408 protein-coding genes, 15 tRNA genes, 2 rRNA genes, 5 pseudogenes and 1 riboswitch (2 of these 431 cut by a window edge) are annotated in these 451,374 nt (G+C 64.1%); of the genes and pseudogenes, 234 read left to right on the top strand and 196 right to left on the bottom strand.

Annotated elements, in window-relative coordinates:
• From AC1PQG_RS06830 to AC1PQG_RS06795, 8 genes are all read right to left on the bottom strand, one after another.
• Nucleotides 1-1,715 carry the 5' portion of a family 2A encapsulin nanocompartment cargo protein cysteine desulfurase gene (locus AC1PQG_RS06830; RefSeq protein ID WP_481121860.1) on the bottom strand. 169 nt of this gene lie to the left of the window's left edge, so the window shows 1,715 of its 1,884 coding nt (coding positions 1-1,715); it begins with the start codon at nt 1,713-1,715; its stop codon lies beyond the left edge, outside the window.
• Nucleotides 1,690-2,619, bottom strand: a complete 930-nt coding sequence (locus AC1PQG_RS06825; RefSeq protein ID WP_481121859.1) for a family 2A encapsulin nanocompartment shell protein — start codon at nt 2,617-2,619, stop codon at nt 1,690-1,692. The genes AC1PQG_RS06830 and AC1PQG_RS06825 overlap by 26 nt, the downstream gene beginning before the upstream one ends.
• A 207-nt stretch (nt 2,620-2,826) precedes the next feature.
• A complete protein-coding gene (locus tag AC1PQG_RS06820; RefSeq protein WP_374480774.1) occupies nt 2,827-3,075 on the bottom strand; it encodes a helix-turn-helix domain-containing protein in 249 nt (82 codons plus the stop codon).
• Nucleotides 3,076-3,193: 118 nt separating this feature from the next.
• Entirely contained in the window at nt 3,194-3,706 is a 513-nt protein-coding gene (locus AC1PQG_RS06815) for a rhodanese-like domain-containing protein (protein WP_481121858.1), read from the bottom strand.
• Nucleotides 3,707-3,914: 208 nt separating this feature from the next.
• Nucleotides 3,915-4,568, bottom strand: a complete 654-nt coding sequence (locus tag AC1PQG_RS06810; protein ID WP_481121857.1) for an energy transducer TonB — start codon at nt 4,566-4,568, stop codon at nt 3,915-3,917.
• Nucleotides 4,565-4,993: an ExbD/TolR family protein gene (locus tag AC1PQG_RS06805; RefSeq protein WP_481121856.1), complete on the bottom strand. Its 429-nt coding sequence runs from the start codon at nt 4,991-4,993 to the stop codon at nt 4,565-4,567. Before AC1PQG_RS06805 ends, AC1PQG_RS06810 begins: the two co-directional genes overlap by 4 nt.
• 14 nt (nt 4,994-5,007) lie before the next feature.
• Nucleotides 5,008-5,439, bottom strand: a complete 432-nt coding sequence (locus tag AC1PQG_RS06800) for an ExbD/TolR family protein (RefSeq protein WP_481121855.1) — start codon at nt 5,437-5,439, stop codon at nt 5,008-5,010.
• Between the two features lie 18 nt (nt 5,440-5,457).
• Nucleotides 5,458-6,330 carry a MotA/TolQ/ExbB proton channel family protein gene (locus AC1PQG_RS06795; RefSeq protein ID WP_481121854.1) on the bottom strand — a complete coding sequence of 291 codons (873 nt, stop codon included), beginning with the start codon at nt 6,328-6,330 and terminating at the stop codon, nt 5,458-5,460.
• Between the two features lie 113 nt (nt 6,331-6,443).
• On the opposite strand from AC1PQG_RS06795, the gene AC1PQG_RS06790 reads away from it, so the two are divergent.
• The 11 genes from AC1PQG_RS06790 to AC1PQG_RS06740 all read left to right on the top strand — a co-directional run bounded on the left by AC1PQG_RS06790 (nt 6,444) and on the right by AC1PQG_RS06740 (nt 22,080).
• Entirely contained in the window at nt 6,444-6,611 is a 168-nt protein-coding gene (locus AC1PQG_RS06790; protein ID WP_481121853.1) for a hypothetical protein, read from the top strand.
• Nucleotides 6,612-6,758: 147 nt separating this feature from the next.
• On the top strand, nt 6,759-7,763 hold the full coding sequence (locus AC1PQG_RS06785; RefSeq protein WP_481121852.1) for a sigma-54 interaction domain-containing protein: 1,005 nt from the start codon (nt 6,759-6,761) through the stop codon (nt 7,761-7,763).
• A gap of 4 nt (nt 7,764-7,767) precedes the next feature.
• On the top strand, nt 7,768-8,322 hold the full coding sequence (locus AC1PQG_RS06780) for a hypothetical protein (protein WP_481121851.1): 555 nt from the start codon (nt 7,768-7,770) through the stop codon (nt 8,320-8,322).
• A 297-nt stretch (nt 8,323-8,619) separates the two neighbouring features.
• Nucleotides 8,620-9,918 carry an MdtA/MuxA family multidrug efflux RND transporter periplasmic adaptor subunit gene (locus AC1PQG_RS06775; protein ID WP_481121850.1) on the top strand — a complete coding sequence of 433 codons (1,299 nt, stop codon included), beginning with the start codon at nt 8,620-8,622 and terminating at the stop codon, nt 9,916-9,918.
• The gene (locus AC1PQG_RS06770) at nt 9,915-13,004 is read left to right on the top strand and encodes an MdtB/MuxB family multidrug efflux RND transporter permease subunit (RefSeq protein ID WP_481121849.1); all 3,090 of its coding nucleotides are present in this window, start codon (nt 9,915-9,917) and stop codon (nt 13,002-13,004) included. Before AC1PQG_RS06775 ends, AC1PQG_RS06770 begins: the two co-directional genes overlap by 4 nt.
• Nucleotides 13,001-16,093 (top strand): multidrug efflux RND transporter permease subunit, encoded by a 3,093-nt coding sequence (locus AC1PQG_RS06765; protein ID WP_481121848.1) that lies wholly within the window; start codon nt 13,001-13,003, stop codon nt 16,091-16,093. The genes AC1PQG_RS06770 and AC1PQG_RS06765 overlap by 4 nt, the downstream gene beginning before the upstream one ends.
• Nucleotides 16,094-16,130: 37 nt before the next feature.
• Nucleotides 16,131-17,525, top strand: a complete 1,395-nt coding sequence (locus AC1PQG_RS06760) for an efflux transporter outer membrane subunit (protein WP_481121847.1) — start codon at nt 16,131-16,133, stop codon at nt 17,523-17,525.
• Between the two features lie 76 nt (nt 17,526-17,601).
• Nucleotides 17,602-18,318, top strand: a complete 717-nt coding sequence (locus tag AC1PQG_RS06755; protein ID WP_481121846.1) for a cytochrome b/b6 domain-containing protein — start codon at nt 17,602-17,604, stop codon at nt 18,316-18,318.
• Nucleotides 18,319-18,325: 7 nt separating this feature from the next.
• A complete protein-coding gene (locus AC1PQG_RS06750) occupies nt 18,326-20,434 on the top strand; it encodes a carboxy terminal-processing peptidase (RefSeq protein ID WP_481121845.1) in 2,109 nt (702 codons plus the stop codon).
• A gap of 308 nt (nt 20,435-20,742) precedes the next feature.
• Nucleotides 20,743-21,174: a membrane protein insertion efficiency factor YidD gene (gene yidD, locus AC1PQG_RS06745; RefSeq protein ID WP_481121844.1), complete on the top strand. Its 432-nt coding sequence runs from the start codon at nt 20,743-20,745 to the stop codon at nt 21,172-21,174.
• A gap of 249 nt (nt 21,175-21,423) precedes the next feature.
• A complete protein-coding gene (locus AC1PQG_RS06740) occupies nt 21,424-22,080 on the top strand; it encodes a hypothetical protein (RefSeq protein WP_481121843.1) in 657 nt (218 codons plus the stop codon).
• Here AC1PQG_RS06740 and AC1PQG_RS06735 read toward each other — a convergent pair.
• From AC1PQG_RS06735 to AC1PQG_RS06725, 3 genes are all read right to left on the bottom strand, one after another.
• Entirely contained in the window at nt 22,002-22,415 is a 414-nt protein-coding gene (locus tag AC1PQG_RS06735) for a hypothetical protein (protein WP_481121842.1), read from the bottom strand. The two genes, AC1PQG_RS06740 and AC1PQG_RS06735, sit on opposite strands and share 79 nt — an antisense overlap.
• A 295-nt stretch (nt 22,416-22,710) precedes the next feature.
• Complete coding sequence (locus AC1PQG_RS06730) at nt 22,711-23,271, bottom strand: N-acetyltransferase family protein (protein ID WP_481121841.1); 561 nt, start codon at nt 23,269-23,271, stop codon at nt 22,711-22,713.
• Nucleotides 23,252-23,737, bottom strand: coding sequence for a nuclear transport factor 2 family protein (locus AC1PQG_RS06725; protein WP_481121840.1), 486 nt, complete (start codon nt 23,735-23,737; stop codon nt 23,252-23,254). The genes AC1PQG_RS06730 and AC1PQG_RS06725 overlap by 20 nt, the downstream gene beginning before the upstream one ends.
• 389 nt (nt 23,738-24,126) lie before the next feature.
• Between AC1PQG_RS06725 and AC1PQG_RS06720 the strand changes: the two genes are divergently transcribed.
• From AC1PQG_RS06720 to AC1PQG_RS06690, 7 genes are all read left to right on the top strand, one after another.
• Nucleotides 24,127-24,552: a DUF6152 family protein gene (locus tag AC1PQG_RS06720; RefSeq protein WP_481121839.1), complete on the top strand. Its 426-nt coding sequence runs from the start codon at nt 24,127-24,129 to the stop codon at nt 24,550-24,552.
• Between the two features lie 38 nt (nt 24,553-24,590).
• A complete protein-coding gene (locus AC1PQG_RS06715; protein WP_481121838.1) occupies nt 24,591-24,842 on the top strand; it encodes a hypothetical protein in 252 nt (83 codons plus the stop codon).
• A 52-nt stretch (nt 24,843-24,894) separates the two neighbouring features.
• Nucleotides 24,895-25,698, top strand: a complete 804-nt coding sequence (locus AC1PQG_RS06710; RefSeq protein ID WP_481121837.1) for a hypothetical protein — start codon at nt 24,895-24,897, stop codon at nt 25,696-25,698.
• Between the two features lie 11 nt (nt 25,699-25,709).
• The gene (locus AC1PQG_RS06705; protein ID WP_481121836.1) at nt 25,710-26,687 is read left to right on the top strand and encodes a hypothetical protein; all 978 of its coding nucleotides are present in this window, start codon (nt 25,710-25,712) and stop codon (nt 26,685-26,687) included.
• A gap of 274 nt (nt 26,688-26,961) precedes the next feature.
• Nucleotides 26,962-27,438 (top strand): rhodanese-like domain-containing protein, encoded by a 477-nt coding sequence (locus AC1PQG_RS06700; protein WP_481121835.1) that lies wholly within the window; start codon nt 26,962-26,964, stop codon nt 27,436-27,438.
• Nucleotides 27,439-27,519: 81 nt separating this feature from the next.
• Nucleotides 27,520-28,959, top strand: a complete 1,440-nt coding sequence (locus AC1PQG_RS06695) for a glycosyltransferase family 2 protein (protein WP_481121834.1) — start codon at nt 27,520-27,522, stop codon at nt 28,957-28,959.
• A gap of 22 nt (nt 28,960-28,981) precedes the next feature.
• Nucleotides 28,982-30,949: a carboxy terminal-processing peptidase gene (locus AC1PQG_RS06690; RefSeq protein ID WP_481121833.1), complete on the top strand. Its 1,968-nt coding sequence runs from the start codon at nt 28,982-28,984 to the stop codon at nt 30,947-30,949.
• A 16-nt stretch (nt 30,950-30,965) separates the two neighbouring features.
• Here AC1PQG_RS06690 and AC1PQG_RS06685 read toward each other — a convergent pair whose 3' ends face one another.
• Nucleotides 30,966-31,730, bottom strand: a complete 765-nt coding sequence (locus AC1PQG_RS06685; RefSeq protein ID WP_481121832.1) for a MipA/OmpV family protein — start codon at nt 31,728-31,730, stop codon at nt 30,966-30,968.
• Nucleotides 31,731-31,817: 87 nt separating this feature from the next.
• Between AC1PQG_RS06685 and AC1PQG_RS06680 the strand changes: the two genes are divergently transcribed.
• Nucleotides 31,818-32,822, top strand: a complete 1,005-nt coding sequence (locus tag AC1PQG_RS06680) for an AI-2E family transporter (protein ID WP_481121831.1) — start codon at nt 31,818-31,820, stop codon at nt 32,820-32,822.
• 58 nt (nt 32,823-32,880) lie between these two features.
• On the opposite strand, the gene AC1PQG_RS06675 is transcribed toward AC1PQG_RS06680, so the two are convergent.
• From AC1PQG_RS06675 to AC1PQG_RS06645, 7 genes are all read right to left on the bottom strand, one after another.
• Nucleotides 32,881-34,092, bottom strand: a complete 1,212-nt coding sequence (locus AC1PQG_RS06675; protein ID WP_481121830.1) for an aminotransferase class I/II-fold pyridoxal phosphate-dependent enzyme — start codon at nt 34,090-34,092, stop codon at nt 32,881-32,883.
• 77 nt (nt 34,093-34,169) lie between these two features.
• Nucleotides 34,170-37,520: a PAS domain S-box protein gene (locus AC1PQG_RS06670; protein ID WP_481121829.1), complete on the bottom strand. Its 3,351-nt coding sequence runs from the start codon at nt 37,518-37,520 to the stop codon at nt 34,170-34,172.
• 244 nt (nt 37,521-37,764) lie between these two features.
• Nucleotides 37,765-38,241: a c-type cytochrome gene (locus AC1PQG_RS06665; protein ID WP_481121828.1), complete on the bottom strand. Its 477-nt coding sequence runs from the start codon at nt 38,239-38,241 to the stop codon at nt 37,765-37,767.
• A 40-nt stretch (nt 38,242-38,281) separates the two neighbouring features.
• Nucleotides 38,282-39,172, bottom strand: coding sequence for a dienelactone hydrolase family protein (locus AC1PQG_RS06660; RefSeq protein ID WP_481121827.1), 891 nt, complete (start codon nt 39,170-39,172; stop codon nt 38,282-38,284).
• Nucleotides 39,173-39,203: 31 nt separating this feature from the next.
• Nucleotides 39,204-40,178: an SMP-30/gluconolactonase/LRE family protein gene (locus tag AC1PQG_RS06655; protein WP_481121826.1), complete on the bottom strand. Its 975-nt coding sequence runs from the start codon at nt 40,176-40,178 to the stop codon at nt 39,204-39,206.
• A 278-nt stretch (nt 40,179-40,456) separates the two neighbouring features.
• Nucleotides 40,457-42,643 carry a multiheme c-type cytochrome gene (locus AC1PQG_RS06650; protein WP_481121825.1) on the bottom strand — a complete coding sequence of 729 codons (2,187 nt, stop codon included), beginning with the start codon at nt 42,641-42,643 and terminating at the stop codon, nt 40,457-40,459.
• Between the two features lie 59 nt (nt 42,644-42,702).
• Nucleotides 42,703-45,048 (bottom strand): arylsulfatase, encoded by a 2,346-nt coding sequence (locus AC1PQG_RS06645; RefSeq protein WP_481121824.1) that lies wholly within the window; start codon nt 45,046-45,048, stop codon nt 42,703-42,705.
• 396 nt (nt 45,049-45,444) lie between these two features.
• Between AC1PQG_RS06645 and AC1PQG_RS06640 the strand changes: the two genes are divergently transcribed.
• From AC1PQG_RS06640 to AC1PQG_RS06580, 13 genes are all read left to right on the top strand, one after another.
• Entirely contained in the window at nt 45,445-48,618 is a 3,174-nt protein-coding gene (locus AC1PQG_RS06640; RefSeq protein WP_481121823.1) for an efflux RND transporter permease subunit, read from the top strand.
• Nucleotides 48,619-48,636: 18 nt separating this feature from the next.
• Complete coding sequence (locus tag AC1PQG_RS06635) at nt 48,637-49,908, top strand: efflux RND transporter periplasmic adaptor subunit (protein WP_481121822.1); 1,272 nt, start codon at nt 48,637-48,639, stop codon at nt 49,906-49,908.
• A gap of 17 nt (nt 49,909-49,925) precedes the next feature.
• Nucleotides 49,926-50,288, top strand: coding sequence for a hypothetical protein (locus tag AC1PQG_RS06630; protein WP_481121821.1), 363 nt, complete (start codon nt 49,926-49,928; stop codon nt 50,286-50,288).
• A 116-nt stretch (nt 50,289-50,404) separates the two neighbouring features.
• Nucleotides 50,405-52,105, top strand: coding sequence for a DUF4214 domain-containing protein (locus AC1PQG_RS06625; RefSeq protein WP_481121820.1), 1,701 nt, complete (start codon nt 50,405-50,407; stop codon nt 52,103-52,105).
• Between the two features lie 170 nt (nt 52,106-52,275).
• On the top strand, nt 52,276-53,166 hold the full coding sequence (locus tag AC1PQG_RS06620; RefSeq protein ID WP_481121819.1) for a TauD/TfdA dioxygenase family protein: 891 nt from the start codon (nt 52,276-52,278) through the stop codon (nt 53,164-53,166).
• A gap of 27 nt (nt 53,167-53,193) precedes the next feature.
• A complete protein-coding gene (locus AC1PQG_RS06615) occupies nt 53,194-54,204 on the top strand; it encodes an ABC transporter substrate-binding protein (protein WP_481121818.1) in 1,011 nt (336 codons plus the stop codon).
• 8 nt (nt 54,205-54,212) lie between these two features.
• On the top strand, nt 54,213-55,067 hold the full coding sequence (locus tag AC1PQG_RS06610; RefSeq protein ID WP_481121817.1) for an ABC transporter ATP-binding protein: 855 nt from the start codon (nt 54,213-54,215) through the stop codon (nt 55,065-55,067).
• Nucleotides 55,064-55,933: an ABC transporter permease gene (locus AC1PQG_RS06605; protein WP_481121816.1), complete on the top strand. Its 870-nt coding sequence runs from the start codon at nt 55,064-55,066 to the stop codon at nt 55,931-55,933. The genes AC1PQG_RS06610 and AC1PQG_RS06605 overlap by 4 nt, the downstream gene beginning before the upstream one ends.
• Nucleotides 55,934-55,966: 33 nt before the next feature.
• On the top strand, nt 55,967-57,118 hold the full coding sequence (locus AC1PQG_RS06600; RefSeq protein WP_481121815.1) for an acyl-CoA dehydrogenase family protein: 1,152 nt from the start codon (nt 55,967-55,969) through the stop codon (nt 57,116-57,118).
• Between the two features lie 56 nt (nt 57,119-57,174).
• Complete coding sequence (gene lepB / locus AC1PQG_RS06595) at nt 57,175-57,840, top strand: signal peptidase I (protein ID WP_481121814.1); 666 nt, start codon at nt 57,175-57,177, stop codon at nt 57,838-57,840.
• A gap of 265 nt (nt 57,841-58,105) precedes the next feature.
• Nucleotides 58,106-59,536, top strand: coding sequence for an MFS transporter (locus AC1PQG_RS06590; protein ID WP_481121813.1), 1,431 nt, complete (start codon nt 58,106-58,108; stop codon nt 59,534-59,536).
• An 867-nt stretch (nt 59,537-60,403) separates the two neighbouring features.
• On the top strand, nt 60,404-62,101 hold the full coding sequence (locus AC1PQG_RS06585) for an ABC1 kinase family protein (protein WP_481121812.1): 1,698 nt from the start codon (nt 60,404-60,406) through the stop codon (nt 62,099-62,101).
• A 10-nt stretch (nt 62,102-62,111) separates the two neighbouring features.
• Entirely contained in the window at nt 62,112-63,320 is a 1,209-nt protein-coding gene (locus AC1PQG_RS06580; RefSeq protein ID WP_481121811.1) for an MFS transporter, read from the top strand.
• 8 nt (nt 63,321-63,328) lie between these two features.
• Here the strand turns inward: AC1PQG_RS06580 and AC1PQG_RS06575 are convergent, their stop codons facing one another.
• The gene (locus AC1PQG_RS06575) at nt 63,329-64,486 is read right to left on the bottom strand and encodes an HD domain-containing phosphohydrolase (RefSeq protein WP_481121810.1); all 1,158 of its coding nucleotides are present in this window, start codon (nt 64,484-64,486) and stop codon (nt 63,329-63,331) included.
• Between the two features lie 105 nt (nt 64,487-64,591).
• Here AC1PQG_RS06575 and AC1PQG_RS06570 point away from each other — a divergent pair, with 105 nt between their 5' ends.
• Nucleotides 64,592-65,122 carry a DNA-deoxyinosine glycosylase gene (locus AC1PQG_RS06570; protein ID WP_481121809.1) on the top strand — a complete coding sequence of 177 codons (531 nt, stop codon included), beginning with the start codon at nt 64,592-64,594 and terminating at the stop codon, nt 65,120-65,122.
• On the opposite strand, the gene AC1PQG_RS06565 is transcribed toward AC1PQG_RS06570, so the two are convergent.
• On the bottom strand, nt 65,104-66,837 hold the full coding sequence (locus AC1PQG_RS06565; RefSeq protein ID WP_481121808.1) for a PHA/PHB synthase family protein: 1,734 nt from the start codon (nt 66,835-66,837) through the stop codon (nt 65,104-65,106). The two genes, AC1PQG_RS06570 and AC1PQG_RS06565, sit on opposite strands and share 19 nt — an antisense overlap.
• A 181-nt stretch (nt 66,838-67,018) precedes the next feature.
• On the opposite strand from AC1PQG_RS06565, the gene AC1PQG_RS06560 reads away from it, so the two are divergent.
• Entirely contained in the window at nt 67,019-67,462 is a 444-nt protein-coding gene (locus AC1PQG_RS06560) for a universal stress protein (protein WP_481121807.1), read from the top strand.
• 112 nt (nt 67,463-67,574) lie between these two features.
• Here the strand turns inward: AC1PQG_RS06560 and AC1PQG_RS06555 are convergent, their stop codons facing one another.
• From AC1PQG_RS06555 to ccoN, 8 genes are all read right to left on the bottom strand, one after another.
• Complete coding sequence (locus AC1PQG_RS06555; RefSeq protein WP_481121806.1) at nt 67,575-67,817, bottom strand: hypothetical protein; 243 nt, start codon at nt 67,815-67,817, stop codon at nt 67,575-67,577.
• A gap of 50 nt (nt 67,818-67,867) precedes the next feature.
• Nucleotides 67,868-68,008 carry a DUF3149 domain-containing protein gene (locus AC1PQG_RS06550; protein WP_481115133.1) on the bottom strand — a complete coding sequence of 47 codons (141 nt, stop codon included), beginning with the start codon at nt 68,006-68,008 and terminating at the stop codon, nt 67,868-67,870.
• Between the two features lie 13 nt (nt 68,009-68,021).
• Nucleotides 68,022-68,543, bottom strand: coding sequence for a FixH family protein (locus tag AC1PQG_RS06545; protein WP_481121805.1), 522 nt, complete (start codon nt 68,541-68,543; stop codon nt 68,022-68,024).
• Nucleotides 68,544-68,570: 27 nt separating this feature from the next.
• Nucleotides 68,571-70,010 carry a cytochrome c oxidase accessory protein CcoG gene (gene ccoG, locus AC1PQG_RS06540; RefSeq protein ID WP_481121804.1) on the bottom strand — a complete coding sequence of 480 codons (1,440 nt, stop codon included), beginning with the start codon at nt 70,008-70,010 and terminating at the stop codon, nt 68,571-68,573.
• Between the two features lie 102 nt (nt 70,011-70,112).
• Entirely contained in the window at nt 70,113-71,036 is a 924-nt protein-coding gene (ccoP, locus tag AC1PQG_RS06535; protein ID WP_481121803.1) for a cytochrome-c oxidase, cbb3-type subunit III, read from the bottom strand.
• Nucleotides 71,029-71,220, bottom strand: a complete 192-nt coding sequence (locus tag AC1PQG_RS06530; protein WP_481115137.1) for a cbb3-type cytochrome oxidase subunit 3 — start codon at nt 71,218-71,220, stop codon at nt 71,029-71,031. Before AC1PQG_RS06530 ends, ccoP begins: the two co-directional genes overlap by 8 nt.
• A 28-nt stretch (nt 71,221-71,248) precedes the next feature.
• Nucleotides 71,249-71,947, bottom strand: a complete 699-nt coding sequence (gene ccoO, locus AC1PQG_RS06525; protein ID WP_481121802.1) for a cytochrome-c oxidase, cbb3-type subunit II — start codon at nt 71,945-71,947, stop codon at nt 71,249-71,251.
• 19 nt (nt 71,948-71,966) lie between these two features.
• Entirely contained in the window at nt 71,967-73,388 is a 1,422-nt protein-coding gene (gene ccoN / locus AC1PQG_RS06520) for a cytochrome-c oxidase, cbb3-type subunit I (RefSeq protein WP_481115139.1), read from the bottom strand.
• Nucleotides 73,389-73,941: 553 nt separating this feature from the next.
• On the opposite strand from ccoN, the gene AC1PQG_RS06515 reads away from it, so the two are divergent.
• From AC1PQG_RS06515 to nifA, 4 genes are all read left to right on the top strand, one after another.
• Nucleotides 73,942-74,220 carry an RnfH family protein gene (locus AC1PQG_RS06515; RefSeq protein ID WP_481115140.1) on the top strand — a complete coding sequence of 93 codons (279 nt, stop codon included), beginning with the start codon at nt 73,942-73,944 and terminating at the stop codon, nt 74,218-74,220.
• 241 nt (nt 74,221-74,461) lie between these two features.
• Complete coding sequence (locus AC1PQG_RS06510) at nt 74,462-75,436, top strand: hypothetical protein (protein WP_481121801.1); 975 nt, start codon at nt 74,462-74,464, stop codon at nt 75,434-75,436.
• A 297-nt stretch (nt 75,437-75,733) separates the two neighbouring features.
• On the top strand, nt 75,734-77,395 hold the full coding sequence (gene nifL, locus AC1PQG_RS06505; protein ID WP_481121800.1) for a nitrogen fixation negative regulator NifL: 1,662 nt from the start codon (nt 75,734-75,736) through the stop codon (nt 77,393-77,395).
• A 33-nt stretch (nt 77,396-77,428) separates the two neighbouring features.
• Nucleotides 77,429-78,994: a nif-specific transcriptional activator NifA gene (gene nifA, locus AC1PQG_RS06500; RefSeq protein ID WP_481115143.1), complete on the top strand. Its 1,566-nt coding sequence runs from the start codon at nt 77,429-77,431 to the stop codon at nt 78,992-78,994.
• A 12-nt stretch (nt 78,995-79,006) separates the two neighbouring features.
• On the opposite strand, the gene AC1PQG_RS06495 is transcribed toward nifA, so the two are convergent.
• Both AC1PQG_RS06495 and rpsD read right to left on the bottom strand, forming a co-directional pair.
• Complete coding sequence (locus AC1PQG_RS06495; protein WP_079433085.1) at nt 79,007-79,306, bottom strand: hypothetical protein; 300 nt, start codon at nt 79,304-79,306, stop codon at nt 79,007-79,009.
• Nucleotides 79,303-79,914 carry a 30S ribosomal protein S4 gene (rpsD, locus tag AC1PQG_RS06490; RefSeq protein ID WP_481121799.1) on the bottom strand — a complete coding sequence of 204 codons (612 nt, stop codon included), beginning with the start codon at nt 79,912-79,914 and terminating at the stop codon, nt 79,303-79,305. The genes AC1PQG_RS06495 and rpsD overlap by 4 nt, the downstream gene beginning before the upstream one ends.
• 332 nt (nt 79,915-80,246) lie before the next feature.
• Between rpsD and AC1PQG_RS06485 the strand changes: the two genes are divergently transcribed.
• From AC1PQG_RS06485 to AC1PQG_RS06460, 6 genes are all read left to right on the top strand, one after another.
• The gene (locus AC1PQG_RS06485; protein ID WP_481121798.1) at nt 80,247-82,526 is read left to right on the top strand and encodes a TonB-dependent hemoglobin/transferrin/lactoferrin family receptor; all 2,280 of its coding nucleotides are present in this window, start codon (nt 80,247-80,249) and stop codon (nt 82,524-82,526) included.
• A 2-nt stretch (nt 82,527-82,528) separates the two neighbouring features.
• Nucleotides 82,529-86,500 carry a cobaltochelatase subunit CobN gene (cobN, locus tag AC1PQG_RS06480; RefSeq protein ID WP_481121797.1) on the top strand — a complete coding sequence of 1,324 codons (3,972 nt, stop codon included), beginning with the start codon at nt 82,529-82,531 and terminating at the stop codon, nt 86,498-86,500.
• Between the two features lie 26 nt (nt 86,501-86,526).
• Nucleotides 86,527-87,006, top strand: coding sequence for a MotA/TolQ/ExbB proton channel family protein (locus AC1PQG_RS06475; RefSeq protein ID WP_481121796.1), 480 nt, complete (start codon nt 86,527-86,529; stop codon nt 87,004-87,006).
• A 2-nt stretch (nt 87,007-87,008) separates the two neighbouring features.
• Nucleotides 87,009-87,347, top strand: a complete 339-nt coding sequence (locus tag AC1PQG_RS06470; RefSeq protein WP_481121795.1) for a DUF2149 domain-containing protein — start codon at nt 87,009-87,011, stop codon at nt 87,345-87,347.
• Nucleotides 87,348-87,446: 99 nt separating this feature from the next.
• Nucleotides 87,447-88,310, top strand: a complete 864-nt coding sequence (locus AC1PQG_RS06465; protein WP_481121794.1) for a ChaN family lipoprotein — start codon at nt 87,447-87,449, stop codon at nt 88,308-88,310.
• Nucleotides 88,311-88,450: 140 nt separating this feature from the next.
• A complete protein-coding gene (locus tag AC1PQG_RS06460; RefSeq protein ID WP_481121793.1) occupies nt 88,451-89,392 on the top strand; it encodes a Tim44 domain-containing protein in 942 nt (313 codons plus the stop codon).
• A gap of 80 nt (nt 89,393-89,472) precedes the next feature.
• Here the strand turns inward: AC1PQG_RS06460 and nhaR are convergent, their stop codons facing one another.
• Nucleotides 89,473-90,402, bottom strand: a complete 930-nt coding sequence (nhaR, locus tag AC1PQG_RS06455; protein WP_481121792.1) for a transcriptional activator NhaR — start codon at nt 90,400-90,402, stop codon at nt 89,473-89,475.
• Between the two features lie 119 nt (nt 90,403-90,521).
• On the opposite strand from nhaR, the gene AC1PQG_RS06450 reads away from it, so the two are divergent.
• The 9 genes from AC1PQG_RS06450 to AC1PQG_RS06410 all read left to right on the top strand — a co-directional run bounded on the left by AC1PQG_RS06450 (nt 90,522) and on the right by AC1PQG_RS06410 (nt 98,153).
• Nucleotides 90,522-90,875, top strand: a complete 354-nt coding sequence (locus tag AC1PQG_RS06450) for an HPF/RaiA family ribosome-associated protein (RefSeq protein WP_481121791.1) — start codon at nt 90,522-90,524, stop codon at nt 90,873-90,875.
• Nucleotides 90,876-91,099: 224 nt separating this feature from the next.
• The gene (nifB, locus tag AC1PQG_RS06445) at nt 91,100-92,617 is read left to right on the top strand and encodes a nitrogenase cofactor biosynthesis protein NifB (RefSeq protein ID WP_481121790.1); all 1,518 of its coding nucleotides are present in this window, start codon (nt 91,100-91,102) and stop codon (nt 92,615-92,617) included.
• 86 nt (nt 92,618-92,703) lie between these two features.
• Entirely contained in the window at nt 92,704-92,997 is a 294-nt protein-coding gene (locus tag AC1PQG_RS06440; protein ID WP_481121789.1) for a 4Fe-4S binding protein, read from the top strand.
• A 13-nt stretch (nt 92,998-93,010) separates the two neighbouring features.
• Nucleotides 93,011-93,448, top strand: coding sequence for an ArsC/Spx/MgsR family protein (locus AC1PQG_RS06435; RefSeq protein ID WP_481121788.1), 438 nt, complete (start codon nt 93,011-93,013; stop codon nt 93,446-93,448).
• Complete coding sequence (locus AC1PQG_RS06430; RefSeq protein WP_481121787.1) at nt 93,445-94,737, top strand: FprA family A-type flavoprotein; 1,293 nt, start codon at nt 93,445-93,447, stop codon at nt 94,735-94,737. Before AC1PQG_RS06435 ends, AC1PQG_RS06430 begins: the two co-directional genes overlap by 4 nt.
• Before the next feature lie 43 nt (nt 94,738-94,780).
• Nucleotides 94,781-95,068: a 2Fe-2S iron-sulfur cluster-binding protein gene (locus tag AC1PQG_RS06425; RefSeq protein ID WP_079433071.1), complete on the top strand. Its 288-nt coding sequence runs from the start codon at nt 94,781-94,783 to the stop codon at nt 95,066-95,068.
• Nucleotides 95,069-95,172: 104 nt separating this feature from the next.
• Nucleotides 95,173-95,532 carry a 2Fe-2S iron-sulfur cluster-binding protein gene (locus AC1PQG_RS06420; protein ID WP_481121786.1) on the top strand — a complete coding sequence of 120 codons (360 nt, stop codon included), beginning with the start codon at nt 95,173-95,175 and terminating at the stop codon, nt 95,530-95,532.
• A gap of 28 nt (nt 95,533-95,560) precedes the next feature.
• A complete protein-coding gene (gene draG, locus AC1PQG_RS06415) occupies nt 95,561-96,496 on the top strand; it encodes an ADP-ribosyl-[dinitrogen reductase] hydrolase (RefSeq protein WP_481121785.1) in 936 nt (311 codons plus the stop codon).
• A 52-nt stretch (nt 96,497-96,548) separates the two neighbouring features.
• Entirely contained in the window at nt 96,549-98,153 is a 1,605-nt protein-coding gene (locus AC1PQG_RS06410) for an NAD(P)/FAD-dependent oxidoreductase (RefSeq protein ID WP_481122978.1), read from the top strand.
• Between the two features lie 120 nt (nt 98,154-98,273).
• Here AC1PQG_RS06410 and AC1PQG_RS06405 read toward each other — a convergent pair whose 3' ends face one another.
• From AC1PQG_RS06405 to AC1PQG_RS06385, 5 genes are all read right to left on the bottom strand, one after another.
• Nucleotides 98,274-99,632 carry a porin gene (locus AC1PQG_RS06405; protein ID WP_481121784.1) on the bottom strand — a complete coding sequence of 453 codons (1,359 nt, stop codon included), beginning with the start codon at nt 99,630-99,632 and terminating at the stop codon, nt 98,274-98,276.
• Nucleotides 99,633-99,746: 114 nt separating this feature from the next.
• The gene (locus AC1PQG_RS06400; protein WP_481121783.1) at nt 99,747-100,808 is read right to left on the bottom strand and encodes an AbrB family transcriptional regulator; all 1,062 of its coding nucleotides are present in this window, start codon (nt 100,806-100,808) and stop codon (nt 99,747-99,749) included.
• A gap of 167 nt (nt 100,809-100,975) precedes the next feature.
• Nucleotides 100,976-102,043 carry an ABC transporter ATP-binding protein gene (locus AC1PQG_RS06395; protein ID WP_481121782.1) on the bottom strand — a complete coding sequence of 356 codons (1,068 nt, stop codon included), beginning with the start codon at nt 102,041-102,043 and terminating at the stop codon, nt 100,976-100,978.
• Nucleotides 102,036-103,706, bottom strand: a complete 1,671-nt coding sequence (locus tag AC1PQG_RS06390) for an ABC transporter permease (RefSeq protein WP_481121781.1) — start codon at nt 103,704-103,706, stop codon at nt 102,036-102,038. The genes AC1PQG_RS06395 and AC1PQG_RS06390 overlap by 8 nt, the downstream gene beginning before the upstream one ends.
• Nucleotides 103,707-103,787: 81 nt before the next feature.
• The gene (locus AC1PQG_RS06385) at nt 103,788-104,894 is read right to left on the bottom strand and encodes an ABC transporter substrate-binding protein (protein ID WP_481121780.1); all 1,107 of its coding nucleotides are present in this window, start codon (nt 104,892-104,894) and stop codon (nt 103,788-103,790) included.
• A 169-nt stretch (nt 104,895-105,063) separates the two neighbouring features.
• On the opposite strand from AC1PQG_RS06385, the gene AC1PQG_RS06380 reads away from it, so the two are divergent.
• Entirely contained in the window at nt 105,064-105,741 is a 678-nt protein-coding gene (locus tag AC1PQG_RS06380; protein WP_481121779.1) for a response regulator, read from the top strand.
• The gene (locus tag AC1PQG_RS06375; protein ID WP_481121778.1) at nt 105,738-107,171 is read left to right on the top strand and encodes a sensor histidine kinase N-terminal domain-containing protein; all 1,434 of its coding nucleotides are present in this window, start codon (nt 105,738-105,740) and stop codon (nt 107,169-107,171) included. Before AC1PQG_RS06380 ends, AC1PQG_RS06375 begins: the two co-directional genes overlap by 4 nt.
• Here the strand turns inward: AC1PQG_RS06375 and AC1PQG_RS06370 are convergent.
• A complete protein-coding gene (locus AC1PQG_RS06370; RefSeq protein ID WP_481121777.1) occupies nt 107,154-108,098 on the bottom strand; it encodes a hypothetical protein in 945 nt (314 codons plus the stop codon). The two genes, AC1PQG_RS06375 and AC1PQG_RS06370, sit on opposite strands and share 18 nt — an antisense overlap.
• Before the next feature lie 265 nt (nt 108,099-108,363).
• Nucleotides 108,364-108,580: riboswitch (cobalamin riboswitch) on the top strand.
• Between the two features lie 189 nt (nt 108,581-108,769).
• On the opposite strand from AC1PQG_RS06370, the gene AC1PQG_RS06365 reads away from it, so the two are divergent.
• The 13 genes from AC1PQG_RS06365 (at nt 108,770) to AC1PQG_RS06305 (ending at nt 121,143) form a co-directional block, all read left to right on the top strand.
• A complete protein-coding gene (locus tag AC1PQG_RS06365; protein WP_481121776.1) occupies nt 108,770-109,396 on the top strand; it encodes an energy-coupling factor ABC transporter permease in 627 nt (208 codons plus the stop codon).
• Nucleotides 109,396-110,196, top strand: coding sequence for a precorrin-4 C(11)-methyltransferase (gene cobM, locus AC1PQG_RS06360; protein ID WP_481121775.1), 801 nt, complete (start codon nt 109,396-109,398; stop codon nt 110,194-110,196). Before AC1PQG_RS06365 ends, cobM begins: the two co-directional genes overlap by 1 nt.
• Entirely contained in the window at nt 110,193-111,107 is a 915-nt protein-coding gene (locus tag AC1PQG_RS06355) for a sirohydrochlorin chelatase (protein ID WP_481121774.1), read from the top strand. Before cobM ends, AC1PQG_RS06355 begins: the two co-directional genes overlap by 4 nt.
• Before the next feature lie 7 nt (nt 111,108-111,114).
• On the top strand, nt 111,115-111,789 hold the full coding sequence (locus tag AC1PQG_RS06350) for a precorrin-8X methylmutase (protein WP_481121773.1): 675 nt from the start codon (nt 111,115-111,117) through the stop codon (nt 111,787-111,789).
• Nucleotides 111,790-111,797: 8 nt separating this feature from the next.
• Complete coding sequence (locus tag AC1PQG_RS06345) at nt 111,798-112,949, top strand: cobalt-precorrin-5B (C(1))-methyltransferase (RefSeq protein WP_481121772.1); 1,152 nt, start codon at nt 111,798-111,800, stop codon at nt 112,947-112,949.
• Nucleotides 112,936-114,246 carry a precorrin-6y C5,15-methyltransferase (decarboxylating) subunit CbiE gene (gene cbiE / locus AC1PQG_RS06340; protein WP_481121771.1) on the top strand — a complete coding sequence of 437 codons (1,311 nt, stop codon included), beginning with the start codon at nt 112,936-112,938 and terminating at the stop codon, nt 114,244-114,246. Before AC1PQG_RS06345 ends, cbiE begins: the two co-directional genes overlap by 14 nt.
• Entirely contained in the window at nt 114,243-115,022 is a 780-nt protein-coding gene (gene cobI, locus AC1PQG_RS06335; protein ID WP_481121770.1) for a precorrin-2 C(20)-methyltransferase, read from the top strand. Before cbiE ends, cobI begins: the two co-directional genes overlap by 4 nt.
• 60 nt (nt 115,023-115,082) lie before the next feature.
• Nucleotides 115,083-115,853, top strand: a complete 771-nt coding sequence (locus AC1PQG_RS06330; protein ID WP_481121769.1) for a cobalamin biosynthesis central domain-containing protein — start codon at nt 115,083-115,085, stop codon at nt 115,851-115,853.
• Nucleotides 115,850-116,257 (top strand): cobalamin biosynthesis protein, encoded by a 408-nt coding sequence (locus tag AC1PQG_RS06325; RefSeq protein ID WP_481121768.1) that lies wholly within the window; start codon nt 115,850-115,852, stop codon nt 116,255-116,257. Before AC1PQG_RS06330 ends, AC1PQG_RS06325 begins: the two co-directional genes overlap by 4 nt.
• A complete protein-coding gene (gene cobJ / locus AC1PQG_RS06320; protein WP_481121767.1) occupies nt 116,254-117,240 on the top strand; it encodes a precorrin-3B C(17)-methyltransferase in 987 nt (328 codons plus the stop codon). Before AC1PQG_RS06325 ends, cobJ begins: the two co-directional genes overlap by 4 nt.
• Nucleotides 117,237-117,578 carry a (2Fe-2S) ferredoxin domain-containing protein gene (locus tag AC1PQG_RS06315; RefSeq protein WP_481121766.1) on the top strand — a complete coding sequence of 114 codons (342 nt, stop codon included), beginning with the start codon at nt 117,237-117,239 and terminating at the stop codon, nt 117,576-117,578. Before cobJ ends, AC1PQG_RS06315 begins: the two co-directional genes overlap by 4 nt.
• A gap of 13 nt (nt 117,579-117,591) precedes the next feature.
• Nucleotides 117,592-119,136 carry a PepSY domain-containing protein gene (locus tag AC1PQG_RS06310; RefSeq protein WP_481121765.1) on the top strand — a complete coding sequence of 515 codons (1,545 nt, stop codon included), beginning with the start codon at nt 117,592-117,594 and terminating at the stop codon, nt 119,134-119,136.
• 435 nt (nt 119,137-119,571) lie between these two features.
• Nucleotides 119,572-121,143 (top strand): diguanylate cyclase domain-containing protein, encoded by a 1,572-nt coding sequence (locus tag AC1PQG_RS06305; protein WP_481121764.1) that lies wholly within the window; start codon nt 119,572-119,574, stop codon nt 121,141-121,143.
• A gap of 21 nt (nt 121,144-121,164) precedes the next feature.
• Here the strand turns inward: AC1PQG_RS06305 and AC1PQG_RS06300 are convergent, their stop codons facing one another.
• Together AC1PQG_RS06300 and AC1PQG_RS06295 are read right to left on the bottom strand one after the other, a co-directional pair.
• Nucleotides 121,165-122,748, bottom strand: a complete 1,584-nt coding sequence (locus AC1PQG_RS06300; RefSeq protein ID WP_481121763.1) for a methyl-accepting chemotaxis protein — start codon at nt 122,746-122,748, stop codon at nt 121,165-121,167.
• A gap of 215 nt (nt 122,749-122,963) precedes the next feature.
• A tRNA-Ser gene (locus tag AC1PQG_RS06295) sits at nt 122,964-123,051 on the bottom strand.
• A 155-nt stretch (nt 123,052-123,206) separates the two neighbouring features.
• On the opposite strand from AC1PQG_RS06295, the gene AC1PQG_RS06290 reads away from it, so the two are divergent.
• Entirely contained in the window at nt 123,207-123,893 is a 687-nt protein-coding gene (locus AC1PQG_RS06290; protein ID WP_481121762.1) for a Bax inhibitor-1/YccA family protein, read from the top strand.
• Nucleotides 123,894-123,970: 77 nt separating this feature from the next.
• On the opposite strand, the gene rlmD is transcribed toward AC1PQG_RS06290, so the two are convergent.
• Entirely contained in the window at nt 123,971-125,269 is a 1,299-nt protein-coding gene (gene rlmD, locus AC1PQG_RS06285; RefSeq protein WP_481121761.1) for a 23S rRNA (uracil(1939)-C(5))-methyltransferase RlmD, read from the bottom strand.
• A 78-nt stretch (nt 125,270-125,347) separates the two neighbouring features.
• Between rlmD and AC1PQG_RS06280 the strand changes: the two genes are divergently transcribed.
• Entirely contained in the window at nt 125,348-126,478 is a 1,131-nt protein-coding gene (locus AC1PQG_RS06280; protein WP_481121760.1) for a ribosomal protein uL16 3-hydroxylase, read from the top strand.
• A 173-nt stretch (nt 126,479-126,651) separates the two neighbouring features.
• Nucleotides 126,652-126,906 (top strand): hypothetical protein, encoded by a 255-nt coding sequence (locus tag AC1PQG_RS06275; protein WP_481121759.1) that lies wholly within the window; start codon nt 126,652-126,654, stop codon nt 126,904-126,906.
• A gap of 161 nt (nt 126,907-127,067) precedes the next feature.
• Here AC1PQG_RS06275 and bamC read toward each other — a convergent pair whose 3' ends face one another.
• The 3 genes from bamC to AC1PQG_RS06260 all read right to left on the bottom strand — a co-directional run bounded on the left by bamC (nt 127,068) and on the right by AC1PQG_RS06260 (nt 130,253).
• Entirely contained in the window at nt 127,068-128,249 is a 1,182-nt protein-coding gene (gene bamC, locus AC1PQG_RS06270; protein ID WP_481121758.1) for an outer membrane protein assembly factor BamC, read from the bottom strand.
• A 29-nt stretch (nt 128,250-128,278) separates the two neighbouring features.
• Nucleotides 128,279-129,157, bottom strand: coding sequence for a 4-hydroxy-tetrahydrodipicolinate synthase (gene dapA / locus AC1PQG_RS06265; protein WP_481121757.1), 879 nt, complete (start codon nt 129,155-129,157; stop codon nt 128,279-128,281).
• Between the two features lie 169 nt (nt 129,158-129,326).
• Nucleotides 129,327-130,253 (bottom strand): histone deacetylase family protein, encoded by a 927-nt coding sequence (locus AC1PQG_RS06260; protein ID WP_481121756.1) that lies wholly within the window; start codon nt 130,251-130,253, stop codon nt 129,327-129,329.
• Nucleotides 130,254-130,430: 177 nt separating this feature from the next.
• Here AC1PQG_RS06260 and AC1PQG_RS06255 point away from each other — a divergent pair, with 177 nt between their 5' ends.
• Genes AC1PQG_RS06255 through mltB form a run of 4 tightly spaced genes read left to right on the top strand, consistent with a single transcriptional unit; the run spans nt 130,431 to nt 135,286 of the window.
• A complete protein-coding gene (locus tag AC1PQG_RS06255) occupies nt 130,431-131,351 on the top strand; it encodes an AAA family ATPase (protein WP_481121755.1) in 921 nt (306 codons plus the stop codon).
• On the top strand, nt 131,348-132,325 hold the full coding sequence (locus AC1PQG_RS06250) for a DUF58 domain-containing protein (protein WP_481121754.1): 978 nt from the start codon (nt 131,348-131,350) through the stop codon (nt 132,323-132,325). The genes AC1PQG_RS06255 and AC1PQG_RS06250 overlap by 4 nt, the downstream gene beginning before the upstream one ends.
• Nucleotides 132,318-134,261: a transglutaminase TgpA family protein gene (locus AC1PQG_RS06245; protein WP_481121753.1), complete on the top strand. Its 1,944-nt coding sequence runs from the start codon at nt 132,318-132,320 to the stop codon at nt 134,259-134,261. The genes AC1PQG_RS06250 and AC1PQG_RS06245 overlap by 8 nt, the downstream gene beginning before the upstream one ends.
• Nucleotides 134,258-135,286: a lytic murein transglycosylase B gene (gene mltB, locus AC1PQG_RS06240; RefSeq protein ID WP_481121752.1), complete on the top strand. Its 1,029-nt coding sequence runs from the start codon at nt 134,258-134,260 to the stop codon at nt 135,284-135,286. The genes AC1PQG_RS06245 and mltB overlap by 4 nt, the downstream gene beginning before the upstream one ends.
• 49 nt (nt 135,287-135,335) lie before the next feature.
• Here mltB and arsC read toward each other — a convergent pair whose 3' ends face one another.
• From arsC to surE, 5 genes are all read right to left on the bottom strand, one after another.
• Nucleotides 135,336-135,686, bottom strand: coding sequence for an arsenate reductase (glutaredoxin) (gene arsC / locus AC1PQG_RS06235; protein ID WP_481121751.1), 351 nt, complete (start codon nt 135,684-135,686; stop codon nt 135,336-135,338).
• A 75-nt stretch (nt 135,687-135,761) separates the two neighbouring features.
• Nucleotides 135,762-136,697: an RNA polymerase sigma factor RpoS gene (gene rpoS, locus AC1PQG_RS06230; RefSeq protein ID WP_481121750.1), complete on the bottom strand. Its 936-nt coding sequence runs from the start codon at nt 136,695-136,697 to the stop codon at nt 135,762-135,764.
• Nucleotides 136,698-136,854: 157 nt separating this feature from the next.
• A complete protein-coding gene (locus AC1PQG_RS06225; protein ID WP_481121749.1) occupies nt 136,855-137,874 on the bottom strand; it encodes a peptidoglycan DD-metalloendopeptidase family protein in 1,020 nt (339 codons plus the stop codon).
• A 14-nt stretch (nt 137,875-137,888) separates the two neighbouring features.
• Complete coding sequence (locus AC1PQG_RS06220; RefSeq protein ID WP_481121748.1) at nt 137,889-138,548, bottom strand: protein-L-isoaspartate(D-aspartate) O-methyltransferase; 660 nt, start codon at nt 138,546-138,548, stop codon at nt 137,889-137,891.
• The gene (gene surE / locus AC1PQG_RS06215; RefSeq protein WP_481121747.1) at nt 138,545-139,288 is read right to left on the bottom strand and encodes a 5'/3'-nucleotidase SurE; all 744 of its coding nucleotides are present in this window, start codon (nt 139,286-139,288) and stop codon (nt 138,545-138,547) included. Before surE ends, AC1PQG_RS06220 begins: the two co-directional genes overlap by 4 nt.
• 273 nt (nt 139,289-139,561) lie before the next feature.
• Here surE and AC1PQG_RS06210 point away from each other — a divergent pair, with 273 nt between their 5' ends.
• The 6 genes from AC1PQG_RS06210 (at nt 139,562) to AC1PQG_RS06185 (ending at nt 144,709) form a co-directional block, all read left to right on the top strand.
• Nucleotides 139,562-139,939 carry a COG4315 family predicted lipoprotein gene (locus AC1PQG_RS06210; RefSeq protein ID WP_481121746.1) on the top strand — a complete coding sequence of 126 codons (378 nt, stop codon included), beginning with the start codon at nt 139,562-139,564 and terminating at the stop codon, nt 139,937-139,939.
• 15 nt (nt 139,940-139,954) lie between these two features.
• Nucleotides 139,955-140,452 (top strand): RNA polymerase sigma factor, encoded by a 498-nt coding sequence (locus tag AC1PQG_RS06205; RefSeq protein WP_481121745.1) that lies wholly within the window; start codon nt 139,955-139,957, stop codon nt 140,450-140,452.
• Complete coding sequence (locus AC1PQG_RS06200) at nt 140,449-141,219, top strand: anti-sigma factor family protein (RefSeq protein ID WP_481121744.1); 771 nt, start codon at nt 140,449-140,451, stop codon at nt 141,217-141,219. Before AC1PQG_RS06205 ends, AC1PQG_RS06200 begins: the two co-directional genes overlap by 4 nt.
• 150 nt (nt 141,220-141,369) lie before the next feature.
• Complete coding sequence (msrP, locus tag AC1PQG_RS06195; protein WP_481121743.1) at nt 141,370-142,299, top strand: protein-methionine-sulfoxide reductase catalytic subunit MsrP; 930 nt, start codon at nt 141,370-141,372, stop codon at nt 142,297-142,299.
• A gap of 21 nt (nt 142,300-142,320) precedes the next feature.
• A complete protein-coding gene (locus AC1PQG_RS06190) occupies nt 142,321-142,992 on the top strand; it encodes a protein-methionine-sulfoxide reductase heme-binding subunit MsrQ (protein ID WP_481121742.1) in 672 nt (223 codons plus the stop codon).
• 247 nt (nt 142,993-143,239) lie between these two features.
• Nucleotides 143,240-144,709 (top strand): oligosaccharide flippase family protein, encoded by a 1,470-nt coding sequence (locus AC1PQG_RS06185; RefSeq protein ID WP_481121741.1) that lies wholly within the window; start codon nt 143,240-143,242, stop codon nt 144,707-144,709.
• Between the two features lie 71 nt (nt 144,710-144,780).
• Here the strand turns inward: AC1PQG_RS06185 and mog are convergent, their stop codons facing one another.
• Both mog and yjgA read right to left on the bottom strand, forming a co-directional pair.
• Complete coding sequence (gene mog, locus AC1PQG_RS06180; RefSeq protein ID WP_481121740.1) at nt 144,781-145,365, bottom strand: molybdopterin adenylyltransferase; 585 nt, start codon at nt 145,363-145,365, stop codon at nt 144,781-144,783.
• Nucleotides 145,362-145,925 (bottom strand): ribosome biogenesis factor YjgA, encoded by a 564-nt coding sequence (gene yjgA / locus AC1PQG_RS06175; protein WP_481121739.1) that lies wholly within the window; start codon nt 145,923-145,925, stop codon nt 145,362-145,364. The genes mog and yjgA overlap by 4 nt, the downstream gene beginning before the upstream one ends.
• Nucleotides 145,926-145,991: 66 nt before the next feature.
• Here yjgA and pmbA point away from each other — a divergent pair, with 66 nt between their 5' ends.
• The 7 genes from pmbA to AC1PQG_RS06140 all read left to right on the top strand — a co-directional run bounded on the left by pmbA (nt 145,992) and on the right by AC1PQG_RS06140 (nt 152,474).
• A complete protein-coding gene (gene pmbA / locus AC1PQG_RS06170; protein WP_481121738.1) occupies nt 145,992-147,332 on the top strand; it encodes a metalloprotease PmbA in 1,341 nt (446 codons plus the stop codon).
• A 34-nt stretch (nt 147,333-147,366) separates the two neighbouring features.
• On the top strand, nt 147,367-148,476 hold the full coding sequence (locus AC1PQG_RS06165; protein ID WP_481121737.1) for a TRAP transporter substrate-binding protein: 1,110 nt from the start codon (nt 147,367-147,369) through the stop codon (nt 148,474-148,476).
• A 178-nt stretch (nt 148,477-148,654) separates the two neighbouring features.
• Nucleotides 148,655-149,011, top strand: a complete 357-nt coding sequence (locus tag AC1PQG_RS06160) for a CidA/LrgA family protein (protein WP_481121736.1) — start codon at nt 148,655-148,657, stop codon at nt 149,009-149,011.
• Nucleotides 149,008-149,742 (top strand): LrgB family protein, encoded by a 735-nt coding sequence (locus tag AC1PQG_RS06155; protein ID WP_481121735.1) that lies wholly within the window; start codon nt 149,008-149,010, stop codon nt 149,740-149,742. The genes AC1PQG_RS06160 and AC1PQG_RS06155 overlap by 4 nt, the downstream gene beginning before the upstream one ends.
• Before the next feature lie 90 nt (nt 149,743-149,832).
• Nucleotides 149,833-150,774 (top strand): nucleoside recognition domain-containing protein, encoded by a 942-nt coding sequence (locus AC1PQG_RS06150; protein WP_481121734.1) that lies wholly within the window; start codon nt 149,833-149,835, stop codon nt 150,772-150,774.
• Between the two features lie 95 nt (nt 150,775-150,869).
• The gene (locus tag AC1PQG_RS06145) at nt 150,870-151,598 is read left to right on the top strand and encodes a queuosine precursor transporter (RefSeq protein ID WP_481121733.1); all 729 of its coding nucleotides are present in this window, start codon (nt 150,870-150,872) and stop codon (nt 151,596-151,598) included.
• Nucleotides 151,599-151,736: 138 nt separating this feature from the next.
• Nucleotides 151,737-152,474: an IclR family transcriptional regulator gene (locus AC1PQG_RS06140; protein WP_481122977.1), complete on the top strand. Its 738-nt coding sequence runs from the start codon at nt 151,737-151,739 to the stop codon at nt 152,472-152,474.
• 139 nt (nt 152,475-152,613) lie between these two features.
• Here AC1PQG_RS06140 and pbpG read toward each other — a convergent pair whose 3' ends face one another.
• From pbpG to AC1PQG_RS06125, 3 genes are all read right to left on the bottom strand, one after another.
• Complete coding sequence (pbpG, locus tag AC1PQG_RS06135; RefSeq protein WP_481121732.1) at nt 152,614-153,699, bottom strand: D-alanyl-D-alanine endopeptidase; 1,086 nt, start codon at nt 153,697-153,699, stop codon at nt 152,614-152,616.
• Between the two features lie 266 nt (nt 153,700-153,965).
• Entirely contained in the window at nt 153,966-155,105 is a 1,140-nt protein-coding gene (locus AC1PQG_RS06130; protein ID WP_481121731.1) for a patatin-like phospholipase family protein, read from the bottom strand.
• Nucleotides 155,106-155,174: 69 nt separating this feature from the next.
• Nucleotides 155,175-157,442, bottom strand: coding sequence for an NADP-dependent malic enzyme (locus tag AC1PQG_RS06125; protein ID WP_481121730.1), 2,268 nt, complete (start codon nt 157,440-157,442; stop codon nt 155,175-155,177).
• Nucleotides 157,443-157,731: 289 nt separating this feature from the next.
• On the opposite strand from AC1PQG_RS06125, the gene AC1PQG_RS06120 reads away from it, so the two are divergent.
• The gene (locus AC1PQG_RS06120; RefSeq protein ID WP_481121729.1) at nt 157,732-159,588 is read left to right on the top strand and encodes a phosphoenolpyruvate carboxykinase (GTP); all 1,857 of its coding nucleotides are present in this window, start codon (nt 157,732-157,734) and stop codon (nt 159,586-159,588) included.
• 96 nt (nt 159,589-159,684) lie between these two features.
• Entirely contained in the window at nt 159,685-160,839 is a 1,155-nt protein-coding gene (locus tag AC1PQG_RS06115) for a pyridoxal phosphate-dependent aminotransferase (RefSeq protein ID WP_481121728.1), read from the top strand.
• 156 nt (nt 160,840-160,995) lie between these two features.
• Here the strand turns inward: AC1PQG_RS06115 and AC1PQG_RS06110 are convergent, their stop codons facing one another.
• The 4 genes from AC1PQG_RS06110 to AC1PQG_RS06095 form a co-directional block, all read right to left on the bottom strand.
• Complete coding sequence (locus tag AC1PQG_RS06110; RefSeq protein WP_481121727.1) at nt 160,996-161,715, bottom strand: lytic transglycosylase domain-containing protein; 720 nt, start codon at nt 161,713-161,715, stop codon at nt 160,996-160,998.
• A 597-nt stretch (nt 161,716-162,312) separates the two neighbouring features.
• Nucleotides 162,313-164,055, bottom strand: a complete 1,743-nt coding sequence (locus AC1PQG_RS06105) for a phosphoethanolamine transferase (RefSeq protein WP_481121726.1) — start codon at nt 164,053-164,055, stop codon at nt 162,313-162,315.
• A gap of 10 nt (nt 164,056-164,065) precedes the next feature.
• Nucleotides 164,066-164,668, bottom strand: coding sequence for a 1,6-anhydro-N-acetylmuramyl-L-alanine amidase AmpD (ampD, locus tag AC1PQG_RS06100; RefSeq protein ID WP_481122976.1), 603 nt, complete (start codon nt 164,666-164,668; stop codon nt 164,066-164,068).
• A gap of 134 nt (nt 164,669-164,802) precedes the next feature.
• A complete protein-coding gene (locus tag AC1PQG_RS06095) occupies nt 164,803-165,249 on the bottom strand; it encodes a pilin (protein WP_481122975.1) in 447 nt (148 codons plus the stop codon).
• Between the two features lie 504 nt (nt 165,250-165,753).
• Between AC1PQG_RS06095 and AC1PQG_RS06090 the strand changes: the two genes are divergently transcribed.
• Nucleotides 165,754-166,533, top strand: coding sequence for a ferredoxin--NADP reductase (locus tag AC1PQG_RS06090; RefSeq protein WP_481121725.1), 780 nt, complete (start codon nt 165,754-165,756; stop codon nt 166,531-166,533).
• A gap of 240 nt (nt 166,534-166,773) precedes the next feature.
• Nucleotides 166,774-167,976 carry an ammonium transporter gene (locus tag AC1PQG_RS06085; protein WP_481121724.1) on the top strand — a complete coding sequence of 401 codons (1,203 nt, stop codon included), beginning with the start codon at nt 166,774-166,776 and terminating at the stop codon, nt 167,974-167,976.
• A 105-nt stretch (nt 167,977-168,081) separates the two neighbouring features.
• On the opposite strand, the gene AC1PQG_RS06080 is transcribed toward AC1PQG_RS06085, so the two are convergent.
• From AC1PQG_RS06080 to AC1PQG_RS06070, 3 genes and pseudogenes are all read right to left on the bottom strand, one after another.
• Nucleotides 168,082-168,939, bottom strand: a complete 858-nt coding sequence (locus AC1PQG_RS06080) for a HipA domain-containing protein (RefSeq protein WP_481121723.1) — start codon at nt 168,937-168,939, stop codon at nt 168,082-168,084.
• 19 nt (nt 168,940-168,958) lie between these two features.
• A pseudogene (locus AC1PQG_RS06075) lies at nt 168,959-169,216 on the bottom strand (HipA N-terminal domain-containing protein); the annotation flags it as partial.
• A 2-nt stretch (nt 169,217-169,218) separates the two neighbouring features.
• A complete protein-coding gene (locus tag AC1PQG_RS06070; RefSeq protein WP_481121722.1) occupies nt 169,219-169,416 on the bottom strand; it encodes a helix-turn-helix domain-containing protein in 198 nt (65 codons plus the stop codon).
• Between the two features lie 208 nt (nt 169,417-169,624).
• On the opposite strand from AC1PQG_RS06070, the gene AC1PQG_RS06065 reads away from it, so the two are divergent.
• A complete protein-coding gene (locus AC1PQG_RS06065; RefSeq protein WP_481121721.1) occupies nt 169,625-171,859 on the top strand; it encodes an FUSC family protein in 2,235 nt (744 codons plus the stop codon).
• Nucleotides 171,860-172,031: 172 nt separating this feature from the next.
• Here AC1PQG_RS06065 and AC1PQG_RS06060 read toward each other — a convergent pair whose 3' ends face one another.
• Nucleotides 172,032-173,258 carry an MFS transporter gene (locus tag AC1PQG_RS06060; RefSeq protein ID WP_481121720.1) on the bottom strand — a complete coding sequence of 409 codons (1,227 nt, stop codon included), beginning with the start codon at nt 173,256-173,258 and terminating at the stop codon, nt 172,032-172,034.
• 29 nt (nt 173,259-173,287) lie between these two features.
• Nucleotides 173,288-175,192 (bottom strand): bifunctional sugar phosphate isomerase/epimerase/4-hydroxyphenylpyruvate dioxygenase family protein, encoded by a 1,905-nt coding sequence (locus AC1PQG_RS06055; RefSeq protein WP_481121719.1) that lies wholly within the window; start codon nt 175,190-175,192, stop codon nt 173,288-173,290.
• Between the two features lie 172 nt (nt 175,193-175,364).
• Here AC1PQG_RS06055 and AC1PQG_RS06050 point away from each other — a divergent pair, with 172 nt between their 5' ends.
• Entirely contained in the window at nt 175,365-176,138 is a 774-nt protein-coding gene (locus AC1PQG_RS06050) for an IclR family transcriptional regulator domain-containing protein (protein ID WP_481121718.1), read from the top strand.
• 6 nt (nt 176,139-176,144) lie between these two features.
• Here AC1PQG_RS06050 and aroQ read toward each other — a convergent pair whose 3' ends face one another.
• Both aroQ and AC1PQG_RS06040 read right to left on the bottom strand, forming a co-directional pair.
• A complete protein-coding gene (gene aroQ / locus AC1PQG_RS06045; RefSeq protein WP_481121717.1) occupies nt 176,145-176,582 on the bottom strand; it encodes a type II 3-dehydroquinate dehydratase in 438 nt (145 codons plus the stop codon).
• 13 nt (nt 176,583-176,595) lie between these two features.
• Nucleotides 176,596-177,429: a shikimate dehydrogenase family protein gene (locus AC1PQG_RS06040; protein WP_481121716.1), complete on the bottom strand. Its 834-nt coding sequence runs from the start codon at nt 177,427-177,429 to the stop codon at nt 176,596-176,598.
• Between the two features lie 604 nt (nt 177,430-178,033).
• Between AC1PQG_RS06040 and AC1PQG_RS06035 the strand changes: the two genes are divergently transcribed.
• Nucleotides 178,034-179,449: a porin gene (locus AC1PQG_RS06035; RefSeq protein ID WP_481121715.1), complete on the top strand. Its 1,416-nt coding sequence runs from the start codon at nt 178,034-178,036 to the stop codon at nt 179,447-179,449.
• A 234-nt stretch (nt 179,450-179,683) separates the two neighbouring features.
• Here AC1PQG_RS06035 and AC1PQG_RS06030 read toward each other — a convergent pair whose 3' ends face one another.
• The 3 genes from AC1PQG_RS06030 to AC1PQG_RS06020 all read right to left on the bottom strand — a co-directional run bounded on the left by AC1PQG_RS06030 (nt 179,684) and on the right by AC1PQG_RS06020 (nt 181,954).
• A complete protein-coding gene (locus tag AC1PQG_RS06030) occupies nt 179,684-180,553 on the bottom strand; it encodes a VOC family protein (protein WP_481121714.1) in 870 nt (289 codons plus the stop codon).
• A gap of 192 nt (nt 180,554-180,745) precedes the next feature.
• On the bottom strand, nt 180,746-181,597 hold the full coding sequence (locus AC1PQG_RS06025; RefSeq protein WP_481121713.1) for a class III extradiol dioxygenase family protein: 852 nt from the start codon (nt 181,595-181,597) through the stop codon (nt 180,746-180,748).
• 3 nt (nt 181,598-181,600) lie between these two features.
• Nucleotides 181,601-181,954, bottom strand: coding sequence for a protocatechuate 4,5-dioxygenase subunit alpha (locus AC1PQG_RS06020; protein ID WP_481121712.1), 354 nt, complete (start codon nt 181,952-181,954; stop codon nt 181,601-181,603).
• Between the two features lie 96 nt (nt 181,955-182,050).
• Here AC1PQG_RS06020 and AC1PQG_RS06015 point away from each other — a divergent pair, with 96 nt between their 5' ends.
• The 6 genes from AC1PQG_RS06015 (at nt 182,051) to AC1PQG_RS05990 (ending at nt 186,385) form a co-directional block, all read left to right on the top strand.
• The gene (locus AC1PQG_RS06015) at nt 182,051-182,962 is read left to right on the top strand and encodes a LysR family transcriptional regulator (protein ID WP_481121711.1); all 912 of its coding nucleotides are present in this window, start codon (nt 182,051-182,053) and stop codon (nt 182,960-182,962) included.
• Between the two features lie 182 nt (nt 182,963-183,144).
• A complete protein-coding gene (locus AC1PQG_RS06010) occupies nt 183,145-183,459 on the top strand; it encodes a hypothetical protein (RefSeq protein WP_481121710.1) in 315 nt (104 codons plus the stop codon).
• Between the two features lie 172 nt (nt 183,460-183,631).
• The gene (gene hflX, locus AC1PQG_RS06005; protein ID WP_481121709.1) at nt 183,632-184,954 is read left to right on the top strand and encodes a GTPase HflX; all 1,323 of its coding nucleotides are present in this window, start codon (nt 183,632-183,634) and stop codon (nt 184,952-184,954) included.
• Nucleotides 184,955-184,996: 42 nt separating this feature from the next.
• A complete protein-coding gene (locus AC1PQG_RS06000; RefSeq protein ID WP_481121708.1) occupies nt 184,997-185,386 on the top strand; it encodes a hypothetical protein in 390 nt (129 codons plus the stop codon).
• Between the two features lie 16 nt (nt 185,387-185,402).
• Nucleotides 185,403-185,795, top strand: a complete 393-nt coding sequence (locus tag AC1PQG_RS05995; RefSeq protein WP_481121707.1) for a VOC family protein — start codon at nt 185,403-185,405, stop codon at nt 185,793-185,795.
• Nucleotides 185,792-186,385: a GNAT family N-acetyltransferase gene (locus tag AC1PQG_RS05990; protein ID WP_481121706.1), complete on the top strand. Its 594-nt coding sequence runs from the start codon at nt 185,792-185,794 to the stop codon at nt 186,383-186,385. Before AC1PQG_RS05995 ends, AC1PQG_RS05990 begins: the two co-directional genes overlap by 4 nt.
• Here AC1PQG_RS05990 and AC1PQG_RS05985 read toward each other — a convergent pair.
• The 10 genes from AC1PQG_RS05985 to AC1PQG_RS05940 all read right to left on the bottom strand — a co-directional run bounded on the left by AC1PQG_RS05985 (nt 186,375) and on the right by AC1PQG_RS05940 (nt 196,314).
• Complete coding sequence (locus AC1PQG_RS05985) at nt 186,375-187,331, bottom strand: AEC family transporter (RefSeq protein WP_481121705.1); 957 nt, start codon at nt 187,329-187,331, stop codon at nt 186,375-186,377. The genes AC1PQG_RS05990 and AC1PQG_RS05985 overlap by 11 nt on opposite strands.
• Before the next feature lie 77 nt (nt 187,332-187,408).
• Entirely contained in the window at nt 187,409-188,398 is a 990-nt protein-coding gene (locus AC1PQG_RS05980) for an aldo/keto reductase (RefSeq protein ID WP_481121704.1), read from the bottom strand.
• Between the two features lie 131 nt (nt 188,399-188,529).
• Complete coding sequence (locus tag AC1PQG_RS05975) at nt 188,530-189,492, bottom strand: Gfo/Idh/MocA family oxidoreductase (protein ID WP_481121703.1); 963 nt, start codon at nt 189,490-189,492, stop codon at nt 188,530-188,532.
• A complete protein-coding gene (locus AC1PQG_RS05970; RefSeq protein WP_481121702.1) occupies nt 189,493-190,347 on the bottom strand; it encodes a class III extradiol dioxygenase subunit beta in 855 nt (284 codons plus the stop codon).
• A gap of 2 nt (nt 190,348-190,349) precedes the next feature.
• Nucleotides 190,350-190,778 carry a protocatechuate 4,5-dioxygenase subunit alpha gene (gene ligA / locus AC1PQG_RS05965; protein ID WP_481121701.1) on the bottom strand — a complete coding sequence of 143 codons (429 nt, stop codon included), beginning with the start codon at nt 190,776-190,778 and terminating at the stop codon, nt 190,350-190,352.
• Between the two features lie 54 nt (nt 190,779-190,832).
• Nucleotides 190,833-191,750 carry an amidohydrolase family protein gene (locus tag AC1PQG_RS05960; RefSeq protein ID WP_481121700.1) on the bottom strand — a complete coding sequence of 306 codons (918 nt, stop codon included), beginning with the start codon at nt 191,748-191,750 and terminating at the stop codon, nt 190,833-190,835.
• 11 nt (nt 191,751-191,761) lie between these two features.
• A complete protein-coding gene (gene ligK / locus AC1PQG_RS05955) occupies nt 191,762-192,457 on the bottom strand; it encodes a 4-carboxy-4-hydroxy-2-oxoadipate aldolase/oxaloacetate decarboxylase (protein WP_481121699.1) in 696 nt (231 codons plus the stop codon).
• A gap of 57 nt (nt 192,458-192,514) precedes the next feature.
• Nucleotides 192,515-193,543, bottom strand: a complete 1,029-nt coding sequence (locus AC1PQG_RS05950) for an amidohydrolase family protein (RefSeq protein ID WP_481121698.1) — start codon at nt 193,541-193,543, stop codon at nt 192,515-192,517.
• 119 nt (nt 193,544-193,662) lie between these two features.
• Nucleotides 193,663-195,024 carry an MFS transporter gene (locus AC1PQG_RS05945; RefSeq protein WP_481121697.1) on the bottom strand — a complete coding sequence of 454 codons (1,362 nt, stop codon included), beginning with the start codon at nt 195,022-195,024 and terminating at the stop codon, nt 193,663-193,665.
• A 198-nt stretch (nt 195,025-195,222) separates the two neighbouring features.
• Complete coding sequence (locus AC1PQG_RS05940; protein ID WP_481121696.1) at nt 195,223-196,314, bottom strand: 4-oxalomesaconate tautomerase; 1,092 nt, start codon at nt 196,312-196,314, stop codon at nt 195,223-195,225.
• Nucleotides 196,315-196,428: 114 nt separating this feature from the next.
• Between AC1PQG_RS05940 and AC1PQG_RS05935 the strand changes: the two genes are divergently transcribed.
• The gene (locus tag AC1PQG_RS05935) at nt 196,429-197,319 is read left to right on the top strand and encodes a LysR substrate-binding domain-containing protein (RefSeq protein WP_481121695.1); all 891 of its coding nucleotides are present in this window, start codon (nt 196,429-196,431) and stop codon (nt 197,317-197,319) included.
• A 20-nt stretch (nt 197,320-197,339) separates the two neighbouring features.
• Here AC1PQG_RS05935 and AC1PQG_RS05930 read toward each other — a convergent pair whose 3' ends face one another.
• From AC1PQG_RS05930 to AC1PQG_RS05900, 7 genes are all read right to left on the bottom strand, one after another.
• Nucleotides 197,340-198,566, bottom strand: a complete 1,227-nt coding sequence (locus tag AC1PQG_RS05930) for a type II toxin-antitoxin system HipA family toxin (protein WP_481121694.1) — start codon at nt 198,564-198,566, stop codon at nt 197,340-197,342.
• Nucleotides 198,553-198,831, bottom strand: a complete 279-nt coding sequence (locus tag AC1PQG_RS05925) for a helix-turn-helix domain-containing protein (RefSeq protein WP_481122974.1) — start codon at nt 198,829-198,831, stop codon at nt 198,553-198,555. Before AC1PQG_RS05925 ends, AC1PQG_RS05930 begins: the two co-directional genes overlap by 14 nt.
• A gap of 141 nt (nt 198,832-198,972) precedes the next feature.
• Nucleotides 198,973-199,950, bottom strand: coding sequence for a DMT family transporter (locus tag AC1PQG_RS05920; RefSeq protein WP_481121693.1), 978 nt, complete (start codon nt 199,948-199,950; stop codon nt 198,973-198,975).
• Complete coding sequence (locus tag AC1PQG_RS05915) at nt 199,947-200,459, bottom strand: DUF934 domain-containing protein (RefSeq protein ID WP_481121692.1); 513 nt, start codon at nt 200,457-200,459, stop codon at nt 199,947-199,949. The genes AC1PQG_RS05920 and AC1PQG_RS05915 overlap by 4 nt, the downstream gene beginning before the upstream one ends.
• Nucleotides 200,456-202,114 carry a nitrite/sulfite reductase gene (locus tag AC1PQG_RS05910; protein ID WP_481121691.1) on the bottom strand — a complete coding sequence of 553 codons (1,659 nt, stop codon included), beginning with the start codon at nt 202,112-202,114 and terminating at the stop codon, nt 200,456-200,458. Before AC1PQG_RS05910 ends, AC1PQG_RS05915 begins: the two co-directional genes overlap by 4 nt.
• A gap of 22 nt (nt 202,115-202,136) precedes the next feature.
• Nucleotides 202,137-203,543 (bottom strand): cytochrome c oxidase accessory protein CcoG, encoded by a 1,407-nt coding sequence (gene ccoG / locus AC1PQG_RS05905; protein ID WP_481121690.1) that lies wholly within the window; start codon nt 203,541-203,543, stop codon nt 202,137-202,139.
• Nucleotides 203,544-203,638: 95 nt separating this feature from the next.
• A complete protein-coding gene (locus tag AC1PQG_RS05900; RefSeq protein WP_481121689.1) occupies nt 203,639-205,039 on the bottom strand; it encodes an aminotransferase-like domain-containing protein in 1,401 nt (466 codons plus the stop codon).
• Nucleotides 205,040-205,322: 283 nt separating this feature from the next.
• Between AC1PQG_RS05900 and AC1PQG_RS05895 the strand changes: the two genes are divergently transcribed.
• The 3 genes from AC1PQG_RS05895 (at nt 205,323) to AC1PQG_RS05885 (ending at nt 209,814) form a co-directional block, all read left to right on the top strand.
• A complete protein-coding gene (locus tag AC1PQG_RS05895; protein WP_481121688.1) occupies nt 205,323-207,404 on the top strand; it encodes an ATP-dependent helicase in 2,082 nt (693 codons plus the stop codon).
• A gap of 65 nt (nt 207,405-207,469) precedes the next feature.
• Nucleotides 207,470-207,976, top strand: a complete 507-nt coding sequence (locus tag AC1PQG_RS05890; protein WP_481121687.1) for a flavodoxin family protein — start codon at nt 207,470-207,472, stop codon at nt 207,974-207,976.
• Nucleotides 207,977-208,071: 95 nt separating this feature from the next.
• On the top strand, nt 208,072-209,814 hold the full coding sequence (locus AC1PQG_RS05885) for a cation:proton antiporter domain-containing protein (protein ID WP_481121686.1): 1,743 nt from the start codon (nt 208,072-208,074) through the stop codon (nt 209,812-209,814).
• A gap of 24 nt (nt 209,815-209,838) precedes the next feature.
• Here AC1PQG_RS05885 and AC1PQG_RS05880 read toward each other — a convergent pair whose 3' ends face one another.
• Both AC1PQG_RS05880 and AC1PQG_RS05875 read right to left on the bottom strand, forming a co-directional pair.
• A complete protein-coding gene (locus tag AC1PQG_RS05880; protein WP_481121685.1) occupies nt 209,839-211,110 on the bottom strand; it encodes an HD-GYP domain-containing protein in 1,272 nt (423 codons plus the stop codon).
• Nucleotides 211,107-211,928, bottom strand: a complete 822-nt coding sequence (locus tag AC1PQG_RS05875) for an AraC family transcriptional regulator (protein WP_481121684.1) — start codon at nt 211,926-211,928, stop codon at nt 211,107-211,109. Before AC1PQG_RS05875 ends, AC1PQG_RS05880 begins: the two co-directional genes overlap by 4 nt.
• Nucleotides 211,929-212,046: 118 nt before the next feature.
• On the opposite strand from AC1PQG_RS05875, the gene AC1PQG_RS05870 reads away from it, so the two are divergent.
• Nucleotides 212,047-213,258, top strand: coding sequence for a YbfB/YjiJ family MFS transporter (locus tag AC1PQG_RS05870; protein ID WP_481121683.1), 1,212 nt, complete (start codon nt 212,047-212,049; stop codon nt 213,256-213,258).
• Nucleotides 213,259-213,339: 81 nt separating this feature from the next.
• On the opposite strand, the gene AC1PQG_RS05865 is transcribed toward AC1PQG_RS05870, so the two are convergent.
• From AC1PQG_RS05865 to AC1PQG_RS05815, 11 genes are all read right to left on the bottom strand, one after another.
• Entirely contained in the window at nt 213,340-213,726 is a 387-nt protein-coding gene (locus tag AC1PQG_RS05865) for a c-type cytochrome (RefSeq protein ID WP_481121682.1), read from the bottom strand.
• A 12-nt stretch (nt 213,727-213,738) separates the two neighbouring features.
• A complete protein-coding gene (locus AC1PQG_RS05860; protein ID WP_481121681.1) occupies nt 213,739-215,112 on the bottom strand; it encodes a cytochrome C in 1,374 nt (457 codons plus the stop codon).
• Nucleotides 215,113-215,200: 88 nt separating this feature from the next.
• Entirely contained in the window at nt 215,201-215,776 is a 576-nt protein-coding gene (locus AC1PQG_RS05855) for a cytochrome b (RefSeq protein WP_481121680.1), read from the bottom strand.
• Nucleotides 215,777-215,910: 134 nt separating this feature from the next.
• The gene (locus tag AC1PQG_RS05850) at nt 215,911-217,317 is read right to left on the bottom strand and encodes a sensor histidine kinase (RefSeq protein WP_481121679.1); all 1,407 of its coding nucleotides are present in this window, start codon (nt 217,315-217,317) and stop codon (nt 215,911-215,913) included.
• Nucleotides 217,301-217,987: a response regulator gene (locus AC1PQG_RS05845; protein ID WP_481121678.1), complete on the bottom strand. Its 687-nt coding sequence runs from the start codon at nt 217,985-217,987 to the stop codon at nt 217,301-217,303. Before AC1PQG_RS05845 ends, AC1PQG_RS05850 begins: the two co-directional genes overlap by 17 nt.
• A 15-nt stretch (nt 217,988-218,002) precedes the next feature.
• On the bottom strand, nt 218,003-218,443 hold the full coding sequence (locus AC1PQG_RS05840) for an ion channel (RefSeq protein ID WP_481121677.1): 441 nt from the start codon (nt 218,441-218,443) through the stop codon (nt 218,003-218,005).
• Between the two features lie 75 nt (nt 218,444-218,518).
• Nucleotides 218,519-219,961: an aldehyde dehydrogenase family protein gene (locus AC1PQG_RS05835; protein ID WP_481121676.1), complete on the bottom strand. Its 1,443-nt coding sequence runs from the start codon at nt 219,959-219,961 to the stop codon at nt 218,519-218,521.
• Nucleotides 219,962-220,043: 82 nt separating this feature from the next.
• Nucleotides 220,044-221,027, bottom strand: coding sequence for a DUF6976 family protein (locus tag AC1PQG_RS05830; RefSeq protein ID WP_481121675.1), 984 nt, complete (start codon nt 221,025-221,027; stop codon nt 220,044-220,046).
• Between the two features lie 34 nt (nt 221,028-221,061).
• Complete coding sequence (locus AC1PQG_RS05825; RefSeq protein WP_481121674.1) at nt 221,062-221,817, bottom strand: hypothetical protein; 756 nt, start codon at nt 221,815-221,817, stop codon at nt 221,062-221,064.
• A 420-nt stretch (nt 221,818-222,237) separates the two neighbouring features.
• A complete protein-coding gene (gene clpB / locus AC1PQG_RS05820) occupies nt 222,238-224,817 on the bottom strand; it encodes an ATP-dependent chaperone ClpB (RefSeq protein WP_481121673.1) in 2,580 nt (859 codons plus the stop codon).
• A gap of 95 nt (nt 224,818-224,912) precedes the next feature.
• Complete coding sequence (locus AC1PQG_RS05815; protein ID WP_481121672.1) at nt 224,913-225,794, bottom strand: alpha/beta fold hydrolase; 882 nt, start codon at nt 225,792-225,794, stop codon at nt 224,913-224,915.
• A 97-nt stretch (nt 225,795-225,891) separates the two neighbouring features.
• Between AC1PQG_RS05815 and AC1PQG_RS05810 the strand changes: the two genes are divergently transcribed.
• Nucleotides 225,892-226,794 (top strand): LysR family transcriptional regulator, encoded by a 903-nt coding sequence (locus AC1PQG_RS05810; RefSeq protein WP_481121671.1) that lies wholly within the window; start codon nt 225,892-225,894, stop codon nt 226,792-226,794.
• A gap of 161 nt (nt 226,795-226,955) precedes the next feature.
• Here the strand turns inward: AC1PQG_RS05810 and AC1PQG_RS05805 are convergent, their stop codons facing one another.
• The 3 genes from AC1PQG_RS05805 to AC1PQG_RS05795 are packed head-to-tail and all read right to left on the bottom strand — an operon-like array spanning nt 226,956 to nt 231,186.
• The gene (locus AC1PQG_RS05805; RefSeq protein ID WP_481121670.1) at nt 226,956-228,026 is read right to left on the bottom strand and encodes a lipocalin-like domain-containing protein; all 1,071 of its coding nucleotides are present in this window, start codon (nt 228,024-228,026) and stop codon (nt 226,956-226,958) included.
• On the bottom strand, nt 228,026-230,521 hold the full coding sequence (locus AC1PQG_RS05800; protein ID WP_481121669.1) for an FtsX-like permease family protein: 2,496 nt from the start codon (nt 230,519-230,521) through the stop codon (nt 228,026-228,028). Before AC1PQG_RS05800 ends, AC1PQG_RS05805 begins: the two co-directional genes overlap by 1 nt.
• An 11-nt stretch (nt 230,522-230,532) precedes the next feature.
• Nucleotides 230,533-231,186 carry an ABC transporter ATP-binding protein gene (locus AC1PQG_RS05795; RefSeq protein WP_481121668.1) on the bottom strand — a complete coding sequence of 218 codons (654 nt, stop codon included), beginning with the start codon at nt 231,184-231,186 and terminating at the stop codon, nt 230,533-230,535.
• A gap of 241 nt (nt 231,187-231,427) precedes the next feature.
• Between AC1PQG_RS05795 and hpnC the strand changes: the two genes are divergently transcribed.
• Genes hpnC through hpnE form a run of 3 tightly spaced genes read left to right on the top strand, consistent with a single transcriptional unit; the run spans nt 231,428 to nt 234,411 of the window.
• Nucleotides 231,428-232,249: a squalene synthase HpnC gene (hpnC, locus tag AC1PQG_RS05790; protein WP_481121667.1), complete on the top strand. Its 822-nt coding sequence runs from the start codon at nt 231,428-231,430 to the stop codon at nt 232,247-232,249.
• 6 nt (nt 232,250-232,255) lie between these two features.
• Nucleotides 232,256-233,092 (top strand): presqualene diphosphate synthase HpnD, encoded by an 837-nt coding sequence (hpnD, locus tag AC1PQG_RS05785; protein WP_481121666.1) that lies wholly within the window; start codon nt 232,256-232,258, stop codon nt 233,090-233,092.
• Complete coding sequence (hpnE, locus tag AC1PQG_RS05780; protein ID WP_481121665.1) at nt 233,092-234,411, top strand: hydroxysqualene dehydroxylase HpnE; 1,320 nt, start codon at nt 233,092-233,094, stop codon at nt 234,409-234,411. Before hpnD ends, hpnE begins: the two co-directional genes overlap by 1 nt.
• A 107-nt stretch (nt 234,412-234,518) precedes the next feature.
• On the opposite strand, the gene AC1PQG_RS05775 is transcribed toward hpnE, so the two are convergent.
• Together AC1PQG_RS05775 and guaB are read right to left on the bottom strand one after the other, a co-directional pair.
• On the bottom strand, nt 234,519-235,232 hold the full coding sequence (locus AC1PQG_RS05775) for an ABC transporter ATP-binding protein (RefSeq protein WP_481121664.1): 714 nt from the start codon (nt 235,230-235,232) through the stop codon (nt 234,519-234,521).
• A 155-nt stretch (nt 235,233-235,387) separates the two neighbouring features.
• Nucleotides 235,388-236,848, bottom strand: coding sequence for an IMP dehydrogenase (guaB, locus tag AC1PQG_RS05770; protein ID WP_481121663.1), 1,461 nt, complete (start codon nt 236,846-236,848; stop codon nt 235,388-235,390).
• A gap of 80 nt (nt 236,849-236,928) precedes the next feature.
• Between guaB and AC1PQG_RS05765 the strand changes: the two genes are divergently transcribed.
• On the top strand, nt 236,929-237,393 hold the full coding sequence (locus AC1PQG_RS05765; RefSeq protein WP_481121662.1) for a DUF4124 domain-containing protein: 465 nt from the start codon (nt 236,929-236,931) through the stop codon (nt 237,391-237,393).
• 24 nt (nt 237,394-237,417) lie between these two features.
• On the opposite strand, the gene AC1PQG_RS05760 is transcribed toward AC1PQG_RS05765, so the two are convergent.
• The gene (locus tag AC1PQG_RS05760; RefSeq protein ID WP_481121661.1) at nt 237,418-237,738 is read right to left on the bottom strand and encodes an RnfH family protein; all 321 of its coding nucleotides are present in this window, start codon (nt 237,736-237,738) and stop codon (nt 237,418-237,420) included.
• Between the two features lie 2 nt (nt 237,739-237,740).
• Nucleotides 237,741-238,178, bottom strand: coding sequence for a type II toxin-antitoxin system RatA family toxin (locus AC1PQG_RS05755; protein ID WP_481121660.1), 438 nt, complete (start codon nt 238,176-238,178; stop codon nt 237,741-237,743).
• Nucleotides 238,179-238,245: 67 nt separating this feature from the next.
• Here AC1PQG_RS05755 and smpB point away from each other — a divergent pair, with 67 nt between their 5' ends.
• A complete protein-coding gene (gene smpB / locus AC1PQG_RS05750) occupies nt 238,246-238,692 on the top strand; it encodes an SsrA-binding protein SmpB (RefSeq protein ID WP_481122973.1) in 447 nt (148 codons plus the stop codon).
• Nucleotides 238,693-238,734: 42 nt separating this feature from the next.
• Here the strand turns inward: smpB and AC1PQG_RS05745 are convergent, their stop codons facing one another.
• The 3 genes from AC1PQG_RS05745 to AC1PQG_RS05735 all read right to left on the bottom strand — a co-directional run bounded on the left by AC1PQG_RS05745 (nt 238,735) and on the right by AC1PQG_RS05735 (nt 243,788).
• On the bottom strand, nt 238,735-239,664 hold the full coding sequence (locus AC1PQG_RS05745) for a hypothetical protein (RefSeq protein ID WP_481121659.1): 930 nt from the start codon (nt 239,662-239,664) through the stop codon (nt 238,735-238,737).
• 144 nt (nt 239,665-239,808) lie between these two features.
• The gene (locus AC1PQG_RS05740; RefSeq protein ID WP_481121658.1) at nt 239,809-240,102 is read right to left on the bottom strand and encodes a 4a-hydroxytetrahydrobiopterin dehydratase; all 294 of its coding nucleotides are present in this window, start codon (nt 240,100-240,102) and stop codon (nt 239,809-239,811) included.
• Nucleotides 240,103-240,119: 17 nt separating this feature from the next.
• A complete protein-coding gene (locus AC1PQG_RS05735) occupies nt 240,120-243,788 on the bottom strand; it encodes a DUF748 domain-containing protein (RefSeq protein WP_481121657.1) in 3,669 nt (1,222 codons plus the stop codon).
• Between the two features lie 175 nt (nt 243,789-243,963).
• Here AC1PQG_RS05735 and AC1PQG_RS05730 point away from each other — a divergent pair, with 175 nt between their 5' ends.
• Nucleotides 243,964-245,199, top strand: coding sequence for a BaiN/RdsA family NAD(P)/FAD-dependent oxidoreductase (locus AC1PQG_RS05730; protein WP_481121656.1), 1,236 nt, complete (start codon nt 243,964-243,966; stop codon nt 245,197-245,199).
• 79 nt (nt 245,200-245,278) lie between these two features.
• Here the strand turns inward: AC1PQG_RS05730 and ppa are convergent, their stop codons facing one another.
• The 6 genes from ppa to hemN form a co-directional block, all read right to left on the bottom strand.
• Nucleotides 245,279-245,806 (bottom strand): inorganic diphosphatase, encoded by a 528-nt coding sequence (gene ppa / locus AC1PQG_RS05725; RefSeq protein ID WP_079432957.1) that lies wholly within the window; start codon nt 245,804-245,806, stop codon nt 245,279-245,281.
• 89 nt (nt 245,807-245,895) lie between these two features.
• Nucleotides 245,896-246,102, bottom strand: a complete 207-nt coding sequence (locus AC1PQG_RS05720; protein WP_481121655.1) for a heavy-metal-associated domain-containing protein — start codon at nt 246,100-246,102, stop codon at nt 245,896-245,898.
• An 11-nt stretch (nt 246,103-246,113) separates the two neighbouring features.
• A complete protein-coding gene (locus AC1PQG_RS05715) occupies nt 246,114-248,519 on the bottom strand; it encodes a heavy metal translocating P-type ATPase (protein WP_481121654.1) in 2,406 nt (801 codons plus the stop codon).
• Between the two features lie 12 nt (nt 248,520-248,531).
• Nucleotides 248,532-248,957 carry a universal stress protein gene (locus tag AC1PQG_RS05710; RefSeq protein ID WP_481121653.1) on the bottom strand — a complete coding sequence of 142 codons (426 nt, stop codon included), beginning with the start codon at nt 248,955-248,957 and terminating at the stop codon, nt 248,532-248,534.
• 27 nt (nt 248,958-248,984) lie between these two features.
• Nucleotides 248,985-249,692, bottom strand: a complete 708-nt coding sequence (locus tag AC1PQG_RS05705; RefSeq protein ID WP_481121652.1) for a sulfite exporter TauE/SafE family protein — start codon at nt 249,690-249,692, stop codon at nt 248,985-248,987.
• A gap of 112 nt (nt 249,693-249,804) precedes the next feature.
• Nucleotides 249,805-251,199, bottom strand: a complete 1,395-nt coding sequence (hemN, locus tag AC1PQG_RS05700) for an oxygen-independent coproporphyrinogen III oxidase (RefSeq protein WP_481121651.1) — start codon at nt 251,197-251,199, stop codon at nt 249,805-249,807.
• Nucleotides 251,200-251,317: 118 nt separating this feature from the next.
• Between hemN and fnr the strand changes: the two genes are divergently transcribed.
• The gene (gene fnr, locus AC1PQG_RS05695; protein WP_481122972.1) at nt 251,318-252,052 is read left to right on the top strand and encodes a fumarate/nitrate reduction transcriptional regulator Fnr; all 735 of its coding nucleotides are present in this window, start codon (nt 251,318-251,320) and stop codon (nt 252,050-252,052) included.
• Nucleotides 252,053-252,071: 19 nt separating this feature from the next.
• Here fnr and AC1PQG_RS05690 read toward each other — a convergent pair whose 3' ends face one another.
• From AC1PQG_RS05690 to AC1PQG_RS05665, 6 genes are all read right to left on the bottom strand, one after another.
• Nucleotides 252,072-252,458 (bottom strand): SirB2 family protein, encoded by a 387-nt coding sequence (locus AC1PQG_RS05690; protein WP_481121650.1) that lies wholly within the window; start codon nt 252,456-252,458, stop codon nt 252,072-252,074.
• 72 nt (nt 252,459-252,530) lie between these two features.
• Complete coding sequence (locus AC1PQG_RS05685; protein ID WP_481121649.1) at nt 252,531-253,271, bottom strand: oxygen-binding di-iron domain-containing protein; 741 nt, start codon at nt 253,269-253,271, stop codon at nt 252,531-252,533.
• Between the two features lie 7 nt (nt 253,272-253,278).
• Nucleotides 253,279-253,902 (bottom strand): chemotaxis protein, encoded by a 624-nt coding sequence (locus AC1PQG_RS05680; protein ID WP_481121648.1) that lies wholly within the window; start codon nt 253,900-253,902, stop codon nt 253,279-253,281.
• A 160-nt stretch (nt 253,903-254,062) separates the two neighbouring features.
• Nucleotides 254,063-254,138: transfer RNA gene (locus AC1PQG_RS05675), tRNA-His, on the bottom strand.
• Nucleotides 254,139-254,186: 48 nt separating this feature from the next.
• Nucleotides 254,187-254,260 (bottom strand) — tRNA-Arg (locus AC1PQG_RS05670).
• A gap of 27 nt (nt 254,261-254,287) precedes the next feature.
• Nucleotides 254,288-254,364, bottom strand: a tRNA-Pro gene (locus AC1PQG_RS05665).
• A gap of 352 nt (nt 254,365-254,716) precedes the next feature.
• Between AC1PQG_RS05665 and AC1PQG_RS05660 the strand changes: the two genes are divergently transcribed.
• Genes AC1PQG_RS05660 through AC1PQG_RS05650 form a run of 3 tightly spaced genes read left to right on the top strand, consistent with a single transcriptional unit; the run spans nt 254,717 to nt 258,893 of the window.
• Nucleotides 254,717-257,404: a bifunctional acetate--CoA ligase family protein/GNAT family N-acetyltransferase gene (locus tag AC1PQG_RS05660; protein ID WP_481121647.1), complete on the top strand. Its 2,688-nt coding sequence runs from the start codon at nt 254,717-254,719 to the stop codon at nt 257,402-257,404.
• Between the two features lie 2 nt (nt 257,405-257,406).
• Nucleotides 257,407-258,006, top strand: coding sequence for a DNA-3-methyladenine glycosylase I (locus tag AC1PQG_RS05655; protein WP_481121646.1), 600 nt, complete (start codon nt 257,407-257,409; stop codon nt 258,004-258,006).
• A gap of 38 nt (nt 258,007-258,044) precedes the next feature.
• Entirely contained in the window at nt 258,045-258,893 is an 849-nt protein-coding gene (locus AC1PQG_RS05650; protein WP_481121645.1) for a D-hexose-6-phosphate mutarotase, read from the top strand.
• 85 nt (nt 258,894-258,978) lie between these two features.
• Here AC1PQG_RS05650 and AC1PQG_RS05645 read toward each other — a convergent pair whose 3' ends face one another.
• Nucleotides 258,979-260,190, bottom strand: a complete 1,212-nt coding sequence (locus AC1PQG_RS05645; protein ID WP_481121644.1) for a hypothetical protein — start codon at nt 260,188-260,190, stop codon at nt 258,979-258,981.
• Nucleotides 260,191-260,375: 185 nt separating this feature from the next.
• Between AC1PQG_RS05645 and AC1PQG_RS05640 the strand changes: the two genes are divergently transcribed.
• The 11 genes from AC1PQG_RS05640 to AC1PQG_RS05590 all read left to right on the top strand — a co-directional run bounded on the left by AC1PQG_RS05640 (nt 260,376) and on the right by AC1PQG_RS05590 (nt 269,480).
• The gene (locus AC1PQG_RS05640) at nt 260,376-262,703 is read left to right on the top strand and encodes a Tex family protein (protein ID WP_481121643.1); all 2,328 of its coding nucleotides are present in this window, start codon (nt 260,376-260,378) and stop codon (nt 262,701-262,703) included.
• An 87-nt stretch (nt 262,704-262,790) separates the two neighbouring features.
• Nucleotides 262,791-263,156: an ArsC family reductase gene (locus AC1PQG_RS05635; protein ID WP_481121642.1), complete on the top strand. Its 366-nt coding sequence runs from the start codon at nt 262,791-262,793 to the stop codon at nt 263,154-263,156.
• Nucleotides 263,153-264,010, top strand: a complete 858-nt coding sequence (gene hslO, locus AC1PQG_RS05630; RefSeq protein ID WP_481121641.1) for an Hsp33 family molecular chaperone HslO — start codon at nt 263,153-263,155, stop codon at nt 264,008-264,010. The genes AC1PQG_RS05635 and hslO overlap by 4 nt, the downstream gene beginning before the upstream one ends.
• Nucleotides 264,011-264,100: 90 nt before the next feature.
• Nucleotides 264,101-264,913: a septum site-determining protein MinC gene (minC, locus tag AC1PQG_RS05625; RefSeq protein ID WP_481121640.1), complete on the top strand. Its 813-nt coding sequence runs from the start codon at nt 264,101-264,103 to the stop codon at nt 264,911-264,913.
• 27 nt (nt 264,914-264,940) lie between these two features.
• On the top strand, nt 264,941-265,756 hold the full coding sequence (gene minD / locus AC1PQG_RS05620; protein WP_481121639.1) for a septum site-determining protein MinD: 816 nt from the start codon (nt 264,941-264,943) through the stop codon (nt 265,754-265,756).
• Between the two features lies 1 nt (nt 265,757).
• Entirely contained in the window at nt 265,758-266,018 is a 261-nt protein-coding gene (gene minE / locus AC1PQG_RS05615) for a cell division topological specificity factor MinE (protein WP_481115311.1), read from the top strand.
• A 178-nt stretch (nt 266,019-266,196) separates the two neighbouring features.
• Nucleotides 266,197-267,324, top strand: a complete 1,128-nt coding sequence (locus tag AC1PQG_RS05610; protein WP_481121638.1) for a tyrosine-type recombinase/integrase — start codon at nt 266,197-266,199, stop codon at nt 267,322-267,324.
• Nucleotides 267,325-267,334: 10 nt separating this feature from the next.
• Nucleotides 267,335-267,418: transfer RNA gene (locus AC1PQG_RS05605), tRNA-Leu, on the top strand.
• Between the two features lie 16 nt (nt 267,419-267,434).
• A complete protein-coding gene (locus AC1PQG_RS05600) occupies nt 267,435-267,770 on the top strand; it encodes an H-NS histone family protein (protein ID WP_481121637.1) in 336 nt (111 codons plus the stop codon).
• 814 nt (nt 267,771-268,584) lie between these two features.
• Nucleotides 268,585-269,217: a hypothetical protein gene (locus AC1PQG_RS05595; protein WP_481121636.1), complete on the top strand. Its 633-nt coding sequence runs from the start codon at nt 268,585-268,587 to the stop codon at nt 269,215-269,217.
• Between the two features lie 2 nt (nt 269,218-269,219).
• Nucleotides 269,220-269,480 carry a hypothetical protein gene (locus tag AC1PQG_RS05590; RefSeq protein ID WP_481121635.1) on the top strand — a complete coding sequence of 87 codons (261 nt, stop codon included), beginning with the start codon at nt 269,220-269,222 and terminating at the stop codon, nt 269,478-269,480.
• 70 nt (nt 269,481-269,550) lie between these two features.
• Here AC1PQG_RS05590 and AC1PQG_RS05585 read toward each other — a convergent pair whose 3' ends face one another.
• Entirely contained in the window at nt 269,551-270,222 is a 672-nt protein-coding gene (locus tag AC1PQG_RS05585) for a hypothetical protein (RefSeq protein ID WP_481121634.1), read from the bottom strand.
• 843 nt (nt 270,223-271,065) lie between these two features.
• Between AC1PQG_RS05585 and AC1PQG_RS05580 the strand changes: the two genes are divergently transcribed.
• Together AC1PQG_RS05580 and AC1PQG_RS05575 are read left to right on the top strand one after the other, a co-directional pair.
• Complete coding sequence (locus AC1PQG_RS05580) at nt 271,066-272,268, top strand: tyrosine-type recombinase/integrase (RefSeq protein ID WP_481121633.1); 1,203 nt, start codon at nt 271,066-271,068, stop codon at nt 272,266-272,268.
• Nucleotides 272,265-273,335 carry a PDDEXK nuclease domain-containing protein gene (locus AC1PQG_RS05575; protein ID WP_481121632.1) on the top strand — a complete coding sequence of 357 codons (1,071 nt, stop codon included), beginning with the start codon at nt 272,265-272,267 and terminating at the stop codon, nt 273,333-273,335. Before AC1PQG_RS05580 ends, AC1PQG_RS05575 begins: the two co-directional genes overlap by 4 nt.
• Nucleotides 273,336-273,437: 102 nt before the next feature.
• On the opposite strand, the gene AC1PQG_RS05570 is transcribed toward AC1PQG_RS05575, so the two are convergent.
• The 8 genes from AC1PQG_RS05570 to AC1PQG_RS05535 all read right to left on the bottom strand — a co-directional run bounded on the left by AC1PQG_RS05570 (nt 273,438) and on the right by AC1PQG_RS05535 (nt 282,574).
• A complete protein-coding gene (locus AC1PQG_RS05570; protein ID WP_481121631.1) occupies nt 273,438-275,213 on the bottom strand; it encodes a UvrD-helicase domain-containing protein in 1,776 nt (591 codons plus the stop codon).
• The gene (locus AC1PQG_RS05565) at nt 275,210-276,961 is read right to left on the bottom strand and encodes an ATP-dependent nuclease (protein WP_481121630.1); all 1,752 of its coding nucleotides are present in this window, start codon (nt 276,959-276,961) and stop codon (nt 275,210-275,212) included. Before AC1PQG_RS05565 ends, AC1PQG_RS05570 begins: the two co-directional genes overlap by 4 nt.
• Nucleotides 276,962-277,051: 90 nt before the next feature.
• A complete protein-coding gene (locus AC1PQG_RS05560) occupies nt 277,052-278,110 on the bottom strand; it encodes a hypothetical protein (RefSeq protein ID WP_481121629.1) in 1,059 nt (352 codons plus the stop codon).
• Nucleotides 278,107-279,369, bottom strand: coding sequence for a hypothetical protein (locus AC1PQG_RS05555; RefSeq protein WP_481121628.1), 1,263 nt, complete (start codon nt 279,367-279,369; stop codon nt 278,107-278,109). The genes AC1PQG_RS05560 and AC1PQG_RS05555 overlap by 4 nt, the downstream gene beginning before the upstream one ends.
• Nucleotides 279,370-279,450: 81 nt before the next feature.
• On the bottom strand, nt 279,451-281,172 hold the full coding sequence (locus tag AC1PQG_RS05550; RefSeq protein ID WP_481121627.1) for an ABC-three component system protein: 1,722 nt from the start codon (nt 281,170-281,172) through the stop codon (nt 279,451-279,453).
• Nucleotides 281,169-281,417: an ABC-three component system middle component 6 gene (locus AC1PQG_RS05545; protein ID WP_182334997.1), complete on the bottom strand. Its 249-nt coding sequence runs from the start codon at nt 281,415-281,417 to the stop codon at nt 281,169-281,171. Before AC1PQG_RS05545 ends, AC1PQG_RS05550 begins: the two co-directional genes overlap by 4 nt.
• Nucleotides 281,414-282,334: an ABC-three component system protein gene (locus AC1PQG_RS05540; protein ID WP_481121626.1), complete on the bottom strand. Its 921-nt coding sequence runs from the start codon at nt 282,332-282,334 to the stop codon at nt 281,414-281,416. Before AC1PQG_RS05540 ends, AC1PQG_RS05545 begins: the two co-directional genes overlap by 4 nt.
• Nucleotides 282,335-282,382: 48 nt before the next feature.
• Entirely contained in the window at nt 282,383-282,574 is a 192-nt protein-coding gene (locus AC1PQG_RS05535) for a type II toxin-antitoxin system RelB/DinJ family antitoxin (RefSeq protein WP_028622339.1), read from the bottom strand.
• An 865-nt stretch (nt 282,575-283,439) separates the two neighbouring features.
• On the opposite strand from AC1PQG_RS05535, the gene AC1PQG_RS05530 reads away from it, so the two are divergent.
• The 3 genes from AC1PQG_RS05530 to AC1PQG_RS05520 all read left to right on the top strand — a co-directional run bounded on the left by AC1PQG_RS05530 (nt 283,440) and on the right by AC1PQG_RS05520 (nt 286,666).
• Nucleotides 283,440-284,264 (top strand): DUF932 domain-containing protein, encoded by an 825-nt coding sequence (locus AC1PQG_RS05530; RefSeq protein ID WP_481121625.1) that lies wholly within the window; start codon nt 283,440-283,442, stop codon nt 284,262-284,264.
• A gap of 78 nt (nt 284,265-284,342) precedes the next feature.
• Nucleotides 284,343-286,394, top strand: a complete 2,052-nt coding sequence (locus AC1PQG_RS05525) for a ParB/RepB/Spo0J family partition protein (protein WP_481121624.1) — start codon at nt 284,343-284,345, stop codon at nt 286,392-286,394.
• 62 nt (nt 286,395-286,456) lie between these two features.
• Nucleotides 286,457-286,666, top strand: coding sequence for a hypothetical protein (locus AC1PQG_RS05520; RefSeq protein ID WP_481121623.1), 210 nt, complete (start codon nt 286,457-286,459; stop codon nt 286,664-286,666).
• Nucleotides 286,667-286,795: 129 nt separating this feature from the next.
• On the opposite strand, the gene AC1PQG_RS05515 is transcribed toward AC1PQG_RS05520, so the two are convergent.
• Nucleotides 286,796-286,957, bottom strand: a complete 162-nt coding sequence (locus AC1PQG_RS05515; RefSeq protein ID WP_481121622.1) for a hypothetical protein — start codon at nt 286,955-286,957, stop codon at nt 286,796-286,798.
• Nucleotides 286,958-287,766: 809 nt separating this feature from the next.
• Here AC1PQG_RS05515 and AC1PQG_RS05510 point away from each other — a divergent pair.
• Nucleotides 287,767-288,081 carry a DUF736 domain-containing protein gene (locus tag AC1PQG_RS05510; RefSeq protein ID WP_003107092.1) on the top strand — a complete coding sequence of 105 codons (315 nt, stop codon included), beginning with the start codon at nt 287,767-287,769 and terminating at the stop codon, nt 288,079-288,081.
• 63 nt (nt 288,082-288,144) lie between these two features.
• Here the strand turns inward: AC1PQG_RS05510 and AC1PQG_RS05505 are convergent, their stop codons facing one another.
• Nucleotides 288,145-288,420: a helix-turn-helix domain-containing protein gene (locus AC1PQG_RS05505; RefSeq protein WP_481121621.1), complete on the bottom strand. Its 276-nt coding sequence runs from the start codon at nt 288,418-288,420 to the stop codon at nt 288,145-288,147.
• 270 nt (nt 288,421-288,690) lie between these two features.
• On the opposite strand from AC1PQG_RS05505, the gene AC1PQG_RS05500 reads away from it, so the two are divergent.
• The 9 genes from AC1PQG_RS05500 (at nt 288,691) to AC1PQG_RS05460 (ending at nt 296,081) form a co-directional block, all read left to right on the top strand.
• On the top strand, nt 288,691-289,041 hold the full coding sequence (locus AC1PQG_RS05500; RefSeq protein WP_481121620.1) for a DUF2958 domain-containing protein: 351 nt from the start codon (nt 288,691-288,693) through the stop codon (nt 289,039-289,041).
• Nucleotides 289,042-289,349: 308 nt separating this feature from the next.
• Nucleotides 289,350-290,111, top strand: a complete 762-nt coding sequence (locus AC1PQG_RS05495; protein ID WP_481121619.1) for a DUF2285 domain-containing protein — start codon at nt 289,350-289,352, stop codon at nt 290,109-290,111.
• A gap of 83 nt (nt 290,112-290,194) precedes the next feature.
• Entirely contained in the window at nt 290,195-290,476 is a 282-nt protein-coding gene (locus AC1PQG_RS05490; protein WP_003107109.1) for a helix-turn-helix transcriptional regulator, read from the top strand.
• Nucleotides 290,477-290,502: 26 nt separating this feature from the next.
• The gene (locus AC1PQG_RS05485; protein ID WP_481121618.1) at nt 290,503-291,360 is read left to right on the top strand and encodes a replication initiator protein A; all 858 of its coding nucleotides are present in this window, start codon (nt 290,503-290,505) and stop codon (nt 291,358-291,360) included.
• 253 nt (nt 291,361-291,613) lie between these two features.
• Nucleotides 291,614-292,252, top strand: coding sequence for a ParA family partition ATPase (gene parA / locus AC1PQG_RS05480; protein WP_033834762.1), 639 nt, complete (start codon nt 291,614-291,616; stop codon nt 292,250-292,252).
• Nucleotides 292,249-292,521 carry a hypothetical protein gene (locus tag AC1PQG_RS05475; RefSeq protein WP_003111892.1) on the top strand — a complete coding sequence of 91 codons (273 nt, stop codon included), beginning with the start codon at nt 292,249-292,251 and terminating at the stop codon, nt 292,519-292,521. The genes parA and AC1PQG_RS05475 overlap by 4 nt, the downstream gene beginning before the upstream one ends.
• Complete coding sequence (locus AC1PQG_RS05470) at nt 292,518-293,051, top strand: DUF2840 domain-containing protein (protein ID WP_481121617.1); 534 nt, start codon at nt 292,518-292,520, stop codon at nt 293,049-293,051. Before AC1PQG_RS05475 ends, AC1PQG_RS05470 begins: the two co-directional genes overlap by 4 nt.
• Nucleotides 293,048-293,635 (top strand): S26 family signal peptidase, encoded by a 588-nt coding sequence (locus AC1PQG_RS05465; RefSeq protein ID WP_481121616.1) that lies wholly within the window; start codon nt 293,048-293,050, stop codon nt 293,633-293,635. Before AC1PQG_RS05470 ends, AC1PQG_RS05465 begins: the two co-directional genes overlap by 4 nt.
• Before the next feature lie 478 nt (nt 293,636-294,113).
• On the top strand, nt 294,114-296,081 hold the full coding sequence (locus tag AC1PQG_RS05460) for a DUF3363 domain-containing protein (protein WP_481121615.1): 1,968 nt from the start codon (nt 294,114-294,116) through the stop codon (nt 296,079-296,081).
• Here AC1PQG_RS05460 and AC1PQG_RS05455 read toward each other — a convergent pair.
• Nucleotides 296,078-296,728: a TetR/AcrR family transcriptional regulator gene (locus AC1PQG_RS05455; RefSeq protein ID WP_481121614.1), complete on the bottom strand. Its 651-nt coding sequence runs from the start codon at nt 296,726-296,728 to the stop codon at nt 296,078-296,080. The genes AC1PQG_RS05460 and AC1PQG_RS05455 overlap by 4 nt on opposite strands.
• A 217-nt stretch (nt 296,729-296,945) precedes the next feature.
• Between AC1PQG_RS05455 and AC1PQG_RS05450 the strand changes: the two genes are divergently transcribed.
• Genes AC1PQG_RS05450 through AC1PQG_RS05425 form a run of 6 tightly spaced genes read left to right on the top strand, consistent with a single transcriptional unit; the run spans nt 296,946 to nt 302,079 of the window.
• Nucleotides 296,946-298,433, top strand: coding sequence for an efflux transporter outer membrane subunit (locus tag AC1PQG_RS05450; protein WP_481121613.1), 1,488 nt, complete (start codon nt 296,946-296,948; stop codon nt 298,431-298,433).
• On the top strand, nt 298,430-300,013 hold the full coding sequence (locus AC1PQG_RS05445; RefSeq protein WP_481121612.1) for an MFS transporter: 1,584 nt from the start codon (nt 298,430-298,432) through the stop codon (nt 300,011-300,013). Before AC1PQG_RS05450 ends, AC1PQG_RS05445 begins: the two co-directional genes overlap by 4 nt.
• A 25-nt stretch (nt 300,014-300,038) precedes the next feature.
• On the top strand, nt 300,039-301,130 hold the full coding sequence (locus AC1PQG_RS05440) for an HlyD family secretion protein (protein ID WP_481121611.1): 1,092 nt from the start codon (nt 300,039-300,041) through the stop codon (nt 301,128-301,130).
• 12 nt (nt 301,131-301,142) lie between these two features.
• Complete coding sequence (locus AC1PQG_RS05435) at nt 301,143-301,580, top strand: GlcG/HbpS family heme-binding protein (protein WP_481121610.1); 438 nt, start codon at nt 301,143-301,145, stop codon at nt 301,578-301,580.
• 13 nt (nt 301,581-301,593) lie between these two features.
• Nucleotides 301,594-301,725 carry a hypothetical protein gene (locus tag AC1PQG_RS05430; protein ID WP_481121609.1) on the top strand — a complete coding sequence of 44 codons (132 nt, stop codon included), beginning with the start codon at nt 301,594-301,596 and terminating at the stop codon, nt 301,723-301,725.
• A 33-nt stretch (nt 301,726-301,758) separates the two neighbouring features.
• Nucleotides 301,759-302,079 carry a DUF190 domain-containing protein gene (locus AC1PQG_RS05425; protein WP_481121608.1) on the top strand — a complete coding sequence of 107 codons (321 nt, stop codon included), beginning with the start codon at nt 301,759-301,761 and terminating at the stop codon, nt 302,077-302,079.
• Between the two features lie 46 nt (nt 302,080-302,125).
• On the opposite strand, the gene AC1PQG_RS05420 is transcribed toward AC1PQG_RS05425, so the two are convergent.
• Nucleotides 302,126-303,004 carry a LysR family transcriptional regulator gene (locus tag AC1PQG_RS05420; RefSeq protein WP_481121607.1) on the bottom strand — a complete coding sequence of 293 codons (879 nt, stop codon included), beginning with the start codon at nt 303,002-303,004 and terminating at the stop codon, nt 302,126-302,128.
• 100 nt (nt 303,005-303,104) lie between these two features.
• Here AC1PQG_RS05420 and AC1PQG_RS05415 point away from each other — a divergent pair, with 100 nt between their 5' ends.
• From AC1PQG_RS05415 to AC1PQG_RS05390, 6 genes are all read left to right on the top strand, one after another.
• On the top strand, nt 303,105-304,181 hold the full coding sequence (locus AC1PQG_RS05415; RefSeq protein WP_481121606.1) for an alkene reductase: 1,077 nt from the start codon (nt 303,105-303,107) through the stop codon (nt 304,179-304,181).
• Between the two features lie 10 nt (nt 304,182-304,191).
• The gene (locus AC1PQG_RS05410) at nt 304,192-304,926 is read left to right on the top strand and encodes a pirin family protein (RefSeq protein WP_481121605.1); all 735 of its coding nucleotides are present in this window, start codon (nt 304,192-304,194) and stop codon (nt 304,924-304,926) included.
• 23 nt (nt 304,927-304,949) lie between these two features.
• A complete protein-coding gene (locus tag AC1PQG_RS05405; protein WP_481121604.1) occupies nt 304,950-305,555 on the top strand; it encodes an isochorismatase family protein in 606 nt (201 codons plus the stop codon).
• 73 nt (nt 305,556-305,628) lie between these two features.
• Nucleotides 305,629-306,435: an SDR family NAD(P)-dependent oxidoreductase gene (locus AC1PQG_RS05400; RefSeq protein WP_481121603.1), complete on the top strand. Its 807-nt coding sequence runs from the start codon at nt 305,629-305,631 to the stop codon at nt 306,433-306,435.
• Between the two features lie 77 nt (nt 306,436-306,512).
• Nucleotides 306,513-307,247, top strand: coding sequence for a pirin family protein (locus tag AC1PQG_RS05395; protein ID WP_481121602.1), 735 nt, complete (start codon nt 306,513-306,515; stop codon nt 307,245-307,247).
• A gap of 81 nt (nt 307,248-307,328) precedes the next feature.
• Nucleotides 307,329-308,096, top strand: coding sequence for an SDR family NAD(P)-dependent oxidoreductase (locus AC1PQG_RS05390; protein ID WP_481121601.1), 768 nt, complete (start codon nt 307,329-307,331; stop codon nt 308,094-308,096).
• Nucleotides 308,097-308,162: 66 nt separating this feature from the next.
• Here AC1PQG_RS05390 and AC1PQG_RS05385 read toward each other — a convergent pair whose 3' ends face one another.
• From AC1PQG_RS05385 to AC1PQG_RS05375, 3 genes and pseudogenes are all read right to left on the bottom strand, one after another.
• Nucleotides 308,163-309,281 (bottom strand): FAD-dependent monooxygenase, encoded by a 1,119-nt coding sequence (locus tag AC1PQG_RS05385; RefSeq protein ID WP_481121600.1) that lies wholly within the window; start codon nt 309,279-309,281, stop codon nt 308,163-308,165.
• Between the two features lie 39 nt (nt 309,282-309,320).
• Nucleotides 309,321-309,668 (bottom strand): annotated as a pseudogene (locus AC1PQG_RS05380) (TetR-like C-terminal domain-containing protein); the annotation flags it as partial.
• A 6-nt stretch (nt 309,669-309,674) separates the two neighbouring features.
• Nucleotides 309,675-309,956 (bottom strand): annotated as a pseudogene (locus tag AC1PQG_RS05375) (TetR/AcrR family transcriptional regulator); the annotation flags it as partial.
• A gap of 303 nt (nt 309,957-310,259) precedes the next feature.
• Here AC1PQG_RS05375 and AC1PQG_RS05370 point away from each other — a divergent pair.
• The 25 genes from AC1PQG_RS05370 (at nt 310,260) to AC1PQG_RS05250 (ending at nt 332,093) form a co-directional block, all read left to right on the top strand.
• Nucleotides 310,260-311,204 (top strand): LysR family transcriptional regulator, encoded by a 945-nt coding sequence (locus AC1PQG_RS05370; protein ID WP_047128787.1) that lies wholly within the window; start codon nt 310,260-310,262, stop codon nt 311,202-311,204.
• A complete protein-coding gene (locus AC1PQG_RS05365; RefSeq protein ID WP_481121599.1) occupies nt 311,201-311,464 on the top strand; it encodes an EexN family lipoprotein in 264 nt (87 codons plus the stop codon). The genes AC1PQG_RS05370 and AC1PQG_RS05365 overlap by 4 nt, the downstream gene beginning before the upstream one ends.
• Before the next feature lie 235 nt (nt 311,465-311,699).
• On the top strand, nt 311,700-313,700 hold the full coding sequence (locus AC1PQG_RS05360) for a conjugal transfer protein TraG (protein WP_481121598.1): 2,001 nt from the start codon (nt 311,700-311,702) through the stop codon (nt 313,698-313,700).
• The gene (locus tag AC1PQG_RS05355) at nt 313,697-314,161 is read left to right on the top strand and encodes a CopG family transcriptional regulator (protein ID WP_481121597.1); all 465 of its coding nucleotides are present in this window, start codon (nt 313,697-313,699) and stop codon (nt 314,159-314,161) included. The genes AC1PQG_RS05360 and AC1PQG_RS05355 overlap by 4 nt, the downstream gene beginning before the upstream one ends.
• Nucleotides 314,158-315,210, top strand: a complete 1,053-nt coding sequence (gene trbB, locus AC1PQG_RS05350; protein ID WP_481121596.1) for a P-type conjugative transfer ATPase TrbB — start codon at nt 314,158-314,160, stop codon at nt 315,208-315,210. Before AC1PQG_RS05355 ends, trbB begins: the two co-directional genes overlap by 4 nt.
• A 5-nt stretch (nt 315,211-315,215) precedes the next feature.
• Nucleotides 315,216-315,590, top strand: coding sequence for a TrbC/VirB2 family type IV secretion system protein (locus tag AC1PQG_RS05345; protein ID WP_481122971.1), 375 nt, complete (start codon nt 315,216-315,218; stop codon nt 315,588-315,590).
• Nucleotides 315,587-315,859: a VirB3 family type IV secretion system protein gene (locus AC1PQG_RS05340; RefSeq protein ID WP_003103993.1), complete on the top strand. Its 273-nt coding sequence runs from the start codon at nt 315,587-315,589 to the stop codon at nt 315,857-315,859. The genes AC1PQG_RS05345 and AC1PQG_RS05340 overlap by 4 nt, the downstream gene beginning before the upstream one ends.
• A 15-nt stretch (nt 315,860-315,874) precedes the next feature.
• On the top strand, nt 315,875-318,328 hold the full coding sequence (gene trbE, locus AC1PQG_RS05335; protein WP_481121595.1) for a conjugal transfer protein TrbE: 2,454 nt from the start codon (nt 315,875-315,877) through the stop codon (nt 318,326-318,328).
• Nucleotides 318,325-319,050 (top strand): P-type conjugative transfer protein TrbJ, encoded by a 726-nt coding sequence (trbJ, locus tag AC1PQG_RS05330; protein WP_481121594.1) that lies wholly within the window; start codon nt 318,325-318,327, stop codon nt 319,048-319,050. The genes trbE and trbJ overlap by 4 nt, the downstream gene beginning before the upstream one ends.
• Nucleotides 319,051-319,062: 12 nt before the next feature.
• Entirely contained in the window at nt 319,063-319,395 is a 333-nt protein-coding gene (locus AC1PQG_RS05325) for a hypothetical protein (RefSeq protein WP_481121593.1), read from the top strand.
• On the top strand, nt 319,392-320,777 hold the full coding sequence (trbL, locus tag AC1PQG_RS05320; RefSeq protein WP_481121592.1) for a P-type conjugative transfer protein TrbL: 1,386 nt from the start codon (nt 319,392-319,394) through the stop codon (nt 320,775-320,777). The genes AC1PQG_RS05325 and trbL overlap by 4 nt, the downstream gene beginning before the upstream one ends.
• Nucleotides 320,778-320,789: 12 nt before the next feature.
• Complete coding sequence (gene trbF, locus AC1PQG_RS05315; RefSeq protein WP_481121591.1) at nt 320,790-321,491, top strand: conjugal transfer protein TrbF; 702 nt, start codon at nt 320,790-320,792, stop codon at nt 321,489-321,491.
• A complete protein-coding gene (gene trbG / locus AC1PQG_RS05310) occupies nt 321,488-322,480 on the top strand; it encodes a P-type conjugative transfer protein TrbG (RefSeq protein WP_481121590.1) in 993 nt (330 codons plus the stop codon). The genes trbF and trbG overlap by 4 nt, the downstream gene beginning before the upstream one ends.
• 2 nt (nt 322,481-322,482) lie before the next feature.
• Complete coding sequence (locus tag AC1PQG_RS05305) at nt 322,483-323,760, top strand: TraB/TrbI/VirB10 family type IV secretion system protein (protein WP_481121589.1); 1,278 nt, start codon at nt 322,483-322,485, stop codon at nt 323,758-323,760.
• Entirely contained in the window at nt 323,757-324,002 is a 246-nt protein-coding gene (locus AC1PQG_RS05300) for a DUF2274 domain-containing protein (protein ID WP_481121588.1), read from the top strand. The genes AC1PQG_RS05305 and AC1PQG_RS05300 overlap by 4 nt, the downstream gene beginning before the upstream one ends.
• Nucleotides 324,003-324,723: 721 nt before the next feature.
• Nucleotides 324,724-325,005 (top strand): hypothetical protein, encoded by a 282-nt coding sequence (locus AC1PQG_RS05295; RefSeq protein WP_481121587.1) that lies wholly within the window; start codon nt 324,724-324,726, stop codon nt 325,003-325,005.
• Nucleotides 325,006-325,267: 262 nt separating this feature from the next.
• On the top strand, nt 325,268-325,567 hold the full coding sequence (locus AC1PQG_RS05290) for a hypothetical protein (protein WP_481121586.1): 300 nt from the start codon (nt 325,268-325,270) through the stop codon (nt 325,565-325,567).
• Between the two features lie 52 nt (nt 325,568-325,619).
• On the top strand, nt 325,620-325,868 hold the full coding sequence (locus AC1PQG_RS05285) for a hypothetical protein (protein WP_481121585.1): 249 nt from the start codon (nt 325,620-325,622) through the stop codon (nt 325,866-325,868).
• A gap of 85 nt (nt 325,869-325,953) precedes the next feature.
• Complete coding sequence (locus AC1PQG_RS05280; RefSeq protein ID WP_481121584.1) at nt 325,954-327,588, top strand: hypothetical protein; 1,635 nt, start codon at nt 325,954-325,956, stop codon at nt 327,586-327,588.
• A gap of 1 nt (nt 327,589) precedes the next feature.
• Nucleotides 327,590-327,886 carry a DUF2523 family protein gene (locus AC1PQG_RS05275; RefSeq protein WP_481121583.1) on the top strand — a complete coding sequence of 99 codons (297 nt, stop codon included), beginning with the start codon at nt 327,590-327,592 and terminating at the stop codon, nt 327,884-327,886.
• Entirely contained in the window at nt 327,886-328,995 is a 1,110-nt protein-coding gene (locus AC1PQG_RS05270) for a zonular occludens toxin domain-containing protein (RefSeq protein ID WP_481121582.1), read from the top strand. Before AC1PQG_RS05275 ends, AC1PQG_RS05270 begins: the two co-directional genes overlap by 1 nt.
• Nucleotides 328,996-329,010: 15 nt before the next feature.
• Nucleotides 329,011-330,297, top strand: a complete 1,287-nt coding sequence (locus AC1PQG_RS05265; RefSeq protein WP_481121581.1) for a type II secretion system protein GspD — start codon at nt 329,011-329,013, stop codon at nt 330,295-330,297.
• Between the two features lie 334 nt (nt 330,298-330,631).
• Nucleotides 330,632-330,922 (top strand): hypothetical protein, encoded by a 291-nt coding sequence (locus AC1PQG_RS05260; RefSeq protein ID WP_481121580.1) that lies wholly within the window; start codon nt 330,632-330,634, stop codon nt 330,920-330,922.
• A 4-nt stretch (nt 330,923-330,926) separates the two neighbouring features.
• A complete protein-coding gene (locus AC1PQG_RS05255) occupies nt 330,927-331,514 on the top strand; it encodes a DUF6036 family nucleotidyltransferase (RefSeq protein WP_481121579.1) in 588 nt (195 codons plus the stop codon).
• A gap of 162 nt (nt 331,515-331,676) precedes the next feature.
• A complete protein-coding gene (locus tag AC1PQG_RS05250) occupies nt 331,677-332,093 on the top strand; it encodes a DUF1178 family protein (RefSeq protein WP_481122970.1) in 417 nt (138 codons plus the stop codon).
• Nucleotides 332,094-332,115: 22 nt separating this feature from the next.
• Here AC1PQG_RS05250 and AC1PQG_RS05245 read toward each other — a convergent pair whose 3' ends face one another.
• A complete protein-coding gene (locus tag AC1PQG_RS05245) occupies nt 332,116-333,540 on the bottom strand; it encodes an MBL fold metallo-hydrolase RNA specificity domain-containing protein (protein ID WP_481121578.1) in 1,425 nt (474 codons plus the stop codon).
• Between the two features lie 140 nt (nt 333,541-333,680).
• Between AC1PQG_RS05245 and AC1PQG_RS05240 the strand changes: the two genes are divergently transcribed.
• Both AC1PQG_RS05240 and AC1PQG_RS05235 read left to right on the top strand, forming a co-directional pair.
• Nucleotides 333,681-334,991, top strand: coding sequence for a DUF2325 domain-containing protein (locus AC1PQG_RS05240; RefSeq protein WP_481121577.1), 1,311 nt, complete (start codon nt 333,681-333,683; stop codon nt 334,989-334,991).
• A 144-nt stretch (nt 334,992-335,135) separates the two neighbouring features.
• A complete protein-coding gene (locus AC1PQG_RS05235) occupies nt 335,136-336,026 on the top strand; it encodes a hypothetical protein (RefSeq protein ID WP_481121576.1) in 891 nt (296 codons plus the stop codon).
• Nucleotides 336,027-336,151: 125 nt separating this feature from the next.
• Here AC1PQG_RS05235 and AC1PQG_RS05230 read toward each other — a convergent pair whose 3' ends face one another.
• From AC1PQG_RS05230 to AC1PQG_RS05220, 3 genes are read right to left on the bottom strand one after another with little or no spacing between them, the layout of a single operon-like run.
• On the bottom strand, nt 336,152-336,964 hold the full coding sequence (locus AC1PQG_RS05230) for an EAL domain-containing protein (protein ID WP_481122969.1): 813 nt from the start codon (nt 336,962-336,964) through the stop codon (nt 336,152-336,154).
• Nucleotides 336,951-337,856, bottom strand: a complete 906-nt coding sequence (locus tag AC1PQG_RS05225; protein WP_481121575.1) for an EAL domain-containing protein — start codon at nt 337,854-337,856, stop codon at nt 336,951-336,953. Before AC1PQG_RS05225 ends, AC1PQG_RS05230 begins: the two co-directional genes overlap by 14 nt.
• A complete protein-coding gene (locus AC1PQG_RS05220) occupies nt 337,783-338,028 on the bottom strand; it encodes a helix-turn-helix transcriptional regulator (RefSeq protein WP_481121574.1) in 246 nt (81 codons plus the stop codon). Before AC1PQG_RS05220 ends, AC1PQG_RS05225 begins: the two co-directional genes overlap by 74 nt.
• Between AC1PQG_RS05220 and AC1PQG_RS05215 the strand changes: the two genes are divergently transcribed.
• The 13 genes and pseudogenes from AC1PQG_RS05215 to AC1PQG_RS05155 all read left to right on the top strand — a co-directional run.
• On the top strand, nt 337,942-338,493 hold the full coding sequence (locus AC1PQG_RS05215) for a helix-turn-helix domain-containing protein (protein ID WP_481121573.1): 552 nt from the start codon (nt 337,942-337,944) through the stop codon (nt 338,491-338,493). The two genes, AC1PQG_RS05220 and AC1PQG_RS05215, sit on opposite strands and share 87 nt — an antisense overlap.
• A 296-nt stretch (nt 338,494-338,789) precedes the next feature.
• Entirely contained in the window at nt 338,790-339,215 is a 426-nt protein-coding gene (locus AC1PQG_RS05210) for a hypothetical protein (RefSeq protein WP_481121572.1), read from the top strand.
• 41 nt (nt 339,216-339,256) lie between these two features.
• Nucleotides 339,257-339,937 carry a hypothetical protein gene (locus tag AC1PQG_RS05205; protein WP_481121571.1) on the top strand — a complete coding sequence of 227 codons (681 nt, stop codon included), beginning with the start codon at nt 339,257-339,259 and terminating at the stop codon, nt 339,935-339,937.
• 306 nt (nt 339,938-340,243) lie between these two features.
• Entirely contained in the window at nt 340,244-340,711 is a 468-nt protein-coding gene (locus AC1PQG_RS05200) for a chemotaxis protein CheW (protein WP_481121570.1), read from the top strand.
• Between the two features lie 9 nt (nt 340,712-340,720).
• Nucleotides 340,721-342,154, top strand: coding sequence for a CheR family methyltransferase (locus AC1PQG_RS05195; protein ID WP_481121569.1), 1,434 nt, complete (start codon nt 340,721-340,723; stop codon nt 342,152-342,154).
• Nucleotides 342,155-342,158: 4 nt separating this feature from the next.
• The gene (locus AC1PQG_RS05190; protein WP_481121568.1) at nt 342,159-342,785 is read left to right on the top strand and encodes a chemotaxis protein CheW; all 627 of its coding nucleotides are present in this window, start codon (nt 342,159-342,161) and stop codon (nt 342,783-342,785) included.
• A 31-nt stretch (nt 342,786-342,816) separates the two neighbouring features.
• Nucleotides 342,817-344,544, top strand: a complete 1,728-nt coding sequence (locus tag AC1PQG_RS05185; RefSeq protein ID WP_481121567.1) for a methyl-accepting chemotaxis protein — start codon at nt 342,817-342,819, stop codon at nt 344,542-344,544.
• A 21-nt stretch (nt 344,545-344,565) separates the two neighbouring features.
• Nucleotides 344,566-346,917, top strand: coding sequence for a hybrid sensor histidine kinase/response regulator (locus AC1PQG_RS05180; RefSeq protein WP_481121566.1), 2,352 nt, complete (start codon nt 344,566-344,568; stop codon nt 346,915-346,917).
• Nucleotides 346,917-348,002, top strand: a complete 1,086-nt coding sequence (gene cheB / locus AC1PQG_RS05175; protein ID WP_481121565.1) for a chemotaxis-specific protein-glutamate methyltransferase CheB — start codon at nt 346,917-346,919, stop codon at nt 348,000-348,002. Before AC1PQG_RS05180 ends, cheB begins: the two co-directional genes overlap by 1 nt.
• Nucleotides 348,003-348,018: 16 nt before the next feature.
• Entirely contained in the window at nt 348,019-351,351 is a 3,333-nt protein-coding gene (locus tag AC1PQG_RS05170; protein ID WP_481121564.1) for an EAL domain-containing protein, read from the top strand.
• An 87-nt stretch (nt 351,352-351,438) separates the two neighbouring features.
• Complete coding sequence (locus AC1PQG_RS05165; RefSeq protein ID WP_481121563.1) at nt 351,439-352,914, top strand: bacteriohemerythrin; 1,476 nt, start codon at nt 351,439-351,441, stop codon at nt 352,912-352,914.
• A gap of 268 nt (nt 352,915-353,182) precedes the next feature.
• A complete protein-coding gene (locus tag AC1PQG_RS05160) occupies nt 353,183-354,214 on the top strand; it encodes an acyltransferase family protein (RefSeq protein ID WP_481121562.1) in 1,032 nt (343 codons plus the stop codon).
• A gap of 173 nt (nt 354,215-354,387) precedes the next feature.
• Nucleotides 354,388-355,142, top strand: a pseudogene (locus tag AC1PQG_RS05155) (IS5 family transposase); the annotation flags it as partial.
• A gap of 74 nt (nt 355,143-355,216) precedes the next feature.
• On the opposite strand, the gene AC1PQG_RS05150 reads toward AC1PQG_RS05155, so the two are convergent.
• The 13 genes from AC1PQG_RS05150 to AC1PQG_RS05090 form a co-directional block, all read right to left on the bottom strand.
• Complete coding sequence (locus AC1PQG_RS05150) at nt 355,217-356,347, bottom strand: acyltransferase family protein (protein ID WP_481121561.1); 1,131 nt, start codon at nt 356,345-356,347, stop codon at nt 355,217-355,219.
• 106 nt (nt 356,348-356,453) lie between these two features.
• Nucleotides 356,454-358,103: a glucose-6-phosphate isomerase gene (gene pgi, locus AC1PQG_RS05145; protein ID WP_481121560.1), complete on the bottom strand. Its 1,650-nt coding sequence runs from the start codon at nt 358,101-358,103 to the stop codon at nt 356,454-356,456.
• 54 nt (nt 358,104-358,157) lie between these two features.
• Nucleotides 358,158-359,324 (bottom strand): nucleotide sugar dehydrogenase, encoded by a 1,167-nt coding sequence (locus AC1PQG_RS05140; protein WP_481121559.1) that lies wholly within the window; start codon nt 359,322-359,324, stop codon nt 358,158-358,160.
• Between the two features lie 94 nt (nt 359,325-359,418).
• Entirely contained in the window at nt 359,419-359,652 is a 234-nt protein-coding gene (locus AC1PQG_RS05135) for a hypothetical protein (protein WP_481121558.1), read from the bottom strand.
• 99 nt (nt 359,653-359,751) lie between these two features.
• Nucleotides 359,752-360,807 (bottom strand): acyltransferase family protein, encoded by a 1,056-nt coding sequence (locus AC1PQG_RS05130; protein ID WP_481121557.1) that lies wholly within the window; start codon nt 360,805-360,807, stop codon nt 359,752-359,754.
• Nucleotides 360,808-361,132: 325 nt separating this feature from the next.
• Nucleotides 361,133-362,548, bottom strand: coding sequence for a hypothetical protein (locus tag AC1PQG_RS05125; RefSeq protein ID WP_481121556.1), 1,416 nt, complete (start codon nt 362,546-362,548; stop codon nt 361,133-361,135).
• The gene (locus AC1PQG_RS05120) at nt 362,545-364,200 is read right to left on the bottom strand and encodes a right-handed parallel beta-helix repeat-containing protein (protein ID WP_481121555.1); all 1,656 of its coding nucleotides are present in this window, start codon (nt 364,198-364,200) and stop codon (nt 362,545-362,547) included. Before AC1PQG_RS05120 ends, AC1PQG_RS05125 begins: the two co-directional genes overlap by 4 nt.
• Nucleotides 364,201-364,216: 16 nt before the next feature.
• Nucleotides 364,217-364,993, bottom strand: a complete 777-nt coding sequence (locus AC1PQG_RS05115) for a WecB/TagA/CpsF family glycosyltransferase (protein WP_481121554.1) — start codon at nt 364,991-364,993, stop codon at nt 364,217-364,219.
• 16 nt (nt 364,994-365,009) lie between these two features.
• Nucleotides 365,010-365,861: a glycosyltransferase family 2 protein gene (locus AC1PQG_RS05110; RefSeq protein ID WP_481121553.1), complete on the bottom strand. Its 852-nt coding sequence runs from the start codon at nt 365,859-365,861 to the stop codon at nt 365,010-365,012.
• Between the two features lie 10 nt (nt 365,862-365,871).
• Nucleotides 365,872-367,023 carry an O-antigen ligase family protein gene (locus AC1PQG_RS05105; protein ID WP_481121552.1) on the bottom strand — a complete coding sequence of 384 codons (1,152 nt, stop codon included), beginning with the start codon at nt 367,021-367,023 and terminating at the stop codon, nt 365,872-365,874.
• A 33-nt stretch (nt 367,024-367,056) separates the two neighbouring features.
• Nucleotides 367,057-369,315 (bottom strand): polysaccharide biosynthesis tyrosine autokinase, encoded by a 2,259-nt coding sequence (locus tag AC1PQG_RS05100; protein ID WP_481121551.1) that lies wholly within the window; start codon nt 369,313-369,315, stop codon nt 367,057-367,059.
• Between the two features lie 92 nt (nt 369,316-369,407).
• Complete coding sequence (locus tag AC1PQG_RS05095) at nt 369,408-370,631, bottom strand: polysaccharide export protein (protein ID WP_481121550.1); 1,224 nt, start codon at nt 370,629-370,631, stop codon at nt 369,408-369,410.
• A gap of 324 nt (nt 370,632-370,955) precedes the next feature.
• Nucleotides 370,956-371,294 (bottom strand): hypothetical protein, encoded by a 339-nt coding sequence (locus tag AC1PQG_RS05090; RefSeq protein ID WP_481121549.1) that lies wholly within the window; start codon nt 371,292-371,294, stop codon nt 370,956-370,958.
• Between the two features lie 405 nt (nt 371,295-371,699).
• On the opposite strand from AC1PQG_RS05090, the gene AC1PQG_RS05085 reads away from it, so the two are divergent.
• Nucleotides 371,700-373,094 carry an undecaprenyl-phosphate glucose phosphotransferase gene (locus AC1PQG_RS05085; protein WP_481121548.1) on the top strand — a complete coding sequence of 465 codons (1,395 nt, stop codon included), beginning with the start codon at nt 371,700-371,702 and terminating at the stop codon, nt 373,092-373,094.
• Nucleotides 373,095-373,195: 101 nt separating this feature from the next.
• Here AC1PQG_RS05085 and AC1PQG_RS05080 read toward each other — a convergent pair whose 3' ends face one another.
• The 23 genes from AC1PQG_RS05080 to rluD all read right to left on the bottom strand — a co-directional run bounded on the left by AC1PQG_RS05080 (nt 373,196) and on the right by rluD (nt 387,956).
• The gene (locus tag AC1PQG_RS05080; protein ID WP_481115346.1) at nt 373,196-374,290 is read right to left on the bottom strand and encodes a nucleotidyltransferase family protein; all 1,095 of its coding nucleotides are present in this window, start codon (nt 374,288-374,290) and stop codon (nt 373,196-373,198) included.
• Between the two features lie 173 nt (nt 374,291-374,463).
• Nucleotides 374,464-374,901, bottom strand: coding sequence for a low molecular weight protein-tyrosine-phosphatase (locus AC1PQG_RS05075; RefSeq protein WP_481121547.1), 438 nt, complete (start codon nt 374,899-374,901; stop codon nt 374,464-374,466).
• Nucleotides 374,902-375,042: 141 nt separating this feature from the next.
• Nucleotides 375,043-375,119, bottom strand: a tRNA-Asp gene (locus tag AC1PQG_RS05070).
• A gap of 68 nt (nt 375,120-375,187) precedes the next feature.
• Nucleotides 375,188-375,263 (bottom strand) — tRNA-Glu (locus AC1PQG_RS05065).
• An 18-nt stretch (nt 375,264-375,281) separates the two neighbouring features.
• Nucleotides 375,282-375,357 (bottom strand) — tRNA-Ala (locus AC1PQG_RS05060).
• A 19-nt stretch (nt 375,358-375,376) separates the two neighbouring features.
• Nucleotides 375,377-375,452, bottom strand: a tRNA-Glu gene (locus AC1PQG_RS05055).
• Nucleotides 375,453-375,463: 11 nt separating this feature from the next.
• Nucleotides 375,464-375,540, bottom strand: a tRNA-Asp gene (locus tag AC1PQG_RS05050).
• Nucleotides 375,541-375,611: 71 nt separating this feature from the next.
• Nucleotides 375,612-375,687: transfer RNA gene (locus tag AC1PQG_RS05045), tRNA-Ala, on the bottom strand.
• Between the two features lie 19 nt (nt 375,688-375,706).
• Nucleotides 375,707-375,782 (bottom strand) — tRNA-Glu (locus AC1PQG_RS05040).
• An 11-nt stretch (nt 375,783-375,793) separates the two neighbouring features.
• Nucleotides 375,794-375,870 (bottom strand) — tRNA-Asp (locus AC1PQG_RS05035).
• Between the two features lie 70 nt (nt 375,871-375,940).
• A tRNA-Glu gene (locus AC1PQG_RS05030) sits at nt 375,941-376,016 on the bottom strand.
• A gap of 18 nt (nt 376,017-376,034) precedes the next feature.
• A tRNA-Ala gene (locus AC1PQG_RS05025) sits at nt 376,035-376,110 on the bottom strand.
• 151 nt (nt 376,111-376,261) lie between these two features.
• Complete coding sequence (locus AC1PQG_RS05020; RefSeq protein WP_481121546.1) at nt 376,262-377,002, bottom strand: PEP-CTERM sorting domain-containing protein; 741 nt, start codon at nt 377,000-377,002, stop codon at nt 376,262-376,264.
• Nucleotides 377,003-377,232: 230 nt separating this feature from the next.
• Nucleotides 377,233-378,639, bottom strand: coding sequence for an FAD-binding oxidoreductase (locus tag AC1PQG_RS05015; RefSeq protein WP_481121545.1), 1,407 nt, complete (start codon nt 378,637-378,639; stop codon nt 377,233-377,235).
• A gap of 65 nt (nt 378,640-378,704) precedes the next feature.
• Nucleotides 378,705-379,634, bottom strand: coding sequence for a patatin-like phospholipase family protein (locus AC1PQG_RS05010; protein WP_481121544.1), 930 nt, complete (start codon nt 379,632-379,634; stop codon nt 378,705-378,707).
• Nucleotides 379,635-379,643: 9 nt separating this feature from the next.
• A complete protein-coding gene (rimO, locus tag AC1PQG_RS05005) occupies nt 379,644-380,972 on the bottom strand; it encodes a 30S ribosomal protein S12 methylthiotransferase RimO (protein WP_481121543.1) in 1,329 nt (442 codons plus the stop codon).
• A gap of 60 nt (nt 380,973-381,032) precedes the next feature.
• Nucleotides 381,033-381,638 (bottom strand): polyhydroxyalkanoate synthesis repressor PhaR, encoded by a 606-nt coding sequence (phaR, locus tag AC1PQG_RS05000; RefSeq protein ID WP_481121542.1) that lies wholly within the window; start codon nt 381,636-381,638, stop codon nt 381,033-381,035.
• A gap of 105 nt (nt 381,639-381,743) precedes the next feature.
• Entirely contained in the window at nt 381,744-382,484 is a 741-nt protein-coding gene (gene phbB, locus AC1PQG_RS04995) for an acetoacetyl-CoA reductase (protein WP_481115353.1), read from the bottom strand.
• 38 nt (nt 382,485-382,522) lie between these two features.
• Nucleotides 382,523-383,263: an acetoacetyl-CoA reductase gene (gene phbB / locus AC1PQG_RS04990; RefSeq protein ID WP_481121541.1), complete on the bottom strand. Its 741-nt coding sequence runs from the start codon at nt 383,261-383,263 to the stop codon at nt 382,523-382,525.
• 119 nt (nt 383,264-383,382) lie between these two features.
• On the bottom strand, nt 383,383-385,122 hold the full coding sequence (locus AC1PQG_RS04985) for a PHA/PHB synthase family protein (protein WP_481121540.1): 1,740 nt from the start codon (nt 385,120-385,122) through the stop codon (nt 383,383-383,385).
• 283 nt (nt 385,123-385,405) lie between these two features.
• Nucleotides 385,406-386,194, bottom strand: coding sequence for a ZIP family metal transporter (locus AC1PQG_RS04980; protein ID WP_481121539.1), 789 nt, complete (start codon nt 386,192-386,194; stop codon nt 385,406-385,408).
• Between the two features lie 62 nt (nt 386,195-386,256).
• A complete protein-coding gene (gene pgeF / locus AC1PQG_RS04975; RefSeq protein ID WP_481121538.1) occupies nt 386,257-386,994 on the bottom strand; it encodes a peptidoglycan editing factor PgeF in 738 nt (245 codons plus the stop codon).
• Nucleotides 386,991-387,956, bottom strand: coding sequence for a 23S rRNA pseudouridine(1911/1915/1917) synthase RluD (rluD, locus tag AC1PQG_RS04970; RefSeq protein WP_481121537.1), 966 nt, complete (start codon nt 387,954-387,956; stop codon nt 386,991-386,993). Before rluD ends, pgeF begins: the two co-directional genes overlap by 4 nt.
• A gap of 10 nt (nt 387,957-387,966) precedes the next feature.
• Here rluD and AC1PQG_RS04965 point away from each other — a divergent pair, with 10 nt between their 5' ends.
• Together AC1PQG_RS04965 and AC1PQG_RS04960 are read left to right on the top strand one after the other, a co-directional pair.
• Nucleotides 387,967-388,770 (top strand): outer membrane protein assembly factor BamD, encoded by an 804-nt coding sequence (locus tag AC1PQG_RS04965; RefSeq protein WP_481121536.1) that lies wholly within the window; start codon nt 387,967-387,969, stop codon nt 388,768-388,770.
• 21 nt (nt 388,771-388,791) lie between these two features.
• Nucleotides 388,792-389,310 (top strand): DUF2946 family protein, encoded by a 519-nt coding sequence (locus AC1PQG_RS04960; RefSeq protein ID WP_481121535.1) that lies wholly within the window; start codon nt 388,792-388,794, stop codon nt 389,308-389,310.
• Nucleotides 389,311-389,378: 68 nt separating this feature from the next.
• On the opposite strand, the gene AC1PQG_RS04955 is transcribed toward AC1PQG_RS04960, so the two are convergent.
• Both AC1PQG_RS04955 and yihA read right to left on the bottom strand, forming a co-directional pair.
• Entirely contained in the window at nt 389,379-390,818 is a 1,440-nt protein-coding gene (locus AC1PQG_RS04955; protein WP_481121534.1) for a mannose-1-phosphate guanylyltransferase/mannose-6-phosphate isomerase, read from the bottom strand.
• Nucleotides 390,819-390,911: 93 nt separating this feature from the next.
• Entirely contained in the window at nt 390,912-391,529 is a 618-nt protein-coding gene (yihA, locus tag AC1PQG_RS04950; RefSeq protein WP_481121533.1) for a ribosome biogenesis GTP-binding protein YihA/YsxC, read from the bottom strand.
• A 112-nt stretch (nt 391,530-391,641) separates the two neighbouring features.
• On the opposite strand from yihA, the gene AC1PQG_RS04945 reads away from it, so the two are divergent.
• From AC1PQG_RS04945 to ccsB, 3 genes are all read left to right on the top strand, one after another.
• Nucleotides 391,642-392,277, top strand: coding sequence for a c-type cytochrome (locus AC1PQG_RS04945; protein ID WP_481121532.1), 636 nt, complete (start codon nt 391,642-391,644; stop codon nt 392,275-392,277).
• 96 nt (nt 392,278-392,373) lie between these two features.
• Nucleotides 392,374-394,425: a cytochrome c biogenesis protein ResB gene (locus tag AC1PQG_RS04940; RefSeq protein WP_481121531.1), complete on the top strand. Its 2,052-nt coding sequence runs from the start codon at nt 392,374-392,376 to the stop codon at nt 394,423-394,425.
• A gap of 15 nt (nt 394,426-394,440) precedes the next feature.
• Entirely contained in the window at nt 394,441-395,583 is a 1,143-nt protein-coding gene (gene ccsB, locus AC1PQG_RS04935; RefSeq protein WP_481121530.1) for a c-type cytochrome biogenesis protein CcsB, read from the top strand.
• Nucleotides 395,584-395,590: 7 nt separating this feature from the next.
• Here the strand turns inward: ccsB and AC1PQG_RS04930 are convergent, their stop codons facing one another.
• The 5 genes from AC1PQG_RS04930 to ffh all read right to left on the bottom strand — a co-directional run bounded on the left by AC1PQG_RS04930 (nt 395,591) and on the right by ffh (nt 401,013).
• Nucleotides 395,591-396,427, bottom strand: a complete 837-nt coding sequence (locus tag AC1PQG_RS04930; RefSeq protein WP_481121529.1) for a ferritin-like domain-containing protein — start codon at nt 396,425-396,427, stop codon at nt 395,591-395,593.
• 90 nt (nt 396,428-396,517) lie between these two features.
• Complete coding sequence (locus AC1PQG_RS04925; protein ID WP_481121528.1) at nt 396,518-397,063, bottom strand: phasin family protein; 546 nt, start codon at nt 397,061-397,063, stop codon at nt 396,518-396,520.
• Between the two features lie 205 nt (nt 397,064-397,268).
• Entirely contained in the window at nt 397,269-397,886 is a 618-nt protein-coding gene (locus tag AC1PQG_RS04920) for a response regulator transcription factor (protein ID WP_481121527.1), read from the bottom strand.
• A 79-nt stretch (nt 397,887-397,965) separates the two neighbouring features.
• A complete protein-coding gene (locus tag AC1PQG_RS04915; RefSeq protein WP_481121526.1) occupies nt 397,966-399,498 on the bottom strand; it encodes a PAS domain-containing sensor histidine kinase in 1,533 nt (510 codons plus the stop codon).
• Nucleotides 399,499-399,651: 153 nt separating this feature from the next.
• On the bottom strand, nt 399,652-401,013 hold the full coding sequence (gene ffh / locus AC1PQG_RS04910) for a signal recognition particle protein (protein ID WP_481121525.1): 1,362 nt from the start codon (nt 401,011-401,013) through the stop codon (nt 399,652-399,654).
• 38 nt (nt 401,014-401,051) lie between these two features.
• Here ffh and AC1PQG_RS04905 point away from each other — a divergent pair, with 38 nt between their 5' ends.
• The 12 genes from AC1PQG_RS04905 (at nt 401,052) to nudB (ending at nt 413,175) form a co-directional block, all read left to right on the top strand.
• On the top strand, nt 401,052-401,879 hold the full coding sequence (locus AC1PQG_RS04905; protein WP_481121524.1) for a cytochrome C assembly family protein: 828 nt from the start codon (nt 401,052-401,054) through the stop codon (nt 401,877-401,879).
• A gap of 53 nt (nt 401,880-401,932) precedes the next feature.
• A complete protein-coding gene (locus AC1PQG_RS04900) occupies nt 401,933-403,207 on the top strand; it encodes an HlyC/CorC family transporter (RefSeq protein ID WP_481121523.1) in 1,275 nt (424 codons plus the stop codon).
• A 90-nt stretch (nt 403,208-403,297) separates the two neighbouring features.
• Nucleotides 403,298-405,019, top strand: a complete 1,722-nt coding sequence (gene pilB / locus AC1PQG_RS04895) for a type IV-A pilus assembly ATPase PilB (RefSeq protein WP_481121522.1) — start codon at nt 403,298-403,300, stop codon at nt 405,017-405,019.
• A gap of 20 nt (nt 405,020-405,039) precedes the next feature.
• Nucleotides 405,040-406,278, top strand: a complete 1,239-nt coding sequence (locus AC1PQG_RS04890) for a type II secretion system F family protein (protein ID WP_481121521.1) — start codon at nt 405,040-405,042, stop codon at nt 406,276-406,278.
• A gap of 19 nt (nt 406,279-406,297) precedes the next feature.
• Nucleotides 406,298-407,149, top strand: coding sequence for a prepilin peptidase (locus AC1PQG_RS04885; RefSeq protein ID WP_481121520.1), 852 nt, complete (start codon nt 406,298-406,300; stop codon nt 407,147-407,149).
• A gap of 111 nt (nt 407,150-407,260) precedes the next feature.
• A complete protein-coding gene (locus tag AC1PQG_RS04880) occupies nt 407,261-407,527 on the top strand; it encodes an FmdB family zinc ribbon protein (RefSeq protein WP_481115376.1) in 267 nt (88 codons plus the stop codon).
• Between the two features lie 25 nt (nt 407,528-407,552).
• Nucleotides 407,553-408,188: a DUF502 domain-containing protein gene (locus tag AC1PQG_RS04875; RefSeq protein WP_481121519.1), complete on the top strand. Its 636-nt coding sequence runs from the start codon at nt 407,553-407,555 to the stop codon at nt 408,186-408,188.
• Nucleotides 408,189-408,241: 53 nt separating this feature from the next.
• Nucleotides 408,242-410,032: an aspartate--tRNA ligase gene (gene aspS / locus AC1PQG_RS04870; protein ID WP_481121518.1), complete on the top strand. Its 1,791-nt coding sequence runs from the start codon at nt 408,242-408,244 to the stop codon at nt 410,030-410,032.
• Between the two features lie 168 nt (nt 410,033-410,200).
• Nucleotides 410,201-411,826 carry a response regulator gene (locus AC1PQG_RS04865; protein ID WP_481121517.1) on the top strand — a complete coding sequence of 542 codons (1,626 nt, stop codon included), beginning with the start codon at nt 410,201-410,203 and terminating at the stop codon, nt 411,824-411,826.
• A 46-nt stretch (nt 411,827-411,872) separates the two neighbouring features.
• Entirely contained in the window at nt 411,873-412,247 is a 375-nt protein-coding gene (locus AC1PQG_RS04860) for a guanyl-specific ribonuclease (RefSeq protein ID WP_481121516.1), read from the top strand.
• Nucleotides 412,248-412,249: 2 nt separating this feature from the next.
• The gene (locus tag AC1PQG_RS04855; protein ID WP_481121515.1) at nt 412,250-412,693 is read left to right on the top strand and encodes a barstar family protein; all 444 of its coding nucleotides are present in this window, start codon (nt 412,250-412,252) and stop codon (nt 412,691-412,693) included.
• Complete coding sequence (nudB, locus tag AC1PQG_RS04850; RefSeq protein ID WP_481121514.1) at nt 412,690-413,175, top strand: dihydroneopterin triphosphate diphosphatase; 486 nt, start codon at nt 412,690-412,692, stop codon at nt 413,173-413,175. The genes AC1PQG_RS04855 and nudB overlap by 4 nt, the downstream gene beginning before the upstream one ends.
• Here nudB and AC1PQG_RS04845 read toward each other — a convergent pair.
• On the bottom strand, nt 413,126-413,281 hold the full coding sequence (locus AC1PQG_RS04845) for a cysteine-rich CWC family protein (protein WP_481122968.1): 156 nt from the start codon (nt 413,279-413,281) through the stop codon (nt 413,126-413,128). The genes nudB and AC1PQG_RS04845 overlap by 50 nt on opposite strands.
• A 210-nt stretch (nt 413,282-413,491) precedes the next feature.
• Here AC1PQG_RS04845 and AC1PQG_RS04840 point away from each other — a divergent pair, with 210 nt between their 5' ends.
• From AC1PQG_RS04840 to ychF, 10 genes are all read left to right on the top strand, one after another.
• Nucleotides 413,492-413,908 carry an Hsp20/alpha crystallin family protein gene (locus AC1PQG_RS04840; RefSeq protein ID WP_481115384.1) on the top strand — a complete coding sequence of 139 codons (417 nt, stop codon included), beginning with the start codon at nt 413,492-413,494 and terminating at the stop codon, nt 413,906-413,908.
• 144 nt (nt 413,909-414,052) lie between these two features.
• On the top strand, nt 414,053-414,952 hold the full coding sequence (gene argB, locus AC1PQG_RS04835) for an acetylglutamate kinase (protein WP_481121513.1): 900 nt from the start codon (nt 414,053-414,055) through the stop codon (nt 414,950-414,952).
• An 80-nt stretch (nt 414,953-415,032) separates the two neighbouring features.
• Nucleotides 415,033-415,533 carry a disulfide bond formation protein B gene (locus AC1PQG_RS04830; RefSeq protein ID WP_481121512.1) on the top strand — a complete coding sequence of 167 codons (501 nt, stop codon included), beginning with the start codon at nt 415,033-415,035 and terminating at the stop codon, nt 415,531-415,533.
• A 342-nt stretch (nt 415,534-415,875) separates the two neighbouring features.
• A complete protein-coding gene (nirB, locus tag AC1PQG_RS04825; RefSeq protein WP_481121511.1) occupies nt 415,876-418,338 on the top strand; it encodes a nitrite reductase large subunit NirB in 2,463 nt (820 codons plus the stop codon).
• Nucleotides 418,339-418,351: 13 nt separating this feature from the next.
• Nucleotides 418,352-418,663: a nitrite reductase small subunit NirD gene (gene nirD / locus AC1PQG_RS04820; protein WP_079436643.1), complete on the top strand. Its 312-nt coding sequence runs from the start codon at nt 418,352-418,354 to the stop codon at nt 418,661-418,663.
• Between the two features lie 154 nt (nt 418,664-418,817).
• Nucleotides 418,818-420,032 (top strand): nitrate/nitrite transporter, encoded by a 1,215-nt coding sequence (locus tag AC1PQG_RS04815; RefSeq protein ID WP_481121510.1) that lies wholly within the window; start codon nt 418,818-418,820, stop codon nt 420,030-420,032.
• A gap of 79 nt (nt 420,033-420,111) precedes the next feature.
• Complete coding sequence (locus AC1PQG_RS04810; RefSeq protein WP_481121509.1) at nt 420,112-421,818, top strand: bifunctional protein-serine/threonine kinase/phosphatase; 1,707 nt, start codon at nt 420,112-420,114, stop codon at nt 421,816-421,818.
• Between the two features lie 93 nt (nt 421,819-421,911).
• On the top strand, nt 421,912-423,105 hold the full coding sequence (locus AC1PQG_RS04805) for an acetylornithine transaminase (protein WP_481121508.1): 1,194 nt from the start codon (nt 421,912-421,914) through the stop codon (nt 423,103-423,105).
• 72 nt (nt 423,106-423,177) lie between these two features.
• Complete coding sequence (locus tag AC1PQG_RS04800; RefSeq protein ID WP_481121507.1) at nt 423,178-423,633, top strand: hypothetical protein; 456 nt, start codon at nt 423,178-423,180, stop codon at nt 423,631-423,633.
• A gap of 212 nt (nt 423,634-423,845) precedes the next feature.
• Nucleotides 423,846-424,937, top strand: coding sequence for a redox-regulated ATPase YchF (gene ychF, locus AC1PQG_RS04795; RefSeq protein WP_481121506.1), 1,092 nt, complete (start codon nt 423,846-423,848; stop codon nt 424,935-424,937).
• Between the two features lie 62 nt (nt 424,938-424,999).
• Here the strand turns inward: ychF and AC1PQG_RS04790 are convergent, their stop codons facing one another.
• The 9 genes from AC1PQG_RS04790 to AC1PQG_RS04750 form a co-directional block, all read right to left on the bottom strand.
• On the bottom strand, nt 425,000-426,640 hold the full coding sequence (locus tag AC1PQG_RS04790; RefSeq protein ID WP_481121505.1) for a hypothetical protein: 1,641 nt from the start codon (nt 426,638-426,640) through the stop codon (nt 425,000-425,002).
• A gap of 80 nt (nt 426,641-426,720) precedes the next feature.
• Nucleotides 426,721-429,414: a type VI secretion system ATPase TssH gene (gene tssH / locus AC1PQG_RS04785; protein ID WP_481121504.1), complete on the bottom strand. Its 2,694-nt coding sequence runs from the start codon at nt 429,412-429,414 to the stop codon at nt 426,721-426,723.
• Between the two features lie 9 nt (nt 429,415-429,423).
• Complete coding sequence (gene tssG, locus AC1PQG_RS04780) at nt 429,424-430,467, bottom strand: type VI secretion system baseplate subunit TssG (protein ID WP_481121503.1); 1,044 nt, start codon at nt 430,465-430,467, stop codon at nt 429,424-429,426.
• Entirely contained in the window at nt 430,431-432,266 is a 1,836-nt protein-coding gene (gene tssF, locus AC1PQG_RS04775; RefSeq protein WP_481121502.1) for a type VI secretion system baseplate subunit TssF, read from the bottom strand. Before tssF ends, tssG begins: the two co-directional genes overlap by 37 nt.
• Nucleotides 432,267-432,746: a type VI secretion system baseplate subunit TssE gene (gene tssE, locus AC1PQG_RS04770; RefSeq protein WP_481121501.1), complete on the bottom strand. Its 480-nt coding sequence runs from the start codon at nt 432,744-432,746 to the stop codon at nt 432,267-432,269.
• Nucleotides 432,747-432,776: 30 nt separating this feature from the next.
• On the bottom strand, nt 432,777-433,313 hold the full coding sequence (locus tag AC1PQG_RS04765) for an Hcp family type VI secretion system effector (RefSeq protein ID WP_481121500.1): 537 nt from the start codon (nt 433,311-433,313) through the stop codon (nt 432,777-432,779).
• 29 nt (nt 433,314-433,342) lie between these two features.
• Nucleotides 433,343-434,824, bottom strand: a complete 1,482-nt coding sequence (gene tssC / locus AC1PQG_RS04760; RefSeq protein ID WP_481121499.1) for a type VI secretion system contractile sheath large subunit — start codon at nt 434,822-434,824, stop codon at nt 433,343-433,345.
• A complete protein-coding gene (tssB, locus tag AC1PQG_RS04755) occupies nt 434,824-435,333 on the bottom strand; it encodes a type VI secretion system contractile sheath small subunit (protein WP_481121498.1) in 510 nt (169 codons plus the stop codon). The genes tssC and tssB overlap by 1 nt, the downstream gene beginning before the upstream one ends.
• A 58-nt stretch (nt 435,334-435,391) precedes the next feature.
• Entirely contained in the window at nt 435,392-435,967 is a 576-nt protein-coding gene (locus AC1PQG_RS04750) for a tetratricopeptide repeat protein (protein WP_481121497.1), read from the bottom strand.
• Nucleotides 435,968-436,116: 149 nt separating this feature from the next.
• Here AC1PQG_RS04750 and tssJ point away from each other — a divergent pair, with 149 nt between their 5' ends.
• The 11 genes and pseudogenes from tssJ to AC1PQG_RS04695 form a co-directional block, all read left to right on the top strand.
• Nucleotides 436,117-436,728, top strand: coding sequence for a type VI secretion system lipoprotein TssJ (gene tssJ, locus AC1PQG_RS04745; protein ID WP_481121496.1), 612 nt, complete (start codon nt 436,117-436,119; stop codon nt 436,726-436,728).
• A 13-nt stretch (nt 436,729-436,741) separates the two neighbouring features.
• Nucleotides 436,742-438,085 (top strand): type VI secretion system baseplate subunit TssK, encoded by a 1,344-nt coding sequence (gene tssK, locus AC1PQG_RS04740; RefSeq protein ID WP_481121495.1) that lies wholly within the window; start codon nt 436,742-436,744, stop codon nt 438,083-438,085.
• Nucleotides 438,082-438,852 (top strand): type IVB secretion system protein IcmH/DotU, encoded by a 771-nt coding sequence (gene icmH, locus AC1PQG_RS04735; RefSeq protein ID WP_481121494.1) that lies wholly within the window; start codon nt 438,082-438,084, stop codon nt 438,850-438,852. The genes tssK and icmH overlap by 4 nt, the downstream gene beginning before the upstream one ends.
• A gap of 1,196 nt (nt 438,853-440,048) precedes the next feature.
• Nucleotides 440,049-440,639, top strand: coding sequence for a M15 family metallopeptidase (locus tag AC1PQG_RS04730; protein WP_481121493.1), 591 nt, complete (start codon nt 440,049-440,051; stop codon nt 440,637-440,639).
• Between the two features lie 48 nt (nt 440,640-440,687).
• The gene (gene tssM, locus AC1PQG_RS04725) at nt 440,688-444,425 is read left to right on the top strand and encodes a type VI secretion system membrane subunit TssM (RefSeq protein WP_481121492.1); all 3,738 of its coding nucleotides are present in this window, start codon (nt 440,688-440,690) and stop codon (nt 444,423-444,425) included.
• Nucleotides 444,422-445,402, top strand: coding sequence for a type VI secretion system-associated protein TagF (gene tagF / locus AC1PQG_RS04720; RefSeq protein ID WP_481121491.1), 981 nt, complete (start codon nt 444,422-444,424; stop codon nt 445,400-445,402). The genes tssM and tagF overlap by 4 nt, the downstream gene beginning before the upstream one ends.
• 3 nt (nt 445,403-445,405) lie before the next feature.
• A complete protein-coding gene (locus tag AC1PQG_RS04715) occupies nt 445,406-446,212 on the top strand; it encodes an OmpA family protein (RefSeq protein WP_481121490.1) in 807 nt (268 codons plus the stop codon).
• On the top strand, nt 446,209-446,601 hold the full coding sequence (locus AC1PQG_RS04710; protein ID WP_481121489.1) for a tyrosine-type recombinase/integrase: 393 nt from the start codon (nt 446,209-446,211) through the stop codon (nt 446,599-446,601). The genes AC1PQG_RS04715 and AC1PQG_RS04710 overlap by 4 nt, the downstream gene beginning before the upstream one ends.
• Entirely contained in the window at nt 446,598-447,542 is a 945-nt protein-coding gene (locus AC1PQG_RS04705; protein WP_481121488.1) for a tyrosine-type recombinase/integrase, read from the top strand. The genes AC1PQG_RS04710 and AC1PQG_RS04705 overlap by 4 nt, the downstream gene beginning before the upstream one ends.
• On the top strand, nt 447,539-448,567 hold the full coding sequence (locus tag AC1PQG_RS04700; RefSeq protein ID WP_481121487.1) for a tyrosine-type recombinase/integrase: 1,029 nt from the start codon (nt 447,539-447,541) through the stop codon (nt 448,565-448,567). The genes AC1PQG_RS04705 and AC1PQG_RS04700 overlap by 4 nt, the downstream gene beginning before the upstream one ends.
• Before the next feature lie 110 nt (nt 448,568-448,677).
• A pseudogene (locus AC1PQG_RS04695) lies at nt 448,678-448,875 on the top strand (transposase domain-containing protein); the annotation flags it as partial.
• Between the two features lie 120 nt (nt 448,876-448,995).
• On the opposite strand, the gene rrf reads toward AC1PQG_RS04695, so the two are convergent.
• Both rrf and AC1PQG_RS04685 read right to left on the bottom strand, forming a co-directional pair.
• A 5S ribosomal RNA gene (rrf, locus tag AC1PQG_RS04690) occupies nt 448,996-449,108 on the bottom strand.
• A gap of 117 nt (nt 449,109-449,225) precedes the next feature.
• A 23S ribosomal RNA gene (locus AC1PQG_RS04685) occupies nt 449,226-451,374 on the bottom strand; it runs 735 nt beyond the window's last position.

The raw sequence follows: 451,374 nt of genomic DNA, 5'->3' as shown, positions 1-451,374 counted from the left end.
CCTTCCTCGTTGAGGGCACGGCCGACTTCCTCGGGCCGGTAGCCGTCGAGCACCAGGGACAGCACCGAAGCCTTGTCCCGGGCGGTGCCGATCAGCTTGAGGCCGGGCACGGTCAGCACGCCGCGCGTCGCATAGACCAGCAGGTCATGCTCGTAGCGGGCGATGTTGTCCATGCCGATGCGCTCCACGTAGTCGATCGCCGCGCCAAGCCCCACCGCGTCGGCGATGTTGCCGGTGCCGGCCTCGAAACGGGTCGGCGGCGCGTGGTAGATCGTCTTCTCGAAGGTCACGTCGGCAATCATGTTGCCGCCGCCCTGCCACGGGGGCATGTCCTCGAGGACGGAGCGCTTGCCATACACCGCGCCGATGCCGGTCGGCCCGAAGACCTTATGGCCGGAGAACACGAAGAAGTCCGCGCCGATGTCCTGCACGTTCACCCGCATGTGCGACACCGACTGGGCGCCGTCCACCACCGCCACCGCGCCAGCGCTGTGGGCGATCGCGACGATCTCCTTGACCGGTACGACGGTGCCGAGGGCGTTGGAGACCTGGGTCACCGAGACGATCTTGGTGCGGCTGGTGAGCAGCTTGCGGAACTCGTCGAGCAGCACCTGGCCCGTGTCGTCCACCGGAATCACCTTCAGCTTGGCGCCCTTGGCGGCGGCGAGCTGCTGCCAGGGCACGATGTTGGCGTGGTGCTCCAGGTGGGAGACGATGATCTCGTCGCCCTCGCCGACATTCTTCCAGCCCCAGGTCTTGGCGATCAGGTTGATGCCTTCGGTCGCCCCGCGCACGAAGATGATCTCCTCCGTGGACGCCGCGCCGAGGAAGCGCGCCACCTTGCTGCGCGCCCCTTCGTAAGCGTCCGTCGCCCGTGCCGCCAGTTCGTGCGCGGCGCGGTGGATGTTGGAGTTCTCGTGCTGGTAGAAGTAGGCCAGCCGGTCGATCACCGCCTGCGGCTTGTGGGTTGTCGCGGCGTTGTCGAACCACACCAGCTGCTTGCCATTGACCCGCTCCTGCAGGATCGGGAAATCCCGGCGCACCGCCTGCACGTCGAAGGCCGGATGGGCCGACGGCTGGGGCTTGGGTGCTTCCGCCTGGCGGCTGGGTTCAAGCCCCGTGTCCAGGAAGTAGAAATGCCCGGGCGCGCTGGCCGTCGGCGCCGCGGCGGCACGCCGATCACCGGCGATCTCCGCCAGGATCGAATGCAGCTCGGCCTCGCCCGGCAGCCCGAAGGACTGCGGCACGACGCGGTTCTCGGCGACCGGCAGCGCGCCCTGCGGCACCGACTGCACGGCACTCGCCTCACCCAGAAAGTAATAGGGTGTGGACGGCGCGAGCGGCGGCGGCGAAGCCGGCGGGCTGAAGGTCGGCAAGGCGGCCGCGTAGGCTTCCGGTACGCCGAGGGCGGGGTTGCCGGCCTTGCCGGCGGCGCTGGCGTGATCCAGCGGCACCGACTCGGCGGCGACCGGCGCCACCGGCGCGGCGGCCGTCAGCTGCGGGCCGACGTCGCCGAGGCGGATCTCCGGCGGCACCTCGGGCTGCGGCGCGGCGGCACCGAAGCCGCCGAGGCTGTTCGGCCCCGGCAGCCCGTTGGGCAGCGCAGCGAAGAACTCACCGGCCAGCCGGGCCAGCACGCTCTCGTCGGGCACGCCCGCCGGTACGTTACCGCCCAGGGCCGCGAGCCCCTCACTTGTAGGTGTCGGGATAGTCATGGTACTTGCCGATCTCCACGTCATCGAGGACAGCCAGTGCGTCTTCGGTCAGCACGGCCAGCGAGCAGTACAGCGAAATCAGGTAGGACGCGATGGCGTTGCGGTTGATGCCCATGAAGCGCACGGACAGGCCCGGGCTCTGCTCGCCGGCCAGGCCGGGCTGGAACAGGCCGACCACGCCCTGGCGCTTTTCGCCGGTACGCAGCAGCAGGATCTTGGTCTTGCCGTCCTCGACCGGCACCTTGTCCGACGGCACCAGCGGAATGCCGCGCCAGGTCAGGAACTGGGAGCCGAACAGGCTGACGGTCGGGGGCGGCACGCCGCGGCGGGTGCATTCGCGGCCGAAGGCGGCGATGGCCAGCGGGTGGGCCAGGAAGAAGCCGGGCTCCTTCCACACCTTGGTGATCAGGTCGTCCAGGTCGTCCGGAGTCGGCGCGCCGGTCAGCGTGGAGATGCGCTGCTCGTCGGACACGTTGGCCAGCAGGCCGTAGTCCGGGTTGTTGATCAGTTCGCTTTCCTGGCGTTCCTTGATGGTCTCGACGGTCAGGCGCAGCTGTTCCTTGATCTGGTCGTGCGGGCTGCTGTACAGGTCGGAGACGCGGGTGTGCACGTCGAGGATGGTGGTGACCGCATTCAGGAAGTACTCGCGGGGCGCCTCGTCGTAGTCCACGAAGGTCTGCGGCAGCTCGGACTCGTCGCGCTGCGAGCAGGCCACGCGCACGTCGCGGGGGTTCTTGACCTTGTTCAGGCGGTAGATACCGGCCTCGACCGGCAGCCATTGCAGCAGGTGCACCAGCCAGCGCGGGGAGATCGTGGAAAGCTGCGGAACGGTTTTGGTGGCATTCGCCAACTGCCGGGCGGCATTGTCGCCAAGGGCAGTCGGAACATCGATATGGTCGGCCATGGGAGCTCCTTATGAATTAAAAATGGAATCGTTATGAAATCTGGAGATAAGCGAGTGTCCTTTCCGGACTCCTTCGCTTCAACCGGCTATAGACGGCAAAGGCCCGGGCGGCGGGCCTTGGTGAGTCGATTGAGTGTTGTCGTGGGACTGACGAGGACGGGAGCCACCACGCTCCGCAGGGATCGGATTCGCCCCGCGGGCCCGGCGTCACTCCGCCGCCAGGCCCTCGAAGCGGGCGATCAGCGCGGACGCGGGCAGACCGAGGGCATAAGCCAGCTTGCCGACGGTGAGCAGGGACGGCATGGCCTTGCCGCGCTCCAGGTCGCCGACATAGGTGCGGTTGAGGTCGGCGTATTCGGCGAGCTGTTCCTGGGACCAGTCGCGCTCTTCGCGCAGGCGGCGCACCAGGGCGCCAAAACGGTTGGCCAGGCCAGAGAGGCCGATGGATGTGAGCATGGGGTGGGTCCTTGTATGAGTCGGTGCGGGCTCAGAGCTCCGGGGACGGCTCCCCTGTGGGTCGGACTTCACGGCGGCGTCCGCCGGCAGCCCGCCCCGCAGGAGAGCGGAAGCGGCTTCAGTCCTGGATCCACGGCAGACCACGCAGGCGCCAGCCGCCGAGCGTGCCGCGGCGCTGCTCGCCGTCCAGGTCACCCTCGAAGCCCTCGAGAATGTTGAAGGCATTGACGAAACCGGCCTTGGCAGCCGCTTCGGCGGCGGAGACGGAACGCTTGCCGCTGCGACAGAGGAAGACCACCAGCGCGTCCTTCTTGACCTTGGCTTCGAGCTCCTTCACGAAGCGCGGATTGCGGTTCATCGACGTGCCGGTCGCCCAGGCCACGTGGATGCCGGCCGGCACATGGCCGACGAACTTGCGCTCTTCGGCGGTGCGCACGTCCACCAGCACGGCGCGGCCGTCGGCGACGAGCTGCCAGGCGTCGGTCGGCGTAAGACCACCGGCATAGGCCAGGCCGTCCGCCAGGGCCTGCTGGCGGGCGTTATCGAGAAGGGTTTCGGCGATGTCGGCACTGCCGCCGGAGGGTGCTGTCGCACTGTCCGCAGAAGCCGAATCGATGGAGGTATCGAGCATGAGCGTTCTCCCGCAAGTGAATGGCCGGCACCTGATGTGGCCGGCTGACGGGAGAACATTAACGATCCGCTCCGGCGGAACGAACCAAGAAGATTTCAGAAGCGTTGCAGCTCGCGCCTCATATGCACTGCACGAATACTGATAAGCAAGCCGCCCGCGACGGGCGCGGGCGGTCTGGTCTTGCTTGCTTGTCGAACTGCGCTGAGGCTTATTCGGCCTCGAAGACGAACTGCTGGGTCGCCACGATCTCACCGTCGCTGGCCACGCACTTGTACTGCAGCATGGCGTTGCGCACCGCGCCGTGGAGGATCTTCGGCCCGGACAGGATCGTCACCTCGCGCACCGATCCGCCACGGATGACTGCCTGGGCCTTGACCACGCCGGTCACGCCTTCGGCGCCGCGGGGCACCTCGGGACGCACCTGGGTCGGGCAGCTGGCGGCCATCTCGGCGCGCACCGGCTTGGGTGCTGCCACCGGTGCCGGCGGCGCGGGCGGTGCCGGCGGCGCGATCACCGGCGGCTCGGCCGGCGGTGTCGGTGTGGCGGCGGCGATCACCGGCGCGGCGACCGGCGGCGCCACATCGGGCGGCGGCACATAGGCCGGCGGCGGCGGCGTATTCGGCTTGACCGTCGGCTCCACCTTCACCACCTTCGGCGGCGGGGGCGGCGGAGGCAGCGTCACCTCCTGGATCACCGCCGCCTCCAGCGGCTTCTTGATGACCTTGACGACTTCCCGGGCCAGGCCGGACACCAGCGCATAGCCGAGGACGACGTGCAGGCCGACGACGACGATCAGCCCGGTCGCCTTGCGCTCCGGCGCCTTGGGCTGAAAACTGTAGTTGTTTGCGGTGATCGCGTTCATTCTATGAATTGCTCGCTGCCAATGACACCAATCTTGCTCAAACCGACCCGCTTGGTCGCCGCCAGGATGCCCGCCACCACTTCGTAGCGGGCATGCCGGTCGGGCCGCAGATGGACTTCAGGCTGGGTCGCCAGCGCGGCGACGTCCTTCATCTTCTGCTCCAGATCGGCGCCGTCGACCACCGGAACGCCCTGCCAATGCACGACGCTTTTCGCGTCCACATCGATCTTCACGACCTCCGGCTTCACGTCGCTGGGCGGCGGCGTGCCGACCGGCAGGTTCAGATTGACCGCGTGCAGCTGGATCGGGATCGTGATGATCAGCATGATCAGGAGCACCAGCATCACGTCGATCAGCGGCGTGGTGTTGATGTCCACCATCACCTCGGCGTCGCTGCTACTGCTCGAACCTACGTTCATACCCATGATTTCGCTCCCTTTCAGCCGCCACGGGCCGGCGGTTCGGTGATGAAGGCCACCTTGGCGATGCCGGCGCGCTGGCACGCGTACAGGATCTTGCCGACGCCTTCGTACTGGGCCGTCAGGTCGCCGCGGATCTGGACTTCGGGCTGCGGACGCAGCGCGGAAACCTTCTTCAGATGCTCCACCAGCGCCCCGGTACTGGCGACCTTCGAATCCTGGATGAAAATGGCGTTGCTCTTGTCCACCGAGATGACCAGATTCTCGGGTTTGGACTCCCGGACCTCGACGGTTTCCTTCGGCAATTCGACCGCCACCGATGTGGTGGCGACCGGGATGGTGATGAGGAAGATGATCAACAGCACGAGCATCACGTCCACCAGCGGCGTGGTGTTGATCGCGGCGATCACGGCGTCGTCATCCCCCTCGGCGGGTGCTGCACTGATGGCCATGGCGTTCTGCTCCGGCGCTCAGGCCTTGCTGGCGGAAGCCAGGATGACCGAGTGCAGGTCGCTGCCAAAGGCGCGGACGTCGTCCAGCACACTCTTGTTGCGGCGAACCAGCCAGTTGTAGCCGAGCACCGCCGGCACCGCGACGGCCAGGCCGATGGCGGTCATGATCAGCGCCTCACCCACCGGCCCGGCTACCTTGTCGATGGACGCCTGGCCGGCTACGCCGATGGCGGTCAGCGCGTGGTAGATGCCCCACACCGTACCGAACAGGCCGACGAACGGGGCGGTGGAGCCGACCGTCGCCAGGAAGGCCAGGCCACCCTGCAGACGGCTCTGGATGCGTTCGATGGCGCGCTGGATGCTGAGCGTCACCCACTCGTTGAAGCCGACGTGCTGCAACAGGCCGTCGTGCTTTTTGGTCGCCTCGATACCGGCTTCGGCGATGAAACGGAAGGGGCTGGAGCCTTCCAGGTTCTCGGCGCCCTGCTGCACGGAACCGGCATTCCAGAAGCTGTCAGTGGTCTTCTTGGCCTGACGGCCGATCTTGGCCTGCTCCAGCAGCTTGACGACGATGATGTACCAGCTGCCGATACTCATGGACAGCAGGATCAGCAGCACGGTCTTGGTGATCGCGTCGCTACCCTTCCACAGGGCTTCGAGGCCGTAGGGGTTGTCGACGGACTCGGTGGCTGCCGGCTTGCCGGCGTGCAGGTCGGTGCCCACGGCAGCGGACGGCGCGGCAGCCGGTGCCGCGGATTCGGCCGGAGCCACTGCGGCGCTCGGCTGGGCCAGCACCGAGCCGGAGAAGGAGGCACCCGAAGCGGCGATCATGACCGAAGCGATGACGGCCGAAATGCGGGAACGTCCTTTGGTTATCTCAAAATTGAACATGCTAATTCTCCAAACTGATAAACAGGATCGGCAAGACAAGGCACCGAAATATCGAGGAAAGAGGCAAAAAGGCCGTCGGACGGAATAAGCTAATTCACAATCCGAATAAGGAATTGCCACAGGCAGAATCGAAAAACGCCCTCTCCGCTCATCTCGCACGCTCCATGCCAGAATTAAAAACACTTAAAAAACAAAACAATGCCAATCCAGAAAAGAAAACCGCCAATTCACTTGCTGATCGCTCAGCACACCTGCTGGTGCACAGCCAACAGTTGTGCTGACAAAGGCGCAGATATGTATTCCAGAAATTCTTTGTTACTAATGGGGGAACTCCATACCTACAATGAGCGCCAATAAAACCCCGGTCTTGACGAAAAATGAACCACGCCCCGCACATCATTACGTTCCCTGACCCGCGCTCGGTTTCCATGTCCATTCGTGCCAGCGCCGTCGTATTTGCCGACCCGCGTTCGCTGCAACTACTGTCCCTGATCGACCGGGTGGCGCCGAGCAACGCCAATATCCTGATCATCGGGGAAACGGGCACCGGCAAGGAGTTGGTGGCGCGCCAGGTTCATCTTTCCAGCCTGCGGGCCGGCCAGCCTTTCCTGGCCATCAATTGCGGGGCCTTTTCCGAAACCCTTTTCGAAAGCGAATTGTTCGGCTTCGAAAAGGGCGCATTCACCGGGGCCATGACCTCGAAGGCCGGCTGGTTCGAAGCGGCCAATGGCGGCACCCTGTTCCTCGACGAAATCGGCGACCTGCCGCTGCCGATGCAGGTCAAGCTGCTGCGCGTGCTGCAGGAAGGCGAAGTGGTGCGCATCGGCGCGCGCAAGCCGGTCAAGGTGGATGTGCGCCTGATCGCGGCAACCAATGTGGACCTGGAAAAAGCCGTTGCCGAAGGCCGTTTCCGGGAGGATCTGTATTACCGGCTGAAAGTCGTTTCCCTCGACCTGCCAATTCTGCGCGAGCGCCCCCGCGACATTCTTCCGCTGGCCCGCCATTTCATCCACAAATACGCCACGCGCCTCGACATTGCCGAACCGGGCATTTCCACGCAGGCGGAAAGGGCGCTGCTCGAATATCAGTGGCCGGGCAATATCCGCGAGCTGGAAAACGTCATCCACCGGGCGCTGCTGGTCTTCCATGGCCGGCAGATCGAGGCCGACGACCTGCATCTGCTCGGCCCGCAGATCGACCGCACGCCGCGCGATCAGCCGGCCACGCCGGCCGACCTGGAGGATTCGTTCACGCGCTACCTGAAGAATCTTTTCGAGGAAGGCAAGGAAGGCCTGTTCGACCATATCGTCGACCACACCATCAATACCGCCTACGAATGGGAACATCTCAACCAGGTCCGCACCGCGCGCCTGCTCGGCATATCCCGCAATGTGCTGCGCACCCACCTGAAGCGCATGCAACTGATCGACTGAAGCGATGGCCGGCAAATCCTACGTCGACGCCAATTACCGTTTCATTGCCGCCTATCAGGAAATAAATGCCCGTATCGCCCAGCGCCAGCAGGCGCTGGCGCTTTACGTAACGCTGGTCGTCAGCATGCTGGCAGCCCTCGTCGCCCTGAAGCCCGGCGTGATTGCCGGGCATGTGCCGGTCGAATGGCTGATCCTCGGTTTCCCGGTAGCGTCCACCTGCCTGGCCTTTCTCAATTTCAAGGCCGAGCGGGCCATTACCAATCTGCGCCGTTTCGTGTCGTCGCTGGAGCGGCTGGAACTCGAAAGCCATGGCCTGCCGAGCTACAACACCGATCCCCAATGGGCCGCCGGTGCCAACAAGGCGCGGCGCTTCCACGATTTCGCGGCCGCCGTGCTGGTGGCGGGCGGCAATGGCATCGGCCTGGCGGCAGGCCTCAGCATCTATCCGGAACGCCTCGGCGACAACATCCTGCTACTCGGCTCGGCGATCCTGATCAGCCTGCTGTCCCTGGCCGCCCTGCTGCTCAGCCCGAAATGGAGTTTCCGGCCGGACGAATAAGCCCGCGCCTGCTGGGCAGCCAACAGCCCCACAACAGCCATGCTGGCAAATCAACCCATTCCGGCCAGCCGGCCCGGTCACCGCCATTTCCTTCCACTGCGCAGGAATGCAGATGAAAACGCCGCCCATCATGGGATTTCAGGTGTTTGGCCGATCGAATCGAATGGGAAATAGTTTTTCTCGAAAAGAGAAAAAACAAAGGCACGAAACCTGCAATACCGCCAGCAAACGAATTGCCCTCCGGCCCTGCGAATTGCTCCGGTGCGATCGATTACGCACCGACATCCGATACCCGCCATGAAAAAGAAAGTCATCTGGACCTCGATCGCCGTCCTGCTCGCCGCCACGGCGGGCACGGCCACCTATTACCGTTCCGGTGAAGCCGCCGAAACCAAAAAGGCCGAAGCCGGCCCGCGCGGCGACGGCCCCCGTGGCGAAGGGCCGCGCGGCAAGGGCGGACGCAACCGGGATTTCGGCAATCGCCCGGTGCCGGTGCAGACCGCCGCCTCCCGCACCGGCGACATCGACGTGAATGTGAACGCCATCGGCACCGTCACCGCCTTCAACACCGTGACGATCAAGCCCCGCGTGGATGGCCAGTTGCAGAGGATCGCCTTCGGCGACGGCCAGCAGGTGAAGGCCGGCGACCTGCTGGCGGAGATCGACCCGCGCCCCTTCAAGGCCGCCCTCGACCAGGCCACCGGCCAGCTGCAGCGCGACGAAGCCCTGCTCGCCAACGCCCGCCTCGACCTGGAGCGCTACCGCGGCCTGCTCGCCAAGGACTCCATCGCCCGCCAGCAGGTGGATGCCCAGGAGGCCCAGGTGCGCCAACTGGAAGGCACCGTGCTGACCGACCGGGCGCTGGTGGATACCGCCCGCCTGAACCTCGGCTTCACCAAGGTCACCGCACCGGTGGCCGGCACCCTCGGCCTGCGCCAGGTGGACGCCGGCAACATGGTGCGCGCTGCCGACACCGGCGGCGTGGTCATCCTGACCCAGACCCAGCCGATCACCGTGCTGTTCTCCATCCCCGCCGCCAACCTGCCGGCCGTGCAGGATCAGCTCAGGAAGGGCAAGAGCCTCGCGGTGGAGGCCTGGGACCGGGACGGCCGCAGCAAGCTGGCTGGCGGCCGCCTGGTCAGCACCGACAACCTGATCGACACCAGCACCGGCACCGTCAAGCTGAAGGCCCAGTTCGACAACAAGGACAGCGCCCTCTTCCCCAACCAGTTCGTCAGCGCGCGCCTGCGCGTGGACACCCGCCACGACGCGGTGCTGGTGCCCTCGGCCGCCATCCTGAAAGGCACCCAGGGCAATTTCGTCTATGTGATCAACGAGCAGGAGAAGACCGCCAGCATGCGCCCGGTGGTCACCGGCCCCGCCACCGCCGACACGGTGGCCATCGAGTCCGGCCTGTCGGCCGGCGAGAAGATCGTCGTGGACGGCGTGGACCGCCTGCGCGACGGCGCCCCGGTGGAGCTGCCGTCTGCCGAAGCCCGCCAGGGCGGCGGACGCCACCGCGGCGAAGGAGCCCGGAGCGGCGGGGATCACGGCGGCGATGGCGAGCGTCGCGGCGAACGCAAGAAGCCGGCATGAACCCGTCGCGCACCTTCATCCTCCGCCCGGTCGCCACCTCGCTGCTGATGGTGGCGATCCTGCTGGTCGGCCTGATCGCCTACAAGATCCTGCCGGTGTCGGCCCTGCCCGAGGTGGAATACCCGACGATCCAGATCGTCACCCGCTATCCGGGCGCCAGCCCGGAGGTCACCACGTCGGTGATCACCGCCCCGCTGGAACGCCAGTTCGGCCAGATGCCGGGCCTCAAGCGCATGTCGTCCACCAGCGGCGAAGGCATCTCGGTCATCACGCTGCAGTTCGACCTGTCCCTGGCGATGGACGTGGCCGAGCAGCAGGTGCAGGCCTCCATCGCCAACGCGGACAACTTCCTGCCGCAGGACCTGCCGATGCCACCGGTGTACAGCAAGGTCAATCCGGCCGACGCGCCGATCCTGACCCTCGCCGTGAGCTCGTCGAGCCTGCCGCTGGCCAGGCTGGCCGACCTGGTGGATACCCGCGTGGCGATGAAGATCTCCCAGCTGCCCGGCATCGGCCTCGTCACCATCGGCGGCGGGCTGCGCCCGGCGGTGCGCGTGCAGGTCAATCCCCAGGCCCTGGCCTCGGCCGGCCTCAGCCTGGAGGACGTGCGCAGCGCCATCGCCAACGCCAACGTGAACATGGCCAAGGGCAGCTTCGACGGCCCGGTGCGCGCCACCACGCTGGACTCCAACGACCAGCTCAAGTCCGCCGACGACTACCGCAGCCTGACCATCGCCTGGAAGAACGGCGCACCGATCCGCCTGGCCGACGTGGCCGAGGCCGTCGAGGGCGCCGAGAACACCCGCCTGGCGGCATGGGCCGACCGCAGCCCGGCGGTGATCATCAACATCCAGCGCCAGCCCGGCGCCAACGTCATCGAGACTGCCGAGCGCGTGCGCGCGCTCTTGCCGCAGCTGGAGGCCGACCTGCCCACGTCGGTGGACCTGCGCCTGCTCACCGACCGCACCACGTCGATCCGCGCCTCGGTGCACGACGTGCAGTTCGAACTGGCCCTCGCCGTGGCGCTGGTGGTCGGCGTGATCTACCTGTTCCTGCGCAGCCTGCCGGCCACCGTGATCCCGGCCGTCGCCGTGCCCCTGTCGCTGGTCGGCACCTTCGCGGTGATGTACGTCGCCGGCTTCAGCATCAACAACCTGACCCTGATGGCGCTGACCATCGCCACCGGCTTCGTCGTGGACGACGCCATCGTGATGATCGAGAACATCAGCCGCCACGTGGAAGAAGGCGAGACACCGCTGGAAGCAGCGCTGAAGGGCGCCAGGCAGATCGGCTTCACGATCATTTCGCTGACCGTCTCACTGATCGCCGTGCTGATCCCGCTGATCTTCATGGCCGACGTGGTCGGGCGCCTGTTCCGCGAGTTCGCCATCACCCTGGCGGTGTCGATCCTGATCTCCGCGGTGGTGTCGCTGACCCTCACGCCGATGATGTCGGCGCGCCTGCTCAAGCCCGTCGGCCACCGCCACGACGACAACGGCGCTTTCTTCCAGGCGATCGTGGACCGCTACGCGCGCATGCTCACCTGGGTGCTCGACCGCCAGGGCCTGACGCTGCTGGTCGCCGTCGGCACCCTCACGCTGACGGTGCTGCTGTACGTGTTCATCCCCAAAGGCTTCTTCCCGGCCCAGGACACCGGGCTGATCCAGGCCATCTCCGACGCGCCGCAGGACATCTCCTTCAGCGCGATGGCCGAGCGCCAGCACGCGCTGGCGGACATCGTGCTCGAAGATCCGGCAGTGGAAAACCTGTCGTCCTTCATCGGCGTGGATGGCACCAACACCACGTTGAACAGCGGCCGCATGCTGATCAAGCTGAAGCCCAAGGACGAGCGCAGCGCCGACGTCGGCGAGGTGATCCGCCGCCTTCAGGAACGCCTGCAGGTGCGCCGCCTCGATACCAGGCTGTACATGCAGCCGGTGCAGGACCTCTCCATCGAGGACCGCCTGTCGCGCACCCAGTACCAGTTCAGCCTGGAAAGCACCAACGAGGCCCAGCTCGCCCAGTGGTCCGGGCGCCTGCTCGACAAGCTGCGTGGCCTGCCCGAGCTGGCCGACGTGGCCAGCGACCTGCAGGACCAGGGCACCCAGGCCTTCGTGGACATCGACCGGGACAGCGCCGGCCGCCTCGGCATCACCCCTGCGGCCATCGACAACGCGCTGTACAGCGCCTTCGGCCAGCGTCAGGTGTCCAACATCTTCACCCAGTCGGCCCTCTACCGGGTGGTGCTGGAGGTGGCGCCGGACTTCCAGCGCAGCCCGGCGGCCCTCGAACACATCTACGTGCCGGCCGCCAACGGGCGCACCGTGCCGCTGTCGTCGGTGGCGCGGATCAGCGAGCGCAAGACGGTGCTGGCGGTGAACCACGTCGGCCAGTTCCCGGCGGTGACCCTGTCCTTCAACCTGGCGCCGGGCGTGGCGCTGGGCGATGCGGTCAAGGCGATCCACGCCGCCGAGGTCGAGTTGGGCCTGCCGCGCAACATCCGCAGCAGCTTCCAGGGCGCCGCGCTGGCCTTCCAGGCCTCGCTGGACAACACCCTGCTGCTGATCCTCGCCGCGGTGGTGACGATGTACATCGTGCTCGGCGTGCTCTACGAGAGCTACATCCACCCGGTCACCATCCTGTCCACGCTGCCGTCGGCCGGCGTCGGCGCGCTACTGGCCCTGCTGGTGTCCGGCCACGAGCTGGGGATGATCGGCATCATCGGGATCATCCTGTTGATCGGCATCGTCAAGAAGAACGCCATCATGATGATCGACTTCGCGCTGGAGGCCGAGCGGGAGCGCGGCCTGGCGCCCCGCGAGGCAATCTACGAGGCCTGCCTGCTGCGCTTCCGGCCGATCCTGATGACCACCCTCGCCGCCCTGCTCGGTGCGCTGCCGCTGATGCTCGGCAACGGCGTCGGTTCCGAGCTGCGCCAGCCGCTGGGCATCACGATGGTCGGCGGCCTGCTGGTCAGCCAGGTGCTGACGATCTTCACCACGCCGGTGATCTACCTGGCCTTCGACCGCCTGGCACGGCGCGTCAGGGGCGCCGGTGAGCCGGCCGCGGCGGACCGTCCGGCATGAGCGTCGCGTCGATCTTCATCCGGCGCCCGGTCGCCACCTCCCTGCTCGGGCTGGCCATCGCGCTGGTCGGGCTGGTGGCCTACAAGCTGCTGCCGGTGGCCGCCCTGCCGCAGGTGGATTACCCGACCATCTCGGTGTCGGCCAGCCTGCCCGGTGCCAGCCCGGAGACCATGGCCGCCACCGTGGCGACGCCGCTGGAGCGGGCCTTCGGCACCATCGCCGGGGTCACCGAGCTGACCTCCACCAGCACCCTCGGCAGCACCCGCATCACCGTCCAGATGGACCTGGACCAGGACGTGGAGAGCGCCGCCAAGAGCGTGCAGGCCGCCATCAACGCGACCCGTCCGCAGCTGCCCAGCGGCATGGCCGGCAACCCCAGCTACCGCAAGATCAACCCGGCCGATGCGCCGGTGCTGATCCTGTCGATGACCTCCGACACCGTCTCGCGGGCGGCGATGTACGACTTCGCCTCCACCGTGCTGGCCCAGCGCCTGTCCCAAGTGAAGGGTGTCGGCCAGGTCAACCTGGGCGGCGGCTCCCTGCCGGCGGTGCGCGTGGAGGTCGATCCGGCCACCCTCGCCGCAGCCGGCATCGGCGTGGAGAACGTGCGCCAGGCCATCGACAACGCCAACGTCAATCGCCCCAAGGGCAGCCTGGAGAGCAGCCAGCGCCACTGGCAGCTGGGCGCCAGCGACCAGGCCGGCAAGGCCGCCGACTACATCCCGACCATCGTGTCGTGGAAGAACGGCGCCGCGGTGCGCCTGCAGGACGTGGCCCACGTCAGCGACGGCGAGCAGGACACCCGCAACGCCGGCATCGCCGACGGCAAGCCGGCGGTGATCCTGCTCATCAACCGCCAGCCGGACGCCAACGTGATCGAAACCGTCGAGCGGGCGATGGACGTGCTGCCGATGCTGCGCGAGGAGCTGCCGCCCGGCGTGAAGCTCGACGTGGTGGCCGACCGCACCGTCACCATCCGCGCCTCCCTGCGCGAGGTGCAGCACACGCTGCTGCTGTCGGTGGCGCTGGTGATCATGGTGGTCTTCCTGTTCCTGCGCAACGTGCGCGCGGCGATCATCCCCAGCGTGGCGGTACCGGTGTCCCTGCTCGGCACCTTCGCGGTGATGTACTTGGCCGGCTTTTCGCTCAACAACATCTCGCTGATGGCGCTGGTGATCGTCACCGGCTTCGTCGTCGATGACGCGGTGGTGGTGCTGGAGAACGTCAGCCGCCACATCGAGGCCGGCATGAAACCCTTCGACGCGGCCCTCAAGGGCGCCCGCGAGGTGGGCTTCACGGTGCTGTCCATGAGCCTGTCGCTGATCGCCGTGTTCCTGCCGATCCTGCTGATGGGCGGCATCGTCGGGCGCTTCTTCCGCGAGTTCGCAGTCACCCTATCGGCGGCCATCCTGGTGTCGCTGGTGGTGTCCCTGACCCTCACGCCGATGATGTGCGCACGCCTGCTGCGCGCCCATCCCAAGCCTGCGCCCGACGCCCGCCCCGGCAGCCGCCTGATGGACAGCGTGCTGCGCGGCTACGGGCGCAGCCTGCGGGTGGTTCTCGACCACCCGTGGCTGACCCTCGGCGTGCTCGTCGGCACCGTGGCCTTCAACGTGTATCTGTACGGCGTGGTGCCGAAGGGCTTCTTCCCGCAGCAGGACACCGGCCGCATCATGGGCTTCATCGACGCGGACCAGCGCACCTCCTTCCAGTCCATGCGCGGCAAGCTGGAGCATTTCGCCGACATCGTCGGGCGCGATCCGGCGGTCGCCAATGTGGTCGGCTACGCCGGCGGCAGCGGCGGCCCGCGCGGTGGCGGCGGCATGATGTTCCTCACCCTCAAACCACTGGCCGAACGCAAGGCCAGCGCCGACGAGGTGATCGCCCGCCTGCGCGGCAAGCTCTCCCACGTGCCCGGCGCCAACCTGTTCCTTGTCGCCGCTCAGGACATCCGGATGGGCGGGCGGATGTCCAACGCCCAGTACGAATTCACGCTGCAGGCCGACTCCCTGCAGGAGCTGAAGACCTGGGAGCCGCGCATCCGCGACGCGATGCGCAAGCTGCCGCAGCTGGAAGACGTCAATTCCGACCGCCAGGACAAGGGCGAACAGACCTTCCTGAGTATCGACCGCGACGCCCTGGCCCGCCTCGGCCTCAACCAGCGCCTGGTGAACGCGACCCTCAACGACCTGTTCGGCCAGCGCCTGGTGTCCACCATCTACGGCCCGCTCAACCAGTACCGGGTGGTGCTGGAGGCACCGCCGGCCTACCTGCAGGGGCCCGAGGTACTCAACGACCTGTTCTTCGTCAATCCGAACGGCGACCGCGTGCCGCTGGCCGCCTTCGCCCGCTGGGAGGCCGGCCCGGCGCCGCTGGCGGTCAACCACCAGGGCGCCAGCGTGGCGACGACGATCTCCTTCAACCTGCCCCTCGGCACATCGCTGTCCGAAGCCACCGACGCGGTGCGCCAGGAGATGGCCCGCATCGGCGTGCCGACCTCGGTGCATGGCAGCTTCCAGGGCAACGCCAAGGCCTTCCAGGCTTCGCTGCAGAGCCAGCCGCTGCTGATCCTGGCGGCCATCGTGGCGGTGTACCTGATCCTCGGCATCCTCTACGAGAGCCTGATCCACCCGCTCACCATCCTGTCCACGCTGCCGTCGGCCGGCGTCGGGGCGATCCTGGCGCTACTGCTGTTCAAGACCGAGTTCGGCATCATCGCGCTGATCGGCGTGATCCTGCTGATCGGCATCGTCAAGAAGAACGCCATCATGATGGTGGACTTCGCCATCGACGCCGAGCGCAGCCGCGGCCTGGCGCCGCGGGAGGCGATCTTCGAGGCCTGCCAGCTACGCTTCCGGCCGATCATGATGACCACCCTGGCCGCCCTGTTCGGCGCGCTGCCACTGGCCTTCGGCGTCGGCGATGGCGCCGAGATGCGCCAGCCGCTGGGCATCACCATCGTCGGCGGGCTGATTCTCAGCCAGTTGCTGACCCTGTACACCACCCCCGTCGTATTCCTGCAGCTCGACCGCCTGCGCCGCGCCGCCGGCCGCTGGCGCTCGGCTCGTCCGGCCGCTATCCGGCCCTGAGCCTCCTGAGCCCCAATTCCCTGCCATGCCTTTCTCCATGAAGCACAGCCTCCTCGTCTCCCTCAACCTGCTCGCCCTCGCCGGCTGCGCCGTCGGCCCCGACCACCACCGCCCCGAGGCCGCCGTGCCGGCCCAGTTCCGCGAAGCCGCCGGCTGGAAACTGGCCGACCCGGGCAGCGGCCCGCAGGCCAGCGAATGGTGGAAGCGCTTCGGCGACGCCCAGCTCGACGCGCTGGTGGATGAAGCCGGCCGCGCCAACCAGAACATCCGCATTGCCGAGGCGCGCTACCGCCAGGCCACCGCCCTGCTGGGCGCGGCCCAGGCCCAGTACTTTCCCACCCTCAACAGCGGTCTGGGCGTGACCCGCAGCCAGGGCGCCAGCGCAAGCAGTACCGGCACCGTCAGCACACCGGCCCGCAATACCAGCCGGCTGTCCCTCACCGCCAGCTGGGAGGCCGACCTGTGGGGCCGCATCGCGCGGCTCAACGAGGCTGGTGCCGCCAGTGCTGCGGCGGCAGCGGCCGATCTGGCCGGCGCCCAGCTGAGCGCCCAGGCCGCCATCGTGCAGGCCTACCTGCAGCTGCGCATCAACGACGCCCAGCACGCACTGCTGGTGCGCACCGTCGATGCCTACAAGCGCTCGGCGGAGATCACCCGCAACCGCTTCGACGCCGGCGTCGCCGCCCGCGCCGACGTGACCCAGGCCCAGGCCCAGCTGAAGACCGCCGAGGCGCAGCTGATCGACCTGGACGTGCAGCGCCGGCAGCTCGAACACGCCATCGCCGTCCTCGCCGGCCGGGCGCCGGGCGAGCTGGTGCTGGCCCCGGCCAGCGCCACGCCGACGCTGCCCGCCGTACCGGGCGTGCTGCCGTCCGCACTGCTCGAACGGCGCCCGGACATCGCCGCCGCCGAACGGCGCGTCGCCGCCGCCAACGCGCAGATCGGTGTCGCCCAGGCAGCCTTCTTCCCAACCCTGACCCTCGGCGCCAGCGGCGGCATGCAGAGCAGCGCGCTGGAACGGGTGTTCTCGCTGCCCAACCATTTCTGGTCCCTCGGCCCCAACCTGGCGCTGACCCTGTTCGATGCCGGCGCCCGCGACGCGAAGAAGGCCCAGGCCGTCGCCGCGTGGGACGAAACCGTCGCCAATTACCGCCTGACCGTGCAGACCGCCTTTCAGGAGGTGGAAGACAACCTGGCCGCGCTGCAGACCCTCGAAGCCGAAGCCGGTGCCCAGGCCGAAGCCCTCGCCGCCGCCCGCGAAGCCCTCGATCTCGTCAACAACCAGTACCTGGCCGGCACCGTCAGCTACCTCAACGTGACCAGCGCCCAGACCGTGGCCCTCAACGCCGAACAGTCCCTGCTATCCACCCAGGTCCGCCGCCTGACCGGCAGCGTGGCCCTCTTCAAGGCGGTCGGCGGAGGCGCGCTGTGATTACGCCGTCACCCTGTATCCCGGGCGCCGGCCCGACTTGAAAAACCGGATTCCTTCCCCACATCCAGGAGCAAACATGAACCGACAACGCATCTGGGACCTTCCCATCCGTCTCTTCCACTGGTCGCTGGTGGCCAGCGTCGCCTTCGCCTACGTGTCCGGCAAGATCGGCGGCAACCTCATCGAATGGCACGGTCGTGCCGGCTACCTGATCGTCGGCCTGGTGATCTTCCGCATCGTGTGGGGCTTCGTCGGCTCCGCCACGGCACGCTTCGCCAGCTTCGTCCGCGGCCCCGGCGCGATCCGTGCCTACCTGCGCGGCGAATGGCGCGGCATCGGCCACAACCCGATCGGCGCGCTATCGGTGCTCGGCCTGCTGGCCCTGGTCGGCGCCCAGGCGGCCACCGGCCTGTTCACCAACGACGACATCGCCTTCCAGGGCCCCTTGGCCGATCTGGTCGGCAAGGACGCCTCCGACAGCTTCCATTCCTGGCACGCCTGGCTGCAGAACGGCCTCTTGGCGCTGATCGTGCTGCATGTGGGCGCCATCGCCTTCTACCTGCGGGTCAAGGGCGAGAACCTCGTCAAGCCGATGATCACCGGCTGGCAGGAGGTCGATGCGCACACCCCGGTCCCCAGCGCCCACGCCAAGCGCGGCGGTGGTCTGGTAGCCTTCATCCTGTCGCTGCTGATCGCCGGTGGCGCCACCTACGCGGTAGCCGGCGGCCTTCTGCCGACGCCCGAACCGGCTCCGGCCCAACCTGCTGCCACCTCAACCACTCCCGCCTGGTAATCGCCCCATGAAAAAGCGCCTGATCGGAACCCTGCTGGCCCTGGCCTTCTGCGGCACGGCACTCGCCGATGCCCCTCAGCCGAGCCTCGCACCAACCTCCGAGCAGGCGCAGGCGGCCTACCTCAGCTCGATGTTCCTGAGCCGCTACCACTACGCGGCCAAGCCCCTCGACGATGTGTTGTCGGAGAAAATCTTCGACGCCTACCTGAAGTCCCTCGACCCGGAGCGCGTGTTCTTCACCCAGGCCGACATCGACGGCTTCGCCGAACTGCGCACCCAGCTCGACGACGCGATCCTGCAGGGCGACCTGGAAGGCCCCTTCGCGATCTTCCGCCGCTACCAGGAGCGCTCCGCAGAGCGCCTCGCCTACGCCCGCAAGCAACTGGCCGAGGGCTTCGATTTCAGCGTCGATGAGAGTTATCCGCTCGACCGCAGCAAGGCACCGTGGCCGAAAGACGACGCCGAGGCCCAGGACCTGTGGCGCAAGCGCGTCAAGAATGACTGGCTGCGCCTGCGCCTCGCCGGCAAGGACGACAAGGCGATCCGCGAGACCCTCGAGAAACGCTACGACAGCTTCATCGCCCGCGGCACCAAGAACAAGAGCGACGACGTCTTCCAGATCTTCATGAACGCCTATGCGGGCGCCATCGAGCCGCACACCAGCTACCTGGGGCGCGGCTCGGCGGACTCCTTCGACATTTCCATGCGCCTGTCCCTGGTAGGCATCGGCGCCGTGCTGCAGGAGCGCGACGACTACATCACGATCCGCGAGCTCACCCCCGGCGGCCCGGCAGCCCGCTCCGGCAAGCTGGCTGTCGGCGACCGCATCGTCGGCGTGGCTCAGGGCGAAGGCGCGCCGATGGCTGACCTGGTCGGCGCCCGCGTGGACGAGGCGGTCAAGCTGATCCGCGGCAACAAGGACACCCGCGTGGTTCTCGACATCCTGCCCGCCAACAGCGGCCCCGATGGCCGCCACAAGACCATCGTGCTGGTCCGGGACAAGATCAAGCTGGAAGAGCAGGCCGCCAAGAAATCCATTTCGCGCGTTGAGCTCAACGGCAAGAACCTGCGTGTCGGCGTCATCACCCTGCCGGCTTTCTATGAAGACTTCGAGGGCCGCCGCCGCGGCGACAAGGACTACCGCAGCGCCAGCCGCGACGTGGCCCGCCTGATCGGCGAGCTGAAGAAGGAGCGCGTGGACGGCCTGATCCTCGACCTGCGCGACAACGGCGGCGGCTCCCTGCGCGAGGCCGTCGAGCTGACCGGCCTGTTCATCGACAAGGGCCCAGTCGTCCAACAGCGCAACTCGGAAGGCCAGATCGAGGTAGAGAGCGACGAGCGCGCCGGCGCCGCATGGGATGGCCCGCTGGCGGTGATGATCAACCGCGGCTCGGCCTCGGCATCGGAGATCCTCGCCGCCGCGCTGCAGGACTACGGCCGCGCACTGATGATCGGCGAGCCGAGTTTTGGCAAGGGCACGGTGCAGACCCTCATCGACCTGGACGAAGTCGCCAAGAGCAAGAAGCCCCAGTTGGGCGAGCTGAAGATGACCATCGCCCAGTTCTTCCGCATCAACGGCGGCACCACCCAGCTCAACGGCGTGACGCCCGACATCCGCTTCCCGTCGGCCTTCGAAGCCAAGGAGTTCGGCGAGACGGGCTTCGACAATGCGCTGCCGGCGATCCAGATCCCGCCCGCCAGCTACAAACCGGCCTCGGACCTGCAGGCCATCCTGCCCGAACTGCAGCAACGCCACGACACCCGCGCCAGCAAGGACAAGGAACTTCGCGAGCTGGCCGAGGACGTGGCCGAAGCCCTCAAGCTGCGCGACAAGCAGGAGCTGTCCCTGCAGGAAAGCGAGCGCAAGCGCGAGAAGGAAACCCGCGAGGCGCGCCTGCGCCAGCGCGCCGGCGCCGAAGCCGCCGCCCACCTGGGCGACGACGGCCTGCAGGGAGACGAGCGCAGCCTGCGCGCCGAACTCGACTCCGAAAAAGCCCTCAAGGGCCGCAAGGACGTGCTGCTGCAGGAAGCCACCCGCATCGTCGGCGACGAGATCGAACTGCTCGCCCCTCGCCGGCGTGTCGCCCAGGGCAGCGAAGCGCCCGTGCGACGCTGACGCGTCGAGCAAGAAGAGGAAGGTCTCTGCGGCAACGATCACGCGGAGACCTACACCCCTACCCTCCACGCCGCCGGCCCCTCCCGTAGCAAGAACCGACGGACGACGGTACGGGCAGCCCCATGACGGAAAGAAACACGATTTATTCATTAAGGATAATCGTGTAATGTGAAGCCCCATCACATCCGGCTTCTATTCTGCACAATGAAACGCTTCGTCATTGCATTGACCTTGTCGCGGCTGCTCAATGTCACTGCAACGGATCTTCCCTGGCCCCCTGCCGTCCCTGCATAGCAGCGACACAGAAAGTGGAAGTGCGCCGGCTTTTCCTCGTTGCGATACGCGGCTATCAACGTTACCTGTCGCGGCACAAGGGCTTCCACTGTGCATACCGCGTCGTCACCGGACGGAGAAGTTGCTCGGAGTTAGGCTTTCGTGCAATCCGGCGATATGGAATTTTCGCTGGCATGGCCATCCTGAAGCAGCGCACCCATTTATGCGGTGTCGCACACCGACGACAACATCCTCTCCACGCACCCGCCTTCCACTCTCAACGGGGCTTCTGCGACATCGGCTGCGACCAGCCTTGCGAACTACCCAGCCTGCACGCCTGCACGCCCCACTGCGATGGCATCTCATGCTGCGACTTCGCCAATTGCGACTGGCCCAGTCGCGGGCGTAAGCCGCGTGACGAAGAACAATACGTTTATATCCCTCCCTCACGCGTACCGCGCCACTGAGCAGTACGCGTGGCCACACGCAGTCCGCCGCTGAAGCTCCTCATCAGCCTCTGGACACGCCGATCTCAAAACGGGCAAAACTCTCGCCCAAAAAATTAATCTATTACATTATCATCACACCAAATAATCCATTACGCATATACAACATGCGGTGCGTAACAGAATTGCCGACCCGGAGACTGCCTTGCCCTTCATAACAGTCCGTGGATTGACAGCATTCGCCCTGATCGGCTGGAGGTACTCCGGGACATGAGCCGAGTCTCCGCCCTGCTCGTCCTCAAGCTCTGCCTGACGGTCCCTGTCGCACTGGGGTTGGGGCTTCCCTTCGTGTCCCCACCCCCAGGTGGCGGCGTCCTGCGAGAACTTGCGGCATTCGGGATTCCGGGCAGCCTAGCCATCGGCGCGCTGTTCCTGTCGCTGGTCTTCCTGTACTGCCAGGACCTCCACACCACCCTGTCTCTCATCCACCCACGCGCCCGCGCAGCCTCGCCACGCAGCGTGTGGCTGATGTTCCTCGTTCCCTACAGCTTCATCGAGGATTTCTTCATCGTCCTCAACGTAACCCGCTCCCTACAACGCGAATCGAGCCAGAATGCGGTCTTCGGCCAATTCCGAAACTTCGGCATGTTGAGTGGGATCGGCTGGTGTTCCGCTCAGCTCATATCCTTGCTGCCCAACGACGTCGGCCTGATCGGCGGCCTCATGGCACTCCCCCTGTGGATCCTGCACTGGCGGCGCATCCGCCAAGCCAACTCGCTCTTGAGCACCCATCGGGGTTTCCGGCGCAGCATTCGGGCTTCGTCACCCCCTGCAGCAGTCTGCCCCCGTCACGGACAATTCGTCGGCACCGCCAGCGCATCGACCGGACCGTCTCGAACGAAATCGGCTGGAGGCTTGAGACAATAGACGCGGCCCGATTCAGTGGTGATCCGCAGAATGCCGCCGCCGAGCCGCTCTTCACCCGCAGAGCGCTTATGCAGGGCACGGTCGAGTTCCGGCAGCACAGCCCGGTCGACAGCCACTGGCGCGCCGCGTCCAGCGACCGCGGGACTACCGGTCACACCATCCCTAGCGCTTTCGCGGCCGATATCCCGCGCCACGCGGCGGGCGCTGTCGAGCAGATCCGCGCTCACCGGCGGCCGGGTCGGCTCGACGGCGGGCGCGGGTGGGGGCGACGACGGCAGCACTGTCGGCGCGGACGCTGCCGGCACCGTCACACGCGGCACACGAACGGATTCCACGCTCGGCGCAGCGCGCTGGCCACGGGAGTCGGGCGCTCTGGCCGGCTCGGGCAAGGGTCTGGATGACACAACGGATGGCGGAACAGGCAGCGAAGTGGAAGCCGGGGACGCTGGCGCACGCCAGCTCAGTCGCAGCGGCGGCGGCTCCCGCTTCCCGGCAGCATCGGGCAGCCTCAACCCCAGGACGACGATACCGTGCAGGAACATGGCCAGCAGGAGGTAAGGGGCCAGGCGTCTCACCGTGCTGGTGTCGGTGCCACAAAACGGCAGGGCTTCCGCCATCAAGGCTGCTTGCTCAACTGGCGATGCGCGCGCCACCGCCCGGCGGATCGAGCACGTAGGAAACCTGCGGGTAGCGCCGGTCGCCCAGGTCGAGCCAACCGGCGGCGCGCGGCCGGCCACCCACGCGTTCGTAGAAAGCGCGGGCATCGTCGTTGCCGGCCAGCACCCATACGCCCATTTCCTCCGCCGCCTGCACGCCGAGGTCGCGCCACAGGGCTTCGAGCAGGCGCCGGCCGATACCGTGGCCCTGCAGGCGCGGTGCCACGTAGAGGGCGTACAGCTCGTGGCGCCAGCGGTCGGCTGGATCGCGGGCCGGGCCGCCGCAGGCGAAGCCCAGCACCGTGCTGCCCTCGACGGCGACTCGATGGCAGGCACCGGGGCGACTCATCAGGCGCAGCTGGCGCGTGGCCTGCTCGTCGGAGCTCAGGTGGTCGAGAAAACCGTCGGACACCAGGCCACGGTAGTTGGTACGCCAGGTACGCACCAACAGGCGGGCCACGGCGTCTACATCCGAGGCCCGTCCCTGGCGCACATGCACGCCGGCGATCATGAAGTTACTGGCGTGTGGCTGCATCCCAGTGCTCGACGATACGTCCATCCCGGACCCGGAACAGGTCGAACCAGGTGGACGTGTAGGTTTTGCCCGCCTCGCGGGGGTCCGGGTATTCGCGCACGAAGCTCAGCAGCACCAGGTCGCCCTCGGCGACGATGCTGACGATGGGCGTGCGCACACGGGCTTCGATCGGCTTCGGCTTGGCGACCTTGCCGAAGAACTCGACGAAGCCGGCCCGCCCGGTGGGCACCCGCGGATTGTGTTGAATGTAGGACTCAGCCAGGTATTTGTCGGCCAGCTCCAGGTGTCCGCCCTCGAACACCTCGCGCCAGAAATCGTAGACCAGCCGCTTGTTGGCAGCCTGGCGCGGGTCGGCGCTGGCCAGCAGCGCGTCATGGTCTGGATTGCCGGTGACCGGCTCCGAGGCGGCCGCCTGGCCTACGCTGAGCAAGCCCATCAGGGCCAGGGCAAGAAGATTTTTTTTCATTGGATCGTCATTTTACGGAATAACGTCGGCCGCCTCACCACCCGAATTGAATCAGGATGCTGCGGCCGCCGTGTGCGGCGCAGGAAGAACGCAGCAACTTCCGCGCCCGCTTGTCCCGGCCCTGCCGGGGCGTATCTGCGGCAGTGCTTCGCCGGCAACTGTTGAAATCCACGAAACCCCGTTGCCCGGCTGCTCCACAAGCAGCACCCGGCAGACACCGCAGGCACCGCGTCGCCTTAACGCCGGGCTTCCGCAGCGCCGCCGGGGATAGGCGGCGCGCTTTTGTTTCACAAGGCATTTATCGTCCCCTGGCCACCACGCGTCGGCGACAGCGCCGGCGATGGCCCCGGAATTGCTGGATGTACGCAACTGCGAACAGGAGAACATCCGTGCCCCATTTCCCCCACCGCGCCTGCCGGTTGCCGGCCCTGGCTCTCGTCGCCCTGCTTGCCGGCAGCAGCCTGCCGGTCCACGCTCATCACGCCTTCGCCGCCGAATTCGATGCCGACCAACCCCTCGAACTGAAGGGCACCGTCACCAAGGCCAAGTGGGTCAACCCGCACAGTTGGCTGTACTTCGACGTGAAGAACCCCGATGGCACCGTGACCAACTGGGGCGTCGAGTTCGGCGCGCCCTTCACACTGGCCCAGAAGGGGCTGACCAAGGCCGAGTTGCCCCCCGGCACCGAAGTCCGCGTCAAAGGTTACAAGGCCAAGAACGGCGGCCCCTTCGGCTACTCGGTGTCGGTCGCGCTGGCCGACGGCCGGAGCTTCCAGACCGGCGGCGCCCAGGACGTCCCCACCGCACCCCGCTGAGGGCCACCCGCCAAGGCCCGTCACCGCCCCGATCGCCCATGCCTTTGCCCCGTGGCGCCTTCCCCCGCATCGGCAGCCGGAACCTGATTGCACTGGCCCTCGCCACCCTGCTCGGGGCCGGCACCCTGTCCGTCGCGTCGACGGTCGGTGCCTTCCTGCTCGACTGGACCCGCGGCCTGGACCCGGACACCGGCAGCCTGCTGCGGCCGGCGCTGGTGGTGCTGGCTGGCGTCTTCCTGGGCCTCGGCGTGCTGCTGCGCCGAAGCCGGACAGGCCGCCGCAAACGCTGAAGGCGACCGCCCCTCGCCGACTCTCGATTCCCAACGCACCGTCTCCGAGCTGATGACCACAACCACCACCCGACGGGCTTTCGGCCTCGCCCTGCTGTGCGCCACGCTGGCCACGGCCCTGCCGCCGCTGGCCGGTGCCGCCGGCAGCAGCACCGCCAAGGCGCCGCGCGCGGAACGCATCCCGCGCCTCGCCAACAGCAAGCCCGACTTCTCCGGCATCTGGCAGACCACCAGCGCCGCCGACTACGACCTGGAGCCCCATGCCACGCGCAAGGACGCGCCCCCTGGCCCCGGCATCGTCGAGGGCGACGCCATCCCCTACCTGCCGAAAGCCCTGGAGCAGCGCCGCAAGAACTTCGAGGCCCGCAACAGTGCCGACCCGCACCTGAAGTGCTTCACCCTCGGCGTGCCGCGCGGCATCTACTACCCGGAACCCTTCCAGATCTTCCAGCGCGAGCGCGACCTGACCCTGCTGTTCCAGTTCGGCCACTCGGTACGCACCATCCACACCAACGGCACCGACCACCCCAAGGTGCCCAACGACTGGTGGCTCGGCGACTCCCGTGCGCGCTGGGAAGGCGACACCCTGGTGGTGGATGCGAAGCACTTCAACGACGAGACCTGGCTGGACCGCGCCGGCAACTTCCACAGCGATACCCTCCATGTGGTGGAGCGCTGGCGCTACCTGGACGCCAACACCATCGAATACAAGGCCACCCTCGACGACCCACAGGTGTACAGCCGCCCGTGGACCCTCGGCGTGCTGCTGCATCGCCACCGGGAGAAGAACTTCCAGCTTATCGAGAACTATTGCTACACCCTCGACTATGACCCGCACTACCCGCCCAAGCCGTGAGGGAGGAGTCCATGACACATGAAAACCATCGCCGCCCCCGCTCCGCAGCCCTTGCTGTCGGCCTTCTGGCAGTCCTGCCTGTCCTTGCTGCTGCCCAGCAGGCCGCGCCGCGGACGCCGCCGACCCGCGGCATCTTCATCGAGAAGTCCTTTCCCGCCATCGAATCCGGCAAATGGAGCGGCCCGCGCCTGGCCGATGGTCAGCCCGACGTACAGGGTCACTGGTCCAACACCGTAGGCAACCACAACAACTGGACCGATCCGCAGGGCGGCATCCCTGGCGATCCGCAGACCCGCAACCGCAAGCTCGGTCCGCGGGCCGAACGCGCACCGAGCCGCGTCAGCGATCCCGCCGACGGGCAGGTGCCCTTCCAGCCATGGGCGAAGGCCGCCCAGGAAGACTTCCTGGCCCACTTCTTCAACCCCACCGAGCCCAAGTACATCGAGCCGCTGGCCCGCTGTGCCCCCGGCGGCGTGCCCAAGTCCTTCATCTGGCACGGCTACGAGATCCGCCAGTTCCCCGGCTACGTGGTGTTCCTGTTCAACTCCGGCACCCGCGTCATCCACCTGGACGGCAAACCCCACCTGCCGGCCGCCATCAAGCTGTGGAACGCCGACTCCCGCGGCCACTGGGAAGGCAACACGCTGGTGGTGGACGTCACCAACAACAACGGCAAGGCCTTGTTCGGCCGCACCGGCGAGTTCGCCAGCGAGAACGCCCACATCGAGGAGCGCTACATCTTCTCGGCCGACGGCACGCGCTACAACTACGTGGCCCGGATCACCGACCCGACCGTCTACACCCGGCCGTGGACCGCCACCATCCCGGCCGTGCGCTACACCGCCAAGGACGCGCCGGACGGCTGGCACTTCGAAACCACGCTGGCCAACCACCCGAAAGGCGAGGTCATCGTCGAGCGGGACGAGCGCATCTGCGTGGAGAACAACGGCGGCTTCGGCAACGTGGCCACCGGCACGCCGGCACGCTGAAGCGACAAAGCCCTGCTGCCCGCTCAGCAACAGCGCTGACCGCCCGGCTGGTGCGCCGCCAGCAGCCGGGCCGCACGCCGGCCCCCCGCCGCAAGCGGCCCACCGGCCGCCGACGGAACACAAAAGCACCAACTTTCAGGGGCTTGGCGGCGTCGGGCAACAAGCGCCCGACACCCGTCGCGCGCCCGTCGCGAGCCGGCGCGATTGTTGCAAAACCGGGGTAGGACACCGCCCCGTGCGGATTCGACCCATACAGCCAACACCAAGGATCATGATGAAAGCCAAGCTCCTGCTCGCCGCGCTGATCGCCGCCGGCTCCACCCTCGCCATCGCCCAGCAGGCCGCCCCCGCCGCGGGCGCCCAGCAACCCTATGTGGCCCCGCCCTGGACCTACAAGACCAAGCAGCTCAACCGCGCCGAGATCGACGCGCTGCTGGCCAAGCCCGGCCAGGTGCTGGTCCTCGACGTGCGCCGTCCGGACGAGCTGATCTCCAAGGGCAGCTTCCCGGTCTTTCTCAACATCCAGACCGCCGACGTCGAGAAGTACGCCGACTACATTCCCAAGGACCGCAGCATCATCACCGTCTCCAACCGCGCCCACCGGGCCGGCGACGTGGGCGACAAGCTGACCGCCCGCGGCTTCAAGATCGCCGGTGCGGCCGGCACGCTGGACTACGAAGACCAGGGCGGCAAGGTGGCCCACATCACCCCGCCGCCGCCCCGCCCCGCCACGGCCGCAGCCGCCAAGTAAGGCCGGACGATGACGACAGCCCCGCGTGCCGCCGATCCGCACCCACGGCGGCCGGGGCTCTAGCCCCGTCCAATCCCCACGATGAGCGCCCTCGACGCCGCCTTCGCGCTGGCCTCGCCCCGTCTGCGCCCCCGCCCCACCGGTATAGCCGGCTACCTGATTGCCGGCGCGGTCGGCGGCGGCACCCTCCTGCTGCTGGCCAGCCCTTTCGTCTCCGCCGGTCTGCTGAGCTGGGCCAGCGGTATCGCCTTCATCCTCTACGACCTCCTGCTGTTGCTGTTCGTCGCCTGGCAGACCCTTCCGCTGGCCGTCCGCCGCCCGCCGGCGTCCCCTGACGAAACCGTCGCCGCCGGCTCCCGCCCCAGCCTCACCGTGATCATCGCCGCCTGGAACGAGGCGCCGGTACTTGAGCGCACCATTGCCGCGCTGACAGCCCAGAACGATCCGCCGGAGCACATCCTCATCGCCGACGACGGCTCCACCGACGACACCGCCCTGGTGCTGATCCGTGCCTACGGTTTCGCACCGCCGACAACGGCGACCCAGCACCAGACCAGCCCCCTGCACCCCCGGCTCGCCTGGCTGCGCGTGCCCCATGGCGGCAAGGCCCGCACGCTCAACCGGGCGCTGGCCCACATCGATACCGACATCGTCGTGACGGTGGATGCCGACACCCACCCGGCCGTCGATGCGCTGGCCCACATGCGCCAGGCTTTCGCCCACGACGACCAGCTGGTGGCCGCCACCGGCGTGCTGGCCCCGGCCTGCAAGGCCAGCCTCGGCGGCCGCCTGCTCGGCACCTTTCAGTCCTGCGAATACGTGCGCAACTTTGTGTCCCGCTACGCCTGGATGCGCGCCGACAGCCTGCTCCTCGTCTCCGGCGCCTTTGCCGGCTACCGCCGCGATGCCCTCACCGCGGTGGGCGGCTTCGATCCGGAATGCCTGGTCGAGGACTACGAACTCATCCACCGCCTGCACCGTCATGCCTGCGCCCACGGGAAGACGTGGCGGGTCCGCGTCGTCGGCCAGGCCCGCGCCCTCACGTCGGCGCCGTCGGACCTGCGCGCCTTCCTGCGCCAGCGGCGGCGCTGGTTCGCCGGCTTCCTGCAAACCCAACTGTGGAACCGGGACATGATCGGCAATCGGCGTTTCGGCAAGCTCGGACTGCTGATGCTGCCGGTGAAGACGCTGGACACCGTGCAGCCCCTCCTCGGCCTCGCCGCCTCGGCCACCCTGCTGGGCCTGGTTGCCGGCGGCCACCTGCCGCTGGCGACGGCCATCCTGTCGGTGCTGCTCAACAAGGTGCTGCTCGACATCGTCTTCCACACCTGGTGCCTGTACCTCTACCGACGCTGGACAGCCGGTGAGCACGCACCCGGCTATGCCCAGGCCATCGCCACCGCGCTGCTCGAACCCTTCAGCTTCCAGATCCTGCGCCACCTCGGCGCAGCCCTGGGCTGGCACCACTTCCTGACCGGCCGGCGGAGCTGGGGCAAGCAGGCGCGCCACGCCATGGGCTGAGGCCCGACCATCCGGAGACCCCATGAAACCGCTCCACTGGTGCCTGACGGGCATCGTCGCCAGCGCCGTCCATGCCGCACCGCCGGATCTCGCGCCGCAGCCCTGGCAAGGCCAGGCCGCCAACCTCGCCTCCCAGCTGATCGGCCACTACCACTACACGCCGGTCGCCCTCGACGACATCCAGTCGGAGCGCATCTTCGCGCGCTACCTCAAGGCCCTCGACCCGGACCGGCTGTACTTCCTGCAGGCCGACATCGACGGCTGGCAGGCCGCCCGCCTCCAGCTCGACGACGCCATCCTCGGCAAGGACCTGCGCATCCCCTTCGCCATCTACAACCGCTACGCGAGGCGCGCCGACGAGCGCTTTGCCTACGCCCGCAAGCTGCTGGCGGCCGGCTTCGACTTCAACGCCGACGAGACCTATCCGCTGCGCCGCGACAAAGCCGACTGGGCCCGCTCCACCAGCGAGCTGGACGAACTGTGGCGCAAGCGCGTCAAGAACGACTGGTTGCAGCTGCGCCTCGCCGGCCAGGACGACGACACCATCCGCCGCACGCTGGAGCGCCGCTACACGGGCTTCCAGCGCCGCCTCGAAAAGGCCCGCAGCGAAGACGCCTTCCAGCTCTTCATGGGCGCCTACACCGCCAGCGTCGATCCGCACACGGCCTACCTGGGCGCCCGCGCGGCCGACGACCTGGACATCTCGATGCGCCTGTCCCTGGTGGGCATCGGCGCGGTGCTGGAGGAAAAGGACGACTACGCGACGATCCGCGAACTCACCCCCGGCGGTCCCGCCGCCGCCTCCGGCCGCCTGCACGTCGGCGACCGCATCGTCGGCGTCGGCGAGGGCGAACAGGGCCAGATCGAGGACGTGCTGAGCTGGCGCCTCGACGACATCGCCACCAGGGTGCGCGGCAAGGCCGACACCGTGGTGCGCCTCGACATCCTGCCCGGCGGCACGCAAGGCGGCCAGCCGCAAAGCGTGGCGCTGGTACGCAAGAAGATCAGCCTCGACGACCAGGCTGCCAGCAAGGCCATCGTCGACACCACCGAAGGCGGCCGGCCACGGCGCATCGGCGTCATCACGCTGCCCGCCTTCTACCAGGACTTCGAGGCCCGCAACCGCGGCGAAGCGGGCTTCCGCAGCGCCACCCGCGACGTCGCCCGCCTGCTCGCCGAGCTGCGCGCCGAGCAGGTGGACGGCCTGCTCATCGACCTGCGCGACAACGGCGGCGGCTCACTCGACGAGGCCGTCGAACTCACCGGCCTGTTCATCGAGACCGGCCCGGTCGTGCAGCAGCGCGACGCCCGCGGGCGCAACCAGGTCAGCGGTGACAACAACCCGGCCGTTGCCTGGAGCGGTCCGCTGGCGGTGCTGATCGACCGCAACTCGGCCTCCGCGTCGGAGATCTTCGCCGCCGCGATCCAGGACTACCGGCGCGGCGTCGTCGTCGGCGAGACCAGCTACGGCAAGGGTTCCGTGCAAACCCTGGTGAACCTCGACCGCGTGGCCGGCGGTAGCCCCAACGGCGCCAGCGGCCTCGGCGAACTCAAATTCACCATCCAGCAGTTCTACCGCATCAACGGCAGCACCACCCAGCTGCGCGGCGTGAAACCGGACGTCGTGCTGCCGGTGCTGCCCGCCCACGCCCAGCCCGGCGAGGCCAGCTTCGACAACGCGCTGCCTTTCCAGCGCATCCGCGCCGCCAACTACGACACCCTCGCCCCCCTCGACGACAGCGCCACCGTACTGCAGCAGCGCCATGCCGCACGCGTCGCCGCCAGCCCCGAACTGCAGGCACAGCAGGCTGCGCTGAACGCCTTCGAAGCCCGCCAGACGCGCACCGAAATCTCCCTGAAGGAAAGCACCCGCCGCACCGAACTGGCCGCCGAAGCGGCACCTCCCGCCCGTCCAGCCGGTCCCGATCTGTTGCAGGTGGAGGCGGCGCGGGTGCTAGCCGACCGTATCGAGCTACCCCGCCATCCCTGACACGCCCTGCCCAGGCTCACTTGAGACGCCGCCACAGGGTCAGCGACAGCAGACTCTGGGTCGCCGACTCGGTCACCGGCGAACGGGCCGCATCACCCTGCAGGCGGGCCCGGATCCATTGACCGCTCAAGCGCCAGTCCGCATCGAGATGGTATTCGCCGCTGATCGCCAGGCTGGTGTCCTGCTGTCCGGACTGCATCTGCCAGGGGCTGCGGTTGCTGCGCTGGGCGGCCCCCTCGTCAAGACCGAAGTAACTCTGCCGGTAAGCCTGATTGGCCCAGGTGCTGCCGAGGGTCAGAGCCAGCGTACCGTGTGCCCCAACCGGCGCACCGACGGTAAGGCCCACTTCGCCCAGCAGACCGTCGCTCCTCACCCCCGAACCGTAACGGACACTGCTCTGCACGAGCAGGAACTCATAGGGTGCGTAATTGAGAAAAGCGCCCTTTTCCAGGCGTGCCCCGATATCCGCAGTGCCGGCCAGCCGCGGGCTGGCGCTGGCCTTGCGCTTCAGCTGTGCCCACAGGCGTGGCCCAAACTGCAGGTCGTCGCGCCTCGACAGATTCCAGCCGATGCCATTGTCGGTGGACACGAAGGCGCCATTCGCAAAATACAAGTCCACACCGGGCAGCAGCACCGTATCGGTCTTCTTGCCGCCCGGATAAGCCTGGAACATCCACAGGGAAGGCCCCACCGACAGGGTATAGCCCTGCTCCGGCGGCCGGTCGATGAAGATCGTCCCACCGGCGGCGAGGCCCGTAGCACTCGCCAACGACGTCAGCACCAGGAACAGCGCCCGGCTGAGACGGGGAAAGCTCGCCGGCCAGGGCGTAGAATGGCGCCCGGATCTGACCGGCAAACGGAATAGAGAATGGAAATACGTCGAAACTGGGTACAAGGGAGTTCCTACATTCTGTCCGCCGGCGGCATCCTGGCGGTCTTGAGTCTGCACCTGCTGCAGGCCCTGTTTGCCGGCATGCTGGTGTTCCTGCTGGTTCAACTGGCCCAGCCGCTGGTCGGCCGGGTAGTCGCCGGGTCGCGGGGCAAGCTGGTGGCGACCGCAGTACTGGCGATGCTGATTATCGCCGGCATGGTCGGGCTGGGCCTGTGGATCGCCTCGATGCTGCACGGCGGCGCCGGCCTCGACGCGATCTGGACCAAGATGGCCGAGGCCGTCGACAGCGCCAACGACGTGCTGCCGCCGTGGCTGCTCGGCAGTCTACCCAGCAGCGGCCCCGAGTTGAAGGCCGAAGCGGCACACTGGCTGCGCGAGCATGCGCCGGAGCTCCGCCTGCTCGGCAAGGAAGCCGGCGTCGCCGCCGCACACATCCTGATCGGCATGATCATCGGCGCGATGGTGGCGGTGCATGAAATATCGGCACGCAATGAACGGCGCCCCCTCGCCGCGGCCATGCACGAGCGGGTCGGTACCTTCTACAAGGCCTTCCGCCGAGTCTTCGTGGCCCAGGGCAAGATCGCCGCCATCAACGCCTTCTTCACCGGCCTCTACCTCCTGGCCATCCTGCCGGGGCTGGGCATCCACCTGCCCTTCGGCAAGACAATGGTGCTGATCACCGCCATCGTCGGCTTGCTGCCGGTGGTCGGCAACCTGATCTCCAACTCCGTCATTGTGATGATCAGCTTCTCGGTGTCGCCCTACGCGGCGCTGCTGTCGCTGCTGTTCCTGGTCGTACTGCACAAGGCGGAGTACTTCCTCAACGCCCGCATCGTCGGCGGCGAGATCGACGCCCGGGCCTGGGAGATCCTGGTCGCGATGGTCTTCATGGAGGCCTTGTTCGGCTTCGGCGGTGTGGCGCTGGCGCCAGTCGTGTACGCCTACATAAAGGCCGAGCTGAAGGCCACGCGGCTGATCTGAGCCCTCGGCAGCGCACCCGGCGGTAGCGATGGCCGGCGCCAGCCGGCACTAAGCGCCTTCAGGCCGCCTTCGGCAATACCGCCTGATGATTACGGAACACCGACACCAGCAGATCGATCTGCTCACGGGTGTGGCCGGCGTTGAGAATGACCCGCAAGCGCCCCTGATTCTTCGGCACCGCCGGGAACTTGACGCTGTCCACATGCAGCCCGACGCTGCGCAGCAACTGGGACAGCTGGTCGGTCAGCACCTCGTCGCCGATCAGTACCGGCACGATCGGCGTGGTCGTGGATACCAGCGTGTACGGCAGACCCTGCATCGATTCGACGAAATAGCGCTTGTTGTCCCACAGGCGCCGACGGCGCTCCGGTTCGTCCTGGACGATGTCGATCGCCTCGCTGACCGCGAAAACCTGGTCCGGCGGCAGCGTGGAAGTGAAGCCGTAGGCCGAGCAGGTCAGACGCAGCAGCTCGCCGATGTACTTGTCGGTGGCGATGAAGCCGCCGATCGCGCCATAGGCCTTGCTGAGGGTACCCATGCAGATCAGGCGCGGATCGTGGATGCCGAAGTGTTCGGTGATGCCGCCGCCGTTGGCGCCGAGCACACCGGTGCCGTGGGCGTCGTCCACGTACACCATCGCGTCGTAGCGGTCGGCGATGGACAGCAGCTCGGGCAGCGGCGCAATGTCGCCGTCCTGGCTGAAGACGCCGTCGGTGACGATGATCTTGGTCGTCGCCTCCGACGCCTTCAGCAAGGACTCCAGATGCTCCAGGTCCAGGTGCCGGAAGGTCAGACGATCGGCCCCGGACAGACGGATACCCTCGCGGATGCTGACGTGGTTGTATTCGTCCGAGAAGAACGCGTAGCTGTGGCGGCCGCGGGTACGGAAACCGTACATGCGCGCAAACTGCGCCGTCTTGACCAGTGAGGACAACACGCCGAGGTTGGTCAGGTAGCCGGTGGCGAACAGCAGGGCCGTATCCTTGCCCTTCATGTCGGCGAGCTTCTGCTCCAGCTGGTCGTAGATTTCGAGGTCGCCGCCGAGCAGACGGGATTCGCAGTTGCCGACACCGTAACGCTCCAGCCCTTCCCGCGCCTTGGCGATCATGCGCGGATGGGACGCCAGCCCGAGGTAGTTGTTGGTGCTGAAGGAGACGTGATCGCTACCGTCCATGCGGAAGGCCGGCGACGGCAGCGATTCGACGCGGGGAATGAGATGAACGGCGCCGCGCTCTTCGAGCCAACGGGCTATATCCTGGAATTCTTTCATGGGTTCGGACCTGCACGGTGAAGACGGAGTGTCAGAACCTCAAAGGCTAGCGATTCAGACTGGCGCGAGTCTGGCAGCTAGCTGTCAACAGACTTGCGTCCCTCCTCGGCCTGCTCGAGCCACTGCAACAGACTTCCGAGCAGGCGGGCGGGCTCCACCGGCTTGGTGATGAAATCGTCCATGCCGGCCGCCAGGCAGGCGCGGCGGTCATCCTCGAAGGCGTTGGCGGTCAGGGCGATGATGGGCGTCGTCGCATAGCCGGCCAGCGTCCGCATGTGTTCGGCGGCTTCGATGCCATTCATCACCGGCATCTGCATGTCCATCAGGATCAGAGCGTACGGTTGCCGCAGCGCCATGGCGAGCGCCTCCGCGCCGTTGCCGGCCACATCGACGACCAGTCCGGCCTCCTCGATGAGGGCCTTCACGACCTCCTGGTTGACCAGATCGTCCTCCACCAGCAGCACCCGCGCACCGGAGAAACACTCGCGCAGGCGAGCCTCCGCCTCCACTGTGACCCGGCCCCAGGGCCGGATGGCACGCTTATCCCCCCTTGGCAGACGCACCGTGAACCAGAAGGTGCTGCCCACGTCGATCTCGCTCGCCACCCCCATGTCGCCGCCCATCATCCGCGCCAGCTGCCGACTGATCGCCAGGCCCAGCCCGGAGCCGCCGTACTTGCGGGTCATCGAACCATCCACCTGCTCGAAGGTGGCGAACAGGCGCAGCTGATCCTCGGCGGCAATGCCGATGCCCGAATCCCTCACCTCGAAGCGCAACAGCACGTCGGCGGCAGACTCGGCCGCCACCTGCGCGCTCACGCCGATCCGCCCGGCTGGCGTGAACTTGAGCGCGTTGCCGACCAGGTTGACCAGGATCTGCCCCAGGCGCAGCGGATCGCCGCGCAGCGGCATCCGGGCCAGTTCCGGCGCCACATCGATAACGAGGGCCAGCCCCTTCTGCTCCGCTGCCCCTTCCATCAGCGTGCGCAGATTGTCGAACACGCCCTGCAAGCGGAAATCGACACGGTCGAGGCTCAGGCGATCAGCCTCAATCCGTGAAATGTCGAGGATGTCGTTGATCAGCGCCAGCAGATGCTGGGACGCCTGCCGGGCCTTGCTGAGCTGCTCGATCTGGCGCGGATCGGTGGCCCGGTGCAAGGCCATCGCCGTCATGCCCATGATGGCATTCATCGGCGTGCGCAGTTCGTGGCTCATCGTCGTCAGGAAGGTGCTCTTCGCCCGGTTGGCCGCCTCGGCAGCTTCCTTGGCGATGGACAGAGCCGCCGTGCGCTCCTCGACGACCGACTCCAGGTGGTTGCGATACCGCTCCAGCTCATCCTCGATACGCCGCCTTTCGGTGACGTCCTCCTTGATCTCCAGATAATGGGTGATCTGTCCATCCTGCTCGCGGATCGGCACGATGGTCGTATTCTCGATATAGACATCGCCACTCTTGCGCCGGTTGATGAACTCGCCACGCCACGGCCGGCCCGCATTCAGCGCCGCCCACAGTGCATCGTAAGTCGCCCGCGGCGTCTGGCCTGACTTCAGCAGCGCCGGGGTCTGGCCGAGCACCTCGTCACGGCGGTAACCGGAGCTGCGCACGAAGGCCTCGTTCACGTACTCTATTCGGGTGTCCAGGTCGGTGATGACGACGCTCTCGATGCTCTGCTCGACCGCCATCGACAGCTGGCGGATCTGCTTCTCCGCCGCCTTCCGCGCCGAGATGTCGATGACCTCCCCGAGCACGCGCCCGTCGGGCAACAGCACGCCGTTGATCTCCACATCGATCAGACGGCCGTCCTTGTGGCGGGCGACCGCCTCGAAGAACTCGTGACTGCCCGCAGCGTTGCGGCGGAAACGGACCATCACGTGCTCCACCTCGAAGGGGGGAAAGAGGTCTGCCACATCCATCGCCAACCATTCCTGCTGGTTGTAGCCGAAGCACAATTCGGCCTGCCGGTTGGCGAAAATGAAACGGGCCTGCTGGTTGACCAGCACGATCGCATTCGGCGAGAAGGTCAGCGCGATACGCAGGCTCTCCTCGCTCTCCCGCCGGGCGGCCTCGGCGATTCGCCTCTCGGTAATGTCGATCCCCATCTTGAGGACCAGCGGCGTGCCGTCCGGCCCGACGATGGGGCGGTTGTGGATCGCGTAAATGCGTTGATCAGGGCCAACCCACTCCCATTCACCGCCCTCCTCTCCCACATTGGGTAGCCCGCCACGGCCGAACAGCGCGGCACAGTTGTCCTCATTTCCCTCGCCAAAACGCTTGCGATAGATGGCATTGGCGAACACGACCTTGTAATCGGAGGTTCGCAACACGACGAAGGCCGGCAAGGTTTCGAGAATGTCGTAGAGCCGCTGACGCTCGCCGCGGATGACGCCATCCGCCCTGTTGCGGGCCTGCAGCATGCGTTCGAACTGGGCGGACAGGTGACGGATCTCGGCGGGGCCATCCGGCAGTACGATCCCCTCCGAGTCTCCATCGGCGGCCGAATCCACCGCAGCGACGAGGCCCTGCAAGGCCGTCTGCAATTGCCCGCCGAAGCGCCGGGCCAGCAACAGGCTGGCGACCGTCATGACCGCCACGATCAGCGCACTCAAGGCCAGATTCCGGAGCAATTCCCGCTGCAGGATGCTGGCCGGTACGGCGATCGCCACCGAATAGCCCGTCAGCGCCGAGCGGCTGTACGCACCGAAGACATCCACCCCATCCAGACTCATGCCGTGCACACGCCCCTCCGCCGGCCCATGCAGGCGCTCCATCAGTACGGGCGGAACCGGCTGACCGACGACGCGCCTGCCATCGTGGCTGCGCGCAGCGATATGGCCGGTGGCATCGTAGATCGACGCCACCCAGCCGTCCGGCAACTGCTGGGCGTTGAGGATGCGCCCCAAGCGTTCAGGGAACAGGACCAGGTTCAGGTCGAACAACACCTGTCCTTCACGGATCACCGGCACATCGATGGTGATCAGGTTCCGCTTGGCCACGGTGCCGACAACCACGTCGGAAATGTAGGGGCTGCGGGTCCCGAAGATCTGGTACACACGGACCATGTTCTTCGTCGTCGGCAGCGGCTGCCCCTCGGGGATCAGGGTATTGAGGTACTGCTTGCCGTTCACGTCGGTGACCACCAGCGCATCGGCGAAGTCCGTCTCCGCCAACAGTTGCATGGACTGCCGGCGCAGCGCCGTGTAGTCACGCCGGTCGAAGGCGTCGTTGCCCGTCGCGAAGCCCTGCAGCACCTTCTGCTTCCCGATGATCTGCTCGTCCACCACCTGGCGCAGCGCCCGCGCCGTCTGCAGCGCGTTCTCCTGCAGATTGGCTTCCTCGCGCAGGTAGGAGTCCCCCATCAGGACGACCAGAGCAACGATGCCCGGCAGCAGAACCGCGAGAAACAGCCAGTGCAACTTGACGGGGCGCATGGGCGGCGGGGACGGCGGACCGTGGCGTGGATTTGCGTTGAAAGTTACCGCGATATGAACGCCCAGCCCAATACTTTTGCCGCAGAGCCGCACAAATTAATGATTGATGACGGACTGCGAGGCTCTTGCATCTTCCTGCGCAAAAAAAGAAAAACGGGGCGGCCGAAGCCGCCCCGTCACGCGATGTCCGCACCACAGCCGCCGGTCGGGCGAAAAGGCGGGCCCGGACATCTCCGTCAGCTGCTCAGTCCTTCTTGCGGAAGTCGTCGTGGCAGCCCTTGCAGGTCTGGCCGAGCTTGCCGAAGGCGACCTTGACCGCGCCGGCGTCGCCGGTTGCGGCGACCTTGGCCAGTTCGTTGGCTTCGGTGATGAACTTCTTGGCGGCTTCGCCGGCCTTGGCCTGCTCAGTGAACAGCTCGGGCTTGACGGTGGTCTCACGCCAGCCCTTGCCGGTTTCGGTGCCGGCCGGGTACAGCGCGCCGAGGCCGGAGTTGGCGATGGCGGCGATGGCGTTGGCGGCGCGGATCACTTCGTCCTTGTTGTAGGTACCGTTGACGCTGGCCTTGATGCGACCGTTGTTCCAGGCCAGCACCTGATAGACGGACTGGCGCCACTTGATGACCTGCTCGGGCTTGGGGGCCTGCTGGGCGAAGGCCATGGAGGCCGCCGCAGTGGTGGTCACGATCAGGGCGGCAAGCAGGGGTTTGACGAACTTCTTCATTGTTTCTCCGTACGGTCTCGGTGATGAGTAAGGTGATGGGTCAGGCCTTCAGGTGCTGCTTGAAGAAGGCCACGGTGCGCGCCCACGCCAGCTTGGACGCGTTGGCGTCGAAGCGCGGCGTGGTGTTGTTGTTGAAGCCGTGCTGCGTGCCCGGGTAGATGTAGGCCTCGTACTTCACGCCGGCCGCCTTCAGGGCCGACTCGTACTTGGGCCAGCCGGCGTTGATGCGCTCGTCGTTCTCGGCGTAGTGGATCAGCAGCGGAGCCTTGATTTTGGCGGCCTCCTCGGGCGCCGGCTGGTTACCGTAGAAGGGCACCGCCGCAGCCAGGTCGGGGATGCGGGTAGCCAGGAAGTTGGCGATACCGCCGCCGTAGCAGAAACCGGTCACGCCGACCTTGCCATTGCCTTGGGGCAGCTTCTTGAGGATCGCCGCGGCAGCCACGAAGTCCTCGCGGGTCTTGTTCTGGTCGAGCTTGGTGAACAGGTCGCGGGCCTTGTCCTCGTCACCGGGGTAGCCGCCGAGGGGGAACAGGGCATCCGGCGCGAAGGCGATGAAGCCGTCGAGGGCCAGGCGGCGGGTGATGTCCTCGATGTGCGGGTTGAGGCCGCGGTTCTCATGCACCACAAGCACCGTCGGCAGCTTGCCGCTGGCGTTGGCCGGCTGCACCAGGTAGCCACGCAGGGTGCCGTAGCCTGCCGGTGACGGGTATTCCACGTACTGGGCCTTGATGCGCGGATCGTTGCCCTGCACTTCCTGGGCTTCGGCGAACTTCGGGCTGAGGGCTTCGAGCAGGCCTTCGGCGGTCACGCCGGCCACCGCGAACTTGGCGGCGCTCTTCAGGAACTCCCGGCGCGGGATGATGCCATGCACGTACTTGTCGAACAGCTTGAGCACTTCGGGCTCGAAATCGGCAGCGGTCTTGCGGGTCATGAAAACCTCCAACAATCGGTAAAAAGCGGGCTTACTTGGCGCGGCCGGCGTAGCCGGCGGTCAGCACCGGAATGCGGTAGACCGCGCCACGGCCGACCACGTACAGCTGCTGCTTGCCTGGCCCTGCGAAAGCCAGGTTCTGCGGCGCCTTCGGCAGCGCGATGATGCCGAGGGGCTCGCCCTTGTTGCTGAAAACCTGCACGCCGGCGCTGCTGGCCACGTAGAGGCGCCCGTCCTTGTCCACCGCCAGGCCGTCGGCGCCGCTGGACGGCCCGTTGTCGGTCTGGCGGAAGCCTTCCAGTTTGGCGAACTGGCGCTTCGGGCCGAGCTTGCCGTTGGCGCCGATGTCGTAGGCAAACACGTACTCACCGGCGGTGTTGGCCACGTACAGCACCTTCTCGTCGGGGCTCAGCTGGATGCCGTTGGGACGCTCGATGTCCTTGGCGAGGCGCTCGATGACGAACTCGGGGCTGATGCGGTAAACCGCCGGCGGCGAAATCTTGGACAGGTCCGGCTTGGGATTGGCATTGGCGTTGGCGCCGGAATCGGTGAAATACACGTTGCCGGCCTTGTCTACCACCAGGTCGTTGGGACGGCCGAAGGACAGGCCGCCGTCCACCTTCTCGGCCAGCGTGCGGGCGTTACCGGCCGGCAGGATCACGCCGACCTTGGGCTGCAGGGTCTGCACCGCCACAAGGTCGCCGTTGGCGGCGAAGGCCAGCGCATTGACGCCGTTGGTGTTGTCGAGGAAGACCGACGTGGAGCCGTCCGGCGCGATGCGGATCACGCGGGCATTCTGGTTCTCGGTGAACAGCACGCTGCCGTCCGGCGCGGCGATCGGGCCTTCAGTGCCCTTGAAGCCGTCCTTGATGAGTTCGATTTTCGTGCCGGCGGCAACCACGCCGGCAATCGCCGGCGTCACGGCCTCCTGGGCGTGGGCGGCGGACAGGCTCAACAGCACGCCGCCAAGGGCGGCCAGGACACGGAGGGAGGCTTTGAGTTTCATGGCTGTTGGTAAGGAGTGACGGGCTGTGAGGTGCGCGGCCTCGGCCGCGGGGGCAGGCCCTTCTCCTGCACGGGCCGTGCCAATCCCCGGCCAGGCCATCGCGCCCGGCTGCCACGCGCTTGATTTATCGAAATAAATCCGCAACTCCGGGGATCTGCTCAGGCGGCGTCGCGATGCCGGTGAACTGGCCGGGCTGTTGCGCTGCACACAGATCACGCCATCGTCTGCTGCCGGTCTGCTGATTTCCCAACCCTGGCGGGCGCCGCGCAGCAGCCGCCTCAAGGCGCCGCAAACCCCCGTTCGAGACGCAGTAACTCGACCTGATGCGCCGCCGCCTCCGGCCGGCTGAGGCGGCGCTCGATCTGCAGCTGGGTGCGCAGCAAGGCCACGTCCTCGGGCAGGCGCGTCCGCGCCGCCGCCAGCGTGGCCAGTGCGGCCTCGCCCTGCCCGCTCTCCAGCTGTGCAACGGCCAGCACCAGCGCGTAGCGGCCGTTGTCTGGCGCCAGCATCGCGGCCCGGGTCAGCTCCGGCAATGCGGCGTCTCGGCGGCCCTGGCGGATCAGCGCCAGGCCGAGGGCATGGGCCGGCTCTGCCGCCGCCGGGGCAAGCTTGACGGCCTGGCGCAGAGCGGCCTCGCCGTCGGCCTCGCGGCCGTTGGCGCGGTACAGGTCGGCCAGGTTCACCAGTGCCGGCACGAAGCCGGCATCCAGACGCAAGGCGGTGCGCAGGGCCTGCTCGGCCGCCTGTGGCTGGCCTCGGGCGGCGTGAATGCGGGCCAGATTGACATGGCTCTCGGGGCGATCCGCGGCCAGTTCTTCGCTGGCGATCAATTCCGCCAGCACGGCACTCAACCGTTCCCGGCGCGCCGACGGCAGGCGCTCGGCCGGCACGGCCGCCAGCGTGCGGGCCGCCTCGGTGCGCACCGCCCGCAGCGGGTCGTCGAGCAGGCTATCTCCGATGCGCCAGGCCTCGGGCAGCGCCAGGCCAGCCAGCGCCCGTGCGGCGCCAAGGCGCAGCAGGCCTTCACCGGAGCGGGCCGCGCGGGCCACCGCGTCCGCCGCCGCAGGGCTGCCGGCCAGGCGCAGCAGCGCACCGGCCTGCTGGATCGCCGGATACTCGGCGGACAGCAGTTCGGCCAGCGGCACGCCGGCGCGGCGCCCCGCCAGCACGGCAACCGGCGGCGTAGTGGCTGCTTCCGGCCGGCCGGTCCAGCGTTCGATGGCAGCGGCGGCCCAGGCCGGGCTCTTGTCCTTATGGCAGGCCGTGCAGGCGTCCGGCGTGCCCAGGCGGGCGCTCTGGGCCGGGCGCGGCACCGCCAGGCGATGGTCGCGGCGCACGTGCACGCCCATGTAGGTCTTGGTCGGCATGTGGCAGCTGACGCACTGGGCGCCGGCCGAGCCCTCGCCGTGGCGGTGGTGCTCCGGCCGGTCGTAGCGGGACGGCAGGTGGCACTGCCCGCACAGGGCATTGCCGTCGGCGCGCAGCTTGAGGCTGTGGCTGTCGTGGCAATGGCTGCAGGTGACGCCGGCCCGGTGCATGCGGCTCTGCACGAAGGAGCCGTACTCGAAGACCTCATCGTCGATCTGCCCGTCCGGATGGTAGAGGCCGGGCTCGACCAGCACCGGCCGGTAGTCGTCGAGGAAGGCCGCGCCGGGCCGGGGTTCCGCCGTGAGTTGCTGGCGCCGGGAGTGGCAGCCGAAGCAGGCTTCGCCGGCCCGCTGGCCGGCCGTCGGATCGCCGTCGCTGCGGGCGATGGGATTGCTGCCGTCGTAGCGGAAGACCAGCCTGCGCAGTTGCCGCGTCGCCACCGTCAGGCCCGCATCGGCCACTGCCACCGGCTTGCCGCCCCGCGCCCAGGCCAGATGCGCCGAAGCGGGCCCATGGCAGGCCTCGCAGCCTACCGCCATCTCGGCCCAGCGGGTGCGGTAGCTATCGGACTGGAGATCGTAGTTCTTCACCAGCCCGGTGGAATGGCAGGACGCGCACATGAAGTTCCAGTTCTGCTCGCGGCCGCTCCAATGCACGGGTTCGCCGGGCTTGGGCGGCGCATCCGGGTAGAGGTGATACCAGCGCTGGCCGCCCTCCTCCCGGCGCCGTGCGTCCCACGCCACGCCGAGGGCCTGCAGGCGCCCGCCGGGCAGCGCGACGAGGTACTGCTGCAGCGGATGCACGCCGAAGGTGTGGGTGACCTGGAAGTCCGCCTCGCGCCCGTCCGGCCCGGCGGTACGCACGTAGAAGGCCTCGCCCTTGCGGAAGACGCGCGTGGTCTGGCCGTGGTGGCTGACGCTCACGTCGCGGAAGTCGCCGAGCACCGTGGCCGGGCTGGCGACCTGCATGGACTGGGCATGGTGGGACGCCTGCCAGCGCCGGGCCTCGTCGGCATGGCAGCCGGCGCAGGCTTCGCTACCGACGTAGCGCACGGCATCGCCGGCCGGCGCCAGGGCCGGAGCGGCGAGCAGGAACATCAGGAAGACGATGCGCCACCACCCGCCGCAAGGCGGGCGATGGCGGCTGACAGCAGCTTTCAGCGCAATTCCACCTCGAGCTTGCCGAGGATGCCGGTGAAGGAGAACGGCACCTTATAGTCCGAACTCACCGGCGAGCCAAGATCGGCGCCGATGTCGAGGGACTCGTAGGGGCCATAGACGATCTTGGCGATGCGCCCTTCGCCGACCTGCTCGCCATTCACGAACAAGCGCCCGACACCGGGCACCGCCGCCGGCGGCTGGCCCTGCACGACGGGCGCGGATGGCGCGGCGCCGTCCGGCGTGAAGCTGAAGGCGACCTGCAGCTTGCCCTTCGGCAGCGGCCGCGACGACACGATGTGGCCGCTGCGATGGCCGTGGGCGTTGGCCTCATAGACCAGCCGGCCGTCCTTCACGAACAGGCTGAAGCCGCCCCAGCGGCCGCCGTCGGCGATCAGCACGCCGTCGCCGCCGCGGGCCGGCAGCTCGATGTCAGCGGTGATGCGGTGAGCGCGCCGCGTCACGTCCGGCCCGACCCGCGACGGGATGCGGGTGACGCCGGCCCGGTAGGTGAACAGCGTGCGCCCGGCAGCCGGGCTCGGACGGCCGACACCGACCTCCGGCGTCAGCGGATAGACGTCGTTGCGCCAGGCTTCCTTGTCGAAGGTGGCGACCAGCTCGGCCAGCTTGTCCGGGTTGCCGGCAGCCACATCGTGGGCCTGACTGTAGTCCGCATTCAGGTTGTAGAGCTGCCACTGGCGCTGGCCGAAGGGCGCCTGGTTGAGCACCGCGTTGCCGCGTGGCGCCACGTTGCGGCTGCCGGCCCACCAGCCGTCCTTGTAGATGCCGCGGCTGCCGCCCATCTCGAAATACTGCAGCGTGCGCGGCGATTCGGCCCTGGCGTTGTCGAAGCTGTACACCAGGCTGCGCCCTTCCAGCGGGACTTGCTGGATGCCCTCGACCTTGTCCGGGAAGCTGATGCCGGCCAGTTCGTAGATCGTCGGTGCGATGTCGGTGACGTGGCTGAACTGGCTGCGCACCACGCCCTTGTCGCGCAGGCCCTTGGGCCACGACACCACCAGCGGGTTGCGGGTGCCGCCCAGGTAGGACGGAATGCCCTTGCCGTACTGGAAAGGCGTGTTGTCGGCCCAGCCCCAGGCGGAACCGTAGAGGTTGTCGAAGCGCGCCGTGCCCAGCGCGTCGATGTCCTTCAGGCGTTCTTCCAGCGCTGCCGGCTGCCCGTCGGACCCGGTGGCATCGCGGCCGAGCAGCGGCGAGCTGACCTCGGCGCCGTTGTCGCCGACGATGTAAAACACCACCGTGTTGTCGGACTTGCCCTGCGCGCGGATCTCGGCCAGCAGGCGGCCGACCTGGAAGTCGGTATAGGCCAGGTAGGCAGCGGAGATTTCGGCCTCCCGCGCCAGCAGGCGGCGCTGCTCGGCGGGCAGGGAATCCCAGGCCGGCAGCTCGGGCGGGCGCGGGGTCAGCTCCGCATTGGCGGGGATCACGCCAAGCTTCTTCTGGCGCGCGAAGGTTTCCTCGCGCAGCTTGTCCCAGCCCTGGTCGAACTTGCCCTTGTACTTGGCGATCCAGTCCTGCGGCACGTGGTGCGGCCAGTGCGTGCCACCAGGCGCGAACCACACGAAGAAAGGCTTGTCCGGGTACACCGCATCGTGGGTGCGCAGCCAGCGGGTGGCCTCGTCGGCCAGATCGGCGGTCAGGTGGTAGCCCTGCTCCGGCGTGGCCTTCGGTTCCACCGGCGTGGTGTTACGGTACAGGCGCGGCTCCCACTGGTTGTCGGCACCGCCCATGAAGCCGTAGAAGAACTCGAAGCCGAGGCTGGTCGGCCAGTGCTCGAAGGGGCCGGCCGGCGTGATCTCCCACTGCGGCGTGTTGTGCCACTTGCCGAAGGCCGAGGTGCTGTAGCCGTTCTGGCGCAGTACCTCGGCCACCGACACGGTGTCCTTGGCCCACACCGAGTTGTAGCCGGGAAAGCCGGACGAGCTGTCGGCCACGGTGCCGAAGCCGACCTCGTGGTGGTTGCGCCCGGTGAGGAGCGCCGCGCGGGTCGGCGAGCACAGGCTCGTCACATGGAACTGGTTGTAGCTGAGGCCGTTGCGGGCCAGATCCTGCAGCGCCGGTGTGTCGGCGACGCCGCCGAAGGTGGAGGCGGCGCTGAAACCCACGTCGTCGAGCAGCACGACCACCACGTTGGGCGCGCCCTTCGGCGCCTGCGCCTGCTTCGGCCAGGCCGGCACCGACTTGTCGCGGGAGGGATCGATCTTGCCGGCGAAGGGCTCGGGCGGACGGGGCAGGACTTGCTGGGCGCCGGCACTGCCCGCGGCGGCCAGGCCGAGGGCCAGCGCGGCCGAACGGCCCAGCCAGACGTAGATGCGTTTCTTCATTGTTGTTCCTGTGCGGTCTTCTGTAGATGGCTGCCGGGCTGGCGCAATCCCGGGGATGCCCCACGAACACGCCAGCCCCAAACAAACCGCAAGCAGGTGCACGGCCCGTGCCAGCGCCCCCGCGACGGCGCGCGGCCCCGCGGCGCCGGGGCTGCGCGGATGTCCGCCCTCAATCCCACCGCGCGCCGACCCCTCACCCTCTGCTGAAAAACCAACTTTTCCGCTGACCGGCTGCTGCCTGCCGCACAGTCCGCAATGCCCGGATCGGGCAATCTCCCGCACAGGCACAGGGTTTTTGCCCATGGCCCGGAATTTGCCCGATACAGCGGTTTGTTCCAGCCCGGTCCCGGCGCGCCTCTGCAACCCTGCCCCGCGCAGCCGACCCCAGAATTCCCGATGTGGATCGTCAATATCGCCCTGCGGCGCCCCTACACCTTCCTGGTCATGGCGCTGCTCATCCTGCTGTCCATGCCCTATGTGCTGAAGAAGATGTCCGTGGACATCTTCCCGGACATCGATATCCCGGTCGTGGCCATGCTGTACAGCTACAACGGCCTGCCCGCACCGGAGATCTATAGCCGCATCAGCCGCAACGCCGAGCGGGCCATGACCCAGTCGGTGGACAACATCGAGCACACCGAGTCCCTGTCGGTGGCCGGCGCGTCGATCATCAAGGTGTTCTTCCAGCCCGGCACCGACATCGGCACCGCGCTGGCCCAGGTCCAGTCCGCCGCCAACTCGGCCTACCGCTCGATGCCGGTCGGCATCGCGCCGCCGCAGGTGGTGCAGTACTCGGCCACCGATCTGCCGCTGCTGCAGGTCGGCGTATCCAGCGCCACGGTGCCGGAAACGGAAGTGGGCGAACTGACCAACGACGTGGTGCGCAACACCCTGCGCACCAAGAAGGGCGTCGAGCTGACCGCCCCCTTCGGCGCCCGCAACCGCCAGATCTCGGTAGACATCGACACCAACGCGCTACTGGCCCGCGGCCTCACGCCGGCCGACGTCAGCGACGCCATCGGCAACCAGACCCTCACGCTGCCCACCGGCACCATCAAGATCGGTGAGCGGGAATACGACGTGGCCCTCAACGGCTCGGTGGCCACCCTCGCCAAGATCGGCGACATCCCGGTCAAGACCGTCGCCGGCAAGACCATCCATGTGCGCGACGTGGCCAGCGTGCGCGACGGCGCCGGCCCGCTGCAGACCATCGTGCGCCACAACGGCGAGCGCGGCATCCTGACCTCGGTGTTCAAGGTCGGCGGCGTGTCCACGCTGGAGGTGGTGGACCAGGTACGCGCCGAGATCCCGCGCATTCTCGACAAGCTGCCCGAGGACATGAAGCTGACGCTGATGTTCGACCAGTCCCTGTTCGTGCGGGCAGCCATCGGCAACGTGCTGCACGAGGCGCTGATCGCCGCCTCGCTGACCGCCGCGATGATCCTGCTGTTTCTCGGCAACTGGCGCAGCACCTGCATCATCGCGGTGTCCATCCCGCTGTCGATCTGCTGCTCGCTGGTGGTGCTGTACCTGCTCGGCGAGAGCCTCAACCTGATGACCCTCGGCGGCCTGGCGCTGGCGGTGGGCATCCTGGTAGACGACGCCACCGTCGAGATCGAGAACATCGAGCGCCAGATGGGCCTCGGCAAGAATCCGCACCAGGCCATCCTCGACGGCGCGCAGGAGATCGCCGTGCCGGCCTTCGTATCCACGCTGTGCATCTGCATCGTCTTCGTGCCGATGTTCTTCCTCACCGGCGTGGCCCGCTCGCTGTTCGTGCCGCTGGCCGAGGCGGTGGTCTTCGCGATGCTGGCCTCCTACCTGCTGTCGCGGACCCTGGTTCCGACGCTGGTGATGTACATGATGGCCAGCCAGCACGGCGTACACCGCCCGGCGCCGGCCGCCGGCTTCGCCGCGCTGTGCCAGCGCATCCACGTCGGCTTCGAGAACGGTTTCAGCCGCCTGCGCGAGCACTACACGGTGCTGCTGGCCGCCCTGCTGCGCCAGCGCCGCCGCTTCGGCAGCGCCTTCGCCGGCCTGTGCCTGCTGTCCCTGGGCCTGGTGCCGCTGCTCGGGCAAGACCTCTTCCCGGCGGTAGACGCCGGCCAGCTGCGCCTGCACGTCCGCGCCCCGTCCGGCCTCCGCCTGGAGGAGATGCCCCACCTGGTGGACCAGATCGAGGCGGCGATCCGCGAGACCATCCCGGCCGACGAACTGGGCGACATCCTGGACATCGTCGGCGGCCCCTACTCGACACGCAATACGCTGTTCGGCAACTCCGGCACCACCGAAACCGCCGATACCGAGATCATGGTGTCCCTCAAGCCGGGCCACGCCCCGAGCAACGACTACGCGACCCGCCTGCGCACGCTGCTGCCGGAGCGCTTCCCCGGTGTGGAGTTTTTCTTCCAGCCCGCCGACCAGGTCAGCCAGACCCTCAACTTCGGCACGCCGGCCCCGATCGACATCCAGTTCATCGGCGGCAAGCCGGCCGAGGTGACGCCGCTGGCGGTGGAGCTCAACAAGCGCCTGCGGGCCATTCCCGGCATCGTCGATGCCCACGTCTATCAGCGCTGGAGCAAGCCGGCGCTGGCCCTGGACATGGACCGCGTGCGCCTGCAGCAGCTCGGCCTCGCCGCCAGGGACGTGGCCCAGAACGTGATGGTGTCCCTGTCCGGCAGCATGCAGGCGGCCCCCGCCTACTGGCTCAACCCGAGCAACAACAACCTGTACACCATCGGCGTGCGCACGCCGGAAACCGCTCTCGACAGCCTCGACAGCCTGCTGCGCACGCCGGTCGGCGCCAGCGAGGACGGTGCCCAACTGCTCGGCAACGTGGTCGGCCTGTCGCGCCAGGCGCTGGCGCCGATGCTCACCAGTTACAACACCAATCCGATCTTCAACGTCTATGCCAACGTGGAAGGCCGCGACCTGGGCAGCGTCAGCCGCGACATCGCGGTGGTCCTCGACGACATCCGCAGCAGGCTGCCGCGCGGCGTGGACCTGGTGATGCGCGGCCAGGTGGAGACCTTGCACGACTCCTTCATCGGCCTGGCCACCGGCCTGGCGGTGGCGATCGTGCTGGTCTACCTGCTGCTGGTGGTCAACTTCCAGTCGTGGATCGACCCGCTGATCATCGTCAGCGCGCTGCCGGCGGCGCTGGCCGGCATCGCCTGGCTGCTGTTCCTGTCCGGCACCACCCTCAGCGTGCCGGCGCTGACCGGCACCATCATGACGATGGGGGTCGCCACCGCCAACTCGATCCTGCTGGTGTCCTTCGCCCGCACGCGCCTCGCCGAAGGCGTGCCGCCCATCGGCGCGGCGCTTGAAGCCGCCTCCACCCGCCTGCGCCCGGTGCTCATGACCGCCTTCGCGATGATCGTCGGCATGCTGCCGATGGCCCTCGGCCTCGGCGAGGGCGCCGAACAGAATGCCCCGCTGGGCCGCGCGGTAATCGGCGGGCTGGCCTTCGCCACCGCCTCCACGCTGCTCTTCGTTCCCCTCGTCTTCGCCGCCGTCCATCTGCGGCTGGAGCGCCGCGGGCCGCGCCACCAACTGGCCCCCGCCTGACCGAACCGGACTCGCCCCATGTCAGACCTCAACCCGCCCCCGCCCCTCGCCAGCCACACCGGCGGCAAGACCCTGCGCTACGCACGCCTCGCCGGCCTCGGCCTGGTCGGCCTGCTGCTCGCCGGCGGCGCCCTGCGCTTCGCCTTTGAACACCAGCAAGCCCGCGCCCTCGAACAGCGCACCGCCGACAACCTGCTGCGCACGGTATCCACCATCGTCGCCCGCCCCGGCGACAGCCAGCGCAGCGTCGCGCTGCCGGCCACCCTGCAGGGCCGCAGCGAGATCAGCGTGATCGCCCGCAGCGGCGGCTACCTGGCGGCCTGGCACAAGACCATCGGCGAGCGCGTGAAGAAGGGCGAGCTGCTGGCCACCATCGAAGCCCCGGAGCAGGACCAGGAGCTGGAGCAAGCCCGCGCCAGCCGCGAGCAGGTGAAGGCCCGCGTGGACCTGACCCGCGACACCCTGAAGCGCTGGGAACACCTGGCCAGCCTCGACAGCGTGGCCCGCCAGGACCTGGACGAGAAACGCAGCGCCGCCGCCCAGGCCCGCGCCGACTTCGCCGCGGTGGAGGCCAACGTGCGCCGGCTCGAACAGCTCAAGCAGTTCCGCCGCATCGTCGCGCCCTTCGACGGCGTGGTGACCCGCCGCAGCGTGGAAGTCGGCGACCTGATCGCCGCCAACGGCAAGGAACTCTTCGCCCTCGCCCAGACCGACCCGCTGCGCCTGACCCTGTGGATCCCGCAGGTGTATGCCAGCGAGATCGCCCAAGGCCAGGAAGTGACGCTGCGCATTCCCGAAAACCCGGGCAGAAAATTCACCGCCAAAGTCGCCCACGCCGCCGGCGCCCTCGACCCGGTGACCCGCACCCGCCAAGTGGAGCTGGAGCTGCCCAACCCCGACGGCAAGCTGCTGCCCGGCACCTACGGCGAGGTGACGTTCAGCCTGTCGAGCAGCGTCAAGGCGCTGCTGGTGCCAACCAACGTGCTGGTCACCGGCCAGGACGGCACCCGCGTGGTGAGTGTCGGCCAGGACAATACGGTCAGCTTCCGCAAGGTCACCCTCGGCCGCGACCTCGGCCGGGAGATCGAGATCATCGACGGTATCGCTGCCGGCACGGTGCTGGTCAGCAGCCCGTCCGATCTGCTCGCCGACGGCGAAACCGTGCGCCCCAAGGCCCTGCCCGAAAAAACCCGCAAGGGCGGCCCCGGCGACAAGCCGGCCGCGCCGAAGACCGCAGCCACCGACACCCCCAACTCACCCCAAGGCCCCCGGCCCGCCTCCAAGGGCTGACCCACCGGAGAACAAACATGACCCGCCAGCTCGCCCTCATCCTCGCCACCGCCGGCCTCGCCGCCACCCTGCCCGCCCACGCCGGCAAGATCGACAACGGCAGCTGGACCCACGCCTGCGGCCCGCGCCCGGCCGAAGTCAGCCTCGACCTGAAGAACCCCGACGCCTTCAACAAGAGCGTCGGCACGGTAAACACCTACCGCCAGACCCAGCGCGCCTGGCTCGACTGCCTGCAGAAGGAAGGCAACGCCGACATCCAGGCTACCAGCCAGATCATCAGCCAGTTCATCAATGCCGAAGCCCAGGCCGCCCGTCAGATCAACGACAAGATCGCCGCCGACGCGAAGGCGGCGGAGGCCAAGTTCGGGGACGGGAAGTAGGAGACGTTGCCCAAGGTGGTTAGACTCCCCGCCCCGAGCGGACTTATTGCACTGTGCGATCATTCCAACATCATCAATAATCGCGCCTTTGCAGGGAAGAACAGTGGGAGTGATCCATGAACGAAGTGAATTCGGCGACGCGTAACACACAACCGTACGTCGACATCGGCACCATCGTCACCACCTGGGCCGACGGCAGCCAGACCCGCGGGACATGCAGCATCGTCGGCACCAACGATATCCTCACCGCTGGGCACTGCGTCTACAACCCCGACATGGGCGGTTACGCCAAGTCCTTCGATTTCTATTTCGGAGCCGACTACAACGCGGTCACCAACGTCTACGAATCATGGGTCGCCCACCCCAGCTATACCAAGTGGGAAGCCATCACCTGGCCGGACAACATCTATCAGGATGGCGACAACCAGACCATGCTGCAGAGCGAGTCCCAGTTCGACATCGCCCTGATCGGCATCGACCGTGCCATCGGCGACACGCTCGGCTGGTTGGGTCTCGACCCGAACCAGGACGGAACCGTCAACGCGTCGGCGATCGGCTATCCCGCCGGCTCGACGGGCATGATGCAGCAGGAGGTCACGGTCACGAGCAACCCCTTCTACAGCGTCTACGATGCCCCGCAGGACGTCATGGGGGCCGGCAGCTCCGGCGGGCCGCTGCTGGTCGGCAAGTATGTGATCGGCGTCAAGAGCACCGCGAGATCGTGGGCGGACATCGGCAGCCCCATCTACGATCAACTCGTCGCCGCCATCTCGGACAACGACTATCTGCTCGGCCCGGCCGACACCACGGCGCCAACCGTCAGCAGCTTCAGCCCGGCGGATGCCGCCACCGGCGTTGCGATCAACAGCGACATCACGATCACCTTCAGCGAAACCGTCCAGGCTGGCTCCGGCGCCATCGTGCTGAAGACCGCGAGCGGCAACATCGTGGAAACCTATGCGGTAGGCAGCAGTGGAAACCTGAGCTTCTCGGGCAGCACACTGACGATCAACCCCAGCACAGACCTGGCCTACGGCACACAGTATGTCCTTCAGATCGAGGCCGGTGCCATCAAGGATCAGGCCGGCAACAGCTACGCCGGCACCAGCACCTACGATTTCACGACCAAAGCAGGCAGCAGCACCATCAGCGGAACACCGGGTAACGACGTCCTGGCCGGCAGCGCCAGCAACGACTCCCTGATGGGGGGCGATGGCAACGACCTGCTGGAAGGCAAGGGCGGCAACGACACCCTCGACGGGGGCAGCGGCACTGACACAGCGGTCTATGCCTCTGCCCGCAGCAATTACACCATCACCAAGATCGGCACGACCTTCACGGTTCAGGACCAGACCGGCGCCAACGGCACCGACCTCCTCAGCAATATCGAGCGCGTCCAGTTCTCCGACACGAACGTCGCCCTGGACATCGACGGCATCGGCGGCGAGGCTTACCGCATCTACAAGGCGGCGTTCGCGCGGACGCCCGACGTGGCGGGCGTCGGCTACTGGATCGCGCAGATGGACAAGGGTGTCCCTCTTGTGGAGGTCGCTACCGGCTTCATCAATTCGGATGAATTCCACGGCATATACGGGACGAATCCATCGAATGCCGACTTCCTCACCAGGGTCTACACCAACGTGCTGGGACGGGCACCCGACCAGGCCGGGTACGACTGGTGGCTCAACCAGATGAACACCGTCCCGGCTGAAACCCAAGCAGTGGTGCTGGCACAGTTTTCCGAATCGAGTGAAAACGTAAACGCCGTCGTCCAGCTGATCGGCAACGGCTTCAACTACACGCCTTGGCTGAACTGAGCGGTTCTTCAAGGCTGTCTGCCAACCCGCTTAATCTCAAAATCGCATAAGCTCAGGCGCCTTTGAGCTCATAAGCATCGAAAAATATAATGGTTCGGGCATGGCCCCGGGCTTCCTAAAGTACAGCTTTCCTTTCCCGGACAGGCCGGTTCCAGCCGGCCCGACACATCATGGAAGCTGTACTCAATTCGCCCGCCGGCGCACGCGCCCAGTCCTTCGAGATCCGCCCCCTCGCCGCGGCAGTCGGGGCCGAGGTCATCGGCCTCGACCTCGGCCAGCCGGTCGGCGACGCGGATTTCCGCCGCATCCACCAGGCCCATCTCGAACATCATGTGCTGGTTTTCCGCGACCAGCACATCACGCCGGCCCAGCAGGTGGACTTCAGCCGCCGTTTCGGCCCGTTGCAGATCCACGTGCTGCACCAGTTCGCGCTGCCCGAGCACCCGGAAGTGCTGATCGTCTCCAACATCCGCGAGGACGGCCAGCCCATCGGCCTCGGCGACGCCGGCCACTTCTGGCATTCGGACATCTCCTACGTGGACAAGCCCAGCCTCGGCTCCTTCCTGCACGCCCAGGAACTGCCGGCCGAAGGTGGCGACACCCTGTTCGCCAACCAGCACAGCGCCTACGACGCGCTGCCCGCCGAGCTGCGCAAGGCCATCGCCCCGCTGCGCGCCGAGCATAGCTACCTGGCCAAGTACGAGGAGCTGCGCAGCCGCAGCCCCTGGCGGCCCAAGCTGAGCCAGGAGCAGATCGACCAAGTAAAGCCGGTGGTCCATCCGGTGGTGCGCACCCACCCGGAAACTGGCCGCAAGGCGCTGTTCGTCAGCGAGCACTTCACGACCCGCATCGTGGACGTGCCCGAGGATGAGAGCCGCCAGATCCTCGCCGAACTGTTCGACCTCAGCACCCGCCCGGAGCACGTCTATCGCCACGCCTGGCAGCCGCAGGACATGGTCTTCTGGGACAACCGCTCGGTGATGCACGTCGCCGCCGGCACGCCCGACCACCTGCGCCGCAAGCTGTACCGCACGACCATCGAAGGCGACGCGCCGTTCTGAATCCCGGAAAAAACAGAGAGAGAGAACATGAAATCCCTGACCCGCAAGACCTTCGCCCTGCTCGGCGGCCTCGGCCTGCTGGCGGCCAGCTGGAGTGCCCACGCCGAAGGACAGATCCGCGTCGCCCAGCAGTTCGGCATTTCTTACCTGATCCTCGACGTGGTCCATGACCAGAAGCTGATCGAGAAGCACGGCAAGGCCCTCGGCCTCGACATCAAGGTGGAATGGGCGCAGATCTCCGGCGCCACCGCGATGAACGAAGCCCTGCTGTCCGGCAGCCTGGACATCGTGTCGGCCGGCCTGCCGCCGATGCTCGCCCTGTGGGACCGCACCAAGGGCAAGCAGAACGTGAAGGCGGTGGCCGCCCTCGGCAGCCTGCCCAACTACCTGCTGAGCAGCAACCCGAACGTCAAGACCATCAAGGACTTCGGCGACAAGGACCGCATCGCCGTGCCGGCCGCCGGCACCAGCTTCCAGTCCCGCGTGCTGCAGATCGAGACCGCCAAGGTCTTCGGCAAGGACAACTTCAAGCGCTTCGACACCATCTCGGTGAGCCTGGCCCACCCGGACGCCACCGCCGCGCTGGTGGCCGGCGGCTCGGAGATCAACGCCCATTTCTCCAGCGCGCCGTTCTACTACCAGGCCCTGGAAGCCAACAAGAACGTGCACAAGGTGCTCAGTTCCTACGACGTACTCGGCGGGCCGGCCACCTTCAACGTGCTGTACACCACGCAGAAGTTCCACGACGAGAACCCCAAGACCTACCAGGCCTTCTACGCCGCTCTCGATGAGGCGGCCAAGCTGGTCAAGGCCGACAAGGCCAAGGCCGCCGAGATTTTCATCCGCGTGCAGAAATCCAGGCTGGCGCCGGAGCTGGTGCGCAAGATCATCGACGACCCGGAGAACAGCTACACCATCCAGCCCCAGCGCAGCCTGGTATACGCCGAGGAGCTCTACAAGCTGGGCGTCCTGAAGAACCGCGCCGTCTCCTGGAAGGACTACTTCTTCCCGGAAGCCTACGCACAGCCCGGAAGCTGAGGCCCGCCATGTCCACCGTCACCCTTCTCAACGCCTTCCCGCCCGAGCCCCCCGCATCACCGCTGCTGGCGGTGGACAAGCTCAGCCTGGAATACCGCACGCCCGGCCGCGTGGTGCGCGCCACCCATGAAGTCAGCTTCGACGTGCATGCCGGCGACCGCTTCGTATTGCTCGGCGCCTCCGGCTGCGGCAAGTCCAGCCTGCTCAAGGCGGTGGCCGGCTTCCTGCCGCCCAGCGACGGCGAGATCCGCCTCGATGGCCGCCCGATCAGCGGCCCCGGCCCGGACCGCATCGTAGTCTTCCAGGAATTCGACCAGCTGCCGCCATGGAAGACCGTCAAGGACAACGTGATCTTCCCGCTGCGTGCCACCGGCACCCTGGGCCGCAAGGAGGCGGCCGAGCGGGCCCTGCACTACCTCGACAAGGTCGGCCTGGCGGCCTTCGCCGACGCCTACCCGCACACCCTGTCCGGCGGCATGAAGCAGCGTGTGGCGATTGCCCGCGCGCTGGCCATGCAGCCGCGGGTGCTGCTGATGGACGAGCCCTTCGCCGCCCTCGACGCACTGACCCGCCGCAAGATGCAGGAGGAACTGCTGGCCCTGTGGGACGAGGTCCGCTTCACGCTGCTGTTCGTCACCCACTCCATCGAGGAGGCGCTGGTGGTTGGCAGCCGCATCGGCCTGCTGTCGCCACACCCCGGCCGCATGCGCGCCGAGATCAACAGCCACCACTACGGCCTGCACAGCCTCGGCGGTGCCGACTTCCAGGCCAGCGCCCAGCGCATCCACCGTCTGCTGTTCGACGAGGAACCGAGCGGCATCACCACCGACGTGGCGCCCCACAACCTGAAGAGATTCGCATGACCGCCCTCCACGCCCCGATCCGGCCGGAATACGAACGCCAGCTGGAGCCACTCACCCACATCAGCCTGGAACGCCGGCTGCCGCTCGCCACACGCCTGTGGGAACAAGCCTGGCTGCGCAAGAGCGTGCTCCTCGCGCTGCTGGCGCTGGCCTGGGAGATCGTCGCCCGGCAGCAGGACAACGAGCTGCTGCTGCCGACCTTTCTTGCCACCGCCAGTGCGCTGGTGGACGGCCTGGCGTCCGGCGAGCTGCTCGAACGCACCGCGCTGTCCCTCGAAGTGCTGCTGCAGGGCTACATCGGCGGCGTGCTGGCGGCCTTCGTGCTCACCGCGCTGGCGGTCAGCACACGCCTCGGGCGCGACCTGCTGTCCACGCTGACGACCATGTTCAACCCGCTGCCGGCCATCGCGCTGTTGCCCATCGCGCTGCTGTGGTTCGGCATCGGCCACGGCAGCCTGGTTTTCGTGCTGCTGCATTCGGTGCTGTGGCCACTGGCCCTCAACACCTACGCGGGCTTCCAGGGCGTGCCGCAGACCCTGCAGATGGCCGGCCGCAACTACGGCCTGCGCGGCGTCCGCTACGTGCTGCAGATCCTCGTGCCGGCGGCGCTGCCATCGATCCTGTCCGGCCTCAAGATCGGCTGGGCCTTTGCGTGGCGCACGCTGATCGCCGCCGAGCTGGTCTTCGGCGCCTCGTCCGGCAAGGGCGGGCTGGGCTGGTACATCTTCCAGAACCGCAACGAGCTGTTCACCGACCGGGTCTTTGCCGGGCTAGCGCTGGTGGTCATCATTGGGCTGATCGTCGAGAACCTCGGCTTCAACACGCTGGAACGGGTCACCGTGCGGCGCTGGGGCCTGCTACGCTGAAAGCGTCGATCGCGCCCGGAACGCCCAAAGCCCATGCCTGCCGACGATCTCGCCCCTTTGCTGGCCGAACTCCGCCGCACCGCCGTCGAGCGGGACAAGCGCGGCGGCCACCCGGCCGAAGAGAAGGCCCTGCTTCAGGCGGCCGGTCTGCTGCGCCTGTCCATCCCGGCCCAACTGGGCGGCGACGAACGCCCGTGGCCGGAGATCTTCGCGCTGGTGCGCCGCGTCGCCACCGTGGACAGCGCCCTCGCCCACCTGCTCGCCTTCCATCACCTGCAGGTCGCCACGCTGCGCATTTACGGCAACGCCGCCCAGCAGCAGCACTGGTTCGGCCGCACGATCGCGGAAGGCGGCTGGTGGGGCAACGCGGTGAATCCCCTCGACGCGGGCCTGACGGCTAGCGCGCAGCCCGACGGCTATCTGCTCGACGGCCGCAAGGGCTTCTGCTCCGGCACCCGCGGCTCGCGCTTCATGACCCTCACCGCCCGCCTTGCCGACGGCAGCAGCGTGATGGGCGTCATCGAGACAGACCATCCGGGCATCGTCGTCCACGACGACTGGGACCCCATCGGCCAGCGCCAGACCGACAGCGGCTCGGTAAGCTTCCGGCAGGTGCTGTTGCGGCGTACCGACGTGCTGCGCGCCCACGACGCCGTGCCGTCCGCCTTCCACACCCTGCGCAACAGCTTCGGTCAGTTGATCCTCGCCAATCTGTTCGTCGGCATCGCCATTGGCGCCCGCGACGAGGCGCGGGACTTCGCCCGCACGCAGGCCCGTCCGTGGGTCGCCTCGGGGGTCCAGCGCGCCACCGAAGACCCCTACACGCTGCAGCGCTTCGGCGAGATCCACGTGCAGATCGCCGCCGCCGAGGCCCTCACCGACCGCGCCGCCACCGCGATCCAGGTAGCCTTCGAACGTGGACCAGCGCTGAACGAACGCGAACGGGCCGAAACCGCCGTCGCCATCGCCGAAGCCAAGGTCATCGCCCACCGGGCCGGCCTGTTCGCCAGCCAGGAACTCTTCGACGTGATCGGGGCCCGCGGCACCCGCGCCAGCCTCGGTTACGACCGTTTCTGGCGCAACGTGCGCACCCACACCCTGCACGATCCCATCGACTACAAGCTGGCGATGCTCGGCCGCTGGGCGCTCAACGACGAGTTTCCGCCGCCGAACATGTACACCTGATGAACCAAGCCGCGGCCGGCCGGTCCATAGGCGACATCACAACCCATGAGGACGGCATGAAAGACTTGCTCAAGAACAACCGTGGATTCCTGCTCTTCCTGCTCTGTTTCGGCTTTTTCCGCTCCGCCATTGCCGACTGGAACCCGATCCCGTCCGGCTCCATGCGCCCGACCCTGCTCGAAGGCGACGTGGTGCTGGTCAACCGCCTGGCCTACGACGCCAAGCTGCCCCTCACCGACATCGCCGTGGCCCACCTCGGCGACCCAGCCCGCGGCGACGTGGTGACCTTCAAGTCGCCCAAGGACGGCACACTGCTTATCAAGCGCGTCATTGGCCTGCCCGGCGACACGGTGGCGATGCGCGACGGCGCGCTGACCATCAACGGCGAAGCCGCCCGCTACGACGTCGTCGGCGTGGTCTCCGAACCCATCGGCCAGGGCCACGAGGTGGACGCCATCCGCGCCACCGAGACTGTGGCCAGCACCCGGCGCACGGTGCAATACCTGCCCAACGTGCAGACGCTGCGCAACTTCGCCCCTGTCACCATCCCGCCCGGCCAGTACCTGATGCTCGGCGACAACCGCGACAACAGCGCCGACTCCCGCGTGATCGGCCTCGTCCCCCGCCAGCTGCTGGTCGGCAAGGCCCACCACATCCTCGTCTCGGCAGACATCCTCGGCAACTGGCTGCCGCGCCTGGAGCGCATCGCGCAGGCCCTGTAAGAGGCCATTCCCCGCCCGGGCTGCCGCTCAGTCGACCGGCAGCCCGGCTCTGATTGAATACCAGCACGCCATCAGCACTTCCTGCTGAAATCCGGACACGCACCGTCTTGCGCGCCGGCAACCGGGCCTAACAAACAGTGCCCGCTCCGGGCAGTTTTCTCCATACTCCCGGCCTCAGGTACGGCTGGCGCAGTCTTTGCCTGCATCCTCCCTCATCCCATCCAAACCCTCCAACACATCCGCACGGCACAAGACAGGAGAAAGCGTGTTACGCAAATTCATCGGCGGCTTCCGCCGCGAATGGACGACGGTCCTGCTCGTCTATTTCTGCTACGGTGCGAGCACCATCACCGGCATCGCCGAGGTCTTCTTCCAGAAGGAGACCCTCAAGCTTTCTCCCGTCGAAGTCACCAGCATCGGCTTCTGGCTGATGCTGCCCTGGTCCATGAAGATGGTGGTCGGCGCGGCGGCCGACATCCACCCCTTCTTCGGCAGCCGCCGCACACCCTGGCTGCTGGCCGGTTGCGTGGCCACCTTTGCCGGCTATGTGGCGCTGGCCACGGTGGTGGAAACGAAGACCGGCTACCTGGCCGCCTCCCTGCTGACCGCCATCGGCTTCATGGTCCAGGACGTGATCGCCGACGCGCTGAGCGTCGAAGTGGTCGAAACCGAAGAAGAGCGTAACCAGATCCAGACCCTCGGCCGGGCGGCGCTGCTCGTCGGGGCCATCAGCGTCGGCTACCTGTCCGGCGTGCTGGCGGGGGCGATCGGCACCCGCAAGGTCTACGCGCTGGCGTCCCTGCTGCCGCTGCTGGTGGTCGCCAGCCTGCCCTTCTCGCGCGTGCGCCGCAGCGCGGATGCCCCCGCCCTGGCCCGGCCGGCCCCGGCTCCCGACAATGACATTCTGGGCGGTGGCAACGCCCGGCTGGTGGTGCTGATCGGGCTGGCCTACGCGGCCATCGGCGTCGGCCTGGAGCTGCTCGACGTGCCTTACGCCCAGGAAATCGTGCTGCTCATCTCCCTGCTGCTGATCAGCATCGTGCTGTGGCGGGTCGGCATTTCCCGGGAGATCGCCATCGCCGCGGTCGTCATCTTCCTGTTCCGCGCCACGCCGGATGTCGGCCAGGGCTACAGCTACTGGGCCATCGACAAGCTCGGCTTCGATCAGCAGTTCCTTGGCGTGCTGGCCCAGGTGAGTTCCATCCTGAGCCTCGTCGGCCTGCTCGCCTTCCGCAAGTACATCGTCAGCATGCCGGTCAGCTTCACGCTGGGCTGGGTGATGATCATCGGCACCGTCCTCTACCTGCCCAACATCGGGCTGTTCTACGGCGTCCATGAATGGCTGGGCCTGTCCGCCCGGACCTTCGCCTTCATCGATACCACCATCTCGGCACCGTTGGGCCAGCTGACGATGGTCCCGATGCTGATCCTCACCGCCCGCGCCGCGCCCAAGGGCGCCGAAGCCACCATGTTCGCGGTGATGGCGTCGCTGATGAACCTGGCCCTGTCGGCCAGCCAGCTGTTCACCGGCTACCTCAACGACGCCTTCAAGATCACCCAGACCGACTTCTCCAACCTCGGCCTGCTGATGATCGCGGTCACCGTGATCGGCCTGCTGCCGTTGCTGGCACTCCCGCTACTGCGCGAGGTCGAGGGTGCGGATACGCAAATGGCACAAAAAATGCAAACAACATGATCCAGCCATCACCCACCAGACGCCATCCGGTACCCTGCACGGTCTGCAGCTGAGGGCCCACGCGCACACGGCGAGCATCACCAGCGAGCGGCAAACGGACAATCTGGCCAGAACCGGGAACCACGATGTTTCGCCTGTCGCACCGCCTCACCCAGATTTCGATACTCATCGGCGCCTTGTTCCCCCATTCTCCGGTGGCCGTGGCTGAGGCATTCAGCTGGTACATCGACCAGAGCGGCGAAATCGTCACCCTTCACGATCACCACCCCGCTTCGTCCCCTCCGGAGACGTCCCAGCCCGGCCAAACGCCGCCTGACGCTTCCGCCCGAGCCCCGATAGAAGGCGAGCCGGCACCATCGACAGGCGCCACACTAATGCCCAGCCCTCCGGGGCTGATCGCCAGCCTCGTGCTCGGCGGCAGTGGCTATGTCTTCGGGAAACGGCTATTCCGCCGGCTCAGGAAAGGCGAATCGCGCCGTCGATCCGGCTAGTCCAGCCCTTATGAAGCCTGTCCGACCCTGGGCAGGCGGGCTTCAGCCCTGCAGATACTACGCAAACTTCTTGTCTTCGGTCCGAATGTAGTCGGTAAGGCAGTTACGCGGATAGTGGTAGATCTCTCCCACTCCTCTGCGTAGCGCCCACTCCTCGGGGCCAGGTGGGCTACCCGCAGCATATGTTCGCTGGTGTCGGTATCGCGGTATTCGGCGAGTTCGGCCAACATGGCGGCATCTCCGGTCTTTTTGCGCACTGCACCTTGCCTCTTGCCCTCGGGCAAGGCAGCCTTGCCCCACCGACCATTTCCTTTCGCCAAATGCACATCCGCCGTTTCCCTGCCGGCCCCCCGGCCAGATCAGAAAGGCACCACTAATGTTGTGGCAGGCCATCGGCGCGGTGCGCGATCTGAAACGCGTGCATGACATCGCCAGCGTGCTGATCCGCTACGGTTTCGGAGACCTTGTCCGGCGCATCGGCATGGCACACGCGCTGGAACGCGCCGGCAAGGCCCTGCGTTGGCGCGAACCGGGAGAGCTGGCCCATCTGGAACCTGCTGCGCGGGTCCGCCGGGCCCTGGAGGAACTGGGACCAACCTTCGTCAAACTGGGGCAGATCCTGGCAACGCGGGTAGATCTGTTCCCACCTGACTGGATCACCGAGTTCAGCAAGCTTCAGGACGCCGCACCCGCCCTGCCGTTCACCGAACTGCGGGCACAGTTGATGGAAGACCTGGGCGAGCCTCCCGAGGCGCTCTTTGCCGAACTGGACACCGAACCGCTGGCCGCAGCCTCCCTGGCCCAGGTCCATAGAGCGCACCTGAGCGACGGTACAGACGTGGTCCTCAAGGTGCGGCGTCCCGGCATCCGCCCGATCATCGAGGCGGATTTGCGCCTGCTGGAGCGTCTGGCTGAGATCATCGAAACTGAAGCCGCAGACCTGCGTCGCTACCGCCCCAGCGACATCGTCCGCCAGTTCACGCTGTCCTTGCGCCGCGAACTGGACTTCGCAGCCGAATGCCGCAACGCAGAGCGGATTGCGGAGCAGTTTGCCGGGCATCCGGAAATCGTCATCCCCCGCGTACACTGGCAATGGTGCGGGGAGCGGCTGAACGTACAGGACTACGTGGACGGCATTTCCGGGCGAGACCTCGCCGCCGCCGACGCGGCCGGGCTGGATCGCAAGCTACTGGCCCGCCGCGGTGCGGAGGCGGTGCTCAAGATGTTGCTGGAAGACGGTTTCTTCCATGCAGACCCCCACCCCGGCAACGTGCTCTACCTGCCCGGCAACCGTATCGCCTTCATCGACTTCGGCATGGTCGGACGCCTGACCGAAGAACGCCGCAGCCAGGTGGCACGCCTGCTGCACGGGCTGGTCAGCCGCGATAGCGGCCTGGTCGCCGACGTGCTGCTCGACTGGAGCGACGATGATCACCTCGACCCGGAATCCGACCTTCTGAATCTGCGCACAGAGATCGACACCTTCGTGGACCTTTACCACGGCGTCCCGCTGCAGCGCCTTAACATTGGCGCGATGCTGTCGGATCTGCTCACCATCCTGCGCGAACACGGCCTATCCCTGCCCACCGATCTGGCCCTGATGATCAAGGCCTTCATCACCCTCGAAGGCATGGGCCGGCAACTCGACCCGGATTTCGACATCGCCACCGAAGCCAGTCCTTTCCTGCGCCAGGTATTACTGGCCCACGCCGCGCCGGCAGCCTTTGCCCGGCGTGGCTGGCGTGCCTTCGCGGACACGGTGGATCTGCTCGCCGGCCTGCCGCGGGATCTACGTCAGTTCCTTCGCGCCGCGCGCCGGGGCAAACTACAGGTCCAGGTCGAGGTGCTGCCGCTGCAACGCTTCGGCAGCCAGATCGACCGGGCTGCCAGCCGGCTCTCGCTGGCCATCGTGATCGCCGCACTGATCATCGGTTCGGCCATCGTAATGACCGTCGACAAGGCACCCGTACTTCCTGGTCTCCCCTCCTTCGGTCTGCTCGGTTTCATTTCTGCCCTGATCGGCGGACTCTGGTTGCTGCTGTCGATCTGGCGCAGCGGCGGTCCCCACCGATAACCCGTTTTCCATGACAACAACAACGATAAGCTCCCCCCAACTCACGCCTCGCCAGGACGTGCGGATCATCGCCCTGGTCGGCTTCGCCCACGGCGTCTCCCACTTCTTCCACCTGCTGCTGCCGCCGTTGTTTCCGTGGCTGATGCCGGAGTTCGGACTGGACTTCGTGCAGATCGGCAGCACGATGACGGTCTTTTTCGTCGTCTCCGGTGTTGGGCAGGCCCTGGCCGGCCTGGCGGTGGACCGTTTCGGCCCCCTGCGGGTGCTGTCGACCGGCGTTGCGTGCTTCATCCTCGCCGGTTTCGGCCTGTCCCAGGCCCGCGGGCTCGGCGACCTGATCGCCGTAGCCGCGCTGGCGGGCCTGGGCAACAGCGTCTTCCACCCCTGCGACTTCACGATCCTCAACCGCAACGTTTCCCCCCAGCGCCTCGGGCACGCGTTTTCGATGCACGGCCTTTCAGGCAACCTGGGCTGGGCGCTGGCGCCGGTCTTCCTGACCGGCATCGCGTCGGTGGCCGGCTGGCGCACGGCAGGTATGGGTGCCGGCCTGCTGGCGATTCCCGCACTCGCACTACTTCTGCTCGGACGGCATCATTTTGCGGTCCCACCCCACGCGACAAGCACGACCAATCGCAAGGTGACCACGCTGGAGATTCTGAAGGTCGGCCCCGTGTGGCTGTGCTTCACCTTCTTCCTGCTGCTCACCACAGCCTTCGGCGCAATCCAGAACTTTGGTACGCCACTGATGCAGGGCATGTATGGGATGCCAATCAGCCAGGCCGCGGGAACCTTGTCGGCGTATCTGCTGGCTGGCGCAGCGGGCGTTCTGGTAGGCGGCTTCCTGACCCGCCACGCACGGCAAGGACGGATCATCACCGGCGCACTCTGCACTGCAGCCCTGGCTGCGCTCCTGCTGGCCAGCGGCTGGCCGGGCGCCGCCACGGTCTTGCCCTTGATGGCGGCGATCGGCTTTCTGACAGGCCTGGCGGGGCCTTCGCGGGATCTGCTGGTGCGTAGCGCGGCGACGGCCCGCTTCGGCCAGGCTGCCTTCGGACGGGTATACGGCTTCGTCTATTCGGGGCTGGACACAGGCCTGGCCCTGGCTCCACTGGTATTCGGCGGCTTCATGAACAAAAGCCAGTTTGCAACGGTATTGCTCGGCGTCGCGATCCTGCAGGCACTGGCCGTGTTCACCGCACTGAGCGTGGAACGGCGCTAGCGGCGCACTCAGGTTGCCGCCACGTCCTCCTCCGGTTCATCGCTGAAGTTCCGGGCAATGGCGGCGAAATCTCCGGAAACGCGGAGGAGGACATCGACGATATCGGGATCGAAATGCTTACCGCGCTCCAGCGCCATCATTTCGATCGCCTTCTCGTGGGGGAACGGCGGCTTATAGACCCGCCGGGAGATCAACGCATCATATACGTCAGCAACGGCCATCAAGCGCGCCGATACCGGGATCGCGTCGCCGGTCAGCCCTTGCGGATAGCCAGTACCATCCCAACGTTCGTGATGCCCGTAGGCAATCTCGGCCGCGTAGCGCAGGAAGGACGCATCCGCCGTGCCCCCCAACGCCCGCTCGGCCTGCAGGATCGCGTTGCGCCCGTATTCGCAGTGCTGCTTCATGATCACCCATTCATCGGGTGTCAGCTTGCCTCGCTTCAGCAGGATGGCATCCGGCGTCGCCACCTTACCCACATCGTGCAGCGGCGCGGATTTGAACAACAACTGGATTACATCCTCATCCAGATAATCCCCGAAACGGGGATGGTCCTGCAATTGCTCGGCGAGGATGCGGACATAGTGCTGGGTACGGCGGATATGGTTGCCGGTCTCATTGTCGCGGGCTTCGGCAAGGGCGCAGAAAGCGGTGATGGTGGCCGCTTGAGCTGCGATCACTTCCTGTTTGCTGGAGACGAGGCGGCGGCTTTGCTCGCTGATTTCGGCCGTGCGCTCGGCGACCAACAGTTCGAGATCTGCGTTGCGGCGCTGCAGCGCCTTGGTGGCCCGCGACAGCGCCAGGTGGGTACGCACCCGGGCCAACACCACCGGCGGGGAAATCGGCTTGTGAATGAAGTCTTCCGCACCGAGGGAGAAGCCCTGCTCCTCGTCTTCCGGGCGGTCCAGACCGGTCAGAAACATCACCGGGATGCCGCGTGTCGACTCCGACGACTTGAGGCGACGGCAGACCTCGAAACCATCCAGCCCGGGCATCATCACATCAAGCAGGATCAGATCGGCTCGCCCACCGGCCTCCAGATAACCGAGCGCTTCACCGCCACTCGTGGCGGGATGGACGTCATAATGCGCCGACAGCACGTCCTCGAGAATCAATAGATTGTCGGCCTGATCATCCACCACCAGCACGTGGGCACGCTGTTTCATTGCAAACTCCGGAACCATTTTCGGACGACCTGTCTTCTTCCCCACGGATACAGGGGATTATTCCAGCATCTGTCGCCCACCGCTGCAAGCACCGCCTGAACCATCATGGCCCTGATTTACAGTTTTCCACCCATTGCCACCGCTGTGGCCCATACCTTGATCCTCGGCAGCATGCCCGGCGAAGCGTCCCTTCGCGCCGGGCAATACTATGCACACCCTCGTAATCTATTCTGGCCCATCCTGGGCGAACTGGTAGGGGCCCATCCCGCCCTGCCCTACGCCGAGCGACTGCGCTGCCTGGAATCTGCGGGCATTGCGCTGTGGGATGTACTGCAGTGCTGTGAACGGGAAGGCAGTCTCGACACGCGTATCGACGTCGGAACCATCGTCCCCAACGACTTCCCGGGCTTTCTGGCGGCGCATCCGCATATCACGCGGGTCTTCTTCAATGGCGCCATGGCGGAGACGAGCTTTCGACGCCACGTATTGAAATCGCTGACGGCTCGCCGGTTGGCCTACGAACGCCTGCCGTCGACCAGTCCGGCCAACGCCGCATTCAGCTTCGCCAGGCGTCTGGAGGCCTGGCGAAGCGTGCTTGCTGCTTCTGAACCGCCGACTCAATGCTCCAGCACGTAAGTCCCGGGGGCATCGGCAAGTGCCGGATAGGCCTTGGTCTCCACTGGCCGCGCATCGACCAACTCGCCACACTGGGGCTTCAGCCAAGCCATCCAGTCTTCCCACCAACTACCGCTGCTCTCCTCGGCCTGTTCATACCAACCTTCTGCCGTATCGGTACGCCGGGCTTGCCCAACCCAGAACTTGCGCTTGGGCGGCTTGACGGGCGGATTGACGATGCCAAGGATGTGGCCGGAACTCGACAGGACAAAGCGCTTCACGCCGCCCACGTAGTTCATGGCGCGGAAAGTCTGCTTCCATGGCGCGATGTGGTCATCCTCCGCCGACACCGCATAAACCGGCTGGGTGATCGCCCCCAGATCGATGGGCTCCCCTGCAACGGTGAGGCTATCCTTGTCGATCAGGCGGTTGTGCAGGTAGAGCTCCCGTAGATACCAGGCATGCATCGTGAAGGGCATGCGCGTGGTGTCCATGTTCCAGTACAGGACATCGAAGGGCGGCGGCGTTTCACCATACAGCCAGCCATGCACGACGTAGTGCCAGATCAGGCTGTTCGAGCGCAGCAGGCGGAATGCCGAAGCCATCTCGGCACCGTCCAGGTAGCCCTTGCGCTCCATGTTCTGGGTGATGAAGCGGATGCTTCCTTCGTCGATGAAGACTTCGATATCGCCCGGCTTGTGGAAATCGACCAATGTGGTGAGCAGCGTCCAGTGGGACACCGGCACATCCTCCGGCGCGAAATGGCGGTTGGCCCAGGCCATGTAGGTACTCAATGCCGTACCGCCGATGCAGTAACCAACCGCATGTACCTTTGGCGCACCGGTCACCCCACGCGCCGTATCGATGAGGGCCTGCACACCTTCGAGCAGGTAATCATCGAAGCTGACATCCCGCATCTCCGGCCCCGGATTCTTCCAGCTGGTGATAAACACATCGAAGCCCTGATCCAGCAGGTAGCGGATCATGCTCTTCCTGGGGTTCAGGTCGAGGATGTAGAACTTGTTGATCCACGGCGTGACGATCACGATGGGCGTCCTGTACACCTGCGCCTTGGTCGGCGTGTAATGCAGAACCTCCAGCAAGCGGTTGCGGAACACCACCTTGCCCGGCGTAGTCGCCAGGTTCTGGCCGACGGTGAAATCGCTGGGGTCAGTCATCCGGATGTTGCCGGCTTCCACGTCGTCGAGAAAGTTCCGGAAGCCCCGCGCCAGGCTCTCGCCCTTGGTTTCCACGGCCAGCCGCATCGCCACCGGATTCATCCAGAAGAAGTTCGACGGTGCTACCGCATTGAGCCATTTCCGCCACCAGAACGCAGCCCGGCGGCGCTCCTTCTGCGACAGCCCCGGGGTCTCATACAACATGTCCTGGACATGATGGGTCATGACCAGATACCACTCCTTCACCAGATCCCACGTCGGGGATTCAGCCCAGACAGCATCGGCGAAGCGGTTGTCGTCTTCATGGGGTCGGAGCGGATCTTCGCTGGGCAGGCCAAGCAACTTGCGCCAGCTGTGCCATTGCAAGGCCCATAGGCTTCCTGAGACGCGTGTCATCGCCTCGGTCAGCTCCTGGGGATGGGCGAGCCACGCAAGCTGCGCATGCACCAAGGGAGCGGCCATACCGAGCGGATCAATCGAAGACTCGACCGAATCATGCAGTCGCCTCAGCGACTTGCGGGCAAGATCAAGCGGTGGTGCGGGTTCACGGCGGGGCATGAGTCACAACTCCTTTCATGCGAAATCAATTGACTCCCGACATCATGTACGAGGTCGGCAAATTCCTGTGCTGTTGAAATCGTGAGCCTGACTGGACAACGGACCGTTGATATTCGTCAAGCCGCCCCCGAACAGACTGCGCTTTATAATGGGACACCCAGTTCCCGACAGGATCGACACCATGTTCAAGAACATTCTGGTCCCAACCGATGGGTCCGAACTCTCCGACTCCACCGTGGCCAGGGCCATCAGCTTCGCCAAGGAAGCCGGAGCACGACTCACCTTCTTTTATGCCCAGCCGGATTTTCCAATGCCTATCTACGGCGAAGGCGCCCTGATAGACCCGACCACCCCCGAACAGTTCAGTCGTGCCGCCGCCGCGGAAGCGGAAGCAATCCTGTCCCGCGCCCGCGCCAGCGCAGAGGATGCCGGCGTCGAATCGAGCAGCGACACCCTCGTCAGCGAAGTTCCCTATGAAGCTATCATCGAAGCCGCCGAGCGCAACGGATGTGACCTTATCTTCATGGCCTCCCATGGCCGGCGCGGCCTGAGCGGCCTGCTGCTGGGCAGCGAAACCCAGAAGGTACTGACCCACAGCAAGGTTCCCGTGCTGGTCTACCGCTGAATTCCAAGCCACGAGCGGTCGCCACGCGTATCAAAAGAAAGGGCCTCGCAGAAACTGCGAGGCCCTTCTGTCTTGCCAGTACCGAGACTCCAGAATACGGCAATCCGCCGAATCACTCGGACTCAGTATTATTGATTTCCGCTGCAGTCTGCTGGAAAAACAGCGTACAGAGGCTGGACGCGGCGCAAACGAGCCAGAAGCCGAAGAAACCGATCGAATACGTTGCGATCGCAGAAAAATGCACCGGCTCACCCAGCAGATACAGCTCCTGTGGATTGACCACGGTGAAGAAGATGATCTCAGCCACACCTGCAACCAAGAACGAGGGCCATAGAACCTGGATCAGTTTCAGCATGCTCAAGCTCCCCAAATAAATGCGGGCCCCAAAGGGCCCGCGTCAGTCAGCTAGGAATGAGAATGTCGTTCGTCTTCTGCGATGTGCCGCTGGGCAAAACGGTACAGATACCCAGCCATCACAATGACGAACCCAATCGTGAACAAGCTCAGCAGACCAATGTCGCTACCGAACAATTCCTTCCAGGCCATGACTTCCTCCATGTCAATCAACAGGTTTCAGATCCGCTGAATCGATCCGGATCTCCGTCTCTGTGGGGAGGAATGCGGCCCCTGACAGCCTCCAGCTGCGGGACTCATCTTCTATCAACACCTTCCAGTGGGCACTCACCAGTTCATTCTGGAGGCGTCCGCGATACACACCATCACTACGCTCCATGATGATCTGCTGATCCAGGCCACCACGCGTCGGGTGGGCCAGCGTCACCATCAACTTAGCCGGCAACTCCCCCCCTGGCTTGGCCTGGAGTGCCACCGACAACCCGTCCGCGGTGAACCGGACTTCGGCCTTCAAGCCCAGATTGGCCGCTGCGCCAGCCCTTGCCAGCGTCTGATTGATCGCCAGCCCCTGCTTGTAGTAATCGTCGGCCACCATACCGTCGAAAGACGTCACGGCCAGCCACATTGTGATGCTGCCACCGATGATCGCCGTCACCGGCATCAGCATCAGCAACCAAGTCCAGTGTTCCTTGTACCAAGGAGTGGAGGAAACCTGATTCGGGGCCATTGCTCTTTGATTCATATCTCAGCTTCTTTACTGCGGTATCAGGAACACCGACTTCTCCCGTACCGCCACGGTTTCATCGTCCAGCGCCTTCACCTCGATATACACGGTGTTGGAGCCGGGCTTGCCCGACTCGGGCGGCGCCGCCACTTCGATGGTGACCGACTTGAGTTCCGCCGCATCCAGCTCGATCGGCCCGGCCGGGCTCAGCTTCACCCCGTCCAGCCCGCTCGCCGACAGGGCATAGCGCCGCGGCTTCTCGGTCATGTTCATCACCTGCAGATTGTACACGTTGGCGATCAGGCCCCCTTCGATCTCCCGGCTCAGCGTCGAGCGGTCCTTGATCACATCGACCCGCAGCGTCGAGCGCGTCGCCAGACCCCACACGAAGGCCGTGCAGATCGCCACCAGCACCCCGGCGTAGATCAGGATCCGCGGGCGCATCACGTGCCCGACGATCTCCTTCCTGCCCCAGTGCCGCTTCATCGCGTTCTCGGTGGTGTAGCGGATCAGCCCCTTGGGGTAGTTCATCTTGTCCATCACCTGGTCGCAGGCGTCGATACACGCCGCGCAGCCGATGCACTCGTACTGCATGCCGTTGCGGATGTCGATGCCGGTCGGGCAGACCTGCACGCAGATGCCGCAGTCGACGCAGTCGCCCTTGCCCACCGTCTTCGGCTCGACGCCCTTGCGCCGCGCGCCGCGCGGCTCGCCCCGCTCGGGGTCGTAGGTGATCACCAGCGTGTCCGGGTCGAACATCACGCCCTGGAAGCGGGCATACGGGCACATGTACTTGCAGACCTGCTCGCGCATCACGCCGGCAAACAGGTAGGTGAAGCCGCCGTAGAAGCAAATCCAGAACAGCTCCCACGGGCCGAAGCTGAACGTCGCCGCCTCGTGCAGCAGTTCGTGCATCGGCGTGAAGTAGCCGACCAGCGTGAAACCCGTCCACAGCGCCAGGGCGCCCCAGGCGCCGAACTTGGCACCCTTGATCGCCAGCTTGCGGGCGCTCAGCGGGGCCTGGTCCAGCTTCATGCGCTGGGCGCGGTTGCCTTCGATCTTCTCCTCGATCCACATGAAGATCTCGGTATAGACGGTCTGCGGGCACGAATAGCCACACCATAGCCGCCCCGCCACCGCCGTGAAGAAGAACAGCGAATACGCGCTGATGATCAGCAGGATCGCCAGAAAGAACACGTCCTGCGGCCAGAAGATCCAGCCAAAGATGTAAAACTTGCGCTGCACTACGTCCAGCAGCACCGCTTGCCGGCCATTCCACGGCAGCCAGCACAGGCCGTAGAAAATGATCTGCGTCGCCCACACCAGAATCCACCGCCAGGTCGCAAAGCGGCCCGTCACCGCACGGGGGTAAACCTTCTGGCGGACGGCGTAGAGGGTGTCCTCGGCTTCACCGGCCTGCACAGTAGCGGGACTGGTCTTCTTGGCAGCTTGGGTGTCTGGCTGACTCATGATCGCAATATCAAAATATTCTTATATTCCAACCCAAAAACACCCCGGGGCCTGCCCGGGGGGTTCTTGATAGCGAGCAATGTTGCGTCTCGCCGAAAAAGCTTACTTCTTTTCTTCCGCCGGAGCTGCGGCGTTCTTGGAGAGGCTCAGTACATAGCCGGCAAGCAGATGCACCTTGTCCTCACCGAGGAAGTCCTTCCAAGCCGGCATGCGGTTGGTACGGCCATGGGTCACGGTCTCAATGATCGTGGCTTCGGACGAGCCATACAGCCAGGTCTTGTCGGTCAGGTTCGGTGCGCCAACGGCCGGGGTGCCCTTGGCTTCCGGACCATGACATGCGACGCAGTTCTGGGTAAAGATCTCTTTGCCACGCTGGGCACGCAGGGAGTCATTGGCCAGGCCGGACAGGGAACGCACGTAGTTAGCTACATCCTTGACGCCATCGGCACCAAGCGCCGGGCCGAACGGAGGCATCATGCCCTGACGACCTTCCAGAATGGTGGTCTTGATGGTTTCCGGCTCGCCGCCGTACAGCCAGTCATTGTCGGTCAGGTTCGGGAAACCCTTGGCCCCCTTGGCATCAGCACCGTGACACTGGGCGCAATAGGTCAGGAACATGCGATGGCCCATGGCGTTGGCTTCCTTGTCGGTAGCCACTGCATTGAGGTCCATGCCACGATACTTGGCAAAGATCGGGCCATACTTCTCGGCCGCGGCCTTCTGTTCAGCTTCCCACTGACCGGCGGAAGACCAACCCAGCTTGCCCTGATTGTTGCCGAAACCAGGATAAAGGGTCAGGTAGGTGATCGCGAAGATGATCGTGATCCAGAACATGTACATCCACCAACGCGGCAGCGGATTGTTGTACTCCTGCAAAGTCTCGTCCCACACGTGATCGTGCAGGCCGACCGGGCCCGAGGTCCGCTTGGTCGTGTTGGAAATCAGCACGAACACGCAGAACCCGATGCTCAGGAACACCAGCACCATCACCCAGGCGTTCCAGAAACCGCTAACGAAGTCAGCCATTTTTATTTCCTTCCTTGGTTTGCCGCCCCGAATCGGAGGGCGGCAAGTCGTCCTCGCCGAACGGCAGGAGCGCAGCCTCGTCGAATCCCTTTCGTGCACGACCGCTGTACGCCCACAGGCTGATACAGATGAAACATACAAAGCCCAGGACGGTTACGACCGTACGTGCGTCATTGATATCCACGATGTGCTCCTGCGTTCTCCGAATTGGATTACTGTTTTTCCGGAGCCGCGGGGGCCGGAGCGGCAGCAGCCTCAGCCGGTGCAGGCGCAGCGGCCGCCACGGCCGGAGCCGCCGGCTTGCCGGCATTCAGCGCGGTGCCAAGACCCTGCAGGTAGGCGATCACAGCCTCCAGTTCGGTCTTGCCTTCCAGCGCCTTGCGGGCACCCTGAATTTCCTCATCGGAGTAAGGAACGCCGACCTTGCGCAGCGCGGTCATCTTGGCCTCGATGTCGTCAATCTTCGCCGGGCGATCAAGCCACGGGAAAGCCGGCATGTTGGACTCGGGAACGACGTCACGCGGGTTCAGCAGGTGGATGCGATGCCATTGGTCGGAATAACGGCCACCAACGCGGTGCAGATCGGGACCGGTACGCTTGGAGCCCCACTGGAAGGGGTGGTCATATACGTACTCGCCAGCGACGGAGTAATGGCCATAACGCTCGGTTTCGGCACGGAACGGACGGATCATCTGCGAGTGGCAGTTGTAGCAGCCTTCGCGGATGTAGATGTCGCGGCCGACGAGGCGAACGGGATCGTAGGGCTTGAGGCCTTCCACCGGCGTGGTGGTGGACTTCATATGGAACAGCGGCACGATTTCCACCAGGCCGCCGATACTGACGGTCATCAGTGTGAAGACGATCAGCCAGCCAACCTTACGTTCGATAAAGTCGTGATTCGATTGAGCCATGATTATTCTTTCCTCCCGATCAGGCGTGAGCGCCGGCAGGTGCCAGCACCGGAGCTTCATAGGCCTTCTGACCGGCGATGGTCTTCACCATGTTGTAGAACATGATCAGCATGCCGGTCAGGAACAAGACACCGCCGAGAACGCGGATAGCCCAGAACGGGTAGCTAGCCTTCACAGCTTCAACGAAGGAATAAGTCAGGGTGCCGTCCGGGTTGGTGGCACGCCACATCAGGCCCTGCATGACACCGGAAATCCACATGGAGGCGATGTAAAGCACGATGCCGATGGTCGCGATCCAGAAGTGGGCAGTGATCAGCTTGGTCGAGTACATCTCGGTCTTGCCGTACATGCGCGGAATCAGGTAGTACATGGCGCCGATGGAAACCATCGCAACCCAACCCAGTGCGCCGGAGTGCACGTGACCGACGGTCCAGTCGGTGTAGTGGGACAGCGCGTTGACCGTCTTGATCGACATCATCGGGCCTTCAAAGGTAGACATACCGTAGAAGGACAGCGAAGTGATCAGGAACTTCAGGATCGGGTCGGTACGCAGCTTATGCCAGGCGCCGGAGAGGGTCATGATGCCGTTGATCATGCCACCCCAAGACGGAGCCAGCAGAATCAGGGAGAAGACCATGCCGACGGACTGAGTCCAGTCGGGCAGCGCGGTGAAATGCAGGTGGTGCGGACCCGCCCACATGTAGGTGAAGATCAGCGCCCAGAAGTGCACCACCGACAGGCGGTAGGAATACACCGGACGACCGGCCTGCTTCGGCACGAAGTAGTACATCATGCCCAGGAAGCCGGCGGTGAGGAAGAAGCCCACCGCATTGTGACCATACCACCACTGGATCATCGCATCCTGAACACCGGCGTAGGCAGAGTAGGACTTGGTCAGGGTGACCGGGACTTCAGCGCTGTTGACCAGATGCAGCAAGGCAACGGTCAGGATGAAGGCGCCATAGAACCAGTTCGCCACGTAAATATGCGTGGTCTTTCGGGTGGCGATGGTGCCAAAGAACACGACGGCGTAGGAAACCCACACGACCGTGATCAGGATGTCGATCGGCCACTCCAGTTCGGCGTATTCCTTGCCGGAGGTGAACCCCAGCGGCAGCGAAATCGCAGCCAGCAGGATGACCAATTGCCAGCCCCAGAACGTAAAGGCTGCAAGGCCCGGGGCAAACAAGCGGGTGTGGCAAGTACGCTGCACACAGTAGTACGACGTTGCAAAGAGAGCACATCCACCAAACGCAAAGATCACCGCGTTGGTGTGGAGCGGGCGGAGCCGTCCAAAGTGCAGCCATTCGGCAACGTTCAATTCGGGCCACACGAGCTGTGCTGCGACGATAACGCCGACCAGCATGCCCACGATGCCCCATACCACCGTCATGATGGCGAACTGCCGCACGACTTTATAGTTGTAAGTCTGCGATTGCATGTGAGTCACCTCATCAAAAGAAAACAAAACCCCCCTGACTGCTCGACGGACGGACCGGCGGCAGGCTTCGCGGAAGGATACGCCGCGATAAGAGCGGCATTTTGACACAGATCAACTTTATTGCGCCGCAAGAAGACCTGGGCGGCGTGGCGAACCGGAGATTTCCAGGAATAAGGCCTTACTTGCGGATCGGCCTTATGAAGGGATAAGGAAAGCCTTTAAGACCTACTAGAGAATAGGGTCTTTTCTCGCAAATATTCCTGTCGGATTTACGACAATTGTAAGGTCTCACAACACCACACCTTCCAATAGCGACAAAAAAACCATTGATTCATATGGAAAAAGACTGCGACCCTGGGTGGCACAGGATGTGCATTTGCGTTCGCTGAACAGTCAAGCGACGTTGCGACAGTCCTTTCAAACCTCGATGGGATCCGATTGACACGGCGCGCTTCAAGTAAATAGCCGAGCCCTGGACAGCCCTGCTTGCGGAAATCCGAATCCCGCAGGAACACCACCCGCCAGGGCCCGAGCACATCAGGAGTTCCGAACCATGCAAGTCGGTGTTGCTTATTCCGAACCATCCCAGCAGGTCTGGCTGACCATAGAAGTACCGGACGGAGCATCCGCCCGCGAAGCCATCGAAGCCTCCGGGATACTCAGACAGTTCCCCCACATCGACCTCTCCAGCCAGAAAGTCGGTGTATTCGGGAAACTGGTCAAGCTGGAAGCCCCGCTGAAGGCGGGCGACCGCGTGGAGATCTACCGCGGGATCATCTGTGATCCCCAGACCGTACCACGTCGTCAGTTGGACGATGACGACGACGATTGAAGACGTTCGCCACCGCATGCCCTGACAGGGCGCTGGGGCCAGTGCTCCAGCCCCTCTTCCCGGTATCACCGACCATCGGGCGATCAAATGCCTCGGCACGCCCCTGCCCCACAGGATTTGTCACCTCGCGCGCGCTCCTTCCACGCGCCCATCCCGGCTTGCGGCCTGCAGACCGGGATTTCAAATGCGAGCCTTGTTCAGATTCCCTCAAGCCACAGCCAGAAATAGAAGGAGCACGCCCATGAACGCGAATCCAAGCTGGACCGAGCGCACCAAGGCACTCGAAGCGTCCGTCGTCGAAGTCTGCACCCTTGTCCCGGTTTCAGCCGGCCCCGGAATCCTGGCCAAGGAGCTGGCCCGCCACATTCCGGAACTCCATTTCCGCCGGACTCTCTGCCGCGGTGGCTGGTATCGCCTCGGCGGCGTCCTTGCGGCAAACGGATCGCGCATCTCCGACGACCTGGAAAGCTGGGCGGAGATGACGCTCGCGGCCTGCGACGGGGATTTCGAGGCCCTGCGCGACGAATACGCGGGCAAGGATCTGATCGCGACCCGCCGCGTGGGTCGTACCCATTACTTCGTCGCCTCCACCGGCGACAAGTCCACCGATTTCCTCCAACTGGAGATCGAGGACCTGCAAGAGACCCAGGCCCATACGCTGTTTGCCCAGACGCCCGCACCAGGCGCCATCGATGAACTCATCGACCCGGATCTCGGCCACCACAACGGACAGCCGGTCGGGCTTCCTTATTACACGTTCCGGCGCCTCACCCACATTGGTGACCTGCTGGCCCGCCTGCGCCAGCAAGCACCAGAAGCGCAACCCATCCACCGCTTCAGCGATGACTGGAGCGAGTCCAGCGCCGGGCATGCCACCGCCTTCAGCAACCAGTGGGTCATTGCAGTGCGTGAGCATCTCGACCGCTTCCAGCAGAACGTCATCCGCGCCCAACCGGTGCCGGCCATCGACGGCGAACCGCCGGTCTTCGGTGCACGGGAAGGCACCCGCGAACTGGCCCTTCACGACGCACTGGTGTCCTTCGACCGGGCAGCCGGCTATCCCTTTGCGTGGTACTTCCACATGCTGACGACCAAAGCCGTGCCCCACTGGGTGGCACGCGTGGTGATGGAAGACGCCAACGCGGGCTTCGCCTACCTCCCCCGCCGCGACGAAGACGTCGTACGCCGCTGGCTGCACTCACCCTACGCACTGTAATAGGGCAAGGGGCTGGATACGGGATGCTATTGACGGGAAGCGCACCAGCATGGGGCAAGAGCCCTGCGCAGGATCAGGCGGCACATCGGACTACGCACCGTACCAGCCCCTCCCGACGCCCCCAGGCCCTTGAATCACAAAAAGAAACAAAACCCGCACGAGATCGGACAGGGTGAGCACGACAAACAAGGCCCGCTACTTGCTTAACAGGCTCATCACCCACCATTAGTCCCAGCGCCAGGGGCTACAAGTCAAATCCGCCCCTCACCGGGCGCTGTTCAGAGTCGAGGTTTCGCGATGTCAGAGGTCACCAACGGCCGCTCCCGTTCGGACGGGGATGCAAGCGGCCTGCCGCCGACAGCCGTGCGTGTAGAAGCACTCCGGGCGGCCCTCGCCAAGGCCCTCGAAAATGCGTCGAGCAATGATGACTTGGTCGGCGAGATCGCTGCCGCCCAAGCGTTTCCAAGCCGTATCTGGCTGTTCCTGGAGGCGGTCGAGCAAGCCCCGATCGCCATCTCGATCACAGACCCCCAGGCTCGCATCCTGTATGCCAATCCCGCCTTCGAAGGCGTTACCGGCTATGCCCCCAGTGAGGTATTGGGCCTCAACGAATCGATCCTGTCCTACAAGACCACCCCACGCTCCGTTTACGAAACGCTGTGGAAGTCCCTGCACGACAAGAAGACCTGGAACGGAACCCTCGTCAATCGGCGCAAGGATGGTTCCCGTTACATCGCGGAACTGACCATCACCCCCATCCTGGACTCCAAGGGGGAAACCGCTTACTGCCTCGGCATGCACCGGGACGTCACCGCGCTGCATGCCCTCAAGCAGAAGGTCCAGAACCAGAAAGCGCTGATCGAATCCGTCATCGACGTGGCACCGATCGCCATCGCATTGCTCGATGACCAGCAGCGGGTCGTGCTGGACAACCACGAATACAAACAGCTGACCGATGATCTCGGCGTGACCGACCCCGCAAAGCAAGTCCTCGCGGAACTGCGCAATACGATCGGCCTGGCCTTCGAGCCGCCCAAGCTCGGCGGCCGCAACTTCGTTGACGAGGAAATCTGCGTACACCCGATCTCGGGCAAAGCCGCACGCTGGTTCTCCTGCTCTGGCTCCTGGTTCGAACAACAGGATGCCAAGGCCGACTCCTTCTTCGATCCCCAGGCGCGTGCCTACCTGATGCTCCTCATCAAGGACATCACCGCCGCCAAGCGCCAGCGCGAGATGGAACGCATCGGCGCGATCCGCGCCACGATGGCCGAGGCCGAACTGGTGCAGAGCCTGCGGGAGACCCTGTCCGGCGCCGTTTACCAGCTGCGTGGCCCGCTGAACATGATCCGCGCCGCCGCCAACATGCTTGACCGTCGCGGCACACAAATCGACACGGCGATGCTGAAGAGCGCCCTCAAGGAGGCGCTCACCGCCGGAGAGGCCGCGCTGGGCACCTTCGAAGCCTCGATGCCGGAAGCTCCGCAGGAAGCCACTGCGCCGGTCAATCTCAACGACATCCTGCGCGATGTACTGATGCTGCTGACCGAGCGCCTGCTCGCCGCCGGCATCACTGTCGCGTGGCAGCCCACCTCACGGCTCAGCCACTTCCATGGCCGCGCCAACATGCTGCGCAGCATGTTCAAGGAGATCGTCGAGAACGCCATCGAAGCGATGAACGAGCGCGGCCGCAATGTCCGCGAACTCAAGGTCCGCACCGAAGAAAGGGACGGCCGGATCGTCGCCGTCATTGAAGACACCGGCCCCGGCATCTCGCAAGAGCTGCGGCACAAGGTGTACGAACCCTTTTTCACAACCAAACGCCCCCTCTCCCATTCCGTCGGAATGGGCCTGGCCATCGCCCAGGACGTGGTCACACGCCACGAAGGCACCATTGACATCGACCCGGACTACACCGGCGGATGCCGTTTCATCATCGGTTTCCCTCCATCGGGAAGCTGAGCCAATGCACGCCATTGAATGGACCCGACGCCCGTGAGCGAAAATCTGATCCAGGCCCCTGGCGCCCTCCTTGAGGCAGAGCTGGATACGCTGTTCAGCGTCAGCCAGATCCTGTCCCGCTCCCTCGACTTGCAGGACACCCTCAAGGAAGTGCTCCAGGTCATCGGCGAAGGCTGCGGCCTGCGCCTGGGCCTCGTCGCCCTCCTCAGCGACGAAACCGGTAACGAACTCTTCATCAGCGCAGCCCACGGCCTCGACGTGGAAGCCGCCGGCCACATCCGCTATTCCCGCGGTGAAGGCATCCTCGGCTTGGTGCTGGAACGCGGTCGCAGCGTGATCCTCGACGAAGTCGCCCGCGAACGGCGCTTCCTCGACCGCCTCGGCGCCTACGCGCCCGACAAGCCCTTCATCGCGGTACCAATCCGCATCGGCTCCGAACTGGTCGGCGTGCTGGCCAGCCAACCCGAGACCTCGGACGACGGCCTCCTCGACGAGCGCGCCCACTTCCAGGAGATGGTCGCCAACCTGATCGCCCAGAGTGTGCGACTGGCCCGCCAGGTCGCCAAAGAGAAGCGCGACCTGGTGGACGAGCGTGACGACCTGCGTCGGGCGGTACGCGGCCAGTACGGTTTCTCGTCCATCGTCGGGCGCTCCGAGCCAATGAAGCGGGTCTTCGACCAGCTCCGGCAGGTCGCCAAGTGGAACACCACGGTACTGATCCGCGGCGAGACCGGCACCGGTAAAGAGCTGATCGCCAGCGCCATCCACTACAACTCGCCACGCTCGGCAAGCCCTTTCGTCAAGCTCAACTGTGCGGCGCTGCCCGAAAACCTGCTTGAGTCCGAGCTCTTCGGTCACGAGAAAGGCGCCTTTACAGGTGCAGTTTCCCAGCGCAAGGGGCGTTTCGAGCAGGCCGACGGCGGCACCCTCTTCCTCGACGAAATCGGCGAAGTCTCGGCCGCCTTTCAGGCCAAGCTGTTGCGCATCCTGCAGGAAGGCGAACTCGAACGGGTCGGCGGCAGCCGCACGCTTAAAGTAGACGTCCGCGTCATCGCCGCTACTCACCGCGACCTGGAAATGGCCGTCGAGGAAGGCAAGTTCCGCGAAGACTTGTACTACCGCCTCAACGTGATGCCGATCTACGTGCCGCCCCTGCGCGACCGCATCGAGGACATCCCGGAGATCGCCAACTTCCTGGTCACCAAGATCGCCAAGCTGCAAGGCCGCGAACTGGGAATCACCGACAGCGCGCTACGCCTGCTGACCCAGCACATGTGGCCGGGCAACGTACGCGAACTGGAAAACTGTCTGGAGCGCGCCGCAGTCATGTGCGAAGGCTCTCACATCGACCGCGACCTCGTTCTGTTGTCCGGTATCGAGGAACGCCTGCAGCCGCCCCGTCCGCGCGCAGCCAGCGCCGCCGCCCCCGTCAGCAACGTGGATCTGGGCGACGAGAACATGGACGAGCGGGAGCGTGTCATCGCCGCGCTGGAGCAGGCCGGCTGGGTGCAGGCCAAGGCCGCGCGCCTGCTCGGCATGACCCCGCGGCAGATCGCCTACCGCATCCAGACCCTCAACATCACGGTCAGGCAGATCTGACCGCCACACCGCTCAGTTGACGACCCGGGTCGACGGCGCCAACGGCTCGGGCCCGGGCTGACTGAGCACGGTCAACGCTTCCCAGTTGCTCACCAGCTGGGCGGCGCATCCCCTGAGGATGCCATCCAGACGTTCATCCGCGCTGACCACCCGCAGATGCGTAACGATCGACTGGGCCACCGCCGCGCTGCGACGGGCGGGGAAACTGCTCATCAAGGTAAGCAAGGCCACCAGCGCCAGATCGGGAGACGTCTCGTAACCGGGCAGGCCATCCTCCTCCTCGCCGCCTCGGCAGTAGCACGGGATACTCATATCCGCACCGCGTAGTATTCGACCACGTGCTGGACCGCCACCGGGAAAGGCTCCTCGCTGGCCTCCGGCAGACGGGTCACGATGGCCTGAAAAGCCTTGCCGTCGCTGCTCAGCCACTCCGGGTGGGTCAGGGCCGGCTGCTCGACGCACTCCAGCACCATCGGCATGCGCCGCGCCTTGTCGGTGAGGACAATGACGTCACCCGGCTTGATCCGGATAGACGGGATATTCACCGGCTGGCCGTTGAGCAGCACATGCTTGTGGCGCACCAGCTGGCGGGCCGCCACCAGCGTCGGCGCAAAGCCGGCGCGGAACACGAAGTTGTCCAGACGGCGCTCCAGCAGTTCGAGCAGCTTGGTGCCGGTGGGCGCCTTGGCGCGCTTGGCCTCACGGAAGAGCCGCTGCAGCTGGGCTTCGGTCAACCCGTAGTTCATTCGCAGCTTCTGCTTCTCGATCAGCTTGAGACCGTAATCCGACTTGCGCCGCGGACGCGCACCGTGCTGCCCGGGCGGATAGTCCCGCTCGTCGACAGACTTTCGGGACAGGCCTGGCAACTCGCACCCGAGGGCGCGCATGACCTTCAAACGGGGACCGGTATAACGAGACATCGACAGAGATTCCTTGGAAGAAAACGAGGGCGGCACAGTGCCGAAGATCACACCGGCCCTACCGCCAAGACCCCCGACAGCAGCAGTGCCAGCAAGCAGACGTTGAACAGCATCGATCGCATTTCCTGACTCCTGTAACGGGGAACCGGAATCCATCTTAGATGGGGAGTGAATAAATGTAAACGATAATGATTTGCATTTATTCATCAAGACGGGTAGATTTCCCACTCCGGCAGCCTGCCTGCCCCCTCGCCCCCACCCGCGTCAAGCCAGCCAGCCCGGGCCTTCCGCACGCCAGCTAGCCAGATGTTCTCGATATCTGGAGATCCGCCGTGCCCGGTACCCGCCCCTCTTCCCGCTTCAGGAAGTCCCCCCTCGCCCTCCTCGTCGGTGCAGCGCTTGCCGGAAACGCCTGCCTTGCCGCCGCTGGCGACGACAGCGCCACCCTCGGCGCCGTGATCGTCTCGGCCACCCGCACCGAAACCACCGCCGACAGCGTCCCCACCACCGTCACCGCGATCGGAGCGGAGAACATCGCCCGGCGCCTGCCCCACGACGAGGCCGCACTGTTCGAGGACGAACCCGACGTCGTCGTCGCCCGCGATCTGCGTCGCTTCGGCGCGAGCTCGGTCAACATCCGCGGCATCGAGGGCAACCGGGTCCTGCAACAGGTGGATGGCGTACGCCTGCCCGACTACTACAACGGCGGCGGCCCCTCCAACGCCACCACCTCCAGCTCCGACAGCCCCGAGTTCGATTTCCTCAAGCGCGTGGAAGTCCTGCGCGGCCCCGCCTCCAGCCTCTATGGCTCCGATGCCCTCGGCGGCGTGGTCAGCTACCTGACCCTCGACCCCCGCGACATCCTCGGCGACCGCGACGTCGCCGTCCGCTACAAGGCCACCTGGCGCGGCGCCGACAACAGCCTGCAGAACACCGCCTACTTCGCCGGCGGCAACGACACCGTCGAGGCCCTGCTGGCCCTCACCCGGCGCACCGGCAGCGAACTGGACAACCGAGGCGAGACCGGCGGCAGCAGCGCCGGCCGCGAGCAGCCCAATCCCCAGGACAACCGCTCCCGCGGGACCCTCGCCCGGCTCGTCGTCAAGCCGGCCACCGGCCACCGCTTGCGCTTCACCTACGAGGACCGCCACCAGCACAGCGACAGCGAACTGCTGCGCCTGTCCACCTCCCTGCCCCGCGTCAGCGCCGCTGATGGCAGCGAGGATGCGCGCCGGGAGCGCTTCTCCGTCGACTGGGAATGGAAACCCACGGCCGGCCTGGTGGACCGCCTGCTCCTCTCGGCCTATCACCAGAGCGCCGCCAACCAGACCTACACGCTGCAGAAACGCAGCGCCACCACCAGCGGCTGCTCCGGCACGAGCAGCGGCAGCAACACCTGCCTGGTGGACATGAATTTCGACTTCCGCCAGCAAACGACCGGCGTGGGCCTGCAACTGGAAAAGGGCCTGAATACCGGCGCCCTCGATCACTTCATCGTCGTCGGTGCCGACTGGCGCCGCCACGAACTGGCCGAGATCCGCGACTACACGATCACCAACCAGACCACCGGCAGCGTCGGCAAGACGCTGGCCGGCGACACCTATCCCCTGCGCGATTTCGCCCCCGGCGAATCCGACAGTCTGGGCCTGTTCGCACAGGACGAGATCGGCATCGGCCGCCTGAGCCTGACCCCCGGCCTGCGCCTCGACAGCGTCAAGCTCCGCCCCGACGCCATCAGCAAGACCATCGGCACGCAGACCTTCTCGGCCAGCAGCCAGGATCACTCCGCCGCCTCCCCCAAACTGGCCGCCGTATGGCGCCACAGCCCGGCGACGTCGTTCTACGGGCAAGTGGTGCGTGGCTTCCGGGCGCCCAACTACGAAGAAGTGAATGGCCTGTTCTACAACGCCGCCCAGAACTACGCGAGCCTGCCCAACCCGAACCTGAAGCCCGAAACCAGCACCGGCATGGAAGTAGGCACCCGCTTCAAACTGGCGGGCGGCAACTTGCAACTGGCCCTGTACAACAACAAGTACAGCAATTTCATCAGCAACGAACTGGTGTGTTCCACCCCGAGCGGGGCCAGCGCACCGGCCTGCCTGGGCAACGCGGTGCGCTCCGTATATCAGTCGATCAACTTGGCCAGCGTCCGCATCCGCGGCGCGGAGCTGCGCGGCCAGTGGGCACTGCCCCATGGCTTCCGCAGCGCCGGCGCCATCGCCTGGGCCGACGGGGACGTGACCTCGGCCGGCCAGCCGCTCAACACCGTCGACCCTGCACGTCTTTACCTCAACCTCGGCTGGGACGGCCACGCCGCCAGCCGCCCCCTGGCCGTGGATGCGCGTCTGCGCGCCGCCCGCAAGAAGGATCAGGTGGACCGCAGCGCGGTCGATTACTTCCGAACACCCGGCTACGCGGTGCTCGACCTCTCCGCCAGCCTGCAGCTCCATCGCAACGCCAGGCTCAATCTTGCCCTCAACAACCTCTTCGACAAGAAATACTGGCTGTGGAGCGACATCCGCCAGGTCGGCCTGAGCAGTACCGATGCCGGCCCGGCCTTCTTCACCCAGCCCGGCCGCAACCTGAGCGCCTCTCTTCAGTTGGATTTCTGAGCATGCGTGCCGCCCACCGGCTGTTCTTGCGGCTCGGCCGCCTGCTCGCGCCCGTGCTCTGCCTGATCCTGCTCAGCGGCAGTGGTGAAGTACTCGCCGGCCGGATCCTCGTCATCAGCACCTCACCGGTCCAGCCGGGCAAGTTCCTCAAGCTGGCCGAAACGGCTAAAGCACACGGTCTGCAACTGGAGGCCCGCTTCGCCGAGAAGCTGCCCGCCGACAGCGGGCCGACGTTGTTCGGGGGTTACGACCTGGTGCTCTTCGACACACCCCGGGAGCATCTGCAGGCCTTCGTCGAGACCCGCCTGGCCAACGCCCTGCCGGGCCTCAAGCAGCCCTTCCTGTGGCTGCACGAAGGCAATCCCCGCTGGCAGGGCCTGCCGGACGGGTTGGCCCGGCGCCTGCACACCTATTATGTAAACGGCGGGGCCCTCAACTTCGACGCCTTCCTGGCGACCCTCGCCGCGCACCTGGATGGCAAGCCGACGGGCGGTATCCGCGAGCCCATCGTCTTCCCCAAGAGCGGCGTCTATCACCCGGACCATCCCGGCCTGGTCTTCGCCGAGCCCGCCGCCTACCTGCGCTGGAAGACCGGCAGCCCCACGCCCGTTGCACCGATCATCGCCATCGCGCTGCACCAGCAGTACATCGCCGCCGAGCAGACCGCCTTCATCGACGACCTCATCCGCCGCATCGAACGGAGCGGCGCCGTACCCCTGCCCTTCTACAGCCCGGTCATGGACCCGGACGCCGTGCGGCGCATGCTGCGCGTCGACGGGCGCACCCTTGCCAATGCACTGATCAACACCCAGATCATGCTCAACCCGGACGGGCGACGCACCGAATTCGCCGACCTGGGCATCCCCGTCGTACAGGCCATGCCCTACCGCAAGGGCGACGAAGCTGCGTGGGCCGCCGACCCGCAAGGCGTGGCACTGATGGACGTGCCCTTCTACCTGGCCCAGGCCGAATACGCCGGCGTCACCGACATCCAGATCGCCGCCGCCACCCGCAAGTCCGACGACCAGATCGCCCCCATCGCCGGTCAGGCCGCCGCCGTCGTCGCCAAGGCCGTGCGGCTGGCCCGCCTGCAGCGCACCGCCAATGCCGACAAGCGCGTCACGATCTTCTTCTGGAACTACCCGCCGGGCGAAAAGAACCTCTCCGCCTCGTTCATGAACCTGCCGCGCAGCCTGGTCGGTACGCTGGCCGCCCTGCGGACCCGGGGCTACGACACCGAGACGCCGGGCGAAACCGAGCTCACCCTGTCATTGCAACGACTGCTCGCCCCCTACTATCAGCCCGCCGGCGACCAGCGGGAACTGGAATCCCTGCTGCGCGACGGCCTCGCCGAACGCCTGCCGCTGACGACCTACCGGCACTGGCTGGCCAGCCTGCCCGACTCCGTGCAGCAACAGATAAAGGCGCGCTGGGGCGAGCCCGAACACTCGTCGATGGTCGTCCACCAGGACGGCCAGGCCTGGTTCGTCATTCCCCGCCTGAAGCTCGGCCACGTCAGCCTGTTGCCCCAGCCGCCCCGCGGCGAACGCGGAGAGGACAAGGAAAAAGCGCTTTACCATTCGTCCAGCGCCGCCCCGTCCCACTTCTACATGGCCGCCTACCTGTGGGCGCGGGAGCAGGCCAAGAGCGACGCCTTCATCCACTACGGCACCCATGGCAGCCAGGAGTGGCTGCCCGGCAAGGAGCGCGGGCTGGCCGTCAGCGATTTTCCGATGCTCGCCGTCGGCGACGTGCCGGTGTTCTATCCCTACATCGTGGACAACATCGGCGAAGCCACCCAGGCCAAGCGGCGGGGCCGCGCCACCATCATCAGCCACCAGACGCCGCCCTTCGCCCCCGCCGGCCTGCACGCCGCACTGACCCGCATCCACGACCTGCTCCACAGCTGGCTGGCCCAGGACGACGGCGCAGTGAAGGACAAGTTGCGCGCCGAGTTCCTGGCTGGAGTGCGCAAGGAGCACATCGAGCGCGACCTGGGCTGGTCTGAGGCCCGCATCGAGGCGCAATTTCCGGTCTTCCTCGGCGAGGTGCACGACCATCTCCATGAACTGGCCCGCACGGCCCAACCCCTCGGCCTGCACACCTTCGGCCAGGGCGCCGGCGAAGACGCACGGCTGGCCACAGTACTGATGATGGTTGGCAAAGACTTCTGGGAAGGCGTCGCCGGCCCCGGCGAAGAGGCTGACGAAATGCTGGTCGGCGACTACACGCGCCTCAGGGAATCGACGCCCTACCGGCGGCTGAAGGCCATCGTCACCGGCCAGGCCGACCTCGCGACCCTCCCCGCCAAGGCCCGCGCCGCCGCCGAACGGGCCAGCCAATGGTATGCCGCGCTGGACGCGGCCCCCGAGATGGCAGCCCTGCTCGAGGGCCTGGAAGGCCGCTACATCCCGACCAGCTATGGCGGCGACCCGATCAAGAACCCCGACGCCCTGCCCACCGGACGCAACCTGTACGGCTTCGACCCCTCCCGGGTACCGACGCAAGCCGCCTGGGAGGCTGGCCGCGACGCCTTCGAACAACTCCTCGCCACCCACAAGGCCAAAAGCGGCAAGCTCCCGCAGAAGCTCACCTTCACCCTGTGGTCGGTGGAAACCATGCGCCACTTCGGCCTGCTCGAAGCCCAGGCCCTGTGGGCCATGGGCGTGGAGCCGGTCTGGGACGCCGGCGGACGGGTCGAGGACGTCAGGCTCATTCCGCGACAAATCCTCGGCCGCCCACGGGTAGACGTGGTGCTATCCGCCACTGGGCTGTATCGCGATCATTTTCCCAACGTGATGCGCCTGCTCGCCAAAGCCGCCAGACTCGCCGCCGAAGCGGATGAGGCCGACAACCCGGTGGCCGCCAACACCCGCCGCATCCAGGCCGAGCTGCGCGCCCACGGCTGGGGTGAAGCCCAGGCCCTCAACGCCGCGCAGACACGTATCTTCTCCTCCGAGTCCGGCCGCTACGGCACCGGCCTGGACGACGCTGCGCTGGCCACCGACACCTGGAAGGGCAAGGTCGAAGGCGACCGCAAGCTGGCCCGCCTGTACCTGTCGCGCATGCAGTTCGCCTACGGCCCGGACGAAGCGAGCTGGGGCCAGCCCGGCGCCGGCGGCGAGAACCTCTACGCCGCCCACTTGAAGGGCACCGAGGGCGCGGTACTGTCGCGCAGCTCCAATCTGTACGGCATGCTCACCACCGACGATCCCTTCCAGTACCTGGGTGGCATCGCCCTCGCCGTCCGCCACTTGGATGGCAAGGCACCTGAGCTCTACATCTCAAACCTGCGCGGCCAGGGCGGTGGCAAGGTGGAAGGCGCCGCCGGCTTCCTGGCCAAGGAGCTGGCCACCCGCAACTTCCACCCCGGCTACATCCAGGGCCTGATGAAGGAAGGCTACGCCGGCACCCTGCAGGTACTCGACGGCATCAACAACTTCTCGGGCTGGCAGGCCGTGGCGCGGGAGATCGTACGCGACGACCAGTGGCAGGAGTTCGTGGATGTCTATGTACGCGACAAGCACCGCCTCGGCCTGCGCGACTGGTTCGAACGCCACAACCCTCACGCCCTCGCCCAGAGCATAGAGCGCATGCTGGAAGCCGCCCGCCAGGGCTACTGGCAGGCCGACAAGGCCACCATCAACGAGCTCAAGGCGCGCTACCGGGAGCTGGCCGAACGGTATCAAGTCCGCAGCGACAACGCCGCCCTGCGCGGCTTCGTCGGATTCGGCATGGCCCAGGCCCGCCCCGCGGCCACGCCAACGTCCGGCGCCACGCGCGCAGCGCCGGACGCTGCTGCGCCGAACGTACCGCCGGCACCGGCCGCACCGCCCCCCGTCCAGGGCCTGCGTCTCGACAAGGTCGCCCCGCCGGCGCCGCCAGCGCCCAGCCGGGCCGCCGCGGGCCTGCTCCTCGTCGCGCTGGCCACGCTGGGCGGTGCCCTGCGGGGCCGCCTCGCGCCCTCTTCCTGACCTCCGACACACCGATACCACCGACCATGAATCATCAACTCGAAAACACCATGTACGACGTGGCCCAGCTCTTCCTGCTGCCCACGCTGGTCCTCATCGCCCTGCTCTTCCTGTTCGCCTTCTGGTCCCTCGGGGAATTCGCCCGGCTGGCCTGGCAACGAAGGGGCGACGGCGGCCGCCCGTTGCTCAATGCCTTCCGCAGCAACCCGTCTCTTACCGAGGACGAACTCGACCTGCTTGCCCACACCCTGCTCGAAGCACCGCGGATCGCCAGCCGCGTCACACCCATGCTGGGGCTGGTCGCCACCATGACTCCCATGGGGCCGGCCCTCAAATCCCTGTCCGACGGTGATCTGGCCCAGGTCTCCCACAACCTGACGGTGGCCTTCTCGGCGGTCATCCTGGCCCTCATCGCCGCCTCCATCACCTTCTGGGTCACCAACGTACGCCGCCGCTGGCTGGCCGAGGAGATCGTCCACATCGCGCGCCTGCGGCAGGAGGCCTGACCATGGGCCTCAAGCTCCTGCACGAACCCGAAACCGAAGATCCCATCCTGTCGGTGGTCAACCTCATCGATATCTTCCTGGTGGTCATCGCCGCGCTGCTCATCACCATCGCCAAGAACCCGCTGATGAATCCCTTCAGCCGGCAGGACGTGACGGTGATCAGCGATCCCGGCAAGCCGACCATGGAAGTCACCATCAAAAAGGGCGAGAAGGTCGAGCGCTACAAGGCCAGCGGCGCCATCGGCAGCGGCGAAGGCGAAAAGGCCGGGGTCGCCTACCGCATGAAGGACGGCTCCATCGTCTACGTTCCGGAAGGTGGCGACGCCCCGGCGCAACGCTGAGCAATGATTGGCACGCCCAGCGCACCGCGAACTCCCGACCGCCGACCGGCGTCCACCGGCAGCCCACAGACTTCGACGGCACAACCGAGCCACTGCACCATGAAACTACGTCTGATCGCCCTCCTCGCCGGCTTCGTCCTGTGTTGTGCCGCCCAGGCCAATGCCCCCGCCGGCGAGCGCATCGTCGATACCCGAACAGGGCAGACGCTCACCCTGCCCGAACTGCTCGCCCGTCTCCGCCAGGCGGATTTCCTGCTCCTCGGCGAGATCCACGACAGCCCGCTGCACCACCGCCTGCGCGCCGAGTTGATCGCCGCCCTCGGCGCACGGAGCGTGGCGGCCGAACATCTGGACAGGGGGCGACGTCTCGGCGCCGGCCCCGTCGAGCACCTCCAAGCCGACCTGGAGGCCGCCGGCTTCGACGCCAAGGCCTGGCAGTGGCCGGTGCACGAACCGCTGTTCGGCGGACTGGCGCGGGCCGGCATCGAGATCATCGGCGCCAATCTTTCCCGCGAACAAGCCCGTAACGTGGTGCGCAACGGTATCGCTGCCCTGCCGTCCGACCTTGCCGCCACGCTGGCGGCCGGCCCGCTGTCCGACGCCACCACGCGGGCGCTCGACGCCGATCTCCTGGACAGCCACTGCGGCCAGTTGCCGGCCAGCCGGGTGCCCGGCATGCGCCTCGCCCAGCGCGCCCGCGACGGCGCCATGGCCACCGAACTGATGCACCTCGCCGAGCGTCCGGCGATCCTGGTCGCCGGCAACGGCCACGTGCGCGGCGACTACGGCGTTCCACAATTGCTGGCCCACCTCAAGCCCGGCGCCCGCATCATCAGTGTCGCCTTCGAGGAGACCGGCGACGGCCCGGATACGAGCGGCTCGCCCCGCCCCTATTCCTACATCTGGTACACCGCCCCCACACCCAGGACGGATCCATGTGCCGGCTTCGGCGCCAAACCTTGATGCAAGCGGTTCTTCAACTCCGGGGCAAATCAACCTTCATTCAGTTTTTTTCGAACAATAACTACAGGCAATTCTGATTTTATTTAACCCAGACAGCCGCTATCCTTCATTGGTCGCTACCCCAATCACAGGAGACACGCATGAAATCCTTTGCCCTGATGGGCGCCGCCCTGGCGCTGGGCCTGACCCTCATAACCGGTGATGCAGACGCCGCCAAGCGCTTCGGTGGCGGCAAGTCCTCGGGCATGCAGCGCCAGGAACTCAGCCAGCCCAAGTCCCCCAACGCCACGCCGGCAACTCCGGCCCAGGCGCCGGGTGCGGCCGCCGCTCCCCACGCCCAGCCGGCCGCCGGCGCCGCCGCTGCTGCGGCCACGCCCAAGCGTTCATGGATGGGCCCGCTGGCCGGTCTGGCCGCCGGTATCGGCCTGGCCGCGCTGGCCTCCCACTTCGGCTTTGGTGAAGAGCTCGCCTCGATGATGACGATGGCCCTGATCGCCTTTGCCGCCATCGCGCTGATCGGCTTCTTCATGCGCCGCCGTGCGGCCTCCCAGCAGCCGGCGCTGGCCGGCGCGGGTGCGAGCCCGATGCAGTATTCCGGCGCGCCGCAGTCCTACGGCACCAACAGCAGCAACGCGACGCCGGCTTTCGGTGGCGGCAGCGCTGCCCCGGCAGCTGCTGCGCCTGTCACCGCAACGTCCGTCCGTAACATCCCGGCAGATTTCGACACTGAAGGCTTCGTACGCCACGCCAAGGTGAACTTCATCCGCCTGCAGGCCGCCAACGATGCGCGCAACCTGGACGACGTACGGGAATACACCACGCCGGAGATGTTCGCCGAGATCAAGATGGACTGGATGTCCGAGCCGGCCTCTGCGCAGAAGACCGACGTGGTATCCCTCAACGCCGAAGTCATCGACGTCGCCGAGGAAGCCGAGCGTTACATCGTCACGGTGCGCTTCACCGGCCTGCTGCGCGAGGATCCGAACGCCGCGCCGGAAGGCATCGACGAACTGTGGCACCTCACCAAGCCGCGCAGCGGCAACGGCGGCTGGCTGCTCGCCGGCATCCAGCAGAACGGCTGATTCTTCTTTCAGTACCAGTAGCACCAACCGGCCACTACCCTCACCCTGCCCGCGGCCTTCCGGCCCGAGCAGGGTTTTTTTCAGCCCGGCTCGGCCTGGGTCACGACGCCGCCGCTGCCCATCGCCTCCAGCCCCGCCTTGGCCGCATCCGAGATGGCCAGCACGCAGGGGTGGGTCAGGCGCCGTTCGACCGAGATCGCGTAGTACTCGATCCGCACCTCCTCCGCCCGTCCCAGCACCAGCAAGTCCCCGGTCCCGAGGATCTCCTGCTCGATCGCCGTCGGCACCACGAAGGCCCCGACGCCGGCGCGGCCAAAAGCCGTCATCAGCGCCGTGTCGTCGAACTCGCCGACGATGCGCGGCCTGAGCCGCTTGCGATCCAGCCAGTCCTCGAACTTGCGGCGGATCGCCGAATCCTCCCCGGGCAGCAAAGTCGGCAAAGTCCCCATGCAGGCCGGAAACACCGGAGGCTGGTCACCCAGCAGGGAACGCGCGGCAATGAAACTCAGGCCCGACTCGCCGAGGCGGTGGTTATAAGCCCGCACATCGACGCTGGGCGGAATCGGCGAATCGGCAATCACCAGGTCGAGCTTGTGCACCGCCAGTTCGGTCAGCAGACGGTCCAGGCGCCATTCCCGGCAGATAATGCGCACCGGGTCGGTCGGATCCACCGCCGGCCGCAGCAGGCGGTAAGCAATCGACTTGGGCACCGCATCCGACACACCGACCCGGAATTCCACCGGCCGCCCCTTCGGATAATGACGTAGCGCCTGCTCCAGTTCGGCGCTCAGCGAGAACATCTCGTCGGCGTACTCCATCGCCATGCGCCCTGCCGGCGTCAGCTCGAGGCTCCGCCCGTCACGGGTGAACAATTGGGTGTCCAGGCTGTCTTCCAGCAGGCGGATCTGGCCGCTGATGGTCTGCGGCGTGACATGCAGCGCCTCGCCAGCCTTGACCACGCCGCCGCTGCGCGCAGTCTTCCAGAAATAGAACAGATGCTTGAGATTCACGGCTCGTCACAGCTTTTGTAAAGATTCGAATATATCGAAACAAAGCTTCGATTAATACGTCTTTACCTGATTCATTGATGCCCATACAGTGGACCTTCCAAAACGCAAAGGAGATAAGAATGGAAGTCCAGATCAAGGCCAAGGGCCTGCCTGCTGCCAAGACCCTGCGTACCCATGCCGCACGGCGCATCCAGGGCGCCCTAGGCCGCTTCGGCCACGTCGTCCAGTCCGTCAGCGTGCGCCTGTCGGACATCAATGGGCCCCGTGGCGGTGGTGCCGACAAGCTGTGCCGCATCGTCATCGAGATGAAGAACCGCTCCCTCGTGATGGAAGAGCTCGGCGACGATATGCGCCGCGTCATCGACCGCATCACCGAGCGCGTGCAGCACAACGTCGGCCGCCAGATCGAGAAGCTCGCCGCCATCAACCGCAAGCTGATGCCGGAACCCGCGCTGGTGCCGATCCGCGCGTGATGCCGGATCGCCCCTGATCGCGAAAATCCGCGGCCTCCCGGCCGCGGTTTCGTACCTAGCTGTCGCATTCCTCACGCTGCGGGCCGCCCGCCCTGTGACATTCACTACAGGCAGGCCCCACAGGAACACGACATACATTAAATTTCAACTACTTAAGCAAACACCCCGAGCTGGTACGCGGCTTGCAATTCCACACCCACAAACGAACCGAGTGGGGACCAACCATGGAACTGCCAGTGATCAGCAATACCGCCGAATCCGGCGGCGGCGGGTGTAGTTCGCATTCCTGCGGCTCGACCGCGGACCAGCTCAATCAGATCCCGGACGAAATCCTGCAGAAGGTGTTCAACCACCCCTGTTATTCGGAAGACGCCCACCACCATTTCGCACGGATGCACGTGGCCGTCGCCCCGGCCTGCAACATCCAGTGCCACTACTGCAACCGCAAGTACGACTGCGCCAATGAATCCCGCCCCGGCGTGGTGTCGGAACTCCTCACGCCCGACCAGGCCGCCAAGAAGACCTTGGTCGTCGCCTCGGAGATCCCGCAGATGAGCGTGCTGGGCATTGCGGGGCCGGGAGACCCCTTGGCCAACCCCGAGCGTACCTTCGCGACCTTCCAGATGCTCAGCGAACACGCTCCGGACATCAAGCTGTGCGTATCGACCAATGGTCTGATGCTGCCCCAGTCGGTGGACGAGATCGCCAAACACAACATCGACCACGTGACGATCACCATCAACTGCGTCGATCCCGACGTGGGCGCCAAGATCTATCCGTGGATTTTCTGGAACAACAAGCGCATCAAGGGCCGCGAAGGCGCCGCGATCCTCATCGAGCAGCAGCAGAAAGGCCTCGAGGCGTGCATCGCCAAGGGCATTCTGGTCAAGGTGAACTCGGTGATGATCCCCGGCGTCAATGACGAGCACCTGAAGGAAGTCAGCCGCGTCGTGAAGTCCAAGGGCGCCTTCCTGCACAACGTCATGCCGCTGATCGCCGAGGCCGAGCACGGCACCTTCTACGGCCTGACCGGCCAGCGCGGCCCCACCCAGGACGAACTGCAGGCCCTGCAGGACGCCTGTGCCGGCGACATGAACATGATGCGCCACTGCCGCCAGTGCCGTGCCGACGCCGTCGGCCTGCTCGGCGAGGACCGGGGTGCGGAGTTCACGCTCGACAAGATCGCCGAGTACGAGCTCGACCTGGAAGGTGCGGCAGCCCGCCGTGCCGAGGTCCGTGACCGCATCGCCGCCGAGCTGGAAGAGAAGCGCAACGCCAAGGCTGCCGCACCGGCACCGAAGCTGGTCGCCCTCGACATGAGCGGCCTCGCCACCAAGGAAGCCCTGCGGCCGGTCAAGATGGCCGTGGCCACCAGCGGCGGCGGGCTGATCAACCAGCACTTCGGGCACGCCAAGGAGTTCCTGATCTACGAGGCCTCCGAGAAAGGCGTGCGCTTCCTGGGCCATCGGAAGACCGACCTCTACTGCACCGGCGGAGACACCTGCGGCGACGCGGACACCACGCTGCAGCAGACCGTCAAGGCGCTGGAAGGCTGCGAAGTGGTGCTGTGCTCGAAGATCGGCTACGAGCCTTGGGGAATGCTGGAAGAAGCCGGCATCGCACCGAACGGCGAGCACGCCATGGAAGGCATCGAGGACGCGGTGATGGCCGTGTATGCCGAGATGGCCTCCGCCGGCAAGCTTGTCGAAACGGCCGAAGCCCCCGCCCAGTCTGCCGCCTGATCCAGGTATGCAGACCGTTCCTGGAGCGCCGCCCGCCAGAGCGGCGCTCCAGGAACCCTACCCTAGCCATAAGAAGGAGCGCTGCGATGGCACTCGAAATCAACGACCTGTGCGTGAACTGCTGGGCCTGTGAGCCCCTTTGCCCCAACAAGGCGATCTACTCCGCAGCCCCTCACTTCGAGATCGACCCGGACAAGTGCACCGAATGCGCCGGCGACTTCGCCGACGCCCAATGTGCAGCGATCTGCCCCATCGAAGGGGCCATCGTGGATGAACTGGGGGATGCCCTCAACCCGCCGGGTTCGCTGACCGGCATCCCGCTACAACTTCTCGCCGAAGCGGCTGGCAGCGCGGCCGGGACGGCAGCCAAGACGTCCTGACGGGAGAGGCACGATGCAGACCATCGAGTTCTTCGAAAAGCCCGGCTGTTCGACGAACACGAAGCAGGTGGCCAGCCTGCGGGCTGCGGGGTGCGAGGTCGCCCCCCGCAGCCTGCTGTCTCACCCGTGGACCGCTGACAGCCTGCTCGCCTTCCTCGCCCCGCACCCCTCGGCAGCCTGGTTCAATCGGGCTGCGCCCAGGGTCAAGTCGGGCGAGATCGACCCCGAGGCCTTGTCCCGTGACGAAGCCCTCGCCGCGCTGCTGGCCGAGCCGCTGCTGATCCGCCGCCCGCTGATCCGCATCGGCGGCACCCACCTGCTCGGCTTCGAGCCGGCCGCCATCGCCGCCGGCCTGGGCCGCTCGCCCGACGGCTTCCTCGCTACGCCGCCCGGCGAAGGCTGCAGCCACAAGCCCGACACGCCGCCCTGCGGCAGCGGAGCCCCCGGATGATCTCGGCCCCCGTTCGCCTGCGCCGGCCCGGCGGCGATTTCGACGCCGTCCCGGTGGCGCGGGACGTGCACTGGATCGGCGCCCTCGACCCGACCCTGCGCAGCTTCGACATCATCCTCAAGACCGCCAACGGCACCACCTACAACAGCTACTGCGTGCGGGGCAGCGAGGGCATGGCGGTCATCGACACGGTGAAGGCCGAGTTCGCCGACGAGTTCTTCTCCCGGCTCGAACAGGTGGCCCGCTACGACGAGATCACCACCATCGTCCTCAACCACCTGGAGCCCGACCACACCGGCGCACTGCCCGAACTGCTGCGGCGGGCCCCCCAGGCACGGCTGTACATCTCCCACCGCGCCCCGCTGATGCTCAAGGGCCTGCTCAAGTACGACGGCGAATCGCTGGACTTCACCACCGTCACCCAGGGCGACACGGTATCGCTCGGCGACCGCAGCCTGCGCTTCCTGCACACGCCCTTCCTGCACTGGCCCGACACCCAATGCACCTACCTGGTCGAGGACGGCATCCTGTTCTCGGGCGACATCTTCGGCTGCCACTTCTGCGACCCGCGCCTGTTCAACGACCACGTCGGCGACTTCCGCTTCTCCTTCGAGTACTACTACCAGCACATCATGCGGCCCTTCCGGGAGCACGTGCTGGCCGCCCTGCCCCTCGTCGAAGAGCTGGCGCTGAACCTCATCTGCCCGGCCCACGGCCCGATCCACCGGGACGCCCCGCGCGGCTACGTGAAGCGCTACCGTCAACTCGCCGAAAGCCAACTCGCCAACGAGGCCAGCCAGCGCGACAAGACGCTGGTGATCTTCTATATCTCCGCCTATGGCAACACCGCGGTGATGGCCCAGGCCATCAAGGACGGCGCCGAGACCGTGGACGGCGTGCGGGTGTCGGTCTACGACCTGCAGGGCGGCGAAGTCACCCCTTTTGTGGACCTCATCGAGGAAGCCGACGGCCTCGCCATCGGCTCGCCGACGATCAACGGCGACGCCGTCAAACCGGTCTGGGACCTGCTCTCCTGCCTCACTCAGGTCCCCCTCAAGGGCAAGCTCGGCGCCGCCTTCGGCTCCTACGGGTGGAGCGGCGAAGCGGTCGGCATGCTCGAAGACCGCCTGCGTGGGCTCAAGCTGCGGGTGCCCTGCCCGGGCATCAAGCTCAAGCTCATCCCCACCGGCGAGGAACTCGCCGACTGCCACGCCTTCGGCCGCAACCTGGCCCTCCAGCTCACCGGCCAGGCCGGCTTCCGCGTCGTGGACATCGCCGAACTCGCCTGACCCCATCGATTCCGAAACCACCCATTTCCCGGAGGACATTCCCATGCCCAAGGCACAAGTACTGTTTGAAGACATCGGCGTCGCCGTCACCGTGCCCGCCGGCACCCGCCTCATCGAGGTTTCCGAAAAGGTCGGCGCCGGCATCACCTACGGCTGCCGCGAAGGCGAATGCGGCACCTGCATGATGAAGATCGTCAAGGGCATGGAGAACCTGGCCAACCCTTCGATGCTGGAGACCAAGGTGCTGCAGGAACAGATGGCCGGCCGCCAGAACCGCCTGGCCTGCCAGGCCCAGGTGCTGCAGGGCGAGGTCGTCGTCCGCCCGGGCTGAAGCACCTGAAGGAGCACCACCACCAGCGACAGAGAGAATCGTTGTGGAACCCGCGGCCTCCGCCATACCGGCTCCGGCCGCATCACTCAAGTAGGAGGAAAACCATGGCACTCATCACCTTCACCAGCCCGATGCACAAGGACAAGACCGTCTACGCCGTGGCTGGCAGCCACAAGAAGACCGTCCTCGAACTGGCCAAGGAAAACCACGTCCCGATCGACTTCGGCTGTCAGAACGGGGAATGCGGTACCTGCCTGTGCAAGGTCACCAACATCACCAAGGGCGGCGTGGTCCACGCCGGCCCGCTGACCAACAGCGAGCGCAAGACCCTCAAGGAACTCGGCAAGCTGTCCGCCGATGAAGAAGCCAAGATGGACGTGGACGACTTCCCGACCCCGTGGCGCCTGGCCTGCCAGATGATCGTCCGCGACGAGGACGTCACCATCGAGTATCCCAGCGCCTGACCGCCGGCGGCCGGTGATGCAAAGCTCCATGCCCGACCTGCACGCCGTGCTGGAGCGGCCGGCCGCTGACTTTGCCGCCCGGGCCGAGGCCGCCTACCTGGGCCTCGCCCTGGGCGACGCGCTGGGCGCCACCGTGGAGTTCATGACGCCGCGGGAGATCCAGGCCCAGCACGGCTGCCACCGCACCATCCGCGGCGGCGGCTGGCTCAAGCTCAAATCCGGCGCGGTCACCGACGACACCACCATGGCGCTGGCCCTCGGCGACGCGATCCTGGCAGCTGGCGGCATCGACGCCCACGCCATCGGCGAGGCCTTCGACACGTGGATGCGCGCCAAGCCGGTGGACATCGGCAACACCGTCCGCCGCGGCATCATCGAATTCCGCCGTACCGGCCGGCTCGAAGCCCCGCCCAGCGAGCACGATGCCGGCAACGGCGCCTGCATGCGCGTGCTGCCGGTCGCTCTGGCGACCCTTGGCCAGCCCGAGGACGCGGTACGCGCCGCCTGCCGCGTGCAGGCCCACCTGACCCACAACAATCCCCTCTCCGACGCCGGCACCGAGACCATCGTGCTGATGGTCCAGGACGCGCTGCGGGGTGCCAGCCGGGACGCGCTGATCCGCCGGCGCCTGGCCCCGCTGCTCACCGCCTTTCCGCTCTTCGACCCGGCCGGCAAGCGCGAGGAGAACCCGTCCGGTTTCATCAAGGACACCCTGCGCGCGGTCTTCCAGGCTCTGCTCGACACCGACAGCTTCGAGACCTGCCTGATCGACGTGGTCAATCGCGGTGGCGACGCCGACACCACCGGTGCCATCGCCGGCATGCTGGCCGGCGCCCTGTACGGCCCCGGCAGCCTGCCCGAGCCCTGGCTGGCCGCCCTCGACCACGGCGCCCGCCGGGCCTGTGCGGTCCAGTCCCAGGCACTGCTTGCACAGGCTTGCGGCAACACCCCCGCCACGCTGTAAAATCGCGGCCCGAAAAGCCATCTGCGGGACCAACTACCCCGCCATGACCGCCATGTTGCGACTCTCCGAACTCCGCCTGCCCCTCGACCATCCGGAAGAGGCCCTGCCCGCCGCCATCATCCAGCGCCTGGGCATCTCCGCCGACCAGCTCGTCAGCTTCAAGGTCTTCAAGCGCAGCTACGACGCACGCAAGAACGTGCGCCTGTGCTTCATCTACATCATCGACCTGGAAGTGAAGAACGAGGCGGCGCTGCTGAAGAAATTCGCCGACGACCTCCACGTCAAGCCGACACCGGACACCGAGTACCACTTCATCGGCAAGGCTCCGCCCAACTTCACGCAGCGCCCGATCGTCATCGGCTTCGGCCCCTGCGGCATCTTCGCGGCGCTGATCCTGGCCCAGATGGGCTTCAAGCCGATCGTGCTGGAGCGCGGTAAGGCGGTGCGCGAGCGTACCCAGGACACCTGGGGCCTGTGGCGCAAGAACACCCTCAACCCGGAGTCGAACGTGCAGTTCGGCGAAGGCGGCGCCGGCACCTTCTCGGACGGCAAGCTGTACAGCCAGATCAAGGACCCGAAGCACTACGGCCGCAAGGTGCTGACCGAGTTCGTCAAGGCCGGCGCACCGGAAGAGATCCTCTACGTTTCCAAGCCCCACATCGGCACCTTCCGGCTGGTCGGCATGGTGGAAGCCATGCGGGCCGAGATCTGCGAGCTGGGCGGCGAGATCCGCTTCCAGCAGCGCGTCACCGACCTGATCATCGAGGACGGCCAGGTGCGCGGCGTGCGCACCTCCACCGGCGACGAGCTGCGCAGCGACCACGTGGTGCTGGCCCTCGGCCACAGCGCCCGCGACACCTTCGAGATGCTCCACGAGCGGGGCGTCTTCATGGAGGCCAAGTCCTTCTCGGTGGGCTTCCGCATCGAGCACCCGCAATCGCTGATCGACAAGGCCCGCCTCGGCCCGCATGCCGGCCACCCGCTGCTCGGCGCCGCCGACTACAAGCTGGTGCATCACGCCTCCAACGGCCGCGCGGTGTACAGCTTCTGCATGTGCCCGGGCGGCACCGTGGTGGCTGCCACGTCGGAGCCGAACCGCGTCGTCACCAACGGCATGAGCCAGTATTCGCGCAACGAGCGCAACGCCAACGCCGGCATCGTGGTGAGCATCGACCCGAAGGACTACCCCGGCGGCCCGCTGGCCGGCATCGAATTCCAGCGCAAGCTGGAGAGCCACGCCTTCGTGCTCGGCGGCAGCACCTACGAGGCCCCGGCCCAGCTGGTCGGTGACTTCCTGCGCGGCAAGGCGTCCACCGCGCTGGGCGGCGTGGAGCCGTCCTACAAGCCCGGCGTGCTGCTCGGCGACCTGGCCACGGCGCTGCCCGACTACGCGATCACCGCGATGCGCGAGGCGATCCCGGCCTTCGACCGGCAGATCCGCGGCTTCAACATGTACGACGCAGTGCTCACCGGTGTCGAAACGCGCACCTCGTCGCCGCTGCGCATCACCCGCGACGAGAGCTACCAGAGCCTCAACACCAAAGGCCTCTACCCGGCCGGCGAAGGCGCCGGCTACGCGGGCGGCATCCTGTCGGCCGGCGTCGACGGCATCCGGGTTGCGGAAGCCGTCGCCGCCAGCCTGCTCCAGCAGGGCTGAGCCCAAGCGTGGCAGCGGCCGGCGCCGTCGCCACGCAACAGCTCGCTCAAGGAAACGTCGGACCACCCCGCGTTTCCTCGTCCCTTCGCGGGGCCGGGCGCAGCCCGGCCCGGGGAGCGCTCAGAAGCGGTAACGACCACCGAGCATCAGCGACTTCGGCGTGAAGTTGGCCGGCAGGTTGGTATCCCCGTCGAAGCCCTGACAGGTGCCGCCCGCGCACAGGGAGTTCTTGCCGCCGTTCTTGTTGCTGACCTGGGCGTAATACAGGTACAGGTCGGTCTGCTTGTCGAGGGCGTACTCGTAGCCCAGGCCATAGTGGTCCGAATCCCGATCGGTGCTCATGCGGTCGTCCAGGTGGCTATACACCGCCCGGAAGGTATGCACGTCGCGGAAGGGCACCGAGGCCCCCAGCCACCACACGCGACGGTCGAGCTTCTTGCCGACACCGTCCTGCTTGTCCTCGCCGATCAGGTACTGGGCATAGACCTTGGCCACCTTGAAGTCGTAGGTGGCGGCCAGGTTGCGCGCGGTGCGGCGGACGTCCTCCGTGGCCGGCGCGGTCACCGTGCCCTGGCGCAGGAAGTTCAGGTAGCCGGCGCCGACGAACAGATCGCCGTTCTTGTAGGTGAGCGTCGCGCTGCCGCCCTTGCCCTCGTCCTTCGGGCCGGTGCTGGTGGTGGAACCGGTCACGCCGACATTGCTGCGGCTGTTGTTCTCCATCCCCGCCGAATAGGCCACGTTGGCCTGGAAGCCGCCGAACACCGGCGACGCGTAGAACACCCCGTTGTCGAAGCGGCTGGCCGCCGCGCTGGACCACAGGCGGAAGGCCGTCGCCCCGCCGATGGTGAACGGATCCGAGGCGCTGGTGATCGAGTAGATCGGCGCGTAGTCGCGGCCGAAGCGGATGTCGCCGTAGCGCCCGCGCAGGCCGACGAAGGTGTTGCGCGAGAAGATCGCCACGCCGGTGGTGTTGGGCGCCGACGAGGACGCCGCGCCCTGGCCCGGGTTGCTGATATTGCTGGAGTGGCCGGTGTTCTGCCCGTTGTCGAAGGAAATCCCCGCCTCGAGCTGGAAATAGGCCTGCAGGTCGTCGCCGAAGTTGCGCTCGCCCTTGAAGCCCAGCCGGCTGGCCGAGCCCAGGCCGCTCTGCACACGGACCTTGTGGCCCTGGCCGTAGTCCCCGTATTCCACGCCGGCATCGGCGATACCGTAGATCGTCAGCCCGGACGGCATCGACAGCCCCTTCGAGGCCGGCGCCTGCGCAGCAGCACTCTGCTCGACCTTGGCCACCACCTTGGCGGTCTCGGCCTGCGCTGCGCTGGCAGCGGCAAGCTTCTTTTCCAGTTCCTCCAGGCGGCTGCGCTGGGCGGCCAGCTCGGCGCGCAGCTCGTCGGTGACATCGGCCATCGCGGGGGTGGCGGCTGCGGCAAGCGCCATCAGGCTGGCCGTCACGGCCAGATACGCGGGAGTGTGTCTCATCTCTACCTTCCTTGTTTTATGTGTGGGTCGCCCGCCCCGGCCAGTGGCCGTTACGGGCAGGACGGATTTCAGCCAAATCAGCTTTCGATCCGCTTTCGATGAAGGTCAGGGGTGCTATCGGGGAAGCGCGGCGAAGCGCAGGAAGAAACCGCACACCTTCGGCGCGCAGACGGTGATCAGCACCACGCGCAGCACGTGGGTCGCGGTAATGAGCGGGACACCCAGGTGCAGCACCTTCGCGGTGACGCACATCTCGGCCATGCCGCCGGGCGAGGCGGCGAGCAGCAACGACGGCAGGGACACCGCGCCGCAGGCCGCCAACGCGAGCACGAAGAGGCCCGACAGCAGCAGCGCCAGCAGCGTGCTCGCCGCCGACACCGCCAGGAAACGCGGCGCCGCGCGGAAGAACTCCGGAGAGAAGCGCCCGCCCAGGGCCACGCCGAGCAGCAGTTGGCCGCCGCCCACCAGCCAGCCCGGCAGCGCCGACAGCGGCACCTGCGCGGCGGTCAGCGCGGCGATGCAGGCCAGCGGCCCAAGCACCCAGGCATTGGCGATACGCAGGCCGCGGAACACCCCGACGCCCAGCAGCGAGGCCGCCACCAGCAAGGGGAAGCGCCCCCAGTCCACCGCCAGCAGCGCCGGCACGTAGCTGTCCCGCCCCTGTCCACCCCAGTGGTAAAGGATGAAGGGCACCACCGACACCACCATCATCACTCGCAGCGCGTGGGCAGCCGCCACCCGGTCGGGTGCGCCACCCTGGCGCTCGGCCAGCACCACCATCTCGGACGCGCCGCCCGGCAGCCCAGCGAAAAAGGCCGTCGCCGGGCTGACGCCAGCCCAGCGCTGGATCAGCCACGCGCTGACCATCCCGATCCCCACCGCGCTGCCGGCCATCAGGCCGATCAGCAACAGGTTATCGGCGAGATGGGAGAGCACGAACGGCGTGAAGTACAGCCCCAGCGCCGTGCCGATGGCCCACTGGCCGGCCTGGCGTCCGCCGGGCGGCCCCTCGATCATCCAGCCGGCAATGCGCGCCAGCGCCACGCTGAACAAGGGGCCGATCATCCACGGCAACGGCACATGCAGCGCCTGTGCCAGCGCGCCGGCACAGGCGGCCAGCCCAAGGGCCGGCAGGACCCGGCCCCAGCGCAAAGGGAAACGAAAGTCGGGAGACATGCTGGGCAATCCGCGCAAGGGAGCGGGACGGCGGCGACGCGCCCTGCCCGCTCCATGAAAAAAAGAAACCCCGCCACCTCCCGCTGGGGAAGCATGACGGGGTGGAAAGCCCGGCGCCACGGGACCACTGGCGCCGGTAACAGGGACGGTTCAGCGCATCGGCGGCGTCAGAAGACCCACACGGCGTCCGGCGGAAACTCCAGCCAGCGGCGCCCGCTGGCTTCCTGCCGGCTGCCCCAGGCGCGCAGCAGCGCGCTGCCGGCGTGGAAGACGTACTCGAAACGGTCGCCGAGGAACATGGAGGTGGCCAGGTCGATGCCGACCCGGTGCTCGGCCGGCCCTTCGGCCAGGCGCACCTGCTCGACGCGCACCACCACCGACACCTCCTGGCCGACCGCCGCGTCGTTGCGGCGCTGGCCCCACAGGCGCAGCCCTTCGCCGACCTCGACGCAGGCCTCGCCGCCGCGGATCTCGGCGACACGCCCCTTGAGGATGTTGTTGCTGCCCATGAAGTCGGCGACGAACAAGGTCTTCGGCTGGCTGTACATCTCCTGCGGCGTGCCCTGCTGTTCGATGACCCCGCCGTTGAGGAGCAGGATGCGGTCGGACATGGCCATCGCCTCGGACTGGTCGTGGGTCACCACCAGCGCCGACAGCTGCATTTCGACGATCAGGTTGCGCAGCCAGGCGCGTGCTTCCTCGCGCATCTTGGCGTCCAGGTTGGACAAGGGTTCGTCGAGCAGGATGACCGGCGGGTTGTAGACCAGCGCCCGGGCGATCGACACGCGCTGCTGCTGGCCGCCGGACAGCTGGTGCGGGTAGCGCTCGGCCAGGTGCGCGAGGCCCAGGTTCTTCAGCGCCGCCTGCACCCGCTCGGCGATCTCCGCCGTGCCGACCTTGCGCAGCTTGAGCGGGTAGGCCACGTTGTCGAAGACCGTCTTGTGCGGCCACAGGGCGTAGGACTGGAAGACCAGCCCGAGGTCGCGCTTCTCGGCCGGCACGTCGATGCCCGCCGCGCCGTCGTAGATGGTCCGCCCGGCGATCCGCACGCTGCCGGCGTGGGGCTGCTCGAGCCCCGCCACCGCCCGCAGCAGGGTCGTCTTGCCGCTGCCCGAGGGGCCCAGCAGGGACACCACTTCGCCGCGTCGCAGCTGCATCGAGACGCCCTTCAGGATCGGGTTGCTGCCGTAGGACAGGGCGAGGTCGTCGACGGTCAGGATGGTCTTGTCAGTCATGAAGTTTCACTCCGAAACGCAGCGCCAGCGCCAGGCCGCAGCCCACCAGCAGCATGTTGATCAGGGACAGGGCTGCGACCACGTCGACCGCGCCGGAAGCCCACAGGGACACGATTTGCGCACCGATCACCTCGGTGCCGGGCGACAGCAGATAAACGCCGGTGGAATACTCCCGCTCGAAGATCATGAAGATCAGCAGCCAGGAGCCGAGCAGGCCGTTGCGGATCAGCGGTACCGTGATGTCGCGGGACACCCGCGCCCGGGACGCGCCCACCAGCCGGCCGGCTTCTTCCAGCTCGGGGGCGACCTGCATCAGCGCGCTCTGGATCAGGCGCATGCCATAGGCCAGCCACACCACTGCGTAGGCGAACCACACGCTGAACAGCGTCGAGCGCAGCGGCGCCAGGAAGGGCACGAAGAGGAACACCCAGAACACCGCCAGGCCGGCCATCAGGCCCGGAATGGCCCGCGGCGTGAGCACCACGTAATCGACAAAACGCGACAGGCCGTCCGGCTTGCGGTGCGTGGCCAGGCCGATCAGCAGGTAGCCGACCACCGCCACCGCGCCGCCAAGGGTGCCGATGAGCACCGAGTTGAGGATGGAGCGGATCATCGTGTCCTCCTCGAACACCGCCCGGAAGTGGTCCAGGGTCAGCACTTCGAGCAGGTTGATACCGGCACCCCAGCTGCTCACCACCGAGCGCAGCGCCACGCCGGCCACCGGCACGACGATGGTCAGGAGCAGCCAGACGCAGATCAGCGCCAGCGCCAGCCACTTCCAGCCGCCCAGGGCCAGGCGCCGCTGGCGCGCCGACTTGCCCTTCACCGCGACGAAGCGCTGGGCCGACTTGAGCAGCACCCGCTGCAGCAGCACCAGCGGGAAGGTCACCGCGATGATGCAGGTCGCCACCGCCGCCATCAGGTGGTAGGACGGCGTGCCGAGCTTGTTGGTGAGCTTGTAGAGGTAGGTGGTCAGCACCAGATGGCCCTCCGGATCGCCGAGGATCAGCGGCAGGCCGAAGATCTCGAAGCCGAGGAAGAAGACCAGCACGCCCACGTAGAGCAGCGCCGGCGAGACCATCGGAATGGATACGTCGCGGGCCACGCGGAACGGGCTGGCGCCGCTCAGGCGCGCCGCCTCCTCCACGTCCGACCCCAAGTTGCGCAGCGCCGACGAGGAGTACAGATACACGTGGGGCACGTGGGTCAGGCCGGCGATCAGCACGATGGAGGTCATCGAGTAGATGTTCCACGGCACGCTGCCGAAGAGCTGCTCGAACCACACCGAGAAGAAGCCCACCGGCCCCAGCGACACCACGTAGCCGAAGCCGAGCACCACCGGCGAGACGAAGATCGGGATGAGGATCGGCGTCTCCAGCCAGCGCCGGCCGGGCAGGTCGGTACGCACCATGATGAAGGCCAGGATGGCCCCGAGCGGGATGGCGATGACGCTCATGCCGACGGCGATGATCAGGGTGTTCTTGGTCGCCGACCAGAAGTCCGGATCGTCGAAGATGAAGGCGAAGGCCTCCAGGCTGAGGCGGGCCGCCGGCATGAAGAACGGCCCCGACAGCACGCTCTGGTAGAACACCAGGCCGAGGGGGAAGAAGACGGACAGGGCGAGCGCAGCCACCACTGCCCGCCTGGGCAATGTCTGAAACATGGGAGTCACCGATGGGTTGGCGTGGATCGGGATGCCGGCCCCGGCATCAGGCCGGGCCGGCGGCGGAACCGGGAGGCCCGCTTACTTCGCCTTGACAGCGCCGTTCCACTGCTTGATGAAGTCGAGGCGCTTGGCCTGATCGAGGTAGGTCAGCAGGCCGGTACCGATGGGCACCGGGCGCAGCGCGTCGCCGAGCTGCTTCTTGAGGCCGCTGGCGGTGGTCTCGCCTTCGACGTCGCCGCGGATCGCGTAGAGATCGGCCTTGTTGGCGATGATCTCCTGGCCCTTCTTCGACAGCACGAAGTCCACCCACAGCTTGGCCGCGTTGGGATGGCGCGCGCCCTTGGCGATGAACATCACCCGCGACAGCACCAGCGTGTAGTCCTTGGGCAGCACGATACCCAGCGACGGGTCCTTGCGCGCACGGGTCAGCGCGTAGGCCGCGTTGAGGTTGTAGCCGATCAGGTTCTCGCCGGAGGCGATGCGCTCCATCATCGTGCCGGTGGCGCCCTGCACGCGTACCGCCACGCCGCCGAAGGCCTTCAGCAGATCGTTGAAGCCGGCGCCGTTCACCTGCTTGTCCTGGGTCACCAGCATGAAGCCGACGCCGGACTTCTCCGGGTCGTAGGTGGTGACCTTGCCCTTGTACTTGTCGGCCTGGGCGCTCAGCAGGCGCACGAAGTCGGCGTGGCTCTGGGGCACATCGGCGGCCGGCACCAGGCGCTTGTTGTAGACGAAGCCAACCGGCTCGTAGGTGGTGCCGAAGGCCTCGTTCTTCCAATTGGCCCAGTCGGGCAGCTTGGCCGTCTCGGCGGACTTGTGGGGCTGGGCGTAGCCGTCATTGACCAGCTTGACCTGCAGGTCCATCGCCGACGACCAGGTCACGTCCGCCGAGGCGCCGGCGGCGCTCTCCGAGATGAAGCGGTTGTACAGCTCGGTGGTGCTCATGTTGCTGTACTCCACCTGGACGGCGGGGTACTGGGCGCGGAACTCGCGGATCAGGTGATTGGCCTGCTCGTTGTCGGTCACCCCGTAGATCACCAGCTTGCCTTCCTTGGCGGCGGCAGCGGCCAGTTCGGACGGGGTCTGGGCCAGCACCGGAGTTGCACCGAAGGCGGCGGCCACACAGGCGGCCACCAGCAGCTTGCCGAAACGGCGGCGGGAAGCGGGCAGGAAGGTATTCATCATCTTGTCTCCTCTATCTTTTCTGTGATCCGTCGGCCGGTTCCGCCGGGGCTTTGCGCCCTCTGGCGGACCGTCTGGGATGGATCATTCGCCGATCGCCTTTCGATTCGCTTTCAGTCTTTTCCGGCGCTAACCTTGGCCCATCTCCCCTTTTTACAAGAAAGCCGCCCCCATGCGCATCCTCCTCGTGGAAGATCACCCGGAACTCGGCGAGTGGCTGGCGAAATCCCTGCGCCAGGCCGGCTACGCGGTCGACGTGGCCGACCGGGGCGACCACGCCGAGCACTTCCTGCTGTCCCAGGAGTACGACGGCGTGATCCTCGACCTGACCCTCCCCGGCAAGGACGGGCTCGACGTGCTGCGCGGGCTGCGCGCCCGCGGCTCGCGCATGCCGGTGCTGATCCTGACCGCCCGCGGCGCGGTGGACGACAAGGTCAAGGGCCTCAACCTGGGCGCCGACGACTACATGGCCAAGCCCTTCGAACTCAACGAACTGGAGGCGCGCCTGAAGGCCCTGCTGCGCCGCTCGGCCGGTTTCAATCCAGTGGTGCGCATCGGCCGGCTCGATTTCGACACCGTCAGCCGCCTGGCCAGCGTCGAGGGCCGCCCGCTGGCCCTCACGCCGCGCGAGCTGGCGGTGCTCGAAGCCCTGCTGCTGCGGGCCGGCCGCCCGCTGGCGCGGGAGGCCCTGTTCGAGAAGGTCTTCAGCCTCGACCAGGAAGCCCGCGCCGAAGCCATCGAGATCTACGTCCACCGCCTGCGCAAGAAGCTCGACGGCTCCGGCGCCTGCGTCACCACCGTACGCGGGCTGGGCTACATGCTCGGCCCGGAAAAGACCGACACCCCATGAGGACGCTCAGCCTCAAGCGCCGCCAGACCTTCTGGCTGGTCGGCGTGCTCTCCCTGCTGCTGATCGTGGACGCCTGGTTCAGCTACGGCGACGCCCAGCAGGCCGCCAACCAGGCCTACGACCGCTCCCTGTCGGCCTCCGTGCGCGGCATCGCCGAGCGCGTCTATGCTACCGAGAGCGAGGTGGTGGTGGATGTGCCCTACTCAGCGCTGGAGCTCTTCGAATCGGGCAGCGCCGACCGCATCTACTACAGCGTGCAGATTCTCGGCGGCGACATCATCACCGGCTACGATGGCCTGCCGCCGCCCCCCGCCGGCGACCACAACAAGGCCATCTTTTACGACGGCAGCTACCGGGGCGAATCGGTGCGCATCGGGGCCCTCGTCAAGCCGCTGTACCGGCCCGAGTTTCCCAAGCCGGTGATGATCGTCGTCGCGGAAACCACCAATGCCCGCCAGGAAGTGGTGGCCCACCTGTTCTACCGGGAATTCGCCCGCAAGGCGCTGGTCATCGCGGTGGCGCTGACCGTCGTGCTGCTTGCCACGATCTTCGCGGTGAAGCCCATCGACCGGCTCGGCCAGACCATCCGCGCCCGCCACGAGGACGACCTGACGCCCCTCGACGGCCGTGACGTGCCGGCGGAGGTCCTGCCGCTGGTCGGCGCCATCAACCACCACCTGGACCGCATCGGGCGGATGCTGGAAGCGCGCCGTCGCTTCATCACCGACGCCGCCCACCAGCTGCGCACGCCACTGGCGGTGCTCAACACCCAAGCCGAATACGCCCTGCGCCAGGACGACGCCGGCGAGATGCGCCATGCGGTGGAAGCCCTGCACCACAGCCTCGGCCAGGCCACCCGGCTGGCCAACCAGTTGCTGTCCCTGTCCCGCGCGGAGCCGATCAACGGCCTGATGCTGAAGCAGGAGGACGTGGATCTCGCCGCGGTGGCGCGGGACGTGGTGATCGATCTCCTGGTGCTCGCCGCGAAGCACGACATCGACCTGGGCATCGAAGGCGGCAACAGCCCGGTGATCGTCCGCGGCCAGCCGCTGCTGCTCCGCGAGATGATCTCCAACCTGGTGGACAATGCCTTGCGCTACACGCCGGCTGGCGGCGTCGTGACCGTGCAGGTAGATGTGCAGGCGGACGGAGGCGACGCGCCGCCGATGGCCCGCCTGCGCGTGGTGGACGACGGCCCGGGCATTCCGCCCGACAGTCGGAGCGCAGTGTTCCTGCGCTTCTACCGCCTGCCCGGCAGCGACCACACGGGCAGCGGGCTGGGGCTGTCGATCGTGAAGGAGATCGTGCTCGGCCACCACGGCGACATCGAGCTGGACGACGCCCGACCGGGTACCGCCGAACGGCCAGGGCTGGCCGTCACCGTGCGCCTTCCCCTCGCCGCCGCAGCGGACTCAGCGCACGACGAATGAACGGAAGCTGTTTTCCTTGCCGAGGACGAGCCGGCCGAACTCGTCCAGCAGTTCGGGGCCGACGGCTTCCGCCGGCACGCGACAGGAGGCGAAGCCGAAGCGCTCCAGATTGCGTGACTCGATGACCACCTGGCGGTTCTCGAAGTCGGCCCGCCACACCACCTGCACGCTGATCTCATCGTTCACCGTGAAGGTGCCGAGCTCCAGCTCGCGCTGGCGATTGCGCCGCTCGACGCATTCGAAACGCAGCCCGAGATCGAACAGCATCTGGCGCAGGCGTTCGACCGCATGGCCGGCGCGCTCGATGATGCGCACACCGCCGCCCTTCAGCGTGTAGCCGAAGGTCACCCGCTCAATGCGGCCGCCATCGCTCTCGGCCTGAGTACGGAAATCGGCAAAACCCTCCAGCCAGGCCAGGTTGCGAAACACGTCGCCGGCATCCAGGAAGATGTAATTGCGCGCCACCTGGGGCTTGAGATAGTTGAGCTGGGTGCTCAGGTCGTGGAAATACTCGAAAGCCGCCCGCAAGCGCCGGTCCAGGCTGGTCTTGGCTGCGTCGACCCGCTCGAATGCATCTTCGGCAGCCCGCTGGCGGGTCTCCACCTCACCGCGCAGCTGGTCCAGCAGACCGCCGCTCCGCACCGTCGGCAGCGGTTCCTCGTTTTTTTGCACGTCCGCCGCCTGGCCACCCAGACGCACCGGCGGAAAATCGTTGCCCGGGACCTCGTGATAAGTCTCCTTCGAACGGGGCAAGCCGGTATAGCGGGAGTCGATCTCCTGCACGCGTTTGCGCGCCGCCTCCAGGTCAAAGGAATTGATATCGGCGAGCAGGGCCTCGGCCTCCGCATCCAGTGTGTCTGCATTCGTGTCCTCGCGTCGGCTCCGGTCCTCGTCCGGACAGGCGTCCGGAAGAGAAGACGAGGCCATGCCGCGGCCGGGCGGGAAAAAGGGATCGGGTTGCACGGCAGTCAAGACACCACGTGATATTGATCCGCTGGAAGGACCGGGGTTATTACAGATGCAAGTATTCCGCTGCCTGCGGGCCGGGTCAATCCCGGAATGGTGCGGGATTACCCTCCAATCCCTGTGAAAAATTCCCAGTCCCAGAAAATCTGTCCCCGAAACGGGCAGAACCCAGCATGGATCCCTGCCTGCCGCCAGGGAAACTTGCGCGCGTAAAGAACATGCAGTTAGACTCCGCGCCGTTACGGGTGCCGACCCTGCGTCTGCAGGGAAGGTGAAACGGGAAGTCCGGTGACGTCGGGAGCATGCTCTCCCCGACCATTCCGGCGCAGCCCCCGCTGCTGTAAGCCTGACGAATCTGCTCTACGCCACTGGGTTTTTCCCGGGAAGGTTGGCAGACGAGAGTGAAGGCGAGCCAGAAGACCGGCCTGTGACGATTTGGTGTGGTACAGGCCCCGGGGTGTGGGCAGATCCGACCGATGGGCTTGCCCAGACCCGTTGCCGTCCCGTTCCTCCTGCCTTTTTCCGGAGCCGTCGCCGCCACAGGTCCGCACCCGCCTGGTCCGTATGCATTTGTTCTGCGCATCCCCGTTGCCCTGCCGCACTTCGTTCAATCGACACGAAGGGAAGCAAACATGCACATCGAACCGGGGTACGTCGCCAGTGCCAAGATCGTCGCCGCCAACGCCGCCGCAGTGGCGCTGCTCGGCAGCCAGTCCGTCCACCTCCTCAAGCAGCCGCAGCTGATCGTCCGCACGCTGATCGCCGGCGTCCTGTTCACGCTGTTCATGCAGGCCTTCCACCTGAAGGTCGGCCCGTCCGAACTGCACTTCCTCGGCGCCATGCCGATCTACCTGTCTCTCGGCTTCGTACCGGCCCTGTTCGGCTTCGCCATCGGCCTGCTCGCCCAAGGGCTGATTTTCGAACCGACCGACCTGGTGCACCTGGGCGTCAACACCCTGTCCCTCGCCGTGCCGCTGATGCTGGTGCATGCCACCTTCGGCCAGCGCCTCGCCAAGCTGGATGTACGCAGCATCCTCAAGCTCGACGCCGCCTACTACAGCGGCGTGACCCTGATGGTCGGCTTCTGGCTCGCCATCGGTGAGGTCGCCACGCCCTTCTCCGCCTGGCTCGCCTTTGCTTCGTCCTACGCCGCCATCGTGATGGTCGAGCCGATCTTCACGCTGCTCGCCCTGCAGGCCATCGGCCGCCGCCAAGACAATGCGGCCGTGCGCTTCTGCTTCGCTCCGCAGGCTGCCTGATGGCCGGCAAGGTCTGGTTCGTGGGCGCCGGTCCGGGCGACCCGGAGTTGCTCACCGTGAAGGGTCGCCGCCTGCTGGAAGAAGCCGGCGCGATCCTCTTCGCCGGTTCGCTGGTGGATCAGGCGGCGACGCTGTTCGCGCCGCCCGGCTGCGAGATCCGCGACTCCAAGGACATGACGCTGGAAGAGATGAGCGCCTGGCTCCTCGACCAGACCACCCGCCACGCCACCGTGGTGCGCCTGCAGACCGGCGACCCCGGCCTGTACGGCGCGCTGGTGGAGATGACCCGCCCGCTCACCGCCGCCGGCATCGAATGGGCGGTGGTGCCGGGCGTCTCGTCGGCCTTCGCCTCGGCGGCGGCGGCCGGCGAGACCCTGACGCTGCCGGAAGTCACGCAGACGGTGATCCTGACCCGCGTCGCCGGGCGCACGCCGATGCCGGCGGGCGAGGAGCTGGAAGCCCTGGCCGCCCACAAGACGACCCTGTGCATCTTCCTGTCCATCACCCTGCTGCACGAGGTGCAGCGCGCGCTGCGCGCCGCCGGCTGGGCCGAGGACGCGCCGATCGTGGTGGTGCAGAAGGCCAGCTGGCCGGGCGAGGAGAAGATCGTCCGCGGCACCCTCGCCGACATCAAGAAGCGCTGCCAGGCCGAAAAGATCGCCAGCCAGGCAATGATCATCGCCAGCCCCACGCTGGGCGCCGCCGACTGGCCGACCCTGGCCCGCTCCAAGCTCTACGACCCGGCCTTCGGCCACCGCTTCCGCAAAGCTTCGGCCGCCTCTGAAGAGACTTCCGCATGAACGACACCACCCTGCTCCTCGTCGGCCACGGCTCCCGCAACCGGGACGGCAACAAGGAAATCCTGCACTTCGCCGCCCAGTGGCGCGAACGCCACCCGGCCTGGCGCATCGAGGTGTGCTTCATCGAGCACGCCGATGTGCTGCTCGCCGAAGGCCTCGACCGTGCCGCCCGTGACAGCCGCCGCGTGGTCGTGCTGCCCTTCATCCTCAACGCCGCCGGCCACGTGAAGATGGAGCTGCCGGCCGCCATCGAGGACGCCCGCGCCCGCCACCCCGGCGTGGACTTCGGCTGCACCCGCCACCTGGGCATGGGCCGTGAAATCCTCGCCGTGCTGCAGGCCCAGCTCGACCGCCTGATGAAATCCCTGGCGATGCCCGACCCCCAGACCACTGGCGTGGTCCTGCTCGGCCGCGGCTCGTCGGACGCCGGCGCCAACGGCGAACTGGCCCGCATGGCGCGCTGGCTCTTCGAGGACAACGACCACGAGCTGGTGGACCTGGCCTTCACCGGCGTCACCTGGCCACGCCTGGAAACCATCGTCCAACGCCAGGTGCGCCTGGGCATGACGCAGATCTGCGTGGTTCCGGTGTACCTGTTCACCGGCGTGCTGATCGAGCGCATCCAGGCCCAGCTGGAGCGCCTGCGCCAACAGTACCCGCAGGTCGCCTTCGCGCTGGGCACCCATTTCGGCTTCGACAAGGGCATCTTCGACCTGCTCGACGCCCGCGTGGCCGGCGCCGAATTGCCGGAGGGCGGCCTACTCGAATGCGACGGCTGCAAGTACCGTCAGGCCGCCGAGGCCGAGCACCTGCACGACCACAGCCACACTCACACTGGCCATGCCGGTTGCGGCCACAACCATGACCACGAGCATGGCCACGACCACCCCCATGAACATGCCCACGCCTGAGCCCGCCATGAGCGCCAACACCGTCACCGAACAGCTCACCGCCGCCGGCCGCGCCATCGAGCACGACTCCTTCGCGATCATCGACCGGGAGGCCGGCCCCCACGCCTACAGCGCCGAGCAATGGCCGCTGGTGCGGCGGATGATCCACGCCAACGCCGACTTCGAGTTCAACGGCCTCACCGCCTTCCACCCGCAGGCCATGCAGGCCGGGCTGGAACGCATCCTGGCCGGTAACACACCGGTCGTCGCCGACGTGGAGATGATCTGCGTCGGCCTGTCGAAGCCGCGCCTGGCCCACTTCGGCATGACGACCCACCAGTTCATCTCCGACCCGGACGTGATCGCCGCCGCCCAGGCCGAGGACACCACGCGCGCCGTACAGGCCATGCGCAAGGCCCACCGGCATGGCCTCCTCGACGGCGCCATCGTCGGCATCGGCAATGCGCCCACCGCGCTGATCGAAGTCGTCCGGCTGATCCGCGAGGAAGGCGTCCGCCCGGCCCTGGTCGTCGGCATGCCGGTCGGCTTCGTGTCGGCGGCCGAATCCAAGGACCTGCTGATGGAGCCCGGTGACGTGCCGTGGGTCGCCATCCGCGGCCGCAAGGGCGGCTCGACGCTGGTCGTCGCCGCCATCCACGCCATCCTGGGCCTGGCCGAAGAGCGCCAGCGCCAGGCCTCCTGAGGCCACCGATGGCAGCTGGTCACGCCCTCCCCGAGAAGGTCCGCAAGGGCGATCCGAAACGGGATCGCGGCAACCGCACGGGCTTCTCCACCGGCGCCAACTCCGCCGCTGCCGCCGCCGCTGCGACCCTCGGGCTGGTCCAGGGGCGCGTGCCGGAGGCGATCGAATGCGTGCTGCCCAACACCCAGCGGGTGCGCTTTTCCATCACCGACGGGTGGACTGACGGCCTGCACGCCCGCGCGGTCAGCATCAAGGACGCCGGCGATGACCCGGACGCCACCAACGGCGCCCACCTCACCGCCGAGGTCGAGCGCCTGCCCGGCGCCGCCGGCCAGATCGTGCTGCGCGGCGGGCCCGGCGTCGGCACCGTCACCAAGCCCGGCCTCGGCCTCGACGTGGGCGGCCCGGCGATCAACCCGGTGCCGCGCCGCAACATCACCGACAACGTGCGTGCCGCCGGGGCTCCCATCCTCGAAGCCGGCGACGGCATCGCGGTGACCATCTCGGTGCCCGGCGGCGAGGAAATGGCCAAGAAGACCCTCAACGCCCGCCTCGGCATCCTGGGCGGCATCTCCATCCTCGGCACCACCGGCATCGTGCGCCCTTACTCCACCGCAGCCTTCCGGGCCAGCGTGGTACAGGCGGTGGATGTGGCCGCCAACCAGGGCCAGACCAGCGTGGTATTCACCACCGGCGGGCGCACCGAGAAATGCGCGATGCGCTGCTTTCCCGAACTGGACGAAGCCTGCTTCGTGCAGATGGGCGACTTCGTCAAGGCCGCCTTCCAGACCGCCGTCAAGCAGGGCATGCAGCACATCATCGTCGGCGCGATGGTCGGCAAGCTCACCAAGATCGCCCAGGGCCTGTCCGTCACCCACGCCTGGCGCGAGGAGGTGGACCGGGAGCTGATCGCCTCGGCCGCCGCCGAAGTCGGCGCCCCGCCCGACCTGGTGGAGGAGATCCGCGCCGCCGAAACGGCCCGCTTTGCCGCCGAGCGGCTGGCCGAGCTGGACCTCACCGTCGCCTTCCACCGGGCCCTCGCCGAGCGCGCTATCCGCAGCCTGCGCGAACGCTACCCCGGCCCCCATCGCCTCACCGTGCTCGCCTGCAATTTCGAAGGCGTGCCCATCGTCACCGTCGAAGAACATGAACTCGCCTGAAATGTGCCGCATCGTCGGCATCCTCGATGACGGCTGGTTCGGCCTGGGCGACCCGGCCCGCACCACCCTCATCGAATCCGATCTCCTCATCGGCGCCCGCCGCACGCTGGACCTCGTGGCCCCCTACCTCCCTCCCAGGGTGGAACTGCGAGAGATGGACGGCCAGCTCGGCCGTGTCCCGGAATGGGTCCGTGCGGCGCGCGGCGCCGGCCACACCAGCGCCGTGCTGGCCACCGGCGATCCCCTGTGCCACGGCATCGCCAGCTTCCTGGCCGGCAAGCTCGGCACAGATGCCATTACCGTGCACCCCGCGGTGTCCACGCTGCAACTGGCCTTCGCCCGCTTCAAGAAATGCTGGCAGGCCGCCGCCATCGCCTCGGTGCACAGCCGCGACGCCGGTGAATGGCAGGTCGGCGCGACGCCCGAACACGGCCTCTACCCCCTCATCCGCGCCGCTGCCCGGCATACGCTGATCGGCGCCTTCACCAGCCCGGACAACACCCCGGCGCGCATCGCCCGGGCTCTGATCACCGCCGGCCACAAGGACGACTTCCGCCTGTCAGTCGCCGCCCGCCTGTGCCTACCGGACGAAACCCTGTTCGCCGACCTGCCGCTGGGCGACGCCGCCGGCATGAACTTCCCCGATCCGAACATCATCGTGCTGGAGCGCATCACGCCACCCGACAGCCGCGCCACCTTCGGCTTCGACGATGCCGACTTCGTGCAGCGCGCCCCCGAGAGAGGCCTCATCACCAAGCAGGAAGCCCGCGCCCTGTCCCTCGCCAAGCTGGGCCTGCGCCCCGACAGCCGGGTGTGGGACATCGGCGCCGGCTCCGGCTCGGTGGGCCTCGAAGCCGCCCGCCTGGCTTACGACGGCCACGTGTGGGCCATCGAGAAGAACCCCGGCGACGCCGACAACGCCCGCGAGAACGCCCGCCGCCTGAAGGCCAGCAACTACACGCTGATGGAAGGCAAGGCACCGGCCGGACTGGACCAATGGCCGGACCCGGACGCTGTCTTCATCGGCGGCTCCGGCGGCGAACTGGCCGAACTGATCCGCCTGGTCCTTGCCCGCCTGCGCCCGCAGGGACGCCTGGTGATGAACTTCGTGACGCTGGAGAACCTCGCCGCCGCCACCGCTGCACTCACCGAAGCCGGCGCTACGTGGGATGTCGTCCAGCTGCAGGCCGCCCGCAGCCAGCCCATCCTCGACATGCATCGCCTCGCCGCGCAAAACCCGGTGTGGATCGTCTCGGCCACCCCGGCCGCGCCCCAACAGCAAGGAACCCCGCAATGACCGCTCCCCGCCTCGGACGCCTGATCGGCGCCTCCCTCGGCCCCGGCGATCCCGAACTCATCACCCGCCGCGCCTGGGCCGCGCTGCAGTCCGGCGCACGCTGGCTGTACCCGGTGAAGAAGGCCGAGGAATCCTCCTACGCCCTCGGCATCGTCGAGCGCGGCGGCCTGGCCGTGCCGGAAGATGCCGAAGCGCTGGTCTTCCCGATGACCCGCGATCCGGTCGCCCTCGCCAAGGCCTGGTCCCGCGCGGCGAGCCGCACCGTCGAGCTGCTGCGCGAGGGGCGCGACCTGGTGTTCCTCGTCGAAGGCGACGCCTCCACCTTCGCCACCTTCGGCCACCTGGCCCGCGTAGTGCGCGAGCTGGCGCCGGAGGTCGAGGTCGAAACCATCCCCGGCGTCAGCTCCTTCGCCGCCGCCGCAGCCGGCACCGGCCTGTCCCTCGCCGAAGAGGACGAGACCTTCGCGGTGATCCCCGCCGCCTACGGCGTGCCCGTGGTCGAGCGCCTGCTCGACGAGTTCGACACGCTGGTGCTGCTGAAGGTCAAGCCGCTGCTCGACGAGATCCTCGACCTGCTGAGCCGCCGCGGCCTGCTCGCCACCAGCTGCTTCATCGAGAAGGTCGGCTCGCCGGACGAACGCATCGTCCGCGACGTGGCCAGCCTGGCCGGGCAGAAGGTCAATTACCTGTCCCTGATGCTGGTGCAGAACCCCAAGCGGGTCCGTGGCGAACTGCGCCGCGGCTGCCGCAAGCACGCGGCCGCCGCCCCTGCCTGAGCGGACGGCGTAGCCAACAAAAATCAACCAGAAGAACGCCTCCCCAACGGAACCCCGAGCATGTCCCAGCACCTGCCCTTCCCCACCAGCCGCATCGCGGTCGTCTCCATCACCCGCCACGGCATCGTGCTGGCCGGCCGCGTGGTCGCCGCGCTGCCCGGCGCGCGCCTGTTCGCCCCCGAGAAGTTCGCCGCCGAGGCCGAGGCCGCCGCACCGGGCGTCGCCGCCTGCTACGCCGGCAAGACCGGCGAGCAGATCCCCATCCTGTTCTCCAACTTCGACGGCATCGTCGCCATCGTGTCCCTCGGCGCGATGGTGCGGCTGGTCGCGCCCTACCTGGTCAAGAAGGAATCCGACCCCGGCGTGGTGGTCATCGACGAGGCCGGGCGCTTCGTGATCCCGATGCTGTCCGGCCACCTGGGCGGTGCCAACGCGCTGGCCGGCACCATCGCCAGCGCCCTCGACGCCACGCCGGTGCTCACCACCGCATCCGACGCACGCCAGACCCTGGCCGTGGATCTGCTCGGCCGCGAACTCGGCTGGACCTTCGAAGCCAGCCACGACGAGGTCGTGCGGGCCAGCGCCGCGGTGGTGAACGACGAACTGGTAGCGGTCGTGCAGGAAGCCGGCAGCCCCGACTGGTGGCGCAAGCACGCCAACGGCCGCAACGGCCCGCTACCCGGCAATCTGGTGCCTTTCGCGCGCCTGGAGGACGTGGAGCCGGAACGCTTCGGCGCCGTGCTGTGGATCAGCCACCGGGACGAGCCAGCCGAGCTGGCCCCGCGCCTGGCCGGCAAGCGCGTCATCTACCGCCCGCCGGTCACCCAATGAACCCGCGCCAGCCCGTCGCCCTCGGCATCGGCTGCGACCGCGGCACGCCGGCGGCCAGCCTGGCCTGGGTCGTCGTCGAGGCACTGGCCCTGTGCGGCGCCAGCCTGCAGGACGTGGTCGCCGTCGCCAGCATCGACCTGAAGGCCGACGAACCGGGCCTGCAGGAGTTCGCCCACTGGCAGGGCTGGCAGATCACCTTCTATCCGGCCGCCGCGCTGGCCGGCATCGAAGTCCCCAACCCGTCGGAAACCGTCCGCAAATACACCGGCACGCCGTCCGTCTCGGAGGCCGCCGCACTGCTCGCAGCTGGTACCGACATGCGCCAGCTGCTCGTCGAAAAACACAAATACCGCGGCCCCGACGGCCGTAACGCCACCGTCTCCATCGCGAGGATTCCCCAATGAACGACATCGCCTCCGCCGCCCCTCGCGGCAAGATCATGCTGGTCGGCCTCGGCCCAGGCAGCCACGAGCACCTCACCGCCCGCGCCCGGGCTGCCATCGCCGAAGCCGACACGGTGATCGGCTACGTCACCTACATCCGCCTGGTGGCCGAGCTGCTGGAAGGCAAGGAAGTCATCAAGAAGTCGATGACCGAGGAGCTCGACCGGGCCATCGAATCCCTCGACCGCGCCCGCCAGGGCAAGAAGGTGGCACTGATCTCGTCCGGCGATGCCGGCGTGTATGGCATGGCCGGGCCGACCTTCGAGGTGCTGTTCCAGGCCGGGTGGACGCCGGATTCGGATATCGAGGTCGAGATCATCCCCGGCGCGTCGGCCCTCAACACTTGCGCGGCGCTGGTCGGCGCACCGCTGACCCACGACTTCTGCGCGATCTCCCTGTCCGACCTGCTGACCCCGTGGCCGACCATCGCCCGCCGCCTGGAGGCGGTGGCCGCCTCCGACTTCGTCGTGGCGCTCTACAATCCCAAGAGCGGACGCCGCACCCGCCAGATCGTCGAAGCCCGCCGCCTGTTCCTGCGCCACCGCCGGCCGGACACGCCGGTGGCCATCGTCAAATCGGCCTACCGCCCCAAGCAACGTATCGAATTCACCACCCTCGAGAACATGACCGACTGCGACATCGGCATGCTGTCCACCGTACTGATCGGCAACTCCAACACTTTCGTCAAGCATGGCCTGATGGTCACGCCACGGGGCTACGCCAACAAGTACGACGTGGACAGCGGCACCACCCGCGACGGAGAGAAGGCCGGCCGCTCCCTGTCCACCGGCCTCGACGGCTGGCTGGCCACGCTCCACGCCAGCGGCCGCAGCGCCGCCGAGCTGGCGCAGGAATACCGCCTGCCCGAGGACTACATCGCCGAGCTGCTGGCCGAGCCCTTCGAGGACGACAGCGCCGCCCCCGCCGAGGAGGCCGAGGCGTGAGCGAGCCCATCAAGCCGAAGATCGGCGGCTACCGCCGCCACCTGCTGGTGTGCACCGGCCCACGGTGCACTGCCGACGGCCAGTCGCAGGCGCTGTTCGACAGCCTCGGCGCCAAGTTCAAGGCAGCCGGACTGGACGGCGGCGAGCTGCGCGTCAAGCGCACCCGCGCGGCCTGCTTCGCCGCCTGCAAGGGCGGCCCGATCCTGTGCGTGCAGCCCGACGGCACCTGGTACTACGGCGTCACCGACGCGGTGATGGACCGCATCGTCGACGAGCACCTGGTCGGCGGCCAGCCGGTCGCCGAGCACGTCTTCCACCAGGCCGGCGAGCCGGACTGAACGCCACGTACCGATGCCCGCACGCCTCTCCCGCCTTCTGCATCTTTTCCATCGCTGGCTCGGCATCGGTGCCGGCCTGCTGGTGCTGGGCTGGTTCGTCTCCGGCCTGGTGATGCTGTATTCGCCGTTTCCGCACCTGACGGTGGAAGAGCGGGTGCAGCACCTGGAAACCCTGCACGGCGAAGCGCTGCGGATCAGCCCCGCCGAAGCGGCGGCACAATGTCCCGGCACGCCCCACAGCGCCCGCGTAGCGATGCTCGCCGGGCGTCCGGTCTATCACTTCAGCGGCGGCAAGACGGCCTGCAGCGTGTGGGCCGACGACGGCCGCTGGGTCGGCCCGGTGTCCGCGGAGATGGCCGTTGAGGCAGCCCGACGCTTCCTGCCTAGCGTGGCGCTGGCGCAGCCGGAACGCATCGAGCGCGACCAGTGGAGCGTCTACAGCAGCTACAACGCCCACCGCCCGCTGTACCGCATCGCTGCTGACGATGCCGCCGGCACGGTGCTCTACGTATCGTCAAAGAGCGGCGAGGTACTGGCCGACACCAATCGCCGCGAGCGCCTGCTCGGCTGGCTGGGCAGCGTGCCCCACTGGATCTACTTCACCCCGCTGCGCGGCGACGACCTGGGCGCCTGGCGTGTGCTGGTGCTGTGGCTGCCGCCCATCGCACTGCTGACCGCTGTTGCCGGACTGGCGCTGGGCATCCAGCGTGTGCGGGTGAGGCGACGCTACCCGCGCGGACAGATCACGCCTTACCACGGCTGGAAACGCTGGCACCATCTGGCCGGGCTGGCCGTCGGCGGCTTCGCCGTCACCTGGCTGCTGTCCGGCTGGCTGTCCAACCATCCCTTCGGCCTGCTGGAGATGAGCAGCCCACCGCCCGGCAGCGCCCAGCGCCTGGCCGGCGGCCCCTTCCACCCGTCTTCCAACATCGACCTGCTGCGCCGCCAACTGGCCCAGGTGCCCGATGCCCGCGAAGCCGAGTGGTATCGCTTCGGCGGCCGGGACTACCTGGAAGTCCGTACCCCGGCCGGCCCCCGCCGGTTCGACGGCCAGGGCTACACCGCCGCCCCCATCGACGTGGCCACCCTCGCTGCCGCCATCGAAGCCATCGAACAGATGCCGGTCGCCCGCGCCGAGCTGATCGACCACGAAGACCTCTACCACTACGGCCGCAACAGCCCTGCAGTGCTGCCGGCAGTACGCATCCGCCTGGCCGACGCCCAGGACACCACCTGGTATCTGGACCCGGCCACCGGCCGCATCCTGCAACGCATCGACGATGCCAACCGCTGGCACCGCTGGGTCTTCAACGCCCTGCACCGCCTCGACTTCCCGCCCCTCGCCAGCCTGCCCGGGCTGCGGGAGGGGCTGATCACCCTGCTCTGCCTGCTCGGCGCCAGCCTGGCCGGCAGCGGTTGTGTTATCGGCTGGCGCCGGCTGTTCCGCCGGAGCCGCCCCTCTGCCTTGTCGCCTCGAAAGAGCCTCCATGAAAAGGCGTTTCGCCCGCCCCTGCGGGGGACGCAGCATCTGATCGGCAGCGCAGTGGACCGGCGGTAGTCGGGCACGCACGGCGTCTGCGTCGGCCCACCCATCGGCTTCCGAACCGACACAGTTCATAGGGGGCACCGCGAACCAACTTCTGGGGCGGCATAACATCTTTCACGGCATACCGAATCAAGTTCGCAAACGCCAGATAAGACTTCGGCCCACTCCGAATCGTCTTACGCATAGGCCGAACTTGAATCCGTGATTTCCGGATTTGATACTGCCGGGCGAACATTCGATGAGCACGCGGCAATATTGAATGTTCACCCCGATATGCCGATAAAGCAGGCAGACACAAGCATGGCGCCGTCGCGACATCGTCATCGCGCCCTGTTCGTGACGCAACAGACTTGAACGCTGCAAGGCGATGGAGGATCCTTGATCCGTCGCCTGCCAATGGACGGCACATAACAACAACAGCACCAAATGAGCTTTCGAGGAGCCGCGATGGGCACTGCCCTGGAGACGCTTCTCCACTACTTCGGACGCCTCGTCCTGCCCTGTCTGGTCGCATTCGGCGCAGCCGGCCTGGCCCACGGCGAGGACGCACAGCAGGTCTTCCGCGTTGGCATCACCTCCTTCCGTGACAAGTCGGTCACGCAGCGGGAATGGGGGCCGACGATGGATTACCTGGCGGAGAAGATTCCCGGCAGCCGCTTCGTCGTCGTACCGATGGGCCTGCAGGAATTCGAAGCCGCCCTCGGCGGCAACGAGATCGACTTCGTCATCACCAACCCTGAGCACTACATCGTGCTGGAGGCGCGCTATGGCGTGTCCCGCGTCGCTACGCTGGTGAAACGCGAGAATGGCCACCTGGTCAACCAGTTCGGCGGCGTGGTGTTTGCGCGCAGCGACCGCCACGACATCCACGGCCTGGAGAACCTGAAGGGAAAACGGATCGCCTCGGTGGACCGCACGTCCTTCGCCGCCTACCTGCTGCAGTACGATCTGATGAAAGCGCACGATGTCGACATCGACCGCGACTGCCAAGTGGATTTCCTCGGTTTTCCGCAGGACTTGAGCGTCACCGCAGTACTGGAAGGACGCGCCGACGTCGGTTTCGTCCGCACCGGCGTGCTGGAGGCGATGGCCCGCGAAGGGCGGATCGACTTGGCACAGATCCAGATCCTGCATGCCATGCCGAGAGACAGCTTCCCCTTCCTGATCTCGACCGGGCTTTACCCTGAATGGCCTTTTGCTGCCGTGCCGCGGGTACCGATCGACATCCGCAACCAGGTTGCCGCAGCGCTGCTGATGATGCCGCCGGACACGCCGATGGCGCAGAGCGCACGCTACTACCGCTGGTCCACGCCGGTTGAGTATCTCAGCGTACAGAGCCTGATGCGGCGGCATCACATCTACCCCTTCGACAAGGTCGAGGCGATCACGCCGGCGCAGATCTTCCGGCGCTACGCGCCCCACATCCTGCTGGTCGCACTGGCCGTCGTGCTGCTGATGGCCACGCTGTACCTGCGCGCACGCCGTCTGAACCGTGCGTTGATCCAATCCCGCCAGCAGCTCAACCACCAGGCCCATTACGACGCCCTGACCGGCCTGCCCAACCGCAACCTGCTCGACTACGATCTCGAAAGGGCCCTTAGCCAGGCACGGCGCACCGGGCAGGAGTTCGCGCTATGCCTGATGGATCTGGACGGGTTCAAGCCGATCAATGACCGCTGGGGCCACAAGGTCGGCGACGAGGTACTGCGGGAAGTCGCCCAGCGTCTGCAAGGCAGCCTGCGCACCGGCGACCGGGTCGCCCGCTGGGGTGGGGATGAATTCGTGCTACTGCTCAACGGGGTCGCCACCCAGCAGCAGCTGACCGAGATCATCGAACGCATCCTGCACGTGGTGGCCATGCCGCTCGACAGCTGCAGCGGTGCCCACGTCTGCGCCAGCATCGGCGTCAGCCTGTACCCGCGAACGGGCACGGACGCCGACGGCCTGCTGAAAGCCGCCGACGAGGCCATGTACAAGGCCAAGGGCGCCGGCGGCAACCGTTGGGCCGCCCAGACATAGGCATGAGCGCCCCAGCGGCGCTCAGACGCTGAACTGCTCGACCGAGGCCTTGAGCTGCCGGGCCAGGCTGGCCAGATCCCCGGCGGCCGCCGACACGTCGCGCACGATACCGGAGGTTTCCTCGGACATCTCCACCGTGCGCTGGACGTTGCCCGCAATCAGGTTGCTCGTCGCACTCTGCTCCTGCAACGCGGTCGAGATTTCCGCCACCGACGCCAGCACCTGCTCGATGCTGCCCTGGATCTGTCCCATCGCCGTATCGGCCTGCCCGGCCATCTGGACGCCTTCCTCGACACTGGCGAGACCACCGTTCATGCCTTCGACGGCGGCCTGGGTGTCGCTCCAGATGCGCTCGATCATCCCGGCGATTTCCTGAGTGGACAGCGCCGTCCGCTCGGACAGCTTGCGCACCTCGTCGGCCACCACCGCAAAGCCGCGCCCGTGTTCCCCGGCACGGGCGGCCTCGATGGCGGCATTCAGCGCGAGCAGATTGGTCTGGTCGGCAATCTCCTTGATGACGCTGACGATGCGCGAGATCTGGTTGGAGCTTTCGCCGAGGGACATCACGCGCTCCGACGAACGCGTCACCGACCCGGAGATTTTCTGCATCTCGCCGACCATCTCCTGCACGGCCCGGGTCCCGCTACGGGCCAGGGCGCCCGTCTCCGACGCATGGAGGTCCACCTCCGACGCATTGTCGGCAATGTTGCCGATGCAGGCGGTGAGTTGCTCGACCGATGCCGCCGAAGCGGCCGAGGCGTCGTTCTGGCGTTCCGTCGCCTGCAGCATCGCGCTCGACGAGGCGGACAGCCGCTGGGCCGAGGTGGCGAGTTCGGCAGCACTGCGGACGATGCGCCCGACGATCTCCCGCAGCCCAGCCTGCATCTGCCGGGTTGCGAAGAGGAGGCTGGAATCATCCCCCGGCCGTGTGACGATCTCTTCCGACAGCTTGCCCTGGGCGATGTGCCGCACAACGTCGATGACGTAGCGCGGTTCGCCACCCAGTTGCCGGAGCAGGCGGCTGACGATCAGCCCGATGAGCAGGAACAGCACGAGTTGCAACAGCGCCTGGCCGATCCACAGGCCGCGGTTGAGGGCCCGCAGGGCCGCCATGTCGCTTTCGATATCGATGGTCACGCTGGCGCCGCCCAGCACGAAGCCCTCTTCCACGCCATGGCACTTGAGGCATTCGATACTGCGGAAATTCTTCATCGCCACATAGGGAACGACGACGCGCAGCTGACTGCCCCCAGACGACGGGTGGAAAAGACGGATTTCCTCCTTGCCGGATTGCAGGATCCGCTGGTCCAGTTCGTCCACCGGCAACTCCTGCGGTAGCGCCGGCGGAAACTCCTCGTCCAGTTGCTTGGCACGGAAGACACGCAGCTCGCGGATGAATTCGGACTTGCCGATCTTTTCGACGTAAAGCGTGCGACTCTTCTGATCGCTGATGACCTCGCTGTCGCCAGCCTTGGTAATCATCAGCGTGTTGAGGCCGTTGATGGCACCATCGGCGACCATCCGCGCCCGGTCGGCGGCGGCGGCCAGGGTCTGCCGCTCGAGATGCTGCGTGAGCCACAACTGCATCAGGACGAAAACCAGCACCAGCGCCCCCTGGATCAGAAGCTGCAGCCTGGCCCGGAGCCCGAGTCGCGGCCACCACGATGAAAGCCAATCCAAAATGTCTCCCTGCAGGGCATTGCCCATATTGTCGATAAGGGAATTAGATCATATGGCATCCATCACAGCCATTTGCAGGCATTCATCCACAGGACGGACAAAGTAAAGACGCCCCAAAAGGGGCGTCTTTACTGGGTATCTGGCGGAAGCGGTGAGATTCGAACTCACGATGGGTTTCCCCACGCCGGTTTTCAAGACCGGTGCATTCAACCACTCTGCCACGCTTCCAATGCATTGCCTTGCGCATATGCAGGGCGCGCATTCTAACATGTACGCCCGTTTCGCCAAGCCGCATGAAATCGGGCTGCGGTTGAAACTTCCTGGAGCCTTCGCTACTCTCAGTCCGTGCAGGCCATCCTGCTAATGTCATTCGGAGGTTTTACATGCAACTCGACACTTACGGTCAGCAAACGCAGGTTTTGTCGCAAGGCGCCAACCGCGTGCTGCGCAACACCTATCTGCTGCTCGCACTTTCCATGGTGCCGACCGTTGCCGGTGCGCTGATCGGCGTACAAATGCAGTTCTCGTTCCTGGCGGGCAGCCCGCTGATGAGCTTCCTGCTCTTCATGGGCGTCTCCTTCGCATTCTTCTACGGGATCGAGAAAAACAAGAACAGCGGCGTCGGCGTGGCCCTTCTGCTGGCCTTCACCTTCTTCATGGGTCTGATGCTGTCGCGCATCCTGCAGGTGGCGCTCGGCTTCTCCAACGGTGGCTCGATGATCGCGCTGGCCGGTGGTGGCACCGCGGCCATCTTCGCGACGATGGCGGGCATCGCCAGCGTCTCCAAGCGCGATTTCAGCAGCATGGGCAAGTTCCTGACCGTCGGCCTGGTGGTCGTGCTGATCGCCATGGTGGCCAACATCTTCCTGCAGATGCCGGTGCTGCACCTGGTCATCTCGGCGGTCGTGGTGCTGCTGTTCTCGGCTTACATCCTGTACGACATCAGCGCCATCGTGCAGGGCGGCGAGACCAACTACGTGACGGCCACGCTGGCGGTGTACCTGGACATCTACAACGTGTTCGTCAGCCTTCTGAACCTGATCATGTCCTTCACCGGCGAACGCGACTAATCGTTGCAAGCATCGCAAGAATCAGCAAAAACCCCCGGCTCGCCGGGGGTTTTTGTTTGCAGCCTCGTCCTGAACGCTCAGTCCCGCTCGAACAACGCGATGGATTCCACGTGGGAAGTCTGCGGGAACATGTTGGCGATGCCCGCGCCCTTCAGCCGGTAACCCTTCTCCTTGGTCAGCACGGCCGTATCGCGGGCCAGCGTGGCCGGGTTGCAAGATACATAGACGATGCGCTTCGGCGCTTGTTCGCCGAGCGCCTTGACCACCGCGATGGCGCCTTCCCGCGGCGGGTCGATGAGCATCTTGTCCAGATGACCAAGGGCCGCCAGGCTGTCTTCGGTGGCCTCGAAGAGATTGGCGGCGTAGAACTCGCAGCGCGCCGCCAGGCCATTCGCGGCGGCGTTCTCGCCAGCTCGGCGGACCAGCGTCTCGCTGCCTTCCACACCAATCACATGGGCGCCCAGCGCAGCGATCGGCAGACTGAAGTTGCCGAGTCCGCAGAACAGGTCGGCAATACGCTCGCCGGGCTGCGGATCGAGCAGTTGCATCGAACGCCGCATCAGCACGCGGTTGATCCACATATTGACCTGGGTGAAATCGGTCGGCCGGAAAGCCATCGACACACCGAACTCCGGCAGCGTGTAGGCCAGACCGGGGGCTTCGGCGGGATGCAGGCGGTGGGCGGAATCGGGTCCGCTGGGCTGCAACCACACCTGCACCTGCTCAGCCTCGGCAAAAGCCTTCAGGCGTGCCGTGTCGGCCTTGCTGAGCGGCACGATGTGGCGGAACACCAGCACCGTGATCCCTTCGCCGACGGCGATCTCGATCTGCGGCAGCCGGTCGGGCACGGACAGGCCCGCCACCAGCTCGCGCAGGCGCGGCACCATGTCCGACACATGCGGCGGCAGGATCGCACAGCTCTCCATCGGCGCCACATAGCTGCTGCGCCGCTCGTGGAAGCCGATCAGTACGCCGCCCTTGCTGGGCACATCGCGTACGGTGAGACGGGCGCGATAACGGTAGCCCCAATCCGGTCCAACGATGGGCGGATACAGCACATCGGGCTTGGCGCGACCGATGTGCCACAGGGCGTTCTCCAGCACGCGTTGCTTGGCTGCCACCTGGGCACCCGGCTCCAGGTGCTGCATGCTGCAGCCGCCACAGACGCCGAAATGCGGGCAGAGCGGTTCGACACGCTGAGAGCTGGATTTCAGGATACGGTCCGCATCCGCCAGTTCGTAGTTAGGCTTGACCTTGTGGGATGTGAACGTCACCCGCTCGCCAGGCAGGGCACCTTCGATGAAGATCGTCTTTCCATCGAGATGGGTGACGCCGCGCCCCTCATGGTCGAGGGATTCGATGACCGCTTCGCGCATGGCCGGGAGTCCAGAAATGAAGGGCGCCATTTTAGCGGCGGGACCGGTCTTTGCAAGGCGAACGGCTATAATCGCGCGATGATGAATACACTTCTGGGCGGCCTGACGGCGGAGGAATTCCTCGCCGAATACTGGCAAAAAAAACCACTGCTGATCCGCCAGGCAGTTCCCGGCTTCACCGGCGTCGCAACCAAGGACGAACTCTTCGAACTGGCCCGCGACCCTGACGTGGAATCCCGCTACGTCACCCACGACAACAAATCCTGGGAAGTCATCCGCGGCCCGCAGAAGGCCTCCGACCTGCGCCGCAAGAAGCACCCGTGGACGGTGCTGGTGCAGGGCCTCAACCTGTTCTGCCCGGATGGCGACGACCTGCTGCACCGTTTCGACTTCATCCCCCAGGCACGCCTGGACGACCTGATGGTCAGCTACGCGATCGATGGTGGCGGCGTCGGCCCGCACTTCGACAACTACGACGTGTTCCTGCTGCAGGGCATCGGCCAGCGCCGCTGGCTGATCAGCAACCAGGACGACCGCAGCCTCGTCGAGGATGCGCCGCTGAAGATCCTGCAGAACTTCCAGCCCGTGCACGACTGGGTGCTGGAGTCCGGCGACATGCTCTACCTGCCGCCCCACTGGGCCCACAACGGCATCGCCATCGGCGAATGCACGACCTATTCGATCGGCTTCCGCTCGCCGACGTCCCAGGAACTCGCCCAGCAGTTCATGGGCCACCTGCAGGAAACGATCCAGATCGACGGCATCTACGCCGACCCGGACCTGAAACTCCAGGCCCATTCGGCTGAAATCGGCGATGCGATGATCGACCGGGTGGTCGACACCCTCAAGCGCATCACCTGGACCCGCGAGGACGTACGTGACTTCCTCGGCGCCTATCTCACCGAGCCGAAGCCCCACGTCTTCTTCGACTGCCCGGACGAACCGCTGGAGCATGAGGAATTCACCGCTGCCTGCCTGGCCGATGGCTACCGGCTCGATGCACGCAGCCTGCTGCTGTTCTCCGACGGCCGCTTCTTCCTGAACGGCGAGCCGGTTCCCGTCGAAGAGGAAGACCTCCCGGTCCTGCAGAATCTGGCGGATCAACGTCGGCTCGATTCGGTCGTCGGCCTGTCCGAGGAAGGCCTGGCTCTGCTGTATGATTGGTACTGCTGCGGCTTTGCACATCCATCAAAATCGCTGATGGAATAAGGCGCAAGTTTGATCAAAGCGCTTGACAAGCGCTTGTCTCTGTTGCGGCAACGCAACAATGTCTTTATTCAAGCACTTCGTCCGTGATAGCATTCGAACCAGATCGGGTCCCCCACCTGATTGCTCCTAAATTTAGGTTGTTGTACTTCATTTATCGATAAGGGAAATCAACAATGAAACAATCTCTCCTGGTTGCTGCTCTCGTTGCACTCGCTGTTTCCGCTTGCGGCAAGAAGGAAGAGCCGAAGCCCGTTGAAGCTCCGGCCCCCGCTCCCGCTGCTGCTCCCGCTCCGGAAGCCAAGCCCGCTGAAGCCGCTCCCGCCGCTGCTCCGGCTGCTGACGCTGCCAAGCCCGCTGACGCTGCTGCTCCGGCTGCTGACGCTGCCAAGCCGGCTGACGCCGCTGCTGCTCCCGCCGAGAAGAAGTAATCAGGTTTTCTCCGGTAGCAAGAAAAGCCAACCTGCGGGTTGGCTTTTTTGTTGCTGTTTTCCGGTCGTGTTCTGCGCAGGTATTCCGCAATCGCAGAGGCTAGGCCAAAAAAATGCCGGGGCATGCCCGGCATTTTTGTAACAGCAAGCAACAAGCAACCTTACTTGAGCTGGTCGAACAACAGACCCAGGATCTTGCGAGCGGAATCGGACGTGTCCGTACCGCCTTCGCGGGTCAGCACCTGCACCGATGAACCGCCGTCGCTGTTCTTCACGTAAATGCGGTACTGGTTGCCAGTCTGGATCGACTGTTTGGAATCGCTGCTGCGCCAGAAGGCCAGCTTGGACAGCAGCCCTTCGTCGCCCTTCTTCTTGACGTCGACTTCCGGATCCACATAGCGCACGTAGTAAATGCCCTGGGAGCGATCCCGGTCTTCCACAGTGAAGCCGACGCGGTCGAGAGCCAACCCCACACGCCGCCACGCACGGTCGAAGCCTTCCTGTACCTGCAGCACGGAAGCACCACCTGACGCGCTCTGCAGCTTGGCCTTGTCGGCTACCGGCGCCGCGGCGATCTGCGCCTTGGCACGCGTCTCGTCGGCACCGAGACGGATCATCAGACGTTGCAGGAACTCCGCTTCCAGTTCGGGATCTGCCGGACGCGGCTGCCAGATCGTGCGGTCCTTGGCTTCGTTCGGGTAGATCTCCACCATGCCGCGATGGCTGATGTAGATCTCGACCGAGCCGGACTCGTTCCCGGTTTCAAAGCGGGTACGGAACTTGTCGCGCTCGGGGGTCGAGTACAGGCCATCGATCACCTTGCCGAGCGTACGGCGAATGATGTCGCTGTCGATCTTGGCGCGATTCTCGGCCCAGTCGGTCTCCATCACTCCGATCTCGGGGCGATCAACGTTCAACAGAAAACCGTTTTCCTGCCAGAACTCACGGACTTGCGGCCACAGCTTCTCCGCCGTACCCGGCACGACCAGCCAGCGCTGACTGCCGGAGCGTTCGATGCGCATCTTGTCGATGGACTGGGGAGCAACGACGTTCGCGGCGGGCTTGACAGCCGTGGCGCCACCTCCGGCCTGTTGCCCGCTACGCTCCGCGTTGTAGGCGGAGAACGTGGCGGAACCCTTGGGGTTCAGATCCGGGACAGCATAGCGATCATCCGCGGCAGGCGTGGTGAGATCGGGCGGAACCTCCAGCGAAGGCAGCGTGGCGGCAGTTGCCGCACTCTTGTAATCGATTTTCTTCGATTCCAGCAAGGAACCGGAGCAACCGGCCAATGCAATCGTCGCTACGACGATTGCCGAACCGGAAGCCAGCTTTCGGCTTTGCATGCGTAACCCTCGGGATGGGAAATACAAACTCAAACTTCGATGCCGGCCTGACGCATGGCGTCACGCACGCGCTCGTGACAGCCCTCGGACAAACGCGTCAGTGGCAAGCGGATGCCGGACCCGATGAGACCCATCTGTTCGACAGCCCACTTGACCGGGATGGGGTTGGCTTCGCAGAACAGGTGGCGGTGCAGACCGACCAGCTTGGCGTTGATCTCGCGGGCCTTCACGCCATCACCGGCGGAAGCGGCGACGCACAGCTCATGCATCAGGCGCGGCGCCACGTTGGCGGTAACGGAGATGGTGCCATGACCACCCAGCAGGATGAAGGCCAGTGCGGTCATGTCGTCGCCGGTATACAGCGCGAAATCCTTGGGGGCACGGGCGATCAGGTCGCAGGCGCGGTCGATGTTGCCGGTCGCGTCCTTGATGCCGATGATGTTGGGGATTTCGGCCAGACGCAGCGCGGTGTCATTGGACATGTCCGCCACCGTGCGCCCCGGCACATTGTAGAGAATCATCGGCAGCGGGCTCGCCTCGGCGATGGCACGGAAGTGCTGGTAGAGGCCTTCCTGCGTCGGGCGATTGTAGTAAGGCACGACCGACAGGCTGGCGATCGCACCGGCTTCACGCGCGAATTCGCTCAGCTCGATGGCTTCTCGGGTGGAATTCGCGCCCGTGCCGGCGATGATGGGAATACGTCCAGCGGCATGCTCGACGGCAACGCGGATCAGTTCGCAGTGCTCCTCGACGTCCACCGTGGGCGATTCGCCGGTGGTGCCGACGACGACGATGCCATCGGTGCCTTCCTTGACGTGGAAGTCGATGAGGCTGCGAAAACGGGAAATATCCAGGCTGCCATCTTCGAGCATCGGGGTAACGATGGCGACAATCGAACCGGTAATCATGAGCTAGTGCTGGAGAGGGAAAGTTGGGTATTGTACCCAATCACTTCGAGAAGCATAGACGGGTGCAAACAGCCGTTACCAAAAGGCACCCACAACCGTGACGAAGTCACGCCAGCCATGAAACAAAAAACCCGCCGAAGCGGGTTTCGGGAGAGCGACAGCGACCGGCTTACAGATCTGCCAGGCTCTTGACGTGGGCAACCACGCTGCGGGCCAGCGACGACAGGGAGTAGCCCCCTTCGAGCAGGGACACGATGCGGCGCCCGGCGCATTCGGCGGCCACGGTCTTGAGTTGTTCGGTGGCCCACACATAGTCGGCCTCGACCAGGCCCATGGAGCCCATGTCGTCCTCGTAATGCGCATCAAAGCCCGCCGAGATGAAGATCATCTCGGGTGCGTGGTTGCGCAAAGCCGGCATCCAGATGTTGGTAACTACTTCACGGAATACATCCCCCCGACTGCCCGCCTTCATCGGCACATTGACCATGTTCGGGGCCGGATTGTCAGCGCCGCTGTAAGGGTAGAACGGGTGCTGGAAGATGCTGACCATCAGCACCCGGGGGTCGTCCTTGAAAATGTCCTCCGTCCCGTTGCCGTGGTGCACATCGAAGTCCACGATCGCAACCCGCTTCAGGCCGTGCTCCTCGAGCGCATGCCTGGCAGCCACCGCAACGTTGTTGAAGAAGCAGAAGCCCATCGCTTTGCCGGCCTCGGCATGGTGACCGGGCGGGCGGATTGCACAGAAGGCGTTCTCTGCTTGGCCGGACAACACCAGATCGGTGGCGTAAATACCTGCACCCGCAGACCTCAACGCAGCCTTCATGGTATTGGGGCACAAGGCGGTATCCGGATCCAGGTGACGGATGCCGTGCTCGGGCACGCTGGCGAGCAATTCCTCGACGTGCTCGCGGGGATGCGCGCGGGAAAGCTGCTCTATCGTGGCCTGCGGCGCATCGTGGAAGGCCAGGTACATGTCGAGCCCCGCTGCGATCAGACGGTCGTTGATCGCACCGAGACGCTCCGGGGATTCCGGGTGATGCTCACCCATGTTATGCAACCAGCAATCCCGGTGCGTAATGAATGCGGTACTCGTCATAAACTCTCCCCTGCCTCTCACAGTGTTTTGTTATACGTCGCGAATGCTGGCACTCTCCGGCGCACGCCTTGTCCGGCGCGAACTCCACGACCTTGCGTCGGTCTGTGGAGCACGGCGCCGAGAGCGCTGTTGTGGAATCATTATCCCCTTAACTCCAGCCTGAAAAAAGCCCGCCCCATGCCGCATCAGATTGCCAATCGACTTGCCGAAGCCACATGCAGGATCATTCTTGGCAAGGAACATGCCGTCCGTCTCGCCCTTGCCTGCGTGTTGGCCCGCGGCCATCTGCTGATCGAGGACATCCCGGGCGTCGGCAAGACGACCTTGGCCCACGTCCTCGCCCGCGTGCTAGGCCTGCAGTTCCAGCGCATCCAGTTCACCAGCGACATGCTGCCTGCCGACATCGTCGGCGTGTCGATCTTCGACCAGCGGGAAGGCGCCTTCCGCTTCCATCCGGGCCCGGTGTTCTCCCAACTGGTGCTGGCCGACGAGATCAACCGCGCAACGCCCAAGGCCCAGAGCGCCCTGCTCGAAGCCATGGAGGAACGCCAGATCAGTGCTGAAGGCCGCACCTGGCCGCTGCCCGAGCCCTTCTTCGTCATCGCCACGCAGAATCCGGCCGAACAGATCGGTACCTTTCCGTTGCCGGAAAGCCAGCTCGATCGCTTCCTGATGCGCATCTCCATGGGCTATCCGGATCCCGTCGCGGAACGCGCGCTGCTTGCCGGGGAGGATCGCCGGGAGATGCTGGCGCGCCTGCAACCCGAACTCCAGGCCGACGAACTGGCCGGCCTGTTTGCCGCCGTACGCCAGGTTCACGCCGCCCCCCGTCTGCTCGATTACGTGCAGGCGCTCCTTGCCCACAGCCGCCAGGGCCCGGGCTTTGCCATCGGATTGTCGCCCCGGGCCGGCCTGGCCATGCTGGCGGCCGCCCGGGCGTGGGCCCTGCTGGCCGGACGTGATCATGTACAGCCCGAAGATGTGCAGGCCGTCCTGCCAGCTGTTGCCGGCCACCGCCTGCGCGCAGCCGACGACGCTCCGCTGCTGCCCGACCAACTGGCACGTCGCCTGATCGAAGCGGTGCCGCTGCCCGGATGAAGCTCGCCCCCCTGCACACGGCCTTCGAGCGCTGGCTGTTCCGCGTCAGCGCCCCGGAGGCACCGCCTATCCTGCTGGGCCAACGGCGCATCTTCGTGCTGCCCACGCGCTTTGGGCTCACTCTCGGCGCCACCCTCGCAGTGATGCTGTTGACGTCGATCAACTATTCCCTGAGCCTGGGCTATGCCCTGACTTTTCTGGTCGGCGGCGTCGCCTGGATGAGCATCCACCACGCCTTCCGCAACCTGGTCGATCTGAGCATTGCCCCTGGCCGCGTCGAACCGGTTTTCTGCGGCGCCCCTGCGCACTTCGGCGTCCTGCTGAACAACCCGACAACACGCCCCCGCATAGGACTGCAACTGCGACCGACACGCATCACGCCTGCCACGACGCCAGAACGCTTCGACCTGCCCGCGGCCGGCCAGGCCCTGCAGCACGTCGCTATAGCCACTACGCGTCGCGGGTGGCTTCAGCTCCCCCGCCTGACCCTGGAGACCCAGCATCCACTCGGTCTGATCCGCGCCTGGAGCCTACTCCAGCCCGATCTGCGCGGACTGGTCTATCCGATGCCCGACGCCCATGCCCCCGGCCTTCCCTACGGCCTGGACGACCTCCCCGGCGACAGCCCCCGCAGCCACGGACAGGACGACTTCGCCGGTCTGCGCCATCACCAGCCGGCCGACTCACCACGTCACGTGGCCTGGAAAGCCGTGGCCCGGGGCGGCCCATGGCGTACCAAGACTTTCGATGGCGGCGGGCGCAGCACGATCTGGCTCGACTGGCAGGCCCTGCCCGCCGGCCTGGACACCGAGGCCCGCCTGTCCCGCCTGGCCCGCTGGGTCATCGACGCCGAGCAGGCCGGCCTCGAATATGGTCTGCGGATTCCCGGCACGATGCTTCGTCCAGCCCACGGCGCCCCCCACAAGCACGCCTGCCTCGTCGCTCTGGCGCTATTCGGCCCTGACCATGACTGAAACCGGCCTGCGCCCCGACCAAGCCGGCTGGCTGATCGCCAGCGCGGCCATCAGTCTGGCACCCCACGTCGAGCACCTTCCCCCTGCCTTGGCGGCCATTTGCGCCCTGCTGCTGGCATGGCGCGGCGCCATCGCTGCCGGCAAGGGCCGCTTGCCACACCGTTTCGTCTTGCTGAGTCTCGGCACCTTAGTGGTGGGCCTGGTCTTGCTGGAGTACCGACATCTGTTTGGCAAGGATCCCGGCATTACCTTCCTCGCGGGACTGCTGAGCCTCAAGCTACTCGAAACCGACAGCCGTCGTGACGGACGGGTTGTTCTGCTGCTGTGTTTCTTCATGCAGACCGGCCAGTTCCTTTACCAACAGGGCATGCTCATCGCGGCCCTCGCCCTGCTCGGCACGACGACGGCCATCGGTAGCCTGTTGGCACTGGAGGGGCCGCCCCTCGCGCCAAAGGTGCGCCTCGCCTCCGCCGCGCGGCTGGCACTGCAAGGCGTTCCGCTGATGCTGGTGTTGTTTGTCCTGTTTCCCCGCGTACAAGGCCCCCTATGGGGATTGCCGGCGGATGCCTACAACCGGGTCAGCGGACTGTCGGACAACATGACACCGGGTGACGTGGCGCGCTTGAGCGAATCCAGTGAAATTGCCTTCAGAGCGGCCTTCACCGGTGAACTGCCGCCGCCCTCGGAACGCTACTGGCGCGGCCCCGTTCTCAACCTCTTCGACGGCCACAGTTGGCGCGCGGGCCGAAACGACATGGCCTCACGCCCGAGCTATGCCGCCCAGGGCGTCGCCTACCCATACACACTGACGCTGGAAGCCCACAATCAGCGCTGGCTGCTAGCCCTTGATTTCCCGGGCGACGCCCCCGGCCTACGCTATGGCACCGACTTCCAGCTGATGTCGGCCGAACCGGTGCGCAGCCGGATCCGGCTCTCGCTGGTGTCCTATCCCCATACTCCGGTTGGTCTCAACGCCACGCCTCGCGAACTGCGCGAAGCCTTGGCACTGCCCGCCGGCAGCAATCCACGTACCCAGGCGCTCGGCGTCCGCATCAGACAGGAAGCCCGCGATGCCGGAGATATCCTCCAGCGAGTCATCGCCGATTTCCGTCGGCGCAGCCTGAGCTACACCCTCGACCCACAACCGCTTGGCCGTGACGACGCGGACAACTTCCTGTTCGACACGAAAGAGGGCTTCTGCGAACACTTTGCCTCCGCCTTCGTCATCACCATGCGCGCGGCAGGCGTCCCGGCGCGGGTCGTCACCGGCTACCAGGGCGGCGAACTCAACCCGGTGGACGGTACGCTGGTGATCCGCCAATCCGACGCCCACGCCTGGGCCGAAGTCTGGCTGGCGGGACAGGGCTGGAAACGTATCGACCCGACCGCGGCCAGCGCCCCTCGCCGCATCGACGGCGGCCTTGCCGCGGCCCTGCCGGACGACGGCCACCTGCCGCTGCTGGCGCGCAGTGATCTCGCCTGGCTGCGGACATTGCGCAACCAGCTGGATGCCCTGGACAACCGCTGGAATCAATGGGTTCTCGGGTACAATCCGGCCCGCCAGAAAGCGCTGCTCTCCGGAATGGGCATAGCCGATGCCGACTGGCAGACGATCACTGCCCTGATGGCTGGTGCCTGCGCTGTCGCCATGGCTCTGCTGACCGCATGGGCGCTACGGCGCCGCACAGCGGCAGACGCCCTGGACCGCAACTGGTTGACGTTCTGCAAACGCCTTTCCTCCGCGGGTCTCCCGCGGGCGGCTTGGGAAAGCCCGCAAGACTATGCCCAAAGGATCTCCACACTACGGCCGGATCTTGCCGACACCGTGAATCGCATCGCCACCGAATACGCCCGTCTGCGTTATGGCCCCGCCGGCATCGCCCCCGCAGCCCTCCAACGCCTGAAGCACGCCATCAAGCATTTCCACCCTCGATGAAAACAGCCCTCCTCCGTCGGCACCTGACGCTCTCCCTTCTGGCCGGCCTCCTCGCGTCGGTAACCGCCCACGCCGCCGATCGTTACGCCGACCGCCCCGAAACCCAGCAATTCATCGCCGAGATGCAGCAACGCCATGGTTTCGACAAGGACGCGCTGACCTACATCTTCCGCCGCGCCCAGTATCTACCGTCGGTGATCAAGGCCATCTCGCCGCCAAAGGATCCTGGCGTACGTTCCTGGCAGCGCTACCGGGGCCGTTTCATCGAGCCGGTACGCATCAAGGCTGGCGTGGCTTTCTGGGATCGTTACCAGGACACCATCAAGGCGGCGAGCGAGAAGTACGGCGTGCCGGAAGAGATCATCGTCGGCATCATTGGCGTGGAAACCATCTACGGCCGCAACACCGGCAACTACCAGGCGGTGTCGGCCCTGTCCACGCTGGCCTTCGACTATCCTCGGCGCGCCGAGCTGTTCCGCAGCGAACTGGAAAACCTGCTGCTGATGGCGCGCGAACAGCACCGCGACCCGCTCGACTACCAGGGCTCCTACGCCGGCGCGCTGGGCCTGCCCCAGTTCCTGCCAAGCAGCGTGCGCAACTACGCGGTGGATTTCGACGGCGACGGCCAGATCGACCTGCTCAACAGCCCCAAGGATGCCATCGGCAGCGTTGCCCGCTACATGCAGATGCACGGCTGGGAGAGCGGCGCCCCAATCGCCCTTCGCGCCAGCGTGACGCAGGGCGCTGACCTCGCTGAACTGATCGCCAACGACGTGGATCCAGCCTTCGATCCGGCCACGCTGGCCAGCCATGGTGTGAAGGCCAGCAGCGGCGAAATGCCTACCAACAAGGCCGCCTTCGTCGAGCTCGTCACTCCCGGCGAAAGCAGCGAATACTGGCTCGGCTACCAGAACTTCTACGTAATCACCCGCTACAACCGCAGCAGCTTCTACGCGATGTCGGTGTTCCAACTCGGCGAGGCGGTGAAGGCCGCCCGCGAGACCACTCTCGCGAACAAGCGCTGACGCCTGAAGCTGGAGCCGGGGGCGAATGAACTCACCCCCGGCTCTTGCATTAGAACAATTCCAGCACCTTTTCCGGCGGCCGGCCGACCACGGCCCACTCACCGCACACGACGATCGGCCGCTCGATGAGGATGGGATGCGCCACCAGCGCGTCCAGCCACTCGTCCTCGCTGAGCGCGCGTCCCTTGTAGTCGGACTTGTAGATGTCCTCGCCGGTACGCACGATGCTTTCGGCCGGCACACCCAGCTTCCTGACCAGTTCAGCCAGCTCGGCCCGGCTCGGCGGGGTCTTGAGGTATTCGACGATTTCCAGTGCAACGCCCTTTTCCTGCAGCAAGGTGCAGGCGGAGCGGCTCTTGGAACAGCGGGCATTGTGATAGACGCGAACGGTTTCGCTCATGGGTTTCAATCCTGACGGGAGATGAGTTGGCGGAACGCCGCGGCGGTTGGCCGGCATTCCGCCCACCGCCCCGGACTAGAGAAGCACATCCTTCGAGACGCCACGCCGCTTGATGATGCGGCGCAACTGGCCAAGCGCTTCGAGCTGGATCTGGCGCACCCGCTCGCGGGTCAGCTCTAGGCTATCGGCCAGCTCCTCCAGCGTCTGCACCTCGCACTCGTCGATACCGTAACGGTGGCGGATCACCATGCGCTGCTTTTCGCTGAGCTGGCCGATCCACTCGCGCACGAGGGTCTCCACTTCGAGATCCTGGATCTGTACATCCGGCGTCTCGGCATCGTCGTCTGCCAGGGATTCGCCGATGGACAGGGTTGGATCGATATCCAGCGGCGCATCCAGCGAGGCCGTGTGCTCGTTGAGGGCCAGGATCGCCCGCACATCCTCCACCGGCCGCCCCAGCTGGCGGGCCACGTCCTCGATGGTGGTGTCGCCGTTGCTGGCCGCTTCGAGCTGGCGCTGGCAGCGCAGCACCTGGTTGAGCTCCTTAACCACATGCACCGGCAGGCGGATCGTGCGCGACTGGTTCATGATCGCCCGCTCGATGTTCTGGCGGATCCACCACGTCGCATAAGTGGAGAAGCGGAAGCCCCGCTCGGGATCGAACTTCTCGAGCGCGTGGATGAGGCCGAGATTGCCCTCCTCCACCAGATCGAGCAGCGGGATGCCGCGGTTGAGGTAGTGCTTGGCGATATTGACGACCAGACGCAGGTTACGCTCGATCATCGTCTGCCGGGCCACGAAATCCCCCTGCCGGACCCGGCGGGACAGCGACAGCTCCTCATCCGCGGTCAACAGCGGATTGGCACCGATTTCGTTGAGATACAGCTGGGTGACATCACCCAGGAATTCTGTGTCGGGGGACTGCGCCGGGACTTCGAGAAAGGCCTCGACCTCCGGGGGCAGGTCCTGCTCGGGACTTTCGAGTTCCTCAGGAACGGCCGGATCGTACATGGAGCCCTCTCTGAACCGTGGGGAGACACTCTGGGAGACAACAGTTCATGCAGCGCCTCCTGCCAGTACTCACCCAAAGTTCAGCAAGGGTGATGCCCGGCGACTATAGTCTTTCATATCAGCGCACCGTTCGACCCTGCCCAGCCCCTTGCGGTACTCAGCGCGAGGGCAGGAACTTGCCTGGATCGACTGGCTTGCCCTGCTTCCGGATCTCGAAGTGCAGCTTCGGGCGATCACTATCGGTGTCGCCCAGTTCGGCAATCTTCTGTCCCTTGCTCACCGCCTGCCCTTCCTTGACCAGCAGGTTCTGGTTGTGGGCGTATGCGCTCAGGAAGTTATTGTCATGCTTAACGATAACGAGTTTGCCGTAACCGCGCAAACCCGTACCCGCATAAACGACGCGGCCACTGGCTGCCGCAAGGACGGGGTCACCGGTCTTGCCGGCCAGATCGACGCCCTTGCTCGAGGTTTCGTTGAAGCCGGCGATGACCTTGCCAGCAGCCGGCCAGGCCCAGTCTATCTTGCCATCATCGCCGCTTGCAGCGGACGTCGGCTTGGCTGGCTCGGGCTTTTTCTCTTCCTTGGGCTCGGGCTTGGTTTCCGCCTTGACCGCCGCCTCCGGCTTTGCACTTTCAGGCTTGGCAACATCCGGCCGCGGTTCGACCTTGGCCACGACGATCGGCGCCTCCTGCTTCTGGGCCTGTGCCCAAGCCTGCTCGGAATACGCGACCTTGCCGCCCTTCGGCTCCCGGCGGACGCCGTCACTGCCCACCGCAGCCGCGGAAGCTGCAGCACCGTTGGTGGCAACCGGACGCACGTCGACACCAGACGAGGTCACTGGACGCGTCACGGCACCGGACTCGGGCGGACGCACACGGAGTTCCTGCCCGACCTCAATCAGATTGGGGTTCTCAAGCCCGCTCCAGGCGGCGATGTCCCGGTAGTTCTGCCCGTTATCGAGTGCAATACGGATCAGCGTATCGCCCGGCTTGACGATGTAGTACCCCGGCCGTGCCACCTTGGGTTGCGGCGGCGGCACCGGGGTTTCAGTCTTTTCCGGCACGGAGCCCGCAGGACGCGTCGTGCGCTCCGCAACCGGTGCAGGCGATTTGGTGGCGCACCCGGCCAGCAGCAGGGTGATCAGGAGACTACTGGTACAAACGCGGGACAACATCATTGGTTATGCATAAATCATTCTGTGCCGGGCAGCAGGGGTACGAAGCGCACCGCGCTGAGGCGTGTTTCTCGGATGCCGCGAGCCGTTCGCTCGATCAGCACCAGCACCTGCTCCCCTGAACCGACCGGAAGAATCAGCCGGCCGCCTTCAGCCAGTTGCTCAACCAGTGCCGGCGGCACCTTCGGCGCCGCCGCAGCGACGATGATTGTGTCGTAGGGCGCGGCCTCCTTCAGCCCCACACTACCATCGGCATGTTTCAGGCGCAGGTTGGGACGACGCAGGTAACGCAGGTTGTTACGGGCACGGTCGAGCAAGGGGCGCAGTCGCTCCACCGAATAGACTTCCGTGGCCAACTGCGACAGCACGGCAGCCTGGTAGCCACACCCGGTTCCGACCTCCAGGGTCTTGCCGAGTTCGCGGCCAGCCATCAACAATTCGATCATGCGCGCGACAACGAAGGGCTGAGAGATGGTCTGCTGCAGGCCAAGAGGCAGTGCCGTGTCTTCATAGGCCCGCGAAGCCAGCGCCTCCTCGACGAAGAGATGGCGCGGCACGGCCATCATGGCGGCCAGCACGCGCTCGTCGCGTACCCCCTGTTCCTTGATCCGCTCGACCATCCGGGTCCGCGCCCGCAAAGTGGTCTGCAACGCGGCGCGCAGCACTTCGCTGCTCATTTGCCCAGCCAGCCGCGTACGGTTGAAATCTGCCCCTGATGGGTCAGATCGATCTGCAATGGCGTAATGGACACATAGCCATTGGCCACTGCATGGAAATCGGTGCCATCTCCGGCATCCTGAGCCGCGCCAACCGCGCCGACCCAATACACGGTCTCGTTGCGCGGCGTCACCGACTTGACGGTGGGCTCGGCCTTGTGGCGCTTGCCCAGGCGTGTGACCTGAATGCCCTTGATCTGGTCGTAAGGCAAATCGGGAACGTTCACGTTGAGCAACGCAGGGATACCGATCGGCTCCTGCTGGAAACGCTCCACCAGCTCACGAGCCACCCTCGCTGCACCGGAGAAATCCGAAGCGCCCTTGGCGACCAGGGAAATGGCGATGGACGGAACACCCAGCAGGAACCCCTCGGTGGCAGCGGCAACGGTACCGGAATAGATCGTGTCGTCGCCCATGTTGGCGCCGTGGTTGATCCCCGACACGACCATGTCCGGCAACTCGTCCAGCATGCCGGTGACGGCAAGATGCACGCAGTCGGTAGGCGTACCATTGACGTAATGGAAACCGCTGGCCGCCTTGCGCAGGGACAAGGGGCGATCGAGGGTCAGGGAGTTGCTGGCGCCGCTGCGATCCCGCTCCGGAGCAACCACGGTGACCTTCCCGACTTCAGACAGGGCTGCCGCAAGGGCATGCAGGCCAGGAGCGAAATAACCGTCGTCGTTGCTCAACAGGATGCGCATTGGAATCCGGGATCAGGCTTTCAAAACAGGTGGAAGAAGGCTCGCAGAACGCTGTCGCGAGGACTGTCGCCCTCGCCGGCCGCTACATGCAAGAACCTTGGACAGGCGGCGAGTTTAGCAGAGTCGGCTCGGCCGCTGCTAGGCGCAAACCATGCGGCGGCGCACCGCGGCGCCCATGCCGGGGAAAGGCGAATTTGTTTTTGCGGTCCTGGAATAAACGACCCACGCGTACTGTTTAAACGCTACCCAGCCACACAACACGGAGACACGGCCATGAACAAACTGCTACTCGCCACCAGCCTTTCCATCACCCTCGGCGCCTGTGCCAGCATGCACGACACCTCGCCGGCCCAGAGCCGCTACGGCATGCTCACCGACGCCCAGGGCATGACCCTCTACGTCTTCGACAAGGACGCCGCCGGCAGCGGCAAGAGCGTCTGCAACGGCCCCTGCGCCACCAACTGGCCGCCGCTGCTGGCCAGTGAAAAGGACCAGGCCCGCGGCGACTGGAGCGTCGTCGGCCGTGACGACGGACGCCGCCAGTGGGCCTACAAGGGCCGGCCGCTCTATACCTGGAGCAAGGACCAGAAGCCCGGCGACACCAGCGGAGACGGCTTCCTCAACAACCAGTGGCACATCGCCCGCCCGTAAGCAGCTCCACGCCCGATGTCCGCCGAGCACGCCATCCTCGCCGAGATCCCGCGCCTGCGCCGCTACGCACGGGCGCTGACCGGCAACGAGGCGGACGCCGACGATCTGCTGCAGGACACCCTGGAGCGGGCCCTCGGCAAATGGCTGCTGTGGCGGCCGGGCAATCTGCGGGCCTGGCTGCTGACCATGATGCACCACGTCTTTCTGAACCAGCTGCGCAAGCGGCCCGCCCTCGTCACCCTGGACGACGACACCCCTGCCATTCCGGTACGCCCCCAACAACAGGATGAACTGGAGGTGCGTGACCTGGATCGCGCCCTGAGCCGCCTGCCCCCCGAGCAGCGGGAGATTCTGCTGCTGGTCGGGTTGGAGGAACTCAGCTATGCCGACACTGCCCGCGTCCTGGGCATTCCACAGGGAACCGTCATGTCGCGCCTGTCCCGCGCCCGCGAGCGGCTGCGCGCCATCCTGGCCGGCGAGGACCGGCCAGTGCATCTGAAGGTTGTGAAATGAACAAGGAGCACGTCAGCAAGGACCAACTACACGCCTACGTGGACGGGCAATTATCCGCCACGGATTCGATGCGGGTCGCCGCCCACCTCGCAACAGCCCCGGATGACCAGGCCAGCGTCGAAACCTGGCGCGGCCAGAAGGCCCTGCTGCATGCGGCCTACGATCGCCAGCTCGACGCCGCGATCCCCCACACCATCACCGCCCGCCTGAAAACACAGCGCCACAAGCCCTTCCGTCAGGCGGCCATCGCAGCGGCTTGGCTCGTCGTGGGCATCGGGGTCGGCATCATGGCCGACCGCCAACTCGCCCTCAACGCTGCCCCACCCGCCCTGACCAGCCTGCCGCAACGGGCAGCCGTCGCCCACGCGGTGTTCACGCCTGAAGTGCGCCACCCAGTGGAAGTCGGTGCCGACCAGGAGGCGCACCTGACCGCCTGGCTGTCGAAGCGCCTGGGTCATGCACTGCGCGCTCCCAAACTGGCGGCCGAAGGCTTCCACCTGGTTGGCGGACGCCTGATCACCGCCGACAACGGCCCCGGTGCACTGCTGATGTATGAGGACAGCGGCGGCCAACGCCTCACGCTGTACGTGTGCGCCGACAATCAGGACAGCAGCGCCACCGCTTTCCGCTTCGCCCACCAGGACGGCGTCTCCACGTTCTACTGGATAGACGGTCGCCAGGCCTACGCCCTCTCCGGCAAGCTCCCGCGCGACGCGTTGCTGCCGATCGCCAGCACGGTCTACCGGCAACTCAACGGTGACGGCTAGGTCGAAGGGCTGGCCGGCACCCGATGGGTGATTGATGCCGTGCCCACCGGCGCCCGGCGCGGATGAAGATCACCTCCGCGTGCGGCACTGTAATTTTTGCGTTCCTGCTCCGTCTACATCATCACGAATAATCACAATGGACACGCTGCCATGCTGATCCGCCGCCCCATCGACATCCTGCCCTCCGAAATCACCTCATCCGAGCTGTACCATGACCGGCGCCGCTTCCTGACCCAGTCCACCGCCCTCGCCTTGGCGGCAGCCCTGCCCGCCAGCCTGGCCCGCGCCGCCGGCCAGAGCCTCGGCCCGCTGACCAAGAGCCCCTACAGCATCGGTGAGACGCCGACCCCCTACAAGGCCGTCACCACCTACAACAACTTCTACGAACTCGGCACCGACAAGGCCGACCCGGCCGAGAACACCCGCCGCCTCAAGCCCGCACCGTGGACGCTGCGCGTCGAGGGGCTGGTGAACAAGCCACGCACCTTCGGTATCGACGAACTGCTCAAGCTCGCCCCGCTGGAGGAGCGTATCTACCGAATGCGCTGCGTGGAGGGCTGGTCGATGGTCATCCCCTGGGTAGGCTTTCCGCTGGCCAGCCTGCTCAAGCTGGTGGAGCCCCAGGGCAGCGCCAAGTACGTGGAGTTCGTATCCCATTACGACAAAAGCACCATGACCCACGGGGTGCTCGACTGGCCCTACAACGAAGGCCTGCGCATCGACGAGGCCCGCCATCCGCTGACCTTGCTGGCAGTCGGGTTGTACGGCGAGGTTCTGCCGGTCCAGAATGGCGCGCCGATCCGACTGGTGGTGCCGTGGAAGTACGGCTTCAAGGGTGCCAAGTCCCTGGTGACGCTGCGCCTCACCGAGAAACAGCCGGTCACCGCCTGGATGAAGGCCGGACCGAGCGAGTACGGCTTCTACTCCAACGTGAATCCGGAGGTGGACCACCCGCGCTGGAGCCAGGCCACTGAGCGACGCATCGGCGAGTTCTCCAAGCGCAAGACGCTGATGTTCAACGGCTACGCCGACCAGGTCGCCTCAATGTACACCGGCATGGACCTGCGCCGCTTTTTCTGAACACTACAAGAAACGACCACCATGACCCCGACCAACCCCCAACTCGGCGCCATCAAGACGGCCCTGTTCGTCCTCTGCCTGTTACCCGCCTTCCTGCTGTGGCGCGGACTGGAGATGGATACGCTGGGCGCCAACCCGATCGAGGCGCTGACCCGCGCCACCGGCGAGTGGACGCTGCGCTTCCTGCTGATCACCCTATGTGTGACGCCGCTGCGCAAATACTCGGGCTGGCACTGGCTGGTGCGCCTGCGCCGCATGCTCGGGCTGTTCGCCTTCGCCTACGGCGTGACGCACCTCCTCACCTACGTGTGGCTGGACCAGTTCTTCGACTGGCACGCCATCGCCAAGGACATCCTCAAGCGCCCCTTCATCACCGTCGGTTTCGCCGCGCTGGTGCTGATGACGCCGCTGGCCGCCACGTCCTTCAACGCGGCCATTCGCAGGCTCGGCGGGCGCCGCTGGCAGGCCCTGCACCGGGCCATCTACCCGATCGCGGTGATGGGCTGCGTGCACTTCTGGTGGCTGGTCAAGAAGGACATCACCCAGCCGCTGATCTACGCCGCCATCACCGCCGTCCTCCTCGGCCTGCGCGCTTGGTGGCGTGAGCAGGAACGCCGCAAGCAACTGGCCGGCGGCTACCAGCCTGCACACGGCCCCACGGGCAAGGTCATCCGGATCTTCCAGTCCCACTGAGATTCACCCCGCCGAACTCACCCTGCAAGCACGAAGAGATCCCCAGCACAGCCTGCAGCGAATTCAGGCAAACATCACAAACCCGGACAGGATATTGGGCGATAATCCGGCGCGATCAGCACACGTACCGCAGCTGGCATATCGCCCATCGAAAACGGGGCCCGTAGAGCAGTCTCTCTCCGGTTCAATCCAGCGGTGGCATCGCCCCCCAACGACCTCGTTCCGGTTTACCCCCAATCAAGACTTCATGAGCGTCCGCCAAGCAGTACGATTCACGACCCTCGCCACCGTGGCCAGCTTCATCCTTTCGTTGATCAGCGTGGTCGTCGTATCGCGTATCCTCACCCCTGAGGAAATCGGCGTCTTCTCAGTGGCCGTGTCCGTCATTTCCTACACTCACATCCTGCGCGATTTCGGTGTGGGGCAGTATTTCGTGCAACTCAAGGAGATCACCCGCGATCACCTGCGAGCAGGCTTCACGGTGATGCTCCTGATCTCGTGGTCCATGGCCCTGATTCTATTTTCGCTGCGCGTTCCCCTGGCCGCCTTCTTCAAGCACCACGGCCTGGAAACCGTATTTGCAACCCTGGCCATCAATTTCCTCATCCTGCCTTTCGGCTCCCCCATCATGTCGATGCTCAAGCGGGAGATGCGCTTCGACCGATTGGCCATCGTCAGCGTAATGAATTCAGTTGTGCAGGTTGGGGTGACCGTGGGCACAGCCTTGGCCGGCGAAAGCTACATGAGCATGGCGTGGGGGTCCATTGCAGGCAACGCCGCAAACGTCATCCTGATGTCCTGCATGAAACCCGAAATAGCCCTGCTTACACCGACACGCCGAGGCCTCGCCACGGTGCTTTCATTCGGCAGCAAATCGAGTGCTGGCTCTCTGGTTGGCGAGCTGGGTGTCAGCGGCCCCGACCTGATTCTCGGCAAGACCCTCGGCTTCACCGCCGTCGCCATTTTCAGCCGCGCATCGAGCCTCAACAACATGCTGCTGGGCAAGGTCAACGACATCGTCCGGCAGATCTTTCTTCCCGCGTTTGCCCAAGGCATTCGGGACGGCAAGAATCCGGCGGACATGTATGCCGATGCAATGCGCCTCATTACCGGCATCACCGTGCCCTTGCTGAGCACCTTGGCAATACTCGCACAGCCGATGATCCTCTTCTTCTTCGGTCAGCAGTGGCAGGACGCCGGGGCTCTGGCCTTATATCTCTGCCTCTATCAAATCGTCCGGACCCCCACTGAATTTGCGTCCAATGCACTCATCGCCGGCGGTCACGCCAGCACGGTGCTCCGCGCCGAGGCCATCAGCCAAACCAGTATTCTGGCCATTCTGTGCCTATCCGTCCGGCTGGATCTGCACACCGTTGCTTGTCTGCTGCCGATTGCCTCGTGCATTCACTTCCTGTCCTTCGGATATGCCCTTCGCGCGCACTACGGCCTTTCACACCAAGCACTGATTGCCGCCGTTCTGCCCAGCTACAAACTGATTCCGGGAACTCTCGCCGCAACGGGCATCCTGGAGATTGCAATTCGTACAGGCTACTGGCAGCCCTCCGCCTTCCTGCATCTGGCAAGTGCATCCTCGCTGGCCGCCTGTGGTTACATCTGGACGCTGCGCCGGTCCGGGCATCCGGTCCGCGAAGAACTCGTACGCCTGGTCCCCCCTCTCTCAAGGCTACTTGGGGAACCACAAACCGACCCCCACTAACGCGCCAGAGCGCTCCGTGGCAGTTCAGCCGAAAAAGGGCCTCTCACAGGCCCTTCCACCTCCTCAGTGCTTTACTTCGGACGGATCGCCGACTTGGGGCGGAAGGCCTTGACGACGGCCTCGTCGGTCTCGATGTAGGGGCCCCCGATCAGATCGATGCAGTAGGGCACGGCAGCGAAGATGCCATGCACCTTCTGCTGCCCATCGGCCTCCTTGAGGCCTTCGAGGGTCTCGGCGATGGCCTTCGGCTGGCCTGGCAGGTTGATGATCAGGCTCTGGCCGCGGACCACCGCCACTTGGCGGGACAGGATCGCCGTCGGTACAAAGGCCAGGCTGACCTGACGCATCTGCTCGCCGAAGCCCGGCATCACCTTGTGGGCCACCGCCAGCGTGGCTTCCGGCGTCACGTCGCGCAGCGCCGGGCCGGTACCGCCGGTGGTCAGCACCAGCGAACAACCTGCTTCGTCGCACAGTTCGATCAGGGTCTGCTCGATGGACGGCTGATCGTCCGGGATCAGGCGGGTCACCGCCTCCCACGGCGTGGTGAGGGCCTTGCCCAGCCAGTCCTGCAGCGCCGGGATGCCCTTGTCTTCATAGACACCGCCCGAGGCCCGGTCGCTGATGGACACCAGGCCGATCTTCACGCCCTCGCTCATTCCTCGTCTCCAGCCTGGGTCTGCATCTCGTCGCCGCTCTCGTCGGGTAGCTCACCCTCCTCCAACTCGCGCAGGACCCGGAACAACTCCCGGTAGGCACGCGGCGGCTTGTTCTGCTCTTTCTCCTTGATCGCATTGCGGCGCAGTACGCGGAGCTGCTGCAGATCGGCGCCCGGGTGGGCGACGGCGATGTCGTGGAGCGTCTTTTCGTCCTCGATCAGCTTGGTGCGCAGGTTTTCGAGGCGATGCATCTTGGCCGTCTCGACCGCCGACACGCCCTTGAAGGCGTCCAGCGCGGCGCGGATCGGCTCCGGGTCCACATTGCGCATCAGCTTGCCGATGTATTGCAGCTGGCGCCGCTTGGCTTCGTGGGACGGGAAGCGCTGGTAGTCCTTCACCGCGTCGCGCAGATCCTCGTCCATCGGCACCTTGGCCAGGCGCTCCTTGCCGAGGGCGACCAGTTCCTGGCCGAGATCCTGCAAGGCATGGCTGGCGCGCTTGAGCTCCGACTTGCTGGGGCCGGTGTCTTCTTCGTCTTGATGATATTTGTAGTGGGCCATCTGGGGGCAGGAAGTGCTCGGGAAGGGTAAGATTATAGCCTTTAGCCCCTCTCCAACCGGATCGCCATGGCCGACAACCGTTTCAGCTTCACCCAGGATCAGCTCAAGACCATCGCCGAAGACATCCTCAAGTTCGCCCGCAAGCGCGGCGCGACGGCCTGCGAGGTGGATGTTTCGGAGGGCTTCGGCCAGTCCGTCACGGTCCGCCGCGACGAGGTGGACACCATCGAATACAACCGGGACAAGGGTGTTGGCGTCACCATCTACGACGGTCAGAAGCGCGGCTACGCCAGCACCTCCGACTTCTCGAAAGAGGCCCTGAAGTCCACCGTGGACGCCGCCGTGTCGATCGCCCGTTTCACGGCCCCCGACCCGGCCGCCGGCCTGCCCGACGAGGCCCTGCTGGCCAGGGAGTTCCCCGATTTCGACCTCTACCACCCGTGGAAGCTGTCCACCGAGGAGGCCATCGAACTGGCCCGCAAGTGCGAGCGCGCCGCCTTCGCGGTGAGCCCGGAGATCCGCAACTCCGACGGCGCCAGCGTATCGATGCAGGAAGCCCACTTCATCTCGGCCAACAGCCTCGGCTTCCTCGGAGGCTACGCCAGCTCCCGCCACTACCTGTCCTGCTCGGTGATCGCCGGCGAGGGCGACGACATGCAGCGGGACGACTGGTATTCCACCAAGCGCGATCCGTCCGAGTTGGCCGATGCGGAAGAAATCGGCACCTTCGCCGCCCGCCGTTCGCTGGCCCGCCTCGGCGCCCGCCAGATCCCGACCTGCGAGGTGCCTGTCTTGTTCGAGGCCCCGCTGGCCGCCGGCCTGATCGGCGCCTTCGTGCACGCGGTGAGCGGCGGTGCGCTGTATCGCAAGTCGTCCTTCCTGCTGGACAGCCTGGGCAAGCAGGTCTTCCCGTCCCACATCCAGATCTCCGAGCGCCCGCACCTGGCCAAAGCCTTCGCCAGCAGCTCCTTCGACGACGACGGCGTGGCCACGCAGGATCGCGAAATCATCATCGACGGCGTGCTGCAGGGCTACTTCCTCAGCACCTACTCGGCGCGCAAGCTGGGCATGCAGACCACCGGCAACGCCGGCGGCAGCCACAACTTGCTGGTCAAGCCCGGCCAATACGACCTGGAGGGCCTCATCAAGCAGATGGACCGCGGCCTGCTCGTCACCGAACTGCTCGGTCACGGCGTCAATTACGTGACCGGCGACTACTCTCGCGGCGCCGCCGGCTTCTGGGTGGAGAACGGCAAGATCCAGTACCCGGTGCATGAGATCACCATCGCCGGCAACCTCAAGAACATGCTGATGGGCATCCAGGAAATCGGCTCCGACGTGCTGGTGCGCGGCTCAAAGCACTGCGGTTCGATCCTGGTGGACCGCATGACCGTCGCCGGCGCCTGACCGGCAGGTCTGCCCCAAGCAAGGAGACGCGAGCATGGAAAGACGTTCCTTCCTGAAGCATGCCGGCGCCGGCATGGCCGGCGTTGCAGCCACGGCGGCGCCAGCCGTCGCAGCCGATCTGCCAACCATCAAGTGGCGGCTCGCCTCCAGCTTCCCCAAGACCCTCGACACCATCTTCGGCGCCACCGAATCGGTGGCCAAGCACGTGGCGGCGGCCACCGGCGGCAAGTTCCAGATCCAGCTCTTCGCCGCCAACGAGATCGTGCCCGGCCCAGGCGTGCTCGACGCGGTCAAGGACGGCACCGTCGAGATCGGCCACACGGCGTCCTATTACTACGTCGGCAAGGACCCCACGTTCGCCTTCGACACCTGCCTGCCCTTCGGCCTCAACAGCCGCCAGCAAACGGCATGGATGCTCAGCGGCGGCGGCCTGGAGCTGATGCGCGAGTTCTTCCGCGACTACAACATCCACCTGATCCCCTGCGGCAACACCGGCACCCAGATGGGCGGCTGGTTCCGCAAGGAGATCAAGTCCCTCGACGACCTCAAGGGCCTCAAGTTCCGCATCAGCGGCATCACCGGCCAGGTGCTGGCCAAGCTGGGCGTGGTGCCGCAACAGATCCCGGGCGGCGACATCTACCCGGCCCTGGAAAAAGGCACCATCGACGCCGCCGAGTGGGTCGGCCCCTACGACGATCTCAAGCTCGGCTTCAACCGGGTCGCCAAGTATTACTACTACCCGGGCTGGTGGGAGGGCGGGCCGCAGCTCTCCATCTACGTGAACATGAAGCACTGGGCATCGCTGCCGAAGGAATACCAGGCCATCCTCGAGGACGCCTGCCTGCGCGCCCACTCGGAGATGCAGGCCAGCTACGACGCCAAGAGCCCCGCCGCCCTCAAGCAACTGGTCGGCTCGGGCACCCAGCTGCGCCCCTTCCCCAACGAGGTGATGGCGGCGGCCTTCAAGACTGCGCTGGATCTCTACGACGAAATCGCCACCAAGAACGCCAAGTTCCGCAGGATCTACGAGGCCTGGAAGAAATTCCGCGACGACCAGCTGCAGTGGTTTGCGGTAGCGGAAAACCGCTACGACAACTTCATGCAGGCGACCCGCGTTGCCACCCGGGCCCGCAACAACAAATAGGCAAACGATGCCCGGCCCTCGTGGGGCCGGTTGATTCACCCACGGACTTCGTTTCAACAGCGGCGGGCAAACGAATGCCCGCTGCAACGGCCTCCGCAGATCTTGCTCCCGCTCCTCGCCGCCAGATGCACCTTGTATCCTTGAAGCCATCCCTTCGCTTGCCCGGAGGCCTCCAACCATGATCGCTGCGTTTGCTCTCCTGCTGGCCTTCCAACTTGCCGGCGAGGCCCTTCGCGTCGCACTGCACCTGCCGGTTCCCGGCCCGGTGATCGGCATGGGGCTGCTGCTGGTCTACCTGATCGCCCGCCGCGGCCCTTCCGAATCCCTGCGGACAACCTCTGGCACCCTGCTGCAGAACCTGTCGCTGATGTTCATCCCCGCCGGCACCGGCGTCATGCTCCACGGCGCCCGCCTGTTCGATGAAGCCGGGCCGATCCTCGTCGCGCTGGTTGCCAGTACCGTGCTGGGTCTGGCCGCCACCGGCCTGACGCTGCACTTCCTGACCCGCAAGCGCAAGCAGGAGGCCTCGCGATGAGTCCGGAAAGCATGACCGAGATCTGGGTCTATCTGTCCGCCCAGCCGCTGCTGTGGCTGACCTTGACGCTGGCCGTATATCTGCTGGCGCTAGCGCTGCACCGCAAGGCCAAGGGGCACCCGGTGGTCAATCCGGTGCTGGTGTCGGTGAGCATCCTGGTCGTCCTGCTGCTGGTCACCGGCACGCCCTATCAACGCTACTTCGATGGCGCCCAGTTCGTGCACTTCCTGCTCGGCCCGACCACCGTTGCGCTGGCGGTGCCCCTCCACGCCCAGCTCAAGCGCCTGCTCGCGATGGGCGGACCGCTGCTGATCGCGCTCGTGGTCGGCTCGCTGACCGCCGGCCTGTCTGCCTACGCGATAGGCGCCTTGCTGGGGGCAAGCACACCGACAGTGATCTCCCTGGCGCCCAAATCCGTCACCACGCCGATCGCGATGGGTGTCGCCGAACGCCTCGGCGGGCTGGCCTCGCTGACCGCGGTGTTCGTGATCCTGACCGGCATCTTCGGGGCGATCTTCGCCGACGGCATCCTGCGCCGCCTCGGCGTAAAGGACGACGCCAGCATCGGTTTCGCCCTCGGCCTGGCCTCCCACGGCATCGGCACCGCGCGGGCCTTCCAGCTCAGCGAGCAAACGGGCGCCTTCGCCGCGCTGGCGATGGGCCTCAACGGCCTGTTCACCGCCATCACCCTCCCCTGGCTGCTACCGCTTCTGGCACCGTTGCTCAAGTAGCGCTGCGTGAACTAGGGTTGCCATCAATTTGCCCACGGCGTATGCGGCCCCGATAATCGGGGCCGTTGCCATTTTTGCTGCACTGCATCCATGGACTTGCTGATCGATGTGATCCTGCGTGCCGGCCGCTCGGCGGTCGAGCTATCGTTCTTCGTGCTGCTACCGGTGATGATCGTCATGCTGTCCCTGATGCGTCTGCTGGAAGCCAAGGGCGTGCTCGACTGGGTCGTCGCCCAGCTGGCCCCACTGCTGCGCCCCGTCGGCCTGACCGGCCTGGGCGTCTTCGCGGCGCTGCAGATCAATTTCGTCAGCTTCGCCGCCCCCGTCGCAACGCTGACGATGATGGACCAGCGCGGCGCCTCCAGCCGCCACCTGGCCGCCACGCTGGCGATGGTGATGGCCATGGCCCAGGCCAACGTATCGATGCCGATGGCAGCGATGGGCCTGCATTTCGGCATCGTGCTCGGCTGGTCACTGGTTGGCGGGCTGGCCGCCGCGGCTGCCACCTATTACGGCTTCGGGCGCGGGCTCAGCAGCACCGAACACACTGTCGATGAAACCCTGCACCATCCGGTGGCCGAGAGCGCCAAGGGCATCCTCGACGTGATCAACCGGGCCGGTGCCGAAGCCTTCAAGATCGCCGTCGGCTCGATCCCGATGCTGGTGCTGTCCCTCACCGTGGTCCTTGCCCTACGCCGTCTGGGCGCGCTGGACGCCCTCACCGGCCTGCTATCGCCGCTGCTGCTGGCGGTCGGTGCCGACCCGACGCTGATCCTGCCGACCCTCACCAAGTACCTGGCCGGCGGCACCGCGATGATGGGCGTCATGGACGAGATGCTGCGTGCCGGCACAGCCAACGCCGCCACGCTCAACGGGGCCAGCGCGGGCCTGCTGATCCACCCGCTGGACGTACCCGGCGTGGCGGTACTGATCTCCGCCGGGCGGCGCGTCGCCGACGTTTGGAAGCCTGCCACCCTCGGCGCGCTGGTCGGCATCGCGGTGCGCATGGCAGGGCACATGGTCGCCGGCTGAGTCCGTTGCCGTCGGCGTGCTGCAGTGCCACACTGACAGGCATTCCGAGGCCCCTCGACAAGGAAAGTGGGCCCGTCCATCTCCTGGAGAGCCCCATGTCGACTGCGTCGCATCTGCATTCCCCAGCCCCACGCCAGTACAAGTATTACGAATTCGTGATGGCGGCCTTCGTCGCCGTCTACCTGTGCTCCAACCTGATCGGTCCCGCCAAGGCTGCGCAGATCGTCGTTCCGGGCCTGGGGCCGGTGACCTTCGGCGCCGGCGTGCTGTTCTTCCCGATTTCCTACATCTTCGGCGACGTGCTCACCGAGGTATACGGCTACGCCCGCGCCCGCCGCGTGATCTGGGCCGGCTTCGGCGCCATGGTCTTTGCGTCGGTGATGGCCGCGGTGGTGGTCGCCCTGCCGCCGGCCCCGACGTGGACCAACCAGCCTGCCTACGAGATCGCCTTCGGCTCCACCTGGCGCATCGTCGCCGCCTCGCTGACGGCCTTCTTCTGCGGCGAGTTCGTCAATTCCTACGTGCTCGCCCGCATGAAGATCCGTAGCCGCGGCCGCCACCTGTGGCAACGCACAATCGGCTCGACGATCTTCGGCGAGGGCGTCGACTCCCTGCTGTTCTATCCCCTCGCCTTCTGGGACTCCGGCCTGATTCCCAATGCGCTGCTGCCAGGCATCATGCTCGCCCAGTTCATCACCAAGGTTGGTGTCGAGACGCTGTTCACGCCGCTCACCTACAAGATCGTCGCGTTTCTGAAAGAGGCCGAGCGGGAGGATCACTACGATGTGGACACCGATTTCTCACCCTTTTCCATCAAGGTGTGACGGGTCTTGCGGCAGCGCGGCATTTCACTAGGCGAAATCGACGCACCTGCGATACCATTCCGCGTCCTTGAATCAGAGGCAGGAAATCCGTTGTCCACGCCAGAAACCGCGAAAAGCCCCATCCAGGTCATCGAGCGCATGATGAAGCTGCTCGACGTCCTCGCCGAGCACCCCGATCCGGTGCCCCTCAAGCAGCTCGCTGCGGAAACCGGGCTTCATCCTTCCACGGCCCATCGCATCCTCGGTGCGATGAGTGGCAGCGGCTTCGTCGAACGCAGTGACGGCGGCGCCTACCGCCTGGGCATCCGCCTGCTCGAACTGGGCAGCCTGGTGAAGTCGCGCATCTCCCTACGAGAAACCGCCATGGCCGCGATGGTGCGCCTGCACGGCACCACGGGCGAGAGCGTCAACCTCGGTATCCGCGCCGGCGACGAGATCGTCTATGTGGAACGGACCTCCAGCGGCAAGTCCGCCGTGCGCGTGGTGCACATCGTCGGCGCCCGCGCCCCGCTGCACACCACCGCCACCGGCAAGCTATTCCTCGTCGAAGACGGCGCCCAGAAGGTCAAGGAATACGCCCGCCGCACCGGCCTGCCGTCATCCACGCCCACCTCCATTACCACCTTGCAGGGCCTGGAGAAGGAGCTCGACAAGGTCCGCCGCCATGGCGTCGCCTATGACCTGGACGAGGTCGAAACCGGCGTGCGCTGCATCGCCGCCGGCATCCGTGACGACAGCGGCGACCTGATCGCCGGCCTGTCCCTGTCCACCCCGTCCGAGCGTTTCAACCCGGACTGGGCCCCGTTGATCCGCCAGACCGCCGACGAGATCTCCAGCGCGCTCGGCTACGTAGCTCCGGCGACACGCCAGACCTAGGTCACAGTTCTCCTTGGGTCGTGAGGGCGAATGAGTCTCCCCACGGGAACGGCCCGCGCATGATCCGCAGGGCCAGCCCTGCCCTGACGATGCAAAAAAGGCGCCTCTCGGCGCCTTTTTCATTTCAGCCCAACAACTCTCAGGTCGCCGGACCGTGGCGGCCGGCGGCGGCGAGCTTCTGCTGCACCGCGGCGCTCTCCAGCCAGCGCTTGACCCGCTGGGCGTCCGCCACCCGCGTGAAGCGGCCGAAGGAATCCAGCAGCACGATGATCATCGGCTTGTTGAGCATCCAGGCCTGCATCACCAGGCACTTGCCGGACTCGTTGATGTAGCCGGTCTTGGACACACCGATCTGCCAGCTCGGGCTACCGACCAGCGAGTTGGTGTTGTTGAACTGCCGCTGGCGGCCATTGAGCGACACCACGTAGTTGGCGGTGGTGGTGAATTCACGGATCAGCGGATAGCGGGAGGCGGCCGACACCATCTTGACCAGGTCACGGGCGCTCGACACGTTGGCGGAATTCAGCCCCGTGCTGTCGGAGAAGCGCGTGTCGTGCAGACCCAGCGATGCGGCCTTGCGATTCATGGCGGCAACGAAAGCCGGCAGGCCGCCTGGGTAATTCCGGCCGAGGGAAGCCGCAGCGCGGTTCTCGGAGGACATCAGCGCGAGCCGCAGCATGTCGTCCCGCTGCAGTTCGGTGCCCACCGGCACATGGGAACTGCTGTTACGCAGGGTGTCCACGTCGTCCTGGGTAACAGTCAGCGTCTCGTTGAGGGACAGACGGGCATCCAGCACGACCATCGCGGTCATCAGCTTGGTGATGGATGCAATGGGCACCACGGTGTCGGAGTTCTTTTCGAGCAGCACATTGCCGGTGGCCTGGTCCGTCACCATGAAAGCGGCAGACTGGAGCAGCGGATTGCCCTCATGGTCGATGTCATGGCTGACAGCAGCGGCAACTGCATGCTGGGCGTGGCGCGACGCATGTGCGACCTTGCGCCCCTGCGGTTTGTCCTCTGCCGCCCTGGCGACCTTGCTTCCCCTGGCCTTGCCTGACTTGGACGACTTGGCCACCTTCTCGGCCTTTTCGACCTTGGGTGCAGCCTTGGCGGTGTGGGCCTTCTTCGACGCCGCATGATGCGCCGCAGCGAACGCATCGCCGGGCACCGCGGTGTTGAGTGCAAAGACGCTCAGCAGGGTGAGTACAGTAGTACGGATCTTCATCGTCTTTCAAACTGGTTCATGGCAGGAAGAAACCCTTCTTCCCTATGAAAAATCTTCGCGACGGACAGGCCCCGCGGGTGGAATTCGGTTCGCTCCGGTGAATGCTCATTGAATGAGCACCGCAACATGACCGGGCGGCACAAACGCAAACAACATACTTCTTATTCAAAATAAGGGGTTATTTTAAATTTTTGAAGTTTTTTGTGAATGATTTTTTTGCACATTTCGAGCAGACGACTCCCATTGGCGCGCATGGGCACCCGCCGCTAGCCATCGACCCTCAAAAAACGGGCCAGTTCCGCACGCCGGCTGATCGCATCCCGATACCCGAGCTCCATCAAGGAACGGGTGTAACCCTGCTCGAAAAGCAGGTAGGAGAGCAGCACAGAACCGTCTTTCCGCATTGCACCAATACTGCTCAGGACCATGCTCAAAGCCCGCGGCAAAGTCTGGCGGTGCCGCGCGGCCAGGTAGTCGAGACGCTGGGACGGTGCGATCACCAGCGTTTCGATGGGGCGCAGCGGAATGCCCGCAACGGCGCGCTGCTCCGGCGTCAGCACCGAGAGGGTTGCATTGATGCGCTCCAGGCGCTCCAGGTCCATCGCCAGCCCATCCAGGAAGATGCTCGACATGGCGTGGCCGGCCACCTGGGCCGGCGAAGGGTAGCAGTCGGTGCGCTGCCGCGCCTCCTCCGAACGCCGCCCGCCGGCAATCACGAGGATACGCTGCGCGCCGAGATGAATGGCCGGACTGATCGGCGCAAGCTGGCGCATCGAACCGTCGCCGAAATACTCCCGGTTGATACGCACCGCGGGAAAGACGAAGGGAATCGCACTGGAGGCCAGCAGATGATCCACCTCCAGTTCGGTGCGCATGCCGATGCGCTTCTCCCGGCGCCACGGCTGCAGATCGTCGCAGGCCTGAAAGAAGGCCAGGTTGTCGCCCGAGGTGTAACCCGACGCGCTGACCGAGACCGCCCGCAGATGCCCCGCGTCGATGGCCCGGCCAATGGCGGAGAAATCGAGCTGCGCCTCCAGCAGTTCGCGCAGCGGCGTGTTGTCGAGCAGGGAGCGGGGTGACTGGCGCACCAGCGCGCCAAACAGGATCGCCGACGACCAGCGCATCACCGACTGAGTGATCGCCGCGGTATCGGCCCTATAGACATGGTGGACGTGGAAGTTGCGCCAGATGTAGGCGAGCTTGCGCACCGCCTCGTTGAAATTGGCGGAAAAAACCGCCAGCGCCGCCGCATTGACGGCGCCGGCAGATGTCCCGCACAGGATCGGGAATGGATTTTCGCGGCGCCGTCCCCAGACCTCCCGGATGGCGATCAGCGCGCCGACCTGATAGGCCGCCCGCGCCCCGCCACCGGTCAGGACCAGCGCCGCCGTGCCCGCCTCCGGCATCCCGCCGCCCCTCCGTGATAGATATCACGCAGTTTAACGGCCGCAGACGACGGAGACATTAGGACAAGATCAACGACCGGCTTCGACCACCGTCAGCGCCGTCATGTTGACGATCCGGCGCACCGTTGCCGTCGGGGTCAGGATGTGCACCGGCTTGGCCGAACCGAGCAGGATCGGGCCGATGGTCATGCCTTCGCCGGCGGCGGTCTTGAGCAGGTTGAAGGCGATGTTGGCGGCGTCCAGCGTCGGGAAGATCAGCAGGTTGGCGTCCTCACTCATCTTGGCGTTGGGGAAGACCTGCTTGCGGATGCCCGCATCCAGCGCCGCATCACCGTGCATCTCGCCTTCCACTTCCAGGTCGGGATGCTCGTTGTGCAGCAACACCAGCGCCTTGCGCATCTTCTCAGCGGTCGGCGAGTTGTCGGTGCCGAAGCTGGAGTGAGACAGCAGCGCGATGCGCGGCTGGATGCCGAAGCGACGCACTTCGTCAGCGGCCAGGCGGGTCATCTCGACGATCTGCTCGGGCGTCGGGTCGTAATTGACGTAGGTGTCGCACAGGAACACGGTCCGATCCGGCAACGCCAGCAGGTTCATCGTGTAAAAGTTGCGCACGCCCTTCTGGCGACCCAGCACCGTCTCGATGAACTTGAGGTGCAGGTGGTGCATGCCGTAGGTGCCGCAGATCATCCCGTCGGCGTAGCCGAAGTGCAGCAGCAGCGCGCCGATCAACGTGGTGCGGCGGCGCACTTCGCGCTTGGCGTAATCCACCGACACGCCCTTGCGCTCCATCAGCGAGTGGTAGTGGGACCACAGCTGGTTGAAGCGCGGATCGGAGTCCGGGTTCACCATCTCGAAGTCCAACTCGGGCCGCAGGCGCAGGCCGAAGCGCTCGATGTTGTGCAGCACAACCTCAGGACGGCCGATCAGCACCGGACGGCAGGTGCCCTCGTCCACCGCGGTCTGCACCGCGCGCAGCACGCGCTCGGCTTCGCCTTCCGCGAAGATGATGCGCTTCGGCGCCTGCTTGGCGGCCTGGAACACCGGCTTCATCACCAAGCCGGACTGCCACACGAAGTTGTTGAGCTGCTGGCGGTAGGCGTCGAAATCGGTGATCGGGCGCGTCGCCACGCCGGACTCGATGGCCGCTCGGGCCACTTCTGGAGCGATCTTGACGATCAGGCGCGGGTCGAAGGGCTTCGGAATGATGTACTCGGGGCCAAAACCGGACAGCTTCTCGCCGTAGGCCGCCGCCACGATGTCGGAAGCCTCGGCACGGGCCAGTTCGGCGATGGCGCGCACGGCGGCCAGCTTCATCTCGTCGGTGATCGTCGTCGCGCCGACGTCCAGCGCGCCGCGGAAGATGAACGGGAAGCACAGCACGTTGTTCACCTGGTTCGGATAATCCGAACGGCCGGTGGCGATCAGCGCATCGTCGCGGACCTTCTTGACCTCTTCCGGCAGGATCTCCGGCGTCGGGTTCGCGAGCGCCATGATCATCGGCCGCGACGCCATCTTGGTGACCATCTCCGGCTTCAGCACGCCACCAGCGGACAAGCCGAGGAACACGTCGGCGCCCTCGATGATCTCGCCCAGCTTGCGGGCATCGGTCTTCTTGGCGTAGCGCGCCTTGATCGGATCCATCAGCGTCGTACGGCCTTCGTACACCACGCCTTCGATGTCGCTCACCCAGATGTTCTCGACCGGCACGCCGAGCATCACCAGCAGGTCCAGGCAGGCCAGCGCGGCCGCGCCGGCGCCGGAGGTCACCAGCTTGATCTTGGAGAGGTCCTTGCCGAGCAGGTGCATGCCGTTGAGCAGCGCCGCGCCGACGACGATGGCGGTGCCGTGCTGGTCGTCGTGGAAGACCGGGATCTTCATCCGCTCGCGCAGCTTGCTCTCGATGTAGAAGCACTCCGGCGCCTTGATGTCCTCGAGGTTGATGCCGCCGAAGGTCGGCTCCAGCGCGGCGATCATGTCGATCAGCTTGTCCGCATCGGGCTCGTCGATTTCAAGGTCGAACACGTCGATGCCGGCAAACTTCTTGAACAGCACGCCCTTGCCTTCCATCACCGGCTTGGCGGCCAGCGGGCCGATGTTGCCCAGACCGAGCACAGCCGTGCCGTTGGTGACGACGCCGATCAGGTTGCTTCGGGACGTCAGCGACGCGGCCTCGGCCGGATCCTCGACGATCGCATCGCAGGCCGCCGCCACGCCGGGCGAGTAGGCCAGCGACAAATCCTGCTGGTTAGTCAGCGCCTTGGTTGGCGCGATTGCGATCTTCCCCGGCTTGGGCAGACGGTGGTATTCAAGTGCGGCCAGGCGAATTTGCTCATCCATTCAGGTATCCCTCTCCATTGTTGATGTGTGTGTTTGTGTCCTGTCATCATCCGACCAAATTACCGTTACGGCAATTCGTGACTTCCACAGCTCAAAATGCCATCCGAGTAGATTTCTCTACGCCGTGAACCATGGCATAATATAAGGCTAAGTCAGTCGGGTTAATCCTGATTGACGTTAATAATACGCGCCGAGCCCTGGTGGCCCAACAAGACGCGATTGCCCAGCCGGAAACCTCCCGAACCGGCACTTGAAACAACGCATCCGTAACGTCCTGGAGAATCGTCAGATGTCTCAAAGCATTGCCGAAGCCGCCATCGCCGCCGCACCCGATTACGTCAAGCACGAAAAACTCAAGCAGTGGGTTGCCGAAATCGCCGCCCTCACCGAACCCGATCGCGTGGTGTGGTGTGACGGCTCTGAAGAAGAATACGACCGCCTGTGCGCCGAGATGGTCGAAGCCGGGATGCTGATCAAGCTCAACCCGGAAAAGCGCAAGAATTCCTACCTCGCCTGGTCCGATCCGTCCGACGTGGCCCGCGTCGAAGACCGCACCTACATCTGTTCGGCCAACAAGGACGACGCCGGCCCCACCAACAACTGGGAAGACCCGGCCAAGATGCGCAGCACCCTGAACGGCCTGTTCAAGAGCTGCATGCACGGTCGCACCCTGTACGTGATCCCGTTCTCCATGGGCCCGCTCGGCTCCCCCATCGCCCACATCGGCGTGGAGATTTCCGACAGCCCCTACGTGGTCACCAACATGCGCACCATGACCCGCATGGGCAAGGCCGTCTTCGACGTGCTCGGCACCGATGGCGAGTTCGTGCCCTGCGTGCACACTGTCGGCGCTCCGCTGGCCCACGGCGAGAAAGACTCCCGCTGGCCCTGCAACCCGACCACCAAGTACATCGTCCACTACCCCGAAACCCGCGAGATCTGGTCCTACGGCTCCGGCTACGGCGGCAACGCCCTGCTCGGCAAGAAGTGCTTCGCGCTGCGCATCGCTTCCACCATGGCCCGCGACGAAGGCTGGCTGGCCGAACACATGCTGATCCTCGGCGTGGAAAGCCCCGAAGGCGAGAAGACCTACGTCGCCGCCGCCTTCCCGTCCGCCTGTGGCAAGACCAACTTCGCGATGCTGATCCCGCCCAAGTCCTTCGACGGCTGGAAGATCTCCACCGTCGGCGACGACATCGCCTGGATCAAGCCGCGCAAGGAAGCCGACGGCTCCACCCGCTTCTACGCGATCAACCCGGAAGCCGGCTTCTTCGGCGTCGCCCCCGGCACCTCCGAAAAAACCAACTACAACGCGCTGGCCACCCTGCGCGAGAACATCATCTTCACCAACGTCGCGCTGACCGACGACGGCGACGTATGGTGGGAAGGCATGACCAAGGAAGCCCCGGCTCACCTGGTCGACTGGCAGGGCAAGGACTGGACCCCGGAGATCGCCAAGGAAACCGGCCGCAAGGCTGCGCACCCGAACTCCCGCTTCACCGCCCCGGCCAGCCAGTGCCCGTCCATCGACCCGAAGTGGGAAGATCCGGCCGGTGTACCCATCTCCGCCTTCATCTTCGGCGGCCGCCGCGCCACCACCGTGCCGCTGGTCTACCAGGCCTTCAACTGGAACTTCGGCGTTTACATGGCCGCCACCCTCGGCTCCGAAACCACCGCGGCAGCCTTCGGCGCCCAGGGCGTGGTCCGTCGCGATCCGTTCGCGATGCTGCCCTTCTGCGGCTACCACATGGGCGACTACTTCAACCACTGGCTGAAGATGGGCCACACCGTTGATCAGGCCCCTGGCATCTTCTGCGTCAACTGGTTCCGCATGAACGAGAAGGGCGAGTTCATGTGGCCCGGCTTCGGCGAGAACATGCGCGTGCTGAAATGGGTCGTTGACCGCGTCCGCGGCCGCGTGCACGCCACCGAGAACGCCCTCGGCTGGATGCCCCAGTACGAAGACATCGACTGGACCGGCTCCGACGTGACCAAGGCCGAGTTCGAAGCCCTGGTCAAGATCGACGCCGACGCCTGGAAGACCGAGCTGGCCGGCCACCAGGAATGGTTCGACAAGCTGCAGGACCGCCTGCCCAAGCAGTTCACGCTCAAGCGCGAACTGTTCGAACTGGCCCTGTCGGTGTAAGTTCACAGCAGCCAGCCGGCTGCTCAGGTAGCGCAAGAAAGCGTCGAGCAATCGGCGCTTTTTTGTTGCCCCATCCCATTCACGAAGAACGACACCATGACCCGCAGCGCCCGCCGCATGGCCGACATCCAGCCCTTCCACGTGATGGAGATCCTCAAGCGCGCCCACGAGCTCGCCGCCAGCGGGCGCGACATCATCCACCTGGAAGTCGGCGAGCCCGATTTCGCCAGCCCCCAGCCCATCGTCGAGGCTGCTCAACGCTTCCTGACCGGTGGCCACGTGCATTACACCCCGGCCCTCGGCCTCACCGCGCTGCGCGAAGCCATCGCCCGCCTCTACCACGACCGCTTCGGTGCCGACGTCTCGCCAGAGCGCATCATCGTCACCCCCGGCGCCTCCGGCGCGCTGATGCTCGCCCTCGCCGTCCTCACAGATCCGGGTGACGAATGGCTGCTGCCCGACCCCGGCTACCCATCGAACCGCCACCTCGTGCGCAGCTTCGAAGGCAACCCACGTGCGCTGCCTGTAAACGCCAGCACCCGCTTCCAGCCCACACCCGCCCAGGTCGAGACAGCATGGACGGCGCAGACCCGCGGCCTGATGGTGGCCAGCCCGGCCAACCCCACCGGCACGCTGCTGACGCTCGACGAGATCGTCGCGCTGCAGGAAACCGTGAGCCGGCGCAACGGCGTGCTGATCGTCGACGAGATCTACCAGGGCCTCAACTACGGTGTGGACGCCTGCACCGCCCTCAGCCGGCTCGACGACGTCTTCGTGGTGAACAGCTTTTCCAAGTATTTCGGCATGACCGGCTGGCGCCTCGGCTGGCTGGTCGCTCCCGAAGCCTACGTGCGCGACATCGAGAAGCTGGCTCAGCACTTCTTCATCTCGCCCTCCACGCCGGCCCAGCACGCCGCGCTGGCAGCGTTCGAACCATCCACCATCGCCATCCTCGAAGAGCGCCGGCACGAGTTCGCCGAACGTCGCAACGCACTGCTCCCCGCCCTGCGCCAACTCGGCTTCAAATTCGCTACAGAGCCCCAGGGCGCCTTCTACCTGTACGCCGACATCTCCGGCATCGCGGAGGACAGCCAGTCGCTGGCACGCCTGCTCATCGAGGAAGCCGGCGTCGCCACGACGCCCGGCATCGACTTCGGCGACAACGCGCCGGAACACCATCTGCGCATTGCGTACACAACCGGGACCGCAAGACTGCGCGAAGCTGCCGAACGCATCGCCCGTGTCCTGTAGGGGCGAGTCCGTTCAGCCCGCAGAACTCGAACAGGATATGCCGGAGATTCAGGCTGCAGAGAGCGAACGAAGTCGCCCCACAGGGAATAATCCCCAGCCTGAAAACGAAAAAACCCGCCTCTCGGCGGGTTCGTCTTCCCCAGGCTCGGGCACGCGTCAGGCGCCGACGAGCCTTCCTCCACTGCGGGCGACCTGGCTCAGCATGGCCTTCACAGCCATCACCTTGCTCGCATACGGGGCCGATGGATCGCCAACGCCACCGTACTGCTGCAGCGCCCGCTCCACAGAGCCGGTGCTCTGGATGTACTCCTTGAGCACCAGCGCACCGACGCGGATGTTGGTTTCGGGATCGAACAGGGCACTCTTGTCCGACTTCACATCCACCTTGTCGGGGTGGAACTTGGGGATCACCTGCATCAAGCCCTGCGCACCCAAAGGGCTCTCTGCAAAGGGATTGAAGCGGGACTCGATGGCCATCACGGCCACCAGCAGCAGCGGGTCTACACCCACGCTGCGTCCGGTCTGCTGAGCGGACGCCAGCAGTGGCTCAAGAGCCACGGCCGACACCTGGTAGCGCTTGGCCACATAGGTCTTGACGCGCTGCAGATCAGGGCTGAGCTTGACCGGCGACGCGCTTTCTGCCGCCTGGATGATGTCAGCCTCCGACTCCGCAGCCGCTTCGGCAACAGCAGAGACAGGTACTTCGGTACTACCGGCCAGACTATCAAGGGATAAACCCTGCACACCGTGGTTGGCAATCCGGGATGCCACAAACAGCGTGAGGACGAGACCCGCGACGAGAAGACCGCCGTGGGCGAAGTGAAGCATGTATGAAGCCGCGTGACGTGCGAACTTCGCGATACGAGTTGCGAACATGGGCTCTCCTTTCTGTGGCCACAGTCCAGCAAACGCGCGCGCACAACCGCCCCCAGGACAGCAGGGACAGAAAATCCGTTTGTATCACCCGACAGCCCTCAAAAAAGCAGGGCCGGGTTCAACTCGTCAGCCAACAAAACCGGCCGACGGCGCTCGAAGGACTAGGTCGCCAGGGGTTGATCCAAACACGCTGATGCAACCAGACAGCGTGCCAAAAAAAGTACCGAGCCAGACCTCGGACAGGTCAGTAACCGGGGGGAAGAAGGCCGGTTATGCGGCAGCTCAGGCACCGACTTGTAACAAGAGTTTTGCGCCAAAAAAAGCACACGAAACGCATTCTATTGATTCAACTGGGTTTTGTCAATCCAACCCAAGTTTGCCCTGCGCAAACTAATGCACGAAGCATTCAAAAAAACATCTTGCAGGCTGACGCCCCCGAACAACGCCGACGGCAAATCAAGCATTGCCGGGCCTCACGCTCGTACATGGCTACACGCAGGCGGTATGCACTGACAAAGGAGACATCCACGCCTGCCCGGCGGTCACCGAGCCTCCTGAGCCATGGCAAAAAACAACGTTCAACACTGCTTTCAAGCCCTAATTTGGCTTGCGGACGGCCACCAGTGATCGACACCTTGCATCCCTACCTGATCTATCAAAATCAACGCCAGTCTGCGTCATTCTAGGAGCAGGCGTCCACGCCGGATGAATGAAACTGGAAGCTAGGGCGTCTCCCGCAATCTGGACATCACCGAGTTCAAGCATCGACGCAAAAACGGATGTCGTCGACAACCGAGCATGGCGCCTGCTTTGGGCGAGTTCAACTTTATGCGGAAATACCTGGGCAAAATGCTCGGAATACCAAAACAAGGCGGGCACCCGGAAATCATGCTCGGTCTGATGACCGTGGCCGCTCTCGTTGCACTCACCATCAAACAGGTTCTCCCCATGGTCGGCCACATAGAACAACGTAGCCACGGCCCCTGTTGCTTCCAGGCGCGCTATGACTTCAGCGAGAAAATGGTCTGTGTAGCGAACGGAGTTATCGTAAGCATTTCCCATTTCAATACGCTGGCTGCGGTCATGCAGGTCAGCGTGTGACAGATCATTAAGAGATGGCCGGAAATGATCGAAGGCTGCAGGGTAGCGGTGGCTGTAGTTGAAATGGCTACCGAGCGTGTGCAGGACAATCAACTGCAAGGATTCACCGGAACCTAGAATTTCATCAAGAGGCGCGAGCAGATCACCATCCATTCCACCTCTCAACTTGTAATTGGCAAGATTATAGAAACGCGTGACATCCGCTTCTGCTGCATGCAGAGCGATAGAGCTGTCATGGACGCCCAACGGACTTTGGGTGGAAAGCCAATAGGTCTTGAAACCTGCTTCCCGATATGCGGAAATCAGCGAACGCTCAGGAAAGAAGGCGCTTCGGTTCGTTGCGGGCTTGCGGGTCAGAATCACTGGCACAGCCATCCGCGTCCAAGCCCAGGGTGAGATGAAATCGCTGAAGCTCACCAGATTGGATTGGCGCATCAAGCGCGGGGTGGTTTCCTTTTGATAGCCATTGAGCTGCCAACGGTCCGGCCTCCCTGTCTCGCCGATCACGAGCACGTGAATACGCCGCTCCTTTGCCGGACTGGCGAGGCTTGCACCAAAACGAAACCGTTCGATCCGGGCCTGATAACTTTGACGCGTACTTCGTTCGCGCCAATATGAATAGAAACGTAATGGCACTCCCAAAGGATATAGATTTGCCAGCCTTGTGAGTGACGGGCTAAGGCCTGCTTCGCTTAGACTCTCGTTTGGATCTTCTCGCTCATTACCATGAATGGAAGCATCCATGGGATCAAAAACGATGGCAGCAACAGGCATAGCCAGCAAGCTGACGCTAATGAATACCGCCCAAGAACGGATACGCAACGGCCATTCCCAATCCTGCGCACGCGCCCGATTAATTACCACGAACAGAAGGGTTGCGACAGCCAGAAAACTGGCCCAAAAGAGAAACAACTTCGGCCCCAGATAGCCAAGCACCTCCTCCGGATTAGTCTCCGACAGGATTCCCAGCACATGGACATCACTCGGTCTACCGTAGTTCAGGATATAGAAGCACTCAAAGGGTGCCAGCAACACCCATGGAGCCAACATCACGCCCCCCAACCACAGACGACGTGGCAGGGTCAGCAACAGCACGCAACTCGCCAACGCAATCAGCAGGGTGTCGATACGCCAATCAGACTGCATGGCGTCAACACTTCCCGCGGTGTACAACGTCAGGATGGTGGGGCTCAAACTGAGCCCACAAATGGCGAAAAGAAAAGCCAGTTTGTTCAGCATGCGACCAGCTTCAGGCAGGCCTTCCAGCCAAGGGGAAAGGCCATCGATCGATCCATTCCGCTTCGTGCTCATCCTGCGGTTCGACCAACTCGGCGGCGCGATGCGCACCCGCCGACTCCAGGGCGTCACGCAGCCGCTGCCAGGAAAAATGCGGACCAGGATCAGTCTTACGCCCCGGCGCAATATGTTGGTGCCCGGTAATCCCCTGAATAGGGAACCGGTGGCATAAATTGGCGATCACATCGGCCAATGCCGAGTACTGCACGACCTCAAAAGGAATTTCGTCGCCCCCTTCAAGCTCTATCCCGATCGAGAAATCGTTACAATGGGGCATTCCCCGCCAACTGGACACCCCTGCATGCCACGCCCTGAGCTCCGGGGGAACGAATACAAGCACCTCTCCCGTGCGACGAATGAAGTAGTGAGCTGACACCCTCAGATCCTTGATCGTCTCAAAAAATGGGTGTTCAGTCGGATCAAGAGTGTTTGTAAAGAGTTGCTCCACGCTTCTGCCACCATGTCGCCCAGGAGGCAAACTGATTGCGTGGACGACGATGAGCGTGACATCGGCTTCAGGGCGGGCGTCACAGTTGAGGGATGAAACGACTCGCACAGAAAAGCCCTGCAAGAGAGGAACAAACTACAAGAAAAGCAGCCAGCCCCATGAATCAAAAAGACAAAGCCCGAGAGAATATTCTCTCGGGCTCGTTCAGCAACTAGACTATTTAATTAAAAATAGCCAATCAATTAAGTACCGGAAGCCTTGTTATTCTTCGACAACGCATCCACAACAGCAGCATTCTTAACTGCGCTAGCATCGACCTTCCACACGATAGTATTATCGTTCGGAATCGGAGTGAATACTACGTCTTTGCTATCCACATCGGTGCCAATGCCAGTTCCAAAAGTTGCAGTAATGACCCCCTTCGCAACTACAGCCTTAGCAATTTCTTTTGTGGGAGCAAAATCTTTGATCGGCTCCGTACCAGTAGAGCAATTGTCCAAAACGCCACCGGCTTCTTGAATACAAATTGCAACAGCGGCCTTGAGACCATCAAGCGATGTGACTAGGTTCGCAGCCTTAGCCTTGGCCGTATAGTTTTGGTACTGCGGAATCGCCACAGCCGCCAGAATGCCGATGATCGCCACGACGATCATCAGTTCGATCAGCGTAAAGCCGCTTTGCTTTTTCATGATGTGATCTCCACTCGTTGAAATTTGGTTGGTGCGGGCTGTTGCCTCGTACGTGCTGACATAGGCAACCAGCGTGCCAAACCTCACGCCTTTCAAATTTTTCAATTTAAAACAGGTTGTTGCCGGATACAGCGCGCGCAGGATGCTATCCGGAGCCGCAAAAAACTCATCTCTCATGTGACGTTTTTCGTCACCCGCTGCCGAGATTCGTCAACCATGGACGTGGCCAAGTACCAAAATCTGTGTCCGAGGGGAACTCACTCCCCCTGCAGCCGGGCCGGCACGGGGCTGCAGTTCGCCGCGCCCTTACCCACTGTCAGCATCCGGCCCCCCGTCTCCCCTGGCCGCCTCAACTGCGTATTTGTATCCTCGCCCAACTGGGATGGACACCCGCCATCGCACAAGCGCGGGAAACACCCTTTCGGCGAATTCCGCTGCCCACAGCCGGTCGAACCGGCGATGAGCAATTGAATTCTCCCCACAATCCTGGAAAGGAGAGACTCGATGGACGCCCCCAACGACAAGTACCTTCCGGCCCGCATCCTGTGGCTGCACCGCTGGAGCCCCCGGCTGCTGTCCTTCCGGATCGCCCGGGAGCCGGGCTTTCGTTTCGTGCCGGGACAGTTCGCGCGCCTCGGGCTGCATCAGGCCAACGGCGTGCCGGTGTGGCGGGCCTATTCGATGGCCTCGGCAACCTGGGACGACCACCTGGAGTTCTACTCGATCATCGTGCCGGACGGTGCCTTCACGTCCCGCCTGGAACTCTTGCAGGTTGGCGACGAGCTGATGATGGAGCGCCAGCCCTTCGGTTTCTTCACTACCAACCGCTTTGCCGATGGGCGTGACCTGTGGATGCTCGGCACCGGTACGGGGCTGGCGCCTTACCTGGCGATCCTGCAGGACGAGAGCACCTGGACGCGCTTCGAGCGCCTCATTCTGGTGCATTGCGCGCGCAATGCCGACGACCTCGCCTACCGCGCGGAAATCGCTGCCCTGCGGAACCATCCCCTGTGGGCCGAGCACGGTCACAAGCTGATCTACCAGCCGGTCGCCACCCGCGACGACACCGTTGCCGGCGCGCTCCACGCGCGCATTCCGGCGCTGCTGCAGAGCGGCGAGCTGGAAGCCCGGCTGGACATTCCGCTGACCCTCGCCGACTCCCGCATCATGATCTGCGGCAGCCCCAACATGGTCCATGACACTCACAAGGCCTTGCTCGGGCGGGGCTTCCGTCTCAGCCGCCTGGCGGCGCCGGCACAGATTGCGGTGGAGAACGCCTGGTGAGCTCTCCCTTTCAAAGCAGAGGCGCACCAAGACGGTGACAATCCTCATCTTCTAGCCATCCGGGCATTAGAAATTCAAAGATCTGCGCATTAATTTGGTGCGCACACTCCGAATCTGCACGATCATGGTGCCACGCCGCACCATACCCTGATGGCAAGCCCTTCATTCATCAGTACTTTTCACCAAAATAGAGCTGGCACAGCACCTGCTTGGTGCCTCGCTTCATTTTCGGAGCCCAAAATGGAGCAAATCAGTAACACCAGCAACGTTGTCTTCGTGCTGCTAGGCGCCATCATGGTGCTTGCGATGCACGCCGGCTTCGCCTTCCTGGAGGTCGGCACCGTCCGCAAGAAGAACCAGGTCAATGCCCTGGTCAAGATCCTCACCGACTTCGGCGTGTCGGCCATCGCCTACTTCTTCATCGGCTACACGGTGGCCTATGGCGTCAACTTCTTCTCCAGCGCCGAAGTGCTGGCGCAGAAGAGCGGCTACGAGATGGTCAAGTTCTTCTTCCTGCTGACCTTCGCCGCCGCCATCCCGGCCATCATCTCCGGCGGTATCGCCGAGCGTGCCAAGTTTCACCCCCAGAGCGTCGCCACCTTCCTGCTGGTCGGCTTCGTCTATCCCTTCTTCGAGGGCATCGCCTGGAACGACAACCTCGGCATTCAGCCGTGGCTGGAAGCGGCCTTCGGTGCCAAGTTCCATGACTTCGCCGGCTCGGTGGTGGTGCATGCGGTCGGTGGCTGGATCGCGCTGCCTGCGGTGCTGCTGCTCGGCGCCCGCCGTGGCCGCTACACCAAGGACGGCAACGTGGCCGCCCACCCGCCTTCTAATATCCCCTTTCTCGCCCTCGGCGCGTGGATCCTCACCGTCGGCTGGTTCGGCTTCAACGTGATGTCGGCCCAGACCCTCGACAAGGTCAGCGGCCTGGTCGCCCTCAACTCCCTGATGGCGATGGTCGGCGGCACGCTGGCGGCGATGGTCCTCGGCAAGAACGACCCGGGCTTCATCCACAACGGCCCGCTGGCCGGCCTGGTCGCCGTGTGCGCCGGCTCCGACCTGATGCATCCGATCGGTGCGCTGGTCACCGGCCTGATCGCTGGCGTCCTGTTCGTGCAGCTGTTCACCATCACCCAGAACCGCTGGAAGATCGACGACGTGCTCGGCGTGTGGCCGCTGCACGGTCTGTGTGGCGCCTGGGGCGGCATCGCCGCAGGTATCTTCGGGGCGAAAGCGTTGGGCGGCATCGGTGGCATCAGCCTCGTCTCGCAGCTAATTGGTACTGCCGGCGGCATCGTCGTCGCCGCAGCGGGCGGCACCATCGTCTATGGCGCGCTGAAGTCCATCGTCGGCATCCGCCTGGATGCGGAAGAAGAATTCGACGGCGCCGACCTGACGATCCACAAGATCACCGCCACGCCGGACCGGGAAACACACTGGTAAGCGGTACAGACAGGCTGCGACGAGGCCTGTCGGACGATGCAATAGAAACAGGGGCGCCAGACGAAGGCGCCCTTTTTTTGACCACTTGAGTCAGAACCGCAGCACTCAGAGCCTCTTGACCGCAGCAGCCAGTCCCGCAGCGACAGCGGCAAAGACATCCTCAGGAAAATCCTGCGGAAGCGTTTTTGCTACGGCTTCCAGTACGCCGGGGGTGCGGGAGCGCAGGTCTTCGATGATGCGATCCATGTCAGGGGCAAAACCGCACTTCTGCGCCATGTCGTTGAAGTGGCGACGCTGAATGTCCCGCAGTCGGTAGTGCGCGTTCTTGCCACGAACGGCCATGGCCAGGCGCAGCTTCTCGTAGTCGAGTTGGTTCGGCCCAGTTCCGGTGACGGGCCAGGCCGACAGCACATCGTAGAGTGGCGTCAGGCGGTAGCGTCCTCCGGGGAGCAGGAAGAGCGAGAAATTCTTCGCGTGGCCATCGGTGGCGGCGAGCATCCAGAAGAGCAACTGCGCCTTCAGGACTGTCTGGAGGTCAGGTTCTCGCACCTCGGAGTTCTGCAGGATCCGCGCGATGTCCACCAGTCCGGGGCCACCGTCGGATTCGTATTTGGCCCTGGAGGATGTGCCAGTGGCCTGGCAGAAATCCTCCTGCGGCAAACGCAGCCAGTAGTCCCCGGAACTCGCCAGACGGCGGTCGAAGCGTTCGACGACCAGCACCTTCTGCTCCCCGAAGCGCTGCATCTGACATGACGCGACCGGCAAACCGAAGCCCGCAAGAATCTGCGCACAAAGCCATTCGTTTTCGACGGAAGTGCGCATGTCGGCCTGACGATTGCCGACCAGGCCGAGAGGCAACTTGAAGATATGGGTCGTTGGTGTGGCACCGAGCGGTCGGCACCAGCGTCCATCGTGCCAGGTGAGCGCAGTCTCGCCCGATAGCCTGCAGGAGATCGAAGGCACCGGTGCTGTTCGTTCGAAAGCGGGACTGCAAGCGCGTGCGGATACGGTCGCTGTCGGGCAGCAGATTGTCGAAGTAATGGCGGACAATCTCTCCCCGTAGCGGCAGATTGTCCAACGTGAAAGGCAGCGACAGGGAGAGCGGGCGCCCTTCGGGCAACGCCATCCAGTCAGCCTCATACTGGAACTCAGTTGGCCCGCGTGCCGGCAAACGCCACTGACCAACCAACCTGCCGTTGGTCCAGACATTCAGAGCCTGCGTGTGCGAAGGACGTCCCATTGCTACCACTCACTGTGGGTGGCGGGAGGCGTTTTCTCCTGAAGCACCACTTCCAGGCCGAGCTGACTGGCCAGCGCCAGGAGGCGCTCGAGGGTGAGGCGTTCGGCGTGGGCTTCGAGTTCGGAAAAGCGGTTCTGGCTGATACCAAGGCGTGCAGCGAGGCTTGCCTGGGAGAGCCCCAGAGCTTTGCGTCGAGTCATGAGAATCTGGCCAGCCTGCCGGGATGAATTGATCCTGAGCATGGTTTGTATCGGCAAAATCGATAAATCAATAATATCGACCATTCCGATAAAAGCAAGGTATCGGTAAATTCGATTACCGATGATGAGCTCAATCTTGCCTCCCCCGCCCCCGCACCTTAACCTCTGCCTGCCATCGACATCCTTGCCGGAAGCCCGGCCCAGGCGCATGCAGACACTTTCCCGCCTCGACCGCCCCCTGCGGGCCGCCCGGCGCATCGCGCTGAGCCATTACACGGCCAGCGGCCTGGTGGCGGCGCTCGGCATGCTGCTGATCTCCGGCGGCATGCACTTCTACTTCGGCGCCTTCGCCGCGGCAGCGGCATCTGTGGGCGTGGCCATCGTGATTCCGCCGGACCAGCCGGCGCCCCAGCGCGGCAAGTTCTGGCAGCTGCTACCGGCCGCGCTGATCGGCCTGCCGCTGTTCCTCGCCGTCCAGGCCCTGCACAACTCGCCGGTGCTGCTCGGCCTGCTGCTGGTGCCGGCCAGCTTCGTTGCGTTCCTCGCCGGCGCATGGGGCAAACGCGGGCTGCCGATCTCCATCTCGATCATGTTCGCGGTGGTGCTGTCGATGGCCGTGCCGGTCCATGAGGGCGCCGGCAGCATCGCGACGACCGGCCTGTACTGCGCGATCGGCAGCGGGGGCTACCTGGTGTTCGCCAGCCTGGCCAACTCGGCCCTCAATGCCCGCTACCGCGTGCAGATGCTGGCCGACGTGCTGTTTGCGCTGGCCGGGCTGATGCGCTGCCAGGCGCGGCAGTTCGGCGCCCTGAGCCAGCCGTCCGACGCTGCGCCGCTGATCGGCGAGCTGCTGCGACGCCAGGCCGCGCTGGCCGACCAGCTGCAGGCAGCCCGCAACATTCTGCTTGAATCCCCGCGCACGCCGCGCCGCCAGCGCCTCGCCGGCATGCTGCTGCAGGTGCTGGAGATGCGCGACCATCTGCTGGCCAGCGAACTGGACGTGGACACGCTGCGCACGCACCCCGGCCACCCGCCACTGCTCAATGCCCTCGGCGAGATCCTCGGCGCCCTGGCCGACGAGTTGGACGGCCTCGCCGACGCCCTGCTCATCGGTCGCCCACCCGAACCATTCGCCAGCCACCGCCCCCAGCTCGCCCGCCTGGAACTGCCCGACGAGGAAGACCGCGGCGCCAACGGCAGCACCCCGTCGACGGCGATGCTGGCCCGCGGTCTCAGCAACCGCCTGGGCCACATCAACGACGAAACCCTGCGCCTGATCGCCCTCGCCCGCGGCGAGGAGCTGCCCGACCTGAGTCTGGTGCGCACCGCCTGGCAGGCCTTCGTCAGCCCCACCGCGTGGTCCTGGCAACCGCTCTCCGAGCTGTGGCACTGGAACGCCCCGCCGCTGCGCCACGCCATCCGCGCCGCCCTCGCCATCGGCAGCGCCTACGCGCTGTCCCTCGCCGTGCCCTGGGGCACCCACGACTACTGGATCCTGCTGACCATCGTCGTCGTGCTGCGCGGCAGCCTGGCCCAGACCGTCGAACGGCGCAACCATCGCGTACTGGGCACGCTGCTCGGCTGCGTGCTGACCGGCGCGCTGCTGGCCGCCCATCCGCCGGCGCTCTTCCTCCTGCTGGTCGTCATGCTGGCCCAGGGCATCGCCCACGCCTTTGCGATCCGGCGCTACGTCGTCGCCGCGGTCGCCGCAACAGTCATGGGCCTGGTGCAGAGCCACATGCTGAACGCCGGCAGCGCCACCTTCGAAGTCATCGAGCGCATCGCCGACACGCTGGCCGGCGTCGCCATTGCCTGGGCCTTCGCCTACGTGCTGCCCAGCTGGGAACGTGGCCGCATCCCGGCTCTCGTGGCCCGCAGCCTCACCGCCCAGGCCCACCACGCCCGCATCGCGCTGGGCCTGGGGCAGTTGCAGGCGGTGGACAACGAACCCGAGCTGGCCTGGCGGCTGGCCCGGCGCGAAGCCTACGACAGCCTGTCGGCGCTGGTACAGGCCACCCAGCAATCCCTTGCCGAGCCCCGTGCGGTACGCCCGCCGCTGGAAGCCCTGGGGCGCCTGCTGGCCCACAACTACCAGCTCCTCGCCCAGCTCACCGCGGTGAAGACGATGTTGATGTCGCGCCGCGGCCGCCTCGACGCCGAGCGCATCCAGCTTCCGCTACAGCAGGCCAGCGAGGCCATCGGGCAGGCCCTGACTGCACACGCGGCAGCATTGGCGCCAGCGCCCTGCGCTGCAATGGAGAACCTTGCCCTGCCCGACCCCTTCGAACAGGATCTGAGCCCCTGGCTGCTGCGCCGCCTCGGCCTGGCCAGCGAGCTCGCGGCGCAGGTCAGGGAGGATGCGGAGCAGGTGTTGCGCCCGACGCCGAGGGTGCCTGGTGGCGAAATGCAGGAAGGTGCCGGGCAGGCTGCTGCGGGCGAGTGAATTCGCCTACACAAGCATTCAGCCAGCACCTTCCCGCTCATTGCATGTTCCCTTCCCAGGCCCAAACACGCAAAAAAATCCCGCCGAAGCACAATGCTCGGCGGGATGCGAAAGACCGGCGGGTAGTTTGGGAGGGAGAGGTGCCCGCCGGGTGGGAAAAGTCGGTACAAGTTCAGTGCCGCAGGTCGCTCTCCAGCCGCCCGCGATGGGAAAACAGAAAACCGAGGCAGACGAACAGCAGCACGCCCTCGATCCACAAGGCCGCCTGTACGCCCCACCAGGCCGCCAGCAGGCCGGCCGCCAACCCGCCGATGGCGTCGAAGCCGAAGCGCGTCGCCATGAAGAAGGACACCACGCGGCCGCGCATGGTCTCCGGCGTGCTCGACTGCAGCAGCATGTTGATGCCGGCATTGCAGACGGTGATGCCGAACCCCAGCAGCACCAGCCCGGCAAAGGCCAGCGCCGGCAGGTGGCTGGCACCAATGCCGACCAGCGCCACCGCGCTGATCGCCACGGCGGCAACCACGCCCTGGCTCAGCCGCGCCAGCGAACGCACGCGGGTCAGCACGATGGTCCCCAGGAAGGCCCCGCCTCCGGCCCCGCCCCACAGCCAACCGAGGGTCTTCGCATCGCCGAGGAAGACGTCCTTGGCCAGGATCGGCAGCAGCGTCGCGTAGCTCGATGCGGTCAGGTTCACGCCGATGACCACGCCGATCAGCACCCGTACGTACCAGGTGTCCCACACGTAGCGCGCGCCTTCCTTGAAGACCCGCCCGACCGGGCCGCGCACCGGCTCCGGCATGCGCCCATCTGCGCGCAGCACTGCGAAGATCAGGGCCATGAAGGACAGCGCATTGAGACCGAAACACACCGCCTCCGAGCTCAGCCCCAGCAGCAGCCCGGCCACCGGCGGCCCAAAGAAACGGCCGCCATTGACCAGCATCGAGTTGAGCGCCAGTGCATTGGGCAAGTCCTCACGGCTTTCCACGAAGGCGTTGATCAGCGAATGACGCAGCGGCGCGTCGAAACTGCCCAGCACGCCGAGCAGCAGGGACATCGCGACGATCAGCGTCGGCCCGATCCAGCCCAGCGCCGTCAGCACCGCCAGCGTCAGCGCCTGGGTGGCGAGCAGGGACTGCACGACGATCAGGCTGCGCCGCTTGTCCTGCTTGTCGATCCACGCGCCGGCCAGCGGCCCGAGCAGCAACTGCGGGGCCAGCGACGCAAAAGTGGTCACGCCGAGCAACGCGGCCGATCCGGTCAGCCGGTACACCAGCCACACCAGCGCCACCTGCTGGATCCACGAGCCCAGCAGCGACACAGCCTGGCCAAAGAAGTACAGCCGGAAATTGGCCGACCGCAACGCACGTATCGACTCGGGAACCCTTCTCTCACTCACCCCTGCACACTCCGCAAACCGTCTGGCCCTCAGCTTCTCCTCGCCTGGGCCGACATGCGGACCGGCGCGTTGGAAGCCCCGAAGCCGGCATAGCCGTCACGGCGCTGGACGATTTCGAAGAAAAAGCGGTCCACGAACATCTGGGTATAGAAGTGGAAGAATTCCCCCTCCTCGTTGCGGTCGTAGAGAACCCCGAGGCGGCGCATGCGTTCGAGCTGCGCGTCGTCCAGCTCGAAACGGGCCGGCAGATCCTCATAATAATTGTCGGGCACGTCGAGCAGGGCGATGCCATGCTTCTTGAGGTACTCGGCGGTCGTAAAGATGTCGTCGCTGGCCAGCGCGATGTGATGCACGCCGCCGCCCTGCAGCGCCTCCATGCTGCGCCCGGTCACGGTGGCGCGGCTGTGGGACACATTGAGGGCGATACGCAATGAGTGGTCCGCATCAACCATCGCGCAGCTGCGCACCAACCCGTTGGGGTCGGCCAGCTCCATGCTCTCCTGCGGATGCAGGCCCAGCACCACGCGGTTGAACAGCACGCCGGTATCGAACTGCTCGAAGGGGAAGCCCTCGGCCAGGTGATCCACCTTGTAGATGCCGGCCTTGCTGCGGCCTTGCTTGGCCGGGTCGACGACGAAGTCGGTCTCGAGGAAACCTTTCTCCTCCAGCGCCTGGGACACGAAGTAGATGATGCTGTCGTCCACCCCGCGCAGCGCCGGGATCAAGGCCTCGTTGGGACCCACGCGGCCGGCGTGGCTGGGCACGTGGAAGGCCACGCCGCGGTTCACTGCCCGCAGGCCATCGTCGGTGGCGAGGCCCAGCGCGCAGATCGACGGCCCGCGGCGCTGGAAGTAGTCGCTGGCGAAGGAGCCCGGCTCGTTGTTGAGCACCAGGCGCACGTCGCCCTGCTGGTAGAGCTCGACGTTCTTGGTGCGGTGGGTGCCGGAGTGATCGAAGCCCAGGCCCTGCAGCGCCTTGCCGAGGGCCTTGCCGGACGCGTCGTCCACCGCGAACTCGATGAAGGACAGGCCGCGCAGCTTGGGCGGCGCCGGCGGGTTGAACAGCTCGATGCGCTCGGTCAGCGCACGGGTCGCCGGATCGCTGACAGCCTGGGCTTCCAGGCGGGTACGGATCTGCTCCTCGAGGTAGAGCAGCGACGAGAAGGCGTCGAGGGTCGTGCGGCGGTTCGGCGCAGCGCGGAACACGTCGTTGAAGATCTCCAGCGACAGCGGGCCCGGATAGCCGGCCTTCAGCACATGTTCCATGAAGCCGACCAGGTCGAAGGTGCCCTGGCCCGGGAAGCAGCGGTAGTGGCGGCTCCACTGCAGCACATCCATCACCATCCGCGGTGCGTCGGCCAGTTGCAGGAAGAACAGCTTGTCGGCCGGGATCTGCTCGATGCCGGCCGGATCATCGCCACGCGACAGGATGTGAAAGCTGTCCAGGCAGATCCCCAGGTGCGGGTGGTCGGCCTTCTTGACGATGTCCCAGGAATGGCCGTAGCGATTGACGTGATGGCCCCAGGCCAGCGCCTCGTAGGCGATGCGCAGCCCGCGCTCGGCGGCCTTCTCGGCCATCGCGTGGAGTTGCGAGGCCATCAGCTCGTCGTCGCAGATGGTGTTCGGCTGCACGTTGGAGCACACCAGCAGCATCGGTGCGCCCAACTCGACCATCAGGTCGAACTTGCGCTGAGCGCGGTCCAGGTTGCGCTTGAAACGGGCGTCGTCCACGCCATCCATGTCGCGGAAAGGCTGGTACAGGTCGATGCCCAGGCCCAGGTCGGCACAGCGCTGGCGGATCTCGCGCGGCGACAGGCGGCTGTAGATGAGGTCGTTCTCGAAGATCTCCACCGCGTCGAAACGCGCGCGGGCAATGGATTCCAGCTTCTCTTCGAGGGTTCCACTGATACATACAGTGGCAATGGCTCGGCGCATCAAGGGTCTCCGCCTGTTGTGCTTGTTTATAGACAGAATGTTAGGCAGGCCGTTGCGGGTGGGCCATTGCCCCACCGGGCTTACGGCGCGATAATCGCGCACCCTTTATCAACAATCGCGCGCTTTGCACCGGCGGCTTCCACGGCGGGCGCCTCGCGACGGAGACACGGAAATGGCCGAAGAAGAACAGGAACTCGACCGGCGCGACTGGATTGCCGGCCTTGAAAAGGGCTTGCGCATCATCGAGGCGTTCAACGACGCGCACCCGCGTCTGACCCCATCGACGGCGGCCCGCCGCACCGGCATCACCCGCACCGCGGCGCGGCGCTACCTGCTGACGCTGCAGCACCTGGGCTACGTGGACAGCGACGGCACCCATTTCTGGCTGACGCCGCGCATCCTGCGCCTGGGCTGGTCCTACTTCGATTCGGCCAAGGTGCCGCGGGCCGTGCAGCCCTTCCTGCAGCGGATCAGCATCGAGCTGGGCGGTTCGGCCTTCTTTGCGGTCCTCGACGAAGATGAAGTGGTCTTCGTCGCCCGCAACGGCATCGGCCGCGTGCAGAGCCTGGGTTTCGTGCTCGGGGCGCGCATCGCCGCCAACCTCGCCTCGGCGGGCATCGTGTTGCTGGCCTGCAAACCGCCCGAGGAGGTGGAGCGCTGGCTGACAGGGCGCAAGTTCATCCCCTACACGCCGCACAGCTACACCAACACGGAAGACGTCCGCACCGTCATCGACAAGGCGCGGACCAACGGTTACAGCATCCTCGAACAACAACTGGAGCAGGACCGCCGCGGCATCGCCGTGCCGGTGCGGACCCGCGCCGGCGTCGTCGTCGGCTCGATCAGCGTCAGCTTGCCGATCGGCAACGAGAGCTCCCAGCAGGCGCTGACCCGCGCCCTGCCGGTGCTGCGCGAGGCCGAGCACGCGCTGCTGTCCTTGCTGTAAGCCCCGTCAGCGGAGCGCCGACACCGCCGCACGCAGGGCCAGCAGGTAGCTGTCCACGCCAAAGCCGCAGATCTGCCCCTTCACGATGTCGGCAAACACCGACACGTGGCGGAAGGGCTCGCGGGCATGGATGTTGGACATGTGCAGTTCGACGATCGGGCAGGTCAGGATCGCCAGCGCGTCGCGGATGCCATAGCTGTAGTGGGTCCATGCGCCGGCATTGATGAGCACCGCGTCCACGCCATCGGCGAAGGCCTGGTGGATGCGCAGGCACATGTCGCCTTCCTGGTTGGTCTGGTAGCTGTCCACCTCGACACCCAGTTCGCGGCCCAGGGCCTGCAACTGGCCATCGATCTCCTCCAGCGTGACGGTGCCGTACTGCACCGGGTCGCGCTTGCCGAACATGTTGTGGTTGATGCCGTGCAGCATCAGGATCTTCTTCATCACGCGCGCCTCCTCAGTACTTGATCTGTGCCACGGCACGCAGCTCGTCCGGCGTAGCGGTGCCGAAGCCGAAGAACTCCAGGTAGGCCGGGATCATCTCGAACAGCATGTCGGTGCCGACCTGGAACGGGCACCCCTTGGCCTGGGCGGCGGCGAGCAGCGGCGTGATGGCCTGCTTCATCACCACTTCGCCGACGAAGGTGGTCGGCGCCACGCGGTCCATATCGAAAGGCAGCGGATCGTCTGCCTTCATGCCCAGCGGCGTGGCATTGACGATCAGGTCGAAGCCGGCCGGATCGTTCGAGCCGATGCTGACCTTGAGTTCAGGGTAGTGGGCGGCGAGGCGTTCGGCGAGGCTCTTCGACGACGCTTCGAAGTTGTCGAACAAGGCCATCTCGGCGACGCCGGCAGCAGCCAGTGACGCAGCAATCGCACAGCCCACGCCACCGTTGCCTGACACCAGCGCGCGCTTGCCCTTCAGCTCGAAGCCCTTGCGCAGCACGCCGCGCACGAAGCCGGCGCCGTCGAACTGATCGCCGAGCAGCGTGCCGTCGGCGCGCAGCAGGATCGCGTTGCAGGCACCGGCGACACTCGCGGTAGGCGTCACCGCATCCACCAGCGACATGGTGGCGACCTTGTGCGGCATGGTCACCAGCGCACCGCGCAGGTTGGTCATCCTGCGCAGCGTCTGGATCGCCGCCGGGTAGTCCTCGGGCTTGACGCCCATCGGCATCACCACCGCGTCGATGCCCTTCGAGTCGAACCACGGGTTGTAGATCATCGGAGCCTTGAAGGCTTCGGTCGGGTAGCCGAGGTGGGCGATGACGGTCGTTTTGCCACTGATCATGCGTGTCTCCTTTTTATCCGGGGGAAGGCGGCGACGTCCGTTGGCCCTCTCTGGGCGGAAAGCTGGCAGTGCATCGCGCCGTTGCGGCCAAGCCCGGAACACCCCGGGCGACGCAACATGGAGCGCAGCTTAGCGACGCGGACACACCGGCAAAATCCACCCAATGCCGGTCTCGGGCGATTAACGCACAGGACTGCGCGACAATCGCCCATCTTGGATTCTGCATCGCAGCAACGCTCAGCGCAGGGGGACCGTCAGTTCCCGGATCACGGCGGCGGGATCCGAACGCACACCAACGGATCGACAGGGTCCGCATCGCAGCGAGTCCATCCCAGCGGACGCTTTCCACTTTTCCTGCGTTGAATCGGGTTCCGACACCCATTTTCCGGATGCATTGCAGCAATTTACGGCCTGGTTCCCGTTACTTCCGAAGCTGCGCGGCAATCGCGCAGCCGCAATCAACAATCGCGCAAAGCGTGCGTTGAGCCGGGTTTTTCGCAGGAACCTCCTCTGTAAGCTCGGCCCCGTACTGACCCAACGAGGTCGGCAACGCCACACAGGCCAGATCCCACGAGCTGGCACAACAAAGACAGAGGAGACATCCATGATTCGACAAAAGACCCTGCCCGCCCTGCTGGTGCTCGCCGGCATCACCACCTTCGCCGGCCCCCGCATCGCGTTCGCCGGTGAGCTCGAAGAGCTCAAGGCCCAGCTGCAGGCCCTGCAGTCCCGCATCGAGAAGATGGAGGACAACCAGAAGCAGGCCGCGACCGTGAAGGCGGTCGTCCCGGCCAGCGTGCCGGCAGGCAGCCCGGCCGCTACCAACGTGACCGTCGGCACCGCGCAGAGCCCCCTCAGCCTCAACGTGGGCGGCGGTGTCGTCACGCTGTACGGCAACCTCGACGAATACCTCAACTACATGAAGAGCAGCTCGGGCGCCACCATCGCCTCCGCTCAGGACGGCGCGGCCCTGCGCAGCCGCATCGGCTTCAAGGGCGAGCGGGCGATCGCCCCCGACTACATCGCCAAGTTCCAGCTCGAGCAGGGCTTCAACCTTACCAACGGCAGCGCCGCCGACACCGCCAACGCCAGCAGCACCGGCCTCACCACCAGCGGCCGCCTGTTCGACCGCCAGGCCTGGGCCGGCGTGCAGACCCCCTACGGCGATTTCCGCCTGGGCCGCCAGAACACCGCCATCTTCGCCCGCGGCGACTATTTCGATCTGACCTCGCGCACCCTGGGCTCGATGGTCAACAACTTCGGCGTGCCGTCGCGCTACGACGGCGACCTGTCGTGGATCTCGCCGCGCTGGAACGGCCTGCTCGCCGAGGCCCACTACGCCTTCGCCGGCGCCAACCCGGTCGCCGGCACCGCCACCTCCACCAGCAACATCAGCCCCAGCAACATGGCGGTCTACCAGTTCGCGCTGGACTACCTCTACGGCCCCTTCCGCATCGGCTACGCCGGCATCGAGGGCCGCCCCGACTACAAGGGCACGGTGAAGAAGAACGCCGAGTACCACAGCTTCTACGCCAACTACGACTACGGCCGCGGCAAGCTCTACGCCGCCTTCGTGCGCTCCAACAACGGCGGCGCCAACGGCAACGGCAGCGGCGCGCTGAGCAACGTCGGCGGCAACATCGTCGGCAACAACCCGACCGGCAGCACCAGCGGCTCCCTCAACGCCGGCCTGCCCGGCACCGGCCTGGACATCTTCTACGAGATCTACCAGCTCTCCGCCGACTACCGCATCACGCCCCAGTGGCGCGTCGGCGGCCTGTGGGGCACCATCAAGGACACCACCGGCCAGTCCAAGGGTTCCAAGGGCTGGGCCTTGGCCAGCTACTACGATCTCAACAGCAACGTGATGCTCTACGCGCTGCTCGACTCCGTCGACAACCAGCAGAACGGCAACTGGGGCCCCGCTGGCTCCGCCGGCCTGACCAAGACCTTCTCCGGCACCGACCGCACCGGACAGCGCATCGACGGCATCCAGACCGGGTTCGTCTTCAAGTTCTGAGCCTCATCCCGGCCCGCCTCTGCAAGGGGTGGGCCCGACCTCGCGGGCGATACCCCCGGCACGAGAACCGGGCGGCGCTTTCAGCCGGATTCATCCTGCAACTGCAGCATCGCCAGCGTCGGCCGGTGGACGCTCACCAAGGGCGCGGGACCTGCATATCGATTTCGTTCTCCTCGTATTGATCGGGCACCCTTGCGGTGCCCGCTTTTTTGGAGAACCGGACCTGCGCCCGTCTCAGCAATCGTCCAGTTGGGCGTGATGGACCAGCTCGAACTGGGTGCCGCCGACCAGCGTACGGGTCAGCGCACCCATTTCCCGGTTGCCCAGCAAGGATGCATCGACAAAATGGATGCCCCGCGATTCCAGCTCCGTCACCGCCTTCTCCACGTCGGGCACGCCGAGGCCGATGCGGTTGAAGCCTTCCTGCCAGTGGGCGTCCTCGGCACCGGCCGGCGGCTCGATGAACTGCAGGAAGAAGCAGCCGCAGGCGCTGCGCATGATGGTGCCGCGCGGCAGCACGCCGAAGCGCATCCCCTCGGGCAGCGGCGTGAAACCCAGCACCCGTTCGTAGAAGTTGCACCAGCGCGCCGTGTCGCCGGCCAGGATGTACTGCACGATGCCGAAGAAGTGCATGCCGGCCAATGCCGGCACGTCGAAGCGGGCCTCAGGCAGCGGCAGGAAATCCACCTCGTAGAAGGACACGCCGGCACGCTGGTCGAGCAGGAACAGCACCGCGCCACCCGGCCCATGCACGCCGGGGATGTTGAGCTCCATCGGCCCGGCCTGGCTGCTCACCGGCTGGGCGCCGCAGGCCAGCGCGTGGCGGTAGGCCACACCGGCATCCGGCACACGGATCGCCAGCGCCTTCAGCACCACCTCGGCCTCCGCGTCGGCCTCGCCGTCCAGCGCCCGCTCGTCGGCATTGACGATCACATTCACATCGCCCTGCCGGTACAGCAACACATGGCGCGAACGATGCTTCGCCACCGGCTGGAAGCCCATCGCCAACAAGGCCGCACCGAACTCCTTGGGCCGGCTGGTGGCGTATTCGACGAACTCGATGCCTTCGATTTCCGGTTCGCCGCCCACTGCTTCAAATCCCATGCTTTTTCCTCTCTGCCGGGCCCATGCCCAGGGACTAAACTGCCGCTAATTCTGACACGAAAGCCGGCCCTGTCTGCGCGCGGGCTCGCCTTTCCCCAAGCACGAAAGGCGTCCGCGGCCCCTTCCGGGAACCGCGGACGCCCGCGTCGCTTCCTGCCAGCCGCCGCCCCTTGCCGGGACGGCGGCCATCCATCACTCCACGTTCTCGAACAACATCAGGCCGGCGGCCGTGTTGGAGATGGGAATGTGGTAGTTGGAATGCAGCTTCTTCACTTGATCCACACTGCCCATGGCGGCGCGGGCGGCGATCCACATCAGCAGCTCGATGCCCTGGGTGCCGGTGAAGTCCACCAGGTCTTCCACCGAGTACTGGGTCGCCCAGGCCGGGTCGGTGACCAGGCTGTCCATGAACTTCAGGTCGAAGTCCTTGTTGATGAAGCCGGCGCGCTCGCCGTCCAGCTGGTGCGAAAGACCGCCGGTGCCGATGATCACCACGCGGGCGTCGTCGTCCCAGCCGCGCACCGCCTCACCGATGGCCTGGCCGAGCTTGAAGCAGCGCTTGGCGCTGGGCAGCGGGTGCTGCACGGTGTTGATGCACACCGGCACGGTACGCACCGGCCAGGCTTCGCCGGCGTTCGGCCACAGCAGCTTCATCGGCAGCGTGAAGGCGTGGTCCACCAGCATTTCCTGGCAGGTAGTGATGTCGAATTCCTTGTCCACCAGCGACTCGATGAGGTGCCAGGACAGGTCCAGGCTGCCCGGGAAAGCCGGCAGCGTCGGGATGCCCCAGCCTTCGTCGGCGTTGCTGTAGCTCTCGGCGGTGCCCACCGAGAAGGTCGGCATCTTGTCGAGGAAGAAGTTGAGGCCGTGGTCGTTGTAGATCACCACCGCCACGTCGGGCTTCACTTCTTCGAGCCACTTCTGCACCGGCGGGAAACCATCGAAGAAAGGCTTCCAGTACGCATCTTCCTGCAGGCCGCCGGCAATGGCGCGGCCGATCGCCGGAACGTGGGAGGTAACAATGCCGCCAACAATCTTTGCCATGTCTTATTTCCCCGCTTCCAGCAGTTTCGCCTTGAAGGCTTCCTTGGTCATCCCGGTCTGTTGCGCACCGATGTCCTGCATGTCCAGCCCGAAGATGCCGGCGAACTTGGCCAGGTAGTAGGCATTGCCGCCCGCCGCGATGAGATCCAGCACATTGCGCTTGGCGATGGCCGCCGCCTGCTCGGCGTTCAGGCCATACTTGCGGCAGTAGGCGTCCTCGTCCTTCACGAACTCGGCACGGTTGGCCGCCGAGTTGAAGGAGTAGCACATCTTGTTGAGGGCATAACCCTTGCGGGCGGCCTCACCGTCGAAAATCGGGGTGCCGGGAATCACCCGGCGCTGCTTCGTGTCAGCCATGCGTGTCTCCGTTGTTGGAATGTTGGGAATGCGATGACGTGACGGAGTTTGACCCTACTCACCCCATGGATAAACGCAGTCCAACCGAATCGTCCCATGAGTAATTTCGATCATTTGAGCCTCGACGGCCGCCTGCTCCAGCTCCTCGTCACCGTCATCGACGAAGGCTCCATCACCCGCGCCGCCGAGCGCCTGGGCGTCACCCAGTCGGCGGTCAGCCATCTCCTCGACAAGCTGCGCGGCATCGTCGGCGACCCGCTGTTCGTCAAGTCGGGGCGCGGCATCGTCGCCACCACGCGGGCCGAGGAGCTGGCGGTGCATGCCCGCGTGCTCCTCGACGAGCTGCGCCGCTTCGCCACCGCCGCCGAGTTCGACCCGGCCCAGCTCACCGCCACCTTCACCATCGCCGCCAACGACTTCCAGCGCGACCTGCTGCTGCCGCTCTTGCTCGACCGCCTGCGCGCGGCGGCGCCGGGCGTCACGCTGCGGGTGATCCCGTCCGACGTGCCGACGCCGGAGATGCTGCGCGACGCGCACTGCCAGCTGGTCATCTCGCCGCGCCCGCCGGAGGCCGGCGACATCCTGCAGAAACGCCTCTTCGAGGACAGCTACCGGGTCTTCTACGACGCCGCCTGCCGCGACGCGCCCAACGGCCTCGACAACTACCTGGCCGCCGAGCACGTCACCGTGCTCTACGAACCGCGGCGCAGCCTGGACATCGACAAGCTGCTCGCCGCCCAGGGCATCCAGCGCCGCTTCGTCGCCAGCGTGCCGGGCTTCGCCGGCATCCCGTCCTTCCTGCGCGGCAGCCGGCGCCTCGCCACGCTGCCGGGTCTGCTCGGCGGCGGCCTGCTGCACGGCCTGGCCAGCGTCGCCCCGCCGCTGCCCTGCCCGCCGATGCCGATGTACATGATCTGGCACCTGCGCCACCGCCACGACCCGGCCCACAGCTGGCTGCGCGCCGAACTGGAGGCCATCGTGCCCCTCGCGCTGGGCCGAAGCACCTGAGCTGCTTCAGGGCCACCACATCCGGCACATCCCGTGGACGAATCTGCGCAGCCCGCCGGCGCAAGCTCGCCCACGCGAATGCAAATCATTGGTTTATAAGGAGAAACAGAGAGATCGCCGGCCGGCACGAAGCATGCACGCAGCAAGGCTCGATCCCCGACACCCCCGCACAGGAGACGGCCATGTTTCGACAACCCATGCTACTGCTCGCCCTCGCGACCGCCCCTTCCCTGGCAGCCGCCAACCCCGTTGGCGACCCGGCAGGCCTGCGCGCTACAGGCAGCCCGTCCCGGCTGCAGAGCTGGAGCGGCCAGCCGGCGCTGAAACTCGCAGCCCTCACCAGCAGGAGCACAGACAGCCGTCCGGCCACGTCCAGGCACAGCGCCGTCAATCCGCAGACGCCGCAGCCACCGGCCAGCACCGATGCATCACCAGCCGGCTGGACCGGTTTCATCCCGTCCGGCCCCGACAGCGCCAACTGGTGGTCCAGCTACTAGGCCAGGCGGCTCTCCGGAGCACACCTGAAAACAGCCTTCGACAGTGACCTGATTAACAGCACCTCGAGGCAGTTCCATTGGCACACACGGCAAGGCCACCACACTCATGCGGGCACGGCGGGGATTGACAGGTAATATCCAGCCTTGACCATCCCAGCAAAGCCCTTACCGCATGTCCATTGAAGCCAAAGAAAAGCCCCGCTACGCCATCGTGGCGGCCGTCCAGCTCCCCCAGGTCAGCGACATCGAGTTCGAGGCCTCCCTCAACGAATTACGCGAGCTGGCAAAAACCCTTGGCTTCACGGTCGTCCACACCTTCATCCAGAAGCGTGCCGGCTTCGATCCGATGGCCTACCTGGGGGTCGGCAAGCGGCAGGAGATCCACGACTACGTCAATAGCAACCCCGCCCCCGACAGCGGGGATGCGCCCATCGACGCCATCCTGGTGGACCACGAGATCTCCCCGTCGCAGGCCCGCAACCTCGAACTCGAAGTCGGCTGCGAGGTGATGGACCGCACCATGGTCATCCTCGAGATCTTCCACCGCAACGCGCGCTCCCGCGCCGCCCGCGCCCAGGTGGAGATCGCCCGCCTCGGCTACATGGCCCCGCGCCTGCGCGAAATGGCCAAGCTGGCCGGGCCGCAGGGCCGCCAGCGCAGCGGCGTCGGCGGCCGCGGCGCCGGTGAGTCCGCCACCGAGCTGGACCGCCGCAAGATCCGCGACCGCATCGCCGAACTGCAGCAGGAAATCATCGCCATGGACGCCGAGCGCAAGACCCAGCGCGCCCGCCGCCAGGAGCGCCAGGGCCTGGCCGGGGTCGCCCTCGTCGGCTACACCAACGCCGGCAAGTCCACGCTGATGCGGGCCCTCACCGGCAGCGAGGTGCTGGTCGCCAACAAGCTCTTCGCCACGCTCGACACCACCGTGCGCGTGCTCCACCCGGAGAGCGTGCCGCGCGTGCTGGTCAGCGACACGGTCGGCTTCATCAAGAACCTGCCCCACGGCCTCGTCGCCTCGTTCAAGTCCACCCTCGACGAAGCGCTCGACGCGTCTCTGCTGCTGCACGTCATCGACGCCAGCGACCCGGGCTTCCAGCGCCAGCTCGAAGTCACCGACGAGGTGCTGGCCGAGATCGGCGCCGACGAAGTGCCGCGCATCCGTGTCTTCAACAAGATCGACCACGTCGGCGACGCCGAGGCCCAGGCCGAGTGCGAAGCCGCGCTGCACGCCCAGTACCCCGGCTGCATCGTGATGAGCGCCCGGCGCCCCGCCGACGTCTCGCGCCTGCGCGACGACATCGTCGCCTTCTTCCAGAAGGATCTGGTCGAGGCTGAACTCTTTCTGCCCTGGTCGGCCCAACAACTGCGCGGCGAGATCTACGCGCGCTGCCAGGTCCTGGGCGAACGCGCCGACGAAGAAGGCGCCTTCTTCCACGTCCGCGGCGAAGCCGACACCCTGACGGCCCTCAGCGAGCAGCTCGCCCGGGTGCACTGAAAGCGGAGCACCTCCCTTCTCTCCCTTACCCACCTCTGCATCATGAAAAAGACCTTACTGATCGGCCTCGCCGCGACCTCCGCCCTCCTCGGCGGCTGTATCGTGGCCCCGCCCAGCCGCCCGTATTACCGCGAACCCGTCATGGTCGCCCCACCGCCCCCGCGCGTGGAATACGTCGGCCCACCGCCGGCAGCCGGCTACATCTGGATCGGCGGCTACTGGAACTGGGTCGGCAGTCGCCACGAATGGTCTCCCGGCCACTGGGAAGCCCCGCGCCCCGGCTATCGCTGGGCGCCCCACCAATGGGAACGTGAAGGCGACCACTGGCGCCAGTCGGGCGGCCGCTGGGAGGAAGACCGCGGACGCCGGGACAACGACCGCGACCACGGCCGTGATCACGATCGCGGCCACGACCGGGACCGCCGCGACTGAAGCGACAGGAGAACCCATGAAACTCGGCTACACCATCATCTACGTGCCTGACGTCGCGGCGTCGATCGCCTTCTTCGAGCAGGCCTTCGGCGTGGCGCGCCGCTTCGTGCACGAATCCGGCACCTATGGCGAACTCGAGACCGGCGAGACCACCCTCGCCTTCGCCGCCCTCGAACTCGGACACGCGCACTTCCCGGCCGGCTTCGTCGCCGCCAGCGAATCGCCGCAGCCCCTCGGCTTCGAGGTCGCCTTCGTCACCCCGTCCGTAGCGGAAGCCCACGCCCGTGCACTGGCCGCCGGCGCCACCGAACTGCTCGCCCCGGAAGCCAAACCCTGGGGCCAGACCGTCTCCTACGTGCGCTGCCCGGACGGCACGCTGGTCGAGCTGTGCACGCCGGTAGGCGCGTGACGCCCAGCGGGCTGCCGCAGCTACCGACGCCCCTCGAGATCGACACGCCGCGTCTGCGCCTGCGTCAGTGGCGGGCCGCCGACCGGGTGCCGTTTGCCGCCCTCAACGCCGACCCGCGGGTCATGGAGCACTTCCCAAGCACTCTTGATCGCGCCGCCAGCGACGCGATCGCCGAGCGCTGTGAAGCACACATCGCCGAGCGCGGCTGGGGTTTCTGGGCGGTGGAACGGCGGGATTCGGGCGACTTCATCGGCTTCGTCGGGCTCAACGTGCCGACCGCCGCGCTGCCGTTCTCACCCTGCGTGGAAGTCGGCTGGCGCCTTGTCCATGCGGCCTGGGGCCAGGGCCTGGCCAGCGAGGCGGCGCGGGCGGCATTGACGGCCGGCTTCGAGACGCTGGGGCTGGCGGAAATCGTGTCCTTCACGGCGCTGTCCAACCGCCGCTCCCAAGCCGTCATGGAGCGGCTGGGCATGCGGCGGACAGCCGAGGACTTCGACCATCCGGTGCTACCGGAAGGGCATCCGCTACGCCGCCACTGCCTCTACCGGCTGAACGCCGACGGGTGGCGTGCCGACGGGCTCAGGACATGAGACCGAAGCCCGGCACGTGATGCAGTAGCCAGATCGCCGCGGCGATGGTCACGAAGGACGCCACGGTAGCCACCAGCAGCGTCGCGGCGCAGAAGCCCTCACGGCCGTGCTTCTGGCCGAAGATGGGATAGATGCTGAGCATCGGCGCGCTGGCCAGCAGCACGGCGCCGGCGCCGAGCAGCGGGTCCACCGGCCCGAACAGGTACAGCCCGAGGGCCACCGCCAGCGGATGCAGGATCAGCTTGGCGAAGCTGACCACACCCACGTCCAGCAGCACATCCTTCAGCGGCAGGCCGACCAGGCTGCCACCGATGAAGAACAGGGCCACCGGCGCCGACGCCGCGGCCACCATCTCCACCGCCTTGGTGATCTGCGGCGGCAGGCTGAGACCGAAGAAGGAACACGCGAAGGCAACGAAGATCATCACCACCAGCGGGCTCTTGCGCAGGCCCAGCAAGGCCCGCCCGAAAACGCGGAAGAAAGGCTCGTGGCGGGCCTTGCCGGCATCGCCGAGGGCCAGGCACAGGGGCAGCATCAGCATGTTCTCGATGATCATCGACAGGGCCAGGGCCATCGACGCGGTCGGGCCGATCACCTGCAGCGCGATCGGGTAGCCCACGTAGGCGCTGTTGGCGGAGCCCATGCCCATGCCGATCAGGCTGGCATGTTCGAGACTCTGCCCGCGCACCAGGCGCGCCCAGGCGACGCCGATGCCCACCATCGCCACCGACCCGAACAGGTAGGCGCTCAGGTAAGGCAGGTTCAGCACCTCGGCGAAGGAGCGCTGGGAGATCGACTTGAAGACCAGCATTGGCAGCGCGATGCGGATCACGAATGCGCCCAGCGCGGTCAGCCCCGCCTTCGGGAAGATCTCGGTCCGCACGGTCAGGTAGCCCATGCCGATGAGGACGAAGATCGGGGTGGTAATGGCAAGGATGGCCAGCATGGGAAATGGGATCTCAAAAAAAGCACAAGGGGCGAACGAATTCGCCCCCGCGGTGAATCAGAGAAAACGGCCCAGGATCACCCGGGCAGGAACTCCTCGGTATCGATCTCGGTCTGGGTCGCGGCATTGTAGCGTGTGCCGATGACCGTTCCCTGATTGATCAACGCCTCCAGGCAGGCGATCAATCCGGGATTCAGCGTGACGGACGCGGCGGCGAGATCCTCCTGCAAATGCGCCACCGACGTGGTGCCGGGGATCGGCACGATGTCCTCGCCCTTGGCCAGCAGCCAGGCCAGCGCGAGCTGGGCCGGCATGCAGCCGGCTTCCTGCGCCAGCGCCGCGTAAGCTTCGTAGAGGCGCAGGTTGGCAGCGTAGTTGTCGGGAGCGAAGCGCGGCATGGCGCGGCGGATGTCCTTGGCGTCGAAGGCCGCCACGTCCAGCGGGCCGCCGAGGAAACCGCGGGCCAGCGGGCTGAAGGCCACGAAGGCGACGCCCAGCTCACGGCAGGCGTCGAGCACGGCGATCTCCGGGTTGCGCGTCCACAGGGAATACTCGGTCTGCAGCGCGGCGATCGGATGCACCGCGTGGGCCTTGCGCAGCGTCGCCGCCGACACTTCCGACAGGCCCAGCGCGCGCACCTTGCCGGCTTGCACCAGCTCGGCCATCGCGCCGACGCTGTCCTCGATGGGCACGTTCTTGTCCCAGCGGTGCAGGTAGAGCAGATCGATCACGTCCGTCTGCAGGCGATCGAGGCTGGCCTCGACGCTGGCGCGGATGGTCTCCGGGCGGCCATCGATGACGCGCTTGCCATCCACACCGTGCATGCCGCACTTGCTGGCCAGCACGAAGCGCGAGCGATGAGGCGCCAGCACGCGGCCTAGCAGCCGCTCGTTGGTGCCGAAGCCATACAGCGCAGCGGTATCGAAAAAATCGACGCCGGCATCGAGGGCCTTCAGCAGCACTTCCGCCCCCTGCTCCGGCGCTGGCGGCACGCCGTAGGCGTGGCTGAGGTTCATGCAGCCGAGGCCGATGGGCGACACGGCGAAGGGACCGATCTTGCGCTTCAATGTGAACTCCTGATGTTTGCGAGAGCTTCCAGAAAAAGCTCCGTCCGTGCCTGGGCAGGCACAGAAGGCGTAGCGAGCGCCCCAAGGTCGCGACGAGGAACGGAGTCGCGGGATCGGGGCGCGCAGCAGCCTTACGCGCCGGCGTTGAGCTGTTGTTCCAACTGGTGAAGCACCTTGTAGCAGGGCAGCACGCTGGCCACGCTGGAGTTGGGCTGGCGGCCTTCGCGGATGGCGGCGAAGAACTCGCGGTCCTGCAGCTCGATGCCGTTCATCGACACATCGACCTTGGACACGTCGATCTTTTCTTCCTTGCCGTTCACCAGATCGTCGTAGCGGGCGATGTAGGTGGCGGTGTCGCCGATGTAGCGGAAGAAGGTGCCGAGCGGGCCGTCGTTGTTGAAGGACAGGGACAGCGTGCAGATCGCGCCGTTGGCGGCCTTCAGCTGGATGGACATGTCCATCGCGATGCCGAGGGTCGGGTGGATCGGGCCCTGGATGGCGTTAGCCTGCACGATGGGGCTGCCGCACTGGTAGGCGAACAGGTCCACCGTGTGGGCGGCGTGGTGCCACAGCAGGTGGTCGGTCCAGCTGCGCGGCTGGCCGAGGGCGTTCATGTTGGTGCGGCGGAAGAAGTAGGTCTGCACATCCATCTGCTGGATGTTGAACTCGCCGCCCTCGATCTTCTTGTGCACGTACTGGTGGCTGGGGTTGAAGCGGCGGGTGTGGCCGCACATGGCGACGAGGCCGCTCTTCTCGGCCAGCGCCACCACTTCCTCACCGTCCTTCAGCACGTCGCACAGGGGGATCTCCACCTGCACGTGCTTGCCGGCCTTCAGGCAGGCCAGGGTCTGGGAGGCGTGCATCTGGGTCGGCGTGCACAGGATCACCGCATCCACTTCGGGCAGCGCCAGGGCTTCGTCCAGCTCGGTGGTGACGTGGGGGATGCCGTACTTGTCAGCGACCGCCTTGGTGGCTTCCAGGTCACGGCTGATCAGGGAGACGACTTCCACGCCGTCGATGTTCTTGATGCCGTCCAGGTGCTTGATGCCGAAGGCGCCGGCGCCGGCCAGCGCGACCTTGATCGTCTTGCTCATTTATTGGTTCTCCAGAATCAGATGGCCCACGCCGGTATTGGAGGCAGGGACGTGATAGAAACGGTGGGCGACCTTGGGCGCCGGGCCGCCGGCCACGTCGTCCATGGCGCCGCGGGCGATCAGCCACATGACCAGCTCGATGCCCTCGGAGCCGGCTTCACGCACGTAGTCGATGTGCGGCACGGCTGCGGCGCCTTCGGGATCGGCGATCAGCTTGTCGAGCCAGGCGTTGTCCCACTCGCGGTTGATTAGGCCGGCGCGCGGCCCCTGCAGCTGGTGGCTCATGCCGCCGGTGCCCCAGATCTGCACCTTGAGCGGCTTGTCGAAGGATTCGATGGCCTTGCGGATGGCCTTGCCCAGGTTGTAGCAGCGGCGGCCGGACGGCACCGGGTACTGGACCACGTTGACCGCGAAGGGGATCACCGGGCACGGCCATTCCTGCGGGCTGCCGCACAAGAGGTTGAGGGGCACGGTGAGGCCGTGGTCGACATCCATCTTGTTGACGATGGTCAGGTCGAAGTCGTCCTGGATGACGCTCTGGGCAATGTGCGAGGCCAGTTCCGGGTGGCCCTTCACCACCGGCACCGGGCGCGGGCCCCAGCCTTCGTCGGCGGGCTGGAACTCGGCGGCACAGCCGATCGCGAAGGTCGGGATCATCTCCAGGCTGAAGGCCGTGGCGTGGTCGTTATAGACCAGGAAGATGACGTCCGGCTTGTTGGCCTCCATCCACTCCTTGGACGGCTCATAGCCCTCGAAGAGCGGCACCCAGTACGGGTCGGTGGTCTTGCCCTGGTCGATGGCGGCGCCGATGGCCGGCACGTGGGAGGTATAAACGGATGCGGTGATCTTGGCCATGGTCAGTCCTTCTTCCCTTGCGGCTGATGATGGGCCTGGGCGTCGCCGTCCTCGCCGATGTAGCGGTTGCCCTCCGCGGAGCGGCCGCCCTTGATCATCATGTCGCGGTATTCCTCCTCGCTCATGCCGGTCATGCTGCCGGCCATCTGCTGGAAGCTCTTGCCGTCGGTGGCACCGATCTTGGCGAGGAAGTAGATGTTGCCGCCCAGCGCGATGCAGCGGTTGAGGTCGCGGGCCAGCACGGCCTGCTTCTGCTCTTCGGTCATCGGCCACTCGTCCAGGTAGGCCCGCTCGTCGGCCTTGAAACGCTCGCGGTTGGCGGCCTTCATCAGCGACATGCAGAACTGGTTGAGGTGGTAGCCGAGACGGGACTGCTCGGCATCGAAGATCGTCGTGCCGGGAATGTCCTTGTAAGGCTTGTCGAGTGCCATCGTGGTGTCTCCTGCCGTCCCCGCGAGCCCTTCATGGGGCCCGCGGTGGAACAGTCATTGTGCTTCTTCGGGCCAGTAGAGTCGCTTGGGGTTATCCACCAGCAGCTTCTGCTGCAGCTCAGCGGTCGGGGCGATGTGGGGGATGAAATCCACCAGCAGGCCGTCGTCGGGCATGTGATCCTTGAGGTTGGGGTGCGGCCAGTCGGTGCCCCACAGCACGCGGTCGGGGAATTCCTCGACGACGCGGCGGGCAAACGGCACCACATCCTTGTAGGCGGCCTGTTCGCCGTCCAGCGCCTTGGGGCCGGTGACGGACAGGCGCTCAGGGCAGCTGACCTTGGACCACACGTTCTTGTGCTCGCGCATGAACTTCAGGAACAGCTCGAACTCCGGGCCGTCGATGGGCTTGGTCACGTCCGGGCGGCCCATGTGGTCGACGACCACGGTGGTCGGCAGCGCGGTGAAGAAGTCCCACAGCTCGGGCAGATCCACCGCCTCGAAGTAAATCACCACGTGCCAGCCCAGCGGGGCGATGCGGGCGGCGATCTCCAGCAGCTCGTCCTTCGGCGTGAAATCCACCAGCCGCTTGACGAAGTTGAAGCGCACGCCGCGCACGCCGGCGGCGTGGAGGTCCTGCAGTTCCTGGTCGGAGATGCTGCGCCTCACGGTGGCGACACCGCGGGCCTTGCCGTCGGAATGGACCAGCGCATCCACCAACGCCCGGTTGTCGGCACCATGGCAGGTGGCCTGCACGATGACGTTGCGCTCGAAGCCGAGGTGGTCGCGCAGCGCGAAGAGCTGGACCTTGGACGCGTCGCAGGGGGTGTATTTGCGCTCAGGGGCATAGGGAAACTCGGCGCCGGGCCCGAACACGTGGCAGTGGGCATCCACGCTGCCGGCCGGCAGCTGGAAGCGGGGCTTGGACGGACCGGCATACCAGTCGAGCCAGCCGGGAGTCTTGGTGAATTCCATCGTCGTCTCGCTCAGTCGATGTACTTGAGGCCAGCCTTGGCGAGGGGCTCGCGCAGGCTGTACATGTCCAGGCCCAGCTCACCAGCGGCGAAGCGGGCGCGCTTGGCGGTCTCGTTGTTCTCGCGGGCTTCGGCGGCGTCGGCCACCTGCTGGGCGATGGCGGCGGGCACCACCACCACACCGTCGTCGTCGGCGATCACCACGTCACCCGGGGTAACCACGGCGCCGGCGCACACCACCGGCACATTCACCGAGCCGAGGGTCGCGCGGGTGCAGCCCTTGGCGTGGACGGCGCGGCTGAAGACCGGGAAGTTCATCTCGGTGAGGTCCTTCACGTCGCGCACGCCGCCGTCGATGATCAGGCCCTTGGCGCCCTGGGCCTTGTAGGAGGTGGCCAGCAGGTCGCCGAAGAAGCCGTCGGTGCTGTCGGCGGTGCAGCCGGCGACGACCACATCGCCCGGCTTGATCTGCTCGGCGGCCACGTGGAGCATCCAGTTGTCGCCCGGCTGCAGCAGCACGGTGACGGCGGTGCCGCACAGGCGGGCACCGGCGAAGATCGGGCGGATGGTCGGCTTCATCAGACCGACGCGGCCCATCGCTTCGTGGATGGTGGCGACGCCGAAACGGGACAGCTTCTCGACGGCGGCCGGGTCGGCGCGGTCGATGTTGCGCTTGACGATACCGAGGGTGTTCATGGGAAGGGTCATCTCAATGTCTCCAGGTTTCTCGTAGGGGATCGCAGGCGCTTCGGGGGGCGTGTTTCATTACAGACCCTTGGCCTTCAGCGCGGTGTCGAGGCGCGGATAGACGCGGCGGGCGTTGCCCTCGTAGACCTTGTAGCGGTCCTCGGCGGACAGGTTCAGGGTGCCCTCGATGTAGCGCTTGGTATCGTCGTAGTAGTGGCCGGTCTCCGGGTCGATGCCGCGCACGGCGCCGATCATTTCGGAGGCGAACAGGATGTTGTCCACCGGGATCACCTTGGTCAGCAGGTCGATGCCCGGCTGGTGATAGACGCAGGTGTCGAAGAAGATGTTGTTGAGCAGGTGGTCCTTCAGCAGCGGCTTCTTCAGCTCCTGGGCCAGGCCACGGAAGCGGCCCCAGTGGTAGGGCACCGCGCCGCCGCCGTGGGGGATCACGAACTTCAGGGTCGGGAAGTCCTTGAACAGGTCGGAGGTCAGGCACTGCATGAAGGCCGTGGTGTCGGCGTTCAGGTAGTGGGCGCCGGTGGTGTGGAAGGCACAGTTGCAGCTGGTGGATACGTGCACCATCGCCGGGATGTCGTACTCGACCAACTTTTCGTAGATCGGGTACCAGTGGCGGTCATGCAGCGGGGGGCTGGTCCAGTGGCCGCCGGACGGGTCCGGGTTGAGGTTGATGCCGACGTTGCCGTACTGCTCAACGCACTTCACCAGCTCGGGGATGCAGGTGGCCGGATCAACGCCGGGGCTCTGCGGCAACATGGCGGCGCCGATGAAGTTGTCGGGGAACAGCTGGCTGACGCGGTAGCACAGCTCGTTGCAGATGGCCGCCCAGGTGGAACTGATGTTGAAGTCGCCGATGTGGTGGGCCATGAAGCTGGCGCGCGGCGAGAAGATCGTCAGGTCGGAACCACGCTCCTTCATCAGGCGCAGCTGGTTGGTCTCGATGGTCTCGCGCAGCTCGTCGTCGCTGATCTTCAGCTCGGACACCTTGGGCATGGCGGACGGATCCTTGATGCCGGCGATCTGGCGGTTGCGCCACTCTTCGAGGGCCTTCGGGGCGGTGGTGTAGTGACCGTGGATGTCGATGATCATGGTGTGTTCCTTGTGGGTTCTTGCTTGTATGGCTGCATTGTTCCAAGGCTGCAGACCGCGCATAAGCGGTCTAGCGCTCTAGCAGCTATATCGCTTTGCTATATCCTTTGCGAAGGCGATCAATGGCCCGGCGCATCCGCCAGCTTGGGCTTGGCCCCGACGGCTTCGGGATGCACGAACTCCTTCACCAGCAGGGCCACGCCGGCGATCAGACCCGGCACCGCGACCACCGCGAAGATGCTGCCGAAATCCAGGTGCCGAGCGCTCAGCTCGGCCACCAGGAAGGAACCGGCGATGCCGCCGAAGCGCCCGATGCCGAGCATCCAGGCCACGCCGGTGGCGCGGCCGCGGGTCGGGTAGAAGGCCGCCGCGAGGGCCGGCATCGACGACTGGGCGGTGTTCATGATGGCGCCGGCGCCGAACACCACCGCCACCAGCAGGCCGATGCTGCCGGCCGCGTGGCCGATGGCGTAGATCGCCGCGGCGGTCAGGAAGTAGCCCACCGCGATGACCCGGTTGGCATTGAAGCGGTCCATCAGCCAGCCGAACAAAATCGCGCCGACGCCGCCGAGGGGGAACAGCGCCGAGATCAGCGTCGCGGTCTTGGGATCGAGGCCGCCGTCCTTGAACAGCACCGGCATCCAGTTGATCAGCGCATAGAAGATCACCAGGCCCATGAAGTAGGCGACCCACAGCGCCACCGAACCGACCACGTAGCTGCGCGACAGCACCACGCCGATGCCGCTGCCCTCGGTCGGGGCGTGGGCCTTCTCGGTCATCACGAAGGCGGTGGCCTTGTCGGCGGCGCTGGAGATGCGGCGCAGCACGCTACGGATGTGTTCGACGGAGAAGCCCTTGGCCACCATGTAGCGCACCGACTCGGGCAGGAACAGCAACAGCATGAGCACCAGCGCCAGCGGCGCCAGGCCGCCGAGGCCCAGCACGCTGCGCCAGCCCCATTGGGGAATCATCCACGCGGCCAGGAAGCCGCCAAGGGAGGCGCCCAGCGGAAAGCCGCAGAACATCGCGTTGGTGAGGGTCGCCCGGCGCGCGTCGGGACAGTACTCGCTCATCAGCGTCACCGCGTTGGGCATCGCCGCGCCGAGGCCGAGGCCGGTGACGAAGCGCAGCACCGACAGCTCGGTGAGGCTGCCGGCGAAGGACGAGGCCAGGCAGGCCACGCCGAAGATCAGCACCGACACCACCAGCAGGCGCTTGCGGCCGAAGCGGTCGGCCAGCGGCCCGGCGGAGATGGCCCCCGCCGCCAGCCCGAACAGCGCCGCGCTGAGCACCGGCGCCAGCGCCGGCTTGGTGACGCCCCACTCCTGGATCAGCGACGGGGCGATGTAGCCGATGGCGGCGGTGTCGAAACCGTCCAGCAGCACGATGCAGAAACACAGGCCGAAGACCAGCCACTGGAAACCGGAAAACGGGTGCTCGTTGAGGAACGTCTGCACATTGACGTTCGGGGTCTGGCTCATTTCGACTTCTCCTCCAGGTGCCGCCGGTGGCGGCTATTTTGGTTTGTTGGATCGCTTGTTTTTCTTGTGCGGCCCAGCCTTCTTGCTGACGATGGCCTTGCAGGGGCGGACTCATCCCCCGCGGCCCCTTTTGGCGAAGCTCGCGGGAGGATGAATTCGCCCCTACGGATTTGCCCCGATGGATCGGGAAGTGCCGGCTCAGCCCTGCCGGCCGTCCCACACGGCGGCCGGCACCATCACCTCGCCGCGCATGATCAGGCGCGCGGTGCGCAGCAGTGCGGCGCGGGTGACGTTCTGCGGGTTGGCCGGATCGAGCTCCAGCTCCACCGAGAACTCTCCGGTCGGATGCTCCACCGACACCGCCTTGACGTTGCCGTCCGGCACCTGGGCGATGCCCGCGGTGACCGAGCCTTCCAGCACGCAGGCGGTGGCCACGGTGACCGCCGCCAGCACCCCGATGGCGTCGTGGCAGACGTGGGGAATGAAGCTGCGAGTGGTCAGGCTGCCGCCGTCCCGAGCCGGCGCCACCAGGGTCATCTTGGGATAGTTCCTGGCGCTCACGTCGCCGAGGCCCATCGCGTGGCCGCAGGCGATGCGCAGGCGCTCGATGCGGTCCTTCAGCTCGGTGTCGGCGTTCATCTCAGCGACGCTCTCGTAGCCGGTCCGGCCTACGTCGGCGGCGCGGAAGATCACCAGCGGCATGCCGTTGTCGATGCAGGTCACCTCGATGCCGTCGATCACGTCCTTCACCTGGCCGGTGGGCAGCAGGCCGGAACACACCGAGCCGGCGGTATCCAGGAAGTTGATGGTGATCGGCGCCGAGCTGCCCGGCACGCCGTCGATGCGCGCGTCGCCGGCGTATTCCACCTGGCCGCCCGGCGTTGGCACGGTGATGTCGCACTGCATGTCGGTGTTGAGAGTCAGCACGCGGAAGGTGCTGGTCTCGCCCTGGGCCTGCACCATGCCGGCCTCCAGCGCGAAGGGCACCACGGCGGCGAGCATGTTGCCGCAGTTGGGGGTGGTGTCCACGGTGTCCTTGTCGGGCTGGAGCTGGGCGAACAGGAACTCCAGATCGACCCCCGGCGTCGTGCTCTTCGAGACGATCCCCACCTTGCTGGTCAGCGGGTGGGCGCCGCCGAGGCCGTCGATCTGACGGCGGTCGGGGGAACCCATCACCGCGAGCAGCACCCGGTCGCGGGTGGCGATGTCGGCGGGAAGGTCCGCAGCGTTGAAGAACGGCCCCCGGGAGGTGCCGCCGCGCATGAAACAGGTTTTGATTGGCGTTTGCATGCGAAGCATTCTTCGCCTGTGCCAGCCCCTGCAATAGCGGTCTGATGCTCTAGCAGCTATAACAGTTCGTGATACCTTTCGGTACTTCCGCCGAGTCCCGAAAAGCTTGCGCCCATGGATCTGAAACAGCTCGAATACTTCGTGCGGGTTGCCGAACTCGGCAGCTTCACGCGCGCCTCCATCGTGCTCGACATCGCCCAGCCGGCCCTCAGCCGGCAGATCCGCCTGCTGGAGGTGGAGCTGCGCCAGAACATGCTGGTGCGCAACGGCCGCGGCGTGACGCTGACCGAAGCCGGCAAGGTCCTGCTCGAACACGCCCGCGGCATCCTCCACCAGGTGGAACGGGCGCGGGAGGAGCTCGGCCGCGTGCGCGGCGCCCTCACCGGCCGCGTCGCGGTGGGCCTGCCGCCGAGCCTGGCCCGCGTGCTGACGGTACCGCTGACCCGCGCCTTCCGCGAGCGCCTTCCGGAAGCGTCCCTGTGCATCCGCGAAGGCCTCTCGGTGACCATGCAGGAATCCCTGATCTCCGGCCGCCTGGACGTCGCACTGGTCTACAGCACGATGCCGTCCCCGGACATCGAGACGCGCCCGCTGCTCGATGAGGAGCTGTTCCTGATCCGCCCCGACAAGGGCCAGCCAGCGCGCCCGGTGACGCTGGAAGAAGTCGCCCAGATGGCGCTGATCATCCCCAGCCGCCCCAACGCGATCCGCATGGTCATCGAAGCCGCGCTGGCCGACGCCGGGCTGCGCCCCAACATCGCCATCGAGATCGACGGCGTCAGCGCCCTCCTCGACCTGGTGGCGGACGACGCCGGCGTGGCGATCCTGTCGAAGACCGCGCTGCAAACCTCCAGCAAGGCCGACCAGCTCCTGCCCCACCCGATCACCCCGCCGCTGCACACTCGCCTGTCCCTGGCCGTCAGCGCCCTGCGCCCGGCCACGCTGACCCAGCAAGCGATGGTCGAACTGATCCGCGAGACGGTAGGCAAGACCCTGTGCGCCTAGCTGGGTCGCGTCGCCTGAATTCAGTGCCCCTCGGGGAGAGCCTGGAAGACAGGCTCAACGGCGCGTAGCTCCTCATCCCCGAAACCCGCTTCATAGAAGACGTCCCGCCAGCATTTCAGGGTCGTCCGCTGAATCTCATGGATGACCGCCAGCGCTTCGTCCCGATCGAGCGTGAAAGCTTCCGCCACGCTGACGAGATTGGCGATGGTGCCGGCGCCGGAGTCTCCGACCAGCATGGCGTGGTGATGGACGGCGTGGCGTTTCAAGCTGGGCACGATGTCGTAGGCCGGCGCCAGTTCAAAGGTGTCGCCCTGCACATGCAGGAGACCGTGGTTCCGCTCATGGTCATCCACGTTCTTCACGACGCAATTGAATACCATGCGACCGAAAAGCGCCTTGCGATGCACCTCCGTGCAGCCGTAGCGCGGCATCCAGCGGGACAGGCGCGCATAGGAAGGCGTGGACACCGCGGCGTAGGCCGGGTCAGCATGAAAGACGCTGCGGCCACTCAGAAACCCGCGCCGGCCAATCCGGGCGTCGGTCACTTCCCGGTCGAACCGCCGCACCAGGCAGACATCCCGGCCATCCACTTCCCGGATAAGGGTTTCCGCCGTCGAGATTCCACAGAGCCGGCCCAGTTGCATGGTCGCGTGCTCCAGGCGCGGAATGCTGATGCGAGGTTCGTCGTCGATGCTGGGAAACTTGGCGATCCAGACCGCATTGTTCTCGACGATATTGCACTTCGGGCGGGCGCCGCCGGTGCCCGGGTGCAGGGCTTTCAGCAACTCGCTATCCACAGGGCGGTCGGCTTCCACGTCTTCCGCCGCAGCAAGCAACTGCGCCAGGGAGAACTCACGGCTCACTTGCTCTTGCGGAACGTCCTTCGCCCCGCTCGAAAAGGCCAAAGCACCGGCGCGGCCGGGATCGTTCCTGAGGATGTAGCCACGCGGATAATCCTGCTGGCCGACCAGCCGATCGATCACCTTGACGCCCCAGCGGTCCGGGCAGCTATCGAGGATCGCACCGGGAAAGCCGCTCAGGGACGTGAAGGTGAACTCGCCCTTTTTCAACGGCAGCGCGACCGGGTCGATGGGAATGGCTTCATGACGCTCCAGATAGGAGCGCCCGTAGGTGAAATGTCCGACCTTGCCGGCGGCGGTTTGCGACACGCTCAGCCGCCCGGCCACGACCGGCCTCTGCTGGCCGGGCAGATAGACCCAGATGAAGAGATCCTCAGAAGTCGTCATCGATCTTCCGTTGGACGTGTACGCGCTTCTTGGCCGCATCCAGCGCCAGCGACAACCCTTCCCTGTCCAGTCCCGGATCGGCGATCAGCTCGACCTCGTTGGCCAGGCCGAGCAGCCAGAGGACTTGCAGCACGCTGCCGATGGCGACCGTCGCCTCCCCTCGTTCAATCGCCTGGATGGTCGAGCGGGAGAAGCCGGTGCGTGCCGCCAGATCCTCCTGGCGCCAGTTCCGGAAGATCCTGGCCGCACGGATACGCCCGCCCAGACGCTGGGCGATCTGGGTGATTTCTTCCTGATAAACGGATGATTTCTAGCCTGCCATAGCAATCATTATTGGAAACAATGATTGCTATGGCAAGCTTGCCTTGCGATCCTGCTGACGGTACGGATCGGGCGACGCGGCCCCTCAGGCGCCCGCCCTGGCCGCCTGCCGCGGCGGCAGCGCGCACAGCACGGCGCCGGCCGACACCACCAGGATGCCAACGATCACGCGCGGGCCGATGGCTTCGTCGAGCAGCAGCCAGGCCCCCACTGCCGAGACGCCCGGCACCAGCGCCAGCATCATCGAGGCCTGGCAGGCGCCGATCTTGTGGTTGGCGTAGCTGTACATGCTGCCCGCCAGCAGCGCCGCGATGATGCCCTGATAGACGCACTGCAGCACGATCTCCCCGGCCGGCGCCAACAGCACCGCCTTCGGCAGCCACAGCAGGTACACCGGCAGGTAGGCCACACAGGAAAAACTCGCCACGCCGGTGATCGCCAGCCACGGGCGGACCTGCCAGCGGCGCATCAGCAGGCCGAAGATGGCCCAGGTCAGCGCGGCGGCGAAGAACAGCAGGTCGCCGATCCACTGGGCGCCGCCGCGGCCGGCCACCACGCTGTCGTAACCGATCAGTACCAGCCCGAAGGACGACAGCAGCAGCGCCAGCGCGATGTGGCGGGCAAGCCGGAAACCGGCCAGCACGGCAACGATGACGATGGTCCAGAACGGGATGCCGCCATTCACGAAGACGCCTGCGTGGGCGGTCGGCGCGAAAGCGAAACCCGAGTACACCAGCAGCCCGTAGCCGAGGCCGCCGAACAGGGCCAGCGCCATGTAGCGCGGCCAGTCGGCCGGCTTCACGCGGGCCAGGAAGAAAGGCAGCGCGATCAGCCCGGACACGCCGAAGCGCATCGCCGCGATGTCGAAGGGCGTCAGCACGCCCTTGCTGCCGAGGCGGGAGACGATGTTGAAGCCCGACCAGCACAACACCACCACACAAGCGGCCAGCAAGCCCTTGGTGTGGTCGGACAGGCCCGGACGGTCGGACACAAGGTGATCGGCGGAATTCATCGGCAGGCCTTCGGCAATGCGGCCGGGGTGACACCCCGGCTCAGTTTTCACTCAACGCTCTCATTGTGGCTCATGCCGTGACCTTCCCCGCGTCCACCGAGCGGCGCCCACGAATAATCCGCGAAGGCCGCCCGCGCCTCCTCCACCACCTGGTCGGCACGCAGCGCGAAGGCGTCGAAGCCGCAGCGATGCAGGAAGTACAGCTGATCCCGCAGCACATCGCCGACCGCCCGCAGCTCGCCGCGATAGCCGTGGCGGCTGCGCAGCAGGCGGGCCAGGGAGTAGCCGCGCCCGTCGGTGAACACCGGAAAGTGGATCGCGATCAGCGGGATGTCATCCAGCCGCGGCAGCACCGCGTCGAGCCCGTCTTCCGCCACCAGCAGCACGCCAGCCCGCTGCGGTTCGAGCGCCGCCCGGTGCGCCAGCCACAGCGGCAAGGGCAGCAGCAGCGGCCCGCCCGCCGCGATGGCGTCGGCGATGTGCGCCGCGCTGGCATCGGCGGCAATGGGCTGCCAGCGGTCGGCGACGATCTCGCCGTGCTTGAGGATCAAGGCGCTCATGCTCCACCTCCATACACGCGGGTCTTGAAGGGCTCCAGGCCGAGACGCTCGACCGCGTCGATGAAGAGCTCCCCTTCATGCCGCAGGGCCAGGTACACCTCCAGCAGGCGCTGGATCACGTAGGGGATCTGCTGGGCCGCGAAGGCCGGGCCGATCACCTTGCCGATGGCCGCCCGCGTGCCTTCCCGGCCGCCTATCGTCACCTGGTAATACTCCTCGTTGTTCTTGTCCACGCCGAGGATGCCGATGTGCCCGATGTGGTGGTGGCCGCAGGCATTCACGCAGCCGGACATGTTGAGCTCCAGCGGCCCGATATCGAACTGATAGTCCAGATCCTCGAAGCGCTGCTGGACCGCCGCCGCCACCGGGATCGAACGGGCATTGGCGAGGGAGCAGAAGTCGCCGCCCGGGCAGCACACCACGTCGGTCAGCAGGCCGATGTTGGGCGTCGCCAAGCCCAGCGCCCGCGCGCCTTCCCACAGGGCCGGCAGGTCGCGGCGGGCGACGTGGGGCAGCACCAGGTTCTGTTCGTGGCTGACGCGGATCTCGCCGGCGCCGAAGCGCTCGGCCAGCTCGGCCACGCCGTCCATCTGCTCGGCGGTGGCGTCCCCCGGCGGCGAGCCGGCCTTCTTCAGGGACAGGGTAATGATGGCGCGGCCGGGGTCGCGATGATCCGCCACGTTGCGCTCGACCCAGCGGGCGAAGGCGCGGTTGCCAGCCAGCGCCGCCGCATAGACCGGGTCGGCCGCGTCAGCAGGCGGCAGGTCGGCACGGGTGAAGAAGGCGTTCATGTCGTCGAAGGTCTGCTCGGCGATCACGCCCGGGCCGCCGCGGCTCCATGCCCATTCCTCCTCCACCTCCCGCGCGAAGCCGTCCAGCGTCAGATCCTTGACGAGGATCTTGATGCGCGCCTTGTACTTGTTGTCGCGGCGGCCGTAGCGGTTATAGACCCGCAGGATGGCCTCGAAGTAGTTGAGCAGTTCCTCCCGCGGCAGGAAATCCTTGAGGCACTGGCCGACCATCGGCGTGCGGCCGAGGCCGCCGCCGACGAAGACCTGGAAGCCGATCCGCCCATCCTCGTCCACCCGCGCACGGGCACCGATGTCGTGAAAGCGCACGGCTGCGCGGTCCTCCTCGCCGCCGGCAATGGCGATCTTGAACTTGCGCGGCAGGAACAGGAATTCCGGCGCCAGCGTGGACCACTGGCGGACGATCTCGCAGTAGGGGCGCGGGTCGAACAGCTCGTCGGCGGCCACGCCGGCGAACTGGTCGGTGGTGATGTTGCGGATGCAGTTGCCGGAGGTCTGGATCGCATGCATCTGCACGGCGGCCAGTTCGGCCAGGATGTCCGGCGTCTCCTCCAGGCGCACCCAGTTGAACTGGATGTTGCTGCGCGTCGTGAAGTGGCCGTAGCCCCGGTCGTAGCGGCGCGCGATGTCGGCCAGCTTGCGCAGCTGGTAGGCCGCCAGCGTGCCGTAGGGGATGGCGACCCGCAGCATCGGCGCGTGGCGCTGGATGTAGAGGCCGTTCTGCAGGCGCAGCGGGCGGAACTCGTCCTCCGCCAGGCGCCCGTCGAGAAAGCGCGCCATCTGGTCGCGGAACTGGACGACCCGGTCATCCACCAGGCGCTGGTCGGTTTCGTTGTAGCGGTACATGGTCTCTGTTCTCGGGCGGGGCTCAGGGCAGCACGAAGGTGCTCTTCTCGCTGACCTGGGTGTCGGGGTCCTGGCGGGCCTTGATCAGGAAGGCGATCGGGCTGGCGCCGGGCTTGGCGGCGTCGGGCGGCGCGGCGACGGTCACATGGACTTCGCGGATGCCGCCGGCCTCGCCGCTGAAGTGGCTCGCACCGACCAGCTGGATGCCGGGCAGGCCGCTCACCGCCACGTCGAAGTCGCGGTCTTCCTCGGCCAGGTTCATCAACTTGAGGGTGTAGGCGTTCTCGATGAGCCCTTCGGCGGTCTCCCGCGACAGGCTGCCCCGGTCGCGCAGCACGTCCACCAGCAGCAGCGAACGCTCGCTGAGGGTCCAGGCGCCGAGGGCCACGAAGACCCCGATCAACCCGCCATACACCGCCAGCCGCGGCCGCCCACTGCGTGGGGGCTGGCCAGCCAGTTCCTGCTCCGACGCGAAGCGGATCAGCCCAACGGGCTTGGCGACCTTGGCCATCACGTCATCGCAGGCATCCACGCACAGGCCGCAGTTGATGCACTGGTATTGCAGGCCGTCGCGGATGTCGATGCCGGTCGGGCAGACCTGCACGCAGATGCCGCAGTCGATGCAGTCGCCCTTGCCCTGCGTTGCGCCTTGCCCGGCGCCCTGCCCCGCCGCCTTCAACGCGGCCGCGCCCTTGCGCGGCTCGCCGCGGGCCACGTCGTAGCTGACGGTGCGGGTGGTGCTGTCGAACATCACGCCCTGGAAACGGGAGTACGGGCACATGTGCTGGCACACCGCCTCACGGGCGAAGCCGGCCTGCACGTAGGTGAACAAACCGTAGAAGATCAGCCAGAAGCCTTCCCACGGGCCGACGTTCCAGCCCGCCAGCGCCGGCAGCAGCTCGCGGATCGGCGTGAAGTAGCCGACGAAGCTGATCGCCGTCCACGCCGCCACCAGCCCCCACAGCGCGTACTTGGTGCCGCGCCGGGCCAGCTTGCCGAGGCTCGGCGGGGCCTGGTCGAGCTTCAGGCGGGCCAGGTGGTCGCCCTCGACCTTGGCCTCGATCCACATGAAGATTTCCGTATAGACCGTCTGCGGACAGGCAAAGCCGCAGAACAGCCGCCCCGCCAGCGCGGTGACGAGGAACAGGCCGGTGGCTGCGAGGATCAGCATGATGGCCAGCAGCAGCGCATCCTGTGGCCACAGCACCAGGCCGAAGAGGTAGAACTTCTCGTGGGGAATGTCGAACAGCACGGCCTGGCGGCCGCCCCACTGGAGCCAGCAGGCCCCGTAGAAGACCAGCTGGGTGAACCACACCATCGCCCAGCGGATCGTGTTGAATCGGCCGCGCACCTCGCGGGCGTGGATCTTTCCCTTCTTGCGGTACAACTCCAGTTTGGCTTCGCGGACCTTGCTGACAGGCTTGTTCATCTGGGTATTCCTCCTGGACCGGGAGTAGATCACCCGGCGCCAAATGGAAACAGATTCAGCCTGTCGTGTTTTTAATAGGTACAGAATTTCTGCCGCTACAACAGCGCCCCCAGGGTGGCGACCGCTGCCCGCCCCCGCTCGCCGAGGGGATGGCCGAAGTTGAGGCGGATGCAGTGACCGAACTCGCGCTTGGCCGAGAAGATCGGCCCCGGCGCGATGCTGATGCCCTGCTCCAGCGCCAGTCGGTGCAGCTCGAGGGCATCGGTGCCCCGCGGCAGCTCCAGCCACAGGAAGTAGCCGCCCTGGGGCCGCGCCAGCCGCGTGGCGGCCGGGAAGTGGGTTTCGACGGCGGCCACCAGCGCCGCCTCCTGGGCCGCCAGCGTGCCGCGCAGCTGGCGCAGGTGCTTCTCGTAGCCGCCGTGCTTCAGGTAGTCGGCCAGCGCAATCTGTACCGGCACCGTCGTCGCCAGGCTCAGGGACAGCTTCTGGCGCTGGATCGCCGCCGCGTAGCGCCCCGCCGCCACCCAGCCGATGCGGTAGCCCGGCGCCAGGCACTTGGAGAAGGACGACACATGCATGACGCGCCCGTTCGGATCTACCGCCTTGGTGCACAGCGGCGCCTCGGCGCCGAAGTGCAGCTCGGCATACACGTCGTCCTCGATCAGCGGCACGTCGTGGCGATCGAGCAGCTCCACCAGCGCCTGCCGCCGCTCGTCGGGCACCCGCGCGCCGGTGGGGTTGGCGTAGTTGAGCATGAACAGGCAGGCCTTCACCGGATGATGGCGCAGCGCGTCCTCCAGCGCTGGCAGGCTGACGCCCTCGCGCGGGTGGCTGGGGATCTCGATGACCTTCAGGCCCAGCCGCTCGGCAGCCTGCAGGCCGGCGTAGAAGGTCGGTGACTCGATAGCGATCAGGTCGCCCGGCCGCGTCACCGCCTGCAGGCACAGATTCAGCCCTTCCATCGCACCGGAGGTGATGACGATCTCCTGCGGCGCCACCGACGCGCCGTGGGCCAGGTAGCGCAGGGCCAGCTGGCGGCGCAGCTCGTCGTTGCCCGGCGGCAGGTCGGTGACGGTGGCCAGCGGGTCGAGGTGGCGCGCAGCGGCGGCCAGGCAACGCCCCAGCTTGTCGAGGGGATACAGGTAGGGGCTGGGGAAACTGGAGCCGAGGGGCACCACCGCCGGGTCCTTGACGCTGTCGAGGATCTGGAAGATGAAGTCGCTGACCTCCAGCGCCGTCGAGTGGCCGACCGGGTGGGTCATCTCCGGCTCGGCCAGGCGCTGGCCCAGCCGCGCCCGCACGAAATAGCCCGACTTGGGGCGCGCTTCGACGAGGCCGCGACTCTCCAGCAGCGCGTAGGCCTGGGTCACCGTCACAGGCGCAATGCCGTGGCTCTTGCAGGCCTGCCGCACCGACGGCAGGCGGTCGCCGGGGCGCAGCACGCCGTCGGCGATCAGGCGGGCGGTCTGCTCGGCGAGATTCTGGTAGAGGCTCATGGGCCGGATGGTAGCAGGCCTGGGCAGGCCTTCTCCTCGCCCGTCGGAGACCACGGGCGAGCTCACGCCACGGCAAACGCCATGGCGGCCTTGTCGCCACATCGCATCGCCCATCCCCCCACTCCCATTTCCCAAGCGCTTGCGGCCATTACCAAGCTGTATACAATTACAGCCAAAGCGAGACCACCATGCCCCTGCACCACATCCCTTCCCCGCACCACAACGCCCTCCCTTCGTCAGCCGCTGCCGCCGCCCAGCGATCAGCTGCAGGGAGTGCCCTCCGATGAGCGGCGTGACAGACGCAGCCATCCCCGCCTACCTGGTCAAGCTCAACGACGTCCAGCGCCAGGCCGCCACCCACGGCGTCGGCACACCGGATGGCGACGGGCCGCTGCTGGTCATCGCCGGCGCCGGGTCGGGCAAGACCAACACCCTCGCCCACCGGGTCGCCCATCTGCTGGCCCACGGCGCCGACCCGGGCCGCATCCTGCTGCTGACCTTCTCCCGCCGGGCCGCCGACGAGCTGGCCCGACGCGTGCAGCGCATCGCCGCCCAGGTCTCGCCGCGCCACGCCCAGCTGGCCGCCACCGGTTTCCCGTGGGCCGGCACCTTCCACAGCGTCGGCGCGCGGCTGCTGCGCGAATACGCCGGCGCCATCGGCCTCGACGCGGCGTTCACGATCCACGACCGGGAAGACTCGGCCGACCTTATCAACCTGGTCCGCCACGAGCTGGGCCTGTCGGCCAAGGGCAAGCGCTTCCCGCTGAAAGGCACCTGCCTGTCCATCTACTCGGCGGTGGTCAATACCCGCGCGCCGCTGACCGACGTGCTGCTGTCCACCTTCCCGTGGTGCGCCGAGTGGGCCACCGAGCTGAAGGCCCTGTTCCGCGCCTACGTGGCCGCCAAGCAGGCCCAGCAGGTGCTCGACTACGACGACCTGCTGCTCTACTGGGCCCAGATGGTCGGCGTGCCGGAGCTGGCCGCCGACGTGGGAGCACGCTTCAGCCACGTGCTGGTGGACGAATACCAGGACACCAACCGCCTGCAGGCCGAGATCCTGCTCGCCCTCAAGCCGGACGGCCGCGGCCTCACCGTGGTCGGCGACGACGCCCAGTCCATCTACAGCTTCCGCGGCGCAACGATCCGCAACATCCTCGACTTCCCCGGCCACTTCGATCCGCCGGCCCGCCAGCTCACGCTGGACCGCAACTACCGCTCCACGCAGCCCATCCTGGCCGCCGCCAACGGCGTCATCGGCCAGGCGAAAGAGCGTTTCTGCAAGGACCTGTGGAGCGAACGCGCCTCGGCCGAGAAGCCGCGCCTGATCAGCGTCCGCGACGAGGCCGACCAGGCCGCCGGCGTCGTCGAACGCATCCTCGCGCGCCGGGAAAGTGGCCTCAAGCTCAAGGCCCAGGCAGTGCTGTTCCGCGCTGCCCACCACAGCGTGCGCCTGGAGATCGAGCTGACCCGCCGCAACATCCCCTTCGTGAAGTTCGGCGGGCTCAAATTCCTCGAAGCCGCCCACGTCAAGGACGTGCTGGCCATCCTGCGCTGGGCGCAGAATCCCCGCGACCGGGTGTCCGGCTTCCGTGCCATCCAGCTGCTGCCCGGCCTCGGCCCCAAGTCCGCCGGGCGCATCCTCGACAACCTGCAGGCCGCCCCGCCGGGCTGCCTGCTGCTCGCCGAACAGCCGGTGCCCGACAGCGCCCGCCTGCACTGGCAGGAATTCGCCGCGCTGGTGGAAGGGCTGGCCGAGGCCGGCGCCTGGCCCACGCCCGTCGAGAAACTGGCCTTATGGTACGAAGGCCAGATGGAGCGCCTGTTCGAGGATTTCAGCGTGCGCCAGGCCGACATCCAGCAACTGGGGCGTATCGCCGCCACCTACCCGAGCCAGGAACGCTTCCTCACCGAGCTGACCCTCGACCCGCCCGACGCCACCAGCGACGAGTCCGGCAAGCCGCTGCTCGACGAGGACTACCTGATCCTGTCCACCATCCACTCGGCCAAGGGCCGCGAGTGGCCGGCGGTGTCCCTGCTCAACGCGGTGGACGGCTGCCTGCCGTCCGATCTCGCTACCGGCAGCGAGCGGGAGATCGAGGAGGAGATGCGCCTGCTCTACGTGGCGATGACCCGCGCCAAGGACCATCTCGACCTCTACGTACCGCAGCGCTTCTACGTCAGCGGCCAGTCCTCCACCGGCGACCGCCACGTGTACGCCAGCCGCACGCGCTTCATTCCCAACCGCCTGCTCGACCGCTTCGAGACCTGCACCTGGCCCGAGGCCACACCCGACACGCCAGCCAAGGCCGAAACCCGCCAGGCAGCGGTGGACCTGGCCGCCCGCATGCGCTCCATGTGGGATTGACCGACGGCATTGACCGATACGGAGCACCCGCCTAGTCTCGAAAGGCCTCCCGACGCCTTTCGACAATGACCGCCACCGCCCGCAAGACCCTGCTGCTCGTCTATCACTCATGGACCGGCGCCACCGAGCAGATGATCCACGCCGTCGCCCGCGGCGCCGCGGGCGAGCCCGATATCGACACGCGCCTGCTGCGCGCCCCCGAGGCGGGCCCCGACGACCTGCTGGCTGCCGACGGGTATGTCTTCGCAACGCCAGAGAATCTCGCTGCGATCGCCGGGCTGATGAAGGATTTTTTCGACCGCAGCTACTACGGCGCCCTCGATCGCATCAACGGCCGGCCCTACGCCGCGGTAATATGCGCGGGTAGCGACGGCAGCAACGCCGCCCGCCAGATCGCCCGCATCGCCACCGGCTGGCGCCTGCGCGACATCGCCCCGCCGCTGATCGTGTGTACCCACGCACAGACGCCGGAAGACATCCTGGCACCCAAGCACGTTCCCACCGACGAACTCGCCAAGGGCGAGGAACTCGGCGCCGCCTTCGCCACCGGGCTGGCGATGGGCGCGTTCTGACACAACGCAGCATAAATTTTCCGAATCGCCGAACCGCCACGCCGACGTGGCGTCGAACCTGCATGCCCTTTAAACCGCCCCCCTGCTGACTGCCGATGCCCCATAACGTCTCCCTGATCGCCCTCATCGCTGCCGGCCTCGGCCTGGCCATGGTCCTCGGCCTGGTGGCCACTCGCCTGCGCATGCCTCCGCTGGTCGGCTACCTGCTCGCCGGCGTGGCCATAGGCCCCGGCACGCCCGGTTTCGTCGCCGACCTTCCGCTGGCCGGCCAGTTGGCCGAGATCGGGGTGATGCTGCTGATGTTCGGCGTCGGCCTGCATTTCTCCCTCGACGACCTGCTGGCGGTGCGCAAGATCGCGGTGCCCGGTGCCGTCGTGCAGATTGCGGTGGCCACCGGCCTCGGCGCGGCGATGGCCGTATGGTGGGGCTGGCCGGTGGGTGAATCGGTGGTGTTCGGGCTGGCCTTGTCGGTGGCCAGTACTGTCGTGCTGCTGCGCGCGCTGGAGGCGAAGGGCATCCTGGATTCCACCAATGGGCGCATCGCCGTCGGCTGGCTGGTGGTGGAAGACCTGGCCATGGTGCTGGTACTGGTGCTGCTGCCGGCGCTGGCGCCGCTGCTCGGCGCCAAGGACGCCGGCCCCCAGGCCGACGTATCGACCCTCGTGCTGACCGTAGGCATCACCCTCGCCAAGGTGTCGGCCTTCATCGCGCTGATGCTGCTGGTCGGCGGCCGCGCCTTTCCGCGCCTCCTGTGGCTGGTGGCACGCACCGGCTCGCGGGAGCTGTTCACTCTCTGTGTGATCGCCGCCGCGGTCGGCGTGGCCTACGCGTCGGCGATCCTCTTCGATGTGTCCTTCGCGCTGGGCGCCTTCTTCGCCGGCATGATGATGCGCAAGTCCGAGTTCAGCCACCGCGCGGCGGAGGATTCCCTGCCGCTGCGTGACGCCTTCTCGGTGCTGTTCTTCGTCTCGGTGGGCATGCTGTTCGACCCACAGGTGCTGATCGACGCGCCCTTCAAGGTGCTCGGTGTAGTGTTCATCATCCTGTTCGGCAAGACGCTGGCCGCCATCGCGCTGGTGCTGGGCTTCCGCTATCCCCTCAACACCGCGCTGACGGTGGGCGCCAGCCTGGCCCAGATCGGCGAGTTCTCCTTCATCCTGGCCGGCCTCGGGCTCGGCCTTGGGCTGCTGACGATGGAGGGGCAGAACCTGATCCTCGCCGGCGCGCTGATCTCCATTGCCCTCAACTCGGTGCTCTTCGCCGCCATCGAACCGGCCCAGGCCTGGGCGCGGGCCCGTTCGGCATGGGCACGCAAGCTCGACCTGCGCGACGATCCTCTGGCCGCGCTGCCGATGAGCACCGACCGCAAGCTGCTCTCCAACCAGGTGGTTCTGGTGGGCTACGGCCGGGTCGGCCGCCACATCGCGTCGGCGCTGGACAAGCGACATGTCCCCTACGTGGTGGCGGACAGCAACCGGGAAGTGGTGGAAACCCTGCGCAAGCTCGGCAAGGCCGCTGTCAGCGGCGACGCTTCCGACCCCATCGTGCTGGTCCAGTCCCACATCACCCGCGCGGCAATGCTGGTCATCACCGCGCCGGACCCGCTCGCCAGCCGCAAGATGGTGGACATCGCGCGCAAGCTCAACCCGGAGATCGTCACGGTGCTGCGCGCCGACAGCGAGGACGACGCCGACCTGCTGCGTCGGGAGAAGCTCGGCCGGATCTTCGTCAGCCACCAGGAACTAGCCGTCGGCATGTCCCAGTACGTGCTGGCCGAGCTGGAATCCGAGCAGGACGGCCATGGCCACGGCCGTCACCCCCATCACCACCACAGCTGACGCCAGCCCCGTTCGCCGGGCGCTTCAGCCCGGCGAAGCCGCCTCCCGAATCCGCCTGCCGTCCGGCAGCGACGGAAACACCGGCAGCGCAACCTCGATCGCCCGCCCCGTGTCCGCCAACAGCACCGCGGTGACCTCGGCATCGATATGCCCCGTGTCAGCCAACATGCGCATGAAAGACGACACCTCGGGCACCGACAGGCCCTGGCGGTACGGCCGGTTCTGCACCATCGCCTGGAAGATGTCGGCGACGCGCAGGATGCGCGCCTCTAGGGACAGGGTGTCGCCCCTCAGGTGGAAGGGGTAGCCGGAGCCGTCCGGTTCCTCGTGGTGGTAGGCCGCCCAGCGGGCGATGTCCTCGAAGCCGTCGATGTTGCGCAGGATCTGGTAGGTCTCGAAGCTGTGGGTGTTGATGATGCGGCGCTCGCGGCTGTCGAGGCGGCCCGGCTTGTCGAGGATCTCGTCGGGCACCCGCAGCTTGCCCAGGTCGTGCAGCAGGCCGGCGATCTCCAGCTTGTCGCAGTTCTCCCCCGGTACGCCCAGGCGCTCGGCCAGGAAGCGGGCCAGCCGCGCCACGCCCAGGGAGTGCTCGGCGGTGAAGGGGCTCTTGGCGTCGACGATGCGCGCGAAGATGACGGCCAGGTGGCGCAGATCGCCCATCGACGCGGGAAAGGGCTCCACCCGCGCCAGCTGGTCCACCAGGCAGGCCTGGATGGAGCGTGGCTCCAGCATCAGCCAGAAAGCCTCGGTACGGGATGCCGCCATGAACGCCTCGACCAGGTCCGGTGCGAAGTAGCTGCCCGTGTGCGCGGCAATCCCGTTACGAATGCTCTCCATGTTCTGCAGCGTGCTGTTGTCGGCGTAGTAAGGCGCAGCCAGCGCATCGACCCGGTCCGCCAGGTACAGACGGTTTGCCTGGCGGGCCAACCCGGGCGGCAGATCGACCGGCATCGCATCCCAACGGGTATGGTGGTAGCGCACCGGCTGAGCCATCGGCGCCAGCGGCGGAAAACTGGTGAGCAGCGCGTGCCCCACTTCGCAGTGGATCTGGGAATCCTCCCAGTCGAACTCCTCGACCAGGTGGTTATGGGTGCTGGTGGACGACACGCCGATGTCGTGCAGCATGCCGAGGTCGAACAGGAAGGAGGCATCGGCCTCGCCGAGGCCCTCGGCGCGCGCGCAGGCGGCGGCCATGATGCCGACCCGCTTGCCGTGGGCCACGTCGTCCACGCCAACCAGATCGAGGGCGTCGGACAAGGCATAGATCACGTGGTGAAGATCCGCATGAATGGTCATGAAACCACCTCGCTGGCAGTGAAGGGACGCGCTCCGCGTCCCCGGTATTCGGTCGGGCTGCAGCCCATCTCCTGGCGGAACATGTAGGTGAAGGCCGATGGCGACGCGTAGCCCAGTTCCAATGCTATATCGGTTATCGCACGCCCGGCCCCCAACCATTCCACGGCGCGGAACAGACGCAGGCGATGCCGCCATTCGCGCAGGCCCAAACCCAGCTCCTTCTCGAAACGCCGTGCCAGCGTGCGCGCCGATGCGCCCAGTGCAGCCCCCCAATCGTCGGCGCCCCGCGGGTCGGCGGGGTTGGCGTAGAGGGCCTCGCAGAGCCTGCGCAGCATCGGGCTGGTCGGCCACGGCAACTGGAAATCCTGCACCGGCAGGCGACGCAACTGGTCGAGGATCAGCGCATGCACGCGGGCCAGGTAGTCGGTGCTCTCCCGGCGCCCGCCGATGTCCGCCAGCTCGACGATCAGCGCTCTCAGCAGCGGAGACACCGCCAGCACCGAACATGTTCCCGGCATGCCCAGATCGGGCCCGTCGGCCACGTACAGATTGCGGAATTCCGCGCCGTGCAGTGCGCCGGTGGTGTGCAGCACACCGGTCGGGACCCAGATCGCCTGCTCCGGCGTGATCACGTAGCGGGACTTCTCAACCATCACCACCAGCGTGCCGGCGGTGGCGTAGACGAACTGGTTCCAGCGGTGCGCGTGGGGCGGAAAGATGTGGCGGGCCGGCAGGGTTTCGAAACGCTGGAACACCGGCCCCGGCAGTTCCTCGATGTCCGGCACATCGACCAGCGTCCAGTCCTCTTCCAGGTCCATGGTTTTCCCCCAGTCAGCCCATGTCAGTTCATCGACAACGAAAGTCATCCTATCGAAAGTTTGACATTCCTGCACATCCTAAGATCAAACCATAACAACCCGTAAAAGAGAGAACAGCATGCACGCCCCTGCAACAGCCCTTCCCGCCAGCAGTTCGGCCGACCGTTACCGGGTGATCTTCGCCGGCGTCTGCGCCCTGATCCTCACCGTCGGCCTGGCCCGCTTCGCCTACACGCCGCTGCTGCCGATCATGCGTGGCGAGGCCGGCCTCAGCGCCATGGACGGCGGCTGGCTGGCCACCTTCAACTACGTCGGCTACATCACCGGCGCACTGGTGGCGGCGACGATCAGCGACCTCGGCCGCAAGTTCAAGCTGTACCGCATCGGCCTGGTGGTGGCGGTGGTCAGCACCGCCGCGATGGGCGTCACACAGGACGTGACCCTGTGGGTCGTGCTGCGCTTCGTGGCCGGTCTGTCGAGCACCGCCGGCCTGCTGATCGCCTCCGGCCTGGTCCTCAACTGGCTGATCCGCCACGGCCACCGGCCGGAGCTGGGCCTGCACTTTGCCGGCATCGGGCTGGGGATCATCGTGTCCGGGCTGGCAGTGGCCGGCATGGTCGGCCACCTGGCATGGGACGGCCAGTGGCTGGGCCTCGGCCTGCTCGGCGTGCTGTTCTTCGTGCCAGCCTGGTTCTGGCTGCCGGCCCCGGCGCCGGTCAGCGCCCAGGCCTCCACCCATCTGCCGGCCCCGCCGTCGCGGCGCTGGATGGGGCTCTTCATCGCGGCCTACTTCTGCGCCGGCTTCGGCTACGTGATCAGCGCCACCTTCATCATCGCCATCGTCGAGAAGCTGCCGATGCTGGCCGGCAAGGGCGGCTGGGTATGGGTCATCGTCGGCCTGGCGGCGGCACCGTCCTGTTTCCTGTGGGACCGCATCGCTACCGCCGGGGGGCAGATCCCGGCACTGCTGCTCGCCTACGGCCTGCAGATCGTGTCCATCCTGCTGCCGGCTTTCAGCGACGGCACCGCCGCCAACCTGGTCAGCGCGATGCTTTATGGCGGCACCTTCGTCGGCATCGTCAGCCTGACCCTGTCGATCATCGGCCGCTGCTTCCCGGCCAACCCGGCCAAGGCGATGGCGCGCCTGACCCTCAGCTACGGCGTGGCGCAGGTGGTTGCCCCGGCAATGGCCGGCTACATCGCCACGATGACCGGCAGCTACAAAGGCGCGCTGATCGTCGCTGCATGGGTGATGGCAGCGGGGATGGCTCTACTGGTGGTGCTGATGCGCCAGCAACGGATCGAACGCGACGCCCAACGCACGGCGTAAACGCAAGAAAGGCCTGCCGCAGCAAGCCTCTCCGCTTTCACATCGGCCGGCCCGGCCCCCCACCGGGCCGGCCGACGCAAATCACTTCAAAGTCGCCAGATAGGCCAGCAGCTCGGCCCGTTCAGCTGCACTGGCCAGTCCGTCGTACTTCATCTTGCCGCCAGGCACGAGCTTCTTGGGCGCCGTCACGTAGGCGTCGATCTTGTCCGGGGTCCAGGTGATGCCGCTGGCCTTGAGACCATCGGAATAGCTGGCATCGGCCACCGTGGCGGCCTTGCGGCCGACCACACCGAACAGGCTCGGCCCCTTCTTGTTCTTGCCTTCGCGCACGCTGTGACACTCGGCACACTCGGTGGCGAACACGTCCTTGCCCTTTTCCACGTCGCCCGCGGCGCGGGCCTGGAAGCTCAGGGAGCTGGCTGCCGCGGCCACCAGCAGCGGCAGGACGGTACGGGAGATCATTTTCATCACGTCACTCCGTCAGAACGAGGTCCACGCGAACAGGAACAAGGTGTTGTTGTCCTTCGCGTCGCGGCCGTTGCCGTCGTAGTTGGTCTTGGCGCCGTTGTACTTGTCGTACATCGTGTATTGGGCACCAAGACGGACGTTGGCCCACGGAGCGCCCCAGGAATTCTCCTTGCCCCACGGCGTCCAGTCGGCCTGCAGGATGTAGCCGGAGGTGTTCGGCGAACCGTTGGCGAAACCGTCGCTGTACAGCGTGGCGTCGGAGCTGCCGTGGGTCACGAAACGGCCGATGGTGGCGCCCCAGGTCTGCATGTAGTGATAGGACGCGTTCAGCTTGAACTCGTTGAGACGGCCCTTCAGATTGTCGGCGCCGTCGGTGGCGACGAGCTGGTTGCGGGTCTGGCGTTCACGGATGTAGCTGGTGTTGACCGTCGCCACGTGCTCGCGGGTGCCGAGGAACTGGTAGGACGCATCGACGCCCACGTCATTGAACTTGTTGGAGCCCGGCGTGCTGCGGTCCGGCTGGACCGAGGTGTTGAGGCCGAAGATGCCGGCGTTGAAGGCCTGCTTCTTCAGATCCTGGAACACCGCCAGGCGCCAGTAGGCGGTATTGCCGCCGACATGGCCCATGTCGCCCGCCTTCTCCAGGCCCAGACGGCTCTGCATGGTCGGGGTCAGGGCCCGGTAGGTGCCCAGCTCGGCATACACCATGTTGTTCCAGAAGGTGTAGGCGGACACGCCGGTGACGCGGTGCTCGAGGCCGCCGTTGATCATCGTGGCAGCATCGCCCTGACCGAAGGCCACGGCAGAGGCGGTGTAGGGGAAGCTCCACACCGGCATGCTGTTGAAGGGGTCCTGCACGCCGGGATTGTTATTCACCGACACGCCGAAGACAGTTTCCTTGCCGGCCACCTCGGTGGTGTGGGCAAAGCGCACGTCAGCCTGGTCGATGGACGTGCGCTGGCCGATGCCGTCGTAGGTAGCCTGCACGAAGGCACCGATCTTGTCGCTCAGACGGCCGGCCAGGAAGACCGAGGCTTCGTCGAAGGAGTGGTTGTTGTTGGGGCTGGACTTGTCCGGCGCCGGGTCCTGGTTCTTGGCGGTGCGCGTGAAGGACGCCACCACCATGCCGGACAGGGGCACTTTGCCGCCCTTGCCGTCGGAATCGGTGTAGCCGCCGATCTTGAACTTCACGCCATAGGGCGTCAGTTGCGGGCCGTAGGCGCCAATGTGGCAGGCCGCACATTCCTGCCCGGTCTGGCGGGCAAAGCTCGGCACGGCATGAGCGGCCGGTGCGGCGGCGAGGAAGCCGGCCGCGGCCAGCACCAGGCCGGCCGTATGCCGGATCGCGGACAGACGGGTTTTCCCCCCGGAAAGAATCGGATGCATGTTTGTCCTTGTATTTGTGGTCAAGAAAAAGGCGAGCGAGCCCGTGGCGGCATGCTCTCGCGGCGCCACGGGAAGAATCGGAGAAGGCTCAGGACTGGCGGACCGGCAGCATCGCGCGCAGCACGTTGTCGCGGCGCACGAAGTGGTGATAGAGGGCGGCGGCGGCATGCACGCCGACAAGGCCTATCAGCAGCCAGGCGGCGTTCTCGTGGTATTCGGCCAGATCGTCGGCGAGGTCTTCGTCCTCCTCGACGATGACCGGCAGGGTAACCAGGCCGAAGAGAGACACTGGCTTGCCATGGGCGCATGACAGCGCCCAGCCGATCAGCGGTAGCGCCATCAGCAGCACGTAGAGGGCCAGGTGCGCCAGTTCGGCCGCGAGTCGAGCCAGCGGCGACATGTCGCCGGTCGGCGGCAGCGGCCGGTGGGCCAGGCGCACGACGATGCGGGCCATCGCCAGCAGGGCGATGGTGAGGCCGATGCTGCGATGGATGTTCATGAGGGTGGCGCGCAGGGCCTTCTCCTCAACCCCATCACGCACGAAGGCAATGCCAATCACCAGCGCGATCAGCAGTGCCGTCGCCCAGTGCAGGAACACCATGGGACGGGGCCGACGCAGGCCGGCGGAAGAGTCGATGACGGGGGATTCGGAAGTACTGTGCATGACCATCGGGACCACTTTGGATGACCCGGCGGACCATAGCGGTCGGCAGCCTTCAATTGCCTGACAATCCGTAAGGGATTATCCGATCCGGCATGAAGCGCGGCATTGCACGGGCGAACTCGCTCGCCCCCGAGTCATTGCCGCGCAGGCGCGATCACGTCGGAAGCATCCGGAAAGACAACCCGGATGCATGTGCCGATCCCCTCGCTGCCGCTGGCGATCGTCACGTCGGCGGCATGGCGGTCGGCCACCTCCTTGACGATGGCAAGACCCAGTCCGGTGCCCGGCACACCATCCCCCGCAGCCCGGTAGAAGCGCTCGAAGACCCGGCTGCGTTCGCTCTCCGGGATGCCCGGCCCATCGTCCTCGACCTCGACGAAGATCCCCGCCTCGTCGCTGCGCCCACAGCGCACGGTCACCCGACCGCCTTCCGGCGTGTAGGCGATGGCATTGTCGATCAGATTGGCCAGCATTTCCCGCAACATCCAGCTGGACCCCAGCACCGGCGCCGGCGCCGTCTCGAAGCCCAGGTCGATGTGCTTGGCGAGGGCGTCGTCGAGTAGATCGGACGCGGCATCCTCCAGCAGCGCGGCCAGATTCACAGGACGGTGGTCGCTGATCAGCGCCCCTCCCGACGACGAGCGGGCCAGCGCCAGCATCTGGTTGGTGAAATGGACCAGGCGGCCGGTGGACTCGCGCAGACGCTCGATGCGCGGCCGGGCCTCCGCAGGCAGGGCCTCGACGGCCAGCTCAAGCTGGGTCTGCAGGCCGGCCAGCGGCGTGCGCAGCTGGTGGGCGGCATTCGACAGGAAGGCCTGCTGAGCCCGCCCGGCCCGCCCCAGGTGCTGCAGCAGACGGTTGATGGCCCGCACCAGCGGACCGGCCTCAGCCGGCACACCGCTCTCGGCAATCGGGCTGAAGTCGTTGGGGCCACGGGTGGCAATGCTGTGGCCGAGAGCGTCCAGCGGCTTCAGCGCATAGCGCACGCCAAAATACACCAGCAGCAGCGCCGTTGCGATCAACAGCAGGTTCGGCCAGAAGATCGTCGCCAGGATGCGATGGGCGGCACTCCGGCGCTTGAGGGTGGTTTCGGCGACGATCACCGTCGCTGTCATGCGCGGACTCTCGTAGCGGTAACTGGCGGTACGCACCGCGCGCTTGCCCACCGTCGCATCCTGCAAGATGCTGCGGTTGGCGACCTCGGGCCGTGGCAGCAGCAGCAGTTCGGCATCGCCGGCGATCACCTTGTCGTGGCTGTCGAAGACCACATACTGGACCTTGTCGACGGCGTCGGAGCGGAGGATCTCGTCGGCCGCCGGCGGGATGTCCACCTCAATATCCTTGTCGTCGTCGTCCCGCTCCAGCCGCGTGACCAGGGCCACCACGGTGCCGGCAAGCGCATTGTCATAGGCCTCGTCGGCGATGCTCAGCGCCGAACGGTAGTCGGCGATCATGCTGGCCGCCAGCAGGATCAACAGCGGCCAGGAAATGACCATCAGCAGGCGGTTGCGGAGCGCACGCCCCTCACCGCGCCGCGGCATCGCCCTCTCCGGCCTCGATGCGATAGCCGATGCCACGCACCGTGCGGATACCGACCCCACTGTCGGCCAGCTTGCTGCGCAGGCGCGATACATAGATCTCCACCGCATTGGGGGTGATCTCCCGGTCCCACTGGCTGAGGCTGTCGGCCAGCTTCTGCTTGGCGACCACCTTGGGCGCCACCAGCGCCAATTGTTCGAGCACGTCCCACTCCCGCCCGGTCAGCTCCAGCTCGACGCCGGCCAGCGTCGCGCTGCGCCGCTGTACGTCGAGCTCCAGCGAACCGACGCTCAGCACCATGCTTGCCGCCGCCCGGCTACGCCGGATCAGCGCCCGGATGCGGGCCAGCAGCTCGGGCAGCAGGAAGGGCTTGACCAGGTAGTCGTCGCCGCCCACGTCCAGGCCGACGACCCGGTCGTCCAGCCCGTCACGGGCCGTCAGGATCAGGATGGGCGTCAGTACGCCGCGGCGGCGCACCCGACGGATCAGCTCCAGCCCGTCCATGCCCGGCAGGCCGATGTCCACGATCGCCAGGTCGTAGGCCGTGTGCGTAAGCACCGCCTCGGCCGGCTCGGCGGCTTCGAGCCGATCCACCATGAAGCCCTCCCGCTCCAGGCCTTCGACCAGGCCGGCGGCCAGGGTCTTGTCATCTTCAACCACCAGAATACGCACGCTCGAAAGCCTCCGTCAGTTGCTGTCGCCCAGCCCGTCGCGCCAGAAGCGCTCCATCGCGATGTACGCGTAGGACGCCGACCAACCGATCAGCAGCAGGCCGTTGAGGGCCTCGGTTCCCGCCAGCAGGCGCACGTCTCCGCCGGGCACCACGTCGCCGTAGCCGAGGGACGTGAAGGTCTCGGTGGAAAAATACAGGCACACCGCGAACGAAAAACGCCCTACGTCGCCCACCGACCCGAGCTCCGCATAGCGCACCAGCGCAAACACCGCGAAAGCGTACAGCGCGATCTCCAGAAGATGGGCGATGAAGGTGCCGAGTATCACGACGATCAGCTTGGCCCGCGGGCGGATGGCCAGCTCGGGCAGCCACAGACTCAGGCCGCGCAGCACCTCGTAGTGGATCACTGTGGTCAGCACAACCAGCAACAGGCAAACGGAAACGATCAGGGCCATCGGCGCGGAAACTCCTCAACAGGCGGCGGCACAGCCGCCGGCCCGCATTCTGTCACGCCAAGCTGACAACAAGCTTCAGATCGGCTCGTCATCGCCGTAGCCGATGACCGCCTTCACCTCGAGGAACTCCTCCAGCCCGTAGGCGCCCCACTCCCGCCCCAGGCCCGACTGCTTGTAGCCGCCAAAGGGCGCGGCGAGGTCCACTGGCGCGCCGTTGAGGTGCACATTGCCGCTGCGCAACTGCCGCGCAACGGCCCGCGCCCGCCCCAGGTCGGCCGACGACACGTAGCCCGACAGGCCGTAGGGCGTGTCGTTGGCGATGCGGATGGCGTCCGCCTCGTCCTTGTAGGGCAGGATGGACAGCACCGGACCGAAGATCTCCTCGCGGGCGATGGCCATCTCCGGCGTCACCCGGCTGAACACCGTCGGGCGCACGAAATAGCCGCGCGCGATGCCATCCGGCCGGCCCGGCCCACCGGCCACGAGCTTCGCCCCACTTGCGATGCCCTGCGCGATGAAAGCCTGCACACGCTCGAACTGGGGACCATTGGCCAGCGGCCCCATCGTCGTCGCTTCATTCAAGGGATCGCCAACGACCACCCGCGCCAGGCTCGCCGCGGCGATCGCCTCCACCTCGTCGAGACGCCCTTCCGGCACCAGCATGCGCGACGGTGCGTTGCAGTTCTGCCCACTGTTGGTCATCAGGCTCAACACGCCATGGCGCACGCTCTTCGGGAAGTCCACGTCGTCGAGCAGGATGTTGGCGGACTTGCCGCCGAGTTCGAGGGCGACCTTCTTCACCGTGTCGGCAGCGCCCTTCATCACCTGCTTGCCGGCCCGCGTCGAGCCGGTGAAGGACACCATGTCCACCTCGGGATGGGTGCTCAGCGCGTTGCCGACGCCCGCCCCGTCGCCATTCACCAGGTTGAAGACGCCCGCCGGCACGCCGGCCTCATGCAGGATCTCGGCCATCACGATGGCCGAGAACGGCGCCAGCTCGGACGGCTTGAGCACCATCGTGCAGCCCGCCGCCAGCGCCGGCGCGATCTTGCAGGCCATCTGGTTGGCCGGCCAGTTCCACGGGGTGATCAGTGCGCAGACGCCGATCGGCTCGCGCAGGATGCGCGTCGTGCCCTGGGTCTTTTCAAAGGGGAAATCCTTCAGCACCGCCAATGCGGTCTTGAAATGGGCCAGGCCGGAGCCCGCCTGGGAGCTGGCTGCCAGGGCCTTCAACGGCGCGCCCATCTCCTCGCAGATGGCGCGGGCCATGTCGTCGTAGCGCTTCTTGTAGGCTGCACAGATGCGCGCCAGCAGGTCCAGGCGTTCCTCGCGGGACGTCGCCGCGAAGGCTGGAAACGCCGCCCGGGCCGCAGCCACGGCGGCCTCCGCATCGGCGGTGCTGCCGATGGCGATGCTGCCTGCGACCGCCTCGGTGGCGGGGTTGATCACATCCAGGCGGGCCGTGCCGAGGGCTTCGACCCACCGCCCGCCGATGTGGAACTGATGATGGTTGCGCATGTCTCCGTCCTCCTTATGATCATTGAGAACGGAAAGTACAGGAAACGGCGGCGGGCCGGGAAGGCACCGCCTCCCGCCAGGCTCAGGCCTGATCGATGCTGAGGTAGACCTGGGTCTGGTTGAGCAGCAGGTAGGCGATCTCGCCAAAGGTCATCGGTCCGACGAGAGACCCGGAGCGCCGCCCTTCCAGGCCGCAGTAGAGGTAGTTGAGGATGCAGTTGCACGACCACAGCGGCGGATGGTCCGGCTCCGCACCGATCGCCGCGCCGAAATCGGCCGGCGCCGCGAAGCGGTATTCCACGTCGTCGAACACCGGCGCGTAGAAGTCCACGCGCCCGGCCTGGGCATCCACGGCCTTGATCGACACGTTCACCGACGCACCGCCGTAATCCGCCACCAGCGGCAGGCGGATGTCCGCGTGGCGGGTCGCCAGGTAGCTGGCGAAATCGGTCTCTACGCCATTGACCAGGCAACGGCTAGCCGAGAAACCGGTCTCCGGGAAGCGCAGGCAGTCGCCGTCGCCCTGCTCCATGCGGTTGAAGATCTCGATGCGAGCGTATTCGCTGTCCGGCAAGGGCACGTGCATCACCACCGCCCGCTCGCCATCGAATGCGAGGTCCCTGCCATCGACCACCAGCGGCGCAACGCGGCCGGAGTCGGCCAGGTGGCTGCCGGCGATCCAGCCGACGATCGGCTTGATGAACATGTCCGTGAAGCCCGGCGCTTTGCGGGCGTACAGGGAATGGATCGCCGAGAAGGCCGGGATGATGATCAGCGTGAAGCCGTTGGACGGGCCATCCTCGCAGACGTGCTCGAGGTCGGTGATGTCGTAGAAGCGGATCGTCGGCGCACCCGCCATCGCCGGGATCTCGGTGACGAACACCTGCTCGGACGTCACCAGGCCGCCCTCGTCACCCATGAAATAGGGGATCGTGCCACCTATCCAGTTGCCGGCCGGCAGGCGACGCAATAAGGTTTCGTCACCAGAGATCATCAGGAAGCGGCCCGACGCGATCAGCGCGGCCGCCTCGTCCACCGTCGTCAGGCGGTTCGCAGGGGCATTCATTATTGGTTCTCCCTCGGTAGAACAGCGAGACGGCTCAGGCCGCTTCTTTGCTGAGTTGCTGCAGTTCGTGGGACAGCATGCGTTCGTTCTTGACGAAGTAGCGGTGCAGATCGCGCAGCTTCATCATGCGCACCTCCTCGTCGGCGATGACCGCCACCTGGGAGCGGATGCGGGACAACAGCAACTGGAGGCTCAGCACGCGCACGTCGATGTTGAGCGTGCCATCCACCAGGCGCAGCCACACCGGATCGGTAAGACTGGGCACCTGGCTGCCGGGCAAGGGTTTCACGCCGTCCTCGAAATACGCGAGCACCGCGCTGAGCGGCCGCTGTGTCCCACCCTCCTGAGCCGGGGCTGCCTCGCCGACGCTGTGCTGTCCCTTGTCGAGGGCATAACGATAGCGCCAGAGTTCGCCCATCGGCACCTCGAGCAGCGTGCACACGCCAGCCATCCCGACGCCTTCGTTGAGCAGGGACAGGATCTGCCGGTCCAGCGCCCGCGTGAAGGGCATGCCCGCCTCCCCTGCCCACTGTTGGCGCGGCAGCTCGCTGCCCAGCGGCGGCCTCACCCGTACCTGCACTTTCCAACCGCCAAAACCGATGTGGCGCCACATCACTTCCGGACCGCTCTCCACGGGCTTGCCGCGACCGAAGCCGAACCAGCTCCGTGGTGCCTCCACGCCAATATAGACATCCATGCAGCGGTTGAACTCGTCGGCGCGACAGTCCAGGACCGTCCACGGCTCCTGGACCTGCAGCAACTGGCGCCACAAACTCAGTGCATCTGCCATACCCACCTCACTCGATAATCATAGCCGGTGCGCCATGCGCGCCGGCCCAGGGAAGGAAGCAAAGTGGAGAACCGCTGGCAAAGGGCATGCCAGCATCGTGTTCCAGCGGCGCCAACCACCCTTTTCCGCGCGGGCCGGGGCATGTCCATACCGATGCCGGCGGCACGCAGCAAATTGCCGCAGCGCACCATGTACTGCATCTGAACACCTGCTCCCGCGGCAGGCGCAGATGCCTGCTTCAGAGCGAGTCAAACGGCACAGCAGAAAACCCATCCACATTTCCGTGCAAACGATATTACCGCCTGCACAGACACTTGGGGCTTCCACCAAAGAGGTATTGGTGCCGCTCCAAACAAAAACGGAGCCGGCCTCCCGAAGGAAGCCGGCTCCGATCACTTGGGCCGCCGCTCAGACCCGTGCTCAGGCCTTGGCAAAGCCGATGCGGCCGTTGTCGCTGCTCACCCGGATGGTGTCCTTGGCAGCGAAGCCACCTTCGAGGATGCGCTTGGCGAGCGGGTTCTCGATGTGCTCCTGGATCGCCCGCTTGAGCGGCCGCGCGCCGAACACCGGGTCGAAGCCGGCCTTGGCCAGCTCGAGCAGCGCGTCGTCGCTGACGTCCAGATGCATCTCGAGCTTGGCCAGACGCTTCTCCAGATAAGCCAGCTGGATCCGCGCGATGGACGCGATGTGCTTCTCGTCGAGGCCATGGAAGACCACCACCTCGTCGATCCGGTTGATGAACTCCGGCCGGAAGTAGGTCTTCACCTCGCCCATCACCGCCAGCTTGATGATCTGGTAGTCGTCACCAGACATCTGCTGGATCATCTGCGAGCCGAGGTTGCTGGTCATCACGATCACGGTGTTCTTGAAGTCCACCGTGCGGCCCTGGCCGTCGGTCATGCGGCCGTCGTCGAGAACTTGCAGCAGCACGTTGAAGACGTCCGGGTGGGCCTTCTCGACCTCGTCGAAGAGGATCACCGAATACGGCTTGCGACGCACCTGCTCGGTCAGGTAGCCGCCCTCCTCGTAACCCACATAGCCCGGCGGTGCACCGATCAGGCGGGCCACCGAGTGCTTCTCCATGAACTCGCTCATGTCGATGCGGATCAGGTGCTCCTCGCTGTCGAACAAGAACTCGGCCAGCGTCTTGCACAGCTCGGTCTTGCCGACGCCCGTGGGGCCGAGGAACAGGAAGGAACCGTAGGGCCGGTTCTCGTCCGACAGGCCGGCGCGGGAGCGACGGATCGCATCGGCCACCAGGCGCACCGCCTCATCCTGGCCGACAACCCGCTGGTGCAGACGCTCTTCCATCTTCAGCAGCTTCTCACGCTCGCCCTGCATCATCTTCGACACCGGGATGCCGGTGGCACGGGACACCACCTCGGCGATCTCCTCGGTGCCCACCTCGGTGCGCAGCAGCTTGTTGACCGGCTTGGTTTCGCCGGTTGCCTCGGCCTTCTTGAGTTGGGCTTCGAGCTGCGGCAGCTTGCCGTACTGCAGCTCGGCCACCTTCTCGAGCTTGCCTTCCCGCTGCAGCTTGGCGATGTCGGCCTTCAGGCGGTCGATCTCTTCCTTGATCTGCGCCGAGCCTTGCACCGCCGACTTTTCGGCCTTCCAGATTTCCTCCAGGTCTGAGTATTCCTTCTTGATGCGGGTGATCTCTTCCTCGATCAGGCCGAGGCGCTTGAGGGACGCTTCGTCCTTCTCCTTCTGCACCGCGAGTTGCTCGATCTCCAGTTGGATGCGACGGCGTTCGAGCTTGTCCATCACCTCCGGCTTGGAATCGATCTCCATCTTGATGCGCGACGCAGCCTCGTCGATCAGGTCGATGGCCTTGTCCGGCAGAAAGCGGTCGGTGATGTAGCGGTGGCTCAGCTCGGCCGCGGCGACGATGGCCGGGTCGGTGATGTCCACTCCGTGGTGCAACTCGTACTTCTCCTTCAGGCCGCGCAGGATGGCGATCGTCGATTCGACGGACGGCTCCTCGACCAGCACCTTCTGGAAGCGGCGCTCCAGCGCGGCGTCCTTCTCGATGTACTTGCGGTATTCGTCCAGCGTGGTCGCGCCGATGCAGTGCAGCTCGCCGCGGGCCAGCGCCGGCTTGAGCATGTTGCCGGCGTCGATGGCGCCCTCGGCCTTGCCGGCGCCGACCATCGTGTGGATCTCGTCGATGAACAGGATGATCTTGCCTTCATCCTTGGCGATGTCGTTGAGCACCGCCTTCAGGCGCTCCTCGAACTCGCCGCGGTACTTGGCACCGGCCAGCAGGCCGGCCATGTCGAGGACCAGCACCTTCTTACCCTTCAGGGTCTCCGGCACTTCCTCATTGACGATGCGCTGGGCCAGCCCTTCAACGATGGCGGTCTTGCCGACGCCCGGCTCGCCGATCAGCACCGGGTTGTTCTTGGTGCGCCGCTGCAGGATCTGGATCGCCCGGCGGATCTCGTCGTCGCGGCCGATCACCGGGTCGAGCTTGCCCTGGCGGGCGCGCTCGGTGAGATCCACGCAGAACTTCTTGAGGGCCTCGCGCTGGCTTTCGGCGTCCGCGCTGCCCACGTTCTGGCCGCCGCGCACGGCGTCGATGGCCTGCTCCAGGGCCTTCTTGGTCAGGCCGTTTTCTTTCAGCAGGCGACCAGCCTCGCCCTTGTCGTCGGCCAGCGCGAGCAGGAACATCTCACTGGCGATGAACTCGTCACCGCGCTGTTGAGCAGCCTTGTCGGTGAGGTTGAACAGGTTGCTCAGGTCGCGCCCGACGGACACGTCGCCACCATGGCCCTGCACCTTGGGCAAGCGCTCGAAGGCCTTGATGAGCGCAGCCTTGAGGCCACCCACATTGACGCCGGCGCGCTGCAGCAGGGACGCGGTGCTGCCGTCCTCCTGGGCGAGCAGGGCCAGCAGCAGGTGCTGGGGTTCGATGAACTGCTGGTCGTTGCCGACGGCGAGGCTCTGGGCCTCGGCGAGGGCTTGCTGGAACTTGGTGGTGAGCTTGTCGTAGCGCATAAGGCCTCCGGATTTTGGTCTGAGGCCTAAATGGGGCGGCAAGGGCAAACTTCAAGGCCATCCGGCGCAACCTGCTGATCCATATCAAACCGGGCTCACCGCAAGCGGTCGAGAAAAGCCATGACCCGCGCTGCAACCAGTTCCGGCGCTTCCACATGGGGGTAGTGACCGCCGCCCTCCAGCAGCAGGCTTTCGCTGCGCAGCAACGCGGTAATGAGACGGGCCTCATCGGCTGGGTCGGCGAAATCCGGATCGTCGCTGCCCATCACCACCAGACTGGGCACGCGGACCTGGTCGAGGATCGCGTCCGTGTCGGCTTTCGACAAGCCGATCATCGTCTCCAGCGCCTGCATGCGACCCGGTTCGCGCAGGTTACGGGCCAGGTGCTCGCGCTGCGCCACCTGGTCAGGCGGCGGCGCCAGCGGAAACAGGCTGTCCCAGTACTTCAGCCAGAACGCCGTCCGCCACGGACCGGCAAAACCCAGCCACAGGGCAGCCCTCATCCACGGCGACGCCGGCAGATCGCGCAGAACCGGCCCCAGCAACACCGCGCCGCGCACCCGCTCCGGCGCATCATGGGCTGCCCACAGGGCGGCGCCGGCAGCGAAGGAGTTGCCGAGCACGACAGCCGATGGCGCACCAAGCTGATCCATCAGCGCCAGCACATCGCCGCCGAGCGCGTGAGCCGAGTAGTCCGCCCACGCCACGCTCGACTCGCCCTGCCCACGCACGTCCATGCTGACGACCCGGTAACCGGCCGCCACCAGCAGCGGGCGCAGGAAACGGTACTGGGCGCGCAGATCGCCCATACCGGGCAGCGCGATGAGCAGCAGACCATCACCGCCGCTGTCGTCATAGGCCAGGCGACCGCCCTCCCGCTCCAGGAAACGGGTTTCGGGGCGAAACGTGGGATGTTCGGCAGCAACCGGGGTAGCAAGGAAGCCAGCCAGCAACAGCAGGGAAGAAAGGAATTTCATGGTCGTGACGTCCAATCCGATGGGAATGGCGTCACTGTAGGGATTCGCACCCTATACGAAAATTACCAAAAAATCTTGATCAGCTATACATTTTCGTATGAGCTCAACACCGTCCGACGAACCCGACTGGGATCTCTACCGCAGCTTCCTGCACGTCTTGCGGGAAGGCAGCCTGTCCGGGGCCGCACGCGCCCTTGGCACCACGCAGCCAACCATCGGACGCCGCCTGGAAGCCCTGGAGGCCGCCCTCGGCTGCACCCTGTTCATCCGCACGCCAACCGGCCTGCAGGCCACCGATGCAGCCCGCCGCCTGGCCGCACCAGCCGAGGCGATGGCAGCGCAGGCAGGCGCGCTGCGGCGGGCCGCCTCCGCGGGCCAGGACGACATCACCGGCACCGTGCGCCTCACCGCCAGCGAAACCATCGGCGGCGAAGTACTGCCGCCCATCCTCGCCGAGTTGCAGGCCGCCCACCCGGCGATCCGCATCGAACTGGCCCTCACCAAGCGCAACGAAGACCTGCTGCAGCGGGAGGCCGACATCGCGGTCCGCATGGTCCGCCCGAGCCAGGAAGCCCTCGTCGCGCGCAGCCTCGGCACGCTGGTCATCGGCTTGTACGCCCACCCGCGCTACGCGGAACGGCGCGGCCTGCCGACAGCGATCGACGAGTTGGGCGGCCACGCGCTGATCGGCTTCGACCGGGACATGGGTGCGCTGCGCGCCTTGCAGCAAAGCGGCCTGCCCCTGACACCCGATGAGTTTGCCTTCCGTTCCGACAGCGAGCACGCCCAGCATGCGGCCCTCCTCGCCGGCCTCGGCATCGGCGCCTGCCAGGCCGGCATCGCGGCGCGCCACCCGGAGCTGCTGCCGGTGCTACCAGGCCAGGTACGCTTCGAACTGGAGATGTGGCTGGCGATGCACGAAGATCTGCGCAACGAGCCACGCATCCGCCAGGTCTTCGATTTCCTCGCCGACGGGCTGGAGCGCTACGCCCGCGGTTAGCGCATCTGGAACAGCTCCTGGTGGAAATCGGCGTCGGCCAGCAGCCACAACCCGGCAAGCACCAGCAAGGACGCCCACAAGACGAGTTTGATGCGTTTCATGTTCTATCTCTATTCAAACAAATGGCGCGACACGTCCACACCAACTCACAGCAACAAGCGCTAACCAACACGGATGCGCTCCCCGTAGCCGGTCATCTCCAGGTAGCCGCGGCCGACTTCCCGTCCGCCCTCGACGACCCGCACCGCCCCTTCCCAATACACCGAGCCGGTGGAGCGGCGGCTGTCCAGCTCCTGGTCATCGAACAAGGGGCGCAGGCCGAACTCTCGCTCCCCGACGCGCAGCCGCCATTCCACCGGATAGGTGATGGCGGTACGCGGCGAACGCCATTCCCGGCCGGGCGTGAAGATGATCTCCGCTGGGCGCATGACCCGCGCCCCGCCACCGGCCAGCTGCCACGTCGCCGCCGCCCACAGTGCCTGGCCCTGCCCGTCGCGCAGGCGGAAGGCCATCAGCGCGCTGCCATCGTCCAGGTTGAGGCCGACCCAGTCCCAGCCCTTGGCGCCCTCCGGCAGTAGTTCGCTGGACCATTCGTGGTCCAGCCAGGCCTTCCCGCGCACCGGCTGTCGCTTCCCGTCAACGGTCACGCTGCCACTCACCGCCAGCTGTGGACGGCTGTAGTAGTAGCTGGCATGGCGCGGATCGGCTGCCTTGGCGCTGAAGCCGCCCTGCCCGTTGAGCAGCGGCGGACCAGCCGGCTGCAGCTCCAGCGCGTAGGCGAAATCGTCGGCATGCACTTCGGCGCGATAGCGCCCGCCATCCAGCGCGAAGCGCCAGTCGCCGACCCACACGCCGGTCTGCCCCAGCGCGAAGCCAGCCCGCCCGAAACCGACCCGCGCCGAACGTTCCCCGTGGCGCAGGCGCCCCAGGCGCGGATCGGCAATCGCCGCGTGGGCGAGGATCAGCTGGCGCGGCGCGAAGGCGCTCGGGCTATCCTCACCCACGCCGGTGCGGACGCGGAAGAAGGTGGTCTGGAAGCCCAGCGGACTGCCGTCCGGCAGGCTCAGCCAACCGGTGGCGTACCACCACTCGGTACGGAAATCAGGATGAGCCCCGTGGTCGACCGGAAAGACCAGCCGCCGGCCCGGCAGCACCGGCGCAAAATCCACCGCCGCCGCGGCACGCCCCGCCGCCCCAAGGGCCAGCGCCAGCAGGAAAAGACGTCGTTCCATCACCAGTCCTCCCTCACCGCCAGCACCGCATCCTGGCGCATCGCCTGGCGTCCGGCGAGCACCGCAGCCAAGGCCGCCAGCGCCACCAGCCCACCGCCGAAAGTCAGTAGCGACAGCCACGGCACATGCAGATCCATGCTCCAGTGGAAGCTCTGCCGATTGACCACCTCGATCAGCACCAACCCGATCGCCCCACCCGCCAGCAGGCCGGCCAACACACCGACACCGGCCGCCAGCGCGCCCTCCTGGGCCAGCATCCAGCCGATCTGGCGGCGCGTCAGCCCCAGGTGGCGCAGCATGCCGAACTCCTTCCGGCGAGCCGCCGCCAGCGCCGCGAAGCTGGCCGCCACACCAGCCAGGCCAATGGCCACCGCCACAGCCTCAAGCAGGTAGGTCACCGCGAAGGTACGGTCGAAGATGCGCAGGGTAATCGTGCGGATCTCCCCGGGGAAGGCCAGCTCCAGCACACCTGGGCCGGCCAGTGTGGTAAGCGCGTTGGCCGTACGCAGCGCATCCGCACCGGGCGCGAGGTGGATCGCCGCGTCGTTGACGAGGCGGTCGCCGGTCAGGCGGCGATAGCTGTCGAGGTCGATCATCACCGCGCCGGTCTGGCGTGCGTAGTCGCGCCACACACCGGCCACCGTCAGGCGCACCGGCTTGCCGGCCAGCGGCAGCTCGACCTGCTGGCCGGGCCGCCAGCCGTACAAGTCCTGTACGGCCTCGGAGATCCATAGCGACGGCCCATTCACGGCAAGCGGCTGGCCGACCAACGGCAGCCCGCCGCCAGCGGCCGACACCGGCCGCGCCAGCAGCGCCACCGGTGCGTGCCCGGCGGCCAGGCGTAGCCCGTCGTGGCGGGTGAAGGCCACGGACCCGACACCGGCGGTCGCGACGATGCGCGCCTGCAGGGCTTCGTCCAGATAGCTGCCGGACTGGGCGCGGCCGGCCCGCAGATAGAGGTCGGCCGGCAGCAGCTGGGTCAGCCACTGGTCCACCGAATCCCGGAAGGACGCCACCATGATCGCCATCGCCGCCGCCAGCGCAACGCTGGTCAGCACGCCGGCGGCCGCCACCACCGCGTGGCCGGGCGCCGCCGCCAGCCGGGCCACGGCCAAGCGCGCCGCGACCGGTCCGCCAACCGGCATCAGACGAGCCAGCAACGCGGCGATGGACGGCAACAGCAGCACCGCCCCGGCGAGCACGCAGGCCACCGCCAGATAGCCGCCGAAGGGCAGGCCATCCACCGGCGGGATCGCGCAGGCCACCAGGCTGCCGGCCAATAGAGCCAGGCCGAACAGCGGATGGCCGCGCCCGCCGTGCAGCGCTGCCTCGTCGCCCGCCTTCAGGGCCTGGGCCGGCGCCACCGTCGCAGCCTCCTTGGCCGGCGACCACGCACCAGCCACGCCAGCCACGACACCAAGCAGCGCATAGATCGCACTGGCCAGCGGCTGGAACTGGAGGCGCGGTGCCAGGCCGGAGAAGTAGCCAGCCCCCAGGTCGCCACCGAGCAGCGCCAGCGCCCCCCACGCCAGACCATGGCCGACGGCCACACCGAGGATGCCACCAAGCAGGCCGACCACAGCGCCCTCGCCGACCAACCAGCCGAACAGGGTTCGCCGGGGCAGGCCGATGGCGCGCAGGAAGGCGAACTCGCTGCGCCGGCGCACCACCGACAAAGCCTGCGCCGAGAAGACCAGGAAACCGCCGGTGAGCAGCGCAATCGCCGCCAGCAGGGTCAGGTTGACGCGGTAGGCCCGCGACAGGTTGGCCGCCTGGTCCGCCTCGGCAGCCGGCGTCTCCACCAGCACGCCGTCCGGCAGTACGGCCTGCAGGCTGCGTCGGGCGGCTTCCGCATCGACACCGTCGCGCAGGCGCAGGTCGATGCGGCTCAGGCGGCCAAGCTTGCCAAACAGGGTCTGCGCGGCGGCGATGTCCATCACGCCGAGGCGGCGGTCGTCGCCCAGCGCCGGCAGGTCGCCGGCCACTTTCAGCACAACCTCTGCGCTGCCGGCCTGCACGCGCAGCAGATCGCCCGTCTTCACGCCGAGCCGCTCGGCCGCCGCGCGGGACAGAAACACACCGTCGCCGGCGAAGATCGCGAAACGGTCGCCGCTGTCGGCGCGGGGCAGCAACTGTGGCGTGACCCGCGCCAGTACGAAGGCATCGACGCCCACCACCTGCAAGGACTCCTCGCGCCCCACCAGCCGCGCCTCGACCTCCAGTACCGGGCTGGCCTCGGCCACGTCCGGGCGGGCCGCCAGCTGCGCGTAAAGCTGCTCGTCGAAACCACCGCGCGGCCCGACCACCTGCAGATCCGCCGCGCCCGCCATGCTGCGCAGGCCCCGGTCGAACTCCGACAGGGCCGCCTCGTGCACTGCCTGCACGGCCATGCCCAGCGCCACGCCGAGCACGATGGCGACCAGCGAGAACAGCGTCGCCAGCCGCCGCCGGGCCAGGGAGCCGAGGAACACCGGCGCCAGGCGCCTCCACCCCATCACCTGTCCGCTCACCCGCGCAGCCCCTCCGCCGTCAGGTACAGCGTGCGGTCGGCAGTGGCCGCCGCCTCAAGGGAATGGGTGACCAGGATGCCGATCGCCTCGGCGGCGCGAACGCGCTCGGCCAGCAGGGCCAGCACCCGCGCCGCGTTGGCCGGATCCAGGTTGCCGGTCGGCTCGTCGGCCAGCACCAGCCGCGGCGCATGGACCAGCGCCCGGGCGATGGCGACCCGCTGCATCTCGCCGCCCGACAGTTCCCGCGGCCAGCTGTCGCCCCGCGCCCCCAGCCCCACCGCGTCGAGCAGCTGGCGGGCCGGGCCGTTGGCGGCGTCCCGCTCGACGCCCTGCAGCCACAGGGGCAACGCCACGTTCTGGGCCACGTTGAGATGCGGCAGGATGTGGAAGGCCTGGAACACGAAGCCCAGCTTGTCCCGGCGCAGGCGGGTCAGTGCGTCCTCGTCGCACTGGGCGTAATCCTCGCCATCGAGGCGCAGCCGGCCGCCATCGGGCCGGTCCAGCCCGGCGATCAGGTTCAACAGCGTGGACTTGCCGACCCCCGACTCACCGACGATGGCCACGTACTCGCCGGGCGCGAGGCGCAGGGAGATGTCCCGCAACACGCTGCGGCCATTGAAGCTGCGGGACAGGTTTTCGATTTCGAGCATGGGCAGAGACGAAGCTGGGCGGCTGGACGAGAAAAGAAACAGGAATCAGCTGATGAGTTCGGCCATGGCGGTGATTGGTTCCCATCCGGACCATGGGAGCACATTCACGCCTCGACGGACACCGTCCGGACATAGCAAGGAGCGAATTTGCCTCCGCAGTGACCTCTGCCGCGGAAATTCCCGGCCACGCCGGCATTGCCGCAGCCCGCGGCCAGGCACCACGGGTATACTCCGCGCGCCGATGCCCGTCGAACACTACGAGAACTTTCCCGTCGCCTCCTTCCTGCTGCCGGCGCACCTGCGCGAGCCGGTAGAGGCCATCTACGCCTTTGCCCGCAGCGCCGACGACATCGCCGACGAGGGCGATGCGACACCGATCATGCGCCTGGCACGCCTCAACGACTACAAGCGGGCACTGCTGGCCATCGAGCAGTACGGCCCTTTCGACGACCCGACACTGGAGCCGGTCTTCAAGCGCCTGAGCCGCAACATCCGCGACTTCGGGCTGCCGATGCAGCTCTTCCGGGATCTGCTGGACGCCTTCAGCCAGGACGTGGGCAAGACCCGCTACGCGGACTTCGACGAACTGTGCGACTACTGCCGCCGCTCGGCCAACCCAGTCGGGCGCCTGCTGCTGCACCTCTATGACGAGGCTACGCCGGACAACCTGGCAGCGTCGGATCTGATCTGCACCAGCCTGCAACTCATCAATTTCTGGCAGGACGTGGCGGTGGACTGGCAGAAGAAGCGCATCTACCTGCCACTGGCCGAACTCGAACGCTTCGGCGTCAGCGAAGCCTGCATCGCCGACGGCCGCGTAACGCCGCATTTCACCGCGCTGATGGATTTCCAGATCCAGCGCACCCGCTGCATGATGCTGCGCGGTGCCCCCCTCGCCCACCGCCTGCCCGGCCGCATCGGCTGGGAGCTGCGCCTCGTGGTACAGGGCGGACTTGCGATACTCGACAAGATCGAGGCGAACGGCTACGACGTGTTCCGCCGCCGTCCGACCCTCGGCAAGACAGACTGGCCGCGCCTCGCCTGGCGCGCCCTTACCCGGTAGCGCCCCATGACCGACCCCCACGCCTATTGCCAGGAGAAGGCCGCCAGCAGCGGCTCCAGCTTCTACTACAGCTTCATGTTCCTGCCCCCCGAGCGGCGCCAGGCGATCACCGCCTTGTACGCCTTCTGCCGGGAAGTAGACGACGTGGTGGACGAATGCCACGACATGCAGATCGCCCAGGCCAAGCTCGACTGGTGGCGCATGCAGGTGGCCCAGGTCTATGACGGCGCGCCGGAACACCCGGTCGGCCAGGCCCTGAAGGACATCAACAAACAGTTCCCGCTGCCCCGCGAGCAACTGCTCGAGATCATCGACGGCATGCAGATGGACCTGCAGCAGACCCGCTACCTGGACTGGAAGGCGCTGCAGCTGTACTGCTACCGCGTGGCCAGCGTGGTCGGCCTGCTGTCCGCCGAGATCTTCGGCTACAACAACCGCCAGACCCAGAAGTACGCCCACGATCTGGGCATGGCTTTCCAGCTCACCAATATCATCCGCGACGTGGGCGAGGACGCCCGCCGCGGCCGCATCTACCTGCCCATCGACGAGCTGCAGCGCTTCAACGTGCCGGCCCGGCAGATCCTCGACGGCCAGCATTCGGACAACTTCCGCGAGCTGATGGCCTTCCAGACCCAGCGCGCGCGCCAGTTCTACGACCAGGCCTTCGCGCTGCTGCCCGACGAGGACCGCAAGACCCAGCGCCCCGGCCTGGTGATGGCGGCGATCTACCGCACGCTGCTCGACGAGATCGAGGCCGACGGCTTCCAGGTGCTCGACCGCCGCACCTCGCTGACGCCGCTGCGCAAGATCTGGATCGCCGGGCGCACCTGGCTGCGCGGCTGATGCACACCGGCCCCGACATCGCCGTCATCGGCGGCGGCTACGCCGGCTTCGCGGCCGCCGTCACGCTGGCCCGCGGCGGAGCCAAGGTCACACTGTTCGAATCGTCGCGAGTGCTCGGCGGACGCGCCCGTGTCGTGGACAAGGACGGCTACCGGGTGGACAACGGCCAGCACATCCTGCTCGGCGCCTACACCGAAACCCTGCGCCTGCTGCGCCTGGTCGGCGTCAGGCCGAGCGTGCTGGAGACGCGCAAGCTGGCCCTGGTCTATCCGGGCGAATGCGCGCTGCGCGCCGCCCCACTACCGGCGCCGCTGCACCTGGCCATCGGCCTGCTCGGCGCCAAGGGCCTGGACTGGCGCGACAAGCTGGCGATGGCGCGGCTGATGCGCAGCCTCAAGACCCGCAAATTCCGCGTCGAACCGGATCGGCCGGTCGCCGAACTGCTCGCCGAAACCGCCCAGACCGACAGACTGACCCGCCTGATCTGGGAACCCCTGTGCGTGGCAGCCCTCAACACGCCGGTCGCCGACGCGTCGGCGCAGGTCTTCGCCAACGTACTGCGCGACAGCCTGGCCGCCGGTGCCTCGGCGTCCGACCTGCTGCTGCCGCGGCTCGACCTGTCCGAGCTGTTCCCCGTGCCGGCATCCCGTTGGCTGGCGATGCGCGGCCACACAGTGCGCATCGCCGAACCGATCAAGGCCATCGAGAGCATCGGCGGTGGCTACCGGCTCGACGGAGACCCGTGGACCACGCTGTTCGAACATGTTGTGATCGCCACCGCGCCCTATCACGTCGCACCGCTGGTGGAGACACTGCCGGCGATGGCGCCAGTGGTGGACAGCCTCGCCGCGCTGCGCCACGAACCCATTGTAACGGCCTGGCTGGCCTTCGACGGACCGCTGAACTTCCCGGAGCCGATGATCGGCCTCAGCGGCGGCTACGGCCAGTGGGCCTTCGACCGCGCAGCCCTGGGCGGCGAGCAAGGACTCGTCAGCGTGGTCATCAGCGCCCGCGGCGCCCACCAGGAGATCAGCAAGGAGGGGTTGGAAGTCGCGCTGCTGCAGGAGCTGCAGCATGTCCTCGGCCCGCTGCCGACATTGGCCTGGTCGCAGATCATCACCGAGAAGCGCGCCACCTTCTCATGCACGCCGGGCCTCGTCCGCCCCGGCGTCACCACGCCGCAGCCCGGCCTGTGGCTGGCCGGCGACTACGTTGCGTCGGACTACCCGGCCACGATCGAGTCGGCCGTCCGCAGCGGCGTACAAGCCGGTCGCAGCATCCTCAAACGCTGCGGCTTGAAGGAACAGATTCTCCCGTAGCTGCAGCCTGTCCAGACAATGAGCAGGTGGGCGCACATTGCTGTGCCCGCAAAGCCTGGCGCCGCCCGTGCTGAACGTCCCGGAGAGCAGCCTCCCCGAGCCCGTTTCTACACCAGCTTGCCGGCGGACAGCCGCAAGCTGCGCCCACAGCGCTCCGCCAGGCTGGTGTCATGGGTCACCAATACGAGGGTCGTGCCGGATTCGACGTTGAGGGAAAACATCAGCTCGATGACCGCCTCGCCGGTGGCCACGTCCAGGTTGCCGGTCGGCTCGTCGGCCAGCACCAAGGCCGGACGCGGCGCGAAGGCGCGGGCCACCGCGACGCGCTGCTGCTCGCCGCCGGACAGCTGGCGCGGGTAATGCCCCAGGCGACTCCCCAGGCCGACCCGCTGCAGCCAGCCCTCCGCTTCCTGGCGGGCATCCTTCCGCCCGGCCAGTTCCAACGGCAGCATCACGTTCTCGAGGGCCGTCAGTGCCGGCAGCAGCTGGAAAGACTGGAACACGAAGCCCACGCACTCGCCGCGCAGCGCCGCACGGCCATCCTCGTCGAGGGCGAACAGGTCCTGCCCGCGGATATGCACCGAGCCGCCGGACGGCGAATCCAGCCCGGCCAGCAAGCCCAGCAGCGTAGACTTGCCGGAACCGGACGCACCGACGATGGCCACCGCCTCGCCGGCGGCGATGCTGAAGGAGACGTCCTCCAGGATGTGCAACGCGCCACCATCGTCGGTGGCAACGGTGCGGCTCAGATGTTTGACGTCGACCACGGGCGCCAACGCAGCCACCGTGGATGAGGAATCGGTTCGGGTTCGGGTCAGCATGGCTATGTGGAGTGGGTTTTCGGCGATAGGTTCAGCACCGGCGCGCTGATCATTACGATTATCCGGGCCCGAAATGACATCCCGCCACCGGCCGCGGCCCGTCAACGAACAAGGGCAGCCCGCAGGCTGCCCTTGATGCACGGGACCGGAAAAACTCAATCCACGTGGTAGTTCGGCGCTTCCTTGGTGATCTGCACGTCATGGACGTGGGATTCGCGGATGCCGGCCGAGGTGATCTCGACGAACTCGGCGCGGGCGCGCATCTCGTCGATGGTGGCGCAACCAACGTAGCCCATGGAGGCACGCAGGCCGCCCATCAGCTGGTGGATCACTGCCGTCACCGGGCCCTTGTAGGCGACGCGGCCTTCGATGCCTTCCGGCACCAGCTTGTCCACATTGCCTTCGTTGTCCTGGAAGTAACGGTCCGCGGCGCCCTGTTGCATGGCACCGAGGGAACCCATGCCCCGGTAGGACTTGTAGGAACGACCCTGGAACAGCACGGTTTCGCCCGGCGCTTCCTCGGTGCCGGCGAACAGGCCGCCGAGCATCACGACGTTGGCACCGGCCGCGATGGCCTTGGAGATGTCGCCGGAGTAGCGGATGCCGCCGTCGGCAATCATCGGCACGCCGGAGTTGGCCAGCGCCGTTGCCACGTTGTCGACCGCGGTGATCTGCGGCACGCCGACACCGGCAACGATACGGGTGGTGCAGATGGAGCCGGGGCCGATACCGACCTTGACGCCGTCCGCGCCCGCTTCGACGAGCGCCAGGGCTGCCGCTGCGGTGGCGATGTTGCCGCCGATGACGTCCACCTTCGGGAAGTTCTTCTTGACCCAATTCACGCGGTCAAGCACGCCCTGGGAGTGGCCGTGGGCGGTATCGACGACGATCACGTCAACGCCGGCTTCGGCCAGCAGTGCAGCACGCTCCTCGGTACCAGCACCGACACCGATGGCAGCGCCGACACGCAGACGGCCGAGGCTGTCCTTGGAGGCGAGCGGGTGCTCGGTGGACTTCATCATGTCCTTGACGGTGATGAGGCCGGCCAGGCCGCCGTCTTCGCTCAGCACCAGCACGCGCTCCAGGCGGTGCTTGTGCATCAGCGCACGGGCCTCGTCGAGGCTGGTGCCTTCCTTGACCGTGACCAGGCGCGACTGGGGCGTCATGATCGCCGAGACGGGCTGATCGAGATTGGTCTCGAAACGGGTGTCACGGTTGGTGACGATGCCGATCACCTTGCCGCCATCCACCACCGGCAGGCCAGAGAACTTGTGGGTGCGGGTCAGGGTGAGCACCTCGCGGACCGTCATGGTCGGCGGGATGGTGATCGGGTCCTTGAGGATGCCCGATTCGAAACGTTTTACCTTGGCTACTTCGGCTGCCTGCTGCTGGGGGGTCAGGTTCTTGTGGATGATCCCGATCCCGCCTTCCTGCGCGAGCGCAATGGCGAGGCGTGCTTCGGTGACGGTATCCATCGCGGCGGATACCAGCGGAATATTCAGGGTAATGTTGCGCGTGAGTTTCGTCTGGAGGCTGACGTCGCGCGGGAGAACGCTCGAATGGGCGGGGATGAGAAGGACGTCATCAAACGTCAGCGCCTTCTGGATCACTCGCATGGCTTTAATCCCTAGAACCAAATCCGTATTATACGCAGTTAGCCGCCCGGCGGCAAAAGTTTGTCCTACCGGAGTATCGAATGCCGCGCAAGTTCCTTTTTGTCCTTCTGGCCTGTGCCGCTCCGGCGGTCCTCGCCCAGGCCATCTACAGCTGGAAGGACGCCAGCGGCCATGTCCATTACTCCGACGCCCCACCCCCCAATGCCCAGGTCCGTACGGTGAAACAGGCGCCGCTGGCGCCGCGCCCTGCAGCATCAGAAGCAGGCGTCGGCGCGCCCCAACAGAGCATCGCGGAAAAGGAGCTGGCGTTCAAAAAGCGCCGTGCGGCGGCAGAAGAAGCGGAAGAAAAGGCCCGCAACCAGAAACAGGCGGACGAACAGCTACAACAGGACTGCACACGCTTTCGCCAGCAGCTGGCCGGCCTGGAAGCTGGCCAGCCGGTAATGCGCCCCAACGACGCCGGCGAACAGGTCTACATCGGTGATGACGAACGCGCGAGCGACGTCGCACGCATCCGCCAATATCTGGAACGATCCTGCAAGTAGGGCGACGCCGTACAGCCGATAGGCTCAGACGTCCGCCGGACCGCCGCCCTTCTTCATGACCTTCCCCTCTTCGGCACGCTTGCGGCGCACCTCCTTGGGGTCGGCGATCAAGGGCCGATAGATCTCGACCCGGTCCTTGTCCCGCAACACCGTATCGGCCTTGACCAGCTTGGCAAATACGCCGAGCTTGTTGGTCTTGGCCAGATCGATCTCGGGATGCTTCTGCAGCAGGCCCGAGGCCTCCACTGCCCGTTGCACCGTGCTGCCCGCCGGCAACCTGAGGCGCACGATTTCCTGGCGCTCCTTGAGCGCATAGCAGACTTCGACGTTGATCGAATCGGACATGGTCAGCCCTTGCGATAGATTTGCGAGGCGCGCTTGACGAAGGAATCGACGAAAGTATTTGCGATGTGGCTGAACACCGGCCCCACCGCCTTCTCGATCAGGCGGTTGGAAAACTCATAGTGCAGGTTGAACTCGACCTTGCAGGCGGCATCGCCGAGCGAGATGAACTCCCAGCTACCGTCCAGGTGCGTGAACGGCCCATCGGTCAGGCGGATGTGCATGTGCCGCGGATAGTCCTTGTCGTTTTCGGTGCTGAAATGGGACTTGATGCCGTGGTAGTTGATGTGCAACGTGGCCTTGGTGACCTTCTCGTCACGGCCATGCACCTCGCTTCCGCCACACCAGGGCAGGAACTTGGGGTAATCCTCGCAGCGGTCCACCAGATCGAACATCTGGGCCGGAGTGAATTCGATCAGAACGGTTTTCTTGACGGCTGCCATTGGAGCGCGGGCGAACTAACGAGCTGTTAAAATGCGCGATTTTACGCGTCCGTTCAAGCCTACGCCAATGAGCATCATCGACAACCGCAAGGCCTTCCACGATTATTTCATCGAGGAAAAATACGAAGCCGGCCTCGTGCTCGAGGGCTGGGAGGTCAAGGGCATCCGCGCCGGGCGTGCCAACATCAAGGAAAGCTACGTGGTGATCCGTAGCGCCGAGATCTTCATCGTCGGCATGCACATCACGCCGCTGGAGTCCGCCTCCACCCACGTGCATCCCGACCCGACCCGCACCCGCAAGCTGCTGCTGCACGCCGAGGAAATCGCCAAGCTGATCGGCAAGGTGGAACGCGCCGGTTATGCACTGGTGCCACTCGACCTGCATTACGCCAAGGGCCGCGTGAAGATCAGCGTCGGCCTCGCCAAGGGCAAGAAGCAGTACGACAAACGGGAAACCGAGAAAGAACGCGACTGGGATCGCGAGAAGGCGCGCCTGATCCGCGCCAAGGGCTGAGGCCTCCCGGCGGTCGCCCGATCCCAGGGCTGCCGCCGATATCTACTCGGTTTCGCCTAGGGCCCACTCCACGTCCAGGCGCTCCAGCGCATCCACCGGTTGGCACGCCCCGGCGGCCGCAAACAGTTCGTGGGCACGGCCGTGCTGCGCGGCGCCGAAGGCCAGCAAGGTCGAGCGGGCGTATTCCGCCAACACAACCGGCGACTGGGGATTGAGCTTGCGGGCCGTCTCGAAGTGCTCGATGACGGCCTCCTTGCGGGCGCCATAGGTCAGGCCGGCCACCACGCTGCCGATCTTGTCGATCACTTCGGCGTTGTAGACGCCCAACGCTACATAGGCGTCGGCGTGGTCGTTATCCAGCTCGACGACGCGCTGCAGGCAATCCCGCACCTTGCCACCGAGGCCACGGGCCAGCGCTTTCACCACCGAGATGCTCTGGCTGTAGCGCCCCAGCGCCAGGCCATGCACATACCAGGCGTTGGCCCAGTTCGGCGCCAGTTCGGTCAACGCCGTGCAGAATCCGAGCGTTTCATCGAGGATGCGGGTACGTCGCAGTTCGTCCTCTTCCAGGTGGGCGGCATAAACGACGGCCGCCCGCGCGGCCGCTACCAGCCCCACCGGACCTGCCGCCAAGCCGTATTCGACGGCATCCGCGAAATCCCCCGCATGATAGGCACGCCAAGCCTCCTCGACCTGCTGCGCGGCAGCCGCCGGATCCGGTACATGAGCCTGCAGAGCCGGATTCGCATCGAGCAGCGCATGCACGCTGGCAACGTCAGGATAGGGTTCCCGATCGCCCCGGTGCAGGCGCGCCCAGTTGCTCGACAGGGCCGTGCCGCCGTAGCGATAGACCCGATTGCCATAGGGAAAGCGCTTCCAGCTGCGACGGCCGCCATCCTGCTCCGAGCGGGCTTCGGCCACGCGCTGCCGTGAACGGCGCAGGGCCATGCTCCAGTCAAAGCTCAGATGCATCGGCAGTCCTTTCCCGCGAATGGAGCCCGATGACGGGCACGCTCGAAAAATGCCAAGACCATCAAGGACGGTACAGGCAGGCCGCGGAGAGTAGCACCCCGCTCACCATTAAGCATGCTGCGCCGCGGAAACGCGGCGGCCCGTTCAGGCTGCGATCCGGTCCATGAAACGGGCCAGCTGGATATCCAGTTCGGTCAGCCCACCGGCATCATGGGTGCTCAGCACAACCTCCACCCGGTTATAGACATTGCGCCATTCCGGATGGTGATCGAGTTTTTCCGCCATCAGCGCGACCCGCGCCATCCAGCCGAAGGCCGCATTGAAATCGGGAAACCGGAACTGCTTGCGGATCGCGTCGCGATCGGGCTCCAGCTGCCATCCCGCCAGATCTGCCAACGCCGCCTGGCGCTGCGCCTCGTCCAGCTTCTGCGCTCTCATCGGAATCTCCTCCTTCATCAACGCAGGGAAAAATCCACCCGGCTGGCCTTCGCCTTGGCCTTGCCGTCGTCGCCCTCCCGCGGCGCCAGCAGGAAGACCCGGTCGGCCGGCACCTGCCCTTTCTCGAGCAGCCAGTTCTTGGCCGCCTGGGCGCGCTGCTGGGCGAGCAGGCGCAGGTCTTCGTCGCTGACGGTGGTGTTGGCGAGAATCAGCTTCTCCATCTCCGCCACTGGCAGGTCCTTGGCGAGGCCGATCAGGTTGCGGGGCTTCGGGAACTTCTCGTCCTTGTAGACGCGAGTCAGCAGCGCCGGGTACTCGGCAGCGGCGTCGATATGCACGCGGCCATCCTCGCCGAGCGACTCGCCCTTTTTCGCCATGTCCTTGATCTTCAGCGCCTCGACCTTGCCGAGCATGACCGCGTGCTTGAGGCCTTCGCGGTCGGTCTGCAGATCGACGCGGCCGGCGATGTCGAGCTTGAGGCCGGTCTTCTCGGTCATCGCCTTGGCGATGGCCTTCAGCTTGGGCTCGGCGCTGTCGGGCAGGCGCGCGAAGCCGGGGTCGAATTCCAGCCAGGCCAGTTCCTCGCTGTTGCCGCCGAACATCGAACCGAGCAAGGCAAAGGGCGAGGTGATCGCCTTGCCGATCAGATTGACGAGGACCTTCCAGATGATGCCGCCGATGCTGAACTGCGGATCGTCCAGCGAACCGCCGATCGGCAGGTCCAGATCGATCTCGCCGCGGCTGTTCTTCAGCAGCGACACCGCCAGCAGCACCGGCAGCTTGAGGGCATCCGGGCTGTCCACCTTGTCGCCGAAGGTCAGCTGGTCGAGGAAGACCTGGTTGCTGGCGGTCAGCTTGCGGTCCTCGATCTTGTAATTGACGGTGGCCGACAGCTTGCCCTTCTCGATGCCATAGCCGACATACTTGCCGGCGTAGGTGGACACGCCGGACAGCTCGAAATCCTTCACCGAGGCCTTGATGTCCAGCGCCTTGTCCTGGCGGAAGGGATTGAGCTTGCCTACGATCTCCACCGGCGCCGCGTTGTCCACCTTGCCGCGCAACTCCAGCTCGGCGATCGTGCCCGGGTCGGACGACAGGCCGACCAGGCGCCCGCCCATGCCGGTCAGGTTGGCGTCGTAGTTGGGCCGGATGAAGCGGTCGCTGTAGGCGATGTTGCCGCCCTGCAGCGTGATCCGCTTGATCGACACGGGCGGCAACGGCTCGGCCGGCGCAGCGGCCGGAAGCTGCGCCGTCGCCACGCCGGGCGCGGACAGCTTGCCACCGTTGGCCTTCTTCACCGCGTCCTGTTCGTCCTTCTGCTCCTGCGCCCGCTGGGCGGTGATCTCGCGGATGTTGAGGCCGCCCTGGGCGTCGAGGATCAGGCGGGTGTAGAAGTCGCTCAGAGCGATGTCGTCGATGCTGACCGCCAGCGGAGCTAAACGGATGTCCACGCCGCCGAAGTACAAGGACTTCCAGCGCAGGAAGTCGGCGGCATTGAGCTTGTCCACCGACGCAAAGTCGCCCACCGTCAGATTGCCCTTGAAGCCGCCCTTCATGCCGCCAGCCGCCGGCAGTTCGAAGGCCAGCTTGCCGCGGGAGGTCACATTGCCGCGGGTGATCGCGATCTTCACCTTCTCGGTCACGTAAGGCTGCAGCATGGCCAGGTCGACCGCCTTCAGGTCCAGATCCAGGCTGCCGGCCAGCGGCGCAAGGCCGACCGTGCCGGCCACGCCGATCTTGCCGCGCTTGTTGATCGCCGCCCTCAGATCCACCCTGGCCTTGCTGCCCTTGGCGGTGGACAAGCCATCCACCTTGATGGCCAGCGGCTCTGCGTTGAAGACGATGGACGGCGAAAGAGTCTGGTCCTCCAGGCGCACACCCCAGTCGTCGAGGGCAACGTGCTTGACGCTCACCTGCCAGTCGGGACCGGCCGGCGCCTTCTTGGCGGGCACTGCAGCATGCTTGCGCGCCGGCGCGGCCGACGTCTTGGCGGCCGGTGCATCGCCGGCGGCGGCGAACTGCTCGGCATTGAAGTGACCATCCTTGCCGCGCACAACGGCCAGACGCGTCGCCTTGCCGAGCACTTCTCCAACCGTCACGCGGCACGCGGCCGTATCGACCTCGGTGTCGCGCAGTTCGAGCAGGCCGACGCGGGCCAGCGCTGTCTTGTCACCCTTCAGGCGCACGCCCAGGTCCTTCAGCGCGACGCTCTCCGCCTTCAGCTGGACCTTCGGCGCACCGGACTCCTGTGCAAAATCATACGCCAGGCGTGCATCCACCTTGCCGGACGCCACCTCGCCCTGTTTCAGGAAAGGCGCGTAATACGGCCGCGGCCCGACCAGGTCGAGTCCACTCAGCTCCAGCGTGCCGGAGGCCTTGAGGGTCGCCACGTCCACGCTGCCCTTGTGCTCGACATGCTCACCCGCGTCGGTGGCAAAACCGGCCTCCAGCTCCGTCGGCGTGCCGCCCGCCAAGCTGAACTTGCGCAGGGAAACGTGCAACTCCTGCAGCGTCTTGTGGAAAGGGCCGGCGGGCAGATCGTCGCTGAAGGCGACGCGTCCGCCAGTGAGCTTGAGCTCGTTCAGCGTCAGCGCGAAGGGCTTGTCCTCGGCGGCTTTCGGCGGCTCGGTCGGCGTTGGCGCTTTGGGTGCCGGGGCGACGACCGGTTTTGGCAACAGCGCGAGTAGGCTGATCACCCCGTCGCGCTGGCGCGCCACCGTCACGTCAGGCCCTTCGATGGAGACCGTGCCGATGGCCACCTCCCTTGCCAGCGGCGCCAGCTTGTCGATGCCGACTTTCACGGCCGCCAGCTTGATCGCCGGCCGGCCGTCAGCATGCTGCACCTCGACGCCGTCCAGCCCGACCGAGCCTTTGACGCTCACGCTGGGCGGCTGGCCCACCGGCTGCGCGAAGCTCAGCTCCAGGTCGGACGACAGCCTGGCACTCGGTAGGCGAAAGGTCTTCTCTACCGGCAGGTAATCCACGTAGCGGGTCAGGTCGAAGCCATCGAACTTGATGCCGACCACCGACTCGCGGCTGAGGGAAAACGGCTTGGACTTGCCCTTCACGACAAAGGGCGCCCCATTCACCTTCAGCGCCAGCAGCGGCTCGACGAAGGTCTCCACCTGGGACGGCAGGTTGGACACAAAGGGCACGCCCAGGTTGAGATCAGACACCACCTGCTTCTGCTTGAGTGGACGGTCGTCGAAATCGATACGCCCCTTCTCGACGCGGATGTTATGCACCGCGAAATGGGTCTTGGAACCGTCGTCGGGCTTGTTGAGGATCTCGTCGATGACGTCCGACCAGTTGTAGCGCTGGCCTTCCAGGCGCACCACGCTGACCATCGGCTCGACCAACGTCACCTCCTCCACCACCACGCCGCCGCGTAGCAGGGATTCCACCTCCACGTTCACGTACAGGGACGCGAAGCTCGCCGCGGGGCTCTTGCCGTCCGGCTCCAGCATGCGGAAGCCGCGCACCTCGGCAGACAGCGCGTAGGGGTTGATCGAGACTCCCTCTATCGTCACCGGACGATGCAGCAACTCGCCGAGCTGCTTCTCGGCCACCGATTTGACCAGCGGTGGGGCGATCCAGAACCCCGCCACGCCCACCAGGGCCACCGCCGCCAGCCCCCGCAGCGCCCATTTCGCCGGACGTCCGGCGGCGCGCAGCTTATCGATCATGTTCTTGTCCCTTGTTCTCCGCGCGGATGGCGCAGGCGAGCTTTTCGTTCAATATCCATCAAGCCTAGCAGCGTAAGCCATTCAGGCAAATGACGATGTAAGCAGTGTTTGCCCTGGCGCAAGCCAGGGTCTATCCTCCCCGCCCTTTCCGGCCTTACCTTCGCTCGCCAAGTCCATGAATCCGCACACCAAACCACCTGCAGCCGGCTCTCACTTCGACGTCATCGTGATCGGAGCCGGCGCGGCGGGCATGATGTGCGCAGCCCAGGCCGGGCAGCGCGGCCGCCGCGTGCTGATCCTCGACCACGCCGCCAAGCTCGCCGAGAAGATCCGCATCTCCGGCGGCGGCCGCTGCAACTTCACCAACCTGACGGTCGGCCTCGCCAACTACCTGTCACGCAACCCGCAATTCTGCCGCTCGGCGCTGGCCCGCTTCACGCCCGCCGACTTCCTCGACCTGATGGCCCGCTACGGCATCCCCTGGCACGAGCGGGAACACGGCCAGCTGTTCTGCGACGACTCGGCCCAGGACATCATCGACATGCTGCGCACCGAATGTGAAAACGGCGACGTGCGCTGGGCGATGCCGTACACGCTCAACGGCGTGACGGCCGGCAGCACGCCCGAGGCGCGCTTCCTGCTTGACACCAGCCACGGCCATTTCAGCTGCGAAAGCCTGGTGGTAGCCACCGGAGGCCTGTCGATCCCGAAAATCGGCGCCTCGCCGCTGGGCTACCGGATCGCTGAGCAGTTCGGCCTCGCCATCGTGCCGCCCAAGCCGGCGCTGGTACCGCTGACGCTGCCGCCGGAAGAACTGGCCATCTACAAGGAACTGGCCGGCATGGCCTTCGACGCCGTCGCCGAGTGCGGCGCCGGACACTTCCGCGAGAACCTGTTGTTCACCCACCGCGGCCTCTCCGGCCCGGTGATCCTGCAGGTATCGTCCTACTGGCAGGCGCGGGACTACGGCGATAGCGACGGCGGCCGGCAGGTCGTCGTCAACCTGTTCCCAACAGAAGATGTCCGCGCCTGGCTCGGCGAACGGGCGCGCAGCAAGACCCTGCTCTCCAACCTGCTCGCCGACCGCCTGCCCAAGCGCTTCGCCCACGCCTGGTGCGAGCAGCGCGGCTGGAACCGCCCGGCCAACCAGTTCAACCCGAAGGAGCTGGACGCCATCGCCGCCGCGCTGGCCGGCTGGACGATCACGCCCAACGGCACCCTCGGCTACGCCAAGGCGGAAGTCACACTGGGCGGCGTAGACACGCGGGAACTGTCGTCGAAGACCATGGAAGCGCGCAAAGTGCCTGGCCTGTACTTCGTCGGCGAAGTCATGGACGTCACCGGCCACCTGGGCGGTTACAACTTCCAGTGGGCCTGGGCCTCGGGCTACGCAGCCGGCCAGGCGGTCTGACGGACATCACGACAAACGAAAGCCCCAAAAACAAAGGCCCGCATGACGCGGGCCTTTGTCCATCACAGCAGGCAGGCGCTTACTTGGCGGCAGCAGCCAGACCGTCGAGGATTTCCTTCTTGGCGTCTTCGACGGAGCCCCAGCCGGTCACCTTGACCCACTTGCCCGGCTCCAGATCCTTGTAGTGCTCGAAGAAGTGCACGGTCTGCTTCATCAGCAGCTCGGGCAGGTCGTCGATGGTCTGGACCTTGTCGTACAGCGGGGTCAGCTTGGACACCGGCACGGCGACAACCTTGGCATCCACGCCGCCTTCGTCTTCCATCTTCAGCACGCCGACGGGACGGGCACGGATGACCACGCCCGGCTGCAGCGGGAAGGGGGTCACGACCAGCACGTCCACCGGGTCGCCGTCGCCGGCAACGGTGTGCGGCACGTAGCCGTAGTTGATCGGATAGCGCATGGAGGTGCCCATGAAGCGGTCAACGAAGACGGCGCCGCTGTCCTTGTCCACTTCGAACTTGATCGGATCGCCCTGAGCGGAGATCTCGATGATCACGTTGATGTCGTTCGGAACGTCCTTGCCGGCCTTGACCTGATCGAAACCCATATCACTACCTCCCGTTATTAGATATAAGACAGCTCGGCATTATAAGTGAGCCTTGTGACGCTGGGACAAACCCTTATGACAGAAAGCGCTCAATCCGAGTCGAAGCCGGCATCCTCGATCACCGTGCGCAGCGCGTTGGCCGACACCTTGGCCGGGTCGTAGCTGACACGCGCCTCGCCCTGCTCCAGGGAAACCTCCACGCTGGCCACGCCCGGCGTCGCGGACAGCGCGCCGGTCACGTTCTTCACACAGCCCTGGCAGCTCATGCCGCCGACCTTGATCACCACGTTTTCCATCGTTTTTCCTTTCAGTCGGATTTTCCCGGGCGCCAGCGCCGCAGCAACAGGGAGTTGCTGACCACCGACACCGAACTCATGGCCATCGCCGCACCGGCGATCACCGGATTGAGCAGGCCCAGCGCCGCGGCAGGAATGCCCAGCACGTTGTAGATGAAGGCAAAGAACAGATTCTGGCGGATCTTCCCGAGGGTCGTCCGCGACAGGGAAATCGCATCGGCCACGCTGTTCAGGTCGTTGCGCACCAGAGTCAGATCGGCGGCCTCAATGGCCACGTCGGAGCCAGCGCCAATCGCGAAGGACACGTCCGCCGCCGCCAGCGCCGGCGCATCGTTGATGCCATCACCGACCATCGCCACGCGGCCGCCACTACGCAGGGTCTCCACCGCCGCAGCCTTTTCGCCCGGCAGCACCTGAGCCTTGTATTCCGAAATACCGGCTTCCGCCGCGATGCGCGCTGCCACCGCCGGATGATCGCCGGTCAGCATCACGACCCGCACGCCGAGCGCCTGCAGGCGCGCCACCGCAGCCTTGGAACCGGCACGCAGCGGATCGGCGAGGCCCAGTGCGCCCCACGGCCGCCCATCGACGGCCACACACACCGGCGTCAAGGCCGCATCGAGCAGGGGCTGCAGCACCTTGGCCGGCAGCTCTGCCCCCTGCCCGGCCAGGAAGTCCGGCGAGCCGATCCATACTTCGCGCCCATCGACACGACCGCTGACACCCTTGCCGCCACTCGTCCGTACCGCATCGGCCAGGCTCCACTGCAGGCCGGCGGCCTGCGCCGCATCGACGATGGCTTTCGCCAGCGGATGGTGGCTAGCCTGCTCGACCGCCGCCGCGACAGCCAGCAAGTCGTTCGCCGCCACGCCTTCCAGCGGGCGAACATCCAGCACTGCCGGGCGTCCCTCGGTCAGCGTTCCGGTCTTGTCCACCGCCAGCACGGCAATCTTCTCGGCCAGCTCCAGCGCCTCGGCGTTGCGCACCAGGATGCCGGCACGGGCGCCCTGCCCGGTCCCGACCATCACCGCGGTCGGCGTCGCCAGGCCCAGCGCGCAGGGGCAGGCAATCACCAGCACCGCCACCGCATTGACGAGGGCCGGCGCCAGCTCGCCGCCCAACCACCACCACGCCACAAAGGTCAGCGTGGCAATCGCCACCACCGTCGGCACAAAGATCGCGGCGATGCGGTCGGCCAGCTTCTGCACCGCCGGCTTGCCGCCCTGGGCCTGCTCGACGAGACGCACGATACCGGCGAGCAGCGTCTCGGTGCCGACGCCGGTGGCCCGACAGCGCAGCACGCCATCGCCATTGACCGTCGCCGCGAAGACCTTGTCGCCGGCCTTCTTGGGCACCGGCACACTCTCGCCGGTCAGCATCGCCTCATCGGCAGACGACTCGCCGCTCAGCACCTCACCATCCACCGGCACCGAATCGCCGGCACGCAGCACGAAGACCATGCCCGCCATGACGCGCTCAACCGGAACCTCCTGCAGCGCGCCATCCTGCTCGACCCAGGCGGTAGGCGGCTGCAGGCGCAGCAGCGCCTCGATGGCCGCCGACGTGCGCGCCCGTGCCCGCGCTTCCAGCAGCTTGCCGAGCAGCACCAGCGTGATGATGCTGGCCGAGGCCTCGAAATAAACATGCAGATCATGGCGGTCGAACATCACCACAATCAGGCTGAAGAAGTACGCGACGCTGGTACCCAGCGCCACCAGCACGTCCATGTTGGCGCCGCCGCCGCGCAGGGATGACCACGCGCCCTTGTAGAAACGTCGCCCGATCCAGAACTGCACCGGCGTCGCCAGCAAGCCCTGCAGCCAGCGTGGCAGCCACTCCGCGTGGTGGGCCGAGGCGTCCAGCCCACCGGAAAGCATGCCGATCATCTGGACCAGGAAAGGCGCGCTAAGCAGTGCCGAGATCCAGAACAGCCGCAGCTCGGCGCGGAACTCGGCCTCCTTGCGCTGCTTGTCGGCCTCGCGGTCGCGGGCGATAACGGGGGTCGCAGTGAAGCCGGCCTTGTGGATCGCCGCGATGATGGCTGCCGGCTCGGAGAGCCCCGGCACATAGCGGACGCGCGCGGTTTCTGCGGCGAAATTGACGCTGCCCTCCACGCCGGGCAGGCGATTGACGACCTTCTCGATACGCGCCGCGCAGGCGGCACAGCTCATGCCGGACAGGCTCAACTGCAGCGTCTGCGGCGCCACATCGAAACCGGCCTTGCGGATCGCCGCCAAAATGTCCGGAGCACCGGCTCCATCGGGCCCGGCGGCCAACCGCGCCTTGCCAGTGCCGAAATTGACCTCGGCGCTGATACCGGGCAATCGGTTGAGTACCTTTTCGAGCCGCGTCGCGCAGGCCGCGCAGCTCATTCCGGAGACCGGCAGGTCATAACGCATACCGGACTCGTTCCCCATGGCCTGCCTCCCTCAGCCCACCAGCAGCACGGGCAGCGTGGCCCGCTGCAGCACCCGCGTCGCCACCGAGCCGACGAACAGATCCGCCACCACGCCTCGGCCGTGCCGACCGAGGCACAGGTAAGCGCACTCCAGCACGGTCGCCTGATGGAGCACCACATCTGCCGGCTGACCCACGAGGATATGCGGCGTCACCGGCAACCCCGCCGCCTTCAGGCGGGCCATCGGCGCCTTGAGCACGCCCTCGCCTTCGTCGCGGTAATAGGCATCCAGGGCTTCGCGGGCCACATGGCGGGTCGCAAATTCGATGGGAATCGGCGGATGCACGTACAGCACATGCACATCCGGCACGCTCTTCAGTTGGTCCGCCAGCGCGATCACCTGATCGACGACGCGCTGGGCAACCGGAGAATCATCTACGGCCAGCAGGATTTTCATGATTCGCTCCGCCTTCCAGAAAAAGACTCAGAAATGGCAGACCACGCCATTCCACAGATTGCTGCCGAGGGTAGGCGTCGTCACCAGCCCATACACGCCGAAGGCCAGCACCACCAATCCAGACCCCGTGCGCACCGCCCGGTTCCGCACCACATCGCGCAGCCGCTTGAGCAGCATGCCAGCGAGCAACAGGTTGGGCAGCGTGCCAAGGCCGAAAGCCAGCATCAACCCCGCACCGCGCTCCGCCGAGCCGGTCACCAGCGCCGTCGCCAGCACGCTATAGACCAGGCCACAGGGCAAAAAACCCCACAGCAGGCCAAGGGGAAGGGCCTGGCTCACGCTGCGCGCCGGCAGGAAGCGCCGGGTCAGCGGCTGGATGCGCGCCCACAGCTTGTGGCCGAGTTGCTCGACACCAGACAAGGCCCGCGTGAAACCGGTCAGGTAGAGCCCAAGCGCCACCAGCATCAGGTTGGCGGCCACGTACAGAACCAGCTGGATCGGCAGGATGTTGTTGAACAGCAGCCCGACCGTACCGATCGCCCCCATCGCCGCACCGGCCAGCGTATAGCTGCTGATCCGCCCGACGTTGTAGGCCAGGTGCAGGGGCCAGTCACTGCGCCGCTGGCCGGGCAACTGCACGGTCAGCGCGCTGACGATGCCGCCGCACATGCCGACACAGTGGGTGCCGCCGAGCAAGCCGATGAGGAAGACTGCGAAATAGCCGGTTTCGGGCATGGAGATTCAACCTGGACAAACAAAAACGCCCCGTGGGCAACACGGGGCGCGTTCCAACACTTGGCCCGGCATTCTAGCCCGCCCACCTCGGAGCGGCCAGCCGGCCGGAAGTTCAGATCACCTTCGAGTAACGGGTGCGCTCCCGGTCGGCGCGCAGGTACTTGTCAAAGACCATCGCAATCGCCCGCACCAGCATGCGGCCGGCCGGCAGCACGGTGATCCACTGCTTGTCGATCTTCAGCAAGCCGCCCTTCTCCATCTCGCGCAAGTCGGCGAGTTCTGCGGCGAAATACTTGTTGAAGTCGATCAAGTGAGCAATCTCGATGGACTCTATGGACAGCTCGAAGTGGCACATCAGCGCCTGGATGATCGCCCGCCGCAGCAGGTCGTCCGGCGTCAGCTCGATGCCGCGCAGCACCGGCAGGCGGCCAGTGTCGATGATGTCGTAGTACTCGTCGAGGGTCTTCACGTTCTGCGCGTAGGTCGGGCCGACCTTGCCGATCGCCGACACGCCGAAGGCCAGCAGATCGCACTCCGCGTAGGTGGAGTAACCCTGGAAGTTGCGGTGCAGGCGCCCCTGGCGCTGAGCCGTGGTCAGCTCGTCGTCCGGCTTGGCGAAGTGGTCCATGCCGATATACACGTAGCCCGCCTCGGTCAGGCGGCGGATCGCCAGCTGCAGGATCTGCAGCTTGGTCTCGCCGGACGGCAGCTGCGCGTCGATGATGCGGCGCTGGGGCTTGAACAAGCTCGGCAGGTGCGCGTAGTTGTAGATCGACAGGCGATCCGGCGACAGCGCCAGAATCTGCTCGAGGGTGCGGTTGAAGCTGATCACGTTCTGCTTGGGCAGGCCGTAGATCAGGTCCACGCTGACCGACTTGAAGCCATGGGCCCGCGCCGCGTCGATCACCAGCTTGGTTTCTTCCTCGCTCTGGACGCGGTTGACCGCCTTCTGCACGTCCGGATTGAAATCCTGAATGCCGACGCTCATGCGGTTGAAGCCGAGCTCGGCCAGCAACGCAACGGTGGCTTCGTCCACCTTGCGCGGGTCCACCTCGATGGAATACTCACCGTCCGGCACCAGCGTGAAGTGCTTGCGGACCATGCCCATCAGGCGGCGCAGTTCGTCGTGGGACAGGAAGGTCGGCGTGCCGCCGCCCAGGTGCAATTGCAGCACTTCCCGCGGCCCGTCGAGCTTGGCCGCCTGCATGTCCACTTCCTTTTCGAGATAATCCAGATACTTGGCGGAGCGACCGTGATCCTTGGTGATGATCTTGTTGCACGCGCAGTAGTAGCAGATCGTATTGCAGAAGGGGATGTGGAAGTATAATGAGAGCGGTTTGCCGATTCCGCCGACAGTGCGCCTCCCGAGCCAGTGCTCCAGGGCATCGGAGTTGAACGCCTCGACGAAGCGGTCAGCGGTCGGGTACGACGTATACCTCGGGCCATTCACATCAAACTTGCGAATGAGCTCGGGATCGAATATCAGGTCTTTTTGTGTCGTGTTCATGGTGCACTTCTGTTGGTTGCGCTGAACAATCGCAGAATCGATCCAAAACAGTATTGACGTGGATCAAAGGGCTCCAAACGTTGGTAAAACCATCCAGTTCAGGTGATTGCGCGTGCAGATGAAATCGGTGATTCCGGTGACGGTCGTGGACATCAAGGTCGCGTGTTCCCAGTGCAACCTGCGGGAATTGTGTCTTCCCTTCGGCCTCGACCCCAATGAGATCGACCAGCTCGACGAGCTCGTCGGCAGCCGCCGCAAGATCAAGCGGCAGCAGCACCTCTACCGCTCCGGCGACAACTTCGAGGCGATCTACGCAATCCGCGCCGGCTCGTTCAAGACCGACGTGATCCTTGAGGACGGCCGCGACCAGGTGACCGGCTTCCAGATGACCGGCGAAGTCTTGGGCCTAGACGGCATCAGCACCGAGCACCATTCCTGCAACGCCATCGCATTGGAAGACAGCGAAGTCTGCGTAATCCCCTTCAACCGGCTCGAAGAGCTGTCACGGGAAGTAGAGAGCCTGCAGCACCAGTTCCACAAGATCATGAGCCGCGAGATCGTCCGCGACCACGGCGTGATGATGCTGCTCGGCTCGATGCGCGCAGAAGAGCGGCTGGCGGCCTTTCTGCTGAACATGTCCCAGCGCTTCACTGCACGGGGCTTCTCGCCGTCGGAATTCCACCTGCGCATGACCCGCGACGAGATCGGCTCCTACCTGGGCCTCAAGCTCGAGACGGTATCCCGCGCCTTCTCCCGCTTCCAGGAAGAAGGCCTGGTCGCCGTCCAGCAGAAGCACATCCGCATTCTCGACACGCCGGGCCTGAAGCGCCTGCTCAACCACCACGCCGCCTGAGCACCGCCGGCACCCGGCCTCACAGCCAGGCCAGCCAGCCGAGCGGATCCTTGCTGACCGCCACCGACACGATCCACGACAGCGTCGCCAGCGCGCCCACGTAGGCCGCGGCGCGTTGCGCACGCGGTCGCGCCGCCTTCAGCGCAACACTCCCCAGCCCGATATAGACGAGCAAGCCCAGCACCTTGGCCGTCAACCAGGCATGCACAAAGGGGTATTGGGCAGACATCCAGGCCAGGCCGAGCGCACTACCCAGCAGGCAGGAATCGACGACATGGGGCAGCACCCGGGTCAGACGCGCCCGCAATAGCGGCGAGCCGCTGAACGACCACCAGCCCCGCAATGCGAAGCCGCAACCGCTGAGCACCACGCAGGTGATGTGGAAATGCTTGAGAGCCAGATACATGCCGCGCCTCCATCGTTCCGCGGCAAAGCTCCGGGCTGCCGGCGGGCCCCGCAAGAACGGGGCCGCGACACTTTAGCTGCGCAGCACGCCCACTTCCAGTGCAGCGAACCAGTTAATGAATCGCTGCACGTCCGCCCCCTGGTAAATGGCCCCATGCTGCGGCACCAGCATGTCGATCTCCAGGCGGGAGACGCGCTCGCACCAGTCGCGCTTGGCCCGGTCCGAGCCCATCCAGCGCTTGTGAAAACCTTCCGCATGGCGGATGTGGCGGGAGAAGTCCTGCACATACAGCTCGTTATGATCCGCCGGCAACAGAGCTGCACCGACATCGCCCGAGAACAGGATCTTGGCCTTTGGATCGTACAGATGGAAATTGCCCGACGAGTGCAGGTAATGGGCCGGAATCGCCTGCAGCTCAAGACCATCGAGACGGATCGTCATGCCCGAATCGGGGATCGGCACGAAGGTCGAATCCTGCCCGCCGAAATGGGGCAGAAAACTCTGCCACAACCAACTCGTATAGCACTTCAGGTCGGGCTTGAACTCCAGCCACAAGGCCAGCGAGGAAATGATGTCCGGATCCTGATGGGACGCGAAGATACCCGCCAGGCGTGTCGGATCGCACTCCGCCGACAACGCGGAGAATACCGACGGAAAGATCTCGATCCCACCCGGATCGCACAGCAGGGCCTCCTCCCCGTGAACGACCACATATTCATTAGTATCGATGATGTAACCAGGCTTGGTGGTATCCCGCGCGATCGCCAGCCAGCGATGTTCCTCGTCTTGGTAGATGCAATGGGCCTGTTTCATGGGTTTCCTAATCCTTTACGAGGCGTTCCTTGCCGAGAACTTCGAGGGATCGCTTGATCTGCGCGATCACCTCGGCAAAATCCGTCGAGACCTGCATCAATGCCGCACTGAAGCTGCCGCCATAGGCCGCCTCGATCTTCGCCGAACGAGCCAGCACACCGCCCAGTTCGACCAATTGCTGGGTTTCCTCGACCGCCGCGCGCAAACGCAGATCGAGGGAACGCAGGCGCACCTGCTGTTCAGCAAGCCGCGTGGCGCCACGCCTGCGAGCCTCCCGCGCACCCGGCACGCCCTCACCGCTGAGCCTCAAGGCCTCCGCCAGAATCGCTGCAATGCGCTGCTGCTGCACGACACCGGTGACACTCCCGACCGAGCCGGAAGTCATTTCCCTCAGGGATGCCATGTGGCGGGTCAAATCCTGGGCGAAGCGCCGCAACTCGTTGGACAGCACACCGAATCCGAGCGCCGCATTACCCGCCCGCTTGGCGAGAAAGATCGCATTGAGGGCCATCAGATTGATGCGAAAGGCCGTCGCCACGATGGCCTTGATCTCCTCATTGACCCGGACGATACGGGCAAGCTCGCCGGTCCGCGGAGCAATCCCGTGAAAATTCGGTTCTGGCGCATTCATGTGGACTCTCTGGAGCAGGCAAACAGTGGTGGCTGATTAACGGCGAAGATGCAATCGGCTTGAGCCATTCGATGCGGAAAAGACGGCACCACCCCAACGTCACGCCGCCGGTGCCGTAAACGAGAAAACCCGCTGACGAATCAGCGGGTTTTCTTGTACTTGGGGCGACATACCGGTTTCGAACCGGTGACACCTGGAATCACAATCCAGTGCTCTACCAACTGAGCTAATGCCGCCACTGATGACCGCCGATCGAAATCGCCGATCTAGAACCTTTTAAAGAGCCTGCCCGACAGGAATCGAACCTGTAACCCCCGGCTTAGAAGGCCGGTGCTCTATCCAGTTGAGCTACGGGCAGTTCGCCGTGGGCACCCGGGTCAAGCTTTGGTCGGGGTGGAGAGATTCGAACTCCCGACATCTTGCTCCCAAAGCAAGCGCGCTACCGGACTGCGCTACACCCCGAGAGCCGCGAATATTACACACCAATCGAAAGCTCGTCAAATAAAATTGGCACGAATTTTCATGTTCGACGAAATTCGTGCCTGCGGGACGCTTCAGGTCACGATGCATCACCTCCTCGCGCGCCCACCCGAACGCATGCCTTCCGGGTAAGCGTTGCATGCGCGCAACAAATTGAATTCACACAAATTGACCTAGATCACAGCTTTCGTTGTGCAACGCAATAAATCAGTAGGATTACCAATACCAGGATCCCCCTCGCAGGGTAAAATCCGGCCCGGCCCCAGACGCCCCGAAGCCCCGTGGCAACGGCAACCCAATAGCCGCACGATTCGCACTCACCCGAGTACCCATCATGAACGAACAGCACTACCTCACGCCCCTCTTCGAGCCCCGCTCCGTGGCCATCATCGGCGCCAGCGAAAGAGAGCTGTCCCTCGGCAACATCCTCGTCCGCAACATGCTGGAGGCCGGCTTCAAGGGCAAGCTGTTCACCGTCAATCCCAAGTACGACCAAGTGCTGGGCGTCCCCTGTTACAAGAGCGTCGAGGACATCCCCCAGCGCCTCGACCTGGCCGTCATCACCACCAAGGCCGACCGCGTGCCGGCCATCGTCGACGCCTGTGGGCGCGCCGGCTGCAAATCCGTGGTGGTGCTGCCGTCAGGCTTCTCCGACGCCGGGCCGCGTGGCCGCATGCTCGAGAAGAACACGGTCGAAAACGCCCGCCGCCACCGCATCCGCCTGCTCGGCCCCAACTGTCTGGGCGTGCTGCGCCCCGAACTCGGCCTCAACGCCAGCTTCGCCCACGGCGGCGCCATCAAGGGGTCGATCGGCCTGATCTCCCAGTCCGGCGCACTCTGTTCAGCGATTCTCGACTGGGCGCGGCCCAACAACGTCGGCTTCTCGTCCGTCGTATCCCTCGGCACCTCGGTCAACATCGACTTCGGTGAGGTCCTCGAATTCATGGTTTCGGACGCCCGCACCGAGAGCATCTTCCTATATGTAGAAGGCATCAAGGACGCGCGCCGCTTCGTCAGTGCGCTGCGCGCCGCTGCCCGCGTCAAGCCGGTGCTGCTGATCAAGGTCGGTCGCCACCCGGCCGGCTCCCACGCCGCGCTGCTGCACTCCGGCGCCACGGTCGGCGAGGACGCGGTGTTCGACGCCGCCCTGCGCCGCGCCGGCGTGATCCGCCTGTACAACATGGGCCAGTTGTTCGCCGCCGCCAACGCGCTGTTCTCCCACTTCCGCCCGCGCGGCAACCGCCTGGCCGTGATCACCAACGGCGGTGGCCCCGGCGTGATGGCCGCCGACCGCGCCGCCGACCTGCGCATCCCGCTGGCCACGCTGTCCGATGGCACGATTGCCAAGCTCAACGAAATCCTGCCGGCCAACTGGTCCCACTGCAATCCGGTGGACATCATCGGTGACGCCGACCCGGAGCGTTACAGCAAGACTCTCGACATCGTGCTGGCCGACGAGAACGTGGAAGGCGTGCTGACCATCCTGACCCCCCAGGCCATGGCCCGCCCCACCGAAGTCGCGCAAAAGGTCATCGAGATCGAACGGGCTGCCGACAAACCGGTGTTCACCTGCTGGATGGGCGAGGAGCAAGTCCGTGAGGGGCGCAAGCTGTTCGAGACAGCCGGCATTCCCACCTTCCGAACGCCGGAACCGGCGGTCGAGCTGTTCGGCCACATCTCGGCCTACTACCGCAACCAGAAACTGCTGGTTCAGACGCCGAGCTCCCTGTCCTCCGACCTCAACCCGCCGTCGGTGGAAAGCGCCCGCCTGGTCATCGAAACGGCCCTGTCCGAACGCCGCAAGAACCTCAACGAGATGGAGTCCAAGGCCCTGCTGGCTGCCTTCCGGATCCCTATCGCGCAGACTGTCGTCGCCCGCTCCGCCACCGAGGCAATGGTGCTGGCCGAAGAACTGGGCCTGCCGGTCGCCATGAAGATCGACTCCCCGTCGATCACCCACAAGGCCGACACCGGCGGCGTGCGCCTCAACCTCAGCGGCCTCGCCGCCGTGCGCTCCGCCTACCAGGAGATCCTTGAGGAAGTGAAGCGCAAGCGCCCCGACGCCATCATCAACGGGGTTGCCATCGAACCGATGGTCATCAAGCCCTACGGCCGCGAGCTGATGGTCGGCGCCTTCCGCGACCCGATCTTCGGGCCGGTGATCACCTTCGGCGAAGGCGGCGCCCACGTCGAGATCCAGGCCGACCGCGCGGTAGCCCTGCCGCCACTCAACAATTACCTGGTCAAGGATCTGATCAAGTCCACCCGCGTCTCCACGCTGCTTGGCGAATACCGCAACATGCCGCCGATCAATATGGAGTCGCTGGAGTTCGTGCTGCTGCGCATCTCCGAAATGGTCTGCGAACTGCCGTGGATCCGCGTGATGGACATCAACCCGCTGATCGTGGACGAGCACGGCGCCGTCGCCGTCGACGCGCGCATCGTGGTGGACAACATCGCCCCCACCGCCGACCGCTACGACCACATGGCGATCCACCCCTATCCGTCGCACCTGATCACCAAGATCTCGATGCCGGAGGGCGAGATCACCGTGCGGCCGATCAAGCCCGAAGATGCGGATCTGGAAATCGAGTTCGTGCGCAAGCTGTCACCGGAGACCAAGTACCTGCGCTTCATGAACACCCTGCGCGAGATGCCGCCGGCGATGGTCGCCCGCCTCACGCAGATCGACTACGACCGGGAAATGGCCTTCGTCGCCACCATCGAGGAAGACGGCGTCGAAGTGGAAATCGGCGTGACCCGGTACGCGGTCAATCCGGATGGCGAAACCTGTGAATTTGCGATCGTCGTCGCCGAGGACTGGCAGCACCGCGGCCTCGCCCGGCGCCTGATGGGCGTGCTGATCGAAACCGCGCGCAACCGCGGCCTGCACGCGATGACCGGGATCTTCCTGTCGAACAATGAACGCATGCTGAAATTCGTCGCCAGCCTGGGCTTCGTGCTGACCAACGACCCGGAAGACAACACCGTCAAGCACGGCATCCTGACCCTGCAGGGCTGAGGATGAACAACACCAACCAACCCGTCCGCTGCGCCTGGTGCGGGGACGACCCCCTGTACCAGGCCTACCACGACGAGGAATGGGGCGTGCCGCTGCACGACGACCGCGCCCTGTTCGAGCTCCTGACCCTCGAAGGCGCCCAGGCCGGGCTATCGTGGATCACCGTGCTGCGCAAGCGCGAGAACTACCGCCAGGCCTTCGCCGGCTTCGACCCGGCCGTCGTGGCCCACTTCACCGAAGCCGACCAGGCCGCCCTCCTCGCCAACCCGGGCATCGTCCGCAACCGCCTGAAGGTCGCCTCCACCATCGACAACGCCCGCGCGTTCCTGGAAATCCAGGCCGAGTTCGGCAGCTTCGACGCCTGGCTGTGGCGCTTCGTGGACGGCCAGCCGATCCACAACAGCCTGCGCAGCCTTGCCGACGCCCAGGCCAGCACGCCGCTGTCCGACCAGCTCAGCAAGGCGCTCAAGAAGCGCGGCTTCCGCTTCGTCGGCACAACCATCTGCTACGCCTTCATGCAGGCCGCCGGCATGGTCAACGACCACACCACCGACTGCTTCCGCCATCAGGAAGTCGTCGCGTTATCATCGCGCCCTCTGTAACACTCAAGCGCCGGCCTGATGGGGCCGGCCCGCGAAAGATGACCGACCAGATCGAAACCGCCGAATTGCACGGCCAGCCCGTGCTCAAGCTGCAGACGCCGGACGGCGCTGTCGCCCTGATCTCCCTGTTCGGCGCCCATGTGCTGTCCTGGACACCCGCCGGCGGCGAAGACCGTCTCTACCTCAGCCCCAAGGCGGTTTTTGACGGCGCCACCGCCATCCGCGGCGGCGTGCCGGTGTGCTTCCCCCAGTTCGCCGGCCTCGGCCCCCTGCCCAAGCACGGCTTTGCCCGCAATCGTCTCTGGGAAGTCGCCAGCACCCGCGCCGGCAAGGACTTCGCCGTCGCCACGCTGCGCCTCAGCGACGACGACGCCACCCGCGCCCTGTGGCCCCACGCCTTCGCCACCGAGATGAGCATCTCCATTGGCGGCGACCGCCTCGACATGGAACTGGAAGTAGAGAACACCGGCGACACGCCGTTCAGCTTCACCGCCGCCCTGCACACCTACCTGAAGGTGCGCGAAGTGGAGGCCCTCAGCGTCGACGGCCTGCGCGGGCTGGAATACCGGGACAGCGCCGACGGCGACCGGATCAAGAAGGAAACCGGCGTCGGCCTCGCCATCGACAGCGAAGTCGACCGCGTGTATCACGGCGCGCCGCGTACGCTGCTGGTACGGGAGAATCACCGGGCGATGGGCATCCACACCGAGAACTTTCCCGATGTGGTGATCTGGAATCCGTGGGAGGAAAAGTGCGCGGCTCTCGCCGACATGCCTGCCGACGGCTTCCGCCGCATGCTGTGCGTCGAAGCCGCCGCTGTGAAGGAACCCGTGGAGCTGGCTGCCGGCGCCAACTGGTGGGGCCGGCAGACCCTCATCGCCATGTAAGAAACAACCTCAAGGAAACATCGGGCAGCCCCCGGTTTCCTTGCCCCCACGGGATGGGCCGGGCAACGCCCAGCCCTGGGGACGCTCAGTTGGCTGCACGCACCGTGTCGGCCACGTTGCGGCCATTCACGCGGACGATGGCGACGGTATGGCCGGAACCATCCATCTCCACCGGCTCCACCGTCACGCTGCCCGCATCCAGCGCCCGTTGCAGGCGCTGCGTGGCATGCTCGGACGTCATGCCCGGCTCATGTGAGTCCAGACCCTGAACCCGGATCTTGCGGCCCCCCTGGTAGAAGGTCGCACCGTCCATCGCATAAGCCCGCGAAGCCCCACGCGCCGGGCGTGAGGGCGTCGGCGTCGTCACAGCCAGCGGTACATTGCCGGACGACGCAGAGGCACCCGGCGCCGGAGCGAGCGGCGTGCTTACGGGCGCTGGCGACGTGGCCGCCGGACGCGGAGCCGGGGCGGGAGCCGGTTCAGGAGCGGACTGCGCATTGACCGCCGCAGCCGCCGCGGCAGCGGCTTCAGCCGCCGACATGCCGGCCGTCGAGACCGCCGACGGAGCTCGAACGGCGTGGGCTTGCGGCACCACGGCCTGGACTGCCGGAGCCGACGGCGCACTGATCACCGGCGGCGGAATCACCATGGTCTGACGCCCGCCGGCCACGGCTGGCGGCGGCACCGGAATCGCCGCACGGCGCTCCGCCGGCGGCAGCGGCGCCGAATTCGGCGTGAAGGCCTCACGCCCCAGCGCTTCGCGGCCCGTCATCGGAGCATAGGCCTCCCGCCCGATGGCGCGGCCATGGCTGCGGCTAGGCGGCTTCGGCGGCTCGACGCGGGACTCGACGGTCTTAAGCGCGGCAGCCTTGGCAGCCGCTTTGGCATCCGGCGAAAGGGGAGCAGCGACCTGCGGCGTCCGCTCCTCCCGGGCCGCCTTGCCGTGATGGCGGCGGTCATTACGCTCGGCCTTGCCCTTTCCCTTGCCCGCCTTGCCGCCTTTCTCAGCAACCGCGGCTTTGTCATGGCGACCGGCCTTGCCGGCCTTCACGGCATGGCGTGGCGTTTCGGTCTTGACAGCCTTGCCCGAGGCGGACTTGGCCGAAGAAGTCTTTTTGGATGCGCTGGCCTTGGACTCGGAAGACTTTCCGGCCTTGGCTGTCTTTTTGGCCTCCGGCTTGGACGCCGGAGCTGCCTTGTGAGCACCGGCCTTGGCCTGGTGATGGGCGGCAGAGGCTTCGCCTCCGGCCATCATCAGGCCCAGCGCCAGTGTCAGCGCGGCAATCTTGGGATTCATGCGGTGTGCTCTCCTGCTGCTGTGTCGGGCCGCCCCAAGGGGCTCCCCGACTGGATGTACGCGAAAACGGCAGTCTGCGCGACATGGATAATCGTGAGATTTTACCGGAAACTCCACCGGCTACGGACTTGCAGGCGCGGCTGCCTTTCTGCACCATGCGCCCTTTTTGAGGCCTTCCCCCGTCCATGCTTCTGCCGATCGAACAACGCATTGCCGCCGAACTAGGTGTACAGCCCCGTCAGGTTTTTGCTGCCGTGCAGCTTCTCGACGAAGGCGCCACCGTGCCCTTCGTGGCCCGCTACCGTAAAGAAGTGACCGGCGGCCTGGACGATACCCAACTGCGCAACCTCGAAGAGCGCCTCGGCTACCTGCGCGAACTGGAAGACCGCCGCGCCGCGGTGATCGCCAGCATCGACGAACAGGGCAAGCTCGATCCCGCCCTGCGTGAAGCCATCGAGAACGCCGAAACCAAGCAGCGCCTCGAAGACCTCTACCTGCCCTACAAGCAGAAGCGCCGCACCAAGGCCCAGATCGCCCGCGAAGCCGGCATCGAACCCCTCGCCAATGCACTGCTGGCCGACCCGACCCTGGTACCGGAAACCGAGGCCGCCGCCTATTTCAATGCCGAAGCCGGCTTTGCCGACACCAAGTCGGTGCTCGACGGCGCCCGCCAGATCCTGATGGAACGCTTCGCCGAAGACGCCGAACTGATCGGCAAGCTGCGCGAATACCTGCAGGACCACGGCGTCGTCGCCTCGACGGTGATCGCCGACAAGGAGAACGACCCGGCCGCCGCGAAGTTCCGCGACTGGTTCGACTTCCGTGAGGCCATCGGCACCGTGCCGTCCCACCGGGCGCTGGCACTGTTCCGCGGCCGCAACGAAGGCTTCCTGCGCCTGCAGCTGGCCCTCGACTCCGATCCCACCGACGGCAGCACGCCCGGCCCCAACCCCTGCGAAGGGCGCATCGCCGGCCACTTCGGCGTCAAGGACCAGGGCCGCGCCGCCGACGCCTGGCTGCGCGAAACGGTGCGCTGGGCGTGGAGCGTCAAGATCTCCCTGCACCTGGAACTCGAACTGCTCGGCCAGCTGCGCGAACAGGCGGAAGAGGAAGCCATCCGCGTCTTCGGCCGCAACCTGAAGGACCTGCTGCTCGCCGCCCCCGCCGGCGCCCGCGCCACGCTGGGCCTCGACCCTGGCCTGCGCACCGGCGTCAAGGTGGCCATCGTCGACCAGACCGGCAAACTCCTCGACACCGCCACCATCTACCCCCACGAGCCGCGCCGCGACTGGGACGGCAGCCTGCACACGCTGTCGAAGCTGTGCGAGAAGCACAATGTGTCGCTGATCGCCATCGGCAACGGCACCGCCAGCCGCGAGACCGACAAGCTCGCCGCCGATCTGATCAAGCTGCGCCCCGAGCTGCACATGACCAAGATCGTCGTCTCGGAAGCCGGTGCCTCGGTGTACTCGGCCTCCGAACTGGCCGCCAAGGAATTCCCCGACCTGGACGTCAGCCTGCGCGGCGCCGTCTCCATCGCCCGTCGCCTGCAGGATCCGCTGGCCGAGCTGGTCAAGATCGATCCCAAGTCCATCGGCGTCGGCCAGTACCAGCACGACGTCAATCAGACCCGCCTGGCCCGCGCGCTGGATTCGGTGGTCGAGGACTGCGTGAACGCCGTCGGCGTGGACGTAAACATGGCCTCCGTCGCGCTGCTGACCCGCATCTCCGGCCTCAACGCCACGTTGGCCGCCAACATCGTCGCCCACCGGGACGCCAACGGCCCTTTCCCGAGCCGCGCCGCGCTGCTCGACGTGCCGCGCCTCGGCCCCAAGACCTTCGAGCAGGCCGCCGGCTTCCTGCGCATCACCAACGGCAGCAACCCGCTCGACGCCTCGGCGGTGCACCCGGAAGCCTATCCAGTGGTCGAACGCATCCTTGCCGACATCCAGAAGAACGTCCGTGACCTGATGGGCGACGCCCGCGCCATCGGCCAGTTGAAGGCCGAGCGCTACACCGACGAACGCTTCGGCCTGCCCACCGTGCTGGACATCCTGAAGGAACTCGACAAGCCCGGCCGCGACCCGCGCCCCGAGTTCAAGACCGCCAGCTTCAAGGAAGGCGTCGAGGACCTGAAGGACCTGGCCGTCGGCATGATCCTCGAAGGCGTGGTCACCAACGTCACCAACTTCGGCGCCTTCGTGGACATCGGTGTGCACCAGGACGGCCTGGTCCACGTGTCGGCCCTGTCCGACCGCTTCGTCAAGGACCCGCACACCATCGTGAAAGCCGGCCAGGTAGTGAAGGTGAAAGTCACCGAAGTGGACCTGCCGCGCAAGCGCATCGCCCTCACCATGCGCATGGGCGACCAGCCCCAGGCCGGCGGCCACAAGCCCGGCGGCGACCGGCGCGACGCCCCGCGCGGCGGCCAGCGTCCGGCCGGCAAGCCGAACCGCGAACCCGCCCTGGCTGGCTCGCTGGCCTCGGCCTTCGCCAAGGCCCTCAAGAAATAAGCCCGCACCCACTCCGGGGCGGCTAGAATCCGTCCCATCTGTTTGATTTGCCAGCGACGCCCCCCGGGGCGTCGCGCTGTTTTCCCCATGACCACGATCTACGGCATAAAGAACTGCGACACCATGAAGAAGGCCTTCGCCTGGCTCGACGAACATGGCGTCGCCTACACCTTCCACGACTACAAGAAGTCGGGCATCGACTCGGGCAAGCTGCACGCATGGAGCAAGGCCATCGGCTGGAAGAGCCTGGTCAATACCCGTGGCACCACCTGGCGCAAGCTGTCCGCCGAACAGCAGGCCATCGAGACCCAGAGCGCCGCCGTGCAGCTGATGCAGGAATTCCCCAGCCTGATCCGCCGCCCCGTCATCGAAACCGACAGCGGCCAGCTGCTGGTCGGCCTCGACACAGCCCTCTACACCAGCTTCCTCACCGCGACGGGCACCCCGGAATGAGCAACTCCTACATCCAGCGCTTCCTGCTCGAAGAGCTCGACATCCGCGGCGCCGTCGTCAAGCTCGACGACGTCTGGCAAGGCATCCTCGAAAACCGCGACTACCCGGCCAACGTCCGCGACCTGCTCGGCGCCATGAGCGCCATCGCCAGCGTCATCGGTGGCAACCTCAAGCAAGCCGGCCGCCTGACCATCCAGCTGCAGGGTCATGGCCCGGTCAGCCTACTGGTGGTGGACATCAACGAAGCCCTCAACCTGCGCGGCTACGCCAAGGCCGCCCCCGAAGCCGCCGGCAAGCAGGGCATCGCCGACCTGCTCGGCGACGGCCAGCTGCTGCTGAGCCTCGACATGCCCGGCCTGCGCCACCCGTACCAGAGCTATGTGCCGATCGAAGGCGACAGCGTCGCCGAGATCTTCGAGCACTACCTGACCCAGTCCGAACAGCAACCCGCCGCGCTGCACACCGCCGCCTCGGAAAACGCCGCCGCCTGCCTGTTCCTGCAGAAGCTGCCGGACGCCGACAAGAAGGACGCCGACGGCTGGGACCGCGTCACCCGCCTGGCCTCGACGATCCGCCCCGACGAGCTGCTGAATCTGCCCGCCGACGAAGTGCTGCTGCGCCTCTTCCATCAGGAAACCGTACGCCTGCTGGACGCCCGCGAAGTCAGCCACGAGTGGCCGCAGGACTGGGACAAGGTGCGCGACATGCTGCGCTCCCTCGGCCGCGCCGAACTGGAGTCCATGCTGGCCGAACACGGCGAAGTGCTGATCCACGACGACCTGTCGAACCACGAATACCGCTTCAGTGCGGACGACATCGCCGCGCTGTTCAACGAACCGCCCACCCTTCACTGAAACAACCCATTGCACCCGCGGACTTGCCCGAAACCCTGCTGAAAAGTAGACTTCCACAGCTTTAGTCCGCACTCACGCAACACATCTTCTATGGCCGACGCTTCCCAGGGCAAACTGATCGAGTTCAAAGGCGCCAGCCTGGCGGTGATGACCGCCTACGTCAGGGAGACGGACGCCGTGCGTCTCGCCGACGCCATGCACATGATGATGGGCGGCATGCCCGACTTCTTTGCCGGCGAACCGGTAGTGCTCGACTTTTCCCAACTCGCCGGCGCGCCCGACTGGGTAAACTGGACCGCCATCACCAGCCTGCTGCGACGCTACCAGGTACAGCCCATCGGCGTGCGGCATCTGCCCGAACACCTGCACGAAGGCGCCCGCCGCGCCAATCTGGCGATGCTCGGCAAGGAAGGCATGTCGGCCGAAAGGCCCGTCGCCACGCCGCAACCCGCCGCGCCGGTGCCCCAGCCCGAACCCGTGGCGGCGCCCGCTCCGGCCCCTGCGCCGGACCCCGTCGCCGAAGCCCAGCCGGCCGCCGGCAATACCGCGGCCCCCACACTGATCGTCGAGCGCCCGCTGCGCTCCGGCCAACAGATCTACGCCAAGGGCGGCGACCTCGTACTTCTCGCTGGCATGAGCCCCGGCTCGGAAGTCATCGCCGACGGCAGCATCCACGTCTATGGCCCGCTGCGCGGCCGTGCCCTCGCCGGCGCCCGCGGCGACACGTCGGCCCGCATCTTCAGCACCAATTTCGGTCCCGAGCTGGTCTCCATCGCCGGGGTGTACCGCACCTTCGAACGCGGCATCCCGCAGAACGCTGCCGGGCGTGCCGCCCAGGTGCGCCTCATCGGCTCGGACAACCAACATACTCTCGAAATCACCCCGCTTCAGAACGACCACTGAAGCGACACCATTATTTAAGGGGATCCCGTGACACGCGTCATCGTAATCACGTCCGGCAAGGGCGGCGTCGGCAAGACCACCACCAGTGCGAGCATCTCGTCCGGGCTGGCCCTGCGTGGCTTCAAGACCGCGGTCATCGACTTCGACGTCGGCCTGCGCAACCTCGACCTGATCATGGGCTGCGAACGCCGCGTGGTGTACGACCTGGTCAACGTCATCAACGGCGAAGCCAACCTGAGCCAGGCACTGATCAAGGACAAGCACTGCGACAACCTATTCATCCTGCCCGCCTCGCAAACCCGCGACAAGGACGCGCTGACCGAGGAAGGCGTCGAGAAGGTCCTGAAGGATCTGTCCCACCAGGGCTTCGACTACGTGGTCTGCGACTCACCCGCCGGCATCGAGCGCGGCGCCGTCATGGCGCTGACCTTCGCCGACGAGGCCATCGTCGTCTCCAACCCCGAAGTCTCCTCGGTGCGTGACTCCGACCGCATCCTTGGCATCCTGCAGAGCAAGAGCCGCCGCGCCATCGAAGGCCGCGAACCGGTCAAGGAACACCTGCTGATCACCCGCTACTCCCCGAAGCGCGTCGAAGAAGGCGAAATGCTGTCCTACAAGGACGTGCAGGAGCTGCTGCGCGTGCCGCTGATCGGCGTGATCCCCGAATCCGACGACGTCCTCCAGGCCTCCAACCAGGGCACGCCCGCCATCCATCTGAAGGACAGCGACGTCGCCTTCGCCTACCAGGACGTGGTGGCCCGCTTCCTCAGCGAAGACCGCCCGCTGCGCTTCGTCAGCTACGAAAAGCCCGGCATCCTGAAGCGACTCTTCGGAGGCAAGTGAGATGTCCCTCCTTTCCTACTTTTTCGGCTCGAAGCCCAAGACCGCCGCGGTAGCCAAGGAGCGCCTGTCGCTCATCATCGCCCACGAGCGCACCAGCAACCGTGCACCGGACTTCCTGCCCGCGCTGCAGAAGGAGCTGATCGAAGTCATCTCGAAGTACGTCAATGTCGGCCTCGACGACATCAAGGTCCAGCTCGAAAAGCAGGACAACTGCGAGATCCTCGAAGTGAACATCACGCTGCCCGAGCAGCCTCAGAAATAAACCAAACTGCCCGGATGGTGAAATTGGTAAACACAGCGGACTTAAAAAACAATTAGTTATACCGCTCTGCACAGACCAAAAAACTGTTCAAAATCAACAAAATAGGCAAACTGCGGTTTGCCTATTTTTTTATCCAGCGCTAGAATCCGTGTGCAAAATCTGCACACGGGAGGCCGTCATGGCTAGCATCACTGAGTTACCGTCCGGGCGCTGGCGCGTCCAAATTCGTCGTAAATCGCTGGGTCGTCATGAGGCGCTGTTTGATAGCCGTGAGGACGCCGAGCGTTGGGCGATTGACACCGAGGCGCGTCTAATGTCACGCGCTGTACTGGAACCGCTCACTGCTCAGAGCATTACGTTTGCCGCCGCATCTGCTCAATATCAGTTGAGTACAGTATTCAGTAATAAAGCGGCATCAACCCGGAGCCGCGAGGCGTATTGTTCTACTGCTGTTGTCGCGTATTTCGGTACTCAAACGCTCGCGTCTATCAATCGTCACAGCGTACAGGCGTTTATAGATAGACGCACTCGAGATAAAAACGCACATGGCAAACCCATCAGCGGCGATACCGTTCGTCTCGAAAAGGCGTATATTTCTGCCGTTTTCAGACACGCTATGCGTCGTGGACTCGCAGAGCATAATCCCGCAAACGCTGAACTCGACCTGCCCCGTTGTAACGCTCGAGAGGTTCGTATAACGCCAGCGCAAGAGGTGGCGCTATTAACAGAGGCGGTGCGATATGGTCTAGGGCATCACCGCGCCAATCCCAATTTAATCACCTGGGCGCAGTTCGTGTTCTACACCGGCACTCGCCCAGGTGAGGCCGCAAAAATTGAACTTGAATGGCTCAATCTCGAACGCGCTGAAATTCATATACCACGTATGAGTCATAAAACACGCCGCCCTCGCGTTATTTTGCTCACTGACCGTATGGCCGCTATTTTGAAATTTCAGGTAGAGAAAGCCAGGGAGGCGGGCTCAAAATACCTATTCTGGTCGCGTTCTGCAAAATGCGGCATTACGCCCTATCGCTATAATCAGCCCTGGCGCGCTATTTGCCGTAACTGCAGCATACCGGATACAGTAGTTCCGCATGGTATTCGTCACGAGTTTATTAGCCGTCTGTTCGAGTCTACTAGCCTGTCAGATACTCAGGTGGCTGCCGTTGTTGGTGACGTGCACGTACTGTCGCTAGAGCCGTACAAACATCTCAGGACGAACGTTTTGCGTGGACAGCTTGAAACGCATCTCAAATCCGTAGTAGACTCTATACACGACGCTATAGACCTGCAGCCTGACCTATAGCGTGTAACCTGCCCCGGTGGTGAAATGGTAAACACAGAGCGCTTAAAACGCTCCGGCGCTAGCCTTACCGGTTCGAGTCCGGTCCGGGGTACCAAATTTTAGGAGAACGTATGAGCGCTAATGTTGATTTGTCGCAGCTATCGTATGAGCAACTGTTGCAAGTTACGACCGAGGCGCAGAAGCTGCTCAAGCGAAACCGTGAACGTCATCTGGACGAATTAGCTGCTGAAATTCGGCATAAAATCGAATTAGGCTGTTTCACTGTTAAAGAGGTGTTCGACAGGGTTCAGGAGAAGCCTAAGCCTGCTCGCGTTAAATTGCCGATGAAATATCAGAATCCAGCGGACGCTAAACAGCAGTGGAGCGGCAAGGGTCGTTTGCCCTCGTGGGCGGCTACTCACGTTGCAGCCGGCGGTAAGCTTGACGAGTTGCTGATTCAAAAATGAGCTTGCTTGGCTATCTGTCTAGCGCGTTTGAATCGCTAACGTCGTCTATTCGTACAGACGACACGCCAGCGGATTGGACTAACGCATTCGGCACGGCGTGTGACTATCAAATACCTGCAGAGTCTGACTCGTCGTTTTCGTCATCGGACTGGTCGACGTTTAACGACGGTTATTGAGTTGGTGCAGCTACACTACACCCTTACATAAGACTATAAGCTTAGGTGCAGTTCTGATGCACCCTTACATAAGACTATAAGCTTAGGTGCAGTTCTGATGCACCCTTACATAGCTCTATACCTAGGTGCAGCTACACTACACCCTTACATAGCTCTATTGTATAGGTGTAGCTGTGCTACACCCTAACATAGCCGCGCCTAGCGGCTCGGCAGAGGGGCTATAGCCCCGCCGGGCGCATAGCGCCCTGTGATGCGGGGCGGCCCCTCTAGCGGCGCATAGCGCCGCGTAGGTACCAAGATTGAGGGGCGGCGAGCGTAGCGAGCCCGCTTATAGCAGAAACCGTGCATTCTCAGTGACCATAGCCGCCCCTAGGGCGGCTATTTTTTCGTCTACTCGTCCTGTCCGTTCATTTATTGTTCAAAACGTATAAAACTCCTCGCTATATCTGTATATGTCAGGCGACATATTGATTCAGTGATTGATTGAGTGAGTTCCCGAAAAGATTGACCCCCGTTCGTCCCGGCGTACGGGGGTTAATTTTTTTAGTAATTCCGGGAAACGTATAAAACTCCTCGCTATATGTAATAGGTGCAGTGCTACTGCACCTATTCACTCAATCGCCTACTGGAGTTTTACAATGTCTACCGTCCTGCCAAAATTCGCTATGATTCCCGCTGCTATTCTGCTCGATAGTCGTATCGGTGCATCTGAGCTGCGTGTTTATGCTGCTCTGTCGTTACACGCCGCTCACAATCGCAAATGCAGTATTACGCACGCGCGCATTGCTGAAATTTCCGGATTCTCTGAAAAATCCGTTAAATATGTCTCTGCGTGTATCCGCAAACTGTCCGATTTCGGTTATGTGAAAATCACACTAACTGAATATCGCAAACCGAACGTCTATACGTTACTCGACGTTGCTGTTACTGACGATAACAGGCATTTGCGTACTGTTACTGACCGCCAGTTGCCCGATGCTGTCTATAACGAGCGTCAACAGTCTCAACGCACCGCATATATCGAAAAACGTGATGCTCGTGACGCGGCTGTAGGTTATGACCAATACGACGCTATTGCTGATGCTCAACGTCAGTTAGAGTCGTACTACTACGCATCTAGTGTTGAGCGCGATATCGCCGTTGCTGCCCTTGCTGATGAGCTGCTGACTGCTAAACGTCGTGCTGCTCGTGCTGCGCTCGCTCCTGCTCCCGCTTACGAGTACGAGCCCGAAATTTTTAACGATGACGAATTTCCGTACACGGGAGAGTAACGATGAAATACACTATTGAGGTTTTTGACCGTCAAACCGGCAATACGTCTAACTACGAAATTCCGGTGTCTGACATTGACGAATTTCTGTCGGTACTTTGCGAGCGTTATCCGTTCTCTCGAGTTGAAATCGCGACTGAGGCTGACACTATCCCGTATGTTTTCCGCGTCGATTTCGGTGTTATTCTTCCGCCTCCTTATATCGAAGAGATTTATCTAGATGAATATCTCAAGGGCTACGGCTACCCATATGGCTACGTCTGAATAACAAAAGCCCCCGGAAACCGGGGGCTTTTTAAATCAACTCAAATCCTGCTCTACTGTATTTTCCTGTTCAATGTCTCAGTTTCTTTAGTAGCTGTCGGGTGACATACGCATCTCCGACAAAAATCAGTTGGTTTACTCGTCTAGCTAGCGTCCTAGCTTTCTTTTGTATCGCATTGCCTGAATTCGTGATTACTAGTATTCCTGCTAACGTATAGTCACTTCGAATAATTAGCCCGTCTAGTCCGTCTAGGTCCTTGTCGACGATGCGTGCACGTATTCCCGCTCGTCCGATTACGCCCAGTACCTCCGTTTTTCTTTTTTGCTCTATTAGATATTTTGCTGCTTCAACGTGTCTGTGATAGTCGAGAAAACCCACCTCATATCCGTGATGTGCCCATCCTCTCTCGTATCCGTCCTCTACTATTTTCGCGTTTAGCCTATTTGCGCCCGGTTTCGTGAGTATCCACGCGTGGACGTTTGCAGGCGTATCACGCCGCAATACCTCGCCTCCTTTTTCGAGCCGCCTTAGCGTCCTTTCTGCCATTGTTGTTGCTGAATGCTCGTTGCTGCCTTGCCATACCCAGGCTCCTACGAGCCTTGTTGTGAGCCATCCTGTTAGCCCTATGGCTTTCAAAACTTCGAGCTCGTTAGCTCGTGCTATCTCGCATCGTGCGCGGCTTTTGCGTGGACCTATCGGCCTGAATTCGCTCTCTGAGTCGCGCTTATTCGTTGTAGTCATACGTTGTACCCCCTGTTAATGTTCGTACAACGTATAGCTACAACGTATAAATTAGAGAGAAACCGCTTTGCGGCTTCTCTTTGTTTACGTGTAATACCGTTCGCTCAAGGGGCCTAGGGGCCCCCGCTCACTCTCGCGCTAGGGCGCGAGTATTACGGGGCGTCCGGCTTTCAGCCGGGCGGCCCCACCTTTTTACGCCGCCGACTCCGTCACCGTCTATCGCTTCGCTAAAAGGCGGGGCCCCCCGCCTGACGCGTCCGCCCGGGGCTTATACGCCCCCCGTCAATCTAGCGCGGCTGGGGCCGCTTAAACGGGCTGTACGCCCGTTTATACGATTGCCGGCTCCCCCTTAGGGGCGTCTATTGCGCGGGCGCAATAGACCGCTACGCAAGACGCCTGCGGCTTTGCTTCGCGTCACTGCGTGCGCTTTACGTCGCGCTAGTGCGCTCCGTATAAACTCTGAACCTATACTTGTAGAATTGAGACACGCCGCATAACTGAATATGGTGACGTATTCGGGACTGCTACAGGTTGGCATTGCAGCGATTTCAGCGTAGACGACGCCAGACTGAAACTGGCTAGTCGTGGGGTTCGAGTCCCTCGTGTCTCAATTTGTTTTGCAGCACAAAAGATGTTCCGCAGCCCCGCGATACGCGGGGCTTTTTCATTTCAGGATGACTCCAGCACCGGACTTCGCTGGACTACGCCACAGCCAGATACAGCAGGTTTATCAAGGACTTAGGCGAGTTCAACATATGCCGGTGCTTTCCGAAACTTGACCCGACTTCCCGTCTGTTGGCCCCTAGAAGGCTCCTGGGAACCGGGTCTTTCCGAGGAGTCATCATGGCAAAGATCAAGCTCACCAAGTCCGCTGTCGATGCGGCACAACCCCAGGCGCAGGCCGTCGAACTCCGGGACACATTGGTGCCCGGCTTCTTGTGCAAGATTACCCCATCGGGTCGCAAGGTGTTCATGCTCCAGTACCGGACGAACGCCGGCGAGCGCCGCAAGCCTGCGCTCGGTCAGTACGGGGAGCTGACCGTCGAACAGGCCCGATCCTTGGCGCAGGAGTGGCTGGCTCAGGTTCGTCGGGGCGGTGATCCCGGCGCAGCCAAGGCCGAAGCGCGCAAAGCACCTACCGTCGAGGAGCTGTGCAAGAAGTTCATGGAGGATCACTCCAAGAAGCGCAACAAGCCCAGCACCCAGCTCGGCTATCAGCGTGTCATCGACCGCTGCATCATCCCGCTGCTGGGCCGCAAGAAGGTCCAAGACGTGAAGCGCCCCGATGTTGCCGGGCTGATGGAAAAGTTCTCGTACAAGCCCACCGAGGCGAACAAAGCGTTCAGCATCTTGCGCAAGATGTTCAATCTGGCCGAGGTGTGGGGCTACCGGCCTGATGGCAGCAACCCCTGCCGGCATATCCAGTTGTTTCCGGCTGGCAAGTCCACCCATCTCATCAGCGACGAGGACATGGGCAAGCTGTTCCGGCAGCTCGACAAGATCGAGGCCAAAGGGCTGGAGAACTATGTGATCCCGTTGGCGATCCGCCTGCAGTTCGAATTCGCTGGCCGCCGTGGCGAAATCGTCTCGCTCGAATGGGAATGGGTCGATCTGGAGAACCGGCGGGTCGTCTGGCCCGACAGCAAGACCGGCGGCATGTCCAAGCCCATGAGCGAGGAAGCCTACCGGCTGCTTTCGACAGCGCCGCATGAGGAAGGCGCTCGCTATGTGCTGCCGTCGCCGCGCCATCCGGGGCAACACCTGACCACAGGCGAGTATTACGGTGGCTGGAGCCGTGCGCTCAAAGCGGCGGGGGCAACGCATGTGGGGACGCACGGCATCCGCCACCGCTCGGCGACCGACATTGCCAATTCGGGCATTCCGGTCAAGGTCGGCATGGCGCTGACGGCGCACAAGACCGTGGTGATGTTCATGCGCTACGTGCACACCGAGGACAAGCCGGTGCGGGAGGCCGCCGAACTGGTGGCGAATCGGCGCAAGGCGATCACCGGCGCCAAGCAGCAGCCTGCGGAGGCGACGGCATGAACACGCGCCGGTCATCCGCAGCATTGTCCGCAGCGCCTTCGGCGCTGCTGGGCGACATTCGGGCACTGATCGAGGCGGCGCGCAAGCGCGCCGCCTCGACGGTGAATAGCGAACTGACGATGCTCTACTGGCGCATCGGCCAGCGCATCCGCACGCAGGTCTTGGACGGGCGCCGCGGCGCCTACGGCAAGGAGGTCCTATCCACCTTGGCGGCGCAGTTGGTGAAGGAGTACGGCAGCAGCTTTGCCGAGCAGAACCTGCGCCGCATGGTGCAATTCGCGGCCACCTTTCCCGACGAGCAGATTCTCGTATCACTGATACGAGAATTGAGCTGGACGCACTTCATCGCCCTGATCCCGCTGAAAGACCCACTCCAGCGGGACTACTACGCGCAGATGGCGAGCGCCGAACGCTGGAGCGTGCGGACGCTGCGCGAGCGCATCGACTCGATGCTGTACGAGCGCACGGCGCTGTCCCAGAAGCCAGGCGAGACGATTGTGCAGGAGCTGGCGACCCTGCGCGATGCGCAGCGCATGTCGCCCGCTCTGGTCATGCGCGACCCGTACATCCTCGACTTCCTGGGGCTGCGGGACACTTGGCAGGAAGGCGACTTGGAAGAGGCAATCATCCGAGAAATGGAATCCTTCCTGCTAGAACTGGGCGCGGGGTTCAGCTTCGTGGCCCGACAGAAGCGCATCCCTATTGACAATGACGACTTTTACCTAGATCTGCTGTTCTACAACCGAAAGCTGCAGCGATTGGTGGCGGTGGAGTTGAAGGTAGGCGACTTCAAGGCGGCCTACAAAGGACAGATGGAGCTTTACCTTCGCTGGCTGGACAAACACGAGTGCGAGCCGGCTGAAGCCTCGCCGCTGGGGATCATCCTTTGCACCGGCAAGAAGCGCGAGCAGATCGAACTGCTGGAACTGGATAAGTCAGGTATCCACGTTGCCGAATACCTAACGACATTGCCGCCACGCGAAATGCTGGCCGAGCGGCTACAGCAGGCGACCGCACGTGCCCGGCTGCAAATTGAACAGCGTGACGACGACATAGCTAGGCGCTGATTCAGAGCCCCAAGTCGATCAGGGTCAATATGCACGAAACACTCGTGCTCATCGGTGCAGGAGTGGCACCAATGATGATCGACATGGCATTCTGCCGGGACTTTACAAGTCCCTCCTTGTATGAGCCACTTGACCAGCGGTCAGCACAGCAACGCAACGATCGGCGAAGGCGACTGGCACTGCAAGCACACCAAGATGCTGGGCGCGCGTCAAACCGACGTAGAGCACGCGCTTGGCCTCTGCGTCGGCGCGTGCTTCCCACGACTCGAACAGAGCTTCACTCCGGTTTTCAGGAGCGCGATTGGGTGGAATCACGACGCACACTGCACCGTATTCCCTGCCTTTCGCCTCGTGAATCTTGGCACATGCAAGGCCAAGAACGATCGGCATTTGAAGATGGTTCGACCATTGCGCATTGGTCGGCCGACGAAAGAAATTACGCACGGTCACACCGGCCGGCAGTGGTAGTTCCATTCGTTCCATCTCCGCATGCACACAGGCTATCCAGGCGAGCCGATCAGCATCAGTATTCCCGCACTCTCTGGGAAGGCTCATGAGGAAACTCAGCGTACGTCTTCGATGTGCTCGCCGATCCATACCAAGGCGTTCGACGGTTCTCCATGGATGCTCGCTTCGTTGGCGTAGCCCCATGAGATCCAGAAGCACCGTTTCCACTACCTGAACCACAGCCTCTCTCGATCGCGCCGTCGCGGCGGGTGACCAGAACTCCGCCACTTTCCGAGCGAGCGACTCAATCCGCGAGCTTCCGTTCGAGTCATTGGTGGTCGCGCCCGCAGCCCGCTGCGCAACCTTGCCTGAATGCGCCAGGATAATCGCGTCCGTCGAATCCAAGCCAAGCTCAGCAACCCGCTCAAGGAAAGCCTGACCGATCGTCGCTGTTGGGCCTCGGCCACCGTATGTCAGAAGCAAAACTGGATGTTCAACATTCGCAGTGTCACCGACAGACTGATCTACCTGACCAGCATTCCTAAGTGTGGCGGCTAACCGGCAGACCGCAGGGCTACTACGAAAATTGCCCGTTAACCCTCGATGCGATTCAACGGGGTACGTCGCCTTGAATTCATGAACCCCTGCAGGATTGCCGTTACGAAATTCGTAGATTGCCTGGTCGGGGTCGCACACGAAGGTGACATGTACGCCGTGCGCTCTGAGCCAAGACAGGATTTGCAGATCGAGCGGATTGCAATCCTGACCTTCGTCCACCATGACTTCGTGGAAACGTGCCGCCAGCGAGCGACCGAGTGCCCCGCCATTCACTGGATCACGAATCAGCCCCAACGTTTGAACGCGGGCGTCGCCGGCACTCATATAGCCTGCCTGCAACAAGCCACGTCGCCGGTGCGCCGCCGCCTGTTGATATCGGACCTGATGCTGGCGCACATGATTTTGCAATCCGGCGTGTCCGATCCTCTCTGGATCAATGATATTGGTTTCCGGGTCGAACAAATCTAGGCTTACCGGATCACCTCGAAAAGCGAATTGCCCAGACAGTCGGATTTCTATGCCAAGAGTGTCCCAACTATCGAGAATGATTGGTCGCGTCGGGCTTGTTGCCGCGCAGCTTGGCAGTACCACGAAATGCCTAACGAAAGCATCAAGCGTCCCCATGAAACTAGGATGCTTCAAGAGCGAGTCGAGCCCTGCGGCCTGGCAGCGTTCGCGAAACTCATCGACGGCAGAGTTTGTGAACGAGAGTACTGCCACACCACGGCGTGGTGGTAACGTGGCGGCGATCCTAGCTAGGCGAGCAATGATCGTGCGGGTCTTTCCAGCGCCGGGACAAGCATGAACGAAGGCACCGCCAACGTGTGCGGCAAATGCTTCCTGCTCTGCCGTCAGACCGTGAATGCCGGTCATGCTTGCGAAGCGCCACGAATTGCATCTGCGAGATAGGGCGGTACAACAAATGCTTCGCCCGCCGCAATACGTGAAGCCATGGCCTGGGCCAAGTCGCCCTTGCGGGTCTTTTTCGCCTCAATCAGTTTGAGAAATGCATCGGGACGGTCTTGCACTGCGACTCTCTCGATTTGATCCTCCCAGTCGCGACGCGAGTTGCGATGCAGACGAAGAAACGCACTCTTGAGGAAGGCTTCGTTTCCAGCGCTGAAAATCTCGTGCTCCAACGTGTGTTGATTGGTTAGCACGGTCAGTGCCTGCGGCGCACCATGCGTTGCAGCGAGGTTTTCCAGATCAACCTTCCGATTTCCCAACACCGTTGGGTCCGCGTCGGTGATCACAATCAGCCGGTCCGCGATGCGTGCATCGCCATGTGGGCGTAGCAGCACCTCTACGTAGGGGCGGAAGTCCACGCCTTCGATCGGCACGATAACTGCTCCCTTGAACCGGAGCCATCCATCGGCATCACCGACGAGAACAAGTTTCTGCGCCAACACGGGCAACAGTAGCGCCTCCGCGATTCCTTCCACCAGGATGGCCCTGTTGCCGAACAGCAGCGCGGAGCGCGTCACATCCAGATAGCGGCTGATCTTATCCAGTGTCTTTGGCTTGAGCCCGATTTCGGCAATGGGCACACTCACCGATTCTGAGACCGCCACCCCATTTTGGTTGCGACGACGCGAACGCATGACAACTAGATGCATCGGAGAGACCCATGCCGTCAGGTTCGGCGAATGGGTCGTCACGACGATCTGGATGCGGCCTTCCGGCTTGCCAGGCTCGATGGCGCGATTAGCCGATTGACGCGCTTGGTCTAGCAGGAATTCGAGCACAAGAACCTGCAACTGCGGGTGCAGATGCGCTTCAGGTTCTTCAACGAGAAAAATCGTGAGGTCGGCTTCCTTGGCTTTGGCCAGTTCGACGACCACCGTGGCCATGTAGAGCAGATTAGAGTAGCCCAGACCAGACGCTCGGATGTCTTCGGGCACTAGACCGGAATCGGCCAGACGAAACCTCAAATCACGAGCGACATCGATTAGAGTTTCTGCGCCAAAGTCCAGGGCTGCCGTTTGCGGGCGGACACCATTGGTCAGCAAACCTAGAGCCGTACCGATCTCCGCGTTCATCGTGGTCAGGATCTCAGGTCGATCATCGGCGCGCCGGACGCCAGCGACGAAATCTTGTTCTTGATCCTTTGGCAGGAAGTTGCGCAGCAGCGCCATGACCCGTGTACCGCTGCCTGTGCCAAGCGCTTGGTGCGCATCTCGTAAAGGAGGCAGGTAGACATGCCGGATCAGTTCAGAGGAACCAGCCTCCGGTTCGTTGGCGTCGAAGCGCCCGGCCCAAACAGTAGTCTTGCCACGCGGCGCGCGCTCGGACCGTGCCTCATACCGATAGCCGAAGACTGCTTCGTTCTTGGTGAGATCAGGGACCGCCGAGATCAGCAGTCCTTTCAGCGTGTCACTGAGTCCTCGGAAAACACCTTCGATCTGAAAATTCGGGACAATCGCGTGGCGTCGTACATCTTCATCTTCCGGATAACGCTCCCTGCGTCCGCTCAACGGCAAGGTGAGCAACCGGATCGCATCTACGACGTTGGATTTGCCGCCATTGTTCTCACCGACCAAGACCGTCAGATCGGGACGGAGGCTGACGGTCACATTGTCGCAAGACCGAAAGCGCGAAATTGTTATATCGCCCAAATACATCAAGCCTCCCTTGCCGACTCTAAAAGTCCAGACCAATTCTTAAATATTTTTCTTCCTCGCGGTTGGCGGCCAACCGTCATCGGGGCCGTCTTAACTGTCCTTCAAAGCGGTTGAAAACATAACTCGATCAACCTCCCAGTAATCGAGCAAGCAATAGAGCATGCTACGAAGCTCGGGAGTCGCGGTCGTATCGGAAGAGAAATCTCTGCTCATCGCGAGTTGTTCGAACTCCTTCGCTACAGCGAAGAGTGTTCTCGCGACATCTTGCTTTGCAAAGAACTCGCCAAGGACGGCGGTATTGAGGTCTGCCAACTGTCGTTCAATGCTGGATCGGACTTGCCTGGCTGTCACCGCACCATCGCTGGCGTGCTGCTCGATGAGTCCCATCGAGACATTTAATATCTTTTTTAGACCTGCACTACCTTTCGAGCCATAGGTAAATCCGTCCTTAATGAGCACTCCGCGTTCCGATTGCTCATGGAACGAAATCTCTTTCATGCAGAAGTCAACTGCGACCGCAATGAATGAACAAACCATATACAGGCAACGCAAAGCGACCTCGCGCTGATTGTTTTTTGTTATCGATTGCTCCGCAAAGAACTTGCCTTGCATGAGCCATTCATTGCAACTGTCAAACGAGAGTGATTTCGCTAGCAAGCTTTTGGAATGAGCAATGCGACCACGCCAGTCACCATCCAGCTTGCTCAGAGAATATTCGTCAATTTTTGAGAAGAATTCTTCGTCGGAGAGCCTCAACGCATTGGGGCCATCTACCTTGTCTAGCTTGCTCAGAAATGTGCCGTCGAGAACCAGAATTCCCAGCTCTCGGCCAAAATCCTTTACTTCCTGACGCTTTTCCGTGGTCGCGACCACCGCGTTGGTGGCTTTGGTTGCAATGCGAAGCCCTTGAACCCAAAATATCCGCTCTATAGCTTGTGGCGTCTTCTTGTTCTTGGCATCCACCAGGGTGATTTCACGTGACACGGATGACGTACGACTATAGAGCCATAGATCAATATCTGTGACGTCAAAACCCTCATAGATAAACGGAACCCCTCGCACCACGTAGTAGCCGGCTTTGAGGAAATAGCTTCGCAGCAACTCCTCCATCCGGGGGCCTTTAAGCAAAACTTGCTGTCCCTTGGTCATATGCCTCCTCCTGTGCGAAGGATAGAGAGCATGTCATTGGTAGCCTTCGGGCTCGCCTTGATTTGTGCTCGCCGAACTTTCTCACGGTTGTGTTCAGGGCCGTTGAATATGGTGACTGCCGCGGTTGGAAGTGAATTGAGAGAATGTTCGCTGACGTCGCCTTGCCTGATGGCTTGCAGTGCAAGCTCACCAACTTCCGTCTTCAACAACTTCAGCATTGGGCCGCTGCGCCCCTTTTTTGTGCCATGCTTGACCTCGACGACACCTTTTAATTCCAGCACTTTGTAATCTTGCGCAATGGCATTCACCGGCCCCACGCTTTCACCTCGAACCAGTGCGCTCAGTAGCGCATCAACCATCTGAATCTGCCCCCGGGCATAGCTGCTCTTCGTCATCCCATAGGTCACGGAACTGACAAATGCTTTAGCCAGATCAAATGCGTCGTCAACCATTGAGTTGCTGTACTTAGAGAATGCGGATGGCAGCGTCAGGAACCCAGCATCCTCGGTCGAATTACTGACAACGCTGATATCAAATAACCCAATGGCCGCCACCTTCTTGAAAAGTGGCTCACCGAGAAGTTGTGTCGCGTAGTCTGTGCTGACGCAGGCGCGCTTCTTCAGCGTATCTGTAAGCTCATTGAGCTTTGTCTGCTCGGCCGATGAAAGGGAGTCAAGAACCGCTTTGATTTTTCGGGTCGTTTCACGACGGAAGAGATTCCCGTTAAATAACAATCTTTGCCCGGCGCCGAGGTCTTCAGCATCCACGAATCCAATTTGTTCAGCATCAGACATCAGGCGCTGAATATCGGGCTTGGCCAGCTTATAAAAGTCGGCCAATTCTGTGGAGACATGGCCGGACAGCACGGGCTCGACTGAGGCCTTTTCCGCAAGTGCAATCGAAGCGACCTCGGATGCGCCAGGCGCGAGGGCATCGAATATATCTGACGTGTGTTGAAGGGTCTTCGCTGTGGTAACGCCAAGAACAGCAACGCCACCGTTCGCGGTGTCAACCAGTTGCTGCTGTTTCAGAACTTCGATGAGTTTTGGAAGCTCAAAAGTCGTATTGATGTTCGCCGCTTGCGCCAGAACGTTCAAGCGATCGTTGTTGAGTGTTGCGTGGTTGTTTGACGAGATTGCAGAAAGCAAAATGCCAGCCTTACCCGCGAGAAAGGTCTTATCGTAACCAGCCTGATTCGTTATTCCCTGGAGTTTATTGGTGTGATGAATCAACCACGATCCCTTGGTCTTCTTGTCCATTTATCCCTCCTGTAAGAAAAAGCTCTTGCTGCTAGCGGAGTGCCGATGGCCTCCAAATCTAGTTGACCTTGTATTCCTAAGTCATCCAAATCGAATTCCGAACAAGCCCCCGTCTTCAGTAGCGTCGGTCAGGCGCTTAGGCAGCACGTAATCGTTAAGGTCGAAGCCATCAATGGTCTCCTTGAAGGCATCGTCTTCATTCATCGTCACGATGTACTGGAAGCCAAGCTCCTTCGCGATCTCCGAGCCCAGACGCAACGCGCTGATGACTTGGCGTCCATCGACGCCATCAAACAGATGGCTGTCATGAATTAAGAATCCAGGCCCGATTTTCCGCTTGGTACACAGGCGCATCAGCATCATGTCGAAGCAGAAAATCTGCATATTCTTGATGCCCTTGCTGCGTTGCCCCTGCATCGGAAACTTGAACATCGGGCCATTGGATGTTTCGTCTATCGTCATGCTGCCGGCCGATTCGTACAGGCGCTGCGAGGTCTCCTCAAAGGCGACGATGGCCTCCGCCAGTCGATCTTTCTGCTCGGCGAAATCGCGCCGCAAGCGGATGGTGAGGCGATTGCGCTCAATCTCCAGTTCGTTCTTTGTGCCTTCAAGCTGTTCGGCCGCTTCAAAGCGTTGCCGCAGCGATTCCACTTCGGACTCCAGCCGGCCCAGTTCTCCTTGCAGCTTGAGGAACTGTTCCAGCGCACCGTGGCTCTTCAGGATGCCCAGCACTTCGCCACGCCGTTGGTCGAACTGCGCCTTTTTGCCATCGCGCAGTTCAATACGTAGCTTTGCAGCTTCGAGTTCGCTGGAGAGGTAGTCCTTGCGATTGCGGACCACCGATTCGTGAAAACTCTTCACGTCTTCATAGCGGCGCTTCACCAGGCCGGGAAGCACAATGCCCGCTTCTTGATAGACGGCCTGCAGGTCTTCAAGATCAGGAGGAACCTCTGACGCTAGTGCGCTTTCCAGATCCCGGATCTCTGAAAAGTCGATGGTGTTGGCGTTGGCCAATTCATTGAGCTGGCGGGTCAGTGCGGCGCTTTCAAGTTCCAGCTCGCGATATTCAGGCAGAACGTGGAACGTCTCTACTTCTGCATGAAGCTTCTTGAGACGGGCCTCGCGCAGCGTCAGCTCAGTGCGCAAGTCGGCCGCCTTGCCGATGATCGAGCCGAACGCACCATTCCCTGCCGCCTTCTTCAGCTCTTCCAGCGTCTTCTCTCGATCGCGAACTGCTTGCCAATCGCGCGCAATCTGCCAGTCCAATCCGAGCAGGAACATGAGCGCCATTTGCATGTCGCCAGTGCCCTGCATCGTGGCCTGCTTTTCCGGCGTCATAAAGGCGCCACTCGCTTGCCGGCGCACGAAGTAGGCAAAGAGCGAACGGAACGACGGCGGCTTGCTGCCGGCAGCTTCCAGGCTGCTCAAACCAAACATCTGCTCTCCGAGGAATGCGCACCACTCGGTAGCCGAAAACTTGACCTTCGACGCAGGCGGGGCAGTCACAAAGATTTTTGCTTTTGTACCACCGCTGCGCTCAACGACGGTGCGCTCCGACTTCAGATCGAAGTCCATGCCGAAGGTGTGCTCAACCAGTTCCTGTGTGCGAAAAATTGATTCAGGACCGGCGTCGGCGCCGAGCAGGAAATGCACCAGCTCTACGAAGCTGGTTTTTCCCGCCCGATTGCGCGTCTGCTTGCTGCTTGCACCCTCGGTTTTCTGAGCAAGTAAGACATTCAGACCTGGCTTCAGGTCTTCAATGCGCTTGAAGCTGGGTAGCGTACTAAAAATGTGATGAATCAAGGCGCCCTCCGTGCCACGAGGCCGCTTTCGAGTTCAATGGTCCCCATGGCGTAGAGAAGGTCGAGTGCGAGCAAGAACCAGTCATAGGTAATTTTCCGAGGCATTGTGGCTACGCCTGTTTCATGCTTGTTCAGTTCCTCCCACAACGCAGAGACGGTCTTTGGCCGCACAAGGTAGGTCAAAACATGGGCGCCGACGGTCAACAGTGCTCGATCCTGTTGCAGATGCTTGGAGGGCAGAATCATGCAGCCCCCACCGCTTGAGCGTCTTCAAAAATCTCGCATTTGTCGAACAGATATGCCATGACGGCCAGCACTGCCGCCTTATGTGTCGGCGTGGTGTTAGCTGTGCCCCCGGCCCACGTTTCGAGCCGGCCGAATATCTCATCGGGGTGCAGTGCGGGAACTTGGTCTCGCAGCGTCACGTATTCACTTTTGAACGCCTGCGCGATCTGCTCGCCGTAGGTCGGGTTCTTCCAGTTATTGAAGAACTGCGCCACGAGCGTTGACTTCTGCATACCGATCTTCAAAAAGTCGGCGACGGCCTGAGACAGCAGGTTTGCCTCGATCTTGCCGCGCGATACATCTTTCACTTCGCTGGCCGTGGGCACGGGAGTGATGCTGATGTGGGTGAGGACGGCCACCAGGTCTCCAAACCCCAAATTGACATTCGCTTCCATCGTCAGCGATGGGCCGAACCAGGATTCGAGATCCTGCAAGCTCAACTGGCGAAACTTAGCCAGCATCTCCTCATAGCCGCAGTGGCCGATTTTGATCTTTGGGTTGTCCTGCCCGAGTTTCGCCAGCGCTTCGATGATGTGAGGGCCCAAACGGCCATCCTGCGCATTGTGGACAAAGGTCCACTCATCGAAATATTTCTCCCAGTGATCTTTGGCGCCGTCGAAATCCTCGTTGATCTTCTTGATCGCTTCGGCGGCGGTCAATTCATTGGGAGCGTAACTCTGATAGAGGATGCGCGCCGAGGGCAGGTACCCATCATTCTTCCGATCGCCAACATTGCCCCACGGGCGGCATGCCATGAAATCATTGGGATGGGCTTTCGACATCAGTTTCTCGAACAGACGTTGAAAACCGTCCCCCTTGGATTCCAAGAAGGCGATGCGGAAATCCTTTTCGTAATTAAGCTGCTGTAAGCGATCCATGGGTTCAAGCCCGTGATTTAGTGTTTTTAGTTATTTTCAGGCGATGCCTCATGGCTTCTTGGTATTCGTCTGCTGCTGTCCCCGGTTCACATCAAACGGGAGCGCCTTATCAGCCGCAATTCGCGTCAGCAGTATCCGGATGGCATCCGACACGGACAAGCCCATCCCGGCCAGCACGTTTGTGGCTTCCTCTTTGATATGCCCGTCAATTCGGGCGCGAACAACGTCACTGGTTGCCATAACTGCCTCAAGCATTTTGTAGCTACATTGTGCCTCATTTGCGCCTCAATGTCATTTACATCTTGATAAGAGAGGTTGAACGTCCCGGCGTGCCGCCGTTGGGCTCGCGGGCTACGCCCCGCGCCACGTGCCGCGTCGCGGCCATCCGGCTTTGATCCCTGACGCCTACGGCCTTGTGGGCCTGCGCGCTGCCGCTTGCACTCCAGGGGAAAGCCCTACGGGCTATCCCCGCCGCGCTGCGCTTGGCGCCCCTGCAAGCCCGCCGCCCCGGCTGCGCCGGCGCGGCAATACCGAAGCCGCAGAGGCCGCTTGTCCACCATCAAACATCAAAGATCCACGCTGCATCTTCGCAACTGCATGGGCGTCCCCGGCCAGGAAACATGCCGGTCGCGCTGTCGTGCTTCGCATCGAGCCTCGCTGCGCGAGTCTCGCCCTTGGCGGGCTTCCATCGTTCCCTCGCTCCGCTCGGCTGACGCCTACGGCCCGGCTTCCAGCTTCGGGCCTGCGCGCTTCGCTTGCGTGCGGTACGGCACACAGGGATGGCCGTTGCCATGTCCAGCCGTCTCCCCTGACTTCATCACCTTGTCCGCGACTGTAGCCCGCTCCCGTGTGCCGTCAAGGCGCGCAGGGCCGTGTCCTCGGCTGCGCCTGCGGGCCGCACCAACCCTGCGCTTGTTTCCTTGACGGCCCCCGTCCGCGCGCTCCTGACCGTCGCGGGCGATGAACTCAGGAAAGACGGTGGCAACAGGGCCAACCGGGTTCCTCGTGCCGACCGCACCAACAGCCGAAAGGCTGGGCTCCGAATCTAGGAATCCGGTGTGCGGTGTGAACAGCAAACCCTTTTTTCTTTGTCAGGAGAAATGCCATGCAACTCGCATCCCGCTTCGCTTCCCGTTCGCCGGTGCTGCGTTCGGAACGTCCCTTGTCCGATGACCAAATCCGCGCCGTGGCCCCGTCCATCTACGCGGAAGCCCCGCACGAAAGCCGCTCCGAGCGGTACAGCTACATCCCCACCGCCACCGTGCTGCAGGAACTGCGCGGGGAAGGCTTCGAGCCTTTCATGGTGACGCAAACCCGCGTGCGCCACGACGACCGCCGCGACTACACCAAGCACATGATCCGGCTGCGCCACGCCAGCCAGATCAACGGCCGCGAGGCCAACGAAATCATCCTGCTGAACTCCCATGACGGCACCAGCAGCTATCAGATGCTGGCCGGAATGTTCCGCTTCGTTTGCAGCAATGGCCTTGTCTGCGGCGACACCGTGGCCGACGTGCGCGTTCCCCACAAGGGCGACGTAGCCGGACACGTTATCGAAGGCGCTTACGAAGTCCTGCACGGCTTCGACCGGGCGCAGGAATCCCGCGATGCCATGCGCGCCATCACGCTCGACGCCGGGGAATCGGAAGTGTTCGCCCGCGCTGCGCTGGCGTTGAAGTACGAGGAGGACAAGCCCGCGCCCATCACGGAATCGCAAATCCTGATGCCGCGCCGCCACGACGACGACCGCCGCGACCTGTGGAGCGTGTTCAACCGCACGCAGGAGAACTTGACCAAAGGCGGCCTGTCCGCCCGCGCCGCGAATGGCCGCCGCCAGACCACCCGGCCCGTGCAGGGCATCGACCAAAGCGTGCGTCTGAACCGCGCCCTGTGGCTGCTGGCCGATGGCCTGCGCCAGTTGAAAGCCTGAATCCCCACGCGGCAGGGGCAGGCAGCAGCCCTTGCCGCTTCTCTCGCTGCTGCATCCCAACCGCAAGGAGTTATCACCATGAACGCCGTACTCAAAACCGAAACCGTCGCCATCGAAGCCGCCGCGCCGCTGGAAGTGGCCGACCCGACCAAGAACCTGATCTTGGTTCCGCTGTCGCAACTGTTGCCGCGCCGCTCCAAGCGCAACGTCCGCACGACCCCGCGCCAGTCCATCCCCGAACTGGCCGCGAGCATTGCCCGCATCGGCCTGCTGCAAAACCTGATCGTCATCCTTTCCGCAGATGGCGAGGCTTACGAGGTGGTTGCAGGCGACCGCCGCCTGACCGCCTTGAAGCTGCTGGCGAAGAAGAAGCGCATCCCCACCGACTACGAAGTGCCGTGCCTGCTGGTGGCCGATGCGTCCGCCCGCACCGTCAGCCTCGCGGAGAACGTGCAACGCGAGAACATGCACCCCGCCGACCAGTTCGCGGCCTTCGCCGCGCTGGTCAAGGAAGGCCGGCCCGTCGAAGACATTGCCGCCGACTTCGGCGTGTCCCCGCTGGTGGTGCAGCGCCGCTTGAAGCTGGCGAACGTCTCGCCGCGCCTGATGGCCGACTATCGCGCCGGTGGCGTGACGCTGGAACAGTTGATGGCCTTGACCATCACCGACGACCACGCCGCGCAGGATGCCGCGTTCTATGGTGCGCCGGAATGGCAGCGCAGCCCGTCCAAGCTGCGCGAGCGCCTGACCGAGCGCGAAATCGATGCCACGCACGCGCTGGTGCGCTTCGTCGGGCTGGACACCTACCGGCAGGCAGGCGGCGGCATCCGCCGCGACCTGTTCGCGGAAGGCGATGCCGGAACCTACCTCACCGATACCGCAGTGCTGGAAACGCTGGTGCGCGACAAGCTGGCAACGCTGGCCGAGGACGTGCGCGCCGAGGGCTGGGCATGGGTGGAGGCCGTGCCGCATCTGGCCTACGAGGAACGACAGGCGTTCCAGAACGCCCCGCGCCATCGCCGCGAGCCGACCATCCGCGAGGCCCGCCGCATCGCTTCGCTGGAAACCCACCTCGAAAAGATCGACGCCGAACTGGAAGAAGCCTGCGACGCGGAGGACGAGGCCAACGCCGAGAAGCTGGCACAGCGGCGCGATCAGGTGGTCGGGGAACTGCAAGATGCGGAGGACGCCTTGCAAGGCTATGCCCCCGAAGTGCGCGAGGTGGCCGGTGCCATCGTCACCATCGACCGCAACGGCGAGGCCGTCATTCATCGCGGCCTGCTGCGCGAAGCCGAGGCCAAGGCGCTGCGCACGCTGGAAAAGCTGCGGCGCGGTTTCGGCAGTACCGAAGGCGAAGCCGCCAACGACGAGCACGAGGACGCCGACGACGCGCCCAAGGCCGCGAGCCTGTCCGACCGGCTGGCGCAACGGTTGAGCGCCCACCGCACGGCGGCGCTGCAAATCGAAGTCGCCCGGCATCCGCACGTCGCGCTGGCCGCGCTGGTGCATGGCATGGTGCAGACCGTCTTGCAGCCTCACGCCTACGGCGATGGCCTGCCGCTCGGCGTGCGCCTCACGGCGCAAGACCGGCTGGAAGGCATGGCACCGGACTGGCCGGAATCGCCCGCTGCCGTGGCGCTGCGCGAACTGCAACAGGTGGCAGGTGTTGCCTTGCCGGAGGACAGCGCCGAACTATTCGCCGCGCTGCTGGCGAAGTCGCAAGACGAACTGGTGCGGCTGCTGGCCGTGTGCGTGGCTTCCACGGTGGACGTGGTGACGCCCCGCGCCACGCCGCACCAGCCCGGCGAGGAACTGGCGCAGGCCGTGGGCCTCGACATGGCCGCATGGTGGAAGCCGACCGCAGAAGGCTATTTCAAGCACGTTTCCAAGGCCATGATTCTGGATGCCGTGGGCGAGTACGCGCCCGAGCAGGTCAACCGGCTGGCGAAGTTGAGGAAGGCCGACATTGCCAGCGAAGCCGAGCGGCTGGCCGATGGTACGGGCTGGATGCCCGCCATCTTCAAGGCCGCAGGCCCGCAGGATGCCGCGCAAGAGGCAGGCCCGGAGCAGGACGCCCCGGAGGATGCCGAAGCAATGGCGGATGAACCCGCCGAGGCGCTGGCCGCTTGACCCGCGCCAAAGGCAAGCGCCCCGGCCTCGACCGGGGCGCTTCGCTGGAAGGAGAAGCCCCCATGACCCGCACCACCACCAGCCGCCCGCGCATGGCGGCGATCTACGCCCCCGACACGGTACGCGCCCGCCGCTGGCACGGCGCAGGCGACGTGCGCGGCTACCGCCCGCCCTCGGGCTGGACGGCCTGCGCCGACCTCACCGACATTCACCCCATCACGGGCCGCACCTTGCCGCGTGCCATGTGGTGGCTCATCGAAACGAAGGAATAACTGCGTTCAGCACCGCGCCCAGACCGTTCCGACCTGGGCGCGGTGGGCGCAAAATCCGGGCGCGGCAGTGGCCGCGCCCGGTGTTCCAAGCCCACAGCCGAATCGGAACGCCTCCGCCATCACGGCAGTTCAGGCGGCGGCGTTGACGTAACCGGGCTTCCCGCCCGGCAATGGCCGGCCCGCATGGGCCTGCAAGCCGAAGCGCCCGCAGTGCGCGGGAATCACCAGCGGTTTTCGGCTTGCCGCGTGCATACCCTGCAGCGTAGGCCGCGCCCATTTCATCAGAGGCATGTCCGCGTTTCCTGTTTGGAATTCTGGAACGGCCTGAGCGTGTCGACGCACAGCGCCGCCGGGCTTTCGGGCTGCGCCCCGTGCCGACTTCGCTGTCACGGCCATTCGGCTTCAATCCCTCACGCCTTCGCGCCTGCGGCGCTGCGCGCTTCGCTTGCCTCCAGGGGAAAGCCCTGCGGGCTATCCCCGCCGCGCGATGCTTGGCGCCCCTCGATGTTGCCGAACCGGCTGCGCCGGATCGGCCCGGCCAGCGCCCCGCCGCGATGGACGGGGCGCTGGCGAACATGCTGGCGCTCGCTGCGGCAGGTTGTGCAGATGCGTGTCGTCCTCAACGCTGGCGGTTCCTGCCCATCACGTCACGAAGGACGGTTCACGGACAACCCGCCCCGCATCGCTATGGAGCTTCCACGCCACGCCTCAAGACCGGCGCCGCAAGGTGCGGCGTGGGCTTTCTCGCCTGTCGCCGGGTGGTTGACCTGGCCGGCGTCAGCGGGCGAGCCGGAAAAGCCTTCGGGCGGGGATGCCGAGTCGGCCCCATCTCCTTTCGGAGTGGTTCGGCCCAAGGCGTCCTTGTCTCGTTGTGAATCCTGGCGAGGGTGCGGCTGCGCCTCGGGCTTATGGCTGCAACCGTCCGGCGAAAACAATTTCCCCGCCGCTGCGCGGCTTCCTCGCGCAACAAATTCTTTTCGCCTCCCGGCTCTCCACTGCGTTTCGACCGCAAGCGGTGCAGCAAGCCCGTCCCCCGCCGGCCGGATCACAACAAGGACGCGATGGGCGCGAACCTTGTTCAACCGAAAGGAGAAAACATCATGGCCAACATCGGCACCTTCACCACCGACAAAGACGGCTTCACCGGCACGCTGCGCACCCTGACGCTCAACGTCAAGGTCAAGCTGGTTCCCAACGACAAGGGCAGCAGCGAGAACGCCCCCGACTTCCGCCTCCAGGCCGCCGGCCACGACATCGGCGCGGCGTGGAACAAGACCAGCGAGGCCGGGCGGGAATACAAGTCCGTGACCCTCGACGATCCTTCGTTCCCGGCTCCGGTCTATGCCCGCCTGATCGAAGGCGAGGACGGCACGCACGACCTGATCTGGTCGCGCAGCAAGCCCCAGGCGGCGTGACCGCCGCAGCGCCCCGCCCACCGCGGCGGGGCGCTGTGCTGCTGTTCGCAGCACATCACCGCGTCACGCGCGCGGCTTCGCCGCGTCGTGTTCCTTCAACACCGCCTCCAGCTCCCGGCGCACCTGCGCCAGCAGCTCGTCGGCCTTGCGCGAGCTATCGCCCGCGTAGGCCAGCGTCAGCAGCGTGAGCGGGTGGATCTCCATCACCTCGCACAGCTCGGCCAGCTTATGCAGGGTCGGGCTTTTCAGGTCGCGTTCGAGGGTGCTCATATAGGTGCGACTGGACACGTCAGAGAAGGCTTCCTGGCTCAAGCCACGCGCTTTTCTGACTGTCTTCAACGCCTTCGCCAATGAGTTCCCAGCCGCCACCTATGGTTTCCCTCGAAAAACCAAGATGACAGCCCATTGAGCCCTATAGGGCTACAATCTATAGTGTTCATTTGGTGTTCTACGTTTTTGTGCCTTTACGGAAATCCGCATCGGCGGGTTCCAGCAAAGCCACGCAAGCGCATCCGTGCTTGTGCACGAAGGCGTAAATCCGGTTTGGCGGTTCTGCGCTTGGGCGTGAAACCGCATACGTGCATCATTGGATTTGTGGGATTGCCAACCATGCCCCAGCCACTCGCCACCGTCCCAGAGCGCGCACAACTGCTCGCCAACGGCGAGGCCCGCGCCGCTGGCCAGGCCATCGACCCGGTGCCTGTGGTGCGGCTATTCACGCCGGACGCGCACGTGACCTGGCTGCTGGCCGCACTCGATCCCGCCGATGGCGACACCGCTTGGGGCCTCATCGACCTGGGCATCGGAATGCCGGCGCAGGGAACCGTCAAGCTGTCCGAGCTGGCCGACATCGTCGGGCCGCGCCAGCAGCCCGTGATGCGCGACCTCTATTTCCGCCCCACGCGCACGCTGTCGGAGTACACCCGGCTGGCCGAGCGCGACGGGGCTATCCCGGACTGAACACAGCCTACTGTGACTTTTTCAGTCTGGTGTCATACCGGGTAGGTCTCAATTGAGATTCTTGCGGCGTAGCCGCACCAGTCTGACCCAAATAGACATGATGCCCGGCGCGGGCTGCCGCAGGCTGGCCTGTGTGGCGCCCCACAGTGGGGCGCTGCCGCCGCAGCATTGAGACGAATACCGCAACATATCGGAGTCAATTGGTCTTGACAGCCCCATCCGCCTTTGTAACCCATCACGTTCCGACGAGGGCGATGTAGCGCGTAGTTCTTCCGTGGCGGCGAGTCCTGTTCGCAGGAGGAGGCGTCATGGTCAATCCTCATCACCTCGCGCATTGGTATCCCACTGCCGCATACCTGTATGTCTTTTGGCTGGATGCGCTCGCGCTCGCTTGGGAGTACCTGCGCAGGCATCCCGACTACCGGCTCGACTGGCTACGCCGTCATCGCCGGCCTGATGCAGCGCATCGCTGGGGTTTGCGTCTGCTGGAAGACCCGGCACTGGATGCGCGTGACGCGCATCCAGCTTGGCTGCCTGGTCATGCTGCCGTGGTGCAGCTCTACCCCGACGCTGATCCGCCGCAGGATGCCACCGCCTTCGCGTTCTGGCGCATCCCCGGCCACAAGCAACTGTTCCACGACGGCAAGAAGCTGGCGCTGATCGCGCGCAGCCCAGGCCATTGCCTGCGCTTTGCGCTGGCGCCCGGCCTGGAAGACGGCATGGCCGTGGCCTATGCCCAACGGAGCGGCACTGCCGCCCCTGCGCGCGGTCATGCACGCGGCGCGACCTTCGCTGCCACCACGCCCAGGCCAACACCTTCCGCGCTGCTGGAACTGCACACCTTGCAGGCGCTCGACGCGACCCTCGCGGGTGCGTCCTTGCGCGATGTGGGCGAAGGACTGTTCGGTGCCGACGCCGTGGCCGACTGGTACAGCGACGGCGGCCTGCGCTCGAAGGTGCGCCGCCTGGTGCGGCGCGGCGATGCGCTGATGCGCGGCGGCTATCGCCACCTAGCACAGCTTCCGCCGCTTGAGAAGGGTCGTTTTGATGTAGACGCAAAACGACCCTGAGTAGAAGGGCCGCGTTTTCTGAGACTGCCTCCATCCGGTCGCGCTGTGTGGCCGGGCGCTTTCAACCGATGGAGGTTCACACCATGCGTCCCGCTCCCTTGCGGCCTGCCGCCACTGTCTCGACTGCTGCCGCGCAGCCCCAACGCTATCTCACCAACGACGAAGCCGCCGAATACCTGCGCCTGTCGCCGCGCACGCTGGAAAAGCAGCGCGTGATCGGCGGCGGCCCGCGCTTTCGCAAGTTCGGCCGTCGCGTCATGTACGCCGTGGCCGACCTCGATGCCTGGGCCGCCGACCGCAGCTTCGAGACGACTTCCGATCCCGAATACGCCGAGCACCACTCGGCCGACAGCCGTGCGCGCTGATCGGCGGCGCGCGGCAGGCCATCGCCATGTCCAGCACCGCGCTGCCGTCCCGGCAGCGGCCGTTGCAGGAGCGCGAACAGCTCGACCTGTTCCGCGCCTTGCCCGGCGACATGGCGCCGCGCGACAGCCAGGATTTGATGGCCTATCCGTTCTTCTCGCTCGGCAAGTCCAAGCGGGTCAAGCCCATCGACTTCCGGGCGGGCAACGTGACGATTCGCGTGGAAGGCACGCAGGAGCACGGCATCGCCACGATTTGGGATGCGGACGTGCTGATATGGGCGGCCTCGCAGATCGTGGAGGCGAAGGACGCGGGCTTGCGCCCGTCGCGGCTGATGTGCGCGACGCCCTACGAGATCCTGCGCTTCATCGGGCGTGGCAAGTCGCTGCGCGACTACCAGCGCCTCAAGGCCGCGCTCGACCGGCTGCAATCGACCACGGTGGCCACGTCCATCCGCGAGACGACCGGGCGGCGCTTGCACCGTTTCTCGTGGATCAACGAATGGAAGGAACTGGCCGATGCCCGCGGCACGCCGCTGGGCATCGAGCTGATCCTGCCGGACTGGTTCTATGCGGGCGTGCTCGACGCCGCCCTGGTGCTGACCATCGACCCGGCGTACTTCCGGCTCACTGGCGGCATCGAGCGGTGGCTGTATCGCCTGGTGCGCAAGCACGGCGGCAAGCAGGCATACGGCTGGCAGTTCGACTTTCGATACCTGCACCAGAAATCCGGCAGCACCGCCAAGCCCTACGACTTCGCCTGCGACCTGCGCGCACTGGTCGCGCGGCAGTCGCTGCCCGGCTACATCCTGGGCATCGAGCGCATGCCGGACAACGGCATGGAACTGCTGACGTTCCGGCCCGTGCCGCAGACGGCACGGGGATAACTCCGGGACAGCCTGTGAATGGTGTCGTGCTATCAGGCGTGCGGGGTATCGTGCTATCAGGCGTGGGACTATCGTGCTATCAGGCGTGCCGATCGCCCGCAAACCCGCGCCAGCATTGGGTTTGCGCGCCCTCTAACTTCCCTAACTTAATTTCTCTAACTTCTAGTAGAGAAGCGCCGCTGCGGTGGACAACCACCACACGGCCACAAGCGCAGCAGCAAAAGCCCGGCTTTCCAACACGGAGGGCCAGGCCATGATCGTCGCTCTGCTCAACCAGAAAGGCGGCGTGGGCAAGACCACGCTCGCCACGCACATCGCCGGTGAGCTGGCGATGCGCGGCCAGCACGTCGTCCTGCTGGACGCCGACCCGCAGGGTTCATCGCTGGACTGGACACAGCGCAGAAGCCAGCAAGGCTTGCCACGGCTGTTCAGCGCCGTGGGCCTCGCACGCGAAACGCTGCACCAGGAGGCGCCAGAACTCGCCAGGCGGGCCGATCACGTCATCATCGACGGCCCGCCCAGGATCGCCGCCTTGGCGCGCTCCGCGCTGCTGGCGGCCGAGCGCGTGCTGATCCCCGTGCAGCCCAGCCCCTACGACCTGTGGGCCAGCGCCGAGATGGTGGCACTGATCCGCGAGGCGCAGGTGTTTCGGCCTGCGCTGCGCGCGGCCTTCGTCATCAACCGGCGCGTCAGTACCACCGTGATCGGGCGCGAAGCGCGCCAGGCACTGGCCGACCAACCGCTTCCTGCGCTGCGCGCGGAAGTGCATCAGCGCATCGTGTTCGCCGACAGCGTGGCCGCTGGCCGGCTTGCACGCGAAACCGCGCCGGACAGCGCCGCCGCGCGCGAAATCACCGCGCTGGTGGACGAACTGCTGCGGTGGCCGACATGACAGCGAAGCCGCCACCTCGCGCAAAGCGCGTCGGCATCGGCGCGCGTCCGCCTGCGAATCCGCACGCCGAGGCGTGGATTCGCCAGGGCGACGCCGATGCACTGGGCAAGGGCGACCTCTACACGGCTCGCCTGACCCTCGACATCACGCCCGCCATGCGGGCGCGCATCAAGGTATCGGCCTTCACGCAGGGCGTGACCGTGGCCGACCTGCTGCGCGGCCTGCTGGAGCGGGAGTTTCCAGAGCACCGCAGGGAGAACACCCCATGACCGCATCCGCTTCGCCTGCCGCTGGCGCGGCCACGGCTGCGCTCGCAGCACCTTCCGGCCATCCTGCCAGCGCGCCGCTGACGCGCGTGGCGCTGGCCTACATCGAACCGCGCTTCAAGCTCTACCTGCGCTTCGGCGAACCTGCGCGCACGCTCCAGCTCGACCGCTGGCGGCGCTGCGCGGTGTTCCTGCCGGGTGCCATGTTGTGCCGCATCCGGTGGCAGGCCAACGACTACGGCACCGTTCGCTGGCAGCTCATGGTGATGCAGGCTTGCACGCCGCTCGATGCGGCACAGCGCATCCCCGGCGTGCAGCCGGGCGCGCGTCTGCTGCTGCACGCCGAGGGCGAGAACCAGGTGCGCGCCGTGCTGGAGCGCATCGACGCCATCGAGGCGCTGGGCGTCGCATCCGCCGCTGTCTCGCCCGCGTACTGGCGCACGCTCGCCAACCGGCTCGCTGCGCGCTTGCCGCTGCCCGAATACACCGCCGAGCGACACGCCGCCTGGCTCATCGGGAAGGAACTGCCATGACCGCTGTTTCCACTGCCGGCACCGCGCCGCGTCCTCGCTCGCGCCTGCGCGCTCGCATCGTGCTGGCGAGCCTGTCCGCCTGCGGCCTCGCTGCGCTGGCCTGGGCGTCCTTCGTGCATCCGCTGCCGCGCCTGATCTACAACCCGTCCGACAGCGTGGCGGTCGGCTGGTATCGCGTCGATCCGCTGGGCCGTAAGCCCGGCTCGCTGCCACGTCCCTTGTCCGTGGGCAGCATCGTCCTGACCATGCTGCCGCCAGACGCCACCGCGCTGGCCGCGCAGCGCGGCTACCTGCCGGCGCGCGTGCCGCTGCTCAAGCGTGTGGGCGCCGTCGCGCCGCAGGAGGTGTGCATCACTGGCCGCGTTGTCCGCGTCGACGGCGTGCCTTCGGCCGCCGTGCTGCCTGCTGACCGCTGGGGCCGGCCGCTGCCATCCTGGCAGCAATGCCGTCGCCTCGAACCCGGCGAACTGTTCCTCTTGAGTGTGACCAACTCGGCGTCGTTCGACAGCCGGTATTTCGGGCCGGTCAGCACATCCGCCGTGATCGGCGTCGCGCATCCGGTCTGGCTGGAGTCCCGCCCATGATGGCCGCCGATTCGCTGCACGTCGCCGTGCATCTCATCGTGCCATCGGGCGTGTCGTTCTGCTGTTCGTCGCCGTGTCGTCGCGCGTGCAGTGCGGGTGCATTCGCACCGCACTTCGCGCTGCCTTCGGCGCAGCCGTCCAACGTGCAGGCGTCTTGCCTCGAACGCGCCCGGCCTGCGGCCGTGCCCGCGTTCGCCGGCGCGCTGGCTGCTCGCGCAGCAGCGCCGCCGGGCCGCCGCTGCCCGGAGCGCCAGCGAGGGGCAAAGGCGGAAGGCAAGACAAAAGGACGCGGCACCGGGCCGCGTCGAAAGCCTGTCTGCACATGGGGGTGGCGCGGCACGGAGCGGCTTCGCCGCCGTGCCGCGTGGGGCGCGAGGGCCGCGCCAATGCAGGCATGTCCGTGTGCTTTGCACGACAGGACACGCCGTAGCTTGCGGGGAGCGTAGCCATGACCGACCGCCGCGACGACGATTTCCGCGTGCGTCCCAGCGCCCCGAAGAACCGGGGCAAGGGCCAGGGCCAGAGCTTCGTTTCCAAGGTGCTCAAGCAGGCTGGCAAGGCCAGCGGCGGCAAGTCCTCGATACGCCATTCCGCCGTGTCCGGCGGCCAGGGCCAGCGCGCAGGCCAGCGGCCCGGCTCGCGCCTGGGGCGCGGCCACACGGCGGCGCGTTTCGCCGGGGCGAAGCTGACGCCTATGTCTCGGCGCGTGACCATCAAGACCCTGCTGGTCAATCAACGCAACGCCAGTCCGCAGTCGCTGGCGAAACACCTGCGTTACATCGAGCGCGACGGCGCCGGCCGCGATGGCGAGCCGGGCCGCGCCTACGGTCCGCAGACCGACGATGCCGACCTCGACGCCTTCAAGGAGCGCAGCACCGACGACCGGCACCATTTCCGCTTCATCGTCTCGCCCGAGGACGGCGCCGAGCTGGACGACCTGCGCACCTATACCCGGCATCTGGTGAATCGGATGGAAGCCGACCTGGGGACGCGGTTGGATTGGGTGGCTGTCGATCACTGGAACACCGACAACCCGCACACGCACCTGATCGTGCGCGGGCGCGACGATACCGGCAAAGACCTCATCATCGCGGGCGACTACATCGCCCACGGCTTCCGCCATCGCGCCGCCGAGCTGGCGACGGAATGGCTGGGGCCACGCACCGAACTGGAGATCCAGCAGACCTTGCAGCGCGAGGTGGAGCAAGAGCGGTGGACGAGCCTCGACCGCACGCTGCAACGCGAGGCCGGCGAGGATGGCCGGGTGCAGATCGAACGCTTCAACGAACCAAAGCTGCAACGCCAGCGCCTGCTGCTGATCGGCCGCCTGCAACGCTTGCAGCGTCTGCGCCTGGCCGACGAGATGCAGCCCGGCACCTGGGCCGTCCATGCGGACGCGGAGAAGACCTTGCGCGCCCTGGGCGAGCGTGGCGACATCATCCGTACCATGCAGCGGGCCATGAGCGGCCAGCCGCGCGAGCTGGCGGTGTTCGAGCCGGGCGAGGATGGCCGAACCGTCATCGGCCGCGTGTCCGCCAAGGGGCTGGCCGACGAGCTGCACGACCGCGGCTATCTGGTCATCGACGGCGTGGACGGCAAGGCCCATTACGTCGCCTTGAACGCCCGCGACGAGCTGGCGAACTATCCCACCGGAGCCGTGGTGGAGGTACGCGGCTCCGCCGAGGTGCGGGCGGCCGACAAGAACATCGCCGCGCTGGCGAGCGATGGCCTGTACCGCACCGACCATCACCTGGCGATCGAGCAGGGCCGAGCCAAGCCCGGACGCGACCCGCAGGAAGTCGTCGCGGCCCATGTTCGCCGGCTGGAAGCCCTGCGCCGTGCCGGCATCGTGGAGCGTGTGGCCGATGGCTTATGGAAGGTGCCGGACGACCTGGCCGAGCGTGGCCGTCAGTACGACTCGCAACGGCTGGGCGGTGTGGCGGTGGAACTGAAATCGCACTTGCCGATCGAGCGGCAGGCGCGCGTGATCGGCGCAACCTGGCTGGATCAGCAGTTGATCGGCGGCGGCACGGGGCTGGGCGACCTGGGCTTTGGCGGCGAGGTCAAGAACACCCTGCAACAGCGCGCCGACTTCCTCGCCGAGCAGGGGCTGGCCGAGCGGCGCGGGCAGCGCGTGATCCTCGCCCGGAACCTGCTGGGCACGCTGCGCAATCGGGAACTGGCGCAAGCCGCCAAGGACATTGCCGCCGACACCGGACTGGAGCATCGGACCGTCACCGACGGTCAGCGTGTGGCCGGCATCTACCGGCGCTCGGTCATGCTGGCGAGTGGGCGTTACGCCATGCTGGACGATGGCATGGGCTTCAGCCTGGTGCCGTGGCGGCCAGTGATCGAACAGCGGCTGGGACAGCAACTCGCCGCCATGGTGCGCGGTAGCGGGGTTTCATGGGAAGTCGGAAGGCAGCGCGGCCCTGGCGTTGCCTAGTCCTCGTCCCGCCTTGACGCAGCCGTCGTTGCACCAAATGCGCCGAGGAAGGTCGTGACCGCCAACTGCACCCAATGATCCTTCTGTGCGGCGGACGGGTGGGTGCCCGGGTGCGTCAGGCACTCCATCTGCGGCTGGGCGCGCAGCATGCTCAGGAACAGCGTCGCGGCGGCTTCGACGCCCAGCGCATGGACGTCGATCTCGCCGGCCTGCGCCGCCACGCCCAGCCGTTCGGCCAGGATCGAGGTGACGACCTTCGGGCCGGCCAGGAAGAACCGCCGGCCCAGCTCCGGGAACCTCGGCGCTTCCGCCATGACCACCCGATGCAGTGCCAGTGCCGTGGGCGAGAGGACGATGTCGAGATAGGACATGCCGAGGTCGCTCAGGGTCTTGGCGATGTCGCCCGGCGACGAGTCCATCGCCCTGAAGGTGGCGGCCATCGCCCCGCATTCGTGCTCGATCACGGCGGCGAACAGGACTTCCTTGTTGGGGAAGTAGACGTACATCGTCGCCTTCGAGACCCCCGACTCGCGCTGGATCATGTCCGTGGTCGCGGCGCTGAAGCCGTGCGCCAGGAACACCGAGGTGGCCGCCTTCAGGATGGCAACTTCCTTGTCGTTGCGTTCTGCAGCAGGGGGGGTGGACATCGCGCTGCTCAAGTGAAAAGTCATGGCTGGGACTATACCGAACGGTTTGAATAGGGCCAATCCGATCTCGGCGAAACTGGGCTTCGCTTGATGCATGGGCATCGAATTGACGACTTGACGGCTTGGGATTAGAGTACCATGCCAATTTGAACCGATCGGTTTAGTCGTGGGCCAGCAGCGTCCGCGATCTTGCCGCCTGCATCGTCAAAGGACTTCTATGAATCGCGTTTTTCGAGGCCAGACGCTGGGCCGCGCGTCGCGCGTGGCGCCCGCGCTGGCCTTGGTGCTGGCCGGTTGCGTGACGGCGCCCGATGTCCGCGAGCCGTCGCTGGCCTCGCCCGACGCAGCCTTGCGCGCACGCGCGGCGGCGATGGCGACCCAGCCCGCGCTGGTCGAGGCGCCGGCGCCGTCCGAATGGTGGCAACTGTTCGGCGATGCGACGCTGCCCGCGTTGCAGGCCGAAGCCTCCGCATCCAACCTGGATCTGCTGGCCGCCACCGCGCGCATCGAGGAAAGCCGTGCACAGCTTGGCTTGGCCAACGCGGCGCGCAGGCCCCAACTGTCCGCAGACGCCAGCTACGCACGCTCGGCCCTCAGCGAGCACTCGCCGATGGTGTTGCTCGGCGCGCCGACCGAGCCCACCAGCACCTGGTCGCTGGGCCTGCAGGCGGGCTGGGAACTGGATCTGTGGGGGTATCTGCGCCACCTCAGCGATTCGGCCGAGGCCAAACTGCAAGCCAGTGGCTTCGGCATGGAGGCGGTCAAGGTCTCCGTCTCCGGCGACGTGGCGCGCACGTACCTGTTGCTGCGGGGCGTGCAGGCGCAGGAGGCCATCGTCGAGGAAAACCGGCGGATCGCCGAGGACCTGTTGCGCATGGCCGAAAGCCGCGAGCGCAACGGCGTCGCCACGCGCTTCGATGCGGCGGCGGCGCGCGCCGAGGTGGCCGGCATCGAGGCCCGCCTGGCCCAGTTGCATCAGCAGCGCGATGCCCTGATGAACGCGCTGGCGTTGCTGCTCGGCAAGCCGCCAAGGGAATTGGATGAGCGCCTTGCCACCGCCGGCCTGCCGCCGATGCCGCAGCGCCTGCCCGTGGGCATCCCGTCCGAACTGGCGCGGCAGCGGCCGGACATCCTGCAGGCGGAAGCGCGGCTGCGCGCCGCCGTCGCCGACATCGGCGCGGCGACCGCCGACTTCTACCCACGCATCAGCCTGACCGGGAGCCTGGGGGTGCAGGCGTTCGACCTGTCCGACCTGGGCAGTTGGGATTCCCGGCGCTTCTCGATCGGGCCGACGCTGCACCTGCCGATCTTTCAGGGCGGCCGGCTCAAGAATAATCTGGCACTGAGCGAAGCCCGGCATCGCCTGGCGGGCATTGCCTACCAGCAGACCGTCCTGCGCGCCTGGCACGAAGTCGATGATGCGCTGAACGCCTACAGCACCGAGTTGAAGCGGCACGCGCAGTTGCAGCTCGCCCTGGCGCAGAACCAGACCGCGTTGAATGTGGCGCAACGCGCCTACCAGCAGGGTACCGCCGATTTCACCGCGGTTCTGGTCGCCCGGCGTTCGCTGCTGGCCAGCCAGACCGCGTTGAGCGACTGCGCGACCGCCTCCGCGCTTTCCGTCGTTGCGCTCTACCGCGCGCTCGGCGGCGGCTGGTCGTCCGCGCTGCGCCCCGAAACCGCATCGGCGGGCGACAGGTCATGAGCACGCCAGCGGCCAGCGCCGCCCCGCCATCCAGCCCACCGTCGCCGCCGGTCTTCAATGCACGCCTGGCCGTGGGCCTGCTGGGCGCGCTGCTGGCGGCCATGGTGGCCGGCTTGAACGGCCGTATTCCCGGCCTGGTGCTGGCCGACCTGCGCGGCGCGCTGGGTTTCGGCCTGGATGATGCTTCCTGGTTGAGCACGGCCTATTCGGCCGGCGAGCTGGCCGCGATGCCGTTCGCGACCTGGCTGGCCATCACGTTCTCCTTGCGCCGCTTCCATCTGGCGATGCTGTCGGCCGCGCTGCTGTTGTCGGCCGTCTTGCCCTTCGTGCGGGATCTGCACCTGTTGCTGGCCTTGCGCGTGCTGCACGGGTTCTTCGGCGGCGCGCTGATTCCCTTGCTGATGATGGCCTGCCTGCGTTTCATGCCGCCGGCCATCCGCCTGCATGGCCTGGCGGTGTTCGCGCTGGTCGCCACCTTCTCGCCCAATGTCGCGCTCTGGCTGGCCGCCCTGTGGGTGGATCGTCTGGAGGACTGGCGCCTGGTCTACTGGCACGTGATTCCCCTGGGCCTGCTCGCCGTCGCGCTGGTGGCGTGGGGCATCCCGAAGCTGCCGCTGGCACTGCCGCGGCTGAAACAGGCTAACTGGTTCGGCATGGCCCTGGGCGTGCCCGGCCTGATGCTGCTGGTGGTCGGTGTGGATCAGGGCGTGCGGCTGGATTGGTTGCATTCGCCACTCATCGTCGCCGCGCTACTGATCGGCACCGTGTTCACCGTGCTGTTCCTGGCGAGCGAATGGCGTCACCCGGCCCCGTTCAACCGGCTGCAACTGCTGGAGCGCCGCAACGTCTGGCTTGGCTTCCTCAGCCTCGCGGTCTTGCTGATGGTGATGGCGACGGCCGTCACCTTGCCGGCCAGTGTGCTGGGCCAGCTCCAGGGATTGCGCATGGAGCAGAGCGCGGCCATCGGCCTGATGGTCGGGCTGCCGCAACTGGTGCTTGGGCCCTGCGTGGCGCTGCTGCTGTACCGGCGCTGGGTCGATGCGCGCCATGTCTTCGCAGCGGGACTGGCTTGCATGGCGGCGGCTTGCTGGCTGGCGTCCGGTATCACCAGCGATTGGATGGTGCATCAGTTTCTGTGGGCCGAAATCCTGCAGGCCGTCGGCCAGCCCATGGCGATGGTCGCACTGCTTTTCCTGGTGACCAGCGTGGTTCAGCCCATGGAAGGCCCCTTTCTCGCCGGCATGGTCAACATCGTGCGCGTGTTCAGCGCGACCGTCGGCGGTGCCGTCATCGGTCAGCTCACGGCGGTGCGTACCCGCTTCCATACCGACATGCTGCTCGACAGCGCGGCCCAGGCCCTGCCTCGGCTGCCGCCATCCGGCCCTTCCCTGGCCACGCTGTCGTCCACGGTCGCGCAGCAGGCCGGCGTGCTGGCCACGGCGGACGTCTATCGGGTGTTCGCGGTGCTGGCGCTGCTGCTGATTCCGGCGGTGCTGAAGCTGCAATACATCCCCGCGCCGGTCGTGAATCGAATGCCCCAGGCGGTGCCGCCCAGCGCACCGGCCGGGGCCGCCTCCTGATCTTCTCTTGGTGAAACAGTTTCCTATGGCCACGAATCTTCGCTTCCGCATCACGGTCGGCACGGTTGCCGCCGTCGCCCTGGTGGGCGCGTTCTTCATCCTGAACCGCCCGGAATCCAGCGCGTCCCGGCAAAGTACCGACGACGCCTATGTGCAGGCCGACTTCACGGTGATCGTCCCCCAGGTGGGGGGCGTCATCACCGAGGTGGCGGTCGCCGACAACCAGGACGTCCAGGCCGGCGCCCCGCTGGTCAGCATCGACGAACGCGACCTGCGCATCGCGGTGAACAACGCGAGCGCGCACGTCGCCAGCGCGCAGGCCGCCATCGGCAGCCTGCAGGCGCAGATCGCGCGCCAGCAGAGCATCATCGAGCAGGCACGTGCCGCGGTGGCCGCCGCCGGCGCCAATCTCAAGCTCGCGGAGGCCAATCGCAGCCGCTTCACCAACCTGGCCCGCGATGGTTCCGGCACGGTGCAGGCCCAGCAGCAGGCCGAGGCGCAGTGGGAAATCCAGCGCGCCGCGCATGAACGGGATCGCGCCGGCCTGCATTCGGCCGAGCAGCAGACCGCCATCCTGCGCGCCGATCTGGACAAGGCGCAGGCCGCCTTGCTGGCAGCGCAGGCAGAAAAAGCGGCGGCCGACTTGAACCTCTCCTATGCCCGCGTGACCGCGCCTGTCGGCGGGGTCGTCGCCCAGCGCCGCGCCCGGGTCGGCGGCTATGCCCGCGTGGGCGAGCCGCTGCTGACCCTGGTGCCGCTGGATGCGGTCTATGTGGAAGCCAACTTCCGCGAAACGCAACTGGCCCGTGTGCAGGTCGGCCAGCCGGTGGAGGTCACCGTGGATGCCTTGCCGGGCCTGCGCCTCAAGGGACGCGTCGAAAGCCTGGGGCCGGCCAGCGGCGTGAGCTTCTCGGCGGTGCCGCCGCACAACGCCACCGGCAACTTCACCAAGATCGTGCAACGCCTGCCGGTACGCATCCGGTTGGAGCCGGGCCAGGAGGATGTCCGTCGCTTGCGCGTCGGCATGTCGGTGCGCCCGGTCATCGACGTCGGTGCAAAGGGGGCCGAGACGGCGGTCGGCGAGCAAGGCGCGGCGCGGCCGTCGGCTTCGCTGTAACGGAGCGCCGCCATGTTGAAAGCCCTGCCATCTTCCATCGCCATCGGACGGCCCAGCATCGCGCTGGCGGCCGCACGCCGTGTCATCGCTGCGGCGAACGTCGAGGCCGAGTGCCATGGCTGGGCGATCAGCGTGGCCGTGCTCGATGCCGCTGGCGAACTGGTCGCGTTCGAGAAGCACGACGCGGCGATCGGCATCAGTCCCTATGTGGCCATCGGCAAGGCGCGTACGGCCGCCTTGCTGCGCGCGCCGTCCAAGCAGTTCGAGGACTTCATCAACGCGGGGCGGCCCAGCTTTCTGTCCACGCCTGGCCTCACCGCGCTGGAGGGCGGGATTCCTATCGTCGCCGATGGCCGGGTGATCGGCGCCGTGGGCGTCAGCGGTGCTCACGGCGCCAACGACTCTCAGATTGCAACGATCGCCGCAGCGGCCATCGACTCTCCAGTCTGATCAAAGCGCCACCATGAATGCCTTGAACCACACGACACAGAACGCCATCGGTGGCGGCCAGGGCCACCCGGCACCGAGTCGTACCGCCATCGGCACCCGCGCCCCACATCTCTCCGGGGACTGCGGCATCACGACCGGCGTCTGACGTCGGCATATCCCTTTTTCCTCGGAGTTCGCCATGCACGGCTATCAGGTCACTTTCTATACCCAGCAGGATCGCATGCACGGTTCCACGCCGCTCGCGCAATGGCTGCTCGACGAGGCCAGGAAGCTGGGCATTCGCGGCGCGACGCTGGATGGCGCGCTCCAGGGTCTTGGGCATGACGGCACCGTGCATGCGATCAACATGTTCGACTTTTCCGACCAGCCGGTGCAGGTCACGATGGTGCTCACCACCGAGGAAGTCGAGCGCCTGTTCGCGCAACTCGATGATGCGCAGGTGCGGGTGTTCTACACGAAGATTCCCGCAGAGTTCGGCACCCTGGGAAAGCCCGATTGAACCGCCGCAACGGCGGCGCCTGTACCGCCGTGTAGGGGATACCCGCTCAAGTCCGAGCCAGGCGCTCGCGCAGGAACTCGATGAAGCGCTGCGTCTTCGCCGGCAGCAGGCGTGTCTCGGTGATGGCGTAGACCGGGGTGGGGCTGCCTTGCCATTGCGGCAGCAGGCGGCGCAGGCGGTCGTGGGCGAGGTCGTCCGCGGCGATTTCCTCGGGCATCAGCACGATGCCCATGCCCATGGTCGCCAGGCGCCGGATCATGCCGACGTTGTTGACCACGAACCGGCTGCCCACCGAAATCGTGGTCGTTCGCGTGCCGTTGTGCAGCGTCCACATGTTGGTCTTCGCCATGCCCAGGCACTCGTGCTGCGCCAGGTCAGCGGGCTCGCCGGGTTCCCCCGAGCGTTCGAGATAGTCCGGAGAGGCGTAGAGGCAGGTCGAAAGCCGGGCCAGCGGACGCGCGATCAACTGCGAATTCTCCGACTCGCCCATGCGGATCGCCACGTCGAAGGGTTCGCTGACCAGATCGACCCGCCGCGGCGTCAGGTCGAAGTCGAACGTGATGCCGGGATAGTGCCGGGCGAACTCGGCGATCAACGGCGCCAGGTAGGTGACCGCGAAATCGACCGGCAAGGATACGCGCAGCATACCGCTGGGCTGCGCCAGCATTTCCCCCAGTTGTTCGTGCGCGAGCCGGGCCTCATCGACGATGCGTTTGCAGCGCTCGAAGTAGATCTGGCCGGCCTCGGTCAGCTCGACCTTGCGGGTCGTGCGGTGCAGCAAGCGCAGGCCGATGGCCTTCTCCAACATGCTGATCCGCCGCGACAGCGTGGAGTTCGGCATCCCGATCGCCTCGGCGGCCCCGCGGAATCCCTTGGCTTTGACGACCTCGACGAACAAGGCCATGTCATTCAAAAGCTGTTCCATCACATTGCTCCATTAATGGAGCAATGTTATCCAATTCACCCCATTTATTCCAAATCAAATGAGGCCGATGATGGCTCCATTGTCAACCGAGGACATCATCATGAGCCAGCTTTTCACCCCCGTCCGTGTTGGTCGCTACACTCTCCCGAACCGCCTGGTCATGGCTCCCATGACCCGCTCGCGTGCCGATGACGCGACCGGCGTGCCGACCGATCTGGTCACGACCTATTACGCCCAGCGCGCCGGGGCCGGCCTGATCATCAGCGAGGGCGCCTATCCCTCGGCGAGCGGCAAGGGCTACGTGCGTACCCCCGGCATCATCGACGACGCGCAGGTCGCGGCCTGGAAGAACGTCGCCGATGCCGTGCACGCCAAGGGCGGCCGCATCTTCATGCAGTTGATGCACGCCGGGCGTGTCTCGCATCCGTCGATGCAGCCGGGTGGCACGCTGCCGGTGGCGCCGTCGGCGATCAAGCCGGAAGGCCAGTCCTGGACGGCCAGCGGCCCGCAGGACTACGTGGTGCCGCACGCATTGAGCGTGGCCGAGATCGCTGGTGTCGTCGAGGACTATCGCGCCGCCACCCGCCGGGCCCTGGAAGCCGGTTTCGATGGCGTCGAGCTGCATGGCGCTTCGGGCTACCTGCCCGAGCAGTTCCTGTCCTCGGGCAGCAACCAGCGCACGGACGAATACGGCGGTTCCGTCGCCAACCGCGCCCGCTTCGTACTGGACGTGCTCAAGGCCATGGTCGAGGAAGCTGGCGGTGATCGCGTCGGCCTGAAGATTTCGCCGGAGATGAACTTCAACAGCATCTCCGACGCCACGCCGCAGGAGACCTACACCTATCTGGTCGATCAATTGGATGGCCTCGACCTGGCCTACCTGCACGTGGCCCTGTTCGGCCCGACCAGCGTCGATTACCACGCGCTGCTGCGCCCGCGTTTCAAGGGTGCCTACCTGATCGGCAGCGGTCTGGATCAGACCAAGGCCGAAGCCATCCTGAGCGAGGACAAGGCCGACGCCACGGTGTTCGGCGGTGCCTTCCTGGCCAACCCGGATCTGCCCGAGCGCTTCCGCCAAGGTGCCGCGCTGAATGCGCCCGACAAGGACACGTTCTACGCGCCGGGTGCCAAGGGCTACATCGACTATCCCGCCTTGAGCGATAGCACCACTGCCTGAGACCGCCGCCATGTCCATCGTCATCGCCCAGCTTCATCGCGCCAACCATGCCGGCCATTTCCGCGCCTTTGGTCTGCGTGGCGAGGCCGGGTTGCTGTCCCCGTTCCTCGGGGTCGATCACTATTGGATGAACGGGCCGACCTTTCCGCCGCACCGCCATGCGGGCATGTCGGCCGTGTCCTACCTGCTGCTCGATTCCGAGACGGGCATGGCCAACCGCGACTCCATCGGCACCGACAACCTGATCCGGCCGGGCGGTCTGCACTGGACGACCGCCGGGCAGGGAGTGGTGCACGAGGAAGTCCCGGCCGAACCCGGCAAGACGGTTCATGGACTGCAGATATTCGTCGGACTGGCACCGGCGCGCCGCGACATTGCGCCGTTCCCGCTGACGATCGAACCGCAGGACGTGCCGGTCATCCAACGGCCCGGCGCCAAGATCCGCGTCCCGGTGGGACGCTATGGCGACACGCACTCCCCGTTGACGCCGCCGACCGAGGTAACGCTGCTCGATGTCTCGCTGGAGGCGGGCGCCGAGCTGAGCGTGCCGGTGGCCGCAGGCCACACCCTGTTCGCCATGCCGATCTTCGGCACGGTGGAGGTGGCGGATCAGCGCTTCGACAGCGAACACCTCAGAGTGCCGGTGTTCCCCGCGCAGGATGCGCCGCGCGACATTTCATTCAGAGCCCCCCAGGGCAGCGTCAAGGTCGTGCTGTTCAGCGGCCCACCGCTTCCGCTTGTCTAAACCCCAAACGAAGGACTTCCATCATGGCAAGAGACCAATTCACCGCCGAAAACTCCGCGCTGCTGCTGATCGACCACCAGGTCGGCACCATGCAACTGATCAAGAACATCGACTCCGGGTTCGCCGGCAAGCAGGCGATCGCACTGGCTAAGCTGGCGAAGATCCTGAACCTGCCGACCGTGATCACTTCCAGCCAGGAAGATCGCGCCCAGGGGCCGATCATGCCGGAAATCGCCGAAATCCTGCCCGCAGCGCACGCCGCGCGCATCAAGCGTCCCGGCGTGGTCAATGCCTGGGCCTATCCGGAGTTTCGCGACGCGGTGCTCGCCACCGGGCGCAAGCACCTGATCATGGCCGGCGTGACTACCGATGTCTGCCTGATCTTCCCGGCCATCGACGCCGCGCTCGAAGGCTTCTCCGTGCAGGCGGTGATGGATGCCTCGGGTTCGCCCAGCGACTTGTCCGAGGAGTTCTCGCGTCAGCGCATGCACGATGCCGGCGTGGTGCTCACCGCCACCAACACGCTGATCGCCGAGATCGCGCAGGATTGGTCTACGCCCGACGGCCAGCAACTGATCGGCCTGCTGTTCAGCGACGTGTTCCCGGCCTTGGGCGCCAGCATCTCCTGAGCCACGCATCCGGCTCGCTGGTCGAAGCGCAAAACGCTTCGACCAGCGACCTGTTTCCATCAAGGAGAAGACAATGAGCTATATCGACGTTTCGGAGCGCTCGCTGAGCAACCTGATTTCGCTGCGCGGCCGCACCGCGGTCGTCACTGGAGGTGCCGCCGGCATTGGCCGTGCGATCAGCAAGCGCCTCGCGGAGGCCGGGGCCACGCTGGTCATCGGCGACCTCGACGAGGCCAAGGCGAAGGAAACGGCCGCCGAGTTCGCAGCCTTCGGCGGCAAGCACCTCGGGGCGAGCCTCGATGTCAACGACCATGCCTCGGTCTCCGCGCTTGCCGACCTGGCCGTGTCATCGACCGGGCGGCTCGACATCTGGGTCAACAATGCCGGCATCTACCCCTCCCGTGCGGTGCTGGACATCACCGATACCGAATGGGATCGCGTCATCGACCTCAATCTGCGCGGCACCTTCTTCGGTGCCCGCGAGGCGGCGCTGCGCATGCAGCCCAATACCGGCGTCATCGTCAACATCGTCTCGACTGCCGCCTACAACGCCAGCAATGGCGCCAACTCCGCCCACTACGTCGCCTCCAAGCACGCGGTGGCGGGCCTGATCAAGAGCCTGGCGGTCGAACTGGGCCCCAAGGGCATCCGCGCCGTGGGCGTCGCTCCGACGCTGACCGAAACGCCCGGCGTGGCGAGCAAGCGAACCGAAGGCGAGGCCGTCAACGAGGCGCTGGTGCGCTACGCGCAGGCGCTGCCCCTGGGCCGGCTCGGCGTTCCCGACGACATCGCCCGTGTCGTCCTGTTCGCAGCGTCCGATCTTGGTGCGTTCGTTTCCGGCAGCGTGATTCCCGTGGACGGCGGCGACCTGGCCCGTTGAGTACGGCGAGCGGCTGAATCCGGGCTTGGCGTTTCGGCCCCCGGACTGCCAGCGCCCTTCACCAGAAGGACAGAAAAATGCTCCACATCCTGCGATCCAGCGCTGGGCGATCCTTCGCCCGCGGCCCATTCAAGATCCGCCGGATACGCCCCGGCGCCATCCTCGGCGCCGATGCCGATCCGGCCTTCGGGCAGTTCAGTGTCGTCGATCATGCCCATCTCGATGTGGGCACCGTGGTCGCAATGCACGAGCACGTCAACGACGAGATCCTTAGCTACCTGTGGCGCGGGACGATGGTTCATGAAGATTCGGCAGGCCACAGGGTTTCGATCCACCCAGGCAAGCTGATGATGATGAACGCCGGCAAGAGCTTCTGGCACGAGGAATCGACGCCAGACGAGCCGGTGGAGATGCTGCAGATATTCTTCCGCCCGCGCGAGGCCGATCTGTCCGGGCAGGTGCAGTTCTTCGTGCGCCCGGCAGACTTCGCCGGCCAGGGCTGGAACCTGATCGCTGCGCCCGAGGGAAGCCCTGCGCCGCTCTCGGTGCGGCAGAGCGTCACGGTCTACGACGCCCATCTCAAGGCCGACGAGGCGATCGAGATCCCGCATGCAGAAGGCTTGTCGCCATGGCTGTATGTCATGGATGGACGGGTCAGCATCGGCGGCGAGCGCCTCGGCAAGGGCGACGCGGCCACCGACTTGCAGATCGCCTTGCCGGCCGTGCGCGCCGAAATGGCGACGACGCTGGTGCTGTTCCTCGTCGATCGTGGGGCGTCCGGCTCGCATGCCGGCACGATCAGCGGCCAATAGCGGCCCGCGCCGACTGTCCAGGCGCCGACTGCTCCCATTGCCGGCGCGATGTTTTCCAACCTAGAGCAACGAGGTGTGACCATGAGACTGCAGGATAAAGTGGTTGTCATCACGGGTGCGGCCAGCGGCATCGGCGCAAGTACGGCGAAGCTGTTCGCTCGCGAGGGCGGGCTGGTGGTGGCCACCGACATCCAACTGTCCGGCGTGGAAGCCGTGGTCGCGGACATCGCCGCCGCGGGCGGCCGGGCGATCGCCGTCGGCCACAACGTCGCTTCGGCCGCCGATTGGAAGACCGTCGTGGAGCGCGCGATCGCTGAGTTCGGCCGGGTCGATGTCCTCATCAACAACGCCGGGGCCGCCGACAGGAAGCCGATCCAGGAGAGCACTCCGGAGACGACCGACGAGGACGACTGGAACCGCGTCATCGACATCGACCTCAAGAGCGTCTTCTTGGGCATGAAGTACGCGATCCCGGCGATGAAAAATGCCGGCCGCGGCTCGATCATCAACGTATCGTCGATTGCCGCCATGGCCGGCAGCGGTGGCCCCTTCGCCTATACCGCGGCCAAGGGCGGCGTGCGTTCGATGACCAAGCACGTGGCCTATCACTATGGCCGGTTCAACATCCGAGTGAATTCGATCCATCCGGGCGGGGTCAGAACGCCGATGATCGAGGCGGATCTGGCCGACCACGAGGATCTCGCCAAGATGATCATGGGCAGCATCCCGCTCGGCCGGCTTGCGGAGCCCTCGGAAATCGCCAACCTGGCCTTGTTCCTGGCCTCGGACGAGTCGAGCTATCTGACCGGGGCCGAACTGGTGGCCGATGGCGGGGTGACCGCCGTCTGAAGACGGCGGCCGCCTCGGATCGAAACGGGCGGCGATGCCATCGCCGTCCATGGAGGGGCGCGCCGGTCACTTCGCCGCCGCATAGCGGCGATACTCGGCGCTGATCCGGCTCGAATGGGCGACCAGCCCGCGCACGAACGGCAATCGCGCCGTCCCGTAGCGGGCCAGCGCGGCGGCAATGGGTTCTGCTGCCGGCCGGTCGGCCAGCGTTCCGGCCAGCAACGTGGCATCTTCCACGCCGGTCAGGTAGCCGCGCCCGGTCATCGGCGAGACGACGTGGGCCGCATCGCCGACGATGGCCAATGCGCCATGCGCCAGGCGAGGCGGCATGTACTCGGCGATCGGCGCGCCGCTCAGCACTTCGGTCGAGCGCACCCCGGCCGTTACCGCCTCCGCCCATTCCGCTGGCCAGAATCGCGGCGCCAGCGTCGCTAGTTCCTCCCTGACCACTTCGTCGATCATCCCACGCCCAAGCGTCCCCACGATCTCGTCGTCGGCGGTCAGGCAGCCGCTGCGGCGCAGCAGTTCGTCCCGATGCACGTCGAACCAGGCGAAGGTGACTTGGCGCCGCCCAGGTTCCACCGAGCCGTCACGGCCAGGGAGCGTTGCGGCGACCAGTCTGTAGCCACCCATGAATTCGATCCACAGTCCGCCATCCGACGGCCAGGGGACTGGGCGCGCCAGCGTGCGTTCCTCGACCAGCCCGCGCCACACCAGGTAGCCGGCGTAACGGGCGAATGGGGCTTCCGGGGCGATCGCCCGGCGCACGATGCTGCGATAACCGTCCGCGCCGATCACTGCTGCGGCGACCCGTTCGCTGCCGTCGGCAAAGTTGATGCGCGCTCGATCGCCCAAATCGGTGACAGAGGCGACGGTCTTGCCTTCTTCGAGGACAATGCCTGGTGTGGCGATCGCCCGCTCTCGCAGCCAGGCGTACAGCGCCGGCCAGGTGGTCAGTTCACGGTAGGCAGGCACCACGGGCAAGACCGGATGCGTTCGCGGATCATGGCCCACGGCGGTCGCAATGGCGGTCAGGTCGATGCTTAGGCTGTCGCCGCCGTGCATGTGCCCGGTGGAGCGCTCGACGACATGCACCGGCACGCCCCTCGCCACGCAGGCGAGCGCCAGGGTGAGGCCGGCGAGCGACGCGCCGACGATGGTGATTTCCGGGTGCGGAGCGCTCATAGCGTGCGAATGTCCATGAAGTTCACCTTTTGGATCTGGTCAGCAAGCGCGAAGCCCCTTCGTCACGATCAAGACCGCATCGTCAATGCTCCGGCTTGCCTGGAGGTTGTTCGTGAACAGGTGCAGCCAAGACATGCCGGTCAACATCGCCACGGCTGCTTCGACCAACGCAGAATCCTCGATCTCTCCCCGCTCGACGGCACGGGCGAAGATGTTGCGCAAGGTTCGTTCGCGACGAGGAAGGAAGGTTTCGCGGAATTCCTGCAGGGACTCCGGGTTCAACTGGATTTCGGTGATGAAGCTGCGCAGCGCTTCACCGGAACGGGTGGTGGCCCACCAGCGCCATAGAGAGCCTAGATGCGCCTTGAGATCCTGTTCCAGGCTCCCAGTATCGGGAACGACGAGGGATGCTTCGCCGGAGCGCTCATATACCTCTCGGATCAGCGCCGCCTTGCTGCCCCACCAGCGGTAGATGGTGGGTTTGCTCGCCCCGGCACGGGCGACCACCGCATCCAGGGTGAACGCCTTGTAGCCGTTTTCTTCCAGGATGTCTTCCGCGGCCGTCAGGATCGCCTCGGTGCTTTCGGGGCTGCGGACAGCGCCGATAGAAAGGCGGCTTCGGCCTTTGGGCTTGGCATTTTTTGCCGGCGTACCGGTCTTCTTTCCAGGTTTCATTTGTCTGTTCTGGCTATCGACTTTGCATCCGAGGACACTCTTTGAAAGTGTCTAACCGCCGGCCGAGGCGGGCGTAGGGATGGACGAGAACATGCCCGGCGCCATCGACTGACCGGACATGAAGGTGCGAAGTGGATCTGGCTCCATCAGTGCTGGCTCAGGTGACGGAAATCGCCCTTGACCCCGGCGGAGAACGGCTGTTTCGATCAAATAGACACTGTGAGTATTTATAGGCTAGGATTATTACATCGTCAATCTCGATGGTGATGCCCGAAAGAGGAGTTAATAAAGGAGAACGAATAAATGGAGCTACGACATCTCCGCTGCTTCTTGGCTGTAGCCGAAGAACTTCACTTCGCGCGGGCCGCTGAGCGGCTGCACATCGAGCAATCGCCCTTGTCGAGGGCCATCAAAGAACTCGAAGAAGAACTGGGGACGCAACTGTTCGTGCGTACCACGCGCAGCACGCGGCTGACCCACGCGGGCACGTTGTTTCTGGAACATGTGCGTCGCGTGTTCGCCGCCCTGCAGCAGGCCCGCGACAGCGTGAAGGCTGCCGCCAATGGTTTCCACCGACAACTGCGCATCGCCTTGTCGGACGGCATTACGCCCTCGCGCCTGCCGGCGCTGCTCGCGCTATGTCGGGAGGAAGAACCCGAGGTCGAGATCCGCTTCTTCGAGGTTCCGCTGTCGCAGCAGATCAAGGGCTTGAACGATGATCTGTACGATTTGGGATTCGCGCAGTCCGAGGAGGTCGGTGACGGTATTACCGCCTTACCTGTTTGGAGCGACCCGCTGATGGTGGCCGTGCCAGCGCGCCATTCGCTGCTGATCCATAAGCGTATTCCGTTGGAAGAACTCATGCGCTTTCCGCTGGTGGTATGCGACGCACCGGCGTGCGAGGGCCATGCGCGCCAGGTCGAGCGGGTGTTGCGACGGTCGAGCATGGAGCCACTGATTGCCGAGCGGGTGGCATCATCCGACCTGATGATGGCGCTGGTGTCGGCTGGCCTCGCCGTGGGACTGAGCGGTGCCTCGCACATTGCGACCAGTCGGGAACCCGGCGTTGTCGCACGGCCGCTGGCCGGCCGGTCGCCGGTACTCACGACGTACCTGCTGTACCCGGCAGGCGAGCCATCGCAAGTGCTGGCTCGCTTCATCGAGCGCGTGCAGGCCATCGAGTCCCCCAAGGCCGTCAGGCCCGCGCCGGGCAATGATCCTTACCTCTCGGAGGAAACAGAGCCATGAACAAGACCATACTGCTCCTGCTGGCCGCGTTTTTGACTGCCTGCGGCCAATCAGAAACGCCCAAGCAGGCCGACATCCCGACCGTGGAGGAACTGGCTGCCGATCCGACACGGTTGAAGGAGTTGCGCCAACAGTGCAAGACCGATCGCTCCAAGTTGGGTGACGTTCTGTGCAATCGGGTAGCCGAGGCAACGCGCAAGCGCTTCTACGGTGACGGCACAACGCCCTACACACCGCCAGAGAATCCGCCCAAGTTCTGATCGCTGGCGATTCGCTACGAATCCTTCGTTCTTCGCTAGACACGCCGCAATGCGCCATCGCTTGCGGCGTTTTTCTTTGGCCCGACCCCGCGCGAATTCTTTCTTTTTGCTCGACTTTTCTGCCGATAACGGTCTTTGACCGGCACTGACCCGGCACCGATCCTGACGCCTGCGGCACGTCCTTGTGCCGTTTCTTCCATGAGGAATCAGCGCAGGAGAGATCGGAGGCCAGGTCATGCAAGGGACGAACGTGCTGTTTGGTCAGATCGCCGTAGTGTTCGGCATCGTGATCGCCGGCGTGTGGGGCGCCACACAATGGACAGCAGCGGCCCTTGGCTATCAAGTACGCCTCGGCTCGCCATGGTTCGATCTTCTTGGCACACCCATCTACCACCCGTGGAAGCTGTTCGAGTGGTGGTTCGTCTTCGATGCGTATGCGCCGCGCGTGTTCGATACCGGCGGCGCCATCGCGGGCGGCAGCGGCCTGCTGGCAGTAGTGGTCGCAATCGGCATGTCGATCTGGCGCTCGCGGCAGTCGCGCTTGGTCACGACTTACGGCTCGGCCCGTTGGGCGAACGCGGATGACATTCGCAGGGCGGGCCTGACGCAACCGGCTGGCGTGTTCCTCGGCCAGTACGACCGTCAGTACCTGCGTCACGAAGGCCCGGAACACGTCCTGACGTTCGCGCCCACACGTTCGGGCAAAGGCGTGGGTCTGGTAGTGCCGACGCTGCTGTCCTGGCCAGCCTCGGCCGTCATCCACGACATCAAGGGCGAGAACTGGCAGATCACTGCCGGCTGGCGTAGCCGGTTCAGCCACTGCCTGCTGTTCAACCCGACCGATGCGAAGTCGGCGGCCTACAACCCGCTGCTGGAAGTTCGGCGCGGCGCGCATGAAGTGCGCGACGTGCAGAACATCGCGGATATCCTGGTCGATCCCGAAGGTGCGCTGGAGAAGCGCAACCATTGGGAAAAGACCAGCCACGCGCTGCTGGTCGGGGCCATCCTGCATGTGCTCTACGCAGGCGAAGACAAGACGCTGCGCGGCGTCGCCAACTTCCTCAGCGACCCAGCCAGCCCGTTCGAGCTGACGCTGCACCGGATGATGACGACAAAGCACCTGGGCGATGCACCGCACCCGGTTGTCGCATCCGCTGCGCGGGAAGTGCTCAACAAGTCGGACAACGAGCGGTCGGGCGTGCTCTCCACGGCCATGTCCTTCCTTGGCTTGTACCGCGATCCCACGGTGGCCGAAGTCACGTCGCGCTGCGACTGGCGCATCGCCGACTTGATCGCCGCAGCGCATCCGGTATCGCTGTACCTGGTGGTGCCGCCTTCGGACATCAGCCGCACCAAGCCGCTGATCCGCCTGATCCTCAACCAGATCGGGCGGCGCCTTACCGAATCGCTCGATGGCTCCGATGGCATCGAGCGTCGCCACAAGCTGCTGCTGATGCTCGATGAGTTTCCGGCGCTGGGGCGCCTGGACTTCTTCGAGACGGCGCTGGCCTTCATGGCGGGCTACGGCATCCGCAGCTTCCTCATCGCGCAGTCGCTCAACCAAATCGACAAGGCGTATGGGCAGAACCACTCCATCCTCGACAACTGCCATGTGCGCGTGACGTTCGCCACCAACGATGAGCGCACCGCCAAACGGATCTCCGAGACGCTGGGCACGGCCACCGAGCTGCGCGCGCAGCGCAACTACGCGGGCCACCGGCTGGCGCCGTGGCTTGGACACCTGATGGTGTCGCGCCAGGAAACCGCGCGCCCGCTGCTGACGCCGGGCGAAGTCATGCAGCTTCCGCCCGACGAGGCGGTGGTGATGGTGTCCAGCGTGGCGCCGATCAAGGCCAAGAAGCTGCGCTACTACGCGGACGCCAATTTCAAGCGTCGCGTGCTGCCACCGCCTGCGCTGGCGGGCGGGCAGTACGCCGACGCACCGCCATTGCGGCCCGACGACTGGAGCGGGTTGGCGATTCCCGCCGTGCCCACCGCACCGGCCGCGGCATCCGCTGATGGCCTGGGTTCCGCCGATGACGGCGGCCCACGCCGTCAGCCCGAACTCTCCGAAACCGTCGCCTACGACGCCGAGCTGACCGCGCCTGCGGCCGACCTTGGGCTGCTCGATGACGACGACGACCTGCCACTTCCCCTTCCGCGCCAGCTTGATCCGGCCATGCAGCGCACGGCCCGGCTGGCATCGCTGAACCCCAACGACGGAATCGAGCTATGAGCCACTACCGCCTCAACCTGTTCATCCAGCCGGAGCACGCCAAGCGGCTCGATGAGCTGGCCGCCAAGAAAGGCGTGTCCAAGTCGTCCATCGTCGCGGCGGCGCTCGCATCGTGGCTGTCGCCCGATGCCGCCGACCAGCGCGAGGCGGCCATTGCCAAGCGGCTTGATCGCCTGTCGCGCCAGGCCGAGCGCATGGAGCGCGACCAGAACATCGCCATCGAAACGCTGGCGCTGTTCATCCGCTACTACCTGACCGTGAGCACGCCGGTTCCCGAGGCGCACCAAGACGCGGCACGCGCGCAGGGCAAAGCGCGCTTCGAGCAGTTCACCCAGCAGCTTGGCCGCCACCTGCTGCGGGGCCGCAGCCTAGTGCGCGACGTGGTGGAGGAACTGCATCCCGACCCGATGCGGATGGAAGACGCGGCGGCAGCCTCGCAAGCGCAGGAGCGTGCGTCATGAGCGCCGTTCCGCAGTCCATGAGTGCCACGTCACTCGACCGCCGCATCCAGATGCTGCGCACGGCGATGGGGCCGCTGATCGCCGCCGCGCTCGAAGACCCGGACGTGGTGGAGGTAATGCTGAATCCTGATCGCACCCTTTGGGTGGATCGGCTTTCCAGTGGACGAGCGCCGATGGGCCTGGAACTGCCCGAGGCGGACGGCGAGCGAATCATCCGCCTGGTCGCGGCCCACGTTGGCGCAGAAGTCCATCGTGGCCAGCCGCTGCTGTCCGCCGAGTTGCCCGAAACGGGCGAACGCTTTGAGGGCATCTTGCCGCCGGCAGCGCCGGGGCCGGCCTTCGCGCTGCGCAAGCGCGCCATCGGCGTGATTCCGCTGGAGCGGTACGTCATCGACGGGATGATGACCAGCGCGCAAGCGGGCTTTCTCGTTCGCGCCGTGCGCGAGCGGCAGAACGTCTTGATCGCCGGCGCCACCAGCAGCGGAAAGACGACCTTGGCCAACGCGCTGCTGGCCGAGATCGCCGCCACGGGCGACCGCGTGCTGGTGCTCGAAGACACGGTGGAGCTGCAATGCGCAGCCCGCGACCACGTTCCCCTGCGCACCCGCGCAGGCGTGGTGTCGATGACCGAGCTGGTGCGCTCGTCCATGCGCCTGCGGCCTGATCGCGTCGTCGTTGGCGAGGTGCGCGGCGCCGAGGCACTGGATCTCATCAAGGTGTGGGGCACAGGCCATCCAGGCGGCATCGCCACGATCCATGCCGGCTCCGCGCTCGGCGCGCTGCTGCGCCTGGAGCAACTGATTCTCGAAGTGGCGGTGAATCCGCCCCGTGCGCTGATCGCCGAGGCGGTCAACGTGGTGATCCACATTGCCGGACGCGGGCGCAAGCGCCGCATCGAGAGCATCGCCCGCGTCGTCGGTTTCGACGGCGTGGGCTACCAACTGGCGGACGCGCTGGAAACGCCGTTTCCCGAGCTGCCGCCACGTCCCGATGCCGCACCCGCTGCGGCGACTTCCCCATCCCCTGACTCACTTGGAGAACTGCCATGACGCAGATGACCATTCCTGTCTTCCGTTTTTCTGCAAATCCGGCTTTGCGTCTTGCGCGGCTGCGCTGCCTGGCCCGCCGTGCGAGGCAAGGGCTGCTGCTGGCCGCGCTGCTGTTGTTCCTGGCCGGAACCGCGCAGGCCGCCGGTTCCTCGATGCCGTGGGAAGGCCCGCTGCAATCCATCCTCGAATCCATCCAGGGGCCGGTGGCGCGCATCGTCGCGGTCATCATCATCATCGCCACGGGCCTCGCGCTCGCCTTCGGCGACACGTCCGGCGGATTCCGCAAGCTGATCCAGATTGTCTTCGGTCTGTCCATCGCCTTCGCGGCTTCGAGCTTCTTCCTGTCGTTCTTCAGCTTCTCCGGCGGGGCCGTCGTATGAGTGCCCCGGACACCTTCGCGGACGGCTTCGAGGTTCCGCTGCATCGCTCGCTGACCGAGCCGATTCTGCTGGGCGGTGCGCCGCGCACCGTGGCGATCGCCAACGGCACGCTGGCCGCCGCTGTCGGCCTGGGCCTGCAACTGTGGATTCCCGGCGTTGTGCTCTGGATCGTCGGCCATTCGCTGGCGGTGTGGGGTGCGCGCGTCGATCCGCAGTTCATGCAGGTCTTCGCCCGGCACATCAAGCACCGCCCGCTGCTGGACGTGTGAGGGGAGGACGCCGCGATGCTGAACCTCGCCGAATACCGCCAGCGCCCGGCCTTGCTTGCCGACTGGCTGCCCTGGGCCGGGCTGGTCGCGCCGGGCGTCGTCTTGAACAAGGACGGCAGTTTCCAGCGCACGGCCCGGTTTCGCGGGCCTGACCTCGACAGCGCGACGCAAGGCGAGCTGATCGCCACGTCGGCGCGGTTGAACAACGCGCTGCGACGCATGGGATCGGGTTGGGCGCTATTCATCGAAGCCGAGCGCCGGCCTGCGGCCGATTATCCGCACTCGGAGTTTCCCGAGCCGCTTTCGTGGGTGGTGGAGGAAGAACGCCGGGCCGCCTTCGAGGAATCGGGCAATCACTTCGAGAGCGGCTATCACCTGACGCTGCTTTACCTGCCGCCGGAAGAATCCCGTGCCCGTGCAGCCAAGATGCTCTACGAGAACACGCCGACGAATGGCGTGGACTGGAGCGAGCGGCTGCAAGCCTTCGTCGCCGAGACGGATCGCGTCTTCGACCTGCTCGATGGCGTGATGCCGGAAATTGACTGGCTCGATGACGCGCAGACGCTGACCTACCTGCACGCGACCATCTCGACGCGACGCTACCGCATCGGCGTGCCCGAAGTGCCGTTCTACCTCGACGCGCTGCTGACCGATTCGGCGCTGGTCGGCGGCTTGGCGCCGATGCTGGGCGACCAGCACCTGCGCGTGGTGTCGGTGCGGGGCTTCCCGACCTCGACCTGGCCGGGGATTCTGGACGACCTCAACCGCCTCGGTTTTGCGTACCGCTGGAGCACGCGCTTTCTCTGCCTCGACAAAGCCGAGGCGGAAAAAGAACTTTCACGCCTGCGCCGCCAGTGGTTCGCCAAGCGCAAGAACGTCATCGCGCTGCTGCGCGAAACGATCTTCCAGCAGGAAAGCCCGCTGGTCGATACCGACGCCAACAACAAGGCGGCGGACGCGGATGCTGCCTTGCAGGAGTTGGGCAGCGATCAAGTCGCCTTCGGCTATCTGACGGCGACCGTCACCGTCATGGACGAGGACGCCGCCGTCGCAGACGAGAAGCTGCGCATGGTGGAGCGCGTCATCCAGGGTCGGGGCTTCGTCACCATCCCTGAAACGCTCAATGCCGTGGATGCCTGGCTGTCCTCGATCCCCGGCAATGCTTACGCCAACGTGCGCCAGCCCATCGTCTCGACGCTGAATCTGGCGCACATGATGCCGGTGTCGGCGGTATGGGCTGGGCCAGAGAAGAACGAACACCTCGACGGCCCCCCGCTGATCGTGACACGCACCGACGGCGCCACGCCGTTCCGGCTGGTGACGCACATCGGCGACGTGGGCCACACACTGGTTGCGGGGCCGACCGGCATGGGCAAGTCGGTCTTGCTCGCCACGCTGGCGATGCAGTTCCGCCGCTATCGCGGCTCGCGCATCTTCGCCTTCGACATGGGCCGCTCCATGCGGGCCACCATCCTCGGCCTGGGTGGCGAAAACTACGACCTGGGCACGGATGGCGAAATCGCCTTCCAGCCACTCGCGCGCATCGACCGCGAGGGCTACCGCACCTGGGCCGCCGAATGGATCGAAGGCCGCTTGCTGCACGAAGGCGTGGCGGTCGGCCCCGACGAGAAGGCGGCTATCTGGTCGGCGCTGGGAAGTCTCGCCGGTGCGCCGGTGGAGCAGCGCACGATGACGGGACTTTCCGTGCTGCTGCAATCGAACACGCTGCGGCAGGCGCTGTCGCCCTATGTGCTGGGTGGCGCCCACGGCAAGCTGCTGGACGCCGACCACGACCGACTGGGCATGGCCGACGTGCAGTGCTTCGAGATGGAGGAGCTGATGCACAGCAAGGCCGCCGTCATGGCCGTGTTGCATTACCTCTTTGCGCGTTTCGATGAACGCTTCGACGGGGCGCCCACGCTGCTAATCCTCGATGAAGCGTGGCTGTTCCTCGATGACCCGGTGTTTGCCGCGCGTATCCGCCAATGGCTCAAGACACTGCGCAAGAGGAACGTCAGCGTCATCTTCGCCACGCAGAGCCTCGCCGACATCAAGGATTCGAGCATCGCGCCCGCGATCATCGAGAGCTGCGCGAGTCGGATTTTCTTGCCCAACCCACAGGCGACCGAGCCGCAGATTCGCACGATCTACGAGGGCTTCGGCCTTAACAGGCGGCAGATCGAAATCGTCGCCACCGCGCAGCCCAAGCGCGACTACTACTACCAATCCCGCCTCGGCAACCGCTTGTTCGACCTCGACCTGGGGCCGGCTGCGCTGGCCTTTGCGGGCGCTTCCACGCCGCAAGACCAGCGCGACATCGACCGCGTGCTGCTGGACGCCGGCGTGCCCGGCTTCGCGGGTGCCTGGCTGCGCCATCACGGCCTCGATTGGGCGGCCGACCTGCTGCCCTCGTTCCCCGGCCTCGCGCCGGGTTCCCTCGCTGACCAACCCCTGGAGAACCTGCCATGAAGAAGCGCCTTGTCGCCATTGCCATTGCGGCCATGCTGTGCACCGCCACCGCCCATGCGCAATGGGTCGTGGTCGATCCCACCAACCTCGTGCAGAACACGCTGACCGCGATCCGCACGCTGGAGCAGATCAACAACCAGATCCAGCAGCTTCAGAACGAAGCGCAGATGCTGATGAACCAGGCGCGCAACCTCGCCAGCCTGCCGTCCAGCGTGGTGAACCAGTTGCGTGCCAACCTGGCGACGACCGAGCGGCTGATCGCGCAGGCCCGAGGCTTGGCCTACGACGTGACGAACCTCGATCGGGACTTCGCGCGCCTGTACCCCGAGCAGTACGCCGCCACCGTCAGCGGCGACCAGATGTACCGCGACGCACAGGAGCGTTGGCGGAACACGCTCAACGGCTTGCAGACCACCATGCAGATGCAGGCGCAGGTGTCGCAGAACCTGGGCGAAGACGAAAGCGTGCTGGCCGACCTCGTGGGCAAGAGCCAGTCGGCCGAAGGTGCGTTGCAGGCGATGCAGGCCATGAATCAGTTGCTGGCCTTGCAGGCCAAGCAATCCATCCAGTCGCAGCGGCTCCAGATCACGCAAGACCGGGCGGCGTCGCTGGAGCTGGCGCGGCAGGCGGCGGCCACGGAGCGCGCCCGCGAAGTGCGGCGGCGTTTCCTGGGCGAAGGCACGCCGTACACGCCGCAGTCCGTGAACTTCTACGGCAACTGACGGGAGGCCGCCATGCGATGCGTCCTCGCCCCGTCAGTTGTGGTGCTTGTCGTGCTGTTGGCCGCTTGCGGCAAGCAGCCGGCCGACAACCTTGCCGATGCCCTGGCCGCCGATCCCGTGCGGCTCAAGGCATTGCGCGCGCAATGCGCGGCCGACCGGCAGGCCACGGGCGAGGACGCTTGCCGCGCCGCCGCTGAAGCCTTCCGGCGTCGCTTCTTTTCCGGCGAGGCCGGGCCGGATGAATACCAGACGCTGGCCGACCTGCCGCCGATCCCGCCGAGCTTCGAGGAACCGGCCGATGGCATGGCGCCAGCCCTTCCCGCCGAACCGGAGGACACGCCGTGAATGACGTGACCATCATCGACCAGTTCCTCAACACCTTCGCCGCCTACATCGACTCGGGTTTCGGGCTGCTGCGGGGCGAAGTGGCGTTCCTAACGGCCACGTTGATCGTCATCGACATGACGATCGCCGGCCTGTATTGGGCCATGAGCCATGCCACCGGCCAGGGCGAGGACGTGATCGCCAAGCTGCTGCGCAAGGTGCTCTACGTCGGTGCCTTCGCCTACATCATCAATAACTTCAACTGGCTGGCCAGCATCGTGTTCCGCTCGTTTGCGGGATTGGGCATCACTGCCACCGGCTCGGCCATCACGATGGAGAACTTCTTGCAGCCGGGCCGGCTGGCGAAAACCGGCATCGACGCTGGGGCGCCGATTCTGGAGCAGATCGGCGAGATGGCGGGCTTTCCCGAAGTGTTCGTGAACCTCGACCCCATCGTGGTGATGTTCCTCGCTTGGCTGGTCGTGGTCTTGTGCTTCTTCGTGCTGGCGATCCAACTGTTCATCACGCTGATCGAGTTCAAGCTGACCACGCTCGCCGGATTCGTGCTGGTGCCATTCGCGCTCTGGAACAAGACCGCGTTCCTCGCCGAAAAGGTCTTGGGCAACGTGGTGGCCTCCGGCGTCAAGGTTCTGGTGCTGGCCGTGATCGTCGGCATCGGCTCGGGCTTGTTCGCTCAGTTCCAAGTCCATCCCGCCGAGCCGTCTATTGACCACGCGCTGGTCATCATGCTGGCCTCGCTCACCTTGCTGGCGCTCGGGATCTTCGGCCCCGGCATCGCCACGGGCCTCGTCTCCGGTGCGCCGCAGCTCGGCGCTGGCGCAATGGCCGGTGCTGCTGTCGGCGCTGCCGGCACGGCCGTCGCCATCGGCGCCGCCGCGACGGGCGTGGGTGGCGCCGTGGCTGCTGGTGCGCGCATGGCCCCGGCTGCCGCCAAGCTGGCCGGTAGCGGTGCACGCGCCGCCACGTCGGCGGCCAGCAGTGCGAAGTCGGCGTTCCAGGCCGGTTCCGCCGCCGCTGGCGGCGGCGCAAAGGGCGCGATGGCGGGCCTGGGCAACGTCGCCAAGACCGGCGCGCAGGCAGCCGGGCGAGGCGCTGCATCCCGCGCTTCCGCTGCCGGGCAACGCATGGCCGCTCCCTTCCGCGCTGGCTGGAATGGCGCTGCTGCCGCTGGCGGCGCGGGTGCGGCATCCGCTCGGGGTGCCGCAGGCGAGGCTGCATCCGGGGCCGCTACGGCGCAGCCACAGGAACAGCCCGCTTGGGCCAAGCGCCTGCATCGCCGCCAGCAACTCACCCACGCCGCGACCACCACCGCCCACGCGCTGCGCGGTGGCGATGGCGGCGGCTCCGGCCAGGGGCCGAGCCTGCGCGATTCCGATTCATAAGGAGAACTGACCATGCGATTCAAGAAACCGCAGGTGCGCTACGCCGACACGCCGCAGCCTGCCACGCCGTACCAAGCTGCCGGCCAGGTGTGGGACGAACGTATCGGCTCGCCGCGAGTGCAGACGAAGAACTGGCGCCTGATGGCTTTTGGACTGCTGGTGCTGTCGCTGCTGGAGGCCGGTGGCCTGGTCTGGCTCTCGGGCCAGTCCATCGTGACGCCCTGGGTGGTCGAGGTGGACACGGAGCACGTGCGCGCCGTGGGCGAAGCCGCCACGCCGTACCGCCCCACCGATGCGCAGCAGGCGCACCACATCGCGCGCTTCGTGACGATGGTGCGCTCACTGTCCATCGACCCCATCGTTGTCCGCCAAAACTGGCTGGACGCCTACGACTACACGACCGACAAGGGCGCGGCCTTGCTCAACGACTACGCGCGGGTCAACGACCCGTTCGCGCGCATTGGCAAGGAGTCGGTGACGGTGCAGATCAACAGCGTCGTGCGCGCCAGCGACACGTCTTTCAACGTGCGCTGGACGGAACGCCGCTACGTCAACGGCGCCGCGGCGGGCTTGGAGCGGTGGACGGCCGTTGTGTCCATCGTGCTCCAACCGCCGCGCACCGAAGAACGCCTGCGCAAGAACCCCCTGGGCATCTACGTCAACGGCCTGTCGTGGAGCCGCGAACTGGATTCTTCCGAAGGAGCCAAGCCATGAATGATCTTTTCCGTAAATCCGCCTTGCAGGTGATCTTCCTTGCCCTGGGGGGGTGCGCCACGCAGGGCAAGCCACCGCCGACCATCTCGCTCGATGAGCCGGTGCAGGCCCAGCCGCTACCCGAGCCACCCGCGCAGGTGGAGGTGGTGGCGGTGCCCGAGGTGCTGCCGATGCCGGCGCAGTTGAAGCCATTGCCCGAAGCCGAGGACGCCAAGCCCACGCCGGAGCCAGCCGACGAGAAGGTGCGCGTCTCACGGGCCAATGCCGAGGCGCGTATCGCACCCACGCGCGAGGGATACGTCAACGCGATTCAGGTATGGCCGTTCACCGATGGCGCGCTCTACCAAGTCTATGCAGCCGTGGGCCGCGTCACCGTGATTTCGCTCCAGCCGGGCGAGGAGCTGGTGACGGTGGCCGCTGGTGATACCGTGCGGTGGATCGTGGGCGATACGTCCAGCGGCAGCGGTGCCGACCTGCGGGTCAATGTGCTGGTCAAGCCGATCCGCTCGGGCCTCAAGACCAATCTCGTCATCACCACCAACCGCAGGACGTACCTGCTGGAGTTGGCTTCGACGGAAAAGACGTGGATGGCGTCGGCTTCTTGGGAGTATCCGCGCGACCGGATGCTGGCCTTGCAACGCCAGGCGCAGGCGGCCAGCGCCGCCGCGCCGGTGGACTCCGGCTTGTCGCTGGAAAACCTGCGCTTCCGCTACGCGGTCAGCGGTAGCAACCCGCCGTGGAAGCCGCTGCGCGCCTTCGACGACGGGCAGAAGGTCTATATCCAGTTTCCCGCCGGCATCGCGCAAGGCGACCTGCCACCGCTCTTCGTGATCGGGCCGGAAGGCGACGGGCAACTGGTCAACTACCGTTTCCGCTCGCCGTACTACATCGTGGATCGGCTGTTCGGTGCCGCCGAACTGCGCCTGGGCGGGGACAAGGGCGACGTGGTGCGAATTGAGCGCACGGACGGCGTGGCACGGAGGAACTGACCATGAGCCAGGACGACACCCCCGACCTCGCCACGCCGCAGGCAGGCAAGGTCGCGCCGGAAGCGGTGGCGCTGCGCGCCCAGCCGCGCCCGGTCACTCGCCTGAACCGGCGCACGCTGGCCATCCTCGTCGGCGGCCTGTCGGTCGCCGTCCTTGGGGCCACGATCTGGTCGCTACAACCGCAGCGACGCAGTGCGGGCGAGCAAACCGAGCTTTACAACGTCGATCGCGTCTCGAAGTCCGAAGGGCTGGATGCGCTGCCGACGGACTACTCGAAGCTGCCACCAGCCTTGCCGCCCGATGTGCCCGAGCTGGGGCCGCCGTTGCCCGGCGACCTTGGCCCGGCCATCGTCGCCTCGCAGCAGCCGGTGACGCCGGGCTATTCGCCGCCAGGACATGATCCCGAAGATGCCTTGCGTAAGGAGGCGGACGCGGCGGCGGCCTCGTCGGTGTTCTTCCGCTCGGGCGGCCAAGGGCAGACCGCCGCCACGGTCGCGCAGGCAGGGCCAGGGGCTGCAAGCACGCTTGCGGCCTTCGATCCGCTCGCTGCTGGGCCTGCCTCGACGGCGGCCCAGCCCGCCGACCCGACCGCCGTGCAGAACCAGCAAGACCAGAAAGAGGCGTTCCTGAAAGCCGGTTCTACGGAAACCCGCAATTCCGGCAATCTGGCGCTGCCCGCGTCGCCGTATCAGGTGATGGCCGGAACGGTGATCGCCGGTGCGCTGGTGACAGGCATCAAGTCGGACTTGCCAGGCGACGTGATCGGCACTGTGACGGAGCCGGTCTATGACACAGCCACCGGCAAGTTCCTGCTGATTCCGCAGGGGTCGCGCATCCTCGGGCGCTACAACAGCCAGGTCAGCTACGGACAGAGCCGCGTGCAGGTGGTGTGGAACCGGATCATCCTGCCCGACACGTCCTCGCTGACGCTCGACAACCTTGTCGGCACCGACCCGGCCGGCTACGCGGGCTTGGAGGATGACGTGGACTGGCACTGGAACCGCATCTTTGCCGGTGCGGTGCTGACGACGCTGCTGGGCGTCGGCGCAGAGCTGGCCGCGCCAGAGAACCGCCAGGACGGCAACCGCATCGTCATCGCCGGGCGTGACAGCGCCCAGGACAGCATCAATCAGGTCGGCCAGGAGATCACCCGACGCAACATGAACATCCAGCCGACGCTGACCGAGCGGCCTGGCCTGCCCGTGCGAATCATCGTCAACCGGGATCTGGTGCTGCGGCCGTACCAGCCACTGTTCTTCAATCGGGGAGCTTCGCAATGAGCACGACCAAGAAGCTGCGGCTTGGGCCGCTGCCCAAGACCGAAAGCGTCAAACTGACCTTTGCCTGCCCGGCCAGCCTGAAAGCCGACCTCGACCGCTACGCCGCCCTGCATGCGCAGACCTACGGCGAGGCGGTTGATGCCATGACGCTGATCCCGCACATGCTGGAGGTGTTCATGGCGGGGGATCGGGGATTCAGGAAAGGAGCGACGCCCAGGGCCGCGCCACCGAAACAGCCCTGACGATGCGGACGTATCCGCCATCGCCCATGACGAAAGCGCAGCCCGTGGGCTGCGCTTTCGCTTTGAGAGGTGGATTGCGACACGCTGGGGCTATGATGACCATGCGATCTTGCCCGCTGTGCCGCCCCCAGGCTTACCACCGCGAAGCGCCTATGCGGCACCTAGCTCAAAAAGCGGCAAGAGCAAGCAACGGCCGGAATCTGGCCTAACCTGTTGCCCCACAAGACCTTTCGCTCCGCTACATGTCTGCATGAAAGACTTGACAGCGGACCTTTTTCATTGCTCTTTTTCGTCTATTTCGTATAATTGAGCTCTACGCTTTACCCGCTGCGTTTCGTATTGCGCTATTGCGCAAATTGCGTTGCGTCAGCAATTCACCGCTTACCGCTCTGTTTATAACGTGCTATTTGTGCCGTTATGAATACACCGAATACCGCCATTATTATAACGTTTATACTTTGACGTTATAAATTCAACGCTTTCCGTTATTCATCCTATTTAAAACGCTATCCCCTCGCTTCGCGCTCTTAAACGGCGCAGCCGTTGGCCCCTACAAAATATTTTTTATATTTTTTCAAAAATATCCCGTTTTTTGAATAATCAGTATCTATACGATTAGCTGACAATAAAAAAAATAGGGGTACAGGCATAACTATGCGCGGCGAGTTGCGTTAGCCCCTGACGATTTCAACCGCGCTCCAAAACTAACAGGGGATTTTTTATGACTGATACTACTAACAATGCTCGCGTTGTTGTTCGCGTGCTGGCTGCGCAGAAGCGCCAAACAAAGTCCGGAAAAACTATGTGGACTCAAGCTGTTCAACTCGACCAAGCCGAGGCCGTTTCTGTTGTTGATGAGCGTCGCTATTTTGATGAAGACCGGGTTCTGGCTGCTGGTGTTTATACCGCAGCTCAAACCTATTACGAACTCTATGTGGTGAATGACGCTGGTTTTCGTAATAAGCGCGTTGGCGTCGCGTTTCGTGATTTTCAACCGGTCTAACTCGCTATGTCTGTCGGCTCTGTTCAAACCGTTCTAGTGTGCGCTCCTGCCGCTGAGACCGTTTCGCCCTGCCCGGCGGGTACCGCACCGACCGCTACAACTGCGTATGTTGTTGATGCATCGCAGGCTAGCTATTTTGACTCTGTAACTGCACCGTTTGACTATGCTCTCGCCGGGTCATTCTGGACTGCCGCGTTCGGCGTTACGGTGTTTATATACTGGTTATCTAGGTTTCTCGGTGAAATGCTTGGGATTATTCGTAGTGCCTGATTCACTGAAAAAACCGCTAACAGGACGGTTTCCTGTAAATCCAACTAAAACAAAAATAAAGGAAAACAAAATGAAGTTCGTTCAAAAATCTGTTGCTGCTGTTGCTGGTCTTGCCGCTACTGTCGGCTCCGCGTTTGCTGCTGGCCCCACTGCCGGCGACCTGTCTACTCTGACTCCCGACGCTACCACCATTGGTACCGCTATTCTGGCCGTTGCCGGTGTTGCGCTGGGTATCACGTTGTCTGTGAAGGCCTATCGCATCGTTAAGTCTCTGACTAAGAGCGCGGGCTAAGCCCCTACAAAGGGGGGGGCTTCGGCCTCCCCTTTTTTTGGAGGTTTATTAAATGGCTATTTCTCCCATAACCGCGGATTTCTCCTCGCTGATACCCGACGCCTCTACGATTTTAATCGCTATTGGTTCTGTTTCAGTTGTGATGCTCGGTATTACGTTAGCTACGCGTGCGTATCAGATTGTCAGGGGTATTGTCGCTAGCACTGATGATGCCCTGCCCGAGGGCCACGACTATGACTATGAACGTGCGTTTGATGTTGAGTCTACAGGCGTTCACGATTTTGAACGTGGTGACTACTGATGAGCTCGGCTGACGCTTGGAATCTGATGCTATTTTTTCATGGCATCGCCTGCGCTTTTGCTTTGATATACGGTTTTAATCGCTAATGACTACTCGCGTCCGTCGTTTCGCAGCTCTACTGCTTATCTCACTAACGCTGCTCTTTACTGTTCAGCGTGCTAACGCGATGTTTGCACAGTTCATCACGTATGAACCTGCTATTGCTGCCGCAGCAGCCGGCACGGGCGGTGTTATTGCGTATGCGGGAGGTACTGCCGCGGCGGTTACAGGCATCGGTCTTGTTGCAATTGGTGTTGCAGTCGTTGCTGCTATTCTCGTTGCTAGCGATAGCGCTAGTCCTACAGGCAAAACGACTGTTATCACGTCTACTCAACCGCTCGCCGCTGACCCGAATCCCGATTTAGCCACTGGCGGTACGCAGAGCGTCACGGCTACTAGCCCTGTTCTGTTTCAACCGTGGAAAACGGGTACAGGGCTCCCCTACCTCTGGTTTGATAAATCGGCGTGTGTTGCTAATCAATCTACGTGTAATGGTAGCCTGACTCCGTCAGCTCAGTGGACAGAATTTCAAACGCGTTTTGCTGATTATATGTACACGTATTTCGGCGTGAGCGTCAATTACGCGTATTACGTTGTCCCTTATTCTGGTTCGCCTGAATGCGATACCAATACTGCATCTGCTACCTACATGGGCTCCGGCGGTGCCTGCATCCGTTTTGTTACTAAAACCGGTACAGGCCTAGGTACTCTCACGTCCTCTAACTACAACTGGACGTCGGGCGGCACGTCTGCTGTTAGCGTTACGATGCGTAGCTCTACCGGTACTGCCGCTAACTGCGACTCTACTACGTCGTATTTCGATTACAACATTTCGAGTTGTGTTCTGAAAGCCGGTTCGGGCGGTGCTAGTCTCGCCGACGGCTACTGTCGTCTGTCGTTTTCAGATAACGGCGACCCGGTCTATAACAAATACGACCCTGATTGCCAGCGTGCTAAAAACAATATGTTTTTAGCTGCTACCCCCGGCACCTCGTCTAGTCCGCCGTCTATTACCGCTACTGACCCTAACACGGGCAAATCCGTTACTGTTACTCGCCCTGCTATTTCGACTCAGGGCACGCCCGGCGCTGTTTCTATTTCTCAATCTGTGCCTGATTCTGCTAGTCAAACAACGACTACAACGACTACGACGTTATCGCCGTCGTCTGTCACTACGTCTAATCCGACCGCTGCGCCTGTCGCCTCTGGTTCATCTACCAGCGTTAAATCTGGCATTGGCGCTAACACTAGCTCTAGTGCGCTATCTCAAGTCGTTGTCTCGAACTGGCCTAAAGTTCTCGAAATCGAAGGCGAAGTTTCGTGCTCTAACTGCAAGTCCTCGTTTGTTGTTCCGGACACGATGAGAATTGAGAGCGACGGACATACTGATACAGACGCGCCCGACGCAGCAGCTCAAGCGGCTGCGCTCGCGGCTAAACCGGGTACGTTTTTGGACTCTGTAAAATCTAAACTCAATCCGTTTTCCGAATTCCAATTGCCGGCGCATACTGCCACGTGCCCCGCCTTTGCTTTTAACTGGAATGCCTGGAATTTGCGGCTTAATGTTAATAGTAACGCTATGTGCGACCTGCTAGAGACCGACTCCATTAAATCGTTTATGCAGAACGCCCTCCAGTTGCTATACGTTGTTGCTGCAATCGTTATCGTAATGGGGGCGTGATATGTGGGGAATTTTAGTATCGGCGTTTGGCTGGTTGTTGCGCTATGTGCTCGGCGCTGGCGCGGTGAAATGGGCTGTTCTCGCAGTTTTGTGGTACGGCGTTACTGTTCTGATAGATATCCTCGTATCTCTGCTTCCGTCTTGGTTTAATGCCGCGAGCTTGCCCGAATTGTTTTCGTTTATGCCCCCTGGCGCGTGGTATTTTTTTGACTACGCACAAGGCGGGCTTGGTTTGACGTATCTGTTTTCTGCTTATACTGCCCGTTTTCTCATTCGTCGCATTCCGTTTATTAACTAATGCCCATTCAACTACTCGGCGGCCCTCCTCGCTCTGGAAAATCTCACTACGGCGTCAAATATCGCCTCATGCATTTTTTGCGTCGTGGCGTTATCACTGTTACTGATATCGCAGGTCTTGACCCTGCGGGTATCGCTGCGTATCTGAAAATCTCGCTCGATGAGTTGAATAAACTGCTCATTATTAGAACGCCCGAGGATGTACAGCGTCTGCTCAAAGAGAAAAAATTTCTCTATCACTCTACTCTATGCCCTGATGCTGTTGTTCAGCCTGGTTATCATCTCGCGCTAGATGAAGCCTGGCGGTATTGGCCCGCAGGTCAAGCGCTTAACGAAATCGAAGCCGAATTTTTCCCCTATCACGGTCACTACACTGACCCCGCAACGCATAACGCTATCGAAATTACACTGCTCACGCAGTCAAAATCGCAGCTAACGAAACAAATTCATCCGCTGATTGAGGCTCAGTACATTTTTCGTAAAATGAAAATCACGGGCCGTTCTGACACGTTTCAGGTTTTCGTCTACGACGGCAACAATCGACGCGCAACCACGCATTACACTGAAAAATACGACCCTGATATTTTTCCGTTGTATAAATCTGCGAACTCAGGCGGCGTTACGGATGACGCAGACAAACGCCGTTCAATTTACAATACGCCCCTGTTTAAATACGGCAAAATACTTGGTCTGCCGCTAATGGCGTTTTGTCTTTATTTAGCCTATACGTCGTTCTCTAAACTAGCGCATCCGCAGGGCGTTCCCGCTGCTACCCCCGTAACTGCCCCTGCTACTGCCCCTGCTACAGGCCCTGCTACAGGCCCTGCTAACGCCCTTGTTACTGCCCCTGCTCCTGCTTCGACTAGCTTGCAATCCTGGCGCGTTGTTGCTTCGTATAAAGTTGGCTCTCTGCCCGTGTTTATCGTCGCTGATGAGAACGGGCGCTATCGCACCCTCACGCCGGGCTCGTATTCGACCGGCGCGGGGGGCGAGGTTTATTTAACAATAGCGCCCGATGATAGTCGTGTTACCCCATGGACTAATAAACTCCCGACTTACGTTAGCTATACACAGAGCACACGCCCTGGCGCGTCTGTTCTACCTAAATAACTAACAGGGGCAACTATGAAACGATTTTTACCCGCGCTATTCGTTATCTCGACTAGTGCATATGCGGCTACGCCGCCGCTGTTACTCCCGCCGCCGCTGCCGGCTGCTACAGAGTTCAAAACGTATGGCTCGGGCCTGCCGCTCGCCGAATTTCTTCATCGGACTATTGGTGAAATTCTCCGCAAACCCTACGTTCTCACGTCTAGCGCTGCTGCTGATAATGCGCTGGTTTCTGCTGATTTGAGTGGCGTTAAACCTGCTGACCTGCTCAACGTATTGCGCGACGTGCTGGACGCGTCAGGCTACGTATTGCGCGACGTTCGCGGCGTGTATATCGTTGATAGAAAATCGGATAAGAAAGCCGACGCTGACGCGGGAGACATTTTCATCTATGCACCGCGTTATCGTGCCGTTTCTGAAATGTCCGCGTATTTCTCCGTATTTCCCTCTTTGCATTTTTCGTTTTCCGGTGGCGTTGCTCGCCCGGCTCTGACTCCTGCTGTTACACCGTCTAAGGAGGGCGGTGCGCTGGGCGCTGACTTTTCGACGGGTGCAACAACGTTTTCACAAACGAATGGCGACCCCTCGTTACTCGTTGTGAAAGGTGAAAAACTCGCATTAGCTCAATTCAAGAAATTTTTGGACGAGATTGATATTCCCGTCCAACAGGTTTTCGTACGCACGTACGTATTCGAGGTGCGCAATAGCAGGAGCGACGCCTCCGGCCTATCGCTCGCTATGTCCCTACTCAATGACCGCCTGAAACTAAACATCGGTAGTGCACCCGCTGGCAATAGCGTTTCGTTCTCATCTGCCGGTAATAGCGTGTCTGCCGTCGTTGGTTCGCTCGCTGCTGATAGTCGCGTTAAACTGCTATCCGCGCCTGTTCTCGGTGCTGCTGACGGGTCTAGCGCCTCTGCTAATATCGGTAGTGACACACCTACTCTCGGCGCTATCGTGACCGCTAATAATTCGACACAACAGAGCATCAGCTATCAAAACGCTGGCGTACTGCTCAATATCTCGCCGCGTGTATTCGCTGACTCTGTACGTCTCAAAATCTCGCAGGAGGTGTCCTCATTCGTTAAAACGGACACGGGTTTAGCGCAAACGCCTACCAAGCTGAAAAGGTCATTCGTTTCTGACGTTGTTGTCACACCTGGTCAAATGCTGCTGCTCGGCGGTTTATCAGACTCTAAGCGCTCTACGAATACCGATAGAAGTCTCCATTTTTTTGGTACTGATGCTAACGAAGATTCGTCATCTGAAATCGTTGTATTATTGAGTATTGAGAAAGCCTAACGGGCGCTGTATAGCGCCCGCTAACGCGCTATAGCGCTACGGCGCACGGACGGACATACCTGCCCGCCCGCCGCCGGGGCGCGTGTGGCGCGTGTGCAGAGACTGCACAGAGATTTATATGTGCAACACCGTGTGCAAAATTTAACGAATCTAACCCATTGATTTTATGAGTGCGCAGGAATACAATAAGGACTTAAAATCCGCCGCCTCACGGCCTACGGGTTCGATTCCCGTTCCGGGCACCACGCAATTCCAGGCAATGGCCCCTTATGGGGCCGTTGTTCTTTATGATAGGAATGATCGTAATTCCTCGTCGTGAATGGAGAGTAAGGCAATGACGGCCAGAGAGGCGGAATCAGCGCTACTTGCCCGGTGCTCTGCCATCGCACTGAAAGTTGCCCAGTCGGCGCAGGACCAGCGCGAGGCCAATGTGTTCCGCTTGGCGGCAATGGTCGTTCAGTCTCGATTTCCCGTCGAATCCAGGTGCTTGATGCAAGCCAGCGAGCAGTATTTCGCCTTACATCCGGACGAGAAACTGGCCCCGGCAGATGTCGTCAGAAAGGGCTGGGTCTTTAGCCTGCCTCGCTTGCGGGACATGCTGACTCACCAGCTCCGTGGGCATTGAACCCATGTCAACGAACCAAGTGTTTCATACCCGCACAGCGCTGGCGGAAGGGCTGCGGGAATTATTCAAGCAACTGGCGGATCGCTTGTCGCTGTGCACCCCCGTCAATGTGTACCTGGCTGGTGGGATGGCCGTTCATCTCTATACGGCCAATCGCGTCACGACCGACGTAGACGCGGAGTTCGGGGGACGCATCTATCTTCCGAATGACCTGATGGTTGAAGTAACACTTGAAGATGGCAGCCAGCAGGTCGTCTATCTCGACACCAATTACAACTCGACCTTTGCGCTGCTGCACGAGGACTATCTGGATGACGCCATCCCGGTAGATCTCGGCGTGGATCAGTTTCGCGTGCATGTCCTTTCCCCAGTAGATCTCGCCGTGAGCAAGATCGCCCGACTCGCCGACAACGATAAAGAGGACATCGCCGCATTGGTTCGACTCGGCCTGACCACGGCCGATGCGATAGAACAACGCGCAACGAGCGCCTTGGCAGGCTACGTCGGCGGGCAGGCCATGTTGCAGGTGAATCTACGAGATGCCGTCGCGTTGGCCCGTCAAGTCGAGACTGAGCGGCAGGCTGGCGCATGAGCTGCCCCCAAAGAGTGTCTGCCTGACCTCCGTAAAGTATTGAATGAACAGATAGAAACGTACAATGCCAAACACCATCGCGGACTTGAAATCCGCCTCACGGCCTACGGGTTCGATTCCCGTTCCGGGCACCATGATTGCCGGCGCTTGCCGTTTCGCGCTGTGATCGTTCTCGACCTCAGCTGCGACCAAGGACATCGCTTCGAAGCCTGGTTCGCCTCCAGCGACGCCTTCGAGGACCAGCTCGCCCGGGGTCTGGTGAGCTGTCCCCACTGCGGCACCCACCAGGTCAGGCGGCTGCCCTCGGCGCCCTACGTGCAGACCTCGTCCCACGCCCGGACGCCTGCGGAGCCGGACCCGCAGGCCATCGCGGCCAAGCTGATCGAAGCCCTGCGCGCCGCCGCCCGGCAGTCCGAGGACGTCGGCGAGCGTTTCGTCGAGGAAGCCCGCCGCATTCACCGTGGCGACGCCGAAGAACGGGCCATCCGCGGCCAGGCCAAGCCCAGCGACATGATCGAGCTGCTCGAAGAAGGCATCCCCATCCTGCCCGTCCCGCCGGACAAGGACGACCTGCACTGAGCCTCCGCGCCGGGGACGCACCTCATCCCCCGCCATTCACCACCGTCACCCGCCCCTCCGTCTCACGGACGAGCCGCTCCGCCAGCGCCTGGCGGGCCGCGGCTTCGCCATGGACCAGGCGCACCTCCGCCGGCAACTCCAACATACGAGTGACGAAACGCACCAGATCGTTCTGGTCCGCATGCGCCGAATAGCCGGACAGGGAATGAATGCCGGCCCGGATCCCGATGCGCTCCCCGTCGATCTCCACATAGCCGCCCTGCGGCCCCCAGGTCTGGATCGCATGGCCCGGCGTGCCGCGGGCCTGGTAGCCGACGAACAGCACATCGTGGCGCGGGTCGTGCAGCATCGCCTTCAGATAGTTCATCACCCGCCCGCCGGCGCACATGCCGCTGGCGGCGATCACCACCGCCGGCTCGCCGCTGCGGGCCAGGCGGCGCACCGTAGCCTCGTGCGCAGCATGATCCTCGATCCCCGTCAGCTGCTCGAAGGCCAGCGGCTTGCGGCCGGCACGCACGCGGGCCAGCCCCTCCTCGTCCCAGAACGGCTGCAACTCCCCGTACAGCCGCGTGAAGCGCCCGGCCAACGGTGAATCCAGATAGAACGGCAGGCTCGCCCAGCTTTCCGCATGGGGCCCCGGCTGGCGCCGCTGCTGGTACAGGATGTCCTCGAACTCGTAGAGCAACTCCTGCGTACGGCCGATACTGAAAGCCGGCACGATCACCGTACCACCGTTGCCGAGCGCCTTCTCCACCACCGCCTGCAACTGCCGGCGCCGATCGTGGCGGTTCTCATGGACCTTGTCGCCATAAGTGCTCTCCAGCACCACCACATCCGCAGCCTCGGGCGAGCGCGGCGCCGGCAGCAGCGGCGTGAACGGCGCCCCCAGATCGCCGGAGAACACCACCCGCCGCACCGCGCCGCCGGCTCGCGTGACCTCCACCTCCACATAGGCCGAACCGAGAATGTGCCCGGCGCGCTGCAGGCGAATCCGGCAGCCCGCCCCCTTTGCCCCATTCCCGTCGAACACCCGGTACCAGGTGTTCCACTTGAGCGGGCGGATGCGCTGCTCGACCATCTCCAGATAACGCTCCACCAGCCGCGCATCACGGCTCACCCCGAACGCGAAGGCATCCGCCAGCACCACCGGCAACAGCTTGGCCGACGGCTCGCTGCACAGGATCAGGCCCTTGAAACCCGCCGCCAGCAGCCACGGAATCCGCCCCACGTGATCGATATGCACATGGGTCACCACCAAGGCCCGCACAGCCTCCAGCGGAAAACCGATCTCCAGCCGATCCTGCGCCCCCGCGCCGTCCGGCGCCGTCTCCGCGCCCTGGAACAGGCCGCAGTCGATCAACAGGCTGTTGATGTCATCGATGAAGAACTGGTGACACGACCCCGTCACCCCGTCGACCGCACCGTGATGGATGATGTTTGCATTCATGGCGGCAGTTTATACGCCGCACAAAAAATTCCATAAAGATAAATTGAAGCACACCCGACAGCCCCTTGCCACAAGTCACATTGCAAGGCGGAGCCTCGCTGTATATCTTTGTGCACAACGAAATCTCCGGAGCTCCCGTCATGAACCGTCCCGCCCACCTGTTCCAGGCCGACAATGCCGCCCCAACGACGCCCACATGGATGGAGGACGCATTCACCCCGCCGGCCAAACTGCCCACCGGCAGCTTCGTGCGGCGGCGCACCCGGCTGCACGAGCTCGACGGCTATTTCCACTGCTCGCTGATCGGCACCTGCCTGAGCACGGCCGATCTACGCAAGCTCATCCCCAAATATTCCGAACTGGATCGCACCAAGGCCACCGACCTGGACATCCACCACATGGCCGTCCGCCTCTCCGGCGAAGGTGGCCCCGGCGCCAAGGCCCTCAACAAACTGCTCGACACCCTCTATGCCGCCGACCTGAAACGCTTCCAGCGCCACAGGAACGACGACGAGCTCTACGCCGCGTGGACCGAATGCCTGCGCCACGGCGACGTTCCCGGCACCTACTGGGCCCTGATGACCCACCCGGCCACCTCCCTCAGCCTGCGCCAGCTGGTCTTCGGCGAAGTACACATGCTGTCCCACCTGGTCGGGGCCGCCAACCGCGCCGACATCCGCCGCCTGCTGGCCCTCGAAGAAGACAACGCCCGCCTCAAGGAAAAGATCGAACGCCAGCAAGCCCGCCTGCAGGAACTCGCCCAGCAGCACAGCGCCCTCGAACGGCAGCGCGCCGCCGCCCCCCTCCCCACCCCGGAGGACGCCCGCATCACCCAACTGGAAGCCCAGGTGCACACCCTCGAAACCGCCCTGCAAACGCAAAACCAGCAGGCCGCCCACCACGAAGCCCGCGCCAACAAGCTGGAGGAACGCCTGCAGGAAGCGGAAGACAGGGCCCAGGAACTCAAGACCGCCCTCGCCGAATCACGCCGCTTCGGCGACGAGATCCGCGCCGAATTCGAAGCCATCGACCGCCACCTCACCGCCCAGTTCTCCGACGCCGCCCCCACCCAGGGCAGCATCGCCGACGCCCTGCGCGGCAAACGCATCCTCTACGTCGGCGGCCGCCCCCATTCATCCCAGGCCATCCACGCCATGGTCAAGACCGCCGGCGGCGAACTCATCCTCCACGATGGCGGCATCGAAGACCGCCGCGGCCTGTTTGCCAGCAGCCTGGCCAACACCGACCTCGTCGTCTTCCCCACCGACTGCGTCGGCCACAACGCCGTCACCCTGCTCAAGCGCGCCTGCGAACGCCACGGCGTCCCCTACCGGCCGCTACGCAGCGCCGGCCTCGCCAGCTTCGCCGCCCTGGCCGCCGAACTGGCCCGGGCGGAAAGCAGCAGCACCGCCTGCCCGCCCGTCTCCCGCTTCTGCCTCCACCACGGCTAGAACACCGGTCCCAGTACCCAGTGGAAACGAGCCCTGCGCCGAGTCCCTCCGGCGCACTACATTTCCTTGCATTTCTTAACCGCCCCTTGCGGAGACTTCGGAAAGAATGCTCTCCGGATTCCACCACCTGCGAAGGAGACACCCATGAGTCATGCACACGAGAATCTTAACGCCAGGACCACCTCCGGTTTCCAATTCACCTTCACCGACGGCCAGGTAACGGGTATCGGCCTGGAGTACGGCACACACACCCATAGCCTCACCATCCCCAGCAACACTACCTTCACGGTAACGGATGGCGTCATCACGGAAACCCTCACCAAACCGTGGGGCACCGACACCATCCAGTACACCCAGGACGCAAACGACGCCACGCTCTACCACATCACGTCCGAAACCCACACCATCGCCGAACCCGACACCACCGACAGCCAGGGCCACCTCCACGGCTACACCTTCACCATCAGCGACGGCGCCGTGACGGGCGTTCAAGTGGTCACCGGCACGACCAAGGACGATGACGACGACGGCAAGACCATCACGCACAACCGGGAAATCCTGCCCGGCCAGCACTTCACACTGAACGCCGACGGCAGCGTCACCGAGACCACCCTGTCCGGCAGCACCGTCAAGACCATCCAGTTCGTCGCCGACGCCACCAGCGGCTTCTACGCCATCGCCTCCGAAACCACCACCTTCATCCAGGCCGGTAGCGCCACCACCCTTCTCAACGTACAGCCCCTCATCCGCGACAGCTTCACCTTCGATGCCAGCGGCGCCATCACCCAGGTCGAAGCGGTCCGCCCCGACGGCAGCACCAAGGTCCTCAACACCTCCCCCAACACCACCTTCACCGAACTCGAAGCCGGCTACGTCCTGGAAACCTTCACCAAGGGCCACAAAAGCTACTTCGAGGTCTACCACGACGGCAATGGCGACGGCATCTACACCAGCGTAGCCCAGGGCAGCGGCACCGCCGTCGACCTCGTCGGCCTCAAGGCCCAGATCGACGCCACCGTCAACTCACTGACCTGAGCCCCCCCGCTTCGTGAAGGGCGACCGAATCCGCTATCGCCTCGCCCTGCACGAAGTGCGCGATCCCCGGATCGAGTTGCGCAGCAGTCACACCGACCGGCGCAAGCGATGCAGGGTCACCCCCCTCACGCTTTGCCGTCCTCCAACCACGCCGTCACCTTGCTGGCGGGCATCGGGCGGGCGATGGCGAAGCCCTGGGCGGTTTCGCACCCCAGACGCGTCAACTGGACCACATGGGTGAGCGTTTCCGCCCCAGTGGCAACCACCGGCCAGCGAAAAGCATCCGCCAGGGCCAGGATGCTCCGCACAACGGCACGGTCATCCGGATGTTCCAGCATGCGCCCGACGAAGCGGCGGTCGATCTTCAAGCGCACCGGTGGCATGCCACTCAGATAAGTGAAGCGCGCAAAACTCGTCCCGAAACCATCGATGGCGAAGCGGATGCCCCGCTCCGTGCAAGCCCGCACCTGCCTCAGCAACGCCGGCATCTGCTCGATCAATGCCCGCTCCCGCACCTCCAGCTCGAGATCGGCGGCTGACAAATCGGGATAGGCATCGATCAACGCCCCGATGTACGCACTCAAATTGCTGCGCTGGAGCGAACGTGCCGAAATATTCACGCTGATCGGCACCCGCACCCCCACCGCACGCCACGCCGCCATCTGGCGCACGGCCTCGTGCAGCACCCACAGATCGACCCTCTCCGCGGTCCCTGCGTCGTCCAGCAACGCACGAAAATCCCGCGGCAACAGAATCCCCCGGTCCGGGTGCCGCCAGCGCAGCAACGCCTCCATCCCCGTCGCCTGCTGCGTACGCAACCCCAGCTGAGGCTGGAAGAACAGGCAGAACGCCCCGCGGGCAAAGCACTCGAAATCCCGCCCGAGCTGGCGCGCCGTCGACAGACTCAACAGCGAATCCGGGTTGTCACACTCGAACATCTGCACGCCTCACCCCCCAATCATCGTCAAACCGGAAGCACTCCGCCCAAGCCCGCACCTCCTCGGCCGGCATCGGCGGTGCCACGCAAAAGCCCTGGATCACATCGCAGCCCAGCTCCGCCAACAGGCTCGCCTGCGCCGCCGTCTCCACCCCCTCGGCCACCACGGTGTGATGGAACGCATGCCCCAGGCCCAGCACGCCCGCCACAATAGCCCGGTCCTGCTCATCGTCCACCATGCCCGCCACAAAGGAACGATCGATCTTCAGACTGCCCACCGGCAGGCACTTGAGATGGCTCAGGGACGAAAAGCCCGTACCGAAATCATCGAGCGCAAAGCGGATCCCTCCCGCCGCACACCGCTCAATCTGCGCCCGCACCTGGGCCAGCGGCGCGATCAAGGCCGTCTCGAGAATCTCCAGCTCGAGATCCAGCGGCGACACCTCCGAACTGCGCGCAAACAAGCCCTGCAGATACCCACACAAACCGGCCCGCCGCAGCGCATGGGGAGACACATTCACGCTCACCGACGTCCTGAACCCCGCCCGCAGCCACGCCGCCAGTTGCCCCACCGCCGCTTGCAGCACCCACAGGTCAATCCACTCCGCCGTCCCCGGATCGGCCAGCAAACCGGCAAAGTCCTGCGGCAACAACACCCCACGGGTCGGGTGGCACCAGCGCAGCAAAGCCTCGAAACCCACCAGGCTGCGCGCGCCCAACGCCACTTTTGGCTGGAAGAACAAGCAGAACGCCCCTTGCCCGCTCCCCGCCTCGCCCCATATCCCGCCGGAATCCCGACCGGCGGCAAGCTCATCACCATCACCTATCACCAGCCTTCTCCTCCATGCGCACAGCCGCGCTGAAACGCTCCGGATACAGTAACTGCTCCTCATTGATCAGCTGCCGCCCCAGCGCCTCCGCCAGGCGCGCCGCCAGCTCCGGCGAAGGACGCTGCACACCGCACTCCAGCGCCGAAATATGCGGCTGGGTCACCTGAACCAAACGTGCCAACTGGCTCTGGGTCAGCCCCAGACTCATACGCACAAGGCGCAGCGGCGTTGTCATGAAGCCAACCTCATATGCGAAACATGTATCAGCAACTATAAGTTTCGATTATTGAACAAGTCAACAGCATTAATTATTTACCGGCATATAGGTATTACCTATATTTTTAGTCCCATGAAAATAGGACAACGAATCAAGGCAACACGGGAACTTAGGGGGCTCAGCCAAGGAGAACTCGCCCGGCGGGTTGGCGTGTCTCAGCCCGCAGCATCCGAATGGGAAAGCTGCCGAACCGAACCCACCGTCGAAAACCTCCGCGCCCTCGCCGTGGAACTCGACCTGTGGTTTGAGTGGCTCGTCACCGGGCGCGGCGCCCGAGACTACGACCCCAACCAGCCCCAGCCCCCCGAATACCGCGTCGCGCCGCCCCTCCCCGCCGACGAACGCGACCTCCAGGCCGCCTACCGCAAGCTCCCCCCCGCCCGCCGCGAAGCCCTGCTCGACTTCCTCAAGCGCTGGGGCTGAACGCCCCGGAGGCCAGCGCCCCGCGGCGCCCCCGCACGCAGGGCATCCGCCGCCGCCGCGCCCACCAGACAACCTCTACCGCCCCCTCACCCCGCCCCCCCGGGCCGCCCATCGGCGGCGGCCCACCTCCCCACGTTCCGCATCTCCTCCCCTTCGGCGACAGCGCACAGCCCCTCTGCGCCCGGCCTCTCAAAATATTCACATTCAATATTCATTTAGAGTAACCTGCAAATCCATGAGATGTTTGGCCCGCGCCAAAAAAACAAACCAGCGCGACGCATGAAAATTCCATCCCGTTGCTTGACGTAAAGGCCCAGCGGGGCCGACAAGCGATTTTTTGGATCCAAAAAAACAATTTTTTATATGAAAAATCAATTTTTTCAGCCCACGAAACTGTTCCGCCAAGCCACTCGACCCTCGCGCCACGCCACCCAATCATCAAGACGCGTGACGCCATGCTTTTGACGCCTGACCCAAAGCGCGCGACACGCCGCCCACTGTTTTTTTCATGCCGTCGCACCGTTTCGTCCCATGAAAAAATCCACCGTCGGCGTGAAAAATCCGATTTTTCCCATGAAAAAAGAATTTTTTCCGGAGAAAAAAACGTCCGGTGGCATCGCCGATTCCCCATGTCAGAACACGCCAATATCCCGCAAAGCCAGGCGGGGAGCGGGTTTCCAGGCTTATGCCGAAACCTGCGCAAGCGCTTCAAGGTTCATTGAGCACTTCCTTCAACCAAGCAGCACAAACTGGAGACGATGAAATGGCAAAGAGTTACTACCTGCCCAAGGACGACAACGGCAAAGTGGCCCTACTGGACCTGCTGGCCACCCGCTTGCCGATCTACGCGGAAACCCTCGAAGTCAGCCCCGCCGACCTTGCCAGCCTGCAAGCCGACGCAGCGGCCTTCCGCTACATGATCAACGCCCACAACGTCATCCAGGGCAATGCACGCCTGTGGACGACCTTCAAGAACCTGCAGCGCGACGGCGGCGCCGGCACCGGCGCCTTTCCGCCGGCCGCCAACCTATCCGCCCCAGTCCCCACCGTGCCGCCCGGCATCATTCCCCGCGTCACCGCGTTGATCGCCCGCATCAAGACGGCCCGCAACTACACCGAAGCCATCGGGCAGGACCTCAGCATCGTCGGCAGCAACCAGATCGTCGATCCCGACGGCTGGAAGCCCATCATCGACATCGCCATCAAGGCCGGCCGCCCGGTCATCCAATGGACCAAGGGCGACGCCGACTCCATCGAGATCTGGGCCGACCGGGGCGACGACAAGGGCCTCGCCTTCCACACCATCACCACCGACCCGGCCTACACCGACGCCAGCCCCGCCCCGAGCACATCCGCCCTGTGGAAATACAAAGCCATCTACCGCCTGCGCGATGAGCAGGTCGGCAACTGGAGCGACGTGATCAGCGTGGCCGTCGGCAGCTGAACGCCAGCTGTGCCGGGCCTGGCACAGCCGTTCAGGGGGCGCCGTCGCCCCCTGCCGAAGCCCCCGGCAGCCGCCGGCTCTTCTGAGCAGGTCGGTCGGCCGGAAACCGATCTCAAGTGAATTAAGAGTCGGAATCCGATGCCGCAGGTCACAGACTCCTGCCCTGGATTGACCGCAATATCAATGTCATTACGGCTTATCGGGTGGTCAGTGGCCGGAGCAGCTATACGATAGCGATAGGCCGGAGCATTCGTGCAACAGGCTCTACCCGGTTGTTTCCAGGCTGCCCCGTACCGATCCCATTGAATGGTTCATGCCATGGATAAAGATACCGGGTTCTGCCTGATCTTCGCGCTGGACGGACAGCAGTTCGCACTGCCGCTGCCGATGGTGGAAAAGGTCGTGCGCGCACAGGCTATCAACCCCTTGCCCAAGGCTCCCGCCATCGTCTCGGGAATCATCGACTTTCACGGCGAGATCGTGCCGGTGATGGACATCCGTCTCCGCCTCGGCCTGCCCCCCCGGCCGATCGCCCTCTCCGATCAGATCATCATTGCGCGAACGCCCCACCGCCCCATCGCATTCACCGTCGAAGAGATCCTGGACGTCGCGGAATGGCGCGATCAGGACAGGGTCCCTGCCGAGGCGGTGGTTGCGGGCGTCGAGTTTCTCGGCGGCGTGCTCCGGAACCAGGCAGGCATGATCCTCATGTACGATCCGGGCGCCTTCTTCCTGCCGGAAGAACATCAACAGCTCGACCAGTTGGTGGGCTAGGCCAGTAACATGGACGCACGGGCCGACGCCTTCGACGATCCGCTTCGCAGCGCCCTCTGCGAAATGCTGTCGATGCGCCTGGGCCTGCATTTTCCGCCGGAGCGCTGGCCAGACCTTCTGCGCCGCCTGGCCCCCGCCGTAGCGGAACTGGGCTACCGTACGCTTCAGGACAGCCTGCACGGTTTGCTGGCCAAGCCCCTGGGGCAGCGGGAGCTGGAGGTGCTGGGACGCCACCTGACCGTGGGAGAAACCTATTTCTTCCGTGACCCCGAGATCTTCGCGGCCCTGGAGCAGCAACTGCTGCCCGACCTGATCCGCCACCGCCGCGACACCACGCGGCGCATCCGCATCTGGAGCATCGGCTGCAGCAGCGGCGAGGAAGCCTATTCTATCGCCATCACCGTGGCGAACATGCTGCCCGACCTCGATCGATGGGATGTATCCATCCAGGCCACCGACATCAACCTCCATGCGCTGGCCCAGGCCCGGGAAGGCATCTACGGCAACTGGTCCTTCCGCACACCGCTCCCCCCTGCATCGCAACGCTGGTTCTCCGCCCCGCGTGCCGGCCATCGGGCAGTTGCGCCGCAGATCAAATCCCTGGTGAGTTTCTCCTACCTCAACCTGATGGACGACCTATACCCGGCGGTCAGGACCAACACCGGCGCCATGGACCTGATCTTTTGCCGCAACGTCCTGATGTACTTCCATCCCCAACGAGTGGCGGAAGCCCTGGAACGGATCGGCAGCAGCCTGCTGAGCGGCGGCTGGCTCGTGCTCAGCCCGGTGGAAAGCGCATTGGTCACCGCCCCGCCGCTGCACCCTCGCCACCTGCCAGGCGTCCTGTTCTACCAAAAGGCGGAAGCGGACGGCACCTGGCCGCTTGCAGCTGAGCCCATGACACATCCTCCCCAAACGGCATCAGGCGTCCCCGCCCCCCATCATGGGCGAACATCCCCACTGATTTCCGAGCCCTCTCCTCCCGCCCCCAGCCCACCCCCGCCCCCGCCCGCACCGGACCTCGCACAAGGCTTGGTCCAGCAGGCGCGTGAGCAGGCCAATCGCGGCCGGCTGGACCAAGCCCTGGTCTCCTGCGACCAGGCCATCGCCCAGGACAAGCTCAACCCGGCCTGGGCTTTCCTGCGGGCCTCGATACTGCTCGAACTGGGGTATGACGATGACGCGGTCGCTGCCTTACAGCGCACACTGTACCTGGACCACCATTTCGTCATGGCCCACGTCACCCTCGCCAATCTGTTGCGACGCCGCGGCCGACATACGAGTGCGTGCAAGCACTACCGCAACGCCCTGGAGTTGCTCGCGCAACTGGACGCACAACAGGTTCCGCTGGAGGCCGATGGGATGACCGCCGGGCGCCTGCGGGAGTACATCGTGGCAACCCTCGCAGCGGGCGGCGGGGCCGCCCCCGGTCAAATGGAGTGATGACATGAGCAGGGAGAAGGCGGCTGCGCTCCGGCGCAGCATCGACTGGAGCGATGTCCACCGCCGCCTGGAGCAGGTCCGGCATGCAGTGGAGAGCGGCGGCGCCCCGGATGCGCAGGAAACGGCACGTATCCTGGCTGCCCGGGCTCAAGCCCTGGCCGCGCCCAGCCTGGCGGAAACCGACGGCGAGACCATCGACGTGATCGAGTTCCTGCTATCCGGCGAACGCTATGGCATGGCCTTCACGTATGTGCGGGAGGTCTTCCCCCTCCTCGACCTGACCCGCCTGCCCTGCACCCCACCCTTCGTGCTCGGCATCGTCAATGTCCGTGGGGAAATCGTCTCCGTGGTCGATCTGCGCAAGTTCTTCGACCTGCCCGAGAACGGGCTCGGCGATCTCAACAAGGTCATCGTCCTGCACTCGGCGGCGATGACGTTCGGAATCCTGGCAGATAGCGTCGCGGGGGTCCGGACTGTGCCGTTGAGCAAGTTGCAGCCCTCCCTGCCGACCCTGACGGGACTGCGGGAACGATACCTCCTGGGCGTAACCGGCGACCCCATGGTCATTCTCGATGCAGCCAAGCTGCTGGCCGACCCCCGTATCGTCATCGACGAGTCGGTGGCCCCATGACGGGGACAACTACCGGAAGAAGGAGCCGACGATGAAAGCCTCGATAGGTACGAAGCTCTGGTTGAGTTTGCTGGCGGTCCTGGCGGTCCTGGTGGCGGTAGCGGGGCTGTCCTACTCGAGCACGATAAGACAGGCGGAAACCGTGCGATGGGTCACCCACACCCGGGATGTGCAAGGAAAGCTGAAGGATCTGCTGATCTTGCTGCAGGATGCCGAAACCGGGCAGCGGGGCTACCTCATCACCGGCGAAGACCGCTATCTGTCCCCTTTCAGCTCGGCGCTGAAGGGCATCGACAGCACGTTGCGGTCGCTCCGGGAACTGACCGCAGACAACGCCGCCCAGCAGAGGCGGCTCGACACCCTGGGCACGCTGCTGTCGGGCAAGCTCGACGAACTCAAGGAGACCATCTCCCTGAGGAAGGACAAGGGCTTCGAGCCGGCACGGCAAATCGTCGTGACGGACCGGGGAAAGAAAGCCATGGACGACATCCGCGGCTTGCTGAACGACATGGAAAACCAGGAACTCTCACTCCTCAAAGTGCGTGAAGAGGAGGCCCGCGTACAAACGGACAACACGGCGCGGGCCATCGTCGGTGGCTTGCTTGCGGCGATGGGGCTGGTGCTCTGCGCCGGACTCTTCCTGACCCGGCATATCGCCCAGCCGCTAAGGGCCGTCAGCGACGCGGCCGAGCAGATCGCCGCCGGCAATCTTGCCGTCGATCTGTCTCCAGGCGCGCGGGACGACGAAGTCGGGGTCCTGATGCGCACCTTCGCCCTCATGGCCAGATCCCTGCAGGACATCGCCCTGGTGGCGGACAGGATCGCCGCCGGCGACCTGACTGCCCGGATCGCCCCACAATCGAGCCAGGACGTGCTGGGCAACGCCCTGTCGACGATGGTGACGAACCTGAGCAAGATGACCCAGGAGGTCGGGGAGAGCATCAACGTACTGGCCGCCTCGTCGAGCGAGATCGTGGCGGCAACAGCCCAGGTGGCATCGAGCTCGGCAGAGACGGCAACCGCCGTGAGCCAGACCATGGCAACCGTCGAGGAAGTGAAGCAGACCTCCCTGCTGGCGGCGGACAAGGCCAAGCAGGTTTCGGAAACCGCCATGCGCACGATGGAAATCTCAAAGAGCGGACGCAAGTCGGTGGAGGACTCGCTGGAGTCCATGCACCGGATCCAGGAGCAGATGGAGTCCATCGCCGAGAGCATCGTGCGGCTTTCCGAACAAGGCCAGGCCATCGGCGAGATCATCGCCACCGTCAACGATCTGGCGGAGCAGTCGAACCTGCTCGCGGTCAATGCGGCGATCGAGGCCGCCAAGGCCGGTGACCAGGGCAAGGGCTTCTCGGTGGTCGCGCAGGAAGTGAAGAGCCTGGCCGCCCAGTCGAAACAGGCCACGGCACAAGTCCGGGCAATCCTCGGCGACATCCAGAAAGCCACGGGCGGCGCGGTCATGGCGACCGAACAGGGCAACAAGGCGGTGGAAGCCGGCGTCAGGCTATCGGCCGAGGTGGGCGAATCGATCCGCATACTGGCCGAGAGCATCGCCGAGGCGGCACGGGCCGCCACGCAGATCGCCGTCTCGTCGCAGCAGCAGCTGGTGGGCATGGACCAGGCTGTGCTGGCCATTCAAAACATCCGCGAAGCCAGCATCCAGAACGTGGCGGGCACCAAGCAGACCGAAAGCACCGCGCAGAACCTCCATGAACTGGGCATGCGGCTCAAACAATTGATCGCCCGCTACCAGACTTGACGGCGCAGCCCCAAGAAAGCCATGGACAAGAACGACGAGGCCTTCCGCAAACGTCTCCTCGCCACGTTCCGGAACGAGGCGGCGGAGCATGTCCAGGCGCTTTCCTCGGGCTTGATCGCCCTTGAAAAGACAGCGGAGCCCGACCAGCGGCAGAGCATCATCGAAACCGTGTTCCGCGAGACCCACAGCCTGAAGGGTGCCGCCCGGGCGGTGGGCAAGAGCGAGATCGAGACGCTCTGCCAGTCCATGGAGAGTTTCTTTTCCCTGCTCAAGCAGGGCAAGGCCGACCTCTCCGCAGGGCAGTTCGATCTGCTCAACGAAGCCGTGGATGTACTGAGCGCCCTGCTGGGCAGCGTCGAAGAGGCGCCCACCAAGGCCCAGTTGGCGGCAGTCCGGGAGCTGCGCCAACGCCTGGGTGCCAACGGCCCCCGCAATACGGAGACGCCCGCCCCCGTTGTTCGGAATGAGATGCCCCCGAATCCCCAGGCTCCGCCGAGCGCCTCACCGCCCGAAGACAGGGCCGGCGACGCCGGCCCCGCGGCGGGCAAAGCCCCCCCCGATCCGCCCCCGCTCCGCAGTGGAGATACGGTGCGGGTACCCGTGGCACGGCTGGACGCCATCCTGTTCCAGTCGGAATCCCTGCTCGCCGCCAAGCTCACGGCCCACCAGCGGGTCGTGGACATTCGCGCGGCCCAGGCCGGCTTCATTGCGCTGGCCCGGCAGCGAGCCCGGATCGCACCGGAGGCCAGGGCCTTGCAGCGGCGCCTGGAACGCAGCGAACAGCGCGGGGACGCGGGCAACCGGCGCAAGGGCGACACGCGCTTGCGCCGGTTGCTGGAATACCTGCTGCAGGAGGATGACTTCATCAAGACCCACGCGATGCGCCTGGAAGCCCTGGCCAAGGCGGCCGAACACGACTGGCGCAGCCTGGGAAGCATGGCCGACGGCCTGCTCGACGACGTGAAAATGGCGCTGATGCTGCCCGTCTCCTCGGTCGCGGAGGTGCTGCCCAAATTCGTCCGGGACGGCGCCCGCAGCCAGGGCAAGGACGTGGATTTCAGGATTCGCGGCGCCGAGACGGAGATCGACCGGCGCATCCTGGAAGACCTGCGCGACCCCTTGATCCATCTGGTCCGCAACAGCCTCGACCACGGCATCGAGAAGCCGGAAACGCGGCTGGCGGCGGGCAAGCCGCGACGAGGCCTGATCGAGCTGAGCGCCAGCCAGGTCGAAGGCAGCCGCATCGAGATCGTCATCGCGGACGATGGCGCCGGCATTCCCCTCGAAAAGGTCCGCGATGCAGCCCATCGGCTGGGGCTGGCCCGCCCCCCCGGCAACGGCGACGCGGGCAGCACGGTACTCGACGACTCAGCCTGCCTGGAGCTGATCTTCCAGTCCGGCGTGTCCACCAGCCCGATCGTCACCGATCTGTCCGGCCGCGGCCTGGGGCTGACCATCGTGCGGGAGAAGGTGGAGCGCCTGGGCGGCTCGGTCTCGGTCAGCGCGCCCCCCGCCGGAGGAACCCGTTTCCGGCTCGTGCTGCCCCTGACGCTGGCCACCTTCCGCGGCGTACATGTGCGCTGCGGCGAGCAGGAGTTCATCTTCCCGACCACACATCTGGCCCAGGTGGCGCGGGTCGCCAGACAGGCCATCGCCACGGTGGAGAACCGGGAGACCGTTCCGCTGAACGGCCAGACCGTGTCCCTGGCACGCCTCGCCCAGGTGCTCGGCATCCCCGCCGACAAGGTGCAAGTGCGAACGGAGAGCGTGCAACTGGTGGTCGCGGGGACGGGAGAGAACCGCATCGCCTTTCTGGTGGACGAGGTCCTGGGCGAGCAGGAGGTGCTGCTCAAGGGCCTGGGCCGGCAATTGCGGCGCGTGCGCAACATCGCCGGCGCCACCGTGCTGGGCACTGGCCGGGTGGTGCCCATCCTCCACGTTCCCGATCTACTCAAATCGGCGCGGCATGCTGCACTTTCCCCGGAGCCCGCCACCGAGGCCGACGCGGCGCGCAAGTCTCTGCTGGTGGCGGAGGACTCGATCACCTCGCGGATGTTGCTCAAGGGCATCCTCGAAGCGGCCGGCTACGACGTGAAGACCGCGGTGGACGGCCTTGACGCCTACACCCAGCTGCGCACCGAGCCCTTCGATCTGCTGGTGTCCGACGTGGACATGCCGCGCATGAACGGCTTCGATCTCACCGCCAAGGTACGCACCGACAAAGCCCTGGCTGACCTGCCGGTCGTGCTGGTCACGGCCCTGAGCTCCCGCGCAGACCTGGAGAGGGGCGCCGAAGCAGGCGCCAATGCCTACATCGTCAAGGGCAGCTTCGACCAGAGCAACCTGCTGACAGCCATCAGAAGGCTCCTGTGATGACCGGCGCCAAGCGTATCCGTGTCCTGGTCGTGGAGGACTCCGCCGTGCAGCGCGAGCTGCAGGTGCACCTGCTCAACAGCGATCCGCAACTGGAGGTGGTGGGTACCGCCAGGGACGGGCGCGAAGCGATAGAACAGGTACGGCGCTGCCTGCCCGACGTGGTGACCATGGATTTCCACATGCCCCACCTGGACGGCGCGGCGGCCACCCGCATCATCATGGAAAGCCAGCCGGTGCCCATCGTGGTGATCTCCGGCAGCTCTGCCCAGCATGAAGTGGCCGAAACCTTCCGGGCGCTGGACGCCGGCGCGCTGGTTGTCATCGAAAAGCCCTACCTGCCGGATAGCGAAGCCGCTCGCAAGATGGTCGAAACCGTCAAGCTGATGGCCGAGGTCAAGGTAGTACGGCGCTGGCCCGCCGCCCAGACGGGAAAAACCGCGCCGGCGCGGACCGAGCCGGACCCGACGGCGCCGGTGAGCCTGGTGGCCATCGGCGCATCCACGGGTGGCCCGCTGGTCCTGCAGACCATACTGGCCAACCTGCCGCGGGACTTCCCCGTGCCCGTGCTCATCGTCCAGCACATCAGCCCCGGCTTCACAGAAGGATTCACCGAATGGCTGGCCGCAGCCAGCGGCTTTCCCGTGCAGATGGCCACCCAGGACTGCCGACTGGAACCCGGCCGGGCCTACGTGGCCCCCGACGGCCTGCACATGATGGTCAAGGACGACGGCCGTGGCGGCCACAGGATCGTATTGACCGGCGACGAGCCGGAGAACGGACACCGGCCTTCCGTCTCCCGCCTTTTCAACTCCGTCGCGAGGGCCGTGGGCGACAAGGCGGTGGGCGTACTCCTGACCGGCATGGGCAAGGACGGCGCGGCCGAACTGGGCCTCCTTCGCCAGAAGGGGGCCATCACCATCGCCCAGAGCCGCGAAAGTTCAGTCGTGGCCGGAATGCCCGGAGAAGCCATCCGGCTCGATGCAGCCGCCCACATCCTGGCGCCGGCCGAGATTGGTGGCCTGCTGGCGATCCTGGTGAAACATCGCAACGGCAACAGCATTCACGAACCGTCAAAGCGTTGAGAAATCGAGGTACATCATGCCGCCCCCCCACAATGAACCGAGCGCCGTGGATATCCTGGTCGTCGAGGACAGCCCCACCCAGGCCGAGCAACTGTGCTACCTGCTGCAACAGCATGGCTACCGGACCCGCACGGCGGCCAATGGCCGCCTCGGCCTCGAAGAAATCCGGCGCAGCAAACCGACGCTGGTCATCAGCGACATCGTCATGCCCGAAATGGACGGCTACGCCCTGTGCCGGGCCGTCAAGGCCGACGCCGAGCTCAAGGACATCCCGGTGGTGATCGTCACCTCCCTGTCCGGCATCCAGGACATTGCCCGCAGCCTGGAATGCGGCGCCGACAACTTCATCCGCAAGCCCTACGAGCCTCACGCGCTGCTGGCACGGGTCGAGTACATCCTGCTCAACCTGGAACTGCGCAAGGGCAAGCGGATCAATATCGGCCTCGAGGTCTACCTGGGCGGCAAGAAGCACTACATCACTTCGGAACGGGAGCAGATCATCGACCTGCTGATCTCCACCTACGAAGAAGCGGTGCGCATGAACGAGGAGATGCAACAGCAGCAGATCGAGATTGCCCGCTCCAGCCAGACCCTGGCCGGGCTCTACCGTATCGCGGACGAACTGAACCGTGTCAGCACGCCGGCCCAGGTCTGCGAACTGGCCTTGCAGGCCACCATGGACCTCCCCAAGTTCGAAGCCGGCTGGATCTACCTCTCCGACGCGGACGGCAAGCAGAGCTACCGCCTCGTCGCGGCCAGCACGGCCGCTTTGCCGCAGCGCGCCGACACCCCGGACTGGATCGGGGACATCTCATCCGCCACCGCCACCGGGCGCAACGCCCGCGTTCCGCTCGCCCTGGAGCGGCGCCACCTGGGGGTCATCCAGTTGCTGGCAGTGGACGGAGAGAGCTTCAACGACGAGGATCTGAACGTCCTCGACACGATCGGCAACCAGGTGGCGGTAGCCCTGGAACGGGCGCACCTGCACCAGCACCTCGAAAACCTGGTGGAGCAGCGCACCGCGGCCCTGCAGGCCGAGGTGGTCGAGCGGCGCCGGGCCGAAGAGCGGGTGGTCAGCCTCAACCGCATCTACGCCATGCTCTCCAACATCAATACGCTGATCGTGCGGGTCCATGAACGGGAGGAGCTGTTCCGCGAGGCCTGCCGCGTCGCCGTGGAGTTTGGCCACTTCGGCCTGGCCTGGGTGGGGATGGCGGATGCAGACAACGCGCAGATCAAACCCACCGCCTGGCATGGCGTGGACCTGTGGGCCGAGAGCATCGGCTTCGCTGCGGCCGAGGTCGGCCACCTGGACGAGGCCCTGGTCAACGAGGCCATAGGACAGCGACAAACCATCGTCTGCCGCGACCTGGCACAGGCCGACGGCATGCCCCTGGCGGCGCTTGCCGTGTCGCACAGCTACCGCGCCCTCTGCGCCCTGCCCCTGCAGGTCGACAAACAGACGGTGGCCCTGATGTTCCTCTATGCGCATACCCCCGAAGTCTTCAATGCCGACGAGATGCATCTGCTGGAGGAGCTGGCCGGGAACATCTCCTTTGCCCTCGACCATATCGCCAAGGAAGAACGCATCAACTACCTGGCCTATTACGATGCGCTGACCAGCCTGCCCAACCGCGACCTGCTGCTGGAACGCCTGCGCCAGAGCATTGGTTTTGCCCAGCGCCACAGCAACACGGTGGCGGTGATCTGCCTCGACCTGGATCGTTTCAAGATCATCAACGACGGCCTCGGCCACTACGTCGGCGACAAGCTGCTGCAAACGGTGGCGGGCCTGCTGTCGGGCATCTTGCGCGACGGCGATACGGTCGGCCGGCTGGCCGCCGACAAGTTCGTCATGATCGGCGCAGACCTGCGCGATGGCGACGATCTCCCCCCCATCATCGAGCGGCTGCAAGAGGTGCTGCGCGCCCCCATCCCCGTCGGCGAGGAAAACACCAATCTCACCGCCAGTATCGGCGTCAGTCTTTATCCCAAGGACAGCGACGACCCGATCACCCTGGTCAAATACGCCGAACTGGCCATGTACCAGGCCAAGGAGCGAGGCGGCAACCAGCACCGCCTGTTCACCACCGAACTGGATACGCGGGTCTCCGAGCGGGTGAAGCTGCAAAACCGGCTCGGCGCTGCGCTGGAGGCCGGGGAACTGGTGGTGTATTACCAGCCCCAGGTCAGCGCGATGAATGGCGTGGTGTGCGGCATGGAGGCGCTGATCCGCTGGCAGCACCCGCAATTCGGCCTGGTTCCCCCCGGGCAGTTCATCCCCGTGGCCGAGGAGAGCGGACTGATCATTCCCATCGGAGAGTGGGTGCTTCAGGAAGCCTGCCGGCAGAACCAGGCATGGCGCGACGAAGGTCTGTCGGATTTCCCCGTCTCGGTCAATCTTTCCATCGCCCAGCTGCGCGACAGCCGCCTGCTCGCCAGTGTGCGCCGCGTGCTCGACGAGACCGGCCTCGACCCCCACTACCTGGAGCTGGAGCTGACCGAGAGCATCATGATGGAGAACCCCGAGATGCTGATCGCCTTCCTGCAACGCGCGCGGGAGATGGGGGTCCAGATCTCCATCGACGATTTCGGCACGGGCTACTCCAGCCTCAACTACCTGAAGCGCCTGCCCCTCGACCGGCTCAAGGTGGACTACAGTTTCGTCCGCGATATCACCCGCGATCCGGCCAGTGCCTCGATCTGCCGCGCCGTCATCGCCATCGCCCACAACCTGCGCCTGGGAGTGGTGGCCGAAGGGGTCGAAACCGAGGGCCAGGCCAACTACCTGGCCCGCCACTATTGCGAAAGCCTGCAAGGCTATTACTTCAGCAAGCCCGTACCGGCGGCCGAGATCACGGCCTTGCTGCGCAGGCGCGAACCCCTGATCAAGCTGGCCCCCGAGCTGAATGCCCGACGCACCCTGCTGCTGGTGGACGACGAAGAGAACATCCGCAACGCCCTGCGCCGCCTGTTGCGTAGCGACGGCTACCAGATACTGGTCGCGTCATGCCCCACTGAAGCGTTCGAACTGCTGGCCACCAACCGGGTGGGAGTGATCCTCGCCGATCAACGCATGCCCGACATGAGCGGCACCGAGTTTCTGCGCCGCGTGAAGGACATCTACCCCGATGCGATCCGCATCGTCCTGTCCGGCTACACCGATCTCGACACCATCACTGCCTCGATCAACCAAGGCTCGGTGTACAAGTTCCTGGTCAAACCCTGGGACAACGACGCCCTCCGCGAAGTCCTGCGTGAAGCCTTCTGGCGCTACGAACTCTCCAAGGGAATCGCCACCGACTGGTACTCGGCGGGTGGCATCCAGGGCCTTCATGGCGGGCAGTGACGCCACGCCGATAAACGGCAAACATCCCCAACGGCGAACTCGGCAAATTTGATACTCTTGTAAAAACCAACAAGAGCAAACACTCCCATGAATGCGGTAGAGATTTTCCCGTGGAGCGCACATTTCGAGACGGGGATCGCCGAGATCGACGAACAACACCAGCAACTGGTCCGGCTGGTGAATCGACTGGCCAGCCATCTGGCTTATTCGTCAGATCTACCGGGGCTCGATGAGATCTTCGGCGAACTTGCCGCCTACGCCCAGTACCACTTTGCAACCGAAGAGGCGATCTGGCACGCGGCCTTGCCAGACGACCCATGGGAAATCGAACACCACAAGACGCACCAGACCTTCATCGACGACGTGATGCGTCTGCGCAATACCCAGGGCGGCAAATCCATCGACATGACCGTCGAAGAGATCCTGAGTTTCCTGTGCCAATGGCTGGCCTTCCACATCCTCTACAACGACCGGCGCATGGCCCAGGCCGTCATCGCCATCCGCGCCGGCCAGGCCCCGGAAGACGCCAAGCGGCACAGCAACGGCGCCATGAACAGCACCGTGCGGGCCCTGATCGAGACCGTGCTGACGATGTACGACAGCCTGTCCAACCGCACCCTGCAACTCGTGAAGGAACTCAGCGCCCGACAGAAGCTTGAAGCCAAGCTGCGACTGGCCGGCAGCGTATTCGACAACACCCTCGAATCGATCTGCATCATCGACGACGCCGGCAACATCATCGACGCTAACCCGGCCTTTGCCCAAAGCTGCGGAACGAGTCGCGACGAATTGCTGGGAGCCCCGCTCGCCACCTTCAAGTCCGGCCTCGGCAACGATGACAACAACGCCCCTGCCATATGGAGCGCGGTAAACAGCAGCGGCCACTGGAGTGGCGCCATCCAGTGCCGGGCACCCAGCGGCGAACTCTCTGCCGAGTGGCTGACCCTTTCCTCCGTCCGCAATGGCGATGATTTCGGCATCGGCCATTACGTGGCCGTCTTCTCCAGCGTCGGCGGCCTGATCCAGCGCCAGCAGGCCATGGAACACTGGGCCCACCACGACGCCCTCACCGGCCTGCCCAACCGCCTGCTCCTCAAGGACCGCCTCGAACAAGCCCTCGCCCAGGCCCGCCGCGGCGGCGGCGGCCTGCTGGGCGTGTGCTACGTGGACCTGGACGACTTCAAACCGGTCAACGACACCTTCGGCCACGCCGCCGGCGACCACGTGCTGCAAGTCACCGCCGAGCGCATCCGCAAGGAACTGCGCGGCACCGACACCGTCGCCCGCATCGGCGGCGACGAGTTCGTGATCCTGCTCAACGGCCTCCAGGAAGGCAGCGACCGCCTGGCCTGCCTCGACCGCATCATCGAAGCCATCGGCCAGCCCATCCCCCTGGGCCACGACGGTGCCGGCCCCAGCACCCGCATCTCCGCCAGCATCGGCATCAGCTTCTCGCCCCGAGACGGCCGCAACGCCGAAGATCTGCTCCACCACGCCGACCAGGCCCTGTACCAGGGCAAACTGGCCGGCAAGGGCGGCTATCGGATCTACACGCCTACATAGGGAATTCAGATTGCCATACGGCTATTGAACTCCCACCAGTTCAACGGGCAAGTAACCGCAAACAGTCGCATCTCATGCATGCCGACGCTGAGCAATCACGTTCACGCAGATCACCCCACCTAGAAATACCAACAAAATCCAGAAATCCAGTTCAATAAAATGTTGAAAATTCTGGATAACAGTACATCCCCTTTCACCCTAAACCGTCAACTTTCCTTCCCGGCTCAGCGCTGTTACGATAAACCATCATCATTTATTGGACATCTAAATGTCACAGCGCAATTCGTGGGCTGATATCTGCAAGGGCATCGGAATCATTCTGGTTGTCTATGGACACGTACAGCGTGGGCTATTCAACGCTGGGTTCGAAATGAACGAACATCAGTACAAACTCATAGACAGCATCATATACACGTTTCACATGCCTCTCTTTTTCTTCATCTCGGGGCTGTTTTTTTACAACTCCCTGCAAAAAACAAAACAAGCCACTTTTGTTGCAAAAAAAATAGACACAATTCTATACCCCTACATCCTCTGGTCCTTGATTCAAGGCATAACAGAAGCAAGCCTTGCGAAGTACACAAACTCACAGACGTCACTAGCCGACGTTTTTTCTCTATGGCAACCAAGAGCCCAGTTCTGGTTTCTTTACGCCCTATTTATTGTCTTCACAACAAGCTCATTTCTGTATCGATCAATCAACCCAAATCGACTATTTTATTTAATCCCTATTTTTGCGGCCCTATACCTATTCAAGTTTGAAATTGCCATCGTAAAACAAGCAATGTCAAACTTCGTCTTCTTTGCGCTTGGCATTTGGTTCAACGAAATCAAACACAAGATCTTTGAAAGAAGAGAAATTATCGCCACAACAACCTTTTTCTTATTTGTTTTTGGGCAATTTGCATTTCATAGCATCTTAAACTTGAACTATCAGGATGTCGGCCTACTCTCACTCGCCCTCGCCTTTACCTCAATACTTTTTATTTCAAGCCTAGCCATGTGCCTTGAAAAAATAGACGTTGGCTTTTTAAAATACATCGGCACACAGACAATGCCGATCTATTTAATGCACATTTTAGCTGGCAGCGGAATTCGTATAGTTCTGAAAAAGGTATTGGGCGTAACCTCAACAGAAGTACACACACTCGCAGGTGTCATGTTCGGAATAGGCATCCCTCTTGTTGCACAAGCCTTTTTTGCAAGAATGGGAAGCAACTGGATAACCATCCCTCCCAAGTGGCTATCCGTAGAAAAGCTCTTCATGAGAGCTGCAAAATCTCACTCAAGTAACGGCTAAGAAAAAAGTGGATAGAGGCCCCCTATCGGCGGGCCCTCTATCCACTGTATCTGCGCCTTTAAAATACAGGCGGCTGAATACTTATTAAGGAGCCACTGATTTATTCCCCATCCCCGACACACGAGCACACGCGAGATAATCCCGCAGTGCCTTCCCTTACGAGACCTTGATCGATGCAATCAAGCTTTTCTGACCTGGAGTACGCCGCGAAGAAGAAGCTGACGCGGCGCGATCGCTTTCCTACCGGGATCAACACGGTGACTCCTTGGGCGGCGCTGGAGGCCGAGATCGAGCCGTTCTATCCGAAGGGTGAAGGCCGTGGGCGCCCTCCGATTGGCCTGGCGCGGATGCTGCGCATGTATGTGGCCCAGCAGTGCTTCGGGCTCTCCGACGAGGGGATGGAGGATGCGCTCTACGACAGCCAGGCGATCCGGGGCTGTGGGGATTGATCTGTCGCGGGAGTCGGCGCCGGACGCAACGACGCTGCTGAAGTTCAGACGGCTGCTCGAAACCTACGGGCTCACGCGCAAGATCTTCGAGGCCATCAACGCCCATCTGGCCGAACAAGGCCTGATCCTGCGTGAAGGAACGATTGTCGATGCCACGCTGATCGCGGCCCCGCCATCGACGAAGAACGGGGCGAAGGCGCGCGACCCGGAGATGCACCAGACAAAGAAGGGCAACAACTGGCACTTCGGCATGAAGGCTCACATCGGCGTCGATGCACAGTCGGGGCTGGTGCATACGCTGGTCACGACAGCCGCCAACACCAGCGACATCAGCCAGGCAGGCCCATGCCCTGCTGCACGGCAAAGAGCACACCGTGTTCGGCGATGCGGGTTATCAAGGCGTCGAGAAACGCCCCGAGAACCAGGGCAAGACCGTTGAATGGCTGGTGGCGATGAAGCGCAGCGTGCGCAAGGCCCTGCCCGCCGAACTCGCTCGGGAGAGGCTGGGCGGGGATTTGTTCAGCGTCTCCCTATTAGAAAATACCCCCCACACTCAGGAGCCTCTTTTCAACACCAACACCCAACTCATCGGGAGTCTTTGGGCTACGCCGTTCAACAGCGGGATCATTTTTCGCCTTAAGAACGGCTCAATTGATAGCGCAATCACAAAGCTCAACAAAAGAAGAGAAACAATAGAAACAAGAACACTCACAACAGGGTCTAACCCCAAACTATGGAGAGCCAAGGCTAGAGCAGCGCCAACAAGTTGGTGAATCAAATAAAATGGGTAAGTAGCAAGACCAAATGGTCGAAACGCCTTAGACACGAACCTCGCTGAACTCGAGCTAAAGCGAGTAGAAACAGAGGTATAAATAAACAACAAAGAACCCAGCCATACAGCAGCAGGAATTGGCCATTTCTCACCGCCAAACGGAGCCTTGAGAACAGCCTCACAAGCTACATCCATGACGCCACCAACCAACATAAATAACAAGACACCAATCCACTTCGCATCACGCCGAACAAATGAAATTTGCCACAACAAAACACCAATAGCAAATTCACAGCCATGCCTTACTAACAAGAGCTGGGCAGCCCTGCCTCCCATAAATCGCAAGTCACCAGTAAACATATAAATACAATAGTGATATACGTTATAAACAACACTAACCAAACCAACAATTGAAATTACATATTTAACCAAATCAAATCGGTCGAATATCAAAAAAACCAGAACAAGGCTATAAAAAGAAATTTCAATTCCCAACGTCCAATAGACACCATCAATCCATGGCCCAACAGGGGAAAAAAATACACTCCGAAACCATTGAAGCAAAGATTCAAATGGCGCCACATGCCCCGCCAGCAGCACGACAAACAATGTTATAGAGGCGCACACCAAGGCAGCCGGGAATAGACGCAAGACTCGACTTTTAATAAAACTAGACGGAGACGCATTGTGTGCGCTAAAAGCAATAACAAAACCGGATAGTACAAAAAATATCTGAACCCCAACCCAGCCAAACCAAGTGAAGTCCGCGTATTTCTGAAAATCAAAAGCCCCATTTGTAATTTTATATGGAGTACTCCCTTCATGGGAAACCCAATAAAATAGATGGAAAATACTTACAAAAACCGCAGACAAGAATCGCAAGAGATCTAAACCAGCGATGCTATTTTTCATTTTCATATCCAATGAAAGCTCCTTGAAAACAGGAACCAACAAGCCGACCAGCCCAACAGCCCAACAGCCCAACAGCCGGTCAGCTAATGAAAAAACGAATCAAAGATCAACAGTCCCCGTACTCCTGAATCCACGCGATCAGCGCCCGCGTGGACTGATCCAGCCCCTCGCTATCCGTCTCACCAGTCAAGGCCGGCAGCAGGCGGCCGGCGAGCTGCTTGCCCAGTTCCACCCCCCACTGGTCGAATGAGTTGATGCCCCAGATCACGCCCTGCACGAACACCTTGTGCTCGTACAACGCCAGCAACATGCCCAGGTAGTAAGGCACGATGCGCGGCAGGATGATGGTGGTGGACGGCTGGTTGCCGGCAAACACCTTGTGCGGCAGCAACGAGGCCATCTGGTCCGCCGGCACGCGGGCGGCCTCCAGTTCCGCCCGGGCTTCCGCCTCGGTCTTGCCGAAGGCCAGGGCCGCACTCTGGGCCAGGAAGTTGGCCATCAGCGGCGCCTGGTGCCCCGGCAGCGGGAAATCGCTCTGCGCACTGGCGATAAAGTCACAGGGCACCAGCCAGCCGCCCTGATGCAGCAACTGGAAGAACGCGTGCTGCCCGTTACTGCCGATCTCGCCCCACACGATGGGGTTGGCCTGACAGGACAGCGGCTGTCCATCGCGCCCCACCGTCTTGCCGTTGGACTCCATCTCCAGCTGCTGCAGGAAGGACGGCAGGAAGCGCAGCGACTCATGATAGGGCAGCACCGCACTGGTACTCGCCCCGAGGAAATTGGTGTTCCACACCCCGATCAGCGCCATCAGCACCGGCAGGTTGCGCTCGAACGGCGCCTCGCGGAAATGGTTGTCCATCGCCTGCGCACCGGCCAGCAAACGCTCAAAACCGTTCATGCCGATCGCCAGCGCAATCGGCAAGCCCACCGCCGACCACAGGGAATAACGCCCGCCCACCCAGTCCCACATGCGGAACACGTTAGCAGCCGGCAGTCCGAAAGTCTGGGCCTTCTCCATGGCCGACGTCACCGCCACGAAATGCAGCGGCAAAGCCCGCACCGCATCATCCCCCGCCGCCGCACACAACCACTCCCGCGCCGTGTGCGCGTTGAGCATGGTCTCCTGCGTCGTGAAGGTCTTGCTCGCCACGATGAACAGCGTGGAACGCGGATTCAGCGAATCCAGCAGCTTGGCCAGATGCGCACTGTCCACGTTGGACACGAAATGCATCTTCAGCCCCTGGCGCTGATAAGCAGACAGCGCCCGCACCACCGTCTTCGGCCCCAGATCCGACCCACCGATCCCGATGTTCACCACATCGCGGATCGCCTCGCCGGAAAAGCCCCGCCACAGCCCACCACGCACTTTCTCAGAGAACTCGCGCATCTGGGCCCGCACAGCACGGACTTCGGGCATCACGTTGCAGGTGCCGGACGGGAACACGCCCGGCTTCATATAACGGAGGGCGGTGTGGAGAACAGCGCGGTCTTCGCTGACGTTGATCTTGTCGCCGGCAAAGAGGCGAGCACGCCAGGTTTCCAGATCGGCGGTCTTGGTCAGTGCGAGAAGCATCTCGATGGTGCGCTGGTCGACACGCTGCTTGGAGAAGTCGACGAGCATACCTTCGAGTTCGAAGGAGAGATGAGCAAAACGATCAGGATCTGACGCGAAAAGATCTCGCAAATGAGATTTCGCGGATTCTTCGCGGTGAGCTACGAGCGCATGCCACGCAGTGGCTTTGGTATTCGACATCGCCATCAATTCCAACGTTATACAAGGGACCCAAGACAATCCGATCAGGGCTGATCAATCGCTTCCAAACAAATCCCGCGTATAAACCTTATCGAGCACATCATCCAAAGCGCCGGTATGCCGGTTGGCGATGATCACATCAGCCTGCTGTTTGAATTCCGAAAAGTCATTCACAACGCGGGAATTGAAGAACTCTTTCTGGTTGAGCACAGGCTCATGAACAATAACCTCAATCCCCTTAGCCTTGATCCGCTTCATGATACCTTGGATGCTGGATGCACGGAAATTGTCGGACCCCGCCTTCATGATCAATCGATAAATACCGACCGTCTTTGGCCTACGCCGAATAATCTCGTCCGCAATGAAATCCTTGCGGGTCGTGTTCGACTCCACAATGGCATGAATCAGATTCTGGGGCACGTCTCGATAGTTGGCGAGCAACTGCTTTGTATCCTTCGGCAGGCAATACCCACCGTAGCCAAAGCTTGGGTTGTTATAGTGACTACCGATCCGGGGATCAAGACACACGCCATCGATGATCTGGCGGGAGTCTAGGCCATGAGTCGCCGCGTAGGTATCCAATTCGTTAAAGTAGGCTACGCGCATAGCCAAGAAGGTGTTTGCAAACAGTTTGATGGCCTCAGCCTCGGTACTGTGGGTCAGCAGTACCGGAATATCCTGCTTGATCGCTCCCTGCTTAAGCAGATCGGCAAACTTTTGAGCGCGTTCGGAACGCTCGCCAACAACAATCCGCGAAGGATGAAGATTATCGTAGAGCGCCTTCCCCTCCCGCAGGAACTCCGGGGAAAAGATCAGGGTCCGGCAACCGAAAGCGTCACGTGTCTTTTCTGTATAGCCCACCGGCACGGTGGACTTGATGACCATGAGCGCATTGGGATTAATGGCCATCACATCACCGATCACGGCTTCAATGGACTTGGTGTTGAAGTAATTGGTCTCGGGATCGTAATCGGTGGGTGTTGCAATCACCACCACCTCAGCACCTTCGTAGGCTTCCCGCTTATCAAGGGTGGCGTGGAAGTTCAGTGCAGGATTGGGCAGGTACTCCTCGATCTCCTTGTCCTCAATAGGCGACACTCGGCGATTGAGCAGTTCGACCTTCTCGGCAACAATATCCAACGCAACAACCTCATTGTGTTGAGACAACAGAATGGCGTTGGACAGGCCTACATAACCGGTACCAGCAATAGCGATTTTCATGATAGTTCCTGATGAATTAATCAATAAAAGGTGTTGTGGCCAAGTCCAGCGTCAGCGGCGCCCGTAGATATCCTTGAAGTGAACAACGCCATTCTCACTCAAGCAGCGACAGCCCGGTTGCAGCGCAATGATCTCCAACGGTCCCCTGCCCGAGTTGATCACGAAAATACGAGTTCCTGACAGGAATGCAGGAGGGCTCGCAACGCCTGAGGAGGAAGGTCTTGTTGCCTTTAGTGTCTTCGACGGTTCCCGTCATCACAATCCAGTGCTCTGCGTGTTCATAGTGCGCCCGCAGACTGAGCCTCCACCACAGAGACAACCATGCCACTCACATCAAAATAACCTCAACTATCGGTGGAAAAGCCGTACCGATCTTGCAGGCGATAAAGATAGATCTTGAAGTGAGAAATGACAACCAAATTAAAACCTATCTATACATTGATCTAAAGACCCTCACCTTTGAATCAACAGCAACCTCTATAGCATACGCAAAAAGCATAGAAATGGCAAAGGAAAATAAAATCAGGGACAAAACAGGAAGGTAAGGCTTTAGATTCTGAATTACGACATAATGAGTAAGATAGATTGAATAAGAATAAAAACCAACCCTTTTCACCCAATCAAGATTCAGAAATCTAAAAAAAATAAAATCAGGATTTGATATCGAGAACTTAAAAATAAAAATCAACGCCACACCTTGAACGGTATAACGAAGAGTTTCTCTAAAAAACTCACCTCTAATAAAGAGAGTACCCAGCAAAACAATCACAAAAAATGAAAAAACATATGCATTTTTTGCTTCAAATTTAGAGAAATGAACTTTGGGGGACCACCATAGAGCAAGTATGCACCCAAAAAGAATCGAATCAATTCTTGTATCCGTAGCAAAATATGTTCTGGAAGAATCAAACCCATCAGACGTCGCCAGAAAAACACGCCAAAGAAGGATAAGAAAACATAGCCCAGAAAGAAAATAAGCAGCTTGACGCCGACTAAACCAATTCAAAAGAACAACCAACAACGCTGGAAAGAAAAAATAAAAATGCTCTTCAACGGCTAACGACCAAAATATCCCCGTACCTAGCGGTATCTTTTCACCACCATCAAAAAAAATAAGAAAATAATTAGCAAAATAAAACAACTGCGAAAAAATCCCAGCAAACGTAACATTACCCTCTAATGCCCCGGCGTAAGCTAGCGCGTAAACCACAACTAAAACGAGAATCAAAGGCGGGGAAAGCCTCAAAAGACGTCTTATATAAAAATTTTTAAAGTTTAGTTTTCCATTTGACTCTATTTCCCTAAGCATTAAAGTCGTAATCAAAAACCCGCTTAGAAGGAAAAAAATAGTAACCCCAAGCCCGCCAGGAACGATATGCCCTAGCCCAGCATGACTGATGAAAACCAAACCAATTGCAACAGCGCGCCATCCATCAAGGGACGGAATTTCGCAACTCGTCACAAGCAAACCCTGCTTTTCCATATTTCACCATCCATGCCATAACACTAAAAATCAAATCAGTTTGAGGCATTGGCCAAAGCCAGTCAGAAATCACCATGCTCACGGGACCAAGCAAGCAACCCCAAGGTGGACATATAACCCGCAAGACTGCGTTTTTTCTGTGGAGAATCTGTAGTAAGCGACCTCACCAACTGTCTCACTAGAGCACCCGCACACTGGCCGAAGAAATTCTGTACGACCCGAACAAATACTTCGTTCTTTATTTAATCAAAAACCCGAGGAGTATATCCAAGCGCAGATTCAGGCAATCGGAATGCAGAATCCAAATTCGCCACACAAAAACTAATTAGCGCTTTTTAAAAAAACAACGCAAACCTTGAAAATCAAGGAAAAACAGAACAGCGCAATAGCCAATACATCCAACCGTAGCCGAAAAAACCATTGAGAAAACACTTTTTTCAAAAAAAGCAAAACCTTCAAATGAAAAAACAATAACAAAAACACCCAATAGAACAGGAAGCAAATCAGCCACCCCAATTCGAAAACACTTTAATCTGAAAAGCAGCGCCACCGAGAAACACAAACCTAGCAGCGCCGCGAAGAAAACCAAACGAACCCATACCAATAGATCCACTCCGCAAACCAAGCGCATCAACTCACCACCAATGGGGATAGCAAGCAATGTTACGAGTGGGCCTAAAAGGGCAAGCCGCGACTTCTCAATGGCCAGAAACATTGGGTCCAAGGCGTACTGCCGAATAATCAGTAGAAATGCAGTGCCAACGGACCAGTTCAACGCTTGCTGGTAAGAGTCCACGTACTTCTCCGGGGCCAACAGAGGCATTACTACCGGCTGAAGCAACACAAATATCACGACAACCGGAGCAATCGCCGCCAGTTGAAGATAGAACTGGGGCATCAACTGCTCTGCGGAGATATTCCCCCTGTTGCGGTCGGCCATTGAAAACATTTTCTGCATAAGCAGAATATTGAGCGCCAAGCCCACCACCCCTAAAATCTTTATCGACAAATCGGATATCAGAATCGCGCCCGCGGCCTGAGACAACCCAAGATAGACAACAATCAAGGAACGATACAAGGTGGGAAACAATGACGATGCAATCGACCCACAGGCCGCCCAAAAACCGAATCGGATCAAGAACCGTAATTCTACGGGCGAGTATTCACCACCACGGATACCCGACCACTTTCGGACAGTCAAAATTGCCAGCGGAAACGCCGAAGCCATGCCAATCAGGGCCACCCAGGCTTTCGGCATCAACGACACTAGAGCAAACAACAGCACCAGGCTCAACAAGGCACGAATGATCGCCGTAGAGCCATAAGTAAAGCTTTGCTCATTCGCGCGCAACCAGGCCTGCCCGCCCTCAAACCCGCCTTGCATCGCCGCGTAGACCAGTACGCTGGCAATAAAAAAAAACGGAGAGAACCAATAACCTCCAATTGCGCAAGCAGCCGCAAAAAAAAGCAACAGTCCGGCGCCCCACTCATACGCACGGAAAAGGCAACAACGACGAGAATACGTAATCCCCTCGTCACCGATACATGCGTACCTGAGGACTCCATATCTCGCCCACTCGAAAACGAGCGTTGCAATAAAAATCCCAGATGCCCAGCCAACGGAAAAGAGCGAATATTCATCAACCTCTAAAAACCGCGGCAAGAGGACTTGCGACAACAAAGCCGCCGAATTAGCGATGACGACAGACAGAGGAACAGCAAACTTTCTCAACACAATCAACGACCCACTTTCAACTCACCATTCCAAAATGGATGCAGTACTTCGGACGTTCGATGAGCCGTTCCCGTCATGCAAGCCCCCACCTGCTGAACAAGTCCACAGTCCCGAGGAAACTTGCCGCTCGATTTCTCCTTGCGCAACTCACGCGAGAAAACGATTCGAGAAAGAGCATCTCCGACGGGCAAAGATGAGGCCCAAGCCACAACGCTGCCAGGCGACGGTGCAGATGGACGAAGCTCTCGTAGCCTTTCCGGAACGCGCTCATCCGTAAATCTATTGTCGACAACTGACACGGCATCTTCGTCTGCACCAAAATCCTCAAAACCCAGCGCCCCTTTCACTGGCGAAACAAACAGGTTTCTCGCGAGGACAACATCTTTCCATTTCAGTGCATGGGAAGCGTTTGTCTTAACAAAGACGCTTCTACCATTTGAGAAAAACGAGTTTGCGTAAATGTAAAGCCCTTTGATCCCAGGCCCCCAGTCAACGCCAAACTTGAGTGGGTAACCGTTACGTCTGCTCCCGCCGCTGATTACCTGCCGATCCGCAAAAACCCAATTATCATACACATAAACAGGCCCTGGTGCATTGGACCCAACGCTAATTCCAACATAACAGTCCGAGAAGAAATTTGAGAAGAAACGCAAATTTTGACTAATGCCTGACTCCAGCTCGACGCCGTCATCCATTGCATTACGGACCATATTGTTGAAAACCTGGACATTTCTTCCTTGGACTCTCAACCCATCCCACTGCCCATCAACCACAATGCCACGCACAGCACTGTTATCGGCGATAACTTCAACGCCAGCCCCCCGCATCGGGCCACCGTCCTCACCCGGGCCGCCTTTCGCGTCTAGATATCCTTCGTTCCAAGGCCAATCAAAATTCCATCCATTTAGAACATAACTGTCGGCAACCAGAATTTCGCTCGGACGCTTCTTTTCATCACCTTCAACTAGAATTCCTTTAAAGGTGTTTACTACAGTTAACTTTTCGAGAATGACACTACTCACATCAGGCGCGAGATAGATACCGGCATACCCTCCCCCGTCCACTGTAATGTTCCGTATCTCAACACCAGAGCTGTCTCTAACAGAAACAGCGGCCTCGGCCACAGGAACAAAAATATCAAGGCACTTGAGACCGCAGGGATCGGCGGTTCCATAAAAAACCGAAGTTTCGGTTCGAACCACTCCGGGCCCTCTACGCTGCGCGCGCAGTGCATCCAGATCGTGATAACTGGGATAGAGACGTCCTGAGCTAGAGAAAGACCAACTCAAAAACGAATGCCGCCTCTCCCCCTTCCACTCAAGGGGTAGTTCCCACAGGCCTTCTGCTATCTTTCTCCATCGCAGATCGGAACCATCCAAACGCAGAGCGCTGGTGAGAACCACATTTGCACCGGGCTCAGCCTCGATCACCAGCGGTAACTTGCTCGACGCGCGCTTCCCTGCAACCTGCAAAGTCTCACGGTAAACACCAGAGCCAATTCTTATGACATCGCCGGCTTTAGCCTGATCGATAGCAGGCTGGATACTGGAAAACCGGGCTGTGTGCCCCTTCTGATCCAGCAAAGAGACTGCTGCACAAACTGCAGAAGCATGCATGCAGCAAACCAAGAAAAAAAAATTTCTCACGACTGAAAGCATGCTTCCTCCTTTAAAACTAAACCCGTCGCCTTATCAATTCTTTAAAAAAAAGAAACGGAAAAACGACCGCCCCCTTTGCATATCGCTTCATCAAACGCTTAGGCTCCGACGCCATTCGATGAAGCCACTCAAGCCCTGCCTTCTGCATCCATTCCGGCGCCCGCCTTTTATTTCCAGCAAGGAAATCGATCGTTGCTCCGACGCACAACGCCACCTTGACGTTGAGTTCAGGCGCGAAACGTTGTATCCAAAGCTCCTGCTTTGGAGCCCCCAAGCCCAGAACGAGGACATTCACACCGGAGGCGTTGATCATCTGACAAATCTTCTCGCACTCTTCAGGATTCTTCTCAAAGCCAAAAGGAGGGCTATAGAGGCCGCAAACTTTAACGTTACGCCACTCCCTTTCGATTCGAGCCGCCGCAATTTCAGCAACCCCAGGCAGCGCGCCAAGGAGAAAAACACGTTGCTGCACATTCCCCCCTCGATCCGCCAAATCGAACAACCGAGGAACAAGTTCACTGCCAGGTACACGCTCGGGTAAATTTACGCCCAGGAGTTTGGCTGCCAAAACCACAGGCCAGCCGTCAGCCACGATTAAAGAAGAGTCTTTATACGCCGAAAAGAATCCAGGATTGGAATCCAGCATGAGTACATGATCCACATTCGGCGTGACAACATAACGGCAGCATGTTGAATTTGACGCCACCCACGCTCCAACGATATCAACAGCCTGCGACATATTGACCTTGGCGATATCAACGCCAAAAACTCTTCCAGAGTCGAGCTTGCTCATTTGCATAAAAAGGCTCTCACCCAAACAGGGATTTCATTTTTCGATAAAGCGCGGTCTGAAAATAGTCGAATATTTCAGGATCCTGAATGCGGGGCGCTTTCCCAAAGTAGGACTTAAAATAACCTTTAAGATACTCTCGAGCATTAGAATAACGCCCCAGGCTGATTATCTTCACGGCCCGAATAAGCACATAGGGCAGCGTTACGCCGCGGTAGTAGCTTGAATAACCGTAGTAGTCGTACCTGGATTTCTTCCCCATCTCCCGACAACGGTATATGAGGTCGAGGTGCGGCTTTGCCGTATATCCACGGACCACCGCCTTTGTAAGCGAAAGCGTATCTGCCGATGGGCCTACAACATAACCGACGCTGGAGAAACATTCCCAAGTCCATAGGCGGCAGTTACCACGAACCCAATCTCTGGCCTCTCCATCAGGCTCCCCGTTATCGAAAACGCCGACACCACTTGATATCGCCACATCGTCTTCTGCCATTCTGCCCGTGAGTTCCGAATAATAGTTTTTATCCGGAAAGCAATCCGCATCAAGAATGCCAACATAGTCTGGTTGATCGACTTCACCGACCTTGACCATGTTTAACAGATTGGTAAAACCATGATTGACGACCGTGGAGTACTTGACCCCCAGTGCATAGGTCTCCTGCGGTAACGTGAAGGGAAGGATGATCAGCTTGTCAACATTAGCGGGTGCTGGCTTTGAAGCCAGAATCTCCGCACTGCCATCATCACTTCCATTCTCCACGATCACCCACGTAGAGATGCGAACGCCTTGACCTGCAATTGACTCATACAAGGCCTCAATATTGTCCCGCTCGTTCTTGAGGGGGGTAACCAGTGCGATCTTGCTCACTCAAAATCCTTTAACGAACAGAAGACGACCGATTTCGGTTTATAAGACTCAAAATTGCGATAAAAATCACCACCGTTGGCAGATGGACAATTACGTTACCTATCGACATCTGCAATGCGACAAGAAAAACTACCGCAAATGCTCTTCCATTCCACAAAGCGGGTGCAAAAAAGTAGGCATAGAAAACAATCAAGCCAACCCATCCGCGCTCAACGAGGACTCGCAGATAATCGTTATGGGGATCCACGATCATGTAGTCATAGAAATAATTGCCAGCCCCCATCAAGCCAGGACCAATACCGAACCACTGGGAGAGCCCTTTTTCAACAGAGAAATCGCCATAGATGGCAATCCAGTATGTGACTCGCCAGACAAACGACCCATCGGCCCCGAACGCCTGAGCACTCGCACGCTCTTCCAAGTCCAAATCGCCTACCACCAGAACTTTCTCCAGAAGCTCATCAACGATGCCGAGGGCAACAGCAACGGAAAGTCCCAACAAGATGACGACACCAGCTACAACCAAACTCTTTGTGTTGATACGTCCACTAAAAGCCAACCCAAAGCCTAGCGCCAGCAGTGCATTGATTAATCCCCCCGAACTCTTGCTGAGCAAAACCAATGCGAAAAGTGCTAATGCAAAAAACCATTTTTTGAAAGAACTCGTTCTTTCAAAAATCAAAGTCCACGCAATAAGGAGAGACGAAACGTACGCAAGATGATTTGGATGAGAATAAAAACCCTGCAGTCGATCCATCTGCAGCGGCAGCAAAAGCCCGCCAAATAAAGTTACGTATCTCGCAAAAACAAAGAATGAATTTTGAACGGAGAAACTTGCGCGACCAAAAAGAATCGCAATAACGATCCACCCTAGTACCTTAAAACACTCTTGAAAATACAGCAGAGCATCAAAGTGTGTTGCAAGCCCTCCTGCAATAACAAAATACAAAAATATTGCAAGAAAATTTCTAACGACCCCCTTATTTTTTACAACGTTCAAACGACCGCTTAAGGTCAGCGCAAACGCATACAAAATATAAAGGGCATAGCCCCCCCCCTGAGTGAAGATCGCGACAAAATAAATAGCGCACAGCGCAATCAAGTTGACGTTGGCAGACAAAAGGCCTTGTTCAGCCCCTTGCCTGGCACGTCGATAACCCACGGAGTTAACGCTCATAAATGAAAACAAAGAATATTACTTTGCTTGTTTTCCATAGGAATAATTGTAGACATAACCTTTGTAGCCATATCGGTAGCGTTGCCGATTGGTATCCAGATCATTGAATACAAAACCTTTGACCTGTACCCCAGACTGATAGAGCCGCTTGACTGCTTGCTCCAACTCTCGAATGGGATGGCGCCCAGCACGAGACACCATCAGCGTGGCACCAACATGACGTCCGATTATAGCGGCATCAGATACAGCCAGGATAGGCGGTGCATCTACGATCAAGGTGTCGAAGCGTTCGCCCAGCTTTTCCAACAACTCTTCGAAGCGCAAATGCATAAGCAATTCCGAAGGATTAGGCGGAATTTGACCGGTGGTTACCACCCACAAATTCGGGACGCTCGTAGGCTTGATGACTTCATCAAGCGTAGCCTCGGAGGCCACAAACTCCGAGATACCTATTTCCCGCTTTAAGCCAAACTCCTTGTTAATGTGGCCACGGCGCAAGTCCGCATCAACAATGACCACTTTTTTGCCCGCCTGAGCCAACACCGCACCAAGGTTCTTAGAAATGAAACTCTTGCCAAGACCAGGGCTGGCACCAGTAATCAGCAAAGAGTTCTGCTGTGCATCGAGAAGGGCAAAATGAATGGTGGTACGCAAGCTGCGCAGACTCTCGATGGCATCGTCCTCTGGGTTGGAAATAGCAAGCAACCCCCCCCCATCCTTAGCAGCCTTTCCGCTCTTGCTAATGGAGACTTCCCCCTTGCTATGAGGAATGGATGCGTAAACAGGAAGGCCTAACTTGGACTCAATCTCTTCCGGATCTTCAACAACGACGCTAAGGGCGCGAACCAGCCAGACGACCCCAAAACTTGCAATCAACCCGAGGAGACTACCAATCGCAAGAATGGCGATCGGCTTCAAGCCAATCGGCAGTGTTGTCACCGCAGCCGCGTCAAGGATGCGCACATCACCAATGGTTCCCGCTTTGGTGACCCGCAACTGCTGCGCTGTATTTACAAGGTCTGTGTAAAGCGTTGTGTAAACTTCCACATCCCGCGCCAGACGCAGCACCGTTTGCTGAGTATCCGGCAACTTGGAAATCGCACCGTCAAACTGAGCGCGACGGGCCTTGAGCTTATCCAGTTTGGCATCTGCCGCCAGAATACGCGGGTGCTCCGAAGTAAAATACTGACGGAGTTCGTCCCGCTCCTGCTTCAAGGCCACGATCTGGTTGTCCACATCGACAATGGAGCCCAGTACGCTTTGGGTCTCGATGGACAAATCAAGGGAGCCGCGATTCTGCCGATAACCGTTATACGCGGCCTCTGCCGCATCGAGCTGACGCTTGACCTCAGGCAACTGGGTTTCGAGGAACTTGAGAGTGTTCTCAGCCTCTGCGGAGCGGCGTTCGACATTCTGACGCACGTAGGTATTGAGAATGTCATCCAGCACTGCGCCAATCTTATTGTCGTCTTCGCCTTTCAGGCTAACCTCAAGAATGCCGGATTTCTTGCCCCGTTCCTTGATTGCGTACTGCTTGGAGAGCCTGTCTAGGGCTTCGTCAGGCGACAAACGGATAAGCTTGAAGCGTGTGCCTGGGCGGGCCACAACCTTCGGAACAAAGATGGAGAAGCCCTTGGCCGAGGCGCGCTCACCAATCTTGCCTGTAAGGACTGGTTCGTCATCATCCGCAAACAATTCAAAGCGCCCGCCGTCACCGAGCACGAACTTCAGCTTTTCATCCAGCCAGTCACGTGGAACCTCCAGTGAGTCCACCTGAATTTCCTCGCCCCCCCAACCAAAGCTGGAAAGGCCGAACCAGGGGCTGCTTACGCCCTCATCTTTATAACGGCGGGCGATAGCTTGACCAATGATTGGGAAATAGCGCGGTTCAGCTTCAATGTTGAGGCGCTTTTTCTGAATGACCTTTTCCAATACCAAGCGGGAATTGAGGATTTCCTGCTCGGCGGCGACAGTAGTATCTCCGCCAATACCCAGCAGCGGCCCCAAGTCTTTGAGGGCAGACATAGCACTACTGCCTCCGGGCCCTTTCTCCTCAACCTGAACCAACGCATCGGCGCGATAGATCGGTTTGGCGATAAAGACCCAGGCCGCCCCCAACAGCACCCCCAGCACTGTTACAGCGGCGATGACCCAGCGATACTCCATGAGAATGCCGATGATTTCACCGAGCGCTAGGCCATCTTCACCCTGATCATCTAGCCGCGAATAGATTTGCGGCTGGGGCATCTGAGCAGATTTATGTTGATCGTTTTCCATGAACGGTCCGTAGTTCGTATGTCTCGCATGCACCCGCCACCATGGCTGGGCGGGGCTGTATGAATTGCCGGCCTAAGCCGTAGCTTTCAGACTTAGGGCTGCCGTCCGCCAAACAGCGGGTAACGCGCGTTGCCGGCCTGGTAGAGGGTCTGCGCGGTGGGCAGGATGTTGGAAATCACCCTGTTCCAGCGCACCACGTCGGCGGTATCCACATAGATGATGTCCCGCGGACGCAGCGGGAACTTGTCTGCCAACAGCATGGCATCCGGCGAGCTGCCGTCCAGGTGGAAGAGCTCGGGGGTTTCACTCTCGCCACGCATCACGTAGATCCACTTGGGATTGGAGCGATCCTGGCTGATGTAGCCGGCATCGGCCAGGGCTTCGGCCAGCGTGGAGCGCTTCTTGGTCATGACCAGGGAGCCGGGCTTGGTGACTTCACCGAGGATGAAGACCTTGTTGAAGCTGCGGTCGGAGACGTTGAGGATGTCGCCGGCTTCGAGCAAGGCGTTCTGCTCGGTGGCACCGTTGTCGTACATGGACTGGATGTCCACCCGGTAGGTGATGCCCTTGCGGGTGAGCAGCACATTGCTGAAGTCCGCCTCCTGAGTAAAGCCGCCGGCCAGGTTGACAGCTTCGAGCACCGTCATGGGGATGTCGGTGATGTATTGCTGGCCGGGCTTGCTCACTTCTCCCACCACATAGACGCGCTGGCTGCGGAAGGCCGCCATGCGCACGTCGATCTGGGCTTTTTCGATGTACTTGGAGAGCTTGCTGACCAGCAGTTCGCGGATCTGTCGGGTGGTCTTACCCGCAACCGGGAGTACGCCTACATAGGGATAGTAGATGGTGCCGTTTTCCGACACCACGGTACCGGCCTGATCTGCAGAACGATACTGGCCTGCCGGGGTGGTGAGTTCGGGGTGATCCCAGACGACAATGGTGAGGATGTCACCGGGGCCGACCTTGTAGTCCGGCGGCGCAGGAATGACCGGGGCCGTGCGGCGGCCTTCACCGGCCAAGGCTGATTTGCTGGCGGCGGGCTTGGGCGGTTGGGCACTACGAAACTGCTCGATGATCAGTTCGGCCGTGATCGGCTTGATCTTGACGTTGTCGGGCACGGGTTCAGCCGCGCCCTGCTGCTTGACCGGCAGCTTGACGGCGGATTGTTCGCGCATGGAATAGGCGCGGTCACCGGGCACGACGGCACAGCCCGCCCCCAGCAGCGATACGATGCCGGCCGCGACCAGACCACGGGCAAGGAACTGTGCAGGGGAACAGGAAAAATTTGAAGTGGGCAGGTCTGTGGAGTCGCTCATGGTTCAATTTCAATATGCTGGAGCCGCCTCGCGAAGACCCACCCTGGATGCCCACATGATGTGCAGGCCCCTTCTATGGCACCTTTTCCCATACCAGACATGGGCAGGCGTTCGGTCTTCGGTCTGGCCGACGCCCCCGTTTATAGGTGACGAAAGCATGACCGAGCGGCCGGAGCGCCAATCGCCCCGACACGCTCGAAAAATTTACAAAGAGCCCTGTAAACAGAAATTTATGGGCCCAATCCTAGCATGCAAGCTGGGAATTTATTTCAGGCGAATGACCCGCCTGAGGTGTAAATAGATAACTCTTTGTAAATAACGACATCAACCTGAAACGCGCTTACCCACCAGAACGAGCACCAGCGCCAGGCTGGTCAGGATCTGGGTGAGGCCGACTTCGGTTTCGTCCGAGGTGCTGAGTTCCACCGCCGACACCTTGCCCTGCCCCGCCCCTGCCGGCACATACCGGCTACCGTACGCGGCTCGCTCGGCCGCGCCCCCCTGATCGCCATAGATCAACCCACTGGCCCCTGCGACGATCGTGGCCGCAACTCCACCGGAGACATGCACGCCACCGCTACCTTCACCTCCTGCAGCCCACGAGGGACTTGCAGCCCATATGCCTATGGCTACAACGAATGGAAGAGCAGTCTTGCTTTTCATGATGGCAACACCATGCTGTCAATGATCGATGAATTTTCGTTAGCAACAATCAAGCCAGACAATGCCTCGCAACATTTGAGGTTTGTTAAATTCACAACAATTCATTATGTTGCGGCAAAACATGCTTTTTGCACTTGCAGCATAGACCGCAAAAAAACGTGTTGACTGTTAAATTTTCCGACACTAACTTAAGTTATAGATGGTCCGGCCACCGAAAAATTGACATGACAAAGTACAAACAACTCATGTAACATAAATTATGTCTTTGTTTATTAAAGACTTTAATTTTGCTAACACAAACCATACCAAATGTTCGTGCATTATTTCGCGATCGAGACGGTTTGGTGAATGTACGGTACCTCTACTCCGATGTATGCTGCAACGCAAAATCCCAACGGGATCGACATGTATAGTTCCATCGAGAACCATCACAGTTTTCTGCGCCCCAGCTATACGCTGACATCGGCGATCGAGGCTTTTCTGTACCCCGTGACAGCGGTATTGGTGCTGCTGGCATTGGCGCTGGCCAACGGCCAGCATGTGGGGTCTGCCTACATGGTGCTGGCGATCCTCACCTTCTCGCTGCTGTTCCCGGGGGTCACGCGCTTCAACGAGCGCCCGCGCCGGGTGATCCGCAAGGCGATCACCAGCTGGTTGTTGTTTACGGTCTTGCTGGGCAGCTTTGGGGTTGCCAGCGGCTACATCAACCATTTTCCCCGCCCTGCACTGCTGGGCTGGGTGCTGATCACCCCGTTTGCGCTGCTCACGATGCATTTTGTGGCCCGCCATGTTCTGCTGGGCGTACTGGCCAAAGGCAAGCGACAGCGCACCGTTGTAGTGGGCGGCGTCAATGAGGTAGGGCTGCGCATTGCCCAGCAATTCAGTGACAACCCTTACCTGGGCTGCCGGGTGGTCGGTTTTTTTGATGACCGCGCGCTCGACCGCCTGCCCGAGACGAATGGCTTGCCCACGCTGGGCCGCATCAATGAACTGGCCGAGTTCGTCAAACTGAACCACGTGGACCATATCTACCTGGCGCTGCCGATGGCGAGCCAGCCGCGCATCCTGTCCCTGCTGGACGATCTGAAGGACACCACGGCGTCGATCTTCTTCGTGCCGGACATCTTCGTGACCGACCTGATCCAGGGGCAGCTCCATTCGGTGGGCAATACGCCGGTGGTGGCGGTCTGCGACACGCCGTTTACGGGCTTCCGCGGGCTGGCCAAGCGGCTGTCGGACATCGTGCTGTCGTCTATCTTCCTGGTGCTGCTGGCACCGATCATGCTGGTGCTGGCCATCGGCGTGAAGATGTCGTCGCCCGGCCCGGTCATCTTCAAGCAGCGCCGCTATGGACTGGATGGCAAGGAGATCCTGGTTTACAAGTTCCGCTCCATGCGCACCACCGACAACGGCCCGGTGGTGAAGCAGGCCACCAAGGGCGATCCGCGCATCACGCCCTTTGGCGCCTTCATCCGCAAGACCTCGCTGGATGAACTGCCGCAGTTCATCAACGTTCTGCAGGGCCGCATGAGCATCGTCGGCCCCCGCCCGCATGCGGTGGCCCACAACGAGACCTATCGCAAGCTGGTCAAGGGTTACATGGTCCGCCACAAGGTCAAGCCGGGCATTACCGGCTGGGCCCAGGTGAGCGGCTATCGGGGCGAGACGGAAACGGTGGACAAGATGGAGAAGCGCATCGAGTTCGACCTGGAGTACCTGCGTAACTGGTCGCTCGGCTTCGATCTGTGGATCATCTTCAAGACCGTGGCTGTGGTGTTCAAGGACAAGAACGCGTACTGAGCCTTACCGGCAGCGTAAAAAGACAGAGGCCAGGATCATCTCCTGGCCTCTGTCTTTTTACGCCCTCCGAACACACTGGAGGGCGTCTGCATGGCGCTTGCTCAGCGGCCGCGCGAATCCCCCCAGCGCAAGGGGAATTCGTCGTCACCGACGTAATACGCGTTGCCCTGGCGATTCACGCAGTACTGGGGCGAGATGATCATTTCGCTGAAGCGCTGACCTTCGGCAAGGCGGGTGTACTCGAAGAGGATGCTGCGTTCGACGCGTACGCCCGACTTGAGATGGCTGCCGTGGCCGAGCCAGGTGGGGCCGATGACGGACACGCCCGGGTCGATGCGGACACTGGAGCCGATATAGACGGGACCGACGATCTGCACGCTGTCCCAGGCAATGGAGGTGTTGGGGCCGACCCACACGCCGGGACGGATCTCCTTGCCGGGCATGTCCATCTGGGCGACTTCACCGCTCAGCACGCGCTGCAGAACCGTCCAGTAGTCCGACAGGCGGCCAATGTCGATCCAGTTGAAGAAGCGCTTCTGAGCGTAGAAGGGCAACTCTTGCTCAACGAGCATGGGAAAAAGCTCGCTGCCGATGTCGAAGGCCTTGCCCGGCGGTACAAGCTTGAGGACTTCGGGCTCGAACAGGTAGATACCAGTACTGGCCAGCGTGGACTTGGCTTCCTCAGGCGTCGGCTTTTCCTGGAAGGATTTGACGTGCCCCTCGTCGTCGGCAACGACGACGCCGTAGTTCTGCACCTGATCACGCGGGACGTCGAGGGTGACGACGCTGGCCACGGCCTGCTTGGAGCGGTGTTCGTGGATGGCGGCGCCGAGGTCGAGGTCGATGATCGCGTCGCCGCAGATCACGAGCGTGGTCTCGTCGAAGAAGCCGCTGAAGTCCTGGATCTTGCGCATGCCACCGGCGGAACCAAGGGGCTTGGGCACAACTTCGCCGTGGTCGCGGACGCCTTCGTAGGAGTAACCGATGGAAACGCCCCAGCGGTGGCCATCGCCGAAGTAGTTTTCGATCTTGTAGTGGTTGTAGGCCACGTTGATCATGATTTCGCGGATGCCGTAGCGCGCGAGGTGCTCGATGAGATATTCGAGCACCGGCTTGCCCAGGATCGGAACCATGGGCTTGGGAAGATTCTTCGTAAGCGGACGAACCCGCGTCCCCTGCCCCGCGGCAAGGATCATGCCTTTAGCCAAAACACCACTCCTGTCTTAAGCGGGCCCAGGAAAATTGCCGTTGAGCAGTAGCTCCACTCCCGCGAGTTTTTACAAGGTCTCTTTCGGCATGAATTTTAACATTTCGAAGAACATTGGAATGACGCCGTCGGCATTTTTCGCTACAAAAGATTATGCGCAGGTCAAATCCGCTTGAGCCACACCAGCACCTGCTGATGGATGAGATCGTAGGCGGCCCGGTGGGCCGCTTCGCCGCGGCGGTAGGGATCGGGGATTTCCAGCTTACCCCAGTGGCCGAGCAGGAAAGTTTTGCCGCGAGCGGTGGGATCGAGGCCGAGGACGTAATCGAGATGGTGCTTTTCCATCACAAGGATGAGGTCGGCCCAACGGGTGTGCTCGCGTTCGATCTGGCGCGCACGATGGGCCTGCATGGACACCTGGCGAGCCTCCATGAGAGCGAGCGCGGTATCGTCAGCTGCGTGATCGACTAGGGCGCCTATGCCCGCCGAACGCACGTCCGCTGGGCGAGCGGCATGCTGGAGCTCGTGACGCAGAAGGTATTCGGCCACGGGACTACGGCAGATGTTTCCGGTACAGACGGTCAGGATATTGTGGAACACGGAAGAGGGTCTCGCAGGGACGGATGATCAGTCGCGCATTTTACGCGCCCGCATTGCCATTCGGCATGTTCCTGACGACGAGCTTGCATTGGGGGCGTGGACGTAAAAAAAAGAGGAGCCCTCGGGCTCCTCTTTTGATTGTGGCGGAGTGGACGGGACTCGAACCCGCGACCCCCGGCGTGACAGGCCGGTATTCTAACCAACTGAACTACCACTCCGCGCTGACCTTACCGTTTCAGCTTGTCTAGGCTGAAACTGCCTGCAAATTGCTACAGGACTTGTGTCCTGGCGTCCCCACGGGGATTCGAACCCCGGTTATCGCCGTGAAAGGGCGGTGTCCTAGGCCTCTAGACGATGGGGACCCGGTGCTGCTTAACTTGTGGTGGAGGTAAACGGGATCGAACCGATGACCTCTTGCATGCCATGCAAGCGCTCTCCCAGCTGAGCTATACCCCCACGATACTGCTGGTGCTACTGGCGTCCCCACGGGGATTCGAACCCCGGTTATCGCCGTGAAAGGGCGGTGTCCTAGGCCTCTAGACGATGGGGACCTACAAACTGTTGGCGGAGTGGACGGGACTCGAACCCGCGACCCCCGGCGTGACAGGCCGGTATTCTAACCAACTGAACTACCACTCCGCGCTTCAACCTTCTGCTTCAGCCTGTCGGGGCTGAAACTGCCTGCTTGCTGCTGCAGGGCTTGTATTCTGTGGTGGAGGTAAACGGGATCGAACCGATGACCTCTTGCATGCCATGCAAGCGCTCTCCCAGCTGAGCTATACCCCCACGATACTGCTGGTGCTACTGGCGTCCCCACGGGGATTCGAACCCCGGTTATCGCCGTGAAAGGGCGGTGTCCTAGGCCTCTAGACGATGGGGACCTACAAACTGTTGGCGGAGTGGACGGGACTCGAACCCGCGACCCCCGGCGTGACAGGCCGGTATTCTAACCAACTGAACTACCACTCCGCGCTTTAACCTTCTGCTCCAGCCTGTCAGGGCTGAAACTGCCTGCTTGCTGCTGCAGGACTTGAATCCTTGGCGTCCCCACGGGGATTCGAACCCCGGTTATCGCCGTGAAAGGGCGGTGTCCTAGGCCTCTAGACGATGGGGACCCGATATTGCCGTCTTCTTGGTGGAGGTAAGCGGGATCGAACCGCTGACCTCTTGCATGCCATGCAAGCGCTCTCCCAGCTGAGCTATACCCCCGTCGAAGAAGTGCGCATTTTAGTTACTTATTCACGGTTTGTAAACCCCTTTTTGCATCCAACGTACTTTAGAGCCACACTTTGCCCTGCCAGGACGCAAAAAACCCCGCCTAAGGCGGGGTTTCAAGACCTTTCCGAGGAAAGGAAGCCGATCAGGCAGCCTTGCGGCGGCGCAGAGCAGCCATGCCAGCCAAACCAAGGCCAACCAGGGCCATGGAGGCAGGCTCAGGAACGGTTACGCGGACGCCACCATTGACGATCGAGAAAGTGCCATCGATCTTGCCATCGGTCAGGCTGCCGGGAGCCGCATCCAGCGCAGCGAAGATACCGCTGAAGCCGGTGCCGCCGACATCGGTTTCAGTGACGTCGATGGTCCAGTTGCCGCCGCCCAGGGAGTGGACCACGGACACGCTACCGGTACCGATGGTCGCGCCAAGCGGCCCAAACATGTTGCCGAGCAGCAGGTTGAGCGCACTGGCACTGCCGGTGAAGCTGCCACCGGTCACGGCTGCGCCGTCGGACGTGAAGGTGTTGTTGGTGAAGTCATACACGAAATGCGTGCCAGTCAGGCCACTGCTGGTGATGGCGCCGGTGCCAAGAGAAACCCAGGTCGGGTTGGAGGACACCAGCGGAGCCGGGCCGCCGTAATTGACAGTGACGGTACCTTGGCGCTCGGCGCTGACGAGACCGCTGCTCGGCACGTAGAGATCGACCAGACCGGTAAGGCCGGTCAGCTGAATCTGGTAAACGTTGGGGGTGGCATCAGCGAAGCCGCTGATGTTGAAGCTGCCGCTGAGGTTGGCAGTGGAGGTGAAAACGCCGGCGTTGGCGACGTTGACGGCACCGAAGGTGAGTGCTGCGCCGATGGCGACTGCGAGTTGCTTCTTGATCATGCTTAAGCCCTTTCCGCTGGATTCACAGGGTTGATTTCGAGGACCGCTCACCATCCCATACGACTTCCGGGCTGATGAAACTTATCACGGAAGAAACAAATGCAAGGGCTGTGCCACTTCCATTAACTCCGCGGAATCAATAAAGAAACTCATGCTGGGTTTCCAGCCCAACTGGCATGTGTAAAAAATCCTGACACAAATCCTTCAGGGCGAGCCGAAGCTCCCTTACGTCATATGACTTTACCGGGGTTCATCAACCCTGCCGGATCCAGCGATGTTTTGATGCTGCGCATCAATTCCAGCTCGATCCCTGACTTGTAAGCCGGCAGAATATTTCGCTTCAGCTGGCCGATACCGTGCTCAGCCGAAATGGATCCATCCAGGGCGGCCACCAGGTCATGGACGATGCGGCCCACTGCGGCGGTGCCGCCGATGAAGGCGTCGTTCTCTTCGCGCAGGGGGCGCGACAGGTTGTAGTGGAGGTTGCCGTCACCGAGGTGGCCGAAGGCGACGATGCGGACGCCCGGATGGGCGGCCCGGAGGGCCTCCCCTGCCCGGTCGAGAAACTCGGGGATGGCGCTGATCGGCACGGAGACATCGTGCTTGATACTGAAGCCTTCCCGCTTCTGCGCTTCCGAGATGTTCTCCCGTAGGGACCAGAGTGCGGCAGCCTGGCTCTCGGAGCTGGCAACCACGCCATCATGAACCGCGGAATCGGCAATCGCCCTTTCGAGCTCGGCCTCCAGGAGTTCGGCCAGGCCGGCATCCCGGAGGGTGTCGGTCAGTTCGACCAGCACGTACCACGGATGAGCCGCCTGCAGGGGGTCACGCGTACCGGGGATGTGCTGCAGCACGAGTTCGAGGGAAGTCCGACTGACCAGTTCGAAGGCGGTGACCCGGTCGCCGGCCATGCCGCGCAGACGCGACAGCAGCGCGACCGCAGCAGCGGGACTGGCAACCGCCAGCCAGGCGGTGACGCTGCTGCGCGGGCGGGCGAACAGCTTGAGGGTGGCGGCGGTGACGATACCGAGGGTGCCTTCGGCGCCGATGAAGAGGTGCTTGAGGTCATAGCCGGTGTTGTCCTTGCGCAGGCTGCGCAGGCCGTTCCAGACCTGGCCGTCGGGCAGGACGACCTCCAGCCCGAGCACCAGTTCGCGAGTGTTGCCGTAGCGCAGCACCTGCACGCCGCCAGCGTTGGTGGAGATGACGCCGCCGACTTCGCAGGAGCCTTCGCTGGCGAGGGACAGGGGAAAGAAGCGGTCAGCCTCCAAGGCCGCAGCCTGGACGATGGCCAGCGGCGTGCCGGCCTCCACGGTAATTGCGTTGTTGGCCGGGTCGACACGGCGGATGCGCCGTAGTCTGGACAGGTTGACCACGACCGCCAGACCGTCGGTCAGCGGTGTGGCGCCGCCGCATAGGCCGGTGTTGCCGCCCTGGGGCACGATGGGGACACCACTATCCACGCAGGTTCGTACGACGGCGGACACTTCTGCGGTATCCGCGGGAAAGACGACAGCCTGCGCTGCTCCGGTGTAGCGGCCGCGCCAGTCGGTGAGGAAAGGCGCCATGTCGTGATGGGCAGACAGGCAATGGGGCGTGCCGACGATTTCGCGCAGGGAGTCAATCAGTGCGGACATGAGGTGGAACTCGCTAGGCAGGAAGGGAAAACATGGCCCCGCGGCTTGCCGGGAAACGCGCTCTATCAGCGTTGTTCCAGAGCGCGCCGGATGGCCGGCAGGGCGACTTCGACGGCGGCCTCGCCTTCGGCGATGGCTTCGGCGCCTCTGTGATAGTCCATCAGCCCGAGTTGGGCAAGGCGCGGGGAGATCAGCACGTCGGCGGGCTCGCCCGCCATGCGGCTGCGGGCGATACGGACGGACATGATGGAGATGCTGTCCTGCATCACGCTCAGCATGGAGGGCAGCTCTGCGACGGCAGTCTCGTCGGTTGCCGCGGGATTTGGGGGGGCCCTGCCATTACCGTTGCGGCCAAAGCGGGACAGCAGTTTGCGCGACCAGTGTGCGTCGCCGTTGGTGCCCCCCTGCCCTGCCGGCGGCCGGTTGCGCCAAGCCCAGCCGACCACGTCGGAGTTGAGTTCGACGGCGATGACCAGGTCGGCCCCCATGGCGCGGGCAAGCGATACCGGCACCGGATTGACGAGGGCGCCGTCCACGAGCAGGCGGCCGTCCTGCCAGACCGGGGCGATGAGGCCGGGTAGCGCGATGGACGCGCGCACGGCGGCGGAGACGCTGCCTTCCCGCAGCCAGATTTCGTGGCCACTGTGCAGATCGGTGGCGACGCAGCCGAACTGGTGCGGCAGCGCGGTGAAGTCGCGGTCGACGAACTGGCGCTCGAAGAAGGAGATCAGCCGATCCCCCTTGATGAGCCCGCCCCGCAGCCCCATGTCCATCAGGCCGACGACGCGCTGCCAGCCCAGGCTTTCGACCCAGACCGCAAGTTTTTCGACGTCGCCGGCGGCGGCCACGGCTCCGACGAAGGCACCGATGGAGCAGCCGCTGATGATGGTCGGCTCGATACCTTCCCGGGCCAGCGCCCGCAACACGCCGATATGCGCCCATCCCCGCGCGGAACCGCTGCCGAGTGCGATGCCGATGCGGTGAGGGCGTTTCATGGGAACGACTTAGATCGGCTCGGCGTAGAGGTCGTGCACGTCACAGTCGGTGATGCGCACGCGGGCGAACTCACCGGCCTCCAGGTTCTCTCCGGCGGGGATGATGACCATGCCGTCGATCTCCGGTGCGTCGCCAGGCGAACGAGCCAGGGCGCCCTCCTCATCGATTTCGTCCACAAGGACGGTCATCTCGCGGCCGATGAAACGCTCGAGGCGCTCGGTGGAGATGTCTTCCTGGAACTCCATCAGCTGGATGCGGCGCTCTTCGCGGATCTCCTCGGGCACGGCGCCGGGCAGATCGTTGGCCGCCGCGCCTTCGACCGGCGAGTAGGCGAAGGCGCCGACGCGGTCGAGCTTGGCTTCTTCGAGGAACTGCAGCAGTTCTTCGAAATCGGCGTCGGTTTCGCCGGGGAAGCCAGTGATGAAGGTGGAGCGGATGGTGAGATCAGGACAGATCTCGCGCCAGCGGCGGATGCGCTCGAGGTTGTTCTCGGTGCTGGCCGGCCGCTTCATGGCCTTGAGGATGCGCGGGCTGGCGTGCTGGAAGGGCACGTCGAGGTAGGGCAGGATCTTGCCTTCGGCCATCAGCGGGATCAGCTCGTCTACGCTGGGGTACGGGTACACGTAGTGCAGGCGCACCCACACGCCGAGGTCGCCGAGGGCGTTGCAGAGATCGTAGATCTTGGTACGGACGGGCTTGCCGCCCCAGAAGCCGGTGCGGTACTTGGTGTCGACGCCGTAGGCGCTGGTGTCCTGGGATACCACCAGCAGTTCCTTGACGCCGGCGTTGACGAGGTTCTCAGCCTCGCGCATCACGTCGCCGATCGGGCGGCTGACGAGGTCGCCGCGCATGGACGGGATGATGCAGAAGGTGCAGCGGTGGTTGCAGCCTTCGGAAATCTTGAGGTAGGCGTAGTGGTTGGGCGTGAGCTTGATGCCCTGCGGCGGCACCAGATCGATGAAGGGATCGTGGGGCTTGGGCAGGTGCTTGTGCACCTCGTGCATGACCTCTTCGGTGGCATGCGGGCCGGTGACGGCCAGCACTTGCGGGTGCGCCGCCATCACCACATCGTCCTTGGCGCCGAGACAGCCGGTGACGATGACCTTGCCGTTCTCGGCCAGGGCCTCGCCGATGGCGTCGAGGGACTCTTCCACCGCGGCGTCGATGAAGCCGCAGGTGTTGATGACGACGAGATCGGAGCCCTCGTAGGATGGGGAAATCTCGTAACCCTCAGCCCGCAGGCGGGTGAGGATGTGCTCGGAATCGACGAGCGCCTTCGGACATCCGAGGCTAACAAAGCCCACTTTGGGGGCGGCCGGGTGCTTGGCTTGGGTCATGCGTTGAAAACCTGAAGGGGAAAAGCACAAGGGCCGCGACAACAGCGCGGCCCCGTTGATTTATTTCTTGGGTGTGCCCGGCGGCTCGCTGGCAGCCGCTTGCGGGTCTTTCTTGTCGGCGGGGAAACCCGCGCCGAAATTGGGGAACTGGAACCCGGAGAACAGATTGCGCGTCTGGCTGTCGAGCTGCTCCTGCATCTGCGTGTACATCTTCTTGCTCTGTTCCATGTACGCGCCCATCATGCTCTGCATGGCCGGTCCCTGGAAGTTCAGAAACTGAGCCCACAGATCCTGGTTGACGGTGGCATTGTCACCGTAGACCGAACGGACCTGCTCCTGCATCTTGGCCTGCATGTCGGTGAAGGCCTTGATGTTGTTCTCGAGGTACTTGCCCATCATCCCTTGCATGGCATTGCCATAGAAGCGAATCATCTGGGACAGCAGGTCGCTGGTGAACATGGGCGCACCACCGGCCTCCTCTTCGAGAATGATCTGCAGCAGGATGTTGCGGGTGAGATCCTCCCCCGTCTTGGCGTCGACAACCTGGAAATTGGCGTTTTCGAGGACGAGTTCCTTGACGTCAGCGAGCGTGATGTAGGAGCTGGTCTGGGTATCGTAAAGGCGGCGGTTCGGGTACTTTTTTATCAGGCGAATTTGATCGGCCATCTGTGTCTTCTCCTTGGCGAGAGGGTCGCCGCGGATGATTATACTGCGCTGCGCAAGAAAAAGCCCCGCACGGGGCGGGGCTTCCGTGAGGCATTTTGCAACCGATTACTGGTAGTACAGGCCGCCGTTCACGTTGAGGGTGGCGCCGGTGACGTAGCCAGCCAGTTCGGAGGACAGGTAAACAACCGCCGCGCCGATTTCTTCCGGCTTGCCCAGACGCTTGACGGGCACGGTGTCGATGATGGCGTTACGGACTTCTTCCTTGATCGCCATGACCATGTCGGTGCCGATGTAGCCCGGGGCGATGGCGTTAGCCGTAACACCCTTGGTGGCCAGCTCAGCAGCCAGGGCCTTGGTGAAGCCGATCACGCCAGCCTTGGCGGCGGAGTAGTTGGTCTGGCCGGCCTGACCCTTGACGCCGTTCACGGAGGAGATGTTGATGATACGGCCCCAGCCACGCTCGGCCATCTTCGGGGAGATGGTGTGGGTGACGTTGAACAGGCTGGTCAGGTTGGTGGCGATGACGGCATCCCACTGACCCTTTTCCATCTTCGGGAAGAACTTGTCGCGGGTGATGCCGGCGTTGTTCACCAGGATGTCGATCGGGCCGACTTCAGCGGTGATCTGCTCGATCGCGGCCTTGCATTGTTCGTAGTCGGAGACGTCGAAACCGTACACCGGAACGTCCAGGCCTTCGGCCTTGCGGGCTTCAACCCACGCATCCTTGGCGGGATCGCCCGGGAAGAAGTTGCCGACCACGCGGACACCAGCGGCAGCCAGGGATTTGACGATTGCAGTGCCGAGACCACCGACTGCGCCAGTAACGAGAGCGATGCGTTGAGTCATTTACTTTCCTTTTTGTTGCGGTGCCAGATGAACACCGATTAGAACATATGCTGACCGCCGTTGATAGAGATGTTGGCCCCGGTGACGAAGGCCGCCTCGTCCGATGCCAGATAGGCAATCAGACCGGCGATCTCCTCCGGCTTGCCGAGGCGACTCATCGGAATCTGCGGCAGGATCTTGGTTTCGAGGACCTCTTGCGGAATGGCGGTGACCATCTTGGTGCCGATGTAGCCCGGCGAGATGGTGTTGACCGTCACTCCGGCCTTGGCCACTTCCAGCGCGAGCGCCTTGGTGAAGCCGTGCATCCCGGCCTTGGCGGCGGAGTAGTTGGTCTGCCCGAACGCCCCCTTGATACCATTGACCGACGACACGTTGATGACACGCCCCCACTTGCGCTCGACCATGCCGTCCATGACCTGCTTGGTCATGTTGAAGACGCTGTCGAGGTTGGTACTCATGACGGCGTCCCAGTCAGCCTTGGTCATGCGCTTGAAGGTCATGTCGCGGGTGATGCCGGCGTTATTGACCAGCACATCCACGGGGCCGATGTCGGTGGTGACCTTCTCGACGCATTGCTTGCAGGCGTCGAAGTCGGCCACGTCACAGGGATAGGCCTTGAAGCCATAGCCCATGTTGTTCATGGTCTGCAGCCATTCGCCAGCCTTTTCGTTGCCAGGCGAGTAGGTTACGACCACCTTGTAGCCAAGGGCAGCCAGCTTGATGCTGATCGATTCCCCCAGGCCTCCCATACCACCGGTCACCAGTGCTACTCGTGCCATGTTTTTCTCCCTCCTTGTCTTGATGTATGCGGGGGTCGCGCTGACGTCGGCAGTGCCCCCGGAACCCGCTCACTGCCGACGTGTTCTGTATTTGTTTTGTCGGTCTTTGGTGTGGCAGCTCAGGCTTTTTCTTTTACATAACGTCCGGGCGCAGCCTCAATCACCTTGTGCTTTGCGTTGCCCGGCTTGTTTCGCGCAGCTACCAGACTGCCACTGCGCGGTTTGAGCCATTCTATCCAGTGCAGCCACCAGCTGCCCTTTTGTTCTGTGGCAGATTGCAACCATTCTTCGGGAACCGAGGCGGCGGAATCGCTGGTCCAGTAGCTGCGGCGGTTTTTGGAGGCCGGATTGATGGCGCCGGCGATATGGCCGCTGGCACCCAGAACGAAGGTGGTCTCGCCACCGAGGATCTGACGGACCAGGTAGGCGCTGGTCCACGGCACGATGTGATCTTCGCGGGTGGCGAGCAGGTACGCTGGCAAATCGACCTTGCCGAGGTCCACCTTGACGCCGAGCATCTCGAGCTTGCCGGGTACGCGCAGGTTGTTCTCGAGGTACATGTTGCGCAGGTACCAGGCGAGGAAGGGGCCGGCCAGGTTGGTGCTGTCGGAGTTCCAGTACAGCAGGTCGAAGGCTTCCGGGGTCCGGCCTTTCAGGTAGTTGCCGACGACGTACTGCCAGATGAGGTCGTTGGCGCGCAGGCTGGAGAAGACCTGGGCCAGCTCCTGGCCGCGCAGCAGCCCACCCTTGCCGATAGCCGCCTCGCGGGCGGCCACCGAGGCTTCGTCCACCAGACAGCCGATTTCGCCGGCGTCGCTGAAGTCGAGCAAGGTGGTCATCAGCGTGAGGCTTTCGGCGGGGTCTTCACCCTTGGCGCGCAGCACGGCGAGTGCGGACGACAGGATGGTGCCGCCGACGCAGAAGCCGAGCACGTGGGGTTTTTGCACCTTGGTGACTTCACGGACAACCTGCAGTGCAGTGATGGGGCCTTTCTCCAGGTAGTCGTCCCAGCCGAAATGGGCCTCTTCGGCCTTGGCATTCTTCCAGGAGACGAGGAAGACCGTGAAGCCCTGCTCGACGATGAAGCGCACCAGGGAGTTGGCCGGCTGCAAGTCCATGATGTAGAACTTGTTGATGCACGGCGGAACGATCAGCAGCGGCGTCTTGTGGACCTTGTCGGTCAGCGGCGCGTACTGGATGAGCTGGATCAGCTCGTTTTCATAGATGACGGAGCCCGGCGTGGTGGCCAGGTTATGGCCGATCTCGAAGGCCGAGTCATCGGTCATGGAGATGCGGCCCTTCTCCATGTCACCGATCAGATTCTTGATGCCCTGGGTGATGCTCTCGCCCTTGGTATCGAGGGCCGTCTTGATGAATTCTGGGTTGGTCGCCGCGAAGTTGGACGGGGACATGGCCTCGACGTACTGGCGGGTAAGGAACTGCATGCGCGCCTTGGCGCGACCGTCGGCGATGGGCAAAGCGTCGGCGAGCTTGCCGAGGTAGTCGGAATTGAGCAGATAGGCCTGACGGATGTAGTCGTAGACCGGACTGGAGGACCACTCGGGCGCGTTGAAGCGGCGGTCGCCCGGCTGGGGCTGCACCATCGGCTCGAGGGGCTCGCCCGGCTTGGCCTGGGCGATGCTCGCCCACAGGCGGGCGTGGGCTTCGGCCAAGGACTTCTGCAGCGCGGCGAGTTCCGCGGCTTCGGGCGGCGGGACTTGCTGGGCCGCGGCCGGCGCCACCTGCTGGAGCGCAGCGTTCTGCTTGCCGAGGAAATCGAGGAAACCTTCAGCCAAGGACTGGCCAAACTTGAACATGCCCTGCAGGGCCTCTGCGGACTGCTCCGGTGTTACAGACATCCAGCTCTCCTTTGTTGTATCCGACCAGGAAAATCACAGCGCAGTTGTTGCCGGAGCGGGCAGACGCAGCCGGGCGGCACGCGTCTCGACCCCGGGCCCGTACGACGGCCTGTAGAATCCGGGTATGTATATTGTCGCTATCGCTTGGATTTTCGTCGCCTTGATGGCCACCGTGACTGAAACCACGGTTGTCGGCGCCGTTCTTACGTTCTTGTTCTACGGGCTTGCGCCGCTCTCCCTGTTTGTGTGGATTTTTGGCACGTCGGCCCGCCGCCGTCGCCGTTTAGCCCAGCGCCCGCTCGGCGAGGGGGTGGGCGAAGACGATGGAGGCAATGCCGGCGGCAATCAATAATACCTGCTGGATGGTGGCGCGCAATTCCGTACGCTTGTGCAAACCCGGAATGAGATCCGCCACGGCCACGTAGATCATACTCGCGGCCGCCAGGGCAAGGAACATGGGCACCAGCGCTTGTACTCGGGACAGCGCGAAGTAGGCCAGCAGGCCGCCGACCAGGGTTGCGACGCTGGAGAGCAGGTTGAAGGCCAGGGCTTTGGTGCGGCTGTAGCCGGAGTGCAGCAGGATCAGGAAATCACCGACTTCCTGCGGGATTTCGTGGGCGATGATGGCCAGCCCGGTGACGATGCCGAGGGGCGTGCTTTCGACGAAGGCCGCCGCGATCAGGATGCCGTCCACGAAGTTGTGGAAGGTGTCGCCGACGAGGATCAACAGACCGCTGCGCCCGTGGTCGTGACCGCCACCGCCATGGTGGTGGTGTTCGTGGCCGTCGCAGCCTTCGTCGTGGCAGTGGCGCCACAGCACCAGTTTTTCCAGCACGAAGAAGATCAGGATGCCGGCGAGCACGTTCATCGCAGCGCGCTCGGGGGTTTCCGCTGCTTCGATGGCGTGGGGCAGCACCTCCAGGAAGGAGGCGCCGAGCAAGGCGCCGATGGCGTAGCTGATCAGGATGGGAACCCAGTTGGGGCGCGCCGCAAAGGCGAACCCGGAGGCGACCAGCACGCTGAGCAGGCCGCCGGCGAAACTCATGAAGATGATCCAGGCAAGGGGAGTCATGGCTCTACAGCTTTCAGGGGGCCGGGCAGTATAGCTTTAGTCTTCGTCTCGACTGCCAGGACTTAGGCCAGCCAGATCAGGCTGGCCATACGGCCGGTCCGGCGATCGCGCCGGTAGGAGAAGAAGCGTTCTTTTTCGGTGACGGTGCAGGCGTCACCGCCATGAACGGCGTGAGCGCCCAACCGGGCCAGGCGCTGGCGGGCCAGCAGATAGATATCGGCGAACCACTTCCCCGGCTGGACGCCGGCGCGGAAGGCCGCATCGGCGGCCGGATCGACAGCCAGGAAAGCGGCACGAACCTCTTCACCGACTTCGAAGGCTTGCGGGCCGATGGCCGGACCGAGCCAGGCCAGCACCGCGGACGGTGGCACGGCCATCTTGTCCACGGTAGCTTCGATGACCCCATCGACCAGGCCTCTCCAGCCCGCATGGGCCGCAGCAACGACAGTGCCGGCACGATCGCACAGCAGCACCGGCAAGCAGTCGGCGGTCATCACTGCGCAGACCCTTCCCGCGACGCGGCTCACCGCCGCATCCGCTTCAGGCACTGCCTCGTGCAGCACAGCCGCGTCGACAACATTGATGCCATGCACCTGGTTGAGCCAGCAGGGTTCGTCCGGCAGTTCGGCACGCAGCACCGCCCGGTTGGCAGCCACCAGGGCCGGCTCATCCCCGACGTGGAGCCCCAGATTGAGGGAGTCGTACGGCGCCGGGCTATTACCCCCGAAGCGGGTAGTGGACAAGGTCCGCACATTGACGGGCGCCGGCCAGTCGGGATGGATCCAGGAGGCTGCGCTCATGGTTTGGGGCTCTCGCGCAGAATGGCCAGCAGGCTCTCGATGTCGGCGGCCAGCGGCACGTCCCAGCGGCCGGCTTCGCCGCTGCGCGGATGGATGAGGCCGAGCTGCCAGGCATGCAGTGCCTGGCGCGGAAAGGCGTCGAGGCGTGGGTCGGCGCTGCGGGCCTTGCCGTAGGTCGTGTCGCCCACCAGCGGGTGGCCGATGTGGGCCATGTGCACGCGGATCTGGTGGGTACGGCCGGTTTCCAGTTGGCACTCGACGAGGCTCGCACGAGCGAAACGCTCGACGACGCGGTAATGGGTCACTGCCTCGCGGCCGCCGGGCACGACAGCCATCTTCGTACGCTGGACCGGGTGGCGCCCGATCGGCGCATTCACCACCCCGCTCGGCGACGGCTCGCCATGCACCAGCGCGTAGTAGTGGCGCTTGACGGAGCGTGCCTGCAGCTGGCGCACCAGGTCGGTCTGGGCTTCGAGGGTCTTGGCGACGACCAGCAGGCCGCTGGTGTCCTTGTCCAGACGATGCACGATACCGGCCCGCGGCAGTTCACGGAAAGAGGGGTTGTGGAACAGCAGCGCGTTGAGCAGCGTGCCGGACCAGTTACCGCTGCCCGGATGGACGACCAGCCCGACCGGCTTGTTGATGACGGCGATGGTGTCGTCCTCGAAGACCACGTCCAGCGGGATGTCTTCGGCCTGCTCGGCAAGCATCGCCTCGGAGGGTTCCGGACTGACGACGAGGGTCTCGCCGCCCCACACCTTGGACTTGGCGTCCGGCGAGGCACCATTTACGAGGATCCGCCCGGACTTCAACCAGGACTGCAGGCGACTGCGGGAATGTTCAGGAAAAAGGCGCGCGAGGGCTTGGTCTACCCGGAGACCAGCACATTCGTCAGGAATCGACTCGCGTCGCGGCGAAGGGGAAGAAGAGGCTGGGCTATAATCGAGCCAGTCTTCTTCCAATGAGTTTTCAATGGCGCATTTCACCCTGCGTAGTTTAACGCTTACCGGCTTCCTGCTGCTTGCCGGCTGCAGCAGCCTCCCCGATCAGGTGGACGAAACCGTCGGCTGGAACGCCCAGAAGCTGTATTCAGAAGCCAAGGAGTCCATGTCGGATGGCGCCTGGGATCGCGCCATCAAGATGTTCGAGAAGCTTGAGTCGCGCTACCCCTATGGCCGTTACGCGCAACAGGCCCAGCTCGAGGTGGCCTACGCCTACTACAAGTCGAACGAGCCGGCTTCAGCCATCGCCGCCTGCGACCGCTTCATCAAGCTGCACCCCAACCACCCGAACGTGGATTACGCCTACTACCTGAAGGGGCTGGCGAACTTCAACGAAGACCTGGGGTTGCTCGGCGCACTGGCCAAACAGGATTTGTCGGAGCGCGACCCGAAGGCGACCCGCGAGTCCTTCGACACGTTCAAGGAACTGGCTCAGCGCTTCCCGGACAGCAAATACACGCCGGATGCCATGCTGCGCATGCGTTACCTGGTAAATGCCCTGGCGTCCTACGAAGTGCACGTGTCCCGCTATTACTACAACCGCGGCGCCTATGTGGCAGCGGCCAACCGGGCCCAGGGCGTGCTCAAGGACTTCCCCCAGTCGCCGGCCATGGAAGAAGCCTTGTTCCTGATGGTCAAGAGCTACGACGCGCTGCAGATGAACGACCTGCGCGACGACGCCGATCGCGTGCTGCACAAGAACTTCCCGAAGAGCCGCTACTTCACAGCCAACGGCGCGACGTCCAGCAACGTTCCGTGGTGGAAGATGTGGTGAGCGCTGGCACGGCAAATCTCCATGGATGAAGCGGTCCGCCTCGCGCTCGCCAAATGGCCGAACGTGCCCTCGTGCACGGGCTGGCTGCGCCTGAGCCGGCGCGGGGAATGGTGGGTGCCCGAAGGGCCGATCCGCCATGCCGGGCTGCGCGGCTTCATCGGCCGCAACTATTTGTCGACGCCGGACGGCCGCTGGTATTTCCAGAACGGTCCGCAGCAGGTCTTCGTTGATCTCGACTACACGCCAACGATCCTGCGCCTTGCTGCCCCCGACCGGCTGGAAACCCATACCGGCCTGCCCGTGGCGGGGCTCGACAGCGCCTGGCTGGACGAGCATGGGAATCTGTTGCTGGGCAGCGAGCACGGCATTGCATTGCTCGACGACCGTGACCTGGCTGCGATGCTGGACCACCTCGACGGTGACCTGGAGGCGGACGACAGCGCCATCACGCTGAACTGGGACGGACAGCACCTGGCCGTCGGGCGTATCCGGCAGGCGGAGGTTTCAGCGCGTTTCGGCTTCATCGACAAACCGGCCTGACCCGGCCGGCTGCCGATACAGCAAGGGCCGGCATGCAGCCGGCCCTTCCCTCTTCCCTGGCCTGCCGCTCAGCCGCGGCCGTACTTGTCTTCGAAACGGACGATATCGTCTTCACCCAGGTAGGCGCCGGACTGCACCTCGATGATCTCGAGGGGCAGCTTGCCCGGGTTGGCCAGACGATGCACATGCCCCAACGGGATGTAGGTGGACTCGTTCTCGCCAAGCAGGAAGACCTTGTCGCCGTTGGTGACTTCGGCGGTGCCCTTCACGACGATCCAGTGCTCCGCCCGGTGGTGGTGCATCTGCAGGCTTAGCCGCGCGCCGGGATTGACGACGATGCGCTTGACCTGGAAGCGCGGACCGGCGTCGATGGAGTCGTACCAGCCCCAAGGGCGATGGATCTTGCGGTGGGCCGAAGCCTGGCTGCGCTGGCCCGCCTTGAGAGTGGCGACGATCTGCTTGACGTGCTGGGTCTTGTCCTTGCGTGCAACCAGCACCGCATCGGGCGTTTCGACAACGACGGTGTCATCCAGGCCGACGCAGGCGACCATGCGGTCCTGGGCGTACACCAGCGTGTTGCGGCTGTCCTCGAACAGCACATCGCCACGGGCCACGTTGCCGGCTTCGTCCTTGTCGGCGATCTGCCACAGGGCATCCCAGGCGCCGACATCCGACCAGCCGGAAGACATGGGCACGACGCTACCGGAAACACCGAGATCGGCAGCCCCGACCAGCTTTTCCATGACGGCATAGTCGATGGAGTCGGACGGGCAGGCCTTGAAGGCCTCCTTGCCGACCCGCACGAAATCAGCGTCGCGGGAGCCCGTATTCCAGGCTTCAACGCAGGCGGCGTACATTGCGGGCTGCAGTTGCGCAATGGCCTTCAGCCAGACACGGGCCCGGACCATGAACAGGCCGCTGTTCCACAGGTATTCGCCGCTGTCCAGGTAGCGCTGGGCGGTGGCTGCGTCGGGTTTCTCGACGAAGGCGGCAATGGCCTTGCTGCCGTCCGCACGGTCGGCGCCGAAACGGATGTAGCCATAGCCGGTTTCGGCTCGGTCGGGAACGATACCGAAGGTCACGATCGAGCCGTCCAGGGCAGCCGGGATACCTGTATCAATCGCTGCCTGGAAACCATCGAGGTCACGGATCACGTGGTCGGCCGGCATCACCAGCAGCACCGGATCGGCCTCTTGCACCGCCAGGGCAGCCAGCGTGAGGGCCGGCGCGGTATTGCGCCCGAAGGGCTCGAGGACGATGTTGCCGCTGCTCTTACCACTGGAGCGCAACTGCTCTGCAGTCACGAAGCGGTATTCCTCGTTGCACACCACCACCGGCTCGGCGGCCACCGCCAGGCGCCCACGGAAACCGTTCAGCCGCCCGGCCGTGGCCTGCAGCATGGTTTCGTTGCCGACCAGCGCCAGCAGCTGCTTGGGGTATTGCTCGCGGGACAGGGGCCACAGGCGGGTGCCGGAGCCCCCAGAGAGGATGACGGGTTGAAGTTCCATGGCTCGATAAGGACTTTCACAAAATTGAAGCGCTGCACAATGCCATACGTTTTAACACAAAGTTGCCAACAAAACTTCTCCGTCATTCAGCATTCACATATCCGGCATGTCCTCCGCCATGCCGGCAAGCCAGCCGCCGACCACCTTCTCAACATCCTCGACGCCGCTCTTTTTGAGGCTGGAGAAGAGTTGCACCGTCACGTGCTCACCCAGTGGTGCGAGTTCCTTGCGGACCGCGGCGAGGGTGGCGGCGGCTTCGCTGCGGGTGAGCTTGTCGCTCTTGGTCAGCAGCACGTGGATCGGCCGCCCGCTCGGCGCAAACCAGCCGATCATCGTGCGGTCGAGTTCCTTGAGGGGGTGGCGGGAGTCCATGATCAGGACCAGACCGACCAGATTGGGGCGGCGGGTCAGGTAATCCTCGAGCAGATGCTGCCACTGGCGGCGTACGGCTTCGGGCACTTCGGCATAGCCATAGCCGGGAAGGTCCACCAGCACGGCGCCGTTCTGCAAACGGAAGAAGTTGATCAGCTGGGTGCGCCCCGGCGTCTTGGACACGAAAGCCAGCCGGGTATGGTTGGCGAGGGTATTGATGGCGCTCGATTTACCGGCATTGGAACGCCCGGCAAAGGCGATTTCAGGACCACGAGGCGCCGGCAGGCCGCTGGCCTTGGCAATGGAAATTTCGAACTGGGCGTTACGGAAGAGAGGCATGGGGAATGGCGTGGAGCTTGCGCGCTAGAGCTTTATTGCATCGCGCAAATGACTGGAATTGCTATAGAATAGCAGGTTTGAGACTTCCACATTCTTGGCTTCCGAGGACATCATGATCAAGCGTTCCCTGCTGCTTTCGTTGCTTCTGGCCGCCGGTGCAGTTCAGGCTGAAGAGAAGGCTTCCGCCCAACCCGATCTGGCCAAGGCCAAGCAGACTGCAGAAACGGTCTGCGTTGCGTGCCACGGCGCAGACGGCAACAGCCAGATCCCGACCAACCCGAAGCTCGCGGGCCAGCATCAGGAATACCTCGCCAAGCAGCTGCGGAACTTCAAGAGCCAGGACGGCAAGCCCGCCGAGCGCGCCAACCCGGTGATGGGTGGCATGGCCGCTCCGCTGTCCGACGACGACATCAAGGGTCTGGCCGCCTACTTCGCCGGCCAGCAGCTCAAGCCCGAAGCCGCCAAGAGCAAGGCCACCATCGAACTCGGCCAGAAGCTGTGGCGTGCCGGTGACCTGAAGCGCGGCATCCCCGCCTGTGCCGCCTGTCACGGCCCCGCTGGCGCAGGTCTGCCCGCCCAGTTCCCGCGCCTGTCGGGCCAGTTCGCCGACTACACCGAAGCTCAGCTGAGGGCCTTCCGTGCCGGCGAGCGTGCCAACGATCCGAACAAGATGATGCGCACCATCGCCCTCAAGATGACCGACCCGGAAATCAAGGCCGTCGCCGACTTCGCTGCCGGCTTGCGCTGAGTCAAGGCGCCTTTTCGCGCTGTCCGACTATAAAGAAAGGGGTGGTCTCGGCCACCCCTTTTTCCATTTCCGCCCCCGCTTATCTCGACGCCATTCATGCGACAGCGCAGCACTTCCCGCGCCTTCTACGAGCTGATCAGCTCGATGCGCTTTGCGATCAGCCTGCTGACCATCCTCGGGATCGCCTCCATCATCGGGACGGTGCTCAAGCAGAACGAGCCCTACAACAATTACCTCAACCAGTTCGGCCCCTACTGGTTTCCGTTCTTCGAGGAGCTGGGCCTCTACGCGGTCTATAACTCGGCCTGGTTCCTGCTCATCCTGGCCTTCCTGGTGCTCTCCACCACGGCCTGCATCGTGCGCCAGACGCAGCCGATGCTGAAGGACATGCGCAGCTTCCGCGAACATGCGAAGGAAGCCTCGCTGGCCGCCTTCCAGCACCACGAGCGGCTGCACACCGCCCTCCCCACCGACAACGCGGCCCAGAAGATTCAGGCTTATCTGGCCGCCAACGGCTTTCAGAGCCGGACCGGCGCCCGCGAGGACGGCGTGCTGCTGGCCGCCAAGCAGGGCAGCTGGACACGCGTCGGCTACTTCCTGGCCCACTCCGCCATCGTGCTGATCTGCATCGGCGGCCTGCTCGACGGTAACCTGCCCCTCAAGATGCAGATGGCTCTCGGCGGCAAAACGACCACCTCGGGCAACCAGCTGATCTCCGACATCAAGCCGGAGAGCCGCCTGGGGCTGGACAACTGGAGCTTCCGCGGCAACGTCTTCATCCCGGAAGGCAAGAGTTCCAACGTGGCGATCCTCAACGTGAAGGACGGCATCCTGCTGCAGGACCTGCCCTTCACGGTGTCCCTGCGCAAGTTCCACCTGGAACACTACTCGACCGGGATGCCGAAGCGCTTCGCCAGCGACATCCTGATCACCGACAAGGCCAGCGGCAAGTCCGTCGAGAAGACCATCGAGGTGAACAAGCCCTTCGAGTTCGACGGCATCATGATGTACCAGGCCAGCTTCGAGGACGGCGGCTCGCGCCTGCACCTGCTCGGCCACGACCTGCGCAGCGGCGGCAAGGCGCCCTTCCAGACCGACGCCACCGTCGGCGAGGCCATCAAACTGAAACAGGACGGCCTGGACTACACGCTGGAGCTGGGCAGCTTCCGCCCCTTCAACATCGAGAACATGGCCAACGAGGAGACGGCGGCGGAGAGCAGCAAGATGGCCACGCTCGAGAAGCACCTCGGCAGCGGCGCCCGTTCCGTGTCGAAGAAGGACCTGCGCAACGTCGGCCCGAGCTTCGAATACAAGCTGCGCGACTCCGCCGGCCAGGCCCGGGAATACCAGAACTACATGCTGCCGATCGAGCAGGACGGCGCCTGGTACATGCTGGCCGGCATGCGCGACACGCCGGCAGCACCGTTCCGCTTCATGCGCATCCCGATGGACCAGGACGGCAAGCCGGACAGCTGGTTCACGATCCGCGGCATGCTGCTCGACAAGAGCCGCCACGCCGAGATTGCCAACCGCTTCGTCACCACCGCGCTGGGCCCGGACGCCGGCGAGACGGTGCGCGGGCGCCTGCGCGAAACCACCCGGAAGACGCTGGAGCTGTTTGCGCTCGGCGGTTTCGAAAGCCTCGGCAAGTTCATCGAGAGCACCGTGCCTGCCGCGGAGCGCGACAAGGCCGCCGACGTGTTCGTGAAGATTCTCGAAGGCTCGACCTGGGAAGCCTGGAAACTGGCCCGCAGCGCTGCCGGCCAGCCTCCGCTGGAGCTGGACCAGAAACTCGGCCGCCTGCTGCGCGACTCCCTGAACGCCACCAGCGACAGCCTGCATTACGGTGCGCCGGTGTATTTCCAGCTCGCCAGCTTCGAGGAAGTACGCGCCACGGTGCTGCAGGTGACCCGCTCGCCGGGCAAACCGGTGGTGTATTTCGGCTCCCTGCTGCTGGTGCTGGGTGTCTTCGCGATGCTCTACATCCGCGAACGCCGGCTCTTTGTTTTGATCAAACACAACGGCGACGCACTGGTGGCCCTCAGCGCCAATCGCAAGTCGATGGACGTGGAAGAAGCCTTCCAGCGCCACCGCAAGGCCATCGCGGCCCTGCTCGCCCCCACCACCGCGCCGCCCGCCCAATCCTGATCCGAGGTCATACCCATGGACATCGCCCACTCCGGAACCCCGTCGTCCCCCCTGCGCCGCGTCGGCCTTGGCGACGGCCTGTTCGCACTGGCCCTGGTCTGCGCAGCCGGCTTCGCCCTGAGCCAGTACGGCCGCTTCATGGACATCTACGACAAGGCGATCCTCGCCGCCGTCGTCCCATCCCTGGCCGCCATCGGCTGGGCCTGGAAGCCCTTCCGGGGTTTCCTCGTCGCCGCCGCGGCGCTGGCCCTGCTGAGCATCACCCTGTACGGCGGTGATCTGGCCCGCGCCGAACAGGCCTTCTTCCTCAAGTACCTGATCTCCAGCCAGACGGCGATCATGTGGATGAGCGCGCTGTTCTTCATTGCCACCGGCGCCTACTGGATCGGGCTCATCGCCCGTTCCGACTTTGCCGAGAAGACCGGCTCCGCGCTGACCTGGAGCGCCGTGACGATGGGCACTACCGGCCTGCTGGTGCGCTGGTATGAGAGCTACCTGATCGGCACCGACGTGGGCCACATCCCCATCAGCAATCTGTACGAAGTCTTCGTGCTGTTCTCGCTGATCACCGGCCTGCTCTACCTGTACTACGAAGGCCACTACGCAACGCGCCGGATGGGTGCCTTCGTGCTGCTGGTGATCTCGGCGGCGGTGGCTTTCCTGCTGTGGTACACCTTCTCCCGTGAGGCCCAGGAGATCCAGCCGCTGATCCCGGCGCTGCAGAGCTACTGGATGAAGGTGCACGTGCCGGCCAACTTCATCGGCTACGGCGCCTTCGCGCTGGCGGCTATGATCGGCGTGGCCGACCTGCTGGTGCGCAAGGGCATCCTGGCCAGCCGCCTGCCGCCCGCAGAGGTGCTCGACGACGTGATGTACAAGGCGATCGCTATCGGCTTCGCGTTCTTCACCATCGCCACCATCCTCGGCGCCCTGTGGGCCGCCGAAGCCTGGGGCACCTACTGGCAGTGGGACCCGAAGGAGACCTGGGCCTTCATTGTGTGGCTGAACTACGCAGCCTGGCTGCACATCCGCCTGACCAAGGGCCTGCGCGGCCCGATGCTGGCCTGGTGGGCTGTGATCGGCCTGGTGGTGACGGCCTTCGCCTTCGTCGGCGTCAATATGTTCCTGTCAGGCCTGCATTCGTACGGCTCGCTGTGATCCCTGTCTAGGCCCCGTTCCGACGGGGCCGGCCGCCTTCCAGCCGGGCAATCTCTCCGGCACTGAAGCCCGCCTTTCGGCGGGCTTCAACGTTTAGAGGCTTGGGTGGCCATGGGGCGTCGAATTCGGTCATCAGGGCGAGATAGGTCGCTTCCGGCTCCAGCCCCCGTTCCGCGCAGAAACGGCGGAACCAGCGATCGCCCAGCGCTACATGGCCGATCTCGTCGCGCAGGATGATGTCAAGCACCGCGATCGTCGCGTCGTCGCCGATCTTTTTCAGCTTGGCAACGATCGGCGGCGTGGCGTCCAGCCCCCGCGCTTCGAGCACCCGCGGCACCAGGGCCATGCGCGTCAGCGGATCGTCGGCAGTCTTGACGGCCATGTCCCATAGACCACGATGGGCGGGAAAGTCACCGTAGGTAAAGCCCACAGTAGCAAGCCGCTCCGTCACAAGGCCAAAATGGTAGGCCTCCTCCTCCGCCACCTTCAGCCATCCGGCATAGAAATCCGCCGGCAAGCCCCGAAAACGATAGACACAGTCCAGCGCCAGATTGATGGCGTTGAATTCGATATGGGCAATCGCATGCAACAGTGCCGCCAGCCCCTCGACGGATGAGGGTTTACGGCTCGGCACGGAGGTATGGGTAATCAGTTCGGGCCGATCCGGCCGACCGGCATCGATCACCGGTAGCGCAGGGCAGTCACCTTCATCGGCAGGGAGCGGCAGCACGTCCTGCTCCCAGTCCCGGCATAGTTGTGTCACCAGTCTGGATTTTTCGGCAGGATCGGAACACATCAGGGCCTCATAAGCCCGGACATAGATATTTTCTGGGGTTTCCGGCATAGCCCGATGGTACACCACCAAAAAACGAAAGGCCGCCTACATGGACGGCCTTCCGCGGGCGCGATGACGCGCCTCTTTCTCCCCCCTCAATCACGCAGTCTTGCGAGCAGCCTCCCGGCGAGAGCTGGCCGCCGGCTTGGCAACCTGTACGGCAAGCGCCACATCCTTGATCTGCTCACCAATCTTGCCGAAGTTCTCGAAGGCCGCCATCTGGGCCTCGAAACCACCACGCAGGACATCAAACCATGCATCGAAACCGGTCGGCGCACCTTCCGCCAGACGGTCGATGTTGTGCCGGACCTGACCAGAGGCCGTCGCGGCGGTATTCCGGAAAGCCTCGGCGAAAAGCTGACCAGCCTCGAGCAGCACTTCGTACTGCTGACGGGCCGTTTCGGAGGAACGCTGCAGCTGCGGCTGGAAGAAACGGGCCTGCCAGTCGGCCAGGCCGGCCACGTCACGAACCTCAAGGAAGCCTGCTGAACCAGCCAAGGCGTCGCGGGCAAACTCAAGGTTACTTTCCAATTGCAGACGAAGGAGTTTCTCGGCTTGGTCCGCCAGCCCTTGGGCCAGTTCGATGAACTTGTCGAGCTCGGCGCCCTGCAACGGCGCGAAACGTGCAATGCTGACCACGGTCATTCAAATCTCCTGTCAATTTGACTGCTTTCCATGGGTGTCTCCCCCATCCTTCTAGATTCCGTCCCGGACGGCACGCAGTCATTTGCCGACGCTGCACATCAAGTTGCAGCAAAGAAGTTGAGCGGAGTATGTCATCGTCGGCCAAAGCCATGAAGACGGCATTTTCCCCGCGTCAATACAGGGAAAACCCTGATCACATTGAAACTCAGTCCGTGTAATAGCGGGCTTCGATCACCAGCCTGACCAATTCGGCCAGGGATTCGACCTGCAGCTTTTCCATGACCCTCGCCCGATGCTGTTCGACGGTCTTGATGCTGATGCCCAGATCCTCGGCGATCTGCTTGTTGAGGCGTCCCGCCACCATCCCGTCCATGACGTCCCGCTCGCGGGTCGTCAGGCCGTCCAGACGCACCTGGACCGCATTCCACCGGGCGCCCTCCCGCCGACGCTGGGTAGCCACCTGCACCGCTTCATTGACGCGGTCGAGCAATACCTGCTCATTAAAGGGCTTCTGCAGGAAATCAAAGGCGCCCGCACGCATGACCCGCGCCACCATCGGCACGTCACCATAGGCAGACACAAAAATGATCGGCACGCGCTGACCAACTCGCCCGAGGCGGTCCTGCAAGCCTACACCGCTCAAACCCGGCATACGCACGTCGAGCACCAGACAATGAGCACGCTCCAGTGCCTCGTCGTCATCCAGGAACTCCATCGCGCCCGCGTAGCAGCGCACCGGAAAACCGAGGGTTTCGACCAGCAAACCGATCGACAGACGCACAGCATCGTCGTCATCGACCACACAGACAAGTGGCCTGTTCATATTCTTCTCCCGGTCGGCAGTGACTACTTGTTATCGTTGTCCCAACAGGGTAGCACCCTCATCTTTCCACGTACGCCCCCTACTCGGCGGGCGGCGGCAGGGACAGGCAGAACGTGGTGCCCAGCCGCGTACTTCTTTCGACCCACATGCGACCGCCATGGTTCTCGATGATGGTGCGGCAAATGGCCAGACCAAGCCCCACCCCGTCGGGCTTGGTGGTGACGAAGGGGGCGAAAGGATCCTCGCGTACAGTCTCGGCCAGACCGCCACCACTGTCGCTGACGACCACTTCCACCATCCCGTCGGCGCCCTCGCGAGTCTCAATGCGCAGCAGCCGCTCACCCTCGACCTCACTCATCGCATCGATGGCGTTCTTGGCCAGGTTGCTGAGCACCTGCTCCAGTTGCACCTGATCCCCCTGTACCCACAGGGGCGGCTCGGCCAGCGCCAGTTGCCACTGCACCGCATGGGCACGCGCCTCGAATTCCATGAAACGGACGATGTCGGTCACGACGCCATTGATGGCAATCGGCGCCGTCAGCAGCCCATCCCTACGGACGAAACCGCGTACGCGATGTACGATCTCCCCCGCCCGCAGCGCCTGCTCGGCAATCAGCTGCAGCGGCCCACGGATGCACTCCCCCACGGCCCCCAGTTCGTCCAGGCGGCGCAGTGCCACGGCGCTGAAATTGCGCAGGGCGGTGAGGGGCTGATTGAGCTCATGGGCCAGCGCCGAGGCCATTTCACCCACATGGATCAGACGGGCGGCCCGGGCCAGCTCCTGCTGCTGGCGCATCTCCCGCTCGGCGCTGAGGTAATGGTCATGCACGTCGCGAACGGTGCCGATCATGCGCAAGGGCTTGCCGTTGCGATCCCGTTCCATGATCTTGCCGCGCAGGGCAACCCAGCGATATGCCCCCTCCTCTGTGCGCAGCCGGAACTCGGCCTCGGTGATCGGCCTCACCCCCGCCAGGTGCGCAGAGAAAGCAGCCACAGTCGTACGCACGTCGTCCGGATGCAAACGGGATGGCCAGATATCGTTGCCGCGCAGCGGCCGGTCCGCCGGCAAGCCGATGATTGCCCGGAAGGTCTGGCTGACGTTGATCTCGCCGCTTTCCAGCGTCCAGTCCCACAAGGCGTCGCCGTGCCCCTCTAAAGCGAACTGCCACAGCCGCTCGGAAGCCTGCAGCGCATCCGACAGGCTGCGCGCTTCATGGATATCCTGGTAAACGCCGATCATGCGGCCGGGCCGCCCCAACTCATCACGGGCGACCACCCGTGCTCGGGATGCCATCCAGCGATAGTCGCCATTCTTGCAGCATAGCCGGAACTCGGCGACGAAATCGGATGACTCGCCGGACAGGCAGGCGGAAAGCTTGCGCTGGGCTTCCTCCCGGTCGTCCGGATGCAGCAAGGCTCCCCACTTGAGGCTGGCCGTTTCCTCCGGCGCATACCCCAGTATTTCGCTCCACAGCGGGCTCCGGTACATCTGTCCGCTGTGGAGATCCCAGTCCCAAACGCCCTCGCCAGCCACCTCAAGGGCCAGACGCCAGCGTTCCTCATCCTCGCTCAGGTTCGCCGAAACGGTGCTCTCTCCGCGTTCGCGTTCCACCTGCAGCCCCCTGCCGGCATCACACCCCCGACGGGGCGCCCTCAGTCCGAATAAAGACGGGCGGATGCAGGAATGCAAGCCCGGCAGGCCCCGCCAGCCCAGCATCGACATCTTCCCGGGCGAATGCATTCGCCCCTGCCAGCTGCGTCACCTTCAGCGCAGGCCACCGCCGGGCATCAGCCCCTTCATCGCACGCATCATCTTCTGCATGCCGCCCTTGGAGAACTGCTTCATCATCTTCTGGGTCTGTTCGAACTGGCTCAGGAGGCGATTCACCTCCTGCACCGTGACGCCAGCACCGGCTGCGATGCGGCGCTTGCGCGAGGCCTTGAGGAGTTCCGGCTTGGCGCGCTCGATCGGAGTCATCGAGTTGATGATGCCCTCGATGCGCTTGACGGCCTTTTCCTCGACACCGCCCTGCAGCTGGCCAGCCGCCTGGGAGAACTGGGCCGGCAACTTGTCCATCAGGCTCGCCAGACCGCCCATCTTCTTCATCTGGCCGAGCTGCTCCTTGAAGTCGTTGAGGTCGAACCCCTTACCGCTCTTCAGCTTCTGCGCAAAAGCCTTGGCCTTCTCCTCGTCGACGCCACGACGGGCGTCTTCGACCAGGGACAGGATGTCACCCATGCCGAGGATCCGGCTGGCCATCCGCTCCGGATGGAACTCCTCGAGGCCAGCCAGCTTCTCTCCAACGCCGGCAAACTTGAGGGGCTTGCCGGTGACATGGCGTACCGACAACGCCGCACCGCCACGGGCGTCACCATCGAGCTTGGTGAGCACGACGCCGGTCAGCGGCAGCGCGTCGTTGAAGGCGCGGGCGGTATTGACCGCGTCCTGGCCAAGCATCGCATCGACGACGAACAGGGTTTCGATCGGTTTGACCGCAGCATGCAGGGCCTGGATCTCCTCCATCATCGCCTGGTCGATGGCGAGCCGACCGGCAGTATCCACCAGCAGCACATCCATGTAGTGGCGGCGTGCGTAATCCATCGCCGCCAGCGCGATGTCCACCGGCTTCTGGTCCGGCGTGGACGGGAAGAACTCGATCCCGGCCTGCTGGGACACGGTTTCCAGCTGGGCGATGGCCGCCGGACGATAGACGTCGGTGGACACCGCCAGCACCTTCTTCTTCATCCGCTCGGTCAGCATTTTGCCGAGCTTGCCGGTGGTGGTGGTCTTGCCGGCGCCCTGCAGACCGGCCATCAGGATGATCGCCGGCGGCTGGGTAGCCAGGTTGAGTCCGGTATGGGCGCCGCCCATCAGCTCCGTGAGCTCCCGGTGCACCACGCCGACAAGGGCCTGGCCCGGCGTCAGGGAGCTGAGCACTTCGGTGCCGACGGCCTTTTCCTTGACCCGGGCGATGAAGTCCTTGACTACCGGCAGCGCCACGTCGGCTTCGAGCAGCGCCATGCGCACTTCGCGCAACGCGTCCTGGATGTTTTCTTCGGTGAGGCGAGCCTGGCCGCGCAGGGTCTTGACGACTTTGGCCAGTCGCGTTGTGAGGTTATCCAGCATGATGGTTTGGAACCGAGGCCTTGGAGTAAACTTGAACAATGCCCGCGATTCTACTTCATCTGCTCCCCGCCTCCCTGTATGCGCTGCTCGGCCTGCACTTCTGGCATAGCCGTTGGCATGCACCCACCCAGCCGCCACGTCACGGACTGAGCCTGCGGGAGCGGATCGCAATGCTGGTGGCGCTGGCCGCCCACGGCGTCTCCCTGCATGGCGCCTTCTTCTCGCCGGAGGGCCTGCATTTCGGCTTCAGCCTCGCGCTGTCCCTGATGCTGTGGCTCGCCATGCTGTTCTACTGGATCGAAAGCCTCTACGCCCGCCTCGAAGGCCTGCAGACCCTCGGCATGCCGGTTGCTGCGATCTGCGCGGCCTTGCCGGCCATCCTGCCGGCCCCCCATCTGCTGGAGAATACCGGCTCGCCCTTGTTCCGCGCCCACTTCGTAGTGGCCATGCTGGCCTACAGCCTGTTCACACTGGCAGCACTGCACGCCATGCTGATGGCTATCGCCGAACGCCGCCTGCACGGCGCCCGCCTGACCCGCGCCTTCGCATCCCTGCCGCCGCTGCTGACGATGGAAACCCTGCTGTTCCGCCTGATCAGCATCGCCTTCGTGCTGCTGACCCTTACGCTGGGCTCCGGCATCCTGTTCTCCGAAGCCCTGTTCGGCAAGGCCTTCCGCTTCGATCACAAAACCGTCTTCGCGATCATTTCATGGGGAATCTTCGGCAGCCTTCTGGTCGGCCGGCAGGCCTGGGGCTGGCGTGGCAGAAAAGCCCTGCACTGGACACTGGCCGGCTTCGTGGCACTGATGCTGGCCTATGTGGGCAGCCGCTTTGTCGCCGACGTGCTGATCGGCCGGCCGGCTTGACAAGCCCCCACCCGGACTGAATACTCGCCCGAACGTCATTTTTCCCACACCTCGTGGACAGTATCCCCCTTTCCGCTCAGTCCGCCATCCTGGCCACACTGCTGGCCCTGTCCGGCTTCTTCTCGATGGCCGAGACGGCCATGATGGCCGCCAACCGCTACCGCCTGCGCTCGGCAGCCCAGCTTGGTTCCCGTGGGGCACGGCTGGCCCTCGAACTGCTCGACCAGACAGACAAACTGCTCGGCATTATCCTGCTCTTCAACAGCCTGGTTAATGCCGCCGCCGCCACACTGGTCAGCGTCATCACGGTGCAGCTTTTCGGCACAGAAGAGTGGGTGCTGGGCATCAGCACGCTGCTGGTGACCTTCCTGATCCTCGTCTTCTCCGAAATCACCCCCAAGGTCGTTGGCGCCAATCATGCCAACCGCCTGGCCTGCTTCGTCAGCTACCCATTGGCTGCGCTCCTCAAGGGCCTGTACTTCGTCATCTGGTTCATCAACCTGTTCGTAACCGGGCTGCTCAAACTGTTGCGCCTCGACGGCGGTAGCGCCAACGATGTCCACTCCCTGTCCACCGAGGAGTTACGCACCTTGGTGCTGGAGTCCGGTGCCTTCATCCCGCCCAAACACCGCAGCATCCTCCTCAACCTGTTCGAGCTGGAAGACATCACCGTCGAGGACGTGATGACCCCGCGCAACCAGATCGAGGCGGTCAACATCGCCGAACCACTCGACGTCATCCAGCGCCACTTGGCGACCTGCTACCACACCCGCCTGCCCGTGTTCGACGGCGAGATGAATGCCGTCATCGGTGTACTGCACGTGCGCCGCGTGCTGGGACAGACGCTGGACCACACTCTGGAAGTCGCGGACCTCCGCACAATGCTGTCCAAGCCCTACTTCATCCCGGCCAGTACGGCGATCTACTCGCAGCTCCAGTTCTTCCAGGAAAACCGCGAGCGTCTCGGCCTCGTCGTAGACGAATACGGCGAACTGCTGGGCCTCGTGACCCTCGAGGACATCATCGAGGAGCTGATCGGCAAGTTCACCACGACGACCCCGGATGCTGCGGAAAAACTGAGCTGGGGCGCTGACGGCAGCGTGCTGACGGACGGCAGCCAACACCTGCGGGACCTGAACCGCAAACTTGGCCTGTCGCTGCCCCTGGATGGCCCGAAAACCCTCAACGGACTGATCCTCGAATGCCTGCAGGACATTCCTGAATCCGGAGTTTCCGTGAAGATCGCAAACGTTCCGATCGAAGTGGTGCAGGCGGAAGACCGCCGGATCAAGACCGCACGCATCTTTCGCCCCCATAAACGCCAATGACCGCACCGGGCATGCAAGCTTTACAAGCCTTGTCCACAGCGGCATGATCGCCGCACACCTCAAGCGGCTTAACCTTTTCGACGCTTCGGCATGTCTGCTAACCCCCAGGTCGCGCTGAGCGGCCTCGCCCGCGCCCTCATCCAGCATGGTCGCCTGCTCGAAGCAGAAGCGGTCGCCTGTTCCTCCCCATCCGGCAATCCCAATGACTTCATCATCGAGGTCATCCGCCGCGGGCTGATGAGCGCGATGGATATCGCCCGCTTCGCAGCAGAGACCTTCGGTTCGCCGCTCCTGGATCTCTCCGCGTTCGACGAATCCTTCATCGCTGCCGAGGCCATCGACCGCAAGCTGATGAACAAGCATCAGGTGGTCGCCCTTGGGCGGCGCGGCAATCGGCTTGCCCTCGCGCTGTCGGATCCGTCCAACCTGCGCGTTCTCGACGAAATTCGCTTCCAGACCGGATTGGCCGTCGACCCGGTGGTGGTCGAAGCCCCCAAGCTCGTCGCACTGGTGGAAAGGCTGTCGGAATCGGCATCCGACGCCATCAAGGATCTCACCGGCGAAGAGTTCGACATGGACCTCCTCGGCCAGGAGGGCGCTGCCGAAACCCAGCAGCAGCAACCGGACGAAGCGCAATCCGAAGTGGACGACGCCCCGGTCGTACGCTTCATCCAGAAGTTGCTGATCGACGCCATCAACGAAGGTGCGTCGGACATTCACTTCGAACCTTACGAAAAGTACTACCGGATCCGTTTCCGCACCGATGGCATCCTCCGCGAGATCGCCCAGCCACCGCTAGTCCTCAAGGAAAAGATCGCCGCCCGCATCAAGGTCATTTCCCGTCTCGATATTTCGGAAAAACGCGTCCCCCAGGATGGCCGGATGAAGCTCGTGCTGTCCAAGAACAAGTCCATCGACTTCCGGGTTTCCACACTTCCAACGCTGTACGGCGAGAAGATCGTGATGCGGATCCTCGATCCGACCTCCGCGATGCTGGGCATCGAGGCGCTCGGCTACGAACCCGAACAGCGGGAAGCCCTGATGGCGGCGATCGAGCGCCCTTACGGAATGATCCTGGTCACCGGCCCGACCGGCAGCGGCAAGACGGTTTCGCTGTACACCTGCCTGAACATTCTCAACAAACCCGGAGTGAACATCAGCACCGCCGAAGATCCGGCGGAAATCAACCTGCCGGGGGTCAACCAGGTCAACGTCAACGAAAAGGCCGGCCTCACCTTCGCTTCGGCCCTGCGCGCCTTCCTGCGCCAGGATCCGGACGTGATCATGGTGGGCGAAATTCGTGACCTGGAAACTGCCGAGATCTCCGTCAAGGCTGCCCAAACCGGTCACTTGGTGCTGTCCACGCTGCACACCAACGACGCACCATCCACCCTGGAGCGCCTGAAGAACATGGGTGTCGCGCCGTTCAACATCGCCTCGTCGGTGATCATGATCACTGCCCAGCGCCTGGCCCGGCGCTTGTGCAGCTGCAAGCAACCGGTGGACATACCGATCGAGGCGCTCATCTCGGCCGGATTTTCCGAAGCCGATCTGGACGGCAGCTGGCACCCCTACGGCCCCAAGGGCTGTGAGCGTTGCAAGGGCAGCGGCTACAAGGGGCGTCTGGGTATTTACCAGGTGATGCCGATTTCCGAAGAGATCGCACGTATAATCATGACAAACGGCAACTCGATGGATATCGCGGCCCAGGCCCAGATCGAGGGTGTCCGGGATCTGCGTCAATCCGGCCTGCTGAAGGTCAAGCAGGGCGTCACATCCCTGTCCGAAGTTCTTGCCAGCACGAACGAGTGACCGCCTAGCGGAAAGTACCGATGGCCACGACAACGACCAAGAAACCCACCCCCCGAGGCGCAGCCCGCGAGCACCTTTTCATCTGGGAAGGCAAGGACAAGAACGGCAAGATCATCCGTGGCGAGATGCGTGCAGCTACGGAAACGGTGGTCCAGACAATCCTGCGCCGCCAGGGCATACTGGCCCACAAAGTCCGCAAGCAGTCCTTTGCCCGCGGCCGCAAGATCACCGACAAGGACATCGCGCTATTCACCCGCCAGTTGTCCACGATGATGCGTTCGGGTGTGCCGCTGCTCCAGTCCTTCGATATTGCCATCAAAGGCTGCGGCAACCCCTCTCTGAGCCGCCTGCTCAACGACGTGCGCGCCAACGTGGAAACCGGCAGCAACCTGTCCCAGGCCTTCCGGCGCCACCCCGAGCATTTCGACGCACTGTTCTGCAACCTCGTGGAAGCCGGCGAACAGGCCGGTATCCTGGATTCCCTGCTGGATCGCCTGGCGACCTACAAGGAAAAGATTCTTGCGATCAAGAGCAAGATCAAGTCTGCGATGTTCTACCCGATTGCCGTGGTGGTGGTCGCCACCCTGGTCGTCGCTGTGATGATGTTGTTCGTGGTCCCCGAGTTCAAGAAGGTGTTCGCCAGCTTTGGTGCTGATCTTCCAGCCCCCACCATGTTGGTCATCGCGATTTCCGACTTCTTCGTCCAATACTGGTATATCGGTTTCACACTGATTGCCGGAACGATCGCGGGCATTGCTTACACCTATAAGCGCTCGGTGCCAATGCAGGTTGCAGTGGACAAGGCCATGCTGCAGATCCCGGTGATCGGTGACGTTGTCCGCAAGGCCACCATTGCCCGCTGGACGCGGACACTGTCCACCATGTTCGCCGCTGGTGTACCCCTCGTCGAAGCCCTTGACTCGGTTGGCGGCGCCTCCGGCAACGTGGTCTACAAGAATGCGACCAAGCAGATCCAATCCGAGGTCAGTACCGGTACCAGCCTGACCGTCGCCATGCAGAACTCCCTCGTCTTTCCGACCATGGTGGTGCAGATGGTGTCCATCGGTGAAGAATCCGGCCAGCTCGACTCCATGCTCAGCAAGGTGGCGGACTTCTTCGAGCGGGAAGTGGACGATGCAGTTGCAGGCCTCAGTCAGCTGCTGGAACCCCTGATCATGGTTTTCCTCGGGGTGGTGATCGGCGGCCTCGTTGTGGCCATGTATCTCCCCATCTTCAAGCTCGGCGCCGTCGTCGGCTGAGCCGGTAACTTCTCGCAACATGGATATCCTGCAGGACAAGCTCATCTTCACTGCGCTGTGCGCGCTGCTCGGCCTTTTCGTCGGCAGTTTTCTCAATGTGGTCATCCACCGCCTGCCCCTGATGATGGAGCGGGAATGGCAGGCCGAAGCCGCCGCGCTGCGCGGGGAAGAGCCCGATGCCCCCCAGCCGCGCTTCAACTTGGCGACACCACGCTCGCGCTGCCCCCACTGCGGCCACCTGATTGGGGCACTCGAAAATATCCCGGTCGTCAGCTACTTGCTGCTGCGCGGTCGCTGTCGTCATTGCGACGGCCCGATCAGCGTCCGCTACCCGCTCATCGAAGTGTTGTGCGCAACCCTGTCAGGCCTCACCGCATACCACTTCGGGTTCGGCGTGGCGGGCTGGGGGGCACTGGTCTTCGTGTGGGCCCTGATCGCCCTGTGCTTCATCGACCTCGACACCCAGTTGCTGCCCGACAGCATCACGCTGCCGCTGTTGTGGCTGGGCCTGCTGCTGAACCTTTCTGGCACCTACACGGATGTTTCCAGCGCGGTGGTCGGTGCCTCCGCCGGCTATCTCACGCTGTGGTCGGTGTACTGGCTATTCAAGCTTGCCACTGGCAAGGAAGGCATGGGCTACGGCGATTTCAAGCTGCTGGCGGCGCTCGGCGCCTGGATGGGCTGGCAGATCCTGCCGCTGACAATCCTGCTGTCGTCGCTGGTAGGCGCCATCGTCGGCGTGGCGCTGATCGTCCTGCGCCGCCACGGCCGGGAAATCCCGATTCCTTTCGGCCCCTATCTGGCAGCCGCCGGACTGCTGGCCCTGTACTGGGGACACCCGCTGACCCAGGCCTATCTGGACATGCTCTAGCCTCGGAACCTTGAAACCGGCTCCGCAGCCCCCATGTGATGGACTGCGGGTCTGTTTCGCCCGATGTTGCGATGCGCTAAACTTCGCCCCATTGACTTTCCGGAGCTCGTCATGCCTATCTACGAGTACCGCTGCAGCAGCTGCGGCCACCAAAAAGACCATCTTCAAAAAATGAGCGATGCACCGCTCACCACCTGTCCGTCCTGTGGTGCGGAAACGTACGCCAAGCAATTGTCGGCGGCCGGCTTCCAACTCAAGGGCAGCGGCTGGTATGCCACTGACTTCAAGGGCGGCAGCGGCTCCAGCCCGAAAACCGAAGCGGCCAAGTCCGACAGCCCTGCGCCCACGCCCTGTGGCGGCAGTTGCGCGTGCCACTGATCTTGCTGCACGCGAACTGCGCTGAATGAAAAAATACTTCGTCACCGGCCTGCTGATCTGGATTCCGGTCGTCATCACCTTCGTGGTGCTGGCCTGGATCGTCAACACCCTCGACCAGATCCTGCTGCTGGTCCCCGAAGCCCTGCGTCCCGAAGCCTTCCTCGGCTTCCACCTGCCCGGCATCGGCGTCGTCGTCTCGGTGCTGCTAATCCTCGTCACCGGTCTGGCCGCCGCCAATTTCGTCGGCCAGCGCCTGGTGCGCTTCTGGGAGGGCGCCCTCTCGCGCATCCCAGTCGTCAAGTCAATCTACTATAGTGTCAAGCAGGTTTCGGACACCCTGCTGTCCAGCAACGGCCAGGCTTTCCGCAAGGCGCTGCTGATCCAGTACCCGCGTGAAGGGATGTGGACTATCGGCTTCCAGACCGGCGCGCCGGGCGGCGATGCGGCCCATCACCTGGGGCCTGACTTCGTCAGCGTGTATGTACCGACGACGCCGAACCCGACCTCCGGCTTCTTCCTGATGCTGCCCCGCAAAGACGCCATCGAGCTGGACATGAGCGTCGACGAGGCTCTCAAGTACATCATCTCGATGGGGGTCGTGGCGCCACCCGCGCACCGCACACACGCTCCACGACCTGCGCCGGCCCTTCTGAATCAATAAACGCGGTTGCCCTCCAACCGCGTTCCGCTTTTTCCAGGAATACTGATCCCACCATGCGAACTCAATACTGCGGCCTCGTTTCCGCCGCCTACCTCGACCAAATCGTTACCCTCAGTGGCTGGGTCCATCGTCGCCGCGACCACGGCGGCGTGATCTTCATCGATCTGCGCGACCGCGAAGGTCTCGTGCAGGTCGTCTGCGATCCGGACCGTGCCGAGACGTTCAAGGTGGCCGAATCTGTCCGTAACGAGTTCGTCCTGCAGATCACTGGCAAGGTCCGCCGCCGTCCGGCGGGCACCGAAAATACCGGTCTGGTCTCCGGTGAGATCGAAGTGCTGTGCCATGAGATCGAGATTCTCAACGTCTCCGCCACGCCCCCGTTCCAGCTCGACGAGGAAAACCTGTCCGAGACGACCCGCCTGACCCACCGGGTCATCGACCTGCGCCGTCCGCAGATGCAGAAGAACATGATGCTGCGCTACCGCACGGCCATGGCCTTCCGCCGCTTCCTCGACGCCAAGGGCTTCATCGACATCGAAACACCGATGCTCACCAAGAGCACCCCGGAAGGTGCCCGTGACTATCTGGTGCCGTCCCGCGTGCACGATGGCCAGTTCTTCGCGCTGCCCCAGTCCCCGCAGCTCTTCAAGCAGATGCTGATGGTTGCCGGTTACGACCGTTACTACCAGATCGTCAAGTGCTTCCGTGACGAGGACCTGCGCGCCGACCGCCAGCCCGAATTCACCCAGGTCGATATCGAAACCTCCTTCCTGACCGAAGCCGAAATCACGGCCATGATGGAAGAGATGATCCGCACGATCTTCAAGGAAGTGCTGTCCGTCGACCTGCCCAACCCGTTCCCGCGCATGACCTACGCGGAAGCCATGGACCGCTTCGGTTCCGACAAGCCCGACCTGCGCGTGACCCTCGAACTGACCGACGTCACCGACGCGGTGAAGGACGTGGCCTTCAAGGTCTTCTCCGGTCCGGCCAACTCCGGTGGCCGCGTCGCGGCAATCCGCGTACCGGGCGGCGCCAGCCTCTCCCGCGGCGAGATCGACGAATACACCAAGTTCGTCAGCATCTACGGTGCCAAGGGCCTGGCCTACATCAAGGTCAACGACGTCACCCAGCCGAACGAAGCCGGCCTGCAGTCGCCGATCGTCAAGAACCTTAACGAAACCGCGCTGCGCACCATCCTTGAGCGCACCGGCGCCCAGTCCGGCGACCTGATCTTCTTCGGTGCCGACAAGACCAAGGTCGTCAATGACGCCCTTGGTGCGCTGCGCATCAAGCTCGGCCACGAGAAAGGCTACGTCAACGGCAAGGCCTGGGAACCCCTGTGGGTCGTGGACTTCCCGATGTTCGAGTATGACGACGAAGACAAGCGCTGGACCGCCTGCCACCACCCCTTCACCAGCCCGAAGGACGAGCACCTGGAACTGCTGACCAGCGATCCCGGCAAGTGCCTGGCCAAGGCCTACGACCTGGCCCTCAATGGCTGGGAAATCGGTGGCGGCTCGGTGCGTATCCACCGCGCCGAGGTGCAGGAGCAGGTCTTCTCTGCCCTCAACATCGGGCCGGAAGAGCAGCAGGCCAAGTTCGGCTTCCTGCTCGACGCCCTCAAGTACGGTGCGCCCCCGCACGGTGGCCTGGCTTTCGGCCTCGATCGCATCGTCACAATGATGACCGGCGCCGAATCGATCCGCGACGTTATCGCCTTCCCGAAGACCCAGCGCGCCCAGTGCCTGCTCACCAACGCGCCGTCGCCGGTGGACGAGAAGCAACTGCGTGAGCTGCACATCCGTCTGCGCAACAAGGCTGCGGAAACCCCGGCGGCCTGAACGGTGGGATAGTCCATGCAAGAGGGCGAGCGGCTTACGGCTGTTCGCCCTCTTTCTACATCCGCCGACACGCCCCGTTCCGTCCAACGCCATTCGTACCCACTCCGGGCTCAAGAATGGCGCAATGCGGCCGTTGCCTAATCTCATACCGATATTCGCCGAGCCGCCGTGATCGACCTCAACAGCATTTCAGCCCTCGTCGTTGAAGCCAATCCGAGTATGCGGACCCAGCTCCGCAACATGCTCAACATGAGCGGCATCAACAAGGTTCAGTTCGCCGTCACGGCTGGCGTTGCCGTCCGCAAGCTGAGGGAGTCGCGCTTCGACCTGATCCTCTGCGAATACCACCTCGGTGATGGTCAGGACGGGCAGCATCTGCTGGAAGACCTGCGTCATCACAACATCATCCCGCTGACCACCCTGTTCCTGATGGTCACCGGCGAACGCCAGTACGAGCGGGTCATCAGCGCAGCCGAACTGGCGCCCAACGACTACATCCTCAAGCCCTTCGCTGCCGATACCCTGCACGACCGTATTGAGCGCGCCCTGGAAAAGCGCTCCGCCTTCATGCCGGTCTACCGTCTGATCGAACTGGGCAACGCACCCGATGCGATCGCCGCCTGCATCGCCGGGGAGGAGAGTCACCCCCAGTGGGCCGTCGATTTCATGCGCCTGCGGGCGGAACTCCATATCGCCAGCGGCAACGGTGACGAGGCCTTCGCGCTGTATGACAAAATCCTATCCAGCCGAAGCATTCCGTGGGCCAGACTGGGCCTTGCCAAAGCGCTCTACCTACAGCACCACTACGGGGATGCAGAAGAGATCCTGCAAGGCCTGGTCACCGAGAACGACATGTTCCTCGATGCCTATGACTGGCTGGCGCATACCCGTGAAGCCGCCGGGGAACTCCAGGGCGCCCGCAATGTGCTGGTCACCGCGACCAGCCTGTCGCCCCACCGGGTCGGCCGCCTGCGTCGTCTGGGTGAACTGGCCATCGAGACGGGCGACCACGAAACCGCGGAGAAAGTCCTTACCGAAGTCGTACGCAAAGGCAAGTACTCCGATTTTCGCGATCCGGAAGACCATGTCCGCCTGATCCAGGCACAACTCGGCAAGGGTGACACCGGCCAGGCGGAAGCCACCATCCGGGATCTGGAACGCTCCATGCTGGGGCTCGACAAGACCCGCAGCTGCTCATCCCTGTCGAGCGCCCTTGTGCACTTGAAGAAAGGTGATACCGCCAAGGCGGGTGAAGCGATCAAGGCCCTCGCCAGTGAAGGGGGCAGTGCCGGAGCCGGCCTGTCCGTGAGTCTCAAGAAGGAACTCGCCCGTGCGTGCTTTGCCAGCAACATGGAAGAGCATGGCACGGAAGTCGTCCTCGACCTGATGCGCAACGCCAGCGATGACCGGGCACTGGAAAGCACCAAGCGCATCCTGCGCGAAGCCGGCAAGAGCGAACTGTGCGAACAATTGCTGTCGCGCACACAAGGCGAAGTCAAGGATCTGGTGGCCGAAGGTGCCCGCAAGGCCCAGAGCGGCGACTACGAGGGCGCGGTGCAGTTCATGCTCAGCGCCGTCCGCAAGATGCCGACCAACATCCACGTTCTATTCAATGCCACTCTGGCGCTGCTCAAATACGTGGAGAACTGCGGTTGGAACGAACGCTTCGCGGAGCAGGCCCGCGGACTGATGGAGCGCGCCCGCCAACTCGACCCCGGCAATTCCCGCCTGCCGGCGCTTACCACCTACTATTACAACCTGTTGAAGAAGTACGGCATCCGCCCCTCCTCCTGAGACGCCGCTGCTACACTGGCGACGTCATTCGCCCTTCCGGCCCGCCATGTCCGTACTTTTTCGACTGCTCGTCGTCGTCCTTCTGTGTGTCGGCTTCACCACCCAGGCCCGCGACCTGCCCGACTGGCTGCGCCGCGAGCCGGCCACCCTTTCGGCCGCTGCGCTGCCGCCCGAAGCCCGCGAAACCCTAGCCTTGATCCGCCAAGGCGGTCCCTACCCCTACCGGCGTGACGGCGTCACGTTCCAGAACCGCGAAGGCCGCTTGCCGGATGCCCCGAACGGTTTCTACCGGGAATACACCGTCACCACCCCGGGCTCCCGGGACCGCGGCGCCCGACGCATCATCAGCGGCGGCCGCCCCCCATCGGTGTTCTACTACACCGACGATCACTACCACAGCTTCCGGCGGATCCAGGATTGAACATGAACGCCCCTGCCTTTCACACCTTGCTCCCCCGGGCCGAACGCTCCGGCATCTATCACCTGCCCCACGCAGCCGATCTGGCCCTTGAAGAAGCCGCTGAAGGCCTGGGCTATGCGCTGTTCCGACTCGATCTCACCCATACCACCGACAAGAAAGGCTTCCTGACGGCCATCGGCGAGGCCCTGGACTTTCCCGACTGGTACGGACACAACTGGGACGCGCTCGCCGACTGCCTGAACGACATGTCCTGGATGGAGGCGGACGGCTACGTGCTGGTCCTCGACCATGCGGATGCCTTTGCCGCCGCCAACCCGGCCGATTTCGGCACGGCCTTGACGATCCTGCAGGAAGCCTCCGACGCCTGGCGGGAGGACGGCGTGCCCTTCTGGACCCTGGTCGGCATCACCGCCGACGGCATTGCCTGGTTGCGCGATCTGGAATGAGCGAATACAAGCAGCCTGTCTCGGTGCTGGTCCTGATCCACACGCCAGGTCTGGATGTCTTGCTGCTGGAACGGGCCGGCGGCAATGGCCTGTGGCAATCGGTAACCGGCAGCCGCGAAGACGACGAAAACCTGGCCGCCACCGCGCTGCGGGAAGTCGCCGAAGAGACCGGTATCCAGGCATCGCCCGACACGCTGGTGGACTGGCATCTGTCCAACCGCTTCGTGATCCTGCCGCGCTGGCGCGGCCGCTATGCGCCGGGCGTGACCCACAACACCGAACACGTCTTCAGCCTGTGCGTGCCAACCCCCATCCCCGTACAACTGGCCGCCGATGAACACACTGCGGCTCTATGGCTCCCCTGGCAGACCGCCGCCACCAAGGTCTTCTCATGGACCAACCGGGACGCCATCCGCCTTCTGCCACAGCGTATCAACGCTGCACTGCAGGCTGCGCCGCTGCCGCCTCGATTCGGCGCTTGAGGCAGTCCGGGCAGTAGCAGGCCCCCACATGCCCGGCCGGTATCGCCGGGACATCCAGCACTGACGGAAAATCCGCACACCAGCACTCCGCCAGGCCAGCGTTCATGCCACAGGTAAAGGCCGCGCCACAGGCCGGACACACATTGGTGGCCGGTACGTTCTTGCTCTGCTCCATCGACTTGCTCCGTTTGATCCATCTCAAGTCTAGCGCGGATCACCACCGCCACGCCTTGAACCGGGCCAAGCCCCTCCCTATATAACAATCAGGGAGGGCCGTCAGCCCTCGGGTAAGCCAACCAGAACAAGGAGACGACACATGAGCAACATCACTCGCCGTGACCCTCTGGACGATCTGTTCCGCGGCTTTTTCGTGCGCCCGGTCGAATATGCCGGAGCCCCCGTCGAGGCGCCGCAAATGCGCGTGGACGTGAAGGAGGCCAACGATGCCTACCAAGTGCACGCCGAACTGCCGGGTATCAAGAAAGAGGACATCCACGTACACATCGACGGTCCGGTCGTCTCGATCAGTGCAGAACGCAAGCAGGAGAAGGAAGTGAAGGAAGGCGAGCGGGTCTTGCGCACCGAGCGCTATTTCGGCGAGGTGTCGCGCAGCTTCCAACTCGGCGCGGATGTCGATGAGGCCAAGGCTTCGGCCAAGTTCAGCGATGGCGTCCTCGAACTGACGCTACCGAAGAAGGCTCCGGCCCAAAGCAAGCGCCTTGTCATCGAATAGCGTGCATCGGCTGCGGCACCCAGCCAACACCGAGGCGGGAAGAGCAATCTTCCCGCCTTTTGTTTCGATCTTCGTACTTTTTGTTTAGGGGCCGGCTCATTACAATCGCGGGCACACCAAAACAACCTTGCGCTGCAACACATCATGACCGCTGCCATCGACACCTCCGACCTGACCCCGGCCCAGAAAGCCGCCATCATCGCCGAAGCCCTGCCCTACATCCGCCGCTTCCAGGACAAGACCCTGGTCATCAAGTACGGCGGCAATGCGATGACCGACCCGCACCTGAAGGCCTGTTTCGCCCACGACGTGGTGCTCCTCAAGCTGGTCGGCTTCAACCCGGTGGTGGTGCACGGCGGCGGCCCGCAGATCGAGAACATGCTGTCCCGCGTCGGCAAGAAGGGCGAGTTCGTGCAAGGCATGCGCGTCACCGATGCCGAGACCATGGAAGTCGTGGAGATGGTGCTGGGCGGCCAGGTGAACAAGGAGATCGTCAATCTGATCAACCAGGCCGGCGGCAAGGCCGTGGGCGTGACCGGCAAGGACTCCAACTTCATCCGCGCCAAGAAACTGATGATGGAGAACAAGGACGCCCCCGGCGACCTGATCGACATCGGCCAGGTCGGCGACATCACGCAGATCGACCCGAGCCTGATCTCCTTCCTCGACAAGGGCGACTTCATCCCAGTCATCGCGCCGATCGGCGTCGGCCCCGACGGTGAGAGCTACAACATCAACGCCGACGTGGTGGCCGGCAAGCTGTCCGAAGTGCTGAAGGCCGAGAAGCTGGTGCTGCTGACCAACACCCCGGGCGTGCTCGACAAGGACGGCAAGCTGCTGACCGGCCTGACCCCGCGCCAGATCGACGAACTGGTGGCCGACGGCACCCTGTCCGGCGGTATGCTGCCGAAGATCGGCTCCGCCCTCGACGCCGCCCGCAACGGCGTGAAGAGCGTGCACATCATCGACGGCCGCGTCGAGCACTGTCTGCTGCTGGAAATCCTCACCGACCACGGCGTCGGCACGATGATCAAGAGCAAGTAAAACACGCAACCTTTGCGGAACTCCGGGGCGCAGCGGGCACTCTTCACATGCCCCTGGCCCCGGTTTTCCGTTTGCTATCCATGCCCACCCACCAAACACGCCCTCTCGCCCTCGCCCTTTTCGTCGTCTGCAGCAGCCTGCTCGCCTTCGGCCTCTACCTCCAGCACGTGAAGGGCATCGAACCCTGCCCAATGTGCATCATGCAGCGCTACGCCCTGCTGGCCTGCGGCCTGATCGGCCTGGGTGCCGGTCTGCACAACCCGGCCACCAAAGGGCGCTACGTTTGGTCGGCTCTGCTCGCCGTCGCAGCCCTCGCTGGTGCAGGCGTAGCGGCGCGCCAATCGTGGATCCAGTGGTATCCGCCGACAGTCTCCGAATGCGGCCCCGGTCTGGAATACATGCTGGAGAGCTTCCCGCTGTCCTCCGCGCTGCCGATGATCTTCCGCGGCGCCGGCGACTGCTCGGTCGTGGACTGGACCTTCCTCGGCCTGTCCATCGCCAACTGGTCCTTCCTGGCCTTCACCACCATCCTGCTCAGCCTCGCCGTGCATCTGCTGCGGCATCGCAAGTCCGCCGCCTGATTCTGCGCCCCAGCACAGGGCGATGCGCACCAGCCAAGTGCGCATCGCTCCCCTCCCGCACGCCCCGCCCCCGTTTCTCCCCAGTATTTACCTGATCTGGGCGCAGTGGCACGGCCATTGCTAGTAGCCATCCGACGAATGCGCATGAGGCAATAAAGACTTTGCCGCACTGCGCACTACCTGAATCCAGGTGCTTGTTGCGCGCCGCCCCCGAGGCTGGCGACGCGGTCCGGCCAACGACGGCCCCGCCGCGATCAACGACGATCTCTCTCCTGCTCAAGGCTTACCCGCCCGCATCGGTCCCGTGCGTCCGGTCCGGGGAGAATCAATGTCGGAGGAATCATGCGCAAACAGAAACTGGTCATGGTTGGCAACGGGATGGCGGGTGTCCGCACGCTGGAAGAGCTGCGGAAGATCGCCCCGGACATGTACGACATCACGGTCTTCGGTGCCGAACCGCACCCCAACTACAACCGCATCCTGCTCTCTCCGGTGCTGGCCGGCGAGATGACCATCCAGGACATCATCCTCAACGACCTGCAGTGGTACGCGGATAACGAGATCACCCTGCACTTGGGCGCGCGGGTCACCGAGATCGACCGCCGCAACCGCTCCATCGTCGCCACCGGCAAAGACGGCCAGCCGATCACCGTCGATTACGATCGCCTGCTGCTCGCCACCGGCTCGACCCCCTTCATGCCGCCGATTCCGGGCAAGGACCTGCCTGGCGTGATCTCCTACCGGGACATCAAGGACACCGACGAGATGATCGACGCGGCGTCCAAGTACCAGCACGCGGTGGTCATCGGCGCCGGCCTGCTGGGCCTGGAAGCGGCAAACGGCCTGGCCCTGCGCGGCATGAACGTGACCGTGGTGCACATCTCCGACTGGATCATGGAGCGCCAACTCGACCGCACTGCCGGCAAGATGCTGCAGGCTGCCCTCGAAGCCAAGGGCATGAAGTTCAAGCTCAACGCCCAGACCGCCGAACTGGTGCAGGGCGAGTCCGGCCGCGTCTGCGCGGTGAGGTTCAAGGACGGCGACAGCCTCCCGGCCGACCTCGTGTGCATCGCCGCCGGCATCCGCCCCAACGTCGAACTGGCCGAGAAGGCCGGCATCCACTGCAACCGCGGCATTGTCGTCAATGACACGCTGCAGACCTACGACCCACGCATCTACGCCGTCGGCGAATGCGCCAACCACCGGGGCACCGCCTACGGCCTGGTGGCGCCGCTATTCGAGCAGGCCAAGGTGGCCGCCAACCATCTGGCCATGTACGGCATCGGCCGCTACCAAGGCTCGGTGACCAGCACCAAGCTCAAGGTCACCGGCATCGACGTGTTCTCCGCGGGCGACTTCTCGGGTGCCGAAGGCACCGAGGATATCGTGCTCCACGATCCCGGCGTGGGCGTCTACAAGCGCCTGGTACTGAAGGACGACAAGCTGGTCGGCGCGGTGCTGTATGGCGACACCAAGGACGGCGCCTGGTACTTCCAGCTGCTGAAGGACGAGCAGGACATCCGCGACATCCGCGACAACCTGGTGTTCGGTAACTCCCACCTGGGCGACGTCGGCCACAAAGGCAACAGCCTGGCCGCCAGCATGCCCGACACCGCCGAGGTGTGCGGCTGCAACGGCGTGTGCAAGGGCACCATCGTCAAGGCCATCAAGGAACAAGGCCTCTTCACACTGGAAGACGTGCGCAAGCACACCAAGGCCTCCAGCTCCTGCGGCTCCTGTACTGGCCTGGTCGAGCAGATCCTTGCCTCGACGATCGGCGGCGCCTACCAGCCGGCCGACTCCAACAACAAGGCGGTGTGCGGCTGTACCGACCATTCCCACGGCGACGTGCGCAAGGCCATCCGCGACAACAAGCTGCTGTCGGTGGCCGACACGCAGAAGTTTCTGGCCTGGAAGACGCCCAACGGCTGCGCTACCTGCCGCCCGGCCCTCAACTACTACTGCCTGTCCACCTGGCCCCACGAGGCCATCGACGATCCGCAGAGCCGCTTCATCAACGAGCGGGCCCACGCCAACATCCAGAAGGACGGCACCTACTCGGTGGTGCCGCGCATGTGGGGCGGCCTGACCACCCCCGGCGAGCTGCGCGCCATTGCCGACGCCGCCGAGAAGTACAAGGTGCCGACCGTCAAGGTGACCGGCGGCCAGCGCATTGACCTGCTCGGCGTGAAGAAGGAAGACCTGCCCGCCATGTGGGAGGACTTCGCCAAGGCCGGCATGTGCTCCGGCCATGCCTATGGCAAGAGCCTGCGCACCGTGAAGACCTGCGTCGGCGCCGAGCACTGCCGCTTCGGCACCCAGCGCTCGATGGAGCTGGGCGTCAAGCTGGAGAAGATGCTGTTCGGCATGTGGAGCCCCCACAAGGTCAAGCTGGCGGTGTCCGGCTGCCCGCGCAACTGTGCCGAATCGGGCATCAAGGACGTGGGCGTGATCGGTGTCGATTCCGGCTACGAGCTGTACATCGGCGGCAACGGCGGCATCAAGACCGAAGTGGCCCAGTTCTTCTGCAAGGTGAAGGACGACGCCGAAGTCATGGAATACGGCGGCGCCTTCATCCAGCTCTACCGGGAGGAAGGCTTCTACCTGGAACGCACCTGCCACTACCTGGAGCGGGTCGGCATGGAGCACATCAAAAAGCGTGTCCTCGAAGACGAGGCCAACCGCAAGGCGCTCTACGAAAAGCTCCTCTTCGCACTGCAGAACTACAAAGACCCGTGGGCCGAGATCTTCGAAGACAAGAGCGGCGGCATCCACAAGCGTCAATTCGAGATCATCAAGGTTTGAGGAGCGCCCGCAAATGAGCGAATGGAAACGAATCTGCGCCGTCAGCGACGTGCCGGTCCTGGGCTCCCGCGTGGTGCATAGCGAGGACGAAGGGCGCATCGCGCTGTTCCGCAACTCGGCCGACCAGGTCTTCGCAGTGCGCGACCGTTGCCCCCACAAGGGCGGCCCCCTGTCCCAGGGGTTGGTGCATGGCACCACGGTCACCTGTCCGCTGCACAGCTGGAAGATCCAGCTCGATGACGGCCAGGTCGTACCGCCGGACGTGGGCTGTGTGAAGCCCTTCCCGGTCAAGGTCGAAAACGGCGAGGTCTTCCTCTCCTTGTAAGGGTTTCACGCGCGGGGGCGGTGTCCTGCGCAAGCAGTCTCCCCCACCGCCCCCGTCGCGTGAGCCCCTTTTAACGCTTTCCCGATATTCAAAACTGCCCAAGGCAGCGCCCTGCAAGGTGCCGCCAGGCCCCACTCGTACCCAGGAGTCTGAAATGGACCGCAAATCCTTCCTGAAAGCCGGCCACACCCCCACCCTGCTGGCGGCCTTCCTCTACTTCGACCTCGCCTTCATGGTGTGGGTGCTGCTCGGCCCGCTGGGCGTACAGATCGCCAAGGATCTCGGCCTGACCCACGCCCAGAAGGGCCTGATGGTGGCCACGCCGGTGCTTGCTGGCGCACTGCTGCGCCTGGTGATGGGCGTGCTGGTCGATCACCTCAAGCCCAAGATGGCCGGCGCCATCGGCCAGGTCATCGTGCTCTGCGCGCTGGCCTTCGCCTGGCACTTCGGCATCCACAGCTATGAAGAGACGCTGGTGCTGGGCCTCTTCCTCGGCGTAGCAGGTGCGTCCTTCGCCGTCGCACTGCCGCTGGCCTCCCGCTGGTATCCGCCGGAGCATCAGGGCACCGCGCTGGGCATCGCCGGTGCCGGCAACTCAGGCACCGCCATGGCCGCGCTGTTCGGCCCCGGCCTGGCCGCCGCCTACGGGTGGACCAACGTCTTCGGCCTGGCGCTGATCCCGCTGTCCATCGTCTTCGTGCTCTACCTGGTGCTGGCCAAGGACGCTCCCGAATGCCCACCGGCCAAGTCCTTCTCCGAGTACCTGAAGGTGCTCAAGGACAAGGACTCCTGGTGGTTCATGTTCTTCTACTCGGTGACCTTCGGCGGCTTCGTCGGCCTGGCCTCGTCCCTGACCATCTACTTCAACACCCAGTACGGGCTCGACCCGAAGATGGCCGGTTTCTTCACCGCCGCCTGCGTGTTCGCCGGCAGCTTGGTGCGCCCGATCGGCGGCAACGTGGCCGACCGTATCGGCGGCATCAAGATGCTCACCACCATGTATGCCCTGGCCGCCACCTTCCTGGCCATCATCAGCTTCGGCCTGCCGGCCGCATGGATGGCTCTGGTGGTCTTCGTCTGCGCCATGCTGTCCCTCGGCATGGGCAACGGCGCGGTGTTCCAGCTGGTGCCCCAGCGCTTCCGCAAGGAAATCGGCGTAATGACCGGCCTCGTCGGCATGGCCGGTGGTGTCGGCGGTTTCTACCTCGCGCTCAGCCTCGGCTACAGCAAGGAAGTCACCGGCAGCTACCAGGCCGGTTTCCTGATCTTCGCGTGCCTGGCCCTCGTCGCGCTGGCCGGCCTCACTGCCGTCAAGAGCCGCTGGCGCACCACCTGGGGCGCCTCGCACCTGACCAGCGCCAAGATCTGACCCGCCCCTTTCTCCCACCCATCTGAACGGATCGGAACCGGGGCATACTCCCCGCTTCCGATCCGCGCCGTTGACGACCATGACCGCGCCCCGCCTCCTCGCCTCCCTCGGCTATTCGTCCCTCACCGGCCCCCGGCCGCGCAACGAGGATTTCTGCGGCGCCGTCACGCCGGAAGGCCCGGAGCTCGACGCCAAGGGCATCCTGGCGGTGGTGGCCGACGGCGTCGGCGGCCACGCCAACGGCCGCGAAGCCTCGGAATACACAGTCCGCGGTCTGCTCTCCGACTACTACGCGACACCCGACACCTGGGCCGTCAACAAGTCCCTCGACACCGTACTGGCATCCCTCAACCGCTGGCTGATCTCCCATGCGGCGCGCACGCGGGAAGCCGCCGGCATGGCCACCACGCTATCTGCCATAGTGCTGCGTGGGCGCCGCTACTACCTGGCCCACGTGGGCGACTCGCGGATCTACCGACTGCGCGCCGGCAAGCTGGAACAGCTGTCCACCGACCACGTGTGGGAACACCCGGAACTCAAGAACGTGCTGTCCCGTGCGGTCGGCCTCGACGCCCACCTGTCGGTGGATTACGCCGACGGCGAACTGGAAGCCGGCGACGTCTTCGCACTGATGAGCGATGGCGTGTGGGGCCAGCTCGGCGACCGCAAGATCGGCGACATCCTGCGCACCGAGCAGGACCCACAGGACGCCGCCGCGCGCCTCGCAATGGGTGCCGAGGACGGCGGCAGCCAGGACAACTGCACGGCGCTGGTACTGCGCGTGGATACGCTACCGGCCGACAAGCTGCGCGACAACATCGCCCGCCTGCAGCACCTGCCGCTGCCGCCGCGCCTGAAAATCGGCCAGACGCTGGACGGCCTGACCGTGGACACGCTGCTGCACGAATCCATCGCCACACTGCTCTACCGGGTCAGCGACGAGCAGGGCCAGCCCCGCGTGCTCAAGACGCTGCGCCCGGAGCACGACGACCCGGAAGCCGCCGCCGCCCTCGCCCACGAGGAATGGCTGGCCCGGCGGATCAACGACAGCTGGTTCCCGCAGGTCGTCCCCTACCCGCAGCGCAACCACCTGTACTACCTGATGAGCTGGCACGAGGGCGCCACCCTCAAGGCCCGGCTGGACAGCGGCCACCGTTTCGGCACCGGTGAGGTGGCAGACCTGGGCGAGCGCATCCTGAAGGGCGTGGCCAGCCTGCATCGGCTGTCCATCGTGCACCGCGACATCAAGCCCGACAACCTGCACCTGGACGCGGAAGGCCGCCTGCGCATCCTCGACCTTGGCGTCGCCGCCTCCGACGCCACCGAGCAGGGCCAGAAGTTCGAGGAGATCAACAACCCGGGCACACCCAGCTACATGGCACCGGAGCTCTACGGCAGCAAGAGCGTGGCGGCCAACGAGCAGACCGACCTTTACGCGGTCGGCGTGACGCTCTATCAGCTACTCACCCGCAAATATCCCTACGGCGAGATCGAACCCTTCCAGAACCCGAAATTTGGCGACCCGGTGCCGCCGACCCGCTACCGTCCGGACATCCCCGACTGGCTCGAAGCGGTGCTGCTGAAGGCGGTCGCCCGCGAACCGAAGGCGCGCTTCGAGACCGCCGAGGAATTCCTGCTAGCCCTCGAACGGGGCGCCCGCCGCCCGCTGGTCGTGCCACGCAAATCGCCACTGATGGAACGGGACCCGCAACTCGGCCTCAAGCTGCTGGCGGCCACCTCGCTGGTGCTCAACGTATTGCTGGTGTACCTACTGTTGGTGCGCTGACGGCCCGGCGCGCGCCCATGAATTTTCCGTGAAAGGTCGCGCCTGCGCGCTCCGCGCGCTACCATCTATCGCTTTACGCAAGGAGATAGCGCCATGCAATACGGCGAATTCGATGCCAATTCGTTGATGTACATCACAAACCGGCCCGAGCTCGTCTTCGTCCGAGGCAGTGGTTCCTGGCTGTACGACGAACAAGACAAGGCCTATCTCGACTTCGTGCAGGGCTGGGCGGTGAACTGCCTGGGCCACTGCCCGCCGGAAATCAGCAGAGCCCTTGCCACTCAGGGTGCCCAGTTGATCAACCCGAGCCCGGCCTTCTACAACGGCCCGGCCATCGAGCTGGCTGGCCTGCTGACCCGCCATTCCGTCTTCGACCGGGTGTTCTTCGCCAACACCGGTGCCGAGGCCAACGAGGGCGCCATCAAACTTGCACGCAAGTGGGGCCGCCTCAACCGCGACGGCGCCTACGAGATCATCACCTTCGAACACGCCTTCCACGGCCGCACGCTGGCCACCATGTCGGCCTCCGGCAAGCCGGGCTGGGACACCCTCTTCGCGCCTCAGGTGCCAGGCTTCCCGAAAGCCAAGCTGAACGACCTCGAGTCGGTGAAAGCCCTGATCGGCCCCAAGACCGTCGCGGTGATGCTCGAACCCGTGCAGGGCGAAGGCGGCGTGATTCCCGCCGAGCCGGAATTCCTGCAGGCCCTGCGCGAACTCACGCGCGAACATGGCCTGCTGCTGATCGTCGACGAAGTGCAAACCGGCGTGGGCCGCACCGGCCGCCTGTTCGCCTATGAGCATGCCGGCATCGAGCCGGACATCATGACCCTCGGCAAGGGCATCGGCGGCGGCGTACCCCTGTCGGCCCTGCTGGCCCGCGAGGCGGTGTGCTGTTTCGAGCCCGGCGACCAGGGCGGCACCTACAACGGCAACCCGCTGATGGCAGCGGTCGGCGCGGCGGTGATACGCCGCCTGACCAGCCCAGGCTTCCTGGACCAGGTCGAGGAAACCGGCCGTTACCTGTCGGCGGCACTCAACGACCTGGTCGCCCGCCACGGCCTCGTCGGCGAACGGGGGCAGGGCCTGTTGCGTGCGCTGATCCTCGACGACGAACGCGGCCCGGCGCTGGTGAAGAGCGCCCTCGAGCATTCGCCCAAGGGTCTGCTGCTCAACTCGCCGCGCCCCAACCTGCTGCGCTTCATGCCCTCGCTGACCGTCAGCACGGCCGAGATCGACGAGATGATCGGCGTTCTCGACACCCTGCTGCACGCCACCCACAAGGCCTGACGTAGCCGACGCCATCCCCGGAACCGGCTCCCGCAAGAGACCGGCCCGGGGAGGGCTCATAGTCCCCCAAACATGGCACGCCTCCGCCGCACCGCCTTTCTTGTCGCCATCGGTGCCCTGCTGACGCCCGTCGCCCACGCCGACGCCCTGTGGCACTGGCGCTACGAAGGCCAAGGCATCCACGCCAGCGGCACCTTCACCGCCACCGACACGGCAGACGCCGCCGGCTTCCATCACATCACCGACGTCACCGGCGAACGCAACGGCGATCCCATCACCAGGCTTTACCCCACGGGCCAGGCCATTCCCGGCAACGAGCCCTACGCCGTGGACAACCTCGTCCGCCCCGGCGACAAGGGCCAGCTGACACTCCACGGCTTCGGCTTTGCGCTGGCCTCCGGTGCGCACGTCAACCCCTTCTTCGATCCGGCCCGCCCCGCGCCGGGTTACATGGAAGTCCTCATCACGCCTGCCGGCTTCCGCGAACAGCCTGTCCGCTTTTCCGCCGCACCGGCCGGCAAGCCCTAGGCCGACGCACTCAGCCTTTGGAAGGGGCTGGGCAACAGCGGTACAATGCTGATTTTCCGGCACAAAGCAGCCCAGAACCGTTGAGCCACGGCCCCGGTCCTGCTGTCTTGTCCTGAACCCACCCCCGCCCCGGTTTCGCCCCCGGCGCGGGTCGCGCACTTCGACGATGCCTGCACTGGCTCCGAAGTGACCTGTTTTTTCAAAGGATTTCCATGGCTCTCCAATGCGGCATCGTCGGCCTGCCCAACGTCGGCAAATCGACCCTCTTCAACGCCCTCACCAAGGCCGGCATCGCCGCCGAGAACTACCCCTTCTGTACCATCGAGCCCAATGTGGGCATCGTTGAAGTGCCCGATCCGCGCCTCGACGCTCTGTCCGAGATCGTCAAGCCACAGAAGGTCCAGCCCGCCATCGTCGAATTCGTCGACATCGCCGGCCTGGTCGCCGGTGCGTCCAAGGGCGAAGGCCTCGGCAACCAGTTCCTTGCCAACATCCGTGAGACCGATGCCATCGTCAACGTGGTTCGCTGCTTCGACGATGAGAACGTCATCCACGTGAATGGCAAGGTGGACCCGCTCGCCGACATCGAGACCATCGTCACCGAACTCGCGCTGGCTGACATGGCCGCCGTCGAGAAGGCCATCCATCGGGAGAACAAGAAAGCCCGCTCCGGCGACAAGGACGCCCAGAAGCTGGTCGCCATCCTCGAAAAGCTGCTGCCGCACCTCAACGAAGGCCAGCCGGCACGCACTATGCAGCTCAGCGACGACGAGAAGCTGATCCTCAAGCCCTTGTGCCTGATGACCCTCAAGCCCGCCATGTATGTCGGCAACGTGATGGAAGACGGCTTCGAGAACAACCCCTACCTCGACCGCCTGCGCGAGCACGCGGCCAAGGAAGGCGCTCCGGTCGTCGCCCTGTGCGCCAAGATCGAAGCCGAACTGGCCGACCTGGACGACGAGGACAAGATGGCCTTCCTGGCCGACCTGGGCCTCGAAGAGCCTGGCCTCAACCGCCTGATCCGCGCCGGCTACAAGCTGCTCGGCCTGCAGACCTACTTCACCGCTGGCGTGAAGGAAGTGCGCGCCTGGACCATCCACGTCGGCGACACCGCCCCGCAGGCCGCCGGCGTCATCCACACCGACTTCGAACGCGGCTTCATCCGCGCCCAGACAATCTCCTACGAAGACTTCATCGCCTTCAAGGGCGAACAGGGCGCCAAGGAAGCCGGCAAGATGCGCTCGGAAGGCAAGGAATATGTGGTGAAAGACGGCGACGTACTGAACTTCCTGTTCAACGTGTAACGCCCCCTCCTGATCCAACAAGAAACCCCGCACTTGCGGGGTTTCTTGTTTTGGCGCCACGCTCAGACACGCCGCCGCTTGCTGCGCCTGTGCCACAGGCCAACGGCGGTCACGCCGAAGAAGCCGCCGTAGGCGGCCAGTGCAATGCTGGATGCCTCCAGCGGCGCCCCCCCGCCATCACCATCCTTCAACTCGGCGGGAAACGGGCGGGGCGGCACGGGAATGATCTTCCAGTCCTTCCGGTCTTCCGGTGCGCGCTGCATGTACTCGTCGATGGAAGCGACTGGAGCCTGTCCGAACGCCCGGGACGACGGGAACTGGGAAATCCGCACATAAACCAGCGCCTCGATATCCTCCGCCAGCATCGCCTCCAGCCCGGAAGCGGACTGTTTACCGGCCACGAGCCGCTCGAGAATGTCGCGGCCAATGGACTCGAAAGCCACAAAGGGATAAAGGGCCGTCCGCTCCGCGGACATATAGTCGAAGGCCTTCCGACCGCTGTCGAGGCTACCTTCTTTCAGTGCCATGTACGGCAGACCGGCAATCGCTTTCAGCATGCTCGTCGGCCCCTGCTTCGGAACCTGCCAGCCCAACGCGCGCAGGGTGTCGATGCTGATCCCCGCACAGTTGGCCGTGGCATGGCGATAGACGAAATCGTGGCGATAGAAATGGTTGAAGACCCGCGAGATCGCCCCCTGATACAGTGCCGCCGCCCTGTCCTGCTTCAACACCGCCACCAGCATGTAAGACGGCCGATACCAGGCCTGACCGCTGTTGAGATCGCCCATGTAGGCGTCCATCGGCAACGATGACGCGATGATGCCTTTCTCGCTGACCGAATCCAGGTTGTAGAAGTTATTCACCAGCCAGTCGCGCCACTCCCCCTTATCCCCGAAACGCCCCGTCGCAATCGCGAAATGACCACCGTGCGCTTCGTCGTCGTCACCCTGGGCGCCGTTGAGCATCACCGCCAGCACCGGCTTGCCACTCCACCCCTGCGGACCCGGCGCCGCGCGCTGCCACAGGACACGCGCGGCAAGAGGCTGACGGGCACCGCCATCCTCCGCCCGCACCAGCGAGTCGAGCGTCTCATCCGCAACCAGAGGCTTGAATGGCACGGAGGCCGCATCGAGCCGGAAGTCGTCCGGCCACACGCTGCGTGCAATGAAACGTCCGTTGTCCATGTGCCCGCGCAGGGACAGCGCGCGCCCGGCGAAATAGCGCGCGCTCTGCGCGTCGTAATAGGACTGGTTGGTGGCGAGACGGGGTACCACAGCAAACGGAAGGCTCGTACCGGCCGGACCGGTGATCGTCGAGCCATCCGACGCCAGCCGCCACGCTTCGGCAACCAGCGGCGCCCCAACCCAGGCCAGGGGCGGCAGACCACCCGAAGGCACGCCCTTTCCGGCCGCGGCCCACTCCGCGACGTCACGCTGCGCCGGCAACCCCCGGCTGAAACCGGCCTGATCGGCCTTGGGCACCGCGATCCAGTCGTCCCGGAAATACCACAGCGCCTGCGGAATCGTCGGACACGCCGCACAGCCCCCATTGGCTAGGCGGAAGCTGGTGGCGGAGACGAGCCCCAGATTCCCCGACTCCAGCGCACCGCGAATCCCCTGCACCGGCTCGGCGGCACGCGCATCTACCCCGCCAAGCCCAATAGCCAGCGCCACACTACGCACCAGCCACCCGATATACGTCATGTCGTCGTACTCCAGGAAACGAAGAAAGCATGCGGGATGCTGTCCCCGGAACAGCACCAGATCCGGGACCGATACACGCCCTATGCCGTCGCATATTCGAAATGCCCCTGCCCACTCACCTTGATATGGATGTTCGCCACGCTCTCGCCCTCCGCCATGCGCGCCAGAACGATCTCGGCGACCCCGGGCAGCAGGGATCCATCAAGAATGTGGTCCACGTTGCGGGCACCGGAATCCACCTCCGTACAACGTTCGAGAATGGCGTCGATGACAGACTCGTCCCAAACCAGGGCGGCCTGGTGATTCGTCGCCACGCGCTCACGTATGCGTTCCAGCTTCAGCTGGATGATCTGTAGCAACACCTCGTCCGGAATGGGGAAATAAGGCACAACCTTCACGCGTCCGAGAAAAGCCGGCTTAAAGGCCTTGCACAGTACCGGCCGAAGGACATCGGCGAGTTCATCGGCAGACGGAAGCGCCTCAGGCTCCCGGTTCAGGCAGGCCTGCATGATCTGGGCCGAGCCGACATTACTGGTGAGGATGATCAGCGTGTTGCGAAAATCGATCTCGCGCCCCTCCCCGTCCTCCAGCACGCCCTTGTCGAAGACTTGGAAAAAAAGTTCGAGGACATCCGGATGCGCCTTCTCGACCTCGTCGAGCAGGACGACGCAATAGGGATTGCGCCGCACAGCCTCGGTCAGGACGCCCCCTTCGCCGAAACCGACATAGCCCGGCGGTGCCCCTTTCAGCCCTGAAACGGTGTGCGCCTCCTGGTATTCGCTCATGTTGATGGTGACCAGACGCCGCTCACCGCCGTAGAGGACGTCCGCCAATGCCAGCGCCGTTTCGGTCTTGCCCACCCCCGACGGCCCGACAAACAGGAAGACCCCCTTCGGCTTGTCGGGATTCTCGAGCGCGGCGCGGGATGTGCGTACGCGCTGAGCAATGGCCTCTAGGGCATGGTCCTGACCGACGACCCGCTCCCGGAGCAGGCGATCCAGCTTGAGAACTGTCTTGATCTCGTCGCCCACCATCTTGCCGAGCGGAATGCCGGTCCATGAGGAGACGACTCCCGCCACGACGTGACGATCCACATGCACCGGCACCATCGGCCGGTCTCCCTGCAGGGCGCTCAGGCGTTGCAGCGTGTCCTCCAGCGCCTGGCGATCTGCATGGGAAGGAAGCGCCGGCGTTCCAGCCTCATCCATCCCCGGCACGTGGCCATCAGGATGGGACGTCCGCCAGCCTTCGAGACGCGCCCTGATCTCGAGGACACGTTCGACGAGGAGACGCTCCTCACCGAGGCGGGCGTGATTCCGTGCGAGTTCGGATTGCAGTTCCTGGATACAGGCTTCCAGCTCCGCGATCCTCTCCACGTCAAGCGGCAGCTCCATCGACTCCCGGCGCACGGCCGCGAGCTCGGCCTCCACCTGCTCCTGCTTCTTGCGCAATTGCTCGATCATCAAGGGCGTCGCCCCGTGGGCCAGGGCCACTCTGGCGCATGCCGTATCCAGCACGCCGACGGCCTTGTCCGGCAGCTGGCGTCCGCTGATGTAACGATGGGACAGGCGTACCGCTTCGGTGACCGCCTCGTCCAGTACGCGCACCCCGAAGTGCTGTTCCATCAAGGGCACCATGCCGCGCAACATTGCTGCAGCGACGGGCTCGGCAGGCTCATCGACCTTGACCACCTGGAAGCGCCTGGCCAGCGCGGCATCCTTCTCGAAGTACTTCTTGTACTCCGCCCAGGTCGTTGCTGCGATGGTACGCAGCTCGCCGCGCGCCAATGCCGGCTTCAGAAGATTGGCCGCGTCATTCTGGCCGGATTGCCCGCCGGCACCGATCAGGGAGTGCGCTTCGTCGATGAACAGCACAATCGGAGCCGGACTCCCTCTGACCTCTGCGATTACGCCCTTCAGACGATTCTCGAACTCGCCCTTGACGCTGGCGCCGGCCTGCAAGAGCCCCATGTCGAGCACATGGATATTCACGGCCCGCAGCGCAGCCGGAACATCATCTGCGGCAATACGCAACGCCAGCCCCTCGACGATGGCTGTCTTGCCGACGCCAGCCTCACCGGTCAGGATGGGGTTGTTCTGTCGGCGACGCAGCAGAATATCGATGAGTTGGCTGATCTCGGCCTCGCGGCCGATCACAGGATCGAGCCAGCCCTCCCTCGCCTGCTGCGTGAGGTTAGTGGTGAAACGATTCAGTGCCGCGCTCTCCCTCTCGGCGGACGCGGCTGGCGGCACGCCCTCCGCGCACGACGGATCCATCCCTGCGTCCGCCCCTACGGTGTCCTCGACGGACCCCCGCGTGATTTCGTCGAATTTATTCTTCAGTTCATCCAGCGTCACCCGGGACAGCGAGAATGTACTGCGCACCGCAATCTGGGCCAGTTCCGGCTCTGTCAACCAGGCCAGCAGAAGGTGCCCTGAACGAATCTGTGGCAACTTCGCATCGAGGGATGCAATCAGCCAGGCCTGGGCCAGCAGCTTGGGAATCCGGACAGAAAATACCGGGGTCCGACTGTTTCCCGTCCTGAACCCCTCCATCTCGCGGTTTAGTTCGTGTTCCACAGCTCGGGCGCTGATGTCATTGCGCGCCAGGATCAGGGAAAGGTCCAGATCGGACTGTTCCAGCAGCGCGACGAACAAGTGTTCGATATCGACCTCATGATGCCCCCGCGACATGCATAAGCTGGCGGCACGTTCCGCGGCCACACGACAGCGGGGATTGAGTTTGCTGATCAGCACTTTGAGAGAAGCCGTCATCCGAAGCCCTTAATCCGAACAATGAACAAGAAAGCGCAGGTCCCCGCGATCGCAGGTCTCCACGCGGGATCTCAGGAAAGTGTCGTAACCCAGCCGGCCACCCCGAAACACTCCCAGCCCGGCCGGCCGAACCTCCGGAGCACGCAATTGCAGGCAAACCTCGCACTCGAACTGCCCTCCCGTCGCAAAGCCGAGCAGCCTGCCAAGCGCTACCGCCAGATCGCCTGAGGGAAGAAACGAGACATAGCGTTCGTAGCTCAGCGACCGTATGTGAATGCGGATGCGTAGATTCCGCTGCCAGACCCGATCACCGAGCAAGGTGTTCACTCCGAGCACCGCGTTGCACCCGCCCAATGCAGAGCGCTGGCCAGCAGGCGCCTCATACCAGCGCCCGACAAACTGCTCGATTGCGACATCCGCCTGGAAATACGCGCCCAGAACCTGTCTCAAGGTACTGGCAGATACCGGACGCTGCCGGAGAAGGCCGGCGAAGAAAGCCAGGGACTCGTCATTGATCTGCCCGGTCTTTCGATGCAGGCGTTCCCGAAGTGCGCTCTGACCGAGTCCAAGCAGAGACAGCAGCTGCGGCAGGAAATGGTTCCGGCGATCAGTCTCGTAGAGATATGGAAGCTTGTATTTCTTCCATGCGCGATAGAAATGACCAACGGCACGATTCACAAAGATGTCGAGGAATGCCCGCCCCGCGACGTCAGGACCATGCCGCTCCCGTTCGATAACCCTTTCCGTATAGTGCAGCGGCAGCGTGCCGCTCACCCCCAGCATGCCGATGAAGCCAGGCGTGATTTCGATGCGTTCGATGTCGGGATTGGAGTCACGCCCCGTGAAGGAGATGGATATCCCATCGATCTGGCTGGGCGCAAACCCCAAACGCAGGGAATTACGGAACAGGATCCTTTCGGACACCGGATCACCGCCCTTCTTCCGGAAAAGCAGCTCGTATGTACGTACGAGTTGGAAGAACTCGTATGCCGCAGGCTCCTGCTGACTATGCTCAATCAGGCTAGGACCGAATTGCCGCTGCGAGGCGCGCATCGGATCAATTCCTCCCCAGTTCGGCCCGAAAGGATCACCAGCTGAACGAAGCTGTTCAGGCCCACGTACAAACCCAGGAAACGGTCCAGGCAGGATGCAAAGACATGAAGACCGCTTCCTACGAAACTTGACTCATCTATGCTCAAACGAACCTCGAAGCCTCGGACAAAGCACGCGAACGGCTTACCCTGCATCCAGATGGTTTTTTCCTGGCGGTCGATGGACAGCAGCCCCTCGAGTCTCCGGCGGGACGTCGCAGTCCGCGGCAGGTCGTACAGCGCCAGCATTTCCTTGAATGCAGCGAGGCCACTCCCGGTCAGGGAGAGGTGGTTGAGGGAGAGATGGGAAATGAGACGCCATTGGGCATCGCCATGGTGATCGAAACGCCAGGGGTGCGAAGGCTTTTTCAGCAGGCGCACGACGACCGCCTGAGAGCCGCCCCCGAGGAGCAGATCTCCATCCGTCCCGCCCCAGGACATCAGAGTCGGCAACTCCCGGTTCGAACAGGTAAGCCGGAGACTCAGGACATCATTCTTGGGCTGAAACGGATCGCTATCAGTATCGACCACCGACAACAGCGTTTCGAAACCGGGACTACTTTCCGCAACCATGCTGTCGCGCTGCACAAACCAGTAATGGCCATACACGTCGGGCGTTTCCCCGTGCCGCAGGGAGAAGAAAGGACGAAACTCCACGATCGACTCACCCTCGGGGGTCTGACGCACCCGGTGCACACTGTCGATCGAGTACACCTCATATGCCGATGGCCGACGCCCGTCAGCCACGACCGGGTAGGTGGACGTCTGCCCTGATACACGAATGGGGTCGCCACACTGCTTGAACAGATTGACAACAGGCACACACCCCAAGCGCAGATTGTGCGTTGCCAAGGTCTTCAGCAAACGCGATCGGTCACCGTCAGATCGCAAGCCCCCTAATGCCACATGCAGGCGGATCCGCTCCCTGCCGTGAATCGATGGAGGCAGGTTACGCAGATCCAGATCAAAAAAATTGAATTTTTCAGGAAAGCAGAAATACTCGGTCAAGTATCGATAGGCTTCGTGCGCCGACGGAGGCATCTCGATGAGCGCCTCATCGGCCACCAAACCAACCTCACCAAGCATCTCCTTCGAAACCGCTTCCCAACGGAAATCATCGGCCTCCGCGTAGACTTTCAGGCGGTTCAGGAACAAGGCATCCCGTAGTGCCGACGCGACCGAGGGCTCGGCATCAATATAGAAGCGCAACTTTCCTATGTCATTAATCGCGCGGCCTTCCGACGATCCCTCTAACCGCAGGGCAAACGACAGAATGGCATTGCACCCCACGGGCAGCAGGACACCAGCGGGAGCACTCCCAACTGGATCAAACTTCAGATCAGCAACGGAAACAGGCAGAACCGCAAGATCCCATGCTGTCCTGAAACGGCACCCAACCCCCTTGATCGGCCTGGACTGGAGTTCCGTGCCCCTTGGGACGAGGAGGGAATCCGCAGATGCATCCTGCTCCGGAGGGGAAAAGCAGGCGATGGCGCAGCTCGGAAATGCACGAAGATAGTGAGGATACAGGACGCTCAACAGCGCCTCGGTGAATTGGGGATAGCCATCCTCGATCTTCTTCGATACCCGGGCCGTCAACAATGCGAAGGATTCGATCATCCTTTCCACATGCGGATCTTCGCAACCATCGCCCGACAGCGACAACTGCGCAGCGACCTTTGGATAACGTTCGGCAAACGCCCTGCCATGATTGCGCAGAAAGGCGAGTTCGCGTTCGAAATAAGGCAGTAGATCCTTCATTCAAGCCCTCGTCCGCATCGATCGCTGACTCACGGAATACTGCAGGCAAGTCGGCTGCAACGTGGCATCAAAGGCAACACGCTCCTCGGCAAAACTCACGACCAGCATGGCGTGGATTGAAAAAAGCAGCGCATTTACGGTCTTGTGCTCAGGCTCGAGTTCGACCCGCACATCCTTGAGACGTGGCTCATAGGCATTGATGGCCGCCTTGATGGCACTGCATATCTGGCGCCGGTCATGGACGCTGACCAAGTTCAGGCCGGCAAAGTCCGCCAGCCCAAAACCGATTACTGAGCGAGCGGCCAACGGACAATCCTTGTGCAGCAAATCTTCAACGACAATCCGGGTATTCAGAAGCGCCTCGAGATCCCGTGCCACGCCATCTATGAGTTGCACCAAGCTGTATCGTCGATGCGCGGCAACACCAGGCAACTCTTCGAACAACTTGTCGAACAGGGATGGCTCGAATCCATTTGCCATAGCAATCCCTCTCCGCGCCCCCAATATGTGTTACGTGAGATTGGGAGTGTTCTTGGCGAGGTTCCAGGCACCCTGGATGTTCACCTTGCCAGACTTGGTCCCATCAATATTGAGTTCATCGTAAGTCCACTTCACAGCCGAGTATTTGAGGGTAAAGCTCTCCTTCGGAATCCCCTCCTCCGCAACAACCGGCGAGACGGACGCGACGATCACGTTCTTCAACTCGATCTTCAGATACTGGTGCCGGTTCTGGGTCGCCGACGGATTTCCGGTGGTATTCTTTCCGCCAAATGCGCGATAGAAATAGATGATGACATCGTTCACGACAAGGCCCGACGAACAGGCTTGATAGAGCTTCGGACTGGCCCCGTCGATGTCTTTTGTGAACACCATTTCGTCGTGCTCCACGCGCTCCGCGGTATGCCCTCCGGCGGCCGAAGCCGTGGCAGACTTCGGTTGGCGCATCGTGTGGCTCCAGCTGTACACCTCGACGGTGTCCTTATGCTTGGTATCCCGGGAGTCGCCCTTGATGTCGCTGCCCTTAAACTCGATGTAGATGTCCTTCATTCCTGCCTCCGCCTTTCACGTTGATAAGGTCAATTCTTTCCGTTCGGTAGTTCTGCTACCAGACGCAATGACACGGACAATTCGTCCAGCTGGAAATGGGGACGAATGAATGAAACGGCACGGTATGCCCCCGGTCGGCCGGGTATTTCGCTGACTTCAATCGCGGCCTCTCTCAGCGGGAATTGCGCCTTGGTTTCCTGCGAGGCGGAATCGTCAGTCGTCACGTAATTATCGATCCAACGCTGCAGATAGCTCTGGATATTCGCCGCAGTCGCAAAGCTGCCGATCTTCTCCCGCATCATCGCTTTCATGTAATGGGCAATCCGCGAGACCGCAAAGATGTATTGCAACTGGGCCGACAAGGTCGCATTGGCGTTGGCGGAATCCGTATCGTACTTTCTGGCTTTCTGGGCTGACTGAGCGCCGAAGAACGCCGCGTAATCGGTATTTTTGCAATGGACCAACGAGATGAACCCCAGATCGTTCAGTTCCTTCTCCCGGCGGTCCGTTACCGACACCTCCGTCGGGCACTTCAGGACGACCTCACCGTCATCCGTCCGGAAAGTATGTGTCGGCAAATCATCCACCAACCCGCCCCCTTCGACGCCCCGGATGGCAGCACACCACCCGTGTTGATCGAAGGCATCGGTGAGCCGCGCAGCAAAGGCAAAAGCCGCGTTGCACCACAAGTATTTGTCGTGATCAGCGCCGTCCACGTCCTCGACGTAGTTAAATCCTTCCGTCACCAACCCATCAATCGGGTTGTACGGCAGACGTCCAAGGAAGCGCGGCAACACCAGGCCGACATAGCGCGCGTCTTCCGAGCCACGGAACGATTTCCATTTCGCGTATTCCACTGTATCGAAGATCTTTGCCAGATCACGCGGCTTACCAAGTTCCACATAAGAGTCCAGACCAAAAATCTGGGGAGCCGCCGCCGTGATAAAAGGTGCATGCGCCGCGGCCCCAATATGAGACATCTGTTCGATGAAGAACATGTCTTCGGGCTGGCGAGTCACCTCAAATTGTCCGATGAGAGCTCCGAACGGCGCACCACCGAAGGTTCCAAACTCCTCTTCGTAGACTTTCTTGAACAGCGCACTTTGATCAAAATCGATAGCCGATCTGAAGTCCTTGACCAGATCTCGTTTGCTCGCGTTGAACAGTTTGATCTTGAGGTGCGTCCCCGTGGATGTCTTCTTACACAAGTAGTACAACCCGGTCCAAGCACTCTCCAGAGATTGGAACTCCGGCGCATGCATGACACAACTGAGTTGCGCAGAGATCAGCCGATCCAACTCAGCCACTCTCGTATCAATGGCGGCAGCCAGATTTTGGGATACGATCACTTCGCCCTCCAGAACCTGGCGAACCAATTCCCCAATGATGTCCTTTGCGCGTGCCCTCTCGTTCGCCGACTGGGCGACCTTGCTTTCCTCTACAATTCGGTCCAACAGGCTAAACTCAGCACCGTCCCCGAATTCAGTCGCCACGAGTTGAGGTGCAGCCATTATTGCCCCTCCTCGGAGACTCTGACCTTCAAGGCGTTCAGATCTTCGGTATTAGCCAATACCTCACTGAGCAGATCCTCCAGCTTTTCGTTACCTGCAAGCTTGTTGCGCAAATCTGCCAGTTTGGCACGGGCCTCCTGCAGCTTCCGTAGAGGTTCGACCTGCCGCGCAACGGATTCCGGACGAAAGTCATCGAACTTCTTGAAGGTGAGCTGCACCCCTAGTTCTCCACCATCCTTCTGGAGAACATTCTTGACCTTGAAACTCGCTTGCGGAGCCATAGAAGCAATCACGTCATCGAAGTTGTCCATATCCACATTGACAAACTTCCGATCACGCACTTTTCCTTGCGGCACATTTGACTGAGCAGCAAAATCGCCTAGTACACCGACAACGAAAGGTAACTCCTTCATTTCAATGGCATCGCCCACCTCGACGTCGTAGGTAAGCTGCACTCTTGGAGGCCGTACCCTTTGCAGCTGTTTCTGAATACTCTCTTTTTTTGCCACGGCTGTATTCCTACGGTAGTTATCGGACCCGATCATTCGGGAGGGAGAAAACGATCGCTTATTTCAACGCATCGAAAGGGTTCCCGCCCGCCGCAGCCGACCGAGGGTCCCCTTCTCCCCCTGCCTTGCGCCGCACCGCAGGGGCTACTGGAGGCTTGGACCTGACCGAACGCACTTCTCGTCTGGGATCAGCCTGAGGAACTAGGACGTCCTCACCCAAGGTTTCCCGCATTACTTTGACGAGCCCGACCGCGTCCGTATGCGCACTTCCCTTCAGTTCCGTGTCACTCCGAAGCTCGTATAACGACTGCCCCGCGATCCGCAGTCCGGCCACGGCACGAATCACTTTCGCCGAGCGCTCTGTAGGATCCCGCTGCAACACCTCCTCTGCAGCCAAAATAGCCTGAGCATAATTTCCGGCATCAAAGTAGATCTTGGCCTTTCGAGCCCACGGCTCCTTCCTGTCAGGATTTCGGCGTGACATGTCATCTAGGAGCTGGATCGCTTCCTTTTGACTGCCTTGCTGCAGCAAGGAGTCCACGGACTTGCCAGACACTTCGAGCACTGCGTTGAACTCCTGGGGCTTCAACGACGGCGGCGTCGATGCACATCCTGACAGCAGACCGATGAGCACAAACGATTCAAAAGATCTTCTTTTCCACATAGACATCCATTCAAGAAGGACAGAGCCAACACGCCCCAAGAAAGATACCAAAGGCATAGTAATACATATGACTATGGCGTTACAATACTTAATATGGATTATTTGAAGAGCTAGACCGCATGCGCTGCAGCATCCCCCTCCATCCGGCTCGCCTTGCGACCTTCGTGACCTGCATGTTCCTCGCAGGCTGTGGGGGCACGGCGGTTGTACAAGCTGCAAGCAGCGTCCTCGACATTGCGCTGAGTACAGCAAAGCTGACCGACAGAGCTGCAGGCAACAAACCACCAAACGAGATTCCACTGAGAATCCATGCCGGAGAACAGCTCAACACATCCCGCGAAGGCAAACCCCTATCGCTAGTTGTCCGGGTCTACTCACTTCGCTCCACAGAGCGGCTGAAGACGCTTACATATGAACAGCTGGTAACACCAGAAGGCGAAAAAGAGGGCCTGGGGGAAGACTTGATATCAACCCGCGAACTCATCCTTCTACCGGGCAAGACCCACACCTTGCAACTCCGAAGCCCCCCGGAAACCACAGCGATAGGCATCGCGGGGCTCTTTCGCGCGCCATATACGGGGAGATGGAAACTCGCCTTCGATCCGAACACGACGACCGAAATCGTCGTTGGAGCTCACGCTTGCGCCCTGACAACAAGTTCTGCCACCCAGATTCCCGAGCCTGGCAGCAGATCTGCCAACTCCCTTGTAGGCGTTCAATGCAACCGATAGGCAATCCCGAAAAATGAATCAAGCACAACCGCTATGGGGCGAAGGACTCTTCCTCCGCCCCCAACATTTTCAACAACAGGACATCTATACCGATGCAATGAACCGACGCACCTTGCTGGCGGCGAACCCATATGCCTGGGGGGTCAGGGAACTGAGACTGGACAAGGAGGCACTACACAATGGAGTCCTGCGGTTCACCCAAATTGATGCGATGTTCTCAAACGGTGATTCACTACTTGCTCCGGATATCGACCAGCTTCCCCCACCTCTTTCCCTCAACGACATGACCATTGATGACGAAGGTATGATTTTTCATATCGCTATACGGCATCTGAATCCCCAGGGAGGCAATTGCGCGCAAGATCTCGCCACCGGCAGCGACGCCCGATATCTTGTCATCTCAACGGAAACACAAGATCTGTTCTCGGATGCAACGGAAGCTGACATCTCCCGCTTAAGCAAAATCACGCAGATCAGGCGGAAAAACGAACCCAATGACCTGTTTCAGACACTTCCGGTTATCCGGATTAGCAGAACGTCAAGCAATGGCTTCGAAATGGACCCAAGCTTCATTCCCCCATCCGTCAGCCTCCGAAGCAACGCCAGGCTCCATCTCATGCTTCGACGGCAGATTGATGCACTCCTCGCCAAGGTCGATGCCCTGTACGGCCTGCACAGGGAACCTTCGAAAAATATCATCGAGTTTCGCTCCGGCGACATCGCCTCGTTCTGGCTCTTGCACACAGCCAACTCAGCCTGTGCCGCACTAACCCACGTACTGCGCAACCCGGAAACCCATCCAGAGCGTCTTTTCCAGGAGTTACTGCGACTGGCAGGCGGATTGCTGACGTTTTCACGTCACCACACGCTCAACGACCTGCCAAGCTACGATCACGCCCATCCAGGCCCATGCTTTACCTGTCTCGACGCTCTGATCCGGGAGCTTCTGGACACTGTGATCTCGACCCAGTACTTCGCCATCGCGCTTGCACGCCCGAAGCCTGCGTTTCACACGGGGAAATTGGATTCCGAAAAAATCGATGAAAAAACGCGCTTCTTCCTGTCTGTCAGCGCGGCTCATCCGCAGTCCGAAATCATCGAATCCATCCCATTCCGCTTAAAGGTAGGGGCACCCGATGATGTGGAGAAGCTGGTGCTCTCCGCCATGGCCGGCGTACGGCTCATTCACACAGCACAAGTCCCCGCAGCCATCCCCGTACGACCAGGCGCTTGCTACTTTGCCCTCGAGGGGCACGGCCCCCTCTATGAGCGGATGCTCAAAGCACAGTCCGTCATGATTTACGCCCCTGAGAGCTACCAAGATCTCAGCATCGAGATGATTGCAGTCATATCATGAGTTCAATACCCAGCCTCTTTGCCGAAGCCGCTCAGCCCACCACCTACAACCAGCCGGTATCCGGTACTCACACTCTGGTCGACCTGCTATACGACGGCTTTCACTTGCTGATACTGCTTCGCATGGGCTGCCTGCCCAAAGATGAAAGCAAGTTTTCAAGCACGCTACAAGAACTGCTGGGAACCTTCGAACACAAAGCCAGGAAACTCAACTTCAGCAACAACGACATCGTCAACACGCAATATGCCTTTTGTGCAGTCGTCAACGAATTCATCCTGTCCACACAAAATCAAATCAGGGAAACCTGGGAACGCCGCCCACTTCAGCTGCTTCTGTTCGGAGAACAACTGGCTGGAGAGCACTTTTTCGACAAGCTGGAGCAGGCGCGCAATAGTGGCGCGCAACGCATCGCGGCACTTGAAGTCTTCCATATGTGCCTGCTGATCGGATTCAAAGGACGTTACGTTCTTGAAGGCCCGGAAAAGCTCCAATATCTGATATCGCAACTCGGAGATCAGATCAGACATATCAAAGGCAAGCCCGCCGGATTTGCCCCCAACTGGGCACGGCCCGACAACATCATCAACTCGATCCGCCAGGAGATTCCTACGTGGATCGTAGCATCCGCTCTGGCGCTATGCGGCCTGCTCGCCTACGCGGGCCTGCTGTTTCTCGGCCAGGACACCGTGTCGTCGTCCCTGAGCGCATACGCCAACGTTATTGAGCCTCCACAGCGCAGCCCCACGTTGACCGTGATCCTGCCGTAGCTGTGTCGGCACGGCCTCTCGGCAACAGTAATCTGGACTACTACGGCTATTTGACGATCGCTGTAATGATATCGACATCGCGTTCGGATCGCGGAGCGTACTTTGTTGGGCCCGGTTTGGTAACAGGCCCGCCCGCAACATTTACCTCCTGTCTTTTGGCCGGCAGCCTGCCCGCTTCAGCTGATCGCCGGGTAGCCTTCTTCTTCCCCCTCAGCCACACACCCGGTCTGGGTACTGAAACACGATGCGACTCTTTCCACCTAACCGTTGCATTAGTGGACAGCCGTCCATCCGCAGGACTCACTTCTCGCCCTCCTTCTGCTCCAGCAACGACAGACTTTGCATCTCCGGATGGCATGGGCGAGCCCTCCCGGTCAGTACCGGGCCCAACGACCCCAGCCCCCCTCACGGAACTTAGAGGGGTCGAGGGAACAGGAGACTCCATGTGCGGCCCTCGTTCAACTCTCGACAAATCGGCCTCGACACGCCTCTCAAGCCCCTGCCGTACCCCTTGCCTGATCATAACTGCCCGCGCGGCCTTGGCATCGGTCGGGTCAGTCCCGTCCCGCCAGATCCATACCCCACCCGCAGCAATCCCGACAGCAAGCCCCCCTATCCCGGCAAGCCAGGCAGCTCTTGCCCGCAACTCTGGAGACAAAGCTCGAACGCTCCTAGAGGAATTCAAATCACTCAGGATCCTTACTGAAGAGCCAGCGCCTAGCCCTTCCCCCCGAACACTCTCGTTTTTTTCGCCCATCACCAGAAATTTGCCATTGGCATAATCAAACATTGCGATAAAATACCAAAAAAATTCACATGTCATGTATTTTATATTCTATGCCATAAAAAATGCGACTCTCAGCCTGTGCTACTGACAACCACACCTTGCGTCAGCGCCATGGGATCACGCCCCTCGAGCCAGCACACGTCACCCAAGGCTTTCCCACGTGATCCTGTACAGCGTGCTTACCTACTTCGTGCTCATCGCAGCCGGAGTAGCCCTATTCGTTCTACCGGGGCCGCGACCCCGGTTATGGGCTGCTCCGGGCAAAAAACGAGATCGCAGCAAGACACTTCCGCTTAGGTCCTGTACACATCGCCGCCGCCTCCTCGCTCGGCGCAAAAGGGATTTAATACCATTAGCATTGATCAAGACCGCATTAAGCCACCCCATCCACAGCATAGGAGTCACGCTGATGCTGACCGCGCCATCGCTGATGATTCTCAGTCTGAACGACTCTAAGGTCTTCGAGTTCGATAGCACCGGGCAATTCACCGCCCCACAGGTCTCTGCGCTGCTCGAAGGGGAACGCCTGACTCCTCCACCGCCACTTCCTCCCGAAGTGTTTGCGACACAGGAAATAGAGAGCATCCGACCCGATGTAGTCCATGCCAGCCGCAACTGGCAACTGCTTGACCCGGAATTCACGCAACGCCTGCTAATCGTTTTTCGCTTGATGGAAGAACGACATGGGTATCGCATGGCGCTGGTGGAAGGCTACCGCAGTCCTGAGCGACAGGCACAATTGTTCGACCAGGGCGGCCATGTCACCAAGGCCAAGGCCAACATGAGCTACCACCAATACGGCTTGGCGGCAGACAGCGCGTTTTTCAAAGATGGGAAGATTGTCATTTCGGAACGCGCCCCGTGGGCCATGCGTGGCTATGAGCTATATGGGCAGGTCGCTGAAGAACTTGGACTCACCTGGGGCGGACGATGGCAACTTCGGGATTTCGGCCATGTGGAGCTCCGTCGCAAGAATGTCCTCGGTCAGGCTGCTCGTTAGGAAGCAGATCTCAACAAATCTTCTCAGAGTGACCAACAAAACCAAACGATGCTTCTATTCCGAAACCTGATCACCAGACACCAGACTCTTTCATTTCTGGGTATCTGGCTACTCGCTCTCACACTACTGCTGGGAGCCTGGCTGCTCCAACTTCCCATGCGATGGGTAATCTTCACATGCGGTCTGCTTGCTGCCATCTGGATAGGCATGTTGATACGCCAGCACCGTATGGCTCGACGCGCAAGTACGGATCTCAGTGAGATGCTCGAGAATCAGGGAGAAGCCTCACGTTCTCCTGACGATACGGACCCCGAGCGGGTGGACGCCCTTAAGCTGCGCATGCAGGATGCCATCAAGAAAATAAAAGCCTCAAAGCTCGGCCAGTTATCCGGCTCCGAAGCCCTCTACGAACTCCCCTGGTACATCACCATAGGCAACCCCGCAGCGGGCAAGAGCACCGCAATCGTCAATTCAGGATTGCACTTCCCATTCGACGACGGTGGCCAAGCCGTCATCAAGGGTATCGGTGGGACCCGGAACTGTGACTGGTTCTTCACTACGGAAGGCATCCTGCTCGATACGGCCGGCCGCTACAGCGTCCGTGAAGAGGACAGCGCGGAGTGGCTCGGTTTTCTGGGACTGTTGAAGAAGCACCGTCCCAGAGCCCCAATCAACGGAATTCTAGTTGCGGTGAGCATAGGCGAATTGATCCACTCTGAACCAGAGTTCGCGCTGAACCTCGCCAAAGACCTTCGGCAACGCATGCAGGAATTGACGGAACAGCTAGAGGTCTTCGCCCCGGTCTACGTACTATTTACGAAAGCAGACTTGCTTCCCGGCTTCTGCCATTTCTTCTCTGATCTGGACTGGATTGAACGGAATCGCGTCTGGGGTGCGACGTTTCCTTATGAACATGCAACAGGCGGGCAAGACGTCATGCCTCTCTTCGAAAAGCGCTTCGACGAACTCTATCTCGGCCTGCGAACGGCAAGTGTCGCACGCCTGTCACACAGTTACAGTGAGAGCCCCATTCCGGAACTACTCACCTTCCCCGCCGAATTTGCCGCGATAAAGCCAGCTTTACGCGCATTTATTGCAACGCTCTTTGAAGAGAACCCGTTCCAATTTCAACCGGTTTTCCGCGGGTTCTACCTCACTTCGGCTATTCAAAACGAAGACACATCAGCCTTATCCAGCGAGCGCGTCGCTCGAGAATTCGGGCTGTCAGCGCAACCCACGAACTCATATGCCCAAAGCACAGCTCAAGGATATTTTCTCAAACAACTTTTCTCAGAAGTCATATTTTCTGATCGCAATCTAGTTCGTCAACACACAACCCGGGCGCATTATCTGTGGCGTCAAACTGCCATCGTTGGAAGCCTCGTAGTTCTCGGGGCAGCTCTGGCCGGCTGGAGTTGGTCCTACATGAACAATCTCAGCCTGCTCAAGAACGTCGAACAGGATCTTGCCAAGGCTGTCAAGATTCAAGATGGTCGATTTGACCTGCAATCCCGTCTCGAAGCGCTGGAAATCCTTCAGGACAGACTTGCTCAACTAGAACGCTTTAACGAGCATCCCCCTTTAGCGCTCGGACTAGGCCTCTACCGCGGTGAGCAAATGGCCGACAAGCTGCGCGAGGAATACTTCGCCGGCGTTTCGGCAGTCATGTTGCTCCCTATCAAGAATGCCCTGGAGAACTTCCTAGCTGAGGTCAACCGACACGAGAATATCGCCTCCCCCCAAGCCCAGGCAGTAGCAATGCATGCCCCCACTCAATACAAGAGCGCAAATGCATCCAATATCGAAGACAGCTACAACGCCCTGAAAACTTATCTGATGCTATCGAGCCACGAACACATCGACGTTGGACATCTTTCAGACCAGATCACCCGCTTCTGGCGCGGCTGGCTCGAAGCCAACCGCGGCGCGATGGAAAGGGAGAAGATGATCACCTTGGCCGGTCGCATCGTATCTTTCCATCTAGAACATGCAAGCGCATACGACTGGCCAACGATCAGCAACAACCTCGCGCTGGTTGATGGCGTGCGCGAAAAATTACGCCGGGTAGTTCGCGGAATGCCCGCCGCCGAACGCGTGTATGGCGAAATACGTGCAAGGGCTTCAACACGCTTCGCCCCAATGAGCGTCGCTAGTATCGTAGGCGCAGACAACGCCCCTCTAATCAGCGGTAGTCGCGTGGTTTCAGGAGCCATGACAGCAGAAGCGTGGAAGGATTACGTCCAGCCGGCGATCAAGGACGCAGCAACTAACGCCCAAGAAAGCGCGGATTGGGTTTTGCAAAGCTCCAATAAAGATGACCTCACGCTGGAAGGCAGCCCTGAACAAATCCAGAAGGCGCTAACGGCGATGTACAAACGCGACTTCACCGAGGAATGGAAACAGTTCATTCTGGGCATCAGCATCACGCCCTTCCCCACGTTTCCGGAGGCTGTAACCGCAATGGGACGTCTCGGCGCCCCCAACATATCCCCAATCGGAAAATTACTGAGGACTATTTCTGAACAAACCGCTTGGGACAATCCGCAACTAACCCACGTCGCACTACAGAAAGCCCAGAGTGGTGTCGTGGAATGGTTCAGACAATCTGTTCTGCAGATCACTCCAGTTCAGATCACATTGGATAGCGGCGCACTTCCCAAGACCACAGAGCCCGTTCTAGGTGCAGTAGCTAGAGAGTTCTCAGCCATCGATCGCCTTGCTGCCCCCCGAGATGGGGGAGAGTCGCTTCTCGAGACTTATCTCAAGCAACTATCCAAGATTCGCTCCCGTTTAAACGAATTGAAGAATCAAGGCGATCCTGGCCCCGGAGCACTCAAGGTCATGCGGGAAACCCTGGACGGCGGCAACTCGGAATTGGCAGAGACACTCAAGTTTGTCGATGAGCAGATGCTCACAGGAATCCCTGAAAGCCAGAGGACGACCCTACGCCCGCTCCTGCTCCGCCCTTTACTGGAGACTTACACCGCACTTATCAAACCAGCAACGGAAGATCTTAATAAGACATGGGTGGCGCAAGTTTACGAACCTTTCACGCGCCGGTTGGCAATCAAATATCCCTTCTCTCCAAAGGCCGGCATAGAGGCATCCCCCGCGGAGATTGCCCAGATGTTCGGTCCCGATGGTGCTATCTCCAAGTACGTGGAAGCTACCATAGGGTCTCTAGTCGTTCGTCGCGGTAGCACCATCACCCCCCGCACCTGGGGCGATCTGGGCCTCACGTTGCAGCCCGAATTCATGACCGGATTCGCCCAATGGGTCTCTCCCCTCGAAGGCGGTGCGGCAAGCGATACCGGGCAAGGTGGCGCACTACAAACCCAGACGGTCTTCATGCTAAGGCCTCAGCCATCACCGGGCCTAACCTCCTACACACTAGAAATAGATGGGCAGAAGCTCACCTACCGTAACGGTGCGCCTCAATGGACCAGCTTCACATGGCCAGGCACTTCAAATGCGCCTGGCGCAAAGATCACTGTAAGTACCTATGACGGGAAAACCCTGGACACTGTCAACCACCCTGGTCGATTCGGACTGGAGAAGATGATCAACGCCGCGCAACGCAGCAAACAACCTGACGGGAGCTTCCGTCTGAGCTGGAAAAATGAGGGGACCGAAGTCAGTATCGATCTGAAAGTCATCAGCAATACGCAAGCGCAAGGATCCTCACCAACAACCCAAGGTCAGCGAGGCCTCGGCGGCCTCACACTTCCGGACAGCGCGATCACTCGGGCGACCGTCCCCCAGGCTCCGTCAGAGGGTGGCAGGTGACGAACCACAATGCTACATATTTCGGCAAAACCCCTCTGCATGCTGACTTCGTGTACGGGAGAGGAAGCCAAAAGCTAATCGGCCTTCTCGACAACTGGGTTGCGAGATCAATGGAGCAGCTATGCCAGACGCCGAACTGGAAATCCACCTATAACGGCACCGGAGCGATCGACTTCGCCTTTGTCAGTCCGACAAGCACGCTTACCCTGATCGGAAGCCTGCGTGCCAGCCAGGATAGGTCAGGTAGACATTTTCCATTTCTGACGGCCTCCACCATTCAGAGAAATGATGTACGTCTGTTCCGGTACGGCCCGTCAGTCCTAGCAAATAGCTACAGTATCCTTTCAAAATTAGCGGACTCGACTTTGGCAGGAATGGAACTGGACAGACTTCAGGACAAACTGGACCAGTTAGACTGCGCCCGAGACTTCGATTTAACGATTGCCAACGACCCTCTTGGTCATTTTGCGCGTGACACGACCTTGGAGGCATTGTCAGCGGCCCTGGGGGGACAAAACACAACTGAGGCTATTGCCAGAACAATCCTTGCCATAGGACTCCTCATGCAGCAACTTTTCACACGCGGGCACCCGCCGATTGAAAAGGAGTTGGAACTCCCCCTTCCAAACAATGCGAAAAATGAATATTGGCAAATTGCAGGGCTATGGCTCTATCTAATTACCGCTTTCATACGAAATCCATCGATAGAATTACAAATTGTCCTTGAGAGAAATCCAGCTAGGTCGCGAATGCTCATAGGATTTAATGGAGCCACAGCCCATCCACTATGCACTGCGCTTATGGGATACGCCCCCCGTGAGAGGACCCTATGCCTTATCGATCCACCATGGATCGATCGCCACCATAGCTATCAGTACGGCAACAGAGTACTCAAACTGTCGAGTTACCTTGCTCAACCGCCCCTGAGCCTTGAGTTAATTGTCAAGAAATTCAGGGAAGCTTTTTTTGAAAAATAGACCATGACCATTCGCAACGCGTTTTCTGCTGGGCTGCTGTCTGCACTCACAACGCTCGCAACAGCTCAAACTGACAACAAGTCACAGATCGCCCCCTCCCCCACCAAGAATACGGATGCTTCCAACGTTGTCGCCTCGGGCAACGTAGCCGACGAGGCAACCCGCCTAGCCATTCTCGGAAAACTGCGAGAGCTCTATAGAGAGCACAACATAGTCGATAGAATTTCCGTTGGGGGGGTATCTCCGCCTCCAAAATGGACAGAAAATATAGAAAAAATACTAAATAGCAATATAAAACAGATTCAAAATGGTCAAATATATGTAAATGGAACGCAAGTTTCACTGAAGGGGAATGTGGAAAGCGCAGCACAACGTCAGCAAATATCCACGGCCCTCACAACCTCACTGAGCCCACACTATACAATCACCACCGCACTTACTGTTTCAGAATCACGTCAAGAGGTACTGGATAAGGCCTTATCTAATCGGGTCGTCGAATTTGAAAGTGGATCAGCCAATTTAACATTAACAGGTCAGGCCATTCTTAATGACATGGCTTTTGCCATAAAACAGACAAATGCAAAAAATTTAAAAATAATAGGACACACTGACAATGCAGGAGGCCGTCAATCCAATATAGAACTAAGCCTTGCCCGGGCCAATGCGGTACGCAGTTTTCTCAGCAGCAAAGGAATTCCCATAACGAGTTTGAGCACAATAGGCGCGGGCCCCGACCATCCAATCCGAAACAACGACACAGCCCAGGGGCGTGCTCAAAACAGACGTATTGAATTCCAACTTCTGGAATGAATTCATCGTTGTATTTCAGGCCCAAAACTCACTTCAGCAACATCATTTTATCGAGAACATCTCTTTCAACCTATCACTTCCTAGCCCCTATCCATTACCCTGAATCACCCCATTTTCGCGAAACCGCCTGCCAAGTTCCTCTTGGTGTGGCGGCTATCCGCAATGCGATGAATCGGGCCTTTGCCCGCTGTGCTCTGGCGGATCGGTTCTGTAATACCCACGTGCTTCGGCGCTCAATGGCCACCCGGCTGCAGAAGACGGGTGTGTCCATCAAGGAGATTGCCGATTTGCTCCGCCACCGGGATGTGAACACCACCAAGGTGTATGCCCGCGTCGACCTTGAACGCCTGCGAACGGTCGCCTTGCCTTGGCCGGGGAGCGCATCATGAGCGCTACCACGACCTGGGCGGCCCGGGTGGAGGCCTACCTCGCTTATCGTCGCAGCTTCGGCTTTGAGTTCTCGATCGAGGGCCACCAACTCGGATCGTTCGCCCGCTTTGCTGACCAACGTGGAGCCGAACGGCTCACGCTAGAACTGGCCACCGAGTGGGCACGCGCCTCACGCCACCCCCGTCCGATCAGCTGGGCGCGCCGCATCGAGGTACTGCGGGGCTTTGCCGCATTCTGCCTGCGCACAGACCCGGACACGGTCGTGCCGCCGCCCAAGCTCTTTGGCCCGGCCCACCGACGCCTGGTGCCGCATATCTATACCGCTGAGGAACTGCAGAGTCTCCTGGAAGCGACCGACCACCTGGGGCCCCCCGGCAGGCTGCACCCGGCCACCTGCCGGACTCTCTTCGGGCTGCTGGCGGCAACCGGACTGCGTATCTCCGAAGCGCTCAAGCTGACCCGGACCGATGTGGATCTCGAGGCGGGTGTGCTCGATATCCGGGACGCCAAGTGTCACCAGCGCCGCCTCGTTCCCTTGCATGCGAGCGTCACTGGGCACCTCCAAGCATATGCGCAGATGCGGGATCAGCTCGTCTCCGGCCCGTGCTGTGATCGCTTCTTCGTACGTGATGACGGCCGAGCCCTTGATCAGCGAAGCATGCTGTACGCGCTGCATCGGGTGTGTCGCCAGCTGGGCTGGCAAGTGCGCGGGGACCATGCCCATCACCGGCTGCACGATTTGCGCCACACCTTCATCGTACGTAGCGCACTGCGCCTCTACGAGCAGGGGGGCGACATTGAGCAGGGGCTGCCGATCCTTTCGATCTACGTCGGGCACGCCAAGGTGGTCGATACCTACTGGTACCTCACTGGCATCCCTGAGTTGATGGCCATCGCCGCTGCGCGTTTCCACCATTATGCCCAGGGAGAACCGACATGATCCCGCTACTCGCCGATCCCGCCGAGTTCGCTGAGTTCGCCGAGTTCGCCGCCTTGGTCCAACGTTTCTTTGCCGAGCGCCTCCTCCAGCAACAGGCTGTAAGCCCCAAGACCGTGGCGGCGTACCGGGACACCTTCCGGCTCCTGCTGGGCTATGCTGAGCGCCAGCTCGGCAAACCGCCTGCCAAGCTGGCCTTGGGGGATGTTGATGCGGAGTTGATCCTTGGCTTCCTGGCTCACCTCGAAGCTGAGCGCCACAACACGGTGCGTAGCCGTAATGCACGGCTCGCTGCGGTGAGGGCCTTTACCCGGTACGTTGCGTTGCAATGCCCGCCGGCCCTGCTGCTCGCGCAGCGTATCCTGGCCATCCCGATGAAACGCTTCGACAGGCCGCTGCTCGGGTTCCTCTCTCGAGGCGAAGTGCAGGCGCTCCTGACGGCGCCTGATCCTGCAACCTGGTGCGGTCGCCGGGATCGCGTGTTACTTCAGTTGCTCTACAACACGGGGGCCCGGGTCTCTGAACTCATCGACATCCGCGTCTGCGACCTGGAACTCGACATCACGCCGTCGGTACGCTTGCATGGCAAGGGGCGCAAGCAACGCACCGTGCCACTCTGGAAGGAGACCGTCATGGAGATCCGGCGCTGGCTCCTGTCCGCGGGCCTGCAAAAGGACCACGCGCTGCTGCCCAATCGATGGGGAAAGGCGATGACCCGTTCCAACGTCGCCGAGCGACTTGCCCGGGCGGTGAGTGCGGCAACACCGCGGTGCCCGTCGCTTCAGGGGCGGAGCATCTCGCCCCATACGCTGCGCCATACAACGGCGATGCACCTGCTGCAGGCCGGCGTCGACCTGACGGTCATTGCCCTATGGCTCGGGCACGAGAGTCCGGTGACGACCCATGGCTACATCGAAGCGGACCTGACCATGAAGGAGCGCGCCTTGGCTGCGATAGCGCCTGCAGAAACCCGAGGTACGCGCTACCGGCCGACCGATGCACTGTTGAAGTTCCTGCAAGCGCTGTGATTATGTGCAGCCGACCAGGGTGGGGCGCCGCGGATCGGGCGGCCCTCTGCCGGTGACTCAGCATAATTGTGGACTGAACATAATTGCGGTTATGCTGAACTCGACATAACCGCAAGAACTGGCTCTTTGCCGGCTCGCTACGCGCCGGCAAGCGAGCCGCGGCGATCATGAGTCTGATTCAGTCGGCGCGCCTCAATGGGCATGAGCCCTTCGCCTATCTGAAGGACATCCTCACTCGATTGCCGACTCAGCCCCAGAGTCGGATCGAGGAGATGCTACCCCATCGCTGGAGGCCGGATTCAGCCTGACGCTCGGTCAAGAGGGGATCGCCGGGTGCTTACAATGGTTTTTCCGGGGGCTTGCTTTGTTTCGGAGCTTTAAAGCGCAAAGCCCCCGCACGATGGAGTGCGAGGGCTTTGATGGGGTAAGTCTGACGATGACCTACTTTCACGCACGGTTGTGCACTATCATCGGCGCGGTCTTGTTTCACGGTCCTGTTCGGGATGGGAAGGGGTGGTTCCAAGACGCTATGGTCGTCAGACTATAACTTGTACCGCTTTCCGCGTTTTCGCGGTTGAAGCGTCAAAGGGAAGAAGTGTTCTTTGGGATGTATGACTGCGCGTTGCGCTTTATTCGTCTTGCATTTTTGCAAGGTTATAGGATCAAGCCTCACGGGCAATTAGTACTGGTTAGCTTAACGCATTACTGCGCTTCCACACCCAGCCTATCAACGTCGTGGTCTTCAACGACCCTTCAGGGGAATCGAGTTCCCAGGGATATCTCATCTTGAGGCGAGTTTCCCGCTTAGATGCTTTCAGCGGTTATCTCTTCCGGATTTAGCTACCCGGCGATGCGACTGGCGTCACAACCGGTACACCAGAGATCCGTCCACTCCGGTCCTCTCGTACTAGGAGCAGGCCCCCTCAAATATCCAGCGCCCACGGCAGATAGGGACCAAACTGTCTCACGACGTTTTAAACCCAGCTCACGTACCACTTTAAATGGCGAACAGCCATACCCTTGGGACCGGCTACAGCCCCAGGATGTGATGAGCCGACATCGAGGTGCCAAACTCCGCCGTCGATGTGAACTCTTGGGCGGAATCAGCCTGTTATCCCCAGAGTACCTTTTATCCGTTGAGCGATGGCCCTTCCATACAGAACCACCGGATCACTATGACCTGCTTTCGCACCTGCTCGACTTGTCGGTCTCGCAGTCAAGCCACCTTTTGCCATTGCACTATCAGTACGATGTCCGACCGTACCTAGGTGACCTTCGTACTCCTCCGTTACCTTTTGGGAGGAGACCGCCCCAGTCAAACTGCCTACCATGCACGGTCCCCGATCTGGATTCACAGACCTAGGTTAGAACCTCAACGACACCAGGGTGGTATTTCAAGGACGGCTCCTCTGGAACTAGCGTCCCAGTCTCATCGCCTCCCACCTATCCTACACAAGTCCCGTCAAAGTCCAATGCAAAGCTACAGTAAAGGTTCATGGGGTCTTTCCGTCTAGCCGCGGGGAGATTGCATCTTCACAAACACTTCAACTTCGCTGAGTCTCAGGAGGAGACAGTGTGGCCATCGTTACGCCATTCGTGCAGGTCGGAACTTACCCGACAAGGAATTTCGCTACCTTAGGACCGTTATAGTTACGGCCGCCGTTTACCGGGGCTTCGATCAAGAGCTTGCACCCCATCACTTAACCTTCCGGCACCGGGCAGGCGTCACACCCTATACGTCCACTTTCGTGTTTGCAGAGTGCTGTGTTTTTAATAAACAGTCGCAGCCACCGATTCTCTGCGGCCTCTTCGCCCTTCGGATGTACTCCTACAAGCTACCGAGGCATACCTTCTCCCGAAGTTACGGTATCAATTTGCCGAGTTCCTTCTCCTGAGTTCTCTCAAGCGCCTTAGTATCTTCTACCTGCCCACCTGTGTCGGTTTGCGGTACGGTCACTCTATGACTGAAGCTTAGAGGCTTTTCCTGGAAGCAGGGTATCAATCACTTCGGTCTCAAAGAGACCTCGTCGTCACGCCTCAGCTAAGCTCTCCGGATTTGCCTAAAGAGCACGCCTACACGCTTAAACCGGGACGTCCAACACCCGGCTGACCTAACCTTCTCCGTCCCCCCATCGCATCATAGAGCGGTACAGGAATATTGACCTGTTTCCCATCGACTACGCATTTCTGCCTCGCCTTAGGGGCCGACTCACCCTGCGTCGATGAACGTTGCGCAGGAAACCTTGGGCTTTCGGCGAGGGTGCTTTTCACACCCTTTATCGCTACTCATGTCAGCATTCGCACTTCTGATATCTCCAGCATCCTTTACAAGACACCTTCACAGACTTACAGAACGCTCCCCTACCATCTCTTACGAGATCCGCAGCTTCGGTTCATGGCTTGAGCCCCGTTACATCTTCCGCGCAGGACGACTCGACTAGTGAGCTATTACGCTTTCTTTAAAGGGTGGCTGCTTCTAAGCCAACCTCCTAGCTGTCTATGCCTTCCCACCTCGTTTTCCACTTAGCCATGTATTTGGGACCTTAGCTGGCGGTCTGGGTTGTTTCCCTCTTGACGATGGACGTTAGCACCCACCGTCTGTCTCCCGTGTATCACTTTCCGGTATTCGGAGTTTGCTATCGCGGGGTAGATCGCAATGACCCCCCCAACGATTACAGTGCTCTACCCCCGGAAGTGTCCGCACGAGGCACTACCTAAATAGTTTTCGGGGAGAACCAGCTATTTCCAAGTTTGTTTAGCCTTTCACCCCTATCCACAGCTCATCCCCTAATTTTTCAACATTAGTG

The sequence above is a fragment of the Zoogloea sp. GDB6 genome, from assembly GCF_056724105.1.
The sequence above is the reverse complement of the archived record's forward strand: the minus strand, read 5'-3'. Positions and strand labels throughout refer to the sequence as shown.

What these genes read in the sequence shown, in the direction of transcription:
- AC1PQG_RS05260 (WP_481121580.1), top strand. Translation starts at nt 330,632, where the DNA reads ATGACGGCCAGAGAGGCGGAATCAGCGCTACTTGCCCGGTGCTCTGCC.
- AC1PQG_RS06140 (WP_481122977.1), top strand. Translation starts at nt 151,737, where the DNA reads ATGATGAAGCTGCTCGACGTCCTCGCCGAGCACCCCGATCCGGTGCCC.
- ppa (WP_079432957.1), bottom strand. Translation starts at nt 245,806, where the DNA reads ATGGGTTTCGATCAGGTCAAGGCCGGCAAGGACGTTCCGAACGACATC.
- AC1PQG_RS06245 (WP_481121753.1), top strand. Translation starts at nt 132,318, where the DNA reads ATGACTGAAACCGGCCTGCGCCCCGACCAAGCCGGCTGGCTGATCGCC.
- AC1PQG_RS05795 (WP_481121668.1), bottom strand. Translation starts at nt 231,186, where the DNA reads ATGCTCGAAATCGAAAACCTGTCCCGCAGCTTCAATGGCCGCAGCGTG.
- AC1PQG_RS05415 (WP_481121606.1), top strand. Translation starts at nt 303,105, where the DNA reads ATGAGCCAGCTTTTCACCCCCGTCCGTGTTGGTCGCTACACTCTCCCG.
- AC1PQG_RS05775 (WP_481121664.1), bottom strand. Translation starts at nt 235,232, where the DNA reads ATGCTGACCCGAACCCGAACCGATTCCTCATCCACGGTGGCTGCGTTG.
- AC1PQG_RS05200 (WP_481121570.1), top strand. Translation starts at nt 340,244, where the DNA reads ATGGTTCATGCCATGGATAAAGATACCGGGTTCTGCCTGATCTTCGCG.
- AC1PQG_RS05715 (WP_481121654.1), bottom strand. Translation starts at nt 248,519, where the DNA reads ATGGGGAACGAGTCCGGTATGCGTTATGACCTGCCGGTCTCCGGAATG.
- AC1PQG_RS05275 (WP_481121583.1), top strand. Translation starts at nt 327,590, where the DNA reads ATGTGGGGAATTTTAGTATCGGCGTTTGGCTGGTTGTTGCGCTATGTG.
- tssC (WP_481121499.1), bottom strand. Translation starts at nt 434,824, where the DNA reads ATGGCTGCACCTCAACTCGTGGCGACTGAATTCGGGGACGGTGCTGAG.
- AC1PQG_RS05165 (WP_481121563.1), top strand. Translation starts at nt 351,439, where the DNA reads ATGAATGCGGTAGAGATTTTCCCGTGGAGCGCACATTTCGAGACGGGG.
- AC1PQG_RS06690 (WP_481121833.1), top strand. Translation starts at nt 28,982, where the DNA reads ATGAAACCGCTCCACTGGTGCCTGACGGGCATCGTCGCCAGCGCCGTC.
- trbJ (WP_481121594.1), top strand. Translation starts at nt 318,325, where the DNA reads ATGAAGAAGCGCCTTGTCGCCATTGCCATTGCGGCCATGCTGTGCACC.
- tssF (WP_481121502.1), bottom strand. Translation starts at nt 432,266, where the DNA reads ATGAAGGATCTACTGCCTTATTTCGAACGCGAACTCGCCTTTCTGCGC.
- AC1PQG_RS05215 (WP_481121573.1), top strand. Translation starts at nt 337,942, where the DNA reads ATGCGGCTGGGTCACCTGAACCAAACGTGCCAACTGGCTCTGGGTCAG.
- AC1PQG_RS06750 (WP_481121845.1), top strand. Translation starts at nt 18,326, where the DNA reads ATGAAAAAGCGCCTGATCGGAACCCTGCTGGCCCTGGCCTTCTGCGGC.
- AC1PQG_RS04830 (WP_481121512.1), top strand. Translation starts at nt 415,033, where the DNA reads ATGCCCACCCACCAAACACGCCCTCTCGCCCTCGCCCTTTTCGTCGTC.
- nifB (WP_481121790.1), top strand. Translation starts at nt 91,100, where the DNA reads ATGGAACTGCCAGTGATCAGCAATACCGCCGAATCCGGCGGCGGCGGG.
- AC1PQG_RS05535 (WP_028622339.1), bottom strand. Translation starts at nt 282,574, where the DNA reads ATGGCAACCAGTGACGTTGTTCGCGCCCGAATTGACGGGCATATCAAA.
- AC1PQG_RS04875 (WP_481121519.1), top strand. Translation starts at nt 407,553, where the DNA reads ATGAAAAAATACTTCGTCACCGGCCTGCTGATCTGGATTCCGGTCGTC.
- AC1PQG_RS05160 (WP_481121562.1), top strand. Translation starts at nt 353,183, where the DNA reads ATGTCACAGCGCAATTCGTGGGCTGATATCTGCAAGGGCATCGGAATC.
- AC1PQG_RS06085 (WP_481121724.1), top strand. Translation starts at nt 166,774, where the DNA reads ATGGAGCAAATCAGTAACACCAGCAACGTTGTCTTCGTGCTGCTAGGC.
- AC1PQG_RS06435 (WP_481121788.1), top strand. Translation starts at nt 93,011, where the DNA reads ATGCAGACCATCGAGTTCTTCGAAAAGCCCGGCTGTTCGACGAACACG.
- AC1PQG_RS05815 (WP_481121672.1), bottom strand. Translation starts at nt 225,794, where the DNA reads ATGAAATTCCTTTCTTCCCTGCTGTTGCTGGCTGGCTTCCTTGCTACC.
- AC1PQG_RS06610 (WP_481121817.1), top strand. Translation starts at nt 54,213, where the DNA reads ATGTCCACCGTCACCCTTCTCAACGCCTTCCCGCCCGAGCCCCCCGCA.
- AC1PQG_RS05410 (WP_481121605.1), top strand. Translation starts at nt 304,192, where the DNA reads ATGTCCATCGTCATCGCCCAGCTTCATCGCGCCAACCATGCCGGCCAT.
- AC1PQG_RS05895 (WP_481121688.1), top strand. Translation starts at nt 205,323, where the DNA reads ATGAGCGGCGTGACAGACGCAGCCATCCCCGCCTACCTGGTCAAGCTC.
- pilB (WP_481121522.1), top strand. Translation starts at nt 403,298, where the DNA reads ATGTCTGCTAACCCCCAGGTCGCGCTGAGCGGCCTCGCCCGCGCCCTC.
- AC1PQG_RS04885 (WP_481121520.1), top strand. Translation starts at nt 406,298, where the DNA reads ATGGATATCCTGCAGGACAAGCTCATCTTCACTGCGCTGTGCGCGCTG.
- AC1PQG_RS05735 (WP_481121657.1), bottom strand. Translation starts at nt 243,788, where the DNA reads ATGATCGATAAGCTGCGCGCCGCCGGACGTCCGGCGAAATGGGCGCTG.
- AC1PQG_RS06465 (WP_481121794.1), top strand. Translation starts at nt 87,447, where the DNA reads ATGAAACTACGTCTGATCGCCCTCCTCGCCGGCTTCGTCCTGTGTTGT.
- AC1PQG_RS05400 (WP_481121603.1), top strand. Translation starts at nt 305,629, where the DNA reads ATGAGCTATATCGACGTTTCGGAGCGCTCGCTGAGCAACCTGATTTCG.
- AC1PQG_RS06040 (WP_481121716.1), bottom strand. Translation starts at nt 177,429, where the DNA reads ATGATCAGTGGCAAAACGACCGTCATCGCCCACCTCGGCTACCCGACC.
- AC1PQG_RS05595 (WP_481121636.1), top strand. Translation starts at nt 268,585, where the DNA reads ATGTCTACCGTCCTGCCAAAATTCGCTATGATTCCCGCTGCTATTCTG.
- cbiE (WP_481121771.1), top strand. Translation starts at nt 112,936, where the DNA reads ATGAACTCGCCTGAAATGTGCCGCATCGTCGGCATCCTCGATGACGGC.
- AC1PQG_RS05530 (WP_481121625.1), top strand. Translation starts at nt 283,440, where the DNA reads ATGCAACTCGCATCCCGCTTCGCTTCCCGTTCGCCGGTGCTGCGTTCG.
- AC1PQG_RS05940 (WP_481121696.1), bottom strand. Translation starts at nt 196,314, where the DNA reads ATGCAAACGCCAATCAAAACCTGTTTCATGCGCGGCGGCACCTCCCGG.
- AC1PQG_RS06730 (WP_481121841.1), bottom strand. Translation starts at nt 23,271, where the DNA reads ATGCAGCCACACGCCAGTAACTTCATGATCGCCGGCGTGCATGTGCGC.
- AC1PQG_RS06160 (WP_481121736.1), top strand. Translation starts at nt 148,655, where the DNA reads ATGATCGCTGCGTTTGCTCTCCTGCTGGCCTTCCAACTTGCCGGCGAG.
- AC1PQG_RS05880 (WP_481121685.1), bottom strand. Translation starts at nt 211,110, where the DNA reads ATGACCATTCATGCGGATCTTCACCACGTGATCTATGCCTTGTCCGAC.
- AC1PQG_RS06275 (WP_481121759.1), top strand. Translation starts at nt 126,652, where the DNA reads ATGAAACAATCTCTCCTGGTTGCTGCTCTCGTTGCACTCGCTGTTTCC.
- AC1PQG_RS04815 (WP_481121510.1), top strand. Translation starts at nt 418,818, where the DNA reads ATGGACCGCAAATCCTTCCTGAAAGCCGGCCACACCCCCACCCTGCTG.
- AC1PQG_RS05995 (WP_481121707.1), top strand. Translation starts at nt 185,403, where the DNA reads ATGAAACTCGGCTACACCATCATCTACGTGCCTGACGTCGCGGCGTCG.
- AC1PQG_RS05590 (WP_481121635.1), top strand. Translation starts at nt 269,220, where the DNA reads ATGAAATACACTATTGAGGTTTTTGACCGTCAAACCGGCAATACGTCT.
- icmH (WP_481121494.1), top strand. Translation starts at nt 438,082, where the DNA reads ATGAGTTCAATACCCAGCCTCTTTGCCGAAGCCGCTCAGCCCACCACC.
- AC1PQG_RS06035 (WP_481121715.1), top strand. Translation starts at nt 178,034, where the DNA reads ATGATTCGACAAAAGACCCTGCCCGCCCTGCTGGTGCTCGCCGGCATC.
- AC1PQG_RS05475 (WP_003111892.1), top strand. Translation starts at nt 292,249, where the DNA reads ATGACAGCGAAGCCGCCACCTCGCGCAAAGCGCGTCGGCATCGGCGCG.
- AC1PQG_RS05540 (WP_481121626.1), bottom strand. Translation starts at nt 282,334, where the DNA reads ATGGATCGCTTACAGCAGCTTAATTACGAAAAGGATTTCCGCATCGCC.
- AC1PQG_RS06410 (WP_481122978.1), top strand. Translation starts at nt 96,549, where the DNA reads ATGTTGCGACTCTCCGAACTCCGCCTGCCCCTCGACCATCCGGAAGAG.
- AC1PQG_RS04705 (WP_481121488.1), top strand. Translation starts at nt 446,598, where the DNA reads ATGAGCGCTACCACGACCTGGGCGGCCCGGGTGGAGGCCTACCTCGCT.
- AC1PQG_RS05360 (WP_481121598.1), top strand. Translation starts at nt 311,700, where the DNA reads ATGCAAGGGACGAACGTGCTGTTTGGTCAGATCGCCGTAGTGTTCGGC.
- ychF (WP_481121506.1), top strand. Translation starts at nt 423,846, where the DNA reads ATGGCTCTCCAATGCGGCATCGTCGGCCTGCCCAACGTCGGCAAATCG.
- cobJ (WP_481121767.1), top strand. Translation starts at nt 116,254, where the DNA reads ATGAACGACATCGCCTCCGCCGCCCCTCGCGGCAAGATCATGCTGGTC.
- AC1PQG_RS06510 (WP_481121801.1), top strand. Translation starts at nt 74,462, where the DNA reads ATGAACGCGAATCCAAGCTGGACCGAGCGCACCAAGGCACTCGAAGCG.
- AC1PQG_RS05240 (WP_481121577.1), top strand. Translation starts at nt 333,681, where the DNA reads ATGAACCGTCCCGCCCACCTGTTCCAGGCCGACAATGCCGCCCCAACG.
- AC1PQG_RS06495 (WP_079433085.1), bottom strand. Translation starts at nt 79,306, where the DNA reads ATGAGTATCCCGTGCTACTGCCGAGGCGGCGAGGAGGAGGATGGCCTG.
- tssE (WP_481121501.1), bottom strand. Translation starts at nt 432,746, where the DNA reads ATGGCAAATGGATTCGAGCCATCCCTGTTCGACAAGTTGTTCGAAGAG.
- AC1PQG_RS05945 (WP_481121697.1), bottom strand. Translation starts at nt 195,024, where the DNA reads ATGAGCCAGACCCCGAACGTCAATGTGCAGACGTTCCTCAACGAGCAC.
- rpsD (WP_481121799.1), bottom strand. Translation starts at nt 79,914, where the DNA reads ATGTCTCGTTATACCGGTCCCCGTTTGAAGGTCATGCGCGCCCTCGGG.
- AC1PQG_RS04960 (WP_481121535.1), top strand. Translation starts at nt 388,792, where the DNA reads ATGGATGAAGCGGTCCGCCTCGCGCTCGCCAAATGGCCGAACGTGCCC.
- AC1PQG_RS04890 (WP_481121521.1), top strand. Translation starts at nt 405,040, where the DNA reads ATGGCCACGACAACGACCAAGAAACCCACCCCCCGAGGCGCAGCCCGC.
- clpB (WP_481121673.1), bottom strand. Translation starts at nt 224,817, where the DNA reads ATGCGCTACGACAAGCTCACCACCAAGTTCCAGCAAGCCCTCGCCGAG.
- AC1PQG_RS05545 (WP_182334997.1), bottom strand. Translation starts at nt 281,417, where the DNA reads ATGATTCTGCCCTCCAAGCATCTGCAACAGGATCGAGCACTGTTGACC.
- AC1PQG_RS06000 (WP_481121708.1), top strand. Translation starts at nt 184,997, where the DNA reads ATGAAAAAGACCTTACTGATCGGCCTCGCCGCGACCTCCGCCCTCCTC.
- AC1PQG_RS05440 (WP_481121611.1), top strand. Translation starts at nt 300,039, where the DNA reads ATGGCCACGAATCTTCGCTTCCGCATCACGGTCGGCACGGTTGCCGCC.
- AC1PQG_RS05430 (WP_481121609.1), top strand. Translation starts at nt 301,594, where the DNA reads ATGAATGCCTTGAACCACACGACACAGAACGCCATCGGTGGCGGCCAG.
- hemN (WP_481121651.1), bottom strand. Translation starts at nt 251,199, where the DNA reads ATGAACACGACACAAAAAGACCTGATATTCGATCCCGAGCTCATTCGC.
- AC1PQG_RS06390 (WP_481121781.1), bottom strand. Translation starts at nt 103,706, where the DNA reads ATGTTTCAGACATTGCCCAGGCGGGCAGTGGTGGCTGCGCTCGCCCTG.
- AC1PQG_RS05710 (WP_481121653.1), bottom strand. Translation starts at nt 248,957, where the DNA reads ATGAAAATCCTGCTGGCCGTAGATGATTCTCCGGTTGCCCAGCGCGTC.
- AC1PQG_RS05395 (WP_481121602.1), top strand. Translation starts at nt 306,513, where the DNA reads ATGCTCCACATCCTGCGATCCAGCGCTGGGCGATCCTTCGCCCGCGGC.
- hpnD (WP_481121666.1), top strand. Translation starts at nt 232,256, where the DNA reads ATGACCGACCCCCACGCCTATTGCCAGGAGAAGGCCGCCAGCAGCGGC.
- ligK (WP_481121699.1), bottom strand. Translation starts at nt 192,457, where the DNA reads ATGACCCTTCCCATGAACACCCTCGGTATCGTCAAGCGCAACATCGAC.
- AC1PQG_RS05830 (WP_481121675.1), bottom strand. Translation starts at nt 221,027, where the DNA reads ATGAATGCCCCTGCGAACCGCCTGACGACGGTGGACGAGGCGGCCGCG.
- pgeF (WP_481121538.1), bottom strand. Translation starts at nt 386,994, where the DNA reads ATGAGCGCAGCCTCCTGGATCCATCCCGACTGGCCGGCGCCCGTCAAT.
- AC1PQG_RS06260 (WP_481121756.1), bottom strand. Translation starts at nt 130,253, where the DNA reads ATGACGAGTACCGCATTCATTACGCACCGGGATTGCTGGTTGCATAAC.
- AC1PQG_RS05090 (WP_481121549.1), bottom strand. Translation starts at nt 371,294, where the DNA reads ATGAAAAGCAAGACTGCTCTTCCATTCGTTGTAGCCATAGGCATATGG.
- AC1PQG_RS05340 (WP_003103993.1), top strand. Translation starts at nt 315,587, where the DNA reads ATGAGTGCCCCGGACACCTTCGCGGACGGCTTCGAGGTTCCGCTGCAT.
- AC1PQG_RS05270 (WP_481121582.1), top strand. Translation starts at nt 327,886, where the DNA reads ATGCCCATTCAACTACTCGGCGGCCCTCCTCGCTCTGGAAAATCTCAC.
- AC1PQG_RS05885 (WP_481121686.1), top strand. Translation starts at nt 208,072, where the DNA reads ATGCCCCATAACGTCTCCCTGATCGCCCTCATCGCTGCCGGCCTCGGC.
- AC1PQG_RS04955 (WP_481121534.1), bottom strand. Translation starts at nt 390,818, where the DNA reads ATGGAACTTCAACCCGTCATCCTCTCTGGGGGCTCCGGCACCCGCCTG.
- AC1PQG_RS05950 (WP_481121698.1), bottom strand. Translation starts at nt 193,543, where the DNA reads ATGATCATCGACATCCACGGTCACTACACCACCGCCCCGAAGGCCCTC.
- parA (WP_033834762.1), top strand. Translation starts at nt 291,614, where the DNA reads ATGATCGTCGCTCTGCTCAACCAGAAAGGCGGCGTGGGCAAGACCACG.
- AC1PQG_RS06560 (WP_481121807.1), top strand. Translation starts at nt 67,019, where the DNA reads ATGTTCAAGAACATTCTGGTCCCAACCGATGGGTCCGAACTCTCCGAC.
- ccoN (WP_481115139.1), bottom strand. Translation starts at nt 73,388, where the DNA reads ATGCAATCGCAGACTTACAACTATAAAGTCGTGCGGCAGTTCGCCATC.
- arsC (WP_481121751.1), bottom strand. Translation starts at nt 135,686, where the DNA reads ATGAGCGAAACCGTTCGCGTCTATCACAATGCCCGCTGTTCCAAGAGC.
- AC1PQG_RS06615 (WP_481121818.1), top strand. Translation starts at nt 53,194, where the DNA reads ATGAAATCCCTGACCCGCAAGACCTTCGCCCTGCTCGGCGGCCTCGGC.
- AC1PQG_RS05220 (WP_481121574.1), bottom strand. Translation starts at nt 338,028, where the DNA reads ATGACAACGCCGCTGCGCCTTGTGCGTATGAGTCTGGGGCTGACCCAG.
- AC1PQG_RS06655 (WP_481121826.1), bottom strand. Translation starts at nt 40,178, where the DNA reads ATGAAACTCAAAGCCTCCCTCCGTGTCCTGGCCGCCCTTGGCGGCGTG.
- AC1PQG_RS05095 (WP_481121550.1), bottom strand. Translation starts at nt 370,631, where the DNA reads ATGAGCGACTCCACAGACCTGCCCACTTCAAATTTTTCCTGTTCCCCT.
- AC1PQG_RS06715 (WP_481121838.1), top strand. Translation starts at nt 24,591, where the DNA reads ATGCCTTTGCCCCGTGGCGCCTTCCCCCGCATCGGCAGCCGGAACCTG.
- AC1PQG_RS04855 (WP_481121515.1), top strand. Translation starts at nt 412,250, where the DNA reads ATGAACGCCCCTGCCTTTCACACCTTGCTCCCCCGGGCCGAACGCTCC.
- tssM (WP_481121492.1), top strand. Translation starts at nt 440,688, where the DNA reads ATGCTTCTATTCCGAAACCTGATCACCAGACACCAGACTCTTTCATTT.
- AC1PQG_RS06705 (WP_481121836.1), top strand. Translation starts at nt 25,710, where the DNA reads ATGACACATGAAAACCATCGCCGCCCCCGCTCCGCAGCCCTTGCTGTC.
- AC1PQG_RS06055 (WP_481121719.1), bottom strand. Translation starts at nt 175,192, where the DNA reads ATGCGCCGAGCCATTGCCACTGTATGTATCAGTGGAACCCTCGAAGAG.
- tssG (WP_481121503.1), bottom strand. Translation starts at nt 430,467, where the DNA reads ATGCGCGCCTCGCAGCGGCAATTCGGTCCTAGCCTGATTGAGCATAGT.
- AC1PQG_RS05610 (WP_481121638.1), top strand. Translation starts at nt 266,197, where the DNA reads ATGGCTAGCATCACTGAGTTACCGTCCGGGCGCTGGCGCGTCCAAATT.
- AC1PQG_RS05185 (WP_481121567.1), top strand. Translation starts at nt 342,817, where the DNA reads ATGAAAGCCTCGATAGGTACGAAGCTCTGGTTGAGTTTGCTGGCGGTC.
- AC1PQG_RS05765 (WP_481121662.1), top strand. Translation starts at nt 236,929, where the DNA reads ATGCCGCGCAAGTTCCTTTTTGTCCTTCTGGCCTGTGCCGCTCCGGCG.
- AC1PQG_RS04880 (WP_481115376.1), top strand. Translation starts at nt 407,261, where the DNA reads ATGCCTATCTACGAGTACCGCTGCAGCAGCTGCGGCCACCAAAAAGAC.
- AC1PQG_RS06205 (WP_481121745.1), top strand. Translation starts at nt 139,955, where the DNA reads ATGTCCGCCGAGCACGCCATCCTCGCCGAGATCCCGCGCCTGCGCCGC.
- AC1PQG_RS05435 (WP_481121610.1), top strand. Translation starts at nt 301,143, where the DNA reads ATGTTGAAAGCCCTGCCATCTTCCATCGCCATCGGACGGCCCAGCATC.
- AC1PQG_RS05560 (WP_481121629.1), bottom strand. Translation starts at nt 278,110, where the DNA reads ATGACCAAGGGACAGCAAGTTTTGCTTAAAGGCCCCCGGATGGAGGAG.
- AC1PQG_RS06210 (WP_481121746.1), top strand. Translation starts at nt 139,562, where the DNA reads ATGAACAAACTGCTACTCGCCACCAGCCTTTCCATCACCCTCGGCGCC.
- AC1PQG_RS04925 (WP_481121528.1), bottom strand. Translation starts at nt 397,063, where the DNA reads ATGACCGTGGTCAGCATTGCACGTTTCGCGCCGTTGCAGGGCGCCGAG.
- AC1PQG_RS05935 (WP_481121695.1), top strand. Translation starts at nt 196,429, where the DNA reads ATGGATCTGAAACAGCTCGAATACTTCGTGCGGGTTGCCGAACTCGGC.
- AC1PQG_RS05295 (WP_481121587.1), top strand. Translation starts at nt 324,724, where the DNA reads ATGACTGATACTACTAACAATGCTCGCGTTGTTGTTCGCGTGCTGGCT.
- AC1PQG_RS05650 (WP_481121645.1), top strand. Translation starts at nt 258,045, where the DNA reads ATGACCGACCAGATCGAAACCGCCGAATTGCACGGCCAGCCCGTGCTC.
- AC1PQG_RS06200 (WP_481121744.1), top strand. Translation starts at nt 140,449, where the DNA reads ATGAACAAGGAGCACGTCAGCAAGGACCAACTACACGCCTACGTGGAC.
- AC1PQG_RS06090 (WP_481121725.1), top strand. Translation starts at nt 165,754, where the DNA reads ATGGACGCCCCCAACGACAAGTACCTTCCGGCCCGCATCCTGTGGCTG.
- AC1PQG_RS05265 (WP_481121581.1), top strand. Translation starts at nt 329,011, where the DNA reads ATGAAACGATTTTTACCCGCGCTATTCGTTATCTCGACTAGTGCATAT.
- AC1PQG_RS05680 (WP_481121648.1), bottom strand. Translation starts at nt 253,902, where the DNA reads ATGAATGCGCCAGAACCGAATTTTCACGGGATTGCTCCGCGGACCGGC.
- AC1PQG_RS06825 (WP_481121859.1), bottom strand. Translation starts at nt 2,619, where the DNA reads ATGGCCGACCATATCGATGTTCCGACTGCCCTTGGCGACAATGCCGCC.
- phbB (WP_481121541.1), bottom strand. Translation starts at nt 383,263, where the DNA reads ATGGCACGAGTAGCACTGGTGACCGGTGGTATGGGAGGCCTGGGGGAA.
- AC1PQG_RS05985 (WP_481121705.1), bottom strand. Translation starts at nt 187,331, where the DNA reads ATGCTGGCCATCCTTGCCATTACCACCCCGATCTTCGTCCTCATCGGC.
- AC1PQG_RS05835 (WP_481121676.1), bottom strand. Translation starts at nt 219,961, where the DNA reads ATGCGCAACCATCATCAGTTCCACATCGGCGGGCGGTGGGTCGAAGCC.
- AC1PQG_RS05640 (WP_481121643.1), top strand. Translation starts at nt 260,376, where the DNA reads ATGCTTCTGCCGATCGAACAACGCATTGCCGCCGAACTAGGTGTACAG.
- AC1PQG_RS06165 (WP_481121737.1), top strand. Translation starts at nt 147,367, where the DNA reads ATGGAAAGACGTTCCTTCCTGAAGCATGCCGGCGCCGGCATGGCCGGC.
- ccoG (WP_481121804.1), bottom strand. Translation starts at nt 70,010, where the DNA reads ATGAGTCAGCCAGACACCCAAGCTGCCAAGAAGACCAGTCCCGCTACT.
- AC1PQG_RS06660 (WP_481121827.1), bottom strand. Translation starts at nt 39,172, where the DNA reads ATGACCCGCAAGACCGCTGCCGATTTCGAGCCCGAAGTGCTCAAGCTG.
- hpnE (WP_481121665.1), top strand. Translation starts at nt 233,092, where the DNA reads ATGCACACCGGCCCCGACATCGCCGTCATCGGCGGCGGCTACGCCGGC.
- tssH (WP_481121504.1), bottom strand. Translation starts at nt 429,414, where the DNA reads ATGACGGCTTCTCTCAAAGTGCTGATCAGCAAACTCAATCCCCGCTGT.
- nirB (WP_481121511.1), top strand. Translation starts at nt 415,876, where the DNA reads ATGCGCAAACAGAAACTGGTCATGGTTGGCAACGGGATGGCGGGTGTC.
- AC1PQG_RS06185 (WP_481121741.1), top strand. Translation starts at nt 143,240, where the DNA reads ATGAGCGTCCGCCAAGCAGTACGATTCACGACCCTCGCCACCGTGGCC.
- AC1PQG_RS05555 (WP_481121628.1), bottom strand. Translation starts at nt 279,369, where the DNA reads ATGGACAAGAAGACCAAGGGATCGTGGTTGATTCATCACACCAATAAA.
- AC1PQG_RS06280 (WP_481121760.1), top strand. Translation starts at nt 125,348, where the DNA reads ATGATGAATACACTTCTGGGCGGCCTGACGGCGGAGGAATTCCTCGCC.
- AC1PQG_RS06785 (WP_481121852.1), top strand. Translation starts at nt 6,759, where the DNA reads ATGTCCATTCGTGCCAGCGCCGTCGTATTTGCCGACCCGCGTTCGCTG.
- AC1PQG_RS06400 (WP_481121783.1), bottom strand. Translation starts at nt 100,808, where the DNA reads ATGTCTCCCGACTTTCGTTTCCCTTTGCGCTGGGGCCGGGTCCTGCCG.
- AC1PQG_RS06330 (WP_481121769.1), top strand. Translation starts at nt 115,083, where the DNA reads ATGTCCCAGCACCTGCCCTTCCCCACCAGCCGCATCGCGGTCGTCTCC.
- AC1PQG_RS05730 (WP_481121656.1), top strand. Translation starts at nt 243,964, where the DNA reads ATGAATCCGCACACCAAACCACCTGCAGCCGGCTCTCACTTCGACGTC.
- ccsB (WP_481121530.1), top strand. Translation starts at nt 394,441, where the DNA reads ATGGACATCGCCCACTCCGGAACCCCGTCGTCCCCCCTGCGCCGCGTC.
- AC1PQG_RS06575 (WP_481121810.1), bottom strand. Translation starts at nt 64,486, where the DNA reads ATGAAACAGCGTGCCCACGTGCTGGTGGTGGATGATCAGGCCGACAAT.
- AC1PQG_RS06020 (WP_481121712.1), bottom strand. Translation starts at nt 181,954, where the DNA reads ATGGCTGACACGAAGCAGCGCCGGGTGATTCCCGGCACCCCGATTTTC.
- AC1PQG_RS06775 (WP_481121850.1), top strand. Translation starts at nt 8,620, where the DNA reads ATGAAAAAGAAAGTCATCTGGACCTCGATCGCCGTCCTGCTCGCCGCC.
- fnr (WP_481122972.1), top strand. Translation starts at nt 251,318, where the DNA reads ATGAAATCGGTGATTCCGGTGACGGTCGTGGACATCAAGGTCGCGTGT.
- AC1PQG_RS05150 (WP_481121561.1), bottom strand. Translation starts at nt 356,347, where the DNA reads ATGAAAAATAGCATCGCTGGTTTAGATCTCTTGCGATTCTTGTCTGCG.
- AC1PQG_RS05345 (WP_481122971.1), top strand. Translation starts at nt 315,216, where the DNA reads ATGACCATTCCTGTCTTCCGTTTTTCTGCAAATCCGGCTTTGCGTCTT.
- AC1PQG_RS04965 (WP_481121536.1), top strand. Translation starts at nt 387,967, where the DNA reads ATGGCGCATTTCACCCTGCGTAGTTTAACGCTTACCGGCTTCCTGCTG.
- pbpG (WP_481121732.1), bottom strand. Translation starts at nt 153,699, where the DNA reads ATGAAGATCCGTACTACTGTACTCACCCTGCTGAGCGTCTTTGCACTC.
- AC1PQG_RS06115 (WP_481121728.1), top strand. Translation starts at nt 159,685, where the DNA reads ATGACCCGCAGCGCCCGCCGCATGGCCGACATCCAGCCCTTCCACGTG.
- trbF (WP_481121591.1), top strand. Translation starts at nt 320,790, where the DNA reads ATGCGATTCAAGAAACCGCAGGTGCGCTACGCCGACACGCCGCAGCCT.
- AC1PQG_RS05490 (WP_003107109.1), top strand. Translation starts at nt 290,195, where the DNA reads ATGCGTCCCGCTCCCTTGCGGCCTGCCGCCACTGTCTCGACTGCTGCC.
- AC1PQG_RS04940 (WP_481121531.1), top strand. Translation starts at nt 392,374, where the DNA reads ATGCGACAGCGCAGCACTTCCCGCGCCTTCTACGAGCTGATCAGCTCG.
- AC1PQG_RS04810 (WP_481121509.1), top strand. Translation starts at nt 420,112, where the DNA reads ATGACCGCGCCCCGCCTCCTCGCCTCCCTCGGCTATTCGTCCCTCACC.
- AC1PQG_RS06405 (WP_481121784.1), bottom strand. Translation starts at nt 99,632, where the DNA reads ATGAGACACACTCCCGCGTATCTGGCCGTGACGGCCAGCCTGATGGCG.
- AC1PQG_RS05355 (WP_481121597.1), top strand. Translation starts at nt 313,697, where the DNA reads ATGAGCCACTACCGCCTCAACCTGTTCATCCAGCCGGAGCACGCCAAG.
- AC1PQG_RS05300 (WP_481121588.1), top strand. Translation starts at nt 323,757, where the DNA reads ATGAGCACGACCAAGAAGCTGCGGCTTGGGCCGCTGCCCAAGACCGAA.
- AC1PQG_RS05010 (WP_481121544.1), bottom strand. Translation starts at nt 379,634, where the DNA reads ATGAAACGCCCTCACCGCATCGGCATCGCACTCGGCAGCGGTTCCGCG.
- AC1PQG_RS05470 (WP_481121617.1), top strand. Translation starts at nt 292,518, where the DNA reads ATGACCGCATCCGCTTCGCCTGCCGCTGGCGCGGCCACGGCTGCGCTC.
- AC1PQG_RS06095 (WP_481122975.1), bottom strand. Translation starts at nt 165,249, where the DNA reads ATGAAAAAGCAAAGCGGCTTTACGCTGATCGAACTGATGATCGTCGTG.
- AC1PQG_RS06395 (WP_481121782.1), bottom strand. Translation starts at nt 102,043, where the DNA reads ATGACTGACAAGACCATCCTGACCGTCGACGACCTCGCCCTGTCCTAC.
- surE (WP_481121747.1), bottom strand. Translation starts at nt 139,288, where the DNA reads ATGCGCATCCTGTTGAGCAACGACGACGGTTATTTCGCTCCTGGCCTG.
- AC1PQG_RS06430 (WP_481121787.1), top strand. Translation starts at nt 93,445, where the DNA reads ATGATCTCGGCCCCCGTTCGCCTGCGCCGGCCCGGCGGCGATTTCGAC.
- AC1PQG_RS05850 (WP_481121679.1), bottom strand. Translation starts at nt 217,317, where the DNA reads ATGCCGCGGCGCGGTGAGGGGCGTGCGCTCCGCAACCGCCTGCTGATG.
- AC1PQG_RS05855 (WP_481121680.1), bottom strand. Translation starts at nt 215,776, where the DNA reads ATGCACAGTACTTCCGAATCCCCCGTCATCGACTCTTCCGCCGGCCTG.
- rlmD (WP_481121761.1), bottom strand. Translation starts at nt 125,269, where the DNA reads ATGCGCGAAGCGGTCATCGAATCCCTCGACCATGAGGGGCGCGGCGTC.
- AC1PQG_RS06110 (WP_481121727.1), bottom strand. Translation starts at nt 161,715, where the DNA reads ATGTTCGCAACTCGTATCGCGAAGTTCGCACGTCACGCGGCTTCATAC.
- AC1PQG_RS05020 (WP_481121546.1), bottom strand. Translation starts at nt 377,002, where the DNA reads ATGATCAAGAAGCAACTCGCAGTCGCCATCGGCGCAGCACTCACCTTC.
- AC1PQG_RS05720 (WP_481121655.1), bottom strand. Translation starts at nt 246,102, where the DNA reads ATGGAAAACGTGGTGATCAAGGTCGGCGGCATGAGCTGCCAGGGCTGT.
- AC1PQG_RS05370 (WP_047128787.1), top strand. Translation starts at nt 310,260, where the DNA reads ATGGAGCTACGACATCTCCGCTGCTTCTTGGCTGTAGCCGAAGAACTT.
- AC1PQG_RS04710 (WP_481121489.1), top strand. Translation starts at nt 446,209, where the DNA reads ATGAATTCATCGTTGTATTTCAGGCCCAAAACTCACTTCAGCAACATC.
- AC1PQG_RS05565 (WP_481121630.1), bottom strand. Translation starts at nt 276,961, where the DNA reads ATGTATTTGGGCGATATAACAATTTCGCGCTTTCGGTCTTGCGACAAT.
- AC1PQG_RS04765 (WP_481121500.1), bottom strand. Translation starts at nt 433,313, where the DNA reads ATGAAGGACATCTACATCGAGTTTAAGGGCAGCGACATCAAGGGCGAC.
- AC1PQG_RS06050 (WP_481121718.1), top strand. Translation starts at nt 175,365, where the DNA reads ATGGCCGAAGAAGAACAGGAACTCGACCGGCGCGACTGGATTGCCGGC.
- AC1PQG_RS05970 (WP_481121702.1), bottom strand. Translation starts at nt 190,347, where the DNA reads ATGGCCAAGATCACCGCATCCGTTTATACCTCCCACGTGCCGGCCATC.
- AC1PQG_RS05705 (WP_481121652.1), bottom strand. Translation starts at nt 249,692, where the DNA reads ATGCCCGAAACCGGCTATTTCGCAGTCTTCCTCATCGGCTTGCTCGGC.
- AC1PQG_RS04790 (WP_481121505.1), bottom strand. Translation starts at nt 426,640, where the DNA reads ATGACGTATATCGGGTGGCTGGTGCGTAGTGTGGCGCTGGCTATTGGG.
- AC1PQG_RS05180 (WP_481121566.1), top strand. Translation starts at nt 344,566, where the DNA reads ATGGACAAGAACGACGAGGCCTTCCGCAAACGTCTCCTCGCCACGTTC.
- cheB (WP_481121565.1), top strand. Translation starts at nt 346,917, where the DNA reads ATGACCGGCGCCAAGCGTATCCGTGTCCTGGTCGTGGAGGACTCCGCC.
- AC1PQG_RS06155 (WP_481121735.1), top strand. Translation starts at nt 149,008, where the DNA reads ATGAGTCCGGAAAGCATGACCGAGATCTGGGTCTATCTGTCCGCCCAG.
- AC1PQG_RS05760 (WP_481121661.1), bottom strand. Translation starts at nt 237,738, where the DNA reads ATGTCCGATTCGATCAACGTCGAAGTCTGCTATGCGCTCAAGGAGCGC.
- AC1PQG_RS06425 (WP_079433071.1), top strand. Translation starts at nt 94,781, where the DNA reads ATGCCCAAGGCACAAGTACTGTTTGAAGACATCGGCGTCGCCGTCACC.
- AC1PQG_RS06680 (WP_481121831.1), top strand. Translation starts at nt 31,818, where the DNA reads ATGGAAATACGTCGAAACTGGGTACAAGGGAGTTCCTACATTCTGTCC.
- draG (WP_481121785.1), top strand. Translation starts at nt 95,561, where the DNA reads ATGCCCGACCTGCACGCCGTGCTGGAGCGGCCGGCCGCTGACTTTGCC.
- rimO (WP_481121543.1), bottom strand. Translation starts at nt 380,972, where the DNA reads ATGACCCAAGCCAAGCACCCGGCCGCCCCCAAAGTGGGCTTTGTTAGC.
- AC1PQG_RS06570 (WP_481121809.1), top strand. Translation starts at nt 64,592, where the DNA reads ATGGCCCTGATTTACAGTTTTCCACCCATTGCCACCGCTGTGGCCCAT.
- AC1PQG_RS05485 (WP_481121618.1), top strand. Translation starts at nt 290,503, where the DNA reads ATGTCCAGCACCGCGCTGCCGTCCCGGCAGCGGCCGTTGCAGGAGCGC.
- AC1PQG_RS06800 (WP_481121855.1), bottom strand. Translation starts at nt 5,439, where the DNA reads ATGGCCATCAGTGCAGCACCCGCCGAGGGGGATGACGACGCCGTGATC.
- AC1PQG_RS05840 (WP_481121677.1), bottom strand. Translation starts at nt 218,443, where the DNA reads ATGGCCCTGATCGTTTCCGTTTGCCTGTTGCTGGTTGTGCTGACCACA.
- AC1PQG_RS06305 (WP_481121764.1), top strand. Translation starts at nt 119,572, where the DNA reads ATGGGCACTGCCCTGGAGACGCTTCTCCACTACTTCGGACGCCTCGTC.
- AC1PQG_RS05915 (WP_481121692.1), bottom strand. Translation starts at nt 200,459, where the DNA reads ATGAGCGCCTTGATCCTCAAGCACGGCGAGATCGTCGCCGACCGCTGG.
- ccoP (WP_481121803.1), bottom strand. Translation starts at nt 71,036, where the DNA reads ATGGCTGACTTCGTTAGCGGTTTCTGGAACGCCTGGGTGATGGTGCTG.
- dapA (WP_481121757.1), bottom strand. Translation starts at nt 129,157, where the DNA reads ATGATTACCGGTTCGATTGTCGCCATCGTTACCCCGATGCTCGAAGAT.
- AC1PQG_RS06475 (WP_481121796.1), top strand. Translation starts at nt 86,527, where the DNA reads ATGAATCATCAACTCGAAAACACCATGTACGACGTGGCCCAGCTCTTC.
- AC1PQG_RS05190 (WP_481121568.1), top strand. Translation starts at nt 342,159, where the DNA reads ATGAGCAGGGAGAAGGCGGCTGCGCTCCGGCGCAGCATCGACTGGAGC.
- AC1PQG_RS05465 (WP_481121616.1), top strand. Translation starts at nt 293,048, where the DNA reads ATGACCGCTGTTTCCACTGCCGGCACCGCGCCGCGTCCTCGCTCGCGC.
- AC1PQG_RS05425 (WP_481121608.1), top strand. Translation starts at nt 301,759, where the DNA reads ATGCACGGCTATCAGGTCACTTTCTATACCCAGCAGGATCGCATGCAC.
- AC1PQG_RS05635 (WP_481121642.1), top strand. Translation starts at nt 262,791, where the DNA reads ATGACCACGATCTACGGCATAAAGAACTGCGACACCATGAAGAAGGCC.
- AC1PQG_RS05810 (WP_481121671.1), top strand. Translation starts at nt 225,892, where the DNA reads ATGAGCTCAACACCGTCCGACGAACCCGACTGGGATCTCTACCGCAGC.
- AC1PQG_RS05525 (WP_481121624.1), top strand. Translation starts at nt 284,343, where the DNA reads ATGAACGCCGTACTCAAAACCGAAACCGTCGCCATCGAAGCCGCCGCG.
- AC1PQG_RS06385 (WP_481121780.1), bottom strand. Translation starts at nt 104,894, where the DNA reads ATGATGAATACCTTCCTGCCCGCTTCCCGCCGCCGTTTCGGCAAGCTG.
- aspS (WP_481121518.1), top strand. Translation starts at nt 408,242, where the DNA reads ATGCGAACTCAATACTGCGGCCTCGTTTCCGCCGCCTACCTCGACCAA.
- AC1PQG_RS06515 (WP_481115140.1), top strand. Translation starts at nt 73,942, where the DNA reads ATGCAAGTCGGTGTTGCTTATTCCGAACCATCCCAGCAGGTCTGGCTG.
- msrP (WP_481121743.1), top strand. Translation starts at nt 141,370, where the DNA reads ATGCTGATCCGCCGCCCCATCGACATCCTGCCCTCCGAAATCACCTCA.
- pmbA (WP_481121738.1), top strand. Translation starts at nt 145,992, where the DNA reads ATGGCCGACAACCGTTTCAGCTTCACCCAGGATCAGCTCAAGACCATC.
- hflX (WP_481121709.1), top strand. Translation starts at nt 183,632, where the DNA reads ATGTCCATTGAAGCCAAAGAAAAGCCCCGCTACGCCATCGTGGCGGCC.
- AC1PQG_RS05580 (WP_481121633.1), top strand. Translation starts at nt 271,066, where the DNA reads ATGGCAAAGATCAAGCTCACCAAGTCCGCTGTCGATGCGGCACAACCC.
- AC1PQG_RS05170 (WP_481121564.1), top strand. Translation starts at nt 348,019, where the DNA reads ATGCCGCCCCCCCACAATGAACCGAGCGCCGTGGATATCCTGGTCGTC.
- AC1PQG_RS05205 (WP_481121571.1), top strand. Translation starts at nt 339,257, where the DNA reads ATGGCAAAGAGTTACTACCTGCCCAAGGACGACAACGGCAAAGTGGCC.
- AC1PQG_RS04700 (WP_481121487.1), top strand. Translation starts at nt 447,539, where the DNA reads ATGATCCCGCTACTCGCCGATCCCGCCGAGTTCGCTGAGTTCGCCGAG.
- AC1PQG_RS06740 (WP_481121843.1), top strand. Translation starts at nt 21,424, where the DNA reads ATGAGCCGAGTCTCCGCCCTGCTCGTCCTCAAGCTCTGCCTGACGGTC.
- AC1PQG_RS05520 (WP_481121623.1), top strand. Translation starts at nt 286,457, where the DNA reads ATGACCCGCACCACCACCAGCCGCCCGCGCATGGCGGCGATCTACGCC.
- AC1PQG_RS06620 (WP_481121819.1), top strand. Translation starts at nt 52,276, where the DNA reads ATGGAAGCTGTACTCAATTCGCCCGCCGGCGCACGCGCCCAGTCCTTC.
- AC1PQG_RS05385 (WP_481121600.1), bottom strand. Translation starts at nt 309,281, where the DNA reads ATGAGCGCTCCGCACCCGGAAATCACCATCGTCGGCGCGTCGCTCGCC.
- AC1PQG_RS06225 (WP_481121749.1), bottom strand. Translation starts at nt 137,874, where the DNA reads ATGATGTTGTCCCGCGTTTGTACCAGTAGTCTCCTGATCACCCTGCTG.
- AC1PQG_RS04920 (WP_481121527.1), bottom strand. Translation starts at nt 397,886, where the DNA reads ATGAACAGGCCACTTGTCTGTGTGGTCGATGACGACGATGCTGTGCGT.
- minC (WP_481121640.1), top strand. Translation starts at nt 264,101, where the DNA reads ATGGCCGACGCTTCCCAGGGCAAACTGATCGAGTTCAAAGGCGCCAGC.
- AC1PQG_RS04840 (WP_481115384.1), top strand. Translation starts at nt 413,492, where the DNA reads ATGAGCAACATCACTCGCCGTGACCCTCTGGACGATCTGTTCCGCGGC.
- AC1PQG_RS05825 (WP_481121674.1), bottom strand. Translation starts at nt 221,817, where the DNA reads ATGGCAGATGCACTGAGTTTGTGGCGCCAGTTGCTGCAGGTCCAGGAG.
- AC1PQG_RS06220 (WP_481121748.1), bottom strand. Translation starts at nt 138,548, where the DNA reads ATGAGCAGCGAAGTGCTGCGCGCCGCGTTGCAGACCACTTTGCGGGCG.
- cobM (WP_481121775.1), top strand. Translation starts at nt 109,396, where the DNA reads ATGGCCGGCAAGGTCTGGTTCGTGGGCGCCGGTCCGGGCGACCCGGAG.
- AC1PQG_RS06815 (WP_481121858.1), bottom strand. Translation starts at nt 3,706, where the DNA reads ATGCTCGATACCTCCATCGATTCGGCTTCTGCGGACAGTGCGACAGCA.
- AC1PQG_RS04905 (WP_481121524.1), top strand. Translation starts at nt 401,052, where the DNA reads ATGCCCGCGATTCTACTTCATCTGCTCCCCGCCTCCCTGTATGCGCTG.
- AC1PQG_RS05255 (WP_481121579.1), top strand. Translation starts at nt 330,927, where the DNA reads ATGTCAACGAACCAAGTGTTTCATACCCGCACAGCGCTGGCGGAAGGG.
- AC1PQG_RS06605 (WP_481121816.1), top strand. Translation starts at nt 55,064, where the DNA reads ATGACCGCCCTCCACGCCCCGATCCGGCCGGAATACGAACGCCAGCTG.
- AC1PQG_RS05365 (WP_481121599.1), top strand. Translation starts at nt 311,201, where the DNA reads ATGAACAAGACCATACTGCTCCTGCTGGCCGCGTTTTTGACTGCCTGC.
- AC1PQG_RS06365 (WP_481121776.1), top strand. Translation starts at nt 108,770, where the DNA reads ATGCACATCGAACCGGGGTACGTCGCCAGTGCCAAGATCGTCGCCGCC.
- nudB (WP_481121514.1), top strand. Translation starts at nt 412,690, where the DNA reads ATGAGCGAATACAAGCAGCCTGTCTCGGTGCTGGTCCTGATCCACACG.
- AC1PQG_RS06665 (WP_481121828.1), bottom strand. Translation starts at nt 38,241, where the DNA reads ATGAAGAAGTTCGTCAAACCCCTGCTTGCCGCCCTGATCGTGACCACC.
- tssJ (WP_481121496.1), top strand. Translation starts at nt 436,117, where the DNA reads ATGCGCTGCAGCATCCCCCTCCATCCGGCTCGCCTTGCGACCTTCGTG.
- AC1PQG_RS05455 (WP_481121614.1), bottom strand. Translation starts at nt 296,728, where the DNA reads ATGTCCACCCCCCCTGCTGCAGAACGCAACGACAAGGAAGTTGCCATC.
- AC1PQG_RS06725 (WP_481121840.1), bottom strand. Translation starts at nt 23,737, where the DNA reads ATGAAAAAAAATCTTCTTGCCCTGGCCCTGATGGGCTTGCTCAGCGTA.
- AC1PQG_RS04730 (WP_481121493.1), top strand. Translation starts at nt 440,049, where the DNA reads ATGCTGACCGCGCCATCGCTGATGATTCTCAGTCTGAACGACTCTAAG.
- AC1PQG_RS05570 (WP_481121631.1), bottom strand. Translation starts at nt 275,213, where the DNA reads ATGACCGGCATTCACGGTCTGACGGCAGAGCAGGAAGCATTTGCCGCA.
- lepB (WP_481121814.1), top strand. Translation starts at nt 57,175, where the DNA reads ATGAAAGACTTGCTCAAGAACAACCGTGGATTCCTGCTCTTCCTGCTC.
- AC1PQG_RS05195 (WP_481121569.1), top strand. Translation starts at nt 340,721, where the DNA reads ATGGACGCACGGGCCGACGCCTTCGACGATCCGCTTCGCAGCGCCCTC.
- AC1PQG_RS04845 (WP_481122968.1), bottom strand. Translation starts at nt 413,281, where the DNA reads ATGAACGCTGGCCTGGCGGAGTGCTGGTGTGCGGATTTTCCGTCAGTG.
- AC1PQG_RS06695 (WP_481121834.1), top strand. Translation starts at nt 27,520, where the DNA reads ATGAGCGCCCTCGACGCCGCCTTCGCGCTGGCCTCGCCCCGTCTGCGC.
- argB (WP_481121513.1), top strand. Translation starts at nt 414,053, where the DNA reads ATGACCGCTGCCATCGACACCTCCGACCTGACCCCGGCCCAGAAAGCC.
- AC1PQG_RS05740 (WP_481121658.1), bottom strand. Translation starts at nt 240,102, where the DNA reads ATGAGAGCGCAGAAGCTGGACGAGGCGCAGCGCCAGGCGGCGTTGGCA.
- AC1PQG_RS06565 (WP_481121808.1), bottom strand. Translation starts at nt 66,837, where the DNA reads ATGCCCCGCCGTGAACCCGCACCACCGCTTGATCTTGCCCGCAAGTCG.
- AC1PQG_RS06670 (WP_481121829.1), bottom strand. Translation starts at nt 37,520, where the DNA reads ATGCGCCCCGTCAAGTTGCACTGGCTGTTTCTCGCGGTTCTGCTGCCG.
- AC1PQG_RS05930 (WP_481121694.1), bottom strand. Translation starts at nt 198,566, where the DNA reads ATGACGACTTCTGAGGATCTCTTCATCTGGGTCTATCTGCCCGGCCAG.
- mltB (WP_481121752.1), top strand. Translation starts at nt 134,258, where the DNA reads ATGAAAACAGCCCTCCTCCGTCGGCACCTGACGCTCTCCCTTCTGGCC.
- AC1PQG_RS05500 (WP_481121620.1), top strand. Translation starts at nt 288,691, where the DNA reads ATGCCCCAGCCACTCGCCACCGTCCCAGAGCGCGCACAACTGCTCGCC.
- AC1PQG_RS05445 (WP_481121612.1), top strand. Translation starts at nt 298,430, where the DNA reads ATGAGCACGCCAGCGGCCAGCGCCGCCCCGCCATCCAGCCCACCGTCG.
- AC1PQG_RS06810 (WP_481121857.1), bottom strand. Translation starts at nt 4,568, where the DNA reads ATGAACGCGATCACCGCAAACAACTACAGTTTTCAGCCCAAGGCGCCG.
- AC1PQG_RS06795 (WP_481121854.1), bottom strand. Translation starts at nt 6,330, where the DNA reads ATGTTCAATTTTGAGATAACCAAAGGACGTTCCCGCATTTCGGCCGTC.
- AC1PQG_RS06700 (WP_481121835.1), top strand. Translation starts at nt 26,962, where the DNA reads ATGAAAGCCAAGCTCCTGCTCGCCGCGCTGATCGCCGCCGGCTCCACC.
- yjgA (WP_481121739.1), bottom strand. Translation starts at nt 145,925, where the DNA reads ATGGCCCACTACAAATATCATCAAGACGAAGAAGACACCGGCCCCAGC.
- AC1PQG_RS05870 (WP_481121683.1), top strand. Translation starts at nt 212,047, where the DNA reads ATGCACGCCCCTGCAACAGCCCTTCCCGCCAGCAGTTCGGCCGACCGT.
- AC1PQG_RS05515 (WP_481121622.1), bottom strand. Translation starts at nt 286,957, where the DNA reads ATGCCTCTGATGAAATGGGCGCGGCCTACGCTGCAGGGTATGCACGCG.
- AC1PQG_RS05100 (WP_481121551.1), bottom strand. Translation starts at nt 369,315, where the DNA reads ATGGAAAACGATCAACATAAATCTGCTCAGATGCCCCAGCCGCAAATC.
- AC1PQG_RS05245 (WP_481121578.1), bottom strand. Translation starts at nt 333,540, where the DNA reads ATGAATGCAAACATCATCCATCACGGTGCGGTCGACGGGGTGACGGGG.
- AC1PQG_RS05230 (WP_481122969.1), bottom strand. Translation starts at nt 336,964, where the DNA reads ATGTTCGAGTGTGACAACCCGGATTCGCTGTTGAGTCTGTCGACGGCG.
- AC1PQG_RS05140 (WP_481121559.1), bottom strand. Translation starts at nt 359,324, where the DNA reads ATGAAAATCGCTATTGCTGGTACCGGTTATGTAGGCCTGTCCAACGCC.
- aroQ (WP_481121717.1), bottom strand. Translation starts at nt 176,582, where the DNA reads ATGAAGAAGATCCTGATGCTGCACGGCATCAACCACAACATGTTCGGC.
- AC1PQG_RS06150 (WP_481121734.1), top strand. Translation starts at nt 149,833, where the DNA reads ATGGACTTGCTGATCGATGTGATCCTGCGTGCCGGCCGCTCGGCGGTC.
- AC1PQG_RS06375 (WP_481121778.1), top strand. Translation starts at nt 105,738, where the DNA reads ATGAGGACGCTCAGCCTCAAGCGCCGCCAGACCTTCTGGCTGGTCGGC.
- AC1PQG_RS05225 (WP_481121575.1), bottom strand. Translation starts at nt 337,856, where the DNA reads ATGAGGAGCAGTTACTGTATCCGGAGCGTTTCAGCGCGGCTGTGCGCA.
- AC1PQG_RS05890 (WP_481121687.1), top strand. Translation starts at nt 207,470, where the DNA reads ATGACCGCCACCGCCCGCAAGACCCTGCTGCTCGTCTATCACTCATGG.
- AC1PQG_RS06065 (WP_481121721.1), top strand. Translation starts at nt 169,625, where the DNA reads ATGCAGACACTTTCCCGCCTCGACCGCCCCCTGCGGGCCGCCCGGCGC.
- AC1PQG_RS06645 (WP_481121824.1), bottom strand. Translation starts at nt 45,048, where the DNA reads ATGAAGAAACGCATCTACGTCTGGCTGGGCCGTTCGGCCGCGCTGGCC.
- AC1PQG_RS06345 (WP_481121772.1), top strand. Translation starts at nt 111,798, where the DNA reads ATGGCAGCTGGTCACGCCCTCCCCGAGAAGGTCCGCAAGGGCGATCCG.
- AC1PQG_RS06640 (WP_481121823.1), top strand. Translation starts at nt 45,445, where the DNA reads ATGTGGATCGTCAATATCGCCCTGCGGCGCCCCTACACCTTCCTGGTC.
- AC1PQG_RS06010 (WP_481121710.1), top strand. Translation starts at nt 183,145, where the DNA reads ATGTTTCGACAACCCATGCTACTGCTCGCCCTCGCGACCGCCCCTTCC.
- AC1PQG_RS06350 (WP_481121773.1), top strand. Translation starts at nt 111,115, where the DNA reads ATGAGCGCCAACACCGTCACCGAACAGCTCACCGCCGCCGGCCGCGCC.
- AC1PQG_RS06310 (WP_481121765.1), top strand. Translation starts at nt 117,592, where the DNA reads ATGCCCGCACGCCTCTCCCGCCTTCTGCATCTTTTCCATCGCTGGCTC.
- AC1PQG_RS05690 (WP_481121650.1), bottom strand. Translation starts at nt 252,458, where the DNA reads ATGTATCTGGCTCTCAAGCATTTCCACATCACCTGCGTGGTGCTCAGC.
- AC1PQG_RS06780 (WP_481121851.1), top strand. Translation starts at nt 7,768, where the DNA reads ATGGCCGGCAAATCCTACGTCGACGCCAATTACCGTTTCATTGCCGCC.
- AC1PQG_RS06290 (WP_481121762.1), top strand. Translation starts at nt 123,207, where the DNA reads ATGCAACTCGACACTTACGGTCAGCAAACGCAGGTTTTGTCGCAAGGC.
- AC1PQG_RS06255 (WP_481121755.1), top strand. Translation starts at nt 130,431, where the DNA reads ATGCCGCATCAGATTGCCAATCGACTTGCCGAAGCCACATGCAGGATC.
- phbB (WP_481115353.1), bottom strand. Translation starts at nt 382,484, where the DNA reads ATGACTCAACGCATCGCTCTCGTTACTGGCGCAGTCGGTGGTCTCGGC.
- AC1PQG_RS06420 (WP_481121786.1), top strand. Translation starts at nt 95,173, where the DNA reads ATGGCACTCATCACCTTCACCAGCCCGATGCACAAGGACAAGACCGTC.
- cobN (WP_481121797.1), top strand. Translation starts at nt 82,529, where the DNA reads ATGCGTGCCGCCCACCGGCTGTTCTTGCGGCTCGGCCGCCTGCTCGCG.
- AC1PQG_RS06765 (WP_481121848.1), top strand. Translation starts at nt 13,001, where the DNA reads ATGAGCGTCGCGTCGATCTTCATCCGGCGCCCGGTCGCCACCTCCCTG.
- AC1PQG_RS05645 (WP_481121644.1), bottom strand. Translation starts at nt 260,190, where the DNA reads ATGAATCCCAAGATTGCCGCGCTGACACTGGCGCTGGGCCTGATGATG.
- AC1PQG_RS05115 (WP_481121554.1), bottom strand. Translation starts at nt 364,993, where the DNA reads ATGAGCAAGCTCGACTCTGGAAGAGTTTTTGGCGTTGATATCGCCAAG.
- AC1PQG_RS05975 (WP_481121703.1), bottom strand. Translation starts at nt 189,492, where the DNA reads ATGAGCAAGACGATCAAGGTCGCGCTGGCCGGCGCCGGCGCCTTCGGC.
- AC1PQG_RS04800 (WP_481121507.1), top strand. Translation starts at nt 423,178, where the DNA reads ATGGCACGCCTCCGCCGCACCGCCTTTCTTGTCGCCATCGGTGCCCTG.
- AC1PQG_RS04805 (WP_481121508.1), top strand. Translation starts at nt 421,912, where the DNA reads ATGCAATACGGCGAATTCGATGCCAATTCGTTGATGTACATCACAAAC.
- ccoO (WP_481121802.1), bottom strand. Translation starts at nt 71,947, where the DNA reads ATGGCTCAATCGAATCACGACTTTATCGAACGTAAGGTTGGCTGGCTG.
- bamC (WP_481121758.1), bottom strand. Translation starts at nt 128,249, where the DNA reads ATGCAAAGCCGAAAGCTGGCTTCCGGTTCGGCAATCGTCGTAGCGACG.
- AC1PQG_RS05015 (WP_481121545.1), bottom strand. Translation starts at nt 378,639, where the DNA reads ATGTCCGCACTGATTGACTCCCTGCGCGAAATCGTCGGCACGCCCCAT.
- AC1PQG_RS04980 (WP_481121539.1), bottom strand. Translation starts at nt 386,194, where the DNA reads ATGACTCCCCTTGCCTGGATCATCTTCATGAGTTTCGCCGGCGGCCTG.
- guaB (WP_481121663.1), bottom strand. Translation starts at nt 236,848, where the DNA reads ATGCGAGTGATCCAGAAGGCGCTGACGTTTGATGACGTCCTTCTCATC.
- AC1PQG_RS06070 (WP_481121722.1), bottom strand. Translation starts at nt 169,416, where the DNA reads ATGACTCGACGCAAAGCTCTGGGGCTCTCCCAGGCAAGCCTCGCTGCA.
- AC1PQG_RS06440 (WP_481121789.1), top strand. Translation starts at nt 92,704, where the DNA reads ATGGCACTCGAAATCAACGACCTGTGCGTGAACTGCTGGGCCTGTGAG.
- AC1PQG_RS05235 (WP_481121576.1), top strand. Translation starts at nt 335,136, where the DNA reads ATGAGTCATGCACACGAGAATCTTAACGCCAGGACCACCTCCGGTTTC.
- smpB (WP_481122973.1), top strand. Translation starts at nt 238,246, where the DNA reads ATGAGCATCATCGACAACCGCAAGGCCTTCCACGATTATTTCATCGAG.
- AC1PQG_RS05875 (WP_481121684.1), bottom strand. Translation starts at nt 211,928, where the DNA reads ATGGACCTGGAAGAGGACTGGACGCTGGTCGATGTGCCGGACATCGAG.
- AC1PQG_RS05325 (WP_481121593.1), top strand. Translation starts at nt 319,063, where the DNA reads ATGCGATGCGTCCTCGCCCCGTCAGTTGTGGTGCTTGTCGTGCTGTTG.
- AC1PQG_RS05910 (WP_481121691.1), bottom strand. Translation starts at nt 202,114, where the DNA reads ATGTACCGCTACAACGAAACCGACCAGCGCCTGGTGGATGACCGGGTC.
- AC1PQG_RS06820 (WP_374480774.1), bottom strand. Translation starts at nt 3,075, where the DNA reads ATGCTCACATCCATCGGCCTCTCTGGCCTGGCCAACCGTTTTGGCGCC.
- AC1PQG_RS04715 (WP_481121490.1), top strand. Translation starts at nt 445,406, where the DNA reads ATGACCATTCGCAACGCGTTTTCTGCTGGGCTGCTGTCTGCACTCACA.
- AC1PQG_RS05495 (WP_481121619.1), top strand. Translation starts at nt 289,350, where the DNA reads ATGGTCAATCCTCATCACCTCGCGCATTGGTATCCCACTGCCGCATAC.
- rpoS (WP_481121750.1), bottom strand. Translation starts at nt 136,697, where the DNA reads ATGTACGATCCGGCCGTTCCTGAGGAACTCGAAAGTCCCGAGCAGGAC.
- AC1PQG_RS05120 (WP_481121555.1), bottom strand. Translation starts at nt 364,200, where the DNA reads ATGCTTTCAGTCGTGAGAAATTTTTTTTTCTTGGTTTGCTGCATGCAT.
- AC1PQG_RS06635 (WP_481121822.1), top strand. Translation starts at nt 48,637, where the DNA reads ATGTCAGACCTCAACCCGCCCCCGCCCCTCGCCAGCCACACCGGCGGC.
- AC1PQG_RS05450 (WP_481121613.1), top strand. Translation starts at nt 296,946, where the DNA reads ATGAATCGCGTTTTTCGAGGCCAGACGCTGGGCCGCGCGTCGCGCGTG.
- AC1PQG_RS05305 (WP_481121589.1), top strand. Translation starts at nt 322,483, where the DNA reads ATGAGCCAGGACGACACCCCCGACCTCGCCACGCCGCAGGCAGGCAAG.
- AC1PQG_RS06355 (WP_481121774.1), top strand. Translation starts at nt 110,193, where the DNA reads ATGAACGACACCACCCTGCTCCTCGTCGGCCACGGCTCCCGCAACCGG.
- trbB (WP_481121596.1), top strand. Translation starts at nt 314,158, where the DNA reads ATGAGCGCCGTTCCGCAGTCCATGAGTGCCACGTCACTCGACCGCCGC.
- AC1PQG_RS06600 (WP_481121815.1), top strand. Translation starts at nt 55,967, where the DNA reads ATGCCTGCCGACGATCTCGCCCCTTTGCTGGCCGAACTCCGCCGCACC.
- tssK (WP_481121495.1), top strand. Translation starts at nt 436,742, where the DNA reads ATGAATCAAGCACAACCGCTATGGGGCGAAGGACTCTTCCTCCGCCCC.
- AC1PQG_RS05585 (WP_481121634.1), bottom strand. Translation starts at nt 270,222, where the DNA reads ATGACTACAACGAATAAGCGCGACTCAGAGAGCGAATTCAGGCCGATA.
- AC1PQG_RS06580 (WP_481121811.1), top strand. Translation starts at nt 62,112, where the DNA reads ATGACAACAACAACGATAAGCTCCCCCCAACTCACGCCTCGCCAGGAC.
- pgi (WP_481121560.1), bottom strand. Translation starts at nt 358,103, where the DNA reads ATGTCGAATACCAAAGCCACTGCGTGGCATGCGCTCGTAGCTCACCGC.
- AC1PQG_RS05390 (WP_481121601.1), top strand. Translation starts at nt 307,329, where the DNA reads ATGAGACTGCAGGATAAAGTGGTTGTCATCACGGGTGCGGCCAGCGGC.
- AC1PQG_RS06755 (WP_481121846.1), top strand. Translation starts at nt 17,602, where the DNA reads ATGAACCGACAACGCATCTGGGACCTTCCCATCCGTCTCTTCCACTGG.
- AC1PQG_RS06145 (WP_481121733.1), top strand. Translation starts at nt 150,870, where the DNA reads ATGTCGACTGCGTCGCATCTGCATTCCCCAGCCCCACGCCAGTACAAG.
- AC1PQG_RS05130 (WP_481121557.1), bottom strand. Translation starts at nt 360,807, where the DNA reads ATGGAAAAGCAGGGTTTGCTTGTGACGAGTTGCGAAATTCCGTCCCTT.
- AC1PQG_RS06030 (WP_481121714.1), bottom strand. Translation starts at nt 180,553, where the DNA reads ATGGGATTTGAAGCAGTGGGCGGCGAACCGGAAATCGAAGGCATCGAG.
- ffh (WP_481121525.1), bottom strand. Translation starts at nt 401,013, where the DNA reads ATGCTGGATAACCTCACAACGCGACTGGCCAAAGTCGTCAAGACCCTG.
- AC1PQG_RS05285 (WP_481121585.1), top strand. Translation starts at nt 325,620, where the DNA reads ATGGCTATTTCTCCCATAACCGCGGATTTCTCCTCGCTGATACCCGAC.
- AC1PQG_RS06105 (WP_481121726.1), bottom strand. Translation starts at nt 164,055, where the DNA reads ATGCTGAACAAACTGGCTTTTCTTTTCGCCATTTGTGGGCTCAGTTTG.
- AC1PQG_RS05660 (WP_481121647.1), top strand. Translation starts at nt 254,717, where the DNA reads ATGAACGAACAGCACTACCTCACGCCCCTCTTCGAGCCCCGCTCCGTG.
- AC1PQG_RS05800 (WP_481121669.1), bottom strand. Translation starts at nt 230,521, where the DNA reads ATGGGGTGGAGGCGCCTGGCGCCGGTGTTCCTCGGCTCCCTGGCCCGG.
- AC1PQG_RS06555 (WP_481121806.1), bottom strand. Translation starts at nt 67,817, where the DNA reads ATGCTGAAACTGATCCAGGTTCTATGGCCCTCGTTCTTGGTTGCAGGT.
- AC1PQG_RS05960 (WP_481121700.1), bottom strand. Translation starts at nt 191,750, where the DNA reads ATGGAATTCACCAAGACTCCCGGCTGGCTCGACTGGTATGCCGGTCCG.
- AC1PQG_RS06380 (WP_481121779.1), top strand. Translation starts at nt 105,064, where the DNA reads ATGCGCATCCTCCTCGTGGAAGATCACCCGGAACTCGGCGAGTGGCTG.
- phaR (WP_481121542.1), bottom strand. Translation starts at nt 381,638, where the DNA reads ATGGCCGATCAAATTCGCCTGATAAAAAAGTACCCGAACCGCCGCCTT.
- ccoG (WP_481121690.1), bottom strand. Translation starts at nt 203,543, where the DNA reads ATGAACAAGCCTGTCAGCAAGGTCCGCGAAGCCAAACTGGAGTTGTAC.
- AC1PQG_RS05865 (WP_481121682.1), bottom strand. Translation starts at nt 213,726, where the DNA reads ATGAAAATGATCTCCCGTACCGTCCTGCCGCTGCTGGTGGCCGCGGCA.
- AC1PQG_RS06585 (WP_481121812.1), top strand. Translation starts at nt 60,404, where the DNA reads ATGTTGTGGCAGGCCATCGGCGCGGTGCGCGATCTGAAACGCGTGCAT.
- AC1PQG_RS06370 (WP_481121777.1), bottom strand. Translation starts at nt 108,098, where the DNA reads ATGGCCTCGTCTTCTCTTCCGGACGCCTGTCCGGACGAGGACCGGAGC.
- AC1PQG_RS06675 (WP_481121830.1), bottom strand. Translation starts at nt 34,092, where the DNA reads ATGAAAGAATTCCAGGATATAGCCCGTTGGCTCGAAGAGCGCGGCGCC.
- hpnC (WP_481121667.1), top strand. Translation starts at nt 231,428, where the DNA reads ATGCCCGTCGAACACTACGAGAACTTTCCCGTCGCCTCCTTCCTGCTG.
- AC1PQG_RS06545 (WP_481121805.1), bottom strand. Translation starts at nt 68,543, where the DNA reads ATGGCCCCGAATCAGGTTTCCTCCACTCCTTGGTACAAGGAACACTGG.
- AC1PQG_RS05405 (WP_481121604.1), top strand. Translation starts at nt 304,950, where the DNA reads ATGGCAAGAGACCAATTCACCGCCGAAAACTCCGCGCTGCTGCTGATC.
- AC1PQG_RS04945 (WP_481121532.1), top strand. Translation starts at nt 391,642, where the DNA reads ATGATCAAGCGTTCCCTGCTGCTTTCGTTGCTTCTGGCCGCCGGTGCA.
- AC1PQG_RS05900 (WP_481121689.1), bottom strand. Translation starts at nt 205,039, where the DNA reads ATGAGCCTCTACCAGAATCTCGCCGAGCAGACCGCCCGCCTGATCGCC.
- nifL (WP_481121800.1), top strand. Translation starts at nt 75,734, where the DNA reads ATGTCAGAGGTCACCAACGGCCGCTCCCGTTCGGACGGGGATGCAAGC.
- AC1PQG_RS05655 (WP_481121646.1), top strand. Translation starts at nt 257,407, where the DNA reads ATGAACAACACCAACCAACCCGTCCGCTGCGCCTGGTGCGGGGACGAC.
- AC1PQG_RS05575 (WP_481121632.1), top strand. Translation starts at nt 272,265, where the DNA reads ATGAACACGCGCCGGTCATCCGCAGCATTGTCCGCAGCGCCTTCGGCG.
- AC1PQG_RS05755 (WP_481121660.1), bottom strand. Translation starts at nt 238,178, where the DNA reads ATGGCAGCCGTCAAGAAAACCGTTCTGATCGAATTCACTCCGGCCCAG.
- AC1PQG_RS04860 (WP_481121516.1), top strand. Translation starts at nt 411,873, where the DNA reads ATGTCCGTACTTTTTCGACTGCTCGTCGTCGTCCTTCTGTGTGTCGGC.
- ligA (WP_481121701.1), bottom strand. Translation starts at nt 190,778, where the DNA reads ATGGCACTCGACAAGCCTTACAAGGACATTCCCGGCACGACGATCTTC.
- trbE (WP_481121595.1), top strand. Translation starts at nt 315,875, where the DNA reads ATGCTGAACCTCGCCGAATACCGCCAGCGCCCGGCCTTGCTTGCCGAC.
- AC1PQG_RS06760 (WP_481121847.1), top strand. Translation starts at nt 16,131, where the DNA reads ATGAAGCACAGCCTCCTCGTCTCCCTCAACCTGCTCGCCCTCGCCGGC.
- AC1PQG_RS06025 (WP_481121713.1), bottom strand. Translation starts at nt 181,597, where the DNA reads ATGGCAAAGATTGTTGGCGGCATTGTTACCTCCCACGTTCCGGCGATC.
- AC1PQG_RS06470 (WP_481121795.1), top strand. Translation starts at nt 87,009, where the DNA reads ATGGGCCTCAAGCTCCTGCACGAACCCGAAACCGAAGATCCCATCCTG.
- AC1PQG_RS06460 (WP_481121793.1), top strand. Translation starts at nt 88,451, where the DNA reads ATGAAATCCTTTGCCCTGATGGGCGCCGCCCTGGCGCTGGGCCTGACC.
- AC1PQG_RS06710 (WP_481121837.1), top strand. Translation starts at nt 24,895, where the DNA reads ATGACCACAACCACCACCCGACGGGCTTTCGGCCTCGCCCTGCTGTGC.
- AC1PQG_RS05745 (WP_481121659.1), bottom strand. Translation starts at nt 239,664, where the DNA reads ATGCATCTGAGCTTTGACTGGAGCATGGCCCTGCGCCGTTCACGGCAG.
- AC1PQG_RS06770 (WP_481121849.1), top strand. Translation starts at nt 9,915, where the DNA reads ATGAACCCGTCGCGCACCTTCATCCTCCGCCCGGTCGCCACCTCGCTG.
- hslO (WP_481121641.1), top strand. Translation starts at nt 263,153, where the DNA reads ATGAGCAACTCCTACATCCAGCGCTTCCTGCTCGAAGAGCTCGACATC.
- AC1PQG_RS04930 (WP_481121529.1), bottom strand. Translation starts at nt 396,427, where the DNA reads ATGCCGGAAACCCCAGAAAATATCTATGTCCGGGCTTATGAGGCCCTG.
- AC1PQG_RS06325 (WP_481121768.1), top strand. Translation starts at nt 115,850, where the DNA reads ATGAACCCGCGCCAGCCCGTCGCCCTCGGCATCGGCTGCGACCGCGGC.
- AC1PQG_RS06805 (WP_481121856.1), bottom strand. Translation starts at nt 4,993, where the DNA reads ATGGGTATGAACGTAGGTTCGAGCAGTAGCAGCGACGCCGAGGTGATG.
- AC1PQG_RS06630 (WP_481121821.1), top strand. Translation starts at nt 49,926, where the DNA reads ATGACCCGCCAGCTCGCCCTCATCCTCGCCACCGCCGGCCTCGCCGCC.
- AC1PQG_RS04985 (WP_481121540.1), bottom strand. Translation starts at nt 385,122, where the DNA reads ATGTCTGTAACACCGGAGCAGTCCGCAGAGGCCCTGCAGGGCATGTTC.
- AC1PQG_RS06130 (WP_481121731.1), bottom strand. Translation starts at nt 155,105, where the DNA reads ATGCCGGAGGCGGGCACGGCGGCGCTGGTCCTGACCGGTGGCGGGGCG.
- AC1PQG_RS06120 (WP_481121729.1), top strand. Translation starts at nt 157,732, where the DNA reads ATGTCTCAAAGCATTGCCGAAGCCGCCATCGCCGCCGCACCCGATTAC.
- AC1PQG_RS06650 (WP_481121825.1), bottom strand. Translation starts at nt 42,643, where the DNA reads ATGTTCCTGCTCGCCGCTCCGGCCCTGGCGCCGGCCGGCGATGCCGTG.
- AC1PQG_RS05685 (WP_481121649.1), bottom strand. Translation starts at nt 253,271, where the DNA reads ATGAAACAGGCCCATTGCATCTACCAAGACGAGGAACATCGCTGGCTG.
- AC1PQG_RS06190 (WP_481121742.1), top strand. Translation starts at nt 142,321, where the DNA reads ATGACCCCGACCAACCCCCAACTCGGCGCCATCAAGACGGCCCTGTTC.
- AC1PQG_RS05600 (WP_481121637.1), top strand. Translation starts at nt 267,435, where the DNA reads ATGAGCGCTAATGTTGATTTGTCGCAGCTATCGTATGAGCAACTGTTG.
- cobI (WP_481121770.1), top strand. Translation starts at nt 114,243, where the DNA reads ATGACCGCTCCCCGCCTCGGACGCCTGATCGGCGCCTCCCTCGGCCCC.
- AC1PQG_RS05280 (WP_481121584.1), top strand. Translation starts at nt 325,954, where the DNA reads ATGACTACTCGCGTCCGTCGTTTCGCAGCTCTACTGCTTATCTCACTA.
- mog (WP_481121740.1), bottom strand. Translation starts at nt 145,365, where the DNA reads ATGAGCGAGGGCGTGAAGATCGGCCTGGTGTCCATCAGCGACCGGGCC.
- AC1PQG_RS06450 (WP_481121791.1), top strand. Translation starts at nt 90,522, where the DNA reads ATGGAAGTCCAGATCAAGGCCAAGGGCCTGCCTGCTGCCAAGACCCTG.
- yihA (WP_481121533.1), bottom strand. Translation starts at nt 391,529, where the DNA reads ATGCCTCTCTTCCGTAACGCCCAGTTCGAAATTTCCATTGCCAAGGCC.
- AC1PQG_RS05510 (WP_003107092.1), top strand. Translation starts at nt 287,767, where the DNA reads ATGGCCAACATCGGCACCTTCACCACCGACAAAGACGGCTTCACCGGC.
- minE (WP_481115311.1), top strand. Translation starts at nt 265,758, where the DNA reads ATGTCCCTCCTTTCCTACTTTTTCGGCTCGAAGCCCAAGACCGCCGCG.
- AC1PQG_RS05860 (WP_481121681.1), bottom strand. Translation starts at nt 215,112, where the DNA reads ATGCATCCGATTCTTTCCGGGGGGAAAACCCGTCTGTCCGCGATCCGG.
- AC1PQG_RS06125 (WP_481121730.1), bottom strand. Translation starts at nt 157,442, where the DNA reads ATGGATGAGCAAATTCGCCTGGCCGCACTTGAATACCACCGTCTGCCC.
- AC1PQG_RS06015 (WP_481121711.1), top strand. Translation starts at nt 182,051, where the DNA reads ATGAGTAATTTCGATCATTTGAGCCTCGACGGCCGCCTGCTCCAGCTC.
- AC1PQG_RS05085 (WP_481121548.1), top strand. Translation starts at nt 371,700, where the DNA reads ATGTATAGTTCCATCGAGAACCATCACAGTTTTCTGCGCCCCAGCTAT.
- AC1PQG_RS06250 (WP_481121754.1), top strand. Translation starts at nt 131,348, where the DNA reads ATGAAGCTCGCCCCCCTGCACACGGCCTTCGAGCGCTGGCTGTTCCGC.
- AC1PQG_RS05805 (WP_481121670.1), bottom strand. Translation starts at nt 228,026, where the DNA reads ATGGAACGACGTCTTTTCCTGCTGGCGCTGGCCCTTGGGGCGGCGGGG.
- AC1PQG_RS06550 (WP_481115133.1), bottom strand. Translation starts at nt 68,008, where the DNA reads ATGGCCTGGAAGGAATTGTTCGGTAGCGACATTGGTCTGCTGAGCTTG.
- AC1PQG_RS05420 (WP_481121607.1), bottom strand. Translation starts at nt 303,004, where the DNA reads ATGGAACAGCTTTTGAATGACATGGCCTTGTTCGTCGAGGTCGTCAAA.
- AC1PQG_RS05080 (WP_481115346.1), bottom strand. Translation starts at nt 374,290, where the DNA reads ATGATCCTTGCCGCGGGGCAGGGGACGCGGGTTCGTCCGCTTACGAAG.
- AC1PQG_RS06625 (WP_481121820.1), top strand. Translation starts at nt 50,405, where the DNA reads ATGAACGAAGTGAATTCGGCGACGCGTAACACACAACCGTACGTCGAC.
- trbG (WP_481121590.1), top strand. Translation starts at nt 321,488, where the DNA reads ATGAATGATCTTTTCCGTAAATCCGCCTTGCAGGTGATCTTCCTTGCC.
- nirD (WP_079436643.1), top strand. Translation starts at nt 418,352, where the DNA reads ATGAGCGAATGGAAACGAATCTGCGCCGTCAGCGACGTGCCGGTCCTG.